Here is a 461373-nt window from a genome sequence, read left to right as displayed (position 1 = left end):
AGCCGACGGCGATGGTGAGCGCCGTGGCGGTGCCGAGGCTGCCGAACAGGTCGGGGACGACGACGAAGAGCGAGGAGGCGGGCGTCACGCAGGACAGCGTGAGCAGGGTGCCTCCGACGACGCCGATGGAACGCTTGAGCTTCTGGGGAGAACCTTCTGAACCTTCGAGTGCCGTGTCCGGCAGGGGCTCCGCCGAGGGGGCGGCGGCGGTGCGAAGCGTGTCGGTCATGAAGCGGTTCCGATCGACTCGTGCGACAGGGCGCGCCACATGCAACCTCGCCGATATCCGAACGTCAACGCCTGTTTTCCTTCGGAATCCGCACCACCGCTTCGGCCAACTCGCCTCACTTCTTTAGGCGTTCGCAAAGTTGGTCGTGTTACACGTGACCGGACCCGCAGTTGACCTTGGTATCCATGGGCACTTTGGACATCTGCCTACGCCGCCCGGTTCATCCCCTACGTACGGGAACCGCAGCCGGAGCGCTGAAGTTCACAGTGAACTGTCCGCACTCCGGACATGCGGGCCGTCCTCAGTGGTTGCGCGGGAAGCCCAGGTCCACGCCCGAGGGGGCGTCGGCCGGGTCCGGCCAGCGGGTCGTGACGACCTTGCCGCGGGTGTAGAAGTGCGTGCCGTCGTTGCCGTAGATGTGGTGGTCGCCGAAGAGCGAGTCCTTCCAGCCACCGAAGCTGTGGTAGCCGACCGGCACCGGGATCGGCACGTTGACGCCGACCATGCCGGCCTCGATCTCCATCTGGAAGCGGCGGGCGGCGCCGCCGTCACGGGTGAAGATCGCGGTGCCGTTGCCGAACGGGGACGCGTTCATGAGGGCCACGCCCTCGTCGTACGTCTCCGTGCGCAGCACGCACAGGACCGGGCCGAAGATCTCGTCCTGGTAGGCCTTGGCGGTCGTGGGGACGTTGTCGAGGAGCGACAGGCCCACCCAGTGGCCGTTCTCGAAGCCGGGCACCGTGTGCTCGCTGCCGTCGAGGACGACGTCGCAGCCCTCGGCCGCCGCGCCCTTCACGTAGGAGGCGACCTTGTCGCGGTGGGCGGCCGTGATGAGCGGGCCCATCTCGGACGTCGGGTCGTTGCCGGGGCCGATCTTGATCTTCTCGGCGCGCTCCTTGATCTTCGCGACGAGCTCGTCGCCGATCGAACCGACGGCGACGACGGCCGAGATGGCCATGCAGCGCTCGCCCGCCGAGCCGTACGCCGCCGAGACCGCGGCGTCGGCCGCCGCGTCCAGGTCGGCGTCGGGCAGCACCAGCATGTGGTTCTTGGCGCCGCCGAGGGCCTGTACGCGCTTGCCGTTGGCGGAGGCCGTGGCGTGGATGTGGCGGGCGATCGGCGTCGAGCCCACGAAGGAGACGGCGGCGACGTCCGGGTGCTCCAGGAGGCGGTCGACGGCGACCTTGTCGCCGTGCAGCACGTTGAAGACGCCGTCGGGCAGGCCGGCCTCGGTGAGCAGCTCGGCGATCTTGACGGCGGCCGACGGGTCCTTCTCGGACGGCTTCAGCACGAAGGTGTTGCCGGTCGCGATGGCGATCGGGAACATCCACATCGGCACCATGGCCGGGAAGTTGAACGGCGTGATGCCGGCGACGACGCCCAGCGGCTGCCGGATCGACGCCACGTCGACGCGGCTCGCGACCTGCGTCGACAGCTCGCCCTTCAGCTGCACGTTGATGCCGCAGGCCAGGTCGACGATCTCCAGGCCGCGGGCCACCTCGCCGAGCGCGTCGGAGTGCACCTTGCCGTGCTCGGCGGTGATCAGCTCGGCGATCGCGTCACGGTTGGCGTCGAGCAGCGCGCGGAACCGGAAGAGGATCTCCGTGCGCTTGGCGAGCGAGGACTGGCCCCAGGAAGCGAACGCCTCCTTGGCGGTGGCGACGGCCGCGTCCACCTCTTCGACGCTCGCGAAGTCGACGTGCGTGGTGACGGCGCCGGTCGCCGGGTCGGTCACCGGGCCGTGATTGCCCGACGCGCCCTCGACGGTCTTGCCGCCGATCCAGTGGTGGACCAACTTCGTGTCAGACATACGGGCGACTCCTGTGACGGCTGCGTACTTCTCAGAGGTGGCGGCGCCGACCGGCGGCGCGCCGGTCGTACTCCTCGCGGGCCTTGACCGCGGCGCTGCGCTCCGCCGTCTCGGCCACAGGAACATCCCACCACGCCTGCGCGGGAGGCGGGCCCGACACTGTGTCTGACGTTTCGGTCTCCACGTAGACACATGTGGGGCGGGTGGCCTCGCGCGCGGCGGCGAGCGCTTCCCGCAGGTCACGCACGGTCTTGGCGCGGTGCACGGTCATCCCGAGGCTGGCCGCGTTCGCCGCGAGGTCGACGGGCAGCGGCGCGCCCGCGTACGCCCCCCGCTCCCCCGCGTACCGGTACTGCGTGGCGAAGCCCTCGGCGCCGACGGACGCGGAGAGGCCGCCGATGGACGCGTACCCGTGGTTCTGAAGGATGACGACCTTGACGGGGATGCCCTCCTGGACCGCGGTGACGATCTCGGTGGGCAGCATCAGATACGTGCCGTCGCCGACGAGCGCCCACACGGGCCGGCCGGGCGCGGCGAGCGCGACGCCGAGCGCCGCCGGGATCTCGTAGCCCATGCAGGAGTACCCGTACTCGACGTGGTACTGGTCGCGGGAGCGGGCCCGCCACAGCTTGTGCAGATCGCCGGGGAGCGAGCCCGCGGCGTTGATGAGGATGTCGTCCCCGGTCGCCAACTCGTCGAGTGCGCCCAGGACTTGGGTCTGGGTCGGGCGCAGGAGTTCGTCCTCGGCGACGAAGCAGGCGTCGACGCGGTGCTCCCAGCGCTCCTTGTCCTCGGTGTACTCGGCTACGTACGCGCGGTCGGCCCGGTACGTCCCGCCGAGCGCCGCGCGCAGCGCGTCGAGGCCCGCGCGGGCGTCGGCGACGAGTGGCTGCGCGGACAGCTTGTGGGCGTCGAAGGCGGCGACGTTCAGGTTCAGGAAGCGGACGTCCGGGTGGGCGAAGAGGGTCGCGGAGGCCGTCGTGAAGTCCGTGTACCGGGTGCCGACGCCGAGCACCAGGTCGGCGGTGCGGGCGAGTTCGTTGGCGGTGGCGGTGCCGGTGTGGCCGATGCCGCCGACGTCGGCGGGGTGGTCGTGCAGCAGCGAGCCCTTGCCGGCCTGGGTGGAGGCGACGGGGATGCCGGTGGCGTCGGCGAACTCCTTGAGGGCGTCCTCGGCGCCGCTGTGGTGGACCCCGCCGCCGGCGACGACGAGCGGGCGCCGGGCGCGCTTCAACTCCCGTACGGCAGCGTCCAGTTCGCCAGGGTCCGCCGCGGGGCGGCGCACGGTCCAGACCCGCTCCCGGAAGAACTCCTCCGGCCAGTCGAACGCCTCCGCCTGCACGTCCTGCGGCAGCGCGAGCGTGACGGCGCCGGTGTCGACGGGATCGGTGAGTACGCGCATGGCCTGGAGCGCGGCCGGAATGAGCCGCTCGGGCCGCTCGATCCGGTCGAAGTACTTCGACACCGGGCGCAGGCAGTCGTTGACCGACACGTCGCCCGCGTAGGGGACTTCGAGCTGCTGGAGCACCGGGTCGGCGGGCCGCGTCGCGAACACGTCGCCGGGGAGCAGCAGTACGGGCAGGTGGTTGATGGTGGCGAGGGCGGCGCCGGTGACGAGGTTCGTGGCGCCGGGCCCGATCGAGGTGGTGACGGCGTGCGTGGACAGGCGGTCGCGCTGGCGCGCGTAGCCGACGGCGGCGTGCACCATCGCCTGTTCGTTGCGGCCCTGGTGGAAGGGCATGTCGTCGCCGTACTGGAGGAGCGCCTGGCCGAGCCCGGCCACGTTGCCGTGGCCGAAGATGCCCCAGGTGGCGCCGATGAGCCGCTGCCGGGCGCCGTCGCGCTCCGTGTACTGGGCCGCGAGGAAGCGGACGAGGGCCTGGGCGACGGTGAGGCGGGTCATCGGTATCCCTCCGTGGCGTGATCGGGGTGGAAGCAGATCTTCCACTCCCGCTCGTCCCCCGGTCCCGCCATGACGTTCAGGTAGTACATGGCGTGGCCCGGCTGGGCGATGGACGGTCCGTGCCAGCCGTCGGGGACGAGCACGGTGTCGCCGGAGCGGACCTCGGCGAGGAGGTCGGTGCCGCCGGGCCTGGACGGGGACACGCGCTGATACCCGTACCCCTCGGGTCCGCCGTCAGGGCTGTCGATCTCGAAGTAGTAGATCTCCTCGAGCAGCGTCTCCTCGCCCGGCCGGTGCTCGTCGTGCTTGTGCGGCGGGTACGAGGACCAGTTCCCGCCGGGGGTGATCACCTCGACGGCGATGAGCTGGTCGCAGTCGAAGGCGTCGGCGGCGGCGAAGTTGCGCACCTGCCGTGCGCTCTGCCCGCCGCCCCTGTCCTCGACGGAAACCTCCGGCGCGGGGCCGTAGCGGACGGGGAGTCGTCGACCGCATTTCGCTCCTGCCAGGGCGAACCGGCCTCCCGCACCGGAGGAGATCTCCACACTGGTGTCGCGCGGAACATAGGCGAAGTCACTCACTGAACTGAATACGCTGCCCCTGCCCGCCAGTTCAAGGTTCATCCCTGCCGCGCGGACGGAACATCCGCCGGACAGCGGCAGCACGATCCACTCGCTCTCGCCGGTGTCGAAGGTGTGCGTCCGCCCGGCGTCGAGTTCGAGAATCCGCAGCCCGGCCCGGGCCCAGCCGGTCTTGTCCGGGTCGACGGACAGGGCGTAGGGGCCGTCGGCGGCGCTCCCGCGTGGAAGGTGCGTCATCCCTCTACTCTCCTCCTAGACATCCGTACGTGTGCTGCGCAGCAGGCCGACGGCCGTGTCGACGGCGGCCGCGACGTCCCCGTCGGCCGGATAGAGCAGCGACCGCCCCACCACGAGCCCCTGAACCGTGGGCAGTTGGAGCGCGGCGCGCCACTTCTCGTACGTGGCGTCCTGATCGCCGTCCTTGATGTCGCCGCCGAGCAGCACGGCGGGCAGGGCGGAGGTCTCCATGACCCGGGCCATGTCGTCGGGGTCGTCGGCGACCGGGAGCTTCAGCCAGGTGTACGCGGAGGTGCCGCCGAGGCCCGAGGCGACGGCGATCGACGTGATGACGCTCTCCGGGCTCAAGTCGGCGCGCAGCAAGCCGGTTCCGGGGTCGCGGCGGCTCAGGAACGGCTCGACGAACAGGGGCAGCCGGCGCGCCGCCATCGCGTCGACCGCGCGGGCGGCGGCCTCCAGTGTGCGCACGGAACCGGAGCCCGGATCGTCGTAGTCGAGGCGCAGCAGCAGCTTCCCGGCGTCGAAGCCGAACCGGTCCAGATCCTCGGCCCGGTACCCGGTGAACCGGTCGTCCAGCTCGAAGGAGGACCCGGCGAGCCCGCCCCGGTTCATGGACCCGATGACGACCTTGCCGTCCAACACGCCGAGCAGCAGCAGGTCTTCGACCACATCGGCGGAGGCCAGCACCCCGTCCACGCCCGGCCGGGCCAGCGCGACGCACAGCCGCCGCAGCAGATCGGCCCGGTCCGCCATGGCGAACGCCCGCTCCCCGACGCCGAGCGCGCCCCGGGCCGGATGGTCGGCCGCCACGATCATCAGCCGCCGCCCCGCGCCGAGCAGCGCCGGCCGCCGCTCCCGCCGGTCCGCGGCCTCGACGACGGCCTCCGGCCGCTCGGCCCGGACACGGGCAAGCCACCGGAGGTCCACACCCTCTGCCTCACTCAAGCCCGGCTCCATCCCCTTCGGCGCGACGCCCTGCAATCTCCGTCGCCCCGACAGATCTAGACCCGCCCGAGCCCCCTGTCAATATTTTGTCCTGACATTCGGACGACGCCTTGACACTCCTCTTCGGGCGGTTCGAGGCTGATCCCATGACGACCACGCCCGCGCGCATCCGCATCGGCTCGGCCCCCGACTCCTGGGGCGTCTGGTTCCCCGACGACCCGAAGCAGGTCCCGTACGAGCGCTTTCTCGACGAGGTGGCCGAGGCCGGGTACGAGTGGATCGAGCTGGGCCCGTACGGCTATCTGCCGTCGGATCCGCGCGTCCTCACCGAGGAGACGGGCCGCCGCGGCCTGAAGGTGTCGGCGGGCACGGTGTTCACGGGGCTGCACCACGGCCCGGCGGTGTGGGAGAAGACGTGGGAGCACGTGTCCTCCATCGCCGAACTCACGCAGGCGACGGGCGCCCGGCACCTGGTCGTCATCCCGTCCTTCTGGCGCGACGACAAGACGGGCGAGGTGCTGGAGGAGTCGAGGCTCACCGCCGAGCAGTGGCGCCAGCTGGCCTCGCAGACCGAACGCCTCGGGCGCGAGGTGCGGGACCGTTACGGCTTGAAACTGGTCTTCCACCCGCACGCCGACACCCACGTCGACACGGAGGAGAACGTCACGCGGCTCCTCGACGCCACCGACCCCGAGCTCGTGTCGCTGTGCCTGGACACCGGCCACTACGCGTACTGCGGCGGCGACAGCGTCAAGCTCATCGAGACGTACGGGGAGCGGATCGGCTATCTGCACCTGAAGCAGGTGGACCCGGCGGTCCTCGCCACCGTCCGCGAACAGGGCACGCCGTTCGGTCCCGCCGTGGCGCAGGGCGTGATGTGCGAGCCCCCGCGCGGCGTACCGGAGCTGGAGCCGGTGCTCGCCGCCGCGGGCAGGCTCGACATCGACCTGTTCGCGATCGTCGAGCAGGACATGTACCCGTGCGAGCCGGACCGCCCACTCCCGATCGCCCGCCGCACGCGCCGCTTCCTGCGCTCCTGCGGGGTCTGACGGCGGGTTCCACGGCTGGCCTGCCGGCTGGCCTGCCGGCTGGCCTGCCGACTGGTCCGCCGACTGGTCCGACCCGGGTTTGACGCCCTCCTGTCCATTCGCGCGCCGGAGCATGCGCCCACGGCGCGCCCCCTTTGCATCATTCGCGTCACAAACGCCCCCATCGCGTCACACATGTCAGGCCTACGCGGGTTCTGCGTCACAGGCGTCCCACAGGCCCTCCCTTCACCCCGGGTCACCTCGTTCTCCGGGCACAGGCTGAGTTGATCACTGGCGGCACCCCCGAGCCGCCGTGAGCACCGCCAGGGAGGAGCCACCGATGAACGACCGCAGGCTCTGGTCGTACAAGGACATCGCCGCGCACATCCGCGTGCAGCCCGACACCGTCCGCTCGTACCGCAAGCACGGTCTGCTGCCCCCGCCCGACCACGTCGAGTCGGGCAAGCCCTATTGGTACGCCGACACGGTCCGCGCCTGGGTGGCCTCCCGCCCGAGCAACCGGGGCCGCAAGGACTGAACCGTGGGCGCCGGGCCGGACGGACTCCCGGCCCGGCGCCCACGCTGCGACACATCCGACCCCGCCATAAACTTCGGACAAATCACCCAAGGTGACCGTAAGTTACCGGCACGCCGGAAGGATCGCAGTGACGCAGCCCCAGCCGCCCTTCGGGGCACCCCAGGCCCGGATCCCCCAGCAGCCGCCCCCGCCGGGGCCGCAGATCCGCCCCGGACTCTGGAAGCGCTGCCTCTGGGGCGGACTCGCCCTGTGGGCCCTGACGGCGATCGTCACGTACGCCACGCAGAACACCACGCTGCTGCCCACGCTCATCCTGCTGGGCAGCTTCCTCACCCCGGCGGTCTTCGTCCTGTGGGCGTACGAGCGGCACGGCCGCGACCTCGGCGTGAGCCTGATCCTGGGCTGCTTCCTGGTGGGCGGCATCCTCGGCGTCCTCGGGGCGTCGGTGATGGAGTACTACCTCGTACACCCCTCGGTCTGGATGTTCGTGGCCGTCGGCCTGATCGAGGAGGCGGCCAAGCTGCTCGCCCTCGTCTACGTACTCCACCGCCACCCGCGCATCAGCGGTCTGCGCGCGGGACTGGTCCTCGGCGCCACGGTCGGCTTCGGCTTCGCGGCCTTCGAGAGCGCGGGCTACGCGTTCAACGCGGCGATCACCATGAAGGGCATCGACCTGCGGGCCCTCCTGGAGACGGAGGTCCTGCGCGGGCTGCTCGCCCCCTTCGGCCACGGCCTGTGGACGGCGATCTCGGGAGCGGTCCTCCTGTCCCTGCGCCGCCCGGACGGCCGTTACCGCTTCGCGGCCCCGGTGATCGGCACCTACCTCGGCGTCTCGCTCCTGCACGCGCTCTGGGACTCGATGCACGGCATCGCGCTCTGGCTGGTGGCCCACCTCACCACCTCGAACCTGGACCGCACGCTCTTCGCACAGGGCTACATCCCCAAGCCGACCGACGCGCAGGAGCACCTCTTCACGCTGTTCTCGGTCGGCGGACTGGCCGTCATCACGCTCCTGGCGCTCACCTGGGTGCGTTCACTCGCCCGCCGGGACCCTTCTTGGAGGAGTACCCCCTAGGGGTATAGAGTCGGGCGTATCAAGAGACGCCTCTCATCACCTAGGAGTACGCCATGAGCGCCCACACCGAGCTTCCCCAGGCCGACAACGGGTCCGCCGGTTCCTGCTGCGGCGGCGCCTGCCACACCGACGCCGCGACCCCGGCCACCGAGGGCGCCTTCACGGCCGTGTACGAGGTCAAGGGAATGACGTGCGGCCACTGCGAGGGCGCGGTGGCGGGCGAGATCTCGGAGCTGGCCGGCGTCACCTCGGTGCAGGCGACCGCCGCCACCGGCCAGGTCACGGTCGTCTCCACCGCCCCACTCGACGAGGAAGAGGTCCGGGCCGCGGTGGACGAGGCGGGTTACGAACTCGTCTGACCCGGCCCCCGGGCCGTGCAGATTCGCGTACAGAGCTCTCAGATTCGCGCGGAGATCCGCAAAGACGCCTGAACCTCTGGACCTCCACACAATCCACACGGCACAATTGCAGCACTCCCCCACAGAGGCCGATATCCACATATCGGATCTCTTGCGCACGCACGGGACATATGCAAGAGACGCAGATCACATTGGTCTGGACGTAACCCTTTGCGGCTCCCGTGAGTCTAAGGAGGCGATGCAGGAACGTCTTGGGGGACGTTTCCGCACCGGAGGGACCCGTCTTGGGGGACGGTTCCCGACAGCGTTGGCCGGGGCACGTGCGCCGGGAAGCTTGAGCGGCCCGCCCGGCGGTACGTGTTCCGGCGGCCGACGCGACCAAAAGACCCCCAGGCCGGATCCCGTGGGGGGAATCCGACCCGGGTAAGGAAAGCGCCCCGACTGTCGGCCCGTGGGGGGACCGACAGCGGGGCGCTTTCTGCTGCGCAGCTTGACCCGGCCTGTTGTTGCGGTCGGCCGGGGTTACGGGATCGGGGCTCTGCCCCGGACCCCGCTCCTCAATCGCCGGAGGGGCTCAAAAGTCAGCGCTGTTCCACCGGGATGAAGTCGCGTTCGACGACGCCCGTGTAGATCTGGCGCGGGCGGCCGATGCGGGAGCCCGGCTCCTTGATCATCTCGTGCCACTGGGCGATCCAGCCCGGAAGGCGGCCGAGGGCGAAGAGGACCGTGAACATCTCGGTCGGGAAGCCCATGGCCCGGTAGATCAGGCCGGTGTAGAAGTCGACGTTCGGGTAGAGCTTGCGCTCGACGAAGTACTCGTCGGAGAGCGCGTGCTCCTCCAGCTTCAGGGCGATGTCGAGCAGCTCGTCGGACTTGCCGAGCGCCGAGAGGACATCGTGCGCCGCCGCCTTGATGATCTTCGCCCGCGGGTCGAAGTTCTTGTAGACGCGGTGCCCGAAGCCCATGAGCTTCACGCCGTCTTCCTTGTTCTTCACCTTGCGGATGAAGGCGTCGACGTCGCCGCCGTCGCGCTGGATGCCCTCGAGCATCTCCAGCACCGACTGGTTGGCGCCACCGTGCAGCGGACCCCACAGCGCGGAGATACCGGCGGAGATCGACGCGAACATGTTGGCCTGCGACGAGCCCACCAGGCGCACCGTGGACGTCGAGCAGTTCTGCTCGTGGTCCGCGTGCAGGATGAGCAGCTTGTCCAGCGCGGAGACGACGACCGGGTCCGGCACGTACTCCTGGGCCGGCACGGAGAACGTCATGCGCAGGAAGTTCTCGACGTAGCCGAGGTCGTTGCGCGGGTAGACGAACGGGTGGCCGATCGACTTCTTGTAGGCGTACGCCGCGATCGTCGGCAGCTTCGCGAGGAGCCGGATCGTCGAAAGGTGACGCTGCTGCTCGTCGAACGGGTTGTGGCTGTCCTGGTAGAAGGTGGACAGCGCGGAGACCACGGAGGACAGCATGGCCATCGGGTGGGCGTCCCGCGGGAAGCCGTCGAAGAACCGCTTCACGTCCTCGTGCAGGAGCGTGTGCCCGGTGATCTCGCTCTTGAAGGTGGAGAGCTCGTCCACGGTCGGGAGCTCGCCGTTGATCAGCAGGTAGGCGACCTCGGTGAAGGTCGAGCTCTCGGCCAGCTGCTCGATCGGGTAACCGCGGTACCGCAGGATGCCCTGCTCACCGTCGAGATAGGTGATCGCGGATTTATAGGCGGCTGTGTTGCCATATCCGCTGTCGAGGGTCACCAGGCCCGTCTGGGCCCGCAGCTTCCCGATGTCGAAGCCCTTGTCGCCCACGGTGCTGTCGATCACCGGGTAGGTGTACTCGTCGTCGCCGTACTGGAGTACTACAGCCTTCTCGTTCTGCTCGCTCACGTCATCCCTCACCGACGTAGTGCCTCTTCTTCGAGGTGCCCTGACTGTCTCTACCTTCCCCCACTTGGCCCAGCAGAGTGCACTCGGGGTCGCCCATTGGGCTCACCGACGGCACTCAGTGCCGTCAACTTGCTCATCCTGCCCCCTTCGCCCTGGTTCCGGAAGTGCTTGTGAGCTTCGTGACTCGTCTGATCGATCAAATCTTTTGAACAGCGCTGCCCGACAGCCGGAAATTCAGGGCGGTACACCGCCTACCGGCCGAAATCGTACGCACCGCCTGGCCGATCGCTCTGCGCGAACCGACCAGAACGACGAGCTTCTTGGCGCGCGTGACCGCCGTGTAGAGGAGGTTGCGCTGGAGCATCATCCAGGCACCCGTCGTGACGGGGATCACCACGCACGGGTATTCACTGCCCTGGGAGCGGTGGATGGTCACCGCGTACGCGTGTGCCAGCTCGTCCAACTCGTCGAAGCCGTAGGGGATCTCCTCGTCCTCATCGGTCAGGACCGTGAGCCTCTGCTCCTCGGGGTCCAGGGACGTGACGACGCCGACCGTCCCGTTGAAGACGCCGTTCGCCCCCTTCTCGTAGTTGTTCCGGATCTGGGTGACCTTGTCCCCCACTCGGAAGACGCGGCCGCCGAAGCGCTTCTCGGGCAGGTCCGGGCGGCCGGGGGTGATCGCCTGCTGGAGCAGCCCGTTGAGATTGCCCGCCCCGGCCGGGCCGCGGTGCATCGGCGCCAGCACCTGGACGTCGCGCCGCGGGTCGAGGCCGAACCTGGCGGGGATCCGGCGGGCCGCGACGTCGACGGTGAGTCGGCCGGCCTCCTCCGTGTCGTCCTCCACGAACAGGAAGAAGTCCTTCAGGCCCGAAGTGATGGGCTGCGTTCCGGAGTTGATGCGGTGGGCGTTCGTGACGACACCGGACTCCTGGGCCTGCCGGAAGATCCTCGTCAGCCGGACCGCGGGCACGGGACTCTCCTCGGCCAGCATGTCGCGCAGCACCTCCCCCGCCCCGACGCTCGGCAGCTGGTCCACATCACCCACGAACAGCAGATGCGCCCCCGGCGGCACCGTCTTCGCCAGCTTGTTGGCGAGCAGCAGGTCCAGCATCGAGGCCTCGTCGACCACCACGAGATCGGCGTCGAGCGGCCGCTCCTTGTCGTACGCGGCGTCCCCGCCCGGCTTCAGCTCCAGGAGCCGGTGCACGGTGGAGGCCTCGGCGCCGGTCAGCTCGGCGAGCCGCTTGGCGGCGCGGCCCGTCGGCGCGGCGAGCACGACCTTGGCGCGCTTGGCGCGGGCCAGCTCCACGACGGACCGCACGGTGAACGACTTTCCGCAGCCGGGGCCGCCCGTGAGCACGGCCACCTTCTTGCTGAGCGCGAGCTTGACCGCCTCCTCCTGCTCGGGCGCGAGCTGCGCGCCCGTACGGTCGGCGAGCCAGGCGAGCGCCTTGTCCCACGCGACGTCCTGGAAGGCGGGCATCCGGTCGTCCTCCGTGCGCAGCAGCCTGAGCAGTTGGGCGGAGAGGGCGATTTCGGCCCGGTGGAAGGGGACCAGGTAGATCGCGGTGACCGGCTGCCCGTCCTCGCCCGGCACCGTCTCGCGTACCACGCCGGGCTCGCCCGAATCCTCGTCGGGCAGGGCCAGTTCGGCGAGGCACTCGATGACGAGCCCGGTGTCGACCTGGAGCAGCTTCACGGCGTCGGCGATGAGCCGCTCCTCGGGCAGGAAGCAGTGTCCCTGGTCGGTGGATTGCGAAAGGGCGTACTGGAGACCGGCCTTGACCCGCTCCGGGCTGTCGTGCGGAATGCCCACGGACCGGGCGATGCGGTCGGCGGTGAGGAAGCCGATGCCCCAGACGTCGGCGGCGAGGCGGTACGGCTGGTTCTTCACGACGGAGATCGACGCGTCACCGAACTTCTTGTAGATGCGCACGGCGATGGACGTCGACACGTCGACGCTCTGGAGGAAGACCATCACCTCCTTGATGGCCTTCTGCTCCTCCCACGCGTCGGCGATCTTCTTCGTCCGCTTGGGGCCGAGGCCCGGCACCTCGATGAGCCGCTTCGGCTCCTGCTCGATGACGTCGAGGGTGTCGAGCCCGAAGTGCTGCGTGATGCGGTCGGCGAAGACCGGCCCGATGCCCTTGACCAGGCCGGAGCCGAGATAGCGGCGGATGCCCTGGATCGTGGCCGGGAGGATCGTCGTGTAGTTCTCGACGGTGAACTGCTTGCCGTACTGCGGGTGGGAGCCCCAGCGGCCCTCCATCCGCAGCGACTCCCCCACCTGCGCCCCGAGCAGCGAACCGACGACGGTCAGCAGGTCCCCCGCGCCCCTGCCGGTGTCGACCCGGCCGACCGTGTACCCGGTCTCCTCGTTGGCGTACGTGATCCGCTCGAGGACGCCCTCGAGCCGGGCCATGTGCCGCTCCCCGGCAGCCGCTTGCTGCTTCGCCATGATCCGACGGTAGCGGGCGGGTGTGACAACGCGGGAGGGGCCGCCGGGGGTTGAGCCGGGGCCGACGCCGGGCCCGGCGTCCGGAGTGAGCTGGATCACCTCGCGGCCGCGATGACTTCCGGGCCGTCGCCGCGTCTTATCGGCGACATCTTCGGCACCCGCAGACAGGAGCGCGCCATGCCCGCCACCAAGGGACCCGCCAGTTACTTCCCCGCCATCGAGAAGAAGTACGGCGAGCCGGTCGCCCACTGGCAGGGCCTCATCCGCTCCTCGCCGCTCACCAAGCACATGGAGCTGGTGAACTGGCTGAAGGCCGAGCACGGCCTGGGCCACGGGCACGCCAACGCCCTGGTGGCTCACACGCTGGCCGAGAGCCGCGGGGCGTAACCCTCACACCCCGCCCATCGGCTCCGGATCCACCCGGACCGGAGTGCCCCACACCCGTACGACCTCGTAGTCCGTGAACTCGTGGACCAGGCGGTACGCCATCGCCGCGTCCGGGCGGCGGCGCTGGGCCGCCAGGTAGAGGTCAGCCTCGCGGCGGTCGTGGCGGGGGGTGCCGCACAGCTGCCACACCTGCCCGTTCCACATCTCCGGGATCCAGCGCTGCTGGGGCTGGGGGCGGTCCTCGCGCGTGCCGTACCGGGAGAGGACCGGGCGCTCGTCCGTGGGGCGGCGGGCCGGGCCCGGGTCTCCCGAGATCTCGGAGCGGCGGGCTTTGCGGCGGCGGGTCTCGCAGAACAGGCACAGGTCGGGCGCGGATTCCTCGACCGGGCCGTACGGGTGCTCCTTGCAGCGGGTCGTGGGCTTCTCGCCGGACACGGCGTCGTCGAGCTGGTCGAGGGCGCGGGTGAGGTCGCCGCGGACCTCGTGCAGCACGTCGTCCGGGGTGTCGCCGGTGAGCTTCTCGCCGTGCTCGCCGAGCACGCGGAGGGCTCTGCCGAGCGTGGTGAGCTGCGCGTGATTCATGGCTCCACCTTCGCACGCGGCACCGACAATCCCCTTCGCCCGGCGACGTGGTTGCGGCCACGGGGCCCTGCCCCGGACCCCGCGCCTCAATCGCCGGCGGGGCTGATTTCCCGAACCGGCGTTACGGACTCGGGGCTCCGCCCCGGACCCGCACCTCGATCGCCGGCGGGGCTTGAATGATCAAGCCTCCCCGCCCCATCACGATCACGTCACGACCACCCGGAGGGTCTTGCCCCCGGCCCGTGTAATCGATTCCAATCCCTCATGCAGATCGATGTAATCGATTCCACGTAGCCACAAGGAGGTGGCCGGCGATGGCGGGTATCAAGGATGTCGCGGCCGCGGCCGGCGTTTCCGTCGCCACGGTTTCCCGTGTCCTGAACAGCCATCCGTCCGTGAGCCCGGACGCGCGCACCCGCGTGCTGGCAGCCGTGGAGTCGCTCGGCTACCGGCCCAACGCGGTGGCCCGTTCGCTGCGCACCGCGCAGACCCGGACGCTCGGCCTGGTCATCAGCGACGTGCTGAACCCGTACTTCGGCGAGCTCGCCCGCTCCGTCGAGGACGAGGCCCGCGGGCTCGGCTACAGCGTGATCATCGGCAACGCCGACGAACGGCCGGACCTCCAGGACCACCACGTACGCACGCTGCTCGACCGGCGCATCGACGGGCTGCTCGTCTCCCCCACCGACGGCGCCTCGCCGCTGATGCTGGACGCCGCGCGGACCGGTACCCCCATGGTCTTCGTCGACCGGTGGATCCCGGGCGTCGACGTGCCCGTCGTGCGGTCGGACGGCCGGGGCGCCGTGCGGGACCTCGTCGCCCATCTGCACGCGCTCGGGCACCGGCGCCTCGCGATCATCGCGGGGCCCGCCGCCACCACGACCGGCAGCGAGCGCGTCGACGCCTTCCGCGCGGCCCTCGCCTCGTACGAGCTGGAGCTGCCGGACGCCTACATCGGGCAGGGCGACTTCCAGGCGGACAGCGGGCGCCGGGTGACCGAGGCCTTCCTCGACCTGCCCGAGCCGCCGCAGGTCGTCTTCGCGGCCGACAACCTCATGGCGCTCGGCGCGCTCGACGCCATCCGCGCGCGCGGGCTGCGCGTTCCGGACGACATCGCGGTCGCCGCGTTCGACGACATCCCGTGGTTCGTGCACACCGATCCGCCCATCACGGCGATCGCCCAGCCGACCAAGGACCTCGGCCGGGCCGCCGTGCGCGCCCTGGTCGACCGCATCGAGGGGCGGGTGCCCGAGTCGGTCATCCTCCCCGCCCACCTCGTCGTACGGCGCTCCTGCGGCGAAAACCCCCACCCGCCCACCTCAATGGAGAGGAGCAACGGATGAGCAGCTCCGAAGAGTTGCTGCGTATCGAAGGGATACGGAAGACCTTCCCCGGCGTGGTCGCGCTCGACAGCGTCGACTTCGACCTGCGCCGCGGGGAGGTGCACGTCCTGCTCGGTGAGAACGGGGCCGGGAAGAGCACGCTGATCAAGATGCTCTCCGGTGCCTACACGCCCGACGAGGGCCGTATCACCGTCGGTGGCGAGCAGGTCCGTATCCACGGCGCGCAGGACGCCGAACGGCTCGGGATCGCCACGATCTACCAGGAGTTCAATCTCGTTCCCGATCTGACCGTCGCCGAGAACATCTTCCTGGGGCGGCAGCCGAGGCGGTTCGGTCTCATCGACCGCAAGCGGATGGAGGCGGACGCCGAGGCGCTCCTCGCGCGCGTGGGCGTGAATGTGTCGCCACGCGCACGGGTGCGCGAACTGGGCATCGCCCGCCTCCAGATGGTGGAGATCGCGAAGGCGCTCAGCCTGAACGCGCGGGTGCTCATCATGGACGAGCCGACCGCCGTGCTGACCTCCGAGGAGGTCGAGAAGCTGTTCGCGATCGTGCGGCAGTTGCGCGAGGACGGTGTCGGGGTCGTCTTCATCACCCACCACCTGGAGGAGATCGCCGCTCTCGGTGATCGCGTCACCGTCATCCGGGACGGCAGGAGCGTGGGCCAGGTGCCCGCCTCGACCTCCGAGGACGAGCTCGTGCGCCTCATGGTGGGCCGCTCCATCGACCAGCAGTACCCGCGCGAGCGCCCCGAAGGGCAGGACACGGCCCGCGCGTTGCTGAAGGTCGAGGGTCTGACCCGGGACGGCGTCTTCCACGACGTCGGCTTCGAGGTGCGGGCCGGCGAGGTCGTCGGCATCGCGGGCCTCGTGGGCGCGGGCCGCACCGAGGTCGTCCGGGCCGTCTTCGGCGCCGACCCGTACGACTCCGGGTCCGTCGAGGTCGCGGGCAGCGCGCTGCCCCGGCACGACGTCATCGCCGCGATGGCCGCCGGGGTCGGGCTCGTCCCCGAGGACCGCAAGGGGCAGGGCCTCGTCCTCGACCAGTCGGTGGAGGAGAACCTGGGGCTCGTCACCATGCGGACGGCGACCCGCGCCGGGTTCGTCGACCGGCAGGGCCAGCACGAGGCCGCCGAGCGGATCGCGAAGCAACTGGGCGTCCGCATGGCCGGGCTCGGTCAGCACGTGCGCACCCTCTCCGGCGGCAACCAGCAGAAGGTCGTCATCGGCAAGTGGCTGCTCGCCGACATCAAGGTGCTGATCCTCGACGAGCCGACGCGCGGCATCGACGTCGGCGCCAAGGTCGAGATCTACCAGCTCATCAACGAGCTGACCGCCGCCGGGCACGCCGTGCTCATGATCTCCAGCGACCTCCCCGAGGTCCTCGGCATGAGCGACCGGGTCCTTGTGATGGCGCAGGGACGCATCGCCGGTGAACTCGCCGCCGAGGACGCCACCCAGGACTCCGTGATGGCGCTCGCCGTCAGCAACCAGCAAGTCGGCAACACCCCCACCCTCAAGGAGGAGGGCTCCCGTGACCACTGAGACCGTCAACAAGCCACAGGCCAAGAACAGCGGGAGCCTGCTGCGGCTGCTCCTCGACAACGGCGCGCTGACCGCGCTCGTCGTCCTGGTCGTCGCCATGTCGCTGATGTCCGGCGACTTCCTGACCACCCAGAACCTGCTGAACGTCGGCGTCCAGGCGGCCGTCACCGCGATCCTCGCGTTCGGTGTCACCTTCGTCATCGTCTCGGCGGGCATCGACCTGTCCGTCGGCTCGGTGGCTGCGCTGTCGGCGACCGTCCTCGCCTGGGCGGCCACGAGCGAGGGCGTGCCGGTCGCGATAGCCGTGCTGCTCGCCGTCGTCACGGGCGTCGCCTGCGGCTTCGTCAACGGCCTGCTCATCTCGTACGGCAAGCTCCCGCCGTTCATCGCCACGCTGGCGATGCTGTCGGTCGGGCGCGGCCTCTCGCTCGTGATCTCGCAGGGCTCCCCGATCCCGTTCCCCGACTCGGTGTCCAAACTCGGTGACACGCTCGGCGGCTGGCTGCCCGTGCCGGTCATCGTGATGATCGTGGTGGGCATCGTCACGGCGGTCGTCCTCGGGCGTACGTTCATCGGCCGGTCCATGTACGCGATCGGCGGCAACGAGGAGGCGGCCCGCCTCTCCGGTCTGCGGGTCAAGCGGCAGAAGCTCGTCATCTACGGCCTGTCGGGCCTGTTCGCGGCCGTCGCCGGCATCGTGCTCGCCTCCCGCCTCGCCTCCGCGCAGCCGCAGGCCGCGAACGGCTACGAGCTGGACGCCATCGCCGCCGTCGTCATCGGCGGCGCCTCCCTCGCCGGTGGTACGGGCAAGGCGTCGGGCACGTTCATCGGCGCGCTGATCCTCGCCGTGCTCCGCAACGGCCTCAACCTCCTTTCCGTGTCCGCCTTCTGGCAGCAGGTCGTCATCGGTGTCGTGATCGCCCTCGCGGTGCTGCTCGACACGGCGCGCCGCAAGGCCGGGGCCCAGCCCGCCGCGGGCGCCGGGGCCGGTGGTCCCCGGCAGCGGATGCAGTACGTGATCGCGGCCGTCGTCGCCATCGCGATCGTCGGCGGCCTCGCCCTGTGGAACAACACCGGCTCCTCCGGCGGCAAGAAGGACCTCAAGCTCGGCATGGCGGTGTCCACGCTCAACAACCCGTTCTTCACGGAGATGCGGGCGGGCGCGCAGGCCGAGGCGAAGAAGCAGGGCGTCGAACTGACCGTCACCGACGCGCAGAACGACGCCTCGCAGCAGGCCAACCAGCTGCAGAACTTCACCAGTGAGGGCATGAGCGCCGTCATCGTGAACCCGGTCGACTCCGACGCCGTCGGCCCGTCCGTGCGCACCGCCAACAAGGCCGACATCCCCGTCGTCGCCGCCGACCGCGGCGTCAACAAGGCCAAGGCCGCCACCCTCGTCGCCTCCGACAACGTCGCGGGCGGCAAGAAGGCCGCGAAGATCATGGCCGACAAGCTGGGCGGCAAGGGGAGGATCGCGGTGCTCCAGGGCCAGGCCGGCACGTCCGCCAGCCGCGAGCGCGGGGCCGGTTTCGCCGCCGGGATCAAGAACTACCCGGGCATCAAGGTCGTCGCGAAGCAGCCCGCGGACTTCGACCGCACCAAGGGCCTGGACGTCATGACCAACATGCTCCAGTCGCACCCCGACGTCGACGCCGTCTTCGCCGAGAACGACGAGATGGCGCTCGGCGCGATCAAGGCGCTCGGTTCGAAGGCCGGCAAGTCCGTCCCCGTCATCGGCTTCGACGGCACCCCCGACGGCTTCAAGGCCGTCAAGGCGGGCACGCTGTACGCCTCCGTGGCCCAGCAGCCGCGCGAGCTCGGAAAGATGGCCGTGCAGAACGCGATCGCCGCGGCGAAGGACAAGAAGATCCCCTCGGCCGTGAAGGTGCCGGTGAAGGTCGTCACGGCGAAGAACGTCGCCGACTTCAAGTGACGCGACGTACGGCGACGCGCTCGTACTCTTTGCGGTGACGTACGAAGAAAGGCACAGGATGAACACGTACGACCTGCTCGTCGTGGGGTCGGCCAACGCCGATCTGGTGGTGGGCGTCGACCGGCGTCCTGCCGCGGGCGAGACCGTTCTCGGCTCCGACCTGACGACCCACCCCGGCGGCAAGGGCGCCAACCAGGCGGTCGCCGCCGCCAAGTTGGGGGCCCGCACGGCGCTGCTCGCGCGGGTCGGCGACGACGGGCACGGCAGGCTGCTGCGCGACTCGATGGAGGCGGCGGGCGTGGACACGTCCGGCGTGCTGGTCGGCGGGGCGCCCACCGGGGTCGCGCTGATCACCGTCGACCCGTCGGGCGACAACTCGATCGTGGTCTCGCCGGGCGCGAACGGGCGGCTCACGCCCGAGGACGTACGGGCCGCGAGCGAACTGTTCGCGGGCGCGCGGGTCGTCTCGATGATGCTGGAGATCCCGCTGGAGACGGTCGCCGAGGTCGCCAGGTCCCTCAAGGAGGGCGCCCGCCTCGTCCTCAACCCCTCGCCGCCCGCCCCGCTCCCCGACGAGGTGCTCGCGGCCTGCGACCCGCTGATCGTCAACGAGCACGAGGCGAAGGTCATCGCCGGTACGGACCTCGGTGACGACCCGGAGGACTGGGCGCGGCACCTGCTCGCGCTCGGCCCGCGCTCCGTCGTCGTCACCCTCGGCTCCGAGGGCGCGCTCGTCGCGGACGCGGCGGGCTCGCGGCGGGTCGCGGCGGTGAAGGTGAAGGCCGTCGACACGACCGGCGCCGGTGACGCGTTCACGGCGGCGCTCGCGTGGCGGCTCGGCACCGGCGAGTCGCTCGCCGACGCAGCCGCCTACGCGGCCAAGGTCGGCGCCGCGGCCGTCACCAAGGAGGGCGCGCAGGCCTCGTACCCGACCGCCGAGGAGGTCTCCGCGCTGTGCTGTGTCTTCCCGGGGGACAACCCCCGGACCCCCGGCCGGAAGAGCGGGCCCGACGGTGTGGAAGGCGCCGCAGAACGAGGTGAGTCCCTGTGAAGCGAGCCGGAATACTCAACCGTCATCTGGCGGGCTCCATCGCGGAGTTGGGGCACGGCGACGGCGTGCTGATCTGCGACGCGGGCATGCCGATCCCGGCGGGCCCCCGCGTCGTCGACCTCGCCTTCCGGGCCGGCGTGCCGTCCTTCGCCGAGGTGCTCGACGGGCTGCTCGACGAGCTGGTGGTGGAGGCGGCCACGGCCGCCCGCGAGGTCCGCGCCGCGAACCCGGACACCGCCGCACTCCTCCAAGGCCGGCTGGAGCCCCTCGGCTTCGTCACGCACGAGGAACTGAAGGCGCTGTCGGCGCACGCGCGCCTCGTCGTCCGTACGGGAGAGGCGCGCCCGTACGCGAACGTACTGCTGCGCTGCGGGGTCTTCTTCTGAGCGGGGTTTCCGATCACGTGGGTGCGAAGCGCTGCGAGGGGCCCGGTCCATGGACCGGGCCCCTCGGGCTTACCCCCTCCTGCACCGGAACCCCGATCCCCCCAGATCTCCCCCCAGGGCGTTCCGACACCCAGTACGACACCCGGACCGGGCAGAGGGTTGTACGTGGTTGCGAAGAAAACTTCTAAGAAGCGTGAGCCGTGAACCGCTCCGCCGTCTCCGCCAGCACCTCGCGCCCGTCGCGGGCCCACAGGCCTTCGTTGAACAGCTCGACCTCGATGGGTCCCGTGTACCCCTGCGCCTCCACGAGGCCGCGCCAGTACCGCATGTCGATCGCGCCGTCACCGATCTGGCCGCGCCCGTTGAGCACGCCCTCCGGGAGCGGCGTCGTCCAGTCCGCGAGCTGGAACGTGGAGATCCGGCCCTGCGCCCCGGCCCGCGCGATCTGCGCGGGCGCCTGGTCGTCCCACCAGATGTGGTACGTGTCCACGCAGACGCCGACCTGCTCCGCCGGGAAGTTCTCGGCGATGTCCAGGGCCTGCGTGAGCGTCGAGACGACACAGCGGTCGGCCGCGTACATCGGGTGCAGCGGCTCGATGGCCAGCTGCACGCCGCGCTCGGCGGCGTACGGGGCGAGCTCGACGAGCGCGTCACCGATACGTTCACGGGCGCCGTTCAGGTCGTACGAACCGGCCGGGAGGCCGCCCGAGACGAGCACGAGGACGCCGGTGCCGAGGGTCACGCACTCGTCGACGGCGCGCTTGTTTTCCTCGATCGCGGCCTTGCGTTCGGTCTCGTCGATCGCGGTGAGGAAGCCGCCCCGGCAGTGCGTGGTGACGTCGAGCCCGGCGTCGCGCAGCAGCTTGGCCGCGGCCTCGACGCCGTACTCCTGGACGGGCGCACGCCAGGTCCCGAGGTGCTGGACACCCAACTTACGGCAGGCATCGGCGAGTTCGGGAAGGCCGAGCTGCTTCACGGTCATCTGGTTGATGGAGAAGCGCGGGTCGGCGGTGAAGGTCGTGCCGCTCATGAGGTCACTCCGTACAGGGCGAGCAGGTTCTTCATCCGGGCCTCTGCGAGTTCCGGCTTCGGGAACAGGCCCAGCTGGTCGGCGAGTTGGTAAGCGCGCGCGAAGTGCGGCAGCGAGCGCGAGGACTGCTGGCCGCCGACCATCGCGAAGTGGTCCTGGTGGCCGGAGAGCCAGGCGAGGAACACGACGCCGGTCTTGTAGAAGCGGGTCGGCGCCTGGAACAGGTGGCGCGACAACTCGACGGTGGGGTCGAGGAGTTCACGGAAGCCCTGGACGTCGCCCGTGTCGAGGGTGCGCACCGCCTTCGCGGCGAGCGGGCCCAGCGGGTCGAAGATGCCGAGCAGCGCGTGGCTGAAGCCGCGGTCGTCGCCGGCGATCAGCTCCGGGTAGTTGAAGTCGTCGCCGGTGTAGCAGCGCACGCCGTTCGGGAGGCGGCGCCGGATGTCGATCTCGCGCTGGGCCTCCAGGAGCGAGACCTTGATGCCGTCGACCTTGTCGGAGTGCGCCTTGATGATCTCGACGAAGGTGTCGGTGGCGGCGTCGAGGTCGGACGAACCCCAGTAGCCCTCGAGCGCCGGGTCGAACATCGGGCCGAGCCAGTGCAGGACGACGGGCTCGGCGGCCTGGCGGAGCAGGTGGCCGTAGACCTCCGCGTACTGCTCGGGCCCGGACGCCGCGGCGGCGAGCGCCCGCGAGGCCATGAGGATGACCTGCGCGCCGGCCTCCTCGGCGACCGCGAGCTGCTCCTCGTAGGCCTTGCGCACCTCGTCGAGGGAGGCTCCGGGCGCGATCTGGTCGGTGCCGACGCCGACCGCGATCCGGCCGCCGACCGACTTGGCCTCGGCCGACGAGCGGCGGATCAGCTCGGCGGCGCCCGCCCAGTCAAGGCCCATGCCGCGCTGCGCCGTGTCCATGGCCTCCGCGACGCCGAGGCCGTGTGACCACAGGTGGCGACGGAAGGCGAGGGTGGCGTCCCAGTCGACGGCGGCCGGGGAGTCCGGGGTGGTGTCGGCGAGCGGGTCGGCGACGACGTGCGCCGCGGAGAACACGACGCGCGAGGCGAGCGGGGCGCCGGTGTCGAAGGTGAGGGGCTCGGTGCGCGGCTCGTAGGCCCGCAACTCGCCTGCTGTGTCGGGAAGATGGATGGTCACAGCGAGATCTCCGGAACGTCGAGGCGGCGGCCCTCGGCGGACGACTTCAGGCCCAGCTCGGCCATCTGCACGCCGTGCGCACCGGCGAGCAGATCCCAGTGGTAGTCGGCGCCGGCGTAGACGTGCTGGAGGAACAGCTCCCACTGGACCTTGAAGCCGTTGTCGAACTCGGTGTTGTCCGGGACTTCCTGCCACTGGTCGCGGAAGGAGTAGGTGGCGGGCAGGTCCGGGTTCCAGACGGGCTTCGGCGTCGAACTGCGGTGCTGGACACGGCAGTTGCGAAGCCCGGCGACAGCAGACCCTTCCGTACCGTCCACCTGGAACTCGACCAGCTCGTCACGGTTGACGCGCACGTCCCACGAGGAGTTGATCTGCGCGACGATGCCGCCCTCGATCTGGAAGATGCCGTACGCCGAGTCGTCGGCGGTGGCCTCGTAGGGCTTGCCGTCCTCGTCCCAGCGGGTGGGCACGTGGGTGGCGGCGAGCGCGTTGACGGAGGTCACGCGGCCGAACAGCTCGTGCAGCACGTACTCCCAGTGCGGGAACATGTCGACGACGATGCCGCCGCCGTCCTCGGAGCGGTAGTTCCAGGACGGCCGCTGGGCCTCCTGCCAGTCGCCCTCGAAGACCCAGTAGCCGAACTCGCCGCGCACGGACAGGATCCGGCCGAAGAAGCCGCCGTCGATGAGCCGCTTCAGCTTGAGCAGGCCCGGCAGGAACAGCTTGTCCTGCACGACACCGGACTTGACGCCCGCCTCGCGCGCCAGGCGGGCCAGCTCGACGGCGCCCTCCAGGTCGGTGGCGGTCGGCTTCTCGGTGTAGACGTGCTTTCCGGCGGCGATCGCCTTCTTGAGGATCTCCTCGCGGCCGGAGGTCATCGCTGCGTCGAAGAAGATGTCGATGCTGTCGTCGTTCAGGACGGCGTCGACGTCGGTGGAGATGTTGGCCGGGTCGAGGCCGTGCTGCTCGGCGATCGCCTTCAGGGCGTGCTCGCGGCGCCCGACGAGGACCGGCTCGGGCCACAGCACCGTGCCGTCGCCGAGGTCGAGCCCGCCCTGCTCGCGCAGCGCGAGGATGGAGCGGACGAGGTGCTGGCGGTAGCCCATGCGCCCCGTCACACCGTTCATGGCGATGCGCACCGTCTTGCGTGTCACGTGAGTCCCTTCCTCCGGCCTGCCTGGCGAAAACTCCGTAGCAAGCGCTTTCTACGTAAGAAGAAGCTAGCCTCTGGACTGCCGCTCGGACAAGAGCGGATACGAGACCGGGGTCCTCGGGGAGTTTCGCCGCGGACCCGGGACCTTCACGGAGGAAGACTCGATGACCGTGACCCTGGCGGACGTGGCCGCCCGCGCGCAGGTGTCCCCCGCCACCGTCTCGCGCGTGCTGAACGGGAACTACCCCGTCGCCGCGAGTACGCGCGAACGGGTGCTGAAGGCCGTGGACGACCTGGACTACGTGCTCAACGGCCCGGCCAGCGCCCTCGCCGCCGCCACGTCCGACCTCGTCGGGGTCCTGGTCAACGACATCGCCGACCCGTTCTTCGGGATCATGGCCTCCGCGGTGCAGTCGGAGATCGTGGGTCCCGGCGGCCGGGCGGGCGGCGAGCGGCTCGCGGTGGTCTGCAACACGGGCGGCGAGCCCGAGCGCGAGCTGACGTATCTGACCCTGCTGCAACGCCAGCGCGCGGCGGCGGTGGTGCTCACCGGCGGGGCGATCGAGAACGAGGCCCATGTCGCGGCCATGGCCGCCAAGCTGCGGCGGCTCGCGGAGGCCGGGACGCGGGTGGTGCTGTGCGGACGGCCGCCGGTGCCGGACACGGACGCGGTGGCGCTGACCTTCGAGAACCGGGCCGGGGCGCGGGAGTTGACGGAGCATCTGCTGGCGCTCGGGCACCGCAGGATCGGCTACGTCGCGGGGCCCGAGGAGCGCACGACGACCCGCCACCGCCTTGAGGGCCACCGCGACGCGCTGGCCGCCGCGGGGGTGAGCGAGTCGGACGGCCTCGTGGCGCACGGCTTGTACAACCGCACGTCGGGCTATGAGGCGACGGCCGAACTGCTGCGCCGCGAGCCGGACTTGACGGCCGTGGTCGCGGCGAACGACACGGTGGCGCTCGGCGCGTGCGCGGCCCTGCGGGAGGCGGGCCTGCGCATCCCGGAGGACGTCTCGGTGGTCGGCTTCGACGACCTGCCCTTCAGCATCGACGCGGCCCCTCCGCTGACGACGTTCCACCTCCCGCTGGCCGAGGCGGCGGCGCGGGCGGGCCGAATCGCGATGGGCCGGGAGGCGGCACCCAAGGGGCGGATCGTGGAGGTGCGCGGGGAGCTGGTGGTGCGGGGGTCCACGGACAAGCCGCGCGCGTAACGCCTATCGGGCGGCGGCACGGGAACCGCGCCCCGCCAGCCGGCACCCGACGCAGTCCGCATGGCCTTCGCGGGCGGTCATGTCCCTTATGCCGACGGGGTGTTGACCTGCCGGTCGCGGCCCCGGCGGCGGTTCGACGCGTCGAGCGCCACCGTGCAGAAGGCACTCCAGCTCCTCAAGGACGAGGGCCTCGCGGTGGGGCGCGCCGGCGCAGGCGTCACCGCGCGCGAACACCGGCAACAGACGGTCCGACCGGCCTCGTACATCGCTCCTGCCGCGCCCGGCGAGTCCTACAGGTGGATCACCGAGGCAGAGAAGCGCGGCGTTCCGGCACACAGCACACTGCTCGACGTGACGGACGCGATCCCACCGGCCGACGTAGCGGCGGCCCTCAACCTCGCCCCGACCGAAACCGCCGTTCTGCGCAGGCAGCTCCTGTCCCTGGACGGCGCCCCCGCGGAGCTGGTGGCCTCGTACTATCCGACAGACCTGGCCCACGGCACCGCTCTCACCGAACGACGCAAGATCCGCGGCGGCACCCGGCACTCCTTGCCGACCTGGGAAACCCACCGCGTCTCAGCGTTGACCGTGTCTCGGCCCGCGTCCCTACCCAGGAGCAGTGCGAGGCTCTCCAACTCCCCGGCGACCTCCCCGTACTTCGGACATTGCGTGTCGTCTTCACCGACTACGAGCGCCCCATCGAAGCGACCGTGATGGTGAAGGCCGGCCATCTCTACGAGGTGCAGTACGAGTTCACCTCGGAGTCGCCGAAGTGAGGTGACGGGTGGGGAAAACGGGCTAGCGGTCCCCGGAGACTCCCGACACCCCCGACTCAAGGTCGTCCAGAAGGCGGGTCAAGGTCGCCAACCGGTCCTGATCCATCGCTCCGAAGACACGCCGCAGCACCCGCTCCCCCGCCGCCGTGCCCGCCGCGAGGGCCTCGGTGCCCTGGGGGGTGAGGCGGACCAGTTTGGTGCGGGCGTCGGCGGGGGACGGGGTGCGGTCGACCAGGCCCGCGCGTTCCAGTGCCTCGACGGACTGGGTGACCGAGCGGGGGGCCTGGCCGAGTTCGCGGGCCAGGGCCGACTGGGCGAGGGCGCCCCGGCGTTCGAGGACCTGGAGGACCTTCGTGCGGGCCAGGGAGAGGCCGCCGGCCGTCATCGCGTCGTCGACCACCTTGCGCAGGTGGTGCCCGAGCGTCAGGTATCGCAGGCCGGTCTCGACGGGATCCGTTTCGCGACCGCTCACGGGCATGACATCCGTCCTTCGGGGTTCGGCCGGGGGCTTCCCGGCTCGACTCTTGAGGTACCTCAAGAAGTGCTAGGTTGATGAGGTACCTCAATATTAAGTGAGTGGGAGGACACCATGGATGTGCGGCCCGTCGTCGTCATGACCGGTGCCACCAACGGCATGGGGCGGCTCGCCGCTCTCGACCTTGCCCGGCGCGGCGTCCACCTCGGCGTCGTCGCCCGGAGCGGATCGAAGGCCGATGCGTTGCGGGAGGAGGTCGAGCGGGTCGCGCCGGGGACCCCGGTCGATGTCTTTCTCGCGGATCTGTCCCTGCTCGCCGAAGTGCGTGAGGCCGGTGAGGAGATCGCCGCGCGGTATTCGCGGATCGACGTGCTGGTCAACAACGCGGGGCTGCACGCCTTCTCCCAGCGGGTCACCTCCGAGGGGTACGCCGAGATGACCGCCGTGAACTACCTCGCGCCCTGGCTGCTCACCGACACCCTGTGCGACAGGCTCCTCGCGTCGGCGCCCGCCCGGATCGTCACCGTCGCCTCCCGGGCCTCGCTCCGGGCCGGCCCGCTCGACCCGGTCGATCCGGTCAAGGACCTCACCGACACCGCGGCCTTCACGCGTCGCGGGTCGGGAGCGCTGTACGGCAGGTCCAAGCTGCTGGACATCATGTTCACGCAGGAACTCGGGCGCCGGCTCCAAGGCACGGGTGTCTCCGTCACCTGTTGTTGCCCCGGGTTCAACGCCACCGGCCTGGGCCGTGAACTCCCCCTCTCCGGCGTGCTGGAGAAGGTTCTCAACAGGTTGAACATCGGCAATCCTCAGCACGGGGCCGACATCATCGTGAAACTCGCGACCGATCCCGAGTTCGCCGACAGCGCCGGCGGCTACTTCGCCGCCAGGACCGCGGAGCCGTTGCCGTGCCCCGAGATCGGGCGGCCCGAGGATGTTCAGCGTGCCCTGTGGGAGGCCACGGCCGCGCTCGTGCGGGATCTTCGCGGGCCGCGGCCGTGAGCACACAGGGCCGGGCTATACGTGCGGCCTGCGCCCACGCTCCTGCTCGGGGAACGACTGGTCCGCCCCCGGCAGCGTCGGCTTGGGGAGCGTGGCCACCTCCCGCTTCGCCCGCTCCCACTGCTGCGCCGTGTCGGCCGGGAGCTTCGGCGGGTGCGGCTTCGAGTGCGAGAAGCGGAACGCCGAGGTCAGGTCGCCGAAGGTGGCGCGGCGCCAGTCGGTGATGTTGGGTTCCGCGACGCCCGTGAACTTCTCCAGGAACTGGAGTGCCGACGTGTGGTCGAAGGACTCCGAGGCCACCCAGCCGCCCACCGTCCAGGGCGAGACGATGATCGCGGGGACGCGGAAGCCGCCGCCGATGGGGAGCCCCTGGACGAATTCGCCGGAGGTGCCCGCCGGGGGCGTCGGCGGGGTCACGTGGTCGAACAGGCCGTCGTTCTCGTCGTAGTTGAGGATGAAGGCGGTTTTCGCCCAGACCTTGGGGTTCGACGCTATCGCCTCTATTTTGCGGGACACGAAGTCGGCTCCCGCCGCCGGCAGGTAGTCCGGGTGCTCGGACTCGTACGACGTCGGCATGATCCAGCTGACCGCCGGGAGGCGGTCGTTGCGGGCGTCGTCCTCGAAGGTGCCCTCGGGCTGGGGGCGCATGCCGCGTTCGTAGAGGTCGCTGCCCGGCGCCGCGTTCTTGAACGAAGCGAACTGCTCCAGCATGTTGCAGCCGTAGTCGTCGTCCTGCTGGTACACCTTCCAGCTGACGCCCGCCGCCTGGAGGCGCTCCGCGTACGTCGTCCAACGGTAGGGCGTGGGCGCGGTGTTGTTGAGGACCGGGCCGCCGTGCGTGCCCGACGGGTCGATCGAACCCGTCATCCAGTAGAGGCGGTTGGGCCACGTCGGGCCGAAGACGGAACAGAAGTAGTTGTCGCAGATGGTGAAGGTCTCCGCGAGGGCGAACTGGAAGGGGATGTCCTTACGCGTGTAATAACCCATCACATAGGGGCCGTTGACGCCGTCGGCCTTGCGGTGGGCCGGGAGCCACTGGTCCATTTTGCCGTTGTTCCACGCCTCGTGCTGGACCGACCAGGCGTGGCTCGTGGACGGGATGGCCTGGGCGCTGGAGGTGTGCGTGTCCAGGTGGAAGGGGAGCAGGTAGCCCTTCGGGTTCTCCGCGTCGGGCTGGTAGAAGACCGAGCGGCCGGTGCTCAGCTTCTGCGCCTCGGGGTCGTTGAAGCCGCGTACGCCCTTGAGCGTGCCGAAGTAGTGGTCGAAGGAGCGGTTCTCCTGCATGAGCATCACGACGTGCTCGATGTCCCGGAGGGAGCCCTTGCGGGGCGGGCCCGCCGCCACCGCCTTCTGGACGCTGGGCGGGAGGAGCGAGAGGGCGGCGGCGCCACCGACCGCGCCTGCCGCGGAGCCGAGGAGTCTACGTCGGGTGAGTTCGGCCATGAGTGCCCCCTGGTGTGAGATTCCGGAAGGTCCGGGCATGCCAACGGCCCGCGTACGACGGGCCGTTGGATCACTGTGCTGCGCGCCGGATGTGGCGCGGAGGAGGCCCGCGATGAACTCGGGGACAACGTGCGGAGAGCGCTTTCCCAACCCATGGGACGCCCTTGAACCGCCATACCTGCCGTATGCATGGACTTGACCGGGCGGTCGCTTCCACGGCCACTCGGCACGACCGCCCCGGCGCCGTCGCGTGGACGCGCCCCCACCCCCGGCGTACTGTGGGCACCACCCCGAACCTCTGACTGAGTCAACAATCTGACCCGCGAGGTGGCCCATGACCGTGCACGACATCCGGTCCTTCAACCGCTTCTACACGAACGTGATCGGCGCGCTCGACTACAGCCGCCACCTGTACGCCCCGTACACCCTCACCGAGTCCCGCGTGCTGTACGAACTGGCGCACACGGAGAAGGTCGACGCCGCGGACCTGCGGGTCCAACTGAGCCTCGACGCCGGGTACTTGAGCCGTATCCTCGGCAAGTTCGAGCGCGACGGCCTCGTCGAGCGCGGCTCCTCCGAGCGGGACTCGCGGCGCCGCCGCATCACCCTCACCCCGCGCGGCCGCAGCACCGCCGAACTCCTCGACGAGCGCACCCGGGAGACCATGGGCGCACTCCTCGGCACCGTCCCGGCCGCCGACCGGGCCCGGCTGTCCGAGGCGCTGCGCACCGTCCGCGAGGTGCTCGGCGACGGCCGCGCCGCCCCGCACCCCGAGAACGTACTGCTGCGCGAGCCGGGCGCCGGCGACCTGGGCTGGATCGTCTCGCGCAACGCGGCGGTGTACGCAGCCGAGTTCGGCTGGAACACGGACTACGAGGGCCTCGTCGCGCGCATCGTCGCCGACTTCGCCGAGGACCACGACCCGCACCTCGAGCGGGTGTGGATCGCCGAACTGGACGGACGGCCGGTGGGCTGCGTGATGTGCGTACGCGACGAGGCCCCGGGCACGGCGCGGCTCCGGCTGCTCCTGGTCGAGCCGGAGGCGCGCGGCCTCGGCATCGGCGACCGGCTGGTGCGTGCGTGCGTCGACTTCGCGCGGGGCGTCGGGTACCGGGAAATGGTGCTGTGGACGAACGACGTCCTCAAGTCGGCCCGCGCCATCTACCAGCGGCACGGCTTCGTCCTCGTCGGCGAGAAGCCGCACCGCTCCTTCGGCGCGGATCTGCTCGGCCAGGACTGGAAACTGGCCCTCCATAGGACGGCGGACTGACGGGTACGGAACAGTGCCCGGATTTGTGGGCTGCGAGTTGGCCGATCCGGGCGGTTCCGGTGCCATGGGTCGTGGGTCGTGAATATTTTCGGGTCTCGTCCGTGACGTCGAGCGGGAGCGTTCGTTGATGTGATCGACGGATGAAGTACCGACGAGGGGGTGGCGGTGAGGGCTCAGCTGACGCGGGGTGCCAAGAGGCGCCAGGTGCGCCCGTCGCGTGAGGTCGCCGCGCCGTTCGTTGTCGCCCCGCCCTCCGGCTGCCGCATCCGCACCCGCCTACGCCTGTCCGAGCACGACGAGACGGTCCTGCGAGCGGTCGGCGGGCATCTCGGGAATCTGGCCGGGTTCGATCTCGCGGCGCGGGTGCGCCTCGGCGACGTACCCCCGGCCCTGAATGGGCGGGCGGAGCGAAAGAAGGCCCTGGCCGTGCAGGCGTCCTCCCGGTGGGCGGGGACGATCACCCGCACAAGTGAGGACCAGTATCAGCTCGCCCGCCGTGCCCTGAACGACACCATCGGCTCACTGCGCCGCGCGATCAAGGCCATCGAATCCCGGCTGGCCGTCCCGGTCGGCACCGTCGAACGGCACGGGCGGCGAGTGGTGCGCGGGTACACCGACGCAGTCGAGCGGCGGGCCAAGCAGCAGCGCCTGCAGACCCTTGAGCACCGCCTGCGCAGCGCGCTGCGGGAACGGACGTCGGGGCAGATCCGAATCACACGGGGCGGGCGCAAGCTGCTCAACTCCCGACACCACCTGTACGAACAGGCCTACGCCCCCCCAAGCCGCTGACCGGGCAGGCCTGGAAGGGCGAATTGGACGCCTGGCGGCGGGAGTGGGACGACCGGCGGATGTTCTTGACCGCCGACGGCGAGGCCGGGGCCCCGTTCGGGAACTACACGATCGGCACCAGCGGCCGCGCCCGGTGTGGTGGGTGATGTCGTAGCGCACCGACCCCCGGGCCACCACCCGGTCGGCCCACCCCTCGCCCCGGTGGCTGACCTGGACGCGTCCTGGGCCACCGCCAAGAAGGGCCACCAGATCCCGGTCCCGACCGTGGAGGCGCTGAGGCAGCATCCAGTGGTAGCCGTGGACGTGAACGCCGATCACCTCGCTGCCTGCGTCCTGGATGTGCACGGCAATCCCGTCGGCAGACCCCGCACTCTCCCGCTGGACCTGTCAGGGCTGCCCGCCTCCACTCGCGACGCCCGGCTCCGGCAAGCCGTCACACACCTCCTGGACCTCGCCCAGCAGCACGGCTGCGCAGCGCTCGTGATCGAGGACCTCAACTTCACCGATGCCCGCGCCACCGGTCGCGAAAAGCTCGGCCGGGGCAGGCGGGGCAAGAGCTTCCGCCGCACGGTGGCCGGCATCCCCACCGCCCAGTTCCGCGACCGGCTGTCGGGCATGGCACATAGTGCGGGCCTTTCAGTGATCGCGGTCGACCCTGCCTACACCAGCCGATGGGGCGCGCAACACTGGTTGCAGCCCCTGAAGCACACCACACAGACCTCCGACTTGACCTCGATCAGCGGGCATCATGCCGCTGCCGTGGTCGTCGGCAGGCGGGGCCTGGGATTCCCGGCCCGGCGCAGGAGTGACGGACCCCGCCAAACCCTCAAGGCCCGTTCTCGGGTGGGGGCCGTGCGACCGGAGGATCGCACCGGGGCAACCGTTCCCGTACCGCCGAGTCATCGAACCAGGCCCCGCACGGAGCGGACAGCTCCGGCTGGGACCTCCCGCAGCTCCACCGACATCGCAACGCCGGTGACGCGTCAGACGAGAGCCGCCCCGCCCGGAAAGCACCCGCTCCACGGCCCCAACACCGTTCGGGGGCCCAGCACTTCAGGTCACACTCCCCACGGGATGCTTGATACGGCCAAGTCTGGCCATTCATCCTAGGAACGGTAGGGTCCGCCCCATGAAGCTGGCGTTCTCCACCCTCGGTGTCCCTGGTCTCCCTCTCGACGACGTGCTCGCGCTCGCCAACGCGTACGGGTATCACGGCGTGGAACTGCGCGCCCATCCCGAGGAGCCGGTGCATCCGGGGATCGACGGGGAGCAACGGGCCGATGTCGCGGCCCGGTTCAAGAGTGCCGGGGTGGAAGTCCTCGGCGTGGCCGGGTACGCGCGCGTGGCGGCGCCGGGTGAGGACGGGCCGGTGCTCGACGAGGTGCGCGCGCTGGTGGACCTCGCGCGTGACCTCGGCGCACCGTACGTGCGGGTCTTCCCCGGTGGGGGTGACGAGCAGGGGCCCGAGGAGGCGGACGCCACCGCCGCGCGGCGCCTGGGCGTCGCCGCCGAGTACGCGGCGGACCGCGGCGTGCGGGTGCTCCTCGAGACGCACGACTCCCATCGGACCGGGGCCGCCGCGTCCCGCATCCTCGGCGTCGTCGGCCATCGCAACGTGGGTGCGCTGTGGGACGTGATGCACACGTGGCTCGGCGGCGAGCAGCCCGTCGCGTCCTACGCGGCGCTCTCCCCCTACCTCGGATACGTACAGGTCAAGGACATCGCGGGGCCGGACGACAAGACTCCGCTGGGGCTCGGGGCGGGGGTGCTGCCGCTGGCCGAGTGCGTGGAGGTGCTGAGCCGGGAGGGGTGGGACGGGTGGTTGTGCTGGGAGTACGAGGCGCGGTGGTATCCCGCGGCGGCTCCCCTGCCAGGGCTTCTTGGCGGGGGGCGGGATCACGTCGCGCGTCTGCTGAACGAGTCGGCGTAGCCCTGTTGCGCCCACCGTTGCCTACGCCTCGGGGCTCCGCCCCGGACCCCGCGCCTCAATCGCCGGCGGGGCTCGAATTGCCCACTACCTCGGGCGCATTGCCTCCTGTTCGTCAGGGCGCGTCGAAGCAAGCCGCTGAGCAGGGCAAACCAGATCAAGCCCCTGCGGCGATTGAGCAGCGGGGTCCGGGGCAGAGCCCCGTGGCGTAGGCGACGGTGACCGTGACGTGAGGGCCACCCCCGCCACCAGCAACGCGCCCGCGCACCACTGGAGCGCGCTCACCGGCTCCCCCAGGAACAACGCCGCCGAGGACATGCCGAAGACCGGGACCAACAGCGCGTACGGCGCCACCCTCGACGCGTCATAGCGGCGCAGCAACCCGCTCCAGGCGGTGAAGCCGAAGAGGGTCGTCACCAGCGCCACGTAGAGGAGCGCCCCCGCGCCGGGGAGATCGAGGGCCGCAAGGGCCTCGGCGTCGCGCTGCGGGCCCTCGAAGAGCAATGACAACCCCAGGAGCGGCAGTACCGGGATGGCGCTCGACCAGACCATGAACGCGAACGGGGCCTCGGGCGACGCCTTGCGGGTCAGTACGTTCGACACGCCCCAGAACGCCGCCGCGACCAGGACCAGCGCGAACGCGCCCAGCGGGCCCGAGCCGCCCTCGTCGACCGCCGCCACGGCGATGCCCGCGAGCGCCACCACCATGCCCAGGACCCGTACGCGGCGCGGGCGTTCACGCAGGAACGCGAAGGCGATGACCGCCGTGAAGACCGCCTGGACCTGGAGGACCAGGGAGGACAGGCCCGCCGGCATGCCCGCGTTCATGCCGACGAAGAGCAGCCCGAACTTGCCCACGCCGAGCGCGAGTCCCACCCCCACGACCCAGCGCCACGCCACCCGCGGCGGCCCCACGAAGAAGATCGCGGGGAGCGCCGCGAGCAGGAAGCGCAGGGCGCAGAAGAGGAGCGGCGGGAAGTGTGTGAGGCCGATGTCGATGACGACGAAGTTGACGCCCCAGAGCGCCGCCACGAGGACGGCGAGGGCGGTGTGCGCGGGTTTCATGCGTCGAGGATCACCGACCGCGACCCTTTAGCACCAGCGAATGTTGCTGCATGGTTGGATGAAGCATCGCTAACGAGATGGAGAGGTGTGGCGGGATGTTGGACCTTCAGCGGCTGCGTGCCCTGCACGCCGTGTCCGTGCACGGCACCGTCGGCGCCGCCGCGACCGCGCTCGGCTACACGCCGTCCGCCGTCTCGCAGCAGATCGCGAAGCTGGAGCGGGAGACCCGTACGCCGCTGCTGGAACGGGAGGGGCGGGGCGTCCGGCTCACCGACGAGGCGTGGCAACTCGCCGAGACCGCGCGCGAGTTGATGGCCGTCATGGAGCGCGCCGAGACCGGGCTCGAGGAGCGGCGCGGGGTGCCGGCGGGGCGGCTGACGATCGCCGCGTTCGCCTCGGCCGCGAGGGGGCTGCTGCCCGGCGTGCTCGCCGATCTGGCCTCCCGGCATCCCGCGCTCGACACCCGGCTCTCCGAGGTGGACCCGCACCTGTCGGTGGATCTCGTGGCGAAGGGGGCCGTCGACCTCGTCGTCGCGCACGACTGGGACATCGCGCCGCTGCCGGCCCCCGCCGGGGTCGAACAGGCCGTGATCGGGGACGACTTGTGCGATCTCGTCGTGCCCGCGGGGCATCCGCTGGCCGGGCGGACGTCGGTGCGCCGCGAGGAGCTCGGGGGCGAGCGGTGGGTGTCGCAGCCGCCGGGCCGGGTGTGTCACGACTGGCTGCTGCGCACGATGCGCTCCGCGGGCTTCGAGCCGTTCATCGCCCATCAGGCCGAGGAGAATCCGACGCTGGCGGCCCTCGTGGCGGCGGGCCTCGGCATCGCGGTGCTCCCCCGGCTCGGCCGCGGCCCGCTGCCCGAGGGGGTGGCGGCGGTGCGGCTCGACCCGGTGCCGCGGCGACGGCTGTACGCCCTGTGGCGTGGCGGGACATCGCGCCGCCCCGCGGTTCGAGCGGTCGTCGAGGCGCTGCGCGTCCAGGGAGGCGCCTGTCTGGTCGGGGCGGAGGATTCGGCCTGACCACGGCCGCCTCGTTCACCACCTGCGCACCGATTTCACGAAATCCCCGAATTCCGGGAACCCCGACCAGCATGCTTCCGTCAGAAGGACACGCTGCCGGAGAGTCACCGCAGTGCGGTGTCGGCATCGCTGCTGGCTGCGAACGCTGACGAACCCTCTCCGCCGCCTGCGGCCGGCAGTGTCGCCGTCACCGGTGCGCCCCCTCCAAAGTGCCGGTGACGGCCCCCTTCGCGGGCGGCCGGCCGCCAACTCCCTTACCTGCACGGACTCTTGACTGGCAGAAATTTTCCGGATATCCGTTGCGCGCGGAAGTTATTTTCAGGGTCCGCGCCTCCTCCGGAAGGAGCGATCGTGCCACTGTCCAGACGTACCGTGCTCGCCGCCGCCACCATCGGCGCCGCGGCGGCCGGCCTCAGCGCCCCCGCCGCACGGGCCGCGGGCACCCCCGCGTCCGACCAGGCCCTCAGGAAGATCATCTCCGGGATGTCCCTGGAGGAGAAGGTCGGCCAGCTCTTCGTCATGCGGGTGTACGGCCACTCGGCCACCGCCCCGGACCAGGCCGACATCGACGCCAACCTCAAGGAGATCGGCGTCCGCACCGCCGCCGAGCTCATCGCCACATACAAGCTCGGCGGCATCATCTACTTCGCGTGGGCGCACAACGTGCGCGACCCGCACCAGATCGCCGACCTGAGCAACGGGATCCAGAAGGCCGGACTCCAACAGCCGTCCCGGATACCGCTGTTGATATCCACCGACCAGGAGCACGGCATCGTCGCCCGGGTCGGCAAGCCCGCCACCCTGTTCCCCGGCGCCATGGCGTTCGGGGCCGGCGGCTCCCGCGAGGACGCCCGCCGGGCCGGGCAGATCGCGGGCGCCGAGCTGCGCGCCATCGGCATCCGGCAGGACTACGCGCCCGACGCCGACGTCAACGTCAACCCGGCCAACCCCGTCATCGGCGTACGTTCCTTCGGCGCGGACCCGAAGGCCGTCGCCGGGCTCGTGGCGGCCGAGGTCAAGGGCTACCAGTCCTCGCACATCGCCTCAACGGCCAAGCATTTCCCCGGACATGGCGACACGGCGACCGACAGCCACACCGGCATCCCGTACATCTCCCACACCCGTGAGCAGTGGGAGCAGCTGGACGCGCCGCCGTTCAAGGCGGCGATCGCGGCCGGCATCGACTCGATCATGACGGCGCACATCGTCGTCCCGGCCCTTGACCCGTCCGAGGACCCGGCCACCCTGTCCCGGCCCATCCTCACCGGCATCCTGCGCGAACAGCTCGGCTACGACGGCGTCGTGGTGACCGACTCGCTCGGCATGGAGGGCGTCCGGATCAAGTACGGCGACGAGCGGGTCCCGGTGCTCGCCCTGAAGGCGGGCGTCGACCAACTGCTCAACCCGCCGGACCTGTCGGTGTCGTGGAACGCGGTGCTCAAGGCCGTACAGGGCGGCGAGCTGACCGAGGCGCGGCTCGACGAGTCGATCCTGCGCGTGCTGCGCCTGAAGTCGAAGCTGGGCCTCTTCAAGGAGCCCTACGTCTCCGACGCGGGTGTCGACCGCGCCGTCGGGACGCCCGCGCACCTCGCCACGGCCGACCGGATCGCCGAGCGCACGACGACGCTCCTGGTCAACAAGAAGGGGCTGCTGCCACTGTCCCACCGCACCCACAGATCCGTCCTCGTGCTCGGCGCCGACCCGGCCTCCCCCTCCCTCAGCGACGGACCGCCGACCACCGTGATCGGCGCGGCGCTCACCGAACTCGGCTTCACGGCCACGGTGCTCGCGACCGGCACGGCGCCCACGCAGGCGACGATCGCGCAGGCCGTGGCGGCGGCGAAGGGCAAGGACGCCGTGGTCATCGGGACGTACAACGTCGCCGCGGGCAGCGCGCAGCAGTCCCTGGTGAACGAGGTGGCCGCGACCGGGGTGCCGGTCGTGACGCTGTCCATGCGCAATCCGTACGACGTCGCCCAGCTGTCCGCCGCCGACGCGCACCTGGCGGCCTACTCGTGGATCGACGTCGAACTGCGGGCGGCGGTGCGGGTGTTGGCCGGAAAGGCGGAGCCGCGCGGGAAGCTGCCGGTGCCCGTGCAGAGGGCCGACGATCCCGCGCAGGTCCTCTACCCGATCGGCTACGGGCTGTCGTACTGACCCGTCCGTAGGGGGCGTACGCCGCGATCGGCGCACGCCGTCACCAACTGGCGCAAAGCCCCCCGCACACCTGGCGTGCGCCCGCCGTTACGGGCCACGCTGGACCGGGACGGCGGGGGGTTTTGCCATGTTTGGGCGGTCGGTCGGTGGGGTGTGCGCGGTGCCGGTGCTGGCCCTCGTGCTCGCGCTCGCCGGTTGCCAGGGCTCCCCCGGGTCCTCCGGCGACCGGCCGTCCTCGCGCGCGTCCTCCGGGTACGGGGCGGTGTTCCTCGCGGAGGACGAGTGCAGTTCGCGGGGGCACGCGTCGTTCAACGAGGTGCCGTGCCGCAGCGAGCGGGCCGTGGCCCGGGTCCTCGCCCGCCACGACGGGGAGACGTCGGAAGGGCCCGCGTGCCCGGCCCGTACCGACTTCGTGCTGCACATCAGCGAGAACCGGCCCGCGGCCGACGAGAACGGCGACGGGTCCGTGGACCGCGGCTACGCCTGCATGCGCAATCTGGATCCGCCGCACCCCGGCGACCCGGGCGCCGGTGGCGGCCCCCGCACGATCGTCGGCGACTGCGTGACGGCCGCGGGCAAGGGCCAGGTGCGGGAGACGGCGTGCGGCGGCACGGGCGGCACGGGCCCGCGGTACCGGGTGATCAAGGCGGTCCCGTCCCGCTCGGCGTGCCCGCCGTCGACCTCGCTCTACGTGACCCTGGGCGGCAGCAGGCCGGTGGGGTGCGCGGTCACGGTGTAAGAGGTGAGGGGTGAGGAGTAACAGGGGTGAGTGAGGGCCGGGCGGCCCCGTTCAGCACAGGATCCAGCCGGTGTGGACCGACTTCGTGCCCACGGAGCCCTTCACCCGGACACAGCGGTGTCCGGCGTGCACGGTGACCGGGCCCGCGTGCCGGGTGTAGCGGCCCTTGTCGACGACGGCCCGGTTGCCGCGGGCCTGGACGCTCGCGGACATGGTGCGGCGGGCGCCGGCGCGCTTGGCGTAGGTGACGGCGCAGACGTAGCCGTTGTTCTTGTAGAGGACGGTACGGCCCGTCTCGAACCGCAGCGTGCGGGCCTTGTGTCCGCCGCACAGCGAGGAGGCGGCCTGCACGCCGGTGACCGTGGGTCCCGCGAGGACCAGGAGGGCCGCGGTGACCAGCACCGACAGGGCCGACGTGAGCCCCCGGAGCGGCCTGCGCGGCGTGCGTATGCCGCCCTCACCGAGCCCTTGTCCGCGCACTTCAGCCCCTCCCGTCACATCGGCACCAGCGTACTGTTGAACTGACGCGACATACCGGCCGGGCGGCCCAGCGCCGCCGGCCCGAAAGGCGGGTCCGTCATGACATCCATGCACCGCACCGCACGCTACGTCCTCGCGGCCGGACTGCTCACCGTCGCCCTCGCGGTCCCCAGCGCCGCCGCGCCCCGCACCGACGACAACCCCTCCGGCGCGCCCGCCCGCAGCGGCGATCCCGGCGCCGTGTACGACCGGGTCGCGCATTTCTACGGCGCGTACATCGACGTCGCGAACGACCCGGGCGACAACGCGCTCGCCGCGCAGCTGCGGCAGTTCTACCTGACCTCCGACCTGCGCTCCCGCCTCACGAACTGGGAGAAGCAGCACGACGCCGACGGTGTGCTGCGCGCGCAGAACGTGCCGAGCGCCTGGAAGGTGACGGCGGGCGACAGCGGCATGGGCAAGACGTACTCCACGGTGCGCCTGACCTGGGGCACCGGGAAGCACGTCTCGTACACCTACCTGACGGTCCAGTCGAACCTGGACACCAAGAAGATCTCCGACATCACGTCGAAGAGCTGACCTCCACGGCTTCCCCAAGGAAGGCGTGCCACAACTTGGCGTACTTTCCGTCGAGTTGAAGTAGTTCGTCGTGCGTGCCGTCCTCTGCGACACGGCCGTGGTCCATCACGATTACGCGGTCCGCGCGGGCCGCCGTTGTCAGGCGGTGGGCGACGACCAGGGTGGTGCGTTTGCCGGAGATGCGGTCCGTGGCCTGGTTGACCTGGGCCTCGGTGGCGAGGTCGAGGGCGGCGGTCGCCTCGTCGAGCAGGAGGATGTCCGGGTCGACGAGTTCGGCGCGGGCCAGGGCGATCAACTGGCGCTGGCCCGCGGAGAGGTTGCGGCCGCGCTCGGCGACCTCGTGGAGGTAGCCGCCGTCGAGTGTCGCGATCATCTCGTGCGCGCCGACGGCCCGCGCCGCCGCCTCCACCTCGGCGTCGCTCGCGTCGGGTCGGCCGTAGGCGATCGCGTCGCGGACCGTGCCGGGGAAGAGGTAGGCCTCCTGCGGGACGACGCCGAGCCGGTGCCGGTACTCGGTGAGGTCGAGTTCGCGCAGGTCGATGCCGTCGGCGGTGACCTTGCCGCCCGTGGGGTCGTAGAACCGGGCGACGAGCTTGACGAGGGTCGACTTGCCCGCGCCGGTCTCGCCGACGAAGGCCACGGTCTGGCCGGCGGGGATCCGCAGGTCGACGCCGCTGAGGGCCGTCTCCGGTTCGTCGGAGGCTCCGTACGCGAAGTCCACGTCCTCGAAGGCGATCTCGCCGCGCAGCGCCGGCACCTCGCGGGGCCGCTCGGCGTTCTTCGTCGACGTCGGCTCGCGCAGCAGTTCCTGGATGCGGCCGAGCGAGACCGTGGCCTGCTGGTAGCCGTCGAAGACCTGGGAGAGCTGCTGCACGGGCGCGAAGAACAGGTCGATGTAGAGGAGGTAGGCGACCAGCGCGCCCGTCGTCAGGGTGCCCGCGTCGACCCGGTGTGCGCCCACCGCGAGGACGGACGCCGTCGCCACCGCCGACAGCAGCTGCACGAACGGGAAGTACACGGAGATCAGCCACTGGCCGCGGATGCGCGCCTTGCGGTAACTGGCGCTGCCCGCCGCGAAGTTCTCGCCGCCGTCCTTCTCGCGCCGGAACGCCTGCACGATCCGCAGCCCCGCCACCGTCTCCTGGAGGTCGGCGTTGACGACGGAGATCCGCTCGCGGGCCAGCTCGTACGCCTTGACGCTGGAGCGGCGGAAGAAGAACGTTCCGATGATCAGCGGCGGCAGCGTCGCGAAGACGACGAGCGCGAGCTGTACGTCGATCACGAGGAGCGCGGCCATGATGCCGAAGAACGTGACGAGGGAGACGAACGCGGTGACGAGCCCGGTCTGCAGGAACGTCGACAGGGCGTCCACGTCGGTGGTCATCCGGGTCATGATGCGCCCCGTCAACTCCCGCTCGTAGAAGTCGAGTCCGAGCCGCTGGAGCTGGGCGAAGATCTTCAGGCGGAGCGAGTACAGGACCCGCTCCCCGGTCCGCCCCGTCATCCGCGTCTCACCGAACTGCGCGCCCCACTGCACGAGCACGGCGACCAGCGCGAGCGCGGACGCCGCCCACACCGCGCCGATCGCGAGCTGCGAGACGCCCTCGTCGATGCCGTGCCGGATGAGGATCGGCAGCAGCAGGCCCATGCCCGCGTCGACGGCGACGAGCGCGAGGCTGATCAGCAGCGGCGCCCCGAATCCGCGCAGCAGGCGGCGCAGTCCGTACGACTCCTCGGCGGTGACGGCCCGCGCCTCGTCGATGCCGGGGGTGTCGGTGGCCGGCGGCAGCGCGTCGACCTGCGCGAGGAGTTCGGGCGTCGCGGGGGTCCCGGCGAGCGCGGCGTCCCGCGGCTCGCGGTCGCCCGTCCACAGCCTGGGGGTGACGCCCCGCTCGGCGTCGAACTCGGCGTCGAGCTCCTCGCGTACGGAGGTGTCCTCGGCCTCGGGCGCCGCGGGCGCGACGTGTCCCGGCGACACCCCGCCCAGCTCGTCGGGGTCGGTGAGCAGGCGCCGGTACAGCGATGAGCCGGCCTCCAGCTCCTCGTGCGTGCCGATCGCGGCGAGCCGCCCGCCGTCGAGGACGGCGATCCGGTCGGCGAGGCCGAGGGTGGAGCGGCGGTGCGCGATGAGCAGCGTCGTACGGCCCGCCATCACGTGCGCGAGGGCCTCGTGGATCTCGTGCTCGACGCGGGCGTCCACGGCGGACGTCGCGTCGTCGAGGACGAGGAGGCGGGGGTCGGTGAGGATGGCGCGGGCGAGGGCGACGCGCTGGCGCTGACCGCCGGAGAGGGTGAGGCCGTGCTCGCCGACCTTGGTGTCGTAGCCCTCGGGCAGGGCCGAGATGAAGCCGTGGGCCTGCGCGGCGCGCGCGGCCGTCTCGATCTGCTCCTGGGTCGCTCCCGGTGCGCCGTACGCGATGTTGGCGCCCACGGAGTCGGAGAACAGGAACGAGTCCTCCAGGACGAGGCCGATCGCGGAGCGCAGGGAAGCCGTCGTCAGCTCGCGCACGTCGTGCCCGCCGACGAGGACGGCGCCGTGCGTGACGTCGTAGAAGCGCGGGAGGAGGAGGGAGACGGTGGACTTGCCGGAGCCGGAGGAGCCGACGACGGCGAGGGTCTCACCGGCCCTGATCTCCAGGGAGAGCCCGTCGAGAACGGGGTTCTCGGCGTCCGAGTACGTGAAGGACACGTCGTCGAACTCGACGGTCGCGGGGGCGTCGGCGGGCAGCTCCTTCGTGCCGTCGACGAGGCTCGGCTCGGTGTCGATCAGTTCGAGGACGCGCTCCACACCGGCGCGGGCCTGCTGCCCGACGGTGAGGACGACCGCGAGCATGCGGACGGGCCCGACGAGCTGCGCCAGGTACGAGGAGAACGCGACGAACGTGCCGAGCGTGACCTGCCCGCGCACCGCGAGCCAGCCGCCGAGGGCCAGCATGGCGACCTGCCCGAGGGCGGGCACGGCCTGGAGCGCCGGGGTGAACTTCGAGTTCATCCGGACGGTGCGCAGGCGTCCCGCGAAGAGCCTGCGGCCGACCGTCTTGAGCTTCCCGGTCTCCTGCTCCTCCTGCCCGAACCCCTTCACGACGCGGACGCCGCTGACGGCCCCGTCGACGACCCCGGCGACGGCGGCGGCCTGCGCCTGCGCGTACCAGGTGGCGGGGTGGAGGCGGGAGCGGCTGCGCTTGGCGATGACCCAGACGGCGGGGGCGACGGCGAGCGCGACGAGCGTCAGCGGCCACGACAGCGACGCCATGATCCCCAGAGAGATGAGGAACAGCAGGACGTTCCCGATGGTCATCGGGAGCATGAAGAGCAGGCCCTGGATCAGCTGGAGGTCGCTGGTGGCGCGCCCCACGACCTGCCCGGTCGACAGTTCGTCCTGGCGCCGGCCGTCGAGCCGGGTGATCGACCCGTACATCTCGGTGCGCAGGTCGTGCTGGACGTCGAGGGCGAGCCGACCGCCGTAGTAGCGGCGGATGAAGGACATGACGTAGACGACGACGGCCGCGCCTATGAGGGCGCCCGCCCACACGGCCATGGAACGGGAGTGGTTCCCGATCACGTCGTCGATGATCACCTTCGTGATCAGCGGGACGAGCGCCATGACGCCCATGCCGCCGAGCGAGGCCCCGAGCGCGAGGACGACGTCCTTGGGATGGCGCCACGCGTATCCCGCCAGTCGTTTCGCCCAGCCCCGTTGTTCCGCCACGCCGTGCCGCCTCCCGCTCGCTTGACCTCTCGCCCTGAGCTGCCGAAGGGCCAACGCGAGCGGGATCGAATTTCATCCCGCTGTAACAATCCGTAGCGAGTAGAACCGGGTGATCTGGTTCGCGCTCCGGGGAGGCGTCCACAGGCGGCATTCCCGGCGGTATCCACAGGTGGCGCCCAGCTTCGCCACAGCCCGCCCCCACCGGCGCCGTGCACTGTGCACCGGTGACCTCCATGACCGATACGCATTCCGACGCACCCGCACCTCCTCCGCCGGTGCAACCGCCGACCGAGCGCCGCACGCCGCGCTGGTCGCTGCCGGCGCTGCTCGCGATCCTCGTGGTCGCCGGGGTGCTGTACTCCTGGAACCTCTCGTCGAACGGCCTCAACAGCTTCTACAGCGCCGCCGTCTACAGCGGCACGCAGAGCTGGAAGGCCTGGTTCTTCGGCTCCATCGACGCGGGCAACTTCCTGACCGTGGACAAGCCGCCGTTCTCACTGATGGTGATGAGCCTGTCCTGCCGGATCCTCGGCTTCGGCACCTGGCAGATGATGCTGCCGCAGGTCGCCGCCGGGCTCGGCTCGATCTGGATCCTGCACTCCTCCGTGAAGCGGGTGTGGGGTCACGCGGCCGCGGCGATCGCCGCGCTGGTCCTGGCCCTCACCCCGATCACCGTCGCGATCAACCGGGACAACAACCCGGACACCCTCCTGGTGCTGCTGATGGTGGGCGGCGCGGCCCTCGCGCTGCGCGCCACCCGCAACGGCAGGCTGCTCCCGCTGCTCGCCTCTGCGGCCTGCTTCGGCTTCGCGTTCAACACCAAGATGCTCCAGGGCTACATCGCGCTGCCCGCGGTCTTCGCGGTGTACGTGTTCGCCTCCCACCTGGGCTGGGCCAAGAAGGTCCGCAACCTGGTCGTCGCGGCCGTCGTCCTGGCCGTCTCCAGCTTCTGGTGGGCCACGGCGGTCTCCCTCGTACCGGCCGACTCGCGCCCGTACATCGGCGGCTCGACGGACGGCACCGCCTGGGACCTGATCATGGGCTACAACGGCTTCGGCCGGATCCTCGGCGGCGAGGGCAACGGCGGGGGCGGTGGAGGCGGCGGCTTCTCCGGCGCGGCGGGCCTCGGCCGGCTGTTCAACGAGACGCTCGGCGGCCAGATCTCCTGGCTGATCCCGTTCGCGGCGATCGCGCTCGTCGGCGGTCTGGTGCTGCGCGGCCGCGCCCCGCGCACCGACCTCACGCGCGCGGCCCTGGTGCTGTGGGGCGGCTGGCTGGTGCTGCACTACGTCACGTTCGCGACGGCCGAGGGCACCATGCACCCGTACTACACGACCGCCGTCGCCCCGGGCATCGCGGCGCTGTGCGGCGGTGGCGGCGTGATGCTGCTGCGCGCCTTCCGCACGGACAAGCGGTGGGCGTGGGTGCTGCCGGTGGCGCTCGCCGTGACCGGTATCTGGTCGGCCGTGCTGCTGCGCCGCGCGTCCGGCTGGAACGGCTGGCTGTGGCCGGTGATCGCCCTCGTCATGGCGCTCGCGATCGCGGGTCTGCTCGTCTTCCGTACGTCGACGGGCCGGCGGCTGCGGCTGTTCGCGGCGGCCGTGGCGGCGGCCGTCGTCGCGTCGGTGGCGGGCCCTGCGGCGTACTCCTTCGCGGAACCCTTCTCCTCCGGAGCGGGCGGCGGCATGGGCGGTGCGAACCCGACGGCCGGGCCCACGACGGGCGGCGGCATGGGCGGTCCCTTCGGGAGCGGCGGCCGTGGCGGGTTCCCCCGCGGCGGCGAGATGCCCGGTAGGGGCGCGATGCCGGGTGGCGGCGAGATGCCCGGCGGAGGCTCGATGCCGGGTGGCGGCGAGATGCCCGGCGGGGGCAAGGCGCCCGAGGGCGGCGGCATGCCGGGCGGCCGCGAGATGCCCGGCGGCCAGGGCTCCGGCTCCGGTAAGCAGGAAACCGGCCGCCGCGGCACCCCCGGTGGCATGGGCGGAATGGGCGGCAGCCTCGACAGCGGCCTGATCACGTACCTGGAGAAGCACCAGGACGGCGCCAAGTGGCTGCTCGCGGTGTCCAATTCGCAGTCCGCCGCGTCGATCATCCTCAACACCAAGAAGCCCGTCATCTCGATGTACGGCTTCACCGGCTCCGACAAGGGCATGACCGTCGCCAAGCTCAAGAAGTTGGTCGAGAGCGGCCAGTTGCACTACATCCAGGTCGGCGAGAGCGGCATGCGCGGCCCCATGGGCGGCGGCAACGACGTCAGCTCCGCGGTCACCGCGTGGGTGAAGAAGCACGGCACGGCGGTGAAGTCGAGCGAGTACAGCAAGAAGTCCAGCGGCTCGACCGGCTCCCAGTCGCTGTACCGACTGGACCCGTCCGACGTGAACTGATCCGGCAACTCCACCCCGGACAAAGGCCCCTGACGAGCAGTCAGGGGCCTTTGTCGTCACAGGATCGACGCCCGGCATTCACCCAATCCATACGTGTCCATGTCACGCTCCGTTCCACCATTCAACCCGCGTAGAACGGACGGACACCCCACATGCCCGGAATCCACATACGCACCGCCGCCCTCACCACCGCGGCCGTACTGGCCACCTTCGCCCTCCCCGCGGCCACCGCGGGCCCCGCCGCCGCGACCACCACCACCGCGTACGACGACACGTACTACCAGGACGCGGAGGGCAAGACCGGCACCGAGCTCAAGAGCGCGCTGCACACGATCATCAGCGACCAGACGAAGCTCTCCTACGACGCGGTCTGGGACGCCCTGAAGGCCACCGACCAGGACCCGGCCAACAGCTCCAACGTGATCCTGCTCTACAGCGGCACCTCACGCGCGAAGTCGGCCAACGGCGGCGACAGCGGCGACTGGAACCGCGAGCACGTCTGGGCCAAGTCGCACGGCGACTTCGGCACCGCGACGGGCCCCGGCACCGATCTCCACCATCTGCGCCCCGAGGACGTCACGGTCAACTCGGTGCGCGGCAACAAGGACTTCGACAACGGCGGCAGCGCGGTCGCGAACGGCGGCGGCAGCCTCACCGACTCCGACTCGTTCGAGCCGCGCGACGCCGTCAAGGGCGACGTCGCGCGGATGATCCTCTACATGGCGGTCCGCTACGAAGGCGACGACTCCTTCGCCGACCTGGAGCCCAACGACTCGGTGGACAACGGCAGTTCACCGCACATCGGCAAGCTCTCGGTCCTGAAGAAGTGGAGCGACGAGGACCCGCCGGACTCCTTCGAGCAGCACCGCAACGACGTCATCTTCGACACCTACCAGCACAACCGGAACCCGTTCATCGACCACCCGGAGTGGGTGGGCTCCATCTGGTAGGCGCCGCTCGCCTCACCCCAGGTGCGTGGGCGCGAACATCCGCAGCAGGGCCGGGAGTACGACCACGCGCGGTCCCGGCGCGGCGAGCGCCCGCGCCAGGTCGTCCTTGAGCGTCTCCGGGGTCGTCCGCACCCCGGGGACGCCGAACGACTCGGCGAGCGCCACGAAGTCCGGGCGGGCCAGCTCGGTCGCGGTGGCCTCGCCGAAGGCGTCCGTCATGTACTCGCGGAGGATGCCGTAGCCGCCGTCGTCGACGATCAGCCAGGTCACGTTCAGGTCGTACTGCTTCGCCGTGGCCAGTTCGGCGATGGAGTACATGGCGCCGCCGTCGCCGGAGACCGCGAGGACGGGCGTCGTCGGGTCGGCGGCGGCCGCGCCGATGGCCGCGGGGAACCCGTAGCCGAGGCCGCCCGCGCCCTGCGCCGAGTGCATGGTTCCGGGCCACGCGGACCAGGCCCAGTACGCGAGGATCGTCATGTCCCAGAAGGACGGCGACGCGGCCGGCAACGCCTCGCGCACCGACGCCAACACCCGCTGCTCCAGGGTGAGTTCCTGCGCGTCGATCCGTTCCCGTACGGCCTTGAGGACCGCGGCGACGCGCGCGGGCGCCTCGTCGTCCCGGCGCTCGGCGACCGTCTCGACCAGCGCCTGGAGCGCGAGCCGCGCGTCGGCGTGGATGCCGAGGGCCGGGTGGTTGGACTCCAGCTTCCCGGCGTCCGCCTCGATCTGGATGACGCGGCCGCGGGGCTTGAACGTGTGGTAGTTCGAGGAGAGTTCACCGAGGCCCGAGCCGACGACGAGGAGGACGTCCGCGTCCTCCAGGAAGTCCGTCGTGTGCCGGTCCTCCATCCAGGACTGGAGCGAGAGCGGGTGCTCCCAGGGGAAGGCGCCCTTGCCGCCGAAGGTGGAGACGACGGGCGCGTTGACGCGTTCGGCGAGCGCGCGCAGCTTGCCCGCCGCGTCCGCGCGGACGACGCCGCCGCCCGCGATGATCGCCGGACGCTCGGCGTTCGCCAGCAAGTCGGCGGCGACGGCGGTGAGTTCGGGCCGCGGCACCAGGTCGTGCGGAGTCGCGTCCATCGCCGTGACGACCGGCAGGGAAGTCTCCGCGAGGAGCACGTCCTGCGGGATCTCCACCCACACCGGGCCGTGCGGGGCGCTCAGCGCCGACTCCCAGGCCGCGGCGATCGCCGACGGGATCTGGGACTGCGTACGGACGGTGTGGACGGACTTGACCACGTCCCTGAACGAGGCCTGCTGGTCCCGGAGTTCGTGCAGGTAGCCGTGACGGCCGCCGCCGAGCCCGGCGACCGGGATCTGGCTGCCGATCGCGAGCACGGGAGCCGACGCGGCGGCCGCCTCCTGGAGCGCGGCGAGCGACATCAGCGAGCCGGGTCCCGTGGACAGCAGCAGCGGCGCCACTTCCCCGGTCACCCGGCCGTACGCGTCCGCCGCGAACCCGGCGTTGTTCTCGACGCGCAGCCCCACGTACCTGAGCGACGACCGGCGCAGCGCGTCGAACATGCCGAGCGCGTGCTGCCCCGGCAGGCCGAACACGGTGGCCGCGCCGAGGCCGTGCAGGGTCTCGACGACGAGGTCACCGCCGTTGCGGCCGGAAGGCGGATTGAGGGCCGCCTCGGTCTGCGCGGGCGTGGGTGTCAGCTCAAGGTCGTGGTCGTGCGTCACTTGTTACGGGCCTCCGCGATCTGGCGGGACATGATCGTCGTCAGCTCGTACGCGGTGTGCGAGGCGGCGACGGACGTGATCTCCGCGTGGTCGTACGCGGGCGCCACCTCGACGACGTCCGCTGATACCAGGTTGCACGAAGAGAGCCCGCGGAGGATCTCCAGGAGCTCCCGGGAGGTCATGCCGCCCGCCTCCGGAGTGCCGGTGCCGGGCGCGTGGGCCGGGTCGAGGCAGTCGATGTCGATGGAGATGTACAGCGGGCGGTCGCCGATGCGCTGGCGGAGCTGGTCGGCGACCTCGTCGGCGCCGCGCCGGTAGACGTCGGCGGAGGTGACGATGCCGAAGCCGAGCTTCTCGTCGTCCGTGAGGTCGGAGCGGCCGTAGAGCGGGCCGCGGGTCCCGACGTGCGAGAGGGCGGAGGTGTCGAGGATGCCCTCCTCCACGGCGCGGCGGAACGGCGTGCCGTGCGTGTACTCGGCGCCGAAGTACGTGTCCCAGGTGTCGAGGTGCGCGTCGAAGTGCAGCAGCGCGACCGGGCCGTGCTTCTTCGCCACCGAGCGCAGCAGCGGCAGCGCGATGGTGTGGTCGCCGCCGAGCGTCATCATGCGGGCGCCGGAGCCGAGCAGGTCGTCGGCCGCGGCCTCGATGGTGTCGACGGCCTCGTTGATGTTGAACGGGTTGGCGGCGATGTCACCGGCGTCCGCGACCTGCGCGAGCGCGAACGGGGAGGCGTCCTGCGCCGGGTTGTACGGGCGAAGGAAACGGGAGGCCTCGCGGATCGCGTTGCCGCCGAAGCGGGCGCCGGGCCGGTAGGAGACTCCGGTGTCGAAGGGGACGCCGACGACCGCCACGTCGGCGGCGTCCACCTCGTCGAGCCGAGGCAGGCGGGCGAACGTCGCCGGGCCCGCGTAGCGCGGGACGCGGGAGGAGTCGACCGGTCCGACGGCGCCCGTGGGGCCGTTGGGTACGCGGGGCGTCTCGTTGCTGTTCATTGCGCGCATGCCTTCTTTCCTGCGGGAGTTGCTGCGGTGCTGCTGCCTACTGCGCTGCGGCGGCGGGAGCCGGCTCGGGCTCCTCGGCGCCGCGCCCGGCGAGCCGCTCGCGCCAGTTGGCGAGGACGGCGGCGTCGGTGGGCCGGGTGGCCAGGGACACGGCCACGTAGACGACGAGTGACGCGACCAGGCCGTAGTACACGGGCTCGTTGGCGAGGATGCCGTAGTGCCACATCCCGCCGATGACGGTGAGGCCGCCGACGACGACGGAGGCGAGGGCGCCGCTGACGTTGCCGCGCTTCCAGAGGAGTCCGCCGAGGATGGGCACGAGCAGCCCGCCGACGAGCAGGTTGTAGGCGACGGTCAGCGCCTCGACGACGTTGTTGAGGAGGATCGAGATGACGATCGCGACGACGCCGAGGCCGAGGATGAACATCCGGTTGCCCTTCACCTCGTCGTGCTCGTCCTCCACCGACGCACCGGCCTTGACGCCCCGCAGCCGCTTCCAGATGTCGTTGTTGGCGACGGTGGCGCAGGCGATGAGCGCTCCGGACGACGTCGACATGACGGCCGCGAGGGCGGCGGCGAGGACGAGACCCCGGATGCCGACGGGCAGTTCGTCCTTGACGATCTGCGCGAACGCCTCGTCGGCCTGGCCGAGCCCCTTCGGGTAGAGGACCTTGGCCGCGGTGCCGATGACCGCGCCGCCGATCGCGTAGACCAGGCAGTAGACACCGGAGACGGTGCCGCCCCAGCGGGCCACCTTGTCGTTGCGGGCGGTGAAGACGCGCTGCCAGATGTCCTGCCCGATGAGCATGCCGAACGTGTAGATCAGCACGTACGTGAAGATCGTCTCGCCGCCGATGCCCAGCGGGTCGAAGTACGAGGTCGGCAGCGCGGCCTTCATCTCGCTGAAGCCACCGGCCTTGATGACCGCGACGGGCAGCAGGATGATCAGCACGCCGATGGTCTTCACGACGAACTGCACCATGTCGGTGATGGTGATCGACCACATGCCGCCGAGCGTCGAGTAGGCGACGACGATGGTGCCGCCGACGATGATCGCGAGCGTGCGCGGCACGTCGAAGAGGACGTCGAAGATCGTCGCGTACGCGATGGTGGACGTGACGACGAGCATCAGCGTGTACGCCCACATCACGATGCCGGAGATCATCCCGGCGCGGCCGCCGCCGTAGCGCAGGTCGAGCATCTCGGAGACCGTGTAGACCTTCAGCCGGGCGATGCGCGCCGAGAAGAAGAGCGACAGGGCGAGGATGCCGAGGCCGATGGTGAACACCATCCAGGCGCCCGACAGGCCGTACTGGTAGCCGAGGCCGACGCCGCCGATGGTGGAGGCGCCGCCGAGCACGACAGCGGCCATGGTTCCGGAGTACATGGCGGGGCCGAGGCGCCGTCCGGCGACCAGGAAGTCGCTCTTGGACTTGGCGCGGCGCATGCCCCACCAGCCCATCGCCAGCATTCCGGCCAGGTATACGACGATCACGATGTAGTCGACGGCCATGGGGACGCCCTCCTTTGCCCACTTCGGTGGCGTGTCGTGCGGGGAATGTCCGGCTGCGAAGCCCCTTCGGGGTCCTCCTGGGGTGTCGGGGACATCCGCCCGTACCCGCACCCACCGGTCGGAAGAAATCTAGGTGGCCGAAAAGCAGCACTGAAGTGTACGTTTCATCCACCCATCAGGATCGGACCAGAGGAATCATCCACCGGTGACCGTGACCGCACCGCCCACGCAGGGCGTTCCGCTCGCCGCGGTACTCGCCCGCGCCGACCTGGGCCTTCGCAAGATCGCGGGACCCGACGCGGCCGACGTCCTCGTGCACGGGGCGCACACGTCGGAGCTGACGGACCCGGAGCCGTACCTGCTGGGCGGCGAGCTGCTGCTGACGGCGGGCGTGCACGCGCCCGCCGCACCCGCCGCCACCTACTTCGAGGAGTACGCGGAGCGGGTCGCGCGGGGCGGCGCGGTGGCGCTCGGCTTCGGTGTGACGCCGGTCTTCGACACGGTGCCGCCGGAACTCGTCACGGCCTGCGAGCGGCTCGGGATCCCGCTCGTCGAGGTCCCTCCGCGGACCACGTTCAGCGGGATCGCGCGCGCCGTGTGGGAGCTGATGGCGCAGGCCAGGAACGCAGAGCTGCGCCGCGTCACGGAGGCGCAGCAGGCCCTGGCATCGGCGGCGGCGCGGCCCGACCCGCTGCCCTCCGTCCTTCGCCAACTCGCCCAGCGCACCGGCGGGTTCGCGGTGGCCGTCACACCGGAGGGCGACGAGCCGCACCACGCGGGAACACGCCCCGCGCGCGCCGTGCGCGAGGCGCTCGCCGAACTGACCGCGGTGGTCCGCCCGCACGCCACGCACCTCTTCCCCACCCCGTCGTCCGCGGCGGACACGGTGGGCGGCACGCACCTGTCGGCGTACGCGCTGAGCACGGGCGGCGCGCTCGGCCTCGCGACGCGGTCCCGCACGCCCGGCGACCACACGATCGCGGGAGCGGCGGTGGTCCTGCTGTCCCTCCTCACCGGCGAACACCGCTCCACGGGCGACACGCGCCGCGCCGCGAGCCTGGTCGACCTCCTCCTCGGCGCGGACCGCGAGGAGGCGGCCACGGACCTGCTGGGCGCGGACACCACCTGGCGCGTGATCCACGCCCGCCCCCTGTCGCCCCGCCCGGCCCCCGACCTGGCGACACCCCTGACCTCCACCTCTGCCTCCCCCTCCCCCGGTGACTCCCTCACCCGCGCCCTGATCCCGTCCGACCAGGACGTCACGGCGCACACGGGCCACGTGCTCGGCGTCAGCGCCCCGGCCCTCGCCCGCGACCTGCCGCTCGCCGACGCCCAGGCGGCCCACGCGCTCACCCGCGCACGGGCGACCCGCAGCCCGCTGGCCCACCACCGCCCGGACGACACGCCCACGCCGACCCTGGCCGCCCTGGCCGACAAGCCGGCCCTCCTGGAGACCCTGCGCACCTGGCTCTCCCTGCACGGCAGTTGGGAGGGCACGGCCCTCGCCCTGGGCGTCCACCGCAACACGGTCCGCCAGCGCATCGCCCGCTGCGCCACGCTCCTGGAAGCGGACGTCGACGACCCGGACACCCGCATGGAACTCTGGTTCGCGCTGCGAGTGGCGGGGTGAGGCGGTCCGGGGCGTCGCCCCACCGGCCCGTTCCACTCCCCGGAACCGATCAACGCCTCGCGGCGGCCCCCGGCACAATGGGCGTATGCCGATACCCGGACTGCCCAGCGACACGCCGACCCGCGCCGCCCTCATCGACCACCTCGTCCGCACCCGGATCGCGGGCGACGTGGCCACCCCGCGCGAGAACAACCTCTCGCACTACCGAAGGCTCGCGAACGGCGACCGCCACTACTGGCTGGGCCTGGAACTCGGCGACCGCTGGACCGACGAGCAGGACGTGCTCGCCGTCATGGCCGAACGCTGCGGTGTCGTCGCCGACGCCGGCCACCGCTCCGGCCAGGACACCATCGACCCCGAGCTGACGGTCGACGCCCTGGACCGCACGGCGGCGCGCCTGCGCAAGGCGGCGGAGGACCGCCAGCGCGTGCTGTTCGCCACGGGCCACCCGGGCGGCCTCCTCGACGTCCACCGTGCGACGGCGACGGCCCTGCGCGCGGCGGGCTGCGAGATCGTCGTGATCCCGGAGGGCCTGTCGACCGAGGAGGGCATGGTCTTCCAGTTCGCGGACGTGGCGATGCTGGAGCGCGGCGCGACGCTGTGGCACACCCACTCCCCCGACCCCATGGCCGCGATCCTCGACGGCCTCGCCCGCGAGGGCCGCCCCCAGCCCGACCTGGTCGTCGCCGACCACGGCTGGGCGGGCTGCGCGGCGCAGCGGGGCCTGGACTCCATCGGCTACGCGGACTGCAACGACCCGGCCCTCTTCGTGGGCGAGGCCGAGGGCACGATGCAGGTCACGATCCCCCTCGACGACCACGTCACAAGCCCCAGGCACTACGACCCGATGACGGCGTACCTGCTGGACGCGGCGGGCCTGATTTAAGCCCCTGCGGCGATTGAGCAGGCGGCGCCGTGGCCGACGCCTCGGGGCTCTGCCCCGGACCCCGCTGCTCAATCGCCGCAGGGGGTTGAATTGCTCACCACGGATTGAGCCCCTCCGTGCGGCGCGCCGCAAACCCCGGGGTCGGGTCAAGAAACACCCTCCGCACCGCGGGAAACCGCTCCCGAATCCGCCGCGCCGCGTCCTCACACGCCCACTCGATCTGCGCCGCGGTGGACGCATCCCGAAAATCGACCTTCGCCGCGACGAGCGCCTCCCGCGGCCCCTGCACAAGCGTCGTCAGCTCAAGCACGGCCTCGACATGCTCGACCCCGAGCACGATCGACCGGATCTCGTCCCGGAAGGGCTTCGGCAACGGCCGCCCCACCAGCAACTCCGCGTTGGACCTCCCGAGCACCCACGCCACCCACAGCAGCAGCACACCGATGCACAGGGACGCCGCCCCGTCCCACACCCCCGACCCGGTGAGCTGCGAGCCGAGCAGCCCGCCGGCCGCGAGCACCAGACCCGCCAGCGCCGCACTGTCCTCCAGCACGACGGCCTTCACCGCCGTGTCGGGCGTGTGCCGCAGATACGTACCGAAGGGCACCCGCACCCGGGCCGCCTCGCCCCGCGCCTGCTTGACCGCGGTGCGCAGCGAGAACCCTTCCAGGACGAACGCCACGGCCAGCACCACGTACGACACGACCGGATCGCCCAGCTCCTCGCCCGTGACGAGCGTGTGGATCCCGTCGTAGAGGGAGAAGACGGCGCCGCCGACGAACGTGGCGACGGCCGCGAGCAGCGCCCACACGTACCGCTCGCCCCCGTAGCCGAGCGGATGCTCCTCGTCGGCGGGCTTGTCGCTGCGCTTCAGGGAGGTGAGCAGCAGCAGTTCCGTGACGGTGTCGGCGAAGGAGTGCGCGGCCTCGGAGAGCATCGCGCTGGAGCCGCTGAGGACGCCGGCGACGGCCTTCGCGAGGGCGATTCCCAGGTTGGCCACCGCGGCGACGATCACCGTGAAGACGCTCTCGCCGCCCGCTTCTTCCGCTCGCTCATCCATGTACCGGACGTTATGTCCGATCAACGCGGAACGCGAACGACACCCTCCTGGATGACGGTGATCGCGAGCCGTCCGTCCTGCGTGTAGATCCGGGCCTGCCCGAGCCCGCGCCCACCGGACGTGGACGGCGACTCCTGGTCGTACAGCAGCCATTCGTCGGCGCGGAACGGCCGGTGGAACCACATCGCGTGGTCCAGGGACGCGCCCACGACATCGCCGACGGCCCAGCCGCCCCGCCCGTGGGCGAGCAGCACGGAGTCGAGGAGCGTCATGTCGGAGACGTAGGTGGCGAGGCACACGTGCAGCAGCGGGTCGTCCGCGAGCTTGTCGCGCGCGCGGAACCAGACCTGGGAGCGCGGGGGCTGCGGGTCGCCGACGAAGGCGAACGGCGGGGCGTCCACGTACCGCAGGTCGACGGCCTCCCGTGCCTCGAGCAGGCGCTGGACGACGTCGGGCTTCAGCACGCCGTCGCCGTAGCGCGGGAGCATCTCCTCCGCGGTCGGCAGCGACTCCGGGTCGGGCGCGGGCGGCATGTCCGCCTGGTGCTCGAGACCTTCCTCGTACGTCTGGAAGGACGCGGAGAGATGGAAGATCGGCTGCCCGTGCTGGACGGCGACGACGCGGCGCGTGGTGAAGGAGCGGCCGTCGCGGATCCGGTCGACGGTGTAGACGATGGGCGCGCCCGGGTCCCCCGCGACGAGGAAGTACGCGTGCAGGGAGTGGGCGTGCCGGTCGGCCGGGACGGTGCGCCCGGCCGCGACCAGCGCCTGGGCCGCCACCTGCCCGCCGAAGACGCGCGGGACGACGGAGGACCGGGACTGGCCGCGGAAGATGTCCTCCTCGATCTGCTCGAGGTCGAGCAGATCGAGGAGGGATTCGAGTGCGTGATGCATGGGATCAGTTGTACCGAGCAAAGATTCTCTGCTGGTTACAGGCCCATGTTCTTCGCGATGATCGACTTCATGATCTCGCTGGTGCCGCCGTAGATGCGGTTCACGCGGTTGTCCGCGTACAGGCGGGCGATCGGGTACTCGTTCATGAACCCGTAGCCGCCGTGCAGCTGGAGGCAGCGGTCGATGACGCGGTGCGCGACCTCGGTGCAGAACAGCTTCGCGGAGGCGGCCTCGGCGGCGCTCAGCTCACCGGCGTCGAGGGCCTCCAGGGCGCGGTCGGCGACGGCCTCGGCGGCGTCCACCTCGGCCTGGCAGGCGGCCAGTTCGAACTTGGTGTTCTGGAACGACGCCACGGTCTTGCCGAAGACGGTGCGGTCCTGGACGTACTCCTTGGCGAACCGCACGGCGGCCTTGGCCTGCGCGTACGCGCCGTAGGCGATGCCCCAGCGCTCGGAGGGGAGGTTCTTGCCGAGGTAGTAGAAGCCCTTGTTCTCCTCGCCGAGGAGGTCCTCGACGGGGACCTTCACGTCGACGAACGCCAGCTCGGCGGTGTCGGAGGTCTTGAGGCCGAGCTTGTCGAGCTTGCGGCCGATCGAGTAGCCCTCGGACTTCGTGTCGACGGCGAACAGGGAGATGCCGTGGCGGCGGTCCTCGGCGGTCGGCGCGGCGGTGCGGGCGCAGACGATGACGCGGTCGGCGTGCACGCCGCCGGTGATGAACGTCTTCGAGCCGTTGAGCACGTAGTGCGTGCCGTCGTCGGAGAGCTTGGCCGTGGTCTTCATGCCGGCCAGGTCGGAGCCGGTGCCCGGCTCGGTCATGGCGAGGGCCCACATCTCCTCGCCGGTGACGAACTTCTCCAGGTAGCGCTTCTTCTGCTCGTCGGTGGCGAGCATCTTGATGTAGGGCAGGGCGAGCAGCACGTGCACGCCGGAGCCGCCGAAGGACACGCCCGCGCGGGCGGTCTCCTCGTACTGGATGGCCTCGAACTTGTGGGTGTCCAGGCCCGCGCCGCCGAACTCCTCGGGCACGTTGATGCCGAACAGGCCCAGGTCGGCCATCTTCGAGTAGAGCTCGCGCGGCACGATGCCCTGCTGGAACCACTCGTCGTAGTGGGGGACGACCTCGGCCTCGATGAAGGCGCGCAGGGTCTCCCGGAACGCCTCGTGGTCCTCGTCAAAAACAGTACGGCGCACGGAGAACTCTCCCTCTACGACGGTCTCTACGGAGAATGCGGACAGCAATCACGCGACTAAGCGCTTGCTCAGAGCCAGGTTACCCACGAGTCGCGAGGAGCGTCCAGAGATACAGGTCACTCTGCGGCAGCCGCCGCGAACGCGCCACGCGCCAGCTTGTGCAGCATCCGCGCGGTCGCCGTCCGGCCGGGCAGCGAGCCCGGACGGCTCAGGTGCGGCGTCGAGTTGAGCAGCCCGAAGACCGCGTGCACGGCCACGCGCGCGTGCGCCTCCACCAGCCCCGGGTAGACCTTCCGCACCGCCTCCACCCACAACTCCACGTACTGGCGCTGCAACTGCCGCACCAGCTTGCGGTCGCTGTCGCGCAGCCGGTCGAGCTCCCGGTCGTGCAGCGTGATCAGGTCGCGGTCGTCGAGCGCGAAGTCGATGTGCCCCTCGATGAGCGAGTCGAGCAGCGCCTCGGGCCCGTGCTCCGCCTCGGCCACCCGCCGCTTGCCGCCGGTGAGCAGCTGCCCGCTGATCCCGACGAGCAGCTCGGCGAGCATCGCGTCCTTGCCGGCGAAGTGCCGGTACAGGCCGGGGCCGCTGATGCCGACCGCCGCCCCTATCTCGTCCACGCCCACGCCGTGGAACCCGCGCTCGGCGAAGAGCCGCGCGGCCTCCCTGAGGATCTGCTCGCGGCGGGTCGGGGCGTCGGTTCTCGTGGCCATGAGGCAATTCTAGACAGGGACGTTAGCGAGCGTTAACCTGAAGGAAATGGTTAACGCTCATTAACTCGGCTGTACTCGGTGAGGGGACCGTGGAATGCAGGAGGCACCGGAGCTGACCAGCGCGGCCGAGCCCGCGTCGGAGGCCTGGCGGGCCAATGAGGCGGCACACCGGGCGCTCGGTGAGGAGCTGCGCGCGAAGCTCGCCGCGGCCCGGCTCGGCGGCGGCGAGAAGGCGCGGGCGCGGCACACGGCGCGCGGCAAGCTGCTGCCGCGGGACCGGGTGGACGCGCTGCTCGACCCCGGCTCCCCGTTCCTTGAGCTGGCACCGCTCGCGGCGGACGGGATGTATGAGGGGCAGGCGCCCGCCGCGGGGGTGATCGCCGGGATCGGCCGGGTGAGCGGCCGCGAGTGCGTGATCGTCGCCAATGACGCGACGGTCAAGGGCGGCACGTACTACCCGATGACGGTGAAGAAGCACCTGCGCGCGCAGGAGGTCGCCCTCGAGAACCGGCTGCCCTGCGTCTACTTGGTGGACTCGGGCGGCGCGTTCCTGCCGATGCAGGACGACGTGTTCCCGGACCGCGAGCACTTCGGGCGGATCTTCTACAACCAGGCGCGGATGTCGGGCGCGGGCGTCCCGCAGATCGCGGCGGTCCTCGGTTCGTGCACGGCGGGCGGGGCGTACGTCCCGGCGATGAGCGACGAGGCCGTGATCGTCCGGAACCAGGGCACGATCTTCCTGGGCGGCCCCCCGCTGGTGAAGGCGGCCACGGGCGAGGTGGTGACGGCCGAGGAGCTGGGCGGCGGCGAGGTCCACTCGCGGGTGTCGGGCGTGACGGACCACCTCGCGGAGGACGACGCGCACGCGCTGCGGATCGTCCGCACGATCGTCTCCACGCTGCCGGAGCGCGGCCCGCTGCCGTGGGCGGTGAAGGCGGCGATCGAGCCGAAGGTGGACCCGGCGGGGCTGTACGGGGCGGTGCCGGTCGACTCCCGCACTCCGTACGACGTCCGGGAGGTCATCGCGCGCGTGGTGGACGGCTCGCGGTTCGCCGAGTTCAAGTCCGAGTACGGGCAGACGCTGGTCACCGGGTTCGCTCGGATCCACGGCCACCCGGTCGGCATCGTCGCGAACAACGGGATCCTGTTCTCCGAATCCGCCCAGAAGGGCGCCCACTTCATCGAGCTGTGCGACCAGCGCGGCATCCCGCTGCTGTTCCTCCAGAACATCTCGGGCTTCATGGTCGGCCGTGACTACGAGGCGGGCGGCATCGCCAAGCACGGCGCCAAGATGGTCACGGCGGTGGCCTGCACGCGCGTGCCGAAGCTGACCGTGGTGATCGGCGGCTCGTACGGGGCGGGCAACTACTCGATGTGCGGCCGCGCGTACTCGCCCCGCTTCCTGTGGATGTGGCCCGGCGCGAAGATCTCCGTGATGGGCGGCGAGCAGGCCGCCTCCGTGCTCGCGACCGTCAAGCGCGACCAGTTGGAGGCGCGCGGCGAGGAGTGGCCCCCCGAGGACGAGGACGCGTTCAAGGCGCCGATCCGCGCCCAGTACGAGGCGCAGGGGAACGCCTACTACGCGACGGCCCGGCTCTGGGACGACGGCGTGATCGACCCGATGGAGACCCGCCAGGTCCTCGGCCTGGCCCTGACCGCGTGTGCCAACGCGCCACTGCCGGAGAAGTCCGCCGGCTTCGGCGTCTTCCGGATGTGAGGGGCGGAGCGAGACGTGTTCGAATCGGTACTTGTGGCCAATCGCGGCGAGATCGCCGTGCGCGTCATCCGTACGCTGCGGGCGCTCGGCATCCGCTCGGTGGCGGTGTACAGCGACGCCGACGCGGACGCGCGGCATGTGCGCGAGGCGGACGAGGCGGTGCGCATCGGGCCGCCGGCGGCCACCGAGAGCTATCTGGTGGCGGAGCGGCTGATCGAGGCCGCGGCGGCGACCGGCGCGCAGGCGGTGCACCCCGGTTACGGATTCCTGGCGGAGAACGCGGCGTTCGCGCGGGCCTGCGAGGAGGCGGGCCTGGTCTTCATCGGCCCGCCCGCCGAGGCGATCGCGCTGATGGGTGACAAGATCCGCGCCAAGGAGACGGTGAGCGCTGCCGGGGTGCCGGTGGTGCCCGGCGGACGCGACCCGGAACTCGCCGAGGCGGCGCGGAAGTTGGGCGCCCCCGTCCTCCTCAAGCCGAGTGCGGGAGGCGGCGGCAAGGGCATGCGGCTCGTCCGCGATCTGACCACCCTGGAGGACGAGATCGCGGCCGCCCGGCGCGAGGCGCGCACCTCCTTCGGGGACGACACGCTCCTCGTGGAGCGCTGGATCGACCGGCCGCGCCACATCGAGATCCAGGTCCTGGCGGACGGCCACGGGACCGTGCTGCACCTCGGCGAGCGCGAGTGCTCCCTCCAGCGCCGCCACCAGAAGATCGTCGAGGAGGCGCCGTCCGTGCTCCTCGACGAGGCCACGCGCGCGGCGATGGGCGCCGCGGCCGTGGAGGCGGCGCGCTCCTGCGGCTACCGGGGCGCGGGCACGGTCGAGTTCATCGTGCCGGGCGAGGACCCGGCCGCGTACTGCTTCATGGAGATGAACACCCGCCTCCAGGTCGAGCACCCGGTGACGGAGCTGGTCACCGGCGTCGACCTGGTGGAGTGGCAGGTCCGGGTGGCGGCGGGCGAGCGACTCCCGTTCACCCAGGACGACATCACGCTCACCGGGCACGCGGTGGAGGCGAGGCTCTGCGCCGAGGACCCGTCCCGCGGCTTCCTGCCCTCCGGCGGCACGGTCCTGGCGCTGGGCGAGCCCGAGGGCGAGGGCGTACGCGTCGACTCCGGCCTCACCGAGGGCACCGAGGTCTCCAGCCTCTACGACCCGATGCTCGCGAAGATCATCGCGTACGACCCCGACCGGGGCACGGCGCTGCGCAGACTGCGCGCCGCACTCGCCCGCACGGTGACGCTCGGCGTGCCGACGAACGCCGGGTATCTGCGGCGCCTGCTGGCCCACCCGGACGTCGTGGCGGGCGAGTTGGACACGGGCCTGGTGGAGCGCGCGACGGACGAGCTGATCGACACGGAGGTTCCGGCGGGGATCTACGCGGCGGCGGGCGTGCTGCGCCAGGAGCGGCTGACCCCGGCCGCGACCGGGGGCTGGACGGACCCGTTCGACCGGCCGACCGGCTGGCGGCTCGGCGGTGAACCGGCGTGGACCGTGCACCCCTTGAGGGTCGCGGGGCACGACCCCGTCGAGGTCCGGGTGCGCGGCACCGAGGTCCTGGTCGACGGCGAGCCGACCACGCCCGCCCGGCTCACCGCGACCGCGGGCGACTGGCTGGCGCGCGACGGCGACGCCTGGCACGTGCAGGACCACGACCCGGTGGCGGCGAGCCTGACGGGCGCGGGGGCCGGCGGCGCGGGCTCCCTTACCGCGCCGATGCCGGGCACGGTGACCGTGGTGAAGGTGGCGGCGGGCGACCAAGTGACGGAAGGCCAGAGCCTGTTGGTGGTGGAGGCGATGAAGATGGAACACGTGATCACGTCCCCGCACGCGGGCACGGTGACGGAGCTGGACGTGTCGCCGGGGACGACGGTGGCGATGGACCAGGTGCTTGCGGTGGTTGCCCCGTCCGACACCGAAGGCGCGGCGACCGCCGGCGAGGAGGCCACGCGATGACGACCCCCGCACTCCCCATGGCCGTCCCCGCCCAGGGACTCCCGGCCCGCGTCCGGATCCACGAGGTGGGCGCGCGCGACGGGCTGCAGAACGAGAAGCGGGCCGTGCCCACCGAGGTGAAGGCCGAGTTCATCCACCGCCTGGCGCGCTCCGGCCTCACCACCATCGAGGCCACGAGCTTCGTGCACCCCAAGTGGGTGCCCCAACTGGCGGACGCGGAGGACCTGTTCCCGCGGCTCCAGGACCTCGGGCCCGGCGTCCGCCTCCCCGTCCTCGTACCGAACGCGCGCGGCCTGGACCGGGCGCTGGCCCTCGGCGCGCACCGCGTCGCCGTGTTCGCGAGCGCCACCGAGTCCTTCGCCAAGGCGAACCTGAACCGCACGGTGGCGGAGTCCCTCGCCGTGTTCGAGCCGGTCGTGGCGCGGGCCAAGGAGCACCGGGCGCACGTCCGCGGCTACCTCTCCATGTGCTTCGGCGACCCGTGGGAGGGCCCGGTCCCGGTCCACCAGGTCGTCTCCGTCGCCAAGTCCCTGATGGACATGGGCTGCGACGAACTGAGCCTCGGCGACACCATCGGCGTGGCCACCCCCGGACACGTACAGACGCTCCTGTCGGAGCTGAACGAGGAGGGCGTGCCGACGACCGCGATCGGCGTGCACTTCCACGACACGTACGGCCAGGCGCTCGCCAACACCCTGGCGGCGCTCCAGCACGGCGTGACGACGGTGGACGCCTCCGCGGGCGGCCTCGGCGGCTGCCCGTACGCGAAGAGCGCCACCGGCAATCTCGCCACCGAGGACCTCGTCTGGATGCTGCGCGGACTCGGCATCGAGACCGGGGTCGACCTCGGCCGTCTCACCGACACCAGCAGGTGGATGGCCGGGCACCTGGGCCGACCCAGCCCGTCCCGCACCGTTCGCGCACTCGCACCCGAGGCCGACGCCGATGCCGACCAGGAGCAGTGAGGCAGCCATGGATCACCACCTCTCCCCCGAGCACGAGGAACTCCGCCGCACCGTCGAGGAGTTCGCGCACGAGGTCGTCGCCCCGAAGATCGGCGACTTCTACGAGCGGCACGAGTTCCCCTACGAGATCGTGCGCGAGATGGGCCGCATGGGCCTGTTCGGGCTGCCGTTCCCGGAGGAGTACGGCGGCATGGGCGGCGACTATCTGGCGCTCGGCATCGCCCTGGAGGAGCTGGCGCGGGTCGACTCCTCGGTCGCGATCACGCTGGAGGCCGGGGTCTCGCTCGGCGCCATGCCGATCCATCTCTTCGGCACGGACGAGCAGAAGCGGGAGTGGCTGCCGAAGCTGTGCGCGGGCGAGATCCTCGGCGCGTTCGGGCTCACCGAACCCGAGGCGGGCTCGGACGCGGGCGGCACCCGCACCACGGCGGTCCGGGACGAGGAGACCGGCGACTGGATCATCAACGGCACGAAGTGCTTCATCACCAACTCCGGTACGGACATCACGGGCCTGGTGACCGTGACCGCGGTGACCGACCGCACGGCGGACGGCCGCCCGGCGATCTCCTCGATCATCGTGCCGTCCGGGACACCGGGGTTCACGGTGGCGGCCCCGTACTCGAAGGTGGGGTGGAACGCGTCGGACACGCGCGAGCTGCACTTCGACGACGTGCGGGTACCGGCGGCGAATCTGCTGGGCACGGAGGGCCGGGGCTTCGCCCAGTTCCTGCGGATCCTCGACGAGGGGCGCGTCGCGATCTCGGCACTGGCCACCGGGCTCGCGCAGGGCTGCGTCGACGAGTCGGTGAAGTACGCCAAGGAGCGCCGCGCCTTCGGGCGGGCCATCGGCGGCTACCAGGCGATCCAGTTCAAGATCGCCGACATGGAGATGAAGGCGCACACGGCGCGGCTCGCCTGGCGGGACGCGGCGTCGCGCCTCGTCTGCGGGGAGCCCTTCAAGAAGGAGGCGGCGCTCGCGAAGCTGTACTCGTCGACGGTGGCGGTGGACAACGCGCGGGAGGCCACGCAGATCCACGGCGGCTACGGGTTCATGAACGAGTACCCGGTGGCGCGAATGTGGCGCGACTCCAAGATCCTGGAGATCGGCGAGGGCACGAGCGAGGTACAGCGAATGCTGATCGCCCGCGAACTCGGCCTGACGCCGTAGCTACGCCCCGGCCGTCTGGCCACTTCATGCCCTTGCGCCGCCTGGGCACTTCATGCCCCTGCGACGGTTGAGCATTTCAAGCCCCTCCGGCGATTGAGGAGCGGGGTATGGGGCAGCGCCCCATGTCTTTAGCGCCCGTGCCGGGGGGCGCGGCCGCGGGGCTCCGCCCCGGCCCCCGCTGCTCAATCGCCGCAGGGGCTTTAAATGCCCAGCCGCCGCAGGGGCTTGATTAAAACCGGGGAACTTAGGTTAACCTACCCTGAGTTTGCACCCCACCCGGTCGCCGCCCCGGCACGTCCGAAAGTAGCCCGCATGCCCAACGCCCGACTCCCCCGCCCCACCCGCCGCGGCATCCTCGCCGCGACCGGCGCCATCGGCCTCGGGGCCGCGCTCGCCGCCTGCGGCGACGGCGGCTCCAAAGACGGCGGTTCGAGCTCGGCGGGCGCCGCCAAGAAGTCCGGCCCCTGGTCGTACAAGGACGACCGCGGCAAGACGGTGAAGCTGGACAAGGTCCCGACGAACATCGTCGCCTTCACCGGCGTGGGCGCCGCCCTCTACGACTACGGCATCCAGGTCAAGGGCGTCTTCGGCCCGACCACGACGAAGGGCGGCAAGCCCGACGTCCAGGCCGGCGACATGCCCGTCGACAAGGTCACGGTCATCGGCAACGAGTGGGGCCAGTTCAACATCGAGAAGTACGCGGGCCTGGCCCCCGAGGTGCTGATCACCACGATCTTCGACGGCGCGGGCACCCTCTGGTACGTCCCCGAGGAGTCCGCCAAGAAGATCGCCAAGCTCGCCCCGAGCGTCGGCGTCTCCGTCTACGACCGCCAGCTCACGACGCCGCTCGAGCACGTCTACAAGCTGGCCGAGTCGCTCGGCGCCGACCTGAAGGCCGACAAGGTCGTCAAGGCGAAGAAGCGCTTCGAGGACGCCGCCGCCCGGCTGCGCAAGGCGGCGAAGGCCCACCCCGAGATCAAGGTGATGGCGGGCAGCGCGAGCCCCGACATCTTCTACGTCTCGGGCACGAACCTCTCCATCGACCTGGAGTACTTCAAGGCGCTCGGCGTGAACTTCGTGGAGCCCTCGGAGGCCGCGAAGAAGGCGTCCGGCGGCTGGTTCGAGAACCTGAGCTGGGAGAACGTCAACAAGCACAAGGCCGACATCATCATGATGGACGACCGCGCCCAGGCGATCCAGCCCGCCGACATCGACGAGCCGACCTGGAAGAAGCTTCCCGCGGTCAAGGCGGGCCAGGTCATCTCCCGCTCCCCCGAACCGATCCTGTCCTACGACAAGTGCGCTCCCATGCTGGAGAACCTCGCGAAGGCCATCGAGACGGCGAAGAAGGTGTCCTGATCCCATGACGACGACGGCCGAAGCCCCCGCTGTTGCCCCTTTCCGATTCTTCGATCTGCAAGTGGTCCGCACGCGGCGGCTCGGCCCGTCGCTCCTCAGGGTCACCTTCACGGGCCCCGAACTCGCCGACTTCCACGGCGGCGGCCGGGACCAGTCCCTCTCCCTCTTCCTGCCGCACCCGGGCCAGGACGCCCCCGTGCTCCCGCCGATCAACGCCGGGGACGACGGCCGCGCCTGGCACGCGGCGTACCGGGCGATCCCGGACGGCGAGCGCGCCATCATGCGCTCGTACACGCTGAGCGGACAGCGCCGCTTCCCCGCGGAAGAGGTCGACATCGACTTCGTGCTGCACGACGACGACCCGTCGACCTCGGGCCCCGCCTGCCGCTGGGCCCGCGCCGCGGCCCCCGGCGACCGTGCCGTCGTGCTCGGCCCGGCGATCGCCGACAACGCCGCGGTGCGCTGCCGGCCCCACGACGACTTCGACCACATCCTCATGTGGGGCGACGAGACGGCGCTGCCCGCGGCGCTCGGCGTGCTGAGCTGGCTGCCCGAACACGTCTCGGCGGACGTGTACTTGGAGGTTCCGCACCGCGAGGACATCCAGCCGGTCATGACGCTGGCCGATGTACGGGTCACGTGGCTGGTCCGCGACGAAGGCGCGCCCTCCGTCGTCGACGCCGTGCGTGCGGCCCGGCTCCCCGAGTCCACAAGTCCGTACGCCTGGCTGGCCGGTGAGTCCGGGGCGATGAAGGAGCTGCGGCGGCACCTGGTGCGTGAACGCGGCTACGACAAGCGTGCGGTGACGTTCGTCGGCTACTGGCGACGGGGCCTCAGCGAGGACGCGCTGCGGGCGGCGTGACAACTCGGGGCTCCGCCCCGGCCCCCGCACCTCACACGCCGGCGGGGCTCGAGTGACAACAGAACAAGAGGGGGGCGGGGTCGCGCACCGAACTTAGGTTAGGCTAACCTAAGCAAAGGGTTCGCGACCTCGCCCTTTTTCCTGCCCCACCCGGGAACCACCCCACCCCACCCGGAGGAACCGTTCATGCGCTCGCACCTGCTCAATGACACCACCGCGGAGCTGTACCGCAGTTCCGTGACCGAAGGAGTCGAGCGGGTGGCGGCCAAACTCGCCACCACCACAAGGCCGTTCACCGGCGTCACCCCCGACGCCCTCGCCCCCACCGTCGACGCCGTCGACCTGGACGAGCCGCTCCAGGACACCATCGCCGCCCTGGACGAGCTGGAGGACGTCTACCTCCGCGACGCCGTCTACTTCCACCACCCCCGCTATCTCGCCCACCTCAACTGCCCGGTCGTCATCCCGGCGGTGCTCGGCGAGGCGATCCTCGCCGCGGTCAACTCCTCGCTCGACACCTGGGACCAGTCCGCGGGCGGCACCCTCATCGAACGCAAGCTCATCGACTGGACCACCGGGCGGATCGGCCTCGGCCCGGCCGCCGACGGCGTGTTCACCTCCGGCGGCTCGCAGTCCAACCTGCAAGCGCTGCTGCTCGCCCGCGAAGAGGCCAAGTCGCGGGACCTGACCAAACTCCGCGTCTTCGCCTCCGAGGTCAGCCACTTCAGCGTCAAGAAGTCCGCGACGCTGCTCGGCCTCGACCCGGACTCGGTCGTCTCCGTCCCGGTCGACCGCGAGAAGCGCATGCAGACCGTGGCGCTCGCCGCCGAACTGGAGCGCTGCCGCGAGAACGGCCTCGTCCCGATGGCCGTCGTCGCGACCGCGGGAACGACCGACTTCGGCTCCATCGACCCGCTGCCGGAGATCGCCGAGCTGTGCGCCCAGTACGACACGTGGATGCACGTCGACGCCGCGTACGGCTGCGGGCTGCTCGTGTCGAACAAGAACCGCGAGCGGATCGACGGCATCGAGCGCGCCGACTCGGTCACCGTCGACTACCACAAGTCCTTCTTCCAGCCGGTGAGTTCGAGCGCGATCCTGGTCCGCGACGGCGCCACCCTGCGGCACGCCACGTACCACGCGGAGTACCTCAACCCGCGCCGCACGGTCGCCGAGCGGATCCCCAACCAGGTCGACAAGTCCCTCCAGACCACCCGCCGCTTCGACGCGCTCAAACTGTGGCTGACGCTGCGGGTGATGGGCGCGGAAGGGATCGGCGGGCTGTTCGACGAGGTCTGCGAACTCGCCCACGAAGGCTGGCAGCTGCTCGCCGCCGACCCGCGCTTCGACGTGGTCGTGGAGCCGAGCCTGTCCACGCTCGTCTACCGCTACATCCCGGCCGGCGCCACCGACCCCTCGGAGATCGACCGCGCCAACCTGTATGCCCGCAAGGCCCTGTTCGCCTCCGGTGACGCCGTCGTCGCGGGCACCAAAGTGGGCGACCGCCAGTACCTGAAGTTCACCCTGCTCAACCCCGAGACGACGCTCGACGACATCTCGGCCGTCCTCGACCTCATCGCCGGCCACGCCGAGCAGTACCTGGGAGACACCCTTGACCGCGCATCCTGACACGTACGACTTCCTCGGGATCGGCCTCGGCCCCTTCAACCTCGGCCTGGCCGCGCTCACCGAACCGATCGCCGAACTGAACGGCGTCTTCCTGGAGTCGAAGCCCGACTTCGAGTGGCACTCGGGGATGTTCCTCGAAGGCGCCCACCTCCAGACCCCGTTCATGTCGGACCTCGTCACCCTCGCCGACCCCACCTCCCCCTACTCCTTCCTCAACTACCTGAAGGAATCAGGGCGGTTGTACTCGTTCTACATCCGCGAGAACTTCTATCCGCTGCGCGTCGAGTACAACGACTACTGCAAGTGGGCCGCCGCGAAGCTCTCCTCTATCCGCTTCAACACGACGGTCACGCAGGTGCGTTACGAGGACGATCTGTACGTCGTCACCACCGAGAGCGGCGAGACGTACCGCGCCCGCCGCCTCGTCCTCGGCACGGGCACCCCTCCGTACGTCCCCGAGGCGTGCCAGGGGCTCGGCGGCGACGGAGTCATCCACAACTCCCGCTACGTGCAGCACAAGCAGCGGCTCCAGAAGAAGAAGTCGATCACGCTGGTCGGCTCCGGGCAGTCCGCCGCGGAGATCTACTACGACCTCCTCGGCGAGATCGACGTGCACGGCTACCGGCTGAACTGGGTGACGCGCTCACCGCGGTTCTTCCCGCTGGAGTACACCAAGCTCACATTGGAGATGACGTCCCCGGACTACATCGACTACTTCCACAAACTGCCGGAGCAGACCCGCTACTCCCTGGAGGAGCGGCAGAAGGGCCTGTTCAAGGGCATCGACGGCGAGCTGATCGACGCCATCTTCGACCTGCTGTACCAGAAGGGCCTGAGCGGCCCCGTGCCGACGCGCCTGCTCACCAACTCGGCCCTCCAGAGCGCGAGTCATGAGAACGGCACGTACACGCTCGGCCTGCACCAGGAGGAGCAGGACAAGGAGTTCGAGCTTGAGACCGAGGGCCTGATCCTCGCCACCGGCTACAAGTACACGACCCCCGCCTTCCTGGAGCCGGTCGAGGACCGCATCCGCCGGGACGGCCGGGGCCGCTACGACGTCGCCCGCAACTACTCGATCGACACCACGGGCCGCGGCATCTTCGTGCAGAACGCGAGCGTGCACACCCACTCGATCACCAGCCCCGACCTGGGCATGGGCGCCTACCGCAACAGTTACATCATCGGCGAGCTGCTCGGCACCGAGTACTACCCCGTCGAGAAGACCATCGCGTTCCAGGAGTTCGCAGCATGAGCACCACAAGCACCACGAACAGCGCCGTGGGGGAACTGTCCCTGCGGCCCGTCGACCCGGCGGCCGACGCCGAGCTGCTGCACCGCTGGGTCACCGACCCCAAGGCCGCGTTCTGGCTGATGCAGGACGCGAGGCTGGCGGACGTCGAGCGCGAGTACATGTCGATCGCGGCGCACGAGCACCACGACGCGTTCCTCGGCCTGCACGACGGCGAACCGGCCTTCCTGATGGAGCGCTACGACCCGGCGCACGTCGAACTCGTCGGCCTGTACGAGCCCGAGCCCGGCGACATCGGCATGCACTTCCTCACCGCGCCCTCGGACGTCCGCGTCCCCGGCTTCACGCGCGCCGTGATCACGACGGTCATGGAGCACCTCTTCGCCGACCCGTCGGTGCGGCGCGTCGTCGTCGAACCCGACGTGGGGAACAAGGCAGTTCACGCCCTGAACGAGGCCGTCGGCTTCGTGGCCGAGCGTGAGATCGACAAGCCGGAAAAGAAGGCGCTGCTGAGCTTCTGCACGCGCGCCCAGTTCGAAGCGGCCACGGGAAGGACCACCGGAGCATGAGTATCGCCGACGCCGCCGCCCACCTCTCCCCCGAGCGCTGGGCCGAGGCCAACCGCCTCCTCATCCGCAAGGCCCTCGCCGAGTTCAGCCACGAGCGGCTCCTCATACCCGAGGCCGCCCCGGGCCCCGACCGCTACTCCGTCCTCAGCGACGACGGCCTGACCCGCTACGAGTTCACCGCGCGCCGGCTGCGCCTGGACCACTGGCAGGTGTCCGCCGACTCGATCACCCGCCACCGCGACGGCGCCGAACTCCCGCTGAACGCCCTCCAGTTCTTCATCGAGATGAAGGACAGCCTCGGCCTGAGCGACGCGACCCTCCCGGTCTACCTGGAGGAGATCTCCTCCACGCTCTCCGGCACCTGCTTCAAACTGACGAAGCCGTATCTGTCCTCCGCCGAACTCGCCGCCACCGGCGACTTCCAGGCGATCGAGACGGGCATGACCGAGGGCCACCCCTGCTTCGTCGCCAACAACGGCCGGCTCGGCTTCGGCGTCCACGAGTACCTCTCGTACGCCCCCGAGACGGCAAGCCCCGTCCGGCTGGTCTGGCTGGCGGCGAGCCGTGAGCGCGCGGCCTTCACGGCGGGCATGGGCCTCGACTACGAGTCCTTCTTCCGCGCCGAGCTGGGCGAGGAGACGCTGGCCCGCTTCGACGGCGTCCTGCGCGACCAGGGCCTCGACCCGGCCGACTACCTCCTCATCCCCGCCCACCCCTGGCAGTGGTGGAACAAGCTGTCCGTCACCTTCGCCGCCGAGGTCGCGCAGCGGAACCTGGTGTGCCTGGGCGAGGGCGACGACGAGTACCTGGCACAGCAGTCGATCCGCACCTTCTTCAACTCCTCCGCCCCCTCGAAGCACTACGTGAAGACGGCCCTCTCGGTCATCAACATGGGCTTCATGCGCGGCCTTTCGGCGGCGTACATGGAGGCGACGCCTGCGATCAACGACTGGCTCGCCGGGCTCATCGAGAACGACGAGGTGCTCAAGGACACCGGCCTGACGATCATCCGCGAGCGCGCGGCCGTCGGCTACCGGCACCTGGAGTACGAGGCCGCCACCGACCGCTACTCGCCGTACCGCAAGATGCTCGCGGCGCTCTGGCGCGAGTCCCCGGTGGAATCGCTCGCGGACGGCGAACGCCTCGCCACGATGGCGTCCCTCCTGCACGTCGACCGCGAGGGCAAGTCCTTCGCGGGCGCCCTGATCGAGCGCTCCGGCCTGACCCCGCGCGAGTGGCTGAAGCCGTACCTGAAGTCGTACCTGACCCCCCTCCTGCACAGCTTCTACGCCTACGACCTGGTGTTCATGCCGCACGGCGAGAACGTCATCCTGGTCCTGGACGAGCAGGGCGTCGTCAAGCGGTCGATCTTCAAGGACATCGCCGAGGAGATCGCGGTGATGGACATGGACGCGGTGCTTCCGCCCGCCGTGGAGCGCATCAAGGCCGAGGTCCCCGACGACATGAAGCTGCTCTCCATCTTCACGGACGTCTTCGACTGCTTCTTCCGCTTCCTCGCGGCGAACCTCGTCGAGGACGGCGTCGTGGACGAGGAGACGTTCTGGTCGGCGGTCGCGGACTGCGTGCGCGACTACCAGGAGTCGATGCCCCAACTCGCGGAGAAGTTCGAGCAGTTCGACATGTTCGCGCCGCACTTCTCGCTCTCCGCCCTGAACCGCCTCCAGCTGCGCAACAACGAGCAGATGGTCGACCTGGCGGACCCGTCGGGCGCCCTGCAGTTGGTGGGCGACCTGGAGAACCCCATCGCCTAGGGGAGCTTGGCCGGTCTCACGGACCAGGGGCTCGGGAGACGGTCCTCCCGGGCCCCTTTCCCGTACGAGAATGACGGCATGGCGGAAATCATCCAGCGCGACGGCACCTGGACGTACCTCGGGGACACGCTGCGGCTCGTACCGGGGCGGGACAAGGGCGTGAGCCCGCTCCGCAAGGCGCTGGGCGAGCTGACCGTGCCGCTGACGGCGCTCGCGGGCGCGTCCTTCGAGCAGGGCAGGAAGACGGGCCGGCTGCGCCTGCGGCTGCGCGACGGCGCCGACCCCCTGCTCCAGGCGACCGGCGGCAAACTGTCCGACGCCACGGATCCGTACCAGCTCACCGTCGAATCGGACCGCTACGGCGTCGCGGAGTACTTCGTCGACGAGGTGCGGAACGCGCTGCTGCTCGACGAGGTGCCCACGTCGGCCTGCGACACGTACCTCCTGCCGGGCCCCGCCGTGCCGCTGTCCGTCTCCGCCGGGGACGGCACGGCGAGCTTCGACGGGGAGCACGTGCGCCTGGAGTGGAACTGGAAGACGGAGGACGCGAAGTCCTCCGCGGGCACGCGGGTGCTCGCACTCGCCGACATCACCGCGGTCGAGTGGCAGCCGGCGGTCGGCCTGGAGAACGGCTGCCTCCGCTTCACGGTCCGCTCGGCGCCGACGAAGGCGCCGCCGAAGTACGACCCCAACTCCATCGAACTGTGGGGCTTCAAGAAGGACCCGCTGATGGCCCTCGTGGCGGCGGCGGTCCAGGCCCGCCTCCCCCGCTCGGCCCCGGCCCCCGCCCTCGAGGAGTCCCCGCCTCCCCCGCAGCCCCCGGCGGAGGACGACCACGACGCACTCCTGCGCCGCCTCCGCGAACTGGGCGACCTCCACCACCAGGGCGTCCTGACGGAGGAAGAATTCACCGTGGCGAAGGCGGCAGTACTGAAGCGCCTCTCAAGCCCCTGACCTTTCCAGCCCCTCCGGCGATTGAGGAGCGGGGCTTGGGGCAGAGCCCCAAATCAAGCCCCGCCGGCGATTGAGGCGCGGGGCCCGGGGCAGAGCCCCGCGACCGCACCCCCTACGCCCGCACCTTCCGAGCGACCACGAACCGATCGACCTCGGCCCCCGTCTCGGCGAGACCCCGCACCGTCAACTTGGCGGTACGCCCCACCGGCGCGGGCTCCACGTCCACCCGCAGGAACGAGTAGTTGGTGTACCGCACCCGCGACCAGTCGACGGTGACCGCCTTCTTGCCGCCCCCGTCCTGCGTCACGTACGAGGCGAACGGGTCGACGTCCTTCTCGTTCCCCTCGTACGTGTCGGCGACCGGGAACTCGTACAGCCCCTTGCCCGCCGCACCGGCCGTGACGTACACGACCCCGTCCGTCTCCGGGTAGGCCGTGCCCCCGATGGGCAGCTCCTTGGTGACCTTGTCGCCCTTCAACACGTCCGTGCGCTCGTACACGTGGTTGTGCCCGTTGATCACGAGGTCGACGGTGTACTTCTCGAACAGCGGCACCCACTCCTTGCGCACGCCCCCCTCCGAGGCGTGCGCCGTGGCGGTGCAGTACGCGCAGTGGTGGAAGAACACCACGACGAAGTCGATCCCGGACCCGGGCGCCCGGAACTTCTTCAACTGCCGCTCGAACCAGGTGGTCTGCGTGCCGCCGCTGACCCCGAGGTTCGCGGGAATCTCGTACGAGACGTCGTTCGCGTCGAGCGAGATGACGGCCGTGTTCCCGTGCACGAACGAGTAGGCGCCCGGCAGCTCCTTCGGGTCCGGCCCGTTCCTCGGCGGCGCGAACCGGGCCTCCTGGCTCCCGTACCCGTTGGGCGAGTACCACGCCTCCATGTCGTGATTTCCGTACGACACCATCCACGGCACGGACTTGGCGACGGTCTCGGTCTGCGCGAGGAACTGGTCCCAGGTGCGCGCGTCGAACGTGTCGGACGTCTTGCCCTGCCCGGAGGGATCCGCGTACGCGATGTCGCCCGCGTGCAGGTGGAAGGCCGGGCCCTGCGCGAGGATCAGGCTGTCGTTGGCGAGCGCGTGGTAGCTGACGCCCTGGTCGCCGAAGGCGGTGAAGGTGAACCGCTCCGACCGGGCGGGAGCGGTCGTGAACGTGCCGATCGTTCCCGCGAACTTCGGCGACGCCGGGTCGAAGCCCCGGTGACCGACCCCGTAGTAGTACGTCCTGCCGGGCTTCAGGTGGGTCAGCTTGGCGTGCACGTAGTACTGGGTGTGGTCGGCGCTGGTGCCGACGCCCGCCGGGGTGTAGAGCGCCCGCAGCTCGGCCGGGACCTTGCGGGACAGCTCGCCCGCACTCGCCCCCACCCGGATGAACGGGTCCTTCACCGCGACCGGCACCTGCCAGGACACGGTCATCTCGGTGCGCGCGTCGTCGCCGTACGAGAGGTGCCGGCCGAAGGGCGCGACCAGCGCGCCGTCGACGGCCTCGGTGGCGGCCGCCGGGGCCGTGGTGGTCGTGGCCCGGGCGGCGCCCGGCACGAAGACCCCACCCGCGACCGCGCCGATCGTGACGGCCCCGCCGCGCATCACCGTGCGCCGCGAGAACCGACTGCGCAGATACTCGTGCTGCTCGGCGAGGGACCGGTCGGCGAGCTCGGCGGGTACGCCCATACGTGGAATGTCCATGCCCGGAAAGATGCTTGAGGCATCCATCCACCAGGCGTACACCAGATGAACGCGGTCACAAATAAGCCCCGCCGGCGATTGAGGCGCGGGGCCCGGGGCAGCGCCCCGCGACCGCAACCCACGACCACCCGAGCGAATCCTCTGCCCGATATCGGGCAGAATTCTTGCGAAACCGACCCGGAACCCCGAGGATCGGCTCGTGCACGAGGACCTGATCGACCACCTGACGCGCAGCACCGCCCTGACTCGGGGCGAGGCGCTGCGGGTGATCCAGGACGTGCTCGCCTACTTCGACGAGCCGACGGAGGACTACGTCCGCCGCCGGCACCGCGAACTCCAGGGTCAGGGCCTGGTGAACGCGGAGATCTTCGAGCGGATCCTGGCGGATCTGCGTTACCGGGCGGTGTCGCCGCCGGAGCTCTCCCTCCGCCAGCTGCGCCGCATCGTCTACGGCTGAGGGGAATTGCTCTACTTATGTGCGGAATCGTCGGTTACATCGGCAAGCGTGACGTCGCGCCGCTCCTTCTCGAAGGACTTCAGCGCCTGGAGTACCGCGGATACGACTCCGCGGGCGTCGTCATCACCAGCCCCAAGGCCACCGGCCTGAAGATGGTCAAGGCCAAGGGCCGGGTGCGCGACCTGGAGGCGAAGGTCCCGGCCCGCTTCAAGGGCACCACCGGCATCGCCCACACCCGCTGGGCCACCCACGGCGCCCCTTCCGACGAGAACGCGCACCCGCACATGTCGGGCGACGACAAGGTCGCGGTGGTCCACAACGGCATCATCGACAACGCCTCCGAGCTGCGCGCGAAGCTGACCGCCGAGGGCATCGAGTTCCGCTCCGAGACGGACACCGAGGTCCTCACCCACCTCATCGCCCGCTCCCAGCTGCCCGAGCTCGAGGACAAGGTCCGCGAGGCGCTGCACCTGGTCGAGGGCACGTACGGCATCGCGGTCCTGCACGCCGACTTCCCGGACCGCATCGTGGTCGCGCGCAACGGCTCGCCCGTCGTCCTCGGCATCGGCGACAAGGAGATGTTCGTCGCCTCCGACATCGCCGCGCTGATCACCCACACCCGCCAGATCGTCACGCTCGACGACGGCGAGATGGCCACGCTCAAGGCCGACGACTTCCGTACGTACACCACGGCCGGCACCCGCACCGCCAACGAGCCGACCACCGTGGACCTCGAGGCCGCCTCCTTCGACATGGGCGACCACGACACGTACATGCACAAGGAGATCTCCGAGCAGGCCGACGCCGTGGACCGCGTGCTGCGCGGCCGGATCGACGACCGGTTCTCCACGGTGCACCTCGGCGGCCTCAACCTGGACGCCCGCGAGGCCCGCACGGTCCGCCGCGTGAAGATCCTCGGCTGCGGCACCTCGTACCACGCGGGCCTGATCGGCGCCCAGATGATCGAGGAGCTGGCCCGCATCCCCGCGGACGCCGAGCCGGCCTCCGAGTTCCGCTACCGCAACGCGGTCGTGGACCCCGACACCCTCTACATCGCGGTCTCCCAGTCCGGCGAGACCTACGACGTCCTCGCGGCGGTCCAGGAGCTGAAGCGCAAGGGCGCCCGCGTCTTCGGCGTCGTGAACGTCGTCGGCTCGGCCATCGCCCGCGAGTCGGACGCGGGCGTCTACGTCCACGCGGGCCCGGAGGTCTGCGTCGTCTCGACCAAGTGCTTCACCAACACCACGGTCGCCTTCGCCCTGCTCGCCCTGCACCTCGGCCGCATCCGCGACCTCTCGGTCGCCGACGGCAAGCGCATCATCGAGGGCCTGCGCAAGCTCCCCGCCCAGATCACCGCCATCCTCGACCAGGAAGCGGAGATCAAGAAGATCGCCGAGGAGTACGCGGACGCCCGCTCGATGATGTTCATCGGCCGCGTCCGGGGCTACCCGGTGGCCCGCGAGGCGTCGTTGAAGCTCAAGGAGGTCTCGTACATCCACGCCGAGGCCTACCCCGCCTCCGAGCTGAAGCACGGCCCGCTCGCCCTCATCGAGCCGGCGCTCCCCACGGTCGCGATCGTCCCGGACGACGACCTGCTGGAGAAGAACCGCGCCGCGATGGAGGAGATCAAGGCCCGCTCCGGCCGCATCCTGGCGGTCGCCCACCAGGAGCAGGAGAAGGCCGACCGCACCATCGTCGTCCCGAAGAACGAGGACGAGCTGGACCCGATCCTGATGGGCATCCCGCTCCAACTCCTCGCCTACCACACGGCCTTGGCGCTTGGCCGCGACATCGACAAGCCCCGCAACCTGGCGAAGTCCGTGACGGTCGAATAGGCGCCACCCCGGCGCGACAAACGGGTCCCGTGCGCGCCACCATGCGCACGGGACCCGTTCCAGGAAAGGCCGGGGCCGCCCATTGCCCCGGCCCGCGGCCGCCGACCGGCAACCGTCACCGCCGGCCATCAGCCCGCCACCTTGTTCCAGCGACCCGTATGTACCCTTCACAAGGGCACAAAGCACCTCTACGCGTCAGTAGATTTATCCAGCGTCGAAAATCCGACGTACCGTCAACCTCCGTCGCCGCACGGCGACTTACGGGATGACGATGACGGGCCGCTGCGCACGCCGCGCGAGCCGCCCCGCGACCGAGCCGAAGAGCCGCCCGACGAGCCCGTGGGTCGAGCCCACGACGATGGCGTCGGCCGAGTACTCGTGCCCGACCTCCTCCAGCTCGTGGCAGATGTCGCCACCGCGCTCGACGAGGATCCAGGGCACCTCGGCCAGATACTCCGCACAGGCGAGTTCGAGCCCCAGGACCTCGGTCCGGTGATCCGGCACATCCACGAACACGGGCGGCTCACAGCCCGCCCACACCGTGGTGGGCAGCCGGTTGGCCACATGGACGATGATCAGCCCGGAGCCCGAACGGTGGGCCATGCCGATCGCGTACGCGAGTGCCCGCTCGCTCGATGTCGAGCCGTCGAATCCGACGACGACACCGTGCTTGAACGCGGGATCACAGGCTTGACGTGTCTCTTCCGCCGCTCGGGGCGTCGCCTTGGGATCGGCGACCTGCCGCTTGCGGTCCGCGGGTTCGGGGATTTCGTGACCGGCCATGAGTGTCTCGGCGTGTACCTCGTGGGCCTCAAAAGAGGGGACGACAACTGATCGGCGGAGCTGTGTCCGGGAATCATCTTCCCAACCCCATACCCCCAAGGGTACGGCGACACTCCTCCTCTGCCCAGACTCTGATTCCGGGCCGAGAGCTACGCCTTCGTTCGTCGATGGTCTCGCTCCGCCGCGTTCAGGGGAGCATGCACGAGGGCCGACCGTATGGCAATGGTTGCTGCCCCGTACAGGCGGATTGCGCACTCAACTGGGCGTCTGCCGCCCTTCCGCGAAGTGACCCGGTCCGGTCGGCGGCGTTGAACTCGCGTACCGAAAGACACAGGGAGCGCTCAGTGCCCGGACCGACCATCGGCCGGCGGCCCAGTGCCGCGGCCCACCAGGACGCACGCCTGCCCGCGCGCTGGGCCGCGTTCAGCTGCGTCCTGACGCCGCCCGTCCTCGTCTGGTACGGCTCCTCCGCGGCGGGCGCAGCGGGCGCCGCCCTGGGGCTCGCCGCGATCACCGCGGCGTGCCGGGTGCTCCTTCGACAGTCGGAACGCGGGGCTGCACAGTTGCACAGTGAACAATGCCGGGCGCATCGTGGTCGGTGCGACGAGGCAGGGTCCGACGCCCCTCGCGAGGAGTGTCGGTCCGGGTGGCATACGCCGGTTGGCTGACCGGTTTCAACGCGGCTCTCCGATAATTTTCAGCCAACTTGGGCCAGCGGGCCCTCCCTTGCGTTTCGCCTTCTCCAACCCCCTTGCCACCAGGGCGGAAACGGAGACGAAAAGCGCTTCCGCCCTACGGGGACCGGCCACGGAGTTGAGGCCCACTTCCCAGCAACGCCCCTGAGTGCGACGCTTCGTGATCGAATGCTTCACGCCAAGTTGCCTTGTCGACAATCTGTCAGGTTCTTAACTGGTCACGACGGCACCATGGGACGCAGTAGATTCGATCATGACTGTCTGATCTGAAGGCGGCGGGGGACTTCGTGCATCACCGAGGGGAAACGTGCAGGAGCGAACAACCCGTCAAAATATTGAGGGAGCCGGGATCACCGAGGGGGGCTTAGCAGCATGAGCCACGACGCCACCACCGCGCCGGAGGCCGCGGCTCGCAAGCTGTCGGGGCGCCGCCGACGAGAGATCGTCGCGGTGCTGCTGTTCAGCGGCGGACCCATCTTCGAGAGTTCCATTCCACTCTCCGTGTTCGGCATCGACCGACAGGACGCGGGAGTTCCGCGCTATCGATTGCTCGTGTGCTCCGGCGAAGAGGGACCTCTGAGGACCACGGGGGGACTCGAACTCACCGCGCCGCACGGCCTCGAGGCGATATCGCGAGCGGGCACGGTGGTCGTGCCCGCCTGGCGGTCCATCACTTCTCCGCCACCGGAGGAGGCGCTGGACGCGCTGCGCCGCGCCCACGAGGAGGGCGCGCGCATCGTCGGCCTGTGCACGGGAGCCTTCGTGCTCGCCGCCGCCGGCCTGCTGGACGGCCGTCCGGCGACCACGCACTGGATGTACGCGCCGACGCTCGCCAAGCGCTACCCGTCGGTCCACGTGGACCCGCGCGAGCTCTTCGTGGACGACGGCGACGTACTGACGAGCGCCGGCACGGCGGCCGGTATAGATCTGTGCCTGCACATCGTGCGCACCGACCACGGCAACGAGGCGGCCGGAGCGCTCGCCCGCCGCCTGGTGGTCCCGCCGCGCCGCAGCGGCGGCCAGGAGCGCTACCTCGACAGGTCTTTACCCGAGGAGATCGGCGCGGACCCACTGGCCGAGGTCGTCGCCTGGGCCCTTGAGCACCTCCACGAGCAGTTCGACGTGGAGACCCTGGCCGCCCGCGCCTATATGAGCCGCCGCACCTTCGACCGCCGCTTCCGGTCGCTGACGGGGTCCGCCCCGCTCCAGTGGCTGATCACGCAGCGGGTGCTGCAGGCCCAGCGGCTCCTGGAGACGTCCGACTACTCGGTCGACGAGGTGGCGGGCCGCTGCGGCTTCCGCTCCCCCGTCGCGCTGCGCGGGCACTTCCGGCGCCAGCTGGGCTCGTCCCCGGCCGCGTACCGGGCGGCGTACCGGGCGCGCAGGCCGCAGCCGGGCGAGGGCCAGGGGAACCACGGAAAACCCGACAAGCCCGACAGGTCGGTCGAGCTCGCCGGGGTGCCGGGCGCGGAGGGGGCGCCGGTCCCCGCGCAGTCCCGGCGCACGGCGGCCGCGACCGCGCTCGGCCCGCACGCGGCCTCGATGCCGACGGGCCACCCGGGTCTGCCGGGCCCGCGCACGGCTTCGTAGGCGGCACCGGGAACAGGAGCTGACGCCCGTCGTCTGCCAGTGGGAAGGTCGGACCCGTAGGGTTGGGCGCATGAACGATCGCATGGTGTGGATCGACTGCGAGATGACCGGACTCTCGCTGGCGAACGACGCGCTCATCGAGGTGGCCGCACTGGTCACCGACTCTGAGCTGAACGTACTCGGCGACGGTGTGGACATCGTGATCCGCCCGCCGGACGAGGCCCTGGAGACGATGCCCGAGGTGGTGCGCACGATGCACACCGCCTCGGGTCTCCTCGACGAGCTGGCGGGAGGTACGACCCTCGCGGACGCCGAGGAGCAGGTCCTGGCTTACGTACGTGAGCACGTCAAGGACGCGGGCAAGGCCCCGCTCTGCGGGAACTCGGTCGGCACCGACCGCGGATTCCTGCTGCGTGACATGCCGACGCTGGAGGACTACCTCCACTACCGGATCGTCGATGTGTCCTCGGTCAAGGAGCTCGCCAGGCGCTGGTACCCGAGGGCGTACTTCAACAGTCCGGACAAGAACGGCAACCACCGGGCGCTCGCCGACATCCGCGAGTCCATCGCCGAGCTGCGCTACTACCGCGAGGCGGTCTTCGTCCCGCAGCCCGGGCCCGACTCGGACACCGCGAAGTCGATCGCGGCGAAGTACGTCCTGCCGGCCGAGTAACCGCTTGTAAACCCCTGTGTACGGGGTCCGGGCCCCCTCGGGAAAAGGTGTGCGCGAGCACCCCTTCGGACCCTGTACACTTTTTCTCGGCCGGTCGGAAGAAAGACAAACGACCGGACATGGTGGGTGTAGCTCAGTTGGTAGAGCACCTGGTTGTGGTCCAGGTGGCCGCGGGTTCAAGTCCCGTCACTCACCCTGAAGGATCCGAGGGCCCCGGTTCGAGAGAACCGGGGCCCTCGGCGTATCCGCCGCGCCTGGAGCGGTGGCGCCCGTCAGGACGACTCCCGCACCACCAGCTCCGTGGGCAGCATCAGCTGCGGGCAGTCCAGGGACCGCGAGACCGCGGGGCGCCGGTCGGCTATCTCGGTGAGCAGCAGATCCGTCATCGCGCGCCCCATCTCCTCCATCGGCTGGCGCACGCTGGTCAGCGGCGGGTCCATGTGGCGGGCGATCGCCGAGTCGTCGAACCCGACCAGGGCCACGTCGTCCGGGATCCGCCGCCCCGCCTCCCGCAGCACCTGCCGCGCGCCCGCCGCCATCACATCGGAGGCGGCGAAGACCGCGTCCAGGTCCGGCCGCGCCGCCAGCAGCTCGGCCATCGCGGTCCGGCCGCCCTCCTCGCTGAAGTTCCCCTCGACGATCAGCCGCTCGTCGACCTCCTGGCCCGCGCCCGCCAGGGAATCCCGGTAGCCGTCGACGCGGCGCTGCGCACCGTAGACGTCGAGGCGGCCCGCGATCGTGGCGATGGTGCGGCGGCCCCGCGACAGCAGGTGCTCCACGGCCGATCGGGCGCCCGCGTAGTTGTCGGAGTCGACCGAGGGCAGCGGCTCGGTGGCGGAGCGCCGGCCGCTGACCACCGCGGGGATCTCCAGCTGGCCGAGCAGGTCGGGCAGCGGGTCGTCGGCGTGCACGGAGACCAGGAGTACCCCGTCGACCCGGTGGGCCCCGAGGTACTGGGCGAGGCGCTGCCGCTCGCGGTCGTTGCCCGCGAAGGTCAGGATCAACTGCATCTCGGTGTCGGCGAGTTCGGCGCCCACGCCGCGCAGCACGTCGGAGAAGTACGGCTCGGTGAAGAAGCGGGTCTCCGGCTCGGGCACGACGAGGGCGATGGCGTCCGTGCGGTTGGCGGCGAGGGCGCGCGCCGCCGTGTTCGGTACGTAGCCGAGCTCGGCGACCGCCGCCTCGACCGCCGTGCGGGTCGCCTCGCTCACCCGGGGTGATCCGTTGATGACCCGGGAGACGGTGCCCCGCCCGACGCCCGCGCGGGCCGCGACCTCCTCCAGGGTGGGCCGCCCACCACTACGGTGCCGTGTGCCGTGAGCTGCCATGGTCCGCCTCCCGTTACGCCTGACCCGGCCAGGAATCTAACAGTCTGATCTTCGGACGGCACCCACACCCGGCGTCCGGACCAGAACGCTCGCCGTCGCGACCCGGCCGCCCCTCGGCCTGAGCCAACACCCCATAACAGGCTGATAACTGAAGACATGTCACCCTGCACACGACCTTGACACCCTCGCTGCGAGGTACGAGTCTTCAACTCATCACTTGTGGGAGCGCTCCCACAGTACCCCACGCATACACATCCCGCACGTTCCCCGAGCGAGCCGCAGCACCAGAACCGCGGGCCCATCACCGCAGTTGGCCGGGGTCGGCACCCTCACAGCAGTTGAGTCATTGGAGGACGCAATGCGCACTTCGGGTACCTCGCGCGGCCCAGCCCGCCGCACCGCTCTGGCCTCGGCCGTCGGCCTCGCCGCCGCCGCGCTCCTGGCATCAGGATGCAGCGCGAGCGACGACACCGACTCGGGCTCGGACACGAGCTCGGGCGGCAAGATCACCCTGCACGTCGGCACCTTCGGTGTGTTCGGCTTCGACAACGGCAAGGACAGCGCCAAGCTCTACGCCGCTTACGAGAAGTCACACCCGAACATCAAGATCGTCGAGGATCACGTCACCGACGGTCAGAAGTACTGGGACACCCTCAAGTTGCGCATGTCCCGCAACAGCGGCCTCGCCGACATCCAGGCCATCGAGGTCGGCTACATAGCCGAGGCCACCGGCCCCACCATGGCGAACAAGTGGGAGGACCTGTCCAAGGCGAGCGGCGGGCACGCCTCCGACTTCGTCGACTTCAAGACGAAGCAGGCCACGACGTCCGACGGCAAGGTGATCGGCTTCGGTACCGACATCGGCCCGATGGCCGTCTGTTACAACAAGGACCTCTTCAAGAAGGCCGGCCTGCCCACGGACCGCGAGAAGGTCGCGAAGCTGTGGCAGGGCGACTGGTCGAAGTTCCTCGACGTCGCGGCCGACTACAAGAAGAAGGCGCCGGGCAGCACCGTCTTCACCGACTCCGCGAGCGGCCTGTTCAACGCGGTCCTCTCCAGCCAGGCCAAGCAGTACTCCGACGACAGCGGCAAGCTGATCTACGACAGCAGCCCCGGCGTGAAGACCGCCTGGGACCTGGCGGTCAAGGCCGCCCAGGACGGTTACACCGCGAAGCTGCGGCAGTTCGACGAGAAGGGCACCTGGGCCGCCGGCTTCAAGAACTCCAAGTTCGCGACCGTCGCCTGCCCGAGCTGGATGCTCGGCCAGATCCAGAGCCAGGCGGGCGCCGGCAACAAGGGCAAGTGGGATGTCGCCCTGCCCCCGCAGAACGGCAACTGGGGCGGTTCCTTCCTCGGCGTTCCGGCCTCCGGCAAGCACGTCAAGGAGGCCACCGAGCTGGCGGCCTGGCTGACCAGCGCGGCCCAGCAGGAGAAGGTCTTCACGGCGATCGGCAACATCCCGTCCAGCAAGGACGGTCTCGCCTCGGACACCGTGAAGAACGCGAAGATCGGCTACTACGGTGACGCCCCGATCGGGCAGATCTACTCGAAGATCGCCGCAGGGGTGAAGCCGGCGCCGATCGGTGCCAACGACGGCCAGGTGAAGACCTTCCTCACCGACAACGGCATCCTCGACGTCGAGCAGCGGGGCACCGCCCCCCAGAAGGCGTGGGACAACGTCAAGAAGCTGGTCGACGACAAGATCGACCAGTGACGGACGGCCGATGAGCGCGGTCCCCGCACCCGTCCACCGGATGCGGGGACCGCGCCAGGCCAAGCCCAGCGCATCTCAGGCACCTCGAAACCGGAAGGAAAGCCCGCGTGGCCACCTCCGTCAAGGCGGACGCCGGCGGCAGCCCGCCGTCCGCCCCACCCTCCGCCGCACCGGCCCGGCAGCCCGCACCGTCGAACTGGCGCAGCAGGTTCTACCGTTGGGATCTCAAAGGGTCCCCGTACGCGTTCATCGCCCCCTTCTTCCTCTGCTTCGCGGCCTTCGGCCTTTTCCCGCTGATCTACACGGGCTGGCTCTCGCTGCACAGCGTCCAGCTCGGCGCGGAGGACCAGGCCCAATGGGTCGGCCTGGAGAACTACACCCGCCTCATGGACAGCGAGTTCTTCTGGCGGGCGCTGTCCAACACGTTCACCATCGGTGTGATCTCGACCGTCCCGCAGTTGCTGATGGCTCTGGGGCTCGCGCATCTGCTCAACTCCCATATGCGCGGCCGCGGTTTCCTGCGCGTCGCGGTCCTCACCCCGTACGCCACCTCGATCGCCGCGGCGACGCTGGTCTTCGCCCAGCTGTTCAACACCGACTACGGCATGATCAACTCTCTGTTCGACGCCGTCGGGATCGGCCCGATCCAGTGGGAGTCGGCCAAGTGGCCCTCCCAGATAGCCATTTCGACGATCGTGACCTGGCGCTGGACCGGCTACAACGCGCTGATCTACCTCGCCGCGATGCAGGCCGTGCCGAACGACCTCTACGAGGCGGCCGCACTCGACGGGGCCTCCCGCTGGCGGCAGTTCATCAGCGTGACCGTCCCCTCGATCCGGCCGACGATCCTGTTCACCATCGTCGTCTCCACCATCGGCGCCACCCAGCTGTTCGGTGAGCCGATGCTGTACGGCGGAAGCGTCGGCATCGGCGGCGGCAGCGGCGGCCAGTACCAGACGCTCTCGCTGCTCATGTACCAGACCGGCTGGACCAACAACTCCCTGGGCCGGGCCTCCGCCATCGCCTGGGTGATGCTGCTGATCCTGCTGCTGGTCGGCGGCGTCCAGGCACTCGTGGCCCGCCGTAATCGCAAGAAGCTGGGAGGCTGACCCATGACCGTCCAACTCCCGGCGCCCCCCGCGGCGCGGCGTCGCTTCGCGCCCGGCGCGGGCGACCAGCGCAAGGCGGGACCGCTCACCTACGTGCTGCTGATCGTGGCGGCGCTCGTCTCGCTGTTCCCGCTGTACTGGAACGTGGTGGCGGCCTCGCACGACAGCCAGCGCGTGCAGCAGGCACCGGCGCCGCTGCTGCCCGGATCGCACCTGCTGGAGAACCTGAACGTCGCGTGGAACCAGGTCCACATGGGCGTGGCCCTGGTCAACACCACCGTCGTGGCGAGTGTGATCAGTGCCAGCACGGTCGTCTTCGCGACCCTCGCCGGCTTCGCCTTCGCCAAGCTCCGCTTCAGGGGACGCAACGCGCTGCTCGCCCTCGTCGTCGCCACCATGACGGTGCCGCCGCAGCTCACCGTGATCCCGCTGTACCAGATCATCACGGACCTGAAGTGGACGGACACCCTGCAGGCGGTCATCATGCCGTCGCTGGTCGCGGCGTTCGGCGTGTTCTTCATGCGGCAGTTCCTCGTGGAGGCGCTGCCGATCGAGCTCGTCGAGGCGGCCCGGGTCGACGGCGCGAACAGCCTGCGGGTCATCTGGCACGTGGTCTTCCCAGTGGCGCGGCCCGCGATGGCCGTGCTCGCGATGCTCACCTTCGTGCAGGCGTGGAACGACTTCTTCTGGCCGTTCATCGTCCTCACCGACACGGGTACGCCGACGCTCCAGGTCTCCCTGGCGAACCTCGGCGCGGGAAACCACACAGTGGAGACGTCGGTCGTGCTGACCGGCGCGCTGATCTCCACCGTGCCGCTGCTGCTCGTCTTCGCCGTCCTGGGCAAGCACATCGTGGGCGGTATCACCGCCGGCGCGGTCAAGAGCTGAGCCGTCGCCCCCACGGGGTCTCACCGCGCGCGGGGGCGAAGCCGTCGCCTCGCCCCCGCGCCACCCCGTCGTGCCCGCCCTTCCTGTCCCCTTTTCCCTTCCCCACCCTCATGGGAGCGCTTCCATGCCTGAATCGATCACCTTCCCGGACGGCTTCCTGTGGGGCGCCGCCACCTCCTCGTACCAGATCGAGGGCGCCGTGCGGGAGGACGGCCGCACCCCCTCCATCTGGGACACCTTCAGCCACACCCCGGGCAGGACCGCGGGCGGCGACACCGGTGACATCGCCGTCGACCACTACCACCGCTACCGCGACGACGTGGCGCTCATGGCCGACCTCGGCCTTGCCTCGTACCGCTTCTCCGTGTCCTGGTCACGGGTGCAGCCCACCGGGCGGGGGCCCGCCGTGCAGCGCGGTCTCGACTTCTACCGGCGCCTGGTCGACGAGCTGCTCGGCAGGGGCATCAAGCCGTTCGTGACCCTCTACCACTGGGATCTGCCGCAGGAGCTGGAGGACGCGGGCGGCTGGCCCGAGCGGGAGACCGCTTACCGGTTCGCCGAATACGCGACGATGCTCGGCGAGGCGCTCGGCGACCGCGTGGAGAACTGGATCACCCTCAACGAGCCCTGGTGCAGCGCCTTCCTGGGCTACGGCTCCGGGGTGCACGCCCCCGGTCGCACCGAGCCGCTCGCCGCGCTGCGTGCCGCCCACCATCTCAACCTGGGCCATGGCCTCGCCACTTCGGCGCTGCGCACCGTGCTCCCGCCGCGCGCGAACATCGCGGTGAGCCTCAACTCCGCGGTGGTGCGCCCCCTTTCGCAGGACCCGGCCGACCTCGACGCGGCCCGCCGCATCGACAACCTGGCCTCCGGCGTCTTCCACGGCCCGATGCTGCACGGCGCCTACCCGCAGGGCCTGTTCGCCGACACGGCCCGGATCACCGACTGGGGCTTCGTGCGCGACGGCGACCTGGCCACCGCCCACCAGCCGCTGGACGCACTCGGCCTGAACTACTACACGCCGACCCTGGTGTCGGCCGCCGAGAACGCCCCGGCCGGGCCGCGGGCCGACGGGCACGGCGAGAGCGAGCACTCCCCGTGGCCGGGCTCGGAGGACGTCGCCTTCCATCAGACTCCGGGCGAGCGCACCGAGATGGGCTGGTCCATCGACCCGAACGGCCTGCACGAGCTGATCACCCGCTACTCCCGGGAGACCGGCGGCCTGCCGCTGTACGTCACCGAGAACGGCGCCGCCTACCCCGACAAGCCGGACGCCGACGGCCGCGTTCACGACCCGGAGCGCATCGCGTACCTGCACGGCCACCTCGCGGCGGTGCGCCGCGCGATCAGCGACGGCGCCGACGTACGCGGCTATTACCTCTGGTCCCTCATGGACAACTTCGAGTGGGCGTACGGCTACGAGAAGCGGTTCGGCGCCGTCTACGTGGACTACGCGACGCAGCAGCGCACGCCCAAGTCGAGCGCCCTGTGGTACGGCCAGGCGGCGCGCACCGGTGCGCTGCCGGCCGTCGACGCGGTGCTCGGGGACGCGCACCGGTAGACGCCTGGCAGGAGAAGGCCAGGGAACGGGTGCGGCGCGACGGTTCAGGGGGCCGCCGCGCCGCACCTTGGCGTCGCCGGGCGGCGGGTGACGCCGTCTCAGGGCGTCGCTCGCGTGGCAGCACCGCGAGGGCGCCCTTATTTTTCGTCTATGCGTCATAAGCACCTGTATGAGATGACCTGAGCCGCCATGGGCGTACTCAAGGACCATCCGGAACTCGTCCTGTTCGTGAGCCTCGCGCTCGGCTACCTCGTGGGGAAGCTGCGCGTGGGGCCGCTGACGTTGGGCGGCATCTGCGGGACGCTGATCGTCTCGCTGCTGCTCGGGGCCTGGACCAAGGCCCATGTCTCCGACGACGTGAAGACCGTGTTCTTCGCGCTGTTCATCTTCGCGCTCGGCTACATGGCCGGGCCGCAGTTCTTCCGCAACCTCAACAAGAAGTCCCTGCGCTTCTTCGTGTTGTGCGCCATCGAGCTGGTCTGCGTCATCGGCATCGCGCTCGGCCTGGCGAGCTGGTTCGACCTGGACGTCGGCACGGCCTCCGGCATCCTGGCAGGCGCCGCCACCGAGTCCGCCGTGGTCGGGACGGCCACCGAGTCCATCGGCAAGCTCAGCAATCTCACGGCCGCTCAGATCACCGAGTACCAGGGAAACGTCGCCACGGCGTACACGGTCTGCTACCTCTTCGGCCTGATCACGATCGTGCTCTACACGAGCCAGATCATGCCGATGATGATGCGCATCAACCTGCGCGACGCCGCCCGTGACCTGTGGGAGCGCACCCGCAGCAAGGGAAGCCTGGAGGCGGACGAGCTGCCCGCCCTGCCGGGCATGGTGGGCCGCACGTACCTGGTGACGACCGCCGACGGCCGTACGCTCGGCGACCTGGAGTCCGCGCTCGGCGAGCGGGTCACCGTCGAAGCGGTCAAGCGCGGCAGCAAGGTCCTCGACGTCGCGCCCGGCCTGGAACTCACCCTCTCCGACCTGGTGCTCCTGGTCGGCCGCCGGGCGAACGTGATCGACGCGGGCCGGCTCATCGGGCCCGAGACGCCGGGCGTGCCCGGGCTCGACTCACCGCTCGCCTCCCGCCAGGTGTCGGTCACCGACAAGGCCCTGGACGGGAAGTCGATCGACGAGCTGCAGAAGCAGTACCCCGAGTTCCACCGGGACGGCGTCTACGTCACCGACCTCACCCGCGGCGACCAGGAGATGCCGGCCAACGCGGACACGCTGGTGCAGCGCGGCGACGTGCTGACCCTGGTCGGCGCCCGTTCGGGCCTCAACAAGCTGGTCGCGAAGATCGGCTCGGTCGTCAAGAACGACGCCACCGACTTCATCTACCTGGGGCTCGGCATCGCGGCCGGTTCGCTGCTCGGACAGGTCGTGGTCAAGTTCGGCGACATCCCGATGTCGCTCGGCACCGGCGGCGGCTGTCTGATCTCGGGGCTGCTCTTCGGCTGGTTCCGCTCCCGCTCGCAGACCTTCGGCGCGTTCCCGCCGCAGGCCGCCTCGACGATCAAGGACATGGGGCTCGCGGTCTTCATCGCCTGCACGGGCCTCGTCTCCGGTCCGCAGGCCTGGCCGCTGATCAAGGAGTACGGGGCGCTGCTCCCGTTCGCCGGGATCGCCATGGTGCTGATCCCCGCGACGATCTCACTGGTCGTCGGACGCAAGCTGCTCAAGATCGAGAAGCCGCTCCTGATCGGCGCCATCGCGGGACAGCAGTGCTCGACCCCCGCGATCACCGCGGTCACCCAGGTGGCGCAGTCATCGGTGCCGATGCTCGGCTACACGATCACGTACGCCCTCTCCAACTTCCTGCTCCCGCTGACCGGCCCCGTGCTCGTCGGCATTCTCGGACACTGAGAGGACGACCCGGAACGTGATCGACTTCCTCAATCGGAACATCTTCCAGCCCTATCCGGAACTCCTGATCTTCCTCACGGTCGCCTTCGGCTTCCTGCTCGGGAAGGTCCGCTACAAGGCCATCGCCCTGGGCGCCGTCACCGGCTGCCTCATCGCGGGCCTGCTGCTCGGTGCCTGGACGGGCGTCGAGATCAACGGCACGGTGAAGAGCCTGTTCTTCATCATGTTCCTGTTCGCCCTCGGCTACAAGGTCGGCCCGCAGTTCTTCCGCGGTCTCAAGACGGACGGCCTGCCGCAGGTGCTCAACGCCGTCGTCGTCTGCGTCTCCGGCCTGCTGATCTGCTGGGTCTTCGCCGCGATGCTCGGCTACGGTCCCGGGCTCTCGGCCGGACTGCTCGGCGGCGCGCTCACCCAGTCCGCCGTGATCGGTGTCGCGCAGGACGCCATCGGCACCCTGCCGGGGCTGTCCTCCGGGGACGCCAAGCACGAGGCGAACCTCGTCGCGATCGGCTACGCGGTGACGTATCCGCTCGGCACCATCCTGTGCGCGATGCTGCTCGCCAACATCCTGCCGAGGCTCTACAAGAAGGACCTCGCCGCCGAATCCGCTCTGATGGCCAAGGAGTTGGACGCCCCCGACAACGACCCCGACCTCGCCGAGGGCTACTACGAGGTCGTCCTTCGGGCCTACACGATCGAGCGCCCCGACATCGTCGGCCGCACCATCGACGACTTCGAGAACCAGCAGAAGGAGCTCGGCCACCGCATCTACCTCACACGGGTGCGCCGCGACGGCAAGATCCTCGACCACACCCAGCAGACGGTGCTGCGCGAGGGCGACATCGTCGCGGTCAGCGCGCTGCGCGGCTCGCTCGTCGACTACGACGCCCGCACCCACATCGGCATGGAGACCGACGACGTAGAACTCCTCGGCTACGAGACGGAGACGCTGCACGTGGTGGCGTCCGAGAAGGCCCAACTGGGCCGCACCGTATCGGAGTTGAGGCGCGAGCCGTTCATGGTCGGCGTCTACATCGACAAGATCTACCGCTCCGGCGCGGAGTTCCCGTACCGCCTCTCCTCGAAGGTCGAGCGCGGCGACACGCTCGTCCTCACCGGGCCCAAGCGGCTCGTGGACCCGGCGGGCGCGGCCCTCGGCAAGCCGGTGCCCACCTCGTTCGCCACCGACATGATCTGGGTGGGTATCGGCATCTTCCTCGGCGGCCTGCTCGGCATCCCCGCGCTGACCGTGTCCGGCGTCCCGATCTCGCTGTCGACGTCGGGCGGCGCGCTCATCATGGGTCTGGTCTTCGGCTACATCCGCGGCAAGTACCCGACGTACGGCAATGTGCCGCCCGGCGCCCAGTGGTTCATGGACACGCTCGGCCTGTGCATGTTCGTCGCCATCGTCGGCATCAACGCGGGCCCGAGCTTCACCTCCGGGCTCTCCGACGCGGGCTGGGGGCTGCTGGTGTTCGGCGCGGTCGCCACCGTGATCCCGCTGATCATCGGCTTCCTCTTCGGCCACCACGTGCAGAAGATCCGCTTCCCGATCCTGATGGGCGTACTCGCGGGCGGTCAGACCACCACCGCGGCGATCGGCGCGATCAACGAGTCCTCCCGCTCCCAGGTGCCGACGCTCGGCTACACGATCCCGTACGCGGTCGGCAACGTGCTCCTCACCATCTGGGGCGCCGTGATCGTCCTCCTCCAACACTGAGCCCCGGCACCGCACTTAAGGACACACCATGACCAAGACGACGTTCACGCGCGAAGAGATCCAGCAGTACGCCCAGCTCTCCCCCTTCGAGCTGAAGAACATCTTCATCGACCTCGCCGAGCAGGCGCAGGCCGACGAGCCGGGCCAGAAGGAGAAGTCCAGCCGCCAGATGCTCAACGCGGGCCGCGGCAACCCGAACTGGATCGCCACCGGGCCCCGCGAGGCGTTCTACGCGCTCGGCTACTTCGCCCTCGACGAGTCCCGGCGCGTGTGGACCGCCGACAACCTCGGCGGGATGCCGGAGAAGCAGGGTGCGTACGAGCGCTTCGACGGGTTCGTACGCCGCCACCCGGACCTGCCCGGCATCGAACTCCTCGCGCAGTGCGTGCAGCACGGCATCCAGCGCTTCGGGTTCGACAAGGACGAGTGGGTGCACGAGCTGACGGACGGCATCACGGGCGACAACTACCCCGTGCCCGACCGGATGCTGACCCACGGCGAGCAGGTGGTGCGCGGCTATATCGCGGACGAGATGTTCGACAAGAAGGCCCCCGCGGACAATCTGTCGCTGTTCGCGACCGAGGGCGGCACGGCGGCCATGTGCTACATCTTCGACTCCCTCATGAAGAACGGGATGCTGAAGAAGGGCGACAAGATCGCGCTGATGGTCCCGGTCTTCACCCCGTACATCGAGATCCCCGAGCTCGACACCTACGAGTTCGACGTCACGTACATCGCGGCCGACAAGTTCGCCGAGACGGGCGTGCGCGAGTGGCGGTACCCGGAGGAGGAGGTCGCCAAGCTGGAGGACCCGGAGATCAAGCTGGTCTGCCTGGTGAACCCCTCCAACCCGCCCTCCCTGGCGCTGAGTACGCGGGTCGCGAACCAGATCAAGGAGATCGTGGCGTCCAAGAACCCGAACCTCCTGATCGTCACCGACGACGTCTACGGCACGTTCGTCCCGGGCTTCCGCTCGATCGCCGCCGACCTGCCGCGCAACACGCTGCTCGTCTACTCGTACTCCAAGCACTACGGGTGCACGGGCTGGCGGCTCGGCGTCATCGGGCTGCACGACGACAACGTCATCGACGAGCGGATCGCCCAGCTCCCCCAGGAGGAGAAGGACCGGCTCAACAAGCGGTACGGCTCGCTCACCCTGGAGCCGGAGAAGATCCGGTTCATCGACCGGCTCGTCGCGGACTCCCGGCAGGTGGCGCTCAACCACACGGCGGGCCTTTCGCTGCCGCAACAGGTGATGATGTCGCTCTTCTCCCTGTTCAACATGCTGGAGGAGGGCCAGCAGTACAAGGAGAAGATCCGCTCCATCGTCCAGCAGCGCCTCGACCTGCTCCTCGAAGGCGCCCAGATGAAGATCCACGAGGATCCCCACCGGGCCGCCTACTACATCGAGCTTGACCTCCTGGCCGAGGCCGAGCGCGTCCACGGCGCGTCGTTCGCCCAGTTCCTGGAGAAGAACTACGAGCCGGTGGACGCCCTGTTCCGGCTCGCCCAGCAGACCGGCGTGGTGCTGCTCAACGGCGGCGGCTTCGAGGGCCCCGAGTGGTCGGTCCGCGTCTCGCTGGCCAACCTCGACAACCTGGACTACCTGAAGATCGGCCACCATCTGCGCGGCATCTTCAACGACTACGCGGAGGAGTGGCGGACCGCGCAGGCGTGAGCCCAGGGGTCAGTCGAACGAGGCGAACGCCTTCTGGAAGGCGTTCGCCTCTTGCTCGATCGAACTGCACGTCGGCTGCGCCGAGTCGGCGGCCCCGCCCTCGCATGCCTTGTCGCGGGTCGCCGACCACATGGACAGGCCGCCGAGGCCCTTCTCCTTCGCGAAGGACACGAGCTGCGTGGCGTCCTCGACCTTGAAGACCTCGGACGAGACGTCGTTGACGCCGATCATCGGGGTGACCGCGACGGCCTTCCAGGCGTCCGCGTCCGACAGTCCGAGCGCCGACTTCACCTGCGCCTGCGTCGCGGTCGCCGCCTGCTCGGCGTAGTCGCCCATGTCGCCGCTGTAGGACGCCCCGTAGTCCATCGCCATGATGTTGACGAGGTCGGGCGAGGCGCCGTTGTCCTTGGCGTTCTTGAGGAAGTTCACGCCGTCCTGGGTGAGCCCCTCGGGCATCACGGGCAGCGTCACCGAGACGTTCAGGTCGGAATTGTCCTTCTGGAGCTTCGCGATCGCCTCGGCGCGCTTGGTGTTGCTCGCCGTGTCGGGCAGCGCGCCGCCCTCGATGTCGAAGTCGACCTTGGTGAGGTCGAACTGGTCGATGACCTTCTGGTACGCCGCCGCCAGGTCGGAGGCCGAGGAGCAGGCCTGCGCCAGCTCGGTGCCGGAAGCGCCGCCGAAGGAGACGCGTACGTCGCCGCCCGCCGACCTCAAGTCGCCTATCTGCGCGGCGACTTCGTCGCTGCCGACGTCGGTGACGCCGCCCCACTTCGGCGCGCAGTCGCCGCCGGAGGTGATGAAGGCGAGGTTGTACTCCTTGACGCCGGTGGCCTTCGAGGAGCCGACCAGGTCGAACTTCGGGGTCAGCGAGGTGTCGACGTACGGAGCGAAGCCGGCGCCCGTGGCCGTCACTTCGGCGGACGCGCCGGAGGCGAAGAGGAACGCCCCGCCGCCCACGAGGGCGGCGGCCACGACACCGCCCACCGCCTTCTTCCTGCCGCTGATCCTGCGCCGGTGCGTGCTGCTGCTCATCGCGTGCCTGCCTTAGGTCTACGTGGGGGGTGGCTGTGGCAGCACGCTAGCGATCGACAAACCGGCAATTCGGCCAACTGTGGCGGGCGTTGAGGATCTTAGGGTTGGCTTAAGTGAGGGATCGGGTCCGATTAAAGGTAGGGACCAATCCTTTACGTTCCCGGCCGCGCCGTCCGTGTCCGCGGCGGCGACCCTCGCTGGGCCGGTACCCCTCCAGCTGCAGCCAGATCCGCACCTCGGTGCCGCCGAGCACGGACGAGCCGATCCGCACGTCGCCGCCGGTGGACTCGGCGACCCGGCGCGCGATGTCCAGGCCGAGCCCGGTCGAGCCGACCTCGACGCCGTCCGTGCCGCGGGCCAGCGCGGCCTTCGGGTCGGCGATCCCGGGGCCCGCGTCGGACACGAGCACGATGACGGCGCCCTCCGCCCGGTGCACGTCGACCGCGAACGCGGTGCCCTCCGGGGTGTGCCGGAACACGTTGCCGAGCAGCGCGTCGAGCGCCGCCGCCAGCTCGCCGCGGGCGACCGGTATCCGTACGGGGCGGTCGACACCGGCGACCCGCACCTTGCGGCCCTCGTCCTCGGCGAGCGCCGACCAGAAGTCCATGCGCTCGCGGATCACCTCGGCGGCGTCGCAGCCGGCGCCGGGCCCGGCCGCCGCCGTCTGCGGCTTCGCCTCGCGCGCGGTGCGGATGATGGTGTCGACCTCGTGCTCCAGCTGCTCCACGGCGGCCCGGGTCTGCTCGGCGGCGGGCCCGTCCCCGAGCGAGGCGGCGTTGAGCCGCAGCACGGTCAGCGGGGTCCGCAGCCGGTGCGACAGGTCGGCGGCCAACTCCCTTTCATTGGCGAGTAGTTGAACGACCTGATCGGCCATCGAGTTGAACGCGACGGCGGCGAGCCGCAGCTCGGTCGGGCCGTCCTCGGGCACCCGCGCCCCGAGCTTCCCGTCGCCGAGGTCGTGCGCCGCGCCCACGAGCCGCTGCGCGGGCTGCACCATCCGCCCGCCGAGCCGGTCCGCGACCGCCACGGACCCGATGATCAGCGCGATGCCGACGCCGCCGAGCACGACCCACGCGGTCGTCACCCCATTGGTGACCTCGTCCTGGGGCACGTACACCTCGACGACGGCGATCTTTCCCGTGCTCACCGCGATGGGCTGGAGCCACACGGAGCCGCCCGGCACGTCCACGACGGTGGCCTGCCGGATGTCGAGCCGTTCCGGGCCGACCCGCTGCTCACCGAGCCGGATCGCCTCGTGCCCGCCCCCGGCCGGGACGTAGACCGACATCCGGTCCTCGCCGCCGGTCTGCGCGGTGGCGAGGGCGCGGTCGAGCTGGTCGCGGTCGGTGGTGATGGAGAGGGTGGGGCCGATGGCGGCGGCGGTCCGCTCGGCGTTGGAGAAGGCCCGGTCCCGCGCCATCTCCTTGATCACGAGGCCGAGGGGGACGGCGAAGGCGACCACGACCATCGTCGTGACGGCGAGGCACACCTTCACCAGCGCCCACCTCATACCGGTGGCTCCAGCTTCACACCGACGCCGCGCAGGGTGTGCAGATACCGCGGCCGAGCGGCCGTCTCCCCCAACTTCCTCCGCAACCACGACAAATGCACATCAATGGTCTGATCGTCCCCATAGGACTGCTGCCACACCTCGGCGAGCAACTCCTTGCGCGCGACGACCACGCCGGGCCGCCCCGCGAGGAAGGTCAGCAGATCGAACTCGCGCCGGGTCAGATCCAGCGGCGAGCCGTCCAGCTCGGCCTGCCGGCGCAGGGGATCGATGGAGAGCCCACCCACCCGGATCACCCGCGAGGGCGGCTCGGCGCCCGTGTTCCCCCGCGAGCGGCGCAGCACGGCGGCCATCCGGGCGGACAGGTGCTCGGGCGAGAACGGCTTGGTGAGGTAGTCGTCGGCGCCGTCGTTCAGCAGCCGCACGATCTCGGTCTCGTCGTCCCGCGCAGTGGCGATGATCACGGGTACGTCGGTGATCCCGCGCAGCATCTTCAACGCCTCGGCCCCGTCGAGATCGGGCAGACCGAGATCCAGGATCACCACGTCGAACCGGAGATGGGCGACCTCGCGCAGCGCCTCCAGAGCAGTGCCGACGCTGCGCACGGTGTGCGCGGCGTCGGTCAGGTGCCGGATGAGGGCTGAGCGTACGAACTGGTCGTCCTCGACCACGAGCACACTTGCCATGGGACGGCACCGTACGCCATCCGGCGGTTTCCGTACCGCTTCCGGGTGACTGTGGTCCTCGCGGGACAGCCGGGGCGGGTGTGGTGCAGTATGGCCCGCGATGCCTGAGAGCCCCCGGACGCCGCACAGCCCGCACCCCGCCCGACGGCGGCTGGTGCACGGCGGCGCGTGGCTGCTCGCGACCGGGGCCGCGGTGACGCTGTCGTGGTGGGGCGTGCACACGGTGATGGCGGGCACGGTCTACGACCCGCCGCAGGCGCTGCCCGTCGCGGCCACGCAGCACGAGCCGGACGCGAAGCCGCCGGTGTCCTCGTCGACGCACCGGCCGGAACCGTCGGCGTCGACGCGCAAGCCGTCGCCGTCCCCGAGCCGTACGACGCCGTCCCCCTCGCCCAGCCCCCGTACGACGTCACCGGCCCCACGGCCCTCCGGCTCCGTCAAGAGTTACTCGACGGCCGGCGGGCGCGCGGTCTTCGACCTCCAGAAGACCTCGGCGACCCTCGTCTCCGCGACACCCGCGGCGGGCTGGTCCGTGCAGGTGTGGAAGCAGCCGACGTGGATCCGCGTCGAATTCACCTCGGGCGACAAAAAGGTCTCCGCCTTCTGCACCTGGCACGACCACACCCCAACAGTAGAAATCGCCAACTACTGAGCCACTCAAGTGAGCCGCTCAAGCCCCGCCGGCGATTGAGGCGCGGGGTCCGGGGCGGAGTCCCGTGGCCGGGGCCGCGGCTACCGGAACACCGACGGCGGCGGCGCCGGAGACGCCTTCGCCGACGCGTCGACGACCGCCCCCACCCCACCCGTGAAGAGCGCAAGCTCCTTACCGTGCTCGACCCGCCCCGGATGCGGATCCCCCGCCGCCCGCCGCGTCAGCTCGGCCACGGGCAACGGCACCGCGGACGCGACCAGCACCGCGTTCCCGAACCGCTTCCCCCGCAACACCGTCGGATCGGCGACGAGCGCGAGCTCGGGGAAGACGACCGCCGCCGTGGCGATCTGCCCCCGCAGATACGCGAGCGGCGGCCCGTCCGCGATATTGGCGACATACGTCCCGGAGGGCCTCAGCACGCGCCGCACCTCCGTCAGGAACTCCGTACTGGTCAGATGCGCGGGCGTGCGCGCCCCACTGAACACGTCGGCCACGAGCACATCCGCCCAGTCGTCGGGCAGCTTGGCGAGCGCCTCACGGGCGTCGGCGGTCCGCACCCGGATCCGCTGCCCCGGATCCAACGGCAGCGCGCCGCGCACGAGTTGGACCAGCGCCCCGTCACGCTCGACGACCTGCTGCGTGGAGCGCGGCCGGGTGGCGGCGACGTAGCGGGCCAGCGTGAACGCCCCGCCGCCGAGGTGCACGGCCTGCACGGGCCGCCCCCGCTCGGCGGCCAGATCGATGACATGCCCGATCCGCCGCTGGTACTCGAAGGAGAGGTGCCCCGGGTCGTCGAGATCGACGTGGGACTGGGGCGCGCCGTCCACGAGCAGCGTCCAGCCGGCCGGCCGGTCCCGGTCGGGCACCAGCTCGGCGAGCCCGCCGTCGACCTTCTCGACCACGGCCTCCCGCCCCGCACGCCCGCGCTCCTGCTTGCCTCGTGACCTTGCCATTCGGCCATTATCGACGGCCGCGCACGGTTCGGCTCAACGGCAGTTGTCCGCCGCCTCGATCATGCGTGCCGCCTCGTCGAGCGCGGCCCGCAGCACCGTGGGGTCGGTGACCAGATCCGTGGGCCGTTCCGCGGGGTCCGGCGGGAGCAGCCAGCCCGTGCCCTCGACCGGCGGGTCGGCCCGCACGCCGATCGCGAGGCCGCGGCCCTGCGTGTGCGTGCAGTCGCTGCCGGGCACGTCCCAGCCGTCTGCGGTGCCGGGCGGGACGAGGAAGCCGAGGGTGTCGCCGCCCCCGTCGTGCAGCACCGGGCCGACCGTTTCCGCACAGCCGCGGCGCAGGATGTCGACCGCTTCGAGGCCCTGCCGGGCCGGCACGGTGACCAGATCGCAGTCGCCGGGCGGCGGCGCGCTGTACTCCTCGCTGGGTCGATGCCGCACCGTCGTGGGAGTCGTGGGAAGTGACAGCATGGACTGGGACGCGTTCAACACGTCGACCCCTCCTCGCTCGTGGGGATTCGCCGCATGGTTCAACGCGCACACGCTGTCAACAGCAACGGCGGCACGCCGCCGCAAAGGATGGCAGTTCATGGCGGATCGTGGGTGAGATATCCGGTTTGTAGCCAAACCCAGCGTGTCGGGCCCGTGACAGCCGGTACCTTCGAGCCTCGCCGGAACAAGGAAGTCGCGGCAGCCCTCCCCCTCCCGGGAGCCGGGCGTCCCCAACTTCCCTGCCGTCCGGCACGGTTCGCACGGGAGGACCCGCTCATGACGTCGTCGCCGATCGCCTCGGACATCTCGACGCCGCAGTCTCCACGGCCGAACCTCGCCTTCAGGGAGCTGCGTGGTCAGCGCTCGCCGGGCGAGTTCGCGGCCGCGGTGCGGCGTGCGGCGCGGGAGATCGGCGAGCGGGTCAGTTGCGACGCGCGCTACATCGGACGCGTGGAGGCCGGCGAGATCCGCTGCCCCAACTACGCGTACGAGCGGGTGTTCCGGCACATGTTCCCGGGCCGGACCCTCGCGGACCTCGGGTTCGCACCCCGCTCTGCGGTACGTGGCCGGAGTGCGCGCCCCGCCGCCACCACCGCCGACGCGGAGTACCCGTGGCACGCAGAACACGCACAACACGCAGAACTCGTAGCAAGCAAGGAGAGCGACGTGCGACGTCGCGCATTCATGACCGGCATGACCGGCTCGACGGCCACCGTGGCCGTCGCCACCCTGGCGCCCTTCAGCGTCCCCCCACTTCCCGCGGACCTCGACCGGCATCCGGCGCGGGCCGGGATCGGCGCCGTCGAGGAGGCGATCCGGCGGATCCGACTGCTCGACGACCGGCACGGCGCCGACGGACTGTACCGGCGGGCCTCGGCCCCGCTGCGTACCGCCTTCGAGCTGCTCGACGCGGGCACGGGCCAGCGCGAGGCTACCGAGCGACTGCAGGCCGGGGCGGGCGAACTGGCCATCTCCGTCGGCTGGTTGGCCCATGACTCGGGCCGCTTCGACGACGCGCGCTCGCACTACGCGGAGGCGCTCGCGACGGCGCGGGTCGCGGGCGACGAGGCGTTGGAGGCGCACGCGTTCTGCAACACGGCGTTCCTGGCGCGCGACGCGGGGCGCCCCCGCGAGGCGGTGCGCGCCGCGCAGGCGGCGGCCCGCGTGGCGTCCCGCCTCGGCTCCCCCCGCCTGCTCTCCCTCCTCGCCCTGCGGGAGGCGGGCGGCTGGGCGGGCCTGGGCGACCAGCCCTCCTGCGAACGCTCCCTCGCCCGCGCGCAGGCGCTGTTCGCGCGGGGCGCGTCGGACGCGGATCCGGAATGGATGTCGTTCTACGGCGAGGCCGAGCTGGAGGGCCTTGAGGCGCAGTGCTGGTCGGCGCTGGGCGGCTGGGACCGCGCGTCCCTCCACGCGCGGCGCGCGGCGGCCCTCCAGGACCCGCACTTCACCCGCAACATGGCGCTCTACACGGCCGAGTTGGCCGACGACCTGGCGCGCGCGGGCCAACCCGACGAATCGGCCTCCGCGGGCCTGCGCACCCTCGAACTCCTCCGGGACGTCCGCTCTTCCCGCATCGAGGGCATGCTGGCCACGACGGCCCGCGTCCTGCTGCCGCACCGCCGCGCGTCGGGCGTCTCGACGTTCCTGGCCGCCCACGCGGAGTCACGCCGCTCCGTGTGAGGCGGCCGACCCGCACGAGAGCCGGTCAGCCCGCCGTCAGGTGACCCGTCTCGTTCCACGACTCCAGGGCCGGCTCGCCGTAGGCCCATCCCAGTACGGACAACGACGTCGGGTTCAACCGGATCCGCGCGGCGAAGTCCAGCGGGAAGCCGAGCCAGCGCGCCCCGATCGACCGCAGGATGTGGCCGTGGGCGAAGACCAGAACGTCCCGGTCGGCGGAGCGCGCCCACTCCACGACCTCGTCGGCCCGCGCCGTCACCTCGGCGAGTGACTCGCCCTCCGGCACCCCGTCCCGCCAGATGAACCAGCCGGGCCTGAGCTCCTGGATCTGCGCCGGCGTCAGCCCTTCGTACGCCCCGTAGTCCCACTCCATGAGCGCGTCCCACGTGGTCGCCCGCTCCCCGAACCCGGCGAGCTCGCACGTCTCGCTCGCGCGCACCAGGGGGGACGTCCGGACCTCGACGCCGTCGAGCCCGTCGTACGGCGCACGTCCCAGCCGCTCGCCGAGCAGTTTCGCGCCGCGCCTGCCCTCCTCCAGGAGTGGGATGTCCGTCCTCCCGGTGTGCCGTCCGGACAGCGACCATTCGGTCTGTCCGTGCCGGGCCAACAGGATGCGCGGTGCCATGAGGAGGCCTCTTTCGAAACTACAAGCAACTACAAGGGTTCAAGGGTGAACATAGGGCGAGCGGGAAGGATCGCCACGTCCATCATCGCGCAACCCACAGGGAGGCCGCCCAGCGGGCAACCCGCAGCATGATCGCTGCGTCTAGGAGGGTCAGGGGTCGCCCACGCAGGGCCCCATGTGCACCTGTACACCGTAGAGTGAAGCTGTGGCCGGAGGCCGCCGCACGAGCGAAGAGGGGGAGCGGCCCGCATGGCGCAGACCGACGAGGCACCGCGCACGGAAGCGATACCCGGCGCCGGGCTCCGCTGGTGGACGGAACTGCCGCTGATCCTCCTGGTGTACGGCGCGTACTCGGCGGGCCGGCTGCTCGCGCGTGGCGACGTCGACGAGGCCGTCGACCACGGTCTGGCGATCCTCCGGGCGGAACAGGCCGTCCACCTCAACCTCGAGCACCCGCTGAACCGTCTCTTCACCCGCGAACCGTGGCTCGGCGTCCCCGCCGACTTCTGGTACGCCTCGCTCCACTATCTGGTCACGCCGATCGTCCTCATCTGGCTGTTCCGCCGCCGCGCCGAGATCTACCGCACGGCCCGCACCTGGCTGATGACCTCGACGATGATCGGCCTCATCGGCTTCGTCCTGCTGCCGACCAGCCCGCCCCGGCTGCTCGCCGCGAGCCACGGCTTCGTCGACACGATGGCCCACTACAGCTCGTACGGCTGGTGGGGCGGCGCGGCCAGCGCCCCCAAGGGCATGGGCGGCCTCACGAACCAGTACGCGGCGATGCCGAGCCTGCACGTCGGCTGGGCACTGTGGTGCGGCATCCTGGTGTGGCGGCACGCCCGCTCCCCGTACGTGAAGGCGCTGGGCGTCGCGTACCCGCTGATGACCACGGTCATCGTGATGGGCACGGCCAACCACTACTTCTTCGACGCGCTCGCCGGGGTCGCGGCGATGGCCGTGGGCCTGGCCCTGACGAAGCCGGTGCGGCTCGTCGCGGCGCGCCTGAAGGACCGGGCGTACGGCGTGCTCGCGGGAACGCCGGCCTCCCCTTCCGCCACGCGAGCCCCGATTGTCAGTGGAGAGTGCCAGACTTTCCCGGGTGAGCGAATTCCCCGACAGCGCAAGGCAGCCAGGTCGCAGGACAGCGGCGACGGGGCTGCGGCACCGGCTCGCTGAACTGCGCGGCCCGGACCATCCGCCGCGTCCGCTGGACGCCCGGGCCCTGGCCGCGCTCGCGGCGAACCCGGGCTGCCGTAGGCGGGCACTCCTGGACGGCGCGGGGGTCGACAAGGCGCGCATAGCGGAGGCGTTGGGCTCACCGTCCTCGTTCGGCCAGTCCCAGTTCGCCCTGGCCCGCGGCAATGTGTTCGAGGCGCGGGTGAAGTCGGACGGCGGCTCGGAGCTCCTCAAGCTCGTCCACGCGTGTCTGGGCAGGGAGGACGGCGCCGCTCCCGAGCCGACCCCCGAGCTCGTACGGTCCCCGGACCTGTCGGCGATCGGCCCCGAGGGCCGCACGGCGCGCACCGCGCTCGCCCTGCGGGAGGCAGTCGAGTCGCCGGGGTTCTGGACGTTCCTCGACCACCCGATGCTGGCGCTCGACGTGGCGGGCAGCCCGGCGTTCCTGGAGCCGGACGCGGTGGTGGTGCATCCGGACGGCAGCTGGACGGTCGTCGAGATCAAGTCGTTCCCGATGATCGACGGCGCGGCGGACGCGTCGAAGGTGGGCGCGGCGGCCCGCCAGGCAGCCGTGTACGTGCTGGCCCTTGAGGAGGTCGCGGCGCGGATGCCGGACGCGGAGGTGCGGGTCCGGCAGCGGATCGTGCTCGTGTGCCCGAAGGACTTCTCGAACCTGCCGGCGGCGTCGGCGGTCGACGTGCGCAAGCAACGCTCGGTGACGCGCCGCCAGTTGGACCGTCTGACCCGCGTCGAGGACATCGCGGCGGCGCTCCCGCCGGGCACGGTCTTCGACCCGGAGCTGCCCAAGGCCGAGCTGACGGCGGCCGTCGAGGCGGTGCCGGCGACGTACGCGCCGGAGTGCCTGGCCGCGTGCGAGCTGGCGTTCCACTGCCGTGACCACGCGCGCGGGGAGGGCGCGGTGACCTCGCTCGGCCGCCCCCTGCGCGCCGAACTGGGCTCGCTGACCACGGTCGACGAGGTGCTTGCCGCTGCGCGTGGCGAGGCGGGCGACCCGTCGGACCCGGCGGTGGCGGCGTTGCGCCGTGCGGCGCAGCTGCGGGACGAGGCTCTCGGCGGTGCGCGGTGCTGACCCACACCTCTCGGGGCTCCGCCCCGGACCCCGCTGCTCAATCGCCGCAGAGGCTTGAACGGGAGGCACACCGGTGAGCCTGATCGACCACCTGGCCCGGCTGGAGGCCACCGCGACGGGAAGGGCCCAGCCCACGGCCACCGTTCGGCACCGCCATCTGTCCCAGCGGCCGCTGGTCCTCGTACCGCTCACGACGGCGGGTGAGACCGGCGCCCCGCTCGGCGCGCTCGTCGGCACCGAGCGCACGTCCCCGCGCCTCCTGGTCGTCCCGCAGCCCCGCGACCGCGACCTCCGCTTCGCGTTCCTGACGCAACTGGCCGACGAGGTTCTGCCGTACATCGACACGTACGCCGCCGATGTCGAGGCCGCCGAGCGCAGCGAGGTCGACGCGGAGACCGGAAAGAAGGTCAAGGTCGAGGTCGAGCTGTGCGCGGACGCCCCGCAGCTGATCGTGCCGGGCCGCGCGGGCATCGAGTTCGTCCGCCTCCTCGGTCGCTCCATGCGTTTTCGCCGCACCGCGGAGCAGGACCCGGAGGCGCCCTACCCCGCGCCGCCGCACGTCCCGCTCCTCGGCCGCTGGCTCACGCACTTCGGGGAGCGCGCCCGGGTCCCGGGATCCGCGCTGCTCCTCGCGATGACGGACCTGCTGTCGCGGCACTGGGCGACGGGCCAGTCGAGCCTGGAGGACCAGCACTTGGGCGCGCTGCTCGCCTGGATCGAGGCGCCGGAGGGCACGTCCGGCGCGGCGGCGGCGCTCAGCGCCGAGCTGGACCGTGACAGGCATGGCCAGCTGCTCTGCCCGCCGGCGGGCCCGGCCACGGACCCGGCCTTCGACAACAAGCTGCTGGCGCCCGCGATCGACCGCTACGACAAGGCCCGCACGCGCCACGCGGCCGCCGACGACGCGGTCGAGGCGGAGGGCCGGCTCGCCGAACTGACCGCCGCGGAGCGGGAGATCCACGCCCTGGTCGAGTCCCGTACGCGGCCCACGTGGGACGCGGTATGGCGCGGCCTCGACCAGCTGTGCACGCTGCCCGAGGGCGGATACGCGGCGGAGCGCTGGACCCGCGACCGCTGGTCGTTCACCGGGCACCGCGACCGGGTCACCGCTGGCGAGCCCCCGCAGCCGCGCCGGGACGACGCGGTGACGGCGGCGAACAAGCTGGCCACGCGCGAGCGCGAGCAGGCCCGCCTGGACGCGCAGGAGGCGCTGGACGACCCGCTGGTGATGGCGGGCCGCCGCCTCTCGGGCGAGGCGTTCGCCGGCGAGGTGACCGAGGTGGTTCCCGCGTACAACGAGAAGAAGCGGCCCCGCCCGCTCGTCACGCTCCGCACGGACGACACCCCGCGCCTCGGCGTGGGCGTGAAGGTGTACCGCTCCCTCGAAGGCAAGCCGCAGACGGCCGAGTTCGTGGAGCACGAAGAGGGCGACACCGCCGTGGTCGTGCTGCGGATCCTCGACAAGATGGGCCGCGGCAAGGAGCCGGCTGACGGCTCGCTGCCGGAGAAGGGCGACCGGGTGTGCTGGACGCTGTTCGAGCACGAGCAGCGCGGGGGCCCCAAGCTGCCGGAACCGGAGGAGACGCCGTGGACGCACGGCGGCCCGCCGGGGACGGGCGCGGAGGCTCCCGACACCGTCACTTCGGAGGACGTTCTGTGACCACGCCGACCACCGCTCTCAGCCCGTCCGACGCGGCCGGGCAGGCCACCGCGGCCATCCTCCACGACACCCTGCACGGCACGGCGCGCGGCATCGTCGTCGACTCCCCTCCCGGCGCCGGAAAGTCGACCCTCGTGGTGCGAGCGGCGCTCGAACTGGCGGACGCGGGCCGCCCGTTGATGATCGTGGCGCAGACGAACGCGCAGGTCGACGACCTCGTCCTCCGCCTCCACGCGAAGAACCCGGAGCTCGCCGTCGGCCGGCTGCACAGCAGCGACCCGGACGCGTACGACAAGGCGCTCGACGATCTGCCGACCGTCCGTCTGTCGACGAAGGCGGGCGATCTGGCCCCGCTGCCGATCGTCGTCTCGACGGCGGCGAAGTGGGCGCACGTCAAGGCCTCCGACGCGGGAGGGCCGTGGCCGCACGGGATCGTCGACGAGGCGTACCAGATGCGCTCCGACGCCCTGTTGGCCGTGGCGGGGCTGTTCGAGCGGGCGCTGTTCGTGGGCGACCCGGGGCAGCTGGACCCGTTCTCGATCGTCGGGGCGGAGCAGTGGGCGGGCCTGTCCTACGATCCGTCGGCCTCGGCGGTGTCGACGCTGCTTGCCCACAACCCGGAGCTTCCGCAGCACCGGCTCCCGGTCTCCTGGCGGCTCCCGGCCTCGGCGGCTCCCCTGGTCTCCGACGCCTTCTACCCGTACACACCGTTCCGCAGCGGCACGGACGAGGGCGACCGGGAGCTGAACTTCCGCGTGGCGTCGGACGGTTCGGGCCCCGACCGGGTCATCGACGAGGCGGCGGCCTCCGGCTGGGGCCTGCTGGAGCTGCCGGCCGCGCACACTCCGCGCACCGACCCGGAGGCGGTGCGGGCCGTGGCCCTGGTCGTCCGGCGGCTGCTCGACCGGGAGGGCGTCACGCGCTCCGAGTCCGGCGGGGGCCCGCTGACGGCCGAGCGGATCTGTGTCGGCACGGCGCACCGCGACCAGGCGGCGGCGGTACGGGCGGCGCTGGCGGAACTCGGCGTGGAGGACGTCACCGTCGACACGGCGAACCGCCTCCAGGGCCGGGAGTTCGACGTCACCGTCGTCCTGCACCCGCTGTCAGGACGCCCGGACGCGACGGCGTTCCACTTGGAGACGGGCCGGCTCTGCGTCCTCGCGTCGCGGCATCGGCACGCGTGCGTGGTGGTGTGCCGGGCCGGGGTCGCGGACCTCCTGGACGAACACCCGTCGGCGGAGCCGGTGCAGCTCGGGGTGACGGTGAAGTTCCCGGACGGCTGGGAGGCGAACCACTCGGTTCTGTCCCGCCTGTCAAAACACCGAATCCACCACCCCGGCCCCAGCGCCGCCTGAGCTGCTCAAGCCCCTGCGGCGATTGAGCAGCGGGGTCCGGGGCAGAGCCCCGATCTTTCAACCGGGTCCCGGGCGGAGCCCCCCGCCCTCTTGCGGCCCGACGGACAATGGAAGGTGGCCCGACACCGAACCGCGGGCCACCCCGGCAACAGGAGGCCGCAAAATGGCGGAGCCCGACCGTACCCATCAGCCCCGGCTGCGACCCGCCCCGCTGATCTTCGAACCCGCGGAGGCCGCCGCCGACCCGGAGCACTTCTTCGACCTGGAGTCCATCGAGGACCCCCGCGACCTGCTCACCCGGGCCACGGAGCTGACGCACGCGTTCCGCTCCGCGGCGGACCGGTCCATGGAGTTCCAGGCCGTCGCCGCGGCGCAGCTCGCCGACCCGCGCCGCTTCGACCGGCTCACCACGGCGGACATCGCGGAGCGCGCGGACTGGACCGAGGACTACGCGAAGAAGATGGTCGAGTTCGGCCGTGACCTGCTGCGCGGGGCCAAGGAGCGGACGATGTGACGAGGGCCGCGTCGGGACCGCACCATGGGGCCGTAATGATCATTTGGCATATGCCAGTGGGCAAGATACTCCACCCCGCCCCCTCCTGTCCCGATTTTCCGCAACCCTTGGCAATCGCCCCCTCACCCCCTGTAGATGTATGAGGCATGAGCACCGCGACGCCTCCGTACTCCCCCCACGCCCCTTCGGCCACGGCCCCTGGCGCGCGTGATCACTTCGACATCTGCGACGTCACCCCCGAGGGCGCGGCCTGGCTCGCCTCGGCCGGGGCGTACCCCCGTTCCACGCTCGCCCACTGGGAGGCGCGGCCCACGGCCCCCGTCGTCCTCCCCTGCGGATCCGTCTTCGACGTGGTGAACGTTCCCGCGATCTTTGGCCGGCGGATGTTAGACGGACTCTGGTCCGAGGGGCCCGGGTCGGGTCCCGTCGCGACGCACCGGGGCCGCATGCTCCTGTTCACCGCGCCGGGCACGGCCCAGCGCCTGCCGTCCCTCCTCCACTGGGAGGAGTGGGGCCCCGCGGTGCCGCCGCTGCTGTACCACGGCGTCGGCGACGCGGTCACGGGACCGGCCCCCACGACCCACGCCGCGCTCCGGCCCGACCAGCGCCAGGAGTCCCGCTGGGTGGTCGCCCCCGACACCCGTCACCCCTGGCTGCCGGGCCCCGAGGTCATGCGCTGGGCGTGCGTCCGGGCGGCCCGCGCGAGTGCGCAGGCCGCGGTACGGATTTCGATTTTTCCTGCCCCCGATCCTGGTGCTAATGTCTACGACGTCAACCGGCGCCATTAGCTCAGTTGGTTAGAGCAGCGGACTCTTAATCCGCGTGTCCGGGGTTCGAGTCCCTGATGGCGCACGTTCCGAGTGGCGAGTCATGTTCGCAAAAAGCGCGAACCTGACTCGCCACTCGTGTTTTACGCGGCTCCGCCGCGCGTTGTGGGGGCTCCGCCACCCACACCCCCGTGAGGGAGCCGGGGTGGACGCCCCAGTCAGCCCTCGGTCGTCACCTTCACCGTCCACGACCCCGAAGCCGTCCGGCCCTCCGCCTCGACGCGGATGTCGTCGCCCGGCACCGTGAACGTCTCCCCCACCCCCACCGGCGCGTCGGCCAGCGGCGGATAGACGGATTCGCCATAGCAGGCCTCCGTACGGGGATGCGCGTCGAGCACCTCCACGGGACCGCCCCCGGACGAGGAATCGCTGCGTACGCGGTAGACGAGAACACCCCGGGTACAGGTCGCGGCGTCATTGCCGGCGCCACCCCGCGCCTCCAGGGCGATCGCGCTGTCGACACCCGTACGGATCACGGCGAGCTTGGTGCCACCACCCGCGCCGAACGCCGCGCCCGCCCCCCGCGGCTCCGTGCTCAACGGCTCCAGCGTCAGCCGGGTCTCACCACTGCGCTTCACACACGCCACCTGCCGCCGGTCCAGCCACCCCAGCTTCCACTTGTGCCAGCCGAACAGGTCCGGCGAGAGCCCGAACTGGCTGCCCATGACGTCCCAGTCACCGACGTACGTGTCCCAGTCCCCCTTGCCGTCGGTGGGCCGGTGGTAGAGGTCGGGCAGATCGAAGACGTGCCCCGTCTCGTGCGCGAGCACATTGCGGTCCGGCGGATGACGCTCGAAGACCGTCACGATGCGGCGGATGTCCGTACCGTCCGCGCGCATCGGCCGGTCGAAGTTCACGACCTTCGTCGCGTCCGAGTCGACACCGGGCGCGTCCGGGTCGGCGACGAAGTAGACGACGTCGTACTTGCTGAAGTCCGTGTGCGGATCCGCCGCCTTCAGGGCGTCCCGCAGATACGCGCCGCGGTGCGCGGCGTCCCAGTCGCGCTGTATGGCGTACGCGGTCGAGGCGTGCGGCATCTGGATCCACCGCCGCTGCGGATGCGGGAGCAGGGAGAACTTCCCGTACGAGGCCCGGTCGAAGAAGCGGCTGGTGGACGGGAAGTAGTCGGAGGCCAGCTCGTCGGGCGTGGTCAGGGGCAGCGAGTCGGGGAACGAGAGGAAGACCATCACGGCGTTGAGCTTCTTCTGGGGCTTCGGGTACGCCGCGTTCCAGGTGTCCAGGCCCTCGGAGTGGTGGGCCGCGGTGCGCTCCAGGGCGCAGGGCCCGGCGAACGGTACGGCCGAGGCCGGTCCCGCGACGAGCCCCGTCGCGGCCACGGCGGCGAAGGCGGTGAGCGCCGCCGCGAGGGCGCGCGGGCGCGGCTTGTCCACTCCCCCGAGTGGCTGCGGACGCGGCAAGTCGACCTCCGGGACGGGAATGCGGGACACCCAACCCAGAGTGTTGGTATTTGATGGGCTTTGCCCTGTTTATCTGGCCCGGATGAGTGAGCGGACGACACTCCGGCCGATCACGGAACGTCACAGTCGATCGCCCGCGATCGGGCCGCGACAGAAGGTGGGGCAGCGTCGAGCAGAAACGATCTACCGCGGCGGGCTGCGGCGGCCCGAAACCCGTGCACACTGCAAACCAGGCTGGATAGGCCGTCCGACCTGCCTCTATGATCGGCACACTTTCCTGCCGGGACCCGGCCGCAGCAGACCACGCAACCAACCGACGCACCACGGGAGCGAGCGGTGAGCGCACAGCCCGAAGGGCCCACGACCGCGCGCCGGGTGGCCCCGCCCGGCCTACGCCACGATCCCCTCGCGGGGATCCCGGGGCTCACGGAGACCTCGGAGATCACGGAGAGTGAGAGCGGCCGGTCGGCTTCCCGGCCCCCGGCCGCCCAGGCCCTCTACCGGCCGGCGTTCGCGACGTCGCCGCTGGCCATGGCGGTCGTCGACCGCGACGGCGTGATCGTCGGCGCCAACGACGCCGCGTGCGCGCTGCTGTGCGGGGAGGACGCCGGGGAGCACACCGGGCAGCTCACGGGCCGCGCCGTCGACGAACTGCTCGACCTGCGCTCGGACCCGCGCACCGCGGACGCCTATCAGGAGATCCTGCGCGGACGTCAGGCCCGGCTCAGCCGCACCCGCCGCCTCAAGCACCCCTCGGGCCACTCGATGTGGCTGCGTGTCACGGTGTCGCCGCTCCCGGACGCGGACGCCGTGCTGCTCTCGCTCAGCGACATCACCGCGCACCGCGGGCTCCAGGACCGGCTGCACCACCTGGAGTTGCACGATCCGCTGACCAGGCTGCCCAATCGCACCCTGTTCTTCGAGCGTGTCTCCGCCGCCCTGGAGTCGGGGACGTACGAGAGCGCGGGCGCGACCGGGCGCGTGGGGCTCTGCCTGCTCGACCTCGACGGGTTCAAGGCGGTCAACGACTCCCTCGGGCATCCCGTCGGCGACCGGCTGCTCGTCGCCGTCGCCGAGCGGCTCACGCGCTGCGCGGACCGCGCGCAGAGCGCCACGGGCACCCCGCTGGTGGCCCGGCTCGGCGGCGACGAATTCGCGCTGCTCGTCGAGGACTCCACCGGTACGGAGCAGGTCGCCGAGCTCGCCCGGGCGGTGCTCGACGCACTGCGCAGGCCCTTCGACCTGGCCGGTGAGCAGGTGTCGGTCTCCGCCTCGATCGGCGTCGTCGAGCGGCAGGTCACGGGCACCAGCACGACGGCCCTGATGCAGGCGGCCGACACCACGCTGTACTGGGCGAAGGCGGACGGCAAGGCCCGCTGGACGTTCTTCGACCCGGAGCGCAACGCCCGCCGGATGACCCGCCAGGCCCTGTCGTCGAGCCTGCGGCCCGCGGTCGACCGGGGTGAATTCGCCCTGGAGTACCAGCCGTTGGTGGAGATGGCGGACGGCGCGCTGCGCGGGGTCGAGGCGCTGGTGCGCTGGCGGCACCCGCAGTTCGGCCTGCTGACGCCGAATCGGTTCATCGGACTGGCCGAAGAGGACGGCTCCATCGTGGAGTTGGGGCGGTGGGTGCTGCGGACGGCCTGCGCGCAGGCGCGGCGCTGGCAGGTGGAGCACCCCGAGGCGCAACCGGTGTTCGTGAGCGTGAATGTGGCGGTGCGTCAGATGTGGGACTCGGATCTGGTGACGGAGGTCGCGCAGATCCTCGCCGAGACCGGACTCCCGCCGGAACTCCTCCAGTTGGAGCTGATCGAGTCCGCCGTGATGGGTTCGACGGGGCGGCCGCTGCAAGCGCTCCGGGCACTGAACGACATGGGTGTGCGCATCGCCATCGACGACTTCGGCACCGGGTACTCCAACCTCGCGTACCTCAGCCGGCTGCCGGTGTCGGTGCTCAAGCTCGACGGGGCGTTCGTGCGGGGGTTCCGGGGCGACGGGTCCGTACCCGCGGAGCCGGCGGACGCGATGATCGTCGAGGCGCTCGTGCAGTTGGCGCACCGGCTCGGGCTCACCGTGACCGCCGAGTGCGTGGAGACGGCGGAGCAGGCGGAGCGGCTGCGTCGGCTCGGCTGCGACACCGGGCAGGGCTGGCTCTACTCGCGGCCGGTGGCGGCGGATCGTATCTCTGGGCTCCTCGCGGAGCGCGGGTGATCCGCCGCCGAAGCGCTGTCAGGCGCGCGGCAACCCGTAGGCATCCGCGATGAGTTCGTAGGAGCGCAGGCGTACGTCGCCGCCGTGGGCGTTGGCCGTGAGCATCAACTCGTCGGCGCCCGTGCGCTTTTGCAGCTCGTCGAGGCCGGAGCGGACCTCGTCGGGGGTGCCGTGGATGACGTTGGAGTTCCAGGACTGGATGAAGTCCCGCTCCATCTCGTTGAACTGGTACGCCTCCGCCTCCTCGGGCGTCGGCACGAGGCCGGGGCGGCCGGTGCGCAGCCGGACCATGTTGAGGGCGGCGGCGAGGACCTGGCGGCGGGCCTCCGTGCCGTCGTCGTCCGTCGCGAGGGCCGAGACGCCGATGAGGGCGTAGGGCTCGGACAGCAGCTCGGACGGGCGGAAGTTCTCCCGGTACAGGTCGAGCGCCGGGAGGGTGTTCTGCGCCGAGAAGTGGTGCGCGAAGGCGAACGGCAGGCCGAGCGTCGCGGCCAGGCGGGCGCTGAAGCCGGAGGATCCGAGGAGCCAGACCGGCGGGCGGTTCGGGTCCTGGACGCCGCCCGGGGACGTGGCCTGGACGGGGCCCGGGACCGCGTGGATGCGGGAGTACGGGTGGCCGTCCGGGAAGTCGTCGTCGAGGAAGCGGGTGAGTTCGACGAGCTGCTGCGGGAAGTCGTCGGCGCCCTCGTTGAGACGATCGGTGCGGCGCAGGGCGGCGGCGGTGGCGCCGTCCGTCCCCGGGGCGCGGCCGAGGCCGAGGTCGACGCGGCCCGGGGCCATCGCCTCCAACGTGCCGAACTGTTCCGCGATCACGAGCGGGGCGTGGTTCGGGAGCATGACGCCGCCGGAGCCGAGGCGGATGCGGTCCGTGTGGGCGGCCAGGTGGGCCAGGATCACGGCGGGGCTGCTGGACGCGACGCCCGGCATCGAGTGGTGCTCGGCGACCCAGTAGCGGTGGTAGCCGCGGGTCTCGGCGAGGCGGGCGATGTCCACGCTGGTGCGGAGGGCCTGGGTCGCCGTGCGGCCCGCTCCCACGGTGACCAGGTCCAGGACGGAGAGCGGGGTGGGTGCGGTCCCGAGGGCTGCGCCGCGGATCACGGGTCCTCCTGCGAATACGTACGTACGGGTGACTGTCTCTTCCCGAACGTAACGGAGGCCTACTCCGCTTTATTCCCGCACCGTGGCCGGTCCCACCGTTCGCGATGCGCGGCACCGGGGGCCGCCTTGCCCACCCTGCCGCCCAAGGCGGCAGATTGCCCAAGGCGACGGCGGCGGGTGGGCAAAATCAAGCCCCGCCGGCGATTGAGGCGCGGGGTCCGGGGCGGAGCCCCGTGGCCGGGGGACGGGGCTCCGTCGGAGGAGCCGTGACCGGGCGGAGCCGGGTGTCAGACCTGGACCAGCGGCTCCTTCGTGAAGAGCGCGCCGAGGGCCGGCGCGTTGACCCGCCGGTCGACGAGTCGCAGCGCCTCCCAGACGGTGACCTGATTCGCCGTGAGAACCGGCTTGCCGAGCTCCGCCTCCAGGTCACGCACATACGCCGCCGTGTGCAACGCCGTATCCGGAAGGAGAACCGCGTCCGCGTCGGGATGGTCACCGGCCCGGGCCATCGCGAGGACCTCGTCCCACCCCCACGTACCGACCTCCGCCGCCGTGATGATCCCGCTGCCGCTCACCGACACGACCTCCGCCCCGGCCGCCTTCAAGAACGTGGCGAAATGGCCCGCGACATCCTCCGGATACGTCGCGGCCACCGCCACCCGCCGCGCCCGCACCTCCCGCAACGCGTGCGCGAACGCGAAGGACGTACTGGAGGCGGGCAGCCCCGCCGCCCTCGCCAGGCCGCGAACCTGGTCGTGCGCACCGTCCCAACCGAAGACGAAGCTCCCGGACGTGCACGCCCAGACCACCGCCTCCGCGCCGGAGAGCCGCAGCTCCTCGACCCCCGCGGCGAGCCGGTCCGGCGCACCCATCTTCAGCAGCGCGTCGACACGGTGCGCGTCCTCCCCGATGTCGGTGTGGACGACGGGCAGCCGCACATCGCTGTCGATCAGCATCTCGATGCGCGGGTAGTCGTCCTCCGCGGAGTGTCCGGGGTACAGAAATCCCAGCGAGGTCATGCCCTATGCCCACCCTTCCTGTTCCTTCGACCGTTCCTTCGGCAGTTCCTCCGGAGGCAGCGCCTCCGGCAGCTCCGCCGGGGGCCACACCCGCGCCGCCGGGTCGAGCAGCGCCTGGTAGGGCCCCACCGCACGCGTACCCAGCCGGGCGAGGGCTGCCCACATCGTGACTTGATTGGCCGAGATCACCGGTACCCGCAGCTCCGCTTCCAGCTGCGGGATGATGTCGTAGGTCGGGAGGTTGGTGCAGCTGATGAAGAGCGCGTCGGCCCCGGCGGTCCCGGCTTCCCTGGCCATCGTGGCCACGTCCCGGTAGGGGACCTTCCAGATGTGCCGGGTCAGTCCGAGGTAGGCCCGGCCGGTGACCGTGATGCCGGCCTCCGACAGATACTCCTCCAGCGATTCGGTGACCGATCGCGTATAGGGAGTGACGAGGGCGATGCGCCGCGCGCCCAGTTCGGACAGCGCCTCGAGCAGCGCCCCTGACGTGGTCACGGCGGGCAGCTCGCCGGCCCGCTGCATCGCCGCGCACAGCGCGCGCTCCCCCGCGACCCCGCCGACGAAGCTGCCGGAGGCGCAGGCGTACGCGAGGACTTCCGGCCCGGTGGCGCCGAGCGCGCGGACCGCCTCGCCGAGCGTCTCGTGCTCACTGACGAGGCGCGCCAGGTCGAGGCCGACCTCGACGGGCACGAACGGAGTACGGGTGAGGTGGAGGGAGACGTGGTCGGGTACCCAGCGCCACAGCTCGCGGTCGAGAGCGAAGTCGAACGGGGCGACGACGCCCACACCGCGCTGCGGTTCCGGTCCCCCCAGGAATGAGACGTCCATGAGCAGGCCCCATGTTCAGCTGACTGATCAATGCCGGTGTGGTGCTTGAGCCGGCGAACCGCCGGGACGTCGGGACAGCGACACAGCGCGAAACAAGGTGCAGGAACCCTGGTGAAGTACCTCTGTTGTCGACGGTAGGTTCCGGTGCCTGCGGGGTCAATCCGCACATGTCGGCAGGTGCCTTTGATCTTTCTGGTGTTCATGAAATGGGTGGCTGTTCCCGACTTCTCGCGTCCAGGAAAGCGGATCTTCATTGCCTGCCGGTTTCCCCGCGATGTCCGTGCCCGACGAGGTGATCCTGGGTAGGTCCCCGGCAACGTATCGCGATCGCTGACGCTGGAGGGCGGATGACGAGCGAGCTCATCGGACTGACCGCGCAGGACCTCGTCGAGGGATATCGCAAGGGGGAGTTCAGCCCGGTCGACGCGACCCGCGCCGTGCTCGCCAGGATCGAGGAGACCGAACCGGAGCTGAACGCGTTCGTGCGGGTCGACGCGGAGGGGGCCCTCGCCGGCGCGGAGGCGAGCGCGCGGCGGTGGCGCGAGGGCGAGCCGATGGGCCTGGTCGACGGGGTGCCGGTGTCGGTGAAGGACATCCTGTTGCAGAAGGGCGCGCCCACCTTGCGGGGCTCGAGAACCGTGTCCGAGCAGGGTCGGTGGGACGAGGACTCGCCTTCGGTGGCCCGGCTGCGCGAGCACGGCGCGGTCTTCGTCGGCAAGACGACGACGCCCGAGTTCGGCTGGAAGGGCGTGACGGATTCGCCGCTGTCGGGCGCGACCCGCAATCCGTACGACACCTCGCGCACGGCGGGCGGTTCGAGCGGCGGGAGCGCGGCGGCGGTCGCGGTCGGGGCGGGGCCGCTGTCGCTCGGCACGGACGGCGGGGGTTCGGTGCGGATTCCTGCCTCCTTCTGCGGGATCTTCGGCCTCAAGCCGACGTACGGGCGCGTACCGCTGTACCCGTCGTCGGCGTTCGGAACCCTCGCGCATGTCGGCCCGCTGACCCGCACGGCGGCCGACGCGGCGCTGCTGATGGACGTGATCTCGGGCCCCGACCCGCGGGACTGGTCGGCCTCGGGACCGCCGTCCGGCGGCTTCCGGGACGCGCTGCCCGGCGGGGTGCGCGGGCTGCGGGTCGCGTACTCGCCGACGCTGGGCGGACAGGTGGCGGTGCGGCCCGATGTCGCCGCGGTGGTGCGGGCGGCGGTGACGCGGCTCGCCGAACTCGGCGCGTATGTCGAGGAGGTGGATCCGGATTTCACGGATCCGGTGGATTCGTTCCACACGCTGTGGTTCAGCGGGGCGGCGCGGGTGGTGCAGCATCTCCCGGCGTCCAAGCGGCAATTGCTCGATCCGGGGCTGCGGGAGATATGCGCCCGGGGCGCGCGGTACAGCGCGCTCGACTATCTGGCGGCGGTCGACAGGCGGATGGCGCTCGGTCGGCGGATGGGCGCCTTCCACTCGACGTACGACCTGCTGGTGACGCCGCCGGTGCCGATCACCGCGTTCGAGGCGGGAGTCGAGGTTCCGCGCGGCTCGGGACTGCGCAGGTGGACGGGGTGGACCCCGTTCACCTACCCCTTCAACCTGACCCAACAGCCCGCCGCTTCCGTGCCCGTGGGGCTCGACGGGGCCGGTCTGCCGGTCGGCCTCCAGCTCGTGGCCGCGCGGCACAGGGACGATCTCGTACTCCGGACGGCGCATGCGTTCTACGAGGCCGGAGTGGCGAGTTCCACCGGCCCCAATACCGCGTGAATCGCGCGAAGTTGGGACATGGCCGTATTGCCGCGAATTCAGATCTCGGCTTTATCAAGGGCCGAAAACGATAGGCATACCTCCCGGGGCTTCGGGTAATGGCGCGCCATGGCTCCACCACTTGGTAACAATGAGGGATTCATCGCCAGACCAGTCCGCCGCCGCTCCCTGCTCTACGGTGCGGGGGCGGCGGCGCTGGGTGTGTTCGGCGCCGCGGCCTGTACCCGCGTGCCGGAGGAGGGGAAGGTCAAGGGCGGGGATCTGCTGGACCGGCTGCGTGACGCCGGAGAGGTCAAGATCGGCGTGGCGGGCGAGGTCCCGTTCGGCTACATCGACGAGAACGGCGAGGTGACCGGGGAGGCGCCGGCCATCGCCAAGGTGATTTTCCCGCGCCTCGGTGTGCCCAAGGTGAAGGCGGTGCCGACGCAGTTCAGCGCGCTGATTCCCGGGCTGACCCAGGCGCAGCAGTTCGACGTGGTGTCGGCGGGCATGTACATCAATCCGGATCGCTGCGCACAGGTGCTGTTCTCCGATCCCGACTACCTGATGCCCGACTCGTTCATCGTGCGCAAGGGAAACCCGCACGGCATCAAGACGTACAAGGAAATCGCGGCCAAGAAGCTGAAGTTCGCGACGGGCACGGCCTACGCGGAGATCGATACCGCCAAGGCCTACGGCATCAAGGACATGCTGATCCTGCCCGACCAGGTCGCGGGCCTCGACGCCGTGCGCCAGGGCCGGGTCGACGCCTTCGCCGGCACGGCCGTCACGGTCCGTAGGGTGATCAAGGGCAAGAGCGGGGTCGAGGGCGTCGCGCCCTTCCAGCCCTACGTGGACGGAAAGCCGGTCTACGGAGCGGGCGGATTCGCGTTCCGGAAGTCGGAGAAGAACCTGCGCGACGCGTTCAACAAGGAGCTGCACAAGCTCAAGGACAGCGGTGAACTCCTGCGCATCATGGCGCCCTTCGGCTTCACGAAGGAGGAGATGACCGACCTCACGGTCGAGAAACTCTGCCCCCCTGCCAAGGGAGCCGCCTCATGATGTCCGCGAAATTCTTCGAGAACTGGTTCCTGCCGGGTATCTGGATCACGCTCGAGATCACGGTCCTCAGCGCGATCTTCGCCTTCGTCGTCGCGATCATCATCGGCGTGCTGCGCACGTCCAATGTGTGGTTCGTGCGCTTCCTGTCCGGTGCGTACTTCGAGATCTTCCGCAGCACGTCGTCGCTGGTCTTCATGTTCTGGATCGCGTTCACCGTGCCGATGCTGTTCCACATCAACTTCCAGCCCATGTTCGCGGGCATCCTGGCGCTCAGCATCACCTACGGCGCCTACGGTTCGGAGATCGTGCGCGGCGCACTCGCCGCGGTGCCGCCCGCCCAGCGCGAGGCCGGCATCGCCCTCAACTTCACGCGCGCCCAGCGCCTGCGCCGCATCGAGTTCCCGCAGGCCTGGCCGGAGATGATCCCGCCGTTCAACAACCTGCTGATCGAGCTGCTCAAGGGAACCTCGCTGGTCTCCCTGATCGCGGTGGCCGACATGACGTTCGCGGGCAACCTCAAGCGACTCGTCTCCGGCGACAGCGCGCCGGTCTACACGCTGCTGCTCGTCCTGTACTTCGTCTTCGCCTTCATCTTCACGCGCCTCATGCGCCTGCTTGAGCGCCACGCCAAGAGCCGTATCGGCCAGGCGCCCGAGAAGGGCGGTCTGCGCGTGCTCCTCGGCGGGATGCGCTCCAAGTCGACGATCGACGCCGTCACCGGTGCCGGAGGTGCCAAGTGAACTGGGACTGGTCCAACGTCGCGGACTTCATGCCGCAGTTCTGGGACGGCGTACTCGTCACGCTCCAGGCGCTCGTCGGCGGCGCGATCATCGCCTTCCTGCTCGGCCTGGTGTGGGCGATCGCGCAGCGCTCGAACACGAAGTGGATCAGCTGGCCGGTGACGGTGGTCACCGAGTTCATCCGGAACACCCCGCTCCTGGTGCAGCTGTTCTTCCTCTTCTACGTCGTTCCTTCCTGGGGCATCTCGATGTCCCCGCTGGTCACCGGCGTCGTCGGACTCGGCCTGCACTACTCGACGTACACGTCCGAGGTCTACCGGGCCGGCATCGGCGGCGTACCCGTCGGCCAGTGGGAGGCGGCCACCGCGCTCAGCCTGCCCAAGGGCCGCACCTGGCGCGCGGTGATCCTGCCGCAGGCGGTGCGCAGGGTGATCCCCGCGCTCGGCAACTACGTGATCGTCATGCTGAAGGAGTCGCCGCAGATCATGGCGATCGGCGCCCTCGACATGCTGGGCGAGGCCCAGGGCTTCAGCCAGACCACCTTCACCTTCGAGGCCATCAGCGTCGTCGGTGTCGCCTTCATCGTCATCGCCTACCCGGCTTCTCTTCTTCTGCGAGTTTTGGAGCGTCGTCTTGTCCGCTGACAGCAGCACTTCCCAGGAAATCCCGAATCCTGCCGTCGACGGCAGCGAGCTCATCCGCTTCGACAAGGTCACCAAGCGGTTCGGCAGCAACACCGTCCTGGACAACCTGGACTTCTCGGTCGACTCCGGCAAGCACGTCACGCTGATCGGCCCGTCCGGCTCAGGCAAGACCACGATCCTGCGGCTCCTGATGACGCTGATGAAGCCCGACGAGGGCACCATCAAGGTCGGCGGCGAGTACCTCACGCACGAGCAGAAGGACGGCAAGCTCGTCCAGGCCGGCGAGAAGCACATCCGCGAGATCCGCAAGAACATCGGGATGGTCTTCCAGCAGTTCAACCTGTTCCCGAACATGAACGTGCTGCGCAACATCACCGAGGCCCCGGTCAACGTGCTCGGCCTGTCCAAGGACGAGGCGGAGCAGCGGGCCAAGGAGCTGCTCGACATGGTCGGCCTCGGCGACCGGAGCGCCTCGTATCCCTCGCAGCTCTCCGGTGGCCAGCAGCAGCGTGTGGCGATCGCCCGCGCGCTGGCGATGCGGCCGCAGGTCCTGCTGCTCGACGAGGTGACGTCGGCGCTCGACCCGGAGCTGGTGGCCGGCGTCCTCGACGTCCTGCGGGACATCGCGCACAGCACGGACATCACCATGCTGTGCGTGACGCACGAGATGAACTTCGCCCGCGACATCTCGGACCAGGTCCTGATGTTCGACTCGGGGCGCATCATCGAGTCCGGATCGCCGGAGAAGATGTTCGGGGAGCCGGAGCACGAGCGCACCAGGGAGTTCCTGAGCGCGGTCCTGTGACCAGCCGCTCACCGAGTGGTGCATGACTTTGGCATATGCCACGGTGGCGCGTTCCTGCTGAGGGGCACGGAGCGCGCCACCAATCTCCCCAACCTCCGCCCCCAATGGGGGTGTTGGCGGCTATCGTGGACGGAGCCCAGCTGTCCGGAACCGGTCCATGCAGGGGGAAGAACCGTGGCGCTGAAGCACGAGCAGGGTGCGTCCTCGCACCAGCCGAACGAGTCGGTGGAGCACGCCTTGCGCGTGCTGGAGACCGTCGCACACCGAGGCGTGGGCGTGACCGACACGGAGCTGGCGCGCGTCACCGGACTGCCCGCCGACCAGCTGACGATCCTGCTGCGCATGCTGCGCCGCGAGGGATACGTGCGGCAGACCGCCGACGGGGCGTACATCACCGGTGAGACCCTGACCAGGCTCGGCGCCGCGGAGGGCCGGGCGGCCGCGCTCACCGCCAAGCTCCAGGGCACCCTCGACCGGCTGCGGGACGATGTGGGCGCGGCGGTCTACATGAGCCGCTACGTCGACGGGGAGATCCGGATCACGCAGGTGGCGACGGGCCCCGGGACGCCCGCGGTCAACGAGTGGGTGGACTTCCGTGTCTCGGCGCACGCGAGCGCCATCGGCAAGAGCCTCCTCGGCCAGCTCGACATGAACGGGCGGCGGGATCATCTGTCCCGCCACAAGATGGCCCGCCTCACCTCGCGCACGATCACCAGCGAGAAGGTGCTGCTGTCCCGCCTCGCGGCCCAGCCGGCGACGGTTCCGGTGCTCGATCTCCAGGAGTACGCGGTGGGCACGGTGTGCGCGGCCGTCCCCATCACGGCGGGGTCCTCCGTCGGCTGCCTGGCGCTGTCGCTTCCGGTCGAGCATGCGCACCGGTTGCACGATGCGGCGGAGCAGCTCAACAAGGAGGCGGCGCCGGTTCTTCTTTCCTTGGCGATCTGACCGCTCACCGGCGACGGCGTTACGGCCTCGGGGCTCTGCCCCGGACCCCGCTGCTCAAGCGCCGCAGGGGCTTGAATGGACCAGTCGCGCTCGATGCACGACGAAGGCCCCCGCGGAAGCGGGGGCCTTCGTTACTGTGCGCCATCAGGGACTCGAACCCCGGACACGCGGATTAAGAGTCCGCTGCTCTAACCAACTGAGCTAATGGCGCCGGTTGACGAGGTAAATACTACCTGGCCCCAGGGGGTGCTTTTGACCACCGGCGCCCCTGGCGTCACGGGGCGGCGATCAGGTCCTCGCGGCCCCGTTCCCGGTACGCCGCCGCGAGGCGCTCGCGGTCGTGGCCGGTCAGGCGGCGGTGGACGGCGTCGCCCGGGGGCCGCCACCAGAGCTCGCCGCCGCTCCAGAAGCCCTCGCGGCGCAGCTCCCCGCGCCGCACCTTGTTCGTCGCGGTGACCGGAATCCGCTCCACCACCCGGATGAAGCGGGGGGACATCTTCGTACCGAGGTCGGGCTGGGAGCGGAGGAAGGCGTCGAAGCGGTCGGGGTCGAAGGTGAGGCCCTCGTGCAGCGCCAGCGTCGCCATCACCTGGTCGCCCGCCACCGGGTCCGGCACCCCGTAGACCGCGACGGCCGCCGCGTCCGACCAGCGCGCGAGGATGTTCTCGATCATGGCGGGGGCGAGGTTCTCGCTGTCGACGCGGATCTTGTCGTCGCCGCGGCCCGCGAAGTAGAGGAACCCGTCGGCGTCCCGGTAGAAGTGGTCGCCGGTCCAGTACCAGCCGTGCTCCCGGACCCGCTCGGCGTACGCGGCGTCGTTGCGCCAGTACCCCTCGAAGGGCGAGCGGCCACGGTTGACCAGCTCACCTATCGCGTCCGCTCCGTTGAGGAGGCGGCCGTTCTCGTCGAAGCGGGCCGGCGGGCACTCCTCCTTCGTCTCCGGGTCGAGCACCACGAGGTCGCTGCCGGGAGCCGCCAGGCCGATCGCGCCCGCCGGCGTGCCGGCCGTGCGCTGCACCGCGGCGCCGCCCTCCGACGACCCGTACCCCTCGACGAGCCGCACCCCGAACCGCTCCTCGAACCGCGCCGCGTCCACGGCCCCCGCCTCCGTGCCGAACCCGACCCGGAGCGGATTGTCCCGGTCGTCCGGCCGCTCCTCGGTGGCCAGGATGTACTGGACGGCCCGGCCCACGTAGGTGAAGTACGTGGCCCCGAACCGGCGTACGTCGCCCAGGAACTGGGACGCCGAGAAGCGGCGGCGCAGCGCGACCCCGGCGCCCGCCGCGACGGCCGGCGCCCAGTCCGCGATGACCGCGTTGCCGTGGAAGAGGGGCATGCAGATGTAGTGCACGTCGTCGGGGCGCACGCCGAAGTTGCCGACGAGGGACCGCCCCGCCGCCGCCAGCCGCCCCTGCGTGCACAGCGCCGCCTTCGGGGCCCCGGTCGACCCGGAGGTGAAGTACAGCAGCATGCGGGTGTCGGGCCCGACCCGGTCGTCGGCCTCCGGCTTCGCACCCTCGTACGGTGCGAGCAGCTCCTCGTACGCGCCGGTGTCGGTCACCAGGATCCGGATGCCCGGCAGGTCGAGGCCGTCGAGCAGCGGGAGGTGGGCCCGCTCGGTCACCAGGACCCGGCACTCGGTGTGGGTGATGTCGCGGGCGAGTTCGGCGCCGCGCCGCGTCGGATTGAGGCCGGCGACGGCGGCCCCGGAGAGCGCGGCCGCGCCCAACCACTGGGGAAATTCAGGGGTGTTGTCGAGGAGCACGCCGATGTGCGGGTCCGCCGCCCGCGGCAGCAGCTCCCCGAGAAGCGCCGCGCGGGCCGCCGCCCCGGCCACGACCTGGTGGTGGCTGAGCACCTGATCCTCGTACGCGAGTCCGGGCCTGTGGTCGCCCCAGCGCTCCTGGATGAGTTCCGCGAAGGTGCGCGTCGTCATGGATCCCATGGCGGTGCACCATAATTGACATGCCGTCAGATGTGGAGAGTCAACCGGCGAGAGCTCATCAGAGCCACCATTCAAGCCCCTGCGGCGATTGAGCAGCGGGGTCCGGGGCAGAGCCCCGGGGCCGTAACGCCGGGTGCCGCAACCCCCGGCGTGCCGTGGGGCAGCACGCCGGGGACCCGGGGACTCAGAACGTGACGTCCGAGCACGCGTAGAAGGCGTTCGCCGTGTCCGCGACGGTCCACACCGCGAGGATCACGTGGTGGCCCGACTTCCCGGAGGGCAGCGTGCCGGAGTGCGAGAGCGTCGCCGGCGGCTGACCGCCGTACGGGACCGTGAGGAACGGGGTCGTCTGAAGCGCCGACCGGGTCAGCGGCTTGCTCTGGTCCCAGCCGTCCTTGGTGATGTAGTAGCGGAAGTCCGTGGTGGAGTGCCGCGCGGTGAACTGCCAGCGGAAGGTCTGACTCTGACCGCCCGTCACCTTCGTGGTCGGCCAGGCGTTCCCGTTCGGCTGCTTGGCGGCGTCGAGCGCGCTGAAGTTGCCGTGCCCGGCCGAACAGAGCTGCCCGTCGGCGGGGCCCGCCGCCGGGAAGCCCTTGGGGCCCTCGACGCTCTGCGGCTCCCACTGGATGTCGCCGCAGCCACTGACGCCACCGTTCGCGCAGAGCTTCTGCCTGCTGACGGGCAGGTCGGTGTAGCCGTGACCGCTGGCCCCGCCCGCGGAGAGCGCGAACGCCCCCGCGGTCGTCAGGCCGAGCAGGGCCGCGTACACCTTGGTGCGTGTGGAGGTCTTTCGCATGCTGCCGCTCCTGGGGGGTGTTGGGAGTGCCGGAAGCCGTGCGCACAGCAATGGATCGAACAGTTCAGGTCTAGACCAACGCACAATCTAGAACCGCGAGTTGGGCATGTCCAGACCAATCGCAATTCCCGGCACGAGCGCTTCCGCTCACCCCACTGACCCAGCTCACCCGGTCACCCCCGGGGCGTCACTCCCCTCGGCCCGTGTAGAACGCCACCGTCAGATCCTTCACGAGCAACTTGCGCTCGTAGTCGTCGAGATCGACGAGCCCGCGCGCGGTCAGCCGCGTCACGGTGTCCTCCACCGAGTCCACGACCGTGGTGAGGACGCTGTCCCGGCGCCGCGCGTCGAGGGCCGCGATCCGGCGGCGCCGCATCGCCGCGGCCACCTCCGGTTCGTATTCGATCCGCGTGGGCTGCGCCGAGAACACCTCGATGCCGACCGGGGCCGCGTCCTCGGCGAGGCGCCGCGTGAGGAGGTCGCCGAGGGCCTCCGCATTGCGCAGCACGGGCGCGTCCCGGTCGCCGACCACGGCGGGCAGTCGGGACAGGACCCGCGCGAGGCCCGACTCCACGCACTCGCGCAGATACGTCTCGTGGTCCTCGGTCCCGAGCGTCGCCCGCGCCGTGTCCTTGATCCGCCAGGCGACGAGCACGACGACGCGCAGCGCCTCGCCATTGGTGTCGACCGCCGGCATCGGCTCGCTGCGCCAGTGCCGCAGCCGCAGGTCCACCCGGCGGCGCACGAGCAGCGGGTTCAGCCACAGCAGACCCGCCCTGCGCACGCTCCCCCGGTAGCGGCCGAAGCGCGTGAGCACCCAGGCCCCGCCGGTCCGGCCGCGCGCGAGCCCGCCGACGCCGAACAGGGCGAGCGCGCATGACCCGGCGAGCGCCGCCCACTGCGCGGGCCCGAACCCGGCGCCCGCGTATCCGTCGAGGCCGGCGGGGCCGGCCAGGTCCGTCATGAGATCCGTCATGATCCGGGGCAGCGCTCCCGCCCAGCCGAGCGAGGCCGCGGCCCCGGCCGCGCCCACCGCCCCGCCGAGCACGCCGACGGCACCCGGCAGCGTCCGCACGGTCCGCTCCTCGATGTCGGGGTCGACGGAGGGTGCGGGCCGGCTGGGGGTGCGGGCCGGGGCGGGGCGGGACGTCCGGCCCGGGGACTTCGCGCTCGCGCGCTCGACCTGGGCCTTGGTGACCACGGCGGGCCGTAGCGGCACGGCCACCGGGTCCGGGTCGTCACGGAAGAGGAGATGGACCGGGATCTCGGTGGTGGACTCGTTGCGGATGAGCCGCGCGGCGCGCGTCCCTCCGTCGGTTTCGCTCATGGAACCCTCCGCGTTGCACGTCACGAGAACAGCCGGCGCCAGGTCTCGGGGCCGGGGTAGCCGTCGGCCGCCTTGCCCCGCCAGCCCTGGGCGCGCTGGAAGGCCTCGACGTTGCGTCGGTCCGCCTCGCTCCAGCGTGGTCCGGGGCCCTTGGTGTAGAACTTGCCGAATCCTTTCTTCACGAGCTGCTTGCCGAGCTTCGTGACATCGGCGTTGGTGGCGCCGGGCCGGAACTTCGCCTTGCCGGGGAAGGCGGTGGCCCCGGCCCGCTCGGCGCCGCCGCTGCCGCCGCTGCCCCCGCTTCCTGAGGACGGGATGCTGCGCCCCTGTCCCGTCGACAGGTACGACCAGGTCGTGGGGCCCGGGATGCCGTCCGCCGCCGCGCCGCGCCAGCCCTGCGCACGCTGGAACGCGCGCGTGGCCTTGCGGTCGGCCTCGCTCCACTTCGGGCCGGGCCCGACTCGGTAGAACCGCTTGCCGCCGCGCTCGACGAGCATCTTGCCGAGCCGTGTCACGTACGCGTTGTTCTTGCCGGGGCCGAAGTACTTGGCGCCGGGGAACTTCGTCGTCGCGCTCGCGCCCGAACTGCCGCCCGTGACCGCCTTGTAGCGGAAAGCGACGTAGCTGCTCGAGTGGCTCCAGTACGCGTACGGGGTGGCCTGCACCCGCGTGCCCGGCTTGGTCTGCTCGTACGCGATGTACCGGGTGCGGGACGCGTCCGTCCAGCCGCCGAAGATCGTGACGTGCGAGCCCTTCTCCGGGTCGGCCGGGTTGTGGAAGAGCAGCATGTCGCCGGGTTGCAGCTGCGCCTTGGTGATCCGGGTGCCGTACTGGGCGAGGCTCCCGGTCCACTCGTTGCCCGGCAGGCCCCACGCCATGGAGACGAAGCCGGAGCAGTCCTGGCGGTAGCCGTCCTTCCAGTACTTGTTCATGTCGTACGGGACCTTGGCCTCGACCCATTTCCTGGCGCGGTCGAGGATCGCGGCCCGGGAGGTCTTGCGCAGAGCCGTGGACTGAACCAGTGACACGGAACCGGCGGCCGGGGCCGGAGCTCCGTGCAGCGGTCCCGTCCCGCCCTGCGGCGTCGTGCCGCCCCCGTCGTCCGGGGCCGGGGTGAGTGGTCTGGCCTCGTGGTGTTCGGCCGCGGCGGCCGGGGTGGTCTGGAGCCCGCCGATGACGGTGCCAGCGGCGGCGGCGAGGACCAGGGCGTGCCGGGTACCGACCTTGGTACGCACCGGGTGCGACACCGCGCGCCGCCACTCGGCGCAGCCCGCGCAGTCGCAGTCCTCGGCCGGGTCGACGTCCTCGAACACCGGGGCGCGCATCAGCTCCGCCGTGTCCTCGCGCTTCGTACGCTCCGTGCGCTCCATGCGATTCCCCTCACACTCCGGTGCCGGACTTTGGAATATCGAGCCTCGATTTCGCACGCAGGAAGCGTCTCAACTGTCCGGATAAATCGCATGTTGACGGTCCAAATGATTGAAACCACCAGAAATCGCCCACCTACCCGGCGTGTCGAGTGGTCAGAAGCACCCCGGACCCTCGGGTAAAGTTATGCAGGTCGACCGGCGCCATTAGCTCAGTTGGTTAGAGCAGCGGACTCTTAATCCGCGTGTCCGGGGTTCGAGTCCCTGATGGCGCACCCAAAACGAAGGCCCCCGCTTCCGCGGGGGCCTTCGTCATTTCAAGCCCCTGCGGCGATTGAGCAGCGGGGTCCGGGGCAGCGCCCCGAGGCCGCGGCCACGGAGCGGCGCAACCCGCATCAAGGCCGGTAAACACCACGTATCGGCCTTGCGATCATGAACCGGGTCACAGCACTCTGTCATGGAGCCATTGGCTCCCAAGATGCTTACGGTACAAGGCAGTTGAAATGGGCACCGTGTCACACCGGGCCCGAGCCGGTTGCCGAGCGCGCGGGGAGGGGGCCCCGCCCATGAACCGATGTCGAGGGGGGCATCATGCAACCGGAAGGCCGCCGTACCAGTCTTAGATGAGGGTGGGACGGTGGCCCGCCAGTGATACGTCCGGGGGCACGGTCAGGGGGCCCGTTCCCGGGCGCAGGACCGACGACCACGCGGTGACGCGTGCGGGGGGATGACTCATGACGTCGACGCCGACGGGCGCCCGACCGGAATTCGACCCGTCCGAGACGACACAGCTGCGCGTGCCACCGCACCGCACCGGCGGCTTCCGGCGCATCAGGAAATCGCTGCCGCGCTACGACTACGAGCACTACAGCCGGCTCGCCGGGCCACTGACCCAGCCCGATCCGAACCAGCCGTACAAGGTGCGCTACCGCTCACTGCTCTCGCAGGAGCCGCACAGGATCCGGGCCGCGCTGATGCTGGGCGCGGCCCCACTGCTCTCCCTGGTCCTGCTGTTCTGGCTGATGCAGCCCGAACACTGGACCGAACGGGACTACCCCGCCTACGACTTCCTGCCCGCGCTCGACATCGTGATGCTCGTGTCCATCGGGCTCATCGAGTTCTTCCGCTGCATGAACGTGCTGTCGAACGCGCACGCGACGCTGGTCGCCCGCGACCCGGTCCCTGTGGTGCCCCAGACCGGCACCCGCGTCGCGTTCCTCACCTCGTTCGTGCCCGGCAAGGAGCCGCTCGCGATGGTGACGAAGACCCTGGAGGCGGCCGTGAAGCTGCGCCACCGGGGCCTGCTGCACGTCTGGCTGCTCGACGAGGGCGACGACCCCGAGGTCAAAGAGGTCTGCGCGCGGCTCGGCGTGCACCACTTCTCCCGCAAGGGGGTCGCGCAGTGGAACCAGCCGAAGGGCCCGCACCGTGCCAAGACCAAGCACGGCAACTACAACGCCTGGCTGGACGCGCACGGGGACGAGTACGACTACTTCGCCTCCGTCGACACCGACCACGTACCGCTGCCCAACTACCTGGAGCGGATGCTCGGCTTCTTCCGTGACCCCGACGTCGGATTCGTCATCGGCCCGCAGGTGTACGGGAATTACGACAACTTCATCACCAAGGCCGCCGAGTCGCAGCAGTTCCTGTTCCACGCGCTGATCCAGCGCGCGGGCAACCGGTACGGCTCGCCCATGTTCGTCGGCACGTCCAACGCCGTACGCATCAAGGCGCTCAAGCAGATCGGCGGCCTGTACGACTCCATCACGGAGGACATGGCGACCGGCTTCGAGATCCACCGGCACCGCAACCCCGCCACGGGCAAGAAGTGGCGTTCCGTATACACACCGGACGTGCTCGCGGTCGGCGAGGGCCCCAGCGCCTGGACGGACTTCTTCACCCAGCAGATGCGCTGGTCGCGCGGTACCTACGAGACGATCCTCAAGCAGTACTGGAAGGGCTTCTTCACGCTCCCGCCGAGCAAGCTCTTCAACTACACGATGATGATCATCTTCTACCCGATGGCGGCCATGAACTGGATCCTGGCGGCGCTGAGTTGCGCGCTGTTCCTGGGTCTCGGCGCCTCGGGTGTGAACATCGACCCGACGGTCTGGCTGATGCTGTACGGCAACGCCTCGGCGCTTCAGATCGGCCTGTACATCTGGAACCGCCGGCACAACGTCTCGCCGCACGAGCCCGAGGGCTCCGGCGGCGTGGCCGGCATGGTGATGTCCGCGCTGTCGGCGCCGCTGTACGCGAAGGCGCTCTTCGACGCCGTACTGCGCCGCAAGAGCAAGTTCGTGGTGACCCCCAAGGGCGATTCGGCCAGCCCCGACCGCTGGTTCGGGACCTTCCGCTACCACTGGTACTTCATCCTCATCTTCGGCGGCTCGATCGGCGCGGGCTTCTACTTCGGCCACTCCCACCCGGCGATGATCACCTGGGCCTCCTTCGCCCTGCTGATCACCGCGGCCCCGATGTTCGCGTGGCGCTACATGCTCCGCCAGGACAGGAAGAAGCCGAAGCCGCCCGAGGACCCGCAGCCGCAGCGGACCGGGGCGGAGCCCGCGACTCCGGCGCGGGCGCACACCGCGCCGCAGCAGAAGCCGAGTTGGGCCGCCCAGCCGCGTGACGGGGGCCCGGGCGCTGACGGGGGCAACGAACAGACCATGCAGATTTCCCTGGGGGGACACAACAAGTGAAAGACGGTGCGAGCCGCCGCCGTGCCCGGCGCATAGTCATCGGCACGGTGGTGGTCCTGGCGCTGGCCGGGATGAACGGACCCTGGCTGTATCGCTTCGGATCGGCCAAGTATCACGAGTACAAGATCAACAAACCGGAGTACAAGGCCGAGAACGGGCACTGGGACGTCATCGATTTCCCCAAGGACATGCGCCTGAACACGATTCACGCGGCGCTGCTCCACACCGGGAAGATCCTGCTCGTCGCCGGGTCGGGGAACAATCAGAAGAACTTCGACGCGAAGAAGTTCGACACCCGGCTCTACGACCCGGTGAAGAAGACCATCAAGAAGATTCCCACGCCGACCGACCTGTTCTGCACGGGACATACGCAGCTGGCGAACGGGAATCTGCTGATCGCGGGCGGCACCAAGCGCTACGAGAAGCTGAAGGGTGACGTCACCAAGGCCGGCGGCCTGATGATCGTGCACAACGAGGACCCGGACGCGCCCAAGACCATCAAGGCCGGCACGGTCTTCACCGGCAAGGAGAACGGCAAGTCGTTCGTCGCCAAGGACAACATCACGGTCGAGCGCGCCAAGAAGGTCTTCGACAAGGCGACCGGCAGGTTCCTGCGCAATGAGCCGGGCCTCGGCCGCGTGTACGTGGAGGCGCAGCGGCGCGGCGCCAAGTACGAGACCGGCACCCAGGACAACTACCGGGTGCAGGGCCTGACCGCCCAGGACGCGCGCAATGTGTACGGCATCGCACAGAAGCTGGCGCTGGACAAGAAGGACTTCCAGGGGATCAGGGACAGTTACGAGTTCGACCCGGTCGCCGAGAAGTACATCAAGGTCGACCCGATGAACGAGGCGCGCTGGTATCCGACGCTGACCACGCTCTCCGACGGCAAGGTCCTCTCCGTGTCCGGGCTCGACGAGATCGGGCAGCTGGTGCCGGGCAAGAACGAGGTCTACGACCCGAAGACGAAGAAGTGGACGTACCTGAAGGACGTCCGCCAGTTCCCGACGTACCCCGCGCTGTTCCAGATGGAGAACGGGAAGATCTTCTACTCGGGCGCGAACGCCGGTTACGGGCCGGACAACGTCGGCCGCAAGCCCGGTATTTGGGATCTGACGAACAATAAGTTCCAGAAGATTCCCGGGCTTTCGGACCCCGACAGGCTGGAGACGGCCAACACCGTGGAACTGCCGCCCGCGCAGGACCAGAAGTACATGGTGATCGGCGGCGGCGGCGTCGGCGAGTCCAAGCTGTCCAGCAAGAAGACCCGGCTCGTCGATCTGAAGGACCCGAGCCCGAAGTTCGTGGACGGTCCGACGCTGGAGAAGGGCACGCGCTATCCGCAGGCCTCGATCCTGCCCGACGACTCGGTCCTCGTCTCCGGCGGCTCGCAGGACTATCGCGGTCGCGGCGACTCCAACATCCTCGAGTCCCGGATCTACGACACGAAGAAGAACACGTTCAAGCGGGTCGCCGACCCGAGCGTGGGCCGCAACTACCACTCGGGCTCGCTGCTCCTGCCCGACGGCCGCGTGCTGTTCTTCGGCTCGGACTCGCTCTACGCCGACAAGGCCAACACCAAGCCGGGCACGTTCGAGCAGCGCATCGAGATGTACACGCCGCCGTATCTGTACCGGGACTCGCGGCCGTCCCTCGACGGCGGCCAGAGGACCATCCGGCGCGGTGCCTCGGCGACGTACAAGACGGGGCACGCGTCGTCCATCAAGACGGCCCGGCTGATCCGGCCGAGTGCCTCGACGCATGTGACGGACGTGGATCAGACGTCCATCGCGCTCGGCCTGAAGAAGTCGGCCGACTCGGTGACGCTGACCGTTCCGAAGAGCCGCTCCCTGGTGGAGTCGGGCTGGTACATGCTCTTCGTCACGGACGACCAGGGGACGCCGAGCAAGGCCCAGTGGGTACGGGTGCCGTAGGCGCGGAGCGCGTGACATATGAGAGGGCGGGAGGGGTACCTCCCGCCCTCTGGCGTTACTTGGCCCCCGCCAGTTTCAGGGCGTACTCGCCCCACCACTCGCCGGCCTTCGGGCCGCCCTTGCACGTGCCGTCGGACTCGCCCGGCCGCTTGACCCACAGATAGGCCTTCACCTGCGAGTCACCCGTCTTGGTCGTCGGCTCCTCGCCGAGGGCCCGGCCCGGCGGATTGCACCAGCGCTCGTCGGCGGCGCCGCCGGTGTACGGCCCGTTGCCGTTGCGGCTCGTGTCGACCACGAACGGCTTGTTACCGACCTTCGCCGAGAGCTCCTTGCCGTACTTGACGGAGTCCTCGGTGGTGTAGAAGTTCGACACGTTGACCGAGAAGCCGTCGGCCTGGTCGATGCCCGACCGCTGCAACGGCTCGAAGATCTGGTCCGGCTTGCCCCAGCCCGCGTTGCCCGCGTCGAGGTAGACCTTCGTGTCCTTCAGGGACTCGAACTTCGCGATGGCGCCCTTGAGCAGGTCGTAGCGCTCCTCGTGGAACTGCTCCGGCGTGCAGTTGTCCACCATGTGCTGCACCGCGTCGGGCTCCAGGATCACCGTCGCGGGCCGGTCGCCGATGCCCGCGGCGACCTGGTCGATGAACTCCCGGTACGCGTTGCCGTCCGCGGCGCCGCCGCCCGAGTACTGGCCGCAGTCGCGGTGCGGGATGTTGTACACGACCAGCAGCGCGTCCCGGTCGGCCTTCTGGGCGGCCTCGGTGAAGCCGCGCGCCTGGTCCTCCGCGTTCTCCGGCAGGAGCCATTCGCCGCTGGGCTGTTCGGCGATCTTGCGGACCTTCGCGGCCTCGTCGTCCTTGCCGTCCTTCTCGAGCGCCGCCGCGGCCTTCGCGGCCTTGCTGTCGGGGTTGACCCAGAACGGGTCCGCGCCCTTCGGCTGCTGCGTCACCGCGCCCGGCGACCCGTCCCCCTCGTTGCCCCCGCCGCCGGAGGAACAGGCGGACATGAGCAGCGCCGCCCCCACGACGACCGCTCCAGCCCTCAGTTTCCGGTACATCCACTCCCCCTTGGGTGCACTGCCTGGCTCTTCATCGTGGCACACGCCCCGGCCGTGCCACGAGCGCGGACGCCGCTTGTCAAGGACCTGTTACAGCGTGCGCGGCCCGGGTAGGCGGCGATCAGGAACCATCCGACACGCGGGGTGGAGGGGGGCGTGACTTGTCCGGTGAGACGAGTGAACTGCGCCTGGCAGTTGCCCTGTTGGAGTACGCGGAGATATTCCGTGACACCTTCGACCCGTCGCGCTATCTGCGCCGCCTGACCGACCACTGCGTGGAGCTGCTCGGCGCCCTGGGCGCGGGCGTGCTTCCCGCCCGCCCGGGCTGCCCGGCCGCGACCAGCCACCGCGGTGAACGCTACGACTTCGTACGGGAGTTGGTGTCCCCGGACGCTCCCGCGGGCCCGGCGCACGACACGCTGCGCACCGGCCGGGCGGTGGCTCGCGTGGACCTGGGTTCCGCGACGGCGGTGGCGCGCTGGCCCGCGTTCACGGCGATCGCCCGGCGTCGCGGTGTCGCCTCCGCCTACGCGGTTCCGCTGCGCGGAGCCGACGAGCTGGTGGGGGCGCTCGCCGTCCTCCGGGCGGAACCGGCGGCGCACGAGGCCGAGTTCGCGATCGCCCAAGTGCTCGCCGACGCGGCCACCACCGGGCTGCGCAATCACTGTGTGCACGCCCGGACCCAGGACCTGACGGAGCAGCTGGGCGTGGCGCTCGCCAGCCGGGTGCGGATCGAGCAGGCGAAGGGCATGCTCGCCGAGCGCTGGGCGACCGCGCCGGAGGCCGCGTTCTCGGCTCTGCGACGGTACGCGCGCTCGAACCGGCTGCCGCTCGATCAGGTCGCGCACTCCGTGATCCGCCGCACCCTGCCCGACGAGCGGGTGCGCCCCGACGCGTCGTGAACCTCGACCATCGTGACCCCTCGCCCGTCGTGAACCCTCGACCTCACTCTGTGCTGACGCGTCCAACCGTTCTAAAGTCGTGATGAGTGGCCCTAGGGTCCTTCTGACGGATCAGGCTGGATCCGGGGGCGTGGATGTTCGGTGCCGGTGAGCGGGGACTGGTGCGTGCAGCTGCAAGGCGGAGGAGGGCGACGACGCGGAGCGTCGGCAACCGACGACAACGCCGCAGATGTGCGTGCCAGTCCCCGCGACTCCAGCAAGATCCGTCAGAAGGGCCCTAGTCCTCGGCCGGTCCGATCCGACGGACCATCAAAGCCTCCCGTGCCGAGGCCGGGCCCTCCCGCAGCCCGCCGCCCGCGCGGTCGAGGACCGGTCCGGCCGGTGGCTCCGGGGGGAGCGGGCTGCCGGCCGGTCCAGGTGGCCCGCGCCGTCAACTGGCCTTCTGGGATGGGCTGTCCACGCCGGACAGATACGCGGACACGATGACGTTCGCGGTGTAGGTGCCCGAGGCCTTGTCGAATCGGCCGCCGCAGGTGATCAGCCGGAGTTCCGCGCGCTCGGAGCGGTGCGGCCCGTACGCCTTGGCCGGGTCGAAGTTCTCGCGGGAGAACACCCGGACGTCGTCGACGGTGAATTCGGCGACGGAGCCGTCGGCCCGGGTCACGCGCACCGTGTCGCCCGGCTCGGCCTCGCTGAGGTGGTAGAAGACGGCGGGCCTGGTCTCGGTGTCGACGTGCCCGACGAACAGGGCGGTGCCGCGCTCCCCCGGCCGCACCCCGTCGCGGTACCAGCCGACGACGCCGGCCCGCGCGTACGGCGGCGGGTCGATGGCGCCGCCCGCGTCCAGGCCGCGGGCCACGACGGGCGCCTGGACGCGCAGTGCCGCGATGTCGACGCGCCGCGGGTCCGCGCCCTCGACGGGCCGGTGGGCGGCCGGCAGGTCGACGCCGGCGGGGCGGCCGACGGCGGCCGCGTCCCCGGTCGTCGGCGAGGACAGGCTCAGGTCGGTGGCGCCGTGGCCCCACAACCACAGGCCGAGGAGCAGCACCGCCCAGGCGACCCCCGTGAGGAGCCGCCCGGCCCCCTGCGACCGGTCACTCATGGCGGGTCAGCGCCTCGTCGAGGAACCGGTGGGCCTGCGGCGGCGCACGCTGCGCACGGCCACGGAGACGGCGGCGATCGCGGCGAGGCCGAGGCCGATGAGGGCGTGCCGGGTGCCGGGGCCCTCGCTGGGGGCGGCGGCCGGGTCCTGGTGGACGGCGAGTGCCTGCCGGTGTGCCGCGGTGCCGCCGCCCCCCGCGTGCACGAGGGCGGTCGGGGACGGGGTGGGCGAGGCGTCGGGGCCGAGGACGGTCAGGGTGCCGGTGACCTTGCCGTCGACTCCGTCGCAGGTCACCGAGACCCGGTAGGCGTCGGGCGCGGCGGAGGACTTCACGCGGGCCTCCGCGAACAGGGTGGGGTCGTCGGCGGAGGGCGCGAGCCGGGCGGGGGCGACGAAGGCCGCGGAACTGGCGCTGCCCGTGGTGCCGTCGCAGCCGCTCACCCGCAGATCGACGTCGGTGCCCGCGGGCGCGGCACGCGGGGTGAAGGTGATCGCCGCACCGCCGTCGGCCGCCTGGGCCGCGGTGGCAGGGGTGGCCGGGGCGGCCACCAGGACGGCCGCGCCCGCGACACCGACAGCAAGCAGTCCTGCACGCATCGTGAACCTCCTCTAGGCAGGGTCACGCTTGCGGCCGCGTTCCGCATCCCGAGAGGCTTCCGTGGCTGGTCACGCCTCGGGGGGGCAGGTGAATACGATGGGAGGCAGTCGCAGTCAGTCGATCCTGAGCCGAGGAGTCCGCACACATGGCAGAGCCCAAGCCCATCGATTCGTGGCTGACCGACATGGACGGGGTCCTCATGCACGAGGGCGTGCCGATCCCTGGCGCGGACGCGTTCATCAAGAAGCTGCGGGACTCGGGCAAGCCGTTCCTCGTCCTCACGAACAACTCCATCTACACGGCCCGTGACCTGCACGCCCGTCTCAACCGCATCGGTCTGGAGGTCCCGGTCGAGAACATCTGGACCTCGGCCCTCGCGACGGCCCGGTTCGTCGACAGCCAGCGGCCGAACGGCACGGCGTACGTGATCGGCGAGGCGGGTCTGACGACGGCGCTGCACGAGGCGGGGTACATCCTCAGCGACTCGGACCCCGACTTCGTCATCCTCGGCGAGACCCGTACGTATTCGTTCGAGGCGCTCACCAAGGCGATCCGGCTGATCAACGGCGGGGCCCGGTTCATCGCCACCAACCCCGACAACACCGGCCCCTCCACGGAGGGCGTGCTGCCCGCGACGGGCTCGGTGGCGGCGCTGATCACCAAGGCGACCGGCAAGGACCCGTACTTCGTGGGCAAGCCCAATCCGCTGATGATGCGGACCGGGCTCAACGCCATCGGGGCGCACTCGGAGTCCAGCGCCATGATCGGCGACCGGATGGACACGGACGTGCTCGCGGGTCTTGAGGCCGGGATGACGACGTACCTCGTGCTGACCGGACTGACCGGCAAGGCGGACATCGACCGCTTCCCGTTCCGGCCGACCAAGGTGGTCGACTCGATCGCGGACCTCGTCGACCTGGTCTGAGGAACGTACGTCGGCGACCGGCTCTCAGCTGCCGGTCGCCGTCTTCCAGTCGTCCACGTACGTCTGGAGGTTCTTGGCGATGTCGTTCCAGTCCGGCTCGAAGATCTGCACGCCGTCCATGGTCTTGGCGAGGGCGACGGCGTTGTCGTCGGCGGCCTTCACGTCGGCGCGCGGCGAGAAGCCCCCGCCGATGGAACTGACCTCGCGCTGCTGCTTCGCGTCGAGCATGAAGTCCAGGAGCTTCTTGCCGTTGGCGGTGTGCGGGGCGCCCTTCACGAGGCCGCCCGCGTACGGCAGGGCGAAGGAGGTCGGCTTCCCGGAGGCCTTCTTCGGGAACCAGATGCCGAGGTTCGGCATGTCCTTGGACTGTGCGTAGTTCATCTGCACGTCCCCGTTGGCCACGAGGAGTTCGCCCTTGTCGACCTTGGGCGCCAGCTTGCCGGTGGAGGCGGACGGGCCGACGTTGTTGGCCTGGAGCTTCTTCAGGTAGGCCATGGCCTGCTCCTTGCCGCCGAAGTCGTGCATGGCCTTGACCAGCAGGGCGGTGCCGTCGCCCGCGATGCCGGGCGTGGAGTACTGGAGCTTGTTCTTGTACTTGGCGTCGAGGAGCTGCTCCCAGGTGGTGGGCGGGGTCTTCAGCTCCTTCTTGTTGTGGATGAAGCCGAAGTAGTTGTTCACGACGGACGTCCAGGTGCCGTCCGCCGCCTTGTCGGCGCCGTCGACCTGCTCCGACCCCTTGGGCTTGTACTTCTCCAACAGGCCCTTGCTGTCGGCCTGTTGAATGAAGGGCGGCAGCGTGACGAGGACGTCGGCCTGGGTGTTGACCTTCTCTCGGACGGCGCGCTGCACCATCTCGCCGGAGCCGCCCTCCACATAGTTGACCTTGATGCCGGTCTTCTTGGTGAAGTCCTTGAAGACCTTGTCGTACCAGCCGTCGCCGTTCTCGCCCTTGAGGCCGTCGGCGCTGTAGACGGTGACGGTCTTCTCGTCGGACGCGGCGGAGCTGCCGCCGCAGCCGGTCAGGGTCGCGGCGAGGGCGAGAGCGCCGGTGACGGCGGCGACGGTGGTGAGCGTGTTCTTGCGCATGGCGAGGTGAACTCCCGTAGTACGTAAGGTCTTTGACAGGGCTTAGCGGTACGAGGCCTTGGTGCGGATCCGCGAGACGGCCAGCAGGACGAGCAGCGTGGCGGCCATCAGGACCACCGCGATCGCGGAGCCGGTGAACAGGGAGCCGCGGTCGGTGGTCGCGTAGATCTGCACCGGGAGCGGCATCCAGTCCGGCGGGTAGAGCATCATCGTGGCGCTCAACTCGCCCATGGACAGGGCGAAGCAGAGTCCGGCGGCGGCGTTCAGGGAGGGCAGGAGGAGCGGCAGCTTCACCTTCCACAGGACGTACGCGGGGCGGGCCCCGAGGGAGGCCGCGGCCTGCTCGTACACCGGGTCGAGGCGCTGGAGGGCGGCCGAGACGGACTGGTAGGCGAACGCGGTGACGAGGATCGTGTGGGCGATGATCACGATCCAGCGGGTGCCGTTGAGCAGCATCGGCGGTCGGCTGAACGCGACGAGGACGGCGAGGCCGACGACCACGGAGGGCACGGCGACCGGCAGCATGAACAGGGCGTCCATGACGCGGCGCCCGCGCTTCCTCAGCGCGGCGGCGGCGAGCGCGGCCCAGCCGCCGACGACCAGCGCGAGCACGCTCGCGGTGACGGCCGTGACGAGGCTGGTGGTCAGGGCGGTGAGGGAGTCGCCGCTGGTGGCGGCCCCGTAGTGCCCGCCGGTGAAGCCGGAGGGCAGGGCGCCGGACCAGTTCGTGGCGAAGGACGCGGCGAGGACGACGAGGAGCGGAAGGGCGAAGAGGGGCAGGAAGAGGACGAAGAACAGGGCCCAGGCGCCCCACCTTCCGGCTTTGCTATGAACCAACACGACGGCTCACCACCCGGTACAGGCCGTAAAGGCTCACGGAGACAAGGACGTTGACGACCGCGACGACGCACGCGCCCGGGTAGTCGGACTCGAGGATCGCCTTGCTGTAGACGAGGGTCGGGAGCGTGGTGACGCCCTTGGCGCCGGTGAAGAGGACGATCCCGAACTCGTTGAGGCACAGGACGAGGACCAGCGAGCCGCCGGCGGCCAGCGCGGGCAGCGCCTCCGGCAGGATCACCTGCCGCACGATCCGGGCGGGCCGCGCCCCGAGCGACGCGGCGACTTCCAGCTGCGCCGTCTCGACCTGCGAGAACGCGGCGAGCAGCGGGCGCATCACGAACGGCGTGAAGTAGGTGATCTCGGCGAGCAGCACGCCCCACGGCGTGGCCAGGAACTGGAAGGGGCCGGTGGCGGCGCCGGTGACGTCCGTCCACAGCCCGTTGGCCATGCCCACCTGCCCGTACACGAACAGCAGGGCGAGCGTGATCAGGAAGGAGGGGAAGGACAGGAACACGTCGATGAACCGGGCGACCGCCTTCGCTCCGGGGAACGGCACGAACGCGACGATCAGCGCGAGCGCGAAGCCGAGGACGAGGCAGCCGACCGTGGAGCCGACGGCGAGCCACACCGTCGTGCCGAGCGCCTCGCGGAACGCGGAGGACGCGAAGACGTCGGCGTACGGCTTCAGCGATGTGCCGCCGGTGTCGGGGGTGAGGGACTGCTGGACGACGAGGAAGAGCGGGTAGAGGAAGACGACCGCGAGGGCGGCGACGGGCGGCAGCGCCCATATCCAACCGCTGTTCCGCTTACGGGACTTGGCGGCGCCCTGACGGGGCGCGGCGAGCGTGGCGCTAGCCATTGCCGACCGCCTCCGACGAGACCCCGGCGCCGAGCAGTACCGCGTCCTCGGGCGCGAAGTGCACGGTGACCCGCTCCCCCAGCGCCGGCGGATCGCGCAGTTCGCGCAGGTCGGCCTTGACGCGATGGCCGTCGACGTCGACGTAGAGGCGGTGGGTCGAGCCGCGCCACTGGACCTCGGAGACCTCGCCCGTAAGGGAGTTGGGGCCTTCGCCGAGTCCGACGAGGTGCGGGCGGACGCAAAGCGTGGCCGTCGCTCCCGCCGCCACGTCGCCCTGCGTCGGGACCTTCAGTTCGGTCGCGCCGAAGGAGACGGTGTCCTTTGCGGGCGAACCGACCCGCACCGGAAGGAGGTTGGCGTTTCCGACGAAAGAGGCGGTGAACTCGGTGCGCGGGCGCCGGTACAGGTCCTGCGGCGTGCCGACGTCCTGGAGGCGGGCCTGATCCATGACGGCTATTCGGTCGGCGAGGGTGAGCGCCTCGACCTGGTCGTGCGTGACGTACAGGATCGAGACGTCGGGCAACTCGCGGTGCAGCCGGGCCAGTTCGGCGAGCATTCCGGAGCGGAGCGTCGCGTCGAGCGCGGACAGCGGCTCGTCGAGCAGCAGCACACCGGGCCGTACGGCGAGGGCGCGCGCGATGGCGACGCGCTGTTGCTGGCCGCCGGAGAGTTCGCGGGGGTGGCGCTTGGCGTAGGAGGCCATGCCGGTCAGTTCGAGGGCTTCGGCGACGCGTGCGGGGATCTCGCTCTTCGGCACCTTCTGTGCCCGCATCCCGAAGGCGACGTTGTCCTCGACGCGCAGGTGCGGGAAGAGCGCGTAACTCTGCACGACCATGCCGATGCCGCGCCGGTGCGGCGGCAGGTCGGTGACGTCGCGTCCGCCGAGGAGCACCCGCCCGGACGCGGGCCGCACGAACCCGGCGACGGCGCGCAGCGCGGTGGTCTTCCCCGAGCCCGAGGGGCCGAGGAGGGCCATCACCTCGCCCGGCTCGACGGTCAGGTCGAGGGAGTCGAGAACGGTCGTGCCGCCGTACGCGACCGACACCCGGTCGAACCGGATGCCGCTCAGCTTCTGGTCGATGTCTCTCACGGCGGCCACGCTCCTGGCGCCGGATGTCCCGCACGGAGCGGCGCGGCAACGGGACGGTGAACGGGCCCCCAAGCTTGGACCAGACCCGTTATCTTGCCGTTATGTTGGGCGCCCGTGCGGGGCCAACTCCCGTCGGGGTGCCGGGTGTTACCAGCCGTCGGAACCCAAACGCGCGGTGAACGAGAACCGGTCCCCGCGGTAAAGCGTCCGCACGCGTTCCGTGGCGCGGCGCCCGGTGTCGTACGAGATCCGGTGGATGAGCAGCATCGGCAGCGCGGGCGGCGTGCCGATGAGCAGGGCCTCGCGCGGGGTCGCCAGCACCGTCTCGATGCGTTCGTCGGCCGAGCCGAACTCGATGCCGAGGCGGTCGTGGACGTAGGAGTAGAACGACGAGTCGGGGTCGAACTCGGCGTCGAGGCGCGGCACCCGGGACACGGGGACGTAGGTCGACTCCAGGCCTACGCGCTCGTCGTCCGCGAGCAGCACGCGCTCCATGTGCCAGACGGGTTCGCCGCGTTCGAGGCCGATCTCGGCGGCGAGCGCGGGCGGGCACGGGAAGCGTTCGAGGCCGATGAGGGTGCGGCCCGGGCGCCGGCCCTGCCTGCGCACGCCCTCCGTGTACGAGGCGAGGGAGAGCGGCTGCGCCAGCTTCGGGCCCGCGACGACGGTGCCCCTGCCGTGGCGCCTGAGCCGCCCTTCGAGCAGCAGCTCGCGCAGCGCCTGCCGCACGGTCTCGCGCGCGACTTCGTGACGGAGGGCGAGTTCACGCTCGGTGGGAAGGGTCTCCCCCTCGGTCAACTCGGCTATGAGTGCGGCGATTTGTGCCTTCACGGCGTAGTACTTCGGGATGCGCCCGTGCTCGGGGATGCCGTCGCGCACGGGGGCGCCGGGGGCCTGGTCGTTCGGGTAGTCCACGCGGGGATGGTCGCAGACGCGGGTGAACGCCTGTCTGCACACCTGTCGTACGTCCCCTTGGGCCCGGCCGCCGCGGTGGTTCGGCTGGGGCGGCGGCCGGGCCGGTGGTGGGGCGGCGCTCAGCGTCCGCCGACGCGGAGCCGCCGGGCTCCCACCACGAGGGTCGCGCCGGCGAGGAGGAGGCTGCCGGCCGCGACCCCCAGTCCGAGCAGGGCGCGCGGGCCCGTCCGTGCGAGCTCGTCCGCGAGGGTCGGGCCCGCGGCCTCTTCGACGGTGAAGGGGTAGTCGTCGGACTCGCCCACCCAGTCGCCGTCGTCGTCCTTGCGCCGCACGAGCGCGGCGTTGGCGACGACCTTGTCGGGCCGGGTGCCGTCGGCGAACGCGAGGCGGACGTCGACGGAGACCGTGTCGCCCGCGCCGACCGAGAATCCGGGGAAGCCGTCGAAGACGCCGATGTTCTCGTCCCGGTCGGTCCGCTCGACGGACACCGGACGCCAGCGGCCCGCGTCGCGGAACTCCAGCGTGATGTGCTTCGGCGTCAGTTTCCGGGTGTCGTCGACCATGACGAGGACGGGGTGGAGGTCGGCGCAGCGGGTGGCGGTGGTGTTGGTGAGGTCGAGCGAGAAGTGCCGGGGGGCGTCGCCGGGGTGGTAGGTGGCGGGGCCCTCGTCGATGCGGGTGTCGATCGGGAAGTCGCCGTGCTTGTCGGCGGCGCAGGCCCTGGTGCCGGTGTCGGCGGCGGCCACGTGCGCGGGGCCGAGGGAGGTCAGGGCGCAGGCGGCGATGGCGGTGACACCGAGGGCGAGCGGGCGGCGCGGTCGCATGAAGGCCCTTCACTGGTCGCGGAGTTGACGACAGTCGTGGGCCAGAACGTTTCCATCGCGGGGCGACCGGGTGGGGTTCGTGCGCCGCGGCGCGCGGAGCGAATCCCCCGTTCAGCTCACCCGGCACCGGCGTTGCGCTCCCGGGGCCCAATCGCCGGCGGGGCTTGATCGGGACCGTTACGACGTAGTCGCCCTGCCGAACAAGGGGGCCAGGATCATGTGGGCCGCGCCCTCGACCGCCTGGGTGTCGCCGCCGGGAGCCGCGCGGACGGGGATCGCCGGGCCGCCGCCCTCACGACGGGCGCGCGCCGAGACGACCTGTTCCACCCCGCGTACGAAACGCTTCTCGTGCGCCGCCACCGTGCGCCCGCCGAGCAGCACCGCGTCGATGTCGAGCAGGCTGACCAGATTCGCCGCGCCCTCGCCGAGCACCCGGGCCGCCTCGTCGAGCCCCCGGTCCGTGCCAGAGGCGACGGCCGCCAGGCAGAGCGCCTCGATGCAGCCCCGGTTGCCGCAACCGCACCGCGGTCCGTCCAGTTGGATCACCTGGTGGCCGAACTCACCCGCACCGGTGCGCGCGCCGCGGTAGAGCGCGCCGTCGAGGACGAGGCCCGCCCCCAGACCCGTACCGAGATGGAGGTAGGCGAAGGAGCGCTCCCCCTCGCCTTCGAGGGCCAGGCCCAGCGCCGCCGCGTTCGTGTCCTTGTCCACGACGACGGGGAGGCCGAGCCGCTCGGCGAGCGCGTCGCGCAGCGGGAAGCCGTCCCACTGCGGGAACCCGGTGACCCGGTGCAGCACCCCGTCCGCGTGGTCGAGCGGCCCCGGCACGGCGACGCCGACGCCGAGGACGGTCTGCCCGCCGTCCGCGTCGAGCAGCGCGTCGACCTCGCAGGCGGCGGCCGCGAGCACCGCGTCGGAGCCCGCGCCGAGGTCGAGCGGGGCGCGCCGGGCCGCGACGACGGCGCCGGACAGATCGGCCAGCACGGTGTGCAGCTCGTCGCGGTCCAGGTGCAGGCCGACCGCGTGCGCGGCGCCCGCGACGAGGCGGAGCACCGTGCGCGGCTTGCCGCCCGTGGAGGCCCGGCGGCCGGCCTCGGCGGCGAGCCCGTCCGCCCGCAGCCGGGCCGTGATCTTGCTGACGGCCTGCGGGGTGAGCCCGGTGCGCTCGGCGAGCTCCAGGCGGCTTATCCCGGTCTCCCCCGCCGTCCGCAGCAGATCGAGCACGAGCGCCGCGTTGTGCCCGCGCAGGGCGCTCAGGTTCGCGCCCACCGTCGCCGCCATGGTCCTCCTCACGTGTGTAGCCACCAGCCCATTGTCCCTCGCGCTTGCACTTTGGCAACACCGTTGCTTAAGTGGGAGGCATGGATCGCATGGAACGTATGGAACGTATGACCGGCACAAGCGGCCCCCTGCGCGTGGGCCTGGTCGGTTACGGCCTGGCGGGCTCCGTCTTCCACGCCCCGCTGATCGCCGCGACCGAGGGCCTGGCCCTGGACACGGTCGTCACCTCGAACCCCGAGCGGCAGGCCCAGGCGCGCGCCGAGCACGGCGAGGACCTGCGCTTCGTCGCGTCCCCCGACGACCTGTGGGAGCACGCGGACGAGCTGGACCTGGTCGTCATCGCGTCGCCGAACAAGACGCACGTGCCGCTCGCGAAGGCCGCCATCGCCGCGGGCCTCCCGGTCGTCGTCGACAAGCCGGTCGCGGGCACCGCTGCGGAGGCCCGCGAGCTCGCCGAGCTGGCCGAGAAGCAGGGCGTCCTCCTGTCGGTCTTCCAGAACCGCCGCTGGGACAACGACTTCCTGACCCTCCAAAAGCTGCTCTCCGAGGGCGAGTTGGGCGACATCTGGCGCTTCGAGTCCCGCTTCGAGCGCTGGCGCCCGCAGCCCAAGGGCGGCTGGCGCGAGTCCGGCGATCCGGAGGAGATCGGCGGCCTCCTGTACGACCTGGGCAGCCACGTCGTCGACCAGGCCCTGGTCCTGTTCGGCCCGGCCGTCTCCGTCTACGCCGAGTCGGACGTGCGCCGCCCCGGCGCCGAGGCCGACGACGACACGTTCATCGCGATCACCCACGCGAACGGCGTGCGCTCGCACCTGTACGTATCCGCCACCACCGCCCAACTCGGCCCGCGCTTCCGCGTGCTGGGCTCGCAGGCGGGCTACGTGAAGTACGGCCTCGACCCGCAGGAGGCCGCGCTGCGCGACGGGAAGCGCCCGGCGGCCGGTGAGCCGTGGGGCGTGGAGGGCGAGTCGCTGTGGGGCCGCGTCGGCTCCGGCGAGTCCCCGCTGACGGGCGGCGGCCGCCCGTTCGCGACGGTCGACGGCGACTACCCCGCGTACTACGCCGCCATCGCCGCGGCGCTGCGCGACGGCAGCCCCAACCCGGTGCCCGCCACGCAGGCCGCCGACGCGCTCGGCGTCCTGGAGGCGGCCCGCGTCTCGGCCCGCGACGGTGTGACGGTGACGCTGTGACGAACCCGGCCCTGGTGAACCCCGAACACGCCCCGCAGATCCCCGAGTTGGAGGACCAGGAGCGCCGCCTGACGCTCGACTCCTTCACGTACGACGACGCCTGGACCCTCGGCAACCTGCTCGTGGACCTCGCGCGCGAGCGGCAGGCGCCGGTCGCCATCGACATCACGCGCGGCGGCCAGCAGCTGTTCCACGCGGCGCTGCCGGGCTCGACCCCGGACAACGACGCGTGGATCGCCCGCAAGCGCCGCGTCGTGGAGCGCTACCACGCCTCGTCCTACCTGGTCGGCAGCCGCTTCCGGGCCAAGGGCACGACCTTCGAGGACGCATCGCGCCTCGACCCGGACACGTATGCCGCCCACGGCGGCGCGTTTCCACTGGCCGTTCGGGGGGCGGGGGTCGTGGGCGCGGTGGTGGTCTCGGGCCTCCCCCAGATCGAGGACCACAAGCTGGTGGTCGAGGCCCTGGAGCGGTTCACCGCCATTTGAGCCCCTGCGGCGGGCTATCAAGATCGGGGCTCCGCCCCGGACCCCGCTGCTCAATCGCCGCAGAGGCTTAAGTGGCGCCTACGCCCCCTTCAGCTCCTGCCGCTGCCGCCCCAGGCCGTCGATCTCCAGCTCCACCACGTCACCCGCCCGCAGATACGGCTTCGGCTCCGGCTGGCCCATGGCGACGCCCGCCGGCGTGCCCGTGTTGATGATGTCGCCGGGGTACAGGGTCATGAACTGGCTCACGTAGCGGACGACTTCGGCGACCGGGAAGATCTGGTCGGCGGTCGAGCCGTTCTGCTTGAGTTCGCCGTTCACCCACAGGCGCAGGCCGAGTGCCTGCGGGTCCGGGACCTCGTCGGCGGTCACGAGCCAGGGGCCGAGCGGGTTGAACGTCTCGCAGTTCTTGCCCTTGTCCCAGGTGCCGCCGCGCTCGATCTGGAACTCGCGCTCCGACACGTCGTGCGCGACCGCGTACCCGGCGACGCACGCGAGGGCCGCCTCGTGGGACTCGGCGTAGCGGGCCGTGCGTCCGATGACGATGGCCAGCTCCACCTCCCAGTCCGTCTTCACGGAGCCGCGCGGTACGAGGACCGTGTCGTCGGGTCCGACGACCGTGTCGGCCGCCTTGAAGAACACGACCGGCTCGGCGGGCGGCTCGGCGCCGGTCTCCGCCGCGTGGTCGTGATAGTTCAGCCCGATGCACACGACCTTGCCGATACGGGCCACCGGCGGGCCGATCCGCAGCCCCGACGCGTCGAGGACGGGCAGTCCCCCGGCCGCGGCAGCGGCCCGTACGCGCTCGAGCGCGGCGTCGTCGGCGAGCAGCGCCCCGTCGATGTCCGTGACGAGTTCCGACAGGTCGCGCAGGGTTCCCTCGGCGTCGAGCAGCGCGGGGCGCTCGGCTCCGGCGGGACCGACTCGCAGCAGCTTCATGGTGTAACTCCCTCTGCAGTAGGAGGAGCCTCCACGGCCCGGTGCGGCGTGCAGCCATCGGAGGACTGGTCGATCCTCCAAGGAGAACGTCCAGTCCGCAATACCCCGTTCACGGACTGGACCCGGATCGGCACTCGGCGTGCGGGCTCAGATCGCCGGAGCCGCCATCCCACCCGCGTACGGCATGTCCCGGTAGAGCACGGCCCGCTCGATCGAGCTCCACGTCGTCGACGTGACGACGTACAGCGCGGCGGCGAGCGGCACGAAGGCCACCGTGAACAGGGTGAAGAAGGACATCAGCGGCATGAACTTGCCCATCGCGGCCATGCCCGGCACCGGCTGCTGCCCGTTCTGCCCCGCCGCGGGCTTCGGAGCCTGCGCCATCTGACGCTTCGTCCGCCGGTAGTTGAAGCTCGCGACGGTGGCGACGAGCACGAACAGCACCACGTAGACGACCCCCTGCTCCCCGAACAGCCCGCCGTCCGCGAGCGCGTCCTTGAACCGGCCGCCGAGCGGCGCCGCGCCGAGGGTGTGGCCGAGCAGGGCGTTGGGCTCGCCGCCGATGCTGCGGTTGGAGAACAGGTGGTAGAGCAGGAAGAACGCCGGCATCTGGCAGAGCATCGGGAGGCAGCCGGTCAGCGGGGAGACCTTCTCCTCGCGGTGCAGCTCCATGATCGCTTTCTGCATCGTCTCGGGGCTGCTCTTGTGCTTCTTGCGCAGCTCGGCGATGCGCGGCTGGAGCTTCGCCCGCTCACGCTGACCACGGGCCGCGGCCCGCGACAGGGGGTGGACGAGGAGGCGTACGGCCGCGGTGAACAGGACGATCGCCGCGGCCGTGGCCGAGGCGTGCAGCAGCGGCTGGAGCAGGTCGGCCAGATGCGCGACCAGGCTGGCGAATACGGACATGAACGACGACATGGGGTGAGCCCTCCGGGGGTCTCGTCGTGCCTGACATCAAGAAAAGGTGTGTCGGCGTGACGGACCGCGACCCCGGGGAGGGGTCAGCAGGCCGTCGGGACGAGACGTCCGGGTGCTCGGGGCCTGGGACGGCCCGAGGCGTCGGGATCGCGCTGCGGCAGGAACGCGGTGCGCCGCTCGCGGTCGCGGATGGCGGTACGGACACGGGTGCGCGCCACGGCGGGCGCGGAGCGCGCCGCCAGGACGGCGCAGGCGGCGAGCGCGGAGCCCGCGGCGGCGGTCGCCGCGAGCGCGACGGCGCCGACGAAGCTGCCCGTGTCGACGAGCGCCGACGAACCGAGGAGGACGAAGAGCAGCACGGCGACGGGCCGCAGCGTGACGGTCCCGCTGGTGGTGTGTGCCATGCGCCTGCCTCCTTCCACTCCTCGTACGGTCACGTCGTCCCGCCCAGTTATACAGGCTCGGTCACGACCGGCTGGAGGAGACGTCGCGGTTCGAGCAGCACCCGGCTCACCGGATCGGCGGGGTCGGGGTCGAGCCCGGCACCCGGCAGCATCTCGACATCCTCGGGCTCGACGGGGCCCCCGCCGCACTTCACGCACTCGCCGACCGCACCGAGCGGCGTCCCGCACACGGCGTGCTGGAACTCACGCATCGGCAGGGCCCCCGGGATCCCCCGGGCCCACGCGCCGAGCGCCCGCACCGCGGGCCACAGTCCGCGCCCGAGCTCGGTCACGACGTACTCGTGGCGCGGCGGCGACTCCTGGTACTGCCGCTTCTCCAGGACGCCCGCGGCGGTGAGCGTCTGGAGCCGGGCCGCGAGGACCGCGCGCGGGATGCCCAGGTGGACGAGGAAGTCGTTATAACGCCGCACGCCGTAGAGCGCGTCGCGCACGACGAGCAGCGTCCAGCGTTCGCCGACGATCTCCAGTGCACGGGCGAGCGAGCACTCCTGCGACGCGTAGTCCTTGCCGAGAGCCATGGCCCCACTGTAGCCACTTTCCGACTTCCGAGTTCAATGACCGAACCTGCCGTGCTACGTTCATGGCACCAGTAAGTTCATTCACTGAACCGTAAGCCTGAGACCTGAGACTGGATGGGCCCACCCATGCCGCAGCAAGTGCTCGTGCAGGCCACGCAGACCCCGACCACCGTCCGCCCCACCGCCACCCTCGCCGTCACGAGCGCGGCGACGGCCGTGGCCCTCATGACGTACACCGCGCCGATGATCACGCTCGCCGACACGGCCGCGTCCCTGCACACGGCGCTCTCCTCCCAGGCCTGGCTGCTGAACGGCACCCCGCTCGGCCTCGCCGCGCTGCTCCTGGTCGCGGGCAGCCTCGCCGACGACTACGGGCGGCGCCGCGCGTTCGTCCTCGGCACCGCCCTGCTCGCCGTCACGACCGCGCTCGGCGCGCTCGCCACGAACACCCTCCTGTTCACGCTCGCCCGGATCGCGCAGGGCGCCGCGTCGGCCGCGATCCTCGCCGCGAGCCTGGGCCTGCTGGTGCACGCGTTCCCGAGCCCGGCGGGCCGGGTGCGGGCGACCGGGGTGTGGGGCGCGTTCGTCAGCGGCGGCATCGCGCTCGGCCCGGTCCTCGCGGGCGGGGTCACGGACCTCGCCTCCTGGCGCTGGGCGTACGGGGCGCTTGCCCTGGCCACGGCTGTCGTCGCGGTCCTCGCACCCCGCGCGCTCACCGAGTCCCGTTCCCCGCGCGGCGGCCGCCCCGACCTGGCCGGCGCCCTCACCCTCGGCCTCGCCCTCGTCGCCCTCCTCGCGGCGCTCACGCTCGGCCGCGACGGCTGGCTGCGCGCCCCCGTCGGCGTACTGCTCGCGGCGGCGGCCGTACTCCTGGCGGCCTTCGCGGCCATCGAGCGCCGCACCCGCACGCCGATGATCGACCTGTCCCTGCTGCGCCGCCCGCTGTTCCTGGCGTCGGCGTCGGGCGCGTTCTTCACCGGTCTCGCCGTCGTGGCGCTCTTCAGCTACGTCCCCACGCTCGTGCAGCACACGATGGGCGTGACCGCGATGGGCACGGCGGGCCTGTTCGTGATCTGGTCCGGGACGTCGTTCGTGGTGGCGCTCCAGGCCAGGCGGCTCGCGGGCCGGGTCTCGCCACGCCACCAGCTCGCCGCCGGTTTCGTCCTGCACGCGCTGGCGGTGGCGACGATGCTGGGCGCGGCCGGCTCCGGCGACTGGCTGCGCCTGCTGCCGGGGCTCGTCGTCTCCGGCATCGGCAGCGGGCTCCTGAACGCCGCGCTGCCGCTGCTCGCGGTCGACTCGGTACCGGCCGACCGCGCGGCGATGGGCTCGGGCGCCAACAACACGTCCCGCTACATCGGTTCGGCGGCGGGCGTGGCCCTGATGATCGCGGTCGCCACGTCCACCGGAACCGACCGCCACGCCCTGGACCAGGGCACGAACGCCGTGTTCGTGGCGTCGGCCGCGCTGGCGCTCGTGGCGGCGGTGCTGCTGCTCATGCTGCGGGAACGCCGTCCCGCGCCTCTTCGCTGATCGGATCCCGCGCGAGCACCACGTCGTCCGGCCGTTCGTCACGATCGGCCGGACGCACGTACGTCACGACCAGCGTCACGACGAGATTGGCGGCGAGCGCGACGATCCCGGCGTTCACCCCGAACACGGGATCGCGCCCGGTGAACACGAGCCCGCACACGACACCGACCCCCACGACAAGCCCGCTCAACGCCCCGACAAGACTCAACCTCCGCCACACAAGCCCCACCAGCAGCATCGGCACGAGCTGCGCCATCCCCTCGTAGGAGATGAGGGAGAGCCGTACGAGGGTGTTGGGCGCGGCGTAGGTGAGGACGAGCGCGAGCGTCCCGGCCACCACTACGACGGCCTGCGCCCCGCCCTTCTGCGCCCGCGACGACGCACGCCACCGCGGCACGAGGGACAGGACGCTGCTCCCCCACATCGTCCCGATGACCAGCATGAAGACGGCCATCGGCACGATCGACGACAGCGCGGCCGCGACCCCGACGAGCCCCACGACCCACGCGGGAAGGGAGTCGACGACGAGCTTGAAGAGCGCGAGGTTGGAGTCGGCCCCGACGAGTCCCGGCACGACGAACAGGGCCGCCATCCCGAGCAGCATCGGCACGAACAGCAGGACGTTGTAGGCGGGCAGCCACATCGCGTTGCGCCGCAGCGCGTCGGCGCTCCGGGCGCCCAGATACCCGGCGACGGTCGTCGGAAAGATGACGACCGTGAGGGCGTTGAGGAAGGTGGTGGTGGCGAACCACCCTTCCCCGTAAGGCGATCCCCCGCTCCCGGGCAGCGTCAGCCAGTCGCTCTTCTCCGCGACGAGCCGGTCGAGGAACGGCCCGTACCCGTCGAAGTAGTGCAGCGGCACGTAGATCGCGAGGAACGCCAGGGTGACGATGACGAGCAGATCTTTGAGCACGGAAACCCACGCACTCCCGCGCAGCCCACTCACCACGACGAACAGCGTGGTGACGGCGAAGCCGATGAAATAGGCCCAGTTGAGGCTCACGGCGCCGTACGAGATCGTCGAGACGACGACGCCCATCCCCGTGATCTGCAACTGGATGTACGGGAGCAGGAACACGGTGACGAGAACGGCGACGGCGGCGCCGAGCCAGGGCCGACGGTACCGGTGGGCGACCATGTCGGTGATGCTCACGAGCCCGTGCTGCCGCGCGTAGGACCACAACAGCGGCCCGACGACGTAGCCGATGGCGTATCCGCAGGACATGTAGGCGACGACGTACAGCACGGGCGCGCCGTAGTTGTACCCCCACCCGGCGGCCCCGAGGTACGAGAAACTCGTGTACCCCTCCCCCGCCATCAGCACCCACACGAAGACGGCCCCCAGCGACCGCCCGCCCACGGACCACTCGGCGAGCCCCCCACCGCGGCCCTTTCCGCGTACGGCGAGCAGCCCGAGAGCGACGGTGGCGACCATGAAGACGCCGAAGAGGCTGGTGGCGACGGCGGCGTCGCTCATGACCGGCCCCGCTTGAGCCGCTGGTCACCACGCCAGGTGAGCCAGGTGGCGAGGGGAGTGAGCAGCGTGGCCCCCAACAGCCACACGAACAGGAACGGCAGCCCGAACACGACGGGTTCGACGCGGTTCACGAGGGGCAGCGCGCCGATGTAGAGCACGAAGGGGACGAGGAGCCAGAGCAGGTGGGGCCGTTTGATCACGGAACGGCAGCCTAACGGGGGGTCATCCTCGTGAGCTTCCCCCACACCACGAGCCGGTACTTGGACGTGAACTCGGGCGTACAGGTGGTGAGGGTGATGTAGTACCCCGGACTCCGATACCCGGCCCCCGGCACGACGCGACTCCGCGGCACGGGATTGATCACTCCTCCGTCGGCGGCCGAGGTCTGGGCGAGCGTCTTGTCGACGACGTACGTGTACGTGGCGGCCTTCGTCCGGACGGTGAGGGTGTCCCCGCGCCGCAGCCGGTTGATGTACCGGAACGGTTCCCCGTGCGTGTTCCGGTGCCCGGCGAGCGCGAAGTTCCCGGCGCCGCCCGGCTGTGCGGTGCCCGGATAGTGGCCTACGTAGCCGTGGTTGAGGACGGCGGACTTGCTGATGCCCTGGGCGATGGGGGCGCGCAGACCGAGGCGGGGGATGCCGATGATGGCGTAGGCCTGGTCCCAGTTGGGCTTGGGCGCGGGTGCGGGCGCGGGGTCTGTACGGGTGTCGGGGGCGACGGAGGGGTCATCGCTCGGGGTGTCGCTGGGGTCCGCGGTACTGGCGGCGGGCCCGGTGGGATCGGCGGAACCGCCCGCCGGCCGATTCCCCCACTGCCGCTCCAGCGCCCGCACCTGCCGGTCCGCGCCGGCCCTGGCCTCCCGGTTGGTCCACCACAACTGGTGCACGACGAGCAGCAGCACGACGAGGCCGAGGGTGACGGCGACCTCGGCCCCGTTCCACAGCACGCGACGCGTGGCGGACCGATGCGGCGCCCCTCGGGCTCCTCGGGCCCCTCGGGCTCCTCCGGCTCCTTGAACGACGACGGCGGGCCGACCGGCTCGCGTACGCCGCATTCGTTGCGACAGCACGGGCGCAAGATAGATCGCGGGGCGCGAAGTCACCAGGGGTGGGGCGGGGGTGGTGGGGGCGGGGGCAGTGGGGCGCTGGTCACGGGGGCGCGTGGGGTGGGGGCGCGAAGCCGTGGGGGCACATGGGAGGAGCCGCGGGGGCACATGGGAGGAGCGGAGCCTTAGGTGCGCACGGGACGAGCCCGTAGGTGCACACGGGCGGAGCCGTGGGTGCGCCCGACGAGATCGGGCGGGTCCCTGGCCAAGGTTCCGGCAGTACGGTGTCCCCCATGCGCCCCGACACCCCTGACACGCCCGCCGAGACCGACCGTGCGAACCATGTCGCGGAAGCCGAGCGCCTGGAGCGCACGGCGGCGATGTACCCGGAGGACGCGGAGCACCTGCTCCTCCAGGCCGCGGCCCACTACGAACTGGCCGAGTCCCGCGACCGCGCGACGACCCTCTACGACGGCCTGCTGTCCGCCGACGCCCCTCAGTCCCCCGCCCTGATCCGCGCGCTCAAGGCGGCGAACCTGTGGGAGTACGGCCACGAGGCGGAGGCCCGGGCGATCATCTCGGGTGTCCGCACGGCGGCCCCGCGGGACCCGGCGCCGTGGGTGATCGTGGCGGAGTCCCTCGAAGCCCACGACGAGCTGGAACAGGCCCACGAGACGTTCACGGAGGGCCTGGAACTCCTGGTGCCGGACTCGGAACGGGAGGCGGGAGTCCCCCTGCCGAAACACCCCCTGCTCCTCGGCCGCCACCGCGTGCGCCGCATGCTCGGCCTTGAACACGACGAGTGGGACGCCCTCGCCGACCAGGCCAACCGCACACCGGTCTCCCTCGACGAACTCCACGACCCGAAGCGCACCTGGGCCCTCGGCTCGGAGAACCCGGCGGAACTGGAGGCCGAAATCTCCCGCCTCCGCGCGGAGTTGGGCACGTACCGGGAGGCCCTGTCCCGCCCGTTCCCGGTGGCGGTCCTCCACTGGCCCTCGACCGAATACACGGAACTCCTGTCGGCGTACCCGTCCCTCTCGTCCGAATACCCCTCGTACGAGGCCCACTTGACCTCGATCGAAACGTCCCTGCGCGAACTGACGACGTCAGGCACCCCGAACGTAGGCATCGTCACAGGCACGGTCCCCTCCTACGAAGCCTTCGCCGCATCCGAAGGCTCATCACCGGAGGACATCTCCCTCCTCCCCCAGTACGCGACGACCCTGGCGGCCAGGGGCCGCGCGGCGGGGTGGCCTCCGGCGAGTGGGGCGGGGTGCTGGTGCGGGTCGGGGAACGCGTATGGGGCGTGCCACGGGGCGGGCCGCTGACGAGGCGGCGCCCCCTCACGCGGCCGCCTTCGGCACAATGCCCATATGGCCCGCCCCATCCCGTCATCGGCCGCCGTCTCGGCACGCATGAGCCGTCAAGGCTCCCGCGACACCACGCCCGAGGTGGCGGTCCGACGCCTCCTGCACGCCGCCGGCCTGCGCTACCGCCTGAACGTCCCGGTCCCCGGCATACCGCGCCGCACCATCGACATCACCTTCGGCAAGGACAAGATCGCCGTCTTCATGGACGGCTGCTTCTGGCACGGCTGCCCAAAGCACGCGACGAAGCCGAAGGCCAACGCCGAGTGGTGGCGCACGAAGCTCGACAAGAACATGTCCCGCGACCTCGAGACGACCCGCCACCTCGAGGAGGCGGGCTGGACGGTACTGCGGTTCTGGGAGCACGAGGATCCGGCGGAGGTGGCACGGGCGATCGAGGAGGCCCGCGAACCCACGATAAAGAGGACTTAGGTCCGCTTGTCCGCCCCGTGCCCTACCGGCACCATTGGCCGTACGTATGTGTACTGACCATGAGGCGAGGCAATGACCACGGACTGGCAGTTCGACGTGCCCACCGCGGGGAGTAAGCACCTCCCACCCGACGCGCGGTACATGGAAGCACTCAGCAGCCAGGGATACGGCTTCGAGGTCGCCATCGCGGACCTCGTCGACAACTCCATCGACGCCGGCGCCAAAGACGTGGTGATCCACTTCCTCAGGGACGGCGATCAGCTCGTCAACCTCCTCGTCGTTGACGACGGCAAGGGAATGAGCGACGAGGAATTGGACGTCGCGATGACGGTCGGCGGACGTCGCGATGACGGTCGGCGGACGTCGCGACTACGCACCCGGGGCCCTGGGCATGTTCGGCACCGGCCTGAAGTCCGCTTCCCTCAGCCATGCCTCCGCCGTCACTGTCGTCAGCACCACCAAGCGCACCCGGACCGCCGGTCGCCGCTGGCTGATGCAGCGCGCGGTTTCGGGTTTCCAGTGCGACATCGTCGATCCGGACTACGCGCAGAACCTGATCGACCGGTATGCGGACCGCCCCATTGTCTGGCAGGGCACGGTGGTCCGCTGGGACGGGGTCAAGGACTTCCCGAAGCACGGCGGGGGCGGCCAGACCGACCGTTATCTCCACCGCACGATCAACAAGCTCGGCCTCCACCTCGGCCTGTACCTGCACCGGTTTCTGGCCCGCGACGACTTCAACATCACCATCGCGGTGGAGGACGTCCGCAATGGAACGGTGTATCTGGACTTCGGTGTCCAGCCGCTCGATCCCTTCGGTTACCCAGTCAGCGGCCACCCCGATTTTCCCCGTCGGCTCACCGCCGCTCTCCCCTCCGCCGGCGAGCTCACTCTCGACGCCCACATATGGACGCCCAAGTCCAACCTCGACGAGTACAAGGCCGTCGGCACCGTCCTCGACCGGCAGGGCTTCTACTTCTACCGGCACGACCGCCTGGTCCAGGCCGGTGGCTGGAACGGATTCCGCCAGCCCGATCAGCACCTCTCACTGGCCCGGATCGCCGTCGATCTCCCGGCCCGCGACACCGGCTACGTCTTCCGCCTCACCGTGAAGAAGTCCGGCGTCGAGGCCTCACCCGAGTTCACCACCGCCCTGGAGAAGGCCGCCGACCCTGTCGGCCACACCTTCCTGCAGTACCTCGCCGACGCCGAGGCCGCCTACCGCGAGGCCCGCAAGCGTTCCGGCACCACCCGCAAACCGGTCGTCCCTCCGGGCAGGGGCCTCGATCCCACCGTCCGCGAGACCATCACCGAGGAGCTGCCGCCGATCCCGTACGAGGATCCCGTGCAGCTGCGCTGGCAGAAGCTCGCCGACAACGGCACCTTCTTCGAGATCGACCGCGAGAACCGCACCATCGTCCTCAATCAGCATTACCGTGCCGCCATCCTCGGCGGTCGCCGAGGCGGCCTCAACGACGCGCCCGTCCTGAAGTCCCTCATGTACCTGCTCCTCCACCAGGTCTTCGAGAAGGAGTACAGCGGCAGCCGCGAGAAGGACAACCTGCAGCTGTGGCAGTCCGTACTCGTCTCCGCGGCCCGCGCGGAGCTGGAGCGCGTGGGGGACGACGATGACTGAATCACGCGGCGTCGCCCGCTCATGGATTCCCTGGTCGGAGGTGTCGTACTACCTCGGACGTGGCCAGGCTGCCACGTTCCCGCTGGGCATCGATCCGTCCGTCGAGTACGTCGTCGGTCACGGCGGCGAGCACATTGCCCTGCACGTCGGGCTCGGCCCCCGGCAGCAGCCTCCGCGCACCACCCTGCCGGTTGTCCGCATCGACCAGATCCGCGAGAACGGCGTACGCAAGGCCCGCATCCGTACGACCGACCCGTCGCTGGTCCGCGACTTCCACGACCTGATCTCCGCCACCGCCGACCGCATGGTCACCCACGGGCGCACGCTCGACCAGGCCTTCGCCGAGACCATCCGTGCCTGGACCGCGCTCCTCGGCCGACCCCGCGAGCTGTCCACCGCGCAGCGGATCGGCCTGCTCGGCGAGCTGATCGTGATGCGTGCGCTGGCCTCCTCGTACGGCTGGGAGAAGGCCGTCACGGCTTGGACCGGGCCGGACGGGGAGGAGCACGACTTCGGCCTGCCCGGTTACGACGTCGAGGTGAAGACCACCGCGAGCGAGGAGCGCCGGCACGCCGTGCACGGGCTCGGCCAGCTCGACCACGCACCAGGCCGCGCACTGTGGCTCGTGTCGCTGCAGCTCACCCGCGGCGGCGCCGAGGGCGTCACCCTCGGCGACACCGTCGCCGCCGTGTCCGCCGAGGTCGCCGAGCACGCCCCGGCCTCCCTCGGCCGCCTCGAGCGCGGCCTGACCGCGGTCGGCTGGTCCCGAGAGCAGGCGGACGACGAACGCTGGGTGGCCCGCTCGGCTCCGCTGGCCCTGGACTCGCCCGCCCTGCCGCGCCTGCCTCTCGCCGACGCCGTCCCCGACCGCATCTCCTCCGTCCAGTACGTCATCGACGTCGATGACCTGAGGCCCACCACCGCACCGCCCGCACCGCTGGCCACCCTCCAACTCCCCGCCTGACTACCGGAAAAGGCCCTTCTCGTGCACGACGACATACGCTTGGCCCTGCACTCCGCCGCCCTCTCCGGCATGCGCGACAGCCGCCCCAAGCGACTGGAGCGCGCACTGGCCTACCACGCCGAGGACGAAGGCCCCGAGGCCGAGGCCCACACCAGCGAGGAGGACTTCAGCGCCGCCCTCTCGACCGCCCACCCCTCGGACCCTCTTGTCGCCCTCTGGCGCCGGCACCTCACGACGTGGGACTACGCGGAGGCGCCCACCTGGTCCACCTCCCCTCCCCGCAGCGACGAGCGCCGCGCGGACATTCACCGGCTGCTCGGACTCACCACGGACACGGCAAAGCTGCTGTCCGCTCTCGTCCCGGTTGCGAAGGCCGAGGCAGCGGTCGTCATCGCCGACAAGCACACCCACTGGTACTCCCCGCAGTCCCAGGTCGGCCGCGGCTGGTACTGGCCCGCGTACCGCAGGCTGCTGTCGGACAAGGGCTGGCCGGACCATGCGGTCGCCGGTCTGGACGCCTCCTCCGACCAGGTCGTGGAACGCCTCGCCAACCCCACCCAGGAAGCCGCGTACCAGTCCAAGGGCCTGGTCGTCGGCTACGTGCAATCCGGCAAGACCGCCAACTTCACCGGTGTCATCGCCAAGGCCGTCGACGCGGGATACCGCCTGGTCATCGTCCTGGGCGGCACCCTGAACCTCTTGCGCGCCCAGACCCAGCGACGCCTGGACATGGAGCTCGCCGGACGCGAGAACATCCTGCGCGGTGCCGCCGAACACGAGTCGGACTACGCGGATGATCCCGCCTGGGCCAAGGGCAAGTTCCTCTCCCACGGTGGCCTGCCCTCCGCCCTCGGCGGCTTCGACATCGTCCGCATGACCACGCGCGACAACGACTACAAGTCCCTGCTCCAAGGCATCGTGGCCCTGGAGTTCGAGAAGCAGGAACCGGCCCTGCCCCTCTACGACCCGCGCAACCTGCACCGCTCCTCGGCCCGCCTGATGGTCGTCAAGAAGAACAAAACGGTGCTCGGCAAGCTGGTGAAGGACCTGGGAAAGATCAAGACGCCGCTGTCGGAGATCCCGGTCCTGATCATCGACGACGAGTCGGACGAGGCGTCGGTGAACACGGGCAAGCCGGACGCCGACCGCACCGCGATCAACGAGAAGATCTCCGAACTGCTGCGCATCCTGCCCCGTGCCCAATACGTCGGCTACACGGCAACACCCTTCGCGAACGTCTTCGTGGACCCGAGCGACACCGAGGACATCTTCCCGAAAGACTTCATCGTCTCCCTCCCCCGCCCCGGGGGCTACATGGGCGTACGGGACTTCCACGACCTGGACTCGGTGATCCCGCCGGAGGAGCGCACGTACGCCAACTCCAACGAGAAGGCGCACGTACGCGACATCGTGCTGACGTCGGACGACGACGACACGGCCCTCCAACAAGCGATGGACATGTTCGTCCTCACGGCGGCGATGAAGCTCTACCGCGAGGACAGGGGCGGCCTGGGTGACCGCTTCTTCTCCCACCACACCATGCTGATCCACGAATCGGTCCGCACGGCCGACCACCGTGAACTCCTGGGCCGGGTAACCCACTTGTGGTGGAACGCGGGCTACACCGGCTCCCGCGGCCACGACCGCCTGCGCGAACTCTTCGAGTCGGACCTGCTCCCCGTCTCCCACGTCCGCGCGGAGGGCAACGCCGTCCCGTCCTCGTACGACGAACTGGCCCCGTACATCGGCGCGGCCGCGATCCGCATCGGCGGCGACGACCAACCGATCATCGTCGTCAACGGCGACAAGGACATCGAGACCGGCGAGGCCGACTTCGACAAGCGCAACATCTGGAAGATCCTCATCGGCGGCCAGAAACTGGCCCGCGGCTTCACGGTGGAGGGCCTGACGGTCACCTACTACCGCCGCCGCACCAACAACGCCTCAACACTGATGCAGATGGGCCGCTGGTTCGGCTTCCGGGGCGGGTACCGGGACCTGGTGCGCCTGTACCTGGGCCGCGAGGAGACGCTGGGCAAGAAGGACGTCGACCTGTACGAGGCCTTCGAGGCGATCTGCCGCGACGAGGAGACTTTCCGCGACGAACTGAAGCAGTACGCGGCGGCGACCCCGATCGACGGCCATCCGCAGGTCACGCCTGCGCAGGTGCCGCCGTTGGTCTCGCAGCACTTGAGCTGGCTGAGGCCGACGAGCGCGAACAAGATGTTCAACTCGCGGCTGGTGGAGGTGCGTTCACCGGGCCGCTGGGAGGAGCCGACGGCGTACCCGAAGAAGGCGGCGGACCTCCGGCACAACACGGAGGCCTGGACCCCGGTCCTGGACCGCCTCGACGACGCGGGAACATTCGCGTACCACTTCGAGGAGAACGGCCTCACCCACAAATTCGACGCGCTCTTCGGTCTGTTGAAGCCTGCGGAGCTGCTGGAGGTGGTGGAGGGGTTGCGCTGGCTCCCCGGCGAGCACTTCACGCCGCACCTCACATACCTGCGGGTGATGAGCCGGGACCCGGCCCAGCTGAACGACTGGCTCGTCGTGGCGCCTCAGCACACACGCTCCGGGAAACGCGTCGCACTCGGGGAACGTGGGCGCGAGTACTCGTGGTTCGGCGTAGAACGGCGCCGCGACCCGCTGTTCGGCGGCATCAGCAACCCACGCCATCGTGCGGCGCTGCTGCGGGTCGCCGGGACTTTGGCGTCGTGCGGGGATCCGACGACGGAGAGGGTCGCCGCTGAGCGCCGAGGGGTGGTCGCCCTGTACCCGATCGTGGAGGCGGCCAACGCGCAGGCGGTGACGGTCGATTCGGGCTTCGACCCATCGAAGATCGTGATGACCTTCTCGTTCATCGCGCCTACGTCGGCTCGGGGAGACGACGGTCGGGTTGTGCGGTTCACGACCATCGATGGTTCTCGCGACGGGGCGGCCATTATCGACGTCGACTGAAGTCCGTGGATTCTTCAGGACCGAAGTCGGGAAGTGCTGTGATTCCGGGATCAGGGATCCCATCGATGTCGTAAGAGTTGCGCCGCATGCGGTCGAGTACCAGCACACGGCGATTGGGCGGGGAGCAGAGTGGACGAGCTGACTTTTGTCGATGTGTGCAGCGGCGCCGGAGGGTTGGCTCTCGGCATGGAACAGGCCGGGCTCCACCCTCGTCTGCTGCTCGACAACGACCCGTTGGCCTGCGAGATCCTTCGTCTCAACCGGCCCGATTGGCCGATCGACATGGCCGACCTGCTGGACTTCGACCCGGTCGAGAACAGGGCGGTCTATGACGTCGATGTGCTGCTCGCGGGCGGACCGCGGTTCCGCTCCAAAGCGACCGTCCAGCGCCCTTCGGACAACGAAGCGGTTCAGCTGTTCCGAGCGGCCATGTACCTCGTACCGGCCGTACGGCCAAAGGCGCTGGTGATGGAGAACGTGCCGGCGATGGTGGAGTCCGATGGTCTCGCGGAGATGCGTGAGTTGGCCCACGCGGAACTGGAGCACCTCGACTACCGGCTGAACTGGACGGTACTGAACGCAATGGACTTCGGCGTGCCCCAGGACCGTCGGGTGGGACTGCTCGTCGCTGTGCACGAGGAGTTCGCGGACGGGTTCCGGCTTCCGGAGGCCACTGTCGAGGAACCACTCACCGTCGGCGAGGCGTTGCTGGAATCCATGGTCTCGCGCGGCTGGTCCGACGCTCGCCGGTGGGCGGCACAGGCCGACCAGGTGGCACCCACGGTGGTGGGCGGGTCAACGGTCCGCGGCGGGCCCGACTTCGGTCCGCGTGGGTCCCAACGCCGTTGGCAGCGCATGGGGGTGTACACCAAGTCGTACGGCGACCGGCCACCCGGCCCCGACTTCGCCTGGGACCCTTCGCTGGGGGACGCCGGCCTGGTCCCGGTCACCGTGGAGCAGACGGCGCTGGTCCAGGGCTTCCCGGCCGACTGGCGATTCACCGGGGGAAAGACCAAGCGCTACGGGCTGATCGCGCAGGCGTGCCCACCGCCGGTGGGCAGGGCGCTGGGGCATGCGATCGATAGCGCTCTGCGGCACCCGTCACATCCGTCCGCCGGCTAGAATCCCGTCCGTACCACCCCTCGGAGCAACGGAATCCACTGTGCCTGAACCACGATTCAAGATCCTCGACCTTTTCGCCGGCCCGGGCGGATTGGACGTAGCGGCACATTATTTGGGCATTCCGAGCCTGGGAATCGAGTGGGACCGAAACGCTTGCCTGACACGCTACCAAGCAGGCCTCAACACCATTCATGGCAATGTATCCGCCGTACGCCGGGAATACTTCTCGGAAATCCCGAAAGACTTCAACGTGCTGGCCGGCGGCCCTCCTTGCCAGTCCTTCTCGGTCGCAGGAAAGGGTAGAGGGCGCGGGCAGATCGAGGACCTAAAGAAACTCATGAACCTCATGAAAGCATTGGTGGACGATCACGAGAATCCCGAGATCGACGAGGAGCTCGGAAAGCTCGACCCCCGCGCTACCCTGGTCCTGGAGCCGCTGCGGTGGCTGCTGAAGCGTAACGCCGAGTACGGCAAACCGTACGACGCAATCATCCTGGAGCAAGTACCGACCGCACTGCCCGTGTGGCAGGAGTACAAAGAAATCCTGGAAAGCCTGACCGGCGAGCTCGAATATGAATGCGCCGAGCCACATGTTCTACGCACGGAACGTTACGGCGTGCCACAGACGCGACAGCGGGCCATCTTCATCGCGCGACGGAAAAAGGCAGAATTCGGAAGTGTTCCCGCCCTACCCAAGGGACCTTTCCGGAGTTTCGACCCGCGAGCCCCGTATGAACGAGCCATTGAGGCCCCCGTGGACGAGCAGACTCTGTTCGACCCGCGTCCCGACCCGAATGAGCCCGACCCCTGGCGTTCCATGCACAAGGCCCTACAGGCGGCGGGCCCGTTCCTGGATCATCCGGACGGGAGAGCCCCCCTCCCGGAGAACTTCGTCGTGGTCTCCAACTATGGATCCGGCGGCGACCCGAAGAACCGGGGAAGGCGGTCGAGTCACTTCCCGGCCTTCACCGTGACCGGGAAGGTGTCCCGAAACGTCATCCTTGTCGGCGGCAAGGACCACCGGCGGTTCAGCATCCCCGAGGCCGGTGCGCTGCAGTCCTTCCCCGGCAACTACCCGTGGTCCGGCAAGGACCAGTCACAACAGGTCGGAAACGCGGTGCCACCGGTCTTCGCCATGCACGTCCTCGGCGCGGCGCTCGGAGTGCCGCTGCCGAAGGACCCGGTCACGGCCGCGCTCAAGTGGGAGCCCGCGAGCGAGAGTCAGGCCGCGAAACTCCGCGAACGTGGTTGCGGCGATCCGCACGAATGCACTGACCGCTGCCCTCCCCAGGACAAGGTCACGGGGAAGTGACCTCCTCATCCTCCGCGTCGTCCGGGTCCTGACCCCGTCCACGGATCGGTGCGTCCTTGAAGAGGTCGGAGAAGAGCTCCGTGAGCGTGTCGATCGAGTCCCTCGGAGCATGTGGTTCCGCAGGGCCGGTCGGAAGGACGAGGTCACCGAGGAGAGCGGCCTCATAACGGATCCAGTCGTCCACAGCCGTCGCATCGCGCTCGACATCAGGCGCAAGGACGTCGTAGGCGAGAGTCATCGCGGCGGCATTCACCACAGAGCACAGCGCGTTGACCTCGCGCCCCGTCGAGACGTCCCCTCGCTCCAGGAATGCGGCGACGGCCTGAGCAACGGGCCTGTGGTCCATGACGTCCATGCGCAACGCCGTGTTCATCATGTCCTGGTTCTTGCAGGCCAGAACCGCAGGCCGGTAGTCATCGCCGTCCCGGAAGAGTTCGGCGGCCCACCACAGGCGGGCGAACGCCTGCTTGTAGTGCGGCCCTTGGAACCTCGCGGCAGGAACTCTCTCCGTGATGCGGTGTCGCCACACCACATAGTCGGGCGCCACGGCCAGCGCAAAGTAGGACCAGAGGTCGGGGTCCGCAGCCTCCGCACGCGTCAGCCGCAGGGTCGCGTGCAGCCGCGGCGCCAGCCAGTGGTCGGCCGCGGTCGGTTTCTCGTTGCGGCACAGATGCATGACGCGGTCGATGAGCGCACGGACCGGTTCGGCCCGGAAACGGTCTTCCTGCGGCAGCGGCCCCGCCAACTCTGAGAGCGCGATCGACGGCGGATTCTCCGCACCGGTGAGCAGCCCCTCGGTGAGCTGTTCCGACGCGGTCTCCACATCGAACAATCCGAGGAACTCCGGGATGTAGGAGGGCTTTTCGGTGATCACGCGGACTCCTCGCGGTCGATCTTCTCCAGCGCCCGCACCGTCTCGCGGACAGCTTTGGCGAGACCTGCGCGTTCCTGAGCAGCCGCCTGAATGCGCGACTGCAGCTCGGCCCACCCATGGTCGCCGGTGCGCCGCCGGTGCACCTCTCTCAGTGCCTCCGCAGGAGTTCGGTCCGGCAGAACGGTCCGGAGCATGTCCCTCAGCGCCTCGCCGCGCCAGTCGGAGGGGAAAAGCGGGGCGCCGTCCTCGTCGTCGAACTCCAGGTCACCGAGGGCCGCGTGGAAGGTGGCCGTCCACATGGCCTCGCCGAGTTGGGCGAGGAGAAGGCCTCCGACGATACCCGCGGGAGTGTCCCCCTGAGCGTCGAGAAGTTCGGCCAGACGCTCTATGTCAGTGTTGAGCCGCACCTCGGGCCGCTTCCCGGCCGCATTGACCGACCAGGGAAGGTCGGCCATGTTCCGCAGCCACATGGGCGATCGCGAGAAGGCCGTCTCGTGGACGGTGAAGGTCTGACTGCGCTCCGGCCGGGCCGCGCGAACGTCGACGATCCAATCCTCGGTGGACTCCGCCAGGATGCGCCCGGGGACGCCGCCCACAGTGCCGACGACCTGAACGGTGAGCGATGCCCGATGAGAGAGGTCGGAACCCAACACGTCCAGATCACCGACCCACTCGGTGGGCTCATCGGTGGGGCGCAGCACAGCGGTTGCACGCAGATTGGTGGCGCCCTCCGTGAGGATCGCCAGCACCTTCACGTTGCTCCACGGCTCACCGACGGCCATCGCCTTGGCGGGGATAGTGGCCGAGACACGGAGTCGGGCCGTGTCCCAGCCCACGGTGTCGGCAGAGCCGAGAGCAGTGGTGCGGTCGGCGCTGACGGCGACATCAAGGTGTTCCCAGTCGCCGTCGGCTCCCTTGACGCTCGCCGCCTGTACGCGCAGGGCGATGGTGCCCTTCAGCGTGGGGTAGGGGCGGATCACTCTCGCCATCAGCGCTGCTCCTCCTTCTCGCCGGTATGGAGATCGACGACCAAGCCGCTACTGCTCGCACGCACGGGATGGGTGGATGGGTCGGTGACCGCCCGGAAGGTGGCACGTCGGGAGCCCGGCAGGAACGTCAACTGCCCTCCCTGTTCGTCCCATTCGCATCCTTCGATGGCCTCGACACTCTCCCAGTCGACGATTGGCGCGCTGCCGGAGCGGACGGCGAACCGCGCGGTCGGGGCGGCGAACACGGCCTCCGGAACAGAGCCCGGCTTGATCTCCCCGTACACCTCCCAGGCACCGGACGCGATCGGCTTCGCTTCCACAGTGTCCAGGACCGGTACGGAGGGTGCGCCACGCCTGGACCTGGGCTTCGGTGCGGGCCTGGTCGGCTTCGTCATGACCTGCTGCAGCCGCTTCCCGCCGGCGGGCCGCTCCGCCCTGGGCACAGCGACGAGTTCCCTGACGGCTGCGTTCGCATCGCGGACGAGCGAGGAGATCCTCCGATGCGCGGAGTGCGAGTAGAGGGCGGCCAACTCCTCGGTTTGACGCCACTTGTTGTGCTCGGGCGGTTCGGCTGCACGCAGGAAGCGCTCGGCCGCCTCGGCGCCGCGCACGTCGATCCCAGCCGCCAGCCCGAGCAGAAGAACAGCCTGAAAGGGACGTACGTTGCCGGGCAGACCGGGCACGTGGGCTTCGCGGACGACCATCCGGTTGCCGCGCATGGCGACCAAGCGGTTGTACCGGTCGTCACCGTCGTCGGCACGGGTGACCAGAAGGACGGCGTCGTGCGGTTCTCCGCTCCTGGCCGTCGCACCCTGGAGCGGCACATTCATCGTGACCCTGGCGAGGGCGACGTCGTCGGCATGCGTGCGCCGGTCGACGGTGGTCCCATTCAGGAACGCGCGCACGGCACGAGTACGCGACGGCTGCTCCCTCTCCGGGTCGACTCGTTCCTCCGGAGCGATCTCGACACCGTCGCGGAGCACTCGAACCGAGGCCTGCAGCATCGGAGCCTGGCCACCACCGCCGATCATCGCCGCCCAGAAGTTGCGTCCCAGCGCCTTCAGGAGCCGGTCGCGCATCGCGAGTACCGAGGCCCCGTCGTCCTCGTCGCCCACCTCGTCGGAGGTCCGCTCGTCGAACGAGGCCATGTCGTACGCGCCGACGATCAGAAAGGAGGTGCCGGGTTCGTCGCGGTCCCGGGTCAGGTGGAGCCGGCCGATTTCCTCGTCCTCGGCCCACCAGGAGCGGGTGACGTCCGCGCCGGGCGTCTCTGGATCAGGGCGGCCGAGCCAGGCCGGACCTGCGAAAGCCTCTCCGTTCACCTGCCTCCACGGCAGATCCAGCCGGCCGACGACCCGACCATCGGTGCGACCCTCGTGGGGCTCGGAAAGCGTCGAGTTGATCAGCACCAGGCCCAGGCGGCTGGTACCCCAGATCGTGGCCTTGCCCAGCCCGTAGGAACCACCGGCAGCGGCTCCCGATTCCTTATGGCTGTCGAGCTGACGACGAACGACGGCGGAGAAGCGACCGTCGTCGTAGTCGTCGCCGGTGAGCCCAGCGGCGTTGTAGTCATCCACGCGCAGCAGCACCAGGCGCTGCCGCTCTCGCATGTCGCGCAACCCTGCGGCCACGACGCGACCGACCTTCTGGTCCTGGTCGGCGACGGCCTCATAGTGCGGCAACAGGTCGTCCCAGTGGGCCGCTTCGAGGAAGCGGTGCATGTGCTCGCCAGTCAGCTCGTGCAGCGTGTAGCGGACCTCGACCGGCCGCCCCGTCTCTCTCAGTCGCTCGTCCAGACTGTTCTGGCAGGTCTCGCGCGCAAGCACCTCGACGTCCGGGTCGAAGGCAAACGCTGCCGCGTTCCCCAACTCTCGACCACCGTCGGCATGCTGGCGACGGTGGTACCAGTCCACCGGCTGACCCGCCTGGGTGTCGGCGGTCCGGGTGTGAACAGTCGCCGTGTCGGTCCCCAGGGCCACAGCAATGCGCCCGATGGTCTCCGTGCGCGGGGCCGCCCGCCCGGTGATCCAGGCCGAGACGGCCGCACGCGTCACCTCGATCCTGTTGGCCAACTCGGTCTGGGTCATGCCGGCGATCTTCAACTGCCGGGCCAGCCAAGGGCCGAAGTCCTCGCCTGTCTCCACGTCCACCTGCTCTCCTCCGGGAACCGGACCACGGTACCGCAGCGTCATTGACAGGAGCTTCACTGTCAAATTTTACTTGACAGCCACGCATCCACTCAGGGTCGACCCACCAATGGGCAGGATGAGCGGTTTGCCCGTTTCATGCAGTTTCGCTTTACCTCGATCAAGACCCAAAGGCCGGGCACAAAGTCCCGACTTTCCGGAATCTTTCATTCTGGGCTTGTGCACACCCGAGCCCCCGGTCTAGCGTCATGGCGCAGCAGCCCCACCTGCCACTGCTCAACACCAGCAGTCATTCATTCGGCGAATTGTATCCAATTCTTGGGGCGTGGGGCGACTTCCGTTCCTTGAAGACGACACAAGCGGCCGCCCGTCGCCCGCGAATTCGGTCCGATTGAATCGACGGCCATAAGGAACCGCTTCCTTCTTTCGAAATGGCAGGTAGCTGCATGTCTCCCGATCCGGTGCCCTCCGTCCTCACTACCGTGGCCGAGCAGTCCGCTCGAGTCCTCAAGACCTACGAGGCCGACCCGGGCCTTGTCCCCGAGCACGCCAACGGGGAACGCCGCATCACAAAGGGCGGCTACGGCGACCGCCAGCTCTTCGAGCTCGTACAGAACGCCTCCGACGAGATCGCCAACGAACCTGGCGGAATCGCGCATGTAGTGCTCACACAGAATCACCTCTATTGCGCGAACGAAGGGACCCCGGTCACCCCGGAGGGCGCGGAAACAATTCTCCGGATGAGCGTGTCAAAAAAACGTGGCGGGCAGATCGGAAGATTCGGCGTCGGAGTGAAATCCGTGCTCGTCGTGACGGACACTCCGCAATTCTTCAGCCGCACCGGCAGTTTCGGGTTCGACCGTGAATGGTCAGCGAAACTGATCCGCGACGTCCCGGGCGTCATGGAGAAACTCGGCGCGGCGTTCGAGACGCCAGTTCTACGCATGGCCCGGCCACTGGACGAGGAGGCCGAGCGCGCAGACGACCCCACGCTCGATCGGCTGATGCGATGGGCCACGACAGTGGTCCGGCTCCCGCTGCTGCCAGGTGCGGCCAAGCGACTCGGATTGGACATGTTCGGCGGCGGCAGGATCGACGGCCGCGAGGAGTTCCCCCTCGGATTCCAGCTCTTCTCCCCGCACGTCTCTCGCGTTCTTCTCGAGGACCGGCGCGTCTCGCCACCCACCACACGCCTCCTACGTGTCGACAGCGACGAGAACCTGCACGTCATCCGCGAGGAGCGGACCGGACGCCACCCCGCGACGACTCGGTGGCGGGTATTCACGCACGCTCACACCCCGTCCACCGCTGCCCGCGATGACGCAGGGGAGTTGCACGACCGGGCCACTCTTGGCCTTGGCTGGGCCGTACCCGAGTACACGAGGGAGAACGAACTCCTCACTGTGCCAACCGGCCGAGGACGTTTCTGGGCGTTCTTCCCGACCAAGTACGAGATGGGCCTGAGCGGCATTCTCAACGCTCCTTGGAAGACCAACGAGGACCGACAGAACCTGCTGGACTCCTCGCCGTTCAACGCCGAGATGATCGAGACTGCGGCCCGCTTGGTCGTCTCCTCTCTGCCGAGCCTCGCCCCTGCCGAGGACCCGGGCGCCTATCTGCCCCTGCTCCCCGGTCGTGACAAGGAGACCGTCAGCTGGGCCGACAAGAGCCTGACCCGCCACGTGTGGCAGGCCACCGTCTCCCTGCCCTCGCTTCCCGATCAGGACGGCGTGCTGCGCCGTCCCGAAGACCTGAACATCACTCCCGACCTGGGCAAGGACACCAAGTCGGTGCGGCGTTGGACCAGTTACTGGAACACCCACCCAGGCCGGCCCACCGACTGGCTCCACCCTTCCGCCGAGGCCACAGTCCTGCGCGCGGGCAAGGTCGAGCACATCCTCGCCGCGGCAGGCAGGAAGCGGGCGGGCGTACGCGACTGGCTCGAAGCGCTCGTCCAGGACGGCACCGCGGCCTCCTCTGCCGCGGCGATCGAGATCGTCGCCGACATGATCGACACTGGAGCGGAGTGCGCGAAAGAGGCACGCACCGCGAAGATCGTGCTCACCGAGGAACACGGCCTCGTCGCACCGGTTGTCGGCCAGGTGTTCCGCCGCGCTTCCAAGGACGGCCTGCGCGAGTCGCTCGTGTACGTGACCCCCGCCCTGTCGGAGGACCCCGCGCTGTCGAGCGCCCTCAACTCTCTCGGCATTCGCGAGGCGGACGTCCGTGGTCGCTTCCTCAGCGTCCTGGAGCAGGGCTTCACCGGATACGACGACGAGAAGTGGCAGCGGTTCTGGGAGCTGTTCCACCATGCGGGCGCCACCGTGGTCGGCCACGAGGTCCAACGTCGGATCGCGGATCCGAGGGACACCCTGCGCGTCCGCTGCGCCGACGGATCCTTCCGGCCTTTGCGCGACGCAATGCTTCCCGGTCCGGTCGTCACCGCGGAGAGCGACCCGACCATCGCTGTCGATGTCCGCTTCCACTCCGATTCCAAGAACTTCCTCAATGGTGTCGGCGTTCGTGAACGGCCTTCCCAGGAGCACCGCCCGGAAGGCGAGGAGTGGTTCGAGGAGTACCGGGCAGCCGCGCACGCCAGCTACTGCGAACAGCTGGCGGACGGCACCGCCCAGCGGCCCACGCTGTCCCGTGTCCGTCTCGACGGCGCGGCGATCGGTGGTCCGCTGCACCTGCTGCCGCACATGTCGGAGCAGGCCCGCGTCCGCTTCCTGAAGACACTGCCCGAAGCCGGCCTCATCAGCTCCTGGACGATGCAGATCGGGGCCCAGACCAACACCCGCAGGGCGGTCCGATCGCCGATCGTCTGGATGCTCCAGCGCCTGGGGCGTGTCGACACGAGCCAGGGAATGCGCGAGCCGGCCGAAGCCGTCGGACCGCAGCTCGACGCGTACCGGTCCGTGCTCCCCGTCGCCGACATCACCGAAGAGAAGGCACGACTGCTCCGCCTCCCGGCCCAACTCGCGGACGTCCCCGCGCGGTTCTGGGACAGCCTGCTCGAGCAACTGGACACTACTGACGACGACAGGCTCGTGGGTTCGACGTACGCCATGCTCGCGAGCATCAACCACGGATTCGACGAGGCATACCTCACCCGTTGCCGCATCGGCCCCGAGTGGGCTCGCCGTTCCGACAGCGAGATCGCAGTCACCGCCTCACCGACCGAGTACAGCGCGCTGCGCGCCGAGGGCGTTCCTGCCCTGCTCACCGCCACCGCCGACGAGGCGGAGACCCTGATCTCACTGTGGGAGATGCGTCGTTACAACGACGTCATCACCCGCGAGACCCGTTACGTCGCCGACGGCGAGCCTCGGCCTGTGGACGAGGTACTACCTGTGCTGCGCCAGTACGGGCACCGGAACACCGTCAAGGGTCTTCAATTGCAGCGAGTCAGCGAATTGGAGGAGATCACCCGCACCCCCCACGGCATACGGGCCACTCCCCTGTCGAACGCCCGCCAGGACGGTCTGATCCTGGTGGGCAGGGACGCGGACGAGTTGGCGACGCTCCGTGCTGTGGACGAACTGCTTGGCCTGCGCCTCGGTAGGGCGGGTTGCGAGCAGTTGTTGGTACGTCAGCGCCACGACGCCGCGTCCAAGGAGGCCGTGGCCCGGCGTGCGGCCATTCGCGAGGAGAAGGACATCGTCCGCAAGCTGCTGTTGCTGGTCGGCGCCGATGTCCTGCGCGAGGGACTCCCGGCCGGACTGCTGGACGGGGAGCGTGCCGAGAGCGACGGTACGGACCCGGACGAGTACCGCATCGCCCAGATGGCGTTCAACGCCCACGGTGACTCCGTACTGCGCGAGTACCGTCGCACGATCCGTCTCGCCCACCCCGATGCTCCGGAGAACTACGGCGGCTCGTCGGCGGCTGTGAAGTTCGTGTCCGACCTCAAGTTCCCCGAGTCCTTCGCCGGTTACCGCACCCCCACGCTGGATCCCCGTATCGAAGTGGCCGGCCCGCGCGACTTCCCGCGCCTGCACGACTACCAAGAACGGTTGGCGGCCAACGTCGTCGACATGCTGGACCAGATCTCGCCGAAGCGAGCAATGCTGTCGCTGCCCACGGGCGCGGGCAAGACCCGCGTCGCGGCCGAGGCAGTAATCCGCTGGGTGAAGAAGGTCGGCGTCCTTCCGGGCCCGATCCTGTGGATCGGGCAGACAGAGGAACTGTGCGAACAGGCCGTGCAGAGCTGGAAGTTCGTGTGGGAGAAGGTGGGCGCCGAGACGCCGCTGGCCATCAGTCGTCTGTGGACGACCAACGAGGCCGGTGATGTCACTGACATGCCGCACCTGGTCGTCGCCACTGATGCCAAGTTGGAAAAGCCCAGCTGTCTTGCCTCCGACTCGTACGCGTGGCTCCGCGAGGCCGCCCTCGTCATCGTCGACGAGGCGCACACGGCCACCGGGCCCCGCTACACCGAAATCCTGAAGCTCCTCGGTCTGCAGGCTCACCGCACCGATCGGCCCTTGCTCGGCCTGACTGCGACGCCGTTCCGCGGCACCAACGAGGAGGAGACCCGCCGCCTCGTCAACCGCTTCGGCGCCGACCGCCTCGACTCGGAGGTCTTCGGCGGAGAGGATCCGCACAAGGAGCTGCAGAAGCTGGGTGTGCTGGCCCGCGTCGAGCACAGGGAGCTCAAGGGCGGCTCCATCACCCTGGACCGTGGGGAGCGTGAGCAGGCCGCGACCATGGGCGCCCTCTCCAAGTCCGCCGAGCACCGGCTCGCCGAGGACCACGACCGCAGCGCCCGCATCGTCGCGGAGATCCGGGACATGCCGACGAACTGGCCGGTCCTGGTTTTCGCGACCTCGGTCGACCACGCAAAGCTGCTCGCGGCCAAGCTGCAGGGTCTCGGTATCGCCGCGGCCTCGGTGGACGCATCGACCACGCCCGGTGACCGACGTCGTCGAGTGAACGACTTCCGCACCGGCCGCCTTCGTGTGCTGACCAACTACGGCGTGCTCACCCAGGGCTTCGACGCCCCGGCCACCCGAGCCGTGGTCGTGGCCCGCCCCGTGTACAGCCCCAACGTGTACATGCAGATGATCGGGCGTGGTCTGCGCGGTCCGCTCAACGGCGGCAAGGAAACCTGCCTGATCCTCAACGTCCGTGACAACATCACCAACTTCGACACGGACCTTGCCTACACCCGGTTCGAGCACCTGTGGAGCGAGCAGTGACCCACTTCTCCGACGGAGGCCCGGCGCTCACCGACGAGCAACGTGCCGTGGTGGAACTCCCCTGGGACTCCCGGGCCCTCGTGACCGCCGGCGCGGGTGCGGGCAAGACCCACACGATGATCGGCCGACTGAACCACCTGGTGGGGCACCCGGATCCCGAGGAGGCCGTGCGGCCGGACGAGCTCCTGGTGCTCAGCTTCTCGAATGCCGCGGTGCGCGAATTGGCGGACCGGCTTCGTGCGCAGGGTGGCGCGGCCCGGAACGTTCGCCCCCGAACCTTCGACTCCTGGGCCCTCGAGCTGCTCTCCGGCGCCTACCCCGAAATCGACTGGTCCACCAGGACCTTCAACGAACGGATCCGTGAGGCCACCAAGGCCATTGAGAAGAGCGCGGTGCGAGGCAGCACGCTCGGTGTGCCCGCACACATCGTCGTCGACGAGGCCCAGGACCTCGTCGGCGATCGGCGGGACATGGTCGAGACTCTGATCGACGTGCACCGCGAGTCCCTCGGTTTCACCGTCGTCGGTGACGACGCCCAGTTCGTGTACGGGTTTCAGATAAAGGATCCCGCCGAGCGCGCCCTCGAAGCGGGGCGGTTCTTCGACTGGGTACGGACGTCGTTCGACGACCACGAGGAGTACCACCTCACCCGCAACTTCCGTGCGGCGAGCGCCGAAGTGCAAGAGGTGCTTCCCTACGGGCTCGAGCTGGGGAGTCTGCCCTTCGGGCCCGATGCGGAGGCCGCTGCCGAGAACGTCTACGAGCGGCTGCGGGACCTGTTGTTGCGGCAGGGCGGCTTCCCCTCCGTCGACGACGAACTCTTCCTGACGTCGCTCCGCACCACCCAGGACCGGGTCGCGATCCTGACCCGCGACAACCGGCAGGCGCTGAGGGTTTCGGAGATCCTGTTCGCGAACGGAGTGGAGCACGCCCGGCGACGGCGCACTCGTGACAGGCCGGTACCGTCCTGGGTCGCCGACCTGCTGACGAGGACCGACGCCGCCACCGTGTCCGAGAACAAGTTCCACACCCTGCTGAAGTCTGTCCGCCTTCCCGAACATTGCGACACCACCGGAATCTGGCGCGCACTCCGCCAGGTCGCCCCGGCCCGTGGCAGTCAGGGCCTGGACTTCGGTCGAGTACGTCAACTGATCCATCAGGACCGCTTTCCCGAAGAACTGGCGGATCCGGTGACCGCTCGCGTCGTGGTGTCCACGGTGCATCGGGCCAAGGGTCTGGAGTTCGACCGCGTCATCGTGCTCACCCCTCCGACCACGGCCGAGTTGCGTGAGATGCACAACGAGGTGGACATGCCCGCCGAGGCACGAGGGCTGTACGTGGCCATGACCAGACCGCGCGCGGAGCTGTACCACGTGCCGTCCCCCTGGGTTGCCAAGCTCCGCAGGATGGCGGTCGGCGAGCGGATCTACCGTGGCGGACTGGGGCAGAAGCAGTGGCAGCGGTCCGGCATCGAACTGCGTGGAGGCGACGTCGATCACACCGTGCCGGCCGCCGCTGCCGACGGCTCGGCCGTCGCCGTACAGGCGTACCTCAGAGACAAGGTGCGACCGGGGGATCTCGTTGAAATCCGGCAGATCCACCAGGTGATGATGGGCGATGGCCAGAGCCCCCCGTACGAGATCTTCCACCGCGACCAGGTGGTCGGCGAGGTGTCCGAGCTCTTCCGGCGGGACCTGTACAGGGTTCTCAAAACCGGGCGGAAGGAACCGAACTGGCCGTCGGCGTTGAGTGGTTGTCGCGTCGACACGGTGGTCACGGCGGCCGGCGCACCGGCCGCGTCGAACAGCGCGGGCCTGGGCCCGCGAGGGGTGTGGCTCGCCCCACGCATCATCGGACTCGGCTATCTCGAACGGCCGGCCTACGAGGGGAGCGCGCAGTGATGAACAGCAACAGGACCCCGGGCCACGCCGCCCATTACGAGGCCAGGCGCGGCCTGGTCGATGCCCTGCGACGCGAGCTGCTGGGACCCACCGAGGCGGACGGCCCCGAGGATCTCACGGAGGTCCTCACCGACGACGCCCCCATCACCCGGTACATCGCGGGCGTGCTGCATCCGCAACGTGCCGACGCCACCGCCTCGCCGGCCCCGGAGCAGACCTTGGAAAACGGTCTGGACGACGCCCCACTGGTTTCGGGCGGCGGCTCGGACGACGCAGGCGCGCCCGAGCCTCCCGCGGCGGGTGAACGCAAGCCGTCCTCGGCCGGGCTGACCTTCGCTGTCGCTCCGGACCTCGCATCGTCGATCACCGTGACCACGCGTGCCGCCATGTACGAACCGGTGGATGAGCAGGGCAACCGGGTCGAGGCGACCCGTGCGACCGCCCGTACCACGGACGAGCAGAGGGAGAACTGGCGAAGGCGCCAACTCGACCTGGCCCAGCTCAGGTTCGACGTCACTCGCTCCGGTCGCCACGAACGTCCACTTGGCGACCGCGGTGCGCTGCTGAACGTCTACATCCGCAGAGCAAGCCCCGCCGACGGAACAGTGACGATCACCGTCACACTCATCAACGGCAACTCTGTCGAGGAGAGTCAACTCTCCGACGAGTACGCCCTGTTCCAGCCCGAACTGCGGGTGAGCGCGGAAGGCGGCGCAAGCGCCTTCGTGGAGCGTCCGGCCTCGGGCGGCTCGCGGGATCCCGAAGCAGCCGCGAGTCGTCTCCTCTACCGGCACGCGCCGGTGTTCGCCGTCGGCCACGGATGCGCGGCCGAGTGGACCTGGCACCCCGCTTCCGTTGGGCTTGTAGAGAAGCGCACGGCCGCCGTGGAAGAGGTCCGCACCCAGTTCCTTCCCGGCCACGAAGTGCTACTCGCCGACTCCAACCAGGAGATCGATCGCATCGCTCCCGCGGCTCTCTCCATGAACGGACTGGCCACCCGCTCGCCCAAGGAGGTCGTTACGGACCTCACCGCACTCGCCGACGGATACGCGGACTGGGTGTCGTCCAAGCGGACCGAGGCGGCAGATCTGGCCGGCGGCCCGCACGACGAGGCTGCCCGCGCGCAGATCGACGCGTGTGCCAAGGCCTTGGCCCGGCTGCGCGCCGGCATTGATGTTCTCGACAGCAAGCCCGACGTCATGCGCGCGTTCCAACTGGCCAATCAGGTCATGACCGATCAGCGTTCACGCAGCGCCTGGATCAAGGACGGCCGGAACGGGGTCCCGGACCGCGAGGCCGCCAAATGGCGACCTTTCCAGATCGCGTTCATCCTCCTGTGCCTGGCTGGAATCGAGGACCCGAAGCATCCGGACCGCGATATCTCGGACCTTCTCTGGTTCCCGACCGGTGGTGGCAAGACCGAGGCCTATCTGGGCCTGATCGCCTTTACCACCTTCCTGCGTCGGCTGCGGCTCGGCGATGACGGTGGGGGCGTCACCGTCATCATGCGGTACACGCTGCGCCTGCTGACCCTCCAGCAGTTCGAGCGCGCCACCATCTTGATCTGCGCCATGGAGAAGCTGCGCCTGAGAATGCCGCAGGAGCTGGGCGGCGAGGAGATCTCGCTGGGCATGTGGGTTGGAAAGTCTGCGACTCCCAACGAATTGCAACGAGCGGGTGAGCGCCTCAAGGACATCGCGGACAAGGGCGAATTGGACACGGAGAACCCGGTCCAGCTCCGGGTCTGCCCCTGGTGTGGCACCGGCCTCGACCACACCGACTACACCGTCGACGAGGGCGCTCGCCGAATGTGGGTGCGCTGCCGCGGCAAGGACTGCGACTTCGCCGACGGCCTGCCGGTGCACCTCGTCGACGAGGCCGTATACGCGGCCCGCCCCACCCTGGTCATCGCAACCGTGGACAAGTTCGCCTCGATGCCGTGGCGCGAGAGGACGGCCGCGCTCTTCAATCGCGACCGGAGCGGCGACGCCACTCCGTCGCCGGAGCTCATCGTCCAGGACGAGCTGCACCTGATCTCCGGCCCGCTCGGCACCCTCACCGGCCTGTACGAAACCGCGGTGGACGCCCTGTGCGACACCCCCAAGGTGATCGCATCGACCGCCACCATCCGTCGCGCCGTTGACCAGGGTCGCAGCCTCTTCGACCGTGATGTGCAGCAGTTTCCGCCGGCGGGTCTCGACGCCCGCGACTCCTGGTTCGCGGTGGAGGCCCGCCGCGAGGACAAGGCAACCCGTGAGTACGTCGGCCTCTTCGCCCCCGGCACCAGCCAGTCCACACTCCTCATCCGCACCTACGCCACCCTGCTCCACCAAGCCATGCGCGCGGACCTGGATCCGGCTGTACGGGACGCGTACTGGACGCTGGTCGGCTACTTCAACAGCCTGCGTCTGCTCTCGGCGGCCATGCTCCAGGTCGAGGACGACGTCAAGGACTACCTGAAGCTGCTCGCCGAACGCGACGGCCTGGAACCGCGCGAGGTCGACATCGTCGCCGAGTTGACCAGCCGGCTCCGGGCCAGCGAGGTCCCCACGGAGCTGAAGAATCTGGAGCGCCGGTTCGGCGACTCGGAGGCCGTCGATGTCCTGCTCGCCACCAACATGATCGCCGTAGGTGTCGACGTCGACCGGCTCGGCCTGATGGCAGTGATGGGGCAGCCGCAGACCACGGCCGAATACATCCAGGCCACCAGCCGCGTGGGCCGTCGTCACCCCGGTCTGGTCACCGTCATGCTCAACTCGGCGCGCTCGCGCGACCGTTCGCACTACGAGAACTTCCAGTACTTCCACTCCGCCCTCTATCGAGAGGTCGAGTCGACGTCCGTAACCCCCTTCTCGGCCCGCTCCCGCGACCGTGGCCTGCACGCGGTAGTGGTCGCTCTCACCCGCATCCTCGTGCCCGAGCTGCGCGACAACCACAAGGCAGGCGAGATCAGGGACCACCTGGCCAAGGTGAACGCACTGGTGCGCCCCGCGCTCCTGGAGCGAGTCGCCCGGGTAGCCGGGCAGGAGGCCGAGGCCACGGAGGCTGCATTCGACGAGTTCATCACGTGGTGGACCGACGCGGCCGACGCGCACGGCCGCCTGCTGTACGACCCTGGCAACGCGATGGGACCCGCCTCCCTCCTGCGCCCCTTCGACGACCGCTCCGTAGAGGCGACTGCCTGGTCGACGTTGTGGAGCATGCGCGACGTGGACGCCGAGACCGCACTCTTCATGGAGGCCACCCGATGACTCCCCCCAGGCAGCGCCGCACCGGCCGCGGCACGTCCGGCGCCCCGCGCCAGGCCCTGTCCCGCAAGGGCGCCGTGCGTCGCGCTCAGGCCGTCACCACGTATGGCGTCGGCTCCTTGGTCGCCTTCGAGCAGGAATCGTTCATTGTCAGCGGCCTCGACGGCGCGGATGCGAGCTGGTCCGACGCAGAGGCGCCCAAGCTCTACGAGCACCGTCTGGCCCGCACCCTCGGCGTGCGCCACTTCCGCCTCCCGCCGGGCTCGAACGACCGGAGCACGGACGGCATGCGGGTGCGCCGCTTCCCGCTGTGGCACAGCTGCCCCGGGTGCGAGAAACTCCAGCCGATCTCCCGGTTCAACCCGCCCGCGAGAAAGGCAAGTTGCCAGGACTGCGCCAAGGACCTTGTGCCATCCCGTTTCGTCATCGCCTGCGAGAACGGGCACTTGGACGACTTTCCCTACTGGAAATGGCTACACCGGGACAACCGGCCGGAGGACACGACGGGCGGCTGCGGCGGCACACTCATGCTGCGCACGACTGGTCGTACTGCATCGCTTCGCTCAATTGTCGTCTCCTGCACCTGTGGAACGGTCGAGGAGGTTTCCATGGAGGGAGCCTTCGGCGGTCAAGCGCTGCGCGACCTGAAGATTCGTTGCGAAGGACGGCGCCCTTGGCTGAAGGACGCTCCGGCGGAGCCGTCCTGCACGGCCGCGCCTCGCACCCTGCAGCGCGGCGCCTCCAGTGTGTGGCAGCCAGTCCTGAAGTCTGCACTCTCCATCCCGCCGTGGAGCGATGGCAGCACAGATCCACTGGCCGACATCTGGGAAGACCTGCGCGAGTGTGAGACCGAACGGGAGATCGCTCGCCTCCTGAACGTGAAGTTCGACCACAACCCACCGCTGAGCGCGGCCCAGGTGGTGGAGCTTCTCATCGCCGAGAAGCAGGACGATCCGGATCCCGATTCGGAAGCGGCCGAACTCCCTGACGCCAAATACCAGGTCCTCCTGCGTCAGGAGTACATGAAGCTGTCCGAAGGAAGCCCCGAACGTGCCGACCGCCGCGAGCAGTTCGTGTGCGAGCCGCCAGAGGACGGCCACGGGCCGGATCTGGACCCGTTCGGTATCGACCGCCCGATGCTGGTCAAGCGACTGCGCGAGGTGCGAGCCCTGAAGGCCTTCACCCGCATCGTCCAAGCCGATGCCGCACCCGACAAGGACGGCGCGCCATTGTCCCTTCACCCTCTGACCTGGCTCCCCGCCATGGAGGTCAGCGGTGAAGGCGTCTTCCTCCGGCTCGACAACGCGCGGCTCGACGCCTGGGCCCGGCTGGACGCAGTACAGCGTCGCGTCGCCCGCATGAGCGGACGCCACGACGACGCTCTGGTCAAGGCGGCCCCCAAGGGCTCTGCTCCGCGCCGCTCTCCGGGCACGCCCCGCATGGTGCTGTTGCACACGCTCGCGCACATATTGATCAACGAGTGGTCACTGGACGCCGGTTACCCGGCGGCCGCCCTGCGAGAACGCCTGTACGCGGACGCCACCATGGCAGGGTTCCTGATCTACACCGCCACCAGCGATTCGGCCGGAAGCCTGGGGGGCCTCGTCGCCCAAGGGGAACCCAAGACCCTGCAGGCAAGCCTCGAGTCGGCACTTCACCGCGCCTGCTGGTGCTCGGCCGACCCTCTGTGCATCGAGTCCGGCCCGTCCGGTACCTACGGCGCCAATCTCGCGGCCTGTCACGCCTGCCTCATGCTTCCGGAAACGAGCTGCGAGACCAACAACATCCTGTTGGACCGCGCTCTTCTGGTCGGTACCCCCGAGAGGCCCCAACTGGGCTTCTTCCACAAGGTGGCCGCGCTCGAGGCCTGAGGTTCGGGCCCTCCCGCGGCGCCACCGAGTTGCTTGTCCCGGAAAGCGCCGCAGCGGGGGCCCATCACGCGACCTCCCCCTCCCACCGCACCACGGCCTGATCGAGCAGATCGTCCGGATCGCATCCCCGTGCAGCTGCCCAGTGCAACAGATCTGCGATCAGCTCGACGGCGGGTTGCGTGAGACCTGTAGGAGCCTTCACCTCGTACAGGAGCGGGCGCCCGCGCCGCGCCTGGTAGGTCTGGAGCGCTTCTTCGGCCCGGCGCGCACCGGCCCGGAACTCACCTTCAGGTAGCGCAAGTTCGCACCAGACGATCTTGCCCGCCGCAGTGAGCACGGTGCCCCACTCTTCGACCAGAGCTGCAATCAGATGCAGCCCGCGCCCACATTCCTCCCCGCACTCCGTCCGCGTCACCAACGGGATCGAGTGACTTTTGTCGTGCACTTCGACACGAAGTCGAGTGTCGCGAAGCTCCAAGACCAAGGCGGCCGACGCCTCCTCCCCCACGTGCTGCAGCACGTTCGTCGCGAGTTCCGACACGACGAGCTGCGCCTCCTCCAGAAGACCCTCGGGCATCCGACACCCCAGCGCTCCGACAATCGCACGGCGCAGGCGTCGCACCTCAATTGGCAAGGCTTCGAAAGGCAGGATCCAGCGGAGTGCTGGAAGGTCGACGATGTCATCGGCCATGACGGCCCCCTTCACGCATGGTCACACACGGCACTTTCCTCGCCACCAAGAGTTGCAGTGAGACTTCCAAAATGGAACTCTCATTACGGGCGAAAGGAAGCGTGCAACCAACCCGCACGCCCCGGGCGCGCGCCGGCTTGCCGCCACACACGATCACCCATCACGATCTGATGGGTCGACATGAAGGGTACGGAACATGGCAGTTGGACCCACCACACGCCGCCGACAGTTGGGCGCCGACCTACGCCGCCTCCGTGAGGACGCAGGCCTGACCTTGGAAGAGGCAGGCACCCGCGTCGGCTCCTCCAAGGCCACACTCAGCCGCTACGAGACCAAAGAAGGCAGCGTGAAGTGGCCGACGGTCGACGCGCTCTGCCGCGAGTACGGAGCTGGCGACGCGGAGCGTGAGGCGCTGGTCGAGCTCGCCAAAGGCGCCAGGATTCAGGGGTGGTGGCGCTCACTCGCCGACCCGGTCCCCGAGTCCATGAACCTCATGCTCACCCTTGAGGACGAGGCATCCCGCGAGGACCACTACGCCTCCATGTACATCCCCGGGCTGCTCCAGACCCGCGCCTACTCCGAAGCAGTGCACCGCGCGTCCGAGATGCGCTGCCCCGAGCAGGAGGTGCGGCACATGGTCGAGATCCGCATGAAACGCCAGGAGTTGCTCGACCGCGACGAGCCGCCGCACATCTGGGCCGTCATCGACGAGGCGGCGATCCGGCGCGTGGTCGGCAGCCCCGAGGTGATGAGCGCACAACTGCAGCACCTGCTGGCCATGTCGGAGCGCCCCAACATCACGGTGCAGGTACTGCCGTTCGCATCGGGCGCGCACGCCGCAGCCGTGGGCAGCTTCCTCATCCTCGGTGGTGCGACGCCCGAACTCGACGTTGTCTACGTCGACATCCTCGGCGGCGGCCTGTTCATGGAGAAGCCCCAGGAACTCGAACGCTATAAGTTGGCCTTCCAGTACCTCTGCGCACAGGCGCTCGATCTCGGCGCCTCGGCGCACCTCATCGACCGTATAAGCAGGGAACTTTGATGTCCGACAGAGAGCAACTCCACTGGTTCACCTCGTCGTTCAGTGGAGGAAGCGGGAACGAGTGCGTCCAGTGCGCCAGAACCGCCGGCTCGATGCTCGTTCGTGACTCCAAGGCCCCCGAAGGGAACGTCGCTACCTTCGGCGCCCGCCCCTGGGCCGACTTCCTGCTCTCCCTTCGGGCTTCCGGACACCCTCGCGGCCCGCAGGGCGGGAGGTAGAACTCACGCCCCGCCGCGGCGGGTTGACGAGGAAGGAAGGTGACGGGTGGCGGCGCGCCGTCGCCAACGCCCCCCGAATCTCCCCCGCCACCCCCTCCGCCCGCCCCCGCAGATCCTCCGCCGTGACGGCGAGGACCGGGAGGCCTGCGTGGGCGAGGCGGTTGCGCTGCGAGAGAGTGCGGCGCCAGGAGGCCGGGTCCAAGTGGTACTCGCGGGAGTCGATCTCCAGGGCCAGGCCCTCCGCCGGCCAGTACGCATCCGGGCGGGCCAGGAAGGCGCCCGTGCGCGGGTCGTGGAGGTTCGGGTTCCACAGGGGTTCCGGGAGGGCGTAGGCGTGGATCAGCGCGCGGGCGTCCGCCTCCAGGGGTGAGTGGATGCCCGCCGTCAGATGGGCCGTGGACCTCGCCACGTACGGGGCGTGGCGGCGCCGCGACGCGGCCAGTTCCGCCAGCAGTTCCTCCGGCGTGCAAAAGCCCCGCTGCACCGCCTCCGCCAGGAGCGCCGTCACGTCGCGTTCGCAGCGGAGACCGGGCACCGCGTCCGCCACTGCCCGAGGGACGGCCGCGCAGCCCAGGCCCGCCATCGGGTGGTTCTCCGGCATACGGCGCGTGCGGTGCACCTTCACGTACGAAGCTCCACGCGCGCCCGCCCCCTCGTACGGCACCAGCACGTCCACCCATCGCAGGCGCTCCGGGCGCGGCGCCGCGCGGAAACCGTGTGTCGCGAGTGCCGCGTACCCGGTCAGCAGGGCGTGCTCACCCGCGTACAGGAGCGCCGCGCGCATGCGCTGGCGTGGGGTCGGGGTGCCGGAGTGGAGGAGGTGGACCCGTGGCAGCAGCCGCTGCCACGGGCCGTCGCGGCGGCAACGGTGGTTCGTCGTCGAATTCGCGCATCCGAGTTCCATCAGCTGTTCGCGCGTGAGGAGTTGGTCCTGGGTGAGGGCGAGCGGGTGGCGGGCGAGCGCACGCACGGAGGTTGCGGGGGAAGTGGTGTGCGGGCGGGTCTGGGTGTGGGTCACGTTGGCTTCGTCCCCATCACCGTGCGTGCTCACCTCTCCGTATCCGGCCCGTGGCGGGGCACGGACCGGACTGTGACGGCTCAGCGCCACCCCGCCGCCATTTCGCGTCACAGTCCCCACGCGACATGAGACCTAGATCACATTTGGGGCTGTCACACTCTTGCTCCCCGGCCCGTCACATCTACGTAGCCACCAAGCTGTAGCCACCAAAGGCCCGCGCAAGACGTACACGAGGAGACCGCCATGGAAGCCCGCCTCAATCCCTTCGCCAGCCCCATCGCCGGGAAGGTCATCAAGCACATCAACTCCGCCGGGAAGGTCGTCGACGACTCCTCCCTTCCCGCCGCGACGCAGGAGCTCGTGAAGATCCGGGCCAGCCAGATCAACGGCTGCGGCTTCTGCACCGACATGCACACCAAGGACGCCGCGCACGCCGGCGAGACCGTGCAGCGGCTGCACCTCGTCGCCGCCTGGCGCGAGGCCACCGTGTTCACCGACGCCGAGCGCGCCGCGCTGGAGCTGACCGAGCAGGGGACCCGGATCGCCGACGCGGCCGGCGGCGTCCCGGACGAGGTGTGGGCGAACGCCGCGAAGCACTACGACGAGGAGCAGCTCCTCGCACTCGTCTCGCTCATCGCCATCATCAACCTCTACAACCGCATGAACGTGATGGTGCAGATGCCCGCCGGTTCCTACCAGCCCGGCCAGTTCGGCTGAGCCGCGGGCGACGCCCGACGGCGGAGGCGTGACCCCGGGAACCACGCCTCCGCCGTCGGGCGTAACCTCACAAATGGGCAGGTCCCGCCCCGCCCCCGGCAGAACCGCTACCGGAGCCCCAGACCCACTACGCAGGAGGTTCACCCCATGGCCCGCGCCCTCCCCACCGCCCCGATAGCCGCCGCCGGACTCGTCGGGGGCTACGCCACCGCCCGGTTCACCAAGAAGCGGCCGCTGGGCGGGGCCGTGCTCGCCGTGGCCGGGGCCGCCGCCGCGACGCAGTGGACGAAGACGCGGGGCGGGAAGGTCGCGGGGGCGCTGACGGGCGCGTACGTCGCCGCGTTCGCCGGGTCGCACCCGCTGGCCAAGAAGGTGGGGGCCTGGCCCGCCGTCTTCGGCGTCGCGGGGGCCGTCGCCGCCGCGTCGTACGTCCTCGTGGACCGCCGCGCCGCCTAAGGCCGGGCGTGCGTGAGGACGTTCACCACCTTTCCCTGCGGGTCCCGTACGAAGAAGCGGCGCACGCCCCACTCCTCGTCCCGCAGGTCGTGGACGATCTCGGCGCCCGCGGCGCGCATCGCCGCGTACACCGCGTCGACGTCGTCCACCTCCACGCTGATGTCCGGCACCACCGGGCCCGTCGCCTCGTGCGTGAAGAACTGGATCTGCGCCGTGGGGTCGGAGGGCGAGACCAGCGTCATGATCCAGCCCATGTTCATGGCCTCGCGGAAGCCGAGCGCCCCGTAGAAGTCGCGGTTCGCCGCCATCGCCGCCTCCCCCGGTACTTGCACGTTCGGGACCGCTCTGCGGATATGAGTGTGCGTCTCGTTCTCGTCGGTCGCCATGTCGCTCATCGTCCCCGGAACGTCGCCCTGTACGCCCCCGGCGACACCCCCAGCGCCGCCTGGAAGTGCTGCCGCAGCGAGGTCCCGGAGCCGAAGCCCGTCTCCGCCGCCACCCGGTCCACCGTGTGGTCCGTCTGTTCCAGCAACTCCCTTGCCCGGTCTACGCGTTGGCGGTTCAGCCAGGTCATCGGGGTCAGGCCCGTCTCCTCGCGGAAGCGGCGGTTGTACGTGCGGACGGACATGGCGTCACGGGCGGCCAACTGGGCCAGAGTCAGGGGCTCCGCCAGCCTCCCCAGCGCCCACTCCCGCGAACGGGACGTCGACGCCGGTGTCGATCCCGTCCCCTCGGCCGGGATCGGACGTTGGATGTACTGCGCCTGGCCGCCCGCCCGGTGCGGGGGCACCACCGTGCGGCGCGCCAACTCCGCCGCCACCGCGGCGCCGTGGTCCTCGCGGATCATGTGCAGGCACAGGTCGATGCCCGCGGCCTCCCCCGCGGAGGTCAACACCCGCCCCTCGTCCACGTAGAGGACGTCCGCGTCGACCGTCACCGACGGGAACGTACGGGCGAAGTGGGCCGAGGACATCCAGTGCGTCGTCGCCCGGCGGCCGTCCAGGAGGCCCGCCGCCGCCAGGACGAACGAGCCCGTACAGATCGACGCCACTCGGCCGCGGGACCCGATGACGTCGGCCAGCGACTCCGCCAACTCCGCGTCCAAGGTGTTCGGTTGGAGCGTCTCGTCCGTCTCGTGCGATGCCGGGATCAGTACGGTGTCCGCCGCCGCCACCGCCTCCAGGCCGTGCTCCGCGTAGATCGGGAAGTCGGCGTCCGTGCGGATGCGGCCGGGGCGGGGCGCGCACGTCGTCACCTTGTAGAGACGCTCACCCGTGGACGGATCGCGGGCCGTGCCGAACAGCTGGTGGATCAGGCCCAACTCCATGGGCAGGACGCCGTCCCGCACGAGAACCGCCACCGGGGTCGGACCCGTCGGACCCCGCGCATGTCGAGCACGTCGCGCACGTCGAGCACTCATGGCCAGATTCTTTCATGGGGCGGCTCAGTGGCCATCTGGCGTCTGGCCGTCTGGCGTCTGGCGTCTGGCGTCTGGCGTCTGGCGTCTGGCGTCTGGCGTCTGGCCATCTGACGGCTGGCTCTCCACTCATCCGGCCATCCGGCCATCCGGCCCTCTGCTTCTCCAGCCATCGTCCGGCTCTCCGGCCATCGCGGCCGCACCGCCACCAGGCCCACCGCCCCCCAACCAACCGGCCCCGACCCCCGCACGAACCGCCCGCCCCCGCCCCGCCTACCCTCCGATCAGCACTGACCACGCGGGGCGACCCGCACGAGTGACCGGGTGGGACGACATGGCGGACTGGACGCTGCGGCCGGCCGTGGCCGCCGACGTCGAGGTGATCGCCGAGCTGCGGGCCGTCGTGATGCGGCCCGACCTCGAGCGGCTCGGACGGTACGACGAGCAGCGCGTACGGCAGCGGTTCCGCGACGCGTACGAGCCCGCGCATGCCCAGGTGATCGAGGTGGCCGGGGCCTTCGCCGGGTGCGTGGCGCTGCGCCCGGACGGTGCCGCGTACTGGCTGGAGCACTTCTTCCTGGCCCCGGAACTGCACGGCCAGGGCGTCGGCGGCGCCGTGCTCCGCGAACTCCTGGAACGGTGCGACCGCGAGCACGCCCCGGTCCGCCTGAACGTGCTGCGGGGCAGCCCGGCCCGCCGCCTCTACGAACGGCACGGGTTCACCGTCGAGAGCGAGGACCCGGTGGACGTGTTCATGGCACGCCCACCGGAACCCTGAGCCGCTACGCCCCCAGCGCCCGCGACACCGTGAAGATCAGCAGACCCGCCAGTGAACCCACCACCGTGCCGTTGATCCGGATGAACTGGAGGTCACGGCCGATGTGCGCCTCGATCTTGCGGGTCGTGTGCTCGGCGTCCCAGCCCGCGACCGTGTCCGTGATGAGGGACGTGATCTCCGCGCGGTACGTCGTCACGACGTACACCGCCGCGCCCTCCACCCAGCCGTCGACCTTCGAGCTGACATCCGGCTCCGTCGCCATCCGGCGGCCCAGCGACAGCAACGAGGCCCGCACCCGAAGACGCAGCTCACTGCGCTCGTCCTCGGCCGCCGCCACGATCATCCCGCGGACCGCGGACCAGGCCGACGCGATGATGTCCTGCACCTCGGAACGGCCCAGGATCTCCGACTTCAGGCGCTCCACCCGGTCCCGGGTGTCGGAGTCGGACTGCAGGTCGGACGCGAAGTCGGCGAGGAAACGGTCGAGCGCCCCGCGCGCGGGGTGCCCCGGCATGTCGCGCATCTCCGTGACGAAGCGCAGCAGCTCCTTATAGACGCGCTCGCCCACCCGCTTGTCGACGAAACGGGGCGTCCACCCGGGAGCCCCGCCCTCCACCGCGTCCATCACCGAATCGGAGTGCAGCACCAGCCAGTCGTGGGCACGGGCGCACACCAGGTCGACGATCCGCTTGTGGCCGCCGTCGGCCACGACCCGCTCCAGCATCTTGCCGAGCCCCGGCGCGATCTCCGCGTTGTCCGCCCGGCGCGTGATGGCCTCGCCGACGATCGCCTGCACGTCCGAGTCCCGCAGCACCGTCAGGGCGCCCCGCAGCGCCGTCGCCAGCTCCGCAGTCACCCGATCGGCGTGCTCCGGCTCCGCGAGCCACGAACCGAGGCGGCTGCCGATACCGACGGCACGCAACCGGTCCCGTACGACCTCGCCCGACAGGAAGTTCTCCCCGACGAACTCGCCGAGCGAGACACCCAGCTGGTCCTTCTTGGTCGGGATGATCGCCGTATGCGGAATGCGCAGGCCCAGCGGGTGGCGGAACAGGGCGGTGACCGCGAACCAGTCGGCCAGCGCGCCGACCATGCCGGCCTCCGCGGCCGCCGCGACGTAACCCGTCCAGGCGCCCGCGCCCGCGTGCTCCGCCCACGTGGCCAGTACGTAGACGAGCGCGACGAAGACCAGCAGCCCGGTCGCCGTCAGCTTCATCCGGCGCACGCCGCGCCGCTTCTCCTCGTCGGCCGCGGTGAACTCGCCGACGAAGCGGCGGGCGGGGCGGGTGGGACCGGCGGGTCCGGGCGGGCCGGATTGACCCGATGTGATGCGGGAATGCTCCCCAGTGTCCGCTTCGGTCGCTTCAGTAGCTTCGGCCAATTCAGCCGCTTCGACTGATTCGGTCGCTTCGCCCGCTTCAACCGCATTGCCCGCTGTGTCGTACGCCCCCTGAGACGCACCTTGAGCCGCACCTTGAGACGCACCCCGAGACGCCCCCGGGGACGCCCCCCGGGCCCCCTGCTCCCCGCGCTTCACGTCGCCGTCCACTCAGCCCACTCCGCATCGGTCATCGGCCCGACTGTCACCGGCCGCCGAACCCGACCCTCGTCGGCTTCGGCCTCGACTTCGGCTGTCATTCGCCTCACACATTGTCCCTTCCTGACCTACTCCTGGAACGAACCAAAGGTTCCCGGCGTCTACCTGTCCGGAGGGGGGCAGTGTCGGCCCCAGCCCGCCCCATGACGCATCATGGGTTCATCACACCGGAGCCTCGGGCTCCCCCTGCCCGAGGAGACACACACCGCATGACCAAGCGTCACGGTTATGCCTTGTTGACCGCACTTGTCGCGGTCGTCGTGATGATCTCTGCCGCCATCTACGTGGGCTTCTCCGGAGTCCTCGGCGGCGACGACAACATAGAGGCCGGCGGCGCGCACCCGCGCAGCTCCGCCGCACCCGCCTCCACCGGCACCTGGGCCGGCAGCTGGTCCGCCTCCCCCGCCGGCGGAGAGCCCGGCACGGAGACGAATGGATTCTTCGGCCACTCCATCCGCAACATCGTGCACACCAGCATCGGCGGCAACGCCGCCCGCATCACCCTCTCGAACCTGTACGGGCAGTCGCCGCTGCGCATCACGAACGCCTCGATCGCCGTGGCCTCCGCGCCCAACAACCCGACGGCCCTGTCGGACACGATGCGGCGCCTGACGTTCTCCGGGAACTCCTCGGTCGTCATCCAGCCCGGCCAGCAGGCCGTCAGCGACGCGCTGCGGATCACCGTGCCGAGCGACTCGGACATCCTGGTCACCACGTACTCGCCGACGCCGTCAGGACCTGTCACGTACCACCCGCAGGCCCGCCAGATGTCGTACGTCGCCCGGGGCGACCGCGCCGAGGACCCCAGCGGCACGCTCTACAACCAGCAGAGCCCGTACTGGCGCTACCTCAGCGCCCTCGACGTGCTCAGCAACGAGGCGCAGGGCACCGTCGTCGTCATCGGCGACTCCCTCACCGACGGCATCACCTCCACCATGGGCGCCAACCGCCGGTGGACGGACATACTCGCCGAGCGGCTGCGCACGGAGTCGGACGCCCCGCGCTACGGCGTCGTGAACCAGGGCATCAGCGGCAACCGGATACTGGCCGACGGCTTCGGCCGCCCCGCCAACAACCCGAGCGGCCTCTCCCGCTTCGACCGTGACGCGCTCGGCCGCCCCGGCGTCCGCGCGGTCATCATCGACCTCGGCATCAACGACATCCTGCGCACGCCGCAGCAGACGAACCCGGCGAAGATCGTCGACGGTCTGCGCGAGCTGACGCGGCAGGCGCACGCGCGGGGCCTGCGGGTCGTCGGGGCGACGCTCATGCCGTTCCAGGGCCACCCCGGCTACCGCCCGGACCTCGAGGCGGTCCGCCAGTCGGTGAACGCGCAGATCCGCGCCGGCAAGGTCTTCGACAGCTACGTCGACTTCGACCGCGCCCTGCGTGACCCGTACAACCCGCGCCGCCTCCTCGACCAGTACGACTCCGGCGACCACCTCCACCCCAGCGACTCGGGCTACCGCAAGATGGCGGAAACCCTGGACCTGTCGTCCCTGCGGGGGTCGACGGGTGCGGAGCTGTAGCCTCCGGCAGGGGCGGGAGCCGGGGCGGGCCGACTGCGACTGCCCGGACCTCCTCGCCCCTCTCCCACCCACCCGCCCCCTCCGGGGGCTCCCGCTCAGCGGGGCGGGGCTCATCTGGGGCAGTCCGGCACCGGCCCGCCGCCTAAGCCGGAGAGGCCTCGGGCCTGGTGTCCGTGATGCAGGGTCGTTGGCCTGAGCCCCCAGGAGACATACGCGAAGGGCGCCCCTGTTGGAGCGCCCTTCGCAGCGTGGGCCCGGTGGGACTCGAACCCACGACACACCGGACCTAAACCGGCGCCCTCTTGGCCAGCTGGGGTACGGACCCGTCCGGGCCACTCTACTGGGTGAGGCGTTCGTGGTTCGAGAAGGTTTCGGTCTGGCTATGGCATGAGGGGCAGAGGTAGCGGAGGTTGTCCTGACGGTTGTCGAGTCTGTCGCCGTTGATGTGGTCGATCTCGAGAACCAGCCGCTTCCCCCGCCACGCATCGCCCAGACCGCACTCGGCACAGTCATGCGGGACACCGACCTCGTCGAGAGCCCTGCGCAGCAAGGTCGTTCGAGTACGCGGCGAGCCTGCCGGGCGGCACACGAGGATCTCCTGGGCGGACATACGCGCTGGCGAGGGGACGCCGACGTAGTGTCCCTGTCCTGTGAAGTGCTCGGTCGAGAGACCGTACTCGTCGATACTTCGGCGCGCCTTGGCGCGGGCCGCCCCGTTGAACGGAGCCATTCCGAGGCGACGCATCAGATCCGCCAGCCCGTGGGATGCCGCGACGGCTCGCGTAATTTCCTCCTCGGGGAAGAGACCACTGCCGATGCCTGATCGCGGCGGCACGAAATGACTGGTGTCGATGCCGAACAACTTGAGTCTGCGCTTCACGTGCTCGTAGGGGCCGTCCTCTGGCGGAATATCCATGAGGAGGAACATCCCGCGGATGCTGGTGGAGCGCGCCGCCGCTTCGACCAGAACTTCCTTGGAGTACGACCGCTTCGGCCGTTCAGGCAGCGGTTCGTCTTGGAAGTGAGACGTGTCGATCCCGTAGTGCGCGAGGCGCATGCGCAGATATCTGCGTGGCTTGCTGCCCAGAGGAGCGTCGATACGTCGCATGAGATCGACGAGGCTGGAAGAGACCGCAGCGGTCTCCTCCAGGAGCTTTCGCGGGTACTTGCTCATGACGACCGCCGCTTCCGGCCACGATAAGTGTCCGTCACTGCATGGCAGTTGGGACACAGCAGGCGCAGGTTCTCGCGGCGGTTGTCCCACCACTGGCCGTTGATGTGGTCGACCTCCAGCTTCAGAGGCCGATTGTTCCACTCCGTTCCGGTCCCGCACATCGAGCACAACTCGGGGACGCCAAGCCGCAGCAGCTCCCGCCGGAGGCGCCGACCTGGCAGCCGCCCGTCCGCCGGGGAACGCAGGGTCAGGGGATTGCCGAGCGCTCCCTTTGCCCTCTGCTCGACCCGAGCAAAGTGCGACGTGTCGATGCCGAGCGCCGCGATCCGGCGACCAATGTGTGCGTGGTTGCCGCCGACATTGCTGATGCCCAGGCGGCGCACCACGTCCTTGACGCTGTTCGCCTCCGCCACAGCAGCTCGCAGTTCCTCGTCCGAATGCCTCGTCCACTGGTGAGGGAAGTGCGACGTATCGATCGCCGCCTCGCTCATCTTCTGGCGCAGGTAGCGCCGACTGCCCGCCGTCGGCTCACCCCCGCAATACCGAACCGCCTCGTCCCACGACCCCGCGCTCCGAGCCGCCGCCTCCAGCAGCTCCCGCGTGTACCTGTGCCCCGCCATGTGAACCCTCCCTTTTCGGCCGCGCGTTCGCGGCCTCGTACAGGGCAACGAAACGAAAATCGGACCGTCACGCACGGAATGCGGAACGGTCCGAACCGTGTGGGCGGGCCACATATGGGGGGTGTGGCCCGCCCACACAAGGAGCAAGGGAGGGGTGTCAGAACCTCGGCGTAGGGGCCTGGGATTCGACCATTTCCGCGGCCTCTTCGTCCGTCTCCACCGAGGGCGGGGAGCCGGCCAGGGGCTTCTGGGCCGTTTCCTTCATGCAGGCCACCGCGATGACGCCGATGAGGGCCGCGGCCATCGAGTAGTACGCGGGCATCATGTCGGAGCCGGTGAGGCCGATGAGGGCGGTGATGACCAGGGGGGTCGTGCCGCCGAAGATCGAGGCCGAGAGGTTGTAGCCGACCGAGAGGGAGCCGTAGCGGACCTGGGTCGGGAAGAGCGCCGGGAGGGCCGCCGACATGGTGCCGAGGAGGCAGACCAGGGAGAGGCCGAGCAGCAGCATGCCGAGCGAGACGGCCCACAGGGCGCCGTTCTTGACCAGGAGGAAGGACGGGACCGAGAGGAGGAAGAAGCCGATCATGCCGGACATGAGGAGCGGCTTGCGGCCGAAGCGGTCGGAGAGCTTGCCGACCTGGTTGATCAGGCACATGAGGACGATCATCGTGATGATCAGGATCAGCAGGCCGTGCGTCTCCGAGTAGCCCATCTCGTCCGACAGGTACGTCGGCATGTACGAGAGGAGCATGTAGTCGGTGATGTTGTAGGCGCCGACGAGGCAGATGCAGAGGATCAGGGTCGGCCAGTAGTCGCGGAAGATCTTGGCCAGGTCGCCCTTGGCCGTGGTCTCCACGGAGGAGGCGGCGTCGGTCGCGCGGTGCGAGGACTCGTCCTCCAGCTTCTGGAAGGCGGGGGTCTCGTCGAGGCGGAGCCGGAGGTAGAGGCCGACGAGGCCGATGGGCCCGGCGACCAGGAAGGGGACGCGCCAGCCCCAGGACTCCATGCCGTCGCTGTCGAGCAGCGTCGTCAGGATCGTGACGAGGCCGGCCGCGCCGACGTAGCCGGCGAGCGTGCCGAATTCGAGGAAGCTGCCGAAGTAGCCGCGGCGCTTGTCGGGGGCGTATTCGGCGATGAAGGTGGAGGCGCCGCCGTACTCACCGCCCGTGGAGAAGCCCTGGATGAGTCGGAAGAGGATCAGCAGGACGGGCGACCAGAATCCGATCGACGCGTAGGACGGGATCAGGCCGATCGCGAAGGTGCCGATGGCCATGAGGATCATGGTCATCGCGAGGACCTTCTTGCGGCCGATCTTGTCGCCCATCGGGCCGAAGACCATGCCACCGATCGGTCGCACGAGGAACGAGACCGCGAAGGTCGCGAACGACGAGATCAGCTGGACCGTGTCATTCCCGGAGGGGAAGAAGACATGGCCGATGGTGACGGCCAGGTACGAGTAGATCCCGAAGTCGAACCATTCCATGGCGTTACCGAGTGACGCCGCCTTTACCGCGCGCTTCACCGCGGTGTCGTCGGTGACGGTGATGTCGGTGCGGCGCAGCGGCGGGTTCTTGCGCCGCTTGACGGCGCGGAACAAGGCGCGGTGACGCTTGACCGCCTCCGGGTCGGGCACCAGCCCTTCCTCGGTGTCGGTGGTCATGGAGTGGATCCCTTCTCTGACTGCAAAGCGCTTCCAGGTTCCACCTGCTCACAGACGTTGGTTGCAAACGAAAGTCCCAAGCGTTCGGGACTTTCGTCACAACCTTTCGTCCCTAACTTCCGCCAATGACCGAACTTTCGCACGTGGAGTGGGTCCAGGAAGTGCGGGAATTCTCAGATGCCGAGATCCTTGATGATCTTCGCTACGTGGCCGGTCGCCTTCACGTTGTAGAGGGCGCGCTCGACCTTTCCTTCCTCGTCGACGACGACCGTGGAACGGATGACTCCGGTGACGACCTTCCCGTACAGCTTCTTCTCGCCGAAGGCGCCGTATGCCTCAAGGACCTTCTTCTCGGGGTCGCCCACCAGGGTGACCTTGAGGTTCTCCTTCTCGCGGAACTTGGCGAGCTTCTCCGGCTTGTCGGGGGAAACGCCGATGACGTCGTAGCCGGCCTCGGCGAGTACGTCGAGGTTGTCGGTGAAGTCGCAGGCCTGCTTGGTGCAGCCGGGGGTGAGGGCGGCGGGGTAGAAGTAGACGATCGTCTTGCGGCCCTTGTGGTCGGCGAGGGAGACCTCGTTGCCGTCGGCGTCGGGCAGGGTGAAGGCGGGTGCGGTGTCGCCGGGCTGCAGTCGCTCGCTCATGGGGGCCTCCTGGGGCATCGTGGCGTGTGGACTCGTTGAGCGTAATAGGGGGTGCCGGGGGGTGGCGGAGGCGGCGAGCTGACAGACTGTCCATTACTCATACGCAGTGAGAGCAGCGACCTTGGAGGCAGCGCGGTGTCGCACATGTCCAGCACGCCGGATACCCCGGATACGCGAACCCCGGCTCAGATCGAGGCGGACATCAAGCGCCGTCGCGACACCTTGGCCGAGACGCTCGACGAGATCGGTGTCCGGGTCCACCCGAAGACGATCGTCGGCGACGCGAAGGCCAAGGTCGCCTCGCAGGTCGATCACACTCTTGGGCGGGCGTACGTCGGGGCGAACCGGCTGGTGTCCGAGGTGAAGGGGCAGCTGGTCTCGGAGGAGGGCGCGCCGCGTCTGGAGCGGATCGTGCCGGTCGCGCTCGTCGTGGTGGGGGTCGTGGGGCTCCTCGCGGTGGGTTCGCGGCGTCGTAAGCGCTGAGCCGGGGGCGTCGTCGGGGGTGCCTCGCGGCGCACCAAGGGGCGACCCGGCGGCGTACAAGTGCGCGTGGGGCAGGTAAGTTCGTCGGCGTGAGCGCCAATCCCGATAAGCACAGCACCCGCCATGACGACAAGCTGCCCATCCGGATGTTGCACGACCGCGTGCTCGTGCGGCAGGACACCGCCGAGGGTGAGCGGCGCAGTGGCGGCGGCATTCTGATTCCCGCGACAGCGGCCGTCGGCAAGCGACTTGCCTGGGCGGAGGTCGTCGCGGTCGGGCAGAACGTGCGGGCCGTGGAGCCGGGCGACCGGGTGCTGTTCGATCCGGAGGACCGGGCGGAGGTCGAGGTGCGCGGTGTTCCGTACGTGTTGATGCGTGAGCGGGATCTGCACGCGGTGGCGGCCGACCGGTTCGAGGGCTCCGAGGACTCGACGGGCCTCTATCTGTAGCCGTCCGTCTGCGCATGCGAGCTGGTGAAGGGCTGGTGACCACCGTCACCAGCCCTTTTTATCTGTTCTTTGCTACCTTTGAGGGACCCCGACGAGACGCGCCGTACCGGGCCGAGCACCACTTCGCAAAGACGACGCACCCCTGTTGAGAACCACTGACGGAGGTGCCAGTCATGGCCTGGATCCTGATCGCTGTTGCCGGACTTCTCGAAGTCGCCTGGTCGATCGGCATGAAGTACACCGAGGGCTTCACACGCCTTTGGCCGAGCGTGTTCACCGGTGCGGGGATCGTCGCGAGCATGGTGTTGCTGTCCTACGCCGCCAAGTCCCTGCCCATCGGTACCGCCTACGGCGTATGGGTCGGGATCGGTGCCGCGGGGGCCGCCATCGTCGGCATGGTCGCCCTCGGCGAACCCACCTCGGCCGCCCGCATCGGCTTCATCGCCCTGCTGCTGGTGGCCATCGTGGGGCTCAAGGTGACCTCGGGGCACTGAGGGGGTTCAGGCCTGTGTCGCCGGGGGTGGGGGAATCGGTTGTTTCGTCGCTGCCCGTCGGTTCCTCGGTCGGGGGTGTCTCGCTCGACGGTTCGTCGGACGGGGTGTTCTCGTCCGAGGGGGTCGCGGAGGCGGTGTCCGAGGGGGATTCGGTCGACGATTCCGAGGCGGATTCCGAGGTCGAGGGCAGCGGGTCCTGTTCGGCGCCGCTCTGGAGGTCCAGGTCGAAGTCGTTCGCCGGGGTGCCGGAGAGGGCGTTCTGGGTGAACTGGGCCCAGATCTGCGCCGGGTACCCGCCGCCGTTGATCCGGTCGAGGCCCGTCGCCCCGTACAGCGGGGTCTGCGCGCCGGAGTCCGGGTCCTGGCCCATGACCGAGACGACGGTCGCGAGGTCCGGGGTGTAGCCCGCGAACCAGGCCGCCTTGTCCTCCTCCGCGGTGCCGGTCTTGCCGGCGGCGGGGCGGCCCGCGGCCTTGGCGGCGGTGCCGGTGCCGCCGTCGACGACCGACTTGAGGATCGACGTGGTGGTGTCGGCGGCCTTGCGGGGGACGGCCTGCCGGGTCTCCTTCTCGGGGAGCGTGACGTCCTCGCCGTTCTTGGTGATCGAGTCGACCATCGTGTACGTGCCGTGCTCGCCGTGGTTGGCGAGTGTCGCGTAGGCCTCCGTCATGTCGAGGACGGACGCGGTGGACGGGCCGAGCGCGATGGAGGGCGAGGCCGTCAGGTCCGGGGTGTCGGAGGGGATGCCGAGGTCGAGGGCGGTCTGCTTGACCTTGTCGGAGCCGACGTCGACGGCCATCTGCGCGTACACCGCGTTGACGGACTTGTCGGTGGCGGTGGAGACGGTGATGTTGCCGTAGGAGCGGTCGTCCTCGTTGGCGGGGGCGTACCGGCCGCCGTCCCAGCCCTGTACGGGCCGCTTGTTGGTGCCGTCGTAGATGGTGCTGGGGGTGATCCGGCGGCCGTCCTGCGTGGTCGAGGCGTTCTCGACGGCGGACGCGAACACGAACGGCTTGAACGTGGAGCCGACCTGGTAGTCGCGGCGTGTGGCGTTGTTGACGTACTGCTTCGTGTAGTCGACGCCGCCGTACATGGCGCGCACCTTGCCGTTCGACGGGTCGATGGCGGCGCCGCCCGCGCGGACCTTCTTGTCGATGTCCCGGGCGTTCTTGTCGAGTTTCGACATCAGTTGGTCGTCGACGGCCTTTTTGAAGGCGTTCTGTTTCTTCTTCTGAAGCGTGGTGGTGATCCGGTAGCCGCCGCCCGCGAGGGTGTCCTCGTCGAGGATCTTGTTGTCGGTGATGTAGTCCTTCACGGCCTGGACGAGGTAGCCGCGCTGCCCGGAGAGGCCGGACGGCGCCTTCGCCTGGTCGGGCGTCGGGAACTTCATGTTCTCGCGGTCGGAGGCGTCGAGCCAGCCCTCCTTAACCATGCCGTCGAGCACGTAGTTCCAGCGGGCGGTGGCCGCCCCCTTGTTCTCGGGGTGCGCGGCCACGTCGTACGCGCTCGGGGCGTTCACCAGGGCCGCGAGATAGGCGCCCTGAGCGGTCGACAGGTCCTGGACGTCCTCGCCGTAGTACGCCTGGGCGGCGGCCTGGATGCCGTACGCGTTGCGCCCGAAGTAGCTGGTGTTGAGATAGCCCTCGAGGATGTCGTCCTTGGACTTCTCGCGGTCCAGCTTGATGGAGATGAAGAACTCCTTCACCTTCCGGGAGACGGTCTGCTCCTGGCCCAGGTAGTAGTTCTTCACGTACTGCTGGGTGATCGTGGAGCCGCCCTGCTTGCCCTTGCCGGTGAGCGTGGACCAGGCGGCGCGCAGCATGGCCTGCGGGTCGACCGCGGATTCGGAGTAGAAGTCGCGGTCCTCGGCGGCGAGCACCGCGTGCTGCACCGATTTGGGGATCTGAGTGAGGCTCACATTCTCCCGGTTGACCTCGCCGTCGCGGGCGATCTGGCTGCCGTCCGCGTACAGGTACACGTTGCTCTGCGCGGTGGCCGCCGAGTTGGCGGCGGGGATGTCCACGAGGGCGTAGCCGAGGGCGAAGAGGCCGACGCACAGCACGATGAAGCCGATGATGCCGCCGAGGACCATCCGCCAGGTGGGGATCAGGCGCCGCCAGCCGGTGCGCTTGGGCCGCTTGGCCTTGCCTGCGGCGGGCGTGGAGCCCGCGTCGGGCGCGCCCGGCTCCTGGGGCTCCGTCGGCTGCTCGGGCTGCTCCGGCTCGTCGCTGCTCATGTCCTGTGGAACTCCTGATCCGCGTCGTACGTCACGTACGCCTCGTATGACACATATGACCTCTAAGACTGCTACATCGCGCCGAAAATCCGTGGCAGGCGACGCGCATGCGGACTAGGCTCCTGCGCTTCGGCCTACTTCGCGAGGGGGAACGGTGGGAGCAGTGCGGTTGTACGCGACCGTCGCCGCCGGAGGTTTCCGCAGGTACGCCACCTATCGCGGGGCGACCCTCGCCGGGGTCTTCACGAACACCGTATTCGGCCTGATCATCGCCTGTACCTATATCGCGCTGTGGGACGAGCGGCCGCATCTCGGCGGGTACGACCAGGCGCAGGCGCTGACGTTCGTGTGGGTCGGGCAGGCGATGTTCGCGGTGATGGTGCTGCAGATCGGTGGCGGCTTCGAGACCGATCTGATGGAGCGGATCCGGAGCGGGGACATCGCCGTCGATCTGTACCGGCCGGTGGACCTTCAGTGCTGGTGGCTGGCGCAGGATCTCGGCCGGGCCGCCTTCCAGTTCCTCGGGCGCGGCGTCGTGCCGATGGCGGTCGGGTCGCTGATCTTCCGGCTCGCGCTGCCCGCGGACCCGTTGAGGTGGCTGGCGTTCCTGTTGACGCTGCTCGTCGGGGCGTCGGTGAGTTTCGCGATCCGCTATCTGGTGGCGCTGTCGGCGTTCTGGCTGATGGACGGCAGTGGGATCGTGCAGATGTCGGGGCTCGTCTCGACGTTCCTGTCGGGGATGCTGCTGCCGCTGAACGTGTTCCCGGGCGCCTTCGGCGAGTTCGCCCGCGCGATGCCCTGGTCGGCGCTCCTCCAGGTGCCGGCGGATGTGCTGCTGGGTGAGCGGGGCGTGGCCGGTGCGCTGCTGTTCCAGGGGACGTGGGCCGTGGTGCTGCTCGGTGCCGGGCGGCTGCTTCAGTCGGCCGCGACGCGGAGGGTGGTGGTGCAGGGTGGCTGAGCGGGGCGCGGTCCTGGGTGAGGCGGTGCGGACGTACCGGCTGGTGAGCGGGATGTGGATCCGGTCGACGATGGCGTACCGGGCGTCGTTCCTGATGACGGTCGTCGGGAGCTTCGCGGTGACCGGCCTGGAGTTCGTCGGGATCCTGCTGATGTTCTCGCAGGTGGACCGGCTCGGCGGGTACGGGCTGCCCGAGATCGCCTTTCTGTACGGGGCGGCGGGCGCGTCCTTCGGGCTCGCGGACCTGGCGTTCGGGTCGGTGGGGCGGATCGGGCAGCGGGTGCGGGACGGCTCGCTCGACACGTTCCTGGTGCGGCCCGCGCCGGTGCTCGCGCAGGTGGCGGCGGACCGGTTCGGGCTGCGCAGGCTGGGGCGGGTCGCTCAGGGCCTGGTGGTGCTCGGGTACGGCCTGAGCGCGATCGACGTGACGTGGACGCCGCTGAAGGTGCTGCTCGTCCCGGTCATGGTGGTCAGCGGCGGCGCCATCTTCACGGCCGTGTTCATCGGGGGCGCGGCCTTCCAGATCGTCGCGCAGGACGCCTCCGAGGTGCAGAACGCGGCGACGTTCGGCGGCAACGCCATGCTCCAGTACCCGCCCACCGTCTTCGGCGACACACTGCTGCGCGGCGTGACCTTCGTCCTGCCGCTGGCCTTCGTGAACTGGCTGCCCGGCCTCTACATCCTGGGCCGCCCCTATCCGCTCGACCTGCCGCAGTGGGTGGCGTTCGCGCCGCCGCTGGTGGCGGCCGGCTGTCTGGCCCTCGCGCTGTTCGCCTGGCGGGCGGCGCTTCGTACGTATCGCAGCACGGGGAGTTGACGTTGGGAATGGGCCCCATGGGAGACGAGTTCATCCGGCTCGACGAGGTCGAGAAGGTCTTCGACGTGCGGCGCAAGACGGGCTTCATGCGGCGGGAGCGGCGTGAGGTGCGGGCCGTGGACTCGCTGAGCTTCAGCGTGCGGCGCGGCGAGATGGTCGGCTACATCGGGCCGAACGGCGCGGGCAAGTCGACGACGATCAAGATGCTGACCGGGATCCTCACCCCGAGCGGGGGCCGCCTGCGGGTCGCGGGCATCGACCCGTCGCGCGAACGGGCGCGCCTGGCGCAGCGGATGGGCGTGGTCTTCGGGCAGCGGACGACGCTGTGGTGGGACCTGCCGCTGATCGACTCGTACCGCCTGATGCGGCGGATGTACCGGATCGAGGAGCGCCGCTACGAGGAGAACCTGGCCCGTTGCGTCGAACTCCTCGAACTGGGCGACCTGTTGGACGCGCCGGTGCGGCAGCTCTCGCTCGGGCAGCGCATGCGCGGGGACATCGCGGCGGCGCTGCTGCACGACCCCGAGGTGCTGTATTTGGACGAGCCGACGATCGGCCTCGACGTCGTCTCGAAGGTCAAAGTACGGGGATTCCTGCGGGACTTGAACGCGGACCGCGGCACGACCGTCCTGCTCACGACGCACGACCTCACCGACATCGAGCAGCTGTGCCGCCGCGTGATGGTCATCGACCACGGGAAGCTCATGTACGACGGCGAGCTGGAGGGCCTGCACGCGACGGGCGGCGCGGCCGCCGAGCGCACGCTCGTCGTGGACCTGGAGCGTGAACTGCCGCCGCTGGACGTGGAGTTCGCGCGGGTGGTGAAGGTGGAGGGGGCGCGGCAGTGGCTGGCGTTCCCGGCCGGGCAGTCGGCGGCGCCGCTCGTGGCGCGGATCGCCGAGCGGTACCCGATGGTCGACCTGTCGGTGCGCGAGCCGGACATCGAGGCGGTGATCGCGCGGATGTACGCGCGGGACACTTCCGTAGCGCCCTGACGTCAGTCCTCCGTACGCTGACCCCCATGACGGACGAATCCGGCCGCCCGAGGCCTTCCGCTGACACCCCCGAACTGCGCGCGTCCGACGCCGACCGCGAGGTGGTCGCCGAGCGGCTGCGGGACGCGCTCGCGGAGGGCCGGCTCGACATGGAGGAGTTCGGCGAGCGACTCGACGCCGCCTACCAGGCCCGTACGTACGGGGAGTTGGCGCCGCTGACGAAGGACCTGCCGGTCGGGGCGGGCGCTTCGGGGGCCGTGAGTTTCGTGAAGGAGCCGTTGCCGGAGGGGGCCGTCGACTGGGCCTCGCGGATCCGGGGCGAGGCGAGTTCCACGTGGGGCGTGGGGGTCCTGTCCGGGTTCCAGCGCAAGGGGCGGTGGACGGCGCCGCGGCGGTTCAACTGCTTCACGTTCTGGGGCGGCGGCGAGATCGATCTGCGCGAGGCGGACTTCGAGGCGCGCGAGATCGTGATCAACTGCGTGGCGGTCATGGGCGGGATGAACGTCGTCGTGCCGCCGGGCGTGGAGGTCGTGGTGCGCGGCATCGGCATCATGGGCGGCTTCGACCACAGCGAGGAGGGGGTGCCGGGGGACGCGGGCGCGCCGCGTGTGGTGGTGACCGGGTTCGCGTTCTGGGGCGGCGTCGGGGTGGAACGCAAGGTGACCCGAGCGGAACGCCACCGCCTCAAGGAGGCCCGCCGCCAGGAACGCTCCGACCGCCGCAAATCAAGCCCCGCCGGCGATTGAGGCGCGGGGTCCGGGGCGGAGCCCCGCGGCCGGAGGACGGTCGACCGTCACAGCACCTCAGCCCAACAGTTCCCGAACCACCGGCACCAACGCCCGAAACGCCTCCCCCCGGTGGGAAATCGCATTCTTCTCACTCGCCGAAAGCTCCGCAGCCGTCCGCGTATCCCCCTCCACCTGCAGAATCGGGTCGTACCCGAAGCCCCCCGCCCCCGCCGGCGCATGCCGCAGCACACCACGCATCTGCCCCTCGACCACGCGCTCCGTCCCGTCCGGCAGCGCAAGCGCCGCCGCGCAGGCGAAGTGGGCCGTGCGGTGCTCGTCGTCGTCGATGTCGGAGAGCTGCGCGAGCAGCAGGTCGAGGTTCGCCTTGTCGTCGCCGTGCTTGCCGGCCCAGCGGGCGGAGAAGATACCGGGCGCGCCGCCGAGCACGTCGACGCAGAGGCCGGAGTCGTCGGCGACCGCGGGCAGGCCGGTGGCCCGGGCGAGGGCGTGGGCCTTGAGGAGGGCGTTCTCGGCGAACGTCACGCCGGTCTCACGGACGTCCGGGACCTCGGGATACGCGTCGGCACCGACCAGCTCGTGGGGCAGGCCGGCGTCGGCGAGGATGGCGCGGAGTTCGACGATCTTGCCGTTGTTACGGGTGGCGAGAATGAGGCGGGTCATGCCCCCAGTGTCCCAGGAGCGGCGCTACGACGACGTGCAGACCTTCGTCAGCTCGCCCGCGGAGTCGGTGACCGGGGTGACGTCCGGGGCCTCGTCGCCGTTCTTGATCGACGTACGGACGTTGTCCACCGCCTTGTTGAGGTCGTCGACGGCCTTCGAGACATCGGCGTTGTCGGTCTTGTCGCCGATGTCGCCGAGGTTCTTGTCGATCTTGTCGAGGGACTCGTCCGCCTGCGTCGGGTCGTTGGACGCGTTCTCCACGGCCTGCTGGAGGTCGGTCACGCTGTCGGCGATGGAGTCGGCGGTGCGGGCACAGTCGAGTGCCTTGTCGACGGCCGAGCAGCCGACGGTGACCGGTATCGCGACGAGGGCCGCGGTGGCGGCCAGTATGGCGAGACGTCGGTGGCGCGCGGGCATGGAAGGGTCCTCCCCTGGAGTACGGACGGCTGGACGGCGGTTGATGTCGCGTGCCGTCCACCCACCCGTAGTGACGCAGTCGATGGCTGTGCGGTTGCTGTGCCCGGCCACCCTGCTTGGGGAGTTCTTTACCTCCGCGAGCAGTTATCCGAGGGTCTCCTCCAGTGCCTTCCGCTGGATCGCGGCGAGCTCGTCGCAGCCCGAAACGGCAAGGTCCAGAAGGGCGTTGAGCTCGTCGCGGGCGAAGGGCTCGGCCTCGGCGGTGCCCTGGATCTCGACGAAGCGGCCGTCGCCGGTGCACACGACGTTCATGTCGGTGTCGGCGCGCACGTCCTCCTCGTACGGGAGGTCGAGCATCGGGACGCCGTCGATGATGCCGACGGAGACGGCGCTCACGGTGCCGGTCAGCGGCTTGCGGCCGGCCTTGATGAGCTTCTTGCCCTGCGCCCAGGAGATGGCGTCGGCGAGGGCCACGTACGCGCCGGTGATGGCGGCCGTGCGGGTGCCGCCGTCGGCCTGGAGGACGTCGCAGTCGAGGACGATGGTGTTCTCGCCGAGGGCCTTGTAGTCGATGACGGCGCGCAGCGAGCGGCCGATCAGGCGGCTGATCTCGTGCGTGCGCCCGCCGATCTTGCCGCGGACGGCCTCGCGGTCGCCGCGGGTGTTCGTGGAGCGCGGGAGCATCGAGTACTCGGCGGTGACCCAGCCCTCTCCGCTGCCCTTGCGCCAGCGCGGGACGCCCTCGGTGAAGGAGGCGGTGCAGAAGACCTTGGTGTCTCCGAAGGAGACGAGGACGGAGCCTTCGGCGTGCTTGCTCCAGCCGCGTTCGATGGTGATCGGGCGGAGCTGTTCGGGGGTGCGGCCGTCGATGCGAGGCGTTGCAGACATAGCTGTGAGCGTATCGGGTGCGCCGAAGGCCCCACTCTCCGCGTAGGAGGGCGGGGCCTTCGCGCGCGTGGCCTCAGTGGGTCACATCATGTCTTCGATGTCGGCGGCGATGGGGTCCGCGTCGGTGCCGATGACGACCTGGATCGCGGTGCCCATCTTGACGACGCCGTGGGCGCCGGCGGCCTTGAGCGCGGCCTCGTCGACCAGGCTCGGGTCGGAGACCTCGGTACGCAGGCGGGTGATACAGCCCTCGACCTCTTCGATGTTGTCGAGTCCGCCGAGGCCGGCGACGATCTTCTCAGCCTTCGTGGCCATTTCGTTCTCCCTGTGTTCTCCGGGCCCGCCTTTGGGCCGCTTTGTCACGGTAACCCACGGTTGGCCCATCTTCGCGGGCGGTAACCCCACCCGTGACGAAAGATGACGAGCACGGACCGACCCGTCCCCGCAACTGGTCTACACCAGTATCCAACGACCGCCAAACGTGGCTTGTTCCGGGAGGACGCCCATGAGCTCGAACGCTGCCGCCGCACCGCGGCCGAGTCCCTGGAGCAGCTTCTTCCAGGGGCTCCAGAAGATGGGGCGCAGCCTTCAACTGCCCATCGCCGTGCTCCCGGCGGCGGGCATCGTCAACCGTCTCGGCCAGCCCGACGTCTTCGGCGACGACGGCCTCGGCTGGACCAATGTCGCCAAGGTCTTCTCGGGCGCGGGCGGCGCGCTGCTCGACGCGGACCTCGGTCTGCCGCTGCTCTTCTGCATCGGTGTCGCGATCGGCATGGCCAAGAAGGCGGACGGTTCGACGGCTCTGGCGGCGGTGGCGGGCTTCCTCGTCTACCGGGGCGTGCTGCACCAGTTCCCGATCGACTGCCCGTCCGGGTCGAAGACGGTGGCGACGGGCTGTCTGGCGGACGGGGCGGTGACCGCCGCGACGTACCAGAACCCGGGCGTGTTCGGCGGCATCATCATGGGCTTCCTGGCCTCGTTCTTCTGGGTCCGCTACCACCGTACGAAGCTGGTCTCCTGGCTCGGCTTCTTCAACGGCCGCCGGCTCGTCCCGATCATCATGGCCTTCGTCGGCATCGTCTTCGCCGCGCTGTGCCTGTGGATCTGGCCCGCGATCGGCAGCGGCCTGGAGAGCTTCTCGAACTGGTTGGAGAGCCTCGGCGCCGTCGGGTCCGGCATCTTCGGTGTCGCCAACCGCGCGCTGCTCGTGATCGGCCTGCACCAGTTCCTCAACGTTCCGCTGTGGTTCCAGTTCGGCTCGTACACGAAGCCCGACGGCACGACCGTGCACGGCGACATCAACATGTTCCTGAGCGGCGACCCGAGCGCGGGCATCTACCAGTCGGGCTTCTTCCCGATCATGATGTTCGCCCTCCCGGCGGCCTGCCTTGCGATCGTCCACTGCGCGCGGCCCGAGCGGCGCAAGGTGGTCGCGGGCATGATGCTGTCGCTCGCGCTGACCTCGTTCGTCACCGGCATCACCGAGCCGATCGAGTACTCCTTCGTCTTCATCGCGCCGGCGCTGTACGCGGTGCACGCGGTCCTGACCGGTGTGTCGATGGCGGTGACCTGGGCGCTCGGCGTCAAGGACGGCTTCAGCTTCTCCGCGGGTCTGATCGACTACCTGATCAACTGGAACCTGGCCACCAAGCCATGGATGATCATCCTGATCGGCCTCGCCTTCGCCGTCCTCTATTACGTGATCTTCCGTTTCGCGATCACGAAGTGGGACATCAAGACACCGGGTCGCGAGCCCGAGGAAGAAGTCGAGGACATCACCAAGGCATAACGCTTTTCGGCTCCTCCGCGATGGGCCCCCGGACCACTCGGTCCGGGGGCCCATTGCCGTGGGAATCGAGGGTTCCTTATCCCGCCTTCACCGTGCTACAACAGGTCTACACCACTGAGTGGTGTAGACCATCTGCTTTTCATGGAGGAAGTTGATGAGCACCGCCAGCGCTACGGCGGCCCCCGCGAAGAAGCGGGGTTCCGGCCTGTTCCAGGGCCTCCAAAAGGTGGGCCGCAGCCTGCAGTTGCCGATCGCGGTGCTTCCGGCCGCCGGCATCATGGTGCGGCTCGGCCAGGACGACATCTTCGGCAAGGACGGCCTCGGCTGGGACAAGGTCGCCGCGGTCTTCAACAACGCGGGCAGCGCCCTGACCGGCAGCCTCCCGATCCTGTTCTGCATAGGCGTGGCCATCGGCTTCGCCAAGAAGTCCGATGGCTCGACGGCGCTCGCCGCCGTCGTCGGATTCCTCGTCTACAGCAAGGTCCTCGAGGCCTTCCCGGTCACCGAGGCGGTGATCAAGAAGGGCGAGGACGTCGCCGCGACGTACAACGACCCCGGTGTCCTCGGCGGCATCATCATGGGGCTGCTCGCCGCCGTGCTGTGGCAGCGGTTCCACCGCACCAAGCTCGTCGACTGGCTCGGCTTCTTCAACGGCCGCCGGCTCGTCCCGATCATCATGGCCTTCGTCGGCATCGTCGTCGGCGTCTTCTTCGGCCTGGTCTGGGAGCCCATCGGCAACGGCATCTCCAGCTTCGGCGAGTGGATGACCGGCCTCGGCTCCGGCGGCGCGGCCCTCTTCGGTGGCGTCAACCGCGCGCTGATCCCGATCGGCATGCACCAGTTCGTGAACACCGTCGCCTGGTTCCAGCTCGGCGACTTCACCAACGCCGCGGGCGACGTCGTGCACGGCGACATCCCGCGCTTCCTCGCCGGTGACCCCACGGCCGGCATGTTCCAGTCCGGCTTCTTCCCGATCATGATGTTCGGCCTGCCGGCCGCCGCGATCGCCATGGCGCACTGTGCGCGCCCCGAGCGCCGCAAGGCCGTGATGGGCATGATGGTCTCGCTCGCGCTGACCTCGTTCGTCACCGGTGTGACCGAGCCGATCGAGTTCTCCTTCATGTTCATCGCGCCGGTCCTGTACGTGCTGCACGCGGTGCTCACCGCCGTATCGATGGCGGTCACCTGGGCGCTCGGTGTGCACGCCGGCTTCAACTTCTCGGCCGGGTTCATCGACTACGCGCTGAACTGGACCCACGCCACCAAGCCATGGATGATCATCCCGATCGGCCTGGTCTTCGCGGCGATCTACTACGTGACGTTCCGGTTCGCGATCGTCAAGTTCAACCTCACTACCCCGGGCCGCGAGCCCGAGGAGGAGATCGAGGACCTCACGAAGGCGTGAGCCTCACCGGCACGGTATGACGAAGGCCCCGGAACCCGATGGCGGGTTCCGGGGCCTTCGCACATCCGGGCGGGCTCAGACCGTGTACGTCACTCCCGGCGCCGCCAGCTCGACCGGTCCGTCGTACACCGCGCGCGCGTCCGCGAGGTTCACCTGCGGGTCGGTCCACGGCGGGATGTGGGTCAGGATCAGCCTGCGGGCGTCCGCGCGCTGCGCCGACTCCCCCGCCTCCCGGCCGTTGAGGTGCAGCGCCGGGATGTTCTCCTTGCCGTGCGTGAACGCGGCCTCGCACAGGAACAGGTCGCTGTCCTGGGCCAGTTCGTCCAGCGCGGCGCACGGCCCGGTGTCCCCGGAGTACGTCAGGGAGCGCCCGCCGTGCTCGACCCGGATCGCGTACGACTCCACGGGGTGGCACACCTTCTCCATGCGGACGGAGAAGGGCCCGATCTCGTACGAGCCCGGCTTCACGGTGTGGAAGTCGAAGACCTCGCTGAACGCGGAGGCCGAGGGCGTGTCGGCGTGCGCGGTGGTCAGGCGCTGCTCGGTGCCCTCGGGGCCGTAGACCGGCATGGGGTCGCAACGGCCGCCGTCGTGGCGGTAGTAGCGCACGACGAAGTACGCGCACATGTCGATGCAGTGGTCCGCGTGCAGATGCGAAAGGAAGATCGCGTCGAGGTCGTAGAGACCGACGTGGCGCTGCAGCTCGCCCAGGGCGCCATTGCCCATGTCGAGGAGCAGCCGGTAGCCGTCGGCCTCGACGAGGTAGCTCGAGCAGGCCGAATCCGCGGACGGGAACGACCCCGAGCAGCCGACGACGGTGAGCTTCATAAGAGCCTTCAACCTCCGCGCTGGCGGTCGGAAAAGCGGGGTGGAGCGATGGGCCGGGAGCCGGGGCACAGCCCCAAGGGGGTCAGTCGAGCGTAAGGCGCAAAAGGGCGGGTGGCTCCTCCGTCACGGGCTGTTGTGGGCGAACTCACCTGCGCTGTCACCGGTTCGGAGGGCTTCGGGGCCGCGGAAGCACCCCGCGCGTCGCCCCGGTACCGTCATGCCTATGGACACGTCCTGGTGGCTCGCGCTCGCTGCCGTCGTGCTGCTCGCGCTCGTCGCGACGCTGGTCGACGGGTGGGGTCGCGGCACGCGTCATCGCCGCCGGGACCGGCACGTTCCGCGCAGTGCGCACGCGCGGGGCCCGGAGCCGGGCGACATCTGGTGGGCGCTGGTGCCGTACGAGGACGGGCCGGAGTCAAAGGGGCCGCGCGGAGCGCGTCGGGTAGGGCGGCGGCGGGTGACGGGTGGGAAGGACCGGCCGTGCCTGGTGCTTTCGGTGCGGCGGGGGGTGGCGACGGTCGCCAAGATCACGAGCCGCTATCACGACGAGCGGCCGGGGGTCATCGCGTTGCCGCCGGGGTCCGTGGGGGACGCGCGGGGGCGGGCGAGCTTCCTGGAGACGGATGAGCTCCGCACGGTGCCGGTGAGTGACTTCCGCCGTCCGGCGGGGGTGATCGATCCGGGGTTGTGGGATCAGGTGCGGCATCTGGGTACGTAGATCGACCACAAATAAGCCCCTCCGGCGATTGAGGAGCGGGGTCCGGGGCGGAGCCCCGAGTCCTCAACCACGGAGGGGCTTAAAAACGACCTAGGCCCACAACTGGCCGTGCAACACCTCGATCGCCTCTTCCGTGGTGGCGGCCGTGTAGACCCCGGTGGAGAGGTACTTCCACCCGCCGTCGGCGACGACGAACACGATGTCCGCGGACTCCCCCGCCTTCACCGCCTTCTTGCCCACGCCGATCGCGGCATGCAGCGCCGCACCCGTGGAGATGCCCGCGAAGATGCCCTCCTGGCGGAGGAGGTCACGCGTGCGGGTCACCGCGTCGGCCGAGCCGACGGAGAACCGGGTCGTGAGCACCGACGCGTCGTACAGCTCGGGGACGAAGCCCTCGTCGAGGTTCCGCAGCCCGTAGACGAGGTCGTCGTAGCGCGGCTCCGCTGCGACGATCTTGACGTCGGGCTTGTGCTCGCGCAGGTAGCGGCCGACGCCCATGAGCGTGCCCGTGGTGCCGAGCCCCGCCACGAAGTGCGTGACGGACGGGAGGTCGGCGAGGATCTCCGGGCCGGTCGTGGCGTAGTGCGCGCCCGCGTTGTCCGGGTTGCCGTACTGGTAGAGCATCACCCAGTCCGGGTGCTGCTCGGCGAGCTCCTTGGCGATGCGGACCGCCGTGTTGGAGCCGCCCGCGGCCGGCGAGGGGATGATCTCGGCGCCCCACATGGCGAGCAGCTCGCGGCGCTCCTGCGAGGTGTTCTCCGGCATGACGCAGACGATGTTGTAGCCCTTGAGGCGGGCGGCCATCGCGAGCGAGATGCCGGTGTTGCCGGAGGTGGGTTCGAGGATGGTGTCCCCGGCCTTGATCCGGCCTTCCTTCTCGGCCTGTTCGATCATGTGGAGCGCGGGGCGGTCCTTGATCGAGCCGGTCGGGTTGCGGTCCTCCAGCTTCGCCCAGATCCGCACGTCGTCGGAGAGCGAGAGCCGCGGCAGGCGCACCAGGGGCGTGTTGCCGACCGCGGCCAGCGGGCTGTCGTAGCGCATTGCCCGCTCAGCGCATTCCGCCGGCGACGGCCGGCAGGATCGTGATGCTGTCGCCGTCGGCGAGCTTGGTGTCGATGCCGTCGAGGAAGCGGACGTCCTCGTCGTTCAGGTAGACGTTCACGAAGCGGCGCAGCTGGCCCTTGTCCACGATGCGGTCGGCGATGCCCGCGTGCCGGGTGTCCAGGTCGGCGAAGAGCGCGCCGAGGTTGTCACCGCTGCCTTCGACGGCCTTCGCGCCGTCGGTGTAGGTGCGGAGGATGGTCGGGATGCGGACCTCGATGGCCATGCTGGGCTCCTGTCGGGAGTCGGAAGTCGTATGGGTGAGCGCGCCGGGGCGCGGGCGTTTCCGGTCAGGTGCGTGGGTGGCGGGAGCCGCGGCGGGCCCGCGGCGGGCGCCCGGCGGTCCGGCTCAGCGCGGACAGATGGCGCTGGCGAGGCGGCACAGGTCGACGTGCAGCCGCGCCACGAGCAGCATGCCCGGCGTCTTTTCGCTCACGTCGTGGGAAACCATGGGCTCATCGTATCGATTCCCGGTCCGGATCCCGGAGTGTGATCTCACCATGCGGTCGAAATGCGTCCGGTGGCTGAGAACTGCATGGTCGGAGCCGCCGTTCAGGCGGTGATCTCGACCTCTTCCTCGGTGATCTCGCCCTCGACGATGCGGTACGAGCGGAACTGGAAGGGGCCCGCGTCGTCCGTGTCGGCGGTGGAGACGAGCACGTAGTGCGCGTTCGGCTCGTTCGCGTACGTGACGTCGGTGCGCGAGGGGTACGCCTCGGTGGCCGTGTGCGAGTGGTAGATGACCACCGGCTCCTCGTCGCGGTCGTCCATCTCGCGGTACAGCTTCAGCAGGTCACCGGAGTCGAACTCGTAGAACGTGGGCGAGCGGGCGGCGTTCAGCATCGGGATGAAGCGCTCGGGGCGGCCCTCGCCGACCGGCCCCGCGATGACGCCGCAGGCCTCGTCGGGGTGGTCCTTGCGGGCGTGCTCGACGATCTGGTCGACCAGGGACTGGGAAATCTTCAACATGCGGCCAGCATAAGCAAATGGGCCTCCCCGTACCGGAGTGCGGTACAGGGAGGCCCACCTGGTGAGACGCCAGTGAGACGCGGTGCGTCAGCCGCGCTTCGCGAAGGCGGCGCTCTCCGGGTTGCGCTTCTTCAGGAAGAAGTACGAGACACCCAGGATCGCGGCCCACACCGGAGCGGCGTACAGGGAGACGCGCGCGTCGGGGTCGATGCCCATCAGGACGATGACCATGAAGATGAACGCGAGCGCGAGGCCGCTGACCCAGACGCCCCACGGCGCGCGGAACTCGGACTTCGGGAGCTCGCCGCGGTCGGACTTGAGGCGGTAGCGGATCTGGCAGATCAGGATGATGATCCAGGCCCACATGCCGGAGATGGTGGCGAAGGAGACGACGTAGTTGAACGCCTCGCCCGGCCACTGGTAGTTGATCCAGACGCCGACCAGCATCATCACGGCGGAGAACGTGGTGCCGGTGACCGGCAGGCCGTTCCTGCTCAGCTTGGTGAAGATCTGCGGACCCTGGCCGTTCTGCGCGAGGTCGCGCAGCATGCGGCCGGTGGAGTACATGCCCGAGTTGCAGGAGGACAGGGCGGCCGTCAGCACGACGAAGTTGACGATGGCGGCGCCGACGCCCAGGCCCATCTTGTCGAAGGCGTGCACGAAGGGGCTCTCGCCGGCCTTGAAGGAGGTCCACGGCACGACCGAGAGGATCATGATCAGGGCGCCGACGTAGAAGACGGCGATGCGCCACGGCACGGTGTTGATCGCCTTCGGCAGGACCTTCTTGGCGTCCTTGGCCTCGCCCGCGGTGACGCCGACGAGCTCGACCGCGAGGAACGCGAACATCACCATCTGCAGGGTCATCAGCGTCGAGCCGATGCCGTTCTCGCCGGCGAAGAAGCCGCCGAGGTCCCACAGGTGCGAGATGGAGGCGGTGTCACCGGCGTCGGAGAAGCCGATGGTGAGGATGCCGGCGCAGATCAGGATCATGCCGATGATGGCGGTGACCTTGACGGTGGAGAACCAGAACTCCAGCTCACCGAAGAGCTTCACGGAGATCAGGTTGGCGCCGTAGAGGATGACGGTGAAGACGAGTGCGGACACCCATTGCGGGATGTCCCACCAGTACGTCATATAGGTGGCCGCCGCGGTGACCTCGGTCATGCCGGTGATGACCCAGAAGAGCCAGTACGTCCAGCCGGTCGCGAAGCCCGCGAAGGGGCCGATGAACTCGCGCGCGTACTCCGAGAAGGAGCCGGACACGGGGCGGTACATGAGGAGCTCGCCGAGAGCCCGCATGATGCAGAAGATGACCACGCCGGCGACCGCGTACGCCAGGATCAGGCTGGGCCCCGCCTTGGAGATGCCCTTGCCCGCGCCGAGAAAGAGGCCGGTCCCGATGGCGCCGCCGATGGCGATCATCTGGATCTGGCGGGCCCCGAGTCCTCGCTTGTAGCCCTCGTCGGACTCGGCCTGCGCGGCCTCATTGCCGTCGTGATGCTCGTCGACCTGCACTGAGGTCATGATGTGCGCCTTTCTCCATGCCGATCCGTGCCGTACTCGGCTCGGATCGACTGTGACGATCCTTTGGGGACTGGGCCCCTGGATGGATGGAGCTTGTGCCTACCGGCGGTCGGCCGGTCGGGGCGCCCTCTGACAGGACAGGGGTGGCGTCCGTCAGGTGGTCGTGAAGATTTATCACGGCGTTCACCGGGGTCGGCCGGGACGCGTGTGGCGTACGCCACCAGCAAAACAGGACAAAGCAAATCACCGTGCCGCAATGTGGGTGGGTGCGGTGACGGGATCGTTATACGGATTTGAGGACCCGCTGAGCGAACAGCACAACCTGACCGACGGTCAGGCCGTCAGGGTCTCGACGAGGGTCTCCTGGAGCCCGCCGAGCCACAGGTACGCCATCACCATCGGCTTGCGCGCGTCGTCGTCGGGGAGCCGGTAGAGGAGGTCCGTGTCCTCCTCGTCGGTGATGTCGAGGCGGGTGCCGATCGCGAGGCGGAGATCGTTGAGCGCCCGCATCCACTGGATGGACTCGTCCTGGGACAGCTTGAGGACCGCGCCGCCGTCGCCCGCCGCGCTGAGCGTGTCGAGCGTGCGGATCACCGCGAGGGCGTCCTCGCGCTTGCCGGCCCGCAGATCGTTCTCGGTGAAGCGGCGGAACTCCGAGGAGTGGGCGCGCAGCTCGTCGGCGTCCTCGAAGCTCTCGCCCTCGGCGCCCGGGCCGCCGTACGCGTCGGGGAAGAGGCGGCGCAGCACCGCGTCGGAGGGCGGTTCGCTCGGCCCCTCGGCGAAGAGTTCCGCGAGCGGGTCGTCGTTCACCTCGCCGCCGGGGCCCGGCCCGATCAGCTCGAGGAGCTGGACCGCCAGCGAGCGGATGATGGAGATCTCGATGTCGTCGAGGGCGACGGCCGCGCCGCCGCCGGGGATCGGTTCGAAATGTCCTGGCATCGGGATGCTGCTACTTCCGATCCTGTTGAAGCGTGGCCCACAGGCCGTACCCGTGCATCGCCTGCACGTCGCGTTCCATCTCCTCGCGGGAACCGCTGGAGACGACGGCCCGGCCCTTCTGGTGCACGTCCATCATGAGTTTGGTGGCCTTGTCCTTGGAGTACCCGAAGTACGTCTGGAAGACGTACGTCACGTAACTCATGAGGTTCACCGGATCGTTGTGGACGAGCGTGATCCAGGGGACGTCCGGCTCGGGGACGACGGACGCGTCCTCCGTCGTCTCGGGCCTTTCGATCTCAAGGGGTGCTGGAGCCGTCACAGGGCCCATGCTGCCACCACCACCCGCCCCACGCACAAACGGACGCAGAAATCGTCACCCTGACGTTAATCGGGGGTAGCATCCGTCGTATGAACACAGCGGACCTTGGCCTGCCGGTGGACGTTCCGTCGACAGCGCTCTTCACCGACCACTACGAGCTGACGATGCTGCAGGCGGCCCTGCGCGCGGGCACCGCCGACCGGCACTCGGTCTTCGAGGTCTTCACCCGGCGCCTGCCCGAGGGCCGCCGCTACGGCGTGGTCGCGGGCACCGGACGCGTCCTGGACGCCGTCGAGAACTTCCGCTTCGACGCGGCCGTGCTCGACTTCCTGCGCGAGCGCGACGTCGTCGACGAGCCGACGCTCCAGTGGCTCGCGGACTACCGCTTCTCCGGCGACATCTGGGGCTACCCCGAGGGCGAGGTCTACTTCCCCGGCTCCCCCGTGCTGCGCGTCGAGGGCTCCTTCGCCGAGTGCGTGCTCCTGGAGACGGTGATCCTCTCGATCCTCAACCACGACTCGGCGATCGCCGCCGCGGCGTCCCGGATGTCCTCGGCCGCGGGCGACCGGCCGCTGATCGAGATGGGCGCGCGCCGCACGCACGAGCTGGCCGCCGTGGCCGCCTCGCGCGCCGCGTACGTGGGCGGGTTCGCGACGACCTCGGACCTGGCCGCCGGGTTCCGGTACGGGATCCCGACCGTCGGCACCAGCGCGCACGCCTTCACGCTGATCCACGACTCCGAGCGGGACGCGTTCCGCGCCCAGGTCGACTCCCTGGGCAAGGGGACGACGCTGCTCGTGGACACGTACGACGTGCAGGAGGCGGTCGCGACGGCCGTCGAGATCGCGGGGCCCGAGCTGGGCGCCGTGCGGATCGACTCCGGCGACCTGCTGCTCGTCGCGCACCGGGTGCGCCAGCAGCTGGACGATCTCGGCGCCGAGAACACCAAGATCGTCGTCACCTCCGACCTCGACGAGTACGCCATCGCCTCGCTCGCCGCCTCGCCCGTGGACGCGTACGGGGTGGGCACGCAGCTGGTGACCGGGTCCGGGCATCCGACCTGCTCGATGGTCTACAAGCTGGTCGCGCGCGCCGAGTCCGCCGATCCGAAGGCGCCGCTGGTGCCCGTGGCGAAGAAGTCGGCGGGCGGGAAGACGTCGATCGGCGGCCGCAAGTGGGCCGCGCGCCGGCCGGACGCGGACGGCGTCGCGGAGGCCGAGGTCGTCGGCACGGGGACGGTCCCGGCGGACCTTGCCGACCGGCAGCTCCTCGTCGAGCTGGTCAAGGGCGGCGAGGTGGTGTCCCGTGAGCCGCTCGACGCGGTGCGCGAGCGGCACATCGCGGCGCGCGACCTGCTGCCGCTGTCGGCCACCCAGCTGTCCAGGGGCGAGCCCGTCATCCCGACCGAGTACGTCTGAGGCGGGCCGCCCCCGCGACTGCCCTCATGCCCTCTCCCGCAACGCACCCGAAGCTTCTACGCTCATAGTCTCCAAGCAGAAGGACAGCAATCATGCGTCGCGCCCTGATCGTCGTGGATGTGCAGAACGACTTCTGCGAGGGCGGCAGCCTCGCGGTGGCGGGGGGTGCCGATGTCGCTGCCGCGATCACCGACCTCGTCGGGCAGGCCGGCGGTGGCGGCTATCAGCACGTCGTCGCCACGCGTGACCATCACATCGACCCCGGTGAGCACTTCTCGGAGACGCCGGACTTCGTGCGCAGCTGGCCGCGGCACTGTGTCGCGGGGACCGAGGGCGTGGGCTTCCACCCGAACTTCGCCCCCGCGGTCGCCTCCGGCGCGATCGACGCGGTGTTCGACAAGGGGGCGTACTCGGCGGCGTACAGCGGGTTCGAGGGGGCGGACGAGAACGGGGTGCCGCTGGCGGAGTGGCTGCGCCAGCGGGAGGTGTCCGAGGTGGACGTGGTCGGGATCGCCACGGATCACTGCGTTCGCGCCACCGGGCTCGATGCGGTGCGGGCCGGGTTCCGGACGAAGGTGCTGCTCGATCTGACGGCCGGGGTCGCGGCGGCCTCTACCGAGGCGGCGCTCGATGAGCTGCGCTCGGCAGGGGTGGAACTCAGCGGGAAGCCCGTCGTGGCCTAGGTCGCGGGGCTCTGCCCCGGACCCCGCTCCTCAAGCGCCGGCGGGGCTTGATTGGCTCGATCGCCGCCGGGGCTGAAAGATCGGGGCTCCGCCCCGGACCCCGCGCCTCAAGCGCCGGAGGGGCTGGTTCGCAGCAGTGCGCGGATCGGGTGCCAGAGTTCGCCCGATCTCGTGTCCGGCGCCGCGCGCCAGAGCAGGCCGTCCGGGTGGTGGAGGACCGCCGTTATCTCGTCCGGGGTCGGCGGCTGGGCGTTGCCCCTGAGGTAGACCGCGCGCAGGCCCAGGTTGCGCAGGCGGGTCAGGGCCCGGGGGCGGTTCGCGGCGTGCACCAGGACCCGTACGGCGCCGTCGGCGGAGCCGGGCGCGGGCAGGGTCAGAGCGACGACCACGGTGCCTCCCGGCAGCTTGCAGAACCCTCCTGCGGACATGACTGTCACACCCCCGTGAGACGTAGTGTCAATAAGGAACTCACAGGACGCACCTAAGCACGCCCGGCCGCGACCCCGCTAGAGGGTCGCGGCCGATACGCTTCTGACCTGCGGTTTTGCCCTACTTCTTGGCCGAGGGGCCCACCTTGATCGTCATCGAGGAGCCGTCGAGCGGCTGGCCCACGATGCTGATCTTGGTGTTGGTGTCAGTTGTGCGCACGCTTCCCGTGGGGTTCTCCGCGTACCAGTACGTGCCCTTGTGATCGTCGAAGGCCGGGACGCCGGCCTGCGCGGGGATCCGGGTCTCGGCGCCCAGCTTGTGGAGCGTCATGCCGGGGACCGGGTAACGGCCGAAGGCGGCGTCGTACGGCGTGATCTTGTTGGTGATCAGCTTGCCGTCGGACCACTTCAGCGGCTTCGCGTGCGCGTCGACCGGAAGGATCAGCCCCTTGCCGGGGTGCTGGCCGACGTTGTTGTCGCGCTGCGAGGTGTCCCACTGCCAGACCATGAGGCCGGGACGGTACGCGTAGTGCTCGACCCAGTTCTGCTTCGCCCCGCCGTCGCGCCAGCCGAAGTTGTACGGGCCGGACTTGAGGGTCTTGTCGTACGAGACGTACTGGCGGTTCTCTGCGAGGTAGAACTGCGGGTAGTCGCCGGAGACCGAGGCGCCGACGCGGGAGAAGCCGCGCGTGGTCCAACCGGACTGCTCCGTCTCGGCGTTGTCCGTGAAGAGCGCGGCGCCGTCCGCCTTGACCGTGAAGTTGTCGAAGGCGAAGCCCATTTGGGCCACTCCCCCGTCGGTCTTGTAGCGGAAGCGGACGTCGATCTTCTTGCCCGCGTAGGCGTCGAGCGGGTAACTCAGGTGCTGGTACTTGCCGTTGGTGCCCGTGAGGGCCGGCTTGTCGCCGCCGTCGCGCGGGATGGGCGAGCCGTCGGCGGTGCCGTCGATGGTCTGCCAGCTCGCGCCGCCGTCGGTGGACACCTGCGTGTAGAGGTAGTCGTAGTCCTTCTCGATGTCGTACCAGCCGTCGAGTTCGAGGGATCCCGATGCCTTGCCGGTCAGGTCCACCGTGCGGCTGAGCGTGTTGTCGAGGTCGTCGCCGTAGTCCGACCACCACTGCTTGGCGCCCTCGGCGGGCTGCACGATGTTCGTGGTGACGTTCTTCTTCGGCAGTTCGACGACGAGCGCCTGCTTGAGCTTGGTGTTGTACTCCGAGACACCCAGCTTGTGCGTCGACTTGGTGGCGGCCTTCGCCTTGTCGTAGTTCAGCCAGCCGAGCTGGAGCTTGTCCCAGGCCGTCATGTCGCCCGGCATGTCGCCGATGGCGTCCTTGCCGGTGCCGAGCCAGGAGCCCGCCGACATCAGCGACCAGAAGCCCACCGAGTTCTCGCCGGTGTACGTCGTGTCGTACAGGTCGGGCAGGCCCAGGTCGTGGGCGTACTCGTGGGCGAAGACGCCGAGGCCGCCGTTCTCCGGCTGCATCGTGTAGTCGCCGATCCAGATGCCGGTGTCGCCGATCGGGGTGCCGCCCGCCTTGAAGCCGGAGGGGCCGGTGTCGCCGTCGTCGCGGCTGAAGGCGTAACCGCGGTGCGCCCACAGGGAGTCGCCGCCCTGCGCGCCGCCGCCCGCCGAGCCGTCCTCGCCCGCGTGGACGATCTGGAAGTGGTCGATGTAGCCGTCGGGCTCGTTGAAGTTGCCGTCGTTGTCGTGGTCCGTGCGGTCCCACTGGTCGTACTGGGCCATGTCGGCCTTGATGTCGGCGTCCGACTTGCCGGCCGCCTTCTGCTGCGCGACCCACGCGTTGACGCCGTCGCGGACCAGGTCCTCGACGTTCGGGCAGTTGTCGGCGCCGCAGTAGTTGGAGCCGTAACGGGCCTCGTTGTAGTCGACCTTGACCCAGTCGGAGACCTCGCCCTCGACCGAGTAGCGGCCCGATGAGGTCTTCTCGTAATAGGTCTTGAGGGAGTCGGCGCCCTTGCCGGAGGCGGTCTTGCCGTCGCCGAAGTAAAGGTCCTTGTAGTGCTGCGAGTTGTAGTCCTTCTGCCAGGCCGTGCTGTTGTCCTTGGCACGGTCCGGCTCGGCTATCCGGTTGTGCAGCGGGCCCGGCGTGCCGCCGTACTTGGGCTTCAGCTCGTCGGTGTCGTCGTCCGCACGGTCGACGAGGGTGGTGTTGTCGACCTTGTCGCCGAACTCGGTCAGGATCGTGAAGATCTTGTCCGTCCGCTCGCGGCCCAGCTCGACGTACTTGCCCTTCGACAGCTCCACGACCTTGGAGCCGTGCTTCTCCTGGACCTTCGACGAGCCCTGGAGCACCTGCTGGAGCGCGGCCTGCCGCTGCTTCTCCTGCTGCTTGCTGAACGGGCCGTCGAAGACGTGCCCCTTGCCCCCGTACGTCTTTCCGTCGGCGGTCGCGCTCGTCGCGGCCGGGGTGTCGGCCTGAGCGGTGGTCGCCGCGAGCGAGCCCGTGGCCGCGGTGGCGGCGAGGGTCGCGAGCACGGCGACCGATCTCAACGCCCGTCTCTTGGTGGTCACTTGAGTGATCCCCTCCTCCGTGGCATGGGAGCCACGCGTCACAAGTGACGTCATTTGACCGGAAGTAGAGGAGAAATAACAGACCTTGACTGAGACGTTCGCATTGCACTATGCAGAGCGTCCGGTTCGGAATCCGGACGCGTCGAGGGTGGCCGTATTCAACGGCAACAGGCGCGCCGCACCGTCCACTTGGTGGACCCGGTGACTCCGTGCGCCCCCCATGCTCCGGCAGCATTGCTTAGGGCATGCTTACCGAGGGCCCGGCTCGGGCACAGGTCCGAATAGTCCCCCGATGTCACGAGGACGGATCTCACCATGCCTCGCCCGACTGTCGCTCAGCTCGCCTACGGTTCGGCCACCGTCGTCTGCTCCACGATCGCCATGGTCCTGCTGTCCCAGACGGATTCGGGCCCCGGCATCCCCGTCATCGCCGTCTCGGCGCTCATCCTGGGCCTGTTCGTGGCGATGTCGGTACCGACCCGCAAGCGGGAGACCGCCGCAGGGGCGGCCGCCGCGGAGGAGCGGGTGCCGGCCCAGCGCCTCAGCAGCACGCTCCCCTCCCCCACTTCTCCCTCATCCCCCTCTTCCCCCGCCCCCTCTTCGGCCTCGGCCGAGGCCTCGCGCGCACGCGAACCGGCGGGCCCGTGAGGCACGGACCCGCCGGTTCGTCGGTCTGGGGTTCGGTCAGGCGGTGCTGACCACCACGGTCTTCGCCGCCTTGTCGTGCAGGCCCTGCTTGTAGGGCTTGTCGAAGAAGCTCCAGCCGCCGCTGATCGCCGTCCAGATGCAGGCGCAGCAGAACACGGCGGGCACCCACAGGACGACCGCGCGCAGCAGGTTGGTCTGCATGCTGGGCGTCGCGCCGTCGCTCAGGTTGGCGACGCGCAGCTTCAGCCACTTCTTGCCGAGCGTCTGGCCGGTCTTCGCCATCATGAGCGTGTCGTAGCCGACGTAGAGGATGGCCCCGATCAGCGACTGCGCGAGCCGCTTGCCCGCGTCCATGTCGCCGGTGTCGATGTCGTACTGGCCGACCCCGAAGAGCCACGACAGCAGGCCCACGACGATCGCGATGAGGATGATGTCGATGATCCGCGCGAGGACGCGCTTGCCGCTGTCGGCGAGCGGCGGCATCCCCGCGAGCGGGTCCGCGGCGCCGTAGCCGCCACCGTAGGGATCACCGCCGTACGGGGGCGGTGGCGGCGGGGGCGGGGGCGCCGAGTCGTAGGGGTTCTGGGGGTTGTCGTACGGCGAGCCGCCGCCCTGATCGCTGGGCGGCGGCTTACGGAACGGGTCGTCGTCCGGCGGCTGGCCGGACCCGGAGGGCGGCGGTTCGGTGCTCATGGCCCGAGTGGAACGCGAACCCCGGCGCCCTGCACGTGGCGGGCCGCCGTCCGGATGACCCGGCCGTCAGTCGGCCGCGACGAACGTGCGCGCCACCTTGTCGTGCAGGCACTGGCGCCACGGGCGGTCGAAGGCTCCCCACAGGACGCCGAGGACGCCCACGACGAGGACGCCGGGCACGCTGTAGGCGAGCCAGCGCTTGAGGGCCGAGACGAACGTCGGCGACTCGTGCTCCTCGATGTCACGGACCGTCAGGCCGAGCAGCTTCTTGCCGAGGGTGTGGCCCCACTTCGACGTCGGCAGCGCCTCGTAGAGCGTGCCGGCCACGAGCAGCACCGCGAGCACGATGCCCAGGTATGTGCCGGTCGTGCCGTCGAGCAGCCAGACCGTGACCTGGTGGCCCGAGGCCTTCGCCTCGTCGATCTTGCCGTTGATGTGGTCGGCGGCCTTGGTGCCGAGCGGCACGGCGACGGTCGCGGTGACCGCGCCGACGACGACCGAGTCGATGAGCCGGGCCGCGAACCGCTTGCCGAGACCGGCCGGGCGGGCCGCCGCGGCGGCCTGCGCCGCGGCGAGGAACGGGTCGCTGGCCACCGGCTTGAACGGCGCCACCGGAGCGTTCGGATCGGCCGCGGGCGCGGGCGCCTGGCCCTGGACCTGTCCCTGGCCCGCCAGTTGGTGGACCTGCTGCGGCCACGAAGGGGCGCCACCGCCGGGACCCTGCGTCATCGGGCTCTGGAGGTGCGCCTGCGCCTGGGGCGGCTGGTGCTGTTGCGGCTGCTGAGGCTGGTGCTGCTGCGGCTGCTGTTGCGGCACGTTCGGCTGCGCGGGGGCGGCCGGAGACTGCGGAGTGGGCTGCGGGTTGAGGCCCGCGCGGGCCTGCGCCTGGGACTGTCCCGGCGTGGTGGTTCCAGCCAGTCCGGCCTGCGCCGCCTGGCCCGCCTGCCCTGTCTGCCCCGCCTGCCCGTCCTGCTTCGGCAGCGCGCGGAACGCCATCGTGCCGTCGGCGGGGGCCGGCCGGCCTGCGCACGGCTGCTGCATCGCGCGGAGCTTGACCGTGCCGTCCGTGCGCTCGGGCGGCGCGGACGCCTCCGGGGCGGACTGCTCGGGGGTCTCGGCGTTCGGGTCCGAACCCCAGGAGACCCGATGGGCTTGCTCGGCGCCGAAGCCCGCCTGCCGGGAGGTGTTGGCCTGCCAGGCGGACGCGGGCTCGGGCTCGGGCGACGGCGACACGGGCCTGCCGTACGCGGGTGCGCCGTGTGCCGGTCCGCCGTGCGCGGGTCCCCCGTGTGCAAGTTGGTCCGAGGGCCCCATCTCCGTATGTACGGAGGGCTCCTCGTCGAGGAAGACGGGTCCGGTCTCCTCCGCGGGAGGGGGTTCGGACGCCGAGGTCGGGGCGGGGACGGCGCCCGCTCCGGGCGGGGCCGGGAGGGATTCTCCGTCGGAGGGGGCGGGGCGGCTGGTGCCCGGGACCCACGCAGCCCCGTTCCAGTACCGGACATATCCGGGAATGGACGGATCGGGGTAGTAGCCTTCGCGGGGCCTGTCGTCGCCGGGGGCCGGGGTTGGCGCACTCATGTCCGTCGTCCCGTATCTGCTCGGGGGTCTTGTTGTGGGTTCCACATCTATCAGACCGCCGCGCCCGCCCGTGCCGCTCCGCCGTTACGGACCACTTTCCGGGGAACGTGACGCCCGCGCCGGGACGCGGAGAAATATCTTCGTCGAACTCGCGTAACGCAACCGGCAGATCGTGCTCTCACCTTCCAACGGGCCCGCTCCGGACCCGTACGACGGAGAGGAAACGCACGACATGCACACCGTGGTGGAACGCGAACTGGAACTGAAGCTCGTGCTCTCGCCGGAGCGGAGCATCCCCGTCCCGGCCCGGCTGACCTACCGCACCGAAGACCCCTACGCCGTCCACATCACGTTCCACATCGGCTCGCACCACCCCGTCAACTGGACGTTCGCCCGCGAGCTGCTCGTGGAGGGCGTGTTCCGGCCGTGCGGGCACGGGGACGTGCGGGTGTGGCCGACGAAGGTGGACGGGCGCAGCGTGGTTCTGGTGGCGCTGAGTTCGCCGGACGGGGACGCGCTCCTGGAGGCGCCGACCGCGCAGGTCTCGGCCTGGCTGGAGCGGACGCTGCGGGCGGTTCCGCCGGGCACGGAGGCCGATCAGCTCGGCATCGACGACGCGCTCGCCGAACTGCTCACCCCGACCCCGGCCGCCGACGACCTGTACCTGTGCGACCCGTGGCCGGGCGACGAGTCGTCCTCCGAGGACCTGTGAGGGTTCCGGCACCGGGGCGCGGTCACTCGGAAGGTGTGCCCGGGTCCGACGTGCCGGTGAGGGAAACGCCGGCCGGGGCGGGGCCGGGGGCGGCGACCGCGGTGCCGACCGCGAGGCCGATGGAGGAGAGCGCGACGGCGGCGACGAGCACGGCGGCGGTCGTCCTGCGGCGGCGGGCGGACTTGTCGTGGTGGCGGCTGGCGTTGCTGGTGCTCATCGGCGGAACCTCATCGGGCTGCAGGATGCCGGCCGGCGCCCTGACGGCCGACCGTGGGACCCCTTCAGGGTCCCGCCGGAGGGCACCCCGACACATGAGACTTTCGTCCTTTATGTCACCTATACGTGACCGGGTCGGCACTCCCCGCGACATTCCCCGCCACAGTCCCCGCGATCAGAACAGCTTGCCGGGGTTGAGCAGGCCCGCGGGGTCGAAGGCCGCCTTCACCGCTTGCTGCATCTCGACGCCGACCGGGCCGAGTTCGCGGGCGAGCCACTCCTTCTTCAGCACGCCGACGCCGTGTTCGCCGGTGATGGTGCCGCCGAGTTCGAGGCCGAGCGCCATGATCTCGTCGAAGGACTCGCGGGCGCGGCGTCCCTCGTCGGCGTCCTGCGCGTCGAAGCAGACGGTGGGGTGCGTGTTGCCGTCGCCCGCGTGCGCGCACACGCCGATGGTGAGGTCGTACTTCTCGGCGATCCGCTCGACGCCTTCGAGCAGCTCACCCAGCTTGGAGCGCGGCACGCACACGTCGTCGATCATCGTGGTGCCCTTGACCGCCTCGAGGGCGGTGAGCGACAGGCGCCGCGCCTGGAGCAGCATTTCGGACTCGGCGGCGTCCTCGGCGGGCACGACCTGGGTGGCGCCGGCCGCCTCGCACAGCGCGCCGACCGCTGCCAGGTCCGTCACGGGATCCAGAGTGTCGAAGGCGGCCAGGAGCAGCGCCTCCGTGGTCTCCGGCAGACCCATGTTGGCCATGTCGTTGACGGCCTTCACCGTCGTACGGTCCATGAGTTCGAGCAGCGACGGGACGTGCCCGCCCTCCATGATCCGGCAGACCGCGTCGCAGGCGGCCTCCGCCGAGGCGAACTCGGCCGCGAGCACGAGCTGCTGGGGCGGCTGCGGCTTCAGCGCGAGCGTCGCCTTCACCACGATGCCGAGGCTGCCCTCGGAGCCGACGAAGAGCCGCGTCAGGTCGTAGCCCGCGACGCCCTTCGCGGTGCGCCGGCCCGTCTGGAGCAGCCGCCCGTCGGCGAGGACGACGTCGAGGCCGAGCACGTACTCCGCCGTCACTCCGTACTTCACGCAGCACAGGCCGCCGGAGGCCGTGCCGATGTTGCCGCCGATGGTGCACATCTCCCAGCTGGAGGGGTCCGGCGGGTAGTAGAGCCCGTGCTCGTTGACCGCGCGGGAGAGTGTGGCGTTGATGACGCCCGGTTCGACTACGGCGATCCGGTCGACCGGGTTGATCTCCAGGATGCGGTCCATCTTGACGAGCGAGAGGACGATGCAGCCCTCGCTCGCGTTGGCCCCGCCCGAGAGGCCCGTGCGGGCGCCCTGCGGTACGACCGGGACGCGCAGCGCGGTCGCCGTGCGCATCACGTGCTGGACCTCTTCGACGGTGCGCGGCAGGACGACGACGGCCGGAGTTCCGGCGTCGCAGAAGCTCGCCATGTCGTGGGCGTACGAGGCGGTGATGTCGGCGTCGACGATGATCGCTTCCGCGGGCAGGCCCGTGCGGAGCTCTTCCATGAGGGTGCGGCTCATGATCACACCTTTGCACTCCGTTGGGGCCGTGTGAACCCCTGCCTGCACCCCGGGGCTCTCTGCCCCGGACCCCGCTGGCTCTCGTCCGACGGCGGGGCTTGAAGTGCCTGCACCGCCCTCAGACCAGCGCCGTTCCGATCAGGCCGTTGCGGGTGACCAGGGACGCCAGGTCTGGCTCGTTCAGGTCGTCCGTTCCCGCGGGGCGCCTCGGGAGGACCATGTAGCGGGTTTCCGCGCTGGAGTCCCACACCGTGACCTTGACGTCGCCAGGGAGGGTCACGCCGAACTCGGCCAGTACGGCACGTGGTTCACGGACCACCCGCGAGCGGTACGCCTCACTCTTGTACCAGCCGGGGGACGGGCCGAGGAGTCGCAGCGGATAGCAGGAGCAGAGCGTGCACACGATGACATTGTGGACGGACTCCGTGTTCTCCGTGACCCGCAGGCGCTGAGGCTGAACTCCCCCTGCCGAGAAGCCCAGTTCGGCCACCGCCGCCGAGCCGTCCGCGAGCAGCCGCTCCTTGAACGCCGGATCGGTCCAGGCGCGGGCCGCCACCTTCGCCCCGTTGACCGGCGAGGCGCCCGCGAGGAAGCCGTCGATGACCTCGTCGACCGTCTCGCCGCCGACGATGCCCTTCTCCTCCAACAAGCTTTCCAGGAGCCGCACTTGACGGGAGATCACCGCGTCGTCGTGGTTACCGGACATCGCCGTCGGCCTCCTCGAAAGGCTCCAGATAGCTCTCGGACAGATCGAGGACGACGTCGTGCCCGCCCTCGCCCCACAGCTCGCGCGCCGCGAACCGCACCGCGTAGATCATCTCGACGGGCGCGTCCTCACGTCCCTGCGCGCGCACGTCGGCGAGCGGCGCCCGCCCCTCCGGCTCGACGACGACGCCGAGCTTGCCGCGGGCGTAGCGCGGCAGGCGGGTGTGGTGCGGCGGGTCGTGCCGGTACGTGCGGACCAAGTCGCCTGCCGCATAGGCGGGTTCAGGCATGGTCGAGCGCCCCCGCCGCGATGACGCCCTTGCGTTCGAGGAGCGTCCGGATCGCGTGGAACCAGCGCTCGTAGTACGAGGCCGCCAGGTACTCCTGGGGCGGCATCGTCTCGATGGCGTCCCGGAACTCGTCGAGGTTGAAGACCTTCCGCACGAGCAGTGCGCGCTGGAGCGCGAAGACCCGCGCCTCCCAGTCCGCGTGGAAGGGTTCGGCGTCATCGGTGGTGTCGATGGCGCCGAACCCCGTCGTTCCGCCTACGTCGTTCATCCTGGCCATGCGGCCAGACTAGGCCCTGTGTCCAAACTGCCGTCTGTGCCGCAGGCGCGGGCCCTACAGATTTCCGCGCTTCTCCTGCTCCCGCTCGATCGCCTCGAACAGGGCCTTGAAGTTGCCCTTGCCGAAGCCCATGGAGCCGTGCCGCTCGATCATCTCGAAGAAGACGGTCGGCTTGTCCTGGACCGGCTTGGTGAAGATCTGCAGCAGGTAACCGTCCTCGTCGCGGTCGACGAGGATCTTCTGCTCGCGCAGCGTCTCGACCGGCACGCGGGTCTCGCCCGCCCACTCGCCGAGCGTGTCGTAGTACGAGTCCGGGGTGTCGAGGAACTGAACTCCCGCCGCCCGCATGGCCTTTACCGAGGCGACGATGTCGTTCGTGGCGAGCGCGATGTGCTGGACGCCCGCGCCGCCGTAGAACTCCAGGTACTCGTCGATCTGCGACTTCTTCTTCGCGACGGCCGGCTCGTTGATCGGGAACTTCACCTTGAGCGTGCCGTCGGCGACGACCTTCGACATCAGCGCGCTGTACTCGGTCGCGATGTCGTCGCCCACGAACTCCTTCATGTTCGTGAAGCCCATGACCCTGTTGTAGAACGCGACCCACTCGTTCATCTTGCCGAGTTCGACGTTGCCGACGCAGTGGTCGATGGCCTGGAAGGTGCGCTTGGCGGGCGGCTCGACGATCGGGGCGGCCGCGACGAACCCGGGCAGGTACGGGCCGTCGTAGCCGGAGCGCTCGACGAGGGTGTGGCGGGTCTTTCCGTACGTGGCGATGGCGGCGCGCACGACGGTGCCGTGCTCGTCCTTCACCTCGTACGGCTCCTCGACGCCACGGGCGCCGTGCTGAGTCGCGTAGGCGTACGCGGCGCGCGCGTCCGGGACCTCGATGGCGAGGTCGACGACGCCGTCGCCGTGCGCCGCGACGTGGCCCTCGAGGAAGCGGCCCCACTCGGTGGACGCCTTGATGACGGAGGTGAACACGAAGCGGGCCGAGCCGTTGGTCAGGACGTACGAGGCCGTCTCGCGGCTGCCGTTCTCCGGTCCGGAGTAGGCGACGAGCTTCATGCCGAAGGCGGTCGAGTAGTAGTGCGCGGCCTGCTTGGCGTTGCCCACGGCGAAGACGACCGCGTCCATCCCCTTGACCGGGAAGGGATCGGCCTGCCGTGCGGTGTCGGGGGTGTGGTGTGTGGTCTGCGTCATACGGCGAGGTTCCCGCCGGACCGCAAGGTGCGCAATAGTTTGCGTTTTCGCTGGGCAATCTGACCAGTGACACGTCCGTTTCCGCGGGCTGCTTGTACAGGATGACCACCCCTGGAGGGGGCCATGGCGATCGACGATCTGGACGGGCGGCTCATCGTGCTGCTCGCGCGCGAACCGCGGATCGGGGTGCTCGAGATGTCCCGCCGGCTGGGCGTCGCGCGCGGCACCGCACAGGCCCGCCTCGACCGGCTTACCTCGAACGGAGTCATCCGCGGCTTCGGCCCCCAGGTGGACCCGGCGGCGCTCGGCTACCCGGTCACCGCGTTCGCGACGCTGCAGATCAGGCAGGGCCAAGGAGCCGATGTCAGGACCCATTTGGACGGCGTCCCCGAGGTCCTGGAACTGCACACGACGACCGGCAGCGGGGACATGCTGTGCCGGCTCGTGGCCCGCTCGAACGCGGATCTTCAACGTGTGATCGACCGGGTTGTCGGCTTTGATGGCATCGTCCGGGCTTCCACGGCGATTGTCATGGAAAATCCTGTTCCGCTGCGGATCATCCCGCTCGTGGAGCAGGCGTCAGGAGATTCCTGACGGCTATCCGAGCACCGCCCGGGAGTGAGGTGCGATGAACTTCTGGGACTACCTGGGCGCCCGGCACCAGCAGCTGCTCGCCGACGCCTATCAACACGCGAGCGCCGTCTTCCAGTGCATGGTCCTCGCGACCTTGATCGGCATCGTCATCGGCATCGTCTCGTACCGCAGTGAATGGGCCGGGAACCTGGCGACGACCGCCACCTCGACCATTCTCACGATCCCCTCCCTCGCCATGATCGGTCTGCTGATCCCGATCGTGGGCCTCGGCGTCGCGCCGACCGTCATCGCGCTGACCCTGTACGGGCTGCTGCCGATCGTGCGGAACGCGATCGTGGGCCTGCGCGGCGTCGACCCCGCGCTGATCGACGCGGCGACAGGCATCGGGATGTCCCGGACCGCCCGCCTGTTCAAGGTCGAACTGCCGCTCGCCTGGCCGCCGATCCTCACCGGGATCCGGGTCTCCACGCAGATGCTGATGGGCATCGCCGCCATCGCGGCGTTCGCCTCCGGCCCCGGGCTCGGCAACGAGATCTTCCGCGGCATCGCCTCCCTGGGCAGCGCCAACGCGCTCAACCAGGTGCTCGCGGGAACGCTCGGCATCATCATCCTCGCCCTGCTCTTCGACGCCGCGTACGTCCTCATCGGACGGCTGACCATCCCGAGGGGGATCCGTGCCTGACACGAAGACGACGACGCCGACCGAAGCCCCCGAGGCGTCCGGGGCCAGCATCGAGCTGGAGAACCTCACCAAGCGCTACCCGGGCTCCACCGACCCCGCCGTGGACAACGTCAACATGGAGATCAAGGCGGGCGAGCTGATCATCTTCGTCGGCCCGTCCGGCTGCGGTAAGTCCACGACGCTGAAGATGATCAACCGGCTTATCGAGCCGACCGGCGGGCGCATCCGCATCGGCGGCGAGGACGTCACCGACATGGACCCGGTGAAGCTGCGCAGGAAGGTCGGATACGCGATCCAGTCCTCCGGGCTCTTCCCGCACATGACGGTCGCCCAGAACATCGCGCTCGTGCCGAAGATGATCGGCTGGTCCAAGTCGAAGATCAAGGCACGCGTGGAGGAGATGCTCGACCTGGTCGGCCTCGACGCCGCCGAGTACCACGGCCGCTATCCGCGCCAGCTCTCCGGCGGCCAGCAGCAACGCGTGGGCGTGGCAAGAGCGTTGGCGGCGGACCCGCCCGTCCTGCTGATGGACGAGCCGTTCGGCGCCGTCGACCCGATCACCCGCGACCACCTCCAGGACGAGCTGATCCGGCTCCAGCACGAGCTGCACAAGACGATCGTCTTCGTCACCCACGACTTCGACGAGGCGATCAAGCTCGGTGACCGGATCGCGGTGCTCCGCGAGAAGTCGCACATCGCGCAGTTCGACACCCCGGAGGCGATCCTCACCAACCCGGCGGACGACTTCGTCTCCGGGTTCGTGGGCGCGGGCGCCGCGCTCAAGCGCCTCAACCTGACGCGCGTACGCGACGTGGAGGTCACCGACTATCCGACCGTGCACGTCGACGACCCGTTGCAGGACATCTTCAACAAGCTGCGGGCGGCCGGCACGAACGAGCTGCTGCTGCTCGACAAGCGCGGCCGGCCCTACAAGTGGCTGCGCCGCGGCGACCTGATGCGCGCCAAGGGCTCCCTCGCCCGCGCGGGCACCCTCGTGCACGACACCGTCACCCGTGACGCCACCCTGCGCGACGCCCTCGAAGCGGTCCTCACCGACAACGCGGGCCGCGTCGCGGTGACCGGGCGGCGCGGCGCGTACGAGGGCGTCGTCGACATGGAGACGCTGATGAACTCCGTGCACGAACTCCTGGACGCCGACCGGCTCGAAGCGGTCGAGCACCAGCACGAGCTGGAGGAGAAGCGCGCCGAGCAGACGCATCAGGAGCAGGCGGGCTCCCAGGGCACCGACGGTGGGGTGAAGGCGTGAGCACACCGTCCCGGAAACCACCGCTGAAGGGCGAGCGCCCCGAGGGCGAGCACGAGGTCAAGGGCCTCGCGTTCCGCGACGAGGGCCAGGCCGAGCCGGAGGCACCGCCCTCCCCGACCGCCCGGAAGGAACCGTCGCGCATCACCTGGAAGAAGCTGACGTTCCTTCCGGTGTTCCTGATCCTCGTTCTGCTGATCACGTGGCTCTGGTTCCGCAATGCGGACCTCGACACGATCTCCGAGAACGCCATCGCGGGCGGCAAGGTGTGGAAGGCGCTGCGCCAGCACATCAGCCTGACGGTGATCTCGACGTTCTTCGTGCTGATCATCGCGATCCCGCTGGGGATCCTGCTGACCCGCAAGATGTTCCGCAAGGCGACCCCGTTCGCCCTGGCGATCGCCAACATGGGCCAGGCGACCCCGGCCATCGGCCTGCTCGCCCTGCTCGTCATCTGGCTGGGCATCGGCGAGAAGTCGGCCCTGATCGGCATCATCATCTACGCGATCCTGCCGGTGCTCTCCAACACCATCGCGGGCCTGAAGGCCAACGATCCGACGCTCCTCGAAGCGGCGAAGGGCATCGGCATGTCGCCGATGGGCGTGCTGAGCAAGGTCGAACTCCCCCTGGCCGTCCCGCTGATCCTCGCGGGCGTGCGCACGGCGCTCGTCCTCAACGTCGGTACGGCGACGCTGGCCACCTTCGGCGGTGGCGGCGGCCTCGGCGTCCTCATCACCACCGGAATCACCAACCAGCGCATGCCGGTCCTGATGCTCGGCTCGATCCTGACGATCGCGCTCGCCCTGCTCGTCGACTGGCTGGCCTCGCTGGCCGAACTGCTGCTGCGCCCGCGCGGGCTGGAGGTGCGCTCATGAAGCCCATGAAGCACGTGAGGCCCGTGAAATCCATGAAATACCGCGTACGGGTGGCCGTCGCGGCGAGCTGCGGGATCGCGCTCCTCGCGAGCGGCTGCGGACTGACCAGTGGCAGCCCGCTCGTCGACGACGTACAGCCCGGCTCCATCGGCAAGGACAAGCCCCTCGACGGCGCGGACATCACCGTCACGTCCAAGGAGTTCACCGAGCAGCTGGTGCTCGGCGCGATCATGGGCATCGCCTTCAAGGCGGCCGGCGCGGACGTCCTCGACCGGACCGGCATCCAGGGCTCCATCGGCGCCCGCGAGGCCATCAAGTCCGGCGACGCCGACGCCATGTACGAGTACACGGGCACGGCCTGGATCACGTACCTCGGCAACTCGGACCCGATCCCCGACCCGAAGAAGCAGTACGAGGCGGTGCGCAAGGCCGACAAGAAGAACGGCATCACGTGGCTGCCGCAGGCCGCGCTCAACAACACCTACGCGCTCGCCATGAACAACGCCAACCTCAAGAAGTACGGCACCAAGACGCTCTCCGACGTCGCCGCGCTCGCCAAGAAGAACCCGAAGGCGGTCACGCTCTGCGTGGAGAGCGAGTTCGCCAACCGGGCCGACGGCCTGCCCGGCATGCAGAAGGCGTACGGGATGAACCTGCCGACCGCCAACATCACGCAGATGGACAGCGGCATCATCTACACCCAGGCGTCCAAGGGCAGTTGCACCTTCGGCGAGGTCTACACGACCGACGGCCGGATCAAGGCGATGAACCTGAACGTCATGAAGGACGACAAGAAGTTCTTCCCGAACTACAACGCTGCGCCCTCGATCAACAGCAAGGCGCTCAAGAAGTACCCGGCGATGGCGGACGTCCTGGAGCCGATCACGAAGAAGCTCAACAACACCGTCGCCCAGGACCTCAACGCGAAGGTCGACGTCGACGGGCAGGACCCGCACGACGTGGCGAAGGACTGGCTGGTGAAGGAGGGGTTCGTCAAGGAGTGAGGCGCTCGGCCCTTTGGGGGCTCAGCACTCCGGGACCGTTCCCGACCCCTTCTCCATGTTGGTCAGCGCGGTCATCGTGCCCTTGAGCGTGCTCACCGAGATCAGCTTCATCGACCCGGGCGCGGATGCCTTCGCGTCCGAGCACTCCGCCTTCGGTACGAGGAAGACCGTGGCGCCGTCCCGGTCCGCGGCCTGCACCTTCAGCGACACGCCGCCGACCGGGCCGACCTTGCCCTTGGCGTCGATGGTGCCGGTGCCCGCGATGGACTTCCCGCCGGTGAGGTCGCCGCCGCTGCCGTCGCCGTCCAGCATGTCGATGATGCCGAGGGAGAAGAGCAGGCCCGCGCTCGGTCCGCCGACGTCGCCGAGCTGGAGGTCGACCTTGATGTCCTTCGAGGACTTGCCGAGGTAGGACAGGGCGGCCTCGGTGGCGGCGTCCTGCGAGCCCTTCATCTCCTGCTGGTTGTGCTGCTCGACCTCCTTCGTCGAGTCGCCCGACGGGTACACCGCGTCGCGCGGCATCACCGCCCGGTTCTCGGCGAACCAGCCGTCCAGTACGTCACCGAGGTGCACGGAGGCGTCGGGGCCCGTCGCCACGATGGTCACCGCGCGGAGTTTGCCGTCCGTGGTGCGGGTGGGCGCGCCGCTGATGTCGATGACGGGTTTGCCGTCGGACTTGCCCAGGACGTTCGTCGTGGGGCCCGGCTGGGCGACCGAGAACGGGAGCGGGGCGAATCCCGCCACCGCCAGCAGCGCGATGACGGGGGCGGCGCAGATGGCCAGGGCGGTGGGGCGGCTGAGGCGATTGAGCACGCTTGACTCTAACGTGAGCGGCTGTGTCACCGGCGACGGTGTTGCGGTTGCGGGGCGCTGCCCCGGACCCCGCGCCTCAATCGCCGGCGGGGCTTGATGTGGCCGACTGTGCTTGATTTACCTGAGCGCGTCCGCCACCTCGCGGGCCGCGTCGAGGACGCGAGGGCCGACCCGTTCCGGGACGGAGTCCGAGAGCATGACGACGCCCACGCTGCCCTCCAGGCCGGTCACGCCCAGGAGGGGGGCCGCCGCGCCGCTCGCGCCGGCCTCCAGTTCGCCGTGCGTGAGGGTGTAGCCGGTTTCGGGGAGTACGCCCTGGCGGGCGCCGAGGATGGCGCGGCCCGCGGCGCCCCGGTCGAGCGGGTGCCGGAAACCCGTGCGGTACGCCACGTGGTAGTCGGTCCAGGTCGGCTCGACGACGGCCACGGCGAGGGCCTCCGTACCGTCCACCAGGGTCAGGTGCGCCGTCGCCCCGATGTCCTCGGCGAGCGCGCGCAGGGCGGGGAGCGCGGCCTCGCGGACCAGCGGGTGGACCTGGCGGCCGAGGCGGAGCACGCCGAGCCCGACGCGGGCGCGGCCGCCCAGGTCGCGGCGGACGAGGGCGTGCTGCTCCAGGGTGGCGAGCAGACGGTAGACGACGGTCCGGTTGACGCCGAGCTTGTTGGAGAGCTCGGTAACGGTCAGGCCGTGGTCGGTGTCTGCGAGCAGTTTGAGGACGCGCAGTCCCCGGTCGAGCGTCTGGGAGGTCTCCGCGGTCACGACGCCCACTCCTTAGTGGTGAGGGACGGCCGCCTCCTGCGCGGGGGTCACGTCACCTGTCCCGTGGGCGACGCGCGTGAGAGGCCGCCGGTCGGTGATCAGGCGCTGGGCTGCTTACGGCTGTCTTTTGACGCACCGGCTGCGCTCCGCGGCGGCTCTGCCACGGGGCGTGTGCGTTGCCCGGAATGTAGCGAGGTCGTCCCGCTGAGCGGAAGACTCCGTCCAGAATCCGGTCAGTGAGCGGCCTGGGTTGTGCCTGATTGCCCGTACTTGATCCCCATGTCACTTCATGCGGGTGGCCCATTCCTGCACCTTGGCGATGCGCTGGCGCAGCTGGCCGCCGGTCGCCTCCGCGCTCGGCGGGCCGCCGCACACGCGGCGCAGTTCGGTGTGGACGACACCGTGCGGCTTCCCGCTCTGATGCACGTACGCGCCGACGATGGTGTTCAGCTTCTTGCGCAGCTCCATCAGCTCCTTGTGGGAGACGACGGGACGGCGCTCGGCCGGCAGCTCCAGGAGGTCGGCCTCGCTGTCGGGCTTCTTCTTGCTGTGCGCGATCTGCCGTGCCTGGCGCTTCTGGAGGAGCTGCTGCACCTGGTCGGGTTCGAGGAGCCCGGGAATGCCGAGGTAGTCCTGCTCCTCCTCGCTGCCGGGGTGCGCCTGCATGCCGAAATCGGCGCCGTTGTACGTGACCCGGTCGAAGGTGGCCTCGGACTCGAGGGCCTCGAAGGAGAACTGCTCCTGCTCGCCGGTGTCCTCGTCCTGCTCCTTGTTCGCCTCGTCCATCTCCTTCTCGGACTCGGCGTAGGGGTCCTCCTCCTGGTCCTTCTTCGGCTTGTCGAGGACGTGGTCGCGCTCGACCTCCATCTCGTTGGCGAAGCCGAGCAGGTCAGGGACGGTGGGCAGGAAGACGGAGGCCGTCTCGCCGCGGCGCCGGGAACGTACGAATCGGCCGACGGCCTGCGCGAAGAAGAGCGGGGTCGAGATCGTCGTGGCGTAGACGCCGACCGCCAGGCGCGGGACGTCGACGCCCTCGGACACCATGCGGACGGCGACCATCCACCGGTCGTCGCTCGCCGCGAAGTCGTCGATCCGCTTCGAGGCGCCGGTGTCGTCGGAGAGCACGACGGTCGCCTTGCTGCCGGTGATCTCGCGGATCAGCTTCGCGTACGCGCGCGCGGAGTCCTGGTCGGAGGCGATGACGAGGCCGCCCGCGTCCGGGATGCCCTTCCTGACCTCGGTGAGGCGGGCGTCCGCTGCGCGCAGCACGCTCGGCATCCATTCGCCGCGCGGGTCGAGGGCGGTGCGCCAGGCCTGGCTGATGGCGTCCCTGGTCATCGGCTCGCCGAGCCGGGCCGCGATCTCGTCACCGGCCTTCGTGCGCCAGCGCATGTTGCCGCTGTAGGAGAGGAAGATCACCGGGCGCACGACGTTGTCGGCGAGCGCTTGGCCATAGCCGTACGTGTAGTCGGCCGCCGAACGCCGGATGCCGTCCCGGCCCTCCTCGTACTGGACGAAGGGGATCGGGTTGGTGTCGGAGCGGAACGGCGTACCGGTCAGCGCGAGGCGGCGGGTGGCCGGCTCGAACGCCTCCAGGCAGGCCTCGCCCCACGACTTCGAGTCACCGGCGTGGTGGATCTCGTCGAGGATGACGAGCGTCTTGCGCTGCTCGCTGCGGTTGCGGTGCAGCATCGGCCGCACGCCCACACCCGCGTACGTGACGGCGACGCCCTGGTACTCCTTGCTGAGCGGACCCGCGCTGTACTCGGGGTCCAGCTTGATCCCTATGCGCGCGGCGGCCTCGGCCCACTGCTTCTTCAGGTGCTCGGTCGGCGCGACCACGGTCACCTGCTGCACTACGTGGTGGTGCAGCATCCAGGACGCGAGGGTCAGCGCGAACGTGGTCTTGCCGGCGCCCGGGGTGGCGACCGCGAGGAAGTCGCGCGGCTGCTCCTGGATGTACCGGTCCATCGCACCCTGCTGCCAGGCACGCAGCTTGTTGGCCGTGCCCCAGGGGGCGCGGCCGGGAAAGGCGGGTGACAGGTGGGCGGACGAGGCAGAAGGAGTGGTGGATGTAGTAGTCACGGTCTCCGGTTACTCAAAGCTGGACGGCACGGCTACGTATGACAACCGGGCCACCCTACCGGTGCCGAGGTTGACGAGCGCGGTGGGCGAGGCCGGTCGGGGACCGGTTGGGACGTGTGTCACAGATCAACTGGACGGATCCCGCGCCTACTTCCGCAGCCGCGAGGCCACCCACACCCCCACGAGCGCGACCGCCGCCATGGGCAGGAACACAGCGGCGAACGCGGCGGGATGCGAGCCCCCGGCGCCCTGCGCGACGCCGTGCCCCGCCGCCCCCACCGCTCCCCCGCCGAGCGCCGCGAAGGCCGCGCCGCCCGCGGCGAGCAGCAGCGCGTTGGAGAGCCCGTCGGAGATCTGGAGCGCGGCGGAGTTCGTCCCGGCCTCCTCGGGCGCGGACAGCTGCAACAGCAACACGGACGTCGACGAGATCACGAGACCCATCCCCAGGCAGCCGAAGGCCCAGGCGACGGCCACGGTCCACACGGGCACCGCCTGGATCAGCACGCTCGGCGCGACGGCGATGGCCGCGGCGACCAGCACCATGCCCCCGGCGACGAGCCGCTCCCGGTACGGCTCGACCCGCGGCCGGGACTGAAGCCAGGACCCGAACGCCCAGGTCCCGCCGCCCGCGGCGAGCGAGAACCCGGCGAGCGTGGGGCTCAGCCCCCGCTGCGTCACCAGCATCAGCGGCACGAACGACTCGGCCGCGATGAACGAGCCCGCCGCGATCCCGCGCAGCAGCACCACGGACGGCAGCCCGCGGGCGGCCCGGTAGGTGCCACGGGGCAGCAGGCCGAGCACGGACGGCACGAGCAGGGCGATGCCGACGGCGGCGGGGAGCAGGGACAGCGGCCGCAGGTCCTGGGCGGCGTACTGGAGCAGCCCGGCGCCGGCCGAGATGCCGAGGGCGAGCCGGATCCGGCGCCGGTCGAGGGCTGCGGGTTCGGCTCCCTCGGGCGGTCCGCCGGCCCGCCGCCTGACCTCCGGGAGCGCGAGCGCGAGCGGCAGCACGACCAGGATCGGGATCCCGAGGAACACCCACCGCCAGCCGATGTGCTCGGTCACGGCCCCGGACGCCAGCGGCCCGACGATCGACGGCACGACCCAGCTCGCCGCGAACGCCGCCATGATCGCGGGCCGCAGTCGCTCCGGGTAGGCCCGGCTGACCACCACGTAGAGGCCGACGATCACCAGGCCGCCGCCGAGCCCCTGCACGGCCCGCCCGGCGATGAACATCCACATGTTCGTCGCGGTCCCGGCGAGCAGCAGCCCCGCGGCGAAGGCCCCGATCCCGGCGGTGACGGGTCCGAGCGGTCCGCTCCGGTCGGCCCACTGTCCGGCGAGCACCATCCCGAACAGGCTCGTCGTGAAGAAGCCGGAGAACGCGAACGCGTACAGCGACACCCCGTCCAACTCCCGCGCTGCGACGGGCATCGCGGTCCCCACGGCGGTCGCCTCGAAGGCGATGAGCAGCACGACGGTGACGATGCCGATGCTGAGCGCGCGATAGGTGCGGCCCAGGACACCTTCGGTGTCGGAGGGGACGGTGCGGGAGGTGGCGTCGTCAGTGACGTCTTCGAGGGCGGCCATGCGGTTCAGGGTAAGAGGCGTAGGGCGCTGTGACCCCTGTCGGGAGGCGGGTTACGTGATGGTCCCTTGGTCGTAGGTCCGGTCGCCGTCAGGTCGCTGTCCGGTCGACGTCCGGTCGCCCCCGAGCAGCGTCGCGCGTCGCTCATGAACGGCGCATGGCAGTCGTGTTGCAGGGGTCCCGGAACGCTTGAGGCGGGGAAACCGCGGCCCGTAGCGTGAGCAGCAGCTTGGCCGTGTGCCCGAGTGGCTGAGGGATTCGCCTGCAAAGCGAAGCACGCCGGTTCGATTCCGGTCACGGCCTCCACGCGCGAAGGGGCGCCCCGCATGAAGCGGGGCGCCCCTTGGTCGTGCGTGTTCGCGGCGCGTGCTCGTCGCGCGTGCTCGCCGCGGGTGTGCCGGCGCTCAGCCGACCGGCTCGGCCACCGCCGCCTGCGGCCTGATCGGCAGGCGGTTGACCGGGCGGCCGGTCGCCGCGCGGACCGCCGAGGCGACCGCGGCCGGGGACGCGACCACCGGGGCCGCGCTCGCGGACTTCGCGCCGAAGGGGGCCACCACGTCGCGCTCCTCGACCAGGTTGACGATGTGGATGTCAGGGGTGTCGAGCGAGGTCGGCAGGGCGTAGCCGGTCAGGTCGGGGCGGCGGACGATGCCCTTCGGGGTACGGAGGTTCTCCGTGAGGGCCGCGCCGACGCCCTGGGTGACGCCCGCCTCGATGCGGGCCGCGAGCTGGGCGGGGTTGAGGATGCGGCCGACGTCCTGGGCGACCGCGAGTTCGACCACGCGCACCGAGCCGAGCTCCACGTCCACATCCACCACCGCGCGGATCGCGCAGAAGGCCATGCCGACGAATGCGTCGCCCTGGCCGGACGCGTCGAGCGGCTCCGTGGGGTGCGGGCGGCACTGCGCCGTGGCCCACAACTCCTTGCCGTCCATGGCCTCTTCGACGGTCGTCGAGAGCACGCCGTCGTAGGAGGTGATCTTGCCGTCGGCGATCTGGAGCAGCTCCGTGGACATGCCGAACTTGTGCGCCAGGGGCTGGAGGAGCTGGGTGCGGACCATCTTGGCCGCCCGCTCGACCGCTCCGCCGGACACCCACGTGTTCCGGCCGCGGCAGCCGGGGCCGGCCGGCGGCTGGTCCGTGTCGACCGGTGCCACGTGGACTTCCTCGATGCCGAGCGTCTCCTGGACGATCTGGCGGGCGAGCGTGGTGAAGCCCTGACCGGTCTCCACGGCGGCGCAGATGACCGTCGCGACGCCGTCGTGGACCTTCACGGTGGCCGTGGAGACCTCGTCCGCGCCCTCGGCGCCCAGCATGTGCACCATGCCGATGCCGTAGCCGACGCCGCGGCGGATCGCGGCCGGTTCACCGACGCCCTCGGGCCCGCCGGGGAGCAGCCAGTCCTCCTCCGGGGTGTCCTTGGGAAGCGGCGGCAGCGGGAAGTCCCGTACGGAGGACAGCAGTTCGGCCACGGGCGCGGGGCACGTCACCGTCTGCCCCGTCGGGAGGATGTCGCCGGTCGCGAGGACGTTGCGCATCCGGAGCTCCGCCGGGTCGACGCCCAGCTTCTTCGCCAGCTTGTCCATCTGCGCCTCGTACGCGGCGCAGACCTGTAGCGCGCCCTCTCCCCGTACGTGTCCCGAGGGCGGGTTGTTCGTCCGTACCGCCCAGCCCTCGATGGAGGCGTGCGGCACGACGTAGGGGCCGCAGGCGAAGGAGACCGCGGCCGCGAGGGCGTCGGACGACGTGTCCGCGTACGCGCCACCGTCGAGCAGGATCTGGGCCTCCACCTTGACCAACCGGCCGTCCGCGTCGGCGTGGTGGCGGTAGCGCAGGAGGGTGGGGTGCCGGTGCGGATGGCCGAGGAAGGACTCCTCGCGGGACGCGGCGAGCTTGACCGGGCAGCCGGTGTGCAGGGCGAGCAGGCCGAGCGGGAGGTGGAAGCTCGGGTCCTCCCGGTCGGCCGTCGCGCCGGGCACGCCGGTGACGACGACCTTCACGCGCTCGCGCTCCAGGCCGTAGCGGGCCGCCGCGAGGTCGCGGTCGCCGTGCGGGTCGGTGGAGGCGATGTAGAGCTCGACGCCGCCGTCGGGCCGGGGCACCGCGAGGCCCGCCTCCGCGCCGATCGGGGCGGGGTCCTGGCGGCCGATGCGGTAGAGGCCCTCGACGATGACCTCGCCCGTCACCTCGGCGTCGCCGTGCTGGAGCGGGATGTGGCGGATCAGGTTGCCGTCGGGGTGCAGGGGCTCCGCCGCGAAGGACTGCTCGGGGTCCGTGACCGGGTCGAGGACCTCGTACTCGACGACGATCGCGGCGGCGGCCATGCGCGCCGTGTCCGGGTGGTCGGCCGCGACGGCCGCGAGCGCCTCGCCGTGGTGGCGCACCACGTCGGAGGCGAACATCGGGCGGTCGGAGGTGCGGTGTCCGGCCAACGGGCCGCCGGGGACGTCCTCGTGCGTGACGACGGCGAGGACGCCGGGCATCTCGCGCGCGTGGCTGGTGTCGATGCTCACCACGCGCGCGTGCGCGTGCGGGGAGCGCAGGATCGACGCCCAGAGCAGGCCCTCGGCCCACAGATCGGCGGCGTACGGGAACGTGCCCTCCGCCTTGGCCTGCGCTTCCTCCGAGGGAAGCGACATCCCAAGCCCATGCGGAAAGCTCTCCGCCTCCGGCGCGGCGGTCCCCACGGAGGCCGTGGCCGTCTCACTCGTCATGCCTGACCTCCGTCCGGAAAGTCCTGGGGGTTCTGCGTGTTCGGGAAGCCCTGCGGATTCTGCGAGTTCTGGAAGCCCTGGGGATCCGGGAGGCCTTGCGGGTTCGAGAAGTCCTGCGGGGTCCCGTCGCCCTGCGGGGCCGGGAAGGCCTGCCCGCTCGGGGAGTCCTGCGGGGTTCCGTCGCCCTGTGGAGTCGGAAAGCCCTGCGCGTTCGGGAAGTCCTGCGGGGTCCGGTCGTCCTGCGGCGCCCGGTCACCCTGCCGGTTCGAGAAGTCCTGCAGGGTCCCGTCACCCTGCGGGGCAGGGAAGGCCTGCCCGCTCGGGGAGTCCTGCGGGGTCCCGTCGCCCAGTGGAGTCGGAAAGCCCTGCGCGTTGGGGAAGTCCTGCGGGAGCTGGCCACCCTGCGAGGTCCGGTCGTCCTGCGGCGTCCGGTCACCATGCGGGATCCGGTCGCCCTGCCCGCTCGGAGAGCCCTGCGGGGTCCCGTCGCCCTGCGCGTTCGGGAAGCCCCGCGGCACCCGGTCACCCTGCGGGTCCGGGAAGCCTTGTGCGTTCGGGAAGACCTGGGGAAGCTGGCCGCCCTGGGGGGCCCGGTCGCTCTGCGGGCTCGGGAAACCTTGCGCGTTAGGGACCTGCGGCGCCCGCTCACCCTGCGGCGCCCGCTCACCCTGCGATGCCCGGTCGCCCTGCGAGCTCGGGAAACCTTGCGCGTTCGGGGAGTCCTGCCGGGTCCGGTCGTCCTGCGACGCCTGGTCACCCTGCGACGCCCGGTCGCCCTGCGCGCTCGGGAAGCCCTGCCGGGCCGGGCCACCCTGCGGCGCCCGGTCACCCTGCGGCGTCCGGTCGCTCTGCGGGGGCCTGCCACTCTGCGACGCCCGCTCACCCTGCGGGGCCCGGTCGCCCTGCGGCGTTCCGTCGGCCCGGGTGCTCGTGGTGCGTTGGATGTCCTCGGTCGCCAGGGGGCCCGCCTGGCGCGGGATCAGGGGCTCTTCCGTGTTGCCGCCCTCGGCCGATGCGGCCCGGCGTTCCTCGGCCACCTGGCGCACCGCGTCCACGACGCCCCGGTAGCCGGAGCAGCGGCAGAGGTTGCCGCACAGTGCCTGGCGGGTCTCCAGAGCGGTCGGGTTCGGGTTGCCCTCCAAGAGGTCGTGCGCCGTCATCGCCATGCCGGGGACGCAGAAGCCGCACTGTACGGAGCCGCACGCGGCCAGCGCCCGCTGTACGTCCGACGGTCGCCCGTCGGTAGCGAGCCCCTCGACGGTACGGACCTCACTCCCGGCCGTGGTCGCCGCGGGCACCAGGCAGGAGGCCACGAGCCGGCCGTCCACCTGCACGTTGCACGCACCGCACTCGCCCTGCGAACAGCCGTCCTTGGCACCCGCGAGCCCGAGACGCTCCCGCAGCACGTACAGCAGCGACTCGCCGATCCAGGCGTCCGTGACGGGACGGTCCGCGCCGTTGACCCGCAGGACGTAGCTGGCCAGGGGGTGGTCGTCGTGGAGCGGTGGACGCGCGGGGGCCTCGTCGTCCTCCGACTTCTGGGGCTCGGCCTCGGGAGCATCGGGTTCGGCAGGCTCATCAAGCCCCGCCGGCGATTGAGGCGCGGGGTCCGGGGCAGCGCCCCGCGACTCAGGCTCGGTCGGCTGCTCCGGGGCGGCGCCGCCCGAAAGCCCGGCCGCCGTCTCCTCCACACCCGGTCCGGCCGGGGCCCACGGCGCGGGCGCCCCACCCGGCAACGTCGCCGGCGGCACACCGCCCCACTGCTGCGCCATCGAGGAGGCCGTGAACTCACCCGATTCGTCCGGAAGTTCACCATCGGCCAGCGGAACGGACCACTGCCCGGTCTGCCCGGTCTCCCCGTGGTGCGGCTCCTGCTCCACCGGAGCGGCCTCCGCCCCCGGCCCGACCAGGTTCTCCGGCAGCACCCACACACCGGTCGCCGCCGGGTCGGTCGCGGCGGCACCCGTGGCCGGGCTCACCGTTATCGGCGGCGGCACGTAGCCGTGGCCCGGCGCGGCGAGCGGCGCCGTGTCCGGGAAGCCCTCGGGGGGCAACTGCACGAAGGCCGTGGCATCGGAGTCGTACTCGCCCTGGGGCAACGGCTCCCAGCCGTCCCCACCAGAACCGTGCCCCTGACCGGTACCGGGATTCGTCACGACAGCGCCCTCCCAAGTGCACGTCGGGCCAGCACGGCGACGGTGCGCCGCAGATGCAGTACGGCGGGCGGCAACTGTTCCTGCGTGCCGTCCGGCGCGGGCTCGGGGTCGGGGACACAGGCCGCGGCGACGTATTCACCGAAGGCGTGCACGGCCTCCGGCACAAGGGCGCCGCGCTCGCCGTCCCAGTCGATGAGCGAGGCCACCCACTGCTCGGCCTCCAGGGGCCGCAGCGGCATCGGCGCGATGGCCCCGACGGCGCAGCGCACACCGCGCCGCGCCGGGTCGAGGACGAGCGCGACGGAGGCCATGGCGCGGCCGGGGCCGGTGCGCCCGGTCGCCTTCAGGAAGACCTGCGGCGCGTGCAGCAGGGGCACGCGCACGAAACCGATCAACTCGCCGGGGCCGAGCATCTCCATGCCGGCCAGCAGGTGCGAGACCGGCACTTCGCGTCTCGCTCCACCCTGCCCCGCGATGATCAACGTGGCTTCCAGTGCGGCCAGTACGGGCAACGTGTCACCCGCGGGAGCGCCGGAGGCGATGTTGCCGCCGAGCGTGCCCGCGTTACGGATCTGGGGCGGGCCGGCGGCCCGCGCGGCGGCGGCGAGGCCGGGGATCAGCGCGGCGAAGTCGGGGCGGCCGATGCGTGCGTGGGTGAGGCCCGCGCCGAGCAGCGCGTTCCCGTCCTGGTACTGCCAGCCGCGGATCTCGCTGATCCGGCCGAGCCCGACGAGGGCGGCAGGGCGCAGCCCGCCCGCGTTGACCTGAGCCATGAGGTCCGTGCCCCCGGCCACCGGTACGGCGGCGGGCATGGCGGCGAGCGCCGCGACGGCCTCGTCCAGCGAACCCGGAAGTACCGCGGCCTGTGTCGTCGCCTGCGGTGCGTGCGTGGTCAAACCGGCTGCCCCTTCCCGATGTCCGGCCCCGTGCCTGGCAACGGCGCCGGTCCCCGCGTGGTCCGCGCGTGACCGCCGTTCCCGCCGTTACGCCTGTTCCGCCGTACGGTACGTGCTGACAGGCCGGACGTGGCAACTCTGGCACATCTTCCTTCCGGCCCGGAGACGGGGTCCGGTAGGAGGCATTCGCCCCTTCCACCTCACAGATGACCGATATCGCACCAGATCACCTGTGGGAGCGAATTGGCGCTCTGCGCCTACGTATGAGACGAGGTGCGAGGTGAGACGTGATCCTCCTCGCGCGCAAGCTCACACGTTCGGGGGTTCCCCTTCGAAGGGACGTCCGAGCACACCCGGGCGCCGCTGCCAGGGCAACGGCCCGCCCGGCGGCCGGTAGTCGACGCCCAGCGCGTCAAGTCGCCCGTAGTGCGCGGTCATTCGGCGCTCGAAGTCCGCGAAGTCGCGCGCCGCGGGCGCGGGCAGCTCGCTCCACGCGACCTCGCTGAAGGCGCAGAGCCGCGGATACACCTGGTAGTCGAGGCGCTGCTCGTTCTCCGTCACCTCGGTCCACATGTTGGCCTGCGCGCCGAGGACGTGCCGCGCCTCCTGCTCGCTCAGCTGCGGGGGCACCGGCTCGAAGCGGTACACGTTCTCCAGGGTGCGTACGTAGCCGATGGGGACCGGTTCCTCGTCGCCGGGGGCCTGGCGGTAGTTCAAGTACACCTGCTGCTCGGGGCACATGACGACGTCGTGGCCCGCCCTCGCCGCGGTGATGCCGCCCTCGTAGCCGCGCCAGGAGGAGACCGTGGCGCCGGGCGCGAGGCCGCCTTCGAGGATCTCGTCCCAGCCGATGAGGCGCCGCCCGCGCGCGCCGAGCCAGGTGTCGAAGTGCCGGATGAACCAGGACTGGAGCTCGTCCTCGTCGGCCAACCCCAGTTCCCTGATGCGGTCCTGGGCGGCGGGCGACTGCCTCCACTGGTCCTTGGGGCACTCGTCGCCCCCTACGTGGATGAACGTGGACGGGAACAGGTCGAGGAGTTCCTCGAAGACGTCCTCGTAGAAGCGGAGGGTGTTGTCAGTGGGGGCGAGTACGTTCGGATTGACGCCCCAGGTGTCCCAGACGGGGAGGGAAGACGTGTCGACGACATCACTGTTGCCGAGTTCCGGATACGCGTGGATGGCTGCCTGCGAGTGGCCCGGCAGGTCGATCTCGGGGACGACCGCGATATGCAGCGCGTCGGCGTAGGAGACGATCTCGCGGATGTCGTCCTGGGTGTAGAAGCCGCCGTGCGGCTTGTCCTCCCACAACTCCGAGGCGCGGTGGCCGAATTTGGTCCGTGACCGCCAGGAGCCGGCCTCCGTCAGCCTGGGACGGCGCTTGATCTCGACGCGCCAGCCCTGGTCGTCGGTGAGGTGGAAGTGCAGGACGTTGAGCTTGTGGGCGGCCATCAGGTCGAGTTGGCGCAGCACCCCGGCCTTCGGCGTGAAGTGGCGTGCGACGTCGAGCATCATGCCGCGCCAGCGGAAGCGGGGCGCGTCCTCGACGGTGACGTGCGGGACGGTCCACGTACGCCCGGGAAGCGGGGCCCGGCGATACGCGTCGGGGCCCAGGAGTTGACGCAGCGTCTGGGCGCCCCAGAAGACGCCTGCCGCCGATCCGCCCTCGATCGTGACGCCCGCGTCCGTCACGCGCAGCCGGTAGCCCTCCGGTTCGAGGGAGGGGTCGATGCGCAGGGCGATGACGTCGTCCTCGTCCGCGCCCTTGGGCGGCAGGGCGAGACCTGTCGCCGCGCCGACTGCCGCGCGCAGCCAGCGCGCGGTGTCCCGGGTCCCCTCCCCCGCGGCGATGCCGGTGCGGTCTCCGAGCGTGCGGCGGCCGTCACCCGCGCGCGTCAGCCGACGGGGGGCGGGGATGAGATCCATGGCGGGAGGCTAAGAGGACTGGACCAATTCGCGCAATGGTGGGGCGGGGGCGCGAAACCCCGGGCTACTTGCCGCCCTTGCCGCCGCCGTCCTTGCCGCCCTTGTCCTTGTCGCCGCCCGCGTCGCCCATCGACTCGTAGATCTCCTTGCACATGGGACACACGGGGTACTTCTTCGGGTCGCGGCCCGGGACCCACACCTTGCCGCAGAGCGCGACGACGGGCGTGCCGTCCAGCGCGCTCGCCATGATCTTGTCCTTCTGGACGTAATGCGCATAGCGCTCGTGATCGCCGTCGCCGCTCGACGTCTGCGGCGTCGGCTCTACGAGGGTCCCCGTACCTGTCCCGCGCTCGGGCTCAAGAGTGCTCATAACCGCCAAGGGTACTTAAGCCCGCCCGGTCCCGGAACGAGGTCAGTTGAGCGAGGGGTCGTCCGGATACGTGGCCACCATCGCCAGCTCGCCGCGCTGGCGGCGCAGCACCGCGCGCCACAGGCCCTCGGGACGGATCGCGGAGACGTCACCGGGCTCCGACTCGACCACGTACCAGGCGCCCTCGGTCAGTTCGTCCTCCAGCTGCCCCGGGCCCCAGCCCGAGTAGCCGGCGAAGATCCGCAGGGAGCCGAGCGCCGCGGCGAGCAGCTCCGGCGGGGCCTCCAGGTCGACGAGGCCGATCGCGCCGTGCACCCGGCGCCAGCCGAGGGGCGCCTCCCGCTCGTCGTCCCCGGGGATGACCGCGACGCCGAGCGCCGAGTCGAGCGAGACAGGCCCGCCCTGGAACACGACCCCCGGCTCACCGGCCAGATCGCCCCAGCCCTCCAGGATGTCCCCGACGTCCACCGGCGTCGGCCGGTTCAGCACGACGCCGAGCGAGCCCTCCTCGTCGTGGTCGAGGAGCAGCACGACCGCCCGGTCGAAATTCGGGTCCGCGAGGGCGGGTGTGGCCACGAGCAGCCGCCCTGTGAGCGAGGACACCTCGGTCATGCCAGACATGATCCCGCATCTGCCCGCCGTAGGGGGAGCCAAGCGCAACAACCGCGTGAACGCAGCTCAGCGCGCGAGGACGTGACGGACCCGCACTTCACAAAAGCGTCACGCTTTGTGCTCTGTCCGGCGCGCTTCGTGTTGTAGCGAACTCATGACGCTCCTTGGCACCCTCGGGCATACGAATAACGGGCCGTCCCCCCTTACCCTTGAGCCTGGCCCTGCCCTTCTCTTCGGAACGCGAGATTCATGACCGTCACCGACGATGTCCTCCTTGTCCACGGCGGAACCCCGCTGGAGGGCGAGATCCGTGTCCGCGGCGCGAAGAACCTCGTGCCCAAGGCAATGGTCGCCGCGATCCTCGGCAGCGCGCCGAGCCGACTGCGCAATGTCCCGGACATCCGCGACGTGCGTGTCGTACGCGGCCTGCTGCAGCTGCACGGCGTGACGGTCGGCCCCGGTGAGGAACCGGGCGAGCTGGTCATGGACCCGTCGCACGTGGAGTCGGCGAACGTGGCCGACATCGACGCGCACGCGGGCTCCTCCCGCATCCCGATCCTGCTGTGCGGCCCGCTGCTGCACCGCATCGGTCACGCCTTCATCCCGGGTCTCGGCGGCTGCGACATCGGCGGCCGTCCTGTCGACTTCCACTTCGAGGTGCTCCGCCAGTTCGGCGCGACCATCGAGAAGCGCGCGGACGGCCAGTACCTGGAGGCCCCGCAGCGCCTGCGCGGCACGAAGATCCGCCTCCCCTACCCCTCCGTGGGCGCCACCGAGCAGGTCCTGCTCACGGCCGTCCTCGCCGAGGGCGTCACGGAGCTCTCGAACGCGGCCGTGGAGCCGGAGATCGAGGACTTGATCTGCGTCCTGCAGAAAATGGGCGCGATCATCGCGATGGACACCGACCGCACCATCCGCGTCACCGGCGTGGACAAGCTCGGCGGCTACACGCACCGCGCCCTCTCGGACCGCCTGGAGGCGGCCTCCTGGGCGTCGGCGGCGCTCGCCACGCACGGGGACATCTACGTCCGCGGCGCGCAGCAGCGCTCGATGATGACGTTCCTCAACACGTACCGGAAGGTCGGCGGCGCCTTCGAGATCGACGACGACGGCATCCGCTTCTGGCACCCCGGCGGCCAGCTGAAGTCGATCGCCCTGGAGACGGACGTCCACCCCGGTTTCCAGACCGACTGGCAGCAGCCCCTCGTCGTGGCGCTCACGCAGGCCACGGGCCTCTCGATCGTCCACGAGACGGTCTACGAGTCGCGCCTGGGCTTCACGTCCGCGCTGAACCAGATGGGCGCGCACATCCAGCTCTACCGCGAGTGCCTCGGCGGCTCCGACTGCCGCTTCGGGCAGCGCAACTTCCTGCACTCGGCGGTCGTCTCCGGGCCCACGAAGCTGGAGGGCGCCGACCTGGTCATCCCCGACCTCCGCGGCGGCTTCTCGTACCTGATCGCGGCGCTGGCGGCCCAGGGGACGTCCCGCGTCCACGGGATCGACCTGATCAACCGCGGCTACGAGAACTTCATGGAGAAGCTCGTCGAACTCGGCGCGAAGGTCGAGCTCCCCGGCAAGGCGCTCGGCTAGCCGCCGTTCGACCCGTACGTGGGTGGGGCCGTCCGGAATCGTCCGGGCGGCCCCATCCTTTTGCCTGCGGCCACAGAGCGCGGCGTCGTCCGCGGACACGGCCCGCCGTGGCTGGGCGCGCAGTTCCCCGCGCCCCTAAAAAGCAAAAGGGCGGCCTCCCCGGAAGGTTCCGGGGAGGCCGCCCTTACGCCTAGGTCTTACTTACCCTTGGCGGCTTCCTTGAGCTTCGAGCCCGCGGAGACCTTCACGCTGTAACCGGCCGGGATGTTGATCGGCTCGCCGGTCTGCGGGTTACGAGCGGTGCGAGCGGCACGGTGGGTGCGCTCGAAGGTCAGGAAGCCGGGGATGGTGACCTTCTCGTCGCCCTTGGCAACGATCTCGCCGACGGTCTCGGCGAACGCGGCCAGCACGGCGTCGGCGTCCTTGCGGGTCACCTCGGCGCGGTCGGCCAGCGCGGCCACCAGCTCACTGCGGTTCATGTTTGTACTCCCGTGTTCTTCTTGCCGTTGAGGCGTGCCACGCGGCCAGGCCGCGTGTTGGGCAACAGCAAAGTTGATGCTGCCAGGGTCTCGGTCAGGCCCAGGACCCGGGTCCGTCGTCCAGACCCTTGCGCCTGAAGAGGCATCCTGCCCCTACCCACGGCGGTAAAGCCAATCCGGCACCCCTTGGGGTCACACGGAAAGCGCCACCGCGCCGGTTGCAGGGGCGGGCCCGGGGGCCTGTTTCCCGGCCAGCCTATGGGGCCCGGAGGCCCCGTAAACCGCGACGCGCCGGTAATCAGGCGGTCGTGGCCCCCGTCACAGCCACCCCGGCCGCCCAAAGGCCTTGCCGGCGGGCCCTGCCGGGGGCGCGGGGCTGGGCACGCACATCTGCGGCGTTGTCGTCGGTTGCCAACGCTCCGCGTTGTCGCCCTCCTCCGCCTTGCATCTGCACGCACCCAGCCCCGCTCACCGGCGATGACTGGTTACTCCTCGCCGTCTCCGGCCGGGCCCGCCGACAAGGCCTTCGCAGCGTCGCGGACGGCGCCGGCGACGGCTCCCGCGACCTTGTCGTTGAAGACGCTCGGGATGATGTAGTTCGGGTTGAGCTCGTCCTCGGTGACCACGTCGGCCAGGGCCTTCGCGGCCGCCAGCATCATCTCCGTGTTGACCGCGCGCGACTGGGCGTCGAGCAGGCCGCGGAAGACGCCGGGGAAGACCAGGACGTTGTTGATCTGGTTCGGGAAGTCGGAGCGGCCCGTGGCCACGACCGCCGCCGTCTGACGGGCGATCGCCGGGTCGACCTCCGGGTCCGGGTTCGCGAGCGCGAACACGATGGCGCCCTCGGCCATCGCGGCCACGTCGTCGCCGTTCAGCACGTTCGGGGCCGAGACGCCGATGAACACGTCCGCGCCGACGACCGCTTCCTTCAGCGTGCCGGTGAGGCCCTCGGGGTTGGTGTTGTCGGCGATCCAGCGCAGCGGCGAGTCGCTGTCGGCGTCCTTCAGGTCCTCGCGGCCCGCGTGCACGACACCGTGGATGTCGGCCACGACGGCGTTCTTGACGCCTGCCGCGAGGAGCAGCTTCAGGATGGCCGTGCCGGCGGCGCCCGCGCCCGACATGACGACGCGGGTGTCGCCCATGTCCTTGCCCGCGACGCGCAGCGCGTTGGTCAGCGCGGCGAGCACGACGATGGCGGTGCCGTGCTGGTCGTCGTGGAAGACGGGGATGTCGAGGGCCTCGCGCAGGCGGGCCTCGATCTCGAAGCAGCGGGGCGCCGAGATGTCCTCGAGGTTGATGCCCGCGAAGCCGGGGGCGATGGCCTTGACGATCTCGACGATGGCGTCGGTGTCCTGGGTGTCCAGGCAGATCGGCCAGGCGTCGATGTCGGCGAAGCGCTTGAAGAGGGCCGCCTTGCCCTCCATGACCGGCAGCGCGGCCTTCGGGCCGATGTTGCCGAGGCCGAGCACCGCGGAGCCGTCGGTGACGACCGCGACGGAGTTGCGCTTGATGGTCAGACGCCGGGCGTCCTCGGGGTTCTCCGCGATCGCCATGCAGACGCGCGCCACACCCGGCGTGTAGACCATGGACAGGTCGTCACGGTTGCGGATGGGGTGCTTGGACTGCATCTCGATCTTGCCGCCGAGGTGCATCAGGAACGTACGGTCGGAGACCTTTCCGAGCGTGACGCCCTCGATGCCGCGCAGCTTGGCGACGATCTCGTCCGCGTGGGACGTCGACGAAGCCGCGATCGTGACGTCGATCCGGAGCTTCTCGTGACCGGAAGCGGTGACGTCGAGGCCGGTCACCGAGCCGCCGGAGGACTCCACGGCGGTGGTCAGCTGCGAGACGGCGTTACCGCCCGCGGGGACCTCCAACCGGACCGTCATCGAGTAGGAGACGCTGGGCGCCGTTGCCATGGCCGACTTCCTCTGCTTTCACCGTGTAGCTGTTGCCGTCCGATGGTCCCACCTACCGGTGAGTACGTGGTAGTCGCATCGGGTTTTGAAGCTAACGTTCATTCATCTTTTGGAAAGTAGTTTCCACCATACGAGAACTCGAGGGAATCCGGAAGAGGAAACAGAACGAGGCCCACGTCACGAAAGTGACGTGGGCCTCGACTCACGTTTACGACACCGACCCGCCATGCTCGCCTCGCGGCAAGTGGTCCCTCTAAGGGACGATGGTTGGGCCCGGGGGCTTGGATCGAGCCGGTGCCGTCATCAACGGTAACACCGGAGACAGCAGGGGCAAGGGTCAGTCGCGGAGCAGGTCCGGCACCCCGTTCGCGTCCGGTTCGTCGCGTTCGCCGGAGACCACCGTGAGCTGCTGCGTCGCACGCGTCAGGGCGACGTACAGGACGCGCAGGCCCGCAGGGGACTCGTCGGCGATCTCGGCCGGGGAGACCACGATCGTGGCGTCGTACTCAAAACCCTTGGCCTCCAGCGAGCCGAGCGCGACGACCCGCTCGCCGAGCCCGGAGAGCCAACGGGCGGCCTCCTCGCGGCGGTTCATCGCCACGACGACGCCGACCGTGCCGTCGACCTCCCCCAGGAGCCGGGCCGCCTCGGCCCTGACGGTGTCCCCGGCCTTGCCCCGTACGACTTCGAAGCGCGGCCGAACGCCCGTCGAGCGGACCGCCGAAGGGGACTCGGAGCCGGGCATCGCGAGCGCCAGGACCTTCGCGGCCAGCTCGGCGATCTCGGACGGGTTGCGATAGTTCACGGTCAGCGTGAAGCGGCGGCGGGGCCGGGAGCCGAGCGCCTCGTCGCGGGCGGCGCCCGCCTCCTCCGGGTCGGACCAGGAGGACTGGGCGGGGTCGCCGACGATCGTCCACGTCGCGTGCCGGCCGCGGCGGCCCACCATCCGCCACTGCATCGGCGTGAGGTCCTGCGCCTCGTCGACGATGACGTGCGCGTACTCGGTGCGTTCCTGGGCGAGGCGCTCCGCGCGCTCGCGCTGGGACTCCTCGCGCTGCGGCATCAGCTCTTCCAGGCCGGTGAGCTGGTCCAGCGGGTCGTACTCGCGCTTCTTCTTCGGGCGGGCCGGGGTGCCGAGGACGGCGGTCAGCTCGTCGAGGAGGGCGACGTCGTGGACCGAGAGGGCGTCACGGCGCAGCGATTTGGCGAGCCTGCGGATCTCGCCGGGGTTCAGGACGCGGCGGGCCCAGCGGCCCAGGCGCCGCTCGTCGGACATGGCAGACAGGACCGCGCGCGGCGTCAGCTCCGGCCACCACGCGTCGAGGAAGCGGATGAAGTCGTCCTCGGACGTGATGTCCTCGTCGAAGGAGGAACGCAGCTCGGCCGCGAGCTCCGGGTCGGAGTGCCGGCTCCCGGCGCCCGACTGGTCCCAGAGCGCGTCGAGGAGGAGCTTGCGGGCCCGCGGGCGCAGGTGGTTCACGGGGGCGGTGCCGCCGAGCGCGGCCTGCCGGATCCGGTCGAGCCGGTTCGCGTCCAGCTCCAGGCGGCGGCCGAAGGCGACGACGCGCAGCCGCGTCGGGGTCTCGGTCGGCGCGTCCTCGGGCTCGTCGTCGCCGAACGCGAGCTGTTCCTGGACGGCGGGCCGCGCCGGGCGCCCCGTCTCCAGCGCGCCGCGCGCCGCCTTCCGCAGCACCCTCTGCATCCGCGACGAGCCCTTGACCCGGGCGACAGCCGGGGAGTCGTAGACCGTGGCCTCCGCCCCGTCGACCAGCGAGCCGACCGCGCGGATCGCGACCTGGCCCTCCTCGCCGAGCGAGGGCAGCACGCCCTCGGTGTACGCGACCAGGAGCGGCGTCGGCGAGACGATCAGGATGCCGCCCGAGTAGCGGCGCCTGTCCTGGTACAGCAGGTACGCGGCGCGGTGCAGCGCCACCGCCGTCTTGCCGGTGCCGGGGCCGCCCTCGACGTACGTCACGGACGCGGCGGGGGCCCGGATGACCTGGTCCTGCTCGGCCTGGATGGAGGCGACGATGTCGCGCATCGAGTGGCTGCGGGCCTGGCCGAGTGCGGCCATCAGCGCGCCGTCGCCGATGGCGGGCAGGCGCTCGCCGTCCAGGTACGCGGTCAGCTCCGGGCGCATCAGGTCGTCCTCGACGCCGAGCACCTTGCGGCCCTTGGAGCGGATGACGCGGCGGCGCACCACGCGGCCCGGGTCGACCGGCGTGGAGCGGTAGAAGGGGGCGGCGGCCGGGGCGCGCCAGTCGATGACGAGCGGCGAGTAGTCCGCGTCGAGCACGCCGATGCGGCCGATGTGCAGCGTCTCGGCGATGTCGGCCGTGTTGTCCTCGCGGATCGCGCCGTCGGCCGGCTCGACCGCCGTGTACGCGCCGTCCGGGCCCTTCTTGCCGTCCTTGCCCTGGAGCAGGTCGATGCGGCCGAAGAGGAAGTCCTCGAACTCGTTGTTGAGGCGGTTGAGGTGGATGCCCGCGCGGAAGACCTGCGCGTCGCGCTCGGCGAGCGCGCCGGGCGTGCCGACCTGGCCGCGCTTGGTGGCGTCCTCCATCAGGAACTCGGCCTCGTGGATCTTCTCTTCGAGGCGTCGGTAGACGGCGTCGAGATGGTTCTGTTCGACGCCGAGCTCGCGGTCGCGGACCGAATCCGGAGACTCGTCCCCACCTGGATTCGTATCCGATTTCACCGCTGGATCGTGCGGAGCCTGAGCGGCCACCGGGCCCCCTTCTGACGTGCTGGGCAGCCGTCAAAGGTACGCGAAAGGGGCCCCGTAGGGCTACGTGCGGCGCCGTGCGGTCAGGCGTTCACCTCCACGAGCCGCTTTCCGTCGAGCGTCTCGACCTCGAAGTGGTCGATCTGGCCCCGGTCGAAGGCCGCGCCCCCGTGCACGTACAGGGGGTGCTTCGCGTTCGTGTTCGTGCTGTCGTCGATGCCGTAGCCCCATTTCGGGACGGCCCAGGTGGTCACCGTCTCGCGCTCGCCGTTCTTGCCGACCGCGACGAGGGAGCACTTCAGGGGGCCCTTGACGTTCTTCAGCTCGAGGACGGTGTGGGTGCCCCAGGCCTTCTTCTCCATGCCGATCGTCGCCGTGACGTTCGTCTTGGCGTCGGTGGCCTTCACCTTGTCCGGCATGTGGTTGAAGAAGGCGTCCTGGGCGGGGCTGGTGGAGTGCGGCTCCGCGACGGTGTTGCCGCCGCCGTCGTCCGTCACCGCCATCACCGTCAGCGGGCCGCCGATGATCAGGGCCGCGGCGGCCGCCACCAGGAAGAGGCCGCGCCTGCGCTTCCTGGCGCGGCGGCGCCCCAGTTCGTCGGCGAGGGACTCCGCGAGGCGGGGGCTCGGGCGGGCCGCGAGGGAGTCGCCGATCTGCGGGGTCGGCTCGCGCGGTGCGCCGCGCTCGGCCGGCAGGTCGGCGAGGGCGGCGAGCATCGGCTCCATGCCCGCGAACTCCTCCAGGTCCCGCGCGCACCGCTCGCACGTCGCCAGGTGTGCCTCGAACGCGCTCGCCTCGATGTCGTCGAGGATGCCCAGCGCGTAGGCGCCGACGGTCTCGTGCACGTCGCCCGCCGACTCGTGGCCGAAGGGACCGTACGGTCCGTGCCCCGTCGTCATGCCGTCACCCCCCGCTCCTCCAGCGCCAGCTTCATCGAGCGCAGCGCGTAGAAGACCCGCGAGCGCACCGTGCCGCTGGGGATGCCGAGCGTCTCGGCCGCCTCGTTGACCGTACGTCCTTTGAAGTACGTCTCCACGAGTACTTCCCGGTGGGCCGGGGTCAAGTCCTCCAGGGCGTCGGAAAGGGTCATCAGCCACAGCGCCTTGTCGATCTCGTCCTCCGCGGGGATGACCTCCAGCGGCGACGGATCGACCTCCTGCGGCCGGGCCTGCCGGCTGCGGTGGCCGTCGATGACGATGCGCCGGGCGACCGTCACCAGCCAGGGGCGTACCGATCCGGTCGCTCGGCCCAGCTGGCCGGCGTTCTTCCAGGCGCGGATGAGCGTCTCCTGTACGACATCCTCCGCGCGCTGGCGGTCCCCCGCCACGAGCCGGAGCACGTAGGCGAGCAACGGCCTCGCATGCTCCGCGTAGAGCGCGCGCATCAGCTCCTCGTCCGGCTCGGGGGGCCGGGGAGCGCGATGTCGGGCCCGGGGCGGGCGTTCATCGGCCACGGCGGAATCCTTGCGCACGCCTACCTCCGGTGTCCCCTGTTCGGCCATGTCTCTCGGCTGGGCTCACGGGAGGGATACGCAGGCGAACTCACGGATGTTCAAAGGGAGTTGCGGAAACCGCTCTACGCCCTGGCCAGCGCCGCGGCCCTGCGCCGGTGTCTGGCCACCCGCTCCCGGTTGCCGCACACCTCACTGGAGCACCAGCGGCGCCTGCGTCCGCGCGACATGTCCAGGTAGATGATGGGGCAGTTGTCTCCCTCGCACTGGCGCAGGGCGCCGCGCGCGGTCGGGTCGGTGAGGAGGTCGATGGCGTCTCGCGCGACGGCGGCGAGCAGGGCCGGGCAGCCGGGTTCGAGGTGCAGGGAGCGTACGAGGGTGCCGTCCGCGGCGCGTACGGCGCGGGGTGCGGGCGGGGCCGCGCGGGCGAGCAGGTTGACCCGTTCCAGGGCCGCGGGGACCGGATGGCCGGAGAGTTCGCCGCGCACCAACTGGGCTATGTGGCCGCGCAGTTCACGGAAGGCGGCGAGCCAGACGGGCGAGCGGTCCGCGAGCGCGGCGGTCTTCGGGACGAGCCCCGTACCGACCAGCCAGGCGCGCAGCAGGTCGGGGCTCGCGAGACGTTCCTCGGGGTGTGCGGTCGCGACGAGGTCCAGGCAGAGGCGCCCGGAGTCGAAGCGCAACTCGTAGGGGGCGGGGGCAGGCGGGTGGGGCCCTGTGGGTACTGCTGCCATGCCCTCTACAGTGCCCGCCCGCGGGCGCGGCCGGAACCCCCGCTGCCGGAACCGGAGTTGACGCCCTAGGAGCGCCCGTACGCCGGGGGGTCGTCGTGCAGGATGCGCTGGAACAGGACGTGGTCGCGCCAAGCTCCATTGATGTGGAGGAAGTTGGGCGCGAGGCCGTACCGGACGAAGCCGCACTTGGCGAGCACGCGCTGCGACGCCTCGTTGTCCTTGAGGGTGCCGGCCTCGATGCGGTGCAGGCCCATTTCGTCGCGGGCGGCGCGGCAGATCTCCTCGACGGCGACGGGGATCAGACCCCGGCCCCGGTAGTCGGCGTCGACCCAGTAGCCGAGGTTGGCGCTGCACAGCGGGCCGAGGTGGATGCCGTTGAGCGCGGCGCGGCCGACCACGCGTCCGTCGGCGGCCCGGTCGAACAGCAGCCACATCGCCCCGCCGGGCTCGGCGATCCGCTCGGCCTGCTCCCGCGCGGTGTAGTACTCCTCGGGCCGGTACGGCTCCCAGGTCTTCATGAACTCCCGGTTGCGAACGACGGCCTCGGCGAGTCGCTCCGCGTCCTGGGGGACGGCGCGGCGAAGTTCTATATCGGGGCTGATCAGCATGGTCGTACGGTACGCAATCCGCTGGACGCTCGCGTATGGGGATGCGCGGATCGACGATGTCGGGCGGCCCGGTCCGCGGCTTGGCTGGGGCCATGACGAAAACGACGCGTGTCACGGATTGGGTGATGGGGGCGGCCACGGTCGCCATGGGGCTGGCTGCGGGGTCCTTCTACGTGTTCTCGTGCGCCGTGATGCCCGCCCTGGCACGCAGCGACGACCGTACGTACATCGAGGTGATGCAGGACATCAACGACGTCATCCAGAACCCGGTGTTCTTCCTGAGCTTCGTCGGAGCGCTGGTGCTCACCGGGTACGCGGCCTGGCGGGTGCGGCGTCAACCGGGGCCGCGTGGCTGGGTGTTCGTCGCACTGGCCGCCTACGCGGTGGCGTTCCTGCTGACGTCCGCGGTGAACGTGCCGCTGAACGACGCGCTGGCCGCGGCCGGCGCCCCCGCGAGGATCCCCGACCCGGCGCGGGTGCGGGCGGACTTCGAGGGGCCGTGGGTGGCGTGGAACGTGGTGCGGGCCGTGCTGTGCACCTGCGCGCTCGGGTGCCTGGTGCGGGGGCTCATGGTGTGGGGCCGTCAATCAAGCCCCTGCAGGGGGCACCTCCCAGCGGTAGCTGGGGGAGTTTGAGCAGCGGGGGCTCAATGGGCGTACTTCGCGTCGGCCGCCGGGTCCAACGCCAGCCGGTACCCCCGCTTGACCACGGTCTGGATCAGTTTCGGCGTCCCGAGGGACGACCTGAGCCGGGCCATCGCCGTCTCCACCGCGTGCTCGTCGCGCCCCGCGCCCGGCAGCGCGCGCAGCAGGTCCGCGCGGGACACCACCCAGCCGGGGCGGCGCGCGAGGGTGCGCAGCAGCGACATGCCCGCGGGCGGCACCGGGCGCAGCTCGTCGTCCACCACGACGGCCTGCCCGCGGATCTGCATCTGGTGGCCCGCGATCGGCAACGTACGCGCGCGTGCGGGCAGTTCCTTGCACAGCAGTTGCACCAGAGGGCCGAGCCGGAAGCGCTCCGGCTGCACCGTGTCCACGCCGTGCGCCTGAAGCGGCACCGCCGTCACCGGTCCGACGCACGCCGCGAGCACGTCGTGGTGCAGCGCCGCGAGCAGCTCCCCCGCGAGGCCCCGCTCCTCCGCGCGGCGCAGCAGCGCCGTCGCCGCGGGGGCCGAGGTGAACGTCAGCGCGTCCACGCCACGCGACACCGTGGCCTCGAGGAGGCGGTCGACGGGGGCGATGTCCTGCGGCGGGAGCCAGCGGTAGACGGGGACGCCGACCACCTCGGCGCCCGCCTCGCGCAGCGCCTCGACGAACCCGGGGAGCGGCTCGCCGTGCAGTTGCACCGCGACGCGCCGCCCCTGGACGCCCTCGTCGAGCAGCCGCTCCAACACCTCGGCCATCGACTCGGACGAGGGCGACCACTCCTCGGTGAGGCCGGCCGCGCGCACCGCGCCCTTCACCTTCGGGCCGCGCGCGAGGAGCTCGACCCCGCGGAGCCGCGCGAGCAGGTCCTCGCCGAGCCCCCAGCCGTCGGCGGCCTCGACCCAGCCGCGGAAGCCGATCGCGGTGGTGGCGATCACGACGTCCGGCGCGTTGTCGATCAACTCCTTGGTGGCGACGAGGAGTTCACTGTCGTCCGCGAGCGGCACGATGCGCAGGGCGGGAGCGTGCAGCACCGACGCGCCGCGCCGCTGGAGCAGCGCGCCCAGCTCGTCGGCGCGGCGCGCCGCGGTCACGCCCACGGTGAAGCCCGCGAGCGGCCCGTGGGCCTGCTCCGGACTCGTGGCCCGCTGTTCCTCGTCCATGCTGGTTCTCGCCCCGCTCGACGTTCTTCCGTGCACCAGGTCCACCGATGCGTCGTCCGAGCCTGTCAACGCTCCGTGTCGGCTCCGGATCAACGCTATTGCGTACGTGTTACGGGGCCAAATGTCACACCTCGGCGTAGCTGAGCTGCGGCTTCGTTTCCGCCGTGGAGCTCGCGACGGTGCGCGACGCGGAGCGGCGAAGGTATACGGCCCAGGTCACGGCGAAGCACACCGCGTAGAAGGCGAGGAAGGCGACGAAGGCCCCGGTGCCGGTGCCCGCCGTCTGGAAGGACTGCCGGAACGCCAGGTTGATGCCGAGGCCGCCGAGCGCGCCGACGGCTCCGATCAGGCCCATGGAGGCGCCGGAGAGCCGCCGCCCGTACGCGGCCGCTTCCTCGCCCGTGAGCCCCATCGCGAGCGCCTTCGTCTGGAAGATGCCGGGGATCATCTTGAACGTCGACCCGTTGCCGATGCCGGTCAGCACGAACAGGGCGATGAACGCGACGGTGAACAGGGCGAGCGACTTCTCGACCGAGGCCAGGATCGTCACGGCCGTGGCGAGGGCCATGCCGACGAAGTTCCACAGCGTGATGCGCGCGCCGCCGTACTTGTCGGCGAGCTTTCCGCCGACGGGCCGGACGAGCGAGCCGAGCAGCGGGCCGATGAAGGTGACGCCGGCCGCCTGGAGCGGCGTACGGCCGAACTGGGTCTGCAGGACGAGGCCGAAGGCGAACGAGTAGCCGATGAAGGAGCCGAACGTCCCCACGTAGAGGAACGACATGATCCAGGTGTGGGCGTCGCGCACGGCCTCCTTGGCCGCCCCGGTGTCGTTCTTCACGGTCGCCAGGTTGTTCATGAACAGCGCTGAGCAGACGGCGGCGATCACGATCAGCGGGATGTAGATGCCGAGCAGCACGCGCGGGCCGCCGCTCGCGCCGATCACGGCGAGCGCGACGAGCTGGATGACCGGGACGCCGACGTTGCCGCCGCCCGCGTTCAGGCCGAGCGCCCAGCCCTTCTGGCGAAGCGGGAAGAAGGAGTTGATGTTGGTCATGGAGGAGGCGAAGTTGCCGCCGCCGACGCCGGTGAGCGCCGCGCACCACATGAAGGTGGTGTACGAGGTGCCCGGCTCCATGACCACGAACGCGGCGATCGACGGCACGAGCAGCAGGCTCGCCGAGATGATCGTCCAGTTGCGGCCGCCGAAGATCGCGATGGCGAACGTGTAGGGCACGCGCGCGAAGGCGCCCACCAGCGTCGCCATCGACACGAGGAAGAACTTCCCCGCCGGGTCGATCCCGTACTCGGGCCCCATGAACAGGACCATGACCGACCACAGGGTCCAGATGGAGAACCCGATGTGCTCGGACAGGATGGAGAAGACGAGGTTGCGCCGGGCGATCTTCGCCCCCGTCTCCTCCCAGAACGCTTCGTCCTCGGGATCCCACCGCTCGATCCAGGTCCGACTCCGGGGCTGTTCCTTGGGGCCAGGCATGTCACGCCTCCAGGTCACGGTTCGCAGCTGACGCAACCGAAGGTAGGGAGGTCAAATTTCCGGACTGTGGCGTGGAGTGACCGTGGGGGAACGTTGCTCTCACCCGGCGGGTGGGCAGCTGGTGAGGCTCGGGCAGAGCTTCAGTAGCGAGCCGCCGCGTCGCCCTCCAGCGTTTGCGGGTCGAAGAGCAGCACGGCACCGGCGAAGAACAGGGTGAGGAACGGGCCGATGAGATACGGGACCAGGACCGTGAACACCGCGGAACTCGTGCCGCTGGACGGCGCCATCAGCTCGACGGTGAGCGCCTCCATGCCCAGGTAGTGCATGGCGCAGACGGCCACACCCATGAGCAGACTGGCGCCGACGCTGACGAGGAACCCGCGTACGTTCATGATCAGCCACAGGGCGGCGGTGGCCGCGACGACGGCCACGCCCACCGAGGCGGCCACGACGGGCCCGCTGTAGTGGAGGGACCCGGCGAACTGCATGGCGGCCATGCCCAGGTAGTGCATGGCCGCGACGCCGAGCCCCATGAAGAGACCGGCGCCGAGCAGCACCGGCGTGCGCTGCCCGCCGTAGCCGGCGGCGAAGACCCCCACGCCGACCACGAGGATCGCGACGGCGAGGCTGAGGAAGGTGAGCCGGGCGTCGTAGTCGATGTGTGTGCCCTGGACCTGGAAGCCCATCATCGCGATGAAGTGCATGGACCAGATGCCGACGCCCAGCGAAAGCGCGCTGTACGTCAGCCACTTGGGGCGTCCCTTGCGGATCTGCCGCGCCCGCACGGTGCAGCGCAGCCCGATCCCGCCTCCCAGACTCGCCACTAAGAACGCCGCCACCGGGGTCACCGCCCCATAACCGAACCCGTCCACCGTCGCCTGCACGCCACACCCTCGCCTAGGTCGCCCCGCCGACGCTCATCCGTCACGAGCACTGCCGGACAACGCTATCGAGCCCCTCCATCACGCGGGTACCGAACCTCCACACCGCCATCACATCGTGACCCGGTGGCCCGGCCCAGTGGCCCGTCAGGAGTGCCGCGCCTTCTTCCGGCCCCTCCGCGCCCCGTCCGGCCACAGGCGTGGTCTGCGCTTCGCGGCCAGGTCCTCGACCCAGCCGGTGGCGACGATCGCGAGGCCGATGAGCGGCCAGACGAGGACGAAGGCCCAGAGCATGTACGTCGAGTCCAGCGCGGAGCTCATCCGGTCGTCCATGAACGGCAGTTGGTACAGCAGGTCGATCAGCGGGAACGTGGCCATGATGAGCAGGTTGTGCCACAGATAGATCGTGACGGCCCTGTTGTTGGCCAGCGTCACCAAGCGGTCCCAGCGCGCGAGCCGGCCCGGCAACTGCTGCCAGGACGGCGCGTACTGGAGCAGGATGACGACGAACCCGAGGGACCAGGCCGCCTGCGCGAGCGGGATCTCGTTCAGGTCCCAGCCCTCATCGGAGAGGTGGCCCGAGGCCCACCACAGGCCGAAGCCCATGAGCAGCGCGGCGCAGGACACCGCGGCGTAGCGCGGCACCTTTTGCAGCACGCCCTCCTGGTGCGCGAAGCCGAGGACCCAGCAACTGCCGTACACGGCGAAGTCGGTGACGGCCTCGCCGGTGCGGCCGGGGATCTCCACCAGGCCCGTGCCGATCACGGCCGTGAGGGCGAGCGGGGCGAGCAGCGTCGCCCACGGCAGCTTGCGGAACGCCTTGAGCAGCAGCGGCGACAGGAGCACGAACCACAGGTAGGCGCGCAGGTACCAGAGCGGACCGATGCCCTGCTCGGCCCATGTGGTCTCCAGGAAGCCGGGCGGGTTGGAGATCTCCCACGGGTAGGAGGGGGCCGCGAACGGGATGACGTAGTCGACGAGGTCGAGCCAGCCCCAGGTGCCGCCGCCGGTGTCCGAGTCGTTGCCCGGGTTCCAGCCGCCCATGAAGAGCAGCGGCAGCACCAGCGCGCTGAACACCCACATCGGCGGGAGCAGTCGCCGCAGCCGCCCTCGTACGACGCTCAGCGCGGGCCTGCTCAGGGAGCGCGCCATCAGCGATCCGGCGAGCGCGAACATCACGCCCATGGACGGGAAGAGGACCGAGAGCCAGACCCAGCCGAACAGGTGGTAGGCGACGACCCGGACGAGCGCGATGGACCGCAGCAGGTCGAGGTAGCGGTCCCGGCCGGGCTTCTTGGGCGCGGGCGGCTCCGCCGCGGCCGGCTGCGTGGGCAACGCGCGCGTGGGGTCGCCCTGTTCGGGCACCGCGGCAATCCGCGCGGTCGCGGGAGCGTCGGCGCCGGGCCAATTGACGCGCTGCGTCGGCCTGTTGACGCCGTTGTCGTTACCGCCGTACGTCGGGTACGTCATGCGACCGGCCTCCGCTCGTCACCCGAGACGGAGCTCGTCCGTTGGGGCGGCACCCGGCCGCCGGGGCCCGCGCCCACCACGCCGGTGCGGCGCAGCTTCTGCCAGCGCAGCCGGCCGCCGGTGAGCGCGGTGATCCAGGACTGGAGCAGCACGACGTACATCAGCTGCCGGTACAGGAGTTGCTGGAGCGGAAGGGATATCAGGTGCGTCATGCGCTCCCTGTCGAGTCGGAAGGCGTACGCCGCGCAGACCGCCTGGATCGCGAGCACGCCGAACCACGCGCCGACCGTCTTCTCCGTGAGGCCGAACACGAGCCCGTAGATGAGGAAGATGTCGATGAGCGGGGCGAGGAGCGGCGCCAGGACCATGAAGAGCGAGACCAGCGGGAGGCCGACCCGGCCGAAGCGGCCCGAGGGGCCGCGGTCGACCAGCGCCCTGCGGTGCTTCCAGATGGCCTGCATCGTGCCGTACGACCAGCGGTAGCGCTGCGACCACAGCTGCTGGACGGTCTCCGGGGCCTCGGTCCAGGCGCGCGCCTTCTCGGCGTAGACGACGCGCCAGCCGTCGCGGTGCAGAGCCATCGTGACGTCGGTGTCCTCGGCGAGCGTGTCGTCGCTCATCCCGCCGACGCGCTCCAGGGCGCTGCGCCGAAAGGCACCGACCGCGCCGGGGATCGTCGGCATGCAGCGCAGGATGTCGTACATGCGGCGGTCGAGGTTGAAGCCCATCACGTACTCGATGTGCTGCCACGCGCCGATCAGCGAGTCCCGGTTGCCCACCTTCGCGTTGCCCGCGACGGCGCCGACACTCGGGTCGCCGAACGGCTGGACCAGCTCGCGCACGGTGGCCGGTTCGAAGACGGTGTCGCCGTCCATCATCACGACGAGGTCGAACCGGGCGTTGGCCAGGCCCCTGTTGAGGGCCGCGGGCTTGCCCGCGTTGTGCTGGCGGATGACGCGGACGCCCGGCAGCCGCATGTTCTCCACGATGCGCGCCGTGCCGTCCGTCGAGCCGTCGTCGATCACGATGACCTCGATCGGCTGCTCGCTCAGCGTCAGCGAACGCACCGTGTTCTCAATGCACTTGGCCTCGTTGAAGGCCGGTACGAGGACGGAGACCGGCTCCGTGACCGGCCGCCCCCAGGCGAAGCCCTTGCGGCGCACCCTGCGCGCGTGCACCGCGGACAGGATCAGCATCAGGCCGAAGCGGGACATGACGAGGACGCCGATGACGGCGAGGCCGACGACGAGGACGCCCGTGATGTCGTCCGCCGCCTGCACCGCGTAGACCCACGCCTTGCCCTTCCACAGCTCCAGGCCGCTGACCGGCGTGTGCGCGCTGGGCATGCCGAGGGCCTCGGTCAGGTTCGCGAACTTGTAGCCCTCGCCCTGGAGTTGGGGCAGGAAGCGGTCGAGTGCGGCGACGGTCTGCGAGCGGTTGCCACCGGAGTCGTGCATGAGGACGACCGCGCCCTTGCCGTCCTTGGGCGTGGCGCGGCGGATGATCTCGTCGACGCCGGGGCGCTTCCAGTCCTCGCTGTCCGTGTTGTTGACGACCGTGATGTAGCCGCGCGAGCCGATGTACTTGGTGACCGGCCACGACTTGTTGTCGAAGGCGTCGGAGAACGACGAGTACGGGGGCCGGAAGAGCGAGGTGCGCACGCCGGCCGCGCCCTCGATGGCCAGCTGGTTCTGGGACAGCTCCCAGTCGATGCGGTTCTTGGACTGGTAGGAGAGATCCGGGTGGTTGAAGGTGTGCAGGCCCACCTCGTGCCCCTCGTCGACCATGCGCTGGACGAGGGCCGGGTAGCGCGAGGCCATCGTCCCGGTGACGAAGAACACCGCGTGCGCGTGGTGCTCCTTCAGCACGTCGAGGACCTGCGGCGTCCACTCCGGGTCGGGGCCGTCGTCGAAGGTGAGGACGAGCTTCTGGTGCGGTATTCGCGTCGTGTCGACGTGGGTGCCGCGCGCGTCGATGACGGGTCCGCCGCCGAGGATGCGGTGCGGCACCTTGTCGATGGCCGCTTCCGGCTGGACGCGGTGGTCGGCGAGGATCTCGCTGTGCACGTAGCCGCGCAGCATCAGCATCGCGATCATGGCGACGAGGAGCAGCGAGGGCAGCAGATAGCGCAGCGGGAGGCGGCGCCTGCGGGACCGGGCCTGCTTGTGGCGTGAGCGGTCGGACATCTACAGGACGCTGCTTTCCAGGGGCGGGACAAGGGACGCCACCAGGGGCGCTACGAGCAGGTGGACGAGGCCGCCTTCGGCGAGGGTTCCCGTGCCGTCGGCCCCGGCCCCGGTTCCGTCCGCCGGGCCGCTCGGCTGCTCGCCGGGGTCCGTCGACGGGTCGGCGGAGTCTCCTACGGTCGGGCCCGTCGTCGGCTCGTCGCTGTCGGCCGGCTTGGTGGGCCGCACGGTCGGCGAGGTCTTGCCACCCGTGGGCTTCGCGGTCGGCGAGGTCGCCGTGGACGGCTTCCCGGACGTGCTGGATCCGGCGGACCGCGACGCGCTCGCGCCGGGCGCCGCGGAGGCGCTCGGAACGGCGCTGCCGGAGGCGCTGGGCCCCGGGGTGGCGCCCGCCGATCCGGGCGACGAGAGCGCCGGGGTGGGCTCGGAGGACCTGGTGCCCACCTTGCCCGAGTCCTTGCCCTCGGCGGGCAGCGGCAGCCACGGCGCGTCGGAGTTCCCGGAGAAGACGGTGACCACGATGACGACCGCGTAGACCGCGATGGCCAGGCCCGCGGCCACGCCGAAACGACGGAAGTTGCGGCCGCGCCGCCCCGAGTCGTCGACGAAGACGGGGAGTTCCTTGTCGTCGGCGCCCGCCCCGTCGCCTTCACCGCCCGCCACCCCGGACGGTCTCGCGCCGACCGGGCCGCCCAACTGGCGCCCGGAGACGTCGAGTTGGACCGTCACCTCGTGCGGGTCATGACTCGGCCCTGAATGGCCGTCTGATCGCGAGTTCTCCACCGTACGCACATCCCCCCAAGGACACGTTCACGGGTGCGCGGGTGACGCGGGCCTTCGCCGACCGAACCGGGCCCCCACCCGATCCGAGCGCCCCCACTATCACACCGCACCCAAGTCCAGAATGTAGCGCACACCAGTGACACTCACGCACACACCTCATTCACGACTCAACATAATCTGCACATCTGCGGCTGGAATCCATGCCTCCGGGGGCCTTTCAAGCCAACCTTCCTCCGCCGCGAGGGCGTCCGCGGCGGCCCGAAGTGCCGTGATTCCAGGGTGTTTACGCCCCTTTCGCCACACGAGTGACACAGGCGACAGGGGCACCGGGTCGACCAGCGGACGCAGCACCGAACCCGGCATGGCCGGAAAATCCACCCCGGTGAGCACCGGATTCCGGTACTTGTCCATGATCCGGCGGAACTCCTCCTTGCCGACGGCGAGCGGCGCGGGCGGCGCGACGCGGATGCCCCGGCCCTCGAACAACAGCCGGGCGAGTTCGGTCCATTCGGGCGTGCGAGGGTTGCCGGCGCCCGCGTAGACCGTCTCCCCGGCGAGCCGGCCCAGGGGCACGGAGTCGAGCGCCACCAGCGGATGGTCGTCGGGCAGCATGATCGCCATCGGCTCGTAGCGCACGGGCTGTTGGGAGAGCCGGGCGCGCACGGCCGGGTCGAGTCCGGCGAACCGGCCGAAGGACACGTCGAGCCGCCCCGCGAGGAGTTCGGCCGCGGCGCCGGTCAGACCGCTCTCGTAGCGGGCCATCAGCTCGTGGTCCGGGGCGAGTTCGCGGGCCCGCGCGAGCACCCGCTCGTGCGCGAGACCGGGGCTGTTGACATCGACGAGCAGGGGCCGGTCGGTGGCGGCGGGCCCGGTGAAGGCCGCGAGCAGCTCGTCCTGCGCGGCGATCACGCGCCGCGCGTGCGGCAGCAGCCGGGCGCCGTCCGCGGTGAGCGTCACCTGCCGGGTGGTGCGGCCGAAGAGGTCGACGCCCAACTCCCGTTCCAGGCGCCGGATATCGCGGCTGAGCGCCTGCTGGGCGACGTAGAGGCGGGCGGCGGCGCGCGTGAAGTGCAGCTCGTCGGCGACGGCGAGGAAGGCGCGCAGCAGGCGGGGTTCGACATTCACTGGGGCCATCGGGCGAACTTACAACGCAGGCGCGTGAATCGGCACCGAGTAAGTGTTGGACCGCGTACGTGACCTGGGGCGACGCTCTCGGCATGTCCACTGCCACCACGTCCTACACCCGCCTGTTCACCCTCCCCGGCGCACGCGCCTTCACGCTCGGCAACCTCATCGCCCGCTTCCCGCAGGGCATGTTCAGCATCAGCGCAGTGATCATGATCTCCGGGTCCCGCGACTCGTACGCGCTCGCGGGCGCCGTCACCGCCACCGGTCTGGTCGCCAACGCGCTCGTCGGTCCGTGGACGGCGCGCCTCGTGGACCGCCACGGGCAGGCGCGGGTCGCGGTCCCGGCGACCGTCATCTCGGCCTGTGGCTCGCTCGCCCTGCTCCTGTCCGTGCACTTCGGGGCGCCCAACTGGACGCTGTTCGCCGCCTACTTGGCGTCCGCGGCGACGCCCAACACGGGCGGCATGTCCCGGGCCCGCTGGGCGCACCTGCTGAAGGAGACCCCGGAGGCCCTGCACACGGCGAACTCCTTCGAGCAGGCGGCGGACGAGCTCTGCTACATGCTCGGCCCCGTGGCGGCCGCCTTCCTGTGCGGCTCGCTGTTCCCGGAGGCGGGCACCCTGGTCGGCGCCGTACTCATGGTGACCGGCGTGCTGATCTTCGCCGCGCAACGCGCGACGGAACCGCCTCCCCACGCGCGTACGAAGGCGACGAGAACGCCGCTACGCGCGCGTGGCATGCCGCCTCTGCTGCTCGCCTTCCTCGCCACGGGCGCGATCTTCGGCTCCCTCGAGGTCGTCACGGTCGCCTTCGCCGACGCGCAGGGCCACAAGGTGTGGGCGGGCGGCATCCTGGCTCTCCAGGCAGGAGGTTCCTGCGCGGCGGGTCTGCTCTACGGCGCGTGGAAACCGGCGGGCCCGGCGGCCCGTCGCCATCCGCTCTGCGTGGCGGCGATGGCGGCCCTGATGACGCTGCCGCTGCTCGCCGCCTGGCTCACGGGCTCCCTGTACGTGCTCGGGGGCGCGCTCCTGGTCGCGGGCATGGCCACGGCGCCGACGATGGTGACGGGCATGACCCTGGTCCAACAGCGCACGCCCTCGGGCCAGTTGAACGAGGGCATGACGCTCGCCGTGACCGGCATCCTCACGGGCATCGCCTGCGGCTCCGCGTCGGGCGGCGCCACGGTGGAGCACTTTGGCCCCACCGCGGCGTACACGGTGCCGGTCACGGCCGCGGCATGCGCGCTGCTTCTCGCGCTGTTCGCCTACGTACGCGCGGCCCGCCGGTGACTCAGCAGGTGGCCGGCTTGCGCCACGAGCACTCCAGGTCGCCGTCCCGCTCGGCTGCCGGGACGGCGCGCGTGGACTTCGGCACGACGGCCGTCGCCTCCTTGGACGTCGACTTCGCGAGCGTCACGACGACGGCGTCCTCCAGCGGTTTCACGGAGTCGACGAGGTAGTTGTTCTGGACGACGCTGTAGACGAGCAGCCGCCCGTCCGCGTCCTTCACGTAGCCCGAGAGCGCGGACGCACCCGTCAACGACCCGGTCTTTCCACGGGCGTTGAGGGCGGCGGGCGTGTCGCACATCCGGCTCCGCAGCGTCCCGCCGACGAACCGGTCCGGGTCACAGGCCACCGGCAGCGACTTGTACCAGTCCGCGTACCAGGGCTCGTCCTGTACGGAGAGAAGGAGGTCGGCGAGCTGCCGGGCGGCGAAGTTGTCCTTGCGCGACAGCCCGGACCCGTCGACCTGCCGCACCTTGGTGGCGTCGACCCCGGCGCCCTTCAGATAGCCGGCGATGGCGTCGATGCCGTCACCCCAACTCCCGGGCCTTCCGGTCTCCTTGTACCCCATGGCCTTGGTGAGGGACTCGGCGTGCATGTTGTTGGAGAGCTTCATGAACGGGATCAGCAGGTCCTTCAGCGGCATCGAGTCGTGCGCGGCGATCCGCTTCGCGTCCTTGGGCGTGGCCTGCCCCAGCTTGGTGGAACCGCCGACCTTCACCCCGTGCGCGGCGAGCGCGTCCCGGAACACGGCGGCCGCGTACCCGGTCGGCTCCCACACGGTCACCCACTCCTTGGTGGTGTCCCCGCCCACCGGCACGGTGCCGCTCACGGTGACGGTGTTGGTCCCGTGCTTCCGCTCGACGGCGACGGTGTCGTCTCCCCCGGCGCCGACGGTGGACGCCTTGAGGTCGATGTGCACGTAGTCGTTCTTCGGCGTGACGCTGACGGCGGGCCTGTCCCCGGCCTTCGCGCCGGGCTTCACCTCGACGATGACGGTCCCGGTGTCGTAGTCGGTGTCCGGGGCGACGCTGAGGGCCGAGATTTGCGCGGCGTAGTACGAGGACTCGTCGTCGCCGCCCCAGGTGTCGCCGATCCGGTGGTCGTCGAACCGGGTGTCGTCCGCGACGAGCCGCCCGCTCACCCGCTTCACTCCGGCCGCGGCGACGTCGGCGGCGAGCTTGTCGTAGTCGGCGGCGAGGGTGGTCGGGTCCCCGGTACCGCGCAGATACAGGTCCCCGTCGAGCACCCCGCCCCGCACCCGTCCGCCGGCGAGCACGTCCGTGCCGAACCGGTAGTCGGGGCCGAGGATTCCCATCGCGGCGGTGGACGTGGCCAGCTTCGTGTTGGAGGCGGGCATCAGCCGCCCGGTCGGATTGTGCTGGTACAGGGTCTCCCCGGTCTTCGCGTCGGCCACGACGACACTCGCCGCGCCGCCCTCCATCCGCGCGTCCCCGAGAATCGTGTCGATGGCCTCCGGCAGCCCGCTGGGGGTGGAATCGGCACCGGCGGGCGCTCCCCAGGACAGTCCGGCGGCGGCCACGACGAGGACAACGGGCCAGGCCCATCTACGAGTTGATCCCTCACGTCTACTCATGCCACAGGAGCATCCCGGATCTCTCCTCCCTTGGACAGACCGCGGGCCCCGAACACGACAAAGGCCCGGCTGTGTGAACAGCCGGGCCTGAATCGCATGGGATGCGGTGGTGGTGGAGATGGCGGGAATCGAACCCGCGTCCAACGGTGCAGCAGCAGGGCTTCTCCGTGTGCAGTTCGCTGCGATTTTCTCGGCCCCGGTGATCACGCGAACAAGTCGCCGACGGGCCCAGTCACTGTTTGATTTCCTTTTCCGCCCCGTGACCGGACGGAAAAGTTTAGTTCCCTAGATTATGCCAGGATCCGGGCCGGGAACACTCCCGGGCTGACACCCTTTAGGGTCCCTCACTCACTGCTTATTAGGCAGCGAGGGCGAAGGACTGGGAATCGCTCTTAGAATTGGCGATTATTGGTTGCGACATATGGTTAACGAGATCATTGCCGCTTCCTCGACACGCTTCCCCTGCTTCGACATCCGCTGTCGAAACCGATCATCCCCATGTTGTTTTTTCAAAGGTGGACCTTGCGGTCCGGCGTCCCTGCGGTGAGGAACAGTGCCATCGTACGTGACCAACGCACGTCGATGCCAGCGTATTCCTCAGGGTCGACGGGCGACGGGCGTCAGCCCATCCGCTCGTTGTTGCGCTGCCGCCGCTTCGCCGCAGCGATCGCCCGGTCCGAGTCCCGCCGGTCCTGCTTCTCGCGCAGCGTCTGCCGCTTGTCGTACTCCTTCTTGCCCTTGGCGAGCGCGATCTCGGCCTTCGCCCGGCCGTCCTTGAAGTAGATCGCCAGGGTCACGATCGTGTGACCGGTCTCCTCGGACTTCGACTCCAGCTTGTCGATCTCCTCGCGGTGCAGCAGCAGCTTGCGCTTGCGGCGCACCGCGTGGTTCGTCCAGGTGCCCTGGTTGTACTCGGGGATGTGGGCGTTGTGCAGCCACGCCTCGCCCCGGTCGATCTGGACGAAGGCGTCGGCGAGCGAGGTGCGGCCCTGCCGCAGCGACTTGACCTCGGTGCCGGTCAGCACGATGCCGGCCTCGTAGGTGTCCATGATCAGGTAGTCGTGGCGCGCCTTCTTGTTCTGCGCGACCATCTTGCGCTTGCCGTCCTTCTTCTCGGACGACGCCCCCTTGCCCTGCTTGGGCTGGGACTCCTTCGGTACATACATTGCCTTGGCCATAGTGCTGGCCATTTTCGCACTACGAGGGGGCCCCGAGGCCAGTCAATACTGTCTCCGCCCGCCGCAGGGTGTCCGTCCCGGCCTCGAGGTCGGGGGTGATGCCACGGCCGTCGACCGCGCGGCCCGAGGGGGTGCGGTAGTGCCCGACGGTGAGCTCCGCCACGGAGCCGTCGGGCAGTTGGCTCGGCATCTGGACCGAGCCCTTGCCGAAGGTCCTGGAGCCCACGACGACCGCGCGGCCGCGGTCCTGAAGGGCGCCGGTGAGCAGCTCGGCCGCGCTCATCGTCCCGCTGTCGACGAGCACGACCACCGGTCTGGACGTGTCGGCGCCTCGCTGTGCGTGCAGGGCCCGCTGCGCGCCGCGCACGTCGTACGTCGCCACGAGCCCGCCGTCGAGGAACGCGGAGGACGCCCTGACCGCTTCCGCGACCAGGCCGCCGGAGTTGCCCCTCAGGTCGAGCACGATGCCCGCGCGCGGGGAAGCCGCGCCGACCGCCGTGCGCACCTTGTCGCCGACGCCCTTGGTGAAGGCGGTCACCTTCACGAGCGTCGCGCCGTCGGGCAGCCGGGCCGAGGTGACGGAGTCGGTCGACAGGTTGGCGCGGCGCAGGGTCTCGCTCCACGCGCGCGTGCCGCGCTGCAGGCCTACGTGGACGGGCGTGCCCGCGTGCTTGCCCCGCAGGAGCGCGAGGACCTCGGTGACGGGGTGACCGGTGACCGGCTCGCCGTCGACCGCGGCGATCCGGTCGCCCTCGCGGATGCCGGCGCGCTGCGCGGGGGACCCCTGCCGGACCTTGGAGACCTGCACCCACCCGTCGGCGGTGCGGCGGGCCCGCAGGCCGATGCCGGTGTACTCGCCGTCGAGGGACTGCTCGAACTCCTCGTACTCGCCCTGCGAGTAGACGGAGCCCCAGCGGTCGCCGCTGCGGCTGACGGCGTCCTGGGCGGCCTTCTTGGGCGATTTCCCGTCGGCCATCGCCTCGGCCGCCGCGTCTCTCGGATCGGTCGGGCCCGCCATCGGCTTCTGGTGCGCGGCGACGAGCGAACTGTCCGTGCTCTCCGTGGGTTTGCGGTGCTCCCCCGGCCACGAGCCGGACGCGGCGCCCGCCGCGAGGACCGTCATGAAGATCAATGTCAGGGTCGCCCCGTGGCCGATGCGACGGGGCCTGGAGTACAGCTCCGGACCTGACATGTCGGTGAGTCTAGGACAACCAGGGGCGCCGTACGGGCCGTTGACCCGCACGGCGCCCCGTGGCGCGAAGGACTCTCGTCACACCTTCAGGTACTTGCGCAACGCGACGAACGCGGCAAGCGCCGGCATCAGCACGCTCACGGCGAGGATCAGCGGCAGCTTCGTCAACACTGAGTCCCAGCCGATGAAGTTGATGAGCTGCAGCTTGTCGGAGAGGGCCACTCCGTTGTCGATCACGAAGTACTGGCCGGCGGCGAGGAACACACAGGCGATGCCGCCGCCGATGAGCCCGGCGACCGCGGCCTCCATGATGAACGGCGCCTGGATGTAGAAGCCGGACGCGCCGACGAGCCGCATGATCCCGGTCTCGCGCCGGCGGCTGAACGCGGACACCCGGACGGTGTTCACGATCAGCAGCAGCGCGACGACGAGCATCACCACCATCACCGCGCCCGCCGCGTAGTTCAGGTAGCCGAGCAGCCGGAAGAGGTTGTCGAGCACGCCCTTCTGGTCCTGCACGGACTGCACACCGGGCCGCCCGTTGAACGCGGTCGCGATGACGTTGTACTTCTCCGGGTTCTTGAGCTTGATCCGGTACGACTCCTGGAGCTGGTCGGGCGTCAGCGAGCTGGCCAGCGGGGAGTCGCCGAACTGCTCCTTGTAGTGCTTGTACGCCTGGTCCTGCGACTCGTGCGCCACGGACTGGACGACGGGCAGCTTGTTGAGGTCGCTGAGGATCTCCTTCTTCTGCTCGGTCGTGACCGGCCCCTTGGCGCAGTTCGGGTCCGAGTCGGCGTCCCCCTTGTTGCACAGGAAGATCGAGACGTTGACCTTGTCGTACCAGTAGCCCTTCATCTGGTTGACCTGGTCGCTCATGAGCAGCGAGCCGCCGAACAGGGCGAGCGAGAGGGCAACCGAGATGATCACGGCGAAGGTCATCGTGAGGTTACGACGGAGACCTACGCCGATCTCCGACAGAACGAATTGGGCACGCATAGCGTCACTAACGCCTTTCGCAGCTTTCTTTTCTCGGTACTTCTCGCGGTTCTGCGGTTCTCAGTGCTGGTAGCCGTAGACACCGCGCGACTGGTCACGCACGAGGCGGCCGTGCTCCAGCTCGATGACGCGCTTGCGCATCTGGTCCACGATGTTCTGGTCGTGGGTGGCCATGATCACGGTGGTGCCCGTCCGGTTGATCCGGTCGAGCAGCTTCATGATGCCGACCGAGGTCTGCGGGTCGAGGTTTCCGGTCGGCTCGTCCGCGATCAGCAGCTTGGGCCGGTTGACGAAGGCACGTGCGATGGCGACGCGCTGCTGCTCACCACCGGAGAGCTCGCCGGGCATGCGGTCGTCCTTGCCGCCGAGGCCGACGAGGTCGAGGACCTGCGGCACGGACTTGCGGATCTCGCCGCGGGACTTGCCGATGACTTCCTGGGCGAAGGCGACGTTCTCGCCGACCGTCTTGTTGGGCAGGAGCCGGAAGTCCTGGAAGACCGTGCCGAGCTGGCGGCGGATCTGCGGGACCTTCCAGTTGGATACGCGGCCGAGGTCCTTGCCAAGGACGTGCACCTGGCCGTGGCTGGCGCGCTCCTCGCGCAGCACGAGGCGCAGGAACGTCGACTTGCCGGAGCCGGACGAGCCGACCAGGAAGACGAACTCGCCACGCTCGACCTCCAGGGAGACATCCCTGAGGGCGGGCCGGGTCTGCTTGGGATAGACCTTGGAGACGTTGTCGAATCGGATCACGGGTGCGCCTCGGTGCATCGGGGGGCGTCGGAGGTAGGTGTGCGTGACCATACGCGAACCCGCGCGCGGAGCGCAGGCGCCGTCCCCCGTTGAGCGTTTTGTCCCGCTGTGATGGCGCATACGGCGCCGGAATTGTCCGCCCCGTACCTGGTCAGGGACGGTACTTCCAGGGGGACGCGCCGAAATTCCGGGAAGCTGGCACAGTGGTAGGGGGAACGGTTGCGTTTCCCGGAGCGTTGAGCGGAGAGAACCCAGGGGTGCCCGGTGGCAAGCTCCGCCGCGCGGGAGGAGGAGAAGCGCATGACCTACGACCGATTGGTGTGCGCGAACTGCGCGGCCCCTGTGAGTGAGGGCCGCTGCCCGGTGTGCCGGGCGAATCGCGAGCGGCTCCAGCAGAACCCGCTGGCCGCGCTCAGCCCCATGGCCCTCATCGCCCTGGTGGCGGTGCTCGTGGCAGCGGTGGCGCTCCTCGCGCATCAGACGGTGTAGCCGCCGCACACAGACATGCGAAAGGGCCCGGAGCCGATCGGCTCCGGGCCCTTCGCGTGTGCGCAGTGCTACGCGGCGGCGCCGCCGCGGTTGTTCGCGAGGCGCGGCAGGAGTCGGAAGCCGACACCGCCCGCGATCATCGTGGCCGCCCCGATCACCAGGAACGTGGTGCCGGAGGAACCGGTCTCGGCGAGCTCGCCGCTGGCCTTGGCGTTGCCGGAGCCCGTGCCGGTCTGCTCGGCGGGAGCGGAGCCGGTGTCCTGAAGGCTGTCCTTGCCCTGACCCTGCTCGACGGGGTTGTTGTTGCCGTCGGGGGTGGTCTGGTCGCCACCGCCGGTGGACGAGCCACCGGTGCTGGAGCCGCCGCCCGTGGAGCTGTCGCCACCGGTCGTGGAGCCGCCGGTGGAGGAACCACCGGTGGACTGGTCGCCACCGTTGGAGCCGCCTCCGTGGCCACCACCGTTGGAGCCGCCACCGTGGCCACCACCGTTGGAGCCGCCACCGTGGCCGCCACCGTTGCCGTTGCCACCGGTGGAGTCGTCGCCGCCGTTCGTGGCGCCGCCGTTGCCGTTGCCGCCGGTGTTGCCCTCGGTGACACCCGCGACGCCACCGTTGGTGTTGCCCTCGGTCACGCCGGCGACGCCACCGTTGGTGTTGCCCTCGGTCACACCGGCGACGCCGTTGCCCGGGTCCTCGTCCTCGGGCGGGTCCTCGTCCTCACCCTTGGTGGGCCAGCAAATAAGGCCGAGCGGGCCGCAGGTCTCGCCGCTCTTCGCGTCGACGGTGGCGGCGGATGCCGCACCCGCGGCGGTCAGCGAGGCACCGGCCGCGATCACCGCACCGGCCGCTATCCGCGCAACGCGGATCCGCGTCTTCTTGGTCATCAGTCTGCTACCCCCAGTAGCCAATCGTCAGTGGAGCAGCGCCAGGGACCGCGTTCAACCGGAGACAACAGAGGCCTCGTTCACCCCTCCCCCGTTCACACGCGTCCCACTAATACGCATGCCGCGCGCAAGCCTTTCCACTTTCGAGATCAACGTCAAGGGCGTTGCGCACGCTATGTCCACAATTGGGCGAGTTGACCGCCATACAGACATGTGACTGTGACGTAAATGCCGAGCCAGTCTTCACAAGTACCGCACAATTGGAGGCGAGTTCGGGACAAACAAAAGGCAACTGCCGCTCACCGAACGGCAGTTGCCTTTAATTCGTTGAATCCCGGAGTTACTTCTCCTGCTGCTTGCGCCAGCGAATTCCGGCCTCGATGAAGCCGTCGATCTCGCCATCGAGAACGGCCTGCGGATTGCCGACCTCGAACTCGGTCCGCAGGTCCTTCACCATCTGGTACGGGTGCAGGACGTACGAACGCATCTGGTTGCCCCAGGAGCTGCCGCCGTCGCCCTTGAGCGCGTCCATCTTGGCGCGCTCCTCCTGGCGCTGGCGCTCGAGGAGCTTGGCCTGCAGAACGTTCATGGCCGTGGCCTTGTTCTGGATCTGCGAGCGCTCGTTCTGACAGGACACCACGATGCCGGTGGGGATGTGGGTCAGGCGGACCGCGGAGTCCGTCGTGTTCACGCCCTGGCCGCCGGGGCCCGAGGAGCGGTAGACGTCCACGCGCAGGTCCGACTCGTCGATCTCGACGTGGTCGGTCTGCTCAACCACGGGGAGCACCTCGACGCCCGCGAAGGACGTCTGGCGGCGGCCCTGGTTGTCGAACGGCGAGATGCGCACCAGGCGGTGCGTGCCCTGCTCGACGGAGAGCGTCCCGTACGCGTACGGGACCTTGACGGCGAAGGTGGTCGACTTGATGCCGGCCTCTTCCGCGTACGAGGTCTCGTAGATCTCCGTCTTGTACCCGTGCCGCTCCGCATAGCGCAGGTACATGCGCTGGAGCTGCTCGGCGAAGTCGGCGGCGTCGACACCGCCGGCCTCCGCGCGGATGTTCACAAGCGCCTCGCGGGAGTCGTACTCGCCGGAGAGCAGCGTGCGGACCTCCATCTCGTCCAGCGCCTTCTTCACGGCCGTGAGCTCGGACTCGGCCTCGGCACGGGTGTCCGGGTCGTCCTCCTCCTCGGCCATCTCGAAGAGGACCGAGAGGTCGTCGATACGACCGCGCAGCGCCTCGGCCTTGCGCACCTCCGCCTGGAGGTGGCTCAGCTTGCTGGTGATCTTCTGCGCCGCCTCCGGGTCGTCCCACAGGGACGGCGCGGCCGCCTGCTCCTCGAGCACGGCGATATCTGCCCTCAGCTTGTCGAGGTCCAGGACGGCCTCGATCGACTCCATGGTCGAGGAGAGGGACTTCAGCTCTTCGGATACATCGACGACTGCCACAGGACAAGCGTAAGGGGTGGCGCAAGTGATCGGTGTCGGCCGCCCCCAGTGCCTGCTCTACGGCTGAGTGGGCGCGGAATTGTTGCTGTCCGCGGGGGGTGCCTCGTCGGACCCCGATGACGTGGCCGCCCATACGCCGCCACCGACCGCGGCCGCCAGGACGAGCCCGGCCACTCCGAGCGTGATCCGTCTGCGGGCCCGTCGAGGCGGCGAGTGCCGGTTGCGGGCCGAGCCGGGCCGGGGCGAACCGTGGGCGCGGGGGGCGCGGGCCGTGCCGCGGGCGCCGCCGGCCAGCTCGTCGGGCGCCGGGACCCTCATCGACGTATGGGTGTCGCGGTTGGAGTCCTTGGGCGCGGAGCCGGGGATCAGGGAGACGGCGCCGCGGCGGGGCCGCTCCGGGGGATCCTGCGGCGCGTCGGCCCGCGGCTCCGGTTCCTCGGGGGCGGGCTCCGTCTCCGGCTCGTCCACGTCGAGCGGGGGCAGGCCCGTGAGCATCGGCTGGATCTCGCGCAGGCGCGTGGCCAGCTCGGAGGCCCTGAGGCGGGAGGCCGGGGCCTTGGCGAGGCACTGGATGAGCAACTGCCACAGCTCGTCGGGGATGCCAGGAAGCGGGACCACCGTCTCCGTGACGTGCCGGCGCAGGATCGCCCCGGGGTGGCCGCCGCCGAACGGCGTGAAGCCGGCGAGGAGTTCGTACAGGACCGTCGCGAGCGCGTAGATGTCGACGGCCGCGCGCGCGGGCAGGCCCTCGATGACCTCGGGGGCGAGGTAGTCCGGCGTTCCGATGACCCTCGACGCGTGGGGCCTGCTCTGGGCCGAAGGCCCCTGGGGGAGCGTGCGGCGCGGGGTGTCGATCAGCTTGGCGATGCCGAAGTCGGTGAGCAGCGCGGGGTGCGAGCCGCCGGGGCCGAGCTCGCCCTGCATGTCGAGCAGTACGTTCTCCGGCTTGACGTCGCGGTGCACGATGCCCGCGGCGTGCGCGGCGGCGAGGCCCTCCGCGATGTCCGCGGCGACGGCGACCGCGGCCTCGGGCGGCATCCTGCGCTCGCGGTCGAGCCGCGTGCGCAGGTCCGTGCCGCGTACGAGGTCCATGACGAGCGCCAGGTCGTTCCCGTCGACCACCATGTCGCGCACGCCCACCACGCGCGCGTGGTCGAGGCTCAGCAGGGCGGTGCGCTCCTGGACGAAGCGGCCGACCAGTTCCTGGTCGGCGGCGAGGTCCTCGCGCAGCAGTTTGATGGCGACCGGACCCTCGGGTCCCTCACCCAGCCACACCGTGCCCGCACTGCCGCGCCCCAGGATCTGGTGTGCGGTGTACCGGCTGCCGATCTTCCGTGCCAAGGCTGCTCCTACAGACGCGTGTTGGCGCCCAAGCTACGCGGCTCGGACGCCAACCTACGCATCAGAGGGGGAATTCACCCGCTGGGTGTCGACAAATCTCCAACGTCACCGACTAGTTGCCGGTTTTGCTCCCCAGGTCGCCGATCCAGCCGGACACCGTGGAGAACCAGTCGGAGAGCTGGGCCCAGTAGCCCTTGCCGGTGCCGATCCAGTCCTGGAGCGGAGTGAACTCCCAGACCAGCCAGCTCACCACGAAGAGCATCACGATCATGAACAGGCAGCCCTTGAGGCAGCCGAGGCCCGGGATCCTCATCCGGTTGGGGCTGCGGCGGCGCGGCTCGCGCGGCTCCGGTGCCGGGCGCGGGGCCTGGCGGGGCGGCTGCTGCGGCGGCGCGTACTGCTGGGGCTGCTGCTGCGGCTGCCGGGGCGCGTACTGCTGCGGCTGGTGCTGCTGCGGTTGCTGCGGGCGCGCGACCTGGCGCTGCGGACGGCGGCGCAGCGGGTCCTCGTTGGGGTTGAGGTACTGGACCTGCGTCTGCTCGTTGCGGTCGCGGGCCGCGCGCAGCTGGTCGCCCCAGGCGTCGGGCATCTGCTGCGGCGGGCCCTGCGGCATCGGCGGCATGACGGCCGTCGGGTCGGCGGCGTCGGCGTTCTGGCCGCCCTGACCGCCCTGGCCTCCGCCCTGCTGGTTCATGACGCTGGTGGCCGCGTTCGGGTCGTACGCCCCCGCCGCCGCGGCACCGGCAGCGGCTCCCGCCGCCCCCGCGAGGCCCGCTGCCGCCGCATTGTTCGGCAGAACCTGCGTCGGGTCCGCGTCCGAGGTGCCGGGGGTGCCCGGGACCTGGGCCGGGGTCGGGTCCGGCATCAGGAGCGCGCCGACGCCCTCGGCCGCGGCGATCTGCGCGCTGTTCGCGTGCACGCCGATGCCCTCGGCGACGGTGCGCAGGCCGCGCGCGAGGTTCTCCGCGCTCGGCCGTTCGTCCGGGTTCTTGCGCAGGCAGCGCTCGATGACCGTCCACAGCGGGTCCGGGACCGTCGACGGACGGCGCGGTTCGGCGCTGAGGTGCTGGTGCAGGACTTCGAGCGCCGAGCCGCCGGAGAACGGCGGCCGGCCCGTGACCAGTTCGTACAGCAGGATGCCCGCGCCGTAGACGTCGACGGCGCTGGTCTGCGGGCGGCCCTCGGCGGACTCGGGCGCCACGTAGGCGGGCGTGCCGACGAACTCGTGGGTGCGGGTCAGGCCCGGGGAGTCGGCGAGGCGGGCGATGCCGAAGTCGGTGAGCATCGGGTACATCTCGGCGCCGTCCTGCTTGAGCAGGACGTTCGCCGGCTTGAGGTCACGGTGCACGACCCCGTCCGCGTGCGAGGCGGCGAGCGCGTCGGCGATCTGGGCGGTCAGGAGCGCGGCGCCGACCGGTGAGAACGGTCCGTTCTCACGGAGGTAGCGGTGCAGGTCGGGGCCCTCGACGAGGTCCATCACCAGGGCGAGCAGCTCGCCCTCGACGACCAGGTCGCGCGTACGCACGATGTTCGGGTGGGTGAGCCGCAGCAGGACGGAGCGCTCCCTGAGGAAGCGCATCACCACGTCCGCGTCGTTGGCGAGCTCCTCCTTGAGGACCTTGATCGCGACGGTCTCGCCGGGCTGCCCGGCGACAGCCGCCTCCGCGCCCGCCGTCTCGCGCTGGCGGGCTCGCCAGACGGTGCCCGTGGCGCCGCGTCCCAGCGGCTCCTCGAGCAGGTACTTGCTGCCTACCGGCCGCACGTCATGCGCTCCCTGCATCGGTACTTGCTTGCGTCACCTGGTTCCGAGTGTTCCGACCCACTCTAGTGGCGGATTCCCCGGTACCGACTGTCGATCTTCTGTGGCTTTCCGTTCGGGTCGGCACCCGCCGACCCACCCTGGTACGGCCCCGGACCTACCCGTGTTCGACGGAAAGACGCACGGCTGGGGCCATTGGTTGCCGAGGGGCGACGTGACCGATCTCAAGCGGGCAACGAGCAGGCACTTTTACGGGCAGAGCCGACCAATCAAGATCACTTACGGGTGGCTGGCGGGCGTGTTGTCAGCGGCAAGTGCAAGGATGCCTCCAGCACTGGCTGACGTGCCCGTGGCGGTGGGGGGAATCTGCGGTGGGGGACCGCGGCGCCAGCCCCTCTGTTCCCGGGCGCCCGCGCAGAAGGGACCGCAGGCGGCGATGCAGATCCGGCTTACCGTCGTAGACCCCCTGGGCACGCGCCCCGACATGCTCGCACGTGGTGACGACACACTCGCGCGCGGTGTCGACGTGCTGGTCACGGCGCCCGCGGGCACCGCGCTGGCGGCGGTCGCCACCGGCCTGGCCACGGCCGTCGCGGGCGGTGAGGCGGCGTCCACGACCTTGTACGCGGGCACGGAGCGGCTCGACGCGCAGCGCTGCGTCATCGGCGAGCCCCCGCTCATCGACGGCGCGGTGATCGCGCTCGGCGCCCCCGTGGACCCGGGCCCCGAGCCGGACGACGCGGCGGCCCAGCTGCACGTGGTGGCGGGTCCCGACGCGGGCGGCGTCCATCTGCTGCACGGCGGGCAGATCCGCATCGGCCGCTCCGCCGACGCGGACGTCTCCCTCGACGACCCGGACGTGTCACGCCTGCACTGCGCGGTGACCCTCGGCGCCGACGGCCGGATCTCGGTGGAGGACCTGGAGTCGACGAACGGGACGTCGGTGGACGGCCGCCCCCTCGACTCCCGCCCCGTCCGCCTGTCCCCCGGTTCGCTGGTGCGCCTCGGCGAATCGGCGCTGCGGGTCTCCGTCGCGGGTGACGCCGCCCGCCCCAGGCCGCTGCGGACGGCGCCGGACGGAGAGGGGCACGTACGCGTGCTCTTCGCCGAGAAGCCGGTGGACGCGCCCGCGCAGGCCCCCGCCACCGACCCCGACCAGGAGACCCGGCACGCGTACGGGGACTCCGCCTGGGGCGCCGCGAGCGATGCCGCTCAAGAGGGCGCCCGGCCGCTGGTGGTCGAGCCGGAGCCGACCGAGGAGGCGGGCGGCACGCGCGTGGGCACCCCCGCGCGCGGCACCTCGCTGCCGAGCGCCCCGCGCAAGCGGGGCGGCCTGTCGCGGCTGCTGCGGCGCGGCAAGCGCGACGAGCGCGACGGCTTCGACGACCAACAGCACGAGATCCACGAGCCGCACGTACTGCGCACCCCACAGCGCTCCGAACCCGCGATGACCCCTGAGGCCCCCGCGTACGAGGAGGAGCCCCGGTCCGTCGCGGCCACCGCCGAGACCTGGCCCGACGCCGCCGCGCTGCTGCTCACCGCGCTCGGCCCCGGGCCACGCCTGTGGGAGCGCGGTTCCGGCCACCCGGAGGCGCTCGCGGTGCGGCTCGGCAGCGTCGACCGGCCGGGCCCCGGCGGAGTGGGGCTGCTGCCCGCGGTGCCGGTCACCGTGGGCCTCGCCGAGGCCGGAGCCCTGGGGCTCGCGGGGCCGCGCGCGCGGCTCGCGGGCCTGGCGCGCTGCGCCGTCGCGCAGCTCGCGACGCTGCACGCGCCGGAGCGCCTGGAGCTCGTCCTGATCTCGACCGACCGCGCGCGCTCCCTGGAGGAGCGGGTCGCCGACTGGTCCTGGCTCGGCTGGCTCCCCCAGGTGCGGCCCGCCCACGGCCAGGACTGCCGGCTGCTGCTCGCGTACGACCGGGAGCAGGCGGCGGCGCGTACGAACGAGTTGCTGCGCCGCCTCGACGACCACGCGGCGGGGCTCAGGCCCTCCGCGCAGGCGCCCGGCGAGCCCGTCGCCGCCACGGTCGTCGTGATCGACGGCGACCCCGGAAGCGCCTCACTGCGGGAGGCCACGGTGCGGCTCGCCTCCGAGGGGGCCGCGGCCGGGATCCACGTCGTGTGCCTGGCCGAGGCGCCCGCCGCGTCGCCCGCTTCACCGGCCACACAGAGCTACGAGGCGGCCTGCGCGCAGAGCCCGGCGTTCCGCGCGTGCGGGGCGGTGGCGCTGCTCAGCGGTGATGTGGCGACGACGCTGCGGTTGCACCGGGCGGCGCAGGGACAGCTCGTCGGGCACGGGACGGTCGGCACGGCCGACGCCGTGTCGCTCGCCTGGGCGGAGCGGTTCGCGCGGGCACTCGCCCCGTTGCGCACGGACGCGGCGGGCGGATCCGTGGACCGACCGGGCGCGCGCGTATCCGCGCCGCTGCCCCAATCCTCCCGCCTCCTCGACGAGTTGGGGCTCGCGCGTGCCACGCCCGCGTCCCTCATGGCGCGTTGGGCGGCGGCCGGGGACGATCCGGAGTCGCTCGGCGGGCGGGTGTGGGCGGTGCTCGGGGCCGGCCCGCGCGGCCCGCTGACCGTGGACCTGGCCGCCGAAGGGCCGCATCTGCTGGTCGAGGGGCCCGCGGGCAGCGGCCGTACGGAGCTGCTGCGTTCGGTCGCCGCGTCGCTCGCCGCGGCCGAGCGTCCGGACCGACTCGGGATGGTGCTGGTCGACGGTACGCCGGGAGGGGAGCGCGGGGAGCGCGCGGAGGGGCTGCGGGTCTGCACGGACCTGCCACACGTCACGACGCACCTCGCCGCCAACGACCCTGTACTGATGCGGGAGTTCGCCCAGGCGCTGAGCACCGAGCTGAAGCGGCGGGCCGAGCTCATAGGGCGTACGCACTTCTCCGAGTGGCACACGCAGCGGGCCGTGTCGGGACGGGTCGTGTCCCAGCGCGGGGCGCCGTCCGCGGAGAGCGCCGGGGACGTGGACGTGCCGCCGAGTTCGACGATGCGGCTCCGCCCCGGGGCCACGCGGGAGCGGGCCGAGGCCGGTCCGCCGCTGCCGCGGCTCGTGGTGGTCGTGGACGACCTGGACGCGTTGCTCTCGCCGCCGCTCGGCTCCCCGGGACGGCCGGCCGCGGGGTCGGTCGTGCGGGCGTTGGAGGCCGTGGTGCGGGACGGGGAGCGGCTCGGGGTGCACCTCGTCGCGGCGTTCGCCTCCGGCGGGGCCGGGGGGTGGGCGGCCCGGCCGCGGGTCGTGCTCGACGCGCCGGGGACCGGGAGCGAGGATCCGTCGCCGGGGCGCGGGGTGTTGCACGGGGCGGACGGGCGTGACGTGGAAGTGCAGGCGGGGCGGGTGACCGGGCGCATCCCCCGTACGGCGACGCAGCGGCCCACCGTGGTGGCGCTGGAGTGGGCCCGCATGGGCGACCCGCCGGACCGCCGCCCGGTCCGCGAACTGGGCAACGGGCCAACGGACTTGGCGCTCCTTGCCAGCGCCCTCGAACGCGCGGCCCGCTCCGTCGCGGCCCGCGAGGTCCCGTCGCTGCTTTAGCCATCTCAAGCCCCTGCGGCGATTGAGCAGCGGGGTATGGGGCAGAGCCCCAAGCCCAGCCCCGGCTACCGGCCCCCGCTCCCGGGGCTCCGCCCCGGACCCCGCTGCCTCTCGTTCAAAGGCGGGGCTAGATATAGCTCAATCGCCGCAGGGGCTTAATTGGCCGCACCGCCCCGGCAGGGTGTACGCATCACGACCCCGTCACGATCACCCGGTTTACAGCACTGGCACCCTTGCCGGTTCTCCCTGGCCGGGCGTAGACCAGTCCGCACGGGAAGCGCTCAGTACGTACGTTCAGCGTTCAGGACGAGAACGGGGCAGTGATGAGCAGGACTCTTCGTAAACGCATACCCCTCCGCAACGCCCTCGTGGGCATCGCCATCGGTTCCCTCGCGCTCACGCTCACCGCCTGTGGAGGCGGTGACGACAACGGCAAGGGCGGCGGGGGCGGCACCAAGACGCCCGCGTCCTCGGTCAAGTTGCCGAAGCTGAACGGCAAGTCGCTGGAGATCGCCGCCGTGTGGACCGGTGACGAGCAGAAGAACTTCAAGCAGGTGCTCGCGGAGTTCGAGAAGCGGACGGGCGCCAAGGTGACGTTCGTCCCCGCCCAGGACCCGATCATCAACTTCCTCGGCTCGAAGGTCGCCGGCGGCGCCCCGCCGGACATCGCGATGCTGCCGCAGCCCGGCGCCATCAAGCAGGCCGTCGACAAGAAGTGGGCCAAGCCGCTGGGCAAGGACGCCCAGGCGCAGCTGACGAAGAACTACTCGCAGGGCTGGCAGGACCTCGGCAAGGTCGGCGGCAAGCAGTACGGCGCGTACTACAAGGCGGCCAACAAGTCCCTGGTCTGGTACAACGCCAAGGTCTTCGAGAACGCGGCCGCCAAGGAGCCGAAGACCTGGAAGGAACTCCTCTCCACCTCGCAGGCGATCTACGACTCCGGTGTCACGCCGTTCTCCGTCGGCGGGGCCGACGGCTGGCCGCTGACCGACTGGTTCGAGAACATCTATCTGTCACAGGCGGGCCCCGAGAAGTACGACCAGCTCGCCAAGCACGAGATCAAGTGGACCGACCCGTCCGTGAAGGACGCGCTCACCACCCTCGCCCAGCTGTGGGGCAAGAAGGACTTCCTCGCCGGCGGCAACAAGGGAGCCGTGCAGACCGAGTTCACGAAGTCGGTCGAGCAGACCTTCACCGGCGGCGAGCAGCCCAAGGGCGCCATGGTCTACGAGGGCGACTTCGCGCAGGTCAACATCCAGCAGACGAAGGCGAAGGTCGGCACGGACGCGAAGGTGTTCCCGTTCCCCGCGGTCGGCTCCGGTGACAAGCCGGTGGTCAGTGGCGGTGACGCCGCGGTGATCCTCAAGGACTCGCCGGCGGCGCAGGCCCTGGTGACGTGGCTGGCCTCGCCGGAGGCGGCGACCATCCAGGCCAAGCTGGGCGGCTACCTCTCGCCCAACAAGAACGTGGACCTGGCCTCGTACCCGAACGACGTGCAGCGCGAGATCGCCAAGGCACTCGTGGGCGCCGGGGACGACTTCCGCTTCGACATGTCGGACCAGATGCCGCAGGCCTTCGGCGGTACGCCCGGCAAGGGCGAGTGGAAGGCGTTGCAGGACTTCCTGATGAACCCCAAGGACATCGCGGGCACCCAGCAGACCCTGGAGGCCGAAGCGGCCAAGGCGTTCAAGGACTGACGCGGCGATGACATCCGCCACAGGCGGCGCCGCCCCGGATCCCGGGGCGGCCGCCGCAACGCCACCACGTAACCGTAAGAGCGTCACCGGCACCCGCAAGTCCGTCGCCGGGCTCTTCCTGCTGCCCGCGCTGATCCTGCTCGGCGCCCTGGTCGTGTATCCGATCGGGTACTCGGTCATCCGCAGCTTCTTCAACGCCTCGGGCGGCTCGTTCATCGGGTTCGACAACTACGAGACGCTGTTCACGCGCGAGGACACCAAGGCCGCGATCAACAACAACATCTGGTGGGTGGTGCTCGCCCCGACGGTCGCCACGGCGCTCGGCCTGATCTTCGCCGTGCTCACCGAGCGGATCCGCTGGGCCACCGCGTTCAAGCTGGTGGTCTTCATGCCGATGGCCATCTCGATGCTGGCCGCGGGCATCATCTTCCGGCTCGTCTACGACCAGGACCCGGACAAGGGCGCGGTGAACGCGGTCATGGTCGGGGTGCACGACACGTTCGCCGACTCCTCCGCGTTCCCGAAGGCGCATCCGCGCGGTCCGGACACGCTCACCGGGAAGAGCGGCGGCCCGTTCCTCACGAAGGACCCGGTGAAGGCCGGAACTCCCGTACTGCTCCCGCTGGTCGGCGTCGCCGCCGACCAGATGCCCAAGGACGCCAAACCCGCGAAGCAGCCCGCCACGGGGAAGGCCGGGGTCACCGGCACGGTGTGGCAGGACTTCACCCTCGGCAAGGGCGCGGGCAAGCGGGACCAGATCGACGGAACCGAGGACGGCTACCCCGGCATGCGCGTCGAAGCCGTCAAGAACGGCAAGGTCGTGGCCTCCACGACGGCCAGGGCCGACGGCACCTTCGCGCTCCCCGCCTCGGCCGACGGCTCCCAACTCCGGCTGCCCGCGGCCAACTTCAAGGAGCCGTACAACGGCGTCGACTGGCTCGGCGACAAGAAGTACTTCACGATCCACCTCGGCGGCTTCGACCTGTACCTCAACATCGTGACGACCTCGATCATGGTCGCGTACGTGTGGATGTGGGCCGGGTTCGCGATGGTGCTCATCGGGGCGGGCCTCGCCGGCATCCCCCGCGAACTCCTCGAAGCCGCCCGCGTGGACGGCGCCTCCGAGTGGCAGGTGTTCCGCCGGGTCACGGTGCCGCTCCTGGCGCCCGTGCTCGCGGTCGTCCTCGTCACGCTGATGATCAACGTACTGAAGATCTTCGACCTGATCTTCATCATCGCGCCGGGCTCCTCGCAGGACGACGCCAACGTGCTGGCCCTCCAGCTGTACCGCTCGGCGTTCAGTGAGGACAACGAGGGCCTGGCCAGCGCGATCGCCGTGCTGCTCCTGCTGCTCGTGATCCCGGTGATGTGGTTCAACATGCGGCGGCTGCGGCGGGAGGTACGGCGATGACCATCCTCGACGAGACCGTCAAGGCCCCGCGCTCGCTCGCGCGCCGGATCGGTGACAGGCTCAGCGGCGGCTTCGTGCAGTTCGTGCTACTGCTGGTCGGCGCGCTGTGGCTGGTGCCAACGATCGGCCTGCTGTTCTCCTCGCTGCGCTCCCCGGAGGACATGGCGGACAGCGGCTGGTGGACGGTGTTCAGCAAACCGGCGCAGCTGACCTTCGAGAGCTACAGCAGCCTCCTGGAGAACTCGGACATCACGCGTTCCCTGGTCAACACGGCCCTGATCACGGTGCCCGCGACCCTGCTCGTGATCGTGATCGGCTCGCTGGCCGGCTACGCGTTCGCGTGGATGGAGTTCCCGGGCCGCGACTGGTGGTTCCTGATCGTGGTCGGGCTGCTCGTGGTTCCCGTGCAGGTCGCGCTCGTGCCGATCGCCCGCCTCTTCGGCGACATCGGCATCTTCGGCTCGATCCTCGGCGTGATCCTCTTCCATGTCGGGTTCGGGCTGCCGTTCGCGGTGTTCCTGCTGCGGAACTTCTTCGCGGAGATCCCGCGCGAACTCCTGGAGGCGGCCCGGCTGGACGGCTCGGGCGAACTGCGGCTGTTCCTGCGGGTGGTGATGCCGCTCGGCGCTCCCGCGATCGCCTCGCTCGGCATCTTCCAGTTCCTGTGGGTGTGGAACGACATGCTGGTCGCGCTGATCTTCACGGACACCGACAGCCAGCCGATCACGGTCGCGCTCCAGACCCAGGTACGGCAGTTCGGCAACAACGTCGATGTGCTCGGGCCCGGAGCGTTCATCTCGATGGTGGTCCCGCTGGCCGTGTTCTTCGCGTTCCAGCGGCAGTTCGTGTCGGGCGTGATGGCGGGAGCCGTCAAGTAACGCGTGGTGCAACCGGGATTTATTGGGTGCGAAGGCCTTTCGTTCCCTCCCGTCCACCACGTGGACACCCGCTGCGCCTACCCAGAGCTGATGGCCTCCCGGGCCCTGCGGACCAGCGCGTCGCCGCGGGGCCCGCACCCACGTCATCCGTACTGGAGCTGACATGCAGCACGAGTCCCACACCGCGCCCGCCGAGCTGCCGCGCCCGGCCGCGCTCGACGACGTCAAAGGCTGGTTCCACAACATCGACCAGGTGCTCTTCGACTGGTTCCTGAGCCGGCAGCGCGCGCTCGGCCAGGGCGGGGATCTCCTCGAACTCGGCGTCTACCTGGGCAAGAGCGCCATCTTCATGGGGCAGTACCTGGAGGAGAAGGAGACCTTCACCGTCTGCGACCTGTTCGACTCGCCCGCGGGCGACCTGGCGAACGACAAGGAGATGAACAAGTCCTACAGCACCCTCACGCGAACCGCTTTCGAGGCCAACTACCGAGCGTTCCATGACGAGTTGCCCGAGGTGGTGCAGGGCCCCTCGCACGTGATCACGTCCGTGGTCGCCCCCGCCAGCTGCCGCTTCGTGCATGTCGACGCCTCGCATCTGTACGAGCACGTGCACGGCGACATCGAGGCGTCCCGCGAACTCCTCGGCGAGGACGGCATCGTCGTGCTCGACGACTTCCGCGCCGAGCACTGTCCGGGCGTCGCGGCCGCGACGTGGGGCGCCGTCGCCACGACGGGGCTCAAGCCGCTGTGCATCACGGCGACCAAGTTCTACGGGACGTGGGGCGCGTTCGAGCCGGTGCGCTCCGAGCTCGGCGCGATGCTCGCGGAGCGCAAGGACTTCTGGCACGGCGCGGAGGAGGTCGCCGGGCACTCGATGATCCGCATCGACGGCAAGAAGGCGAAGCGCCCGGCCCAGCCGGTGTCGCGCCACAAGCCGGCCGCGTCGCCCGTACCCACGCAGGCCCCGCGCCCGAAGAGCCGGCTGCGCTCACTGCTCGGCCGCTAGGACCCTTCTGACGGGTCTTGCTGGAGTCGCGGCGCCGAATGATCCGGCCCACCGTTTCCAGCATGATCCGCCAGAAGGTCACCGATCCGCCCGCGGTCGCAGCGCGGGCCTGGCGGGCCCTCGTGCTCGTACAGGCGCAGCCACACGCTGTGCGGGACGACCTCGCGCCGTTGTACGAACCCCCGGTCGGCCACCCCCCACACCCGGTCCAGGCACGCCATGCGCGCGGCGATCCCGGTGGGCGCGGCCTCCGTTCCGTCCAGGGTGCCGGTACGGGCCCCGGACTCGGCGGGGGACCAGGAGGACATGCGGTGATCTTGTAGTACAGATCCGGTTCCGGAGCGGGCCCGGTGTCGCGCCGCGCGAACGTCACCCGTTCCGTGTCCGCCCGCGGCCCCGCGCTCACCCGCACGGCCCACGAAAGGCGGGGCGGACCGCGCCCGCGGGGCACACAGTCCCCATGCCGTACATGACGACCACCGCACTCGCCCGGGGAGCGGCGCGCGGCGCGACGGCGCTGCGCGGCGGCCAGTTCTGGCGCCCGACCCCGTTCTTCGTCTTCGGCGGCCTGTTCTGGCTGCTGCTGACGCTCGCGTACTGGTGGGTGCCGATGGCCTACGACTACGGGCTGCACGCGGCGGTGATCGAACGCCTGAAGGTGAGCCTGCCGCACCCGCGCCACCCGCTGGTCGACCTGCCGGGCGCGGGCAGCTGGTACGTCATCTCCCCGTACGCGATGGCGGAGGGCGCCTTCGCGCGGGCGACGGGGCTGACGGGCTGGGAGGTCATGAAGCTCGCGGGCCCCGCCAACCTGCTGGTCCTGCTGACGGGCCTGAACCGCTTCGTCCGCGCCCTCACACCCCGTCAATGGGCCCCGGTCCTGGCCCTGTTGACGCTGACGCTCCTGTGGGGAACGAGCACGGACTGGCGGACCGAACCGCTCGCGCTGCGCTCCCTGATGATCGACCTCGGCTACCCGTCGACGTTCGCGATCGGGCTCGCCCTCTGGGTGTGGGCGGGCGCGTGGCGGCTGCGGCGGGAGGGCGCGCGCTGGGCCGTGGCGGGGGTCGCGGCGGTCGGCCTGGTGTGGCTGTGGCCGGACTCGGACCCCGCGCCCGCCCACGTCCCGTGGCTCGCGCTGATCGGCCTCCCGCCGCTGTGGTTGCGCTTCCGGCGCGACCGCAAGGACCCGCTCGCCGTCCTGTGCGCGGCAGGCATCACGAGCCTCGCGTACGCGGCACTGCTGCACCCCTCCGCGTACGGCGCGGCCCTGGTCCTCACGGTGATGCCGCTCCAGCTCGCCCTGGCGATCGCCCTCGCGGCGCCCCGGCCGTGGCCACGCCGGCGCCGGGTGCTCGGCGCGCTGGCGGCGACCGGTGCGGCCCTCGGCTTCCTGGCCACGGCCCTCGACCCGCCGCCGAGCTGGCCCTCGTACACCTGGGCGGCGCAGCACATCCCGCCCGGCGACGTGGTCCTCACCAGCGGCTACCGGCCGACCCGCGCGCTGCCGGGCTACGGTCCGACGCTGGTCGCGCCCGCCCGCCCCGACCCGGTCGTCGACAGGGCCGACTGGGACCGGCGCCGGGCGGCGGTGCGCGCCTACCTCTCCCCCGCGTCCACCCGCGCCGAACGGCAGACGATCGCCGACCGCTACCGCGTCCGCTGGCTGCTGCTCGACCGGGGCGAGCGACTGCCGCCGGAGGCGGTGCTCATGGCGTGGAACCCGCGCACGGGCGAGGCCCTCGCCCGGGTCAACGGCGGCTCACCGAGGCGCGGTTGAGGGGAGGCGGGACGGGTCCTACTCGACGACGAGCTGTACGTCGATGTTGCCGCGCGTGGCGTTCGAGTACGGGCACACCTGGTGCGCCTGCTCGACCAGCTTGCGGCCGGTCCCGGCGTCGACCGACTCGGGCAGCTCGACGCGGAGCACGACGGCGAGCCCGAAGCCCTCGCCCTGCTTGCCGATGGAGACCTCGGCGGTGACGGCGGCGTCGGCGACGTCCACCTTGGCGTTACGCCCGACGAGCCCGAGCGCGCTGCCGAAGCAGGCCGCGTAACCGGCGGCGAAGAGCTGCTCCGGGTTGGAGCCCTGGCCGTTGCCGCCCATCTCCGTGGGCACGCCGAGCTGGAGGTCGATCACGCCGTCCGAGGAGACGGCGCGCCCGTCGCGGCCGTGGGTGGCGGTGGCGACAGCGGTGTAGATGGCGTCCATGGGGAGGACCTGCCTCTCGATTCCGTGAATGACTTCGTCGGTCTCTTCGTACCCTCTAAATAGAGCACACAATTCAATTGTGCACAACTGAATCGCGCGAGCGCTACCCTGGATCCATGTCCAGCACTCCCAGCGCGCCCGGCACCGACGAGTTCCTCCGGCTCGACCGCCAGATCTGCTTCTCGCTCAACGCGGCGTCGCGCGCCTTCGGCGGCGTCTACCGCACGCTGCTCAAGGACCTGGGCCTCACCTACCCCCAGTACCTGGTCATGCTGGTGCTCTGGGAGGCCGCGCCCGACGAGGGCCCGCTCCCGGTCAAGCGCCTCGGCGAGCGCCTCCGGCTGGACTCCGGCACCCTCTCCCCGCTCCTCAAGCGCCTGGAGGCGAACGGCCTCGTACGCCGCGAGCGCAGCGCCGCGGACGAGCGCTCGGTGACGATCGCCCTCACCGACGCGGGCGCGGCCCTGAAGACCCGCGCGTCCGAGGTCCCCCGCAAGATCGCCGCCGCGACGGGCTTCGACCTTCAGGAGATCGAGACCCTGCGAACTCAATTGGACCGCCTGACGGGGGCCCTGGACTCCGCGGAGCTCTGACGCCGCGGGGGCCCGGTCGGCGCATTCAAGCCCCTCCGACGTTCGAGGCGCAGGGCGGGCACATTCAAGCCCGCCTTTCGTACGAGAGCCCGCGGGGTCCGGGGCGGAGCCCCGTGACGTCCACCCCGCCTCGACGCAACACTCACGGCACCCGCCCCCCGGACCCTCCGGAAGAGCTGCGCCGCCTCCCCCGCGAGCCCCACCCCCACCGCGATCGCCAACGTCACCGCCGCCGCGTGCACCAGCCCCCCGACCCCCTCCGTGGTCCGCCCGGAGGCAAGCGCGGCCAAGGCCACGTACAACGCGCTGCCCGGCAGCAACGGGGCGATACCAGGAACGACGAGCGGCAGCGCGGACTCCCTCCTCCGCCGCGCCACGGCATGTGCCGCGCACCCGACACCGGCCGCCACCACCGCCGTACCGACGAGCGAGGGAAGCCCGAGGACCGTGAACTCGGCCGCCACCACGAACCCGCCGAGCCCGAGCAGCCCGGCGGGCAGCCAGTCCCGCCGCGGCGTCCGCGCCCGCGCCGCCACGGCCACCGAGAACACGGCGGCGCCCACGGCGGGCGCCCCCAGATACTCGGCCCGCGCGGCCGTCGGCACGACCGGCGCCTCGAACCCGACGAGCCGCCCCACGCCGAGCACGGCCACCACGCCCGTGACCACCGCGGCGAACACCAGCAGCGCGTCGAAGAGCCGCCCGAGCGCGGTCAGATAGTGCCCGGTGAGCGCGTCCTGCACGGCGCTGACGAAGGTGACGGTCGGCAGCAGCCCCAGCACCCCGGCGACCACGACGGACTGCACCGTCGCCGGCGGCGCGCTGTGACTGATCGCGACGGCCAGCACGGCGGCCGGCATCGCGGCGACGGCCGACCGGTAGAACGCGGGCACGCCGTTGCGCCCCAGCCAGCCGCACAGCAGCGCCCCGAGCAGCCCGGCGACGAACGCGCAGAGCGAGGTCAGCGCGCCACCGCCGAACGCGATGCCACCACCGGCCGCCACGAACCCCGTCTGCACCGGCACACTTCCCCAAGCTCTCGAACCCGCTCGAGCAGGGGAGACCCCATTCAGCACCCATCGCCCCCGGTCCGCGGGCGCGTCGAGGATCCGCGCGGTCGCGGCCCGCGCCTCGTCGAGCCCGAGCTGCCTGGCGCTGATCCGCTCGACGAGGGCGTGGATGCGCCCGAGCGTTCGGAAGTCGGTGGCGTGCTTACGGATCACCCGGTTCGCGTGCAGCGGCGTCAGCTCACCGGGCGCGTGCGCGGACAGCGACACGGAGGCGAGCGTGACACCCGGCTCGCAGTAGCTGAGCCCGTACGTCTCGGCGACGACGAGCATCCCGGCGACCGCCTCCTCGGCCGAGGCCCCGTACGACAGGAGCGCCTCCCCGAGCCGCGTCGCGAGCTCGGCGACGCGCGCGCCGTAGGCCTCCATGTCGGCCCGGCCGTCGTCGTGCAGCAACTCCCCGCCGTACCCGTAACTTCTGGTCGGCTCGATGCCGCGCAGCCGGGGCAGCGCCTTGGTCAGCCAGGGGTCGGTGCGGTCGAAGGCGGCGGTGGATGGGGTCCTCGAAGGCATACAAATGGAGCGTAACGGACATCACACTTAAACGACTTAAGAGTTTCGTGCCAGGATCGAAGCGATGGACACAGCCGCCGACGAACACCTCGCCCACCTTCGCCGACTGCGCGCCGCCAAGGACGTGATGGACCGGGACTGGGCCGACGAGACCCTGAACCTGGACGCGGTGGCGGCCCGCGCCGGCTACTCGCGCTCGCACTTCGTCCGGGTGTTCAAGGCGGCGTACGGGCGGACACCGGGCCAGTACCTCTCGCGGCGCCGCATCGAGCGCGCGGCGGAGATGCTGCGCACCTGCGACCTGAGCATCACCGAGATCTGCCACCTGGTCGGCTTCACCGGCCTCGGCACGTTCACGACGCGCTTCAAGCAGCACACGGGCCTGACCCCGGGCGAGTACCGCCGGGAGAAGCTCCGCAGCGGCGCCGCACTCATCCCCGGCTGCTACGCCCTGCTGTGGGCAGGCGGCTTCCGCACGACCAGAGACAGCAATTCTGAAGAAGCCGCCTGAGCGTCCCGCTGCCTACGGTGGAACAGCCGGAAGGAACCGGCCCAGCCCACCCAGGAGCCCACGATGATCAAAGGCGTCGGCATCACGACGATCTGGACGCTCGACCAGGAGCGTACGAAGACGTTCTTCACCGAGAAGCTCGGCATGGAGCTCCGCACCGACATGTCCATGGGCGACTCGCGCTGGATCACCGTCGGCGCCAAGGACCAGCCCGAGTTCGAGCTGGCCCTGATGCGCCCCGACGGCCACGGCGTCGACCCCGAGTCCGCCAGGGCCCTCACCGAACTGGTCGCCAAGGGCGTCCTCGGCGGCGGCGCGCTGCGCACGGACGACTGCCGGGGCGACTACGAGACGTTCAAGGCGCGCGGCGTCGAGTTCCTCCAGGAACCGAAGGAACGCCCGTACGGCGTCGAGGCCGTCTTCCGCGACGACAACGGCAACTGGTACTCGCTGACCCAGCGCAACGAGGAGCTCGACCTCACCAAGGAGTGGGGATGACCGGGGCGGCGCCGGACAACACGGCGGAGCGCTGCGCCCTGTGGCGCGCGATGCACGTCCAGGTCGACGACGCGCCGCACGTCCTTGAGGACGAGGTCGGCCTGCGCCTGCTCGACCCCGGACCCGACTGGCGCGAGCGCCCCGACATGGAGCCCAAGGCGACCCGCGGCTTCCGGGCCGCGATGGTCTCGCGGGCCCGCTTCATCGAGGACCTCGTGGAGCGGGAGTCGGAGCGCGGCGTCGACCAGTACGTCATCCTCGGCGCGGGCCTGGACACGCTGGCCCAGCGCCGGCCCGAACTCGCCGCCCGCCTCGACATCTACGAGGTCGACCAGCCGGGCCCGCAGTCCTGGAAGCGCGCCCGCCTCGAAGCGCTCGGCTACGGGGTCCCGCGCCGCCTGCACCTCGTCCCCGTCGACTTCGAGGCCGAGGAGTCCTGGTGGGACGGGCTGACGGCGGCCGGTTTCGATCCGCGCCGCCCGGCGGTCGTCGTCTCGACGGGCGTCGTCATGTACCTCACCCGCGAGGCCACGGCGGCCACCCTGGAACAGACCGCGAGGCTGGCCCCGGGCTCGACCCTCGCCCTCTCCTTCATCCTCCCGGCCGACCTCATCGACGAGGCGGACCGGTCCGGCATGGAGACCAGCAAGCAGGGCGCGAGCGCCTCCGGCACGCCCTTCCTCAACTTCTACGCCCCCGAGGACATGCTCACCCTCGCCCGCGAGGCGGGCTTCGCGACCACCCGCCACGTACCGGGCACGGAGCTCGCGACCCGCTACTTCACGGCCCGCACGGACGCCCTGCGCCCGTCGAGCGGCGAGGACTTCCTCGTGGCCACCACCTGAGCCTCAGACCTGGGGGACGCAGACCTGGGGGACTGTGACGCAGGATGACGAACCGGCCGTCATCCTGCGTCACAGTCCCCTGTCACAGCGCCACGTCACAGCGCCTCAGAGCGCCTTCAGCGCCGCCGCCGTCGCCGCCGACAGCCGCTTCAGGTGGTCCTTGGGGAGCTTCGGGGTGCGGACCACCACCGCGCGCCAGTACAGGGGGCCCGAGATCAGGTCGAGCGCCAGCTCCTCGTCCAGGCCCTCGCGGAGCTCACCCCGCTCCGCCGCCGCCCGCACGATGCCGCTCGCCACCCCGTGCTGCCCCTCGCGCAGCGCCTTCTGCAGGGCCTCGGCGATCTCCGGGTTGCGGGCCGCCTCCGCTTGGAGGTCCGGGATGATCTGGCCGGCCACGGGGTGGCGCAGCGCGCGTGACGTGACCTCGTAGAGGAGGCGGAGGTCGGCCTCCAGGGAGCCCGTGTCCGGGGCGGGCAGGCCCTGCACGGCGATCGCCGAGACCAGGTCGAGGACCAGGTGGAGCTTGGACTTCCAGCGTCGGTAGACGGCCGTCTTACCGACTCCCGCGCGCCGCGCGATGCCCTCGATGGACATGCGCGCGTAGCCGACCGAGGCCAGTTCCTCGAAGACGGCCGCACGGATGGCCTCCGTCACGTCCTCGCGCAGCACGGCCGCGCCGGCGGGGGCCCTGCGGCGCGTCGGCTTGGGGGCGTCGGCGTTGGTTGTCATATGGCAAAGCATAGGCGCGCGACGACGAAACGGTTGCGTTCCGACGTCAATGCGTCCTAGTCTCACGTCACGACGATACGGGACCGTTCCGACGTGAACGGCAGATGAACACCGGCCGTCGCCCTGCCCCACCCCACCCCGACCGAAAGCAGCGGATGTGAGCCAGGTTCTGGACACGCCTCCCCCGCAGGAGGCACCGCGGTCCACCCCTGAGGATCCGGCGGCCCTCGCCGCCCGGTACGGGCTGAGCGTCAGCGGCGCGCGGCCCTCGCTGCCCGCGTACGTACGCCAGTTGTGGCAGCGCAGGCACTTCATCTCGTCCTTCTCGACCGCCAAGCTCACCGCCCAGTACAGCCAGGCGAAGCTCGGACAGGTCTGGCAGGTGCTGACGCCCCTGCTGAACGCCGCGGTGTACTACCTCATCTTCGGCAAGCTCATGGGCACCAGCAGGGGCGTGCCGGACTACATCCCGTTCCTGGTCACGGGCGTGTTCGTGTGGACGTTCACGCAGTCGTCCGTGATGGCGGGGACGAGGGCGATCTCCGGGAACCTCGGGCTCGTCCGGGCCCTGCACTTCCCGCGGGCCTCGCTGCCGATCTCGTTCTGCCTCCAGCAGCTCCAGCAGCTGCTGTTCTCGATGTGCGCGCTCGTGGTCATCCTGCTGGCGACGGGCGTGCCGCCGGCGCTGTCCTGGGTGCTCGTCGTGCCCGCGCTCACGCTCCAGTTCGTGTTCAACACCGGGCTCGGGCTGATCATGGCCCGGCTCGGCTCGAAGACCCCGGACCTCGCGCAGCTGATGCCGTTCCTGCTGCGTACGTGGATGTACACGTCCGGCGTGATGTGGAGCCTGACCCGGCTGACGGACGGGCAGGACGTCCCGTCGTTCGTACGGACGCTGCTCCAGGCCAACCCGGCCGCCGTCTACATCGACCTGATGCGCTTCGCGCTCATCGACAGCTTCACCGCGGGCCAACTGCCGCCGCACATCTGGGCGCTGGCGGCCGGCTGGGCGCTGCTCGCCGGGATCGGCGGGTTCATCTACTTCTGGAAGGCCGAGGAGACGTACGGACGTGGCTGACAACACCAGCGAACAGGTACCGACCGTCATCGCCGACGGCGTCGACATCGTCTACCGCGTCAACGGGACCGGCGCGGGCCGCGGCGCCGCGACCGCCGCCCTCAGCCGCATCCTCGGCGGGAAGAAGAAGAGCGAGAAGCGGGCCGGTGTGCGCAAGGTGCACGCCGTCAAGAACGTCTCGTTCACTGCTTACCGCGGTGAGGCCATCGGGCTCATCGGGACCAACGGGTCGGGGAAGTCCACCCTGTTGAAGGCCGTCGCCGGTCTCCTCCCGACCGAGAACGGGCACATCTACACCGACGGGCAGCCCTCGCTGCTCGGCGTGAACGCGGCCCTCATGAACGACCTCACCGGCGAGCGCAACGTGCGGCTCGGCGGGCTCGCGATGGGCATGTCCCCCGAGCAGGTCCGGGAGCGCTACGACGAGATCGTCGACTTCTCCGGGATCAACGAGAAGGGGGACTTCGTGACGCTGCCGATGCGGACGTATTCGTCCGGCATGGCGGCCCGGCTGCGGTTCTCCATCGCCGTCGCCAAGGAGCACGACGTGCTGCTGATCGACGAGGCGCTCGCCACCGGTGACCGGGCCTTCCAGAAGCGGTCCGAGCAGCGCATCAAGGAGCTGCGGCAGCACGCGGGCACCGTCTTCCTCGTCAGCCACAGCAACAAGTCGATCCGGGACACCTGCGACCGGGTGCTGTGGCTGGAGCGCGGCGAGCTGCGGATGGACGGGCCCACCGAGGACGTCCTCGAGCAGTACGAGGCGTTCACCAACGCCGGCGGTCCGGCCAAGCCCAAGGCCAAGCCGAAGCAGGCGAAGGCGGCCCCGGTCGCCGCGTAGCCACTCCCGTACGGAAAAACGGGGGCGCCCCGAGCCGGTCATCTCCGGCTCGGGGCGCCCCCGTTCGCGTATCCGCTACGAGTGCGTGCGCAGCAGCGTGCGCATCGTGCGCATGGCGACCGAGAGGTTCGCCAGGTCGAACGAGTCGGAGCCCTGGATCTCCTCCAGGGTCGAGCGCGCCCGGCCCAGGATCGCCGCGTTCTTCTCCTCCCACGCCTTGAACCGCTGCTCGGGCGACGGTGTCGGCGTACCGTTGCCCGCCGCCAGCACGTCGGCGGTGAGCGCGGCGTGTGCCGCGTACAGGTCCTCACGGATCGACGCGCGGGCCATCGACTGCCAGCGGTCGGAGCGCGGCAGCTCGATGATGCGGTCCATGAGCTGGGTGATGGACAGCCGGTCGGCGAGGTCGTAGTAGACCTCGGCGACCGACAGCGCGTCCTTGCCCGTGCGGTCGGCGATCTGCACGATGTCGAGCGTCGGGAACGCGGACGAGAATCCGGCGACCCGCTCCGCCAGCTCCTCCGGCACGCCCGCGCCGGTCAGCTCGTCGAGGATGCCCTGGTACCACTCGGCGTCGGCGCCGCTCAGCATCTTCGGCATCTCGGCCCAGACCTGGGTGACGCCTTCCTTGAAGAAGTCGATGGTCTCGGCCAGCTGGAGCGGCTGCGGGCGGTTGTTGAGCAGCCAGCGGGTGCCGCGCTCGACAAGGCGCCGCGAGTGCAGGCGGATCCGGGTCTGGACATCCGCGGCGACGACATTGTCGAGCGCCTCGACCGCGTCCCACACCTCGCTGAGGCCGAAGATCTCGCGCGCGGCGAGCTGCGCCCGCACGATCTCCTCCAGGGACGCGCCCGTCTCCTCACGGAGGCGGTGCAGGAACGTCGAACCGCCCGTGTTCACCGTGTCGTTGACGAGGACCGTCGTGATGATCTCGCGGCGCAGCGCGTGCCCGTCGATCGCCTCGCCGTACTTCTCCCGCAGCGGCTTCGGGAAGTAGGTGTGCAGCAGGCGGCGCAGGTACGCGTCGTCGGGGAGCGTCGTCTGGATCAGCTCGTCGGACGCCGTGATCTTCGTGTACGCGAAGAGGACGGCGAGCTCCGGCTGGCTCAGGCCGCGGCCGGAGCCCAGGAGTTCGCGGATCTGCCGGTCGTTGGGCAGGAACTCCAGGCCCCGGTCGAGGTGGCCCTGCTTGCCGAGGCGGCGCATGAACCGCTGGTGGGCGTGGAGCAGGGACGGCGCCTGGGCGCAGGAGTTGGCGAGCGCCGTGTTCTGCGCGTAGTTGTTGCGCAGCACCAGGTGGCCGACCTCGTCGGTCATGGCGGCGAGCAGCTTGTTGCGCTGCTTGACCGTCATGTCGCCGTCGGAGACGAGCCCGTTGAGCAGGATCTTGATGTTCACCTCGACGTCCGAGGTGTTGACGCCGGCGCTGTTGTCGATGGCGTCGGTGTTCACCCGGCCGCCGCTGCGGGCGAACTCGATGCGGCCCAGCTGGGTCGCGCCGAGGTTGCCGCCCTCGCCGATGACGCGGGCGCGCACGTCCTTGCCGTCGACGCGGATGGCGTCGTTGGCCTTGTCGCCGACGTTCGCGTTCGACTCGACCGACGACTTGACGTACGTACCGATGCCGCCGTTCCACAGCAGGTCGACCGGCGCCTGGAGGATGGCCTTCATCAGCTCGGCCGGGGTCATCTTCGCCTGGCCGGACTCGATGCCGAGGGCCTCGCGGATGTGGGCGTTGAGCTGGATCGACTTGGCGGAGCGCGGGAAGATGCCGCCGCCCGCCGAGATCAGCTCCTTGTTGTAGTCCGCCCAGCTGGAGCGCGGCAGGTCGAACATCCGGCGGCGCTCGGCGTAGCCGGTGGCCGCGTCCGGCTTCGGGTCGATGAAGATGTGCCGGTGGTCGAAGGCGGCGACCAGCCGGATGTGCTCGCTCAGCAGCATGCCGTTGCCGAACACGTCACCGGACATGTCGCCGACGCCGACGACCGTGAAGTCCTCGGACTGGGTGTCGACGCCCAGCTCCCGGAAGTGCCGCTTGACGGACTCCCAGGCGCCGCGGGCGGTGATGCCCATGCCCTTGTGGTCGTAGCCGGCGGAGCCGCCGGAGGCGAAGGCGTCACCGAGCCAGAAGTTGTACGACTCGGCGACCTCGTTCGCGATGTCCGAGAACGACGCCGTGCCCTTGTCGGCCGCGACCACGAGGTACGTGTCGTCCTCGTCGTGCCGCACGACGTCGAAGGGCGGCACGACCTCGCCGCCGACGAGGTTGTCGGTGATGTCGAGGAGCGCCGAGATGAACGTCTTGTACGAGGCGATGCCCTCGGCCATCCAGGCGTCCCGGTCCACCGACGGGTCCGGCAGCTGCTTGGCGACGAAGCCGCCCTTGGCGCCGACCGGCACGATGACGGTGTTCTTCACCATCTGCGCCTTCACCAGACCGAGGATCTCCGTACGGAAGTCCTCGCGCCGGTCCGACCAGCGCAGGCCACCGCGGGCGACCTTGCCGAAGCGCAGGTGCACGCCCTCGACGCGCGGCGAGTACACCCAAATCTCGTACGCGGGCCGCGGCGCGGGCAGGTCGGGGATGGCCTGCGGGTCGAACTTCATGGAGACGTACGCGTGCGGCTTGCCGCCCGCGGCCTCCTGGAAGAAGTTCGTGCGCAGCGTCGCCTTGATGACGGTGAGGAAGGACCGCAGGATCCGGTCCTCGTCGAGGGAGGCGACCTGGTCGAGCGCGCCGTCGACCTCTTCGAGCAGACCGTCGATCAGCTCGGTCCCGGCGCGCTGCCGGTCCGGGGACATCCGCGCCTCGAACAGCGACACCAGCAGGCGCGTGGTGTGCACGTTCGTCCGGAGGGTGTCCTCCATGTAGTCCTGGCTGAACGTGGAGCCCGCCTGGCGCAGGTACTTGGCGTACGCGCGAAGGACCATCGCCTGACGCCAGTTCAAACCGGCGCCGAGGACGAGGGAGTTGAAGCCGTCGTTCTCGGCGAGGCCGGTCCAGGTGGCGGCGAAGGCCTCCTGGAAGCGCTCGCGGCCGTCGGCCCCGAGGTCGTCCCCGTTGCCGTTCGCCGGCTTCGGCATGCGCAGGCCGAAGTCGTAGATCCACGCGGTCTTGCGGTCGCTGCAGCGCAGCTCGTACGGGCGCTCGTCGGTGACCTCGACGCCCAGGCGCTGGAGCACCGGCAGGACGGCGGAGAGCGAGACGGGCGCGCCGATCCGGTAGATCTTGAAGCGGCGCTCGCCGGGGGCCGCGCCCACCGGCTCGTACAGGGAGAGTTCGAAGTCCTTCTTCTCCTGCGTGAGCTGTTCGAGGTGGACCAGGTCGGCCACGGCGGCGCGCGGCGAGTGGTCGGCCTTGAAGCCCTCGGGGAACGCCTGGCCGTAGCGGCGCAGCAGTTCGGCGGCGCGCTCCTCGCCGCACTCGGCGTTCAGCGCCTCCCCGAAGCCGTCGGCCCAGGAGCGGGCGGCCTCGACGAGGCGGGCCTCGATCCGGTCCTTGTCGGCGTCGGACAGCTCCGGCAGCTCGGTGCCCTGCGGGACCCGGACGACGAAGTGCAGCCGGGACAGGATCGACTCGGTGTTCCAGGCGGTGAAGTCGACGCTGGTGCCGTCGAGCTCCTCCTTGAGGATGTCGATGATCCGCAGGCGCACGCCCGTCGTGTAGCGGTCGCGCGGCAGGTAGACGAGGGCCGAGTAGTAGCGGCCGTACTCGTCCTGGCGCAGGTAGAGCCGCAGCCGGCGGCGCTCCTGGAGGTACAGGACGGACGTCACGATGGAGCGCAGCTCGTCCGCGGGCGTCTGGAACAGCTCGTCGCGCGGGTACGTCTCCATGATCTGCATCAGGTCGCGGCCGTCGTGGCTGTTGGGCGAGAAGCCCGCGCCCTTCAGGACTTCCTGGACCTTGCGGCGGATGACCGGGACTCGGCGCACGCTCTCGGTGTAGGCGGCGCTGGAGAACAGGCCGAGGAACCGCCGCTCGCCGACGACGTTCCCGTCCGCGTCGAACTTCTTCACGCCGACGTAGTCGAGGTAGCTCGGCCGGTGCACGGTGGCGCGGCTGTTGGCCTTGGTGAGGACCAGCAGGCGGTGCTCGCGGGCCTTGGCGCGGGCGTCGGCCGGGAGTCGGTTGAACGAAGGCGAGACCGGGTGATGCTCGTCGCGCTCGTGGTGCGGGTCGGAGCGCAGGATGCCGAGTCCGGTGCCGGGCACGGCGGCCAGCGAGTCGTCCTCGGAGAGGTTGTACTCGCGGTACCCGAGGAACGTGAAGTGGTCGGCGGCCAGCCAGCGCAGCAGCTCGCGGGCCTCCTCGACCTCCTGGTCGGGCAGGTCGCCCGCGGTCGGCTCGCCCGGCAGCTCCTCGGCGATGCGCAGCGCCGAGTCCCGCATCTTCTCCCAGTCCTCGACGCACTCCCGTACGTCGGACAGGACGCGCAGCAGGTCGGAGGTGATCTGCTTGAGGTCGGAGCGGTCGGTCTCGCGGTCCATCTCGACGTGGATCCACGACTCGGTGAGCACGTCGTGGCCCTCGGCGGACGTACCGGCGGGCAGCACCTCGAGGAGCTTGCCGGTGACATCGCGGCGGACCGTGATCTGCGGGTGGATGACGACGTGGATGCCGCGGCCCTGCCGGGACAGCTCGTTGGTGACGGAGTCCACCAGGAACGGCATGTCGTCCGTGACGACCTCGACGACCGAGTGGCTGCACGTCCAGCCGTTCTCCTCGACGGTCGGCGTGTGCACCTTCACGTTGGCCGTGCCCTGCGGGCGGTTCTCCGCGAGACGGTGGTGCGAGTGCGCGGCCCCGAAGACGTCGACCGGATCACGGTCGCTCAGGTCCTCCGGTGCGGTGTGCAGGTAGTAGCGCTGGAGGAACGCGAGCACGCTGTCGGTGTTCTCGGCGGTCTCGGCGGTCTTGGCGGCTTGCGTGCTCTCGCCCGTCGCCCCAGTCGGTAGGTTCCCCCCTACCGGGCTGTTCTCAGCTACCCGTGCGGCCCTGGTGAGCAGCTCGGCTTTGGCTTCGTCCAGCTTGGTCTGCATTGTCCTCTGGCTCCTGTCGCGCGCCGTTGCGAGACGTAGACGTGGCGTAGATGAATCGCTCGGCACAACGCCTCGACGCGGGGTGTCCGGTCTGAGACGACGTTATGCCCGGATGAGAGATGGGTGGACGACAATGCGCCGTTTTCAACGAAGAGGCCATCCGCCCGAAATGATCAGCGACTCGGCGCCGGGCACGACCGCTGTGGCAGGTCGTGATCTCCCGGCGCGGGCAGGGGGCGACGATGCCCCCGCGAGATATCGCGCTGATCACGGGACCAGGCTATCGCTCCCTCAGGGGGCATCGTCATGAGCCGCTTGTGTACAAAACAGGGGGTCGAACTTTGACACTCTGCACAGAACCCCTGAAGGCCTTGCGTAGTACGGGCTCTTGCCAGTGGAGCGGCGCGGCGACACGTTGGGCGGACGACACGGCGGATCCCGGCGAGGAGAGTGTGTGACCAATGGCACCCAAAATCCTGATCGTCACCGGCGACGCGGCGGAGTCGCTGGAGGTCCTCTACCCGTACCAGCGGCTGCGTGAGGAGGGGTACGACGTCGACATCGCGGCGCCGACCCGCAAGAAGCTCCGGTTCGTGGTGCACGACTTCGAACCCGGCTTCGACACGTTCACGGAGAAGCCCGGCTACACCTGGCCCGCCGACCTGGCCTTCTCCGAAGTCGATCCGGGCCAGTACGCCGCATTGGTGATTCCGGGCGGCCGGGCGCCGGAGTATCTGCGCGGCGACGCCGAGCTGCGCAAGATCGTCAAGTCCTTCTTCGACACCGACAGGCCCGTCGCGCAGATCTGTCACGGCCCGCTCCTGACGGCGGCGGTGGACGGGCTGCGGGGGCGGCGCGTCACGGCGTACCCGGCGCTCGAGACGGACATGCAGGCGGCGGGTGCCACCTTCCGGGACGCGGAGGTGGTCGTCGACGGCACGCTGGTCTCCGCCCGCGCCTGGCCGGACCACTCGGCCTGGATGCGGGAGTTCCTGACGGTGCTGCGGGCGAAGGCGCCGGCCGGCAGGTAGGTGAGTGCGGTGGCTGCCCCGCCGACGAGGGCAGCCACCGAAACGCGCCGTGCCCCGGACGCTGCGACGAGGGGCCGATGCCACGACAGCCGTGGGGAGTTGACCATTGCCGTCCGGCGCCCCGCCGCGCCGTTCCTCCAGAGCACGCGACACCTGTACAGCCTGACGTGCACGGGGATCCCCCGGCATCGGTATCGGCCGGGAGCCGTATACGCATCTGCGTACAGGGACATGGGATCCGTATACCTACGAATCAGCCCCGCCGGCGATTGAGGCGCGGGGTCCGGGGCAGAGCCCCGCGACGTCCACCCCGACAGGGCTACGCACGATCCGGCTGCCTCCCCGGACCACCGCCGGAGGCAATCGCCGCGATCTCCGTCCGGGAGCCGACCCCCAGCTTCGCCAGAATGTGCTCCACATGCGCATCCGCCGTCCGCTTGGAGATCACCAACCGCTCGGCGATCTCCCGGTTGGACATCCCCTCCGCCACCAACGCGGCGACCTCCCGCTCCCGCCGTGTGAGCGCGTCCACCCCGCCCACACGCGCCGCGGGCACCCGCACCACCGGCGGCGCGTCGGCCCCGGACCGTACGGCGTCGAGCACCTGCGCCCCCGACAGCCGCGCCCCCACGCCCCACCACCGGCCGAACTCCTCCTCGCCCAGGGCCAGCAGCACCGCGCCGCGCACGGACTCCTGCTCCTCGAAGAGCGACGGCAGCATCCCGACCGGGTCGCCGCCCCCGAGCCGCCGCGCGTTCTCCGCGTACCCGAGCAGCCACGCCGCCCGCACCTGCCGCTTGTCGTACGCGGCGGACCAGGCGAGCCCGAGGCAGCACAGCGCGGCGACCAGCACCTCGTCGATCTCGGCCGCGGCCTCCAGGCCCCGGCACAGCGAGGCGACGGCGTCCGCGCGCTCCCCGGCGAACCAGAGGATGAGCCCCTGCACCATGAGCGTGGACCCGTACAGCTGCCGCTCGCCCGTGCTCTCCAGGTGGGCGAGGCCCGTGCGGCACAGGGCGAGCGCGCCGTCCGTGTCCCCGAGCACGCCGAGCAGCAGCGCCGCCTCGTAGTGGATGACGCCGATGCCGAGGCCGTCCTCGCGCGCGAGGAGCCGCTGTCGCGCGTCCTCCATGGCGTCGAGCCCTTCGGGTTCCCCGCACAGCGCGCCGAGGCCGCCCAGATACGCGTCGCAGAACAGCTCGACCCGGTCGTTGCCCGAGCGGCGCGCGATGTCGACGGCCCGGTGGAAGAGTTCGAGCGCGCCCGGCAGATCCCCCTGCCACACCGAGAACAGGGCGGTCATGAACCGCCCCCACGCCTGCTCCTGCCCCACCTCGCCGAGGAGCGCGAGCCCCTTCTCGATCCAGTACCGCCCCTCGGAGAGCAGGCCGACCGCCCGCCAGTACGGGCCGAGCTGCGCGGCGAACCACACGCCCGCGGCCACCGAATCAGGGTCCTGGTAGGCGTATTCGAGCGCGGCCCGGACATCGGCCCGCGCCGCGCGCAGCACCTGGTAGTGGCCAACCTGATCGGACGTCAGGAAGCCGTCCCAGTAACGCTGTCCGAGCCCTCGGTGGTACGCGGAGTGCCGCTGTCGCACGGCGGCCGACTGCCCCGCCTCCTCCAGCCATTCGGCGCCGTACTCGCGGATGGTGTCGAGCATTCGGTACCGCCCGCCGTTCTCCCCGATCCGCTGCACGACGGATTTGTCGACGAGGCCGATGAGCGGCTCCAGCACGCCCCCGCTCGCCAACTCGCCGCCCGCGCCCACGAATTCGGCGGCTGCCAGGTCGAAGGAGCCCGCGAAGACGGAGAGCCGCGCCCACAGCAGCCGCTCCTCGGGCGTGCACAACTCGTGCGACCAGCCGATGGCCGTACGCAGCGTCTGGTGCCGGGTCAGCGCGGTGCGGCGCCCGCCCGTGAGCACCTCGAAGCGCTGCCCGAGCCGCTGCACCAGGTGTTCGAGGGGCACCGCCCGCAGCCGCACGGCCGCCAGCTCGATGGCCAGCGGGATCCCGTCGAGCCGCCGGGCGAGCGCCGCGAGCTGCTCCCGGTTCGCCTCGTCCACGGCGAACCCCGGCACCACGGCGGACGCCCGCTGCACGAACAGCTCCAGCGCGTCGTCGGGGGCGAGCGGCGCGATGGCGCAGCAGCGCTCCCCCGGCACGTCGAGCGGCTGCCGGCTGGTGGCGAGCACGCTGACGTCGGCCGCCTCCCGCAGCAGCACGTCGGTGAGCATGGCGCAGGCGTCGACGAGGTGCTCGCACGTGTCGAGCACGATGAGCAGCCGACGCCCCTGAAGATGCGCGACGACCGCGTCGAGCGGCTCCATGCCCGCCTGTTCGGGCAGTTCGAGCACGGCGGCCAGCGTGACGGGGATCAGCTCGGGGTCGCGCAGCGCGCTCAGCTCGACGAGCCACACCCCGTCCGGGAACCGCTCGGCGAGCCCGCCCGCGGCCCGCATCGCCGTACGGCTCTTGCCGACGCCTCCCGGGCCCACCAGGGTGACGAGGCGTGCGCGCTCGAACCCGGCGCGCACCTCGGCCAGTTCGGCCGCTCTTCCGACGAACGTGGTGACCTCTACGGGGAGTTGACCGCCCCGCCGCTGGCCGAACCCGAAACCCATGACTCTCGCCCCCGTCGTATCGCCGCGCCACTGGCCCCAGCACAGCGTACGCAGCCGACAGCGGAGGGTGAACCGGGTCCTTGCAAAAGGCGGCGGATACGGGCTTGTTCACCGCTCCGGTTGACGGCCGCGGGCGCGCCGCTCAGGCCGCCGCGGCCATCCGCTCGGCCTCGCGCACCGCGTCCGCCAGGGTGTCGACGACGGGAGCGCCCACCCCTTCGAGGCTGCCCCGGCTGTGCGAGCCGCCGGTGTAGAGGACGGCCTGCGCGCCCGCGGCGATCGCCGCCACCGCGTCGTCGGCGGCGTCCCCGATGACCACGGTCCGCTCCGGGGCCACTCCGTCGAGGACCCCCAGGTGCCGCACCATGTGCTCGGCCTTGCTGCCGCCGGAGGGGCCCGTCCGCCCGTCGACGCGCACGAACCGCTCGGCGATCCCCAACCGGCGTACCAGCGGCACGAGTTCCTCGTGCCCGGCCATGCTGAGGATGGACTGGCTGCGCCCGGCCTCCTGCCAGCCGGCCAGCAGCAGCTCGACGCCCTCGGTGAGCCTGCAGTCGACCGCGTACCGCGTGTAGTGCTGGTGGAACGCGTCGTCCATCGCCGTCCACTCGGCCTCGGTGGGCAGCCGGCCCATCATCCGCTCGTAGAACTTGGGGATGGGGATGCAATACAGCTCGCGGTATTTCTCCAGCGTGATCGGTTCGAGACCGACCGCGGCGAACGCCGCGTTGCTGGCGCGTATGACGGCTTCGTTGTCGTGGAACAGCGTGCCGTTCCAGTCCCAGACGATGTGTGTGCCCGTGTGCATCCCGACGTGCCTCCCCATGACAAGAAACTACCCGCCCCCGAGGCGGCTCTCCCTCAGTGGCTCAGTGGCCGCCCTCGCCCAGGAGGCCCGGGATCTCCTGCGTGGCGAACCACAGCAGGTCGTGGTCCTCGGCGCCGTCCACGACGAACTGCGCGTCGTCGTCGCCCCGGTCGGCCGCGGCGAGCGCCTCTGCGGCGGCCGTGACATCGGCGTCGGCGTCGCCCGAGTCGACGTGCACGGCGGCGGCCTTCGCCAGCGGCACGGACTCGCGCACCGTCAGCTCGCCGAGCGCGCTCTGCTCGAGCCCGCGGTCCGGGTCGACGACGGCGGCCCGGTCCGGCACGTCCACGGCGACGACGACCCGGCGGCGCGCGGCCGCGGGGTCGGCGGCGACGAGCCGCAGCGAGGCGAGCGCGGCCCTGCCCAGCGCCGCGTACTCCAGCTCCTCGATGTCCTCCGACAGGTACCACTCGCGCAGCGCGGGCGTCACGGCGAAGGCGGTGACGGGCGCGGGCCCGATCTCGCCGGCCTTGTACGCCTCTGCGAGTCGAGGCAGGGACAGAGGTACGTACACGCGCATGGTCCGGCTGCTTTCTGCTCTGCGTCGGGGGCTTCAGGATACGTGGGGGCGTCCCCCTTCGGGCCGCCGCCCGCGTCCGCCCGCACGTCAACGCCAGCCCGCGGCCGCCCCCCGTACGCCCCCGGCAGCCCGGCCCGCACGCCGGCCCGGTCACCCTGATAGGCGAACCCGCAGCCGCGCCCCGGCGCCGCCCACCTGCCCTTGCCGCCACACCCCCCGGCCTCGTACAAGATCCCCACGAGGAGTTACCGGCCGGTATCGGGAGACGTCATGCAGAAGATCATGAACAGGCGGGGACCACGCGCGAACACCCGGCCGCCCACGCGCCGCGACAGCCGCCGCCCCGGCGCGGGCCCGCGCCGCGTCCCGCCACGGATCCCGCCGCACCCCACCGAGCTGTTCACGCAGCGCCTGCTCCTGGTGCTCAGCGGCGACAGGCCCCTGCACTGGTTCGCCCGCCACGCCGCGCACCAGGCCTTCGACGATCTGCTGTGGCTCGTGGAACGCCGCGCCCTGCTGCCCGGCGCGGGCCCCCGCCCGACCGTCCACGGCATCGGCCACTTCGAACCCGCCCCCGGCAGCTACGAAGTGTTCGCCCGCATCGCGGTCGGCCCCCGCCTCCACGCCCTGGCCTTCCGCCTCGCCCTGGGCGAGGACCAGCGGTGGCGCTGCACAGCGGTGGAACTGGGGGGCCGACCGCCGCGCGGTACGTGACCTCCGCGACCGCCGTGGTGGCGCAGGGGCTCGGACAACGGAAAAGGGGCCGGGCACCCCGTGCCCAGCCCCTTCACACGCCGCGTCACGCGCGGTGTCGCGTCACTTCTTGCGGCGGCGACCCTTCTGCTGCTTGCGCCGCTCCGCGCGGGTCATGCCGTCCGCCGAGGACCGCGTGGGTCCGCCCTCGGTCACGAAGTCGCCCTCGTCGACACCGCCCTCGGCGTTCGGCGCCTGGAAGTGCAGGCGGTCGGGGCGCTGCGGAGTGTCCAGGCCCTTGGCCCGGATCTCCGGACGGCCCCCGGCCTGCGCCGGCACCGCGTCCTGCTTCTCCAGGTTCGCGACCGGCGCCGCGTCCGCGACCGGGACCTCCTCGACCTGCTGCTCGACCTGGACCTCCAGGTTGAACAGGTAGCCGACGGACTCCTCCTTGATGCCCTCCATCATGGCGGTGAACATGTCGAAGCCCTCGCGCTGGTACTCGACCAGCGGGTCCTTCTGCGCCATGGCGCGCAGGCCGATGCCCTCCTGGAGGTAGTCCATCTCGTAGAGGTGCTCACGCCACTTGCGGTCGAGCACGCTCAGCACGACCCGGCGCTCCAGCTCACGCATGATCTCGGACCCGAGCTGCTCCTCGCGCGACTCGTACTGCGCGTGGATGTCGTCCTTGACGGCCTCACCGATGAACTCTGCCGTGAGACCGGCACGGTCCCCGACCTCGTCCTCGAGCTCCTCCACGGTGACCTTGATCGGGTAGAGCTGCTTGAACGCGCCCCACAGCCGGTCGAGGTCCCACTCCTCCGCGAAGCCCTCGGCGGTCTCGGCACCGATGTAGGCGTCGATCGTGTCGTCCATGAAGTGCTGCACCTGCTCGTGCAGGTCCTCGCCCTCCAGGACGCGGCGGCGCTCGCCGTAGATGACCTCGCGCTGCCGGTTGAGCACCTCGTCGTACTTCAGGACGTTCTTACGCGTCTCGAAGTTCTGCTGCTCGACCTGCGACTGGGCGGAGGCGATGGCGCGGGTCACCATCTTGTTCTCGATCGGGACGTCGTCCGGCACGTTGGCCATCGACATCACGCGCTCGACCATCTGCGCCTTGAAGAGCCGCATGAGGTCGTCACCGAGCGACAGGTAGAAACGGGACTCGCCCGGGTCGCCCTGACGGCCGGAACGACCGCGCAGCTGGTTGTCGATACGCCGCGACTCGTGCCGCTCCGTACCGAGAACGTAGAGCCCGCCGAGGTCCTTGACCTCCTCGAACTCGGCCCGCACCGCCTGCTCGGCCTTCTCCAGGGCGGCGGGCAGCGCGGCCGCCCACTCCTCGACGTGCTCGACCGGGTCGAGACCGGCCTGGCGCAGCTCGGCCTCGGCGAGGTCGTCCGGGTTGCCGCCGAGCTTGATGTCGGTGCCACGACCCGCCATGTTCGTGGCGACGGTGACGGCGCCCTTGCGGCCGGCCTGGGCGACGATCGTCGCCTCACGGTCGTGCTGCTTCGCGTTCAGCACTTCGTGCTGAACCCCGCGCTTGGAGAGCTGCTGCGACAGGTACTCGGACTTCTCCACGGAGGTCGTACCGACGAGGATCGGCTGCCCCTTGGCGTGCTTCTCGGCGATGTCGTCGACCACCGCGTCGAACTTGGCGACCTCGGTGCGGTAGATCAGGTCGGCCTGGTCCGCACGGACCATCGGCTTGTTCGTCGGGATCGGGACGACGCCCAGCTTGTAGATCTGGTGGAACTCGGCGGCCTCGGTCATCGCCGTACCGGTCATGCCGGAGAGCTTGTCGTAGAGGCGGAAGAAGTTCTGCAGGGTGATCGTGGCGAGGGTCTGATTCTCGTCCTTGATGTCCACCCCTTCCTTCGCCTCGATCGCCTGGTGCATGCCCTCGTTGTAACGGCGGCCGGCGAGGATACGGCCGGTGTGCTCGTCGACGATCATGACTTCGCCGTCGATGACGACGTAGTCCTTGTCCTTCTTGAAGAGTTCCTTGGCCTTGATCGCGTTGTTCAGGTACCCCACGAGCGGGGTGTTCACGGACTCGTAGAGGTTGTCGATCCCGAGCCAGTCCTCGACCTTGGAGACACCCGGCTCATGGATGGCGACGGTGCGCTTCTTCTCGTCGACCTCGTAGTCGCCGGTCTCCTCGATGCCCTTCAGCGTGTTGCCCGCCTCGCCCTTCTTGAGGCGGGTGACGAGCTTGGCGAAGTCGCCGTACCACTTCGTGGCCTGGTCGGCGGGGCCGGAGATGATCAGCGGCGTACGGGCCTCGTCGACGAGGATGGAGTCGACCTCGTCGACCACCGCGAAGTTGTGGCCGCGCTGGACGAGCTCGTCCTGGGACCACGCCATGTTATCGCGGAGGTAGTCGAAGCCGAACTCATTGTTCGTGCCGTACGTGATGTCGCAGTTGTACTGCTCGCGGCGCTGCGCCGGCGTCATGTTCGCCAGGATGCAGCCGACGGACAGGCCGAGGAACTTGTGGACGCGGCCCATCATCTCGGAGTCGCGCTCGGCCAGGTAGTCGTTCACCGTGATCAGGTGGACGCCCTTGCCGGACAGCGCGTTCAGATACGTCGGCAGCGTGCCGACCAGGGTCTTGCCCTCACCGGTCTTCATCTCCGCCACGTAACCGAGGTGGAGCGCGGCGCCGCCCATCAGCTGCACGTCATAGGGGCGCTGGCCCAGCACGCGGCGGGCGGCCTCACGGACAGTGGCGAACGCCTCGGGCAGCAGGTCGTCGAGGGTCTCGCCGTCCTCCAACCGCTGCTTGTACTCGTCCGTGAGTGCGCGCAGCTCGGCGTCGGAGAGACTCTCGAAGTCCTCTTCGATGGAGTTGACCTGGTCCGCGATGCGGTGCAGCTTGCGCAGGATCTTGCCTTCGCCTGCACGCATGATCTTCTGGAGGACGGACACGGGGGTTGGTCTCCTTGCCGGTCGGGCCTGGCACGGTCGGTTTTCTCTGAAAACTTCTAGGTATTACTGGGAACTACTGAGCACTACTTGAGCAACGGCCATCGTATGCGAGGACCCCACCGCGCCGGGAGGTCTGCCATCAGGTCCAACGCTCGGGCCACCGCGAAGGTGCCGGTACGGGCCATGAAAAGTCATGGCGCCCCCGTCGCGCGCCGAGCAGAATCGGGCGATGGACCCCGTGACGCTGACCACCGACCGCCTGCAGTTGCGCACGTTCGTGCCCACCGACATCGACGAGGTGTACGCCGCGGCCCAGGATCCCGACATCCAGCGCTGGACCACGATTCCCTCGCCCTACGCGCGCGTGGACGCCGAATACTTCATCAACCGTGTCGTCGCGGACGGCTGGCTCGGTGACACGGAGTACACCTTCGCGATACGTACGGAGAACCGCGGCCCGGTGGTCGGCGCGATCTCCCTCCACCACCCGCGCGCGGGTTCCTGGGAAATCGGCTTCTGGACGGCCAAGCGGTTCCGCGGCCGCGGCTATATGACGGAGGCCGTCCTGGGCGTGGCCCACTGGGCCTTCACCGACCTCTCCTGTCCGCGCCTGGAGTGGCGCGCGGAGGTCGGCAACGTGGGATCCCTCACGGTGGCGGAACGCGCGGGCTTCACCATGGAGGCCACCCTCCGAGCCGCCATGCCCAACAAGGGCGTCCTACGAGACTGCTGGCTCGCCTCCCTCCTCCCCCCAGACCTCGACCTACCAACCCCCCTCCCCTACCTCCCATCCCCTGCCTGACCACCCCCGCCGCCTACGGCTCCCACCCCTTCGGGGGCTACGGCCCGAGAGGGCGCATCCCCGCCCCGCCGGCCGAGACCACGCCGCCGCCTGGGCGCCCCCGCCCAAGGCGACCAATCGCCTCCGCCTCCGGCAATCCGCCGCCCCGCCTTGGGCAATCTGCCGCCTTGGGCGGCAGGGTGGGCAAGGCGGCCCCCGGCGCCGCGCAACCAATACGTCGGCGCCAACCCCGGCGCTCACCCCGCCACACGCCCCGTTGTCAGACCCGACCTCTATCGTTCCGGCCATGACGACCTCGCCGCGTCCCACCGCCACCTTGTCCGCCGACGAAGCCCGCCGCATCGCCCTCCGCGCCCAAGGCTTCCTCGGCGCCCCGGACCGCAAGGCCGGCGTCCGCGGCGTACTCCGCCACCTCGGCGCGGTCCAGCTCGACACGATCTCCGTACTCGCCCGCTCGCACGAGCTGATCCCCTACGCCCGCCTGGGCGCGGTCCCCCGGACCAAGGTCGAGTCGGCGTACTGGACGCCGGGCACGGCCCCGTCCACCGCCCCGCACGCCTTCGAATACTGGTCGCACGCCGCCTGCGTACTCCCCATCGAGGAGTGGCCGCACTTCGCCTTCCGCCGCCGCGCCTACCGCTCCCGCCCCCACTGGCACCACCACCTCCCCGACGGCGCGTACGACCAGGTGATCAAGCAACTCCGCGCGGAAGGCCCCCTGACCGCCACGGAACTGGGCGGCGCGAAGAACAAGGGCGAGTGGTGGGACTGGTCCGAGTCGAAGATCGCCGTCGAGCGCGCGCTGATGTACGGCGAGGTGGTCTGCGTGGAGCGCCGCGGCTGGAAGCGGATCTACGACCTGGCGGAGCGCGCGATCCCGTCGGCCCTCCTGCACGACGAGCTCGACGACACGGAGTGCGTCCGCCGCCTGGTCCGCCAGGCCGGCCAGGCCCTCGGCGTCGGCACGCGCGCGGACATCGCGGACTACCACCGCCTGAAGAGCGAACAGTTCGACGCGGTGATCGAGGAGACCGGCCTCGTCCCGGTGACGGTGGAGGGCTGGGGCGGCAAACCTGCCTGGGCCGACCCCGCGGCCCTGGAATCGGCGCCCCGCGGCCGCCACCGCACGACGCTCCTGTCCCCCTTCGACTCCCTGATCTGGGAGCGCGCCCGTACGGAGCGGATCTTCGGCTTCACGCACCGCCTGGAGGCCTACGTCCCCAAGCCGAAGCGGATCCACGGCTACTTCGCGATGCCGGTCCTGTCCGGCGGCCGCCTGGTGGGCCGCGTGGACCCCGCGCGCGCGGGCAGCACGCTGGTCGCCAAGCAGGTCTCTCTGGACGGCCCGAAGGCCGTACCGGCGGTGGCCGCGGCACTCCACGAAGCAGCGAGCTGGGTCGGCTGCGACAGCGTCAGAGTGGAGCACATGGATTCGGCGCCCCTGAAGAAGTCCCTGATCGAAGCCCTCTCCTAGCGCCCTCGCCCCGGAGACCCCGGAGACCCCGCCCTAGCGGATCTCCAGGATCTTCTCCCGCATCGCGTACACCACGGCCTCCATCCTGGAGTGCAGCTGCAGCTTCTCCAGGATGTTGCGCACATGGTTCTTCACGGTGTTCTCGGAGATGAACAACTCCTTGGCGATGTCCCGGTTGTTCATGCCCGTGGCCACCAGCTTGAGCACCTCGAGCTCCCGGTCCGTCAGCCGGGGCGCGGGCACGAGCCGCCGCTCGTCCGTGCGCTGGATCATCGACTTGAACTCGGTGAGCAGCTTCGACGCCATGGACGGGCTGATCTGCGACTGCCCGTCGGCCACGGCACGAATGGCCGTGGCCACCTCGTCGGTCGAGATCTCCTTCAGCAGATATCCCGTCGCGCCCGCCTTGATCGCGTCGTAGAGATCGGCTTCCTCATCGCTGATCGTCAGCATGATGATCTTGGCGCTGGGCGCCACCTCCTTGATGGAGGTGCACGCCTCGATGCCGCCTCTCTTGGGCATCCGTACGTCCATGAGGACGATGTCCGGCAGCAGATCGGCCGCCTTGTCCACGGCCTCCGCCCCGTCGCCCGCCTCACCGACGACCTGGATGTCCTCCTCCGCCTTGAGGACGATCTCCAGACCGCGCCGGAACAGGGCATGATCGTCCACCACAAGCACCCGGATGGGCTCCTCGCGCGAGGATCCGGCATCCGGCCCCCTGTCGGCGCCGTCCTCGCCGGCACCGGCGTCCTCGCCCCGCATCAGTCCGAAGCTGTCCGCCATCGTTCCTCCCCCTGAAGGCCGCGGCCCGTCTTCCTGTGCCGCGCCAACCCGAGGCACCAGCACGCCGGTTGACCCGGCCAGGCCATGATTTCATGCCCCGGCGTCGGCGTGACGGCAGTGCGGTGCACAAGGGGGTCGCACAAGGGTGCCCCTGGGGGCGCACACGCACCTCAGGGGCACCCGATGAGTGGGTGTCAGTTGTGGTCAGCCGCCGATGGCGTCGCCCGCGTCGGCTCCCCTGACCTGGGAGACCATGGGGTCGGTGCTGAGGTGGATGACGCCGTAGTCGTAGGCGTGCCGACGGTAGACGACGCTGGGTTCCTTGGTCTCGGAGTCGACGAACAGATAGAAGTCGTGCCCGACCAGCTCCATCTCGTAGAGCGCCTGGTCGAGCGTCATGGGTGCCGCCACGTGGGTCTTCTCACGGACGACGAGCGGGCCCTCGCCCTTGACCTCGAGCGATCCCATCTTGGTGGTCGGAACGCCGTCGGGCTCGGCCTCCTCGGCCTTGGCGATCGTGCCGTCCCCGTTCAGCAGGGCGGCGTCCGGAACGTGCTCGGCGACCTCTGCCGCCGAGATCCGCTTGCCGCGCCGCGACGACCGCTTGTCGTGCTGCTTGCGCAGGCGCGCGTCGAGCTTGTCCGTGGCCAGGTCCAGCGCCGCGTACGGGTCGCTTGCCGCGGCCTCCGCCCTGATCACCGGGCCTCGCGTACGCAGCGTGATCTCCACGCGCTCGCACCGGTCCGCCTGCCGGGGGTTCGGCTCCTTGGACACCTCGACGTCGAGGCTGATCACCTTGCCGTCGAGCTTCTGGATCTTCTCCAGCTTCAGCTTCTCGGCCACGTGCTTACGGAACCGCTCTGGTACCTCGGTCTTGCGGCCCTTGACGACGATGTCCACGCAGAACTCCGTTCCCGGATAGCCCCGCTCCTTGGGCGGAGCATCTCCCTCTTGCACCAGACTCCGGCCACTTCCGGAGTCTCGGACTCGGTGACTTCCACCTCCTCCTCCCCCGTGGACAAGATCTCCACTCACCATGCCGGGGGATTGCGAAAACGCCTGTGCAATGCGGCTGACAGAGCAATCCAATGGCGAGGGGCGGCCGCCCGCCTTTCCTGCCGAGTTCCTCACAACCGAACATATCTCGCCCGGACGGTTGTCGGCACCCTCTACTGACACGTACCTCCAACCGAGCGAATGAACCCTGTCTCTACCTGCAACGATGCAGATTGCCAACTAGTTCCGGTTTATTTCGAAGGAATCCGGAGACGCGGCCACGACAGCTGCCCGGAACATCATCCTGCCGATCTCGTCCGCTTTTCCCGGCCCAGCCTCGGAGCGGCCCCGTCCCGAGGCGCGTTCCCTCTCGATCTTCGCGTAATCGGTCGCGGTCGCTATTGCGCGCGCCGCCTCCGCCAACGAAGCGCCCGTCGTGATCAGGTCGTCGACCAGCACGATCCGGCCAATTCCGGTGAGCAGCCCGCTGCCACCGCCCACCACCTCCAACGCACCCGTCGCATTCACCAGCCGCTGCCGGGCGTCCAGACCCGACTGGTCGGCCATCGAACGCCGCTGCCGCAGCATGGCGAGCACCCGCGCCGCGACACCCGCCCGGCGCAGCTCGGCCGCCGCCGCGTACGCGATCCGCCGCGTCGGGTCGTGCCCGCGCGCCCGCACGGCCCGCGCCGCGGACGGCACAGGGACCAGCGTCACGGGGCCCACAGCCCCGCCAGGAGCCCGCTCGCCCCCGCCACGCCCACCGGTCCCACCGTCCGCGAGTCCGGCCCGCACAGCCCCGGCGAGCGCCTCTCCCAGCGGCCGGGCGAGGCCGAGCGCACCGCGCTCCTTGTGGGCGAGGAGCACGGCCCGCACCGCGTTCCGGTACGGGACGGCGCCGAACACGACCGGCATCCCCGGCGGAGCCGGTCGCGGCCGCACCCGGCCCGGCACGGCGCCGCGCAACGCCGCCGCGCACCGCGCGCACAGCGTCGTACGAGACCTGCCACAGCCGGCGCACTCGGCCGGCAGCACCAGATCGGAGAGGTCCTGCCACCACCCCCGCATACCCACCACTGTGGCGGCCCGCGGGCCGCCCGACCAGCCCTGTGGACAACGCCCTGTGGACAACTCGACGGTTGTGAACAGGGGTTGAGCTCGTGCGGGTGACACCCGAGACGCCGGACGGCGCCGCTACCCCGGATAGACCGGAGCCGTACCGTCCTTCAGCACCGACTGCCACGCCGCCCCGGAGGTCAAGCGGACGATCCCGTCGTCGGAGTGCGCGAGCAGCGGCAATTCGTCGTTGTCCGACGCCGCAATCTCGCTGACCCTCGTCAGCCCCGGCAGCGCCTGCCCGGTCGGCGTCGATCCGTCGCTCAGTACGTACTGCATCTGCTGCAGCCCACCGGGCTCCCGGCCGACGACGACGAGCCGGCTGTCGCCCGCCCACGACACGGCCGTGACCTCCTCCATCTGCGGTGCGGCCTGGCGCAGTTCGCTCACCGAGACCTCCGTGTCGCCGTTCGCGTCGGGGTGTCGCTCGACACGCCCGATCCACAGCGACGTGGTGCCCTTCTCCTCCACGAGGAGCCCGATGCGCGCCCCGTCGGCGGACGCCTTCACGGTCTGGATGGTGGCGTCGTCACCGAGCCCGTCGACCCGGACCTTCTGCACCTTGTCGGCCTGGCCCTGTCCGAACATCAGCAGCCGCCGGTGCTTCGGGTCGCGGTCGGCCACCCACAGGTCGCCGTTCCCGTCCCAACTGGGCGTCGTGAAGCCGTTCTTCTCCGCCTTGGCGTGGCTGCGTGCGACCGGGTCCCCCAGCGAGGCGCCCGAGATCAGCGACGCCACGTACAGCGAACGCCCGTCGTTCGAGACCCCCGCCGCACGCTCCTGGTCACGCGAGACGGCCACGGAACGCAGCACCTGCTCACCCTCGCCCAGCGGCCCCGGCACCTGCTTGGGGCTCTTGTCGGACCTGCTCTTGCCGGGCATCCGCACCAGGCGGCCCTTGGCGTCGAGGAAGTACTGGTCCGGAACGCGCCCGGTGGAGCGCGGCGCCGCGAGGGCGTCCGCCCCGTCCTCGGTCATCGCACACATGAACCGGCCGTCGGAACGCTTCAGTTCCACCTCGCTCACGCTCGACGACGACAGGTCCCGCAGCGAGAACAGCAGTTGGGCCGCCATCTCCTTGCACTTGGCCTGCCCGGCCCTGCTGCCCGCCTCGTTCAGCGGCACCGTCAGCTTGTTGGCGTCGTCCGGCGCCAGCGAGTCGGTGCCCTTCTTCAGCCCGGCGTGCGTCGGGAACGCCGTCCGCACCACCGGATTCAGCCAGCGCGTCGGCCCCTGCAACAGCTCCTTGACGGTCTCCGTCAGCGGATCGGTCCACTGCCGTACGAAGACGGGGTCCGCGACCAGACGCCGCTGCCCGGCCTCGCCGCCCTCCGTCGAATCCACCGCGTAGTAGTACTTGTTGACGGAACTGTAGATCCGCTGGAAGTCGGACTCGCCGAGCACGACCCCCTCCGGGAGGGCATCGATCCGCCACTGCTTGCCCTTGGAGGTGTTCACCTGCGTCAGATGCAGATCCCCCTGGTACGACTCGTCCTCCGGCTGATACGCCTGCTGCTGGTCGACCGTGGCGACCTGATGCCCGGTCAACTGGTAGGAGCGCCCGTCGTTCCCGGCATTCGGCCGGTCCGTGGTCCGCTTGCCGGGACCTTCGTCGAGCACGACGGTCTGCCGTTCCGGCTCCCAGTTCTTCGCCGCCTTCGGCGTCAGATACTTGCGCGCCATCCTGTACGAAGGGTCGTCACTGGTCAGCGCCTCCAGGAAGCCCTCGACGATGGAGGAGGGCCCGACGTCGTCCTTCGGCGGCAGGGCGAAGACGCGCACCTGCGAGTCCGGGCGCTGCGACGCCTCGACCGATTCGAGGCCTCCGTTGTCCGGCATCGACGCGCATCCGGCGAGCACGAGCGCACCGCACCCGGCCAACATCCCGGCCCGCATCCCGCGCCGCTGCCGCGGCACCCGCTGTTCACCCACGACCGCCATCGCTCCCCTCACCGCGCGATGTCGCCGCGGTCCGCTCCGTACGCGCCCGCGCGGGCGCCCCGGTTTCCGCCGACGTCTCGTCGTCCGCCGCGCCCTGCCCACCGCGCTCGGTCCGCTCACCGTGCCCGCCCGGGTCACCGTGCTCCGCGCGGTCATCGGTCCGCCGCGGCGCGCTCGTCGCGCCGCCGCGTGCCACCACGCGCGCGCCGCTGCCCGGCAGCGCCGTGGGGTCGGCTGACACCGCCGCCTGCGCGTGGCGCGGGGCGATCGCGGCGTTGGCCGATACGGACGGCGCCTGGGCCGGCACGGTGGCGAGCTTCTTGCCGTCGGCTCCCGGAAGACCGGCGTCACCGAGCCCCCGGTTGCGCCGCGAGTCCTCCGGCTCCAGCGGTATCGGCGAGCCACGCAGCGCCTCGTCCACGGTCCTCGGCAACGTCAGCCGGAACTGTGAGCCGCCGCCCGGCTCGCCCCACGCCTGGAGCCACCCGCCGTGCAGCCGCGCGTCCTCCAGGGCGATCGACAGGCCGAGCCCGGTTCCGCCCGTGGTACGCGCGCGTGCCGGGTCGGCCCGCCAGAAGCGGCTGAACACACGGGTCGCCTCGCCGGGCTTGAGCCCCACTCCGTAGTCGCGCACCGCGACGGCGACCGCGCCTCCCGCTGTCGCGAGCCGCACCACGACGTCCTGGCCGTCGCCGTGCTCCACGGCGTTCACCACCAGGTTGCGCAGCACGCGCTCCACACGCCGTGCGTCGGCCTCGGCGACCACCGGCTGGTCGTCGCCGACGATCCGGATGTGCGTGCCCTTGCGCTCCGCGAGCGGCTCGGCGCCGCCCACGACGCGCCGTACGACCTCCCGCAGATCTATCGGCTCGGCCTCCAGCGCGGCGGCACCCGCGTCGAACCGGCTGATCTCCAACAGGTCGGCCAGCAGCGACTCGAACCGGTCCAGCTGGTCCGCCAGCAACTCCGCGGACCGCGCGGTCACCGGATCGAAGTCGACCCGCGCCTCATGGATGACGTCGGCGGCCATCCGTACCGTCGTCAGCGGCGTACGCAGCTCATGGCTCACGTCCGAGACGAACCGCCGCTGCATCCGCGACAGGTCCTCGAGCTGCTGGATTTTCAGATAGAGGTTCTGCGCCATCTTGTTGAAGGCCTCGCCCAGGCGCGCGATGTCGTCCTCGCCTGTGACCTTCATACGCTCCTGGAGGCGGCCCGCGGAGAGCCGCTCCGCGACCCCCGCCGCCATCCGCACCGGCGTGACCACCTGTCGTACGACGAGCCAGGCGATGGCCCCGAGCAGCACCACGACGAAGAGCCCTGCCGTCGCGAGCGTCCCCTTGACCAGGCCGAGGGACTTCTCCTCCTGCGTCAGCGGGAAGAGGTAGTACAGCTGATAGGCGTGCCCCTGCGGATCGTTGAGCCGCTTGCCGACGACGAGACCCGGCTGCGGGTCCTTGCCGCCGTCATAAACGATCTTGGTGTATTGCTGCGACGCACCGGCGATCCGGTCGACCTGCCCCCGCAGTTCATCGGGCACGCTGCGGTTCGGGTCCACCAGACCGGAGCCGCGCGGCGCCCGCCCGTTGCCGCTGTCGGCATCGTTCGAGCTGAGGGTCACGACGTCGAACGCGCCCTTGCCGCCACTGGCGAGCTGCGTGACGAGCTCGCTCATCCAGTTGTTGGGGTTCAACGTGGTGCGACTGTCACCGGACGCGCCGTCCCGCACCCCTGCCGCGGCGGAGTCCGCCTTGTCCTTGGCCGCGCGGAAGCCGCCCTCGGCCTGGCTCTGCGAAGCCTTCACCTTGGCGTCGAGCAACCCGTTGCGCACCGAGCCGATGACGACGATGCCGAGCAGCAGCACGACTCCGAGCGACATCAGCAGCGTCGTGACGACGACCTTCAGCTGAATGTTCCGCCGCCACAGCCGCATCGCGGGCAGCAACGGACGCCGCACCCAGCGCGCGAACAGGCGCAGCACAGGGCTGCCCTTCATCCCGCCCTGGAGCAGCAGACTCCTGTCGACGGCCCGGCGCAGCCGTGAACCGCGAGCGGCGGCCGGTCCCGCCGTGGGTCCCACAGGCCGCTCCGGGCGGGACCCCGGGGCCCCGGGCGCCGAAGCGGCACTGTTTCGGGACACGTCAGCTCGGTCCTGCCTTGTAACCGACGCCTCGGACGGTCACCACGATCTCCGGCCGCTCCGGGTCCTTCTCGACCTTGGAACGCAGCCGCTGCACGTGCACATTGACCAGACGCGTGTCCGCCGCGTGCCGGTAGCCCCACACCTGCTCGAGGAGCACCTCACGCGTGAACACCTGCCAGGGCTTGCGCGCGAGCGCGACCAGCAGATCGAACTCCAGCGGCGTCAGCGCGATCGGCTGTCCGTCGCGCTTCACCGAATGCCCGGCCACATCGATGACCAGGTCACCTATGGCGAGCTGCTCCGGCGCAGGCTCCTCCGATCTCCGCAGCCGCGCCCGGATCCGGGCGACCAGCTCCTTCGGCTTGAACGGCTTGACGATGTAGTCGTCGGCCCCCGACTCGAGGCCCACCACCACATCCACGGTGTCGCTCTTCGCCGTGAGCATCACGATCGGTACCCCGGACTCCGCCCTGATCAGGCGGCACACCTCGATACCGTCCCGGCCCGGCAGCATCAGATCGAGCAGCACCAGATCGGGCTTGGTCTCACGGAAAGCGGCCAGCGCCTTGTCGCCGTCAGCTACGAACGACGGCTCAAAACCTTCACCACGCAGCACAATGCCGAGCATCTCGGCCAGTGCGGTGTCGTCGTCGACGACAAGGACTCGTCCCTTCATGGACCACATCATCCCATTCTCGTTACAGATGCATAGGTGCTGGTGAGAGAGGTCACTGCCCCGTGACGATAGTCGTACACGGATCTCACTGTCTGCTGATGTTCGCGGACGTTGATGTCAGTAACGGATGTCAGGCGCGAGCTGAAGCCTGCCCGTGAACCAGCCCACTACCCAACCAAGCTTCCGTCCCGTCCGCCGTCGACCCACACGTATGTGGAGCGGGCGCGGGCCCCGGTGTCCAGGTGGAGCGCGCCACTGTACGAACGACCTGGACACCGGGGCCCGTGTCTGCTCGGCTCTGCCTGGGTCGACGGCGGACGGGACGGAAGCTCCTCGCAACCACCCACGGGTCCGCACCCGACAGCGTTACCCCCGGCCCCCGGTGCCGGAGCGCCCCCGCCGGAGGCATCGTCTTTGACCGCGGCCGGCGTGCGCCGACCTCCGCATCACTCAAGGGCCGCTGCTGTCGGCGTACTCGCGAAAGTGCGCACCTGCGTACGCCTGAACGTACTCAGGCCCAGGCGATTCACCGGAAGGCGTTGACGTTCTCCAAGGCCCACTGCTGGAACGTGTGGGCTGGCATTCCGGTGACCTGTGAAACCGTGTCGCGCACCATCAGTAGCTCGTGGTTCACGTCTCCGCCGGTGACGTCGAGCACCGCCTCCGCAGCCTCGGGCCCGAAGACCGCGGCCATCTGTGCGCGGGCCTGCTCGCGGCTGATTTCGGCGAAGGCAACCTCCCGACCCAGTGCTGTCGCGATGGCCTCGACCTGCTGTCGGGCGGTCACTGGTTCTGGACCGGTCAAGGCATACGTGCGCCCGCGGTGGTCGGGCTCGGTCAGTGCCACGCGTGCCACCGATGCGATGTCCGCAGGGTGGATGGTTGGCAACGCGGTCTCGGCGTACGGCGCGTGAACGGTCTCGTGGCCGCGGATGGAAGCGGCCCACATCAGGGAGTTCGATGCGAACTGCGTCGGCCGCAGGACCGTCCAGGCCATGCCGCTTGCCTTGAGTAGTTGCTCCACCGCCAGATTCTCGCCGGCGGGACCGAGGTGCGGGTGGGTCTCGACGGTGATGGACGACACCAGCACGACGTGCTCCACACCAGCCTGCCGGGCGGCTTCGAGTATGTCGGCGTCCGAGCCCAGACGCGGCACAAGAAACAGCGAGCGCACCCCCTGCAGTACGGACTTCAATGATGCAGGCTCCGCCAAGTCGCCTTCCACCGACTCGGTCCCTTCGGGGAAGACGGTCCGAGAGGCATCACGGGTAAGCCCTCTCAGCGGCCCGACGCCCCTTGCACGCAGCTCCTTCAGCAGCGCACTGCCGATGTTTCCAGTGGCTCCGGTCACGAGGATCATGGGCGTGTTTCCCGTCGTCAGACGATCAAGTGGATGACACGCTAGAACCTCAATCACGCTTCAGGTCAAGAAGGCGCCTGGCGGCCCGTAGCTGGGCATGTTCATCCGTACTCGGTTGAGTCTGTTCACGTGTACGCCGACAGCTGCGCGCGTCCGGGCGGTTGCAGGGGCTCGGGCCGTAGCCCCTCCTGGTGGACTCGGCTGCGTGGGCCCGCATGCCAGCGTCGCCACGATCCGGCCCTGTCGGTAGCACAAAGCGTCTTTCCTCTCGCCCTTGATGCCGGACCTGGCCGTCTCCCGTGCTTGGTTCTTCGCCCCTTGTGGGCGCGGGCGGACGGCGACGCGCGGGGCCCACTGGCGTAGACATGGTGGGCGCCGCGTGGCGGCGTCCGCCCGGCGCCGCCACGCTGTGTGTGGCCCTGATTCCTTGCGGATCGATCCTTGTGACCTGGGTAGCGCGGGTTGAGGCCCCGGTTCCGGCGTGCGGTTGGGCACGTTGAGTTCGCCGCGCCTGTTCTTTCCCTCTCGGGTCGGATCGTGGCGGCGGTGGCGTGCGGGCTACTCGCGGCCGTCGGCCTCCAGGCTGGGGCTCCGGCGGTCGGGTTGGCATGCCCCCTCGACCGGGAGCCGGCCAGCCCGGACGCGAGCGAAGCGAGCCCTTGATGATGTAGGGAAAGTTTGTCCGCGCTCCGCTACGCAGCCTTCGGGCTCTCTCCGTGTTCGAGGTAGACCGGTGCGGCCGTACCGCGTGCGGACACCGCCGCGTGAATCCGGCGGGCCAGTCGGGGAATCGTGTGCTCGTCGATCTCGGCCGTGTCCAGGTACGCGAAGCTCTTCAACTCGTCGGCTTGGAGCGTGATGCGGCTCAGCTCGTCGGCGCTCAGCTCGCCCCCGTCGAACAGGTACAGGATCTTGTCGCCCTCACTGTCACTGGGCGCCCAGTCGACGGCAAGGAGTCGCCCCAGGGGCGGAGTGATCCCCAGCTCCTCGTGTACTTCGCGCGCGGCAGCCTGCAACGGAGATTCGCCGGTTTCGACGTACCCGCCGGGGATGTCCCAGTAGTCCTTGTAGGTCGGCTCGACCATGAGGACGCGTCCGGCCTGGTCAAAGAAGAGCGCACCCGCGGCCATGCGCGGATGCGCCATCTTCGCTTCGTGCTCGTTGACTGCCATGCAGTCGAGCGTACCTACGTCACACGACGTGGAGCCGCTGGGCCAAGTCGGCAAGCTGAGGTCCGGGCCGGCCTCGCTGGTTCCGAACCCAGGTGAGTACGAGTTCACGTGCGAGGTAGTGACTGCGCACCTGCTCGGGTGCCCAGCTCTCCGCTTCGAGGAGCTTGGCCAGAGCCTCGTCCGTGCGGTTGGTGAGGCTCAGCGCGCGGGCCACTTCGATGTTGTGACGCGTGCGCCGCTCGGTCGGCAGTCCACTCGTGTCGATCTCCGGTCCGAGGTCCATGGCAATCTGCATGTCGCCCAGTTCGGCGGCCGTGGCGACTCGATGGATGGCGACGTTGGTCGGCCCGAATGCGGTCCAGACGTGGTTTGCGTCCTCGCCGAGCTGCTCTGAGATCCGCTCGGCCTGGTCGAGGAACTCTGTGGTTGCCGCGCGGTCCTCCGCACGGGCCGCCGCCATCGAACCGGTGAGGAACAACGTCCCGTAGATCGACAGGAACCCGGGGGACACGTCCACTCGGTTGAGCTGCGGCCGAAGGTGTTCCGCTGCATCGCTGACGAGCTGCACGGCGGCATCGAACCGCCCGTTCGAGAGCAGGCAGTGAGCGACCGACCGGAAGAGCGACCCGGTCACCACGGGATTTCCCGTCTGCTGAGCCGAGTTGAGCCCTCGGTCGGCAGCGATCCATGCAAGGTCGGTTTCGCCGAGTTTCGTGAGGACCATGGCCGCGCCCTGGTACGTCATGGCGGTCAGGTCGTGGGCGGTGTCCCTCTCCTGTCCGTCGTACGACTGCGCCGCGATGAGCGCATCCGTCAGAAGGAGCGGAAGGCGGTGGGTGGCGAACCCGAACCGGGAATCCTGGTACGCATCCCAGACCTCGACCACGTTCGCGCGAAGGTCATCGAGGGGCGTCGGCTCGCCCTCCGTCGGGACGCCCAGAAGGGGTGTGAGCTGCCGATAGTTCATCAGCGCTGATCGCAGAGCGGGAACGGTCCGGGTACCGCTGTCGGGTGTCCAGTCCATGAGCGTCGGTTCGGCGAGCAGATCGCCCAAGCTCACGTCCAGGGCATCGGCCAGAGTCTTGATGACTGACAGACGGTCCAGCTCCAGCCGGTTGTTCTCGGCCTTGCTGAGCCAGTCGACCGTTCGGCCGACCCGGCCGGCCAACACTTCCTGGGAGATTCCGCGCCGTCGGCGGTACCACGCGACGCGTTCGCCGATCGTCAGGTTCGTCGTCATTCCTCGCATAGGAAGAGCGTCCACCTGCCCCTTCTGCGGACCCCGGAGGAATTTTCCAGGGTGCCGTTGAGAACCGGACCTAGCGTTGCTGACACCCGAGAGGTTGTCAGTCCGAGCTTGCGACGAGGTGGCCAACGATGGCGCTGACCCCGAAAGAACGACTGGAACTGTTCGAGCGGATCAAGGGAGTTGGAGAGGAGGTGGCCAACCTTGGGCGCCGGGTCGACGCCATGGCTACGGCTTTGGCATCTGACTCCGGACCAGTTCCTCAAGGTGATCCATCCGCTTCGCCAACTTCCGTACGTCGCGAAGGACTTCGTCGAGATGCTCCGTGATCTGCGCGTACTCGGGGCTCTTGCGTTCCTTCCGCTCCGACGGGTCGGAGACGAAACTCCCCTTGCCCTGGTGGGAGATCACGTAACCGTCTTCACGGAGACGAGCGATCGCCTGCCGGGCCACGGTGCGCGAGACATCGTCTTCCTTCATCAGCTCCGACTCTGACGGGATCTTCGAGCCCTTCACTCGTGATCCGCTGTCGATCTCGTTCTTGATCCTTTCGGCGATCTTCAAGTACATCGCAAGTCCGTCGAACTCGGCCATAGCCCCTCTCCGCGCTTGTTGTACCTAGTGCAGCACAGCGCGCCGACATCAGTCGAGAACAACCACTTGACATAACAAGTAAGACAGGTGCACTTTGGAATCCAACCTGACGTACTAAGTACGTTAGATCCTGCCATCAAGGAGTAGTTCCCATGCGTCAGATCCCTGTGGACACCGCCGCGATGACGGTCATGCTGATCCAGGCCCCTGAGCCGAAGGTGAAGAACCGGGAGACCGGTGAGGTCGCGACCGACCGGACGTCGGGCAAGACCCTGTTCAACGTGAACGTGGCGGTCATCGTGGACGGTCGTCCGGACGCGCTGACCGTCGTGGTCGCCGAGGACGGCATTCAGCCCGACCTGGTGCCGGGCATGCCTGTTGAGTTCCCCGGCCTGGTGGCGCGGCCGTGGGAGAACGACTTCGGGCATGGCATCAGCTACCGCGCGATCGCGGTCACCGCGAAGAACCTCACGGCGGCCGGCTCGAACGGCAAGGGCTGACCCGCGATGACCGAACTGCTGTGGCTCGTCATCGCGTTGGTAGTGCTCGCGCTGATCGCGCGGGCCAAGGCTCCGTCCGTGTACTGGGTCCTGTTCGGTCTGCCCCTCGCCCTGGGAAGGGTGTTCACCTCCTACCGGCAGACCATGGAAGCCTGTGAGCTGACCGTGTCCCCGCCGTGGTGGAAGGTGTTCGCCAAGAAGGCGGTCAGTGCTGAGGTGGCCCGCCCCCGCATTCCGGGCGTGCACGGCATTCGTCCCACTGCGACCGGCGTGCGGCTGCGCCTCAAGCTGCCTGCCGGGCTGACCCCGGAGGACGTCACCAAGTCCGCTGAGCGGTTGCGGCACGCCTGGGCCGTGCACTCCGTGCACGTGGCAGAGATCAAGCCGGGATTCGTCGAGCTACGGCTGATCGCCTTCGACATCCTCGCGAAGGTCCGTATGCCGCGCCGACTCGCCACGGGCCCGCTGTCGGCCGTGGTGGCGCTGCGGGAGGACGGCCTTCCGTACGTGCGGGACTACCAGGAGTCCCCGCACGGGCTCACCCTGGGCGCCACCAAGTCCGGGAAGTCGATGTTCCAACGCTGCCTGATCAAGGCACTCGCGCCCCTGGACGTCGCCATGGTCGGCATCGACTGTAAGCGCGGGGTTGAGCAGAACGCGTTCGCATCTCGGCTGACCGCACTGGCCACCACTCCCGATGAGGCCGATGGCCTGCTGGATGCGCTGGTGGGCGAGATGGAGGACCGCTTCGACCTGCTCTGTCTGCACCAGGGCATCGCCCCGGACACCCCGCTGGAGGACATCACCTCGGACATATGGGGACTGCCCAAGAAGCTGCGCCCGGTACCGATCGTGGTCCTGGTCGACGAGATCGCCGAACTCTTCCTCGTCGCCTCCAAGGTCGACACCGCCCGACGTGACCGCATGGTCACGCAGCTCGTGCGGCTGGCTCAGCTCTCCCGCGCGGTCGGTATCCATCTGGAGATCGCCGGGCAGCGTTTCGGCTCGGAGCTGGGCAAGGGTGCCACAGCGTTGCGGGCGCAGTTGACCAACCGGGTCGCGCATCGCTGCAACGACAAGCAGACCGCCGAGATGGGCCTCGGTGACATCAACGACCTTGCCGTACAGGCCGCTACCGCGATCGCTTCCCAGCGGGCCGGTATGGCGGTCGCCGGGGACTCCTCGGGCACCTGGACCCGGATTCGTACGCCAAAGGTGTCGATCGGTGATGTGGTCGCCGTGTGCCGTGAGTTCGCGTACCTGACCCCGGAGATCCCGGCGCTTGCTGCTTACCGGCCCGTGATCGCGTTGCCCGCGCCGGCTGCGGCCCCGGACGCGACCCCGGCCATCACCTCGTAGCCCTCCCGCTCCACCCCGGTCGGCGTGACCGCCTCACGCCAGATCCCTACCCCACCCATGTCGGAAACCGGAAGGAAGGCCAGGTCATGAGCCTGTCCGCCTCGTTCCATCCCACCGAAGAGACCACGATCCGCTGCCACACCTACGGCACCGAGCGCGCGCCGATCCTCGCCCTGGACGACATCGGTCAGTTCCTGAGTGTCTCGCTCTTCGACTCCGTGCCCCTAGCCGTGCAGCGCGCGTTCGCCCACGACCTCGTCCAGACCGTGGCCGCGTACGCCGCCGCCGTCGAGGAGTGGGCCACTGCCAAGGAGATCAGTGCGGCCGATGCCGCTCCCGTCGACCTGCGGAAGGCGGGCTGATCGTGATGTGCGACCGCTGCGACGACTTCAACCGCACCGTGGTGATGCTCGGCGACCTGTGCCTGTACTCCGAACGCCCCGGCGTTGACGAAGAGTTCGCCGACGTCGTGGGCGGTGCCCTGGCCCTCTCGCTGCCTGCTGACGGCATCACGCCCGGCTACGGCCCCGCTGACGAGCCCGGTCGGGAGGCGTGAGTCGTGGCCACCACCCGCCGCAAGAAGCCCTCGACCGCCACTCCCGCCGAACCGGCCAAGTGCCCGGCCTGCAAGGGCTCCGGCGAGGTCTCCGTCTCGGTCCGCGTCGGCCGGAAGCGCGAGATCCCCGATGCCCAGCAAACGGGCCTGTGCCTGACCTGCCTGGGCTCCGGCGACGCACCGACCGACTGAACACGTGCCGGGAGAGGGCGGCCGGACCTCGTGAGCCCCGCCCTGTCCTGGCCCCATCCCCTTGAAGGAGGTGAAGAGAAGTGAACCGCTCGATCCGTCCGGATGCCGTTCTCGTACAGGCCGTGATCGCCGGGGCGCTGTCCTTCGCCCACCTGCACGACATCGCTGCCGCTGCCGGACAGACCGGCTGGAAGGCGTGGGCCTACCCCGTCTCGGTCGACCTGCTCCTCGTGGCTGCGTGGCGACGGCTTCGCACCGGTCGCACCCGTCGTCTGGCCTGGTGCTGGTTCCTCGTCGCTCTCACCACCTCGCTCGGTGCCAACGTCGCCACCGCCGGATTCCTCGACCTCGCCCATGCTCCCGCGTGGCTGCGCTTCCTGGTCGCCGGCTGGCCCGCCCTCGCCTTCCTCGGCGGCACTCTCCTCGCCCACAACCCCGACCCCGACCCCGAGAACCTGCCGGACACCGACCCCGTGGACCCGGTTCGCGAACCGCGCCCCGAGCCTTCGACCGTGCTCGACACCCCGGCGGAGGCGCCCGCCCTGCCCGCATCCGTCCCGTCGCCCGCGCCTACGGCGTCCGTGCCTCCGGCGCTGGTCGAGCGGGCCCGGACGATCGCCGACGCACACCGCACCGCGACCGGCACCGCGATCGACGCGGACACCCTGCGGACCCGCCTCGGTGTGCCCGCCCCGATGGCCGAATCCCTGGCCACCCAACTCGCCTGAAAGGACGGCCCGTCATGGACGTTCCGCTGTGGTTCTTCGTCCTGTGCGTCGGCGTACTCGGCATCAAGCTCGTCCGCCTGCCCTGGTGGCTGGTCGCCGTCCTGCTGCTCGGCGGCTACTTTCTCGCCCCCGTGATCAACCCGTTCGTCAACTAATCGGCCTGAGAAGGGAGTTCCACCCGTGTTCACGCCCAAGATTCCAGTCAATCCCCAGCCGACCGGTGAGGTCGTCCCGACCATCACCACCCTCGGCACTGTCACCCCGAGCGAGACCGGTCACGCGTCCTGCGGCTGCCAGCACTCCGCCCCGGCTCCCGTCTCGGCTACGGCCCGGCCCTCGGTGCGGCTCACCCCCGGTGCCCTGGCCCTGGTCGTCGGCGGTGGCGTTCTCGCCATGCTCACGGTCGGCGCCGTGCTCGTCTCCATGCTCCTCGCGGTCGCGATCACCGCCGGTGCGCTCGCGGTCGTCGCGCTCGTCGTCCGCTCGATCCTCACCACGGACAACCGTCGTCGTTGACCGGCCCCCGGGCGGCTCCGATACCGCCAAGCATCCGCCGCCCGGGCGCCGCGCCTCCTACCTGAACCAACTGATCCGGAAGGAAGTCACCATCATGCAGCACCCGCCTCCGGCGACCGCCCGCGTCTGCTCGAACTGCGACGGCTTCGCCTCCGCCGCCGTATCCTCCGGCCTCGACCGCGACGCCCGTGGTCACCTGCCCACGGTCACCGTCGACTGCCCGGTCTGCCACGGCACAGGTATCCGCTCCCGCTCCGTGCGCGTCGGTTCCCGCCCCGTCGAGCTGGTGGAGGCGGCCCGATGATGCGCCGTGCTGCGACCTCGCGCCCCACCTCGATCCACCTGTTCTGTGGTGCGGGCGGCGACTCCGACGGGTTCCGGCGGGCCGGCTTCGACGTTGTTCTCGGCGCCAACCACTGGAACCGCGCGGTCGAGACCCACGCCGCGAACTTCCCCGAGGCAGAACACCTCTGCGTCGACCTCGACCACTACGACATGCGGCGCCTGCCCAAGGCCCGCGTCCTGGTCGGCTCTCCGATCTGCACCGAGGGCAGCCCTGCCGACGGCATCAGCCGCAAGGCTCCGAGCCCGATCCCCGGGCAACTCGACCTCCTCGACGAAGGCCCGATGGCCGATGCGGCGTGGGAGCGCACTCGGGCGACCGCGTACGACATCCTGCGCGCCGCAGAGGTGCACCACTTCGACGCCGTGGTCTGCGAGAACGTGCCGCGCTTCGCGACCGCGTGGCCGCTGTTCGCCTGGTGGCTGCACGGCATGGAGATTCTCGGCTTCCGGAATCAAGTCGTCTCCGTCTCCGCCGCCCACGTCGGCGACACGGAGGTGAATCCGCATGCTCCGCAGTGGCGGGACCGGATCTTCATCGTCTTCACCCGCACCGAGATGCGCGCCCCGGACCTCGACGTCCGTCCGCTCGCCTGGTGCCCTGCCTGCGAAACCGAGGTGTCGGCGCGGCAGTCCTGGCGCAACGGCCGAAAGATCGGCAAGTACCGCCAGCAATACGACTACCGCTGCCCCAACACCACATGCCGCCACCGGATCGTCGAACCGTACGTGCGCCCGGCCGCCGCCGCGATCAACTGGACCGACCCCGGTACCCGCATCGGCGACCGCGCCGAGAAGGGCATGCGCCCCCTCGCCGCGTCCACACTCCGGAAGATCCGACTCGGCCTCGGCAAGCACCGCGTCCCCACCGTGGTCACGGTCAACCACTCCGACCAGGGCGACGGTCGCGCCTTCCCCGCGCTGTCCGCTCCGCTGCCCACCCGCACCGTCCGCATCGGCGACGGCCTCGCCATGCCTCCGCTGCTGGTCCCGGTCGGCGGAAGCTGGAACACCGACCCGGCCACCGTCACCGTGCCGATGCGCACCCGCACCACCCGCGAGAGCGAAGCCCTCCTCGTTCCCGCGCCGTTCATCACCGAGCACCGCGGCGGAGGCTCCACCACCCGCGCAATCGCCGACCCGCTCGCCTCGATCACCGCAGGCGGCAATCACCACGGCCTGGTCATCCCATACCGCAAGGGCACGCGGACCACGACGGGCACACCGCTGCACACGATCGCCACCCACGAATCCGCCGGACTCGTCCTCCGCACCGAACCCGCCCCCGCGCCTGCGGAGGTGGAGGACTGCTACTTCCGGATGCTGTCCCCGCGCGAGCACCTGCGCGCCCAGCGCTTCACCGACGACTACGAGGTGAAGGGGCACGGCGGTGAGCAGACCAAGCAAGCTGGCAACGCCGTACCCGCGAACGTCGCGCAGTGGATCGCCTCCCGCCTGCTGGAGGTGCTGTGACCATGCCCGAAGTGCGTGCACTGACCCTGTGGCAGCCCTGGGCGTCCTGCATCGCCTACGGCCCGAAGCGGATCGAGAACCGGCACTGGTCGACCAGCTACCGGGGCTGGGTCCTCATCCATGCCGGACGCACCCTCGACCGCGACGCCTGGAACCTCCCCCTCGCCCGGCCCTTCCTCACCCGCCCGCAACCGCGGGGCGCGGTCCTGGCCGTGGGCCGGCTGGTCGACTGCCACCCCGGCGACGGCTACTGCACCCTGTGGTCCGCCTCCGACCAGTGGCACTGGAAGTTCACCGACGTGCGCACACTGCGGCAGCCCCTGTTCTGGCCGGGCGCACGCGGCCTGTGGACACCCACCCCTCAACTCGTCGGCGCAGTCCGGGAGCTGGTGATGGCCCGTGCCTGAAACCGAGACGCTGGACCCGATCGTCCTCGCCGACATCCTGCGGGTAGCCTCCGCCCCCGACTTCGACGAATGGCGCGAGCAGATCCGCCGCACGGGCGGCTGTTCCAACCCGATCCACCTGACCGGCTGGTCCGTCACCCGCGACAAAGCCACCGGGACCGTGCTGCATGACACCGCGACCGGGGACATGCCCGGCGGCCGGCTCCGCATCGCCTGCGGCAACCGCCGCGCCTCCCGCTGCCCACCCTGCGCCTACCTCTACGCGGGTGACGCCTACCACCTGGTGCGCGCGGGCCTGACCGGCGACGACCGCATGAGCATCCCGGCCACGGTGCGCGAACGCCCTCGCGTCTTCGTGACGCTGACCGCGCCCTCGTTCGGCCCGGTCCACAACCGGCCCGACTCCGGCCGCTGCCGCTGCGGAAGGCGCCATGCTGAGGACGATTCCGCGCTTGGCACCCCGCTCGATCCGGAGTCGTACGACTACGCGGGCGCGGTCCTGTTCAACAACCATGCGGGCGAGTTGTGGCACCGCTTCACCAACCGCCTGCGCCGCGAACTCGCCTCGGCCGCGGGCCTCACCCAGAGCGCGTTCCGGCAGACGGCCCGGTTGTCGTTCAACAAGGTCGCCGAGTTCCAAAAGCGCGGAGCGATCCACTTCCATGCCGTGATCCGCCTCGACGGACCCGACGGGCCCGACACCATCCCGCCGCCCTGGGCGACCCTCGACCTGCTCGCCGACGCGATCCGCCAGGCCGTGGCCCATCCGTACGTGACCGCTCAGGTTCCCGCCGCCGACGGCCAGCCGGCCCGGTCCCTGCGCTGGGGCGACCAACTCGACGTCCGCCCCATCACTGCGTTCAACGACGGAGACGAGATCACCGAAGGGGCCGTGGCCTCCTACGTCGCCAAGTACGCCACCAAAGCCGCCGAGATCGCGGGCGCCCTGGACCGGCGCATCGGCGAACTCGCCGAACTCGACCGCACCGACGTACCCGACCACACCCGCCGCCTGATCCGCGCCTGCCACGACCTCGACCCGCTCCACCCCGAACGACGGCTCTGGGCGTGGGCGCACATGCTCGGCTTCCGGGGCCACTTCCTGACCAAGTCCCGCGCCTACTCCTCGACCTTCGGCGCTCGTCGACAGGTCCGCGCCGACTACCGCGCCGAACAGCAACGCGAAGCCCTCGGCCTCCCCGACCCCGACACCACCCTCGTCCTCGCCGACTGGCAGTACGCCGGCCACGGCCACACCCCCGGCGAATCCGCCCTCGCCGCGAGCATCGCCGAAGACATCCGCATCAACCGCGAAACCGCACGCGAAGCCCTGCACGACCAACGCGCCTCGGAAGGAGCCGCAACATGACCACCGCCGCGCCTGAACTGCTGACCGTGCCGGAGGTTATGGCGCGTCTGAAGTACAGCCGTTCCAAGGTCTACGACCTGATCCGCTCGAAGAGGCTCGCTTCCTTCACCGAGGGACGGGCCCGTCGGATCCCGGAGAGCGCGCTCGACGATTACGTCCGTGTTCGGCTTGAGGAGGGGGCCTGATGGGCCGTCAGCGAAAGCGGAATCCCAACGGGTCCGGCACGGTCACCAAACGATCCGACGGGCGGTACCAAGCAGCCGTGTACGTCCCCCAGCCAGACGGCACGACGAAGCGGAAGTACGCATACGGCAAGACCTACGAGGAATGTGATCGCAAGCGTCGGGCCATGCTGGATCGCACCAACGGCGGGATTCCGACTCCGACTCGCGACATGACCTTGGGTCAGTGGTTCGACTACTGGCTGGAGGTGATCGTCAAGCCGAACCTGAAGCCGAAGAGCTACGAGACGTACGAACAGACCGTGCGCAATCATCTGCGGCCTCGTCTGGGCTCCAAGGTCATGCTGAAGCTGGGCATATCGGAGCTACGTGGGGCCATGCAACGCCTCGCGGAGGACCGAGGGGCCGCGACAGCCAAGCACGCGCTTCGGGTGCTCTCGGCGGCGCTGACGGCCGCGCTGGTCGAAGACATCGGCCTGACTCGGAACGTCGCCACGCTCGTGCACGTTCGCGCGGCTACGAACAGCGGCAAGAGCTGGGATGCCGTCTCGGTGCTGCGCTTCCTGGCTGCGGCCCGGCGCTTGACCGCGTACTACCCGGCGTTCCTGCTCCTGTGCCTGCTGGGCCTGCGACGTGGGGAAGTGTGCGGCCTTCGCTGGGAGAACATCGACCTGGACAAGCGGATTCTCTGGGTCGAACAGCAGCGTCAGCGTTCCAGTGCGGGGACGATCGATCTGGACCCGAAGAGCGAGACATCCAAGGCGCCCTTGCCGCTGCCGGCTCAGTGCATCGCGCCTCTGAGGTGGACCCGCATGCGTACCGCCATGCTGCGGGAGCGCGCCATCGGGCGTGGCCTTCCGTGGTTCGACGATCCGGAAGGGCATGTGTTCGTTACTCGGACCGGGCATCCGCTGGCGGCCACGAACCTTTACGGGACCATGCAACGGGTGATCGCGGCTGAGGAGCTTGGCCACATGAACCCCAAGGGGCTGCGGAAGTCGTGTGGCACGCTCCTGGTGCACCTGAAGGTTCATCCCCGGATCGTGAAGGCCGTTCTCCGGCATAGCCGCATCGCGACCACGATGGACATCTACGCTGAGGCTCTGGACCCGGACGTGATCGATGCCGTGGGCCAGCTCGATCGACTGCTTCGGCAACCGGCTCGGCTTCGGCAACTGGATGTCGACGGGGACCCCGACATCACTCGTTGATGTCACCCCTGGATGTCACGGCCCCTCCGTCTGCGGATCGTCGCAGGTAGAGGGGCCGTTGCCGTCGTAAAGGACGCCATCATCCCATTAGCTCATCGTTGCCTGGAGTGAACTGGCACACAGTTCCCCCAAGCCATCACTTGTCACAGGCGACACAACGCCCCACTCCGTGACGATCGCCGTCACCAAGTCCGGAGGCGTCACGTCGAACGCGGGGTTGTACGCCTGCGTCCCCAGTGGTGCCACCGGAATCCCGCCACCTGCCTCCACTCCGGCCAGCGGCGCCCGCGGCGCCGTGATCTCCGTCACCTCATGCCCGGCCCGCTGCTCCACCTCGATGGACGCACCGTCCGGGGTGTCCAGATCGACGGTCGTCACCGGTGCCACCACGATGAACGGCACATGGTGATATCGCGCCAGCACCGCGAGCGGATAGCTCCCCACCTTGTTGGCCACCGAACCGTCGGCCGCGATCCGGTCCGCGCCGATGAGCACGGCATCCACCTCGCCCGCGGCGAACAGCGACCCCGCCGCGTTGTCCGTGAGCAATGTGTACGCCATGCCGTTGCGCGCGGCCTCGTAGGCGGTCAGCCGCGCCCCCTGCAGCAGCGGGCGCGTCTCGTCCACCCACAGCCGGCGCAGCCGCCCCACCCGGTGGGCGGCGAGCGCGACCGCGAAGGCCGTGCCCTCACCGCCGGAGACCAGCGCCCCGGTGTTGCAGTGCGTCAGGATGCGGTGATTGCCACCGGGCACCAGCTCGTCCAGGAGTCGCAGGCCGTGCTCGGCCATCCTGGCGCTGCCTTCGGCGTCCTCCGCGTGCAGCGCCCGCGCCGAGGAGAGCGCCGCATCGGCCGCCCGCTCCCGCGCCCCGTCGTCCTCCCCTTCCCCGCTCCCGAACGCGGCCCGGTACGCCTCCTGCGCCCTGCGCACCCCGTACGCCAGATTGACCGCGGTGGGCCGCGCGTCCGCCAGCGCGCCGGCCGCCTCCTCGACGTCGAAGCCACGGGCGGCCGCGAGCGCCACTCCGTACGCCCCCGCGATCCCGAGCAGCGGCGCCCCGCGCACCGCCAGAGAACGGATCGCCTGCACGAGGGCCTGCGGATCCGTGCACACCAGCTCGACCTCTTCCGCGGGCAGCCGCGTCTGGTCGAGCAGCACCAGAACGGGCCCCTCCGCCGGTTCCTCCCACCGGATCGCCGGGATGTCGACGGCCTCGGGCTGTATGCCGTCGATGGGCCGTATGTCCTCGCTGGATTGCGCGTACTGATCAGCCATCCGCCCAGTCTGCCCCGTACCGACCCGACAATTGAAGGAGTACAGCCCTCACGGGGCCAGGTCATCCGGCGCCCACCCCATGGCACGATGGCAGCCAACCTGCTGCCGCGACCGCGGACGGGCACTTTGAAGGAGCGACGATGAACGACACTCCGGGCTGGGCATCGCCCGGATCTGCCCCCTCCGACGGCCCGAACGGCAACCGCAAGGACGGCCCCGAGCAGAACGGCGACACACAGGGCAGCGGTCCGCAGGACGCCGCCCCGCAGGACGCCGCCCCGCAGGACGCCGCGGGCCAGGACCCGAAGTGGTCCAAGGAGCAGCCGCCGCCCGCCCAGTGGTCCGCACCCTCCGGCTCCGCCCAGACCCCTCCCCCGCCCCCGCCGGCTCCCGGCCAGGGCCAGGGCTGGGGCGGCCAGGGCTGGGGCGGCCAGGGCGGACCCGGTGGCTACGGAGGACCTGGCGGCTACGGCCCGGGGCCGGGCGGCCCCGGAGGCGGCGGCTACCCCGGCTGGGGCGGCGGCTGGCCGCACAAGCCCTCGGCGGCCAAGCCCGGCGTCATCCCGCTGCGCCCGCTCGGCGTCGGCGAGATCCTCGACGGCGCGGTGTCCACGATGCGTACCTACTGGCGCACCGTCCTCGGAATCTCGCTGACGGTCGCCGTGGTCACCCAGCTCCTGGCGGTCCTCCTCCAGGGCTTCGCCCTCAACAACGCGGCGACCAGTTCTTCCCTCGACAACCCCGACGCCACCCCGCGCGAGATCTTCAGCGCCCTGGGCACGCTCCTGGTCGGCTCCGCGCTCGTCGCGGTCGTCACGCTGCTCGGCACGATCGTCGCGACGGCCCTGCTGACGACGGTCACCAGCCGCGCCGTGCTCGGCCGGCCCGTCACCATAGGAGAGGCCTGGCGCGACGCCCGGCCGCAGATCCTCAGGCTGCTCGGCCTGACACTGCTGCTCCCGCTGATCGCCGCCGCGATCATGTTCGTGAGCATCGCGCCCGGCATCCTCGTCGCCGCATTCGGCTCGACCGGGGGCGGCATCGCGCTCGGGGTCGTCGGCGGTCTCGCCGGCCTCGCCGTGACGATCTGGCTGATGGTCCGCCTGTCGCTGGCCTCGCCCGCCCTGATGCTGGAGAAGCAGACCGTCCGCAAGGCCATGGGCCGCTCCACCAAACTTGTCCGCGGCTCCTGGTGGCGGGTCTTCGGCATCACGATCCTGGCGTCCCTGATCGCCGCGATCGTCTCGGAGATCATCCTCTTCCCGTTCACCGCGATCGCGGGTGTGGTCAGCGGAGACGGCTTCACCGGCATCCTGGACAGCAGCGGGAACGTCGGCTGGGCCTTCCTCATCATCACCGGCGTCGGCTCGGTCGTCGGCTCCACCATCACCTTCCCGATCACGGCCGGCGTCAGCGTGCTCCTCTACATCGACCAGCGGATCCGCCGCGAGGCCCTCGACCTCGAACTCGCCCGCGCCGCGGGCCTGCCCGACTACGGGTCCCCCTCCGGCCCCACCCCGGGGAGCTGATGGGGTGAGCGCACTTGGGGGAGTGCTCCACACGACGATCTCGTCGGTCCTCACCGGCGGCGACGAGCCGCCGGTGAGGATCCCGCGCGACCCCGCGCGGGAAGCGGCGAAACGCGAGCTGTCCAAGCCCGCGTACCACCAGGACGACCCGAACTGGTTCATGCGCGCCCTGAACAAGTTCTGGGACTGGATCGACGAGCTCTTCTCCGCCGCTGCCGGCGCCGCCCCCGGCGGCACCTTCGGGCTGCTCGTGATCCTGCTGGCCGTCGTCGCCGTGGTGGCCGCACTCTGGTGGCGCCTCGGCACGCCGCGCCGCTCCCCCGCCTCCGCGCCCCCGCTCTTCGACGACCGCCCGCGCAGCGCCGCCGAGCACCGCGCTGCCGCCTCGGCGCACGCCGCCCAGGGCCACTGGAACCAGGCCGTCCAGGAACGCATGCGCGCCCTGGTCCGCTCCCTGGAAGAACGCGCCCTCCTCGACCCGCGCCCCGGCCGCACCGCCGACGAGGCCGCCGCCGAAGCGGCCCGCCCGCTCCCCCAGCACGCGGACCGCCTCCGCGCGGCCGCCCGCGACTTCGACGACATCGCGTACGGCGGCCGCACCGCGACCCCGGAGATGTACGAGCGCCTGTCCACCCTGGACACCGAGGCGGAACGCACCACCCCCGTCCTCACTCCCGCCGCGGGAGCACCCCGGTGACCGAACCGACCGATCCCCGAGGCACGGGTGAGCAAATCAAGCCCCTGCGGAGATTGAACAGCGGGGTCCGGGGCGGAGACCCGCGGCCTGAGGACGGCCCACATGCACCACCGCCGCCGCCCCCCGACGGCACCACCTCCATCACGCCGACCGCCCGCCAGATCTGGACCCGCACCCGCGGCATCGCCCTGGCCCTGGTCTTCCTCTTGGCCGCAGCCGTGATCATCGCGGTGGTCCGCTCCGGTGACCAGCACGGTGCCCTCGATCCGCGCTCCGGCGACGAGCGAGGCAGCCGCGCCGTCGCCGAACTCCTCGCCGCCCGGGGTGTCGACACGCGCGTGGTCACCACGACCGCCGACGCCCGCGCGGCGGCAGGCCCCGACACGACCCTCCTGGTCGCCGCGCCCGACCGGCTCACGGCCCACCAGCAGTCCCGGCTCCGGGCCGCCACCGCCGACTCCGGAGGCCGCACGCTCCTCGTCGCCCCCGGCGCCGCCGCGGCCGACGTGCTGACGCCCGGCGTCGCCACCGACCCCGAACCCGCCGCCGACAAGCCCCTCGCGCCCGGCTGCACGCTGCCCGAGGCCCGCCGCGCCGGCCCCGCGAACACCGGCGGCCACCGCTACAGCACGACGCTCACCGGCGCCGACTCCTGTTACCCGAGCTACGGCTCCCCCACGCTCCTGCGCCTGCCGTCCCCTTCCGGCACAGGCGACACCATCGTCCTCGGCGCCCCCGACATCCTTCTCAACGACCGCCTCGACGAACAGGGCAACGCCTCGCTCGCCCTTCAACTCCTCGGTTCGCGCCCTCATGTGGTCTGGTACCTCCCCTCCCTCTCCGACGACTCGGCAGCGGACGGCGCACAGAACGACCGCAGCTTCGTCGACCTGATCCCCAAGGGCTGGCTCTGGGGCACACTTCAGCTCTTCATCGCGGCAGCACTGGCCGCGCTGTGGCGCGCACGCCGTCTGGGCCCCCTGGTCCAGGAACGCCTGCCCGTCGCGATCCGCGCCTCCGAAACCGTCGAAGGCCGCGCCCGCCTCTACCGCAAGGCGAACGCCCGCGACCGCGCCGCCACAGCCCTGCGTATCTCCACCCGCACGCGCTTGGCCCCTCTCATCGGCATCCCCGTCTCCCAGGCACACTCGCCCGAGACCTTCCTCCCGGCCCTGGCACGCCAACTCCCCACGCCCGCCAGGGACCCGCACACCCTCCTCTTCGGCCCGCCACCCGCGACCGACGCGGCGCTCATCGCACTCGCCGACCACCTCGACGCCCTCGAAAGTGAGGTACGGAACCCATGATGGACCCGACCACTGACAACGCCGGGCCCACGACCGATCCCCGCAGCTCAAGGGCGTCTTTGGAAGCCCTGCGCACGGAGATCGCCAAGGCCGTGGTCGGCCAGGACTCCACCGTCACGGGCCTGGTCGTGGCCCTGCTCTGCCGCGGCCACGTCCTCCTCGAAGGCGTGCCCGGCGTCGCCAAGACCCTCCTCGTACGCGCCCTCGCCTCGTCCCTCGAACTCGACACGAAGCGCGTGCAGTTCACCCCCGACCTGATGCCCAGCGACGTGACGGGCTCGCTGGTCTACGACACCAACACCGCCCGCTTCTCCTTCCAGCCGGGCCCGATCTTCACCAACCTCGTCCTCGCGGACGAAATCAACCGCACGCCGCCCAAGACCCAGTCCTCCCTCCTCGAAGCGATGGAGGAACGCCAGGTGACCGTGGACGGCACGGCACGCCCCCTCCCGGACCCGTTCATGGTGGTCGCGACCCAGAACCCCGTCGAGTACGAGGGCACCTACCCCCTCCCCGAGGCCCAACTGGACCGCTTCCTCCTCAAGTTGAACGTTCCGCTGCCCACCCGCCAGGACGAGATCGACGTCCTGACCCGCCATGCCTCCGGCTTCAACCCCCGCGACCTGCGGGCGGCAGGCATCCGCCCGGTGGCCACGGCGGCCGACCTCGAGACGGCCCGCACGGCAGTCGCCAAGACGACCGTCTCCCCCGAGATCACCGCCTACGTAGTCGACATCTGCCGAGCGACCCGCGAATCCCCGTCGCTCACCCTCGGTGTCTCCCCGCGAGGAGCCACGGCCCTCCTCGCCACGGCCCGCGCCTGGGCCTGGCTGACCGGCCGCGACTACGTCACCCCCGACGACGTCAAAGCCCTGGCCCTCCCCACCCTCCGCCACCGCATCCAACTGCGCCCGGAGGCCGAAATGGAGGGCGTCACCCCGGATTCCGTCATCAACGCGATCCTGACCCACGTCCCCGTCCCCCGCTGACCCGACGCACAACGTAGGACGACACGACATGGCCCTCACCGGACGCACTGCCCTACTCGCGGCACTCGGCTCCCTCCCCATCGGCATCTGGGAGCCCAGCTGGACGGGCATCCTGGCCGTCAACACCCCGCTGGCCCTGGCCTGCGCCTGCGACTTCGCCCTGGCCGCCCCCGTACGCCGCCTGCGCCTGACCCGCTCCGGCGACACCTCCGTACGTCTAGGGACCCCGGCCGACGTCACCCTCACGGTCACCAACCCCTCGCGCCGCCCCTTGCGCGCCGCCCTCCGCGACGCCTGGCCGCCGAGCAGTTGGCATTCCGGCATGGAATACGAGTCGTCCCGCCACCGCGTGAACATCCCCGCGGGCGAACGCCGCCGCGTCACGACCCGCCTCCAGCCCACCCGCAGAGGCGACCGCACAGCCGACCGCGTCACCATCCGCTCCTACGGCCCCCTCGGCCTGTTCACCCGCCAGGGCACACACCGGGTCCCCTGGACGGTCCGCGTCCTGCCGCCCTTCCACAGCCGCAAACACCTCCCCTCCAAGCTGGCCCGCCTCCGCGAACTCGACGGCCGCACCAGCGTGTTGACCAGGGGCGAGGGCACAGAATTCGACAGCCTCCGCGAGTACGTTCCCGGAGACGACACCCGCTCCATCGACTGGCGCGCAACGGCCCGCCACTCCGCGGTGGCCGTCCGCACCTGGCGCCCGGAGCGCGACCGCCACATCCTGCTCGTCCTCGACACCGGCCGCACTTCCGCCGGCCGAGTCGGCGACGCCCCGCGCCTCGACGCCTCCATGGACGCCGCGCTCCTCTTGGGCGCCCTGGCCTCCCGCGCCGGCGACCGCGTGGACCTGCTCGCCTACGATCGCCGGACCCGCGCCCTGGTCCAGGGCCGCACCGCAGGCGACGTCCTGCCCGCCCTGGTCAACGCCATGGCTCCCCTGGAACCAGAACTGATCGAAACAGACGCCCGCGGCCTCACGGCAACAGCACTGCACACAGCGCACCGCCGTTCCCTCATCGTCCTTCTTACGTCCTTGGACGCGGCCCCCATCGAAGAGGTCCTCCTCCCCGTACTCTCGCGCCTCACGAAACGTCACACAGTCGTGCTGGCATCGGTTGCCGACCCGAAAATCGAATCGATGACATCAGCACGGGGCACCACAGAAGCCATCTACGATGCCGCCTCCGCAGCCCAGGCCAAGGCCGAGCGGCTACGCACCGCCGAACAACTCACCCGCCATGGCGTCACCGTCGTGGATGCCACGCCATCCGATTTGGCCCCAGCCCTCGCAGACGCCTACCTGTCTCTGAAATCCGCCGGCCGCCTTTGACGCAATGAGCACGCGCCGCTGGGCGGCACCCAATTCCTAGGACCCTTAAACGCAGAAAAGCCCGGACCGTATCCCGGTCCGGGCTTTTCTCTAAAATTAGTTCGGCGGCGTCCTACTCTCCCACAGGGTCCCCCCTGCAGTACCATCGGCGCTGTGAGGCTTAGCTTCCGGGTTCGGAATGTAACCGGGCGTTTCCCTCACGCTATGACCACCGAAACACTATGAAACTGTCAACCGCACCGTAGTCGTGGCCCGACATACGGGGTTGTTCGTGGTTTCAGAACCAACACAGTGGACGCGAGCAACTGAGGACAAGCCCTCGGCCTATTAGTACCGGTCACCTCCACACCTTACGGTGCTTCCAGATCCGGCCTATCAACCCAGTCGTCTACTGGGAGCCTTAACCCCTCAAAGGGGGTGGGAATACTCATCTCGAAGCAGGCTTCCCGCTTAGATGCTTTCAGCGGTTATCCTTTCCGAACGTAGCCAACCAGCCATGCCCTTGGCAGGACAACTGGCACACCAGAGGTTCGTCCGTCCCGGTCCTCTCGTACTAGGGACAGCCCTTCTCAATATTCCTACGCGCACAGAGGATAGGGACCGAACTGTCTCACGACGTTCTAAACCCAGCTCGCGTACCGCTTTAATGGGCGAACAGCCCAACCCTTGGGACCGACTCCAGCCCCAGGATGCGACGAGCCGACATCGAGGTGCCAAACCATCCCGTCGATATGGACTCTTGGGGAAGATCAGCCTGTTATCCCCGGGGTACCTTTTATCCGTTGAGCGACGGCGCTTCCACAAGCCACCGCCGGATCACTAGTCCCGACTTTCGTCCCTGCTCGACCCGTCGGTCTCACAGTCAAGCTCCCTTGTGCACTTACACTCAACACCTGATTACCAACCAGGCTGAGGGAACCTTTGGGCGCCTCCGTTACTCTTTGGGAGGCAACCGCCCCAGTTAAACTACCCATCAGACACTGTCCCTGATCCGGATCACGGACCCAGGTTAGACATCCAGCACGACCAGAGTGGTATTTCAACGACGACTCCCCCTGAACTGGCGTCCAGGGTTCACAGTCTCCCACCTATCCTACACAAGCCGAACCGAACACCAATATCAAACTATAGTAAAGGTCCCGGGGTCTTTCCGTCCTTCTGCGCGAAACGAGCATCTTTACTCGTAGTGCAATTTCACCGGGCCTATGGTTGAGACAGTCGAGAAGTCGTTACGCCATTCGTGCAGGTCGGAACTTACCCGACAAGGAATTTCGCTACCTTAGGATGGTTATAGTTACCACCGCCGTTTACTGGCGCTTAAGTTCTCAGCTTCGCCACACCGAAATGTGACTAACCGGTCCCCTTAACGTTCCAGCACCGGGCAGGCGTCAGTCCGTATACATCGCCTTACGGCTTCGCACGGACCTGTGTTTTTAGTAAACAGTCGCTTCTCGCTGGTCTCTGCGGCCACCCCCAGCTCAGAGTGCAAGACTCATCACCAGGAATGGCCCCCCTTCTCCCGAAGTTACGGGGGCATTTTGCCGAGTTCCTTAACCATAGTTCACCCGAACGCCTCGGTATTCTCTACCTGACCACCTGAGTCGGTTTAGGGTACGGGCCGCCATGAAACTCGCTAGAGGCTTTTCTCGACAGCATAGGATCATCCACTTCACCACAATCGGCTCGGCATCAGGTCTCAGCCTTGTGTGCGACGGATTTACCTACCGCACGGCCTACACCCTTACCCCGGGACTACCATCGCCCGGGCTGGACTACCTTCCTGCGTCACCCCATCGCTCACCTACTACCAGCTTGGACCGGCGGCTCCACCACTTTCCATTCCCCGAAGGGTCCGGAACGGCTTCACGGCCTTAGCATCACTGGATTCGATGTCTTTCGCGTCACAGCGGGTACCGGAATATCAACCGGTTATCCATCGACTACGCCTGTCGGCCTCGCCTTAGGTCCCGACTTACCCTGGGCAGATCAGCTTGACCCAGGAACCCTTAGTCAATCGGCGCACACGTTTCTCACGTGTGTATCGCTACTCATGCCTGCATTCTCACTCGTGAACCGTCCACAACTACCTTCCGGTGCTGCTTCACCCGGCACACGACGCTCCCCTACCCATCCACACACCCGTTGGGGCTGTTGTATGAATGACACGACTTCGGCGGTACGCTTGAGCCCCGCTACATTGTCGGCGCGGAATCACTTGACCAGTGAGCTATTACGCACTCTTTCAAGGGTGGCTGCTTCTAAGCCAACCTCCTGGTTGTCTCTGCGACTCCACATCCTTTCCCACTTAGCGTACGCTTAGGGGCCTTAGTCGATGCTCTGGGCTGTTTCCCTCTCGACCATGGAGCTTATCCCCCACAGTCTCACTGCCGTGCTCTCACTTACCGGCATTCGGAGTTTGGCTAAGGTCAGTAACCCGGTAGGGCCCATCGCCTATCCAGTGCTCTACCTCCGGCAAGAAACACACGACGCTGCACCTAAATGCATTTCGGGGAGAACCAGCTATCACGGAGTTTGATTGGCCTTTCACCCCTAACCACAGGTCATCCCCCAGGTTTTCAACCCTGGTGGGTTCGGTCCTCCACGAAGTCTTACCTCCGCTTCAACCTGCCCATGGCTAGATCACTCCGCTTCGGGTCTTGAGCGCGCTACTGAATCGCCCTGTTCGGACTCGCTTTCGCTACGGCTTCCCCACACGGGTTAACCTCGCAACACACCGCAAACTCGCAGGCTCATTCTTCAAAAGGCACGCAGTCACGACGCATTGAGTAAACTCAATGCGCGACGCTCCCACGGCTTGTAGGCACACGGTTTCAGGTACTATTTCACTCCGCTCCCGCGGTACTTTTCACCATTCCCTCACGGTACTATCCGCTATCGGTCACCAGGGAATATTTAGGCTTAACGGGTGGTCCCGCCAGATTCACACAGGATTTCTCGGGCCCCGTGCTACTTGGGTGTCTCTCAAACGAGCCGCTAATGTTTCGACTACGGGGGTCTTACCCTCTACGCCGGACCTTTCGCATGTCCTTCGCCTACATCAACGGTTTCTTACTCGTCCTGTCGCCGGCAGACGACAGAAGAGAGATCCCACAACCCCGTACACGCAACCCCTGCCGGGTCTCACACGTATACGGTTTGGCCTCATCCAGTTTCGCTCGCCACTACTCCCGGAATCACGGTTGTTTTCTCTTCCTGCGGGTACTGAGATGTTTCACTTCCCCGCGTTCCCTCCACACTGCCTATATATTCAGCAGCGGGTGACAGCCCATGACGACTGCCGGGTTTCCCCATTCGGAAACCCCCGGATCAAAGCCTGGTTGACGACTCCCCGGGGACTATCGTGGCCTCCCACGTCCTTCATCGGTTCCTGGTACCAAGGCATCCACCGTGCGCCCTTAAAAACTTGGCCACAGATGCTCGCGTCCACTGTGCAGTTCTCAAACAACGACCAACCACCCGTCACACACCAAGAACCTTGGCGCTTCACCGGGGCCGGCATTGAGGTCGGGATCAAATCCGTACCCTCAGATACCCAACAGCGTGCCCGGCCCGACCAGTTCACTCACACGTTCCACGCCGAAGCAGTACTAGTGAAGCCAACCAATCGTGCCGAATAATCAACGTTCCACCCATGAGCAACCAGCATCAGACGTTCGCTGATGAACTGGCCTCTGACCTCGTCCCGAAGGACTCGGTAAGAAGTGCTCCTTAGAAAGGAGGTGATCCAGCCGCACCTTCCGGTACGGCTACCTTGTTACGACTTCGTCCCAATCGCCAGTCCCACCTTCGACAGCTCCCTCCCACAAGGGGTTGGGCCACCGGCTTCGGGTGTTACCGACTTTCGTGACGTGACGGGCGGTGTGTACAAGGCCCGGGAACGTATTCACCGCAGCAATGCTGATCTGCGATTACTAGCAACTCCAACTTCATGGGGTCGAGTTGCAGACCCCAATCCGAACTGAGACCGACTTTTTGAGATTCGCTCCACCTTGCGGTATCGCAGCTCATTGTATCGGCCATTGTAGCACGTGTGCAGCCCAAGACATAAGGGGCATGATGACTTGACGTCGTCCCCACCTTCCTCCGAGTTGACCCCGGCGGTCTCCTGTGAGTCCCCATCACCCCGAAGGGCATGCTGGCAACACAGAACAAGGGTTGCGCTCGTTGCGGGACTTAACCCAACATCTCACGACACGAGCTGACGACAGCCATGCACCACCTGTACACCGACCACAAGGGGGCGCCCATCTCTGGACGTTTCCGGTGTATGTCAAGCCTTGGTAAGGTTCTTCGCGTTGCGTCGAATTAAGCCACATGCTCCGCTGCTTGTGCGGGCCCCCGTCAATTCCTTTGAGTTTTAGCCTTGCGGCCGTACTCCCCAGGCGGGGCACTTAATGCGTTAGCTGCGGCGCGGACAACGTGGAATGTTGCCCACACCTAGTGCCCACCGTTTACGGCGTGGACTACCAGGGTATCTAATCCTGTTCGCTCCCCACGCTTTCGCTCCTCAGCGTCAGTAATGGCCCAGAGATCCGCCTTCGCCACCGGTGTTCCTCCTGATATCTGCGCATTTCACCGCTACACCAGGAATTCCGATCTCCCCTACCACACTCTAGCTAGCCCGTATCGACTGCAGACTCGGGGTTAAGCCCCGAGCTTTCACAATCGACGTGACAAGCCGCCTACGAGCTCTTTACGCCCAATAATTCCGGACAACGCTTGCGCCCTACGTATTACCGCGGCTGCTGGCACGTAGTTAGCCGGCGCTTCTTCTGCAGGTACCGTCACTTTCGCTTCTTCCCTGCTGAAAGAGGTTTACAACCCGAAGGCCGTCATCCCTCACGCGGCGTCGCTGCATCAGGCTTTCGCCCATTGTGCAATATTCCCCACTGCTGCCTCCCGTAGGAGTCTGGGCCGTGTCTCAGTCCCAGTGTGGCCGGTCGCCCTCTCAGGCCGGCTACCCGTCGTCGCCTTGGTGAGCCATTACCTCACCAACAAGCTGATAGGCCGCGGGCTCATCCTTCACCGCCGGAGCTTTTAACCCCCATCCAGGAGGACAGGAGTGTTATCCGGTATTAGACCTCGTTTCCAAGGCTTGTCCCAGAGTGAAGGGCAGATTGCCCACGTGTTACTCACCCGTTCGCCACTAATCCACCCCGAAGGGCTTCATCGTTCGACTTGCATGTGTTAAGCACGCCGCCAGCGTTCGTCCTGAGCCAGGATCAAACTCTCCGTGAATGTTTCCCCGTTATCGGGGCGACACACACGAGAGCGGAACAGTCGGAGGAATAGTCCGACCGTTCACAGCGTCCTCGCTGTGTTTTTTACAAAGGAACCTCATCCCCAGCAGACGCTGGAGACGGGGTATCAACATATCTGGCGTTGATTTTTGGCACGCTGTTGAGTTCTCAAGGAACGGACGCTTCCTTTGTACTCACCCTCTCGGGCTTTCCTCCGGGCGCTTCCCTTCGGTATTTCGTGTTTCCAACCTTACCAGATCCGTTTTCCGTTCCGTTTCCGGTGCGGATTTCATTTCCGGTGGCCGTTGGAGGGCCTTTGCCTTTCGGCGGTGCCGACTTTATCAGAAGTTTTGGGCCGGGCTGACCGGCTCAGGGTTTCCGATTAATCGGGAGGGGCTTCTCGAAAGAATTGAATTTCGTGAAGCGCGCTAGATACTAGCCGTTGCAATCGAACCTGTCTAGTTCGGGGCAACTGTTCGAATCTACCTCCCCGGTCTGGCCGTGTCAACGGTCTTTCCGGGGCGAAGAGGAGACTAGCAGGTCAGCGGGGCTCTCGCACATCAGGCGGCCGTGGGAAGCAGCGCGCTGCGCTCGTCCGTGGCGAGATCGCCCGTTTCGCCCTCACGGACCGCACGGCCGCCGAGGACATAGACGTACGCAAGGAATGCCAGCTCTGCCGCGATGCCGATACCGATGCGGGCCCAGGTCGGGAGGCCGGAGGGGGTGACGAAGCCTTCGATGGCTCCGGAGATGAAGAGGACCAGGGCCAGGCCGATGGCCATGCCGAGAGCGGCTCGGGCCTCTTCGGCGAGGGCCGTTCTGCGGGTGCGGGGGCCCGGGTCGATCACTGTCCAGCCGAGGCGCAGTCCGGTACCTGCCGCGACGAAGACCGCGGTCAGTTCGAGCAGGCCGTGCGGGAGGATCAGACCGAGGAAGGTGTCGAGGCGGCCGGCGGAGGCCATCAGGCCGATGCCCACACCTACGTTGAGCATGTTCTGGAAGAGGATCCACAGGACCGGCAGGCCCAGGAAGATGCCCAGAACCAGGCACATGGCGGCGGCCTGAGCGTTGTTCGTCCAGACCTGGGCGGCGAACGAGGCAGCCGGGTGGCTCGAGTAGTAGGTCTCGTACTGGCCTCCGGGGCGCGTCATCTCGCGGAGGTCGGCGGGGGCCGCGATGGAGGCCTGGACATCGGGGTGGGTGCCGATCCACCAGCCGATGAGGGCGGCTATCGCGGTCGACAGCAGCGCGGTGGGGGCCCACCAGTGACGCGCCCTGTAAACCGCTGCCGGGAAACCGTGGGTCAGGAAGTGCGTCACGTCGCGCCATGAAGCGCGGCGGGTGCCCGTCACGGCACTACGCGCGCGGGCCACGAGTTGAGTGAGGCGGCCGACCACCCGGGGATCAGGTGCGCTCGACTGGATGAGCGAGAGGTGGGTGGCGGTGCGCTGGTACAGGCTCACCAGTTCGTCCGCCTCTGTGCCGGTGAGCCGGCGTCGGCGGCGCAGCAGAGCGTCCAGTCGGTCCCACTCGGCCCGGTGGGCGGACACGAAGACGTCGAGGTCCATCCGGTCTGCTGCTCCTCGGTTTCCGGCACCTGTAAGGCGCGATGGTCCTTCAGCTTGGCAGACTGGCGGTTCCTGGGGCAGCTCGTTGAAGGGTGGGTGGCCGGCGTGAGTGAGCTGGTGACGGGGGAAGCGGTGGCGCTGGAGCTGCGGCCCGCGAAGTTGCCGAGTCGGGCGCTCGCCGTGTTCATCGATCTGGCGGTGGCGTTCGCCGTCTACATCGTGGTGACCATGGCGGTCACGGCTGCGACTGCCTCGCTCGACGAGGCCGCGGGCGCGGCCGTCGCGGTGGGGACGTTTCTGTTGGTGCTGGTCGGAGTCCCGATCGCCGTGGAGACGTTGAGCCATGGGCGGTCGCTGGGGAAGCTCGCGTGCGGGCTGCGCGTCGTGCGGGACGACGGTGGGCCGATCCGGTTCCGGCACGCGTTGGTGCGGGGGGCCGTCGGGGTCGTGGAGATCCTCATGACCTTCGGCATCGTGGCCTGCATCGCTTCGCTCGTGTCCGCGCGGGGGCGGCGGGTCGGGGACGTGTTCGCCGGGACCCTCGTCGTACGGGAGAGGGTGCCGGCCGGGCAGTTGGCGTCCGTGCCGCCTCCGCCGCCGTGGCTGGTGGGGAGGTTCGCCGAGCTGGATCTGTCGGCCGTGCCGGAGGGGCTGTGGCTCGCGGTGCGGCAGTACCTGACGCGGATGGGGCAGTTGGATCCGCAGGTCGGGTGGGGGGTGGCCGAGCGGCTCGCGAACGAACTCGCCGCGCACACGGGGACGTCGGTGCCGAGTGACATGCCGCCCGCCGCGTTCTTGGCGGCCGTGACCCACGAGCGGCAGTCGCGGGAGGCCCAGCGGGCGTTCGGAGCGGGTGCCGCGGGTGGTCAGGGGGCTTCGGCCGTGGCTGGTGCCGCGCCCGGGCCGTACGGCGGATACGCGGGGGCCGCAGGGCCGGTGCCGCCCGCGGGTCCGCTCGCTCCTCCCACTCCTACCGTTCCTCCGGCCCCCGCGCCGGGCCCCGTGGGCAACCCCCCAGCGGGATCCGGGAGTTCGGGCGGGCCGGCCACCGGGTTCGTGCCGCCGGCCTGAGCACGCGGCGTCAGCGGAAGACCGACGGCGGGGTCTCGAGGTCCTCCAGCTCGATGCCGGGGGCCGCGAGGACCACGTCGCCGCTGATGTGGACCGCCTGCTGCTCCCCCGTGTCCAGGGCTGTGACCTGGTATTCGTCCACGGTCAGAGGCCCGTTGTCAGTGGCGTGTGCTTCGCTGTTCAGCAAGGTCCAGGACTGGTCCACGGTGAGGGGCGCGAGGACGGGATCCGTCAGGGCGACGAGGCGGACGCGGGTCGGAGGGGAGGTGCGGGTGAGACCGAGAAGTCGTGCGGTGGCGATGAGGAACGCGGGGGATGTTCCCGTGAACGCGTGCGCGGGGGCGTTTCCTTCGGTGGCGTGAGTGCCCGTGGGGTCGGTGCGGACCCATGTGACGCCGTCGATGGCGGCACCTCTCACCTGCCAGCTCGCCGCGTTCAGTTCGAGGCGGATGGGGCGGCCGAGTTCGTCGAGGGCGAGGTCGATCGAGCCGGCGTGGTCGCCGGAGGGGGTGGTCCGTTGCGCTACATAGCGCCAGCCGGAAGGGCCGGGCGCGCACTGGAAGTGTTCTTCGCCGAGGGGGGTGTGATCGTGCAGATCGTGAAGCGAATATCGGCCGCGGGGCATGGCGTTCGTGGGGTCCTCTGTCTGGCCTGGTGACGGCCGCCGTCGGGTGCGGGGGCGGCGGGGCGTCGAAGGACGTGTCCACCGTAGCCAGCGGTGTGCGCGGACACGGGACAGGCCCCCGACACGGGGGTGCGGGGGCCTGTCCTGCGAAGCGGTCAGCCGGCGGGCGGCTGGTGCGCGGCGCCGAGTCGAGTGGTCCGCAGACGCGTGGTCCGCGGACGCGTGCTCGGCGGGCGCGTGCTCAGTAGCGGTAGTGGTCCGGCTTGTACGGGCCCTCGACCTCGACGCCGATGTACGAGGCCTGCTCCGGGCGGAGGGTCGTCAGCTTCACGCCGAGCGCGTCCAGGTGGAGGCGGGCGACCTTCTCGTCCAGGTGCTTGGGCAGCACGTACACGCCGGTCGGGTACTCGGTCGGCTTGGTGAAGAGCTCGATCTGGGCGAGGGTCTGGTCCGCGAACGAGTTGGACATCACGAAGGACGGGTGGCCCGTCGCGTTGCCCAGGTTCAGCAGGCGGCCCTCGGACAGCACGATGATGACCTTGCCGTCGGGGAACGTCCAGGTGTGGACCTGCGGCTTGACCTCGTCCTTGACGATGCCGTCGATCTTCGCCAGGCCGGCCATGTCGATCTCGTTGTCGAAGTGGCCGATGTTCCCGACGATCGCCTGGTGCTTCATCTTGGCCATGTCCGAGGCCATGATGATGTCCTTGTTGCCGGTCGTCGTGACGAAGATGTCGACCTTGTCGACGACCTCGTCGAGCGTCGTGACCTGGAAGCCGTCCATCGCCGCCTGCAGTGCGCAGATCGGGTCGACCTCGGTGACGATGACGCGGGCGCCCTGGCCGCGCAGCGACTCGGCGCAGCCCTTGCCCACGTCGCCGTAGCCACAGACGAGGGCGGTCTTGCCGCCGATGAGGACGTCCGTGGCGCGGTTGATGCCGTCGACGAGCGAGTGGCGGCAGCCGTACTTGTTGTCGAACTTCGACTTGGTCACGGCGTCGTTCACGTTGATCGCCGGGAACAGGAGGACGCCGTCGCGCTGCATCTCGTACAGGCGGTGGACGCCGGTCGTGGTCTCTTCCGTGACGCCGCGGATCTCGGAGGAGAGCTGGGTCCACTTCTGCGAACCGTTCGAGATCGTGCGGTTCAGGAGCTGGAGGATGACGCGGTGCTCGTCGGACTCGGCGGTGTCGACCGAGGGGACCTTGCCGTCCTTCTCGTACTCGACGCCCTTGTGGACGAGGAGGGTGGCGTCACCACCGTCGTCGAGGATCATGTTCGGGCCGCCGGTGGGCGTGTTCGGCCAGGTCAGGGCCTGCTCCGTGCACCACCAGTACTCCTCCAGCGTCTCGCCCTTCCAGGCGAAGACCGGGATGCCCTGGGGGTTGTCCGGCGTGCCGTTCGGGCCGACGGCGATGGCCGCGGCGGCGTGGTCCTGCGTGGAGAAGATGTTGCAGGAGGCCCAGCGGACCTCGGCGCCGAGGGCGACGAGGGTCTCGATGAGGACGGCCGTCTGGACCGTCATGTGGAGGGAGCCGGTGACGCGGGCGCCGGCGAGCGGCTGGGCGGCGGCGTACTCCTTGCGGATCGCCATGAGGCCGGGCATCTCGTGCTCGGCGAGGGTGATCTCCTTGCGGCCGAAGGCGGCGAGGGAGAGGTCGGCGACCTTGAAGTCCTGGTCCTGTCGGTTGGCGACAGAAGTCATAAGTGAGCTGCTCCTCGGTGCTGTTGCAGTCGGTCGAGGTGGGCTGACGCGCCTGCCCGCGATACGGGATGCTGCGCGCATGGCTGACCTGCGGCGTCCTGAGACACAAGTGTCCCCTGGCGTTCGCAGCGCAGTCCGTCGGAGGCCCTCTCTCCCTCGGCCGACCCGGCGTACGGGCCGCCCGACCGCCATCAGCAGCGACGTCTGGCTCGGTACAAAGCTACACCGATCGGCTCAGTCGAACCCACCCCGCCTCTCGATCCGGTCGGATACCTGACAACGGACTACCCGTTCCGGGACCTTTGAACTGTCGACTCTGTGCGTATGTGTTGCACCATGCTGGGAGAGCCGCCAAGATTTGCGCGCTCTTGCACGGATCGCTTGAAGGAGAGCCACGTGACCAGTCCGGCCGACCCCCACGCGGGCGGAGGAGCCGTCGAGCAGCAGAAGAAGTTGAAGCTGCTCGCGGTGACCGCATGTCCGACCGGCATCGCGCACACCTACATGGCGGCGGAGAAGCTGCAGCAGGCAGCGGACGCCGCGGGCATCGACATGAAGGTGGAGACGCAAGGGTCCATCGGGGCCGGGAACGTCTTGACCGACAACGATGTCAAAGACGCCGACGGCATCATCATCGCCGCCGACAAGGACGTCGACCGCTCCCGCTTCGCAGGTAAGCGGGTGCTCTCGGTCGGCGTGTCGGAGGGCATCAGCCACCCCGATCAGTTGATCGAGCGCGTCCAGAACGCGCCCGTGGCCGGCTCGGAGGGCGGTGCGGCGCAGCAGGCCGCGGCGTCCGGCGGCAAGGAGCGCAGCGCGGCGTACAAGGCGCTGATGAACGGTGTCAGCTTCATGATCCCGTTCGTCGTCGTCGGCGGTCTGCTGATCGCCGTCTCGCTGGCGATCGGCGGCCACGCGACGCCCGACGGGATCCAGATCCCCAAGGACACGTTCTGGTTCAACGTCAACGCGCTCGGCACGCTCGGCTTCAAGCTGATGCTGCCGATCTTCTCCGGCTACATCGCCTTCGCGCTCGGTGACCGCCCCGCACTCGTGCCGGGCATGATCGGCGGCTTCCTCGCCGCCGACGCCAGCATCTACGGCTCCGACGCCAACGCCGGTTTCCTCGGCGCCATCGTGACCGGTTTCCTCGCGGGCTACATCGTCCTCGCGATCCGGAAGATCAAGGTCCCGAAGGCCATCCAGCCGATCATGCCGATCATCGTGGTGCCCATCGCGTCCACGCTGGCGGTCGGCCTCGCCTTCATCTACATCCTCGGTGGGCCGATCTCCTGGGTGTTCACGCATCTCACCGACTTCCTCGGCGGGATGACCGGGTCGAGCGCGGTGCTGCTCGGTGCGCTCATCGGTCTCATGATCGCGTTCGACATGGGCGGGCCGGTCAACAAGACCGCGTTCCTGTTCGCCGTCGGTCTGATCGGGACGAACAACGCCGTCATGGGCATGGCCGCCGCGGCCATCCCGGTCATGCCGCTCGGCCAGGGCCTGGCCACGATGATCCGCCGCAAGCTCTATACGGACGCGGAACGCGAAGCCGGTATCGCGGCGCTGTTCATGGGGTGCTTCGGCATCTCGGAAGGTGCCATCCCGTTCGCGGCGGCGCGTCCGGCGCAGGTCATCCCGGCGAACATGCTGGGTGGCGCGGTCGCCGGTGCGGTCGCCGGTCTGGCCGGGGTCGAGGACTCCGTGCCGCACGGTGGTCCGATCGTCGCGGTGTTCGGCGCGATCGGCGGTCTCGCGATGTTCTTCGTCGCGATCGTCGTGGGTACGGCGGTCACCGCCCTGACGACGAACGCGCTCATCGGCGTGAGCAACCGGCGTGCCGCCGCCAAGCAGGCCGCGGCCGACTCCGCGAAGCCCGGCGAGGCCGTCGCGGCCGGTGCGACTCCGGCCGTCGCCGCCGAGAGCGCGCCCGAGCCGGCGCACGCCACGGCGTCCGTCGCCTCCGCGTCGGCGACCGCCTCGCTTCAGGCGGCCACAGCGACCGCGACCGCCTCCGGCGCCGCCGAGGACGAGGCGCCCGAGCCCGAGGTCCTGTCCGGTTACCTCACCGCGCAGACCGTCAAGGTGCAGCTGGACGCGCAGGACAAGGAAGCCGCCATCCGCGAGATGGCGGGCCTCGCCGCCGGTACCGGCAAGGTCGCCGACGTCGAGGAGCTCGTACAGACCGCGCTGCGGCGCGAGGAGCAGGGCACGACCGGGCTCGGCGAGGAGATCGCCATCCCGCACGCCAAGACGGACGCGGTGACCGCCCCGGTCGTCTGCTTCGCGCGGTCCGACGAGGGCATCGAGTGGGGTTCGCTCGACGGCACGAAGGCCAGGCTCGTCTTCATGATCTCGGTGCCGGAGGCGGCCGCCGGTGACGAGCACCTGCGGATTCTGGCGCTGCTGTCGCGCAAGCTGATGGACACGGACTTCCGGGCGCGGCTGCAGGCGGCGCCGGACGATGCGGCGATCCTCGAGGTGCTTTCCGAGGTCAAGTAGCCGCGATCCGCGGTAACCGCAGTCCTACGTAGATGGGGCCCGGCCGAGATTCTCGGCCGGGCCCCATCTACGTAGAGGAAGCGCTCAGTGCTCCGTGCTCGGCGTCGGGCCGCCGGGGCGGGCCTCCGGGTCGGAGCCCTTCGCGGCCTCGGTCTCGCTGTAGATGTCGGGCTCGAGGTAGATGACGCGGGCGATCGGGACGGCGGCGCGGATGCGGGCCTCGGCGTCGTTTATGGCGCGGGCGACCTCGGCGGCCGTGTCGTCGTGCTGCACGGAGATCTTCGCGGCGACGAGGAGTTCCTCGGGGCCGAGGTGGAGCGTGCGCATGTGGATCAGGCCGGTGACGGTGTCGCCGTCGACGACGGCCTTCTCGATCTTCGCGACCTCGTCGGCGCCGGCGGCCTCGCCGAGCAGGAGCGACTTGGTCTCCAGGGCGAGGATGATCGCGATGGCGATCAGCAGGATGCCGATGCAGAGCGTGCCGATGCCGTCCCAGACGGCGTCGCCGGTGGCGAGGGTCAGGCCGACACCAAGCAGCGCGAGGACCAGACCGATGAGCGCGCCGAAGTCCTCCAGGAGGACGACCGGCAGCTCAGGCGCCTTGGCACGCTTGATGAACTGGCCCCAGGAGAGCTTGCCGCGCAGTGCGTTGGACTCCTTGATGGCCGTACGGAACGAGAAGCCCTCGGCGAGGATCGCGAAGACCAGCACGCCGACCGGCCAGTACCAGTGCTCCAGATCGTGCGGGTGCTTGATCTTTTCGTAGCCTTCGTAGACGGCGAACATGCCACCGACGGAGAAGAGCACGATCGACACCAGGAAGGCGTAGATGTAGCGCTCGCGTCCGTACCCGAAGGGGTGTTGCGGGGTCGCCTCGCGCTGGGCCTTCTTGCCGCCGATCAGCAGCAGGAACTGGTTGCCCGAGTCCGCGAGCGAGTGGACTGCCTCGGCGAGCATCGACGAGGATCCGCTGAAGAGGAACGCCACGAATTTCGCTACCGCGATCGCTAGGTTGGCGGCCAGCGCCGCCACGATCGCCTTGGCTCCGCCTGAAGCACTCATGTCGTTCCTGGTGTCCTTTCGAGGTTCTACGTAGGTCCCGTGCGCGGTGGGTCATTGTTGCAGCACGGGACGTCGCAGGTGCCTCTCAGGCCACCACGGTCGCACGGAAAACCGTGCCGGATCCGGACACATTCACCTTTTCTTCCGCCGGGACGAAGGCCGACTCGCCCGGTGCGAGCGCGAGTTCGCCGACCCGGACGGTGCCCGCCGTGCACAGCAGGATCTGCGGTGTCGCGGCCGTCAGGTCGTGGTCCGCGCCGCCCTCGGGCAGGACGAAGCGCGAGAGACGGAACTCGTCGATGGGGGTGTCGTAGACCTCTTCACCGTCGGGCGAGGCCTCGGGGCGCAGCACGCCGGGGTCGGTGGCCTCGAAGCGGACGATGCGCAGCAGTTCGAGGACGTCGACGTGCTTGGGGGTGAGGCCGCAGCGCAGCACGTTGTCCGAGTTGGCCATGATCTCGACGCCGAGGCCGTCGAGGTAGGCGTGCGGGACGCCCGCACCGAGGAACAGGGCCTCGCCGGGCTGCAGTTGGACGTGGTTGAGCAGCATCGCCGCGATGACGCCCGGGTCGCCGGGGTAGTGGTGGGCGATGCCCGCGTACGGCTCGTAGGCGCCGCCGAGGCGCTGGGCGGCGGCGGTGGCCTCGGAGACCGTGCGCTCCATGTCGGCCGGGTCCGCGCTCAGTACGGCGGTCAGGACCTCGCGCAGCGCGGCCTCTTCGGGGTGGGCGCGCAGCAGATCGGCGTACGGCTTGAGGCTGTCGACGCCGAGGCCTTCGAGCAGCTGGGCCGCTTCCTCGGGCGCGCGGAATCCGCACAGGCCGTCGAACGGCGTGAGGGCGCAGATCAGTTCGGGCTTGTGATTGGCGTCCTTGTAGTTGCGGTGCGGGGCGTCGATCGGGACGCCGCGCTTCTCCTCGTCCTCGTAACCCTCCTTCGCCTGCTGGAGGTTGGGGTGCACCTGGAGAGAGAGGGGGCGCCGGCGGCGAGCAGCTTGAGGAGGAACGGGAGGCGGGGGCCGAACTTGTCGACGGCCCGGGGCCCGAGCTCCGTCTCCGGGTGCGCGTCGATGACCTCGTTCAGCGGGCCGCGCTCGGTGCGCGAGGGGGCGCCGGGGTGCGCGCCCATCCACATCTCCGCCTGCGGTTCACCGGTCGGGCTTGCGCCGATGAGCTGCGGGATGGCGGTGGTGGAGCCCCAGGCGTAGGGGCGGATGGTGTTGGTGAGGCGGTCCATGAGGGGGTTCTTTCGGTACGCGGTCCAGGGCGGGGCGGCCGGGCGCCGTCGGCCGGCCGGGGAAAGGGTCGGTCCGGGTCAGGCCCGCGAGGCGAGTCCCAGGTAAACGGCGGCGAAATCCGTGACGGCGATCAGCTCCGCGAGGGTCTCCAGGTCGCTGCCCTCCTCCGGTTCCAGCTCGCTGATGGCGATGTCGTGCGAGAGCGCGAGTTCGCGGGCGGCGGGCGCTGCGGTGAGGCCGCCGGCGGGCCGGTCGCGCAGCAGGACGACGCGGGCGCGCATCATCTGGACCTCCTCGACGCGGTCGCGGAAGAAGTCGTCGGGGTCGGCGCCCGCGGCCAGGTCGCCGGTGAGGAGCGCGCCGTGGGCGGGCATCGCCTCGGGCAGGTCGGCGGCGAGCGCGGCGCGCCCGGCCAGCTCGGCGAGGGCGGCGGCGAAGCGACGGCCCGCCGGGCCCGCCGCGGCCCCCTCGGTCCAGATCAGCGGGAGCGCCTCGGCGAGCTCGGCGGCGAGCGTCTTGGCCGGGTTGCTGTACGTGGCGATGGCCGGGCCGCAGCGCTCGGCGACCTGGTCGAGGCGGTCGGCGACCTTTTCGAGCGTCTCCGGCTCCGCGGTCAGCAGGCCCGTGCGGTCGAGGAGCGCGAGGAGGGGCGTGAGCAGCGCCCAGAGCGCGCCCGGCGCGGAGGCGGCCGCGGGTTCGTCCTGCTCGTACGGGGCCGTGGCCATCGGTACGTACAGGCCGTGCGCCGCCGCGACCGACTCGGTCAGCGGGGCGCCGGAGGGGCAGACCGCGACGGCCGTGACGCCGCGGCGGTACGCCTGCTCGACGAGGAGCGAGAGGCTCGGCTCCGTGCCGTCCGGGGTGGCGATCAGGAGGAGGTCGACCGAGCCCGCCCAGCCCGGCAGCTCCCAGCGCAGCGCGCCCGACGCGGCGGCCACGCCGGTGGGGCGCAGGCGGACGACCGGGGAGGCCGCGCCGGCCAGGCGCCCGATGAGGTCGGCGACGCCCACGGCGGCCGTGCCGGGGCCCGCGATCAGGACGGCGCGGGGGCGCCCGTCTGGCTTCAGGTCGGCGATGCCGGCCTCGGCCGCGTGCCGGGCCGCGGTGCGCACGCGGGCGCCGGCCTCGGCGGCGCCGCGCAGCAGGCCGCGGCGGTCGGCCCTGGCCAGCGCGTCCGGGTCGTCCAGGAGCGTTTCGTCGAACATGGCGTCGGGCCTCCTGCGAGCGGCGTCTTTTCGGGGGTTACGCGGGGCGGCGCGCCTCGTCGATCAGGAGGACGGGGATGCCGTCGCGGACCGGGTAGGCCAGGCCGCAGTCCTTGCCGGTGCAGATCAGCTCGGCGTCGGCCTCCTTGAGCGGGGCGTGGCAGGCCGGGCAGGCGAGGATCTCCAGGAGGCCGGCTTCGAGCGGCATTGTTCCCTCCGGGGGGACGTGGGGTTCGAGTGCGCCGTACGGGCGTGGTGGCCGGGTGGCCGACCGGGGTGCGGCGCTAGTCACCAGCCTACCGGCGGGGGCGCGGGCCGTGCCGTGGCCTCCGGCGGGAGCCGGTGTACCGGGTTGACGCCGCGGGGCTCCGGCCGGAGCGCGGCGTACCGGGCTTGACGCCGCGGGGCTCCGCCCCGGACCCCGCTGCTCAATCGCCGCAGGGGCTTGATTGGCTCAACTCCCGCGGGGGGCTTGATTGGCTCGGTCGCCGCCGGGGCTTGAATGGCTCGATCGCCGCGGCGGGGGCTCAGCCTCGGATGATCGCAAGGACCTCGTCCCGGGTCTTTTCCATCGTCGGGGTGTCCCGCGCCTCCGCGTTCAGGCGCAGCAGCGGTTCCGTGTTGGACGGGCGGACGTTGAACCACCAGTCCGTCGCCGTGACCGTCAGGCCGTCGAGCTCGTCCGTCGTGACGCCCTCGCGGCCGGAGTACGCCGCCTTGATCGCGGCGAGGCGGTCGGTCTGGTCGGCCACCGTGGAGTTGATCTCGCCGGAGGCCGCGTAGCGGTCGTAGGAGGAGACCAGGGCGGACAGCGGGCCGTCCTGGCCGCCGAGCGCCGCGAGGACGTGGAGCGCCGCCAGCATGCCCGTATCGGCGTTCCAGAAGTCGCGGAAGTAGTAGTGCGCGGAGTGCTCGCCGCCGAAGATCGCGCCGGTGGTGGCCATCTCCTGCTTGATGAAGGAGTGGCCCACGCGCGTGCGCACGGGCGTGCCGCCGTTCTCCTTCACGACCTCCGGGACGGTCCAGGACGTGATCAGGTTGTGGATGATCGTGCCCGAGCCGCCGTTTCGCGCGAGTTCGCGGGCGGCGACCAGGGCGGTGATCGCGGAAGGCGACACCGGGTCGCCATTCTCGTCCACCACGAAGCAGCGGTCCGCGTCGCCGTCGAAGGCGAGGCCGAGGTCGGCGCCCTCGGCACGCACGCGTGCCTGGAGGTCCACGATGTTCGCCGGGTCCAGCGGGTTCGCCTCGTGGTTCGGGAACGTGCCGTCCAGCTCGAAGTACATCGGCACGACGTCCAGCGGCAGGCCTTCGAGGACCGTCGGGACGGTGTGCCCACCCATCCCGTTGCCCGCGTCCACCACGACCTTCAGCGGGCGGATCGCCGTCAGGTCGACCAGGCCGCGCAGGTGCGCCGCGTAGTCCTTCAGCGTGTCCCGCCGCGTGACCTTTCCAGGCGTGGCGGCCGGCTCGGGGGCGCCCGACGCGCTCCACTCCTCGGCCAGCCGGCGGATCTCCGCGAGGCCGGTGTCCTGTCCGACCGGCGCCGCGCCCGCCCGGCACATCTTGATGCCGTTGTACTGCGCCGGGTTGTGCGAGGCCGTGAACATGGCACCGGGCAGGTCGAGCGCGCCCGACGCGTAGTACAGCTGGTCCGTCGAGCACAGGCCGATCTCGGTGACGTCCGCGCCGAGGGCGGCGGCCCCGCGCGCGAACGCCCCCGTCAGGCCGGGCGACGAGGGCCGCATGTCATGACCCACGACGATCGCGTCGGCACCGGTCACCCGCACGAACGCGGCGCCGAACAGCGCGGCGAGCTCCTCGTCCCACTGGTCCGGGACCACCCCACGCACGTCGTACGCCTTAACGATCTGCGACAGATCAGCAGCAGCCACGGTCTGCCCAGCCCTCCTGGAGTCCTTCACGGACCCACAAAGTACCTGGCCGCACTGACAGCGGATCGTGAACCCCTCATTCCTCCCGAGGAACCCGCCCGCCCGCATCCTCACTGGTCACAGCAGCACCAAGCGGCGCCTGCCCTTCTCACGGCAGCATCCACGACAGGACCGCGGTGCTCTGCGCCCACACGATCAGGCACATCACGAGCAGCAGCCCGGCGCTCCACGGCAGCACCTTGCGCAGCAGGTCGCCCTCCCGGCCCGCGAGTCCGACCGCCGCGCAGGCGATCGTCAGGTTCTGCGGCGAGATCATCTTGCCGAGGACGCCGCCCGAACTGTTCGCCGCGGCGAGGAGTTCCGGCGGGAGGCCCGACTGCTGGGCGGCCGTCACCTGGAGGGCGCCGAAGAGCGCGTTGGCCGAGGTGTCGGACCCGGAGACGGCGACGCCGAACCACCCGAGAACCGGCGACAAGAAGGCGAGCCCCGCGCCCGCGGCCGCCACGAAGTGCCCGATGGTGGCGGCCTGTCCGGACAGGTTCATGACGTAGGCGAGGGCCAGCACGCTCGTCACCGTCAGGATCGCGAACCGCAGTTCGTGCACGGTGGCGAACCACTCACGCACCGCATCGCGCGCGTGCACGCCGATGACGACCGCGGTGAAGAGCCCCGCGATCAGTACGAGCGTGCCGCCGGTGGAGACGATCGGCAGCGTGAAGATGTTGCCGCCCACGGGCTTGCCGCTCGGGTCGGCGACGTTCAGAAAGGGCCAGTCGAAGACCCAGTTGGCCTTGGCGAGCCAGTCCTTGATGGCGGGGATCTGCGCCAGGGAGAAGATCACGACGATGAGCGCGTACGGGGCGTAGGCGCGCAGCACCTCGGGCCGCGCGTCCTCCTCGTCCAGGTCCTCACTGCGTACGCCGGTCAGGACGGCGGCGCGTACGGTCTCGGTGGCCGGCCTGCGCGCGTGCGGCACCGCGACGAGGGCGCCCGCGCCCACCAGGGCGGCGCCGATGTCGGCGAGTTGGGCGGACACGTAGTTGGAGGCCGCGAACTGGGCGACGGCGAAGGCGAATCCGCACGCGAGGGCGGGCACCCAGGTCTCGCGCAGGCCCCGCTTGCCGTCCACCAGGCCGACGAGCACGAGCGGCACCACGAGGGCGAGCAGCGGCGTCTGACGGCCCACCACGGAGGCGACGGCGTCCAGCGGAAGGCCCGTCACCTGAGCCAGCGTCACGACCGGTGTGCCCATGGCCCCGAAGGCGACGGGCGCCGTGTTGGCGACGAGCGCGACGACCGCGGCCTTCACGGGGTCGAAGCCGAGCGCGACCAGCATCACCGAGCAGATGGCGACCGGCGCCCCGAACCCGGCGAGCGCCTCCAGAAGCGCGCCGAAGCAGAACGCGACGACGAGCGCCTGGATGCGCGGATCGTCGGAGAGCCGCCCGAAGGAGCGGCGAAGGATGTCGAAGTGCCGGGTGCGCACCGTCATCCGGTACACCCACAGGGCGTTGACGACGATCCACATGATGGGGAAAAGCCCGAAGACCGCGCCCTGTGCGGCGCTGGAGACGGTCTGCCCCAGGGGCATGTCGTACGCGAGCCAGCCGACGGCGGCTGCCACGGCGAGACCGATCAGGCCCGCCCGGTGCGCCTTCATGCGCACGGCGCCGAGCAGGACGAGGACGGTCACGAGCGGCAGGGCAGCGACGAGGGCGGACAGGCCGAGCGAGCCGCCTACGGGCTCCAATTGCTGGACGAACACGGTTTCGCCTCCCGGAATCCCGGAGTCGGGTGGCGAAATCGTCGTGGCCTCAACAATCGCGGGTCAACGCGTACGACTGTGAAGATCCCGTGAAGTGGCCTGATCCGGAAGGGAGTTGCCCAGTTTGCTCAGTTGTCGGGCGAGCGCAGCACACGGAGGTGGCCACGGCGCGCGACCTCCATGGGGTCCGCGGTGCGCGGCCCCGAGCCGCCGGCCTCGGCCGCGCGCTCCTGCGGGCGGGCCGCCTCACGCACGGCGTTGGCCAGGGCCTCCAGGTCGTCCCCGCTGGGGCGGCTGGGACCGCTGGTGTCGGCGAGCCGGACGACCTCCCAGCCGCGCGGCGCGGTGAGGCGCTCGGAGTGCTCGGCGCACAGGTCGTAGCAGTGGGGTTCGGCGTAGGTGGCGAGCGGGCCGAGGACCGCGGTCGAGTCGGCGTAGACGTACGTCAGCGTCGCGACGGCGGGACGGCCGCAAGCGGTGCGCGAACAGCGACGTACAGGGCTCACAGCGTTGGACGGTACCGCACTCTTGAGCGGGCCGCGACGACTCTCCCCGAGGTCACCCCACCGTGTCGTGGCGTGATACGGCGCACACCACCGCACGCGGGCGCCCCGGTGACCTGGGCCGACCCCGGGTTGTGCGCCCCACGGGACAGTTGAAAGCGGTCACCACTCAGGGCATATAGCGCCAATTGCCGCGAGATCATCGATCCGGGAGAGAAGTTGAATCAGCCCCAAGATTGGCTTGATCGGTCAGGAAGCGACATGGAGCGCCCCGTCAGGCGCCGGACCGCTTCCGGCGCCGCGGAGGACTACGCTGCGTCAGTGATGGAAAGGCCAGTCAACACAGACGACGCGGTTTCGCCGCCCTCCGGGGAGCCGCGCCCGCCGCGCCGCCGCGACCGGCACGGCCGGGGCATGCGCGGTCCCGTGGCGCCGCCGCAGGTGCCGCTGTCCGCGAGCCGCGCCGAGGCCTTCTCCGACCTCGTACAGGACTCCGTGGAGCGCCTGGAGCGGCGCTGGCCGCAGCTCGCCGAGGTCGACTTCCTGATTCTGGACGTGCCGCGGCTGACGGCCGAGGACGAGGCGTGGACCGGCGGCACCGTGCCGCTCGGCGGTACCGTCCCCGCGCGGGACGACACCCCCGCGCGCGTGGTCGTCTACCGGCGCCCCGTGGAGATCCGCACCAAGGGTCGCGAGGAGCAGGCGGCGCTCGTGCACGAGGTCGTCGTCGAGCAGGTCGCGGAGGTCCTGGGGCTCACCCCGGAGACCGTGGACCCCCGATACGGCGACTACGGGGACTTCGGGGACGGCGAGGACTAGAACTCAGGTCCGTCAGGGCCTGCACCCGCCGCCCCGTAGGCGGCTACTTCTGTACGACCGAGAGGTCCTCGTCCGCCTTCGGCACCGAGACCGTGCCCCGGTCGTCCGGCAGCGTCTGCACCGTGAACGCGGGGACGGAGCCCTGCTTCTCCTCCAGCATTCGCGAGCCGTGGACCGGGCCGCCCGACACCGGCTCGACCGTCAGCGCGTACGAGCCCTTCAGGCCGGACGGCACGGGCGGGGTGACCGAGAGCGTCGTACCGCCCTTGACCGTGTACTCCTTCGTGGTCGCCGTGCCGCCCTCGGTGCCCGGGGACGCGGTGACCTTGACCTTGCCGGTCGACTCGGGGGCGGTCAGGGCGAGCGTGGAGCCCTTGGAACGGTTGTCGGCGACCGTGGCGCGGGCGCCGATGCTCCGCGTGGCCGGGATGAACGCGGTCTCCTGGTCGGAGCCCTTGCCGCGCGTGACGCGCAGGGCGGCCACGACCGGCACGGAGCCCTCGGAGGGCGACAGGATCAGCGACCCCGCCTCGCCGCGGGTCACGGCGCCGAGGTCGACGGCCGTGGTCATGCCCGACTTCAGGTGCAGCGTGTCGTGCCCGGCGGGCGCGATCTTGCCGCTGGAGGTCGCGAGCCGGACCTTCAGGTCGGCATCGTCCTGCCCCGGTGCGAAGGCGACCAGACGCACGTTCGTGGCGTCCTTCGGGATGCCGGGGAGGACGAGGGAGGCGGCCGGGTCGGCCGCGGCGGGCAGCCAGTCACCGCCGTCCTTGTCGTCCACGTCCGACAGGGCCGCCCCGACCCGGCCGCTGCGCGCGCTCACGTGCAGCGTGAGGTTCGTGTACGCCTTGTCGGTCAGCGTCGACAGCAGCACCGGGACGCTGGAGCGCGGCGGGACGGTGATGCCCTCGCCGACATCTGACTTGATGGCCCCTTGGGGGCCGTACATCTGCACGTCCACGACCGCGGCCTCGTCGTCCGGGTTCGTGAGGTGGACGTAGTCGCTGCGGCCCTTGGCGGTGCTGGCGCCGGGGAAGTAGAAGTCCGTGTCGGGCTCCGAGCAGTTCACGCCGAGCAGGCCGCGGCCCGCTCCAGCCGTCACGCTGGTGGTCTGCTGGACGGTCCAGCCGGGCGCGAGGGACCCGTCCGCGGTGCCGGTCAGGGCGGGCGCCTCGGCCCCGGAGGCGTCGCCCGCGACGGGCGTGCCGGGCTTCTTCGGGGTGACGACCGCCTTGCCCTTCTTGCTGCCCTTGGCGGGCACCAGCTCCGCCGTGCCGGCGCCCTCGGTGCCCTTCGTCTCGGGCGTGTACGAGGTGTACGCGGTCTCGGCCAGGTCGGACTGGCTGGGCTCCGGGCACAGCAGGCTGGAGCGCTCGACGGGCAGGCGCGCGGCGGCCGCCTTGCCGGAGGTGTCGTCCCCGCCGGGCGTCGTGGCCGCGGCGAAGCCCGTGACGGCGGCCAGGGCGGTCACGGCGGCGATCAGGGACAGGGTCGTGCGGTTCACTGCTGGCTCCCGTCGGGGCGCTGCTCATGGTCGGCGCCGTTGCCGTGGCCGTGCTGCTGCTCGTACGTGGGGTCGTACTGCTGGGGCTGCTGGGGCTGCTCGTACCCGCCTCCGTAGGCGTACGGGTCGTACTGCCCCGCTTGATACGGGTCGGCCTGGTAGGGGTCGGCCTGCTGGCCGTACCCGTAACCGCCGCCCTGGTACTGCTGCTCCCCTGCCGCGTACGTGCCGTACTCGGCGGCCGTGTAGCTGGGCTGGTCCCACTCCGCGTAGGTCTGCTGGTGCGGGAAGTCCGCCATCGGGGCCTCCTCCGGAGGAGGAGGCACGGCGGCCCCGGGAACCGGCTGGGGCGCCGGCTCCGCCTGTACCGCCTGCTCCGCCTCGGCCTGGGCGCGCAGTCGGCGGGCCCTCCGGCCGTCGCCCGCGAGGTCCTCCGCGGTCACCACGGGCTCGTCCGGCAGGTCGTCGTCGACGTTCTCGCGCCGGCCCGGCAGGGCGAGCACCACGAGGACGACGGCGAGCAGGCCCTGCGCCCACAGCCAGGCGGTGTGCGTGATCGGCGCGTCGTACGTGACGTCCAACGTGCCGCCCGACGCGGGCAGTTCGAAGCCCTGCGCCCAGCCGTCGACGGTGGTCTTCGTCAGCGGCGTGCCGTTCAGCGTCGCGGTCCAGCCCTCGGCGGACTGGTCGGCGAGGCGCAGGATGCGGCCCGCCTTGCCCTGCGGCACCTTCGTGTGCAGCTCGACGGGGCCCGCCGCGACCGGCACGGCGTCCTCCGCCGTGGATCCGGCGCCGGCCTTCGGCAGGACGACGGCCCGCGCCACCTGGCGGTCGACGCGCCACAGCGCCGTGCCGTCCTGCTGGCTGAGCCGGGTCAGGCCGGGCGTCGCGTCGAGGACGCGGCTCATCTCGCGCGGGGCGCCGCCCCGTACGAGGACGTAGCGCACGGCGAAGCCGCCGAGCTGGTCGGCCTGGTCTGCGCCGGATCCTGCGACCAGGTTGGCGACGACCTTGTCGAGCTTGGCGTTCTCGCCCGCGGCCTCGGTCAGCTCGCCGTCACCGAGGCGCGCGCCCGCGCCCCGGACCAGCGAGTACGCGACGTCGCCCGTGGAGCCGTCCATGACGAGCGTGCGGGCCTGGTCGCGGGTGCCGGCCTCTTCGGCGACGAACGCGGGCACCTGCACCGGGTCGCGCCGCTCCACGGGCCCGTCGGCGCCGCCGATCATCCAGCCCGCGGCGAGCAGCACAGGGCCCGCCGCCGCGGCGAACGCGATGAGCGCGGCCACCGGCTGGCGCCAGCCGAAGCTCTGCTCGGCCACCCGCGAGCGGGCGCCGTCGGCGCCGAGCGCGGCAGCGGCCAGGAGCCCGATGCCGTAGACGAGGGTGGCGGGTCCGGCCCACGCCGAGCCGTTCGAGAGGGCCGCGAAGACGAGCGCCACGAAGGCGACCGCCCAGGCGGTGAGGATCGCGGGACGCCGCTCGGTGCGCAGCAGGGCGGCCAGCGCCGCGAGGACGATGCCGACGAGCAGCAGGCTGCCCGTGGTCCCGGCCCCGCCCGGCGACGCGCCGAGCAGCCCGAGCCCGCTCGCGGACCCCGCCCCGTACGGGATTCCGGCCTCCTTGAAGAAGCCGAACGGGAGCAGCGACAGGGACCACGGCGCGAGCATCAGCAGCGGCGTGCCGAGCGCGGCCAGGAAACGCAGCCCATAGGCGGTGATGTCGGAGCGCCGCACGACGAGGAGCGCGACGCCGAGGACGAGCGCGATCGGCCACACGATCGGCGTGAACGCCGTCGTGATCGTGAGCAGCAGCGCGTACGCCCAGGTGGCCCGCCAACTGCCGCGCCCGCCCTGAGTGTGCGTCAGTCCCGAAGCGGCGAGGCCCGCGCGCGCGAGGAGCGGCAGCAGGATCGCCAGGACCGCGGTACCGATGCGGCCGCCCGCGAGGGCGCCCGTGACGGCGGGCAGGAAGGCGTACGCGATGGCCGCCCACGCGCGCAGCAGGCGCGAGGTGACGAGCGGCCTGGACGCGAAGTACGCGGTGAAACCGGCGAGCGGAACCGAGCCGACGAGCAGCACGGTGACCGCGAGCCCGGTGGAGCCGAACAGCACGGAGGCGAAAGTGGCGAGCAGTGCGAGGTACGGGGGCGCCGCCTGGGTGCCGCCCGTGCTGGTGGCGTGCCAGGCGTCGGCGTACCGCGCCCACAGTTCCGACGCGTCGGCCGGAGCCGGCAGCAGCGCCCCGCCCGCGAGCGCTCCGCCGCCCAACAGCCCTCTACAGGCGATGAGGGAGACGAAAAGCAGCACCACAAGGAGCATCGGTCCGGGGTTGCGGGCGATGCGCTTGAGGCGCGCGAACCGCTCGATCCGGACGAATTCGGCGTCGTCGGGCGACTCGAGGCCGCCGCCACCGTGCCGACCCGCTCTCGCGGTCTCCGGGTCGGAGCCCTCGAAGAGGCTGCCCGCCACCTGCTCGACGGTGAGCCGCACCGTCGCGCCCGGCGGCGGGAACAGCGGGCGCAGCTCCTTGGAGTCGACGACGCCCTTGCCGCGCTGCCTGCGGGCGGCGAGGATCCGCCCCGGCCGCAGCAGCGTCGCCAGAAGACCGGTGATCTCGTCGAAGGCCTGTCCCGGCACCTTGCCGACGAGGTACGCGAGCGTACGGAGCAGCGTGCCGAACACCAGGCGGAGCAGGGCCCACGGGAGCGTCGCCCCGCGCGCGTTGGCGAGCAGCGTGTAGACGGCGCCCGCCTTGTCGACCTTGTGCGGCGACGTGGCGGTGCGGCCGACGCAGTCGACGGTGCGGCGCTCGCGGGAGGCGGCCTCCGCGTGCCGCACGACGGCTTCGGGGGCGACGACGACCCGGTGGCCGGCGGCCTGGGCGCGCCAGCACAGGTCGACGTCGTCACGCATCAGGGGCAGCCTGCGGTCGAAGCCGCCGAGCTGCTCGAAGACATCGCGCCGGATCAGCATGCCCGCGGTGGACACGGACAGCACGGGCCGCACGTGGTCGTGCTGCCCCTGGTCCTGCTCGCGGCGGTCGAGGCCGGTCCAGCGGCGCCCGGAGTTGGCGATGGAGACGCCGACCTCGAGGAGCTGCCTGCGGTCGTACCAGCCGCGCAGCTTGGGGCCGACGATCGCGACGTCGGAGCCGGCCTCGCGCTCCATCTCGACGACGCGCAGCATCTGGGCGAGCGCGTCGGGATCGGGCGCACAGTCGTCGTGCAGCAGCCACAGCCACTGCTCGGGTTCGCCGTGCGGCAGGTCCGGCAGGTCGTACGCGTCGTCGCGCCAGGAGCGGCTGACGGGGTCCCAGCCGCTGGGACGCTTCAGGTACGGCAGCTCTTCGGGGGTGAGGACGCCCGCGCTGCGCACGGCCTCCTCGACGGCCTGGCCGAAGCCGGTGCGGCGCGCGAGGTGCAGTACGCGGTCGTCGCCGATGGCCTGCGCGACCAGCGCGGCGGAGGCGTCGGCGCTGCCGGTGTCGGCCGCCATCGCGTTCTGTACGGGGCGCTCCTGGGAGAGCAGTCCGGACAGAACGTCGGGCAGCCAGCGCGCTCCGTCGTGCGAGACGACGACGGCGGTGACGACATGCCTGGGGAACTCGGGGGCGCTGCTCGGGTCGACCCCTGCTGCGGGCCCCGGGTTGAACGCGGCGGCGGCAGTGCCGAATTGGCCTGCCGAATGGCTGTGCACGGACATCGAGGTACGGGCCCCGGTTCGTTGGACTGCGGTGGACGCCCGCGCCCACTGGGGACACGGTGGCGTCCGGGACGGGGCCCCACACTAACGGCTGCCAACAACAGCGACCCGCCGCCTGTGGACAACCACGGGCAGCGGGCCGAAAAGCACCGCACATCTCGGGGATCAGGGTCCTGGACGGTGACCCGGGGATCAGGGTCCTAGACGGCGGCCTTCTTCAGGCGGCGGCGTTCGCGCTCGGAGAGGCCGCCCCAGATGCCGAAGCGTTCGTCGTTGGCGAGCGCGTATTCGAGGCACTCGGAGCGGACCTCACACGCGAGGCAGACCTTCTTGGCCTCTCTCGTGGAGCCGCCCTTCTCGGGGAAGAAGGATTCGGGGTCGGTCTGGGCGCACAGCGCGCGCTCCTGCCAGCCGAGTTCTTCTTCCGCGTCCTCGACCAGCAGATCTTGAAACGACTCGGTCATAGTGCGCCCCTCGTCTGTCCGTGCGTCCCCGTGATGTTGCCGTTACCGATTTCGGCTGAACGACACGAGTGAAATTACAAGTGTGCCGATCCGGGGCAGTCAAGCCGAGATCTGCTATTGGGCCCGTTATTCACTCTGCGGAACCAAGGCTATGCAGAAAGTGTTCAAATCGCCAAAAACCATGACACTCGCCCGTGGCCCGCGTGGAGCCGGCCGCGCTCCGTGCGGCCACCCCTCCCCCGGTGAACCGCTACAGGGAAGGACGCCGCAAAGATCGCTGCCGTTCCGGCGTTTGCACGCCGGGTTGCTGCGCCACATGTCCGGTCGTCCGGCTGCACAAACCTTTCGCCTGTCAAGGGCACCGGATGAGGTGAACCATATTCCACAATCCGGACATTGGGTTGACAACGAGGGCATGACCCGCTGTCCTGTTGGGCATGTTCGCGATTTCGGCACCCTCGACGACCCGCACCGCCGGGTCCGTTCGCGCTGCCCTCGCGTGCTGTTGCTGTTCCAGCTGTTGAGTCGTTGAGCCCGTCGGCTCCGACCACGCTTCTTCTCATTCCAGTACGGCCCTGTGCACCGCACTCCCTTGAGGAACACCACCACCCCATGAACAGCGACAGCGACCTCCAGATCGCCGGCGACATCTTCGAAGTACCGCACCTGTTGCAGCCCGCCCGGGAGCACCCCGAGACGGTGGCCGAATTCGTCGGTCTCGCGCGCTCCATCGCCGCCGACCGCTCCCAGTGGGAGCACCTCGTCGAGTACGACGCCACGACCCGCTGGTACCACCGCCTGCGCACCGGACCGGGCTACGAGGTGTGGCTCCTGTCGTGGGTGCCGGGCCAGGGCAGCGGGCTGCACGACCACGGCCGGTCCTCCGGCGTACTGACGCTGTTGCAGGGCGAACTGACGGAGCGTACGGAAAGGGGCGTGCACGCGCTCGCCACCGGCGCGCAGCGGGTTTTCGCGCCCGGCTATGTCCACGAGGTCGTCAACGACTCCCTGGAGCCCGCGGTCAGCCTGCACGTCTACTTCCCCGGACTGACCCAGATGCCCATGCACACGCCGACCTGCTCGGTCACCGAGGGCGCCGCAGTCTGAGACCGGCCGACGCGTTGTCAGAGGTGCCTGCGATGCTGGGCACATGCGCATTGTGGTTCTGGCAGGCGGCATCGGTGGTGCCCGGTTCCTTCGCGGTCTCAAGCAGGCCGCGCCGGACGGCGCGGCCATCACGGTCATCGGCAATACCGGGGACGACATCCACCTCTTCGGCCTGAAGGTCTGTCCGGACCTCGACACGGTGATGTACACGCTGGGCGGCGGCATCAACGAGGAGCAGGGCTGGGGACGCACGGACGAGGCGTTCACGGTGAAGGAGGAGCTCGCGGCGTACGGGGTCGGGCCCAAGTGGTTCGGGCTCGGCGACCGGGACTTCGCGACCCATATCGTCCGTACGCAGATGCTGAGCGCCGGTTACCCGCTCAGCGCGGTCACCGAGGCGCTGTGCGAGCGGTGGCAGCCGGGGGTGAAGCTCCTGCCCATGTCGGACGACCGCGTGGAGACCCACGTCGCGGTGGATGTCGACGGTGAGCGCAAGGCCGTGCACTTCCAGGAGTACTGGGTGAAGCTGCGCGCCTCCGTGGACGCGCAGGCCGTCGTGCCGGTCGGCGCCGAGCAGGCGAAGCCCGCGCCGGGCGTCCTGGAGGCCATCGCCGAGGCCGACGTGATCCTCTTCCCGCCGTCGAACCCTGTGGTGAGCGTCGGGACGATCCTGGCGGTCCCGGGGATCCGGGAGGCCATCGCCGAAGCGGGCGCGCCCGTCATCGGGCTCTCGCCGATCGTCGGTGACGCGCCGGTGCGCGGCATGGCGGACAAGGTGCTCGCGGCGGTGGGCGTGGAGTCCAGCGCGGCCGCCGTCGCCGAGCACTACGGGGCGGGACTGCTCGACGGCTGGCTGGTCGACACGGTGGACGAGAAGGCCGTCGAGCGGGTCGAGGCGGCCGGGATCCCGTGCCGGGCCGTGCCGCTGATGATGACGGACCCCGTGGAGGGCACCGCCGCCGCCGAGATGGCGCGCGAGGCGCTGAAGCTCGCGGAGGAGGTGCGGGGCGCGTGACCGAGGCTCCTTCGTTCCGTGCCTGGGCCGTCGCCGGGATCCCCGAGGTGCGGGAGGGCGACGACATCGCGAAGCTGATCGTCGCCGCCGAACCGGGGCTCGTCGACGGTGACGTGCTACTGGTCACCTCGAAGATCGTCAGCAAGGCCGAGGGCCGCGTGCTCCGGGCGGACGACCGGGAGGCCGCGATCGACGCCGAGACCGTACGGGTCGTGGCGCGGCGCGGCACGCTGCGGATCGTCGAGAACAAGCTGGGGCTCGTGATGGCCGCGGCAGGGGTCGACGCCTCCAACACCCCTGCGGGGACCGTGCTGTTGCTGCCCGAGGACCCGGACGCATCGGCGGCCGCGATCCGGGACGGCGTGCGGGACGCGCTCGGGGTGGACGTCGGGGTCGTCGTCACCGACACCTTCGGCAGGCCCTGGCGGAACGGGCTGACGGATGTCGCCATCGGGGCGGCAGGCGTGCGCGTACTCGACGATCTGCGGGGCGGCACGGACGCGTACGGGAATCCGCTCAGCGCCACCGTGGTGGCCACCGCCGACGAGTTGGCGGCCGCGGGTGACCTCGTGAAGGGCAAGGCCGGGGGCCTGCCGGTCGCCGTGGTGCGGGGGCTCGGGCCGGTCGTCGCCCAGGAACAGGGCGGATCCGCAAGGGAGTTGGTGCGGGTCGCGCGCGACGACATGTTCCGGCTCGGCACGTCGGAGGCGGTACGGGAGGCCGTGACGCAGCGGCGGACCGTGCGGGCGTTCACCGACGAGCCGGTCGATCCGGGGGCCGTACGGCGGGCCGTCGCCGCGGCTGTCACGGCGCCGGCGCCGCATCACACGACGCCGTGGCGGTTCGTGCTCCTGGAATCGCAGGAGTCGCGGACGCGGCTGCTCGACGCGATGCGGGACGCGTGGATCGCGGACCTGCGGCGGGACGGCAAGAGCGAGGAGTCCATCGCGAAGCGGGTGCGGCGGGGGGATGTGCTGCGCAACGCGCCGTACCTCGTGGTGCCTTGCCTGGTGATGGACGGGTCGCACACCTACGGGGACGCGCGGCGGGATGCCGCCGAGCGGGAGATGTTCGTGGTGGCCACCGGGGCCGGGGTGCAGAACTTCCTGGTCGCGCTGGCCGGGGAGCGGCTCGGGTCGGCGTGGGTGTCGTCGACCATGTTCTGCCGGGACGTGGTGCGGGACGTGCTCGGGCTGCCGGAGGACTGGGATCCGATGGGGGCCGTCGCGGTGGGGCATGCGGCGGGGGTGCCGGGTGAGCGGCCGGAGCGGAGTGTCTCCGACTTCGTGGAGGTTCGGTAGTCCCGTAGCTCCGTGGTTTCGCGGTTCCGTGCGGTCCGTGCGGTCCGTGCGGTCCGTGCGGTCCGTGCGGTCCGTGCGGTCCGTGCGGTCCGTGCGGTCCGCGGTGGTTCGGTGGGCGGTGTGGTGCCGTCTCACCACTCCGCGATGTTCACCTTGCGCATCTTGGGTTGTCTGCGCGGGGGCGAGACACCACTCAGCATGATCAGGCGGGCCGCCCGGTGGCGCTGGCCCGCGTACGGGGCCAGGAGTTCCAGCATGTCCTCGTCCGTCGCGTCCCGGTTGGCCGCGAGGGCGTAGCCGACGATGCCGGGCAGATGCAGATCGCCCGTCGTCACCTCGTCGGGGGCGCCGTGCGTGCGCTGGACCGTCTCCGCGGAGGTCCAGGGGCCGATGCCGGGGACCAGTTCCAGGCGGGTGCGGGCCTCCGCCGGTTCCATCTGCGCCGCCTCCTCCAGGCGGCGGGCGACCTTCGCCGCGCGGATGATCGTCGAGGCGCGCTTGTTGTCCACGCCCGCCTTGTGCCACTCCCAGGACGGGATCAGCGTCCAGGTGCGCGGGTCCGGCATCACGCGCATGCGCAGGTCCTCGCCGGCCGGGCCCGGGGCCGGTTCGCCGTACTTGTTCAGGAGCAGGCGCCAGGCGCGGTACGCCTCGTCCGTCGTGACCTTCTGTTCCAGGATCGACGGGATCAGGGACTCGAGGACCAGGCCCGTGCGGGTCAGGCGGAGGCCGGGGCGGCGGCGGGTCGTCTGCGCGACGAGGCGGTGGCGGGGTTCGAAGGCGGTCGGGTCGTCCGACTCGCCCAGCAGGTGCGGGAGTCGGGACAGGAACCAGGCGGCTCCCGGGCCCCAGGCGGTCGCCTCGACGGTCGACGTGTCCGGGTGCTGGGTCATGCGGAATGTTGCCGGGCCCTCCGGGGTGCGGCTGGCTCTCCATACGGTGCCGGGCGGGGTGGTGCGGAAGGTGGGGTCCGCGGGGCCCCTTCGCAGGGGGCCGAGGGTGAGGCCCAGGTGGAGGGGAGCTTCAGGGGTGTGGGTGTGGGTGTGGGTGTGGGGGGCCGGGGTGGGGCTGGGTATGCGGGGGGCGCCGCCGCGCACGGTGGTGCGGGTGGGTGGGGGTTGCGTACGAGGGGGGTATCGGCGGCCGGCCACGGGGTCCTTCGGTAATGGGGTCTCCCCTGCTCGAACGTAGTTGAGAGCTTGGGGAAGGGTGGTGGTTCGAGGGTAGGGGTTTTTCTCCCCCAACCCGCCCCTTCCCGAAAGTGCCTCTTCGGGGCCAGGTGGTGGACGTCACGGGGCTCTGCCCCGGACCCCGCTGCTCAATCGCCGCAGGGGCTTGATGATCGGAGCCGGCGTTGCGGGATCGGGGCGCTGCCCCGGGCCCCGCTGCTCAATCGCCGCAGGGGCTTGGGGGGCTCATCCGGGGCAGGGGCCTGGTGTGGGTTACTGGTCGGAGGAGAAGCGGATGGAGGCGGGGGGCAGGGTGGCTTCGCACCAGACGCGTACGCCGTCCTGGAGTTCGTTGTCCGCGCCGACGTGGGCGCCGTCGCCTATCACCGCGTTCTTGAGGGTCGTGCGGGCGCCCACGCGGGCGGCGGTGCCGACCAGGGAGTCCGTGATCACCGCGCCCGGTTCGATCACCGCGCCGGGCAGGATCGCGGAGCCGGAGACACGGGCGCCCTCGCCGATCCGCGCGCCCTCGCCTACGACCGTGCCCTCGGTGAGCTTCGCGTCCGCGGCCACCTCGGCCGTCGGCAGGATCAGGCGGTCACCGCGGCGGCCGGGGACGGCGGGCGACGGGGCGCGGCCCATGACCAGGTCGGCGGAGCCGCGGACGAAGGCCTGGGGCGTGCCGAGGTCCAGCCAGTAGGTCGAGTCGACCATGCCCTGGAGGTGGGCGCCGGAGGCCAGCAGATCCGGGAACGTCTCGCGTTCGACCGAGACCGGGCGGCCCGCCGGGATCGTGTCGATGACCGAGCGGCGGAAGACGTACGCGCCCGCGTTGATCTGGTCCGTGACGATCTCTTCGGGGGTCTGGGGCTTCTCCAGGAAGGCCGTCACCCGGCCCGTGGAGTCCGTGGGCACCAGGCCGTACGCGCGCGGGTCCTCGACCCGTGACAGGTGGAGGGAGACGTCCGCGCCGGTCGTCTCGTGTTCGTGGACGAGGGCCTTGATGTCCAGGCCGGTGAGGATGTCGCCGTTGAAGATCAGGACCGGCTCGTCGGGGGCCGACTTCAGGCGCGAGGCGACGTTGCGGATGGCGCCGCCGGTGCCGAGGGGTTCGACCTCGGTGACGTATTCGATGTGCAGGCCGAGGCGGGAGCCGTCGCCGAAGTACGGCTCGAAGACCTCCGCCAGGTAGGAGGTGGCCAGAACGATGTGGTCGACGCCCGCCGCCTTCGCGCGCGCCAGCTGGTGCGTGAGGAACGGCACACCGGCCGCCGGGACCATCGGTTTCGGTGTGTTCACCGTGAGTGGCCGGAGTCTGGTGCCCTTGCCGCCGACCAGGAGGATCGCTTCTGTCACCTGTCGTCTCTGCTTCCTGCTGGGGCCGGCCGAACTGTCTTTCGGCCGGCCAGTGTATGCAGACCGTGCGAGGCGCCCAGGCCGGCCGGCGTCAGCGCCCCTGTAGGTGGGCGGAGCTGGAGCGGGCACTGCCGAGCTTGTTGTAGAGACGGCGTCCCGGACATTCGGTCGCGAACCCGTCCCTGTGACCGGAGATCACCTTGAGTCGTACATTCTTTCCCTTGCGGTAGAGATTGCCACCGCCCGACTTCAGATATGTCGACCCGCGCGGATTCGCGCCGTAGAGACCGAGCTTCCAGGCGGTCAGTCGCGCGATGGCCTTGACGGCCGCGGCGGGTGGGTTGGAGCTGCCGTACGAGCCCAGGACCGCGATGCCCGTGCTGTTGGTGTTGAAGCCGAGGGTGTGGGCGCCCATGACGGGCTTGGCGACGCCACCGGCACGGCCTTCGTAGATGTTGCCGCACTTGTCCACGAGGAAGTTGTAGCCGATGTCGCGCCAGCCACTGCTCTTGACGTGGTAGCGGTAGATACTGCGGATGACTGAAGGGGCTTGGGAGCAGCGGTAGTTGTTGCCGGATGCACTGTGGTGGATGAAGGCCGCCTTGACGGTTTTGGTGTAGCCGAGTTTGCGTTCCCGGAGTTTCTCGTTGGCGCCCCAGCCCTTGCGCGTGATGATGCGCGGGCGCGGGCCGATGAAGGGGCGGGAGCCGGCCGCAGTCGGCTTGCCGCCGCGGGCCGCGATCAGTTCGTCCTCCGTCTGCTTCTTGTCGAGGGCGGGGATGACGCCGGCGTTCGCGCCTTCCGCGCGGGAGCCCTGTGGGGGTTCTTCGCCGGGGTCGACGAGGTCGAGGCGCAGGCCCTTGGGGAGGGTGGTCGGGCTGCCGGTGCGGTCGGCGTCGGCCTCGGGCTCGTCCGCCTTGACGCGTACTTCCACGCCGTCGCTGTTGCCGACCCAGAGGGGGGCGGTCGCGCCGTGCAGCTTGCCCGTGGCGCGTTCCGGGGTGTCCAGGTCGGGGGCGTCGTCGTTGTGGGTCTCCACGTCCTGCCAGGTGGACCAGCGGGTGGTGTTCGTGGTGCGCGTACGTACTTGTACGTGGCCGTGGAGTTGGGCGTCCGGGTCGTCCCAGACGACGCCGACGAGGGAGAAGGGGCGCACGTCGCGGCGGGTGAGCCCCTGTTCTTGGGGGGTGCCGGCGGCGCGCGTCGAGGTGCTGCTGCCGGAGGACGGTTCGAGGGGGAGGGACTGGGTGCTGCCGGGGATCGCTTCGCGCGTCGGGGGCGGCGCGGCGTGCGAGGCCGTGGGCAGGGTGAGCGGGAGGGCCAGGGCCGCCGCGCAGGTGACACCGATCGATGAAGCAAGGAATCCACGCATGCGCACGATCGTGTGCGGATCCTTGGGTGTCGGCCATTGGGGAGGGTCATACGGGTGTTGGCGGGGGCCGTTGGGCTGGGGCGGGGGCGACGCTGACGTCTGGGGTGACGGGTGCGCGGCGCCGGGGTCTTTGAGCTGGGCCGGGGGCGACGCCTGCCGTGATGCGCGCGCGGCACCAGGGTCGCTGAGCTGAGCCGGGGACGGCGCCTGCGGTGATGCGCGCGCGGCACCGGGGTGCCGCCTTGCCCACCCTGCCGCCCAAGGCGGCAGATTGCCCAAGGCGGGCGGGGGGGGCGGCCAAGCGGCCGGTTGCCCAAGGCGGGCGGGCGGGATCGGCGGAGCGGCCGGTTGCCCAAGGCGGGGCAGGCATCGGCCGAGACGGGAGGGGAGCCGGGCCAGGCGGCAGATTGCCCAAGGCGGGCGGGGGGGTGCCTCTATGTCCTTCGTCAAGCGAGGCGGGGTGTTCGGGGTTCGTAGAAGGTGCCGTCGCGGAGCATCGCGAAGAGCACGCTGATGCGGTGCCGGGCGAGGCGGAGGAGCGCTTGGGTGTGGGTCTTTCCTCTGGCTCGGCAGCGGTCGTAGTAGGTGCGGGAGGTGGGGTCGTGCAGGGCGGCGAATGCCGAGAGGAACATGGCTCTCTTGAGCTGCCGGTTGCCGCCTCGTGGTGCGTGTTCGCCGTGGATCGAGGTGCCCGACGACTTCGTGGTCGGGGCGAGGCCGGCATAGGAGGCCAGGTGTCCTGCGGTGGGGAAGCTGGTGCCGTCGCCGACGGTGACCAGCAAGGTGGCGGCGGTCCTGACCGCGACTCCCGGGATCGAGGTCAGGACCTGGGAAAGACATCTCACGGCTTGAAGCCGTCAAGCGGAAACGGCTTGGGGTAAGGGGGTGAAGGCATGTTGTTCGTCGAACGGAATGTTCTGCTGGAGGCAGTGATAGAGCTGGCCGAGCATGCGGTTGAAAAGGTTGCGCTGCGCCGATGCGTGCCAGTCGCCGTGCTCACGTCGGCGCCGGTAGTGCGCCTGAGCGCCGGGCGAGGCGGTGATCGCGGCGAACGCCCACAGGTAGCCCGCGTGGATGAGTCGGTCATTCTTGACGAACCGGCGGCCGACGTGGCGCTTCTTGCCAGAGGCCCGGGTGACCGGGGCCGATCCGGCGTATGACTTCAAGGCCCGTGCGTCGGCGAACCGGCTGCGGTCGTCGCCGACTTCGGCCAGGACCCGGGCGCCGAGGAGTGAGCCCAGCCCAGGGAAACTGGTGATCACCTCAGCGTCCGGGTGCTGGTGGAAAGACGCCTCGACCGCCTCGGCGAGGTCGTCTGCGGCCTGTGCCGCTGCGTCGAGCTGCCCGAGCAGGGCCAGCATCTGCCGTCCGAGGGCCTCTTCCACCAGGGGTGACTGATGGGCGTACTCGGCCCGGAAAATTGTCTGGAGGCGCTGGGTCTCGGCGGTGGTATATCGCCGACGGCCGGCCCGCTTGAGGGCGGCCTGAATCTGTGTCTTGGTCAGCCTAGCGGCGGCAGTCGGGGTGGGAGCCAGAGCCAGGACGGCGCGGGCCTCCGGGTGGGCCAGGCCACGTTTGCGGCCGGTGGCGAACGCGGCGAGGGCCGCCGGGTAATACTCGCGCAGCAGCGAGCGCAGCTGGTTGGCGTGCTGCTGGCGGCTCCAGACGGCATCCTGCTGGGCGCGGGCCAACACGGCGATGGAACGCGCGAGTTCGCTGTCGGCGGGCAGTGGCCGATGCATGTGCAGGTCGGTGCGCAAGATGTTGGCCAGCACCAGGGCGTCGCCGGGGTCAGACTTCTTGCGCGAGACGCTGTGCCGGTCGCGGTAGCGGGCGGCGGCGAGCGGGTTGATCGCGAAGACCTGCCGCTTGACAGTGCGCAGCACCGCAACCAGCAGGCCGCGGGAGGTCTCGATCGCCACGGGTATCGGTGTGTCAGGGCTGTCTCCGTGCTCGGTGAGCAGATCCAGCAGTTGTTGGTAGCCGGCCGTGTCGTCGGTGATGCGGGTCTTGGCGAGCACCGAGCCCAAGTCGTCGATCAGGGCGACGTCGTGGTGGGTTTCGGCCCAGTCGATCCCGCAGAACACGTTCATGTTCATGCCTTTCGTCCGGTCGTTCGCGCTGGTGGCGAGCGCAAGCGGGTCACGCGGCTCCCTAATGCCAGGACTCCTCGGTCCGCCATCTCACTAGCCGTTCGTGACACCAGCGCACCGCACGGGCCCCGTTCTTGCCCAGAGCTCACCGGCTCGCGGGGAAAGGCAAGAGGTCACCGTGCGGCGGGCTCGCACCACGATGTTCAACGCGTACCGCCGGCCGGGAAGTTTCGCGGCGGCCGGAGAGCACCGGGAGCTCCCGGTCTTTCCATAGGCATCACAGTGCCGCAGAGGGTTCGGAGTCACCCCGGTGCCCACCGCACCGCCACGAAGCTCACCACCGGAACAGAGTCGCTCTTCTTTGAGACCCCACAGGTCACGGAGACAAGGGCACCCAGTCCCAACTGTCAGACTGCACTCGCTTCTCTAGGCGGGTGCGGACCTTCACACCGCATTAGAGGGTGCTGTTCCAGCAGGGTGTTGATCTGGGCTTCCAGGGCTCGGCGCTGGTCGTGGACGGTCGCGAGTTGCCGGGCCAGGGACGGGACGACGATGTCGAGCGTGCCCGTTCCGGGAACGATGACGGTCTGCTCGTCGAGCGCGTCGAAGACCTCGTCGATCAGCCGGGCGGCCATGCGCGGGGCCTTGGGTCGCATTACCTCAACGAGCCTGCGGCGTCCGGCTTTTCGCAGGGCGGCTGGGGATCCGTAGCGTTCCAGCAGCCAGGTCACGGCCTGGTGATCGAGCCGGGGCCCGAGGGTGCGTTCGAGGCTGGGGTGGAACTGGGTGAGCAGGCCGCGTATCCGGTTGGAGGTGCGGGTGGCCTCGGTGGCGAGGTCCTGGTCGAAGCCGACCAGGACGGTCAGTTCGGCGGTGATTTCGTCGGTGAGCTCGAGCGAGCGCAGGGTGTGCGGCATGGTGCGGGCCGCGTCCGCGATGACTGCGGCGTCCTTGGCGTCGGTTTTCGCCTCGCCCGGGTAGAGATCGGCGATCCGCCGCATGGCCAGGCCGGGCAGGTAGGCGACCTTGCAGCCCGCGTCCCGGGCGACGGTCAACGGGAGGGCGCCGATCGAGGCGGGCTGATCCACCACGACGAGGACGGTGCCGAACTTCGCGGCCAGCTTGTCGAGGACGGCTCTCAGTTTGGGTTCGCTGTTGGGCAGGGGCTTGTCGTAGATCTTCTTGCCGGTCGGGGTGAGTCCGTGGCCGTGGTGGGTGGTCTTGCCGACGTCCAGGCCGAGGAACACGCCGACGTCGCCGGTGTCGAACATCGTGCACTCAACTCCTTTGGTGCGGCTGGCCTTGGCATCGGTGTCGTTCTCGCGCATCCACGTTATGCAGACCTGCCGTCCGTGAACTGCCCGGCATTGCGCCGGGCCGGGCGGTGGCCGGGCCTCTCATCAGCGTCTCCGACGGCACCTCTCGGGCCCGGTGAACACCACCCCCCCAGGTCATCGAGGACAGGGGGACACAGTCATGCCGGGCCCGGAGGCCAGCGGCCCTCTTGCAGGGCCGCGGAAAACATAACGGGGGCGGCCAAGCGGCCGGTTGCCCAAGGCGGGCGGGTGGGATCGGCCGAGCGGCCGGTTGCCCGAGGCGGGGCAGGCATCGGGCGCAGCGGGAGGGGAGCCGGGTCAGGCGGCAGATTGCCCAAGGCGGGTGGGATTGGCCGAGTGGCCGGTTGGTCGAGGCGGGGCAGGCGGCGGGCGCAGCGGGAGGGGAGCCGGGGCGAGCGGCAGGTTGGTCGAGGCGGGAAGGGGGCCGGGTCAGGGTGGGGGCACGTGCGGGGTGGTGCGTAGGGTTGGGGTGTGAATGTTGTTGCTCGTACGCCCGCCGCTCTGCTTCAGGCCGCCCTCGCCGACGATCCGGGGCGGCCGCTCGTCACCTTCTATGACGACGCGACCGGGGAGCGCGTGGAGTTGTCCGTGGCCACGCTCGCGAACTGGGTGGCCAAGACCAGCAATCTGCTGCAGGGCGAGCTGAACGCCGAACCCGGCGACCGTCTCGCCCTGTTGCTGCCCGCCCACTGGCAGAGCGCGGTGTGGCTGCTGGCCTGTTCGTCCGTGGGGGTCGTCGCCGACGTCCAGGGCGACCCGGCCGGCGCCGACCTCGTCGTGAGCGGGCCCGACACCCTCGACGCCGCCCGCGCCTGCCCCGGGGAGCGGGTCGCGCTCGCGCTGCGGCCGCTCGGCGGACGGTTCCCGCAGCCGCCCGAGGGCTTCCTCGACTACGCCGTGGAAGTGCCGGGGCAGGGCGACCGGTTCGCCCCCTTCGCACCCGTCGACGCGGACGAGCCCGCGCTCGTCGTGGCCGGCGCCGAGTGGTCGGGCGCCGAGGTGGTGGAGAAGGCCGCCGCCGACGCCACCGGCCTCGGCCTGACCGGCCCCGGTTCGCGCCTGCTGTCCGGCCTCCCGTACGACACCTGGCAGGGGCTCGCCGCGGGCCTCTACGCACCGCTGGCCACCGGCGGTTCCGTCGTCCTGTGCCGCAACCTCGACCAGCTCGGCGAAGAGTCCCTCGCCAAGCGCGTCGAGAGCGAGCGAGTCACCGCGACCGCCCGCTAGCCCGTTCGGCTCAGCTTTCCCGGCTCGGTCGCGCGGTGGGGTACATGGTCGTAGGTACGCCTACGTTTCCATGAGGGGGACCCGCACGTGACCGACACCGCTGCCACGCCCCCGGAACCCGGGCCGGCCCACGGCTCCACGCCCACCGGCGCGGGGCGCGTGCGGCGGCGCCGGAGATGGTTGCGGTACTCGGCGACCTGCGCGGCGCTCCTGGTGCTCGTGGTGGGCGGCGTCGGCTGGGCCGCGTACGACCGGCTCAACGGGAACATCACCGAGGACACGGACACCGCCGACGAGCTCGCGCGCTACGAGAAGGAGCGGCCCACCGTGCTGGCCGAGGGCGCGCAGAACCTGCTGCTCATCGGCACCGACTCGCGGGCGGGCAAGAACGGGAAGTACGGCCGCAACGACGGCACGCAGCGCTCCGACACCACGATCCTGTTGCACGTCGCGGCGGACCGGAAGAGCGCGACGGCCGTCTCGTTCCCGCGCGACCTGATGACCGACGTGCCCTCCTGCCGGGAACGGGACGGTTCCCGGCACGACGCGATGTTCGCGATGTTCAACTACGCCTTCGAGGTGGGCGGTTCGGCCTGCACGATCCGTACGGTCGAGAAGATGACGGGAGTCCGGGTCGACCACCACATGGTCGTGGACTTCGACGGGTTCAAGGACATGGTGAACGCCGTCGGCGGCGTCACCGTCTGCCTGGACCGGCCGATCGACGACGACGACGCGCACCTGCGGCTGGCCGCGGGCACCCACCATCTGAACGGCGAGCAGGCCCTGGGCTACGTACGCGCCCGCAAGAGCCTCGGCAACGGCAGCGACACCGACCGGATGGACCGTCAGCAACGCTTCCTCGGCGCGCTCGTCGACAAGGTGCAGAGCAACGGCGTGCTGCTGAACCCGACCCGGCTCTACCCCGTGCTCAACGCCGCCACCTCCTCGCTGACCACCGACCCCGGGCTCGCCAGCCTGCGCGGGCTCTACGACCTGGTGCGCGGCATGCGCGGCATCAGCGCCGAACACATCCAGTTCCTGACGGTGCCCCGCGAGTCGTACGTCTACAACGCCAACCGGGACCAGCTCGTCCAGCCCGCGGCCGACCACCTGTTCACGCAGCTGCGCAAGGACACGCCCGTGAAGGTGGCCGAACAGCCGCCCGCGGACGAGGAGTACGGCGCACAGGATGAATACGACAGCGGCGTCGAATCAGACAGTTATGAGGATGTAGGCGGCGAATACGGCACGTACGACGACGCCGACGGTGCCGGCGGCGGCGAGAGCGACGGGAAGCCCGGCGCCTCCCCCGCCCCGACCTTCCGCGGCAACACCGCCGGGCAGGCCTCCTGCGGCTGAGAACGGGTGCTCGGACGGCGCCTCAACGGCCCCTGGGTAAAGCGCAAGTCATCAGGTGACTCACAGGTTCAAAGATATGGTCCGTATTGCCCAGTTGTAGGGGAGTGGAATTTGTCACCGTCCTCGCTTGACGCTGAACTGGGCGGATAGTGTGAGCGATCCGGTGCACCCGGCCATGCTTGCGAGCCCGGTCGCGCACTACTGACCGACTTGACCGGGCGCCCGCTTTTAAGGGGGGTGGGGCGCCGCGTGGCCCCGACGGAGGACACAGACAACCGTGGACGCGCAAGGCCGTGGGCGGGCTGAGAACATCGACCCCGCAGATCAGTGGGTGCTCAACCCCCACACCGGTGACTACGAACTGCGACTGAACCCCTCCGCTGGGCAGTCGGCGGTGCCGAGCCCCCGCCGCGCCGCCCCGCGCGATGGCGGTCCGCGCCGTGGCAGCCCGCAAGGTGGCGGCGGAGGGCGGCGCGACGTTCCTCCGCAGCGCAGACGACGCGAGGCGCCGGCGACGCAGGAGCAGGGCCCCGGTCGGCGGCGTTCGCGGCCGAAGAAGAAGTCGAAGGCCAAGAAGATCCTGCTGTGGACGGCCGGCGGCATGGCCATGGTCGTCGTGGTGGGCGCCGGAGCGGGCTACTGGTACTGGGAGCACCTCAACGGCAACATCACGTCGCAGGACGTGGTCGGCGCCAAGAACGGCTTCGCCAAGGACGAGGCGATCAACATCCTCGTCATGGGCACCGACAAGCGCACCGGCAAGGGCAACGAGGGCTACGGCGACAAGGGCAGCGTCGGCCACGCCGACACCAACGTGCTGCTGCACGTCTCCAAGGACCGTACGAACGCGACCGCGTTGAGCATTCCGCGCGACCTCATCGTGGACGTGCCGGACTGTCAGGTGAAGCAGAAGGACGGCTCCCTCAGGACCATCAAGGGCACGCCGAACGTCCGCTTCAACACCAGCCTCGGGCAGGACGAGCGCGACCCCGGCTGTGTCATGAAGACCGTGAAGGCGGTCACGGGCATCACCGTCGACCACTTCATGATGGCGGACTTCAACGCGGTGAAGACGCTGTCCAGCGCCGTCGGCGGGGTCAGCGTCTGTGTCGCCAAGGACGTCAACGACCCGGACTCGCACCTCAAGTTGTCCGCGGGCACGCACAATCTGCAGGGCGAGCAGGCGCTGGCCTTCCTGCGCACCCGGCACAGCTTCGGCAACCAGGGCGACCTGGACCGGATCAAGGTGCAGCAGCAGTTCCTCGGTTCCCTTGCGCGCAAGATGAGTTCGAGCAACACGCTCACCAACCCGCGCAAGCTGACGAGCCTCGCCGAGGCCGCGACGAAGGCGCTCACCGTCGACAAGGGCATCGGCAGCCTGACCAGCCTCAAGGACCTGGCCCTCGAGATCAAGAAGGTGCCCCCGAAGAACCTGTCGTTCACCACGGTGCCCGTGATCGACAACCCTGCGGAGCCGAAGCCCGTCACCGTCGTCGTGAACCCGGCGGCCGCGCCCCAGGTCTTCTCCGCAATCAAGAACGACGTCTCCCTCACGGAGACGAAGAAGAAGCAGAAGGAGAAGCAGGACGCGAAGCTGAAGGGCCCCAAGTCCGCCGCGTCCGAGGTCCGCGTCAACATCTACAACGGCAGCGGCAGGACGGGCGCCGCTCAGGAAACTCTCACGGAACTGCAGAACAATGAGGGCGTACTGAAGTCGAGCCAGATGGGCAACAAGCCGAATCAGGCGAAGACGAGCCTCGAGTACGCGCCGGACCAGGCCGATCAGGCCCGGCGGCTCGCGGACATCATGGGCCTTCCGGCGTCCGCGCTGAAGGAAGGCAAGAGCGAGAAGAACGATCAGGGGCTGCCGGCGATGACCCTCATCCTCGGCGGTGACTTCAAGGGTGCGGGGACACCCGTCGACGGAGCCTCGGCAAAGGCGCCGGAGGTCGACAAGACAACAGCGGACAAGGCTGTGTGCGCCAAGTGACCAACCTCGGCCGCCTGTTGACTGTCTAAGTAGATGACAGAGGGCGGCCGAGCCGCTGTCACAGGGCGGGGAGGGCGGGGTACGACATGGGGCGAGGCACTGTGCGTGGGGAGCGCACGCGGCGGCCTGCGGGGCGGGGCGAACCACCGGACCAGGCGTCCGACCTGGGGTGGGACGACAGCCTGTACGAGGACGCGGCGGGCGGGGTCGCGGACAGCCGCGGCCGTACGACCCGCAGCAGGCAGCGGGCGGCCGTCCGGCCGCGCCGCCGCAGACGACGAATACTGCGCTGGACCGCGAGCATCCTCGCGTTCCTGATAATCGGCACGGCGGGCGCCGGATACCTCTACTACCGGCATCTGAACGGAAATCTCAAGACGGGCAAGCTCAATCTCGGCGAGCACAAGGTTCCCGAACCGACGCCGAACGCGGCGGGCCAGCGGCCGCTGAACATCCTGCTGATCGGCTCCGACAGCCGGAACTCCAAGGAGAACCTGAAGCTCGGCGGGCACAAGCAGAGCGTCGGCTCCGCCCCGCTGGCCGACGTACAGATGCTGCTTCACCTGTCGGCCGACCGCAGCAACATGTCCGTGGTGAGCATGCCCCGCGACACCCTGACCCGGCTGCCCCAGTGCACGGACCCGAAGTCCGGCAAGGTGTACGCGGCGACGGTCTCCCGGCAGATGGTGAACTCGTCGCTGGCCCGCGGCGGCGCCGGCTGCACGGTCGCCACCTGGGAGGAGATGACCGGCATCCACATCGACCACTACATGATGGTCGACTTCTCGGGTGTCGTGTCGATGGCCGACGCGATCGGCGGCGTTCCGGTCTGCGTCGACGCCAATGTCTACTCCAGGAACAGCGCGGGCGAAGGTTCGGGCCTGAAACTGAAGAAGGGCACGACGTCCGTCAAGGGCGAGCAGGCCCTGCAATGGCTGCGGACGCGGCACGGCTTCGAGGACGGCAGCGACATCGCGCGCGCCAAGGCGCAGCACATGTACATGAGCTCGATGGTGCGCGAGCTGCGCAAGAACGCGACGTTCAGCCACCCGGGCAAGCTGCGCACGCTCGCCGAGAAGGCGACGGACGCGATCCACCCCGACGAGGGCCTCGACACGGTCAAGAAGCTGTACGACCTGAGCAACGAGCTGAAGCGGCCCTCGCCGAAGCGGATCACGATGACGACGATGCCGTTCGTGTACGAGGGTGCGCGCGTGGTGCCGAAGGCGAACGACGCCGACGCGCTGTGGCGCCTGCTCCGTGACGACATCGCGCTCGACGGCAAGGACAAGGGCGGCAAGGGCGACGACGTCGGCAAGAAGAAGGAGGGCGAGACGTCCGACGATCCCGCCGCGGCCGACGACAGGATCGCGGTGCAGGTGCTCAACGGCACGCGGACGGCGACGACGCCCGCGGCGCCCGGGCGGGCCGCGCAGGTGGCGCAGGCACTCACCGCGAACGGCTTCACGCAGGCGGTCGCGGACCAGTCGCAGTCCCTCGTCGAGGACAGGACGGTGATCCGCTATCCGTCCGAGGATCTGGAGGGCGACGCCCAGGCGGTCGCCAAGTCCCTCGGGATTCCGCTGAGTTCGGTGAAGGCGTCGACGGATGTGTCCGGGGTGACGCTGACCGTGGGCGCCGACTGGAAGACGGGCAACGCCTACCCGAAGTCCACGGACGACGAGGACGCGAGCAAGGCACTGGACAAGGAGCAGACGCAGAACGGCGCGGACGACTCCACGTGCATGAAGGTGGAACCGGGTTACACCTGGTAGCCCCTACGGGAACGGGGCGCGGGAGATGAACTCCCGCGCCCCGTCAGGGTATTGACGGTCGGTCAGCCCGCCGCGGTCTCCCGCTGCACGGCCGGCCTGCGCGAGGCGATGACCTTCTTGGCGAGGGACTTCGGGCTGGTCAGGAAGCCCCAGCCCCACGTCATGTGCATCGTGGCGAGCGCGACGGGGATCTGGGCGCGCGCCTTCAGCGGCAGCCCCTTGCCCGCCGGGATCGATCCCGCGACGATCGCCGCGAGGTAGCCGCCGGGGATCACGAAGCCCCACGGCGTGAGGGCGACGCCGACCACGACGCCCGCCGCGATCGCGCATACGGCGGCCGGCGGGGCGAGGTAGCGCAGGTTGATCGAGCCGGAGTGGAAGCGGGCGACGACGTGCCGCCAGCGGCCGTAGTTCCGGTACTGCTTGGCGAGCTCCCTGACGCTCGGCCGGGGCCGGTAGTCGACGAGCAGGTCGGGCGAGAACCAGATGAGGCCGCCGGACTCGCGGATCCGGAAGTTCAGCTCCCAGTCCTGGGCGCGGATGAACTCCTCGTTGTATCCGTCGAGCTTCTCGAGGACCTCGCGCCGGAAGACGCCGAGGTAGACCGTCTCGGCCTCCTGCGCCTCGCCGCCCGTGTGGAACGCGGCGTTGCCGACGCCGATCTTCGAGGTCATCGCGGCGGCGACGGCCTGCTCCCAGGCGTTGGTGCCCTGGGCGTGCATGATGCCGCCGACGTTCATCGCGCCGGTCTCCTCCATGAGGCGGACGGCGGTGGCGATGTAGCCCGGCGAGAGTGCGGCGTGGCCGTCGACGCGGACGACGATCGGGTGGCGGGAGGCCTTGATCGCGGCGTTCAGGGCGGCGGGGGTGCGACCCGTCGGGTTCGGCACCGTGTGCACGCGTTTGTCCGAGGAGGCGGTCTCGGCGACGAGCCGCGCGGCGACCTCGTCCGTACGGTCGGTGGAGGGGCCGAGGGCGAGTACGACCTCCATCTCGCCGTCGTACTCCTGCGCCAGGATCGCCTCGACGGCCTCCCTCAGATGCCGCTCCTCATTGAGGATGGGCATGATCACGGAGACGGCCGGCAGCCGCCGGTCGGGATTCGTGTTCTGGGTGTCCATTTCGTCTTTCACGGCCGGGGGCCCGGGGGTTGCCCCGGAAAGTGCAGCATCGCGGGTCACGTTACCGCTAATGGGGGACACGGGCGCGCGCCGCCGAGTCGCTGCCGTGGGCAGCAGATCGTATGGGCCTACTGTGCTCGCGTCCCACGCCCACAGTCGCGGAGGTGTCCCCCGGTGCCCACGCCGCCCCGCTCCCCCGACCGTCCTCAGCGGCCTCCCCGTCCCCAGGGACAGGCGCGCAAGCCAGGCCGGCCGCCGCTCCAGAAGAAGTCCCGGTGGGCCATGCGGGTGGCGACGGCGCTCTCCGTGACGGTGCTCGCCGCGGCCGGCGTCGGGCACGCGCTCGTCACCGGCCTCGACGCCGGGATCCACCGGATCGACCCCTTCAAGGACATGAAGAACCGGCCCGCGCCGGGCGACGGCATGAACGTGCTGCTCGTCGGCACCGACGGCCGCGACAAGATCAGCGACGAGGAGCGCCGCAAGTACAAGCTCGGCGGCGCGCCCTGCCACTGCACGGACACCGTGATGATCGTGCACATCTCGGCGAACCACGACCGCGCCTCCGTCGTCTCCCTCCCCCGCGACTCGTACGCGGAGATGCCGGCGCACACCGACCGGAACAGCGGCGAGAAGCACCACCAGCACCCCGTGAAGCTGAACGCGGCGTACGCGGAGGGCGGGCCGCAGCTGACGCTGCGCACGGTCGAGCACATGACGAAGGTGAAGCTCGACCACTATCTGGAGGTCGACTTCACCAGCTTCATGAAGACCGTCGACGAGCTCGGCGGCGTCGACATCTGCACGGACTCCCCGCTCAAGGACTCCTACACGGGCCTCGATCTGAGTCCCGGCACGCACCGGTTGGACGGCGGGCAGGCCCTGCAGTACGTGCGGGCCCGGCACATGGACAGTGCGGGCGACATCGGCCGCATGCAGCGCCAGCAGCGGTTCATGGCCGCGCTGATCTCGAAGGCGACGTCGTCGGGCGTGCTGCTCAATCCGGTCCGGTTCCGCGGTGTCGCCCGTACGATGCTCAGCTCGGTCCGTGCCGACAAGGGCTTCGGGTCGGACGAGATGGTGGACCTGGCGCGGGCGATGCGGAACTTCTCGCCGTCGTCCTCGGAGTTCACGACCGTGCCGATCGGGAACATGAGCTACCCGGTGCCGAACATCGGCTCCACGGTGAAGTGGGACGACAAGAAGGCCGCGGCGCTCTTCAAGGCGCTGCGCGAGGACAAGCCGCTCGCGCCGCACCTGCCCAAGGCGAAGAAGGCGGCCGTGGTCGACGTCTCACCGCACGAGATCAGCGTCCAGGTCGAGAACGGGACGGGGTCCTCCGGACTCGGCAAGAAGGTCGACGCGGCGCTGAAGGGGACCGGGTTCCGGACGACGGGGGCGCCCGTCAACGCGGACGACCGGACCCAGAAGCGGACGACGGTGCTGTACGACCCGGGGTGGGACCGGTCGGCCAAGTCCTTGGCGGCGGCGTTGCCGGGGGCGGAGATGAAGCCGGTGGACGGGCTGGGGTCGACGTTGAAGGTCGTCGCCGGGAAGGACTATGAGGGGGTGCGGGCCGTGCGGGCGCAGGATGCGGATCCGGGGTCGTTCGGTGCGGTTACCGGGGACCAGGTCGTGTGTCGTTGACCTGGTCCGGGGGCGCGGTCGCGGGGCTCTGCCCCGGGCCCCGCGCCTCAAGCGCCGGCGGGGCTTGAAAGATCGGGCGCCGCCCCGGGCCCCGCTGCTCAATCGCCGCAGGGGCTTGAGGTGCGCAGGGGCTTGAGGTGCGCAGAGGCTTGAGGTGCGCAGAGGCTTGAAATGCTCAGCCGTTTGATTGGGCTCGTAGTTCCTTGATGGCGCGGCGTCTGGCCAGGCGGTGTTGGCGGCGGATCTGGGCCTCCTGGTAGCGGCGGCGGTCGCGGTCGGTCTCCGGGTGGACCGGGGGGACCGAACGGGGCTTGCCGTCCGCGTCGACCGCCGCGAAGACCAGGTACGCCGAGCCGACCTGCTGCGCGGGCGTCGACTCGTTCCAGCGCTCGGCGAGGACCCGCACGCCGACCTCCATCGACGTGCGCCCCGTCCAGTTCACCTGCGCCTTCACGTGCACCAGGTCACCGACGCGCACCGGCTCCAGGAACGCCATCTCGTCCATGGAGGCCGTCACCGCAGGTCCGCCCGAGTGCCGGCCGGCCACGGCGCCCGCCGCGTCGTCGACCAGTTTCATGATCACGCCACCGTGCACCGTGCCGAGGAGGTTGGTGTCGTTGTGCGTCATGATGTGCGACAACGTCGTGCGGGAAGCGGAAGTGGGCTTGCCCGGAATATCCGATTCCGCGCCGTGGGCCTGGTCTGTCATGCCACCAACCTTATGCGCGCGCCGAATGTGTTAGCTCTGCAACAGCACTGGTGCGATTTCCCTTCAGGGCTTGTGAGGCACGTATTCGAGCACTGCACACTGAGCCCTATGAATGAATGGCCCGACGGGCGGAGCGACAGGCAGGGCGGCTCGGGCCGCGGCGGATACGGCCGTGGCAGCGGCAGCGCACGCCCGGAAGGCGCCCGCGTCATGCGACACGTGCAGCGCCCCGTCCCGCAGCAGCCGCCGCCCCCGCCCACGTACGACGGTGGCGGCTACGACCCGTCGTACGACGACGGGTACAACACGGGACAGGTCTACGGCCAGCCGAGCGGCCGGGGCCGGGGTCCCGGCTTCGACGGCGGCGGCGACTACGGGCCGCCGACCGGCCGCCCGGTGCGCCCCCGCAACTGGGGCAGGCGCATCAAGTGGACCGTCCTGACCGTGATCTTCGTCGTGGTCGTCGCGAGCATCGGCACGTACTTCTGGGCCGACTCCAAGCTGCACCGCGACGTCGACCTGACGAAGGTCATCGACCGGCCCGAGGCGGGCGACGGCACGAACTACCTGATCGTCGGCACCGACAGCCGCGAGGGCATGACCGCCGAGGACAAGAAGAAGCTGCACACCGGCTCCGCCGAGGGCAAGCGCACGGACACGATGATGATCCTGCACGTCGGCTCCAACGGGGACACCCTCGTCTCGCTGCCGCGTGACTCGAACGTGACGATCCCCTCGTACAAGGGCGCCGAGTCCGGCAAGACATACCCGGCCACGGGCCGGCAGACGAAGCTGAACGCCGCGTACGCGGAGGACGGCCCGACGCTGCTCGTGCGCACCGTCGAGTCCAACACCGGGCTGCACATCGACCACTACGCGGAGATCGGCTTCGGCGGCTTCGCGAGCATCGTGGACGCGGTCGGCGGCGTGGACATGAACCTGAAGGAGGGCTTCAAGGACAAGTGGTCCGGGGCCGACTTCAAGGCGGGCAAGCAGACCCTGGACGGCCAGCAGGCCCTCGCCTTCGTCCGTACGCGGCACGCCTTCGCCCAGTCCGACCTGCAGCGCACCAAGAACCAGCAGCAGTTCCTCGGGGCGCTCGCGCACAAGGTGTCGTCGCCGTCGACGATCCTGAACCCGTTCACTCTGTACCCGACGATGGGCGCGGGCCTCGACTCGCTCACCGTCGACAAGGACATGAGCCTGTGGGACCTCGGCAAGATGTTCATGGCGATGAAGTCCACCAACAGCGGTGACGGCAAGTCGATGAACATGCCGACGAGCGGTTCGGTCGGCGGCAATCTGCTGTGGGACAAGGCGAAGCTCAAGCAGCTCGTCGACCAGTTCAACAACGACGAGAAGGTCACGGTCTCCAGCGACTGAGAGCCTGTGACGGGCCAGGATGTCGTCATGACGTCCGCTCTCGTTCTCGGTGCCGCCGGCGGGGTCGGCCGGGCGATCGTCGCCCGGCTCGCCGCCGGCGGTACGCGTGTCGTCGCGGTGGACCAGGACCCGACGGTGCGTCAACTTCCGGGCGCCTACGCGGCGTTGGAGGGTGACGCCACCGAACCGGCCGTCATCGGGCGGGCCTTCGACGCCGCGCCCGGACCGCCCTCGGTCCTCGTGCACGCGCTGCTGCACGAACTGCGGGCGCCGCTGGGCGAGTTGACCCCGTCGCAGTGGCACCGGGTCTTCGACGTCGGGCTCGTCTCCGCCTGGCAGGCCGCCGCCGAGCTGGTGCGGCGCAAGGGCGAGGGGCCCGCGTCCGTGGTCCTGATCGGCTCGGTGCACGCGCACGGCGCCGCACCCGACTGCGCCCCGTACGCCGTCGCCAAGGCGGGCCTCGGCGCCCTCGCCCGCGCGGCGGCCACCGAGTGGGGGCCGCTGGGCGTGCGCACCAACGTCGTCGAGCCCGGCTTCGTACCCGTCGAGCGCAATGCCCACCGCTGGCGCGAGCCCGCCGCACGCGCCCGCGTCGAGGCCGACTACCCGCTCGGCCGCCTCTGCTCCCCCGAGGAGATCGCCGACGTCGTCGCCTTCCTCGCCGGGCCCTCCTCCTCGTACGTCAACGGCGTCTGCCTGCCCGTGGACGGCGGGTACCTGGCGCGCCTTCCGGAGGTCGCAAAAGGGGATGCGGCGGGCCCGCGCCCCTGACACGCTGCGCCGGTGCACCGCGAAGAGATCTCCCGCATCGCCCACACCGACCACCCCGTCAAGGCCCCGCTCGTCGACGACTCCGTACGCGAACTGCTGCGCCACACCCTGCCCCGCGGCGACGAGCGCGTCCTCGACCTCGGCTGCGGCCCCGCCGAATGGCTGCTGCGGGCCCTCGCCGACCGCCCGGGCGTCCGGGCCGACGGCGTCGACCTGTCCGAGGGCTCCCTCGCCGAAGCCCGCGAGCGGGCCGACGCGGCGGGCGTCGGCGACCGGCTCGCGCTGCACCACACCGCGGCCGAGGACTTCGTACCGGGGAAGCCGTACGACGCTGTGCTCAGCGTCGGCGCCGCGCACGCCTTCGGCGGCCTGCTGCCCACCCTCGACGCGGCCCGCGCCCACCTGGCGCCGGGCGGCCGGGTCCTGATCGGCGACGGCTACTGGGCGACCGCACCCTCCCCCGAGGCCGTGGAGATCCTCGGCGACTTCGCCGATCTGCCGACCACCCTCGACAAGGTCTCCGCGGCGGGCTGGACCCCGGTCGCCGCGCACCTCAGCACCCGGCACGAACTGGACGCGTACGAATGGTCCTGGCTCGGCTCCGTCGCCGACTGGGCGCTCGACCGCCCGGAGCACCCGGACAGCGCCGAACTCCTGGAACTGGTCGACGCCCGCCGCACGGAATGGCTGCGCGGCTACCGCCACTGCTTCGGCTTCGCCTGCGTGGTGCTGCGCAGGACGCACGAAAGCCCCTGATCCGTGCGGGTGATCAGGGGCCTTCGGTGGTGCGGGCGCGTTACGGCGTTACGGCAGGTTGCGCGCCATCACGATGCGCTGGACCTGGTTCGTGCCCTCGTAGATCTGGGTGATCTTGGCGTCGCGCATCATGCGCTCGACCGGGTAGTCGCGGGTGTAGCCGTAGCCGCCGAGCAGTTGGACGGCGTCCGTGGTGACCTCCATGGCGACGTCCGAGGCGAAGCACTTGGCGGCGGCGCCCTGGAACGTGAGGTCCTTGTCGCCGCGCTCCGACTTGGCGGCGGCCGCGTACGTGAGCTGACGGGCGGCCTCGATCTTCATGGCCATGTCCGCGAGCATGAACTGGATGCCCTGGAAGTCGCCGATCGGCTTGCCGAACTGCTTGCGCTCCTGGACGTAGCCCTTGGCGTAGTCGAGGGCGCCCTGCGCGACACCGAGCGCCTGCGCGGCGATGGTGATGCGGGTGTGGTCGAGGGTCTTCATCGCCGTGGCGAAGCCGGTGCCCTCGGCGCCGATCATGCGGTCGGCGGGGATCCGCACGTTGTCGAGGTAGACCTCGCGGGTCGGCGAGCCCTTGATGCCGAGCTTCTTCTCCGGGGCGCCGAAGGAGACACCCTCGTCGGACTTCTCGACGACGAAGGCGCTGATGCCCTTCGAGCGCTTCTCCGGGTCGGTCACGGCCATCACCGTGTAGTACTCGGACTCGCCGGCGTTGGTGATCCAGCGCTTCACGCCGTTGAGGATCCAGTGGTCGCCGTCGCGCACGGCGCGGGTCTTCATGCCCGCCGCGTCCGAACCGGCGTCCGGCTCGGAGAGGCAGTACGAGAACATGCCGTCGCCCTTGGCCAGCGGGCCCAGGTACTTCTTCTTCAGCTCCTCGGAGCCGGAGAGGATCACGGGCAGGGAGCCGAGCTTGTTCACGGCGGGGATGAGGGAGGACGAGCAGCAGACCCGCGCCACCTCCTCGATCACGATGACCGTGGCGAGCGCGTCGGCGCCCGCGCCGCCGTACTCCTCGGGGACGTGCACCGCGTGCAGGTCCGATGCGGTGAGCGCGTCGAGGGCCTCGCGCGGGAAACGCGCCTCCTCGTCCACCGCGGCGGCGAACGGGGCGATCTTCGCCTCGGCCAGCGCGCGGATCGTGTCGCGGAGCATGTCGTGCTCCTCGGACGGGCGGTACAGGTCGAAGTCAGCCGATCCGGCCAAGGTCTCTCACGCTCCAAGCCACGCTGCTACCGGGTCACCGGCGCTAATTACCGTTAAGTAACCAGAATTTTAGGCCGCGGCCCGCACCACGGATACGTGAGCTACGCGACAAAGGGAAAGTTGCCCGGTGAGGCGCCTCCACATGCCACGGCTATGCTCGGCAGCGCCCCGAAGCACCCACACCTCTGGAGCCCCCGATATGGCCCTCAAGATCACCGTGATCGGCACCGGCTACCTCGGCGCGACACACGCCGCAGCCATGGCCGAGCTCGGCTTCGAGGTGCTCGGCCTGGACGTCGTGCCCGAGAAGATCGACATGCTCACGCGGGGCGAGGTCCCGATGTACGAGCCCGGCCTGGAGGACCTCCTGCGCCGGCACGTCTCGGGGTTCGAGGGATCGAGCGGGCGGCTGCGCTTCACGATGGACTTCGCCGAGGCCGGCGAGTTCGGCGATGTGCACTTCGTGTGCGTGAACACGCCGCAGAAGCACGGCGAGTACGGCTGTGACATGTCCTACGTCGACTCCGCCTTCGCCTCCCTTGCTCCGCACCTGAAGGACGGCGCGCTCGTCGTCGGCAAGTCCACCGTGCCGGTCGGCTCGGCGGACCGGCTCACCGAACTGCTGCCGGAGCACGCGGAGTTGGCGTGGAACCCGGAGTTCCTGCGCGAGGGCTTCGCCGTGAACGACACGCTGCACCCGGACCGGATCGTGGTCGGCGTGAACAGCGACAGGGCCGAGACGCTGCTGCGCGAGGTGTACGCGAAGCCGCTCGCCGAGGGCACGCCGTTCATCGTGACGGACTACCCGACCGCCGAGCTGGTCAAGACGTCGGCGAACTCCTTCCTCGCCACGAAGATCTCCTTCATCAACGCCATGGCAGAGGTCTGCGAGGCGGGCGGCGGCGACGTCGCGAAGCTCGCCGAGGCGATCGGCTACGACGAGCGGATCGGCCACAAGTTCCTGCGGGCCGGGATCGGCTTCGGCGGCGGCTGCCTGCCCAAGGACATCCGCGCGTTCATGGCGCGCGCCGGTGAGCTCGGCGCCGACCAGGCGCTCACCTTCCTCCGCGAGATCGACTCCATCAACATGCGGCGCCGCGGCGCGATGGTCGAGATGGCGCGCGAGGCGCTCGGCGGAGGGGCGTTCCTGGGCAAGCGGGTCGCGGTCCTCGGCGCCACGTTCAAGCCGGACTCGGACGACGTACGCGACTCCCCGGCCCTCAACGTGGCCGGGCAGATCCACCTCCAGGGCGGCCAGGTCACCGTCTATGACCCGAAGGGCATGGACAACGCGCGGCGCGTGTTCCCGACGCTCGGCTACGCGGATTCGGCGCTCGACGCGGTGCGCGGGGCGGACATCGTGCTGCACCTCACCGAGTGGCGCGAGTTCCGCGAGCTGGACCCGGCGGAGCTCGGCAAGGCCGCCGCGCACCAGGTGATCCTGGACGGCCGCAACGCGCTGGACAGTGCGCTGTGGCGGGCCGCCGGCTGGACGTACCGGGCGATGGGGCGTCCGTCGGCGTAGGCGCAGCCGGGGGTTTACGCGGATCACGCGGGGCACCCGTTCCGCCTCTGAGCCTGCTGATCCTTCCGACCAAGGGAGACGTCATGGCCTTCGCGAAAATCGGCACCGTCGCCTACGACTGCCCGGACCCCGTCGCACTCGCCGAGTTCTACGCGGCCGTACTCGGCGGGAAGATCGAGAACTACGAGGGGAAGGGCGACTGGTACGACCTGTACGCGCCGGACGGGCAGCGACTGTCCTTCCAGCGCGTGCCGGACCACAAGCCCCCGCAGTGGCCCGCCGCCGACCACGACTCGCAGCAGCTCCACCTCGACCTGGACGTGGAGGACATCGAGGCCGCGCAGGAGAAGGTCCTCGCGCTCGGCGCGGTGCCGCTCGACCTGGACGACGCGGGCGGCGCCCGGGACTTCCGGGTGTACGCGGACCCGGCGGGGCATCCGTTCTGCTTGATCCGGCCGGATGCGGGCTAGTCGGTTCCAGAGGCTGCGGTTCTAGAAGCTGCCGTTCTAGAGGCTGGGCCCGCGTCGCTGTTGCGCGGCGCGGGCGGCGAACTCCGTGCTGCGCAGCACCCGTTGGACGTTGCCCCAGGTGAGCAGGGCGAGGTCGGCGTCGGTCCAGCCGCGGCCCTGGAGTTCCGCGATCAGGGCCGGGTACCCGGCGACGTCGGCGAGGGCTTCGGGGTGCGTGTCCCCGGTGTCGTACGTCCCCGACAGGCCCACCGACTCGGGGCCCGCGAGGCGGGCGACGTGGTCGACGTGGTCGGCCACGTCACGCAGGGCGGGGCCCGTACGGTCCGCGGAGCACGGCACCAGGCACAGCCCCCCGCTCTCGCCGAGCGCGGCGAGGAGGTCGTCCGGGACATTGTCCGGGTGGTGGTTCAGGGCGTGGGCGCCGGAGCGGGTCAGGACGGCCGGGGCCTTGGAGACGGCGAGGACGCGGGTGACGGTCGCGGCCGAGGCGCCGGTGAGGTCGACGAGCATGCCGAGCCGGTTCATCTCCCGTACGACCTCTTCGCCGAACCGGGTCAGGCCGTCCCACGAAGCCCACGACGTGCCGCTCAGCGTGAGCGCGCACAGGCCGAGGGCGTGCAGGGAGCGCAGCGTGCCGAGCGAGTCCGCCGCCGCGGTGGCCGGGGCCGGGCCGACGAGGACGGCGATGCGGCCGTGGGCGCGGGCGTCGGCGGTGTCCGAGGCGCAACGGGCGAGGCGGAGGTCCTCCGGGTGGCTGGCGACGACGTTGGTGATCAGGTCGATCTGTTCCAGCGTCGAGGTGACCGGGGCGTCCGGGTCCACGTGCGGTGCCCACAGCTGGGCGCCGGTGCCGCCCGCGCGCAGCCTCGGCAGGTCGGCCTCCACGGCGCTCTCGCCGAGTTCCAGGTCGTACCAGGGGAGGGTCCGCAGGACCTGCGGGAGGCCGCAGTATCCGTCGGCCACGGGGTGGCGGGCGAGGAGGTCGACCGCGTCCGGGCCGGCCGCCTCGGCGGGGACGGACGAGGCCGCTTCCAGGTCACCCGCCTCGGCAGGAGCGTTGAGCTCGTCCTGTAGGTCTGCCATGGCAGGGCTCCGGACGTCGTGGGGGCAGTCGTTCGACCCACCGTGGCACGGACCACGAACATGGTCCCGACGAACAGTGCCGTTCGAGTGGGTGCCCTTCGGGCCGGCAAGGCCCGCTACCCGTCCAGCTGCGCCAACGTCGCGTTCGACGGTCCCCGGCGGGACCGGAGGTCGGAGGACACCGATTCCGCGTCGCCGAGGACGCGGACCGCGTTGTGCCACGTCAGCTTGGCGAGGTCGGCGCGGGACCAGCCCCGGTCGACCAGCTCCGCGATCAGGTTCGGGTAGCCGGAGACGTCGTCCAGGCCGTCCGGCGTGAACGCCGTGCCGTCGTAGTCGCCGCCGATGCCGATGTGGTCGACGCCCGCGACCTCGCGCATGTGGTCGAGGTGGTCCGCCACCGTCGAGACCGTCGCGATGGGGCGCGGCCTTGCCTCCTCGAAGGCGCGGTGCAGCTTCATCGCCTCGGGGGACGTGTCCAGGTGGTGGTAGCCGTGCGAGCGGAGGTTGTCGTCGGCCGCCGCCGTCCAGTCGACCGCCGCCTGGAGGACGAACTTCGGGACGAATGTCGCCATCGCCACCCCGCCGTTGCCCGACAGCCGCTCCAGCACGTCGTCCGGGATGTTGCGCGGGTGGTCGCACACCGCGCGCGACGAGGAGTGCGAGAAGATCACCGGCGCCTCGGACACGTCGAGCGCCGCGCGCATCGTCGTCGCCGCGACGTGCGAGAGGTCGACCAGCATGCCCTCGCGGTTCATCTCCCTGACCACCTCGCGGCCGAAGGCCGACAGGCCCCCGACGCCGGGCTCGTCCGTCGCCGAGTCCGCCCACGCGATGTTGTCGTTGTGCGTGAGCGTCATGTAGCGGACGCCGAGCGCGTACAGCGCGCGCAGCGTGGCGAGGGAGTTGTTGATGGAGTGGCCGCCCTCGGCGCCCTTGAGCGACGCGATACGCCCCTCGGCCCGCGCCGCCTCCATGTCCGCCGCCGTCCGCGCCTCCCGCAGCTCACCCGCGTACCGGGCGATCAACTGGTCGACGCAGTCGATCTGTTCGAGCGTGGCGGACACCGCCGCGTCACCGCTGAGATCGGTACGGACGTACACCGACCAGAACTGCGCGCCGACGCCGCCGGCCTTCAGCCGCGCCAGGTCCGTGTGGAGGTGGGCGCTCTGGTCGGTGGCGATGTCGCGCGCGTCGATGTCGTACGTGACCTGCTCGCGCAGCGCCCACGGCAGGTCGTTGTGCCCGTCGACGACCGGGAACTCGGCGAGGATCGAGCGGGCCTGCTCGAGAGAAGTACTCACGCGCGTCACTTCCCGAATCCGAAGCCCGTGCCCGAGCCCTCGACCTTGGCCCGCAGCCGCTTGCCCTTCTCGGTCGCCTGGTCGTTCAGCTCCTGCTGGAAGTCCCGCATGCGGCCGAGGAGTTCCTCGTCGTGCGCGGCCAGCATGCGGGCCGCGAGCAGGCCCGCGTTGCGCGCGCCGCCGACCGACACCGTCGCGACGGGGACGCCCGCCGGCATCTGCACGATGGACAGCAGGCTGTCCATGCCGTCGAGGTACTTCAGCGGGACCGGCACGCCGATCACCGGCAGCGGCGTCACCGACGCCAGCATGCCGGGCAGGTGGGCCGCACCGCCCGCGCCCGCGATGATCGCCTTCAGCCCGCGCCCGGCGGCCTGCTCGCCGTACGCGATCATCTCGTGCGGCATGCGGTGCGCGGAGACGACGTCGACCTCGTAGGCGATCTCGAACTCGTCGAGGGCCTTCGCGGCGGCCTCCATGACGGGCCAGTCGGAGTCGGAGCCCATGACGATGCCCACGACGGGGCCGGTGGCGGAACTCATTCGGTGATCGTGCCCCTCAGGTAGCCGGCTGCGTGCCGGGCGCGGTCGAGGACGGCGTCGAGGTCGTCGCCGTAGGTGTTGACGTGGCCGACCTTGCGGCCGGGCTTCACGTCCTTGCCGTACATGTGGATCTTGAGCTGCGGGTCGCGGGCCATGCAGTGCAGATACGCGCTGTACATGTCCGGGAAGTCACCGCCCAGGACGTTGCACATGACCGTCCACGGCGCGCGCGGGCGAGGGTCGCCGAGCGGCAGGTCGAGGACGGCGCGGACGTGGTTCGCGAACTGGGACGTGACCGCCCCGTCCTGCGTCCAGTGGCCGGAGTTGTGCGGGCGCATCGCCAGTTCGTTGACGAGGATGCGGCCGTCATGGGTCTCGAAGAGCTCGACCGCGAGGTGGCCGACCACGCCGAGCTCCTGGGCGACCCGAAGCGCCAGCTCCTGGGCCTCGCCCGCCAGGGTCTCGTCGAGCTCGGGGGCCGGCGCGATCACCGTGTCGCAGACGCCGTCGACCTGCTGGGACTCGACGACGGGGTACGCGACCGCCTGGCCGTGCGGGGAGCGGACGACGTTGGCCGCCAGCTCCCGTACGAAGTCGACCTTCTCCTCGGCGAGGACCGGCACGCCCGCCTTGAACGGGTCCGCGGCGTCGGCCTCGGAGCGTACGAACCACACGCCCTTGCCGTCGTAGCCGCCGCGCACCGTCTTGAGGATGACCGGGAAGCCGTCCCCTTCGGAGGCGAAGGCGGCCACGTCGGCCGGGTCGGTCACGATGCGATGGCGCGGGCACGGCACGTCGAGCGACGTGAGCTTCGCGCGCATCTCGCCCTTGTCCTGGGCGTACAGCAGCGCGTCGGGCCCCGGGCGGACGGGGATGCCGTCCGCCTCCAGGGCCCTTAGGTGCTCTGTCGGTACGTGCTCGTGATCGAAGGTGATCACGTCGCAACCGCGCGCGAACTCACGCAGCGTGTCCAGGTCGCGATAGTCGCCGACCACGACATCGCCGACGACCTGCGCCGCGGAATCCTGCGGAGTGTCACTGAGGAGCTTGAACCTGATGCCGAGCGGGATGCCTGCCTCGTGTGTCATACGGGCGAGCTGTCCACCGCCGACCATGCCGACTACGGGGAACGTCACACCCACAGGGTATCGGCCAGGTGTCCGGTACCCGCACCGCGTCCTACGGAGACAGGCACAGAGCGAAGGCGCGTGGTTAGCATGGCTGGGTCGGTCACGACCGGATCCGACACGACGGACACGACGGGGGCTGGGGCGAACACCATGGGCAGTACGGGACGTACCGGCCGCATCGGCGCACTGCGACAGCGGCTCGCGGGCGTGGCCCGTGAGGTCGCGAAGTTCGGTGTCGTCGGCGCCCTGGGCGTCTTCGTGAACTTCGCCGTCTTCAACCTCATGCGACACAGCACCGACCTCCAGGTGGTGCGGGCCAGCGTGATCGCGACGGTCGTCGCCATCGCCTTCAACTACGTGGGCTTCCGCTACTTCACGTACCGCGACCGCGACAAGAGCGGCCGCACCAAGGAACTCACGCTGTTCCTGCTGTTCAGCGCGGCGGGCCTGGTCATCGAGAACGGGGTCCTGTACGCGGCGACGTACGGGTTCGGCTGGAACAGCTCGCTGCAGAGCAACATCTTCAAGTTCCTCGGCATGGGACTCGCGACGCTGTTCCGGTTCTGGTCGTACCGGACGTGGGTGTTCAAGACGCTGCCCGCGAAGGAGGCCGTGGCGAGTGCGGAATCGTTCCTGGATCTCGACGATTCGGCGCCCACGGTCCAAAGCCGCTGAGACCCCGCCCGCCGAGGCCCCGCGCGTCACCTGATCATTTGCTCTTCGTCCTCGTCGCCGTCCACCGTCCTCTTCAGCGGCGTACGGGAGAGGAACAGGCCGAAGACCGGCGGGCTGCTCTGGAGCATTTCCAGGCGGCCCCCGTCGGCCTCCGCCAGGTCGCGGGCGACGGCGAGGCCGATGCCCGTCGAATTGCGGCCGCTGATGGTCCGCTCGAAGATCCGCGAGCCCAGCTCCGGCGGGACGCCCGGGCCCTCGTCCGTGACCTCGACGATGGCCTGGCTGCCGGTGACACGGGTGCGCAGGGCGACCGTGCCGCCACCGTGCATCAGGGAGTTCTCGATCAGCGCGGCGAGGACCTGGGCGACCGCGCCCGGCGTGCCGACCGCCGTGAGGTGGCGCTTGCCCGAGGAGACGATGGCGCGTCCGGCGCTGCGGTAGGCGGGCCGCCACTCCTCCAGCTGCTGCTTGATCACCTCGTCCAGGTCGAAGGGGACGGCGGATCCGGTGCGCGGGTCCCGGGAGTTCGTGAGCAGCCGCTCGACGACGTCGGTGAGCCGCTCGACCTGCGCGAGCGCGATCGTCGCCTCCTCCTTCACCTCGTCGAGGTCCTCGGTCATGGTGATCTCCTCCAGGCGCATGGAGAGCGCCGTGAGGGGCGTACGCAGCTGGTGCGAGGCGTCGGCCGCGAGGCGTCGCTCGGCCGTCAGCATGCGGGCGATGCGCTCGGCCGAACCGTCGAGGACGTCGGCGACGCGGTCCAGCTCCGGGACGCCGTAGCGCTTGTGCCGGGGCCGCGGGTCGCCGGACCCGAGGCGCTCCGCCGTGGAGGCGAGATCGGTGAGCGGGGAGGCGAGGCGGTTCGCCTGGCGTACGGCGAGCAGGACGGCGGCGACGATCGCGAGCAGGGCCACGCCCGCGATGATCAGGAGCGTGCGGCCGACCTCCGTGGTGACGGCCGACCTCGCCTCCTCGACGGTGACCTTCTCGCCCTGCTCGCCCGTGGCCGTGTAGGAGATGACGTCGCCGACGGGCTGCGTGCCGATGGTGAGCGGCTGGCGGCCGGGCATGTCGATCTCGGCGTAGCGCTCCCCCGCGACCTGGTCCTGGAGGATGCTGCCGGTGATCTGTTCCTCGCCGAGGATTCTGCTGTCCACGATGGAGGCGAGGCGGACGGCCTCCGACTCCACGCGTTCCTGGGCGCTGTTGGTGATCGTTCGGGTCTCCACGATGACCAGGGAGACGCCGAAGACGGCGATCACTACCAGGACCACGGCGAGGGTGGAATTGATCAGTCGGCGACGCATGTCTCTCAGTGTCCCGGATGCGTCGGCGGCAACGTGGTTACGGCCACGGGGCTCCGCCCCGGACCCCGCTGCTCAATCTCCCCCAGCTAACGCTGGGAGGTGCCCCCTGCAGGGGCTCTATTGGCTCAGCTCTTCTCGAAGCGGAAACCCACACCCCGCACCGTGGCGATGTAGCGCGGGTTCGCCGCGTCGTCGCCGAGCTTCTTGCGGAGCCACGAGATGTGCATGTCGAGGGTCTTGGTCGACGACCACCACGTCGTGTCCCAGACCTCGCGCATCAGCTGGTCACGGGTGACGACCCGGCCCGCGTCGCGCACGAGCACCCGCAGGAGGTCGAACTCCTTGGCCGTGAGCTGGAGTTCCTCATCGCCCATCCACGCGCGGTGCGACTCGACGTCGATACGGACGCCGTGCGTGGCCGGGGCCTGGACGGGCTCGGTGGCGCCGCGGCGGAGCAGGGCCCGGACGCGGGCGAGCAGTTCGGCGAGGCGGAAGGGCTTGGTCACGTAGTCGTCGGCCCCGGCGTCGAGGCCGACGACCGTATCCACCTCGTCCGCGCGGGCGGTGAGGATCAGCACCGGCACCGTGTGCCCCTCGGCGCGCATTCTGCGGGCCACCTCGAGGCCGTCCATTCCGGGCAGTCCGAGGTCGAGTACGACGAGGTCGATGCTTCCCTGCAGTCCGGCGTCGAGGGCGGTGGGGCCGTCCTCGCGCACTTCCACCTCGTACCCCTCCCGGCGCAGGGCACGGGCCAGCGGCTCCGAGATGGACGCGTCGTCCTCGGCGAGCAGTACACGGGTCATGAGGTGATGGTAGTCCGCGCCGGACGACGCCCGTGGGGTGATCGGCTACTGCGCCGTCCAGCGGCGAACGGAATTTTTGCCTCCGGGTTCGCGCCCTGCGGTGTCCGGGTGCCATCGTGGGGAACACCTTTGAAACAGTGCGGGTGGTTCCGCGAAGGCCTGTGATCCATCTCTCAAGTCCTTCCATATGCCGTTGAGTCGTTCGTAAGGTGATTCAACGCCTGATGCACTACTGGGGGACCTTTGGAGCGCACTGCGCACCCAAGGTCCCTTTCTTGTGTGAGCTGACTTCGGTCAGCATTTTTAGGAATGACCTGTGGCCGGGCCCCGCGTGTGATGAAGCGCGCCGGGGTGTGGATCTCGGGCCCGCCGCATCGGCGGGTTTCGGTGCCGGCCTCCCCCACGCGGGCGTTTGCTCCCCACGAAGGTGCGGCGTCCCGAGCGAGCAAGGAACCCCCCATGGCGTCCAGCCTGACGAAGGAAGCCACCGCGCCCGGCGCCGGTGAGAAGACCTTCCTTGGCCACCCTCGCGGCCTGGCCTTTCTGTTTCTGACGGAGATGTGGGAGCGGTACAGCTTCTACGGGATGCGCGCGCTTCTCGTGCTGTACCTGTCGGCCGGTGTGATCGACGGTGGCCTCGGCCTCGACGTCGCCACGGCGACCGCGATCTACTCCGTCTACAACGCCCTTGTGTACCTGCTCGCCCTGCCGGGCGGCTGGCTCGGCGACCGCATCTGGGGGCCGCGCAAGACGACCGCGGTGGGCGCCGCGATCATCATGGCGGGCCACTTCACGCTGGCGCTGCCGTGGGCCGGTTCGTTCTACCTCGGCCTCGGCCTGATCGCCGCCGGTTCGGGTCTGCTCAAGGCCAACATCTCGACGATGGTCGGCCACCTGTACCCGGAGAAGAACGACCCGCGCCGTGACGGCGGCTTCTCGATCTTCTACATCGCGATCAACGTCGGCGCCTTCTTCGCGCCGCTGTCGATCGGCACGATCGGCCAGAAGGTCAACTGGCACCTCGGCTTCGCGATGGCCGGTGTCGGCATGGCGCTCGGCCTCGCGTGCTTCCTGTTCGGCTTCCGCTACCTGTCGCCCGAGTCGAACGTCGTCCCGTCGCCGATGGGCGACGCCGAGAAGCGCGCGATCTGGAAGAAGTCCGCGATCTGGGCCGCCATCGCCATCGTGTTCTACGCCGCCACCGGCGCCGGTGGCCTGCTCACCGTGAACTGGCTGCTGTGGCCGCTCACCATCCTCGGCCTGGTCCTGCCCGTCTGGTACCTGGTCAAGATGAAGCGCGACCGCGAGCTCGACAAGACCGAGCAGTCCCGCGTCACCGCGTACATCTGGTTCTTCATCGTGGCCGCCGTGTTCTGGGGCATCTACGACCAGACCGGTTCCACGCTGACGCTGTTCGCGCAGAACGACACCACCAACACGCTGTTCGGCTTCGACTTCCCGTCCAGCTGGTTCCAGTCCCTGAACCCGCTGTACGTCATGGCGCTCGCGCCGGTCGCCGCCTGGCTGTGGCTGTGGCTCAACAAGCGGGGCAAGGAGCCCAGCACCCTCACGAAGTTCGCCAACGGCGTCTTCCTGATCGGTATCTCCTTCTTCGTGATGATGCTGGCCCAGACCGCCGCCTCCGGCGACGCCAAGGTCACTCCGCTGTGGCTGTGCTCGGTCTACCTGATCCAGACCATCGGTGAGCTGACGCTCTCCCCGGTCGGCCTGTCCCTCACCACGAAGCTGGCGCCGCAGAAGTACGGCTCGCAGATGATGGGTGTCTGGTTCCTGGCCGTGACCGCCGGTGACTCGGTCATCGCCCTGCTCCAGCTGATCGGCGCGCCGACGGACACGGAGTTCTGGTTCGCCTCGCAGGGTGCGCTTGCCGTGCTCGCGGGTGTCGCGGTGTTCATGTTCCGCCGGAAGGTGCAGCCGCTGATGGGTGGCGTTCACTGAGCGCGCCGCTCGGCTACGCGTAGGGGTCCGGCCCGCACCGAATCGGTGCGGGCCGGACCCTTTTCGTGTGCGTCGGGGCAGAGTGGGGCTTGAACGGGCTATCGGCGGATCACCCGGCGGGCCCGCGGGAGGAAGGTGAAGACCGCGCCGCCCAGGAGGATCACCGTGCCGGCCGCCAGGCCGAGGGCGCGCAGGGGGCCTTCGGTGGAGGAGCCGGTCTCGGCGAGGCCGCCGGTCGTCGCGGACGAGCCGCCGCCGCCCGCTGAGCCGCTGGCCGAGCCGCCTGCCGAGCCCGTGCCGCCGGCCGCGCCGCCCGCCTGCTTCGACGTGTCGAGCTCCAGGGAGACCGGAGCGCTCTTCGGCGTGCAGGTGGTGGTCGTGCCCAGCGCCTTGACCGTGAGGACACCCGGCGAGAGCGTCGACTTGCCGTCGGCGCCCGGCTTGTACGTGCCCGTCAGGTCCGGGATCGTGATCGGGTCGCCGGACTTGAAGGCCTTCTTGTTGGTCGGTCCCTCGACGGGCACGGTGCCCTTGTCGGAGCCGCCCAGCTTGACCTCCATCGACGGCTTCACCGAGTCGGCGGGGATGTCGGCGGGGCTGTCCATCACGGACTTCTTGAACTTCACCGTGAGGCCGTAGTTCCCGCCGTCCTTCTTGGCGTTGATCTGCACCGGGGACGTGGCGCTCTTGTCGCCGATGGGCGTCTTGCAGGCGTAGGGGACGCTGACCTCCTTGCCGGTGAAGTCGCTCTTGCCGCTGCCGCCGCCCGTGGAGCCGCCGGAAGCGCTGCCGCCCGAGGCGCTGCCGCCGGAACTCGACGAGCCGCCGCTGCTCGAACCGCCGGACGAGGTGCCGCCCACCAGACCGCCGGGCAGGCCGCCGCCGCCCGAAGTCGCGGCGCCCTGAAGGACCTTGATGATCGCGGCGGGCTGCACGGCCTCCGTCGGGGAGCACTTGGTGTCCGTCGACATCGGCTTGCTGACGTTGATGTTGTACTTGTCCGGGGTCAGCTTCACGTCTCCCGGCTTCGTCAGCTTCAGCTTGCCCGTCATCGTGGACAGCTTCATCGGGCTGTTCTTGGGGATCGCGGGGTTCTCGCGCGGCCCCTGCATGTCGATGTCACCGGTCTGCGCGCCGGCCGCCTTGAGCGTGCCGGTGGGCTGGACCGTGTTCTTGTCGAGGTCGAGGACGTCCGGGTTCTTCGAGGCGCCCTGGATGAACGTCCAGGTCACGTTGACCGTGTCGCCGACCTTCGCCGTGGCGGGCGCCGCGATCTGCGTGATCGTGGTGCCCTGCACCGGGCCGAGCCCGGAGATCGAGGGCGGTATGCACTCCGTCTTGTACGAGGTCTCGGCGGCGGCCTGCGCGGGAGCGGCGGTCGCGAACATCAGACCCGCCCCACCGAGCATCAGGGCGACACCGGCCGCGCTCACTCTCCGTTGGGTGCTCACGTATTTCCTTTCGTCGTCGGGCTGTTCTCGGGCGGTGCGGAGAGTTGACCGGCCGCGGTCCGTTCCGGACCTGTGTCCGGGGTGAACCAGGGCAGGGTCGTGGTCTGGGTCGTGCTCGCGGGCGCGGCGGGCGACGGCTGTTCCGGCTTCTGCTGCGGGAGCCGCACCTTCGGGAGCCGTACGGTGCGTCCGCCCGCTCCCTTGGACGCCTTGGGCGCCTTGGACGTCTTGAACGCCTTGGATCCCGACCGGCGGTCACGCGGCCGTACGCGGTCCACGACCGCCATGCCGATCCGGAAGACGGCGCCCGGCACGACGATGCACAGCAGGATCCAGAAGAGCGTGACGCCCCAGGGGCGGCCCACGCCCCAGGGCTGTTCGGCCAGCACCTTCCCGCCGTACTTGAGCGAGACGAGATAGTCGCCGTGCGCGCCCGCCGACAGTTCGACGGGCAGCTTGATCTGCGCCTTCTGCCCCGGCTTGATCGTGCCGCGCCACTGCTGGTCCTCCCATTGCGGCGCGAACACGCCGTGGGAGCTGCCCACTTGGAAGACCGGATTCTTGACCGGGTTCGATCCGACATTGCCCACCGTGAACGTGAAGGACCGGGACGGTGGCGCGCCGAACCAGGTCAGCAGGCCGCTGGAACCCTCGAGCCGGGTGTCGGCCACCATCGACAGCTGCCCGCTCCCGGAGTCCTTCGGCAGCGCCTTCACCGGATGCCCCGCCACCTGGAAGACCGCGTCCGCCTGCGCCTTCTGCCCGGTCACCGTGGCGACATGGACGACGCAGGGGCACGGCGTCGGCGGCTCGGCGACCGGGAGCGACTTGCTGAACGCTCCCCCGGAGCCGGTGGTGACCGCGCGCCCCTCGGAGTTGGCGCAGGAGTTGGTGCCTTCGATGACGCCGCGCGACGGGCTGGACTGCCCGCAGATCAGCATCATCAGCAGCGTGTCGGGCCGCCAGCCCGCGCCCTTCACGGTGATCGAACCCCCGGTCCCCGCCTGGGACTTGGAGAGGCTCACGGACGGCTTGTCGGCGGCGGAGGCCGCCCAGGGCGCGGTGCCCGCGAGCAGGGCGCCCACGAGGGCCAGGACGGTCAGCAGCCGCGAGGCGCGGGAGCTGGGGCGGTTCATGGCGCACTCCTTACGTTCCCTTGTCGGCGGAGCAGTCGGAGCAGGTGCGGCGGTACGGGCCAGGAGGGCCGTCTGCGGCGCAGGTACCAATAGACGACGCACCCCGCCCCCGCCAGCACGGCGAGGATCCCGCCGACCACCGCCCACGGCACGAACCGGGCGCTCGCCGTGGCCGAGTCCGCCGCGCCGCCGCCCGCGGTGACCGTCACCTTCACGTCGACGGCGTCGAGCGAGGGGGCGTTCTTCCACGGTTCGGTGAGGCTGACCCGGCGGCCCGGAAGGATCTCGACCGGCAGGGCCCTGCTCCTGTCGAGGGCGGCGCCGAACACCCCGTCGGCCTTCACCGCGAGACGCGGCGAGAGCGTCGTGTTGCCGCGGTTCACCACGTCGTAGGCGATGGAGCCCTTGTTCACCCGTACGTGCTCGACCGTGAGGGCGGACAGCGTGGGGCCGCTGACCCGCAGATGGACACTGACCCCGGCGTCGCGCCCGCCCGCCCGTGCCACGACCGCGCCCGGATGGTCGCCGGGTGTCGCGCCCGCGGGCACGGAGACCGAGAAGGGGACCTCGGCGCGGGTGCGCGCGGGGATCTTCACGGTCGCCTCGGCGAACCGGATCCACGATCCGGTGTCCGTGGCCTTCTTACGGACGTCCAGCGCGCCGTCGCCCCTGTTGTCGGCGTCGGCTCCGCGCAAGGAGACCTTCAGCGGCTTGCCACTCGGATTCGTGACCGCCACCTTGTCCTCCAGCACGGACCCGGGCGTCCCCTCCGCGTAGATGTACGGCCGCCCCTCACCATCGGCGGGCCGGGTCCCGCCGGCGGCGGAGGGGCTGATGGTCCAGCCGGTGGCCGCGAGGGCCGGTGCGGCGAAGCCGCCCACAAGGATCGCCAGAGCAGCGGCCATCAACCACTTACAGCCCCTGCGGCGCTTGAGCAGCGGGGTCCGGGGCGGAGCCCCGCGGCCGCAACACCGCGGGGCCCCACGTCCCATCGACGAGCGCAATGTCATCGCAGCTACTCACGCCCCCTAGCGGGACGCCGCCTGATGACGCCGCGTCAGCCACAGCACGCCCGCCGCCCCGGCCAGCAGCACCGTGCCGCCGAGCGTGCCGAGCGCGACCGCCGAATCCTCCGGCCCGGTCTGCGGAAGCTCACCGCCGGACGGCGCCGACGCCGACGAACCCGAGTCCCCGGCCCCGCCACCACCCCCCGCGGCCGCCTTCACGTCCATCTCGAGGGAGGGCTTCGGGCTGTTGGACGGCGTACAGGTGGTGTTCGTGCCGAGCGCCTTGATGGTGAGGACGCCGGCGGTGAAGTTCACCTTGCCGCTCTTCTTCGGCGTGTACGTACCCGTCAAGTCGCTGATCTTGATCGGGCTGTTGGCGGGGATCGCCTTGTCGTTCGGGGGCCCGGTCGCCGTGAACTGGCCCGTGTCCGCGCCGCCCACCTTGATGACGGCGCTCGGGTGCATGGCGCCCTTGCCCAGCTCCACAGGGCTGGAGGAGACGCCCTTCTGGAAGGACATCGTGATCTTGTAGCCACTGCCACTCTTGGCGCTCTTCATGTCGATCGGGGACACGGCTCCCTTGTTCCCGATCGGGGTCTTGCACTGGTAGTTCACGTTCTGCACCGTGGCCGAGGCGGTGGGGGCGGCCATCAGCACCGCCGAGCCCGCCAGGGCCGCGCTCAGCGCGAACGCGGCGGTTCGTTTCTGGTACGTCCGGTACGTCACCTCGAAGTCCCTTCAAACCGAAGGTTACTGACGGTTCATCAGATCTGGGTGGCTCAAGGTACGCCGGGGACCCTGTCGAGGGAAGACAAAAAGCACGCCGGATCGAAGGAGATCCGGCGTGCTTCCAAGAAGGCACGAAAGGCGGCTACGCGGGGGCGCCGACCTCCGCCCATACGACCTTGCCCGCGACGCCCGGGGTGCGGACGACCCCCCAGTCGAGGCAGAGGCGTTGGACGATGAACATGCCGTGCCCGCCGGGGCGGCCGACCCGGTGCGGGGTGCGCGGCGCCGGCTGACCCGCCCCGCGGTCCGCGACCTCGATGCGCAGCACCTTGTTGGCCGGGGAGTCGCCGAAGTACAGGATGATCTCGTCGGGCCCCTCGGCGTGCAGGCACGCGTTCGTGACGAGTTCGGAGACGACGAGCAGCACGTCCTCCGCCGCGGCCCGGCGGTCCGCGGTCGCCGCCGGCAGCCAGCCCCAGGCATGCAGCGCTTCGCGGGTGAAATCACGGGCGAGCGGCACGATGCCGCTCGCGCCGCCGAGGCTCAGCCTGCGGACCCGCGGACCCGCGACGACCGGCACTTCACCGGACTCGGGGCCGTGGTCGCCCGGCGAGTAAGGCCGGGTGGTGCTCATCAGCACTTCACCTCACCGATTCACCAATTCAGCTTCAGGATTCAGGGTTCAGGGCCCGAGTGCCCACTGCCCGGCCAGGAAGCCAGGGTCGCGGATCGGGGTCGGAGGGTCATCGGGGTCGCAGGGTCGGAGTCGTGTTCGTGGGGTCTCCTGCCCGAGGGAACGGCGGAAACACCCACTAGTTCAGAACGGCTCCTGTGACGCTGGTAACGCCTAGATCACGCAGCGACAACTGGAGCGTAACTTCTGGGGTCGACCACGGCACGCAGCCGTCCGGTTCCGCTCAGTCGCCGGAGGGGTCCGGAGCGAGGGCGCCGTCGAGCGACGCGTGCACCGTGAAGACGGCCTCCGCGCCGGTGATCTCGAACACCCTGGAAACCACCGGAAGCATGCCCGCGAGGTGCACTCCACCACCGGCCGCCTCGGCCTTGAGACGGGCCCCGAGCAGCACGTTCAACCCCGTCGAATCGCAGAATTCGAGGCGGGAACAGTCGATCACCAGCCTGGAATGTCCATTGTTGAGGCATTCATCCAGGGGTTCGCGCAGCAGATCGGCCGTATGGTGATCCAACTCACCGGCCGGGGTCACGACGGCACTTGAGCCCTCTTGTCGCACCTCGACCAGAAGCCGGCCCCGATGCGCACTGCCGACTGTCCCGCGGTCCATGACGTCTCTCTCGCTGCCTTCGACGTGCCGATTGACGCCCTCGAACACTACGCCCTCCGACTGTGCACTGACACCCGAACAACCTCTAGAATTCGGACATTTCGCCGCAGAACGCACTTGCGACCTGGTGTGGAAAACGGGTAGGCCTAGTAAGGACAACATTCGACCACGGCCGGCTTTGGAGGCGCCGCACTTAGAAGCAGTGCACGCATTGGCATCGGCAGCCATATGCCGAGAACGCATGGAGGACATCATGTCAGCCCGGCTCGACGAATCGCGTACTGACCAGGCGACGTCGACACTCCCCCCGGAAACTCATGTCGACGTCGAGACCGAGGGCCTCGAAGGCCTTGAGGGCCTCCCGGAGATCCCGCCCTACGACGAGGTGGGCCCGCTCGACGCCCGAGCCCTCTCCAAGACCCTTTTCGAGCGGCTCGAGTCCCTCGAAGAAGGCACCCACGAATACTCGTATGTCCGCAACACACTGGTCGAGCTGAACCTGGCTCTGGTCAAGTTCGCGGCCTCCCGGTTCCGCTCGCGCAGCGAACCGATGGAAGACATCATCCAGGTCGGCACCATCGGCCTGATCAAGGCGATCGACCGGTTCGAGCTGAGCCGCGGCGTCGAGTTCCCCACCTTCGCGATGCCGACCATCGTCGGCGAGATCAAGCGTTTCTTCCGTGACACGTCCTGGTCGGTACGGGTGCCCCGGCGCCTCCAGGAACTCCGTCTCGACCTTGCCAAGGCGGGCGACGAGCTCGCCCAGCAGCTTGATCGCGCGCCCACGGTGGGCGAGCTCGCCGAACGCCTGGGCCTGTCGAAGGAAGAGGTCGTCGAGGGGATGGCGGCGTCCAACGCCTACACCGCCAGCTCGCTCGACGCGCAGCCCGAGGAGGACGACTCGGAGGGCGCGCTCGCGGACCGCATCGGCTACGAGGACCACGGACTCGAGGGCATCGAGTACGTCGAGTCCCTGAAGCCGCTGATCGCCGATCTCCCCCCGCGCGACCGCAAGATCCTGTCGCTGCGCTTCGTCGCGAACATGACCCAGTCCGAGATCGGTGAGGAACTGGGCATCTCGCAGATGCACGTGTCGCGGCTGCTCTCGCGGACGCTGGTGCGCCTGCGCAAGGGTCTGACGCTCGAGGAGTAATCGCTCGGACCCGCACCACCCGCATCACCCGTAACGCCCTGTCACGTCGAGGGGGCCGACCGTGAAACGGTCGGCCCCCTCGGTGTTTTTTCGCCAACTCCCGCTGCCCTGTGCCGGGTTACCCCGAGGAACACCTACCCGTACCGCCTCTCCTGCACCACTATGAGCTCCCATCTGGGCCCCGGTGACAGGAGGACACGGTGTCTGCGAACGGCGGCGCCCATGCCACGGCGCCGGACCACCGGCTCGTCGCGCTGCTGCGGGCCGACGCCCCGACCGCGTATCCGGCGCTCGGCGAGCTGCGCGGCAGGCACCGGCACGCGCTCCTGGCCTACGCGCGGGTGTGCGCCCACGACACGGACGCCGCACGGCAGTTGGGCGCGCAGGCCTTCGCGCGGGCCGCACGCGAGGTCGCGCGGGGCGTCGAACCGAGCGGCTCCTGGCGCCACCACGCACTGCTGCTCGTCCACCGCACCGCGACCGAATGGGCCGCCGACGAACGCCGCGCGCGCCTCGCTCCCGGCCTGCTGGGCGCCCTCGGCTCGCCGGACGCCCAGCGGGCGCCTGCGCTGCTCTCCGCGTTCCATGCATTGCCGTCGCGTACCCAGACACTGCTCTGGCACTCCGTGGTGGACGGGGATTCCGACGCGGCCACCGGCATCGCCACCGGCACGCCCGCGCGGGACGTGGCGCAGGCGCGGGCCGCGGCGCTCGACGCGCTGCGCGGCGCCTGCCTCGCCGCGCGGGTGGCCCGCGCGCAGGGCACGCACTGCCGGGGCTACGGGCGCCTGATCGAGGAGGCGACCAGACCCGGCCGGCCGCGGAGCACCGCCGACCTGGACGCCCACTTCGCCCGCTGCCCGAGCTGCACCGCCGCGTACCTGGAGCTGACGGCCCTGCGGGACGATCCGCGCCGCGCGCTGGCGGAGGGCCTGTTGCCGTGGGGCGGCACGGACTACCTGCTGACCGAGGCGCCCGCCACGGCTCCGGCCCCTGTGCCCCCGGAGGCCGCCGCGCCCCGCCACCGCGCGAAGCCCGCGCCGGGAGCGGGCGCGGGGGCCGCCGGTCGCCGCCCGGCCCGCCGCGCCCGCCGGAAGGCCCCCCGGCGCCATGCGGTCGTCCGCGCGACGCCGATGGGCTTCGCGCTCGCCTCCGCGGCGGTCGGCGTGGCGCTCGTACCGCTGCTGATCCTGACGCTGACGGAGGGCCGCCCCGACCTGTCGGCGGTGGGCCAGGGGATGGGCGCCACGCCTTCGACACCGCCGCCGGTCCGGGTGACGGTCACGGCGACGACGACGGCCGGCTCGACGACCACGACGACCGCCACCGCGACGACGACCGCGCGCAGCACGGAGACGGTCACGGTGCCGCCGTCCCCGGGCCCCACCACCAAGTCCCCGTCGGGAGAGCCGAGTTCAGGGCCGCCGTCGTCCGGCAAGCCGAAGCCGAAGCCGCCGCCCTTCCGCCCGCCCGGCGAGGAGTACGCGGAGGTGATCGACGTCGCCTCCGGGCTGTGCCTCGACGTCTCCCGCACGCCGATGGCGGAGGGCGACGACGTGGTGGCAGCGAAGTGCGACCTCACGGGCAGCCAGCAGTGGCGCGTGGACGCGGTCCGCGGCGTCGTCCAGTCCGCCGCCAACCCGGACTTCTGCCTGGACAACCGAGGCGACACCGACCGCACGATCGGCCTCCGGCACTGCGCGGACGCCGACGGCAACTACGGCGCGAACCTCGTCTTCTCCGTCCACGCCGACGGCTCGATCCGCCCGGCCACGGACCGCGCCACCGCCGTCACACCCCTCGACGACGGCTCGTTCCGCCTGGGACAACGCAAGTTCCACGGCGGGGACGAGCAGCGGTGGCGGGCGGGGAGGAGCCTGTGACCGCAGGCTCCTGCTGAGCGTGGTGGCGCTCTCTCCCGCCGTCAGGCGGCCCGCGTGCCGCGTCGCCACACCTCTGACACCAGGGGCACGCCCGGGCGGTACGCGAAGTGGACGTGGCTCGGGGCGTTCAGGAAGGTCAGGTCGGCGCGGGCGCCCGGGGCCAGGTGGCCGACGTCCGTGCGGCGGAGGGCCTTGGCGCCGCCCGCGGTGGCCGACCAGAGGGCCTCGTCGGGGGTCATGCCCATGTCCCGTACGGCGAGGGCGATGCAGAACGGGACCGAGGACGTGTAGGACGAGCCCGGGTTGCAGTCCGTGGAGAGGGCGACCGTCGCGCCCGCGTCCAGGAGGCGGCGGGCGTTCGGCCACTCGGCGCGGGTGGAGAACTCGGCGCCGGGGAGGAGGGTCGCGACCGTGTTGCCGTTCGCCAGGGCGTCCACGTCCGCGTCCGTGAGGTGCGTGCAGTGGTCGGCCGACGCCGCGTCCAGTTCTACGGCGAGCTGGACACCGGGGCCGTAGCTGAGCTGGTTCGCGTGGATGCGGGGCAGCAGGCCCTTCGTCTTGCCGGCCGTGAGGATCGCGCGCGCCTGGTCGCCGTCGAAGGCGCCCTTCTCGCAGAAGACGTCGACCCAACGGGCGTGCGGGGCGCAGGCGTTCAGCATGTCGCCCGTCACCAGGTCCACGTAGGCCGCCGGGTCCTCCGCGTAGTCCGGGGAGACGATGTGGGCGCCGAGGTAGGTGACCTCGTCGGTGTGGGCCGCCGCGATGCGCAGGGCGCGTTCCTCGTCCTGAACCGTGAGGCCGTAGCCCGACTTGGTCTCGAACGTGGTCGTGCCCTGGCGGAGGGCCTCGGCGAGGTGGTGCTTGAGGTTCGCCTCCAGGGCCTCGTCGGTGGCCGCGCGGGTCGCGGCGACCGTGGTGCGGATGCCGCCCGCGGAGTAGCTCTGGCCGGACATGCGGGCGTTGAACTCGGCGGTGCGGTCGCCCGCGAAGACGAGGTGGGAGTGGGAGTCGACGAAGCCGGGGATGACGGCGCGGCCGGCCGCGTCGTGCGTGGTGTCGGCCGCGGGGGCCTTGGCCGTCGGGCCCGCCCAGGCGATCTTGTCGTTCTCGATGACCAGCGCGGCGTCGTGGATCTGGCCGAGGGGGCCCTCGCCGAGGGTCGGGTCGTTCGTGACCAGGGTGCCGATGTTGGTGATGGCCGTCGTGCGGTTCGTCATGGGTCCTCTCCGTGGGCGGGTGGGGATTTTTTCTCCCCCAACCCGCCCCTTCCCGAAAGTTTGCGCTTCGCGCCGGTGGTCAACGGCTCGGGGCTCTGCCCCGAACCCGGCTCCTCAATCGCCGGAGGGGCTTGATTTTCCGCCGGTCGGGCTTGATCAGTGCAGTGCCGCGATCGCCTCCGTCAGGGCGCCCGCCACGTCGCCCACCCGGACGTGTTCGCCGTCGCGGACGGTCACCCGGCCTCCCGTCACCACGTCGGAGACGTCCGCCGCGGTCGCCGTGAAGACCGCCGTTTCCGCGCCGAAGCGGGGGGCCGGGCCTGCTGTGCGGACCGAGTCGAGGCGGATGGTGACCAGGTCGGCCCGTGCGCCCGGTTCGATCGTGCCCGCGTCGTCCCAGCCGAGGGAGGCGTGGCCGTCCGCCGAGGCCGCCCGGAGCAGGGCCGCCGCCGTCCAGTGGCCGCGGGTACGGGACCGTAGACGCTCGTTGAGCTCCATCGCGCGCGCCTCCTCGAACAGGTCGATCACCGCGTGGCTGTCGGAGCCGAGGGAGAGCGGGGAGCCCGCCTCCTGGAGGCGCGGCGCGGGGCCGATGCCGTCGGCCAGGTCGCGCTCGGTGGTGGGGCACATGCACGTACCCGTGCCCGAGCCGCCGAGCAGACCGATGTCGGCGTCCGTGAGGTGCGTGTTGTGCACGCCCGTCGTGCGCGCGCCCAACACCCCGTGGTCGGACAGGAGTTGGGTGGGGGTGCAGCCGTGCGCCGCCTGGCACGCGTCGTTCTCCGCCGTCTGCTCGGAGAGGTGGACGTGCAGGGGCGCTTCGCGGGTCCGCGCCCATTCCGCCACCGTCGACAGCTGCGCGGCCGGGACCGCGCGCACCGAGTGCACCGCCGCACCGATCCGTACGCCGGGACGCTCCTTCAGCAGCGACGCCCGCTCGGCCCACGCCTCGGCCGTGCCGTCGCTGAAGCGCCGCTGGTGGTGGTCCGGTTCCTTGCCGAAGCCGGAGGACAGGTACGCCGTGTCGAGGAGGGTGATGCGGATGCCCGCCTCCTCGGCCGCCGCGATGAGCGCCTCGCCCATCGCGTTCGGGTCGGCGTACGGGGTGCCGCCGGGGGCGTGGTGGAGGTAGTGGAACTCCCCCACCGCCGTGATGCCCGCGAGCGCCATCTCGGCGTACACCGCCCGCGCGAGCGCGTGGTACGTGTCCGGGGTGAGGCGGTCCGCCACCGAGTACATGACCTCGCGCCACGTCCAGAACGTCCCGGAGCCGACCTGCACGGTCGAGCGGAGCGCCCGGTGGAAGGCGTGGCTGTGGGCGTTCGCGAGGCCGGGGAGGGTCAGACCGCGCAGCGCGGTCGCGCCGGGCGGGGGTGCGCCGACCCCCGTGCGGACCGCCGTGAAGCGGCCCTCGTCCGACACGTCCACGGCCACGCCCGGCTCGACATGCGTGCCGAGCCAGGCGTGTTCCAACCAGTACGTCGTCGTCACTTGCAGGCCAGCCCTTCCAGTACGTCGGCCAGTGCGCGCACCCCTTCCAGGCAGTCGTCCTCGGCGGCGGACTCGGCCGGGGAGTGCGAGACGCCCGTCGGGTTGCGTACGAACAGCATGGCGGTGGGGATCGACTGGGCGAGGATTCCCGCGTCGTGTCCCGCTCCCGTTCCGAGGACGGGGACCTTCAGCTCCGCTGTCGAGTCCTTCGTGCCCAGGATGCGGGCCAGCTCGTCGCGGAGCGCGTTGTCGAACTCGACGATCGGCGTGAACGACTCGCGGGTCAGCGATACGTCGATGCCGTGCGCCTGCGCGTACTCGCGGGCGGCCTTCTCGACGCCCGTGACCGTCGCGTCCAGGGACTCCTGGTCGGCGGCGCGGGAGTCGAGCCAGCCCCGTACGAGGGAGGGGATCGCGTTGACGCCGTTCGGCTCGACGGAGATCTTGCCGAACGTGGCGACCGCGCCCGCGAGTTGGGCCTCGCGGCGGGCCGCGAGGACCGTCTCCGCGTAGCTCAGCATCGGGTCGCGGCGGTCGACCAGGCGTGTCGTGCCCGCGTGGTTGGCCTCGCCCCGGAAGTCGAAGCGCCAGCGGCCGTGCGGCCAGATGGAGCTGGCGATGCCGACCGCGTCTCCGGAGAGGTCGAGGGCGCGGCCCTGTTCCACGTGGAGTTCGATGAACGCGCCGATGCGGTCGAGGCGTTCGCGGTCGGCGCCGATCGCGTCCGGGTCGTAGCCGGCCCGCTCCATCGCCTGCGGGAGGGTGATCCCGTCGGCGTCCGTGAGCTTGTGGGCGGCCTCGCGGGTGAGGACGCCCGCGGTGAGGCGGGAGCCGACGCAGGCGAGTCCGAAGCGGGCGCCCTCCTCGTCGCCGAAGTTGGTGATCGCGAGCGGCTTGGTGAACTCCGCTCCCCTGCGGCGGAGTTCGTCCAGGGCGGCGAAGGACGAGACGACGCCGAGGGGGCCGTCGAAGGCGCCGCCGTCCGGGACGGAGTCCAGGTGGGAGCCGGTGACGACGGCGTCGCCGGCTTCAGGGTCGCCGAGCCAGGCCCACTGGTTGCCGTTGCGGTCGAGTTCGTAGGCCAGTCCGCGACTTTCGGCCTGGGCCTTGAACCATGCGCGGCAGTCGGCGTCCGCGGCGGTCCAGGCGTGGCGCCTGTAGCCACCCGAGTCGGCGTTGCGGCCGATCAGGAGGAGATCGCGCCACATCTCCAAAAAGCTCGAAGGCTCCCCCAACCCGCCCCTTCCCGAAAGGTGGCGCTCCGCGCCGGGGGTTGCGGACTCGGGGCTCCGCCCCGGACCCCGCTGCTCAATCGCCGCAGGGGCTTGATTGGCCGGAGTCGCTTGATCGGCGGAACTCACTCGCCATCCCCTTCTCGCATCGGCACCCGCACCCCGCGCTCACGCGCGACGTCCGCCGCGTGCTCGTACCCCGCGTCCACGTGGCGGATGACGCCCATCGCCGGGTCGTTCGTCAGCACCCGCTCGATCTTCGCGGCAGCGAGCTCCGTGCCGTCGGCGACGCAGACCTGGCCCGCGTGGATGGAGCGGCCCATGCCGACGCCGCCGCCGTGGTGCAGGGAGACCCAGGTGGCCCCGGAGGAGGTGTTGACCAGGGCGTTCAGGAGCGGCCAGTCGGCGATCGCGTCGGAGCCGTCCTTCATGGCCTCCGTCTCGCGGTACGGGGAGGCGACCGAGCCGGAGTCGAGGTGGTCGCGGCCGATGGCGACGGGCGCGGAGAGCTCGCCGCTCGCCACCATCTCGTTGAACTTGAGGCCCGCCAGGTGGCGTTCGCCGTAGCCGAGCCAGCAGATGCGCGCCGGGAGGCCCTCGAAGGCGATGCGCTCGGCGGCCATGTCGAGCCAGCGGTGCAGGTGCTTGTTCTCGGGGAACAGCTCCTTGATCGCCTGGTCCGTCTTGCGGATGTCCTCCGGGTCGCCGGAGAGCGCGGCCCAGCGGAACGGGCCGAGGCCCTCCTCGAACAGCGGGCGGATGTGCGCCGGGACGAAGCCGGGGAAGTCGAAGGCGCGGTCGTAGCCGGCCTTGCGGGCCTCGTCGCGGATCGAGTTGCCGTAGTCGAAGACCTCCTTGCCCTGGTCGAGGAAGCCGACCATGGCCTCCACGTGCAGGCGCATCGACTGGCGGGCCTTCTCGGTGAAGCCGGCCGGGTCCGCCTCGCGCTCCTTGTCCCAGTCCTCGACGGAGACGCCGACGGGCAGGTACGCGAGCGGGTCGTGGGCCGAGGTCTGGTCGGTGACGATGTCGATCGGGGCGCCGCGGCGCAGCAGCTCCGGGAAGACCTCGGCGGCGTTGCCGACGACGCCGATGGACAGGCCGCGGCGCTCGTCGCGGGCCTTGACCGCCAACTCGAGGGCGTGGTCCAGGTTGTCGGCCTTGACGTCGAGGTAGCGGGTGCCGATGCGGCGGTCGATGCGGGTCTCGTCGACGTCGACGCAGATCGCGACGCCCTCGTTCATCGTGATCGCGAGGGGCTGGGCGCCGCCCATGCCGCCGACACCGGCGGTGAGCGTGATGGTCCCGGCGAGCGTGCCGTCGAACTTCTTCCGGGCGACCGCGCCGAAGGTCTCGTAGGTGCCCTGGACGATGCCCTGCGAGCCGATGTAGATCCACGAGCCGGCCGTCATCTGGCCGTACATCATGAGGCCCTCGGCCTCCAGCTTGCGGAACTCCTCCCAGTTGGCCCAGTCGCCGACCAGGTTGGAGTTCGCGAGCAGCACGCGCGGCGCCCACTCGCTGGTGCGCAGCACGCCGACCGGCTTGCCGGACTGGACGAGGAGGGTCTCGTCCGACTTCAGCGTCTTCAGCGTGCGCACGATCGCGTCGTACGCCTCCCAGGACCGGGCCGCCTTGCCGGTGCCGCCGTAGACGACGAGCTTGTCGGGGTGCTCGGCCACCTCGCCGTCGAGGTTGTTCATGAGCATCCGCAGGGCGCCCTCCTGCTGCCACCCCAGGGTGTTGAGCTCGGTGCCGCGCGGGGCTCGTACGGGGCGGGGTCCTGACATCGACGGCCTCCTGAGGTGCGTATCCACAAGTTGTTGAGACTTCTATTCACATCCTGTCTTCATGAATAGGACTAGTCAATAGCTGTCGAGGTGAATCCACATCGCCGACCCCCGGGGGCGGTTGGCGGATTTTAGTGGTCCGGCGAATGTTCCACTGGGAAATGCCAGAAGCCTCACCTGGCCTCCATACGTTCCGTAGCTTCGTCGTCACACATGCACCAGTGACACACAAAGCCGCGATCAGGTGGGGGGTCCGAGGCGTGCCCGGAATCGACGAGTGCCTGCTTGAGGTCATGCGACTGCCGGGCGCGCGCGGCGCCTCCGTCGTCGACTGGACCAGCGGGCTCGCCCTCGGCACGATCGGCGCCGCGCGGGGCGGGGACCACGAGGCGGACGCCGCCGAGTCCGCCGAGCTGGCCCGGATCGCCGCCGAACACAACGCCTTCGCCCCCGCCGACGGCAGCGACTGGTCCCAGGGTTCCGCCAGCGACAAGGCGCCACCCGTCGAGGACGTCATCGTCACCAACCGCGACAGCTATCACGTGCTGCGCTTCGTGCGCACGACCTTCGACAGCAGCGTCTTCGTCCACCTGTGGCTGGGCCGCGACGAGGGCAATCTCGCGCTCGCCCGGCTGCGGCTCGCCGACATAGCCGACCGGATGGTCCTGGGATGAGCACCGACGCCCGCGCGGGTGTCTCGCCGATGCTCAGCCGCCTCGCCGGCGAGCGGGCCACCGGCGCCCTGATCCGCGAGCACGGCACCCTCTACCTGGAGGACGGGCGGGTCGTGCACGCCGAGTCGCCCGCGACCCCCGGCATGGACGTGCTGCTGATGACGGGCGGCGCGGTGCAGGCCGAGGGGTGGTCGGAGGCGGTGGACCGGGCCGGGTCGAGGCAGCGCGTCGGCCGCTATCTGGTGGAGCGGGGCCGCCTCTCGGACGGCGCCCTCGAACTGTGTCACCTGGGCGCCCTGTTCGACGCCTCGTACTTCACGCTCGCCCCCAGCGGCGGCCCGTCCCGGTTCCGGTACGGCGTCTCCCACTGGTTCGGGGCGGTGCGGCCGGTGCCGGTGGCGTCGGTCGAGCGCGAGTCGCTGCGCCGGCGCGAGCTGCTCCAGCGGATCTGGCCGGAACCGGACACGGACACGGCGCCGCTCAGCCGGGTCCTGCGGCACGGCGAGACGGCTGTACCGCCGCGCAGGCGCCGCGTCCTCGACCTGGTGGACGGCGTCCGGACGGCCTCCCAGATAGCGCTCGCCCTGGGCAGGCCCGCCTTCCACACCCTTGTCGACCTGCGGCGCCTCGCCGCGTGCGGCCTCGTGACCACGGCCCCCGCCCCGGCACCGCCCGAGTGGCTGGAGCTCGCCGTCGTCGAGGAACCGGACGTGGCCCTGCTGCGCCGGCTGCGCGCCGGTCTGGAGGCCCTGTGAAACGCCTGCTGCGCTCTTCACGCTCCCCCGAAAGGAGACCTCCGATGGTCGACCAGGGCGAACTCCTCGCCGAACTGCAACGGTTGCGAGTCCGCGTGCCCCAGGTCACCGGCGCCCTCGCCGCCAGCGTCGACGGCCTGGTCCTCGCCCAGGACACCCCGGGCATCGAACCGGAGGGCGTCGCCGCGCTCACCGCCACCGCGCTCGGCGTCGCCCAGCGCCTCGCCGACGCGACAGCGCAGGGCGCCTTCCGCGAGCTCCTGGTGCGCGGCGCCGACGGATACATCGCCACCTACGCGGCCGGGGACACCGTCGTCCTCACGCTCCTCGCGGAGGACCGGATCAACGTCGGCCGCCTGCATCTCGAAGGGCGCCGCTCCGGCACCCGCATCGGGGAACTCACCGCTCCCGCGGAGGAGGAGACGCCGCCCGAGCCGGCCCCCCGCACCCGCGGCCGGGCCCGCGCCCGCACGGCGTCCACCACGACGACCGAGACCGGACTTCCCGTCCGGCCCACCACCAATGTGCCGCCCCAGCCCACGCGTTGACCACCGGCACGCCCTCAGAAAGCACGAACAGGAACCACGAAAGGACCCAGCATCATGACCAACACCGAAACAGCCCTCAAGGACGCCCTCGCCTCCATAGAAGGCGCCACCGCCGCGGCCCTCGTCGACTACACCAGCGGCATGGCCCTCGGCACCATCGGCGGCTCCAAGAGCTTCGACCTGGAGGTCGCGGCGGCCGGCAACACCGACGTCGTCCGCTCCAAGCTGCGCACCATGGAGCAACTGGGGCTCAAGGACGGCATCGAGGACATCCTCATCACCCTGGGCAGCCAGTACCACCTGATCCGCCTGCTCAAGGGGCGCGGCGGCAACGGCCTGTTCCTGTACCTGGTGCTCGACAAGTCCCGCGCGAACCTGGCGATGGCCCGCCACCAGCTGAAGAAGATCGAGGGCGAGCTGGAGGTCTGAGCGCGCGAGGGCGCCGCGCTCCACGGAGCGCGGCGCCCGGCACGGCTGTCCCGGCTATCCCTCCCAGTCGGACTCCTCGCGCTCCCCGCGCTCGCGGCGCAGGAGGGGTCCCCACCGCACCGCGTGCAGCCCGTTCACCCCGACGATCCCGGCCCACGCCACGAACAGGCCGGGCAGGCCCGCGTTGACGACGGCGATCGCGGACAGCGGGATGGCGAGGACGAGGGAGACCACGGCGAAGCCGAAGCGTTCGCCCCAGTTCTCGGCGCCGGAGTCGCGGGCCCCGCGGGCCACGCTGATCCGGTGCTCGGCCAGCTGTCGCCGCACCCTGCGGTCGACGACGGAGTCGAGCCGCTGCTCGACCTTTTCGAGGAACGAGTCGACGAGCGCCGGCTCGTAGTCGTCGCCGAGTTCCCTGCGTGCGTGCAGGGTGGCGTCGAGTTCCTTCTTGAGTTCGGCGTCGCGTTCGCGGGCTTCCATACCTCCCGACGTTACGGAGCCGGGGCACCCACCGCAGTGGGGCTAGCCCCCGTCTTCTCGGTGGGCCACACCCCCGCACCCGGCCGCCGGGCGAGCAGCCAGTACAGGGCGGCCGGGACGACGAGCCCCACGATCCACGACACGTCCGCCCCGCCGAGCGGTCCGACGAGCGGGCCCGTGTAGAAGGCGGTGGCCAGGAACGGCAGCTGGGCGAGCAGCCCGATCCCGTAGACGACGAGGGCGTCCCAACGCCAGGCGCCGTAGCGGCCGTTCGGGTCGGAGAGGGCCGGCAGGTCGTAGCGCTCGCGGGAGATCAGGTAGTAGTCGACCAGGTTGATCGCGGACCACGGCGTGAAGAACGTCAGCAGGAACAGCAGGAAGTCCTTGAACGAGGTCAGGAAGCTGTCCTTGCCGGCCAGGGCGACCACCGTGCCCGCGACCATGATGATGCCGATGTAGAGCGCGCGGCCGCGCTGCGACAGGACCCGCTGACCGCGGAATCCGCTGATGCCGGTGACCATCGACATGAAGCCGCCGTACGTGTTGAGCACGTTGACGGTGAGCTTGCCGAGCGCGATCACGAAGTAGAAGAACGAGGCGACGAGCCCCGCCCCTCCGAGCGACACGACGTACCCGACCTGGTTGTCGATGAACTTCTCACCCGCGCTCGCCGCGACAAGGACACCGAACGCCATGGACCACTGCGAGCCGAGCGCGGAGCCCGCGAGCGTCCACCAGAACGTGGCCTTGCCGCTCGTCGTACGCGGCAGATAGCGCGAGTAGTCGGCCACGTACGGGCCGAACGCGAGCTGCCAGGAGGCCGAGAGGGAGACGGCGAGCAGGAACATCGGCAGCGAGAAGTGCGCGTCGGAGAGCAGTGCGCCGACGTCCGCCTTGTCGAAGAGCCGCACGCCCAGGTAGACGAAGGCGAGCGCGCACACCACGCTCGCGACCCGCCCGAGGACGTGGATGACCCGGTAGCCGACCGTCGCCACGATCCCGGTGACGAGCGCGAAGACGATGATGCCCGTCGTGTCGTCGGTGTGGGTCAGCTGCGCGGTGGCCTGCCCGGCGAGGACGGTGCCGCTCGCGAAGAACCCGACGTACATCAGGATGACGAGGAGCAGCGGGACGACGGCCCCCTTCACCCCGAACTGGGCCCTGGACTGGATCATCTGGGGCAGCCCGAGCTTCGGGCCCTGCGCCGAGTGCAGCGCCATGACGGCGCCGCCGAGCAGATTGCCGAGCACGAGCCCGATCAGCGACCAGACCACGTCGCCGCCGAAGACGACGGCGAGGCCGCCGGTGACGACGGCCGTGATGTGGAGGTTCGCGCCGAGCCAGAGCGTGAACTGGTTGAACGCGCTGCCGTGCCGCTCGCTGTCCGGCACCACATCGATGGAGTGCTTCTCCACTACCGCTGCCATGCGATGGCCTCCTTACTTCTTGCTGAGCCCGTGCCGGCGCGCGTAGTCGTTCGCGACGTCCTCGGGGTCCTTCTTGTCCTTGTCCACGAGCCGGTTGAGCTCGGTGAGGTCCTCGGTCGTCAGGACGTTGCCCAGGCGGGCAAGGGCCTTGCGGACGGTCGAGTCGGCCTTGCGGTCGGCGATCAGCGGGACGACGTGCTGACCGGGGACCAGGTTCTTGGGGTCGGTGAGGACGACCCAGTGGTTGGCGGCGATATCGGTGTCGGTGGTGAACAGGTTGGCCACATCGACATCGCCCTTCTTCAGCGCGCCCTTCACCAACGGCCCGGACGAGTCGAGGGACTTGAACTCCTTGAACTCGACGCCGTAGACGTCCTTGAGGCCGACGGCGCCGACCTGACGCTTCTTGACCTCGGGGGCGGCGCCGATGGTGAGCTTCCCGTTGTGCTGCGCGAGGTCGGCGAGCGACGTGAGCCCGTACTTCTTCGCGGTCTCGCGGGTCACCACGAACGCGTCCGAGTCCTCGGCCATCCCGTACGGCAGGATCTGCAGGCCGTCCGGGAGCACCATGGCGAGGGCGTTCTGCATCTCGCCCTCCTCGGTGGCCTTCGACTTGGTGTCGAGGTAGTGCAGGAGGGCGCCCTGGTACTCGGGCAGCAGGTCGATGTCACCGCCCTTGAGGGCGGGGATGAGGATCTCGCGGGTGCCGAGGTTGGGGCGCACGCTCGTCTTCACACCGGCGGCGTCGAGCACGGCCGCGTACAGGTAGCCGAGCACCTGGTTCTCGGTGAAGTTGGCGGTGCCGATGGTGACACCCTTCTTGCTGGAGCCGCCGCCCGAGAGCGAGCCGCCCTGCTGGTCGAGCGAGGTGATGCCGCTGGAGCAGGCGGACAGGGCCGGGACGGAGGCCGCGGCGGCGAGGCCGCCCAGGAGGGCACGTCGGTTGAGATTGCGCATCTTGCTCGCTCCTAGGCGGACTTGAGGGTGGTGGGACGGTTGCGGAAGAGGAGCCGTTGCAGTCCGGACAGCGCCAGGTCGAGGACGATGGCGACCACCGCGACGAGCACGGCCCCGCCGAGCACCTGCACCAGGTCCCGCTGGGCGAGCCCGTCGAAGACGTAGCGGCCGAGCCCGCCGAAGGACACGTACGCGGCGATGGTGGCGGTGGCGACGACCTGGATCAGCGCGAGCCGAAGACCGGTCATGATCAGCGGCAGCGCGAGCGGCAACTCGACCTGGAACAGCACCTGATGGGCCTTCATGCCCTGCCCGCGCGCGGCGTCCCGCACCTCGGGGTCGACGGCGGTCATCCCGGCGTACGTATTGGTCACGATGGACGGCACGGCGAGCGCGACGAGCGCGATGTAGACCGGCCACATGGACAGCCCGCTCGCCAGGAAAACGAGCACGACAAGCCCGACGGTCGGCAGCGCCCGCCCGAAGGACGACAGGTTGATGGCGATGAAGGCGCCGCGCCCGGTGTGCCCGATGAGCAGCCCGACCGGCAGGGCGATCACGGCGGCGACGAGCGTGGCGAGCAGCGAGTACTGGAGGTGCTCGGCGACGCGCGTCGCGATGCCGTCGCTGCCGCCCCACTGCTCGCCGCTGACCAGCCAGGCCCCGAGGTTCTTGAAGAGTTCGAACATGGCGGGTTCAGGCCTTCCGGGTCCGAGTACGGGTACGGGCCCACGGGGTGAGCAGCCGCTGGACGCCGACGAGAGCCGCGTCCGCGACGAGCGCGAGCAGCAGGGTCAGGACGACGCCGACGATCACGGGGGTCGGGAAGTTCCGCTGGAACCCGTCGGTGAACAGCTGGCCGAGCCCGCCGTCCCCGATGTACGTCGCCACGGACACGAGCGAGATGGCCATCACGGTGGCGATCCGTACGCCCGCCATGATCACGGGCAGCGCGAGCGGCAGCTCGACGGTGAGCAGGGTCCGCATCGGCCGCGTCCCCATGGCCTTCGCGGCCTCCTTCGTCTTCGCGGGCACGGAGTCGAGCCCTTCGACGGTGTTCCGCAGGAGGACGACGAGCGTGTAGATCGTCAGGCCGATGACGGTGGTGGTGCGGGTGAGCCCGGAGACGGGCAGCAGCAGCACGAACACAGCGATGGACGGGATGGTGAACAGGACGTTCGACATCCCGAGCAGAAACCCGCGCAACGCCCGCACCCGATGCGCGACAACCGCGAGCGGCAACGAGATGACCAGCCCGAACAGCACGGCACTGAGGGCGGCCTGAAGGTGCGAGAGGGTGAGGGTGGCGAGATCGCCCTGATGCTCCCCGATCCAGGACCAGTCGATGGTCATGCGACGTCACCCACATCAAGCCCCTGCGGCGATTGAGCAGCGGGGTCCGGGGCAGAGCCCCGAGACGTGAGCCCGGACTGGGCGTCAAGATGCGCCTGACCCGACCGCTCATGGACGTCGTCCCGCGACGACACACCCGTGAACACACCATCCGCATCAACCCGGACAACCAACCCCACGGGCGACGCCACCGACTCGTTCAACGCGGAAAGCAACGAGTCCCCATCGCGGAGCACCCGCACGGGAGCCTCACCCCCACCCTCCCGCTCGCGCCAAGCGACCGGCTTGCGCGCACCGTCAAGCACCAACTCCCACGCCCCACCCTCCGGCGCGGCCCCCTGCGCCACCCCCGCAAGCGTCGAGAGCGACAACAGCTTCAGCCCCCGCTCGGCCCCGAGGAAGTCCGCCACGAACTCGTCCGCGGGCCGCGCGAGCAGCTCCTGCGGCGGAGCACACTGCACAAGGTGCCCGCCCTCCCGGAACACGGCGATCCGGTCCCCGAGCCGCACTGCCTCGTCGATGTCGTGCGTGACGAAGACAATGGTCTTGTTCAACTCGGTCTGAAGCCGCAACAGTTCGTCCTGAAGCTGCGTACGCACGACGGGGTCGACGGCCCCGAACGGCTCGTCCATCAGCAGCACCGGCGGGTCCGCGGCGAGCGCCCTCGCCACCCCCACCCGCTGCTGCTGACCGCCGGACAGCTGATGCGGATACCGCTTGCCCATCTCGGCGGAGAGCCCCACCCGCTCGAGCAGCTCTCCGGCCGCGGCCCGCGCCTTCTTCCGCCCCCAGCCGAGCAGCAGCGGCACCGTGGCGACGTTGTCGAGCACGGTGCGGTGCGGGAAGAGCCCCGACTGCTGGATCACGTACCCGATGGAGCGCCGCAGCTCAGCGGCGTCCTGCTCCAGAACATCGCGCCCGCCGACCCGGATGGTGCCCGACGAGGGCTCGACCATACGATTGATCATCCGGAGGCTCGTCGTCTTGCCGCAGCCGGACGACCCGACGAAGACGGTCACGCCCCCCTCCGGCATGTCGAGCGAGAGATCATGCACCGCTGTCGTGCCGTTCGGGAATCGCTTGTGGACCGCTTCGAACTGGATCATGGAGCGCCTCTGGAGTCCTCTTGCCCGTCCTGCATATCGTCATGCAGAGTTCTCGGTGCGTGAATAATTTGTCAATGCCTCCGTGTAAATCATCGGTAAATCCCGTTCTCGGGCCCGAACTATGAGATGCGGACGCCCTTTTAGGGCATAGGCGACCGTTGACCACCTTTCGAGGAGGAAAAGCCAGTGATGTCCCACCCGGCCCATCCGGTCGTCGTGCTCGACGGCCACGGTCTCCCCGTCGCCGACGTGGTCCGCCTCGCCGACGCGAGCGCCCGCCCGGTCCCCGGCACGGACGCCATGAAGCGCGTGGAGGAGTCCTGGAACGCGGCGCGGGAGATCGCCGCGTGGGGCAGGGTCTACGGCCGCTCCACCGGCGTCGGCGCCAACCGCAGCGAGGACGTGCCCACCGAGGCCGCCGCCGACCACGGCCTGCGCCTGCTGCGCAGCCACGCGGGCGCGATCGGCGACGAGCTGCCCGAGCGCGAGGTCCGGGCGATGCTCGCGGTCCGCGCGAATCAGCTCCTGGCCGGCGGCGCGGGCCTGCGCCCCACCGTCGTCACGGCGCTCTGCGAGGCGCTGGAGGCGGGCGCGTACCCGTCGGTCAACGAGCACGGCTCGGTCGGCACCGGCGACATCGCGCCCCTGTCCCAGATGGGCCTGGCCCTCGCCGGCGAACACCCGTGGCGCGGAAAGGGCACCCCGCCCAAGCCGCAGCCCCTCGACAACAACGACGCCCTGGCCCTGATCTCCTCCAACGCGCTCACCCTCGGCCAGGCCGCCCTCGCCCTGCACGAGCTGCGCGACCTGCTGGCGGCGACTGATCTGGTCGCAGCCCTGAGCCTGCTCGCGGTCGACGGCTCCTACGAGGCGTACGCCCTGCCCGTGCACGAGTCGCGCCACCACAAGGGCTCCTACGACGTGGCGGCCCGGATGCGCGGGATCCTCGGCGCCGAGGACCGCCCCACGCCCCCGCTCGGCCGGATCCAGGACCCGTACGGCTTCCGCTGCGTGCCGCAGATCCACGGGCCGGCGCAGGACGCGGCGGACGCCCTGGAGGACGTCCTCACCGTCGAGATCAACGCGGCGGCCGAGAACCCCCTGATCTCCTACACGGACATGGCGGCCTACCACCACGGCGGCTTCTACATGGCCCAACTGGCCCTCGCGCTCGACCACTTCAGGCTCGCCATCAGCCAGGTGGCGCGCCTCTCCACGTCCCGCCTGTCCACCCTCAACGAACCGGCCTTCACCCGCCTGCGCCCGTTCCTCGCGGACGGCGAACCGGCCTCGTCCGGCGTGATGATCCTGGAGTACGCGGCCGGCGGCGCCCTCGCCGACCTGCGCGCCTTCTCCGCCCCCGCCTCCCTCGGCCACGCGGTCCTCTCGCGCGGCGTCGAGGAGCAGGCCAGCTTCGCCTCCCTGGCGGCCCGTCAGACCCTGCGCGCATGCGCGGCGTTCCGCCAGGTCGTGGGCTGCGAACTGGTGGCGTCGGTCCGTGCGCTGCGCCTTCGCGACCTCCACCCCGACCCTGAACTCCCGGTGGGCCGGGCCTTCGAACTGGCGGCGGAGGAACTGCCCGAGGACGTGGCGGACCGGCCACTGACGGGCGACGTGGAGCGGGCGGCGACCGTACTGACGCGCTTCATGGAGGTCTGAGCCCTGTCGGGTTTCATGGAGGTCCGAGCCCTGTCGCCCCTAGCCCTCCGCCCCGTTCCCTGAATAGGATCATGCAAAATTCGGCACCGTTGAATGGATCGGCGGGAGACATGAGCGAGCGCACGGACAGCACACGGAGCGGGGCGGGGAGCGACGCGGGGGCGCACAGCCCCTCCACCCGCCTCCAGAACCTCTTCGAGGGGCACCGCCTCACCCCCACCCAGCGCCGCATCGCGCACTGCATGGTGCGCCGCGCGGCCGAGGTGCCGTTCCTGTCCTCCGTGGAACTGGCCGAACTCGCCGGGGTCAGCCAGCCGTCCGTGACCCGGTTCGCCGTGGCGCTCGGCTTCGACGGCTACCCGGCGCTGCGCAAGCACCTGCGCGAGACGGCCCCCGCCGAACCCGCATCCGCCACCAAGGCCAACGAGTACCAGCAGGCCGTGGAAGCCGAGATCGCCAACCTCCGGCACCTCGCCGAACTGCTCGCCGACCCGGAACCGGTCGAGCGGGCGGGCCGGCTCCTCGCCGCCTCACCCACGCTGCTCGTACTCGGACTGCGCGCGGCGGCGTCCCAGGCGTTCGGCTTCTCGTACTTCGCCGCGAAGGTCCACCCCGACGTACGCCTCCTCGACGAGGGCGGCACCATGCTCGCCGACCGCATCGACGCGGCCGTCCGCGCGGGCGCCACGGCGCTGCTCTGCTTCGCGCTCCCCCGCCACCCGCGCGAGGTCGTCGACGCCCTCGCCTACGCGAAGGAGGCGGGCCTGACCGTCGTCACGGTCGCCGACTCCGCCTTCGCCCCCGTCGCCCGCCACTCGGACCTGCTGCTGCCCGCCGCGGTCGGCACGGGCCTCGCCTTCGACACGGCGTGCTCGCCGATGCTGCTCGGGCGGGTGCTTCTGGAGGCGATGTGCGACGAGTTGCCGCAGGCGCAGGCGCGCCTCGAGGAGTTCGACGTACGGGCGGCGGAGCGCGGCCTCTTCGTCGAGTAACGGGCAACGCCCGCAGGGGAAAAGCGAGTGGCGCGGGGACCGCCGCACCCCCGTGAACGGGGGGCGGGACGACGGCGGTCCCCGCGAAGGGCGTGCACCCGGTCAGGCCGGGTGATCGCCCAGGGCGTCCATGGAGGTCCGGGAGCCGCTCCGGAGTTCCTGACGCCGCTCGCTGCCGGCTGAGGCGGGGAGCCGCTCCCGCCCCCTTTCCGACAACCACCAATCTGCCGGGCCCGTGTTAAGCCGGTGCTGCGCGCACGTGACGCGCTCGTACCGTTTTCGCGAACCCGGGAAACGGACTACTTCGCGCCGCTCCTGGCCAGGAAGGACAGCAGGTCCTGACGGCTCACCACACCCGTCGGCCTGCCCTCGACCAGCACGATCGCCGCGTCGGCCGCTCCGAGCACGCTCATCAGGTCCGCCACCGGCTCCCCGGATCCGACCTGCGGCAGCGGCGCCGACATGTGCTTCTCCAGCGGATCCTGCAAGGAGGCCCGCTGGGTGAACAGCGCGTCGAGCAGCTCCCGCTCGACCACGGACCCGATGACCTCTGCGGCCATCACGTCCGGGTGCCCCGCCCCCGGCTTCACGATCGGCATCTGCGAGACCCCGTACTCGCGCAGTACGTCGATGGCCTCACCGACCGTCTCCTCCGGGTGCATGTGGACGAGCGAGGGCAGCGCGCCGCCCTCCTTGTCCTTCAGCACGTCGCCGACGCGCGCGCTGGGCCCGGAGTCCTCCAGGAATCCGTAGTCCGCCATCCAGTCGTCGTTGAAGAGCTTCGAGAGGTATCCGCGGCCGCTGTCCGGCAGCAGCACGACCACGATGTCGTCGGGGCCGAGCCCCTCCGCGACCCGCAGCGCCGCCACGACGGCCATCCCGCAGGAGCCGCCCACGAGGAGGCCCTCCTCCTTGGCGAGGCGCCGCGTCATCTGGAACGAGTCCTTGTCGGACACCGCGACGATCCCGTCGGCGACCTCCCGGTCGTAGGCCGTCGGCCAGAAGTCCTCACCCACGCCCTCGACGAGGTACGGGCGCCCGGAACCACCCGAGTACACCGAGCCCTCGGGGTCGGCGCCGATGACCTTGACCCGCCCCTCGCTCACGTCCTTCAGATAGCGGCCGGTCCCGGAAATGGTGCCGCCGGTGCCGACGCCCGCGACGAAGTGGGTGATCCGCCCGTCCGTCTGCTCCCACAGCTCGGGCCCCGTGGAGTGGTAGTGGGACTCGGGATTGTGCGGATTGCTGTACTGGTCCGGCTTCCAGGCGCCGGGCGTCTCACGGACGAGGCGGTCCGAGACGTTGTAGTACGAGTCCGGGTGCTCGGGGTCCACCGCCGTCGGGCAGACCACCACCTCGGCGCCGTACGCGCGCAACACATTGATCTTGTCCGTGGAGACCTTGTCCGGGCAGACGAAAATGCACTTGTAGCCCTTCTGCTGGGCCACCATGGCGAGGCCGACGCCGGTGTTGCCGCTGGTCGGCTCGACGATGGTGCCGCCCGGCTGCAGCTCCCCGCTCTTCTCCGCCGCCTCGATCATGCGCAGCGCGATGCGGTCCTTCACGCTGCCGCCGGGGTTGAAGTACTCGACCTTGGCCAGGACGGTCGCCCGCAGCCCTTCGGTCACCTTGTTGAGCCTCACCAGCGGGGTGTTGCCGACGAGGTCGATCATCGATTCGTGGATGCGCACCGTGGTCTCCGGGTTCTCCTCCGTAATGGTGCCGTCAGGGTAAGGGGCACACCATGGACCATGTCGCTTCATCCGGCGTTGCGATTGGCCGACAGGGATAACGGGGCAAGGAGTCCTTGTAGCCGTAAAAGAGTCGCAGAGGCAGGTGGTCGCGGAACATGTCGAGCAGGGCGAGGGTGGCACGGCGGATCGCAGCGGGCGCCGCGTACGGCGGCGGCGGGATCGGCCTCCTTGGCGCGGCCACGGTCGGCGTGGTGCTCGCCGAGGTACAGATCGCGCGGCGCCAGGTCGGCAACCACGGTCCCGAGCCGGTGCACGTGCCGGCCGCGGACGGTGTGTACGGGCGGCGGATGTACGGACCCCACGACGGCGAACCGCTGCGCTTTCTGATGCTGGGCGACTCGACCGCCGCGGGGCAGGGCGTGCACCGGGCGGGGCAGACGCCGGGCGCGCTGCTCGCGTCCGGGCTCGCGGCGGTGGCGGAGCGGACGGTGGAGCTGCGCAATGTGGCGCTGCCGGGCGCGCGCTCCGACGACCTGGACCGCCAGGTGCCGCTCGGCCTCGCCGACCCCGACTGGCAGCCCGACGTCTGCGTGATCATGATCGGCGCGAACGACGTCACGCACCGCATCCCGGCGACGACGTCCGTGCGCCACCTGTCGGCGGCCGTGCGCCGCCTGCGCACGGCGGGCGCCGAGGTGGTGGTCGGTACGTGCCCCGACCTCGGCTCGGTGGAGCCGGTGCAGCAGCCGCTGCGCTGGCTGGCCCGCCGCGCCTCACGGCAGCTCGCCGCGGCGCAGACCATCGGCACGGTGGAGCAGGGCGGGCGCACGGTGTCGCTGGGCGATCTGCTGGGCCCCGAGTTCGCGGCGAACCCCCGCGAACTCTTCGGCCCCGACAACTACCACCCCTCCGTGGAGGGCTACGCGACCGCGGCGATGGCGGTGCTCCCCACGCTGTGCGCCTGCCTGGGCCTGTGGCCGGAGGAGGAGCGCCCGGACGCCTCCCGCGCCGAGGGCTTCCTCCCGGTCGCCCGCGCGGCGGCGCGGGCCGCCCAGGAGGGCGGTACGGAGGTCGCCGCGGCCATGCCGACCGGTCCCCGGGGGCCGTGGGCGTTGCTGAAGCGGCGCCGCCGGCGCCGGGTCACGACGGAGGAGCCGGTATCGCAGTCGAGCGCTTGACCGTCCTCCGCTCCCGGGGCTCCGCCCCGGACCCCGCGCCTCAAACGCCGGCGGGGCTGAATTTGCCCAGCCCCGCCGCAGGGGCTTGAAGGGCTGAGCAAGCGCTTAGTAAAGTGCGGCAGGGGTCACACCCGCGCACCGGTGACCTGAGCGGTACGTACGGGTAACTTCCCTCACGGTCAGCCGTATCGAACTCTGGAGCCGCGTGATGCCCGAAGCAGTGATCGTCTCAGCCGCCCGTTCCCCCATCGGCCGCGCCTTCAAGGGGTCGCTCAAGGACCTCCGCCCGGACGACCTGACCGCCACGATCATCCAGGCCGCCCTCGCCAAGGTCCCCGAGCTCGACCCGCGCGAGATCGACGACCTGATGCTCGGTTGCGGCCTCCCCGGCGGCGAGCAGGGCAACAACCTCGGCCGGATCATCGCCGTGCAGATGGGCATGGACCACCTCCCGGGCTGCACCGTCACCCGGTACTGCTCCAGCTCGCTCCAGACGACCCGCATGGCACTGCACGCCATCAAGGCCGGCGAGGGCGACGTCTTCATCTCGGCCGGCGTCGAGATGGTGTCCCGCTTCGCGAAGGGGAACTCGGACTCCCTCCCCGACACGCACAACCCGTTCTTCGCCGAGGCCGAGGCCCGCACCGCCGAGGTCGCCACGCAGGAGAACACCACCTGGCACGACCCGCGCGAGGACGGCCTGGTCCCGGACGCGTACATCGCGATGGGCCAGACCGCCGAGAACCTGGCCCGCGTGAAGGGCATCACCCGCGCCGAGATGGACGCCTTCGGCGTGCGCTCGCAGAACCGCGCCGAGGAAGCCATCAAGAACGGCTTCTGGGAGCGCGAGATCACCCCCGTGACGACCCCCGACGGGACCGTCGTGAGCAAGGACGACGGCCCGCGCGCCGGCGTCACCCTCGAGGGCGTCTCGGGCCTCAAGCCCGTCTTCCGCCCCGACGGCCTCGTCACGGCCGCCAACTGCTGCCCGCTGAACGACGGCGCCGCCGCCCTCGTCGTCATGTCGGACACCAAGGCGCGCGAGCTGGGCCTGACCCCGCTCGCCCGCGTCGTCTCCACCGGCGTCTCGGGCCTCTCCCCGGAGATCATGGGCCTCGGCCCGGTCGAGGCCAGCAAGCAGGCGCTGAAGCGCGCGGGCCTGACCATCGACGACATCGACCTGGCCGAGATCAACGAGGCGTTCGCCGCGCAGGTCATCCCGTCCGCCCGCGAGCTGGGCATCGACGAGGACAAGCTGAACGTGAACGGTGGCGCCATCGCCGTCGGCCACCCCTTCGGCATGACCGGCGCCCGGATCACCGGCACGCTGATCAACTCGCTCCAGTTCCACGACAAGCAGTTCGGCCTGGAGACCATGTGCGTCGGCGGCGGTCAGGGCATGGCGATGGTCATCGAGCGTCTGAGCTGATCAGGGGCGACCGGAAGCGGTCTATCCGTTCGTGATCCAATCTCCCCCAGGATGTGACGTGCATCTCGGGGGATTTTGGTTTTTGCAGGTCAGCCCATGCCCAGGCCATATCGGGGCTAAACACCCGGACAAAAGACCTGTCCGTTTCGTGACGTAATGCACTGACAGCCAGTTCATTCAGGCTTCAAGCTGATGTAGGAAGTCGGGGGTCGACTTGAAACCGGGAGTACGTCAGTGAGCGCCATGCCTGCCGCCATAAGTGTCCTCGTGCTCGCCACGGCCGCTGCCACGGCCGTCGGCGTCGCCACCCTGCAGCACGTCAGGGGTCTGCGCCGCCAGGTCTCGGAGCTGCGCGACGAGCTGGGCGGGGACCGCGCCGTCCAGGCGCTCCCCGCCGTTCCCGCCGCCCGCACCACGCCGGACGCCGAGGCGATACGCAACGCCGTCGCCGACGCCCTCGCCGAGGAGCGGGAGCGCGAGCTGGCTGAGGCTCGTGCGTTCTGGGCCGCCCAGGAGGCGCGGGACAGCTCGGAGCTGCCGCCGTTCCTGGCGGGCGGCGCGCTCGGCGACGACATGTTCCTGCCGCGCCAGGCGGACCTCGCGGGCCTGGAGCCCTTCGGGGAGCCGTCGCTCGACCCGGAGGACGGGTTCGCCGGCACGGCCGCGCTCGACGAGGTCGACGCGCTCGTCGAGGAGTCGCCCGAGCTGGCCGCCGCCCGCCGCAGGCACCCCTCGCACCCCGACTTCGTTCCGGTCCAGTCGCCGGTCGTGGGCGACCACGAGCGCACGGTGCAGTGTCTTGAAGAGCTGGCGCAGACGCGTACGGCGCTCGCCGACGTCCGCCCCGGTCCGCTCGGCACGCTCGACGTGTACGTGTTCACCGACGGGACGACGCTGTGCATGACCCCGGGTCACCGGGAGACCGCGGAGCAGCTGGCCGCCGCCCTGCGCGCCGGCGAGACCCCCGTCCTGCTCGGCGGCTCGGGCGTCTCGGGCGCGTACGCCCTGACCTTCGAGTGCGGCGACGGCAGCGTCTACATCCTGGCGGACCGGGTCATAGCTTCGGCCTGAGCTTAAATACCGGCCCGCTTCATCGACTGCTCGACCAGTTCCACGGCCTCCGCGACCGCTTCCGCGTCCCGGAGGGAGACCGCCAAGTCCCGCCCCGCGACCGTCACTTGGTCGGCCGCGGCGAACATCCCCGCGTCGGGCATCTCCCGCACGGGCGCGCCGGGCGCATCCAACTCCTGGGCCCGCGACGAAAGCTCCCTGGCCAGCGCCAGCGCCTCCGCGGCGGCCCCCCGCTGCAATCTGCTCTGCGGCGCGGCCCTGAGCCGATCGGCGAACTGATCCACTGCTGCGGTCAAAGGCGTCGTATCAAGCACGCGCCGACTGTAGCTGTTTACAAGCCCCCAACGCTCAGGCACGGTGGCGTGAAGGCCCGGCCACATCGAAGCGTTCCGGAGGCGCCGATGTCCCAAGTCTTCTCCGAGGAGACCCACCGCAATCTGCTGGCTCGCATCCCCCACTGCACCGGTCGTGAACTCGGCGACTGGATGCGCACCGTCGAAGAAGGCCCCTGCTTCCTTCGCTTCGAAGAGAAGGTCAGTTGGCTGCGTGGCGAGCACGATCTCGCGTACGGCCACGCGAAGGCGATCATCCACGAGTACGACCTGAGGCGCGCGGCACGGCGATTCCGTTAGCGCCCACTCCCCTTCACGACCCTCACCTCACGGCAAGGGGCCCGCGCACCGATGGTGCGCGGGCCCCTGTCCGTCGGGCGGTTGTCACACCTAGTCGTTGCCCTGCAGGATCGCGATGAGCCGCAGGAACTCCAGGTAGATCCAGACCAGCGTCATGGTCAGGCCGAACGCGGCGAGCCACGCCTCTTCCTTCGGGGCGCCGTACGCGACGCCGTCCTCGACCTGCTTGAAGTCCAGGGCCAGGAAGCAGGCGCCGAGCAGGATGCCGACGATGCCGAACACGACACCGAGCCAGCCGCTGCGGAAGCCGAGGCCGTCACCGCCGCCGAAGACGGCGAACAGCAGGTTGATGCCCATCAGCACCACGAAGCCGAGCGCCGCGGCCATCACGAAGCCGTAGAAGCGGCGGTTGACGCGGATCCAGCCCGCCTTGTACGCGACGAGGACCGACGCGAAGACCGCCATCGTGCCGAGCACGGCCTGCATGGCCGCGCCGGGGGCGATGAAGGTGTCGACGATGTTGGACACCACGCCGAGGAAGACACCCTCGAGGGCCGCGTACGCCAGGATGATCGGCGGCGACGCCTTGCGCTTGAAGGCCTGGACGAAGCCCAGCACCATCGCGACGAGGGCCGCGCCGATGGCGATGCCGTACGACTTGCCGATGTTCGCCTCGTCGACCGGCAGGAACGCCCAGGCGAGTGCGGCGGTGACGATCAGCAGGCCGAGCGTCGTCGCGGTCCGCGTGACGACGTCGTCGATCGTCATCCGGCCGGTGCCTGCGGGCGCCTGCGGAGCCCCGTACTGGACGTCCTGCTGTGCGTAGGGGTTCTGCGCGTACGGGTTGCCGGCGGGGGCCTGGCCGTAGGGACTGCCCTGCGCCGTGCCGACAGCGGGGCCCCCGGCCTGCGGCGCCTGCGCGTTCGCGTTGAACTGCGCATAGCCGTTGTCGCGGCTGAACCCCCGTCGCGAGAAGACCGGGTTGCTGCTCCTCATCTCACTCCTCCATGGCCACCCTGTATGGCCTTGCCATCAAGGGTAATGGTCTGGCAAAGATCCGACCCTAGTGCTCAGGGAGGATCTTTCCCATCCTGTTACGAGGAACGTCCCGTGCACCCTCTGTGTTCCGTCATCCGGCCCCTCATACGGGAAACCCGGTGTACGCCTCCGCGAGATCCGTCTCGGCCGCCTTCGAGGTGGTCACGCGGTCCAGCTGGGCCAGCTGGATCTTGTCGTCGAAGGCCGTGGCGTCGGGGGCCCGGTGCAGCATGGTCGTCATCGCGTAGGAGAAGCGCTCCGCCTGCCAGACGCGCCGCAGGCAGGTCTCGGAGTACGCGTCGAGCGCTTCCGCGTCGCCCTTGTCCACGTACGTGATGAGGGCGCGGGCGAAGGTGATGACGTCGCCGACGGCGAGGTTCAGGCCCTTGGCGCCGGTCGGCGGGACGATGTGCGCCGCGTCCCCGGCGAGGAAGAGGCGGCCGTGCCGCATCGGCTCGTGGACGTAGGACCGCATGGGGGTGACGGACTTCGACGTGATGGGGCCGCGCTCCAGGCGCCAGGACGGGTCGTCGACCTCCAGGCGGCGGTCGAGCTCGGCCCAGATCTCGTCGTCGGACCAGGACTCGGCGTCGGTGCCGGCCGGAACCTGGAGGTACGCGCGCGTGACGTGCGGTGAGCGCATGGACATGAGGGCGAAGCCGCGGTCGGAGCGGTTGTAGATCAGCTCGTCGTGGGAGGGCGCCACGTCGGCGAGGATGCCGAGCCAGGCGTACGGGTAGGTGCGCTCGTACGTGCGGACGAGGTCCTCCGGGACGGCCTTGCGGGCCACGCCCCAGAAGCCGTCGCAGCCGACCACGTAGTCGCAGTCGAGGGTCTGCTCGCGGCCCTCGTGGCGGAAGCGGACGCGGGGGCCCGCGGTGTCGGCGCCCTCGACGGCGAGGGCCTCCGCCTCGAACAACAGGGGCCCGCCGTCGGCCAGTTGGGCCGCGATGAGGTCCTTGCAGACCTCGGTCTGCGCGTACACCATGACCTGCTTGCCGCCGGTCAGGGCGGGGAAGTCGACGCGGTGGCGGCGCCGGTCGAAGCGCAGCTCTATGCCGTCGTGCGGCAGGCCCTCGCGGTCCATGCGCGCGCCGACGCCGGCCTCGCGCAGTACGTCGACGGTGCCCTGCTCCAGGATCCCGGCGCGCTGACGCTGCTCCACGTAGGCGCGATCGCGGCTCTCCAGGACGACCGACTCGATGCCGGCGTTGTGCAGGAGCCTGGCCAGGAGCAGCCCGGCCGGGCCCGCTCCGATGATGCCGACGGTGGTGCGCATACGGGATCCCTCTCGCGTCATTGCGTTCGTTCGCCTGTGGTGCTGTGCTTCGCCTGTAGTGCTGTTCGCCTGGTGAACTTTCGTTCATCAAGTTCTGTGCGGATCCTCGCCCCGCGCGGGGCGCGTGTCAATGGTCGCGAGGGCGCCCGGGCCGGCCGGGCCGCGCGGGAGCTGGGCGAGGGCGCGCCAACACCCCTGAGAATGAAGGAGGTTGGGGGCCGCGACGCGAGCGGGGAGAAAGGTTCGGAGGTGCCCGGAACCGGACTTGAACCGGTACGCCCGTTAAGGGCAGCGAGGTTTAAGCTCGCCGTGTCTGCATTCCACCATCCGGGCAGGCTGTGGGGCTCCGCGTCGACGTTCCGAGCCTATCCGGCGGCGTCCCTCGATCAGCGGAAGTACGTCCCCACGTTGTCTTATTTTATTGATGTCTGAGGGTGCATCAGCACACACCGGGGCCCATCAGCACCTGCCGGGAGCGCTGCGACCGCCGGGGACGGCTCCCTGGGGAATGACGTGATTTCACCGCCCCGGTCGGCGCACCCGGGTCCGGTGCCTCTCAGGGGCGGGGGTCATCCCCAGGTATGACTCGGGCTCCCCCCGGTCCCTCCGAAGTCGCCCTCCGGAACGAGAGCTGCGGCTGACCTTCCCGGCCCGATCGGCCGCGACGATGGAAGTGTCCCCGTAAGCAGCACGCAGACCGACAGGAGCACCCTCCCGTGACCACCACCCCGCTCGCGGGCCGTCCCACCACCACGGCCGCCGCCCGCGCCACGGATCTGTCCAAGATCTACGGACAGGGCGAGACCCGGGTGGTCGCGCTCGACCAGGTCTCCGTCGAGTTCCGGCAGGCCGAGTTCACCGCGATCATGGGCCCGTCCGGTTCCGGCAAGTCGACGCTGATGCACTGCGTCGCGGGCCTCGACACGTTCTCCTCCGGGTCCGTCCGGATAGGCGAGACCGAGCTCGGGTCCCTGAAGGACAAGCAGCTCACCAAGCTCCGCCGGGACAAGATCGGCTTCATCTTCCAGGCGTTCAACCTGCTGCCGACGCTGACCGCCCTGGAGAACATCACGCTCCCCATGGACATCGCGGGCCGCAAGGCCGACAAGCAGTGGCTGGAGAACGTGATCCAGATGGTGGGCCTCTCCGGGCGCCTCGGGCACCGGCCCGCGCAGCTCTCCGGCGGGCAGCAGCAGCGTGTGGCGGTGGCCCGCGCGCTCGCCTCCAAGCCCGAGATCATCTTCGGTGACGAGCCGACCGGAAACCTCGACTCGCGCTCCGGGGCGGAGGTCCTGGGCTTCCTGCGCAATTCCGTGCGAGAGCTGGGGCAGACGGTGGTCATGGTCACCCACGACCCGGTCGCGGCGGCGTACGCGGACCGCGTGATCTTCCTGGCGGACGGGTGCGTGGTGGATGAGATGAGTGATCCGTCGGCGGACTCGGTCCTGGACCGGATGAAGAAGTTCGACGCCAAGGGGCGGACGACCTGAGCGTTGCCTCGCTCGCGGGGCTCCGCCCCGGACCCCGCTGCTCAACCGCCGCAGGGGCTTGAAGTGCCCCACCGCCCCATCCACCAGGACTGAGTACCCCATGTTCCGAACCGCCCTGCGCAACGTGCTCGCGCACAAGGCCCGCCTGTTGATGACCGTGCTCGCCGTCATGCTCGGCGTCGCCTTCGTCAGCGGGACCCTCGTCTTCACCAACACCATCTCCGGCGCCATGGAGAAGTCCTCGGCCAAGGGCTACGACCACGTGGACGTGGCCGTCACCGCCCGGCACGCCGAGGACAAGGGCGACACCGTCGGCAAGGACGCCGAGCTCACCGACGCCACCGTCAAGGCGGCGCGGAACACCGAGGGTGCCGGCTCCGCGTACGGCGTCGTCAGCGGTTACGCCGCCGTGGCCGACCAGGACGGCAAGCTCGTCGGCAACGGCTTCTCCACCAAGGGCGGCAACTACTCGGGCACGAAGGACCCGCGCTACCCCTTCAAGGAGGGCGCGGCGCCGCACGGCAAGGACCAGGTCGCCCTCGACGCGAAGACCGCGCAGCGCGCCGGCTACAAGGTCGGCGACCAGGTGCGCATGTCCGTCGACGGCCCCGTCCTTACCCCGACCCTCACCGGCATCTTCACCACGGACGACGGCAACGTCTCGGCGGGCGGCTCGCTCGCCCTCTTCGACACCCCGACCGCGCAAGCGCTCTTCCACAAGCCGGGCGCGTACGACGAGATCGATGTGACGGCCGCGGCCGGGACGAGCCAGGACCAGCTGAAGTCCGCGCTCGACTCGTCGCTGTCCGGCTCCGGGACCGAGACGACCACCGCGCAGCAGCTCGCCGACGACCAGGCCCAGCAGATCTCGTCGTCGATGAGCTCCATGAAGACGATGCTGCTCGTCTTCGCGGGCATCGCGCTCTTCGTCGGCATCTTCATCATCGCCAACACCTTCACGATGCTGGTCGCCCAGCGCACCAAGGAGCTCGCGCTGATGCGGGCCGTCGGCGCCTCCCGGCGTCAGGTCACCCGCTCCGTTCTCCTTGAGGCCTTCGTCGTGGGCGCGGTCGCCGCGGTGGCCGGTCTCGGCGTCGGCATCGGCATCGGCGCGGGCCTGCGGGCGCTCCTGGGCACGACGGGCGCGATCATGCCGGACGGGCCGCTCGTCGTCTCCCCCGGCACCGTCGTCGCCGCGCTCGTCGTCGGCATCCTGATCACGATGCTGGCCGCGTGGCTGCCGGGCCGCCGCGCCGCGAAGATCCCGCCGGTCGCCGCGATGAACGCGGTGCACGCGGCGCCCACCGCCAAGTCCCTGGTGCTGCGCAACACGCTCGGCGCCCTGGTGTCCGCCGCCGGTGTCGCGGCCGTGCTCTACGCGACGACCCTCAGCGGCGACAGCGGCCAGGCCCCGATGGGCCTCGGCGCCGCGCTCCTGGTCATCGGCGTCTTCATCCTCACCCCTCTGCTCTCCCGCCCGCTGATCGCGCTCGCGGCCCCGGTCCTGCGCGCCTTCGGCATCTCCGGCAAGCTGGCCCGCCTCAACTCGGTGCGCAACCCGCGCCGCACCGCCGCCACCGCGTCGGCGCTGATGATCGGCCTGACCCTGATCACCGGCCTCACGGTGATCGCGGGCAGCGTGCAGTCGGCGATCAACAAGATGGCGGCCGACTCGATCAAGGCGGACTACGTCGTCGCCATGTCGAACGGGAACCAGCTCTCCCCCGACGTCGTGAAGACGCTCGACAGGACGCCCGGCGTCACGGCCGTCAGCGGACTGACCAACTCGCCCGCGCGCATCGACGGCGACACCGAGTTCCTGACCGGCGTCAACGGCAAGACCATCACACAGCTCGCCGAACTCCCGCTGGACAGCGGCAAGTTCAGCGTCGGCGGCGGCCGGGTCGTCGTCGACGACAAGACCGCGAAGGATCACCACTGGACGACGGGCTCGACCTTCACCACGCACTACGAGGACGGCAAGCAGCAGAAGCTGACCGTCGCGGGCGTCTACGAGGCCAACGAGATGATGCGCGGCATCATGATCGACACCCCGACCCTCGCCCCGCACCTCAGCGCCGGCTCCGGTGACATGCAGGTCATGCTGAAGACGTCCGGCGGCGCGTCCGACGCCACCAAGGACAAGCTCACGAAGGCGCTCGGCGAGAACCCGGCGATCCAGGTCCAGGACAAGCAGGACATCACCAACCAGGTCGCCCAGGTCTTCACGCTGATGCTGAACATGCTCTACGGCCTGCTCGCCATGGCGGTCATCGTCGCCGTGCTCGGCGTCGTCAACACCCTCGCCATGTCGGTCTTCGAGCGCCAGCAGGAGATCGGCATGCTGCGGGCGATCGGCATCGACCGCAAGGGCATCAAGCGGATGGTCCGCCTGGAGTCCCTGGTGATCTCCCTGTTCGGCGGCGTGCTCGGCATCGGCCTCGGCGTGTTCTTCGGCTGGGCGGCCGGTCAGCTCATCGGCAACTCCATGTCGACGTACGAACTGATCCTGCCCTGGGGCCGGATGGGGATCTTCCTCGCGCTCGCCGCGGTCGTCGGCATCCTGGCGGCCCTGTGGCCGGCCCGCCGCGCGGCCCGGCTGAACATGCTCGACGCGATCAAGTCCGAGTAACAGCGGCCGAGTTACGAGATCGGGGCGCTTCCGCAGTTGCGGAAGCGCCCCGATTCGCTTACAGGGACGGCTAGCTGACGGTGCCCCAAGTGCGGGCCCGCAGGGGCATTCCCGATGCTCCGCTCTCCGGTGTCTTCACCGCGAGGATCTGGTTGACCCCGATGCGGTTGCGCTCGAAGCTGAGCGCGGACGCGGCCATGTAGAGCCGCCAGATGCGGGCCCGGCCCGGGCTGACCAGCCTCAGCGCCTCGGACCAGTGGGCCTCCAGGTTCCTGACCCACTGGCGCAGCGTGAGCGCGTAGTGCTCGCGGATCGCCTCGACGTCCCGCACCTCGAAACCGGCCCGCTCCAGCTGCCCCGCGGTGGAGCCGACCGGCGCGAGTTCGCCGTCCGGGAAGACGTACGCGTCGATGAACTCGTCGACCTCGTACGCCGATTCGTCCCGCTGCGGCCGCCGCGCGATCTGGTGGTTGAGCAGCCGGCCGCCCGGCTTGAGGAGGGCGTACAGATCGGACGCGTACTCCAGGTACCGCTCGGCGCCCACGTGCTCGGCCATGCCGATGGACGAGATCGCGTCGTACGGGCCGTCACGTACGTCGCGGTAGTCCTGGACCCGGATCTCGACGCGGTCGGTAAGACCCTCGTCGGCGACCCGCTTCCTGGCGTACGCGGCCTGCTCCTGCGAGAGCGTGACGCCGACGACGCTCACGCCGTGCTCGCGCGCCGCGTGTATCGCCATGGAGCCCCAGCCGCAGCCCACGTCGAGCAGCCGCATCCCGGGCTTCAGGTCCAGCTTGCGGGAGATCAGCTCCAGCTTGTCGCGCTGGGCCGACTCCAGGCCCGCCTCGGGCGACTCCCAGTAGGCGCACGAGTAGACCATCGACGGGCCGAGGACCAGCTCGTAGAAGTCGTTGCCCACGTCGTAGTGGTGGCTGATGGCCCGCTTGTCGCTGCCCTTGGTGTGCAGGTGGAGACGGCCACCCCTGCGCATCTCCTCGGGCGGCGGAGCGGGCGGCAGCGGGGCGCCGGCGAGCTTCACCAGCTCCTTGGCCGCGGAGCGCACCTTGGGGTCCCTGAGGGCCTGCGCGAGGCTCTTGGGCTCCTCGTCGTCGTCGGGATCCCGCTCCCAGATGAGGCCGGCCACCCGGTCGAGGGCCGCGTACAGGTCCCCCTCCACGTCCAGGTCGCCGGCCACCCAGGCCCTGGCGAGCCCCAACTCTCCCGGTTTCCACACCAGTCGGCGCAGCGCGCGACGGTGCCGGACGATGAGCACGGGGGCGTCCGGAGGACCCACCTCCGAGCCGTCCCAGGCGCGCAGGCGCACCGGGAGTTCGACGCCGAACAACTGCTCGGCGATACTTGTCAGCCGCTGTGCGGCGTTCTGCATGGCGGACACCTCCGTGACGAGACGAATTCTCGGAAATCCCGGAACGGTTCAACACCACGTAAACACCGACAGGGCGCCTGCGCAGTCCCGTTACCGAGTCACAGAACGGCAAAATACCTGTAGCCACCATGCATTTCGTGGCGGGAACGGGGCGGGAACGCCGAAGGGGCCGCCCGCACCACGGATGGCGAGCGGCCCCTTCGGGGTGAACCAACTGCAGGTCAGGAGGCCTTGGCCTTCTCCTCGACCTTCTTCTCGGCGCTGTCGTCGGCCTTCGGCGCCTCGGCCGCGGGCTTCGGAGCCGGCTTGGCGGCCTCGTAGAACTCCTCGCGCGGAGTCTCCAGGGCGCCCAGCGCGGTGATGTCGCGCTTCTGGAACATGTTGATCGTCCACTCGGCGATCACACGGATCTTGCGGTTGTACGTCGGCATGGCGAGCCCGTGGTAGCCACGGTGCATGTACCAGGCGAGACGGCCCTTGAGCTTGATCTTCATCTTGCCCATGACGATCATCGCGACGCCCTTGTGGAGGCCGAGACCGGCCACCGCACCCTTGTTGGCGTGCTTGTACTCGCCCTGCGGGAAGCCCCGCATGCCCGAGACCACGTTGTCGCCGAGGACCTTGGCCTGGCGCATCGCGTGCTGGGCGTTCGGCGGGCACCAGGCGTTCGGGTTGCCGTTGGCGCGACCCACGAGGTCCGGAACCTGGGCGTTGTCGCCCGCGGCCCAGATGTAGTCGCTGCCGGCGACCTGGAGGGTGGCCTGCGTGTCCACGTGACCACGCGGGCCGAGCGGCAGACCAAAGCGGGAGAGGGCCGGGTTCGGCTTGACGCCGGCGGTCCACACGATCGTGTTGGAGTCGACCTCGAGGCCGTTGCTGAGGACGACGTGACCGTCGACGCAGGACGGCATCGTGGTGCCGAGGTAGACCTCGATACCGCGGGACTCCAGGTGCTTCTTGCCGTACAGGCCGAGCTCCGGGCCGACCTCGGGCAGCACCTTGTCTGCGGCGTCGACGAGCACGAAGCGCATGTCCTCGCGCTTCACGTTCTTGTAGAACTTGGCCGCGTCGCGCGCCAGGTCCTCGACCTCACCGATGGTCTCGGCGCCCGCGAAGCCACCGCCGACGAAGACGAAGGTGAGCGCCTTGCGGCGGATCTCCTCGTCCGTCGTCGACTCGGCCTTGTCGAGCTGCTCGAGTACGTGGTTGCGCAGGCCGACGGCCTCCTCGACACCCTTCATACCGATACCGGCCTCGGCGAGGCCCGGCGTCGGGAAGGTGCGGGAGACCGCGCCGAGCGCGATCACCAGGTAGTCGAAGGGAACCTCGTACGCCTCGCCGACGATCGGCGCGACGGAGGCGACCTTGCGGTCCTGGTCGATGGAGGTGACGCGGCCGGTGAGAATCTCGGCGCCCGGCACAGCGCGTCGCATGGGGACGACGACGTTGCGCGGCGAGATGCTGCCGGCGGCGGTCTCGGGGAGGAAGGGCTGGTACGTCATGTACGAGCGCGGGTCCACGACCGTGACGGTCGCTTCGCCGTAGCGCATCTTCTTGAGAATGCGCCGCGCCGCGTACAGGCCTACGTACCCACCCCCGACAATGAGGATCCTGGGACGCTCCGTGGTGCTCATGCCATCGAGTATCCACCCGACTGGCGGGGGTCGCTCGTGCGCCCCTTCACAAGCTTGTAGGGGGTCTCTGCTACACTGCGCCGCCCACGTGACCCATGTCATGACGCCCAGGGGGAACCACCGCGTCGCCCCAGACGTTGCTCACCCCTCTTGAGCAGCCATAGTGCGCATCCGGCGGTACTGGACCACTTCGGTCCGCAACCGGCTCGCAACGCTGCGGCAACCTCACGCGTGACCCGCGTCGGCACCCCCGTGAGCCCCCGAACGGGCCCGAGAGCGCGTAACAGCCTCCAAGTGGGCCGATTTCCTTGTGAAGAAGTTCACGAACTTTCCCGACAGCGTGTCGCGGCGGGGTGTCAGAAGCGCCCCGCGGGGCGCTCAGACGCCGCGCGAGGCGCTCAGGAGAGAGCCGGATCGCCGTGAAATCAGGCGATGGACCAGGCGATCCCGTCGAGGATGTCGTGCTCGCTCACGACCACCTCGCGCGCACCGGTCCGCTCCATGATCAGCCGCAGCACGAGCGCGCCCGAGGCGATGACGTCGACCCGGCCGGGGTGGATGACCGGCTTCAGCGCGCGCTGATCGTGCGTGGACGCCAGTAGCCAGTCGGTGAGCTCGGCGACCTTGTCGAAGGGGATCCGGGAGTGGTGGATCGCCGTCGAGTCGTACTCGCTCAGCCCGAGGGCGAGCGCGGCCACCGTGGTGACCGAACCCGCGAGGCCCACCAGCGTGCGGGCCGAGGCCAGCGGCACCGTCCCGTCGACCAGGTCGAGGGCCTCGCCGATGTCCCGTCGGATCGCCTCGATCTGCGCCGGGGAGGGCGGGTCCGTGACCGTGCCGTCCTCGGCGACGAGGTGGCGCTCCGTCATCCGCACGCAGCCGATGTCCACGGAGCGGGCGGCGCGCACGGTGTCGTCGCCGACGACGAACTCGGTGGAGCCGCCGCCGATGTCGACGACCAGGTAGGGCTTGTCGAGGTCGGCGCGGCCGGTGAGTTCCTTCGTCGCACCTGTGAAGGAGAACGTCGCCTCCTGGTCACCGGTGATCACCTCGGGCTCGACGCCCAGGATGTCGAGGACACCGCTCACGAAGTCCGCGCGGTTCTCGGCGTCACGGGACGCGGAGGTCGCCACGAAACGGAGCTTCTCGGCGCCGTGCTCCTTGATGACCTGGGCGTACTCGCGGCACGCCGCGAACGTCCGCTCCAGGGCCTCCGGCGCGAGCCGCCCCGTCTTGTCGACACCCTGCCCGAGCCGGACGATCGTCATCCGACGGTCCAGGTCGACGAGTTCACCGGTCTCCGGATTCGCGTCCGCGACGAGAAGCCGGATCGAGTTCGTACCGCAGTCGATGGCGGCGACGCGCGTCACTCGGCCACCTCCGTGGTGGACTCCGTGGACGCCGACACGCACGCGCCCTTCTTCCACCACTCCGGCAGCATCGCGATCGCCTCGTCCCCCAGCGGGTTCACGCCGGGGCCCGCGGCCAGCGAGTGGCCGACCAGGACGTGCAGGCACTTCACCCTGTCGGGCATGCCGCCGGCGCTCGGGAAGTTCTCCAGGACCTCGATGGCGTCGCGGCGGGCGATGTAGTCCTCGTGGGCCGCGCGGTACTGGCGGGCCAGCTCCGGGTCCGTCTTGAGGCGCTCCGTCATCTCCTTCATCACGCCGTTGGCCTCGAGCGTGCCGATCGCCGACGCCGCACGCGGGCACGTGAGGTAGTACGTCGTCGGGAACGGGGTGCCGTCCTCCAGGCGCGGCGCCGTCTCGACCACGTCCGGGTTGCCGCAGGGGCAGCGGTGCGCGATGGCGCGCAGGCCGCGCGGCGGGCGCCCCAGCTGCTCCTTGAACGCCTGGATGTCGGCGTCCGTGGGCGCGGTGGGCTCGGTCTGCGGCGGGGGGGTTTCCATCGCTCGGGTGTTTCCTTCAGTGTTCGTCAGTTGTCCGCCTGGTCGGCCTTGTCGACACCGTCCCAGACGTTGGAGTACCAGGGGCGGTCCTCCGCGCCCTGCTCGGCGCGCTCGGCGGCCGCGGTGCGCTCGCTCGGCACCACGTAGCCGGTCTCGCCCGGCATCACCATGTGCAGCCGCTCGCGGATGCGCTGCTCGGCGAACGAGTCGTCCTGCCAGCGGGCCTTCTGGTCGCGCAGCCGGTCGACCCGCTGCTTCGCCTCCTGCTGCTGGCGCTGCAGGTCCTCGATCTCGCCGCGCTGGGAGACGTACTGCCTTATCGGGTACGCGAGCGCGACCACGAGGGTGCACAGGACGAGGGCCAGCAGGGCCGCGCGGCCCGTGAGACGGGAGCGGCGGGCCTGCCGCTTGCTCTGCGAGCGGTAGACGCGCTCGGCGGTCTGCTCGCCCAGGACGCGCAGGCGGGTGGCCGTCGAGAAGCGCTCTCCGGAGTCCCTGTCCCGTACCTTTCCGGGCATCGCCTGCTCCCGCCTCCCCGCTCACGTACGTACGTCCCCGCACACGGTACGGGACCGAGTGCGGGGACGTACGTATCTACCGCGTCAGGCGGCGCTCGGTGAGCGCTCAGCCCTTGAAGCGCGGGAAGGCCGAGCGACCGGCGTAGACCGCCGCGTCGTCCAGGATCTCCTCGATGCGCAGCAGCTGGTTGTACTTGGCGACGCGCTCGGAGCGGGCCGGGGCGCCGGTCTTGATCTGGCCGCAGTTGGTGGCGACGGCCAGGTCGGCGATGGTGACGTCCTCGGTCTCGCCGGAGCGGTGGGACATCATGCACTTGAACCCGTTGCGCTGGGCCAGCTCGACGGCGTCGAGCGTCTCGGTCAGCGAACCGATCTGGTTCACCTTCACGAGCAGGGCGTTCGCCGAGTTCTCCTCGATGCCGCGGGCCAGGCGCTCCGGGTTGGTGACGAAGAGGTCGTCGCCGACGAGCTGGACCTTGTCGCCCAGCTTCTCGGTGATGACGTTCCAGCCGGCCCAGTCGTCCTCGTACAGCGGGTCCTCGATGGAGACGAGCGGGTACGCGGAGACGAGCTCCTCGTAGTACTCCGTCATCTCGGCGGCGGAGCGCTCCTTGCCCTCGAAGGCGTACTTGCCGTCCTTGTAGAACTCGGAGGCGGCGACGTCGAGCGCGAGGGCGATCTGCTGGCCGGGAACGTAGCCGGCCTCCTTGATGGCCTCGAGGATCAGGTCGAGGGCCTCACGGTTCGAGCCCAGGTTCGGGGCGAAGCCGCCCTCGTCGCCCAGGCCGGTGGCCAGGCCCTTGCTCTTCAGGACCTTCTTCAGCGTGTGGTAGACCTCGGCGCCCCAGCGCAGGGCCTCGGAGAAGGACTCCGCGCCGATCGGGGCGATCATGAACTCCTGGATGTCGACGTTGGAGTCCGCGTGGGACCCGCCGTTCAGGATGTTCATCATCGGCACCGGGAGAAGGTGCGCGTTCGGGCCGCCGAGGTAGCGGAAGAGCGGCAGGTCGGACGCCTCGGAAGCGGCGTGCGCGACGGCGAGCGAGACGCCGAGGATGGCGTTGGCGCCGAGCGAGCCCTTGTTGTCGGTGGCGTCCAGGTCGAACATCGCCTGGTCGATCAGGCGCTGCTCGGTGGCGTCGTAGCCGACGAGCTCCGGGCCGATCTGCTCGATGACGGCGAGGACGGCCTTCTCGACACCCTTGCCGAGGTAACGGTTGGGGTCACCGTCACGGAGTTCGATGGCCTCGAAGGCACCGGTGGAGGCACCCGACGGGACGGCGGCACGGCCGGTGCTCCCGTCGTCGAGGCCGACCTCGACCTCGACCGTGGGGTTGCCTCGGGAGTCCAGGATTTCCCGGGCTACGACGACGTCGATGGACGGCACGAGCATCTCCTTCTGGGATGTGACGCAGGCTATGCGGGCAGCTGCTTGGATACGTGGTCCCGCACCCCTGAGCGTAACCGGCTCGCGGGCATCGGCCATCCGAACGCCCGTCTCGTGGACAACGCCCTGAGCGAAATGTTCCTTAACGGAACAAAAACAGCGACCTCCGTCCCGGCCGTGCCGGGAGGGAGGTCGCCGAAAAGTGAGCGGCCCGTGGGGACGGGGTGCGGCGGGGCTCGGCGTCCGCCGATGCCGAGCCCGTACCTGGCGGTCCTGGTGGACCGGACGGCTTAGCTGAGGTGCAGCTGCTGACCCGGGTAGATCAGGTTCGCGTCCTTGACGATGTCCTTGTTCTTCTCGAACACCTGCTGCCAGGTGGTGCCGTGCGCCTCGGCGATCTTGCTGAGGGTGTCGCCGGACTTCACCTTGTACTCGCCGTCACCCTTGGCGACCTTGTTGCCGGTCGGGGTGGTGACGGTGTCCTTCTTCGGAGCCTGCTGCTTGGGGGCCTGCTGCTTCGGGGCCTCCTGCTGCGGCTGCTGGCGCTGCTCGGAGCGGTTGGCACGCTGCTGGGTGTCCTGCTGCGTGCTCTTGTCCTGCTGCTGCGAGGACGAGTCGGCGGTGGAGCCGCTGTCGTTCGGGGCGGAGGAAAGGCCCGAGCCGCAGTTCGGCCAGGCGCCCTTGCCCTGGGCGGCGAGGACCTTCTCGCCGACGGCTATCTGCTGGGCCTTGGAGGCCTGGTCCGCGGTGGACGCGTACTGCGAGCCGCCGTAGGCGGACCACGTGGAGGACGAGAACTGGAGGCCGCCGTAGAAACCGTTGCCGGTGTTCGTGGACCAGTTGCCACCGGACTCGCACTGCGCGACCTGGTCCCACTCGGACGTGGTCGCGGCGGAGGCGGAGGTGGCGCCCATCAGCGGCACGGCGACGGCGGCAGCGGCGACACCGCCGAGCGTGGCGACGCGGATGGCCTTGGACGGGCGGCGGTGCTTGTTCTTGCCGGAAAACAGCATGGAGATGTCTCCTCACCGACGCCTGCGAGGTGAGCTGTCGGGTTCGGGCCAGTGAGTGCCCGGCAGACGCATCCTTGTGCGCTGCTTAACCCCAAGCCCGTCCGGTCTCCCGGAAGGGCGCTTACCTGGGTCCCCCGCTCCTGCCTACGGCGCTTACGCGTCGACTGTTCCCGTACGGACGTTGGCAGGATTCGGCGTGACGTCCATCGGGGCCCGCTGAAGCGAGCGGTCACGAACGTAAGCGGTCGATCCGTCCGATTTCAAAGTCGATCAGGGGCTTTGAGACCCATGTCTCACTCGCTCTACATCGGACAAAGCCCCTTCAACCGGCCCGAATCCCCGCTACCTTTTGTCCGTTCCGTCCCCAAGATCCAGGCTCTGACCAGGAAGGATGAGGTCTGGGTCGGTACCGACCGTCTCCTTGTTCCGCTCGTAGAGCGCGTCCCATCCGCCGTGCACGTCCTGGGTCTTCGCGATGTCCCAGAGGTTGTCGCCGGCGTGGACCTTGTACGTGTCTTCCGCGTCGCGCTTGTCGTCGCGCGAAGCGTGACGTCCCTCTCCCGTACGGGAGTCGGAACGGTCGTCGTCGGCGCGGCCCCCGCGGTGGCGGCCCGACGTGTCGGTGTCCGGGGCCTCGCCGGAGGGGGAGGCGGACGGTGAGGCGGACGGTGAGGCGGCTTCGTCAGAAGGCGCGTGGGACTTGTCACTTGAGGGGCTCGGGTCGTCCTCACCCTTGTTACCGGAGGTATCGCCCGACTCGTCCGCCGAGGGGCCGTCCGACGCGTCGGCGGCCGCGGATCCATCGTGACCCTTGTCTCCCGAATCCGCCTCGTCGGTGCCCTTGTCGGCACCGTCGTCCGACTTGTCGTCGGCATCGGTGCTGGGCGAGTTGGACGGCTCGGGCGACTCGGCCGACTCGGACGACCCATCCGACTCGGTCGACCCGGACGGCTGGGGTGACGCGGACACGCCCGGATCGACGTCCGCCGAGTCGTCGTCCTTGGTGAGGTCCGCCGTGAGCGAGCACATCGGCCAGGCACTCACACCCTTGTCGTCGAGGACCTTCTCGGCGACGGCTATCTGCTGCGAGCGGCTGGCCTGGTCGGCACGCGGGGCGTACTGGAGCCCCCCGTACTGCTCCCATCTCTCCTGCGTGAACTGGAGTCCGCCGTAGTAGCCGTTACCGGCGTCCAGGCTCCACTGCCCACCGCTCTCGCACTCGGCGAGCTTGTCCCACGCCTGCGTGGTCGCGGCACTCGCGCCGCTCGCGGCGAACAGCGGGATCGCGATGGCGCTGCCGGCGACTCCGGCTGCGACGACGAGAGCAGGGGCCTGACGGGGGCGACGGTGACGACCGTTCCCGGAGAGCATGCGTTTGCCTTTCGCGAGACTGATGCTGCTACGCGCGACGGTTGGTGCAAGTGGTGCGGGTTGTGCATGTGTCGCGATGATCCGTGAACGTAGCGGCACTCGAACGCCTGTCACAAGTCGATGCAGCGTAGATCACGTGAAAGTCACATTATTGACGGACCGTCAGTTCCGGCGGGGTTCTGACGCGGGGTGAACTCCACCGGGAGCGTGCGCAGTCCACGCATGATGAGCCCGCCACGCCACCGCAAATCGGCAGGTTCCGCCGCAAGTCGCAGGTCCGGGAGGCGGGTCAGGAGCGTGGCCAGGGCGGACTGGCCCTCCAGGCGGGCGAGCGGGGCGCCGAGGCAGTAGTGGATGCCGTGCCCGTAGCCGAGGTGCTGGTTGTCGCGGCGCGAGAGGTCGAGGGTGTCGGGCTCGGCGAAGCGCGCCGGGTCGCGGTCGGCGGCGGCGAGCACGACGAGCACCGGGTCGCCCGCACCGATCTCCTGACCGCCGATGGCCAACGGCTCCCTGGCGAATCGCCATGTGGCCATCTCCACCGGCCCGTCGAAGCGCAGCAGTTCCTCGATCCCGGTCTCCAGCAGCCCCGTCTCCCCCGCCGCGATCGACTTCTGTAGCCGCTCCCGCTGTTCGGGGTGCGCGAGCAGGGCGTACGTGCCGTTGCCGATCAAGTTGACCGTAGTTTCAAAACCGGCAAAAAGTAGCACAAAGCACATGGCCGCCACCTCGTTCTCCGTGAGGTGTTCGCCGTGGTCGGAGGCGCGGATCAGGTCGGAGATCAGGTCGTCCGTGAGGTCGCCGCGCTTGCGGTGGATCAGCTCCACCAGGTAGGCGCGGATCCGCTTCACCGCCCGTCCCACGCCGCCGCGGGGGCCTCCGCCGTGGCGGATCATCATGCCCGCCCACTCGCGGAAGTCGTCCTGGTCCTCGCGGGGGACGCCGAGGAGGTCGCAGATGGCGTAGATGGGGAGGGGGAAGGCGAAGTCGTGGATCAGGTCCGCTTCGCCCTTGGCCGCGAAGGCGTCGATGAGGTCGTCCGTCAACTGCTGGACGCGTGGCGCGAATTCGGCGACGCGACGCGGGGTGAACGCCTTGGAGACGAGGCGGCGCAGGCGGGTGTGGTCCGGCGGGTCGATGTTGAGGAGGTGGGTCGTCAGCTCGGCCTTGCGTTCGCCGGGGATGCCCGTCTTGCCCTTGGCGTGGCTCGGCCCGTCGTGGTGCTCCGCGTTCTTGCTGAGCCGCTGGTCGGCGAGCGCCTGGCGGGCGTCCGCGTAGCGGGTGACCAGCCAGGCCTCGACGCCGCTCGGCAGCGTGGTGCGGTGCACGGGGGCGTGCTCGCGCAGCCAGGCGTAGGCGGGGTACGGGTCGCCGGCGAACTCGAAGGTGAAGAGTTCGGGGGCGCTGGAGGGGGTGGGGCTCTCGGTCACCACCCGACCGTAACCGGCTCTATGGGGCGGTGAGTCCCTCGGCCGAACGCACGGCGTCCCGGTAGGCGCGGGCGGCGGCTCTGAGCGCGGCCTCCGGGTCGACGCCCTCCGCCTCGGCGCGCAGGGCGAGGGCAAGCAGTTCGTAGCCGACGCCGTCTCCGGTGGGGGCCGGTACGTCCAGGCCCGCCGTGCGCACCCGGGAGCCGAGCTTCGCGGCGAGGGCGAGGCCCGGCTGGCCGACCGGGACGCCGTCCGTGACCGAGTCGCGGCGCTTGGACTCGTCCTTCTTGCGGAGCCAGATCTCCCGGACCTCTTCGGGGGTGTCGGCCGTCTCGTCGCCGAAGACGTGCGGGTGGCGGTGGATGAGCTTGTCGACGATGCCGCCCGCGACGTCGTCCACCGCGAACGGCTCGGCCCCTTCCCGGCCGTCGGCCTCCTCGGCGATGCGCGCGTGGAAGACGACCTGGAGGAGTACGTCGCCGAGCTCCTCGCGCAGTTCGTCGCGGTCGTCCGTCTCGATGGCCTCGACCAGCTCGTACGCCTCCTCGATCGCGTACTTGGCGAGGTCCTCGTGGGTGCGCCGCTTCGACCAGGGGCATTCGCGGCGGATGCGGTCCATGACCTGGACGAGGTCGAGGAGGCGGGCGCCGGGCAGGTCGTAGGAGCCGGGGAGCAGTTCGAGGTTCGGCATTCTGTTCGCGGCCCGAGCCGGCGAGGCGCGCCAGGCCGTCCGTGAGCTGCCGGTCGCCCTCGGCGGTGGCGAGGACGACGAGCGTGCGCCCGCCGTCGGCGCAGCGGTCGACGAGCTCGCGGGCGGTGGGCGCGGCGATCGTGACCTGGACGCCCGCGTCCTTCACGTACGGCAGCTGCGGGTGTGCGGCGTCGGCGCACAGCACCTCGTCGGCCGTGCGCAGCGTCTGCCACGCCTGCCAAGAGAGGAGCCCGGGGGCCACTCGGTGGCTGGTGGTGAGCAGGACGACGCGGCCTGCGGCGTCGCGGGCGTCGGCGGGGGCGTGGTGGTCGTGCGCCTCGGGTTCGTTCACCCCTCGAACGTAACGCAGGCCACTGACAACCTCGCCTCCCCCGGGTCAGGGACGGGGCCTACGTCGTCTGCTGTTCGGCCGGGGCTTCCTTGGTGATCTGCTTCAGCCACGGGGTCTTCGCGTCGACCCGGCTGTTCTTGGTGACGTCCCATGTCCCGTAGCGGGGGTTGAGGTCGACGTTCAGTTCCTTGGAGGCGCTGGAGAGCGCCTTCCAGAAGACGGCCTTGCCCTGGGGGGTCTGCATGTCCGCGCCGAGCGCGGTCGACAGCTTCTGCGCCTCGATCTCGGTGCGCAGGCTCTCGGTGAGCCGCTTCGGCGGGATGTTGTACTGCTGGAGCCAGGCGACCTCCAACGCCTTGCTGCCGCCCGCCTGTTGTTCCAGGCCGGACCGCATGCTCTGCATCTCCTTGCGGGTGACGGAGATGTCCGCGTCGGTGGCGGCGCGGTGCAGGACGCGGTCGAGGACCATCGTGTGCAGCGTGTTGCGGGTCAGGCCACCGGTCTTGGCGATGGCCTGCTCGTACTGCGTGGTGTCCTTGGTCGCGGTCTGTTGCGCGTCCCGCACCTCGTTCACCCGGCTCTCCAGTTGCGAGACGGTGATCCGCTGTCCGCCGACGACGGCTGCGGCACCGGGGTGCGCTTCGCTGCCGCAGGCGGTCAGGGCGGGGACGGCGGCGATGGCGGCGGCGGACAGGACGAGCGCGGTGCGGCGGCTGTTGCGGCGGTGCAAGGTGGGCCTCCCTGCGATGAGTTTGTGCGTCGGAGCACAAAGTCCGGCGTTGATCGATGTTAGGCAGTGGCCGCTTGCTGGGCCACCTATTCGACAACGATTCGCAGCGAGTTGAGGTACTCGCCCCGGCTCAGCCCACCACGGCGACGGGGGCGTCCCAGGCGTCCCGGTCCACCGTGATCGGGTAACCGCCGCGCGACTCCTTGCTGTTGACCATGTACTGGTGGGCGCGGTGGTGGCCGGTCCACAGGGTGGAGGCGAACGGCCAGTCGGTGGTGGTCGTGTTCACCTTGTCCCACTTGGCGTACCAGAGGTTGCCCGGCAGATCGCTGCGGTCGGTGGTGGTGGCGACGGCTTTCGCGCTGGAGCTGGAGAAGCCGTACATGCCGGTGCGGTAGTACTTGCCGTGGACGGCCTTCTGCCAGTTGCGGATGTAGGTGAGCACCGCCGTGTTGCAGGAGGAGTTCGTGAGGTCGTACGCCTCCATGTCGAGGTAGAGCGCGCTGCCCGCCTTCATGCCGAGAGCGGAGGCCTTGGTGACGGCGTCGGCGCCGTCGGTCGCGCCGAGCGACGCGGCGTTCGTGGAGGTCATCTTTTCCGGGTTGGAGCCGCTCGCGCAGGACGGTTGCGCGCCCACGTAGAGCGGAATCAGCTTCCAGCCCTGTGCGGTGACGGTCTTGACCCAGGAGGCGGTGAGGTTGGGCTGGGAGCAGCCGCGGTTCTTGCCTCCGGTGTAGACGGCGGCGGCCCCGTAGAAGCCGGTGTGCCAGGCCTTCATGGCGGAGGCGGACGGTGCCGTGCAGGCGTCGAAGGCGCGGCCGGTGTAGTACTTCGCGGCGGGCCAGGAGGTGGTGGTGGCGAGCGACTGCTGGACCGTGACCCCGCCCGCGAGGACGGCGGCGATGGCGGTGGCCAGGGCGAGGCGGCGGCCTCGTCGGGAGAGGCGGTGGGTGCCGGTTGCGGGCATGCGTGTCCTCCGCGGGACGGGGGTGAGGATGGGACGGGGGGGTGGACGCGTCGGGGCTGGACGCGTCGGGGTGGGCCGGGCCGGGTGTCAGCTGCCGGTGGGGAGGGCGCCGGTCACCTTCGTCGCCAGCTTCTTCGCGGTGGCCGCGCCGTTGTCGTGGCCGTCCGTCGACATGACCGTCACCACTGCCGCGCCCTTGCGGACGGCGATCAGGGTGGAGCCGTTCTCCCACGCCGGGTCGGTGAGGGTGATGTTGTACGCCTCGTCGCCGAGGCCCGCGGTGTCGGCGCCCGCCACCTTCACCTGGCTCTTGGTGTCCGTGTCCTTGTAGGCCGGGCAGGCGGCGATGGCCTTCTTCAGGTGTTGCAGGACCGTGGCCGCCTTGTCGCCGCGGAAGACGTCGATCTCCTGGGCGATGTCGGCGGTGGTCTTCTCGTTCACGTAGTCGTTCTGCGCGAAGGAGACACCGGCGTCGCCGGTGAGGGCGAGCCAGCTGACGCCGCCGAGCTTCGTGCAGTCGGGCTTGCTCAGGGCGGCCGGGTCGCTGCTCGGCTCCTGGTACGAGGTGCCGGTGTCGCGGGCGGTGTCCTGGTCGATCCGGTAGCCGGCGCCGAAGAACGAGGCGGGGGCGAGGGACCGCTTCAGCGCGGCGCCCTTGGCCAGGGTGGCGTCCGGGTTCTGCGCGCTCTTGGCGGCGGGCTTCGCGGCTGCCTTGGCGTCGGAGCCCGCGGAGTTCGCGGAGTCCCCGGAGGAGCAGGCGGTGAGGGTGAACGGGAGGGCGGCCACGGCGAGAAGGGCGGCAGCGCGGACAGCGGTACGCATCGAGAGTTTTCCTAGGGAATGCAGGAATGGGACATGCGTGGGGATGTGCCGAGTGATCGCTGCCGAGGGCGAGGACTGCGCGGTCCCGGTGGGGCGGGACACGGGCGCGCCATGGGAAGCACACAGTGAGCGGACTGATTTTGACTGATCAATCAGCCAAAACCCGTCCCACGGCGGACCCTTGGGAGGAACTTGGCCATGGCTTGACCGTGCGTCCCTGCTCAGCCCCGCACTTGTCCCAGCCATTGCAGGGTGCGCCGCACCTCCGCGGGGAACGGGTGGCCCGGTCCGTGCAGCCGTTCGGCGTCGTGCAGCAGCCGGGTCAGCGTCTCGTGGGCCGCGCCCCGGTCGCCCACGGAGAGCAGCAACTGACCGATTCGGCGCCGCACTTCGAGGGCGAGCCGGAGGTCCGTGGTCGCGTACTGGTTCTCGTAGTACGGGAGGAGGGCGCGGTATTCGGCGAGCGCCGCGGCGGGTTCACCGAGGGCTTCCAGGCACTGGGCCGCCTCGTAGCGGAACTGGAGGGACTGGGGGTCGGCGTGGCCCGCCTCCGCGGCGCGTTCGTCCGCGAGGCGGCGCAGTTCGGGCAGGGCGCGGCGGTACTGGCCGTCGTCCATGAGGGTGGCCGCGTACTGCTTGCGCAGGGTGCGGACGACGGGTGAGTGCTCGCCGTGCTGGGCGGCCGCGGCGGGCAGGATCGCGCCGAGGATGTCGACGGCCTGCGTGATGCGGCCCTCGCCGAGCAGCACCTTCACTTCGTCGACGGCCCGTGCGACGTCGGGGCGGTCGCCCTGGAGGTCGGTTCCGGCGGGCTGGGGGGCCGGGGTGACGGCGCGGTCCGGCCAGGGGGCGTGCGGGCGTAGGAAGGGGCGGGTCGGGTCGAGCGGGCGGCCGGTGGGCACGCCGCGCGCGGGCAGCAGCGGGAGCAGTTCCTCGTACGTCTGCTGGGCGGAGGCGGGGCGGTCCTGCGGGTCCTTGGCGAGCAGGCGCAGCACCAGGTGTTCCAGGGGCTGCGGCACTTCGGGGCGCAGTTGGCGGACCGGGACGGGGGCCTCGTAGAGGTGGCGGTGGAGGATGCCGAGGGCGGTGGTGCCGGCGAACGGCACGTCGCCGCTGAGGAGTTCGTGCAGCAGCACGCCGAGCGCGTACAGGTCGGTGTACGGGCCGACGGCGCCGCCCATCGCCTGTTCGGGCGCCATGTACGCGGGCGTACCGATGGGCGAACCGGTGTGGGTGAGGCGGGTGGTGTCGGTGTCGAGGACGGAGGCGACGCCGAGGTCGAGGACGGTGAGCGTGCCGTCCTGCTTGACCATGACGTTTCGTGGCTTGAGGTCGCGGTGCACGATCGGCACGGCGTGCACGGCGGAGAGCACGGCGCACAGTTGCGCGGCGACCGCGACCGCCCAGGGCCAGGGGAAGGGGCTGTGCTCGGCGAGGTGGTCGGCGAGGTCGGCCCCGTCGATGTACTGCATGACGAGGTAGAGCTCGTCGCCCTCGGCGCCCGCGTCGTGCACGGTGACCAGGCCGGGGTGGTCGACCTGGGCGGTGACCCGGCATTCGCGCAGGAAGCGGTGGCGCAGCTCGTCGGCCTCGGCGCCGGCGACCCGGTCGGGGCGCACGAGCTTCACGGCGACGCGGCGGTCGAGGCGCTGGTCGTACGCCGTCCAGACCTGGCCCATGCCGCCCTGGCCGATGAGCGTGGACAGTTCGTAGCGCCCGGCGACGACGCGGGCGCCGTCCGCTCGGGAAGCGGCCTGCCCGGTCACCGGCCGCCGTCCTGCTTGCGCAGGTAGTCGCTCAGCTCATCCAGCTCGGCGCGGACCTGGTCGATGCGGTGCGGCGGCGGGGCCTGGTTCCGCGGCGGCGCGGGTGGCGGGGCGGGCGTGGGTATGGGCGCGGGCGTCGTGCCCATGGTCTGCGGGGGCATCGCGTGCGGCTGCGGCGGCGCGGCGGGCCAGGGCCGCTGCGGCTGCGGGTGGCCGTAGGCGGTGGGGCCGGACGGTGCCGTCGGCGCGTAGGGGCTCAGGGGCGGTGCGGGGCGTGGTCTGCGCAGGTCGTAGATCAGGAAGTACACGGCGCTGCCCAGCGCGATGAGCAGCAGCAGGGCGAGGGCGACGTCGGTGCGCGAGTCCTCCTCCGGCAGCGAGCCGACGATGCCGAACAGCGTGATGGTGACCGGCAACGAGACGATGGCCAGGACCCAGTCGAGCGGATTGCGGCGCAGCACCGCGATGCGGAACAGCGGGGCGCAGGAGAGCAGGCCGCACGTCAGCACGGACAGGGCAGGGAACAGCACCCTCAGGGTGAGGGCCGCGCCGTCGCTCTCGCGTCGGGGCGGCGCCGCGCCGGGCCCGTACATGGCAGCTCCTGGTCACTTGTCCGGGGTGGAACACGCACGGCAATGGGTTGCCGGTTCCATCGAGCGTATAGGCGGACTCGGACAACGGGCCCAGGGTTGTACGGACCGGTTGTCGCTCCGCTCACACCACGTCGACCGGAGGAGGCCGTTCCGGTGTTCGCGGCGCCGTTCCTACGTCTCGGGGCTCCGCCCCGGACCCCGCGCCTCAATCGCCGGCGGGGCTTGATTTCGCTGGATCGGCGGCGGGGCTGATCGGGGTCTATTGGTCGGGTGCCAGTGTGCCGGCCGTCAGGCCGTCGTGGAGGCCCTGGACGAGTTGTTCGCCCAGGCGGGCCGCGTGGCGCAGGGTGTCCTCGAAGGCGGCGAGGGACTTGAACTGCTCGCCGTATCCGGCCTGTTCGGCCAGGGGCAGGCGGGGCAGTTGGAGGCGGCGGACGTCGAGGCGGGTGGCGGTGGAGGCGTAGCTGGACGCCTGGCGGTTGTTGGCGGTGGAGCGCAGGAAGCCGGCGAGGAACCACGGGTCGAGCGCGCCCGGTTCGGGCCGCAGCAGGGCCAGGCCCCTGCCGAGCGCGGCGCCCGCGTCCGCCTCGTCGACGACGCGGACCGCGGCGGCGCCGCCGAGCACGGGCACGACGACGTCCCCGGCTTCGAGGATCACAGGGTCGTCGTCCGCGGCGTGGGCGCCTGAGGGCGCGGTGCTCGTCAGCACGTCGTGGTCGGTGAGGACGGGTACGCGCGCGTGCCCGCCCGGTCCGCCGCCCGTCGCCGCGGTGCGCAGCGACAGGGCGCCCGCGCGGGCGAGTTCGCCGACCGTGGTCAGTGGCCAGCGGGCCGGGGCCGTGGCGTCGGGGACGGACCTCGGGGCGAGCTTCGTGGTCAGCCGCAGCGTGTCGGCAAGCTCCTCGCGTACGGCGGTCAGCTCTGCCGCGCCGCCGCCCGTGGCCGGCGGCGGCAGGCGGCGGGCGGGCGCGAGGTCGACCTCGTCGTCGAGCAGGTCGATGACGGGCACGGAGCGGGCGAGGCCCGGCCGCTCCTCCAGGGAGCCGTCCCGATCGTAGGCACGCCAGGCGTCGAGCACGGTGCTCCGCACCTCGTCCCACACCTGCTGCTCCCGTACGTCGCCGGACTCGGCGAGCGCGGTCGTGTCGACGAGCAGCAGCTCGGGGGCGGCGGGCGCGCCCGCGCCGGGGCGGCGCAGCACCCACAGGTGCAGCGGGATGTTGTTGGGCGGGACGGCCCCGGCGGGCAGCGCGACGACCGCGCGCAGGGCGCCGCGGCGCAGCAGGTCGGCGCGGATCCGGCGCCCCGAGCGGCGCGAGGCGACGGTGGGCGGCATCAGGAGCACGGCGCTGCCGCCGACCTTCAGGCGGGCCAACGCGTGCTGTACCCAGGCCAGTTCGGACTCGGTGCGGGCCGGGAGGCCGTACTCCCAGCGCGGGTCGTAGGCCAGCTCGTCGTGCCCCCAGCCGCGCTCGTTGAACGGCGGATGGGCGACCACCACGTCGGCCCGTACGTCGCTCTGCGCGTCGGCGCGCAGGGTGTCGGCGGCGGCGGTGCGCACGGCCGGGGCGTCCGACCCGCCGTTGCCGTCGAGGGCGAGGCGGAGCGCGGTGAGCGCGGCGAGTTCGGCGGAGGCGTCCTGGCCGTACAGGGTGCGGCCGGCCCGTGGGGCGTGGGAGCGCACGGCGTCGAGGAGGGCGCCGGTGCCGCAGGCCGGGTCGAGTGCGGTGGTGGCCGGTCCGGCGAGCGCGGCCATCAGCTCGGCGGGGCCCGGCGGGGTGAGCGTGTACTGGCGCGGGTTGGCGTCGAGGTGCCGGCCGAGCAGGAACGCGAAGGTGCCGCGGGCGCCCAGCTCGGCGGCGAGTTCGGCGGCGCCGCGCAGCAGCGGCACCGATGGCAGCAGGTCGGCGGGGCCCGGGGTGGCGACGGCCCGTTCGGTGGCGTGGCCGAAGCGCGGGGTGAGGACGCCTTCGAGGGCGGCCGACAGGCGCTGGGCCAGGTCCCGGTCGTCGTCGGTCGCGGCGAGCGCGAGCCATTCCGTGGGCCGGTCGTGCACGAGCAGCAGGGCGCAGCCCGTGTGCAGGAGGGCGCTGACCGGGCCGGCCGGGTGCCCGGCGAGCTGCTGCCACACGCGCTCGCGCAGCGGGACCTCGGCGAGCTTGCCCTGGTCGCGCAGCCACTCCTCGACCTCGGTGAGCGCGAAGGAGGGGCTGGTCTCGGTGCCGCCGACGGGCCTCGGGAAGTCCGCATGCCTGCGGCGCCAGTTGCTGACCGCGGCGCGCCCCACCCCGGCGAGCCGGGCGATCCCCGCGGCCGTCACCTCTGTCGCGTTGTCCTGCACCGAGTCGACCCCTCTCCGTGTTCCTGTGCGACCGACCATACAGAGTCCCATGTAAGACCCGCATTCACAGCCGTGAGCGCCTCGACTTTTGTGAACGAGGTTGACTCGGTTCACAGACAGTGCTGTTATTGCCTCAGCCAACCGCCGGATACATGGAAAGCCGGGGGGAGATTGGCTTCTCTCATCACGGAGGAACAGCTATGTCCCAGACCCAGCCGCCCCAACAGCACCCCCAGTACCCGCCGTTCCAGCAGCAGCCGCCGCAGCAACAGCAGGTCGCGCGCAACGGGCTGGGGACGGCCGCCCTGATCCTCGGCGTCATCGGCGCCCTGTCGGGCCTGATCCCGCTGCTGTTCTGGCTGGCGGGGATCCTCGGCGTGATCGCCCTGATCCTGGGCCTGACGGGGCGCGGCAGGGCCAAGCGCGGCGAGGCCACGAACAAGGGCATCGCCCTGACCGGCGTGATTCTCGGCCTCGCGGCCATGGGCCTCGCCGTCTTCGGTGCGTACACGACGTTCAAGGCGGCCGACGACCTGGTCAAGGACCTCAACAAGTCGGTGTCCGACACGAAGGCCAAGGACACGAAGTCGTCCGGCGACGCGAAGGACAAGGACGGCAAGGGCGGCAGCGGCAAGGACAAGCCGGCCGCGGGCAAGACACTCGCCGCGGGCGACTCCGTGGTCTACGACGACAACCTGACCGTCTCCGTCTCCAACGCGGTCACGTTCGGCCCGAGCGAGTACGCGGCGGGCCACAAGAACGGCAACCACGCCTACAAGGTCACGGTCACCGTCACGAACGACTCCAAGGAGAAGTTCGACACGGCCCTGCTGACCACGAACGCCCGCACGGGCAAGGACGGCGTCAAGGCGGAGCAGATCATCGACGACAAGGTCGCCATGGGCTTCGAGGGCACGGTCCTGCCCGGCAAGAAGGCCACGGTCGTCTATGGCTTCGACGCCCCGTCGGACGCGAAGGACATGACCGTCGAGGTCACGCCGAGCTTCGAGTACGACGGCTCGCAATGGGACCTGAAGCTGTAACCAACGGCTTCAGTTGGGGGGAGTGGACGCGGCACGCGCTGGGAGGCGCGTGCCGCGTCCGCGTGTTCACGGGGCGTGCCGCGTCCGCGTGTTCACACGGCGTGCCGCACCCATACGTTCGGCTCGACGTACACCGCGTAGCCGTGCTCGGGCTCGCAGCGCACCGGCACCAGCGCGGCGGGAACCTCGACGGGTCCCTCCTTCTCGAAGGGCAGACCGGTCCACTGTCGCCACTGCTCCAGCGACCCCGCCACGACCATCGAGGCGGGCGCGACCTTCTCGATGACGCCGCCCGCCCGCACATGCACCCGCAGCCACGGATCGTGCGGCAGCCCGTCCGACTCCCGTACCCGATACGCGTATTCATTCATCGGCATCCCGGGTTCGAGGTGCTTGGCGCTCGGCCGCACGGGCGCGACGACCTCGCCGAACCCACGGGCGCGCGCGTTCTCCCGCATCGCCGCGAGTATCCGCCCCGACAGGCCGCGCCCCTGGAGCCCCGGCGTGATGGCGATCTCGACGGCGCTCACGGTGTCGGGCGCCACCCCGGCGGCCCGGTCGGCGAACGCCCACTGCAACACCTGGTCCCAGCCGCCGTCCGGCAGCACTCCGCGCCCCTCGGCGTGCAGCGCGAACGGCACGCTGTACGCCTTGGCGACCACGGCCCCTCCGGCGTCCGTCGCCACGAACGCGTACTCGGGCAGCTCCTCCCAGATCCGCCGCAGGAAGCTCGCGGCGCACAGGTCGTGCCCGATGAACACGGGCCAGGTGTCCGCCATCGTCCACATGGCGAGGGCGAGTTCAGGACGCTCGGCGAGGGTGGTGATCGTCAGCTCCGTGCCCGCTTCGGAATTCATGCGCACATCGTGCAGCGGACGGGGCGGCACCGCAGCGGGTTTTCCGCCCTGCCGCTCAGCGCGTCAGGCGTAGACCCAGCGGTTGGAGCCGGAGCTGAAGGTGCACTTGACGATCCGGCCGTTGCCGGCGTGCGTGGTGCGGCCGACGTCGGCGTTGCGGCAGAACTGGCCCGCGTTGTAGCAGTTGCCCGCGTTCGAGACGATCTCGCAGGTGGGGGCGGCCGGCCTGGTCGGCTTCGGGACGGCGGTCGTGCGAGCGGGCGCCGGGGCCCGAGTATGCGTCGGAGCGGGCGCGGGGGCCCGCGTCTTCACCAGCGTGGGCGTGGGAGTGGCCTTCGGGGTGGGCGAGTGCGTGGTGCGCGTCGGAGTCGGGGTCGGGGTGGGCGTGGGTGTGGGCGACTCCGTGGAGGGGGTGGGGCTGGGGGTCGGCGTCGCGGAGACGGACTTCGTGGGCCGCGCGTCGGCGGCGTCGTCCGTGCCGGAGCCGGCTCCGCAGGCGCCGACGGTCAGGGCCAGGGCGATCGCCCAGGCGGCGGCGAACCCCGCGGAGCGTCTGCGTATCGACGGCCGAATGGATTTGTTGAGCATGTGCACCCCGTGTGGAGAAAACGTGAAGAACCGTGGTCGTCGCGCACAGTAATCCACGAGGCGTCACACCGGAAGCCCGTTCACCTTTTGTCGTCGGGTGGGGCGGAGCCGCGCCCCACCCCACCCGACGATGAGCGGCCTACGCCCCCAGGATCGAAGCCAGGAACTCGCCCACCCACGCCAGCAGGTCCCGGCCGACCACCGGCTTGCCGCCCATCTTCTGCGGCTTCGGGCGCGGCACGAGGAGCTGGTGCGTGGCCGACTTGATGACCGTGCCGGGGTAGAGGCGCTTGAGGCGGAGTTCCTGGGACTCCCGCAACTCCACAGGAGCGAAGCGGATGTTGTTGCCCTGGAGGACGATCTCGCCGACGCCGCAGGCGCGCGCCAGCATGCGCAGCCCGGCGACCAGCAGCAGGTTCTCGACCGGCTCCGGCAGCTTGCCGTAGCGGTCGACGAGCTCCTCGCGGACCTGCTTGACGTCGTCCTCCGTGTTCGCGGAGGCGATCGCACGGTAGGCCTGCAACCTGAGCCGCTCCCCCGGCGCGTAGTCGTGCGGGACGTGCGCGTCGACCGGGAGCTCGATCTTGACCTCCAGCGGCGGCTCCTCCTCCACGCCGCCCTCCATCTGCGCCCGGTAGTCAGCGACCGCCTCGCCCACCATGCGTACGTACAGGTCGAAGCCGACGCCCGCGATGTGCCCGGACTGTTCGCCGCCGAGGAGGTTGCCCGCTCCGCGGATCTCCAGGTCCTTCATCGCGACGTACATGCCCGCGCCCATCTCCGTGTGCTGCGCGATCGTGGCGAGGCGCTCGTGGGCCGTCTCCGTCAGGGGCTTCTCGGGCGGGTACAGGAAGTAGGCGTATCCGCGCTCGCGGCCACGGCCCACGCGGCCGCGCAGCTGGTGCAGCTGGGAGAGGCCGAAGTTGTCGCCGCGCTCCACGATCAGCGTGTTGGCGTTGGAGATGTCGATGCCGGACTCGACGATCGTCGTCGAGACGAGGACGTCGAACTTCTTCTCCCAGAAGTCCACGACGACCTGTTCCAGGGCCTGTTCGGACATCTGGCCGTGCGCCGTCGCGATCCGCGCCTCGGGCACGACCGCCCGGAGCCTCGCCGCCGCCCGGTCGATGGACTCGACCCGGTTGTGGATGTAGAAGACCTGGCCCTCGCGCAGCAGTTCGCGGCGGATCGCCGCGCCGATCTGCTTCTCCTCGTACGGTCCTACGAAGGTGAGGACCGGGTGGCGCTCCTCCGGCGGCGTGGTGATCGTCGACATCTCGCGGATGCCGGTGACCGCCATTTCGAGCGTACGGGGGATGGGGGTCGCCGACATCGTCAGCACGTCGACGTTGGCCCGCAGCTTCTTCAGCTGCTCCTTGTGCTCGACGCCGAACCGCTGCTCCTCGTCGACGATGACGAGTCCCAGGTCCTTGAACTTGGTCTCGGAGGAGAACAGTCGGTGCGTGCCGATGACGATGTCGACCGAGCCGTCCCGCAGCCCTTCGAGCGTCGCCTTCGACTCGGTCTCCGTCTGGAAGCGGCTGAGCGCCTTGACGCTGACGGGGAACTGGCCGTACCGCTCGGTGAACGTGCCGAAGTGCTGCTGCACGAGGAGCGTCGTCGGCACGAGGACCGCGACCTGCTTGCCGTCCTGGACCGCCTTGAAGGCGGCGCGGACCGCGATCTCGGTCTTGCCGTAGCCGACGTCGCCGCAGATCAGCCGGTCCATCGGGACCGTCTTCTCCATGTCGTCCTTGACCTCGGCGATCGTGGTCAGCTGGTCGGGCGTCTCCACGTACGGGAACGCGTCCTCCAGCTCCCGCTGCCAGGGCGTGTCCGCGCCGAACGCGTGGCCGGGCGCCGCCATGCGCGCGCTGTACAGCTTGATCAGGTCGGCCGCGATCTCCTTGACGGCCTTCTTGGCCTTCGCCTTCGTCTTCGTCCAGTCGGCGCCGCCGAGCCGGTGCAGCGTCGGGGCCTCGCCGCCGACGTACTTGGTGATCTGCTCCAGCTGGTCCGTCGGGATGTAGAGGCGGTCGCCGGGCTGGCCGCGCTTGGCGGGCGCGTACTCGACGACGAGGTACTCGCGGGTCGCGCCCTGCACCGTGCGCTGCACCATCTCGATGTAGCGGCCGACGCCGTGCTGCTCGTGCACGATGTAGTCGCCGGATTCGAGGGTGAGCGGGTCGATGGTCTTGCGGCGCCGCGCGGGCATCCGCGCGCCTTCCTTGCCGGCGGCCCGCTGCCCGGTGAGGTCGGTCTCAGTGAGGACGGCGAGCTTCAACGCCGGGTCCACGAAGCCGAATTCGAGGCTGCCGCAGGACACCTGGACGACGGACGGGGCGAGTTCACCGAGGTCCTTCTCCAGGCGGGCCGCGATGCCCTCGCCGCCGAGCACCTCGACGGTGCGACTCGCGGGGCCGTGGCCCTCGGTGACGTAGACCGCGCGCCAGCCGTCGGCGAGCCAGCCCTTGGTGTCGGCGAGGGCGCGGGCGGTGTCACCGCGGTACGTCTCCGGGGCGTGCATGCCGAGCTTGAGGGTGTCCGACTCGGTGTCGGCGGCGGCGTCCGCCGCGAACGGGGACACCGACCACCACATCATCCCCAGCTCGCGCGCCCGGTCCCGGACGTCCGCGATGGCCCACAGGGAGGCCGCGCCCACGTCGATGGGGGCCTTGCCGCCGGTGGCCGAGGCCGCCCACGACGCCTGGAGGAACTCCTGCGAAGTGGCCACCAGGTCGGCGGCCCGGGTCCGCACCCGCTCCGGGTCGCAGACCATGGTCATCGACCCGGCCGGGAGCACGTCGAGCAGCAGTTCCATGTCGTCGACGAGGACGGGGGCGAGGGACTCCATGCCCTCGACGGCGATCCCCTCGGCGATCTTGCCGAGCAGTTCGCCCAGCTCGGGGTGTTGCTCGGCGAGCTCCGCCGCCCTGGCGCGGACGTCGTCGGTGAGCAGCAGCTCGCGGCAGGGCGGGGCCCACAGTCCGTGCTCGGCGATTTCGAGGGAGCGCTGGTCGGCGACCTTGAAGTACCGGATCTCCTCGATGTCGTCGCCCCAGAACTCGACGCGGAGCGGGTGCTCCTCGGTCGGCGGGAAGACGTCGAGGATGCCGCCGCGCACGGCGAACTCGCCGCGCTTCTCGACGAGTTCGACCCGGGCGTACGCGGCCGCGGCCAGCGCCTCGACCGTCTCGCCCATGTCGGCGCTCCGCCCGGTGCGCAGGGCGACGGGCTCCAGGTCTCCGAGCCCCTTGACCTGCGGCTGCAGCACGGAGCGGATCGGGGCGACGACCACCGACACCGGGCCGGTCTCGGGGTCGTCGGAGCTGGGGTGGGCGAGCCGGCGCAGCACGGCGAGGCGGCGGCCGACGGTGTCCGAACGCGGGCTGAGCCGCTCGTGCGGCAGCGTCTCCCACGACGGGTACTCGACGACGCCGTCCTCCGGCAGCAGCGAGCGCAGCGCCGCCGCCAGGTCCTCGGCCTCACGGCCCGTGGCGGTCACCGCGAGGACGGGCCGCTTCGCCTCGCGGGCGAGCGCGGCGATCGCGAAGGGGCGGGACGCCGGGGGGCCGACCAGATCGACGTGCATCCGGTTGCCGTCGCCCGCGGCCTTCACCGCTTCAACGAGGGCCGCGTCCTTGACGACGGCGTCGAGCAGTCCGTGCAGGCTCATGAAGAAGATCCGTCCCGGGTCAGTGGGCAACGCAAAGGGCCCGACACGTCGAACGGGCCGGGGGTTTCCAGAGTACGTCGTCCTCCGGAGGCTCACCCGTTTGATCCGGTTCGGTCACCCCCCGGGGGTGCGGTCGCGGGGCTCCGCCCCGGGCCCCGCTGCTCAATCGCCGCAGGGGCTTGATGTGGCCCCCGCGCCTGGAGCGGCGCGGGGGCTGGACGGGGGGGTACTCCCTCGCTACTCCCTCGCTACTCCGTTGATATCGCGTTCAGGACGTTCATTCGGCCTGCCCTGAAGGCCGGGACCAGCGCCGCGAACAGGCCCACGAAGGCCGAGGCGATGAAGACGCCGATGATCGTCGGCCACGGGATCTCCAGGACGCCGAGGCCCTCCAGGGCCAGCAGCTTCTGGGCCGTCGCGCCCCAGCCCATCCCGAGGCCGAGGCCCAGGAGCGCGCCGAAGACGGCGATGACCACCGACTCCAGGCGGATCATGCGGCGCAGCTGGCGGCGCGAGAGGCCGATGGCCCGCATGAGGCCGATCTCCCTCGTCCGCTCGACCACCGAGAGCGCCAGCGTGTTCACGACGCCGAGCACCGCCACGATGATCGCGAGCGCGAGCAGCCCGTAGATCATGTTGAGGAGCTGGCCTATCTGGTCCTTCAGCGTCTGCTTGTAGTCGGTCTGGTCCTTGACCTTGACGGTCGGGTCGGAGGTGACCGACGCCTTCAGGGCCTTGTACGCCTGGTCGGCCCTGCCGTCGGCGGCCTTCGCGAACATCATCCCGTTCAGCGGCAGCCGGTCGGCCGGGACGTACTGGGCGGCGGTCGCGATGTTGGTGTACATCGCGCCCTTGTCGAAGACCGTGTCGTCCGACGTGATCGCCGCGACCCTCAGCTTCGTGGTCCGCCCGTGGTCGAAGGCGACGGTCATCGTGTCGCCGACCTCGACGTGGTTCTTCTTCGCGAAGTCGGAGCCCACCGACATGGCGTTCTTCCCGTACGCCGCCTTCAGCTCACCGGAGGTGGCCTCGCGCCGCAGGTCCTGGGCGTAGGACGGGCTGGCCGCTGCCAGCTCCTCCTTCTGCTTCTTGCCGGCGGGCGTGGTCAGCGTCGTCTTGACGTACTTGACCTCGGTGACGTGGGCGACGTACCCGGACGCCGTGGTCTTCTTCAGGGCCGCGGCGGCCTGCGGCGTGATGGAGCCGTTGCTGGGTTCGACGATGAAGTCCGCGCCGACCGACTTGTCGAGCTGGTCGGTGGCCGAGGCGACCATCGAGGAGCCGACGACGGACAGGCAGGCGACGAGCGCGAGGCCGATCATCAGGGCCGCTCCGGTGGCGCCGGTACGGCGCGGGTTGCGCAGCGCGTTGCGCTCGGCCATGCGGCCCACCGAGCCGAACATCCGCAGCAGCACGGCGCTGATGACGCGGACCACGACGCCCGCGAGCAGCGGTCCGACGACCACGAACCCGATGAGCGAGGCGACGATCCCGGCGCCGAGCCACAGCGAGCCCTGGCTCGCCTTGTCGGCCTGCGTGGCGAGGTACAGCGCGTAGCCGCCGCCCGCCGTGAGGACCGTCCCGATGACGGCGCGTACGGCACCCGCCTTGACGTCGGCGGGAGTGCCCGCGTCGCGCAGGGCGGCCATCGGGGAGACCTTGCCGGCCCGGCGTGCGGGCAGATACGCGGCGAGGACGGTGACGACGACGCCGAGGAGCAGGCCGATCGCGGGCGTCGTCCACTTCACGGTGAGGTCGTCGGTGGACAGGTCCATGCCGATCGCGGACATGACCTTCATCAGGCCGATGGCGAGTCCGACACCGGCTCCGACGCCGACCACGGAGCCGACGACGCCGAGCAGCAGCGCCTCGACGAGCACGGACCGGTTGACCTGCTTGCGGGAGGAACCGATGGCCCGCATCAGGCCGATCTCGCGGGTCCGCTGCGCGACGAGCATCGAGAACGTGTTGATGATCAGGAAGATGCCGACGAGGAACGCGATGCCGGCGAAGCCGAGGAGGGCGTACTTGATGACGTCCATGAAGGATCCGACGTCGGAGGCGTTGGCGTCCGCGGCCTCCTGCTGCGTCTGGATCTTGTACGGGCCGCCGGCCGAGAGGGTGTCGGCGACGTTCGCCTTGAGCTGCGCGTCGCTCACGCCGTCGGCTGCGGCGACGTTGATCTGCGTGAACTGGCCGGTCTTACCGATGAGTTCACGCTGGGCGGTCGCGGTGTCGAAGTAGACGACGGCCGCGCCGGGGTTGGTCACCTTGAAGGCGGCGATGCCGGTGATCTTCGCCTTGAAGTCGCCGGTGGCGGCGATGGTGCGCAGCTCGTCGCCCAGCTTCAGGTGGTGCTTCTTGGCGGTGTCGGCGTCGACCATGGCCTCGGTCGGGCCGCGCGGCTGGTGTCCGGAGGTGATCTCCATCGAGCGCAGGTCGTTGTGCGTGAAGTTGCCCGCGATGGTCGGGGCGCCGTTCTCGGAGCCCATGTTCTTGTTGTCGGCGTTCACCACGGTGACGTTCATCGAACTGACCGCGCCCTCGGCCGACTTGACGCCGTCGGCCTTCTTGACGGTGGCGAGCGCGGACGCCGGCAGCGACTCGGGCCGCCCGGTGTCGCTGCCCTCTGACCCGGAGCCCTTGGGGCTGACCGTGACGTCGGACGAGGTGGCGGTGAAGAGCTTGTCGAAGGTCTTGTCCATCGTGTCGGTGAACACGAGGGTGCCGGTCACGAAGGCGACCGAGAGGAGCACGGCGATCGCCGAGAGGGCCATGCGGCCCTTGTGCGCGAAGAAGTTGCGCAGCGAGGTCTTCATGACCGTATTGGCGGCACTCATGACGTCCGCCCGCGCGCGTCGAAGTCCTTCATGCGGTCGAGGACGGCTTCCGCCGTCGGGCGGAGCATCTCGTCGACGATGCGGCCGTCCGCCAGGTACAGGACACGGTCCGCGTACGAGGCGGCGACCGGGTCGTGCGTGACCATCACGATCGTCTGGCCCAGCTCGTCGACCGAGCGGCGCAGGAAGCCCAACACCTCGGCGCCCGCGCGGGAGTCGAGGTTTCCGGTCGGCTCGTCACCGAAGATGATCGACGGCCGGGAGGCCAGCGCCCGCGCCACGGCGACCCGCTGCTGCTGCCCGCCGGAGAGCTGCGTGGGCCGGTGCTTGAGGCGCTCGGCGAGCCCCACGGTCTCGACGACCTGGCGCAGCCACGCGGCGTCCGGCTTGCGGCCCGCTATGTCCATCGGGAGCGTGATGTTCTCGATCGCGTTCAGCGTCGGCAGCAGGTTGAACGCCTGGAAGATGAAGCCGATGCGGTCCCGCCGCAGCTTGGTGAGCTTCTTGTCCTTGAGGCCGGTGATCTCGGTCTCGTCAAGGAAGATCTGTCCGGCCGTGACCGTGTCCAGGCCCGCCAGGCAGTGCATCAGTGTCGACTTGCCCGAGCCCGACGGGCCCATGATCGCGGTGAACCGGCCGCGGGCGATGTCCACGTCGACGTGGTCGAGCGCGACGACTCGGGTCTCCCCCGTCCCGTACGCCTTCACGAGCTGTCGCGCCCGCGCGGCGACGGCCGAACTCTGTCCAGTGCCCCCGTGCCTGGGAATGGTTGCAGCCGTAGTCACGGTAAGTCTCCTAAGTCGGTCACGCCTCGGATGCGTGGGATCAACGCCTTGTGCGGCCAAGTCTGGTGGAGCGGGGTGCCCCGGCGCCTTGCGGAAAGGCCCCGTCTTTTCCGGGGGAAAACCCCACCCTCCGAACGCTACGAACCCCCCGAAGCCCGCACGTCCTCCAGCGGGACGAACCGACCCCGGCCCCTTCTACGGAGGTCCCCTTAGGGGAGGTCCACCCCTCGGTGGACCTCTACTCAGGGACGCCTCCACCCGCCTAAGCTCCCGACGTAGATACGTGCAGGGGGAACGCATGCAGAGGACCACCGACGGCAGCCGCGGATCCGACCGACGTCGCGGAGCCGACCGGCGGCGCGGGGCCGTCGTCGCCGCGCTGATGCTGAGCATGGCGCTCGCCGCGCTCGACACGACCATCGTCTCGACCGCGGTGCCGCAGATCGTCGGCGACCTCGGCGGCTTCTCCGTCTTCTCCTGGCTGTTCTCGGGCTATCTGCTCGCGGTCACCGTCACCCTCCCCGTGTACGGGAAGCTGTCGGACACCCTCGGCCGCAAGCCCGTCCTGATCGCGGGCAGCGTGCTGTTCCTCGTCGGCTCGGTGCTGTGCGCGTCCGCGTGGAACATGGGCGCCCTGATCGCCTTCCGGGTCGTGCAAGGGCTGGGCGGCGGCGCGATCCAGGGCACGGTGCAGACCCTCGCGGCCGACCTCTACCCGCTCAAGGAACGCCCTAAGATCCAGGCCAAGTTGTCGACCGTGTGGGCCACTTCGTCGGTCCTCGGCCCGGCCCTCGGCGGACTGCTCGCCTCGTACGCGGGCTGGCGCTGGATCTTCCTGATCAACCTGCCGATCGGCGCCGTCGCGCTCCTCCTGCTCGTACGGCATCTGCACGAGCCGCGCCGGGAACACGCGGCGCGGCCCCGGATCGACTGGGCGGGCGCGCTCACGGTGTTCGCGGCCGGCGGGGCGCTGCTGACCTGGCTCGTGCAGGGCGGCGTCGCGTGGGCCTGGGACTCGGTTCCCTCGATCGCCCTGCTCTGTACGGGGATCGGCCTCATCTGCGCCGTCGTCGTGATCGAACGGCGGGTGGCCGAGCCGATCCTGCCGGGCTGGGTGTGGCGGCGGCGCACCATCGCGGCGGTCAATCTGGCGCTCGGCGCGATGGGCCTCCTGATGGTGGCGCCGACCGCGTTCCTGCCGACGTACGCGCAGTCCGTCCTCGGCCTGTCCCCCACGGCCGCCGGCTTCGTGCTCTCCGTCATGACGCTGAGCTGGCCGGTCTCGGCGGCCCTGAGCCAGCACGTGTACCGCAGGATCGGCTTCCGTGACACGGCCGCGCTCGGCATGGCGGGGGCGCTCGTGCTGCTCGCCGCGTTCCCGCTGCTGCTGCCGTACCCGGGCGCGGTCTGGCAGCCCACGCTGCTCAGCCTGCTGCTCGGCGCGGCCCTCGGCCTCTTCCAGCTCCCGCTCATCGTCGGCGTGCAGTCCACCGTCGGCTGGGCGGAGCGCGGCACCGCCACCGCGTCGGTCCTCTTCTACCGGCAGATCGGGCAGACGGTCGGCGCCGCCGTCTTCGGCGCGGTCGCCAACGGCGTGATCTCGGACCGTCTCGGCTCCGGCGCCGACCTCGACTCGGTGGCGCGCGAGACGGGCGCCGACCCGGTGCGCCGGGCGATCGACGCGGCCGTCGACTCGGTCTACGTCGGCGCGGCCTGCGCCGCCGGGGTCGCCCTGCTCGTCCTCCTGACGCTGGCCCCGCGGCGCTTCCCCGTCCTGGATCCGGAACCTTCCGACCCCATAGCGGAGATGAGCGGGCAGGAAAAGTCATCCGGCGCACAACTCCCCCACCAGCAACACTCACCTCACGTACAAGAAAAGTCGTCCGGCACCGACTGATCGTTCATCCAAACGCTCCCCAACTCGTCTACCTACGAGTAACGTTCCGGCTCCCCACGCACTCCCTGCGGTCCACCCAGTCCCCGGCGGACCCGAGCCACGCAAGGAGAACAGGGATGTCGTACCAGCCGCACCCATCGCAGCCCTATCCGTTCCAGCCGTACACCCGCCCCCATGCGCAGCCCCCCGCACAACCCCGCTCACACCCCCACTCGCACCGTCTCCCCCGCCATCCCGACGCCCCCAGCGGCGAACTGCGCCTGCTGCGTACCGCCTACCGCTGGCAGCGCCGCGTCGCCACCCTCACCGCCCTCGGCTACTTCACGCTCTTCCTGCTGCTGTCCGCGTTCGCGCCGGGCCTGATGAACCGCTCGGCCACCGGCGGCCTCTCCACCGGACTGCTCATCGGCCTGTGCCAACTCCCGGTCACCTGCCTGGCGTTGTTCCTGTACGAGTACTCGGCGCGCCGCCGCGTGGACCCGCTCGTCCACCGGATCCGCCGCCAGTGCCGCAAGGGCGGGGGCTACGCGCGATGACCCCGGGTCCGGCCGTCGCCGCCGCGTCCACCGACGCCATGTCCCTGGTCGCGTTCACGGCGGTGGCGACGATCACGCTCCTGCTGTGCATCATGACCGGCCCCGACCGCGAAGGACTCGAGGAGTTCTACACCGGCTTCGGCCGCCTCGGCCCGATCCGCAACGGCCTGGCCATCGCGGGCGACTACATCTCCGCGGCCACCGTCCTCGGCACCGGCGGCATCATCGCGCTGCTCGGCTACGACGGCGTGGTGCTCGCCCTGAGCACGGCGCTCTCCCTGATGTTGCTGATGTTCCTGCTGGCCGAACCGCTGCGCAACGCGGGCCGGTTCACAATGGGCGACACGCTGGCACGGCGGATGCCGGGCCGTTCCGTGCGGATGGCGGCCTGCGCGGCCACGATCGCGGCCCTGATGCCGATGATGCTCGTCCAACTGGCGGGAGCGGGCGACCTGTTGGCGTTCCTGCTCGGCTTCTCCAACGAGAGCTTCAAGACGGCCTGCGTGATCGCGCTGGGCGGGCTCATGATCAGCTACGCGGCGATCGGCGGCATGAAGGGCACCGCCGTCATCCAGATCTTCAAGATCGTGATGCTGCTCGGCTCGGGCGCGGTGATCGCCGTGCTCGTCCTGCACCGCTTCGACTGGAACCCCGGAACCCTGCTCACG

386 protein-coding genes, 7 tRNA genes, 3 rRNA genes, 1 other RNA gene, 7 pseudogenes and 2 riboswitches (2 of these 406 cut by a window edge) are annotated in these 461373 nt (G+C 70.3%); of the genes and pseudogenes, 183 read left to right on the top strand and 221 right to left on the bottom strand.

The features are described from left to right. From ACP4E5_RS28510 to ACP4E5_RS28490, 5 genes are all read right to left on the bottom strand, one after another. Positions 1-229, bottom strand: partial view of an APC family permease gene (locus ACP4E5_RS28510; RefSeq protein WP_425833521.1) — the 5' portion only. 1187 nt of this gene lie to the left of the window's left edge; 229 of the gene's 1416 nt are visible here — the first part of the coding sequence; it begins with the start codon at positions 227-229; the stop codon falls past the left edge of the window. A 301-nt stretch (positions 230-530) separates the two neighbouring features. Beyond that, positions 531-2039 carry a CoA-acylating methylmalonate-semialdehyde dehydrogenase gene (locus ACP4E5_RS28505; protein ID WP_425833519.1) on the bottom strand — a complete coding sequence of 503 codons (1509 nt, stop codon included), beginning with the start codon at positions 2037-2039 and terminating at the stop codon, positions 531-533. Positions 2040-2070: 31 nt separating this feature from the next. Continuing rightward, complete coding sequence (gene iolD / locus ACP4E5_RS28500) at positions 2071-3942, bottom strand: 3D-(3,5/4)-trihydroxycyclohexane-1,2-dione acylhydrolase (decyclizing) (RefSeq protein WP_425833517.1); 1872 nt, start codon at positions 3940-3942, stop codon at positions 2071-2073. Continuing rightward, positions 3939-4757: a 5-deoxy-glucuronate isomerase gene (iolB, locus tag ACP4E5_RS28495; RefSeq protein ID WP_425833515.1), complete on the bottom strand. Its 819-nt coding sequence runs from the start codon at positions 4755-4757 to the stop codon at positions 3939-3941. Before iolB ends, iolD begins: the two co-directional genes overlap by 4 nt. 15 nt (positions 4758-4772) lie before the next feature. Further along, positions 4773-5702, bottom strand: a complete 930-nt coding sequence (locus ACP4E5_RS28490) for a Cgl0159 family (beta/alpha)8-fold protein (protein WP_425833513.1) — start codon at positions 5700-5702, stop codon at positions 4773-4775. A gap of 146 nt (positions 5703-5848) precedes the next feature. Here ACP4E5_RS28490 and ACP4E5_RS28485 point away from each other — a divergent pair, with 146 nt between their 5' ends. The 4 genes from ACP4E5_RS28485 (at position 5849) to ACP4E5_RS28470 (ending at position 8702) form a co-directional block, all read left to right on the top strand. Continuing rightward, positions 5849-6751 (top strand): sugar phosphate isomerase/epimerase family protein, encoded by a 903-nt coding sequence (locus ACP4E5_RS28485; protein WP_425833511.1) that lies wholly within the window; start codon positions 5849-5851, stop codon positions 6749-6751. 319 nt (positions 6752-7070) lie between these two features. Continuing rightward, positions 7071-7268 (top strand): helix-turn-helix transcriptional regulator, encoded by a 198-nt coding sequence (locus ACP4E5_RS28480; protein WP_425833509.1) that lies wholly within the window; start codon positions 7071-7073, stop codon positions 7266-7268. A 127-nt stretch (positions 7269-7395) separates the two neighbouring features. Continuing rightward, positions 7396-8343: a PrsW family intramembrane metalloprotease gene (locus ACP4E5_RS28475; RefSeq protein WP_425833507.1), complete on the top strand. Its 948-nt coding sequence runs from the start codon at positions 7396-7398 to the stop codon at positions 8341-8343. 53 nt (positions 8344-8396) lie between these two features. Further along, positions 8397-8702, top strand: a complete 306-nt coding sequence (locus tag ACP4E5_RS28470; RefSeq protein WP_425833505.1) for a heavy-metal-associated domain-containing protein — start codon at positions 8397-8399, stop codon at positions 8700-8702. 581 nt (positions 8703-9283) lie between these two features. Here ACP4E5_RS28470 and ACP4E5_RS28465 read toward each other — a convergent pair. Both ACP4E5_RS28465 and recD2 read right to left on the bottom strand, forming a co-directional pair. Then, positions 9284-10594, bottom strand: a complete 1311-nt coding sequence (locus tag ACP4E5_RS28465) for a citrate synthase (protein ID WP_425833503.1) — start codon at positions 10592-10594, stop codon at positions 9284-9286. Positions 10595-10778: 184 nt separating this feature from the next. Then, positions 10779-13040, bottom strand: a complete 2262-nt coding sequence (recD2, locus tag ACP4E5_RS28460) for an SF1B family DNA helicase RecD2 (RefSeq protein ID WP_425833501.1) — start codon at positions 13038-13040, stop codon at positions 10779-10781. A 177-nt stretch (positions 13041-13217) separates the two neighbouring features. On the opposite strand from recD2, the gene ACP4E5_RS28455 reads away from it, so the two are divergent. Next, positions 13218-13427: a DUF4287 domain-containing protein gene (locus ACP4E5_RS28455; RefSeq protein WP_425833499.1), complete on the top strand. Its 210-nt coding sequence runs from the start codon at positions 13218-13220 to the stop codon at positions 13425-13427. Positions 13428-13430: 3 nt separating this feature from the next. On the opposite strand, the gene ACP4E5_RS28450 is transcribed toward ACP4E5_RS28455, so the two are convergent. After that, positions 13431-14009, bottom strand: coding sequence for a hypothetical protein (locus ACP4E5_RS28450; RefSeq protein ID WP_425833497.1), 579 nt, complete (start codon positions 14007-14009; stop codon positions 13431-13433). 314 nt (positions 14010-14323) lie between these two features. Here ACP4E5_RS28450 and ACP4E5_RS28445 point away from each other — a divergent pair, with 314 nt between their 5' ends. The 5 genes from ACP4E5_RS28445 to rbsD are packed head-to-tail and all read left to right on the top strand — an operon-like array spanning position 14324 to position 20266. Then, positions 14324-15352, top strand: a complete 1029-nt coding sequence (locus ACP4E5_RS28445; protein ID WP_425833495.1) for a LacI family DNA-binding transcriptional regulator — start codon at positions 14324-14326, stop codon at positions 15350-15352. Then, positions 15349-16896 carry a sugar ABC transporter ATP-binding protein gene (locus ACP4E5_RS28440; protein WP_425833493.1) on the top strand — a complete coding sequence of 516 codons (1548 nt, stop codon included), beginning with the start codon at positions 15349-15351 and terminating at the stop codon, positions 16894-16896. The genes ACP4E5_RS28445 and ACP4E5_RS28440 overlap by 4 nt, the downstream gene beginning before the upstream one ends. Next, entirely contained in the window at positions 16886-18829 is a 1944-nt protein-coding gene (locus tag ACP4E5_RS28435; RefSeq protein ID WP_425833491.1) for an ABC transporter permease/substrate-binding protein, read from the top strand. Before ACP4E5_RS28440 ends, ACP4E5_RS28435 begins: the two co-directional genes overlap by 11 nt. 58 nt (positions 18830-18887) lie before the next feature. After that, positions 18888-19880: a ribokinase gene (gene rbsK / locus ACP4E5_RS28430; protein WP_425833489.1), complete on the top strand. Its 993-nt coding sequence runs from the start codon at positions 18888-18890 to the stop codon at positions 19878-19880. Next, a complete protein-coding gene (rbsD, locus tag ACP4E5_RS28425; protein WP_425833487.1) occupies positions 19877-20266 on the top strand; it encodes a D-ribose pyranase in 390 nt (129 codons plus the stop codon). The genes rbsK and rbsD overlap by 4 nt, the downstream gene beginning before the upstream one ends. Before the next feature lie 184 nt (positions 20267-20450). Here rbsD and ACP4E5_RS28420 read toward each other — a convergent pair whose 3' ends face one another. The 3 genes from ACP4E5_RS28420 to ACP4E5_RS28410 are packed head-to-tail and all read right to left on the bottom strand — an operon-like array spanning position 20451 to position 23601. Further along, a complete protein-coding gene (locus ACP4E5_RS28420; RefSeq protein WP_425833485.1) occupies positions 20451-21296 on the bottom strand; it encodes a sugar phosphate isomerase/epimerase family protein in 846 nt (281 codons plus the stop codon). After that, positions 21293-22447, bottom strand: a complete 1155-nt coding sequence (locus ACP4E5_RS28415) for a dihydrodipicolinate synthase family protein (protein ID WP_425833483.1) — start codon at positions 22445-22447, stop codon at positions 21293-21295. The genes ACP4E5_RS28420 and ACP4E5_RS28415 overlap by 4 nt, the downstream gene beginning before the upstream one ends. After that, positions 22444-23601 (bottom strand): Gfo/Idh/MocA family protein, encoded by a 1158-nt coding sequence (locus ACP4E5_RS28410; RefSeq protein ID WP_425833481.1) that lies wholly within the window; start codon positions 23599-23601, stop codon positions 22444-22446. Before ACP4E5_RS28410 ends, ACP4E5_RS28415 begins: the two co-directional genes overlap by 4 nt. Positions 23602-23764: 163 nt before the next feature. Here ACP4E5_RS28410 and ACP4E5_RS28405 point away from each other — a divergent pair, with 163 nt between their 5' ends. Continuing rightward, positions 23765-24811 carry a LacI family DNA-binding transcriptional regulator gene (locus tag ACP4E5_RS28405; RefSeq protein WP_425833479.1) on the top strand — a complete coding sequence of 349 codons (1047 nt, stop codon included), beginning with the start codon at positions 23765-23767 and terminating at the stop codon, positions 24809-24811. Between the two features lie 60 nt (positions 24812-24871). Then, a pseudogene (locus ACP4E5_RS28400) lies at positions 24872-25587 on the top strand (GntR family transcriptional regulator). Between the two features lie 22 nt (positions 25588-25609). Here the strand turns inward: ACP4E5_RS28400 and ACP4E5_RS28395 are convergent. Further along, positions 25610-26065, bottom strand: coding sequence for a MarR family winged helix-turn-helix transcriptional regulator (locus tag ACP4E5_RS28395; protein WP_425833477.1), 456 nt, complete (start codon positions 26063-26065; stop codon positions 25610-25612). A gap of 111 nt (positions 26066-26176) precedes the next feature. On the opposite strand from ACP4E5_RS28395, the gene ACP4E5_RS28390 reads away from it, so the two are divergent. Then, the gene (locus tag ACP4E5_RS28390; RefSeq protein ID WP_425833475.1) at positions 26177-27064 is read left to right on the top strand and encodes an SDR family NAD(P)-dependent oxidoreductase; all 888 of its coding nucleotides are present in this window, start codon (positions 26177-26179) and stop codon (positions 27062-27064) included. A gap of 15 nt (positions 27065-27079) precedes the next feature. Here the strand turns inward: ACP4E5_RS28390 and ACP4E5_RS28385 are convergent, their stop codons facing one another. Continuing rightward, entirely contained in the window at positions 27080-28507 is a 1428-nt protein-coding gene (locus ACP4E5_RS28385; RefSeq protein ID WP_425833473.1) for an alkaline phosphatase family protein, read from the bottom strand. Positions 28508-28841: 334 nt separating this feature from the next. Between ACP4E5_RS28385 and ACP4E5_RS28380 the strand changes: the two genes are divergently transcribed. The 3 genes from ACP4E5_RS28380 (at position 28842) to ACP4E5_RS28370 (ending at position 32496) form a co-directional block, all read left to right on the top strand. Further along, positions 28842-29777 (top strand): bifunctional helix-turn-helix transcriptional regulator/GNAT family N-acetyltransferase, encoded by a 936-nt coding sequence (locus tag ACP4E5_RS28380; protein WP_425833471.1) that lies wholly within the window; start codon positions 28842-28844, stop codon positions 29775-29777. Between the two features lie 204 nt (positions 29778-29981). Then, positions 29982-30566, top strand: coding sequence for a hypothetical protein (locus ACP4E5_RS28375; protein WP_425833469.1), 585 nt, complete (start codon positions 29982-29984; stop codon positions 30564-30566). A 1129-nt stretch (positions 30567-31695) separates the two neighbouring features. Beyond that, positions 31696-32496: a sugar phosphate isomerase/epimerase family protein gene (locus ACP4E5_RS28370; protein WP_425833467.1), complete on the top strand. Its 801-nt coding sequence runs from the start codon at positions 31696-31698 to the stop codon at positions 32494-32496. 84 nt (positions 32497-32580) lie between these two features. Here the strand turns inward: ACP4E5_RS28370 and ACP4E5_RS28365 are convergent, their stop codons facing one another. After that, a complete protein-coding gene (locus ACP4E5_RS28365) occupies positions 32581-33558 on the bottom strand; it encodes an EamA family transporter (RefSeq protein ID WP_425833465.1) in 978 nt (325 codons plus the stop codon). 95 nt (positions 33559-33653) lie between these two features. Here ACP4E5_RS28365 and ACP4E5_RS28360 point away from each other — a divergent pair, with 95 nt between their 5' ends. From ACP4E5_RS28360 to ACP4E5_RS28350, 3 genes are all read left to right on the top strand, one after another. Further along, positions 33654-34577: a LysR family transcriptional regulator gene (locus ACP4E5_RS28360; RefSeq protein WP_425833463.1), complete on the top strand. Its 924-nt coding sequence runs from the start codon at positions 33654-33656 to the stop codon at positions 34575-34577. Positions 34578-34925: 348 nt separating this feature from the next. Further along, positions 34926-36734, top strand: coding sequence for a glycoside hydrolase family 3 protein (locus tag ACP4E5_RS28355; RefSeq protein ID WP_425841720.1), 1809 nt, complete (start codon positions 34926-34928; stop codon positions 36732-36734). A gap of 127 nt (positions 36735-36861) precedes the next feature. After that, positions 36862-37473 (top strand): hypothetical protein, encoded by a 612-nt coding sequence (locus ACP4E5_RS28350; protein ID WP_425833461.1) that lies wholly within the window; start codon positions 36862-36864, stop codon positions 37471-37473. Positions 37474-37524: 51 nt separating this feature from the next. On the opposite strand, the gene ACP4E5_RS28345 is transcribed toward ACP4E5_RS28350, so the two are convergent. Next, positions 37525-37953: a hypothetical protein gene (locus tag ACP4E5_RS28345; protein ID WP_425833459.1), complete on the bottom strand. Its 429-nt coding sequence runs from the start codon at positions 37951-37953 to the stop codon at positions 37525-37527. Between the two features lie 99 nt (positions 37954-38052). Between ACP4E5_RS28345 and ACP4E5_RS28340 the strand changes: the two genes are divergently transcribed. Beyond that, complete coding sequence (locus ACP4E5_RS28340) at positions 38053-38532, top strand: hypothetical protein (RefSeq protein ID WP_425833457.1); 480 nt, start codon at positions 38053-38055, stop codon at positions 38530-38532. On the opposite strand, the gene ACP4E5_RS28335 is transcribed toward ACP4E5_RS28340, so the two are convergent. Next, positions 38516-42241, bottom strand: a complete 3726-nt coding sequence (locus ACP4E5_RS28335) for an ABC transporter ATP-binding protein (RefSeq protein WP_425833455.1) — start codon at positions 42239-42241, stop codon at positions 38516-38518. The two genes, ACP4E5_RS28340 and ACP4E5_RS28335, sit on opposite strands and share 17 nt — an antisense overlap. Before the next feature lie 224 nt (positions 42242-42465). On the opposite strand from ACP4E5_RS28335, the gene ACP4E5_RS28330 reads away from it, so the two are divergent. Together ACP4E5_RS28330 and ACP4E5_RS28325 are read left to right on the top strand one after the other, a co-directional pair. Beyond that, the gene (locus ACP4E5_RS28330) at positions 42466-44625 is read left to right on the top strand and encodes an ArnT family glycosyltransferase (RefSeq protein WP_425833453.1); all 2160 of its coding nucleotides are present in this window, start codon (positions 42466-42468) and stop codon (positions 44623-44625) included. A 152-nt stretch (positions 44626-44777) separates the two neighbouring features. Beyond that, positions 44778-45575, top strand: a complete 798-nt coding sequence (locus tag ACP4E5_RS28325) for an endonuclease I family protein (protein WP_425833451.1) — start codon at positions 44778-44780, stop codon at positions 45573-45575. A gap of 12 nt (positions 45576-45587) precedes the next feature. On the opposite strand, the gene ACP4E5_RS28320 is transcribed toward ACP4E5_RS28325, so the two are convergent. Genes ACP4E5_RS28320 through ACP4E5_RS28310 form a run of 3 tightly spaced genes read right to left on the bottom strand, consistent with a single transcriptional unit; the run spans position 45588 to position 49775 of the window. Beyond that, on the bottom strand, positions 45588-47261 hold the full coding sequence (locus tag ACP4E5_RS28320) for a thiamine pyrophosphate-binding protein (RefSeq protein WP_425833449.1): 1674 nt from the start codon (positions 47259-47261) through the stop codon (positions 45588-45590). Beyond that, on the bottom strand, positions 47258-48253 hold the full coding sequence (speB, locus tag ACP4E5_RS28315; protein WP_425841717.1) for an agmatinase: 996 nt from the start codon (positions 48251-48253) through the stop codon (positions 47258-47260). The genes ACP4E5_RS28320 and speB overlap by 4 nt, the downstream gene beginning before the upstream one ends. Before the next feature lie 46 nt (positions 48254-48299). Continuing rightward, positions 48300-49775 carry a sodium:solute symporter family protein gene (locus ACP4E5_RS28310; RefSeq protein ID WP_425833447.1) on the bottom strand — a complete coding sequence of 492 codons (1476 nt, stop codon included), beginning with the start codon at positions 49773-49775 and terminating at the stop codon, positions 48300-48302. A 205-nt stretch (positions 49776-49980) separates the two neighbouring features. On the opposite strand from ACP4E5_RS28310, the gene ACP4E5_RS28305 reads away from it, so the two are divergent. Then, entirely contained in the window at positions 49981-51405 is a 1425-nt protein-coding gene (locus ACP4E5_RS28305) for a PucR family transcriptional regulator ligand-binding domain-containing protein (RefSeq protein ID WP_425833446.1), read from the top strand. A gap of 85 nt (positions 51406-51490) precedes the next feature. Then, entirely contained in the window at positions 51491-52291 is an 801-nt protein-coding gene (locus tag ACP4E5_RS28300) for a phosphatase (RefSeq protein ID WP_425833445.1), read from the top strand. Positions 52292-52385: 94 nt separating this feature from the next. Here the strand turns inward: ACP4E5_RS28300 and ACP4E5_RS28295 are convergent, their stop codons facing one another. The 4 genes from ACP4E5_RS28295 to ACP4E5_RS28280 all read right to left on the bottom strand — a co-directional run bounded on the left by ACP4E5_RS28295 (position 52386) and on the right by ACP4E5_RS28280 (position 56147). After that, complete coding sequence (locus ACP4E5_RS28295) at positions 52386-53351, bottom strand: cation diffusion facilitator family transporter (RefSeq protein WP_425833443.1); 966 nt, start codon at positions 53349-53351, stop codon at positions 52386-52388. A gap of 20 nt (positions 53352-53371) precedes the next feature. After that, on the bottom strand, positions 53372-54244 hold the full coding sequence (locus ACP4E5_RS28290) for an acyl-CoA thioesterase (RefSeq protein WP_425833441.1): 873 nt from the start codon (positions 54242-54244) through the stop codon (positions 53372-53374). A gap of 35 nt (positions 54245-54279) precedes the next feature. Further along, positions 54280-55437 (bottom strand): acyl-CoA dehydrogenase family protein, encoded by a 1158-nt coding sequence (locus tag ACP4E5_RS28285; protein ID WP_425833439.1) that lies wholly within the window; start codon positions 55435-55437, stop codon positions 54280-54282. A 116-nt stretch (positions 55438-55553) separates the two neighbouring features. Then, the gene (locus ACP4E5_RS28280; protein WP_425833437.1) at positions 55554-56147 is read right to left on the bottom strand and encodes an SACE_7040 family transcriptional regulator; all 594 of its coding nucleotides are present in this window, start codon (positions 56145-56147) and stop codon (positions 55554-55556) included. Between the two features lie 94 nt (positions 56148-56241). Here ACP4E5_RS28280 and ACP4E5_RS28275 point away from each other — a divergent pair, with 94 nt between their 5' ends. The 11 genes from ACP4E5_RS28275 (at position 56242) to ACP4E5_RS28225 (ending at position 70347) form a co-directional block, all read left to right on the top strand. Next, positions 56242-57864 (top strand): carboxyl transferase domain-containing protein, encoded by a 1623-nt coding sequence (locus tag ACP4E5_RS28275; RefSeq protein ID WP_425833435.1) that lies wholly within the window; start codon positions 56242-56244, stop codon positions 57862-57864. A gap of 15 nt (positions 57865-57879) precedes the next feature. Next, the gene (locus tag ACP4E5_RS28270) at positions 57880-59820 is read left to right on the top strand and encodes an acetyl/propionyl/methylcrotonyl-CoA carboxylase subunit alpha (protein ID WP_425833433.1); all 1941 of its coding nucleotides are present in this window, start codon (positions 57880-57882) and stop codon (positions 59818-59820) included. Beyond that, positions 59817-60785, top strand: a complete 969-nt coding sequence (locus tag ACP4E5_RS28265; protein ID WP_425833431.1) for a hydroxymethylglutaryl-CoA lyase — start codon at positions 59817-59819, stop codon at positions 60783-60785. Before ACP4E5_RS28270 ends, ACP4E5_RS28265 begins: the two co-directional genes overlap by 4 nt. 7 nt (positions 60786-60792) lie before the next feature. Beyond that, entirely contained in the window at positions 60793-61953 is a 1161-nt protein-coding gene (locus tag ACP4E5_RS28260) for an acyl-CoA dehydrogenase family protein (RefSeq protein WP_425833429.1), read from the top strand. 312 nt (positions 61954-62265) lie between these two features. Next, complete coding sequence (locus ACP4E5_RS28255; protein ID WP_425833427.1) at positions 62266-63312, top strand: ABC transporter substrate-binding protein; 1047 nt, start codon at positions 62266-62268, stop codon at positions 63310-63312. Positions 63313-63316: 4 nt separating this feature from the next. Then, positions 63317-64174 carry a siderophore-interacting protein gene (locus tag ACP4E5_RS28250; RefSeq protein ID WP_425833425.1) on the top strand — a complete coding sequence of 286 codons (858 nt, stop codon included), beginning with the start codon at positions 63317-63319 and terminating at the stop codon, positions 64172-64174. A gap of 186 nt (positions 64175-64360) precedes the next feature. Further along, positions 64361-65803 carry a lysine decarboxylase DesA gene (gene desA, locus ACP4E5_RS28245; RefSeq protein ID WP_425833423.1) on the top strand — a complete coding sequence of 481 codons (1443 nt, stop codon included), beginning with the start codon at positions 64361-64363 and terminating at the stop codon, positions 65801-65803. Beyond that, positions 65787-67055, top strand: coding sequence for a lysine N(6)-hydroxylase/L-ornithine N(5)-oxygenase family protein (locus ACP4E5_RS28240; protein ID WP_425833421.1), 1269 nt, complete (start codon positions 65787-65789; stop codon positions 67053-67055). The genes desA and ACP4E5_RS28240 overlap by 17 nt, the downstream gene beginning before the upstream one ends. Further along, positions 67052-67621: a GNAT family N-acetyltransferase gene (locus ACP4E5_RS28235; protein WP_425833419.1), complete on the top strand. Its 570-nt coding sequence runs from the start codon at positions 67052-67054 to the stop codon at positions 67619-67621. The genes ACP4E5_RS28240 and ACP4E5_RS28235 overlap by 4 nt, the downstream gene beginning before the upstream one ends. Continuing rightward, positions 67618-69393, top strand: coding sequence for an IucA/IucC family protein (locus ACP4E5_RS28230; protein WP_425833417.1), 1776 nt, complete (start codon positions 67618-67620; stop codon positions 69391-69393). Before ACP4E5_RS28235 ends, ACP4E5_RS28230 begins: the two co-directional genes overlap by 4 nt. 78 nt (positions 69394-69471) lie before the next feature. Continuing rightward, the gene (locus ACP4E5_RS28225; RefSeq protein ID WP_425833415.1) at positions 69472-70347 is read left to right on the top strand and encodes a DUF4429 domain-containing protein; all 876 of its coding nucleotides are present in this window, start codon (positions 69472-69474) and stop codon (positions 70345-70347) included. A 112-nt stretch (positions 70348-70459) separates the two neighbouring features. On the opposite strand, the gene ACP4E5_RS28220 is transcribed toward ACP4E5_RS28225, so the two are convergent. After that, the gene (locus tag ACP4E5_RS28220) at positions 70460-72022 is read right to left on the bottom strand and encodes a purple acid phosphatase family protein (protein WP_425841714.1); all 1563 of its coding nucleotides are present in this window, start codon (positions 72020-72022) and stop codon (positions 70460-70462) included. Between the two features lie 214 nt (positions 72023-72236). Here ACP4E5_RS28220 and ACP4E5_RS28215 point away from each other — a divergent pair, with 214 nt between their 5' ends. Together ACP4E5_RS28215 and glmS are read left to right on the top strand one after the other, a co-directional pair. Beyond that, the gene (locus ACP4E5_RS28215) at positions 72237-72494 is read left to right on the top strand and encodes a hypothetical protein (protein WP_422407476.1); all 258 of its coding nucleotides are present in this window, start codon (positions 72237-72239) and stop codon (positions 72492-72494) included. Positions 72495-72511: 17 nt separating this feature from the next. Then, positions 72512-74329, top strand: coding sequence for a glutamine--fructose-6-phosphate transaminase (isomerizing) (glmS, locus tag ACP4E5_RS28210; RefSeq protein ID WP_425833413.1), 1818 nt, complete (start codon positions 72512-72514; stop codon positions 74327-74329). A 258-nt stretch (positions 74330-74587) separates the two neighbouring features. Here glmS and ACP4E5_RS28205 read toward each other — a convergent pair whose 3' ends face one another. After that, positions 74588-75112 carry a universal stress protein gene (locus ACP4E5_RS28205; RefSeq protein ID WP_425833411.1) on the bottom strand — a complete coding sequence of 175 codons (525 nt, stop codon included), beginning with the start codon at positions 75110-75112 and terminating at the stop codon, positions 74588-74590. Positions 75113-76179: 1067 nt separating this feature from the next. Here ACP4E5_RS28205 and ACP4E5_RS28200 point away from each other — a divergent pair. The 3 genes from ACP4E5_RS28200 (at position 76180) to ACP4E5_RS28190 (ending at position 78265) form a co-directional block, all read left to right on the top strand. Next, entirely contained in the window at positions 76180-77397 is a 1218-nt protein-coding gene (locus tag ACP4E5_RS28200; protein WP_425833409.1) for a GlxA family transcriptional regulator, read from the top strand. Between the two features lie 70 nt (positions 77398-77467). Continuing rightward, positions 77468-78070: an oligoribonuclease gene (gene orn, locus ACP4E5_RS28195; RefSeq protein ID WP_425833407.1), complete on the top strand. Its 603-nt coding sequence runs from the start codon at positions 77468-77470 to the stop codon at positions 78068-78070. 122 nt (positions 78071-78192) lie between these two features. After that, positions 78193-78265: transfer RNA gene (locus ACP4E5_RS28190), tRNA-His, on the top strand. Between the two features lie 77 nt (positions 78266-78342). Here ACP4E5_RS28190 and ACP4E5_RS28185 read toward each other — a convergent pair. Further along, a complete protein-coding gene (locus ACP4E5_RS28185) occupies positions 78343-79398 on the bottom strand; it encodes a LacI family DNA-binding transcriptional regulator (protein ID WP_425833405.1) in 1056 nt (351 codons plus the stop codon). 358 nt (positions 79399-79756) lie between these two features. On the opposite strand from ACP4E5_RS28185, the gene ACP4E5_RS28180 reads away from it, so the two are divergent. From ACP4E5_RS28180 to ACP4E5_RS28150, 7 genes are all read left to right on the top strand, one after another. After that, positions 79757-81112: an ABC transporter substrate-binding protein gene (locus tag ACP4E5_RS28180; protein ID WP_425833403.1), complete on the top strand. Its 1356-nt coding sequence runs from the start codon at positions 79757-79759 to the stop codon at positions 81110-81112. A 107-nt stretch (positions 81113-81219) separates the two neighbouring features. Then, positions 81220-82221, top strand: a complete 1002-nt coding sequence (locus ACP4E5_RS28175) for a carbohydrate ABC transporter permease (RefSeq protein ID WP_425833401.1) — start codon at positions 81220-81222, stop codon at positions 82219-82221. A gap of 3 nt (positions 82222-82224) precedes the next feature. Then, complete coding sequence (locus tag ACP4E5_RS28170; RefSeq protein WP_425833399.1) at positions 82225-83109, top strand: carbohydrate ABC transporter permease; 885 nt, start codon at positions 82225-82227, stop codon at positions 83107-83109. Positions 83110-83233: 124 nt separating this feature from the next. Then, positions 83234-84670, top strand: coding sequence for a GH1 family beta-glucosidase (locus tag ACP4E5_RS28165; RefSeq protein WP_425833397.1), 1437 nt, complete (start codon positions 83234-83236; stop codon positions 84668-84670). Positions 84671-84859: 189 nt separating this feature from the next. Then, positions 84860-86536, top strand: coding sequence for an aspartate-alanine antiporter (aspT, locus tag ACP4E5_RS28160; protein ID WP_425833394.1), 1677 nt, complete (start codon positions 84860-84862; stop codon positions 86534-86536). 16 nt (positions 86537-86552) lie between these two features. Further along, the gene (gene aspT / locus ACP4E5_RS28155; RefSeq protein ID WP_425833392.1) at positions 86553-88256 is read left to right on the top strand and encodes an aspartate-alanine antiporter; all 1704 of its coding nucleotides are present in this window, start codon (positions 86553-86555) and stop codon (positions 88254-88256) included. Between the two features lie 28 nt (positions 88257-88284). After that, positions 88285-89934 carry a bifunctional aspartate transaminase/aspartate 4-decarboxylase gene (locus ACP4E5_RS28150; RefSeq protein WP_425833390.1) on the top strand — a complete coding sequence of 550 codons (1650 nt, stop codon included), beginning with the start codon at positions 88285-88287 and terminating at the stop codon, positions 89932-89934. A gap of 9 nt (positions 89935-89943) precedes the next feature. On the opposite strand, the pseudogene ACP4E5_RS28145 reads toward ACP4E5_RS28150, so the two are convergent. From ACP4E5_RS28145 to ACP4E5_RS28135, 3 genes and pseudogenes are all read right to left on the bottom strand, one after another. Continuing rightward, a pseudogene (locus ACP4E5_RS28145) lies at positions 89944-90843 on the bottom strand (chitinase); the annotation flags it as partial. Between the two features lie 232 nt (positions 90844-91075). After that, complete coding sequence (locus ACP4E5_RS28140) at positions 91076-92476, bottom strand: sensor histidine kinase (RefSeq protein WP_425833388.1); 1401 nt, start codon at positions 92474-92476, stop codon at positions 91076-91078. Next, the gene (locus tag ACP4E5_RS28135) at positions 92473-93162 is read right to left on the bottom strand and encodes a response regulator transcription factor (RefSeq protein WP_425833386.1); all 690 of its coding nucleotides are present in this window, start codon (positions 93160-93162) and stop codon (positions 92473-92475) included. Before ACP4E5_RS28135 ends, ACP4E5_RS28140 begins: the two co-directional genes overlap by 4 nt. Before the next feature lie 100 nt (positions 93163-93262). On the opposite strand from ACP4E5_RS28135, the gene ACP4E5_RS28130 reads away from it, so the two are divergent. Then, positions 93263-93814: a superantigen-like protein SSL4 gene (locus tag ACP4E5_RS28130; protein ID WP_425833384.1), complete on the top strand. Its 552-nt coding sequence runs from the start codon at positions 93263-93265 to the stop codon at positions 93812-93814. Between the two features lie 80 nt (positions 93815-93894). Here ACP4E5_RS28130 and ACP4E5_RS28125 read toward each other — a convergent pair whose 3' ends face one another. Then, positions 93895-94767 carry a spermidine synthase gene (locus ACP4E5_RS28125; RefSeq protein ID WP_425833382.1) on the bottom strand — a complete coding sequence of 291 codons (873 nt, stop codon included), beginning with the start codon at positions 94765-94767 and terminating at the stop codon, positions 93895-93897. Between the two features lie 33 nt (positions 94768-94800). Further along, the gene (locus tag ACP4E5_RS28120) at positions 94801-95235 is read right to left on the bottom strand and encodes a hypothetical protein (protein ID WP_425841711.1); all 435 of its coding nucleotides are present in this window, start codon (positions 95233-95235) and stop codon (positions 94801-94803) included. 297 nt (positions 95236-95532) lie between these two features. On the opposite strand from ACP4E5_RS28120, the gene ACP4E5_RS28115 reads away from it, so the two are divergent. Next, positions 95533-96936 (top strand): NsdA family TPR-like regulatory protein, encoded by a 1404-nt coding sequence (locus ACP4E5_RS28115; RefSeq protein ID WP_425833380.1) that lies wholly within the window; start codon positions 95533-95535, stop codon positions 96934-96936. A gap of 25 nt (positions 96937-96961) precedes the next feature. Here the strand turns inward: ACP4E5_RS28115 and ACP4E5_RS28110 are convergent, their stop codons facing one another. Continuing rightward, the gene (locus ACP4E5_RS28110; RefSeq protein WP_425833378.1) at positions 96962-97561 is read right to left on the bottom strand and encodes a histidine phosphatase family protein; all 600 of its coding nucleotides are present in this window, start codon (positions 97559-97561) and stop codon (positions 96962-96964) included. Positions 97562-97810: 249 nt separating this feature from the next. On the opposite strand from ACP4E5_RS28110, the gene ACP4E5_RS28105 reads away from it, so the two are divergent. From ACP4E5_RS28105 to ACP4E5_RS28075, 7 genes are all read left to right on the top strand, one after another. Then, positions 97811-98740 carry a phosphatase PAP2 family protein gene (locus ACP4E5_RS28105; RefSeq protein WP_425833376.1) on the top strand — a complete coding sequence of 310 codons (930 nt, stop codon included), beginning with the start codon at positions 97811-97813 and terminating at the stop codon, positions 98738-98740. Continuing rightward, positions 98664-99830, top strand: a complete 1167-nt coding sequence (locus ACP4E5_RS28100) for a hypothetical protein (protein WP_425833374.1) — start codon at positions 98664-98666, stop codon at positions 99828-99830. The genes ACP4E5_RS28105 and ACP4E5_RS28100 overlap by 77 nt, the downstream gene beginning before the upstream one ends. 73 nt (positions 99831-99903) lie before the next feature. Then, the gene (locus tag ACP4E5_RS28095) at positions 99904-101490 is read left to right on the top strand and encodes a hypothetical protein (protein WP_425833372.1); all 1587 of its coding nucleotides are present in this window, start codon (positions 99904-99906) and stop codon (positions 101488-101490) included. Next, a complete protein-coding gene (locus ACP4E5_RS28090; protein ID WP_425833371.1) occupies positions 101487-102845 on the top strand; it encodes an AAA domain-containing protein in 1359 nt (452 codons plus the stop codon). The genes ACP4E5_RS28095 and ACP4E5_RS28090 overlap by 4 nt, the downstream gene beginning before the upstream one ends. Positions 102846-103008: 163 nt before the next feature. Then, positions 103009-103359, top strand: coding sequence for a hypothetical protein (locus ACP4E5_RS28085; RefSeq protein WP_425833369.1), 351 nt, complete (start codon positions 103009-103011; stop codon positions 103357-103359). A 146-nt stretch (positions 103360-103505) separates the two neighbouring features. After that, positions 103506-104147: a bifunctional DNA primase/polymerase gene (locus ACP4E5_RS28080; RefSeq protein ID WP_425833367.1), complete on the top strand. Its 642-nt coding sequence runs from the start codon at positions 103506-103508 to the stop codon at positions 104145-104147. Continuing rightward, positions 104138-104211, top strand: a tRNA-Lys gene (locus ACP4E5_RS28075). Before ACP4E5_RS28080 ends, ACP4E5_RS28075 begins: the two co-directional genes overlap by 10 nt. A 133-nt stretch (positions 104212-104344) precedes the next feature. On the opposite strand, the gene ACP4E5_RS28070 is transcribed toward ACP4E5_RS28075, so the two are convergent. Next, positions 104345-105634 (bottom strand): M6 family metalloprotease domain-containing protein, encoded by a 1290-nt coding sequence (locus ACP4E5_RS28070; protein ID WP_425833365.1) that lies wholly within the window; start codon positions 105632-105634, stop codon positions 104345-104347. Positions 105635-105940: 306 nt separating this feature from the next. On the opposite strand from ACP4E5_RS28070, the gene ACP4E5_RS28065 reads away from it, so the two are divergent. Next, the gene (locus ACP4E5_RS28065) at positions 105941-107815 is read left to right on the top strand and encodes a putative bifunctional diguanylate cyclase/phosphodiesterase (protein ID WP_425833363.1); all 1875 of its coding nucleotides are present in this window, start codon (positions 105941-105943) and stop codon (positions 107813-107815) included. A gap of 18 nt (positions 107816-107833) precedes the next feature. On the opposite strand, the gene ACP4E5_RS28060 is transcribed toward ACP4E5_RS28065, so the two are convergent. The 3 genes from ACP4E5_RS28060 to ACP4E5_RS28050 form a co-directional block, all read right to left on the bottom strand. Continuing rightward, positions 107834-108913 carry an LLM class flavin-dependent oxidoreductase gene (locus ACP4E5_RS28060; RefSeq protein WP_425833361.1) on the bottom strand — a complete coding sequence of 360 codons (1080 nt, stop codon included), beginning with the start codon at positions 108911-108913 and terminating at the stop codon, positions 107834-107836. A 287-nt stretch (positions 108914-109200) separates the two neighbouring features. Next, the gene (locus ACP4E5_RS28055; RefSeq protein ID WP_425833359.1) at positions 109201-109932 is read right to left on the bottom strand and encodes a maleate cis-trans isomerase family protein; all 732 of its coding nucleotides are present in this window, start codon (positions 109930-109932) and stop codon (positions 109201-109203) included. Between the two features lie 3 nt (positions 109933-109935). Further along, positions 109936-110760, bottom strand: coding sequence for a maleate cis-trans isomerase family protein (locus tag ACP4E5_RS28050; protein ID WP_425833357.1), 825 nt, complete (start codon positions 110758-110760; stop codon positions 109936-109938). A gap of 347 nt (positions 110761-111107) precedes the next feature. Between ACP4E5_RS28050 and ACP4E5_RS28045 the strand changes: the two genes are divergently transcribed. The 6 genes from ACP4E5_RS28045 to ACP4E5_RS28020 all read left to right on the top strand — a co-directional run bounded on the left by ACP4E5_RS28045 (position 111108) and on the right by ACP4E5_RS28020 (position 116689). Next, complete coding sequence (locus ACP4E5_RS28045; protein WP_425833355.1) at positions 111108-112514, top strand: amidase; 1407 nt, start codon at positions 111108-111110, stop codon at positions 112512-112514. Between the two features lie 108 nt (positions 112515-112622). Continuing rightward, positions 112623-113555 carry an ectoine/hydroxyectoine ABC transporter substrate-binding protein EhuB gene (ehuB, locus tag ACP4E5_RS28040; protein ID WP_425833353.1) on the top strand — a complete coding sequence of 311 codons (933 nt, stop codon included), beginning with the start codon at positions 112623-112625 and terminating at the stop codon, positions 113553-113555. Further along, entirely contained in the window at positions 113552-114295 is a 744-nt protein-coding gene (gene ehuC, locus ACP4E5_RS28035; protein WP_425833351.1) for an ectoine/hydroxyectoine ABC transporter permease subunit EhuC, read from the top strand. The genes ehuB and ehuC overlap by 4 nt, the downstream gene beginning before the upstream one ends. Then, positions 114292-114939, top strand: a complete 648-nt coding sequence (ehuD, locus tag ACP4E5_RS28030) for an ectoine/hydroxyectoine ABC transporter permease subunit EhuD (protein WP_425833349.1) — start codon at positions 114292-114294, stop codon at positions 114937-114939. The genes ehuC and ehuD overlap by 4 nt, the downstream gene beginning before the upstream one ends. Further along, a complete protein-coding gene (ehuA, locus tag ACP4E5_RS28025; protein ID WP_425833347.1) occupies positions 114929-115744 on the top strand; it encodes an ectoine/hydroxyectoine ABC transporter ATP-binding protein EhuA in 816 nt (271 codons plus the stop codon). Before ehuD ends, ehuA begins: the two co-directional genes overlap by 11 nt. A gap of 174 nt (positions 115745-115918) precedes the next feature. Next, positions 115919-116689, top strand: a complete 771-nt coding sequence (locus ACP4E5_RS28020; protein WP_425833345.1) for an IclR family transcriptional regulator — start codon at positions 115919-115921, stop codon at positions 116687-116689. Between the two features lie 137 nt (positions 116690-116826). Here the strand turns inward: ACP4E5_RS28020 and ACP4E5_RS28015 are convergent. The 5 genes from ACP4E5_RS28015 to ACP4E5_RS27995 form a co-directional block, all read right to left on the bottom strand. Beyond that, a tRNA-Lys gene (locus ACP4E5_RS28015) sits at positions 116827-116900 on the bottom strand. A 63-nt stretch (positions 116901-116963) separates the two neighbouring features. Continuing rightward, positions 116964-118634: an AMP-binding protein gene (locus tag ACP4E5_RS28010; protein WP_425833343.1), complete on the bottom strand. Its 1671-nt coding sequence runs from the start codon at positions 118632-118634 to the stop codon at positions 116964-116966. Between the two features lie 184 nt (positions 118635-118818). Then, positions 118819-119430 (bottom strand): lytic polysaccharide monooxygenase auxiliary activity family 9 protein, encoded by a 612-nt coding sequence (locus ACP4E5_RS28005; protein WP_425833341.1) that lies wholly within the window; start codon positions 119428-119430, stop codon positions 118819-118821. 187 nt (positions 119431-119617) lie between these two features. Continuing rightward, entirely contained in the window at positions 119618-120757 is a 1140-nt protein-coding gene (locus tag ACP4E5_RS28000; protein ID WP_425833339.1) for an SPFH domain-containing protein, read from the bottom strand. Between the two features lie 20 nt (positions 120758-120777). After that, positions 120778-122082, bottom strand: coding sequence for a peptidoglycan-binding protein (locus ACP4E5_RS27995; RefSeq protein WP_425841708.1), 1305 nt, complete (start codon positions 122080-122082; stop codon positions 120778-120780). A 243-nt stretch (positions 122083-122325) separates the two neighbouring features. On the opposite strand from ACP4E5_RS27995, the gene ACP4E5_RS27990 reads away from it, so the two are divergent. The 3 genes from ACP4E5_RS27990 (at position 122326) to glxA (ending at position 126763) form a co-directional block, all read left to right on the top strand. Beyond that, positions 122326-122399 (top strand) — tRNA-Lys (locus ACP4E5_RS27990). Between the two features lie 459 nt (positions 122400-122858). Beyond that, the gene (locus tag ACP4E5_RS27985) at positions 122859-124829 is read left to right on the top strand and encodes a glycosyltransferase family 2 protein (RefSeq protein ID WP_425833337.1); all 1971 of its coding nucleotides are present in this window, start codon (positions 122859-122861) and stop codon (positions 124827-124829) included. Beyond that, entirely contained in the window at positions 124826-126763 is a 1938-nt protein-coding gene (gene glxA, locus ACP4E5_RS27980) for a radical copper oxidase GlxA (protein ID WP_425833335.1), read from the top strand. Before ACP4E5_RS27985 ends, glxA begins: the two co-directional genes overlap by 4 nt. Before the next feature lie 55 nt (positions 126764-126818). Here the strand turns inward: glxA and ACP4E5_RS27975 are convergent, their stop codons facing one another. After that, positions 126819-127820, bottom strand: a complete 1002-nt coding sequence (locus ACP4E5_RS27975) for a glycoside hydrolase family 6 protein (protein WP_425833333.1) — start codon at positions 127818-127820, stop codon at positions 126819-126821. A 161-nt stretch (positions 127821-127981) separates the two neighbouring features. Here ACP4E5_RS27975 and ACP4E5_RS27970 point away from each other — a divergent pair, with 161 nt between their 5' ends. Then, positions 127982-128722: a GAF and ANTAR domain-containing protein gene (locus ACP4E5_RS27970; protein ID WP_425833331.1), complete on the top strand. Its 741-nt coding sequence runs from the start codon at positions 127982-127984 to the stop codon at positions 128720-128722. A 430-nt stretch (positions 128723-129152) separates the two neighbouring features. Here the strand turns inward: ACP4E5_RS27970 and ACP4E5_RS27965 are convergent, their stop codons facing one another. Both ACP4E5_RS27965 and ACP4E5_RS27960 read right to left on the bottom strand, forming a co-directional pair. Continuing rightward, positions 129153-129824 carry a class F sortase gene (locus tag ACP4E5_RS27965; RefSeq protein WP_425833329.1) on the bottom strand — a complete coding sequence of 224 codons (672 nt, stop codon included), beginning with the start codon at positions 129822-129824 and terminating at the stop codon, positions 129153-129155. A 6-nt stretch (positions 129825-129830) separates the two neighbouring features. Next, positions 129831-130421, bottom strand: coding sequence for a hypothetical protein (locus tag ACP4E5_RS27960; protein WP_425833327.1), 591 nt, complete (start codon positions 130419-130421; stop codon positions 129831-129833). Between the two features lie 146 nt (positions 130422-130567). Here ACP4E5_RS27960 and ACP4E5_RS27955 point away from each other — a divergent pair, with 146 nt between their 5' ends. Next, positions 130568-131347, top strand: coding sequence for an HAD-IIA family hydrolase (locus ACP4E5_RS27955; RefSeq protein ID WP_425833326.1), 780 nt, complete (start codon positions 130568-130570; stop codon positions 131345-131347). Positions 131348-131371: 24 nt separating this feature from the next. On the opposite strand, the gene ACP4E5_RS27950 is transcribed toward ACP4E5_RS27955, so the two are convergent. The 7 genes from ACP4E5_RS27950 to ACP4E5_RS27920 form a co-directional block, all read right to left on the bottom strand. Then, positions 131372-132433 (bottom strand): 2-aminoethylphosphonate ABC transporter substrate-binding protein, encoded by a 1062-nt coding sequence (locus ACP4E5_RS27950; RefSeq protein ID WP_425833324.1) that lies wholly within the window; start codon positions 132431-132433, stop codon positions 131372-131374. A 42-nt stretch (positions 132434-132475) separates the two neighbouring features. Then, positions 132476-133273, bottom strand: coding sequence for an ABC transporter permease (locus ACP4E5_RS27945; protein ID WP_425833322.1), 798 nt, complete (start codon positions 133271-133273; stop codon positions 132476-132478). Continuing rightward, a complete protein-coding gene (locus tag ACP4E5_RS27940; protein ID WP_425833320.1) occupies positions 133260-134132 on the bottom strand; it encodes a 2-aminoethylphosphonate ABC transporter permease subunit in 873 nt (290 codons plus the stop codon). The genes ACP4E5_RS27945 and ACP4E5_RS27940 overlap by 14 nt, the downstream gene beginning before the upstream one ends. Further along, complete coding sequence (locus ACP4E5_RS27935) at positions 134125-135213, bottom strand: ABC transporter ATP-binding protein (protein WP_425841705.1); 1089 nt, start codon at positions 135211-135213, stop codon at positions 134125-134127. The genes ACP4E5_RS27940 and ACP4E5_RS27935 overlap by 8 nt, the downstream gene beginning before the upstream one ends. A 156-nt stretch (positions 135214-135369) precedes the next feature. Next, positions 135370-136137, bottom strand: a complete 768-nt coding sequence (locus ACP4E5_RS27930; RefSeq protein WP_425833318.1) for a GntR family transcriptional regulator — start codon at positions 136135-136137, stop codon at positions 135370-135372. Between the two features lie 119 nt (positions 136138-136256). After that, positions 136257-136961 carry a hypothetical protein gene (locus ACP4E5_RS27925; RefSeq protein ID WP_425833316.1) on the bottom strand — a complete coding sequence of 235 codons (705 nt, stop codon included), beginning with the start codon at positions 136959-136961 and terminating at the stop codon, positions 136257-136259. 177 nt (positions 136962-137138) lie between these two features. Beyond that, positions 137139-138242 carry an ROK family protein gene (locus ACP4E5_RS27920; RefSeq protein WP_425833314.1) on the bottom strand — a complete coding sequence of 368 codons (1104 nt, stop codon included), beginning with the start codon at positions 138240-138242 and terminating at the stop codon, positions 137139-137141. Positions 138243-138349: 107 nt separating this feature from the next. Between ACP4E5_RS27920 and ACP4E5_RS27915 the strand changes: the two genes are divergently transcribed. Together ACP4E5_RS27915 and ACP4E5_RS27910 are read left to right on the top strand one after the other, a co-directional pair. After that, positions 138350-139432: a Gfo/Idh/MocA family protein gene (locus tag ACP4E5_RS27915; RefSeq protein WP_425833312.1), complete on the top strand. Its 1083-nt coding sequence runs from the start codon at positions 138350-138352 to the stop codon at positions 139430-139432. Further along, positions 139429-139920: a heme-degrading domain-containing protein gene (locus tag ACP4E5_RS27910; protein ID WP_425833310.1), complete on the top strand. Its 492-nt coding sequence runs from the start codon at positions 139429-139431 to the stop codon at positions 139918-139920. The genes ACP4E5_RS27915 and ACP4E5_RS27910 overlap by 4 nt, the downstream gene beginning before the upstream one ends. A 78-nt stretch (positions 139921-139998) precedes the next feature. Here ACP4E5_RS27910 and ACP4E5_RS27905 read toward each other — a convergent pair whose 3' ends face one another. The 4 genes from ACP4E5_RS27905 to ACP4E5_RS27890 all read right to left on the bottom strand — a co-directional run bounded on the left by ACP4E5_RS27905 (position 139999) and on the right by ACP4E5_RS27890 (position 142756). Next, positions 139999-140856, bottom strand: a complete 858-nt coding sequence (locus ACP4E5_RS27905) for a fumarylacetoacetate hydrolase family protein (protein ID WP_425833308.1) — start codon at positions 140854-140856, stop codon at positions 139999-140001. A gap of 147 nt (positions 140857-141003) precedes the next feature. After that, entirely contained in the window at positions 141004-141774 is a 771-nt protein-coding gene (locus ACP4E5_RS27900) for a YidC/Oxa1 family membrane protein insertase (RefSeq protein ID WP_425833306.1), read from the bottom strand. An 83-nt stretch (positions 141775-141857) separates the two neighbouring features. Continuing rightward, entirely contained in the window at positions 141858-142178 is a 321-nt protein-coding gene (locus ACP4E5_RS27895; RefSeq protein ID WP_425833304.1) for a DUF6412 domain-containing protein, read from the bottom strand. Positions 142179-142225: 47 nt separating this feature from the next. Then, complete coding sequence (locus ACP4E5_RS27890; protein ID WP_425833302.1) at positions 142226-142756, bottom strand: winged helix-turn-helix transcriptional regulator; 531 nt, start codon at positions 142754-142756, stop codon at positions 142226-142228. 126 nt (positions 142757-142882) lie between these two features. Between ACP4E5_RS27890 and ACP4E5_RS27885 the strand changes: the two genes are divergently transcribed. Continuing rightward, a complete protein-coding gene (locus tag ACP4E5_RS27885; protein ID WP_425833301.1) occupies positions 142883-144289 on the top strand; it encodes an MFS transporter in 1407 nt (468 codons plus the stop codon). Here ACP4E5_RS27885 and ACP4E5_RS27880 read toward each other — a convergent pair. From ACP4E5_RS27880 to ACP4E5_RS27870, 3 genes are read right to left on the bottom strand one after another with little or no spacing between them, the layout of a single operon-like run. Next, entirely contained in the window at positions 144252-145766 is a 1515-nt protein-coding gene (locus ACP4E5_RS27880; RefSeq protein ID WP_425833299.1) for a sodium:solute symporter family protein, read from the bottom strand. The two genes, ACP4E5_RS27885 and ACP4E5_RS27880, sit on opposite strands and share 38 nt — an antisense overlap. Next, entirely contained in the window at positions 145763-145966 is a 204-nt protein-coding gene (locus tag ACP4E5_RS27875; protein ID WP_425833297.1) for a DUF3311 domain-containing protein, read from the bottom strand. Before ACP4E5_RS27875 ends, ACP4E5_RS27880 begins: the two co-directional genes overlap by 4 nt. A gap of 11 nt (positions 145967-145977) precedes the next feature. Further along, positions 145978-146712, bottom strand: coding sequence for a class E sortase (locus ACP4E5_RS27870; RefSeq protein ID WP_425833295.1), 735 nt, complete (start codon positions 146710-146712; stop codon positions 145978-145980). 392 nt (positions 146713-147104) lie between these two features. Between ACP4E5_RS27870 and ACP4E5_RS27865 the strand changes: the two genes are divergently transcribed. From ACP4E5_RS27865 to ACP4E5_RS27835, 7 genes and pseudogenes are all read left to right on the top strand, one after another. Next, the gene (locus ACP4E5_RS27865; RefSeq protein WP_425833293.1) at positions 147105-148142 is read left to right on the top strand and encodes a hypothetical protein; all 1038 of its coding nucleotides are present in this window, start codon (positions 147105-147107) and stop codon (positions 148140-148142) included. A 45-nt stretch (positions 148143-148187) separates the two neighbouring features. Then, entirely contained in the window at positions 148188-148613 is a 426-nt protein-coding gene (locus ACP4E5_RS27860; RefSeq protein ID WP_425833291.1) for a very short patch repair endonuclease, read from the top strand. A gap of 72 nt (positions 148614-148685) precedes the next feature. Continuing rightward, positions 148686-150249: pseudogene (locus tag ACP4E5_RS27855) on the top strand (ATP-binding protein). Then, complete coding sequence (locus ACP4E5_RS27850; RefSeq protein WP_425833289.1) at positions 150242-151213, top strand: PD-(D/E)XK motif protein; 972 nt, start codon at positions 150242-150244, stop codon at positions 151211-151213. The pseudogene ACP4E5_RS27855 and the gene ACP4E5_RS27850 overlap by 8 nt, the downstream one beginning before the upstream one ends. Positions 151214-151282: 69 nt before the next feature. Next, entirely contained in the window at positions 151283-154174 is a 2892-nt protein-coding gene (locus ACP4E5_RS27845) for a Z1 domain-containing protein (protein ID WP_425841702.1), read from the top strand. Positions 154175-154303: 129 nt separating this feature from the next. Then, a complete protein-coding gene (locus ACP4E5_RS27840) occupies positions 154304-155296 on the top strand; it encodes a DNA cytosine methyltransferase (protein ID WP_425833287.1) in 993 nt (330 codons plus the stop codon). A 40-nt stretch (positions 155297-155336) separates the two neighbouring features. After that, the gene (locus tag ACP4E5_RS27835; RefSeq protein ID WP_425833285.1) at positions 155337-156608 is read left to right on the top strand and encodes a DNA cytosine methyltransferase; all 1272 of its coding nucleotides are present in this window, start codon (positions 155337-155339) and stop codon (positions 156606-156608) included. On the opposite strand, the gene ACP4E5_RS27830 is transcribed toward ACP4E5_RS27835, so the two are convergent. The 3 genes from ACP4E5_RS27830 to ACP4E5_RS27820 are packed head-to-tail and all read right to left on the bottom strand — an operon-like array spanning position 156595 to position 160615. Continuing rightward, on the bottom strand, positions 156595-157482 hold the full coding sequence (locus tag ACP4E5_RS27830) for a DUF6339 family protein (protein WP_425833283.1): 888 nt from the start codon (positions 157480-157482) through the stop codon (positions 156595-156597). The two genes, ACP4E5_RS27835 and ACP4E5_RS27830, sit on opposite strands and share 14 nt — an antisense overlap. Beyond that, positions 157479-158471, bottom strand: coding sequence for a hypothetical protein (locus tag ACP4E5_RS27825; protein WP_425833281.1), 993 nt, complete (start codon positions 158469-158471; stop codon positions 157479-157481). The genes ACP4E5_RS27830 and ACP4E5_RS27825 overlap by 4 nt, the downstream gene beginning before the upstream one ends. Next, the gene (locus tag ACP4E5_RS27820) at positions 158471-160615 is read right to left on the bottom strand and encodes a helix-turn-helix domain-containing protein (RefSeq protein WP_425841700.1); all 2145 of its coding nucleotides are present in this window, start codon (positions 160613-160615) and stop codon (positions 158471-158473) included. The genes ACP4E5_RS27825 and ACP4E5_RS27820 overlap by 1 nt, the downstream gene beginning before the upstream one ends. A gap of 449 nt (positions 160616-161064) precedes the next feature. Between ACP4E5_RS27820 and ACP4E5_RS27815 the strand changes: the two genes are divergently transcribed. The 4 genes from ACP4E5_RS27815 to drmB are packed head-to-tail and all read left to right on the top strand — an operon-like array spanning position 161065 to position 172839. After that, entirely contained in the window at positions 161065-165819 is a 4755-nt protein-coding gene (locus ACP4E5_RS27815; RefSeq protein WP_425833279.1) for a DEAD/DEAH box helicase, read from the top strand. Next, complete coding sequence (locus tag ACP4E5_RS27810) at positions 165816-167720, top strand: UvrD-helicase domain-containing protein (RefSeq protein ID WP_425833277.1); 1905 nt, start codon at positions 165816-165818, stop codon at positions 167718-167720. The genes ACP4E5_RS27815 and ACP4E5_RS27810 overlap by 4 nt, the downstream gene beginning before the upstream one ends. Then, the gene (locus tag ACP4E5_RS27805) at positions 167720-170971 is read left to right on the top strand and encodes a helicase-related protein (protein WP_425833275.1); all 3252 of its coding nucleotides are present in this window, start codon (positions 167720-167722) and stop codon (positions 170969-170971) included. The genes ACP4E5_RS27810 and ACP4E5_RS27805 overlap by 1 nt, the downstream gene beginning before the upstream one ends. Continuing rightward, entirely contained in the window at positions 170968-172839 is a 1872-nt protein-coding gene (drmB, locus tag ACP4E5_RS27800; RefSeq protein ID WP_425833273.1) for a DrmB family protein, read from the top strand. Before ACP4E5_RS27805 ends, drmB begins: the two co-directional genes overlap by 4 nt. 64 nt (positions 172840-172903) lie before the next feature. On the opposite strand, the gene ACP4E5_RS27795 is transcribed toward drmB, so the two are convergent. Next, positions 172904-173530, bottom strand: coding sequence for an ATP-binding protein (locus tag ACP4E5_RS27795; RefSeq protein ID WP_425833271.1), 627 nt, complete (start codon positions 173528-173530; stop codon positions 172904-172906). Positions 173531-173726: 196 nt separating this feature from the next. Here ACP4E5_RS27795 and ACP4E5_RS27790 point away from each other — a divergent pair, with 196 nt between their 5' ends. Both ACP4E5_RS27790 and ACP4E5_RS27785 read left to right on the top strand, forming a co-directional pair. Beyond that, positions 173727-174572 carry a helix-turn-helix domain-containing protein gene (locus ACP4E5_RS27790; protein ID WP_425833269.1) on the top strand — a complete coding sequence of 282 codons (846 nt, stop codon included), beginning with the start codon at positions 173727-173729 and terminating at the stop codon, positions 174570-174572. Further along, positions 174572-174790, top strand: a complete 219-nt coding sequence (locus ACP4E5_RS27785) for a DUF397 domain-containing protein (protein ID WP_425833267.1) — start codon at positions 174572-174574, stop codon at positions 174788-174790. Before ACP4E5_RS27790 ends, ACP4E5_RS27785 begins: the two co-directional genes overlap by 1 nt. Here ACP4E5_RS27785 and ACP4E5_RS27780 read toward each other — a convergent pair. Beyond that, the gene (locus ACP4E5_RS27780; RefSeq protein ID WP_425833265.1) at positions 174705-175808 is read right to left on the bottom strand and encodes a hypothetical protein; all 1104 of its coding nucleotides are present in this window, start codon (positions 175806-175808) and stop codon (positions 174705-174707) included. The genes ACP4E5_RS27785 and ACP4E5_RS27780 overlap by 86 nt on opposite strands. A 243-nt stretch (positions 175809-176051) precedes the next feature. Here ACP4E5_RS27780 and ACP4E5_RS27775 point away from each other — a divergent pair, with 243 nt between their 5' ends. Together ACP4E5_RS27775 and ACP4E5_RS27770 are read left to right on the top strand one after the other, a co-directional pair. After that, entirely contained in the window at positions 176052-176525 is a 474-nt protein-coding gene (locus tag ACP4E5_RS27775; protein ID WP_425833263.1) for a carboxymuconolactone decarboxylase family protein, read from the top strand. A gap of 147 nt (positions 176526-176672) precedes the next feature. After that, a complete protein-coding gene (locus tag ACP4E5_RS27770; RefSeq protein ID WP_425833261.1) occupies positions 176673-176981 on the top strand; it encodes a hypothetical protein in 309 nt (102 codons plus the stop codon). Here the strand turns inward: ACP4E5_RS27770 and ACP4E5_RS27765 are convergent. Both ACP4E5_RS27765 and ACP4E5_RS27760 read right to left on the bottom strand, forming a co-directional pair. After that, a complete protein-coding gene (locus ACP4E5_RS27765) occupies positions 176978-177367 on the bottom strand; it encodes a VOC family protein (RefSeq protein WP_425833259.1) in 390 nt (129 codons plus the stop codon). The genes ACP4E5_RS27770 and ACP4E5_RS27765 overlap by 4 nt on opposite strands. A gap of 5 nt (positions 177368-177372) precedes the next feature. Further along, positions 177373-178401 (bottom strand): GlxA family transcriptional regulator, encoded by a 1029-nt coding sequence (locus tag ACP4E5_RS27760; RefSeq protein WP_425833257.1) that lies wholly within the window; start codon positions 178399-178401, stop codon positions 177373-177375. Between the two features lie 331 nt (positions 178402-178732). On the opposite strand from ACP4E5_RS27760, the gene ACP4E5_RS27755 reads away from it, so the two are divergent. After that, the gene (locus ACP4E5_RS27755; RefSeq protein ID WP_425833255.1) at positions 178733-179176 is read left to right on the top strand and encodes a GNAT family N-acetyltransferase; all 444 of its coding nucleotides are present in this window, start codon (positions 178733-178735) and stop codon (positions 179174-179176) included. Between the two features lie 4 nt (positions 179177-179180). On the opposite strand, the gene ACP4E5_RS27750 is transcribed toward ACP4E5_RS27755, so the two are convergent. Continuing rightward, entirely contained in the window at positions 179181-180392 is a 1212-nt protein-coding gene (locus tag ACP4E5_RS27750; protein ID WP_425841697.1) for a DUF445 domain-containing protein, read from the bottom strand. Positions 180393-180982: 590 nt separating this feature from the next. Here ACP4E5_RS27750 and ACP4E5_RS27745 point away from each other — a divergent pair. After that, entirely contained in the window at positions 180983-182302 is a 1320-nt protein-coding gene (locus tag ACP4E5_RS27745; protein WP_425833253.1) for an SGNH/GDSL hydrolase family protein, read from the top strand. A gap of 249 nt (positions 182303-182551) precedes the next feature. On the opposite strand, the gene ACP4E5_RS27740 is transcribed toward ACP4E5_RS27745, so the two are convergent. The 5 genes from ACP4E5_RS27740 to bcp all read right to left on the bottom strand — a co-directional run bounded on the left by ACP4E5_RS27740 (position 182552) and on the right by bcp (position 186397). Beyond that, positions 182552-182627: transfer RNA gene (locus ACP4E5_RS27740), tRNA-Leu, on the bottom strand. Between the two features lie 12 nt (positions 182628-182639). Beyond that, positions 182640-183476 (bottom strand): HNH endonuclease, encoded by an 837-nt coding sequence (locus tag ACP4E5_RS27735; RefSeq protein ID WP_425833251.1) that lies wholly within the window; start codon positions 183474-183476, stop codon positions 182640-182642. Further along, on the bottom strand, positions 183473-184096 hold the full coding sequence (locus ACP4E5_RS27730; protein WP_425833250.1) for an HNH endonuclease signature motif containing protein: 624 nt from the start codon (positions 184094-184096) through the stop codon (positions 183473-183475). The genes ACP4E5_RS27735 and ACP4E5_RS27730 overlap by 4 nt, the downstream gene beginning before the upstream one ends. Positions 184097-184253: 157 nt before the next feature. After that, complete coding sequence (gene proP / locus ACP4E5_RS27725) at positions 184254-185756, bottom strand: glycine betaine/L-proline transporter ProP (protein ID WP_425833248.1); 1503 nt, start codon at positions 185754-185756, stop codon at positions 184254-184256. Between the two features lie 173 nt (positions 185757-185929). Next, a complete protein-coding gene (bcp, locus tag ACP4E5_RS27720) occupies positions 185930-186397 on the bottom strand; it encodes a thioredoxin-dependent thiol peroxidase (RefSeq protein WP_266710760.1) in 468 nt (155 codons plus the stop codon). A 144-nt stretch (positions 186398-186541) separates the two neighbouring features. On the opposite strand from bcp, the gene ACP4E5_RS27715 reads away from it, so the two are divergent. From ACP4E5_RS27715 to ACP4E5_RS27705, 3 genes are all read left to right on the top strand, one after another. After that, positions 186542-186880 carry a DUF3618 domain-containing protein gene (locus ACP4E5_RS27715; protein ID WP_425833246.1) on the top strand — a complete coding sequence of 113 codons (339 nt, stop codon included), beginning with the start codon at positions 186542-186544 and terminating at the stop codon, positions 186878-186880. 146 nt (positions 186881-187026) lie between these two features. After that, positions 187027-187329, top strand: coding sequence for a GroES family chaperonin (locus tag ACP4E5_RS27710; protein ID WP_425841694.1), 303 nt, complete (start codon positions 187027-187029; stop codon positions 187327-187329). Between the two features lie 70 nt (positions 187330-187399). Next, positions 187400-187470, top strand: a riboswitch (guanidine-III (ykkC-III) riboswitch). A gap of 32 nt (positions 187471-187502) precedes the next feature. Continuing rightward, entirely contained in the window at positions 187503-187823 is a 321-nt protein-coding gene (locus ACP4E5_RS27705) for a DMT family transporter (RefSeq protein WP_425833244.1), read from the top strand. Here ACP4E5_RS27705 and ACP4E5_RS27700 read toward each other — a convergent pair. After that, positions 187801-190059 carry a transglycosylase domain-containing protein gene (locus ACP4E5_RS27700; protein WP_425833242.1) on the bottom strand — a complete coding sequence of 753 codons (2259 nt, stop codon included), beginning with the start codon at positions 190057-190059 and terminating at the stop codon, positions 187801-187803. The genes ACP4E5_RS27705 and ACP4E5_RS27700 overlap by 23 nt on opposite strands. A 163-nt stretch (positions 190060-190222) precedes the next feature. Between ACP4E5_RS27700 and ACP4E5_RS27695 the strand changes: the two genes are divergently transcribed. From ACP4E5_RS27695 to ACP4E5_RS27680, 4 genes are read left to right on the top strand one after another with little or no spacing between them, the layout of a single operon-like run. Beyond that, complete coding sequence (locus tag ACP4E5_RS27695) at positions 190223-191017, top strand: ABC transporter permease (protein ID WP_425841691.1); 795 nt, start codon at positions 190223-190225, stop codon at positions 191015-191017. 52 nt (positions 191018-191069) lie between these two features. Beyond that, positions 191070-191834, top strand: coding sequence for an ABC transporter permease (locus tag ACP4E5_RS27690; protein WP_425841687.1), 765 nt, complete (start codon positions 191070-191072; stop codon positions 191832-191834). Between the two features lie 17 nt (positions 191835-191851). Beyond that, positions 191852-192829 carry an ABC transporter ATP-binding protein gene (locus ACP4E5_RS27685; protein ID WP_425833240.1) on the top strand — a complete coding sequence of 326 codons (978 nt, stop codon included), beginning with the start codon at positions 191852-191854 and terminating at the stop codon, positions 192827-192829. A gap of 26 nt (positions 192830-192855) precedes the next feature. After that, complete coding sequence (locus ACP4E5_RS27680; RefSeq protein WP_425833238.1) at positions 192856-193575, top strand: DUF1707 SHOCT-like domain-containing protein; 720 nt, start codon at positions 192856-192858, stop codon at positions 193573-193575. Between the two features lie 57 nt (positions 193576-193632). On the opposite strand, the gene rdgB is transcribed toward ACP4E5_RS27680, so the two are convergent. The 4 genes from rdgB to ACP4E5_RS27660 form a co-directional block, all read right to left on the bottom strand. Continuing rightward, entirely contained in the window at positions 193633-194238 is a 606-nt protein-coding gene (gene rdgB, locus ACP4E5_RS27675; RefSeq protein ID WP_425833236.1) for an RdgB/HAM1 family non-canonical purine NTP pyrophosphatase, read from the bottom strand. A 24-nt stretch (positions 194239-194262) separates the two neighbouring features. Next, positions 194263-194655 (bottom strand): hypothetical protein, encoded by a 393-nt coding sequence (locus ACP4E5_RS27670; RefSeq protein WP_425833234.1) that lies wholly within the window; start codon positions 194653-194655, stop codon positions 194263-194265. Positions 194656-194799: 144 nt separating this feature from the next. Next, positions 194800-195543, bottom strand: coding sequence for a ribonuclease PH (gene rph / locus ACP4E5_RS27665; RefSeq protein WP_425833232.1), 744 nt, complete (start codon positions 195541-195543; stop codon positions 194800-194802). Between the two features lie 81 nt (positions 195544-195624). Continuing rightward, positions 195625-195858, bottom strand: coding sequence for a PTS sugar transporter subunit IIB (locus tag ACP4E5_RS27660; protein ID WP_306322340.1), 234 nt, complete (start codon positions 195856-195858; stop codon positions 195625-195627). 190 nt (positions 195859-196048) lie between these two features. Between ACP4E5_RS27660 and ACP4E5_RS27655 the strand changes: the two genes are divergently transcribed. Further along, positions 196049-197332 carry a PTS transporter subunit EIIC gene (locus ACP4E5_RS27655; protein WP_425833230.1) on the top strand — a complete coding sequence of 428 codons (1284 nt, stop codon included), beginning with the start codon at positions 196049-196051 and terminating at the stop codon, positions 197330-197332. Positions 197333-197486: 154 nt separating this feature from the next. Then, complete coding sequence (locus tag ACP4E5_RS27650; protein ID WP_425833228.1) at positions 197487-198737, top strand: PTS transporter subunit EIIC; 1251 nt, start codon at positions 197487-197489, stop codon at positions 198735-198737. 75 nt (positions 198738-198812) lie between these two features. On the opposite strand, the gene ACP4E5_RS27645 is transcribed toward ACP4E5_RS27650, so the two are convergent. Further along, positions 198813-199565 (bottom strand): MBL fold metallo-hydrolase, encoded by a 753-nt coding sequence (locus ACP4E5_RS27645; protein WP_425833226.1) that lies wholly within the window; start codon positions 199563-199565, stop codon positions 198813-198815. Between the two features lie 223 nt (positions 199566-199788). Between ACP4E5_RS27645 and ACP4E5_RS27640 the strand changes: the two genes are divergently transcribed. Further along, positions 199789-200283 (top strand): type II toxin-antitoxin system PemK/MazF family toxin, encoded by a 495-nt coding sequence (locus ACP4E5_RS27640; RefSeq protein ID WP_425833224.1) that lies wholly within the window; start codon positions 199789-199791, stop codon positions 200281-200283. Positions 200284-200373: 90 nt separating this feature from the next. On the opposite strand, the gene ACP4E5_RS27635 is transcribed toward ACP4E5_RS27640, so the two are convergent. The 7 genes from ACP4E5_RS27635 to clpS form a co-directional block, all read right to left on the bottom strand. Then, on the bottom strand, positions 200374-201324 hold the full coding sequence (locus ACP4E5_RS27635; protein WP_425833222.1) for a PLP-dependent cysteine synthase family protein: 951 nt from the start codon (positions 201322-201324) through the stop codon (positions 200374-200376). 7 nt (positions 201325-201331) lie between these two features. Next, positions 201332-201610 (bottom strand): MoaD/ThiS family protein, encoded by a 279-nt coding sequence (locus ACP4E5_RS27630; protein ID WP_425833220.1) that lies wholly within the window; start codon positions 201608-201610, stop codon positions 201332-201334. 123 nt (positions 201611-201733) lie between these two features. Beyond that, positions 201734-201835, bottom strand: a complete 102-nt coding sequence (locus tag ACP4E5_RS27625) for a putative leader peptide (RefSeq protein WP_323179532.1) — start codon at positions 201833-201835, stop codon at positions 201734-201736. Between the two features lie 101 nt (positions 201836-201936). Continuing rightward, a complete protein-coding gene (locus ACP4E5_RS27620; protein ID WP_425833217.1) occupies positions 201937-202353 on the bottom strand; it encodes a M67 family metallopeptidase in 417 nt (138 codons plus the stop codon). Between the two features lie 87 nt (positions 202354-202440). Beyond that, positions 202441-203877, bottom strand: a complete 1437-nt coding sequence (locus tag ACP4E5_RS27615; RefSeq protein WP_425833215.1) for an amino acid permease — start codon at positions 203875-203877, stop codon at positions 202441-202443. Positions 203878-204210: 333 nt separating this feature from the next. Continuing rightward, entirely contained in the window at positions 204211-204816 is a 606-nt protein-coding gene (locus ACP4E5_RS27610) for a DUF2017 domain-containing protein (protein ID WP_425833213.1), read from the bottom strand. 10 nt (positions 204817-204826) lie between these two features. Further along, entirely contained in the window at positions 204827-205144 is a 318-nt protein-coding gene (gene clpS, locus ACP4E5_RS27605) for an ATP-dependent Clp protease adapter ClpS (RefSeq protein ID WP_327663126.1), read from the bottom strand. Between the two features lie 80 nt (positions 205145-205224). Between clpS and ACP4E5_RS27600 the strand changes: the two genes are divergently transcribed. Further along, complete coding sequence (locus tag ACP4E5_RS27600; protein ID WP_425833211.1) at positions 205225-206553, top strand: nicotinate phosphoribosyltransferase; 1329 nt, start codon at positions 205225-205227, stop codon at positions 206551-206553. A gap of 92 nt (positions 206554-206645) precedes the next feature. After that, positions 206646-207236: an isochorismatase family protein gene (locus ACP4E5_RS27595; RefSeq protein ID WP_425833209.1), complete on the top strand. Its 591-nt coding sequence runs from the start codon at positions 206646-206648 to the stop codon at positions 207234-207236. 107 nt (positions 207237-207343) lie between these two features. Here the strand turns inward: ACP4E5_RS27595 and ACP4E5_RS27590 are convergent, their stop codons facing one another. Beyond that, complete coding sequence (locus ACP4E5_RS27590; RefSeq protein ID WP_425833207.1) at positions 207344-207664, bottom strand: hypothetical protein; 321 nt, start codon at positions 207662-207664, stop codon at positions 207344-207346. A gap of 121 nt (positions 207665-207785) precedes the next feature. Then, complete coding sequence (locus ACP4E5_RS27585; RefSeq protein ID WP_425833205.1) at positions 207786-210197, bottom strand: immune inhibitor A domain-containing protein; 2412 nt, start codon at positions 210195-210197, stop codon at positions 207786-207788. A gap of 315 nt (positions 210198-210512) precedes the next feature. Between ACP4E5_RS27585 and ACP4E5_RS27580 the strand changes: the two genes are divergently transcribed. Continuing rightward, a complete protein-coding gene (locus ACP4E5_RS27580) occupies positions 210513-210845 on the top strand; it encodes a hypothetical protein (RefSeq protein WP_425833203.1) in 333 nt (110 codons plus the stop codon). 36 nt (positions 210846-210881) lie between these two features. On the opposite strand, the gene ACP4E5_RS27575 is transcribed toward ACP4E5_RS27580, so the two are convergent. Together ACP4E5_RS27575 and ACP4E5_RS27570 are read right to left on the bottom strand one after the other, a co-directional pair. After that, positions 210882-211538, bottom strand: a complete 657-nt coding sequence (locus tag ACP4E5_RS27575; RefSeq protein WP_425833201.1) for an RDD family protein — start codon at positions 211536-211538, stop codon at positions 210882-210884. 66 nt (positions 211539-211604) lie between these two features. Then, complete coding sequence (locus ACP4E5_RS27570; RefSeq protein ID WP_425833200.1) at positions 211605-213116, bottom strand: RDD family protein; 1512 nt, start codon at positions 213114-213116, stop codon at positions 211605-211607. 232 nt (positions 213117-213348) lie between these two features. Between ACP4E5_RS27570 and ACP4E5_RS27565 the strand changes: the two genes are divergently transcribed. Continuing rightward, positions 213349-213828, top strand: coding sequence for an SsgA family sporulation/cell division regulator (locus ACP4E5_RS27565; RefSeq protein WP_425833198.1), 480 nt, complete (start codon positions 213349-213351; stop codon positions 213826-213828). A 22-nt stretch (positions 213829-213850) separates the two neighbouring features. Here the strand turns inward: ACP4E5_RS27565 and ACP4E5_RS27560 are convergent, their stop codons facing one another. From ACP4E5_RS27560 to hppD, 6 genes are all read right to left on the bottom strand, one after another. Next, on the bottom strand, positions 213851-214045 hold the full coding sequence (locus ACP4E5_RS27560) for a hypothetical protein (RefSeq protein ID WP_425833196.1): 195 nt from the start codon (positions 214043-214045) through the stop codon (positions 213851-213853). A gap of 174 nt (positions 214046-214219) precedes the next feature. Continuing rightward, positions 214220-215590, bottom strand: coding sequence for an FAD-binding oxidoreductase (locus tag ACP4E5_RS27555; RefSeq protein ID WP_425833194.1), 1371 nt, complete (start codon positions 215588-215590; stop codon positions 214220-214222). A gap of 118 nt (positions 215591-215708) precedes the next feature. Continuing rightward, complete coding sequence (gene nthA / locus ACP4E5_RS27550; RefSeq protein ID WP_425833192.1) at positions 215709-216296, bottom strand: nitrile hydratase subunit alpha; 588 nt, start codon at positions 216294-216296, stop codon at positions 215709-215711. Next, positions 216286-216585: an SH3-like domain-containing protein gene (locus tag ACP4E5_RS27545; protein WP_425833190.1), complete on the bottom strand. Its 300-nt coding sequence runs from the start codon at positions 216583-216585 to the stop codon at positions 216286-216288. The genes nthA and ACP4E5_RS27545 overlap by 11 nt, the downstream gene beginning before the upstream one ends. Further along, positions 216578-216862 (bottom strand): hypothetical protein, encoded by a 285-nt coding sequence (locus ACP4E5_RS27540; RefSeq protein WP_425833188.1) that lies wholly within the window; start codon positions 216860-216862, stop codon positions 216578-216580. Before ACP4E5_RS27540 ends, ACP4E5_RS27545 begins: the two co-directional genes overlap by 8 nt. A 54-nt stretch (positions 216863-216916) precedes the next feature. Continuing rightward, a complete protein-coding gene (hppD, locus tag ACP4E5_RS27535) occupies positions 216917-218062 on the bottom strand; it encodes a 4-hydroxyphenylpyruvate dioxygenase (protein WP_425833186.1) in 1146 nt (381 codons plus the stop codon). A 123-nt stretch (positions 218063-218185) separates the two neighbouring features. Between hppD and ACP4E5_RS27530 the strand changes: the two genes are divergently transcribed. From ACP4E5_RS27530 to ACP4E5_RS27510, 5 genes are read left to right on the top strand one after another with little or no spacing between them, the layout of a single operon-like run. Next, positions 218186-218656 (top strand): Lrp/AsnC family transcriptional regulator, encoded by a 471-nt coding sequence (locus ACP4E5_RS27530; RefSeq protein ID WP_425833184.1) that lies wholly within the window; start codon positions 218186-218188, stop codon positions 218654-218656. Between the two features lie 34 nt (positions 218657-218690). Beyond that, the gene (locus ACP4E5_RS27525) at positions 218691-219338 is read left to right on the top strand and encodes an ABC transporter permease (RefSeq protein WP_326015627.1); all 648 of its coding nucleotides are present in this window, start codon (positions 218691-218693) and stop codon (positions 219336-219338) included. After that, positions 219331-220605, top strand: coding sequence for a betaine/proline/choline family ABC transporter ATP-binding protein (locus tag ACP4E5_RS27520; RefSeq protein ID WP_425833181.1), 1275 nt, complete (start codon positions 219331-219333; stop codon positions 220603-220605). Before ACP4E5_RS27525 ends, ACP4E5_RS27520 begins: the two co-directional genes overlap by 8 nt. Next, entirely contained in the window at positions 220602-221477 is an 876-nt protein-coding gene (locus tag ACP4E5_RS27515) for an ABC transporter permease (RefSeq protein WP_425833179.1), read from the top strand. The genes ACP4E5_RS27520 and ACP4E5_RS27515 overlap by 4 nt, the downstream gene beginning before the upstream one ends. A gap of 32 nt (positions 221478-221509) precedes the next feature. Continuing rightward, positions 221510-222481 (top strand): glycine betaine ABC transporter substrate-binding protein, encoded by a 972-nt coding sequence (locus ACP4E5_RS27510; RefSeq protein WP_425841685.1) that lies wholly within the window; start codon positions 221510-221512, stop codon positions 222479-222481. A gap of 21 nt (positions 222482-222502) precedes the next feature. Here the strand turns inward: ACP4E5_RS27510 and ACP4E5_RS27505 are convergent, their stop codons facing one another. The 4 genes from ACP4E5_RS27505 to ACP4E5_RS27490 form a co-directional block, all read right to left on the bottom strand. Beyond that, complete coding sequence (locus ACP4E5_RS27505) at positions 222503-223294, bottom strand: S16 family serine protease (protein WP_425833177.1); 792 nt, start codon at positions 223292-223294, stop codon at positions 222503-222505. Positions 223295-223411: 117 nt separating this feature from the next. Beyond that, positions 223412-224053 (bottom strand): IclR family transcriptional regulator, encoded by a 642-nt coding sequence (locus ACP4E5_RS27500; protein ID WP_326015633.1) that lies wholly within the window; start codon positions 224051-224053, stop codon positions 223412-223414. 282 nt (positions 224054-224335) lie between these two features. Further along, a complete protein-coding gene (locus tag ACP4E5_RS27495; RefSeq protein WP_425833175.1) occupies positions 224336-226138 on the bottom strand; it encodes a DEAD/DEAH box helicase in 1803 nt (600 codons plus the stop codon). A 147-nt stretch (positions 226139-226285) separates the two neighbouring features. Next, positions 226286-227728 (bottom strand): MFS transporter, encoded by a 1443-nt coding sequence (locus ACP4E5_RS27490; RefSeq protein WP_425833173.1) that lies wholly within the window; start codon positions 227726-227728, stop codon positions 226286-226288. A gap of 229 nt (positions 227729-227957) precedes the next feature. On the opposite strand from ACP4E5_RS27490, the gene ACP4E5_RS27485 reads away from it, so the two are divergent. Beyond that, a tRNA-Cys gene (locus ACP4E5_RS27485) sits at positions 227958-228032 on the top strand. Positions 228033-228130: 98 nt separating this feature from the next. Here the strand turns inward: ACP4E5_RS27485 and ACP4E5_RS27480 are convergent. From ACP4E5_RS27480 to ACP4E5_RS27455, 6 genes are all read right to left on the bottom strand, one after another. Beyond that, positions 228131-230440, bottom strand: a complete 2310-nt coding sequence (locus ACP4E5_RS27480; RefSeq protein WP_425833171.1) for a xanthine dehydrogenase family protein molybdopterin-binding subunit — start codon at positions 230438-230440, stop codon at positions 228131-228133. Then, on the bottom strand, positions 230437-232596 hold the full coding sequence (locus tag ACP4E5_RS27475; protein WP_425833169.1) for a 2Fe-2S iron-sulfur cluster-binding protein: 2160 nt from the start codon (positions 232594-232596) through the stop codon (positions 230437-230439). The genes ACP4E5_RS27480 and ACP4E5_RS27475 overlap by 4 nt, the downstream gene beginning before the upstream one ends. After that, on the bottom strand, positions 232593-233492 hold the full coding sequence (locus ACP4E5_RS27470; RefSeq protein WP_425833167.1) for an FAD binding domain-containing protein: 900 nt from the start codon (positions 233490-233492) through the stop codon (positions 232593-232595). Before ACP4E5_RS27470 ends, ACP4E5_RS27475 begins: the two co-directional genes overlap by 4 nt. 309 nt (positions 233493-233801) lie before the next feature. Then, complete coding sequence (locus ACP4E5_RS27465) at positions 233802-235415, bottom strand: beta-N-acetylhexosaminidase (RefSeq protein WP_425833165.1); 1614 nt, start codon at positions 235413-235415, stop codon at positions 233802-233804. 64 nt (positions 235416-235479) lie between these two features. Further along, positions 235480-235785, bottom strand: coding sequence for a DUF3039 domain-containing protein (locus tag ACP4E5_RS27460; RefSeq protein ID WP_425833163.1), 306 nt, complete (start codon positions 235783-235785; stop codon positions 235480-235482). Between the two features lie 42 nt (positions 235786-235827). Next, a complete protein-coding gene (locus ACP4E5_RS27455) occupies positions 235828-236397 on the bottom strand; it encodes a YqgE/AlgH family protein (protein ID WP_425833161.1) in 570 nt (189 codons plus the stop codon). 249 nt (positions 236398-236646) lie between these two features. On the opposite strand from ACP4E5_RS27455, the gene murA reads away from it, so the two are divergent. Then, positions 236647-237987, top strand: a complete 1341-nt coding sequence (gene murA, locus ACP4E5_RS27450; RefSeq protein ID WP_266710853.1) for a UDP-N-acetylglucosamine 1-carboxyvinyltransferase — start codon at positions 236647-236649, stop codon at positions 237985-237987. Positions 237988-238184: 197 nt separating this feature from the next. On the opposite strand, the gene ACP4E5_RS27445 is transcribed toward murA, so the two are convergent. The 7 genes from ACP4E5_RS27445 to ACP4E5_RS27415 all read right to left on the bottom strand — a co-directional run bounded on the left by ACP4E5_RS27445 (position 238185) and on the right by ACP4E5_RS27415 (position 245902). Continuing rightward, positions 238185-238466, bottom strand: a complete 282-nt coding sequence (locus ACP4E5_RS27445; RefSeq protein WP_016645140.1) for an HU family DNA-binding protein — start codon at positions 238464-238466, stop codon at positions 238185-238187. A gap of 485 nt (positions 238467-238951) precedes the next feature. Continuing rightward, positions 238952-240385 carry an NAD-dependent malic enzyme gene (locus ACP4E5_RS27440; RefSeq protein WP_425833157.1) on the bottom strand — a complete coding sequence of 478 codons (1434 nt, stop codon included), beginning with the start codon at positions 240383-240385 and terminating at the stop codon, positions 238952-238954. Positions 240386-240722: 337 nt separating this feature from the next. Further along, positions 240723-243113, bottom strand: a complete 2391-nt coding sequence (locus ACP4E5_RS27435) for a HelD family protein (protein ID WP_425833155.1) — start codon at positions 243111-243113, stop codon at positions 240723-240725. Between the two features lie 80 nt (positions 243114-243193). After that, positions 243194-244009, bottom strand: a complete 816-nt coding sequence (locus ACP4E5_RS27430) for an anti-sigma factor family protein (RefSeq protein ID WP_425833153.1) — start codon at positions 244007-244009, stop codon at positions 243194-243196. Further along, positions 244006-244611: a sigma-70 family RNA polymerase sigma factor gene (locus ACP4E5_RS27425; RefSeq protein WP_425833151.1), complete on the bottom strand. Its 606-nt coding sequence runs from the start codon at positions 244609-244611 to the stop codon at positions 244006-244008. Before ACP4E5_RS27425 ends, ACP4E5_RS27430 begins: the two co-directional genes overlap by 4 nt. 74 nt (positions 244612-244685) lie before the next feature. After that, complete coding sequence (locus tag ACP4E5_RS27420) at positions 244686-245294, bottom strand: CGNR zinc finger domain-containing protein (protein ID WP_425833149.1); 609 nt, start codon at positions 245292-245294, stop codon at positions 244686-244688. Between the two features lie 65 nt (positions 245295-245359). Next, positions 245360-245902 carry a GNAT family N-acetyltransferase gene (locus tag ACP4E5_RS27415; protein WP_425833147.1) on the bottom strand — a complete coding sequence of 181 codons (543 nt, stop codon included), beginning with the start codon at positions 245900-245902 and terminating at the stop codon, positions 245360-245362. 92 nt (positions 245903-245994) lie between these two features. Here ACP4E5_RS27415 and ACP4E5_RS27410 point away from each other — a divergent pair, with 92 nt between their 5' ends. After that, on the top strand, positions 245995-246537 hold the full coding sequence (locus tag ACP4E5_RS27410) for an anthrone oxygenase family protein (protein ID WP_425833145.1): 543 nt from the start codon (positions 245995-245997) through the stop codon (positions 246535-246537). An 11-nt stretch (positions 246538-246548) separates the two neighbouring features. On the opposite strand, the gene ACP4E5_RS27405 is transcribed toward ACP4E5_RS27410, so the two are convergent. The 7 genes from ACP4E5_RS27405 to ACP4E5_RS27375 form a co-directional block, all read right to left on the bottom strand. Beyond that, complete coding sequence (locus tag ACP4E5_RS27405; RefSeq protein ID WP_425833143.1) at positions 246549-247709, bottom strand: uroporphyrinogen-III synthase; 1161 nt, start codon at positions 247707-247709, stop codon at positions 246549-246551. Positions 247710-247833: 124 nt separating this feature from the next. Beyond that, positions 247834-249204, bottom strand: coding sequence for a nitrate/nitrite transporter (locus ACP4E5_RS27400; RefSeq protein WP_425833141.1), 1371 nt, complete (start codon positions 249202-249204; stop codon positions 247834-247836). A 140-nt stretch (positions 249205-249344) separates the two neighbouring features. Continuing rightward, positions 249345-250088 (bottom strand): MHYT domain-containing protein, encoded by a 744-nt coding sequence (locus tag ACP4E5_RS27395; protein WP_425833139.1) that lies wholly within the window; start codon positions 250086-250088, stop codon positions 249345-249347. 144 nt (positions 250089-250232) lie between these two features. Then, positions 250233-251555 (bottom strand): acyltransferase family protein, encoded by a 1323-nt coding sequence (locus ACP4E5_RS27390; protein ID WP_425833137.1) that lies wholly within the window; start codon positions 251553-251555, stop codon positions 250233-250235. Beyond that, positions 251552-253741: a bifunctional polysaccharide deacetylase/glycosyltransferase family 2 protein gene (locus tag ACP4E5_RS27385; RefSeq protein ID WP_425833135.1), complete on the bottom strand. Its 2190-nt coding sequence runs from the start codon at positions 253739-253741 to the stop codon at positions 251552-251554. Before ACP4E5_RS27385 ends, ACP4E5_RS27390 begins: the two co-directional genes overlap by 4 nt. Further along, positions 253742-254470 (bottom strand): hypothetical protein, encoded by a 729-nt coding sequence (locus tag ACP4E5_RS27380; RefSeq protein WP_425833133.1) that lies wholly within the window; start codon positions 254468-254470, stop codon positions 253742-253744. It abuts the gene before it with no gap. Positions 254471-254680: 210 nt separating this feature from the next. Then, positions 254681-255658, bottom strand: coding sequence for a LysR family transcriptional regulator (locus ACP4E5_RS27375; RefSeq protein ID WP_425833131.1), 978 nt, complete (start codon positions 255656-255658; stop codon positions 254681-254683). An 83-nt stretch (positions 255659-255741) separates the two neighbouring features. Between ACP4E5_RS27375 and ACP4E5_RS27370 the strand changes: the two genes are divergently transcribed. Next, positions 255742-256941, top strand: a complete 1200-nt coding sequence (locus tag ACP4E5_RS27370) for an MFS transporter (RefSeq protein ID WP_425833129.1) — start codon at positions 255742-255744, stop codon at positions 256939-256941. Between the two features lies 1 nt (position 256942). Here the strand turns inward: ACP4E5_RS27370 and dacB are convergent, their stop codons facing one another. From dacB to ftsE, 6 genes are all read right to left on the bottom strand, one after another. Beyond that, the gene (dacB, locus tag ACP4E5_RS27365; protein ID WP_425833127.1) at positions 256943-258532 is read right to left on the bottom strand and encodes a D-alanyl-D-alanine carboxypeptidase/D-alanyl-D-alanine endopeptidase; all 1590 of its coding nucleotides are present in this window, start codon (positions 258530-258532) and stop codon (positions 256943-256945) included. A gap of 110 nt (positions 258533-258642) precedes the next feature. Beyond that, positions 258643-259030: a transfer-messenger RNA gene (gene ssrA, locus ACP4E5_RS27360) on the bottom strand. A 122-nt stretch (positions 259031-259152) separates the two neighbouring features. After that, a complete protein-coding gene (gene smpB / locus ACP4E5_RS27355; protein ID WP_425841682.1) occupies positions 259153-259698 on the bottom strand; it encodes an SsrA-binding protein SmpB in 546 nt (181 codons plus the stop codon). Positions 259699-259729: 31 nt separating this feature from the next. Beyond that, positions 259730-260902 carry a S41 family peptidase gene (locus tag ACP4E5_RS27350; RefSeq protein WP_425833125.1) on the bottom strand — a complete coding sequence of 391 codons (1173 nt, stop codon included), beginning with the start codon at positions 260900-260902 and terminating at the stop codon, positions 259730-259732. 78 nt (positions 260903-260980) lie between these two features. After that, entirely contained in the window at positions 260981-261898 is a 918-nt protein-coding gene (ftsX, locus tag ACP4E5_RS27345; RefSeq protein WP_425833123.1) for a permease-like cell division protein FtsX, read from the bottom strand. Between the two features lie 60 nt (positions 261899-261958). After that, positions 261959-262648: a cell division ATP-binding protein FtsE gene (ftsE, locus tag ACP4E5_RS27340; RefSeq protein ID WP_266710884.1), complete on the bottom strand. Its 690-nt coding sequence runs from the start codon at positions 262646-262648 to the stop codon at positions 261959-261961. Positions 262649-262948: 300 nt separating this feature from the next. Here ftsE and ACP4E5_RS27335 point away from each other — a divergent pair, with 300 nt between their 5' ends. Beyond that, on the top strand, positions 262949-263137 hold the full coding sequence (locus tag ACP4E5_RS27335) for a hypothetical protein (protein WP_425833121.1): 189 nt from the start codon (positions 262949-262951) through the stop codon (positions 263135-263137). A 68-nt stretch (positions 263138-263205) separates the two neighbouring features. On the opposite strand, the gene ACP4E5_RS27330 is transcribed toward ACP4E5_RS27335, so the two are convergent. The 4 genes from ACP4E5_RS27330 to ACP4E5_RS27315 all read right to left on the bottom strand — a co-directional run bounded on the left by ACP4E5_RS27330 (position 263206) and on the right by ACP4E5_RS27315 (position 268571). Beyond that, a complete protein-coding gene (locus ACP4E5_RS27330) occupies positions 263206-264021 on the bottom strand; it encodes a hypothetical protein (RefSeq protein WP_425833119.1) in 816 nt (271 codons plus the stop codon). Positions 264022-264361: 340 nt separating this feature from the next. Further along, complete coding sequence (prfB, locus tag ACP4E5_RS27325) at positions 264362-265468, bottom strand: peptide chain release factor 2 (RefSeq protein ID WP_425833117.1); 1107 nt, start codon at positions 265466-265468, stop codon at positions 264362-264364. Positions 265469-265525: 57 nt separating this feature from the next. Further along, positions 265526-266809 (bottom strand): serine/threonine-protein kinase, encoded by a 1284-nt coding sequence (locus ACP4E5_RS27320; protein WP_425833115.1) that lies wholly within the window; start codon positions 266807-266809, stop codon positions 265526-265528. A 112-nt stretch (positions 266810-266921) separates the two neighbouring features. Next, positions 266922-268571: a serine/threonine-protein kinase gene (locus ACP4E5_RS27315; RefSeq protein ID WP_425833113.1), complete on the bottom strand. Its 1650-nt coding sequence runs from the start codon at positions 268569-268571 to the stop codon at positions 266922-266924. A 433-nt stretch (positions 268572-269004) separates the two neighbouring features. Between ACP4E5_RS27315 and ACP4E5_RS27310 the strand changes: the two genes are divergently transcribed. The 5 genes from ACP4E5_RS27310 to ACP4E5_RS27290 all read left to right on the top strand — a co-directional run bounded on the left by ACP4E5_RS27310 (position 269005) and on the right by ACP4E5_RS27290 (position 277101). Then, a complete protein-coding gene (locus ACP4E5_RS27310; protein ID WP_425833111.1) occupies positions 269005-272109 on the top strand; it encodes an FHA domain-containing protein in 3105 nt (1034 codons plus the stop codon). Between the two features lie 323 nt (positions 272110-272432). Continuing rightward, positions 272433-273806, top strand: a complete 1374-nt coding sequence (locus tag ACP4E5_RS27305; RefSeq protein WP_425833109.1) for an ABC transporter substrate-binding protein — start codon at positions 272433-272435, stop codon at positions 273804-273806. Positions 273807-273813: 7 nt separating this feature from the next. Continuing rightward, positions 273814-275217, top strand: a complete 1404-nt coding sequence (locus ACP4E5_RS27300; protein ID WP_425833107.1) for a carbohydrate ABC transporter permease — start codon at positions 273814-273816, stop codon at positions 275215-275217. Continuing rightward, the gene (locus ACP4E5_RS27295; RefSeq protein WP_425833105.1) at positions 275214-276095 is read left to right on the top strand and encodes a carbohydrate ABC transporter permease; all 882 of its coding nucleotides are present in this window, start codon (positions 275214-275216) and stop codon (positions 276093-276095) included. The genes ACP4E5_RS27300 and ACP4E5_RS27295 overlap by 4 nt, the downstream gene beginning before the upstream one ends. A gap of 163 nt (positions 276096-276258) precedes the next feature. Next, positions 276259-277101: a class I SAM-dependent methyltransferase gene (locus ACP4E5_RS27290; protein WP_425833103.1), complete on the top strand. Its 843-nt coding sequence runs from the start codon at positions 276259-276261 to the stop codon at positions 277099-277101. Here ACP4E5_RS27290 and ACP4E5_RS27285 read toward each other — a convergent pair. After that, complete coding sequence (locus ACP4E5_RS27285) at positions 277098-277409, bottom strand: hypothetical protein (protein ID WP_425833101.1); 312 nt, start codon at positions 277407-277409, stop codon at positions 277098-277100. The genes ACP4E5_RS27290 and ACP4E5_RS27285 overlap by 4 nt on opposite strands. Positions 277410-277570: 161 nt before the next feature. On the opposite strand from ACP4E5_RS27285, the gene ACP4E5_RS27280 reads away from it, so the two are divergent. Beyond that, a complete protein-coding gene (locus tag ACP4E5_RS27280) occupies positions 277571-278881 on the top strand; it encodes a hypothetical protein (protein ID WP_425833099.1) in 1311 nt (436 codons plus the stop codon). Positions 278882-278899: 18 nt separating this feature from the next. On the opposite strand, the gene ACP4E5_RS27275 is transcribed toward ACP4E5_RS27280, so the two are convergent. After that, positions 278900-279313, bottom strand: a complete 414-nt coding sequence (locus tag ACP4E5_RS27275; protein ID WP_425833097.1) for an organic hydroperoxide resistance protein — start codon at positions 279311-279313, stop codon at positions 278900-278902. Between the two features lie 116 nt (positions 279314-279429). On the opposite strand from ACP4E5_RS27275, the gene ACP4E5_RS27270 reads away from it, so the two are divergent. Beyond that, a complete protein-coding gene (locus tag ACP4E5_RS27270; RefSeq protein WP_425833095.1) occupies positions 279430-279906 on the top strand; it encodes a MarR family winged helix-turn-helix transcriptional regulator in 477 nt (158 codons plus the stop codon). On the opposite strand, the gene ACP4E5_RS27265 is transcribed toward ACP4E5_RS27270, so the two are convergent. Then, positions 279861-281486 carry a threonine/serine exporter family protein gene (locus ACP4E5_RS27265; protein ID WP_425833093.1) on the bottom strand — a complete coding sequence of 542 codons (1626 nt, stop codon included), beginning with the start codon at positions 281484-281486 and terminating at the stop codon, positions 279861-279863. The genes ACP4E5_RS27270 and ACP4E5_RS27265 overlap by 46 nt on opposite strands. A gap of 64 nt (positions 281487-281550) precedes the next feature. Between ACP4E5_RS27265 and ACP4E5_RS27260 the strand changes: the two genes are divergently transcribed. The 3 genes from ACP4E5_RS27260 (at position 281551) to ACP4E5_RS27250 (ending at position 283340) form a co-directional block, all read left to right on the top strand. Further along, complete coding sequence (locus ACP4E5_RS27260; protein WP_425833091.1) at positions 281551-281997, top strand: helix-turn-helix transcriptional regulator; 447 nt, start codon at positions 281551-281553, stop codon at positions 281995-281997. Positions 281998-282060: 63 nt separating this feature from the next. Next, positions 282061-282495 carry a VOC family protein gene (locus ACP4E5_RS27255; RefSeq protein WP_425833089.1) on the top strand — a complete coding sequence of 145 codons (435 nt, stop codon included), beginning with the start codon at positions 282061-282063 and terminating at the stop codon, positions 282493-282495. After that, positions 282492-283340 (top strand): class I SAM-dependent methyltransferase, encoded by an 849-nt coding sequence (locus ACP4E5_RS27250; protein WP_425833087.1) that lies wholly within the window; start codon positions 282492-282494, stop codon positions 283338-283340. The genes ACP4E5_RS27255 and ACP4E5_RS27250 overlap by 4 nt, the downstream gene beginning before the upstream one ends. 105 nt (positions 283341-283445) lie before the next feature. On the opposite strand, the gene ACP4E5_RS27245 is transcribed toward ACP4E5_RS27250, so the two are convergent. Then, entirely contained in the window at positions 283446-284069 is a 624-nt protein-coding gene (locus ACP4E5_RS27245; protein ID WP_425833085.1) for a TetR/AcrR family transcriptional regulator, read from the bottom strand. Positions 284070-284226: 157 nt separating this feature from the next. On the opposite strand from ACP4E5_RS27245, the gene ACP4E5_RS27240 reads away from it, so the two are divergent. After that, complete coding sequence (locus ACP4E5_RS27240) at positions 284227-285147, top strand: ABC transporter permease (protein ID WP_425833083.1); 921 nt, start codon at positions 284227-284229, stop codon at positions 285145-285147. Then, positions 285140-285988: an ABC transporter ATP-binding protein gene (locus ACP4E5_RS27235; RefSeq protein WP_425833081.1), complete on the top strand. Its 849-nt coding sequence runs from the start codon at positions 285140-285142 to the stop codon at positions 285986-285988. Before ACP4E5_RS27240 ends, ACP4E5_RS27235 begins: the two co-directional genes overlap by 8 nt. Before the next feature lie 75 nt (positions 285989-286063). Here ACP4E5_RS27235 and ACP4E5_RS27230 read toward each other — a convergent pair whose 3' ends face one another. After that, a complete protein-coding gene (locus ACP4E5_RS27230) occupies positions 286064-291028 on the bottom strand; it encodes an NAD-glutamate dehydrogenase (RefSeq protein ID WP_425833079.1) in 4965 nt (1654 codons plus the stop codon). Between the two features lie 461 nt (positions 291029-291489). On the opposite strand from ACP4E5_RS27230, the gene ACP4E5_RS27225 reads away from it, so the two are divergent. Continuing rightward, positions 291490-292059, top strand: a complete 570-nt coding sequence (locus ACP4E5_RS27225; RefSeq protein WP_425833077.1) for a DJ-1/PfpI family protein — start codon at positions 291490-291492, stop codon at positions 292057-292059. Positions 292060-292378: 319 nt separating this feature from the next. Here the strand turns inward: ACP4E5_RS27225 and ACP4E5_RS27220 are convergent, their stop codons facing one another. The 3 genes from ACP4E5_RS27220 to ACP4E5_RS27210 all read right to left on the bottom strand — a co-directional run bounded on the left by ACP4E5_RS27220 (position 292379) and on the right by ACP4E5_RS27210 (position 296073). Continuing rightward, positions 292379-294685 carry an ATP-binding protein gene (locus ACP4E5_RS27220; protein WP_425833075.1) on the bottom strand — a complete coding sequence of 769 codons (2307 nt, stop codon included), beginning with the start codon at positions 294683-294685 and terminating at the stop codon, positions 292379-292381. A gap of 142 nt (positions 294686-294827) precedes the next feature. Then, positions 294828-295511, bottom strand: coding sequence for an HAD family hydrolase (locus ACP4E5_RS27215; RefSeq protein WP_425833073.1), 684 nt, complete (start codon positions 295509-295511; stop codon positions 294828-294830). 43 nt (positions 295512-295554) lie between these two features. Beyond that, on the bottom strand, positions 295555-296073 hold the full coding sequence (locus ACP4E5_RS27210) for a DUF6912 family protein (protein WP_425833071.1): 519 nt from the start codon (positions 296071-296073) through the stop codon (positions 295555-295557). A gap of 270 nt (positions 296074-296343) precedes the next feature. Here ACP4E5_RS27210 and ACP4E5_RS27205 point away from each other — a divergent pair, with 270 nt between their 5' ends. Continuing rightward, complete coding sequence (locus ACP4E5_RS27205; protein WP_425833069.1) at positions 296344-296787, top strand: Rv3235 family protein; 444 nt, start codon at positions 296344-296346, stop codon at positions 296785-296787. Between the two features lie 102 nt (positions 296788-296889). On the opposite strand, the gene secA is transcribed toward ACP4E5_RS27205, so the two are convergent. Then, positions 296890-299700, bottom strand: coding sequence for a preprotein translocase subunit SecA (gene secA, locus ACP4E5_RS27200; RefSeq protein WP_425833067.1), 2811 nt, complete (start codon positions 299698-299700; stop codon positions 296890-296892). Between the two features lie 229 nt (positions 299701-299929). On the opposite strand from secA, the gene ACP4E5_RS27195 reads away from it, so the two are divergent. Both ACP4E5_RS27195 and ACP4E5_RS27190 read left to right on the top strand, forming a co-directional pair. Continuing rightward, positions 299930-300502: a GNAT family N-acetyltransferase gene (locus ACP4E5_RS27195; protein WP_425833065.1), complete on the top strand. Its 573-nt coding sequence runs from the start codon at positions 299930-299932 to the stop codon at positions 300500-300502. 286 nt (positions 300503-300788) lie between these two features. Then, positions 300789-301976 (top strand): winged helix-turn-helix domain-containing protein, encoded by a 1188-nt coding sequence (locus ACP4E5_RS27190; RefSeq protein WP_425833063.1) that lies wholly within the window; start codon positions 300789-300791, stop codon positions 301974-301976. A 33-nt stretch (positions 301977-302009) separates the two neighbouring features. Here ACP4E5_RS27190 and ACP4E5_RS27185 read toward each other — a convergent pair whose 3' ends face one another. From ACP4E5_RS27185 to ACP4E5_RS27140, 10 genes are all read right to left on the bottom strand, one after another. Then, positions 302010-302762, bottom strand: coding sequence for a response regulator (locus tag ACP4E5_RS27185; RefSeq protein WP_425833061.1), 753 nt, complete (start codon positions 302760-302762; stop codon positions 302010-302012). Between the two features lie 204 nt (positions 302763-302966). Next, entirely contained in the window at positions 302967-303662 is a 696-nt protein-coding gene (hpf, locus tag ACP4E5_RS27180) for a ribosome hibernation-promoting factor, HPF/YfiA family (RefSeq protein WP_425833059.1), read from the bottom strand. 336 nt (positions 303663-303998) lie between these two features. Beyond that, the gene (locus tag ACP4E5_RS27175) at positions 303999-304826 is read right to left on the bottom strand and encodes a ComF family protein (RefSeq protein WP_425833057.1); all 828 of its coding nucleotides are present in this window, start codon (positions 304824-304826) and stop codon (positions 303999-304001) included. A gap of 126 nt (positions 304827-304952) precedes the next feature. Further along, the gene (locus ACP4E5_RS27170; RefSeq protein ID WP_425833055.1) at positions 304953-306815 is read right to left on the bottom strand and encodes an LpqB family beta-propeller domain-containing protein; all 1863 of its coding nucleotides are present in this window, start codon (positions 306813-306815) and stop codon (positions 304953-304955) included. Continuing rightward, positions 306799-308955, bottom strand: coding sequence for an MtrAB system histidine kinase MtrB (gene mtrB / locus ACP4E5_RS27165; RefSeq protein ID WP_425833053.1), 2157 nt, complete (start codon positions 308953-308955; stop codon positions 306799-306801). The genes ACP4E5_RS27170 and mtrB overlap by 17 nt, the downstream gene beginning before the upstream one ends. 1 nt (position 308956) lies before the next feature. Then, entirely contained in the window at positions 308957-309646 is a 690-nt protein-coding gene (gene mtrA, locus ACP4E5_RS27160; protein WP_306324333.1) for a two-component system response regulator MtrA, read from the bottom strand. A gap of 514 nt (positions 309647-310160) precedes the next feature. Continuing rightward, complete coding sequence (locus tag ACP4E5_RS27155) at positions 310161-310994, bottom strand: NAD(P)H-binding protein (RefSeq protein WP_425833050.1); 834 nt, start codon at positions 310992-310994, stop codon at positions 310161-310163. Between the two features lie 692 nt (positions 310995-311686). Continuing rightward, on the bottom strand, positions 311687-312166 hold the full coding sequence (locus ACP4E5_RS27150) for an NUDIX domain-containing protein (RefSeq protein ID WP_425833048.1): 480 nt from the start codon (positions 312164-312166) through the stop codon (positions 311687-311689). Positions 312167-312185: 19 nt separating this feature from the next. After that, the gene (locus tag ACP4E5_RS27145) at positions 312186-313406 is read right to left on the bottom strand and encodes a helix-turn-helix domain-containing protein (protein ID WP_425833046.1); all 1221 of its coding nucleotides are present in this window, start codon (positions 313404-313406) and stop codon (positions 312186-312188) included. A 234-nt stretch (positions 313407-313640) separates the two neighbouring features. After that, on the bottom strand, positions 313641-314006 hold the full coding sequence (locus ACP4E5_RS27140) for a GntR family transcriptional regulator (protein WP_425833044.1): 366 nt from the start codon (positions 314004-314006) through the stop codon (positions 313641-313643). 152 nt (positions 314007-314158) lie between these two features. Here ACP4E5_RS27140 and ACP4E5_RS27135 point away from each other — a divergent pair, with 152 nt between their 5' ends. The 14 genes from ACP4E5_RS27135 (at position 314159) to ACP4E5_RS27070 (ending at position 322841) form a co-directional block, all read left to right on the top strand. Then, positions 314159-314506 (top strand): SCO3933 family regulatory protein, encoded by a 348-nt coding sequence (locus ACP4E5_RS27135; protein ID WP_425833042.1) that lies wholly within the window; start codon positions 314159-314161, stop codon positions 314504-314506. A gap of 6 nt (positions 314507-314512) precedes the next feature. Further along, positions 314513-315865 carry an FtsK/SpoIIIE domain-containing protein gene (locus tag ACP4E5_RS27130; protein ID WP_425833040.1) on the top strand — a complete coding sequence of 451 codons (1353 nt, stop codon included), beginning with the start codon at positions 314513-314515 and terminating at the stop codon, positions 315863-315865. Positions 315866-315951: 86 nt separating this feature from the next. Continuing rightward, positions 315952-316227, top strand: a complete 276-nt coding sequence (locus ACP4E5_RS27125) for a hypothetical protein (RefSeq protein WP_425833038.1) — start codon at positions 315952-315954, stop codon at positions 316225-316227. 5 nt (positions 316228-316232) lie between these two features. Then, positions 316233-316421, top strand: coding sequence for a hypothetical protein (locus ACP4E5_RS27120; RefSeq protein WP_425833036.1), 189 nt, complete (start codon positions 316233-316235; stop codon positions 316419-316421). Between the two features lie 3 nt (positions 316422-316424). After that, positions 316425-316613, top strand: a complete 189-nt coding sequence (locus ACP4E5_RS27115) for a hypothetical protein (protein ID WP_425833034.1) — start codon at positions 316425-316427, stop codon at positions 316611-316613. Between the two features lie 80 nt (positions 316614-316693). After that, positions 316694-317341, top strand: coding sequence for a DUF2637 domain-containing protein (locus ACP4E5_RS27110; RefSeq protein ID WP_425833032.1), 648 nt, complete (start codon positions 316694-316696; stop codon positions 317339-317341). A gap of 14 nt (positions 317342-317355) precedes the next feature. Next, complete coding sequence (locus ACP4E5_RS27105; RefSeq protein WP_425833030.1) at positions 317356-317496, top strand: hypothetical protein; 141 nt, start codon at positions 317356-317358, stop codon at positions 317494-317496. A gap of 25 nt (positions 317497-317521) precedes the next feature. Then, a complete protein-coding gene (locus tag ACP4E5_RS27100) occupies positions 317522-317857 on the top strand; it encodes a SpdD-like protein (protein WP_425833028.1) in 336 nt (111 codons plus the stop codon). A gap of 94 nt (positions 317858-317951) precedes the next feature. Next, a complete protein-coding gene (locus ACP4E5_RS27095) occupies positions 317952-318161 on the top strand; it encodes a hypothetical protein (RefSeq protein WP_425833026.1) in 210 nt (69 codons plus the stop codon). Further along, the gene (locus ACP4E5_RS27090) at positions 318158-319672 is read left to right on the top strand and encodes a DNA cytosine methyltransferase (RefSeq protein WP_425833024.1); all 1515 of its coding nucleotides are present in this window, start codon (positions 318158-318160) and stop codon (positions 319670-319672) included. The genes ACP4E5_RS27095 and ACP4E5_RS27090 overlap by 4 nt, the downstream gene beginning before the upstream one ends. Positions 319673-319674: 2 nt before the next feature. After that, the gene (locus tag ACP4E5_RS27085; RefSeq protein WP_425833022.1) at positions 319675-320079 is read left to right on the top strand and encodes an ASCH domain-containing protein; all 405 of its coding nucleotides are present in this window, start codon (positions 319675-319677) and stop codon (positions 320077-320079) included. After that, positions 320072-321448: a replication initiator protein RepSA gene (gene repSA, locus ACP4E5_RS27080; protein WP_425833020.1), complete on the top strand. Its 1377-nt coding sequence runs from the start codon at positions 320072-320074 to the stop codon at positions 321446-321448. Before ACP4E5_RS27085 ends, repSA begins: the two co-directional genes overlap by 8 nt. Then, positions 321445-321633, top strand: coding sequence for a helix-turn-helix domain-containing protein (locus ACP4E5_RS27075; RefSeq protein WP_425833018.1), 189 nt, complete (start codon positions 321445-321447; stop codon positions 321631-321633). Before repSA ends, ACP4E5_RS27075 begins: the two co-directional genes overlap by 4 nt. 77 nt (positions 321634-321710) lie before the next feature. Next, positions 321711-322841 carry a site-specific integrase gene (locus ACP4E5_RS27070; protein ID WP_425833016.1) on the top strand — a complete coding sequence of 377 codons (1131 nt, stop codon included), beginning with the start codon at positions 321711-321713 and terminating at the stop codon, positions 322839-322841. Between the two features lie 87 nt (positions 322842-322928). On the opposite strand, the gene mtnA is transcribed toward ACP4E5_RS27070, so the two are convergent. Further along, positions 322929-324116 carry an S-methyl-5-thioribose-1-phosphate isomerase gene (gene mtnA / locus ACP4E5_RS27065; protein WP_425833014.1) on the bottom strand — a complete coding sequence of 396 codons (1188 nt, stop codon included), beginning with the start codon at positions 324114-324116 and terminating at the stop codon, positions 322929-322931. Between the two features lie 140 nt (positions 324117-324256). Between mtnA and ACP4E5_RS27060 the strand changes: the two genes are divergently transcribed. The 5 genes from ACP4E5_RS27060 to ACP4E5_RS27040 all read left to right on the top strand — a co-directional run bounded on the left by ACP4E5_RS27060 (position 324257) and on the right by ACP4E5_RS27040 (position 329977). Continuing rightward, entirely contained in the window at positions 324257-325645 is a 1389-nt protein-coding gene (locus ACP4E5_RS27060; protein WP_425833012.1) for a DUF7847 domain-containing protein, read from the top strand. A gap of 4 nt (positions 325646-325649) precedes the next feature. Further along, entirely contained in the window at positions 325650-326342 is a 693-nt protein-coding gene (locus ACP4E5_RS27055; RefSeq protein ID WP_425833010.1) for a DUF4129 domain-containing protein, read from the top strand. Between the two features lie 140 nt (positions 326343-326482). After that, positions 326483-327649, top strand: a complete 1167-nt coding sequence (locus ACP4E5_RS27050; protein ID WP_425841679.1) for a DUF4350 domain-containing protein — start codon at positions 326483-326485, stop codon at positions 327647-327649. After that, positions 327649-328638: an AAA family ATPase gene (locus ACP4E5_RS27045; protein ID WP_425833008.1), complete on the top strand. Its 990-nt coding sequence runs from the start codon at positions 327649-327651 to the stop codon at positions 328636-328638. The genes ACP4E5_RS27050 and ACP4E5_RS27045 overlap by 1 nt, the downstream gene beginning before the upstream one ends. A 28-nt stretch (positions 328639-328666) precedes the next feature. Further along, positions 328667-329977, top strand: coding sequence for a DUF58 domain-containing protein (locus ACP4E5_RS27040; RefSeq protein ID WP_425833006.1), 1311 nt, complete (start codon positions 328667-328669; stop codon positions 329975-329977). Positions 329978-330076: 99 nt separating this feature from the next. Here the strand turns inward: ACP4E5_RS27040 and rrf are convergent. The 4 genes from rrf to ACP4E5_RS27020 all read right to left on the bottom strand — a co-directional run bounded on the left by rrf (position 330077) and on the right by ACP4E5_RS27020 (position 336806). After that, a 5S ribosomal RNA gene (gene rrf / locus ACP4E5_RS27035) occupies positions 330077-330193 on the bottom strand. Positions 330194-330284: 91 nt separating this feature from the next. After that, positions 330285-333407: ribosomal RNA gene (locus ACP4E5_RS27030) — 23S ribosomal RNA — on the bottom strand. 303 nt (positions 333408-333710) lie between these two features. Further along, positions 333711-335236, bottom strand: a 16S ribosomal RNA gene (locus ACP4E5_RS27025). Together the 16S, 23S and 5S rRNA genes form the textbook arrangement of a ribosomal RNA operon. Before the next feature lie 562 nt (positions 335237-335798). Beyond that, positions 335799-336806: a stage II sporulation protein M gene (locus ACP4E5_RS27020; protein WP_425833004.1), complete on the bottom strand. Its 1008-nt coding sequence runs from the start codon at positions 336804-336806 to the stop codon at positions 335799-335801. Positions 336807-336911: 105 nt separating this feature from the next. Between ACP4E5_RS27020 and ACP4E5_RS27015 the strand changes: the two genes are divergently transcribed. After that, the gene (locus ACP4E5_RS27015; RefSeq protein ID WP_425833002.1) at positions 336912-337877 is read left to right on the top strand and encodes an RDD family protein; all 966 of its coding nucleotides are present in this window, start codon (positions 336912-336914) and stop codon (positions 337875-337877) included. Positions 337878-337887: 10 nt separating this feature from the next. Here the strand turns inward: ACP4E5_RS27015 and ACP4E5_RS27010 are convergent, their stop codons facing one another. Both ACP4E5_RS27010 and ahcY read right to left on the bottom strand, forming a co-directional pair. Then, positions 337888-338502, bottom strand: coding sequence for a hypothetical protein (locus tag ACP4E5_RS27010; protein ID WP_425833000.1), 615 nt, complete (start codon positions 338500-338502; stop codon positions 337888-337890). 241 nt (positions 338503-338743) lie between these two features. Beyond that, positions 338744-340207, bottom strand: a complete 1464-nt coding sequence (ahcY, locus tag ACP4E5_RS27005) for an adenosylhomocysteinase (RefSeq protein ID WP_425832998.1) — start codon at positions 340205-340207, stop codon at positions 338744-338746. A gap of 396 nt (positions 340208-340603) precedes the next feature. On the opposite strand from ahcY, the gene ACP4E5_RS27000 reads away from it, so the two are divergent. Further along, a complete protein-coding gene (locus ACP4E5_RS27000; RefSeq protein ID WP_425832996.1) occupies positions 340604-342712 on the top strand; it encodes a fructose-specific PTS transporter subunit EIIC in 2109 nt (702 codons plus the stop codon). 84 nt (positions 342713-342796) lie between these two features. Here ACP4E5_RS27000 and ACP4E5_RS26995 read toward each other — a convergent pair whose 3' ends face one another. From ACP4E5_RS26995 to ACP4E5_RS26965, 7 genes and pseudogenes are all read right to left on the bottom strand, one after another. Then, positions 342797-343774 (bottom strand): cation diffusion facilitator family transporter, encoded by a 978-nt coding sequence (locus ACP4E5_RS26995; protein WP_425832994.1) that lies wholly within the window; start codon positions 343772-343774, stop codon positions 342797-342799. A gap of 85 nt (positions 343775-343859) precedes the next feature. Beyond that, a pseudogene (manA, locus tag ACP4E5_RS26990) lies at positions 343860-345010 on the bottom strand (mannose-6-phosphate isomerase, class I). A 78-nt stretch (positions 345011-345088) separates the two neighbouring features. Next, positions 345089-346216, bottom strand: a complete 1128-nt coding sequence (locus tag ACP4E5_RS26985) for an SIS domain-containing protein (RefSeq protein WP_425832992.1) — start codon at positions 346214-346216, stop codon at positions 345089-345091. A 37-nt stretch (positions 346217-346253) separates the two neighbouring features. Further along, on the bottom strand, positions 346254-346424 hold the full coding sequence (locus ACP4E5_RS26980; RefSeq protein WP_266710935.1) for a Trm112 family protein: 171 nt from the start codon (positions 346422-346424) through the stop codon (positions 346254-346256). Between the two features lie 319 nt (positions 346425-346743). After that, entirely contained in the window at positions 346744-348111 is a 1368-nt protein-coding gene (locus ACP4E5_RS26975; RefSeq protein WP_425832989.1) for a phosphomannomutase/phosphoglucomutase, read from the bottom strand. A gap of 148 nt (positions 348112-348259) precedes the next feature. Continuing rightward, a complete protein-coding gene (locus ACP4E5_RS26970) occupies positions 348260-349876 on the bottom strand; it encodes an L-lactate permease (RefSeq protein WP_425832987.1) in 1617 nt (538 codons plus the stop codon). 128 nt (positions 349877-350004) lie between these two features. Then, complete coding sequence (locus tag ACP4E5_RS26965; RefSeq protein ID WP_206302118.1) at positions 350005-350382, bottom strand: DUF3499 domain-containing protein; 378 nt, start codon at positions 350380-350382, stop codon at positions 350005-350007. Positions 350383-350703: 321 nt separating this feature from the next. On the opposite strand from ACP4E5_RS26965, the gene ACP4E5_RS26960 reads away from it, so the two are divergent. Continuing rightward, entirely contained in the window at positions 350704-351198 is a 495-nt protein-coding gene (locus tag ACP4E5_RS26960) for a metallopeptidase family protein (RefSeq protein ID WP_425841676.1), read from the top strand. A 43-nt stretch (positions 351199-351241) separates the two neighbouring features. On the opposite strand, the gene ACP4E5_RS26955 is transcribed toward ACP4E5_RS26960, so the two are convergent. The 3 genes from ACP4E5_RS26955 to ACP4E5_RS26945 all read right to left on the bottom strand — a co-directional run bounded on the left by ACP4E5_RS26955 (position 351242) and on the right by ACP4E5_RS26945 (position 356867). Beyond that, positions 351242-352702: a DUF5719 family protein gene (locus tag ACP4E5_RS26955; RefSeq protein ID WP_425832984.1), complete on the bottom strand. Its 1461-nt coding sequence runs from the start codon at positions 352700-352702 to the stop codon at positions 351242-351244. Continuing rightward, on the bottom strand, positions 352699-356403 hold the full coding sequence (locus ACP4E5_RS26950; protein WP_425832982.1) for a glycosyltransferase family 2 protein: 3705 nt from the start codon (positions 356401-356403) through the stop codon (positions 352699-352701). The genes ACP4E5_RS26955 and ACP4E5_RS26950 overlap by 4 nt, the downstream gene beginning before the upstream one ends. 200 nt (positions 356404-356603) lie before the next feature. Beyond that, on the bottom strand, positions 356604-356867 hold the full coding sequence (locus ACP4E5_RS26945; protein ID WP_127831770.1) for a WhiB family transcriptional regulator: 264 nt from the start codon (positions 356865-356867) through the stop codon (positions 356604-356606). Positions 356868-357479: 612 nt separating this feature from the next. Between ACP4E5_RS26945 and ACP4E5_RS26940 the strand changes: the two genes are divergently transcribed. The 3 genes from ACP4E5_RS26940 to ACP4E5_RS26930 are packed head-to-tail and all read left to right on the top strand — an operon-like array spanning position 357480 to position 360290. After that, positions 357480-357974, top strand: coding sequence for a cysteine dioxygenase (locus ACP4E5_RS26940; protein WP_425832979.1), 495 nt, complete (start codon positions 357480-357482; stop codon positions 357972-357974). A gap of 43 nt (positions 357975-358017) precedes the next feature. Continuing rightward, positions 358018-358989, top strand: a complete 972-nt coding sequence (gene cofD / locus ACP4E5_RS26935) for a 2-phospho-L-lactate transferase (protein WP_425832977.1) — start codon at positions 358018-358020, stop codon at positions 358987-358989. Further along, positions 358986-360290 carry a coenzyme F420-0:L-glutamate ligase gene (locus tag ACP4E5_RS26930; RefSeq protein ID WP_425832975.1) on the top strand — a complete coding sequence of 435 codons (1305 nt, stop codon included), beginning with the start codon at positions 358986-358988 and terminating at the stop codon, positions 360288-360290. Before cofD ends, ACP4E5_RS26930 begins: the two co-directional genes overlap by 4 nt. A gap of 131 nt (positions 360291-360421) precedes the next feature. Here the strand turns inward: ACP4E5_RS26930 and ACP4E5_RS26925 are convergent, their stop codons facing one another. The 6 genes and pseudogenes from ACP4E5_RS26925 to ACP4E5_RS26900 all read right to left on the bottom strand — a co-directional run. After that, complete coding sequence (locus ACP4E5_RS26925) at positions 360422-361441, bottom strand: DNA-3-methyladenine glycosylase family protein (protein ID WP_425832973.1); 1020 nt, start codon at positions 361439-361441, stop codon at positions 360422-360424. Between the two features lie 291 nt (positions 361442-361732). After that, a complete protein-coding gene (manB, locus tag ACP4E5_RS26920) occupies positions 361733-362815 on the bottom strand; it encodes a mannose-1-phosphate guanylyltransferase (protein ID WP_425832971.1) in 1083 nt (360 codons plus the stop codon). A gap of 91 nt (positions 362816-362906) precedes the next feature. Next, positions 362907-364187, bottom strand: coding sequence for a peptidoglycan recognition protein family protein (locus ACP4E5_RS26915; RefSeq protein WP_425832969.1), 1281 nt, complete (start codon positions 364185-364187; stop codon positions 362907-362909). A 446-nt stretch (positions 364188-364633) separates the two neighbouring features. Next, positions 364634-365023, bottom strand: a pseudogene (locus ACP4E5_RS26910) (transposase); the annotation flags it as partial. Positions 365024-365044: 21 nt separating this feature from the next. After that, positions 365045-366280 carry an IS110 family RNA-guided transposase gene (locus ACP4E5_RS26905; protein ID WP_425824954.1) on the bottom strand — a complete coding sequence of 412 codons (1236 nt, stop codon included), beginning with the start codon at positions 366278-366280 and terminating at the stop codon, positions 365045-365047. Between the two features lie 455 nt (positions 366281-366735). After that, positions 366736-367551, bottom strand: a pseudogene (locus ACP4E5_RS26900) (IS110 family transposase); the annotation flags it as partial. Between the two features lie 537 nt (positions 367552-368088). On the opposite strand from ACP4E5_RS26900, the gene ACP4E5_RS26895 reads away from it, so the two are divergent. The 4 genes from ACP4E5_RS26895 (at position 368089) to ACP4E5_RS26880 (ending at position 373971) form a co-directional block, all read left to right on the top strand. Beyond that, positions 368089-368844: a TIGR03089 family protein gene (locus ACP4E5_RS26895; RefSeq protein WP_425832967.1), complete on the top strand. Its 756-nt coding sequence runs from the start codon at positions 368089-368091 to the stop codon at positions 368842-368844. A gap of 87 nt (positions 368845-368931) precedes the next feature. Then, on the top strand, positions 368932-370206 hold the full coding sequence (locus tag ACP4E5_RS26890; RefSeq protein ID WP_425832965.1) for an LCP family protein: 1275 nt from the start codon (positions 368932-368934) through the stop codon (positions 370204-370206). A gap of 277 nt (positions 370207-370483) precedes the next feature. Then, complete coding sequence (locus ACP4E5_RS26885; protein ID WP_425832963.1) at positions 370484-372196, top strand: LCP family protein; 1713 nt, start codon at positions 370484-370486, stop codon at positions 372194-372196. Between the two features lie 86 nt (positions 372197-372282). After that, entirely contained in the window at positions 372283-373971 is a 1689-nt protein-coding gene (locus ACP4E5_RS26880) for an LCP family protein (RefSeq protein WP_425832961.1), read from the top strand. Between the two features lie 62 nt (positions 373972-374033). Here ACP4E5_RS26880 and ACP4E5_RS26875 read toward each other — a convergent pair whose 3' ends face one another. Then, complete coding sequence (locus ACP4E5_RS26875) at positions 374034-375092, bottom strand: glycosyltransferase family 2 protein (protein ID WP_425832959.1); 1059 nt, start codon at positions 375090-375092, stop codon at positions 374034-374036. A gap of 174 nt (positions 375093-375266) precedes the next feature. Between ACP4E5_RS26875 and ACP4E5_RS26870 the strand changes: the two genes are divergently transcribed. Further along, positions 375267-376739, top strand: a complete 1473-nt coding sequence (locus ACP4E5_RS26870; RefSeq protein ID WP_483030275.1) for an LCP family protein — start codon at positions 375267-375269, stop codon at positions 376737-376739. Positions 376740-376914: 175 nt separating this feature from the next. Here the strand turns inward: ACP4E5_RS26870 and ACP4E5_RS26865 are convergent, their stop codons facing one another. Beyond that, positions 376915-377448, bottom strand: coding sequence for an acyl-CoA thioesterase (locus ACP4E5_RS26865; protein ID WP_425832955.1), 534 nt, complete (start codon positions 377446-377448; stop codon positions 376915-376917). Positions 377449-377556: 108 nt separating this feature from the next. Between ACP4E5_RS26865 and ACP4E5_RS26860 the strand changes: the two genes are divergently transcribed. From ACP4E5_RS26860 to ACP4E5_RS26850, 3 genes are read left to right on the top strand one after another with little or no spacing between them, the layout of a single operon-like run. Beyond that, complete coding sequence (locus ACP4E5_RS26860) at positions 377557-378831, top strand: LCP family protein (protein ID WP_425832953.1); 1275 nt, start codon at positions 377557-377559, stop codon at positions 378829-378831. A 27-nt stretch (positions 378832-378858) separates the two neighbouring features. Beyond that, the gene (locus ACP4E5_RS26855) at positions 378859-379602 is read left to right on the top strand and encodes an SDR family NAD(P)-dependent oxidoreductase (protein WP_425832951.1); all 744 of its coding nucleotides are present in this window, start codon (positions 378859-378861) and stop codon (positions 379600-379602) included. Positions 379603-379614: 12 nt separating this feature from the next. Then, positions 379615-380358 (top strand): SAM-dependent methyltransferase, encoded by a 744-nt coding sequence (locus ACP4E5_RS26850; RefSeq protein ID WP_425832949.1) that lies wholly within the window; start codon positions 379615-379617, stop codon positions 380356-380358. Between the two features lie 48 nt (positions 380359-380406). On the opposite strand, the gene ACP4E5_RS26845 is transcribed toward ACP4E5_RS26850, so the two are convergent. Continuing rightward, positions 380407-381564 (bottom strand): acyl-CoA dehydrogenase, encoded by a 1158-nt coding sequence (locus ACP4E5_RS26845; protein WP_425832947.1) that lies wholly within the window; start codon positions 381562-381564, stop codon positions 380407-380409. A gap of 199 nt (positions 381565-381763) precedes the next feature. Here ACP4E5_RS26845 and ACP4E5_RS26840 point away from each other — a divergent pair, with 199 nt between their 5' ends. Together ACP4E5_RS26840 and ACP4E5_RS26835 are read left to right on the top strand one after the other, a co-directional pair. Continuing rightward, positions 381764-383089, top strand: a complete 1326-nt coding sequence (locus ACP4E5_RS26840; RefSeq protein ID WP_425832945.1) for a UDP-glucose dehydrogenase family protein — start codon at positions 381764-381766, stop codon at positions 383087-383089. 83 nt (positions 383090-383172) lie between these two features. Next, positions 383173-383559 (top strand): VOC family protein, encoded by a 387-nt coding sequence (locus ACP4E5_RS26835; RefSeq protein ID WP_425832943.1) that lies wholly within the window; start codon positions 383173-383175, stop codon positions 383557-383559. A 36-nt stretch (positions 383560-383595) separates the two neighbouring features. Here ACP4E5_RS26835 and ACP4E5_RS26830 read toward each other — a convergent pair whose 3' ends face one another. The 4 genes from ACP4E5_RS26830 to ACP4E5_RS26815 form a co-directional block, all read right to left on the bottom strand. Next, a complete protein-coding gene (locus tag ACP4E5_RS26830; RefSeq protein WP_425832941.1) occupies positions 383596-384642 on the bottom strand; it encodes a dipeptidase in 1047 nt (348 codons plus the stop codon). Positions 384643-384758: 116 nt separating this feature from the next. Then, positions 384759-385946, bottom strand: a complete 1188-nt coding sequence (locus ACP4E5_RS26825) for a dipeptidase (RefSeq protein ID WP_425832939.1) — start codon at positions 385944-385946, stop codon at positions 384759-384761. A gap of 5 nt (positions 385947-385951) precedes the next feature. After that, positions 385952-386488 (bottom strand): 5-(carboxyamino)imidazole ribonucleotide mutase, encoded by a 537-nt coding sequence (gene purE, locus ACP4E5_RS26820; protein ID WP_425832937.1) that lies wholly within the window; start codon positions 386486-386488, stop codon positions 385952-385954. Then, on the bottom strand, positions 386485-387630 hold the full coding sequence (locus ACP4E5_RS26815; protein WP_425832935.1) for a 5-(carboxyamino)imidazole ribonucleotide synthase: 1146 nt from the start codon (positions 387628-387630) through the stop codon (positions 386485-386487). The genes purE and ACP4E5_RS26815 overlap by 4 nt, the downstream gene beginning before the upstream one ends. Before the next feature lie 138 nt (positions 387631-387768). Here ACP4E5_RS26815 and ACP4E5_RS26810 point away from each other — a divergent pair, with 138 nt between their 5' ends. After that, on the top strand, positions 387769-388293 hold the full coding sequence (locus ACP4E5_RS26810) for a GtrA family protein (protein ID WP_425841674.1): 525 nt from the start codon (positions 387769-387771) through the stop codon (positions 388291-388293). Positions 388294-388319: 26 nt separating this feature from the next. On the opposite strand, the gene ACP4E5_RS26805 is transcribed toward ACP4E5_RS26810, so the two are convergent. Together ACP4E5_RS26805 and ACP4E5_RS26800 are read right to left on the bottom strand one after the other, a co-directional pair. Further along, entirely contained in the window at positions 388320-389600 is a 1281-nt protein-coding gene (locus ACP4E5_RS26805) for an ATP-binding protein (protein ID WP_425832933.1), read from the bottom strand. Positions 389601-389725: 125 nt separating this feature from the next. Next, positions 389726-390403 (bottom strand): response regulator transcription factor, encoded by a 678-nt coding sequence (locus ACP4E5_RS26800; RefSeq protein ID WP_399237506.1) that lies wholly within the window; start codon positions 390401-390403, stop codon positions 389726-389728. A gap of 459 nt (positions 390404-390862) precedes the next feature. On the opposite strand from ACP4E5_RS26800, the gene ACP4E5_RS26795 reads away from it, so the two are divergent. Next, entirely contained in the window at positions 390863-392362 is a 1500-nt protein-coding gene (locus ACP4E5_RS26795; protein WP_425832931.1) for a peptide MFS transporter, read from the top strand. 98 nt (positions 392363-392460) lie between these two features. Here the strand turns inward: ACP4E5_RS26795 and ACP4E5_RS26790 are convergent, their stop codons facing one another. The 6 genes from ACP4E5_RS26790 to ACP4E5_RS26765 form a co-directional block, all read right to left on the bottom strand. Next, the gene (locus tag ACP4E5_RS26790) at positions 392461-393771 is read right to left on the bottom strand and encodes a hypothetical protein (protein WP_425841671.1); all 1311 of its coding nucleotides are present in this window, start codon (positions 393769-393771) and stop codon (positions 392461-392463) included. Between the two features lie 38 nt (positions 393772-393809). Continuing rightward, positions 393810-394949, bottom strand: a complete 1140-nt coding sequence (locus ACP4E5_RS26785; RefSeq protein ID WP_425832929.1) for a hypothetical protein — start codon at positions 394947-394949, stop codon at positions 393810-393812. Further along, on the bottom strand, positions 394946-395854 hold the full coding sequence (locus ACP4E5_RS26780; protein WP_425832927.1) for a COG1470 family protein: 909 nt from the start codon (positions 395852-395854) through the stop codon (positions 394946-394948). The genes ACP4E5_RS26785 and ACP4E5_RS26780 overlap by 4 nt, the downstream gene beginning before the upstream one ends. 123 nt (positions 395855-395977) lie before the next feature. After that, on the bottom strand, positions 395978-396682 hold the full coding sequence (locus tag ACP4E5_RS26775) for an LPXTG cell wall anchor domain-containing protein (protein WP_425832925.1): 705 nt from the start codon (positions 396680-396682) through the stop codon (positions 395978-395980). 145 nt (positions 396683-396827) lie between these two features. Beyond that, positions 396828-397319, bottom strand: coding sequence for an ATP-binding protein (locus ACP4E5_RS26770; protein ID WP_425832923.1), 492 nt, complete (start codon positions 397317-397319; stop codon positions 396828-396830). Between the two features lie 283 nt (positions 397320-397602). Beyond that, the gene (locus ACP4E5_RS26765; RefSeq protein WP_425841668.1) at positions 397603-397986 is read right to left on the bottom strand and encodes an STAS domain-containing protein; all 384 of its coding nucleotides are present in this window, start codon (positions 397984-397986) and stop codon (positions 397603-397605) included. A gap of 241 nt (positions 397987-398227) precedes the next feature. Between ACP4E5_RS26765 and ACP4E5_RS26760 the strand changes: the two genes are divergently transcribed. Together ACP4E5_RS26760 and ACP4E5_RS26755 are read left to right on the top strand one after the other, a co-directional pair. After that, positions 398228-399139 carry an RNA polymerase sigma factor SigF gene (locus ACP4E5_RS26760; protein WP_425832921.1) on the top strand — a complete coding sequence of 304 codons (912 nt, stop codon included), beginning with the start codon at positions 398228-398230 and terminating at the stop codon, positions 399137-399139. A 200-nt stretch (positions 399140-399339) separates the two neighbouring features. Further along, on the top strand, positions 399340-401022 hold the full coding sequence (locus ACP4E5_RS26755) for a ricin-type beta-trefoil lectin domain protein (RefSeq protein WP_425832919.1): 1683 nt from the start codon (positions 399340-399342) through the stop codon (positions 401020-401022). Positions 401023-401063: 41 nt separating this feature from the next. On the opposite strand, the gene hutI is transcribed toward ACP4E5_RS26755, so the two are convergent. From hutI to hutU, 4 genes are all read right to left on the bottom strand, one after another. Further along, on the bottom strand, positions 401064-402239 hold the full coding sequence (hutI, locus tag ACP4E5_RS26750; protein ID WP_425832917.1) for an imidazolonepropionase: 1176 nt from the start codon (positions 402237-402239) through the stop codon (positions 401064-401066). A 156-nt stretch (positions 402240-402395) separates the two neighbouring features. Next, positions 402396-403730 carry a formimidoylglutamate deiminase gene (locus ACP4E5_RS26745; protein ID WP_425832915.1) on the bottom strand — a complete coding sequence of 445 codons (1335 nt, stop codon included), beginning with the start codon at positions 403728-403730 and terminating at the stop codon, positions 402396-402398. Beyond that, positions 403727-404938 carry an allantoate amidohydrolase gene (locus ACP4E5_RS26740; protein WP_425832913.1) on the bottom strand — a complete coding sequence of 404 codons (1212 nt, stop codon included), beginning with the start codon at positions 404936-404938 and terminating at the stop codon, positions 403727-403729. Before ACP4E5_RS26740 ends, ACP4E5_RS26745 begins: the two co-directional genes overlap by 4 nt. Before the next feature lie 149 nt (positions 404939-405087). Beyond that, on the bottom strand, positions 405088-406752 hold the full coding sequence (gene hutU / locus ACP4E5_RS26735; RefSeq protein ID WP_425832911.1) for a urocanate hydratase: 1665 nt from the start codon (positions 406750-406752) through the stop codon (positions 405088-405090). A 260-nt stretch (positions 406753-407012) separates the two neighbouring features. On the opposite strand from hutU, the gene ACP4E5_RS26730 reads away from it, so the two are divergent. The 4 genes from ACP4E5_RS26730 to ACP4E5_RS26715 are packed head-to-tail and all read left to right on the top strand — an operon-like array spanning position 407013 to position 409158. Then, positions 407013-407426 carry a hypothetical protein gene (locus ACP4E5_RS26730; protein ID WP_425832909.1) on the top strand — a complete coding sequence of 138 codons (414 nt, stop codon included), beginning with the start codon at positions 407013-407015 and terminating at the stop codon, positions 407424-407426. After that, on the top strand, positions 407423-408181 hold the full coding sequence (locus ACP4E5_RS26725; RefSeq protein ID WP_425832907.1) for a transcriptional regulator: 759 nt from the start codon (positions 407423-407425) through the stop codon (positions 408179-408181). The genes ACP4E5_RS26730 and ACP4E5_RS26725 overlap by 4 nt, the downstream gene beginning before the upstream one ends. A 44-nt stretch (positions 408182-408225) precedes the next feature. Beyond that, a complete protein-coding gene (locus ACP4E5_RS26720) occupies positions 408226-408729 on the top strand; it encodes a roadblock/LC7 domain-containing protein (protein ID WP_425832905.1) in 504 nt (167 codons plus the stop codon). A gap of 54 nt (positions 408730-408783) precedes the next feature. Further along, the gene (locus tag ACP4E5_RS26715) at positions 408784-409158 is read left to right on the top strand and encodes a roadblock/LC7 domain-containing protein (RefSeq protein ID WP_425832903.1); all 375 of its coding nucleotides are present in this window, start codon (positions 408784-408786) and stop codon (positions 409156-409158) included. A 54-nt stretch (positions 409159-409212) separates the two neighbouring features. Here the strand turns inward: ACP4E5_RS26715 and ACP4E5_RS26710 are convergent, their stop codons facing one another. Genes ACP4E5_RS26710 through ACP4E5_RS26685 form a run of 6 tightly spaced genes read right to left on the bottom strand, consistent with a single transcriptional unit; the run spans position 409213 to position 414481 of the window. Beyond that, positions 409213-409638: a hypothetical protein gene (locus tag ACP4E5_RS26710; protein WP_425832901.1), complete on the bottom strand. Its 426-nt coding sequence runs from the start codon at positions 409636-409638 to the stop codon at positions 409213-409215. A gap of 11 nt (positions 409639-409649) precedes the next feature. Continuing rightward, a complete protein-coding gene (locus tag ACP4E5_RS26705) occupies positions 409650-411065 on the bottom strand; it encodes a purine-cytosine permease family protein (protein ID WP_425832899.1) in 1416 nt (471 codons plus the stop codon). A gap of 12 nt (positions 411066-411077) precedes the next feature. Then, positions 411078-412022, bottom strand: a complete 945-nt coding sequence (locus tag ACP4E5_RS26700) for an ABC transporter substrate-binding protein (protein ID WP_425832897.1) — start codon at positions 412020-412022, stop codon at positions 411078-411080. 11 nt (positions 412023-412033) lie between these two features. Further along, a complete protein-coding gene (locus ACP4E5_RS26695; protein ID WP_425832895.1) occupies positions 412034-412711 on the bottom strand; it encodes an ABC transporter permease in 678 nt (225 codons plus the stop codon). A 7-nt stretch (positions 412712-412718) separates the two neighbouring features. Then, complete coding sequence (locus ACP4E5_RS26690) at positions 412719-413375, bottom strand: ABC transporter permease (RefSeq protein WP_425832893.1); 657 nt, start codon at positions 413373-413375, stop codon at positions 412719-412721. Further along, on the bottom strand, positions 413372-414481 hold the full coding sequence (locus ACP4E5_RS26685) for an ABC transporter ATP-binding protein (protein ID WP_425832891.1): 1110 nt from the start codon (positions 414479-414481) through the stop codon (positions 413372-413374). Before ACP4E5_RS26685 ends, ACP4E5_RS26690 begins: the two co-directional genes overlap by 4 nt. A 189-nt stretch (positions 414482-414670) precedes the next feature. On the opposite strand from ACP4E5_RS26685, the gene ACP4E5_RS26680 reads away from it, so the two are divergent. Both ACP4E5_RS26680 and ACP4E5_RS26675 read left to right on the top strand, forming a co-directional pair. After that, positions 414671-416140, top strand: a complete 1470-nt coding sequence (locus tag ACP4E5_RS26680) for an aromatic amino acid ammonia-lyase (protein WP_425832889.1) — start codon at positions 414671-414673, stop codon at positions 416138-416140. A 110-nt stretch (positions 416141-416250) separates the two neighbouring features. Beyond that, a complete protein-coding gene (locus tag ACP4E5_RS26675; protein ID WP_425832887.1) occupies positions 416251-417132 on the top strand; it encodes a MurR/RpiR family transcriptional regulator in 882 nt (293 codons plus the stop codon). Between the two features lie 299 nt (positions 417133-417431). Here the strand turns inward: ACP4E5_RS26675 and ACP4E5_RS26670 are convergent, their stop codons facing one another. Next, positions 417432-418823 carry a cystathionine beta-synthase gene (locus tag ACP4E5_RS26670; protein ID WP_425832885.1) on the bottom strand — a complete coding sequence of 464 codons (1392 nt, stop codon included), beginning with the start codon at positions 418821-418823 and terminating at the stop codon, positions 417432-417434. A 158-nt stretch (positions 418824-418981) separates the two neighbouring features. On the opposite strand from ACP4E5_RS26670, the gene ACP4E5_RS26665 reads away from it, so the two are divergent. The 3 genes from ACP4E5_RS26665 to ACP4E5_RS26655 all read left to right on the top strand — a co-directional run bounded on the left by ACP4E5_RS26665 (position 418982) and on the right by ACP4E5_RS26655 (position 422504). After that, complete coding sequence (locus tag ACP4E5_RS26665) at positions 418982-420004, top strand: SGNH/GDSL hydrolase family protein (protein WP_425832883.1); 1023 nt, start codon at positions 418982-418984, stop codon at positions 420002-420004. A 208-nt stretch (positions 420005-420212) separates the two neighbouring features. Continuing rightward, complete coding sequence (locus ACP4E5_RS26660; protein WP_425832881.1) at positions 420213-421433, top strand: acetyl-CoA C-acetyltransferase; 1221 nt, start codon at positions 420213-420215, stop codon at positions 421431-421433. Between the two features lie 243 nt (positions 421434-421676). Next, positions 421677-422504: a hypothetical protein gene (locus ACP4E5_RS26655; protein WP_425841665.1), complete on the top strand. Its 828-nt coding sequence runs from the start codon at positions 421677-421679 to the stop codon at positions 422502-422504. A 2-nt stretch (positions 422505-422506) separates the two neighbouring features. Here the strand turns inward: ACP4E5_RS26655 and ACP4E5_RS26650 are convergent, their stop codons facing one another. Beyond that, the gene (locus ACP4E5_RS26650; RefSeq protein ID WP_425832879.1) at positions 422507-422818 is read right to left on the bottom strand and encodes a hypothetical protein; all 312 of its coding nucleotides are present in this window, start codon (positions 422816-422818) and stop codon (positions 422507-422509) included. Between the two features lie 87 nt (positions 422819-422905). On the opposite strand from ACP4E5_RS26650, the gene ACP4E5_RS26645 reads away from it, so the two are divergent. After that, positions 422906-423136, top strand: coding sequence for a DUF4287 domain-containing protein (locus ACP4E5_RS26645; protein WP_326019949.1), 231 nt, complete (start codon positions 422906-422908; stop codon positions 423134-423136). A gap of 90 nt (positions 423137-423226) precedes the next feature. On the opposite strand, the gene ACP4E5_RS26640 is transcribed toward ACP4E5_RS26645, so the two are convergent. The 3 genes from ACP4E5_RS26640 to ACP4E5_RS26630 form a co-directional block, all read right to left on the bottom strand. Beyond that, on the bottom strand, positions 423227-424132 hold the full coding sequence (locus ACP4E5_RS26640; RefSeq protein ID WP_425832877.1) for a Bax inhibitor-1/YccA family protein: 906 nt from the start codon (positions 424130-424132) through the stop codon (positions 423227-423229). 145 nt (positions 424133-424277) lie between these two features. Further along, positions 424278-425453, bottom strand: coding sequence for a 4-hydroxybenzoate 3-monooxygenase (locus ACP4E5_RS26635; RefSeq protein WP_425832875.1), 1176 nt, complete (start codon positions 425451-425453; stop codon positions 424278-424280). 250 nt (positions 425454-425703) lie between these two features. Then, positions 425704-425786: transfer RNA gene (locus ACP4E5_RS26630), tRNA-Leu, on the bottom strand. A 383-nt stretch (positions 425787-426169) separates the two neighbouring features. On the opposite strand from ACP4E5_RS26630, the gene ACP4E5_RS26625 reads away from it, so the two are divergent. Together ACP4E5_RS26625 and ACP4E5_RS26620 are read left to right on the top strand one after the other, a co-directional pair. Beyond that, on the top strand, positions 426170-426943 hold the full coding sequence (locus tag ACP4E5_RS26625) for an ABC transporter ATP-binding protein (protein WP_425832873.1): 774 nt from the start codon (positions 426170-426172) through the stop codon (positions 426941-426943). 100 nt (positions 426944-427043) lie between these two features. Further along, positions 427044-429575: an ABC transporter permease gene (locus ACP4E5_RS26620; RefSeq protein WP_425832871.1), complete on the top strand. Its 2532-nt coding sequence runs from the start codon at positions 427044-427046 to the stop codon at positions 429573-429575. A gap of 70 nt (positions 429576-429645) precedes the next feature. On the opposite strand, the gene ACP4E5_RS26615 is transcribed toward ACP4E5_RS26620, so the two are convergent. The 16 genes and pseudogenes from ACP4E5_RS26615 to ACP4E5_RS26540 all read right to left on the bottom strand — a co-directional run bounded on the left by ACP4E5_RS26615 (position 429646) and on the right by ACP4E5_RS26540 (position 448483). Continuing rightward, positions 429646-430962 carry a class I SAM-dependent methyltransferase gene (locus ACP4E5_RS26615; RefSeq protein WP_425832869.1) on the bottom strand — a complete coding sequence of 439 codons (1317 nt, stop codon included), beginning with the start codon at positions 430960-430962 and terminating at the stop codon, positions 429646-429648. 221 nt (positions 430963-431183) lie between these two features. Continuing rightward, on the bottom strand, positions 431184-432596 hold the full coding sequence (locus ACP4E5_RS26610; protein ID WP_425832867.1) for an NAD(P)/FAD-dependent oxidoreductase: 1413 nt from the start codon (positions 432594-432596) through the stop codon (positions 431184-431186). A gap of 425 nt (positions 432597-433021) precedes the next feature. After that, positions 433022-433966 (bottom strand): Ppx/GppA phosphatase family protein, encoded by a 945-nt coding sequence (locus tag ACP4E5_RS26605; protein WP_425832865.1) that lies wholly within the window; start codon positions 433964-433966, stop codon positions 433022-433024. Beyond that, a complete protein-coding gene (locus ACP4E5_RS26600; RefSeq protein WP_425832863.1) occupies positions 433963-434505 on the bottom strand; it encodes a DUF501 domain-containing protein in 543 nt (180 codons plus the stop codon). The genes ACP4E5_RS26605 and ACP4E5_RS26600 overlap by 4 nt, the downstream gene beginning before the upstream one ends. Positions 434506-434531: 26 nt before the next feature. Continuing rightward, positions 434532-435023, bottom strand: coding sequence for an FtsB family cell division protein (locus ACP4E5_RS26595; protein WP_425832861.1), 492 nt, complete (start codon positions 435021-435023; stop codon positions 434532-434534). A gap of 106 nt (positions 435024-435129) precedes the next feature. Next, positions 435130-436410, bottom strand: coding sequence for a phosphopyruvate hydratase (gene eno, locus ACP4E5_RS26590; RefSeq protein ID WP_425832859.1), 1281 nt, complete (start codon positions 436408-436410; stop codon positions 435130-435132). Positions 436411-436700: 290 nt separating this feature from the next. After that, positions 436701-437423: a transglycosylase family protein gene (locus tag ACP4E5_RS26585; protein ID WP_425832857.1), complete on the bottom strand. Its 723-nt coding sequence runs from the start codon at positions 437421-437423 to the stop codon at positions 436701-436703. A 4-nt stretch (positions 437424-437427) separates the two neighbouring features. Continuing rightward, positions 437428-437585, bottom strand: a riboswitch (cyclic di-AMP (ydaO/yuaA leader). 180 nt (positions 437586-437765) lie between these two features. Beyond that, positions 437766-438794 (bottom strand): transglycosylase family protein, encoded by a 1029-nt coding sequence (locus ACP4E5_RS26580; RefSeq protein ID WP_425832855.1) that lies wholly within the window; start codon positions 438792-438794, stop codon positions 437766-437768. Positions 438795-438937: 143 nt separating this feature from the next. After that, positions 438938-440221, bottom strand: a complete 1284-nt coding sequence (locus tag ACP4E5_RS26575; protein ID WP_425832853.1) for a cytochrome P450 family protein — start codon at positions 440219-440221, stop codon at positions 438938-438940. A gap of 19 nt (positions 440222-440240) precedes the next feature. Next, positions 440241-441264, bottom strand: a pseudogene (locus ACP4E5_RS26570) (nucleoside triphosphate pyrophosphohydrolase). A gap of 58 nt (positions 441265-441322) precedes the next feature. After that, positions 441323-441994: a SurA N-terminal domain-containing protein gene (locus tag ACP4E5_RS26565; RefSeq protein WP_425832851.1), complete on the bottom strand. Its 672-nt coding sequence runs from the start codon at positions 441992-441994 to the stop codon at positions 441323-441325. Positions 441995-442124: 130 nt separating this feature from the next. Further along, positions 442125-442961 (bottom strand): glycoside hydrolase domain-containing protein, encoded by an 837-nt coding sequence (locus ACP4E5_RS26560; protein WP_425832849.1) that lies wholly within the window; start codon positions 442959-442961, stop codon positions 442125-442127. A gap of 87 nt (positions 442962-443048) precedes the next feature. Next, complete coding sequence (locus ACP4E5_RS26555) at positions 443049-443783, bottom strand: hypothetical protein (RefSeq protein WP_425832847.1); 735 nt, start codon at positions 443781-443783, stop codon at positions 443049-443051. 221 nt (positions 443784-444004) lie between these two features. After that, positions 444005-445549, bottom strand: coding sequence for a serine/threonine-protein kinase (locus tag ACP4E5_RS26550; RefSeq protein WP_425832845.1), 1545 nt, complete (start codon positions 445547-445549; stop codon positions 444005-444007). Further along, entirely contained in the window at positions 445546-446142 is a 597-nt protein-coding gene (locus ACP4E5_RS26545) for a hypothetical protein (RefSeq protein ID WP_425832843.1), read from the bottom strand. Before ACP4E5_RS26545 ends, ACP4E5_RS26550 begins: the two co-directional genes overlap by 4 nt. Positions 446143-446401: 259 nt before the next feature. After that, positions 446402-448483 carry an N-6 DNA methylase gene (locus ACP4E5_RS26540; RefSeq protein WP_425832841.1) on the bottom strand — a complete coding sequence of 694 codons (2082 nt, stop codon included), beginning with the start codon at positions 448481-448483 and terminating at the stop codon, positions 446402-446404. A 200-nt stretch (positions 448484-448683) separates the two neighbouring features. Here ACP4E5_RS26540 and ACP4E5_RS26535 point away from each other — a divergent pair, with 200 nt between their 5' ends. After that, positions 448684-449526, top strand: coding sequence for a DUF4190 domain-containing protein (locus ACP4E5_RS26535; RefSeq protein ID WP_425832839.1), 843 nt, complete (start codon positions 448684-448686; stop codon positions 449524-449526). A 92-nt stretch (positions 449527-449618) separates the two neighbouring features. On the opposite strand, the gene ACP4E5_RS26530 is transcribed toward ACP4E5_RS26535, so the two are convergent. From ACP4E5_RS26530 to ACP4E5_RS26510, 5 genes are all read right to left on the bottom strand, one after another. Beyond that, on the bottom strand, positions 449619-450383 hold the full coding sequence (locus ACP4E5_RS26530) for an N-acetyltransferase (protein ID WP_425832837.1): 765 nt from the start codon (positions 450381-450383) through the stop codon (positions 449619-449621). 63 nt (positions 450384-450446) lie between these two features. After that, positions 450447-450971 carry a hypothetical protein gene (locus ACP4E5_RS26525; protein ID WP_425832835.1) on the bottom strand — a complete coding sequence of 175 codons (525 nt, stop codon included), beginning with the start codon at positions 450969-450971 and terminating at the stop codon, positions 450447-450449. A 139-nt stretch (positions 450972-451110) separates the two neighbouring features. Then, the gene (mfd, locus tag ACP4E5_RS26520) at positions 451111-454647 is read right to left on the bottom strand and encodes a transcription-repair coupling factor (protein WP_425832833.1); all 3537 of its coding nucleotides are present in this window, start codon (positions 454645-454647) and stop codon (positions 451111-451113) included. Between the two features lie 248 nt (positions 454648-454895). Next, entirely contained in the window at positions 454896-457487 is a 2592-nt protein-coding gene (locus ACP4E5_RS26515) for an ABC transporter permease (RefSeq protein WP_425832831.1), read from the bottom strand. Continuing rightward, complete coding sequence (locus tag ACP4E5_RS26510; protein ID WP_425832829.1) at positions 457484-458272, bottom strand: ABC transporter ATP-binding protein; 789 nt, start codon at positions 458270-458272, stop codon at positions 457484-457486. The genes ACP4E5_RS26515 and ACP4E5_RS26510 overlap by 4 nt, the downstream gene beginning before the upstream one ends. Positions 458273-458570: 298 nt before the next feature. Between ACP4E5_RS26510 and ACP4E5_RS26505 the strand changes: the two genes are divergently transcribed. From ACP4E5_RS26505 to ACP4E5_RS26495, 3 genes are all read left to right on the top strand, one after another. After that, entirely contained in the window at positions 458571-460169 is a 1599-nt protein-coding gene (locus ACP4E5_RS26505; RefSeq protein ID WP_425832827.1) for an MDR family MFS transporter, read from the top strand. A gap of 116 nt (positions 460170-460285) precedes the next feature. Further along, on the top strand, positions 460286-460705 hold the full coding sequence (locus ACP4E5_RS26500; RefSeq protein WP_425832825.1) for a DUF485 domain-containing protein: 420 nt from the start codon (positions 460286-460288) through the stop codon (positions 460703-460705). Next, positions 460702-461373 carry the start of a sodium/solute symporter gene (locus ACP4E5_RS26495; RefSeq protein WP_425832823.1) on the top strand. It continues 972 nt past the right edge of the window, so 672 of the gene's 1644 nt are visible here — the first part of the coding sequence; it begins with the start codon at positions 460702-460704; its stop codon lies beyond the right edge, outside the window. The genes ACP4E5_RS26500 and ACP4E5_RS26495 overlap by 4 nt, the downstream gene beginning before the upstream one ends.

The organism is Streptomyces fractus (assembly GCF_049844455.1).
Classification (GTDB): Bacteria; Actinomycetota; Actinomycetes; order Streptomycetales; family Streptomycetaceae; genus Streptomyces; species Streptomyces fractus.
Note: the sequence above shows the minus strand (reverse complement) of the source record. Positions and strands in the feature narration are given on the sequence as shown.

Bases quoted from the DNA above. Each gene is read 5' to 3' on its own strand.
- ACP4E5_RS27645 (WP_425833226.1), bottom strand. From the start codon at position 199,565: ATGAAGCTCACCGTCGTCGGCTGCTCGGGGTCGTTCCCGTCCGCGGAT.
- ACP4E5_RS27685 (WP_425833240.1), top strand. From the start codon at position 191,852: ATGGGAGACGAGTTCATCCGGCTCGACGAGGTCGAGAAGGTCTTCGAC.
- ACP4E5_RS28365 (WP_425833465.1), bottom strand. From the start codon at position 33,558: ATGAAACCCGCGCACACCGCCCTCGCCGTCCTCGTGGCGGCGCTCTGG.
- ACP4E5_RS26680 (WP_425832889.1), top strand. From the start codon at position 414,671: ATGTCCCACCCGGCCCATCCGGTCGTCGTGCTCGACGGCCACGGTCTC.
- ACP4E5_RS26720 (WP_425832905.1), top strand. From the start codon at position 408,226: ATGGTCGACCAGGGCGAACTCCTCGCCGAACTGCAACGGTTGCGAGTC.
- ACP4E5_RS28325 (WP_425833451.1), top strand. From the start codon at position 44,778: ATGCCCGGAATCCACATACGCACCGCCGCCCTCACCACCGCGGCCGTA.
- mtrA (WP_306324333.1), bottom strand. From the start codon at position 309,646: ATGATGTGGTCCATGAAGGGACGAGTCCTTGTCGTCGACGACGACACC.
- drmB (WP_425833273.1), top strand. From the start codon at position 170,968: ATGACTCCCCCCAGGCAGCGCCGCACCGGCCGCGGCACGTCCGGCGCC.
- ACP4E5_RS27490 (WP_425833173.1), bottom strand. From the start codon at position 227,728: ATGGCCGCCCTCGAAGACGTCACTGACGACGCCACCTCCCGCACCGTC.
- ACP4E5_RS27095 (WP_425833026.1), top strand. From the start codon at position 317,952: ATGCAGCACCCGCCTCCGGCGACCGCCCGCGTCTGCTCGAACTGCGAC.
- ACP4E5_RS27275 (WP_425833097.1), bottom strand. From the start codon at position 279,313: ATGGACGCCATCTACACCGCTGTCGCCACCGCCACCCACGGCCGCGAC.
- ACP4E5_RS27210 (WP_425833071.1), bottom strand. From the start codon at position 296,073: ATGCGCGTGTACGTACCTCTGTCCCTGCCTCGACTCGCAGAGGCGTAC.
- ACP4E5_RS26660 (WP_425832881.1), top strand. From the start codon at position 420,213: ATGCCCGAAGCAGTGATCGTCTCAGCCGCCCGTTCCCCCATCGGCCGC.
- ACP4E5_RS27710 (WP_425841694.1), top strand. From the start codon at position 187,027: ATGTTGCACGACCGCGTGCTCGTGCGGCAGGACACCGCCGAGGGTGAG.
- ACP4E5_RS28295 (WP_425833443.1), bottom strand. From the start codon at position 53,351: ATGGATGAGCGAGCGGAAGAAGCGGGCGGCGAGAGCGTCTTCACGGTG.
- ACP4E5_RS28170 (WP_425833399.1), top strand. From the start codon at position 82,225: ATGACCGTCCAACTCCCGGCGCCCCCCGCGGCGCGGCGTCGCTTCGCG.
- ACP4E5_RS27705 (WP_425833244.1), top strand. From the start codon at position 187,503: ATGGCCTGGATCCTGATCGCTGTTGCCGGACTTCTCGAAGTCGCCTGG.
- ACP4E5_RS27415 (WP_425833147.1), bottom strand. From the start codon at position 245,902: ATGCTGATCAGCCCCGATATAGAACTTCGCCGCGCCGTCCCCCAGGAC.
- ACP4E5_RS28275 (WP_425833435.1), top strand. From the start codon at position 56,242: ATGCAGGAGGCACCGGAGCTGACCAGCGCGGCCGAGCCCGCGTCGGAG.
- iolD (WP_425833517.1), bottom strand. From the start codon at position 3,942: ATGACCCGCCTCACCGTCGCCCAGGCCCTCGTCCGCTTCCTCGCGGCC.
- cofD (WP_425832977.1), top strand. From the start codon at position 358,018: ATGCGCATTGTGGTTCTGGCAGGCGGCATCGGTGGTGCCCGGTTCCTT.
- ACP4E5_RS28440 (WP_425833493.1), top strand. From the start codon at position 15,349: ATGAGCAGCTCCGAAGAGTTGCTGCGTATCGAAGGGATACGGAAGACC.
- ACP4E5_RS27085 (WP_425833022.1), top strand. From the start codon at position 319,675: ATGCCCGAAGTGCGTGCACTGACCCTGTGGCAGCCCTGGGCGTCCTGC.
- ACP4E5_RS26785 (WP_425832929.1), bottom strand. From the start codon at position 394,949: ATGAACCGCCCCAGCTCCCGCGCCTCGCGGCTGCTGACCGTCCTGGCC.
- ACP4E5_RS28255 (WP_425833427.1), top strand. From the start codon at position 62,266: ATGCCCAACGCCCGACTCCCCCGCCCCACCCGCCGCGGCATCCTCGCC.
- ACP4E5_RS26835 (WP_425832943.1), top strand. From the start codon at position 383,173: ATGGCCTTCGCGAAAATCGGCACCGTCGCCTACGACTGCCCGGACCCC.
- ACP4E5_RS27280 (WP_425833099.1), top strand. From the start codon at position 277,571: ATGACGACCACCGCACTCGCCCGGGGAGCGGCGCGCGGCGCGACGGCG.
- ACP4E5_RS28110 (WP_425833378.1), bottom strand. From the start codon at position 97,561: ATGGCACCGCGCATCCTGTTGGCCCGGCACGGACAGACCGAATGGTCG.
- bcp (WP_266710760.1), bottom strand. From the start codon at position 186,397: ATGAGCGAGCGACTGCAGCCCGGCGACACCGCACCCGCCTTCACCCTG.
- ACP4E5_RS27595 (WP_425833209.1), top strand. From the start codon at position 206,646: ATGCGTCGCGCCCTGATCGTCGTGGATGTGCAGAACGACTTCTGCGAG.
- ACP4E5_RS27890 (WP_425833302.1), bottom strand. From the start codon at position 142,756: ATGGCTCTCGGCAAGGACTACGCGTCGCAGGAGTGCTCGCTCGCCCGT.
- ACP4E5_RS26515 (WP_425832831.1), bottom strand. From the start codon at position 457,487: ATGAGTGCCGCCAATACGGTCATGAAGACCTCGCTGCGCAACTTCTTC.
- ACP4E5_RS27195 (WP_425833065.1), top strand. From the start codon at position 299,930: ATGGACCCCGTGACGCTGACCACCGACCGCCTGCAGTTGCGCACGTTC.
- ACP4E5_RS26535 (WP_425832839.1), top strand. From the start codon at position 448,684: ATGTCCCAGACCCAGCCGCCCCAACAGCACCCCCAGTACCCGCCGTTC.
- ACP4E5_RS27220 (WP_425833075.1), bottom strand. From the start codon at position 294,685: ATGGGTTTCGGGTTCGGCCAGCGGCGGGGCGGTCAACTCCCCGTAGAG.
- ACP4E5_RS26855 (WP_425832951.1), top strand. From the start codon at position 378,859: ATGACGTCCGCTCTCGTTCTCGGTGCCGCCGGCGGGGTCGGCCGGGCG.
- ACP4E5_RS26980 (WP_266710935.1), bottom strand. From the start codon at position 346,424: ATGCCGCTCGAAGCCGGCCTCCTGGAGATCCTCGCCTGCCCGGCCTGC.
- ACP4E5_RS28420 (WP_425833485.1), bottom strand. From the start codon at position 21,296: ATGAGCGGCACGACCTTCACCGCCGACCCGCGCTTCTCCATCAACCAG.
- ACP4E5_RS27105 (WP_425833030.1), top strand. From the start codon at position 317,356: ATGGACGTTCCGCTGTGGTTCTTCGTCCTGTGCGTCGGCGTACTCGGC.
- orn (WP_425833407.1), top strand. From the start codon at position 77,468: ATGAACGATCGCATGGTGTGGATCGACTGCGAGATGACCGGACTCTCG.
- ACP4E5_RS28180 (WP_425833403.1), top strand. From the start codon at position 79,757: ATGCGCACTTCGGGTACCTCGCGCGGCCCAGCCCGCCGCACCGCTCTG.
- ACP4E5_RS28450 (WP_425833497.1), bottom strand. From the start codon at position 14,009: ATGAATCACGCGCAGCTCACCACGCTCGGCAGAGCCCTCCGCGTGCTC.
- ACP4E5_RS28225 (WP_425833415.1), top strand. From the start codon at position 69,472: ATGGCGGAAATCATCCAGCGCGACGGCACCTGGACGTACCTCGGGGAC.
- ACP4E5_RS26865 (WP_425832955.1), bottom strand. From the start codon at position 377,448: ATGACAGACCAGGCCCACGGCGCGGAATCGGATATTCCGGGCAAGCCC.
- ACP4E5_RS27650 (WP_425833228.1), top strand. From the start codon at position 197,487: ATGAGCACCGCCAGCGCTACGGCGGCCCCCGCGAAGAAGCGGGGTTCC.
- ACP4E5_RS26945 (WP_127831770.1), bottom strand. From the start codon at position 356,867: ATGACCGAGTCGTTTCAAGATCTGCTGGTCGAGGACGCGGAAGAAGAA.
- proP (WP_425833248.1), bottom strand. From the start codon at position 185,756: ATGACCACCGACACCGAGGAAGGGCTGGTGCCCGACCCGGAGGCGGTC.
- ACP4E5_RS27525 (WP_326015627.1), top strand. From the start codon at position 218,691: ATGAACTTCTGGGACTACCTGGGCGCCCGGCACCAGCAGCTGCTCGCC.
- ACP4E5_RS27690 (WP_425841687.1), top strand. From the start codon at position 191,070: ATGTGGATCCGGTCGACGATGGCGTACCGGGCGTCGTTCCTGATGACG.
- ACP4E5_RS28080 (WP_425833367.1), top strand. From the start codon at position 103,506: ATGAGCACCGCGACGCCTCCGTACTCCCCCCACGCCCCTTCGGCCACG.
- ACP4E5_RS27895 (WP_425833304.1), bottom strand. From the start codon at position 142,178: ATGGCACACACCACCAGCGGGACCGTCACGCTGCGGCCCGTCGCCGTG.
- mfd (WP_425832833.1), bottom strand. From the start codon at position 454,647: ATGAGCCTGCACGGACTGCTCGACGCCGTCGTCAAGGACGCGGCCCTC.
- ACP4E5_RS26555 (WP_425832847.1), bottom strand. From the start codon at position 443,783: ATGCGTACCGCTGTCCGCGCTGCCGCCCTTCTCGCCGTGGCCGCCCTC.
- smpB (WP_425841682.1), bottom strand. From the start codon at position 259,698: ATGTATGTACCGAAGGAGTCCCAGCCCAAGCAGGGCAAGGGGGCGTCG.
- ACP4E5_RS26875 (WP_425832959.1), bottom strand. From the start codon at position 375,092: ATGGACACCCAGAACACGAATCCCGACCGGCGGCTGCCGGCCGTCTCC.
- ACP4E5_RS27250 (WP_425833087.1), top strand. From the start codon at position 282,492: ATGACCGGGGCGGCGCCGGACAACACGGCGGAGCGCTGCGCCCTGTGG.
- ACP4E5_RS27335 (WP_425833121.1), top strand. From the start codon at position 262,949: ATGACCTACGACCGATTGGTGTGCGCGAACTGCGCGGCCCCTGTGAGT.
- ACP4E5_RS27610 (WP_425833213.1), bottom strand. From the start codon at position 204,816: ATGCCAGGACATTTCGAACCGATCCCCGGCGGCGGCGCGGCCGTCGCC.
- ACP4E5_RS27135 (WP_425833042.1), top strand. From the start codon at position 314,159: ATGCGTCAGATCCCTGTGGACACCGCCGCGATGACGGTCATGCTGATC.
- ACP4E5_RS27330 (WP_425833119.1), bottom strand. From the start codon at position 264,021: ATGACCAAGAAGACGCGGATCCGCGTTGCGCGGATAGCGGCCGGTGCG.
- ACP4E5_RS27265 (WP_425833093.1), bottom strand. From the start codon at position 281,486: ATGCCTTCGAGGACCCCATCCACCGCCGCCTTCGACCGCACCGACCCC.
- ACP4E5_RS27405 (WP_425833143.1), bottom strand. From the start codon at position 247,709: ATGGACGAGGAACAGCGGGCCACGAGTCCGGAGCAGGCCCACGGGCCG.
- ACP4E5_RS28220 (WP_425841714.1), bottom strand. From the start codon at position 72,022: ATGGGCGTACCCGCCGAGCTCGCCGACCGGTCCCTCGCCGAGCAGCAC.
- ACP4E5_RS27770 (WP_425833261.1), top strand. From the start codon at position 176,673: ATGGCCCGCGCCCTCCCCACCGCCCCGATAGCCGCCGCCGGACTCGTC.
- ACP4E5_RS26560 (WP_425832849.1), bottom strand. From the start codon at position 442,961: ATGCCCGCAACCGGCACCCACCGCCTCTCCCGACGAGGCCGCCGCCTC.
- ACP4E5_RS28385 (WP_425833473.1), bottom strand. From the start codon at position 28,507: ATGGCCGAACTCACCCGACGTAGACTCCTCGGCTCCGCGGCAGGCGCG.
- ACP4E5_RS28505 (WP_425833519.1), bottom strand. From the start codon at position 2,039: ATGTCTGACACGAAGTTGGTCCACCACTGGATCGGCGGCAAGACCGTC.
- ACP4E5_RS26915 (WP_425832969.1), bottom strand. From the start codon at position 364,187: ATGCGTGGATTCCTTGCTTCATCGATCGGTGTCACCTGCGCGGCGGCC.
- ACP4E5_RS27940 (WP_425833320.1), bottom strand. From the start codon at position 134,132: ATGGCTAGCGCCACGCTCGCCGCGCCCCGTCAGGGCGCCGCCAAGTCC.
- ACP4E5_RS26645 (WP_326019949.1), top strand. From the start codon at position 422,906: ATGTCCCAAGTCTTCTCCGAGGAGACCCACCGCAATCTGCTGGCTCGC.
- ACP4E5_RS26795 (WP_425832931.1), top strand. From the start codon at position 390,863: ATGGCGTCCAGCCTGACGAAGGAAGCCACCGCGCCCGGCGCCGGTGAG.
- ACP4E5_RS28370 (WP_425833467.1), top strand. From the start codon at position 31,696: ATGAAGCTGGCGTTCTCCACCCTCGGTGTCCCTGGTCTCCCTCTCGAC.
- hppD (WP_425833186.1), bottom strand. From the start codon at position 218,062: ATGACGCAGACCACACACCACACCCCCGACACCGCACGGCAGGCCGAT.
- ACP4E5_RS27755 (WP_425833255.1), top strand. From the start codon at position 178,733: ATGGCGGACTGGACGCTGCGGCCGGCCGTGGCCGCCGACGTCGAGGTG.
- ACP4E5_RS27960 (WP_425833327.1), bottom strand. From the start codon at position 130,421: ATGCGTGCAGGACTGCTTGCTGTCGGTGTCGCGGGCGCGGCCGTCCTG.
- ftsX (WP_425833123.1), bottom strand. From the start codon at position 261,898: ATGCGTGCCCAATTCGTTCTGTCGGAGATCGGCGTAGGTCTCCGTCGT.
- ACP4E5_RS27190 (WP_425833063.1), top strand. From the start codon at position 300,789: ATGACGACCTCGCCGCGTCCCACCGCCACCTTGTCCGCCGACGAAGCC.
- ACP4E5_RS27560 (WP_425833196.1), bottom strand. From the start codon at position 214,045: ATGAGCACCAGCAACGCCAGCCGCCACCACGACAAGTCCGCCCGCCGC.
- ACP4E5_RS27885 (WP_425833301.1), top strand. From the start codon at position 142,883: ATGCCGCAGCAAGTGCTCGTGCAGGCCACGCAGACCCCGACCACCGTC.
- ACP4E5_RS28105 (WP_425833376.1), top strand. From the start codon at position 97,811: ATGGCGCAGACCGACGAGGCACCGCGCACGGAAGCGATACCCGGCGCC.
- ACP4E5_RS27660 (WP_306322340.1), bottom strand. From the start codon at position 195,858: ATGGCCACGAAGGCTGAGAAGATCGTCGCCGGCCTCGGCGGACTCGAC.
- ACP4E5_RS27735 (WP_425833251.1), bottom strand. From the start codon at position 183,476: ATGAGCAAGTACCCGCGAAAGCTCCTGGAGGAGACCGCTGCGGTCTCT.
- ACP4E5_RS28005 (WP_425833341.1), bottom strand. From the start codon at position 119,430: ATGCGAAAGACCTCCACACGCACCAAGGTGTACGCGGCCCTGCTCGGC.
- ACP4E5_RS28120 (WP_425841711.1), bottom strand. From the start codon at position 95,235: ATGCTGTCACTTCCCACGACTCCCACGACGGTGCGGCATCGACCCAGC.
- ACP4E5_RS28300 (WP_425833445.1), top strand. From the start codon at position 51,491: ATGCCGATACCCGGACTGCCCAGCGACACGCCGACCCGCGCCGCCCTC.
- ACP4E5_RS28050 (WP_425833357.1), bottom strand. From the start codon at position 110,760: ATGGACGTCTCATTCCTGGGGGGACCGGAACCGCAGCGCGGTGTGGGC.
- ACP4E5_RS26585 (WP_425832857.1), bottom strand. From the start codon at position 437,423: ATGCTGTTTTCCGGCAAGAACAAGCACCGCCGCCCGTCCAAGGCCATC.
- ACP4E5_RS27600 (WP_425833211.1), top strand. From the start codon at position 205,225: ATGAACACAGCGGACCTTGGCCTGCCGGTGGACGTTCCGTCGACAGCG.
- ACP4E5_RS27140 (WP_425833044.1), bottom strand. From the start codon at position 314,006: ATGGCCGAGTTCGACGGACTTGCGATGTACTTGAAGATCGCCGAAAGG.
- ACP4E5_RS27570 (WP_425833200.1), bottom strand. From the start codon at position 213,116: ATGAGTGCGCCAACCCCGGCCCCCGGCGACGACAGGCCCCGCGAAGGC.
- ACP4E5_RS26615 (WP_425832869.1), bottom strand. From the start codon at position 430,962: ATGCAGAACGCCGCACAGCGGCTGACAAGTATCGCCGAGCAGTTGTTC.
- ACP4E5_RS27850 (WP_425833289.1), top strand. From the start codon at position 150,242: ATGACTGAATCACGCGGCGTCGCCCGCTCATGGATTCCCTGGTCGGAG.
- ACP4E5_RS28185 (WP_425833405.1), bottom strand. From the start codon at position 79,398: ATGGCAGCTCACGGCACACGGCACCGTAGTGGTGGGCGGCCCACCCTG.
- ACP4E5_RS26505 (WP_425832827.1), top strand. From the start codon at position 458,571: ATGCAGAGGACCACCGACGGCAGCCGCGGATCCGACCGACGTCGCGGA.
- ACP4E5_RS26690 (WP_425832893.1), bottom strand. From the start codon at position 413,375: ATGACCATCGACTGGTCCTGGATCGGGGAGCATCAGGGCGATCTCGCC.
- ACP4E5_RS27480 (WP_425833171.1), bottom strand. From the start codon at position 230,440: ATGACGAGTGAGACGGCCACGGCCTCCGTGGGGACCGCCGCGCCGGAG.
- ACP4E5_RS27225 (WP_425833077.1), top strand. From the start codon at position 291,490: ATGGCACCCAAAATCCTGATCGTCACCGGCGACGCGGCGGAGTCGCTG.
- ACP4E5_RS27125 (WP_425833038.1), top strand. From the start codon at position 315,952: ATGAGCCTGTCCGCCTCGTTCCATCCCACCGAAGAGACCACGATCCGC.
- aspT (WP_425833394.1), top strand. From the start codon at position 84,860: ATGGGCGTACTCAAGGACCATCCGGAACTCGTCCTGTTCGTGAGCCTC.
- ACP4E5_RS26880 (WP_425832961.1), top strand. From the start codon at position 372,283: ATGGGGCGAGGCACTGTGCGTGGGGAGCGCACGCGGCGGCCTGCGGGG.
- ACP4E5_RS27305 (WP_425833109.1), top strand. From the start codon at position 272,433: ATGAGCAGGACTCTTCGTAAACGCATACCCCTCCGCAACGCCCTCGTG.
- ACP4E5_RS26525 (WP_425832835.1), bottom strand. From the start codon at position 450,971: ATGCTCAACAAATCCATTCGGCCGTCGATACGCAGACGCTCCGCGGGG.
- ACP4E5_RS27310 (WP_425833111.1), top strand. From the start codon at position 269,005: ATGCAGATCCGGCTTACCGTCGTAGACCCCCTGGGCACGCGCCCCGAC.
- ACP4E5_RS27565 (WP_425833198.1), top strand. From the start codon at position 213,349: ATGCACACCGTGGTGGAACGCGAACTGGAACTGAAGCTCGTGCTCTCG.
- ACP4E5_RS27575 (WP_425833201.1), bottom strand. From the start codon at position 211,538: ATGAGCACCGAACCGCCGCCCTCCGGGTCCGGCCAGCCGCCGGACGAC.
- ACP4E5_RS27075 (WP_425833018.1), top strand. From the start codon at position 321,445: ATGACCACCGCCGCGCCTGAACTGCTGACCGTGCCGGAGGTTATGGCG.
- ACP4E5_RS27120 (WP_425833036.1), top strand. From the start codon at position 316,233: ATGTGCGACCGCTGCGACGACTTCAACCGCACCGTGGTGATGCTCGGC.
- ACP4E5_RS26610 (WP_425832867.1), bottom strand. From the start codon at position 432,596: ATGAGCACCACGGAGCGTCCCAGGATCCTCATTGTCGGGGGTGGGTAC.
- ACP4E5_RS26765 (WP_425841668.1), bottom strand. From the start codon at position 397,986: ATGGACCGCGGGACAGTCGGCAGTGCGCATCGGGGCCGGCTTCTGGTC.
- ACP4E5_RS27175 (WP_425833057.1), bottom strand. From the start codon at position 304,826: ATGCGGGGGTGGTGGCAGGACCTCTCCGATCTGGTGCTGCCGGCCGAG.
- ACP4E5_RS27880 (WP_425833299.1), bottom strand. From the start codon at position 145,766: ATGAGCGACGCCGCCGTCGCCACCAGCCTCTTCGGCGTCTTCATGGTC.
- ACP4E5_RS27715 (WP_425833246.1), top strand. From the start codon at position 186,542: ATGTCCAGCACGCCGGATACCCCGGATACGCGAACCCCGGCTCAGATC.
- ACP4E5_RS27995 (WP_425841708.1), bottom strand. From the start codon at position 122,082: ATGCGCGCCCCGGTGTTCGAGGACGTCGACCCGGCCGAGGACTGCGAC.
- ACP4E5_RS27915 (WP_425833312.1), top strand. From the start codon at position 138,350: ATGACCGGCACAAGCGGCCCCCTGCGCGTGGGCCTGGTCGGTTACGGC.
- ACP4E5_RS28260 (WP_425833429.1), top strand. From the start codon at position 60,793: ATGGATCACCACCTCTCCCCCGAGCACGAGGAACTCCGCCGCACCGTC.
- ACP4E5_RS28265 (WP_425833431.1), top strand. From the start codon at position 59,817: ATGACGACCCCCGCACTCCCCATGGCCGTCCCCGCCCAGGGACTCCCG.
- ACP4E5_RS27760 (WP_425833257.1), bottom strand. From the start codon at position 178,401: ATGAGTGCTCGACGTGCGCGACGTGCTCGACATGCGCGGGGTCCGACG.
- ACP4E5_RS27985 (WP_425833337.1), top strand. From the start codon at position 122,859: ATGACGTCGACGCCGACGGGCGCCCGACCGGAATTCGACCCGTCCGAG.
- ACP4E5_RS28290 (WP_425833441.1), bottom strand. From the start codon at position 54,244: ATGCATCACGCACTCGAATCCCTCCTCGATCTGCTCGACCTCGAGCAG.
- ACP4E5_RS28485 (WP_425833511.1), top strand. From the start codon at position 5,849: ATGACGACCACGCCCGCGCGCATCCGCATCGGCTCGGCCCCCGACTCC.
- ACP4E5_RS27925 (WP_425833316.1), bottom strand. From the start codon at position 136,961: ATGCGACCGCGCCGCCCGCTCGCCCTCGGTGTCACCGCCATCGCCGCC.
- ACP4E5_RS26725 (WP_425832907.1), top strand. From the start codon at position 407,423: ATGAGCACCGACGCCCGCGCGGGTGTCTCGCCGATGCTCAGCCGCCTC.
- ACP4E5_RS28000 (WP_425833339.1), bottom strand. From the start codon at position 120,757: ATGAGCGAAACCGACGGAGGGACGCGCGCCGCGCGGCTCATCCGCAAC.
- ACP4E5_RS27865 (WP_425833293.1), top strand. From the start codon at position 147,105: ATGCGCCCCGACACCCCTGACACGCCCGCCGAGACCGACCGTGCGAAC.
- hutI (WP_425832917.1), bottom strand. From the start codon at position 402,239: ATGACGAACCGCACGACGGCCATCACCAACATCGGCACCCTGGTCACG.
- ACP4E5_RS27795 (WP_425833271.1), bottom strand. From the start codon at position 173,530: ATGGCCGATGACATCGTCGACCTTCCAGCACTCCGCTGGATCCTGCCT.
- desA (WP_425833423.1), top strand. From the start codon at position 64,361: ATGCGCTCGCACCTGCTCAATGACACCACCGCGGAGCTGTACCGCAGT.
- ACP4E5_RS27130 (WP_425833040.1), top strand. From the start codon at position 314,513: ATGACCGAACTGCTGTGGCTCGTCATCGCGTTGGTAGTGCTCGCGCTG.
- ACP4E5_RS27215 (WP_425833073.1), bottom strand. From the start codon at position 295,511: ATGGGGAGGCACGTCGGGATGCACACGGGCACACACATCGTCTGGGAC.
- ACP4E5_RS26685 (WP_425832891.1), bottom strand. From the start codon at position 414,481: ATGATCCAGTTCGAAGCGGTCCACAAGCGATTCCCGAACGGCACGACA.
- ACP4E5_RS26530 (WP_425832837.1), bottom strand. From the start codon at position 450,383: ATGAATTCCGAAGCGGGCACGGAGCTGACGATCACCACCCTCGCCGAG.
- ahcY (WP_425832998.1), bottom strand. From the start codon at position 340,207: ATGACTTCTGTCGCCAACCGACAGGACCAGGACTTCAAGGTCGCCGAC.
- ACP4E5_RS27955 (WP_425833326.1), top strand. From the start codon at position 130,568: ATGGCAGAGCCCAAGCCCATCGATTCGTGGCTGACCGACATGGACGGG.
- ACP4E5_RS28405 (WP_425833479.1), top strand. From the start codon at position 23,765: ATGACCGTGACCCTGGCGGACGTGGCCGCCCGCGCGCAGGTGTCCCCC.
- ACP4E5_RS28235 (WP_425833419.1), top strand. From the start codon at position 67,052: ATGAGCACCACAAGCACCACGAACAGCGCCGTGGGGGAACTGTCCCTG.
- ACP4E5_RS26580 (WP_425832855.1), bottom strand. From the start codon at position 438,794: ATGCTCTCCGGGAACGGTCGTCACCGTCGCCCCCGTCAGGCCCCTGCT.
- ACP4E5_RS28445 (WP_425833495.1), top strand. From the start codon at position 14,324: ATGGCGGGTATCAAGGATGTCGCGGCCGCGGCCGGCGTTTCCGTCGCC.
- ACP4E5_RS27545 (WP_425833190.1), bottom strand. From the start codon at position 216,585: ATGCCTGAACCCGCCTATGCGGCAGGCGACTTGGTCCGCACGTACCGG.
- recD2 (WP_425833501.1), bottom strand. From the start codon at position 13,040: ATGGCGAAGCAGCAAGCGGCTGCCGGGGAGCGGCACATGGCCCGGCTC.
- rph (WP_425833232.1), bottom strand. From the start codon at position 195,543: ATGTCTGCAACGCCTCGCATCGACGGCCGCACCCCCGAACAGCTCCGC.
- clpS (WP_327663126.1), bottom strand. From the start codon at position 205,144: ATGGGCCCTGTGACGGCTCCAGCACCCCTTGAGATCGAAAGGCCCGAG.
- ACP4E5_RS27775 (WP_425833263.1), top strand. From the start codon at position 176,052: ATGGAAGCCCGCCTCAATCCCTTCGCCAGCCCCATCGCCGGGAAGGTC.
- ACP4E5_RS26995 (WP_425832994.1), bottom strand. From the start codon at position 343,774: ATGAGTGCTTCAGGCGGAGCCAAGGCGATCGTGGCGGCGCTGGCCGCC.
- ACP4E5_RS26700 (WP_425832897.1), bottom strand. From the start codon at position 412,022: ATGCGCAATCTCAACCGACGTGCCCTCCTGGGCGGCCTCGCCGCCGCG.
- ACP4E5_RS26665 (WP_425832883.1), top strand. From the start codon at position 418,982: ATGTCGAGCAGGGCGAGGGTGGCACGGCGGATCGCAGCGGGCGCCGCG.
- ACP4E5_RS27680 (WP_425833238.1), top strand. From the start codon at position 192,856: ATGACGGACGAATCCGGCCGCCCGAGGCCTTCCGCTGACACCCCCGAA.
- ACP4E5_RS27640 (WP_425833224.1), top strand. From the start codon at position 199,789: ATGGACACGTCCTGGTGGCTCGCGCTCGCTGCCGTCGTGCTGCTCGCG.
- ACP4E5_RS27285 (WP_425833101.1), bottom strand. From the start codon at position 277,409: ATGTCCTCCTGGTCCCCCGCCGAGTCCGGGGCCCGTACCGGCACCCTG.
- ACP4E5_RS27420 (WP_425833149.1), bottom strand. From the start codon at position 245,294: ATGGCAGCAGTACCCACAGGGCCCCACCCGCCTGCCCCCGCCCCCTAC.
- ACP4E5_RS27455 (WP_425833161.1), bottom strand. From the start codon at position 236,397: ATGACCGAGGTGTCCTCGCTCACAGGGCGGCTGCTCGTGGCCACACCC.
- ACP4E5_RS26960 (WP_425841676.1), top strand. From the start codon at position 350,704: ATGGAAAGGCCAGTCAACACAGACGACGCGGTTTCGCCGCCCTCCGGG.
- ACP4E5_RS26710 (WP_425832901.1), bottom strand. From the start codon at position 409,638: ATGGAAGCCCGCGAACGCGACGCCGAACTCAAGAAGGAACTCGACGCC.
- ACP4E5_RS26675 (WP_425832887.1), top strand. From the start codon at position 416,251: ATGAGCGAGCGCACGGACAGCACACGGAGCGGGGCGGGGAGCGACGCG.
- dacB (WP_425833127.1), bottom strand. From the start codon at position 258,532: ATGAGTAGACGTGAGGGATCAACTCGTAGATGGGCCTGGCCCGTTGTC.
- ACP4E5_RS27900 (WP_425833306.1), bottom strand. From the start codon at position 141,774: ATGTCGTCGTTCATGTCCGTATTCGCCAGCCTGGTCGCGCATCTGGCC.
- ACP4E5_RS27635 (WP_425833222.1), bottom strand. From the start codon at position 201,324: ATGCGCTACGACAGCCCGCTGGCCGCGGTCGGCAACACGCCCCTGGTG.
- ACP4E5_RS27540 (WP_425833188.1), bottom strand. From the start codon at position 216,862: ATGGCCAGGATGAACGACGTAGGCGGAACGACGGGGTTCGGCGCCATC.
- ACP4E5_RS28360 (WP_425833463.1), top strand. From the start codon at position 33,654: ATGTTGGACCTTCAGCGGCTGCGTGCCCTGCACGCCGTGTCCGTGCAC.
- ACP4E5_RS26790 (WP_425841671.1), bottom strand. From the start codon at position 393,771: ATGCTCGGTGGGGCGGGTCTGATGTTCGCGACCGCCGCTCCCGCGCAG.
- ACP4E5_RS28135 (WP_425833386.1), bottom strand. From the start codon at position 93,162: ATGGCAAGTGTGCTCGTGGTCGAGGACGACCAGTTCGTACGCTCAGCC.
- rdgB (WP_425833236.1), bottom strand. From the start codon at position 194,238: ATGACCCGCCTCATTCTCGCCACCCGTAACAACGGCAAGATCGTCGAA.
- hutU (WP_425832911.1), bottom strand. From the start codon at position 406,752: ATGTCAGGACCCCGCCCCGTACGAGCCCCGCGCGGCACCGAGCTCAAC.
- ACP4E5_RS27860 (WP_425833291.1), top strand. From the start codon at position 148,188: ATGGCCCGCCCCATCCCGTCATCGGCCGCCGTCTCGGCACGCATGAGC.
- ACP4E5_RS27410 (WP_425833145.1), top strand. From the start codon at position 245,995: ATGACGAAAACGACGCGTGTCACGGATTGGGTGATGGGGGCGGCCACG.
- ACP4E5_RS28230 (WP_425833417.1), top strand. From the start codon at position 67,618: ATGAGTATCGCCGACGCCGCCGCCCACCTCTCCCCCGAGCGCTGGGCC.
- ehuC (WP_425833351.1), top strand. From the start codon at position 113,552: ATGATGTCCGCGAAATTCTTCGAGAACTGGTTCCTGCCGGGTATCTGG.
- ACP4E5_RS27440 (WP_425833157.1), bottom strand. From the start codon at position 240,385: ATGGCAACGGCGCCCAGCGTCTCCTACTCGATGACGGTCCGGTTGGAG.
- ACP4E5_RS28125 (WP_425833382.1), bottom strand. From the start codon at position 94,767: ATGGCAAGGTCACGAGGCAAGCAGGAGCGCGGGCGTGCGGGGCGGGAG.
- ACP4E5_RS27965 (WP_425833329.1), bottom strand. From the start codon at position 129,824: ATGAGTGACCGGTCGCAGGGGGCCGGGCGGCTCCTCACGGGGGTCGCC.
- ACP4E5_RS26830 (WP_425832941.1), bottom strand. From the start codon at position 384,642: ATGGCAGACCTACAGGACGAGCTCAACGCTCCTGCCGAGGCGGGTGAC.
- speB (WP_425841717.1), bottom strand. From the start codon at position 48,253: ATGAACAGCAACGAGACGCCCCGCGTACCCAACGGCCCCACGGGCGCC.
- ACP4E5_RS27145 (WP_425833046.1), bottom strand. From the start codon at position 313,406: ATGACGACGAACCTGACGATCGGCGAACGCGTCGCGTGGTACCGCCGA.
- ACP4E5_RS26985 (WP_425832992.1), bottom strand. From the start codon at position 346,216: ATGTTCGACGAAACGCTCCTGGACGACCCGGACGCGCTGGCCAGGGCC.
- ACP4E5_RS27150 (WP_425833048.1), bottom strand. From the start codon at position 312,166: ATGGCAGTCAACGAGCACGAAGCGAAGATGGCGCATCCGCGCATGGCC.
- ACP4E5_RS27805 (WP_425833275.1), top strand. From the start codon at position 167,720: ATGAACAGCAACAGGACCCCGGGCCACGCCGCCCATTACGAGGCCAGG.
- ACP4E5_RS27590 (WP_425833207.1), bottom strand. From the start codon at position 207,664: ATGTCCGCAGGAGGGTTCTGCAAGCTGCCGGGAGGCACCGTGGTCGTC.
- ACP4E5_RS27630 (WP_425833220.1), bottom strand. From the start codon at position 201,610: ATGGCCATCGAGGTCCGCATCCCGACCATCCTCCGCACCTACACCGAC.
- ACP4E5_RS26780 (WP_425832927.1), bottom strand. From the start codon at position 395,854: ATGGCCGCTGCTCTGGCGATCCTTGTGGGCGGCTTCGCCGCACCGGCC.
- glmS (WP_425833413.1), top strand. From the start codon at position 72,512: ATGTGCGGAATCGTCGGTTACATCGGCAAGCGTGACGTCGCGCCGCTC.
- nthA (WP_425833192.1), bottom strand. From the start codon at position 216,296: ATGTCCGGTAACCACGACGACGCGGTGATCTCCCGTCAAGTGCGGCTC.
- ACP4E5_RS27620 (WP_425833217.1), bottom strand. From the start codon at position 202,353: ATGTTGAAGATTTCCCAGTCCCTGGTCGACCAGATCGTCGAGCACGCC.
- ACP4E5_RS28130 (WP_425833384.1), top strand. From the start codon at position 93,263: ATGCCTGAGAGCCCCCGGACGCCGCACAGCCCGCACCCCGCCCGACGG.
- ACP4E5_RS27155 (WP_425833050.1), bottom strand. From the start codon at position 310,994: ATGATCCTCGTGACCGGAGCCACTGGAAACATCGGCAGTGCGCTGCTG.
- ACP4E5_RS27745 (WP_425833253.1), top strand. From the start codon at position 180,983: ATGACCAAGCGTCACGGTTATGCCTTGTTGACCGCACTTGTCGCGGTC.
- ACP4E5_RS27090 (WP_425833024.1), top strand. From the start codon at position 318,158: ATGATGCGCCGTGCTGCGACCTCGCGCCCCACCTCGATCCACCTGTTC.
- ACP4E5_RS27670 (WP_425833234.1), bottom strand. From the start codon at position 194,655: ATGCCCGCGCGCCACCGACGTCTCGCCATACTGGCCGCCACCGCGGCC.
- ACP4E5_RS26905 (WP_425824954.1), bottom strand. From the start codon at position 366,280: ATGAACGTGTTCTGCGGGATCGACTGGGCCGAAACCCACCACGACGTC.
- ACP4E5_RS27375 (WP_425833131.1), bottom strand. From the start codon at position 255,658: ATGGCCCCAGTGAATGTCGAACCCCGCCTGCTGCGCGCCTTCCTCGCC.
- ACP4E5_RS26715 (WP_425832903.1), top strand. From the start codon at position 408,784: ATGACCAACACCGAAACAGCCCTCAAGGACGCCCTCGCCTCCATAGAA.
- ACP4E5_RS28055 (WP_425833359.1), bottom strand. From the start codon at position 109,932: ATGACCTCGCTGGGATTTCTGTACCCCGGACACTCCGCGGAGGACGAC.
- ACP4E5_RS27350 (WP_425833125.1), bottom strand. From the start codon at position 260,902: ATGTCAGGTCCGGAGCTGTACTCCAGGCCCCGTCGCATCGGCCACGGG.
- ACP4E5_RS27040 (WP_425833006.1), top strand. From the start codon at position 328,667: ATGGCCCTCACCGGACGCACTGCCCTACTCGCGGCACTCGGCTCCCTC.
- ACP4E5_RS28380 (WP_425833471.1), top strand. From the start codon at position 28,842: ATGACCGTGCACGACATCCGGTCCTTCAACCGCTTCTACACGAACGTG.
- ACP4E5_RS28010 (WP_425833343.1), bottom strand. From the start codon at position 118,634: ATGGGATCCATGACGACGCGCACCTTCGCGGAACTCATCCAGGAGCGC.
- ACP4E5_RS27205 (WP_425833069.1), top strand. From the start codon at position 296,344: ATGCAGAAGATCATGAACAGGCGGGGACCACGCGCGAACACCCGGCCG.
- ACP4E5_RS28200 (WP_425833409.1), top strand. From the start codon at position 76,180: ATGAGCCACGACGCCACCACCGCGCCGGAGGCCGCGGCTCGCAAGCTG.
- ACP4E5_RS26600 (WP_425832863.1), bottom strand. From the start codon at position 434,505: ATGGAAACCCCCCCGCCGCAGACCGAGCCCACCGCGCCCACGGACGCC.
- ACP4E5_RS27230 (WP_425833079.1), bottom strand. From the start codon at position 291,028: ATGCAGACCAAGCTGGACGAAGCCAAAGCCGAGCTGCTCACCAGGGCC.
- ACP4E5_RS26640 (WP_425832877.1), bottom strand. From the start codon at position 424,132: ATGAGGAGCAGCAACCCGGTCTTCTCGCGACGGGGGTTCAGCCGCGAC.
- ACP4E5_RS27045 (WP_425833008.1), top strand. From the start codon at position 327,649: ATGGACCCGACCACTGACAACGCCGGGCCCACGACCGATCCCCGCAGC.
- ACP4E5_RS27785 (WP_425833267.1), top strand. From the start codon at position 174,572: ATGTCCGACAGAGAGCAACTCCACTGGTTCACCTCGTCGTTCAGTGGA.
- ACP4E5_RS27920 (WP_425833314.1), bottom strand. From the start codon at position 138,242: ATGGCGGCGACGGTGGGCGCGAACCTGAGCGCCCTGCGCGGGCACAAC.
- ACP4E5_RS28390 (WP_425833475.1), top strand. From the start codon at position 26,177: ATGGATGTGCGGCCCGTCGTCGTCATGACCGGTGCCACCAACGGCATG.
- ACP4E5_RS28310 (WP_425833447.1), bottom strand. From the start codon at position 49,775: ATGGCCGTCGACTACATCGTGATCGTCGTATACCTGGCCGGAATGCTG.
- ACP4E5_RS27730 (WP_425833250.1), bottom strand. From the start codon at position 184,096: ATGGCGGGGCACAGGTACACGCGGGAGCTGCTGGAGGCGGCGGCTCGG.
- ACP4E5_RS27750 (WP_425841697.1), bottom strand. From the start codon at position 180,392: ATGAAGCTGACGGCGACCGGGCTGCTGGTCTTCGTCGCGCTCGTCTAC.
- ACP4E5_RS27625 (WP_323179532.1), bottom strand. From the start codon at position 201,835: ATGGTTTCCCACGACGTGAGCGAAAAGACGCCGGGCATGCTGCTCGTG.
- ACP4E5_RS28085 (WP_425833369.1), top strand. From the start codon at position 103,009: ATGGCGGAGCCCGACCGTACCCATCAGCCCCGGCTGCGACCCGCCCCG.
- ACP4E5_RS27290 (WP_425833103.1), top strand. From the start codon at position 276,259: ATGCAGCACGAGTCCCACACCGCGCCCGCCGAGCTGCCGCGCCCGGCC.
- ACP4E5_RS27580 (WP_425833203.1), top strand. From the start codon at position 210,513: ATGCCTCGCCCGACTGTCGCTCAGCTCGCCTACGGTTCGGCCACCGTC.
- purE (WP_425832937.1), bottom strand. From the start codon at position 386,488: ATGAGTTCCGCCACCGGCCCCGTCGTGGGCATCGTCATGGGCTCCGAC.
- ACP4E5_RS26810 (WP_425841674.1), top strand. From the start codon at position 387,769: ATGGGCAGTACGGGACGTACCGGCCGCATCGGCGCACTGCGACAGCGG.
- ACP4E5_RS26655 (WP_425841665.1), top strand. From the start codon at position 421,677: ATGCCTGCCGCCATAAGTGTCCTCGTGCTCGCCACGGCCGCTGCCACG.
- ACP4E5_RS26950 (WP_425832982.1), bottom strand. From the start codon at position 356,403: ATGTCCGTGCACAGCCATTCGGCAGGCCAATTCGGCACTGCCGCCGCC.
- ACP4E5_RS27270 (WP_425833095.1), top strand. From the start codon at position 279,430: ATGTCCAGCACTCCCAGCGCGCCCGGCACCGACGAGTTCCTCCGGCTC.
- ACP4E5_RS26770 (WP_425832923.1), bottom strand. From the start codon at position 397,319: ATGAGCACCACCCGGCCTTACTCGCCGGGCGACCACGGCCCCGAGTCC.
- ACP4E5_RS27370 (WP_425833129.1), top strand. From the start codon at position 255,742: ATGTCCACTGCCACCACGTCCTACACCCGCCTGTTCACCCTCCCCGGC.
- ACP4E5_RS27815 (WP_425833279.1), top strand. From the start codon at position 161,065: ATGTCTCCCGATCCGGTGCCCTCCGTCCTCACTACCGTGGCCGAGCAG.
- ACP4E5_RS27950 (WP_425833324.1), bottom strand. From the start codon at position 132,433: ATGCGCAAGAACACGCTCACCACCGTCGCCGCCGTCACCGGCGCTCTC.
- ACP4E5_RS26940 (WP_425832979.1), top strand. From the start codon at position 357,480: ATGAACAGCGACAGCGACCTCCAGATCGCCGGCGACATCTTCGAAGTA.
- ACP4E5_RS27430 (WP_425833153.1), bottom strand. From the start codon at position 244,009: ATGACGACGGGGCACGGACCGTACGGTCCCTTCGGCCACGAGTCGGCG.
- ACP4E5_RS28165 (WP_425833397.1), top strand. From the start codon at position 83,234: ATGCCTGAATCGATCACCTTCCCGGACGGCTTCCTGTGGGGCGCCGCC.
- ACP4E5_RS28455 (WP_425833499.1), top strand. From the start codon at position 13,218: ATGCCCGCCACCAAGGGACCCGCCAGTTACTTCCCCGCCATCGAGAAG.
- ACP4E5_RS28350 (WP_425833461.1), top strand. From the start codon at position 36,862: ATGTTTGGGCGGTCGGTCGGTGGGGTGTGCGCGGTGCCGGTGCTGGCC.
- ACP4E5_RS28045 (WP_425833355.1), top strand. From the start codon at position 111,108: ATGACGAGCGAGCTCATCGGACTGACCGCGCAGGACCTCGTCGAGGGA.
- ACP4E5_RS28205 (WP_425833411.1), bottom strand. From the start codon at position 75,112: ATGGCCGGTCACGAAATCCCCGAACCCGCGGACCGCAAGCGGCAGGTC.
- murA (WP_266710853.1), top strand. From the start codon at position 236,647: ATGACCGTCACCGACGATGTCCTCCTTGTCCACGGCGGAACCCCGCTG.
- ACP4E5_RS28115 (WP_425833380.1), top strand. From the start codon at position 95,533: ATGACGTCGTCGCCGATCGCCTCGGACATCTCGACGCCGCAGTCTCCA.
- ACP4E5_RS27260 (WP_425833091.1), top strand. From the start codon at position 281,551: ATGGACACAGCCGCCGACGAACACCTCGCCCACCTTCGCCGACTGCGC.
- ACP4E5_RS27765 (WP_425833259.1), bottom strand. From the start codon at position 177,367: ATGGCGACCGACGAGAACGAGACGCACACTCATATCCGCAGAGCGGTC.
- mtnA (WP_425833014.1), bottom strand. From the start codon at position 324,116: ATGGCTGATCAGTACGCGCAATCCAGCGAGGACATACGGCCCATCGAC.
- ACP4E5_RS26760 (WP_425832921.1), top strand. From the start codon at position 398,228: ATGGAGGACATCATGTCAGCCCGGCTCGACGAATCGCGTACTGACCAG.
- ACP4E5_RS27555 (WP_425833194.1), bottom strand. From the start codon at position 215,590: ATGAGCCGCACCCTCATGGAAGAGCTCCGCACGGGCCTGCCCGCGGAA.
- ACP4E5_RS26805 (WP_425832933.1), bottom strand. From the start codon at position 389,600: ATGCGTCGCCGACTGATCAATTCCACCCTCGCCGTGGTCCTGGTAGTG.
- ACP4E5_RS26695 (WP_425832895.1), bottom strand. From the start codon at position 412,711: ATGTTCGAACTCTTCAAGAACCTCGGGGCCTGGCTGGTCAGCGGCGAG.
- ACP4E5_RS28250 (WP_425833425.1), top strand. From the start codon at position 63,317: ATGACGACGACGGCCGAAGCCCCCGCTGTTGCCCCTTTCCGATTCTTC.
- ACP4E5_RS27390 (WP_425833137.1), bottom strand. From the start codon at position 251,555: ATGACGTACCCGACGTACGGCGGTAACGACAACGGCGTCAACAGGCCG.
- ACP4E5_RS26595 (WP_425832861.1), bottom strand. From the start codon at position 435,023: ATGCCCGGAAAGGTACGGGACAGGGACTCCGGAGAGCGCTTCTCGACG.
- ACP4E5_RS27010 (WP_425833000.1), bottom strand. From the start codon at position 338,502: ATGCCCCGCGGCCGATATTCGCTTCACGATCTGCACGATCACACCCCC.
- ACP4E5_RS27400 (WP_425833141.1), bottom strand. From the start codon at position 249,204: ATGCCTGGCCCCAAGGAACAGCCCCGGAGTCGGACCTGGATCGAGCGG.
- ACP4E5_RS27255 (WP_425833089.1), top strand. From the start codon at position 282,061: ATGATCAAAGGCGTCGGCATCACGACGATCTGGACGCTCGACCAGGAG.
- ACP4E5_RS27425 (WP_425833151.1), bottom strand. From the start codon at position 244,611: ATGGCCGAACAGGGGACACCGGAGGTAGGCGTGCGCAAGGATTCCGCC.
- ACP4E5_RS27245 (WP_425833085.1), bottom strand. From the start codon at position 284,069: ATGACAACCAACGCCGACGCCCCCAAGCCGACGCGCCGCAGGGCCCCC.
- ACP4E5_RS27460 (WP_425833163.1), bottom strand. From the start codon at position 235,785: ATGAGCACTCTTGAGCCCGAGCGCGGGACAGGTACGGGGACCCTCGTA.
- ACP4E5_RS26500 (WP_425832825.1), top strand. From the start codon at position 460,286: ATGTCGTACCAGCCGCACCCATCGCAGCCCTATCCGTTCCAGCCGTAC.
- ACP4E5_RS28480 (WP_425833509.1), top strand. From the start codon at position 7,071: ATGAACGACCGCAGGCTCTGGTCGTACAAGGACATCGCCGCGCACATC.
- ACP4E5_RS26800 (WP_399237506.1), bottom strand. From the start codon at position 390,403: ATGACCCGTGTACTGCTCGCCGAGGACGACGCGTCCATCTCGGAGCCG.
- ACP4E5_RS27615 (WP_425833215.1), bottom strand. From the start codon at position 203,877: ATGACCTCAGTGCAGGTCGACGAGCATCACGACGGCAATGAGGCCGCG.
- ACP4E5_RS28340 (WP_425833457.1), top strand. From the start codon at position 38,053: ATGACATCCATGCACCGCACCGCACGCTACGTCCTCGCGGCCGGACTG.
- ACP4E5_RS28280 (WP_425833437.1), bottom strand. From the start codon at position 56,147: ATGGCCACGAGAACCGACGCCCCGACCCGCCGCGAGCAGATCCTCAGG.
- ACP4E5_RS27020 (WP_425833004.1), bottom strand. From the start codon at position 336,806: ATGGACCTCGACGTCTTCGTGTCCGCCCACCGGGCCGAGTGGGACCGA.
- ACP4E5_RS26840 (WP_425832945.1), top strand. From the start codon at position 381,764: ATGGCCCTCAAGATCACCGTGATCGGCACCGGCTACCTCGGCGCGACA.
- ACP4E5_RS27975 (WP_425833333.1), bottom strand. From the start codon at position 127,820: ATGTACCGGAAACTGAGGGCTGGAGCGGTCGTCGTGGGGGCGGCGCTG.
- ACP4E5_RS27530 (WP_425833184.1), top strand. From the start codon at position 218,186: ATGGCGATCGACGATCTGGACGGGCGGCTCATCGTGCTGCTCGCGCGC.
- ACP4E5_RS27295 (WP_425833105.1), top strand. From the start codon at position 275,214: ATGACCATCCTCGACGAGACCGTCAAGGCCCCGCGCTCGCTCGCGCGC.
- ACP4E5_RS27905 (WP_425833308.1), bottom strand. From the start codon at position 140,856: ATGAAGCTGCTGCGAGTCGGTCCCGCCGGAGCCGAGCGCCCCGCGCTG.
- ACP4E5_RS26620 (WP_425832871.1), top strand. From the start codon at position 427,044: ATGTTCCGAACCGCCCTGCGCAACGTGCTCGCGCACAAGGCCCGCCTG.
- ACP4E5_RS26740 (WP_425832913.1), bottom strand. From the start codon at position 404,938: ATGTGGCGCGATCTCCTCCTGATCGGCCGCAACGCCGACTCGGGTGGC.
- ACP4E5_RS27655 (WP_425833230.1), top strand. From the start codon at position 196,049: ATGAGCTCGAACGCTGCCGCCGCACCGCGGCCGAGTCCCTGGAGCAGC.
- ACP4E5_RS27170 (WP_425833055.1), bottom strand. From the start codon at position 306,815: ATGGCGGTCGTGGGTGAACAGCGGGTGCCGCGGCAGCGGCGCGGGATG.
- ACP4E5_RS27845 (WP_425841702.1), top strand. From the start codon at position 151,283: ATGCGCGACAGCCGCCCCAAGCGACTGGAGCGCGCACTGGCCTACCAC.
- ACP4E5_RS27445 (WP_016645140.1), bottom strand. From the start codon at position 238,466: ATGAACCGCAGTGAGCTGGTGGCCGCGCTGGCCGACCGCGCCGAGGTG.
- rbsK (WP_425833489.1), top strand. From the start codon at position 18,888: ATGAACACGTACGACCTGCTCGTCGTGGGGTCGGCCAACGCCGATCTG.
- ACP4E5_RS27060 (WP_425833012.1), top strand. From the start codon at position 324,257: ATGAACGACACTCCGGGCTGGGCATCGCCCGGATCTGCCCCCTCCGAC.
- ACP4E5_RS26705 (WP_425832899.1), bottom strand. From the start codon at position 411,065: ATGGCAGCGGTAGTGGAGAAGCACTCCATCGATGTGGTGCCGGACAGC.
- ACP4E5_RS27300 (WP_425833107.1), top strand. From the start codon at position 273,814: ATGACATCCGCCACAGGCGGCGCCGCCCCGGATCCCGGGGCGGCCGCC.
- ACP4E5_RS27185 (WP_425833061.1), bottom strand. From the start codon at position 302,762: ATGGCGGACAGCTTCGGACTGATGCGGGGCGAGGACGCCGGTGCCGGC.
- ACP4E5_RS27700 (WP_425833242.1), bottom strand. From the start codon at position 190,059: ATGAGCAGCGACGAGCCGGAGCAGCCCGAGCAGCCGACGGAGCCCCAG.
- ACP4E5_RS28150 (WP_425833390.1), top strand. From the start codon at position 88,285: ATGACCAAGACGACGTTCACGCGCGAAGAGATCCAGCAGTACGCCCAG.
- ACP4E5_RS27825 (WP_425833281.1), bottom strand. From the start codon at position 158,471: ATGGCGAGAGTGATCCGCCCCTACCCCACGCTGAAGGGCACCATCGCC.
- ACP4E5_RS27465 (WP_425833165.1), bottom strand. From the start codon at position 235,415: ATGGATCTCATCCCCGCCCCCCGTCGGCTGACGCGCGCGGGTGACGGC.
- ACP4E5_RS27790 (WP_425833269.1), top strand. From the start codon at position 173,727: ATGGCAGTTGGACCCACCACACGCCGCCGACAGTTGGGCGCCGACCTA.
- ACP4E5_RS28395 (WP_425833477.1), bottom strand. From the start codon at position 26,065: ATGCCCGTGAGCGGTCGCGAAACGGATCCCGTCGAGACCGGCCTGCGA.
- iolB (WP_425833515.1), bottom strand. From the start codon at position 4,757: ATGACGCACCTTCCACGCGGGAGCGCCGCCGACGGCCCCTACGCCCTG.
- ACP4E5_RS28470 (WP_425833505.1), top strand. From the start codon at position 8,397: ATGAGCGCCCACACCGAGCTTCCCCAGGCCGACAACGGGTCCGCCGGT.
- ACP4E5_RS26635 (WP_425832875.1), bottom strand. From the start codon at position 425,453: ATGCGCACCACCGTCGGCATCATCGGAGCGGGCCCGGCCGGGCTGCTC.
- ACP4E5_RS27510 (WP_425841685.1), top strand. From the start codon at position 221,510: ATGAAATACCGCGTACGGGTGGCCGTCGCGGCGAGCTGCGGGATCGCG.
- ACP4E5_RS27385 (WP_425833135.1), bottom strand. From the start codon at position 253,741: ATGTCCGACCGCTCACGCCACAAGCAGGCCCGGTCCCGCAGGCGCCGC.
- ACP4E5_RS28140 (WP_425833388.1), bottom strand. From the start codon at position 92,476: ATGAGGTGGGCGCTGGTGAAGGTGTGCCTCGCCGTCACGACGATGGTC.
- ehuB (WP_425833353.1), top strand. From the start codon at position 112,623: ATGGCTCCACCACTTGGTAACAATGAGGGATTCATCGCCAGACCAGTC.
- ACP4E5_RS26860 (WP_425832953.1), top strand. From the start codon at position 377,557: ATGAATGAATGGCCCGACGGGCGGAGCGACAGGCAGGGCGGCTCGGGC.
- ACP4E5_RS26545 (WP_425832843.1), bottom strand. From the start codon at position 446,142: ATGTACGGGCCCGGCGCGGCGCCGCCCCGACGCGAGAGCGACGGCGCG.